The 461,373-nt window shown below is 58.4% G+C and carries 390 protein-coding genes, 5 tRNA genes and 1 riboswitch (2 of these 396 cut by a window edge); of the genes, 193 read left to right on the top strand and 202 right to left on the bottom strand.

The window, feature by feature from the left end:
• Together H4317_RS12335 and H4317_RS12340 are read right to left on the bottom strand one after the other, a co-directional pair.
• Positions 1–1,790 carry the 5' portion of a PAS domain-containing sensor histidine kinase gene (locus H4317_RS12335; RefSeq protein WP_185886900.1) on the bottom strand. It extends 61 nt beyond the left edge of the window, so the window shows 1,790 of its 1,851 coding nt (coding positions 1–1,790); it begins with the start codon at positions 1,788–1,790; its stop codon lies off the left edge, out of view.
• 159 nt (positions 1,791–1,949) lie between these two features.
• Positions 1,950–2,366 carry a type I restriction enzyme HsdR N-terminal domain-containing protein gene (locus H4317_RS12340; RefSeq protein ID WP_349772176.1) on the bottom strand — a complete coding sequence of 139 codons (417 nt, stop codon included), beginning with the start codon at positions 2,364–2,366 and terminating at the stop codon, positions 1,950–1,952.
• Between the two features lie 252 nt (positions 2,367–2,618).
• On the opposite strand from H4317_RS12340, the gene H4317_RS12345 reads away from it, so the two are divergent.
• The 3 genes from H4317_RS12345 to H4317_RS12355 all read left to right on the top strand — a co-directional run bounded on the left by H4317_RS12345 (position 2,619) and on the right by H4317_RS12355 (position 5,691).
• Positions 2,619–3,392, top strand: coding sequence for an AMP nucleosidase (locus H4317_RS12345; protein WP_185886902.1), 774 nt, complete (start codon positions 2,619–2,621; stop codon positions 3,390–3,392).
• A gap of 158 nt (positions 3,393–3,550) precedes the next feature.
• Entirely contained in the window at positions 3,551–3,985 is a 435-nt protein-coding gene (locus H4317_RS12350) for a hypothetical protein (protein ID WP_185886903.1), read from the top strand.
• 50 nt (positions 3,986–4,035) lie between these two features.
• The gene (locus H4317_RS12355) at positions 4,036–5,691 is read left to right on the top strand and encodes an amidohydrolase (protein WP_185886904.1); all 1,656 of its coding nucleotides are present in this window, start codon (positions 4,036–4,038) and stop codon (positions 5,689–5,691) included.
• 86 nt (positions 5,692–5,777) lie between these two features.
• Here the strand turns inward: H4317_RS12355 and H4317_RS12360 are convergent, their stop codons facing one another.
• From H4317_RS12360 to H4317_RS12395, 8 genes are all read right to left on the bottom strand, one after another.
• A complete protein-coding gene (locus tag H4317_RS12360; protein ID WP_185886905.1) occupies positions 5,778–6,287 on the bottom strand; it encodes a DinB family protein in 510 nt (169 codons plus the stop codon).
• A gap of 96 nt (positions 6,288–6,383) precedes the next feature.
• Positions 6,384–7,829, bottom strand: coding sequence for an MFS transporter (locus tag H4317_RS12365; protein WP_185886906.1), 1,446 nt, complete (start codon positions 7,827–7,829; stop codon positions 6,384–6,386).
• Between the two features lie 94 nt (positions 7,830–7,923).
• Positions 7,924–8,493 (bottom strand): nucleotidyltransferase family protein, encoded by a 570-nt coding sequence (locus H4317_RS12370; protein ID WP_221899156.1) that lies wholly within the window; start codon positions 8,491–8,493, stop codon positions 7,924–7,926.
• Positions 8,494–8,543: 50 nt separating this feature from the next.
• Positions 8,544–9,734, bottom strand: a complete 1,191-nt coding sequence (locus H4317_RS12375) for an XdhC family protein (RefSeq protein WP_185886907.1) — start codon at positions 9,732–9,734, stop codon at positions 8,544–8,546.
• Between the two features lie 131 nt (positions 9,735–9,865).
• Positions 9,866–12,205: a xanthine dehydrogenase family protein molybdopterin-binding subunit gene (locus H4317_RS12380; RefSeq protein WP_185886908.1), complete on the bottom strand. Its 2,340-nt coding sequence runs from the start codon at positions 12,203–12,205 to the stop codon at positions 9,866–9,868.
• A 76-nt stretch (positions 12,206–12,281) separates the two neighbouring features.
• A complete protein-coding gene (locus H4317_RS12385) occupies positions 12,282–13,265 on the bottom strand; it encodes an FAD binding domain-containing protein (RefSeq protein WP_185886909.1) in 984 nt (327 codons plus the stop codon).
• Positions 13,266–13,269: 4 nt separating this feature from the next.
• The gene (locus H4317_RS12390) at positions 13,270–13,911 is read right to left on the bottom strand and encodes a (2Fe-2S)-binding protein (protein WP_185886910.1); all 642 of its coding nucleotides are present in this window, start codon (positions 13,909–13,911) and stop codon (positions 13,270–13,272) included.
• A 273-nt stretch (positions 13,912–14,184) separates the two neighbouring features.
• Positions 14,185–14,421: a hypothetical protein gene (locus H4317_RS12395; RefSeq protein ID WP_185886911.1), complete on the bottom strand. Its 237-nt coding sequence runs from the start codon at positions 14,419–14,421 to the stop codon at positions 14,185–14,187.
• 280 nt (positions 14,422–14,701) lie between these two features.
• Between H4317_RS12395 and H4317_RS12400 the strand changes: the two genes are divergently transcribed.
• On the top strand, positions 14,702–15,253 hold the full coding sequence (locus H4317_RS12400; protein ID WP_185886912.1) for a TetR/AcrR family transcriptional regulator: 552 nt from the start codon (positions 14,702–14,704) through the stop codon (positions 15,251–15,253).
• A 125-nt stretch (positions 15,254–15,378) separates the two neighbouring features.
• Here H4317_RS12400 and H4317_RS12405 read toward each other — a convergent pair whose 3' ends face one another.
• From H4317_RS12405 to H4317_RS12420, 4 genes are all read right to left on the bottom strand, one after another.
• Positions 15,379–16,686, bottom strand: a complete 1,308-nt coding sequence (locus H4317_RS12405) for a DUF4270 family protein (RefSeq protein ID WP_185886913.1) — start codon at positions 16,684–16,686, stop codon at positions 15,379–15,381.
• Complete coding sequence (locus H4317_RS12410) at positions 16,679–17,683, bottom strand: Kelch repeat-containing protein (RefSeq protein ID WP_185886914.1); 1,005 nt, start codon at positions 17,681–17,683, stop codon at positions 16,679–16,681. The genes H4317_RS12405 and H4317_RS12410 overlap by 8 nt, the downstream gene beginning before the upstream one ends.
• Positions 17,684–17,942: 259 nt before the next feature.
• Positions 17,943–18,692, bottom strand: coding sequence for a LytR/AlgR family response regulator transcription factor (locus H4317_RS12415; RefSeq protein WP_185886915.1), 750 nt, complete (start codon positions 18,690–18,692; stop codon positions 17,943–17,945).
• Complete coding sequence (locus tag H4317_RS12420; protein ID WP_185886916.1) at positions 18,689–19,807, bottom strand: sensor histidine kinase; 1,119 nt, start codon at positions 19,805–19,807, stop codon at positions 18,689–18,691. The genes H4317_RS12415 and H4317_RS12420 overlap by 4 nt, the downstream gene beginning before the upstream one ends.
• Before the next feature lie 322 nt (positions 19,808–20,129).
• Between H4317_RS12420 and H4317_RS12425 the strand changes: the two genes are divergently transcribed.
• Positions 20,130–20,573, top strand: coding sequence for a hypothetical protein (locus H4317_RS12425; RefSeq protein WP_185886917.1), 444 nt, complete (start codon positions 20,130–20,132; stop codon positions 20,571–20,573).
• A 103-nt stretch (positions 20,574–20,676) separates the two neighbouring features.
• On the opposite strand, the gene H4317_RS12430 is transcribed toward H4317_RS12425, so the two are convergent.
• Entirely contained in the window at positions 20,677–21,351 is a 675-nt protein-coding gene (locus H4317_RS12430; protein WP_185886918.1) for a MarR family winged helix-turn-helix transcriptional regulator, read from the bottom strand.
• Positions 21,352–21,463: 112 nt separating this feature from the next.
• Here H4317_RS12430 and H4317_RS12435 point away from each other — a divergent pair, with 112 nt between their 5' ends.
• The 4 genes from H4317_RS12435 (at position 21,464) to nhaA (ending at position 27,072) form a co-directional block, all read left to right on the top strand.
• Positions 21,464–23,920: a TonB-dependent receptor gene (locus H4317_RS12435; protein ID WP_185886919.1), complete on the top strand. Its 2,457-nt coding sequence runs from the start codon at positions 21,464–21,466 to the stop codon at positions 23,918–23,920.
• Between the two features lie 77 nt (positions 23,921–23,997).
• Positions 23,998–24,372, top strand: coding sequence for a spore germination protein GerW family protein (locus tag H4317_RS12440; protein ID WP_185886920.1), 375 nt, complete (start codon positions 23,998–24,000; stop codon positions 24,370–24,372).
• A gap of 84 nt (positions 24,373–24,456) precedes the next feature.
• A complete protein-coding gene (locus H4317_RS12445; RefSeq protein ID WP_185886921.1) occupies positions 24,457–25,644 on the top strand; it encodes a PAS domain-containing sensor histidine kinase in 1,188 nt (395 codons plus the stop codon).
• A 93-nt stretch (positions 25,645–25,737) separates the two neighbouring features.
• Positions 25,738–27,072 (top strand): Na+/H+ antiporter NhaA, encoded by a 1,335-nt coding sequence (gene nhaA, locus H4317_RS12450; protein ID WP_185886922.1) that lies wholly within the window; start codon positions 25,738–25,740, stop codon positions 27,070–27,072.
• Between the two features lie 33 nt (positions 27,073–27,105).
• Here nhaA and H4317_RS12455 read toward each other — a convergent pair whose 3' ends face one another.
• A complete protein-coding gene (locus tag H4317_RS12455) occupies positions 27,106–27,807 on the bottom strand; it encodes a RibD family protein (protein WP_185886923.1) in 702 nt (233 codons plus the stop codon).
• Positions 27,808–27,872: 65 nt separating this feature from the next.
• Between H4317_RS12455 and H4317_RS12460 the strand changes: the two genes are divergently transcribed.
• The 12 genes from H4317_RS12460 to H4317_RS12510 all read left to right on the top strand — a co-directional run bounded on the left by H4317_RS12460 (position 27,873) and on the right by H4317_RS12510 (position 44,025).
• The gene (locus H4317_RS12460; RefSeq protein ID WP_185886924.1) at positions 27,873–29,279 is read left to right on the top strand and encodes a hypothetical protein; all 1,407 of its coding nucleotides are present in this window, start codon (positions 27,873–27,875) and stop codon (positions 29,277–29,279) included.
• A gap of 842 nt (positions 29,280–30,121) precedes the next feature.
• Positions 30,122–32,281: a glycoside hydrolase family 2 TIM barrel-domain containing protein gene (locus H4317_RS12465; protein WP_490707431.1), complete on the top strand. Its 2,160-nt coding sequence runs from the start codon at positions 30,122–30,124 to the stop codon at positions 32,279–32,281.
• Positions 32,282–32,561: 280 nt separating this feature from the next.
• The gene (locus H4317_RS12470; protein ID WP_185886925.1) at positions 32,562–33,812 is read left to right on the top strand and encodes a site-specific integrase; all 1,251 of its coding nucleotides are present in this window, start codon (positions 32,562–32,564) and stop codon (positions 33,810–33,812) included.
• Positions 33,813–33,829: 17 nt separating this feature from the next.
• On the top strand, positions 33,830–34,789 hold the full coding sequence (locus H4317_RS12475) for a hypothetical protein (protein ID WP_185886926.1): 960 nt from the start codon (positions 33,830–33,832) through the stop codon (positions 34,787–34,789).
• A 112-nt stretch (positions 34,790–34,901) separates the two neighbouring features.
• On the top strand, positions 34,902–35,225 hold the full coding sequence (locus tag H4317_RS12480) for a helix-turn-helix domain-containing protein (RefSeq protein ID WP_185886927.1): 324 nt from the start codon (positions 34,902–34,904) through the stop codon (positions 35,223–35,225).
• 1 nt (position 35,226) lies between these two features.
• Positions 35,227–35,586: a hypothetical protein gene (locus tag H4317_RS12485; RefSeq protein ID WP_185886928.1), complete on the top strand. Its 360-nt coding sequence runs from the start codon at positions 35,227–35,229 to the stop codon at positions 35,584–35,586.
• Between the two features lie 19 nt (positions 35,587–35,605).
• Entirely contained in the window at positions 35,606–36,589 is a 984-nt protein-coding gene (locus tag H4317_RS12490; protein ID WP_185886929.1) for a BT4734/BF3469 family protein, read from the top strand.
• Between the two features lie 206 nt (positions 36,590–36,795).
• Complete coding sequence (locus H4317_RS12495; RefSeq protein ID WP_185886930.1) at positions 36,796–38,685, top strand: DUF3987 domain-containing protein; 1,890 nt, start codon at positions 36,796–36,798, stop codon at positions 38,683–38,685.
• 226 nt (positions 38,686–38,911) lie between these two features.
• Positions 38,912–39,796, top strand: coding sequence for a hypothetical protein (locus H4317_RS12500; RefSeq protein ID WP_185886931.1), 885 nt, complete (start codon positions 38,912–38,914; stop codon positions 39,794–39,796).
• 284 nt (positions 39,797–40,080) lie between these two features.
• Complete coding sequence (locus H4317_RS19395) at positions 40,081–40,221, top strand: hypothetical protein (protein WP_260625651.1); 141 nt, start codon at positions 40,081–40,083, stop codon at positions 40,219–40,221.
• A 96-nt stretch (positions 40,222–40,317) separates the two neighbouring features.
• Positions 40,318–43,548, top strand: coding sequence for a class I SAM-dependent DNA methyltransferase (locus tag H4317_RS12505; RefSeq protein ID WP_260625652.1), 3,231 nt, complete (start codon positions 40,318–40,320; stop codon positions 43,546–43,548).
• A gap of 36 nt (positions 43,549–43,584) precedes the next feature.
• Complete coding sequence (locus H4317_RS12510; RefSeq protein ID WP_185886932.1) at positions 43,585–44,025, top strand: hypothetical protein; 441 nt, start codon at positions 43,585–43,587, stop codon at positions 44,023–44,025.
• Positions 44,026–44,859: 834 nt separating this feature from the next.
• Here H4317_RS12510 and H4317_RS12515 read toward each other — a convergent pair.
• The 8 genes from H4317_RS12515 to H4317_RS12550 all read right to left on the bottom strand — a co-directional run bounded on the left by H4317_RS12515 (position 44,860) and on the right by H4317_RS12550 (position 52,255).
• The gene (locus H4317_RS12515; RefSeq protein ID WP_185886933.1) at positions 44,860–45,264 is read right to left on the bottom strand and encodes a hypothetical protein; all 405 of its coding nucleotides are present in this window, start codon (positions 45,262–45,264) and stop codon (positions 44,860–44,862) included.
• Between the two features lie 223 nt (positions 45,265–45,487).
• Positions 45,488–45,575, bottom strand: a tRNA-Ser gene (locus H4317_RS12520).
• Between the two features lie 69 nt (positions 45,576–45,644).
• Positions 45,645–46,697 (bottom strand): asparaginase, encoded by a 1,053-nt coding sequence (locus tag H4317_RS12525; RefSeq protein ID WP_260625653.1) that lies wholly within the window; start codon positions 46,695–46,697, stop codon positions 45,645–45,647.
• Positions 46,698–46,889: 192 nt separating this feature from the next.
• Complete coding sequence (locus H4317_RS12530) at positions 46,890–47,657, bottom strand: TatD family hydrolase (protein WP_185886934.1); 768 nt, start codon at positions 47,655–47,657, stop codon at positions 46,890–46,892.
• 20 nt (positions 47,658–47,677) lie between these two features.
• Positions 47,678–48,778, bottom strand: coding sequence for a glycosyltransferase (locus H4317_RS12535; RefSeq protein ID WP_185886935.1), 1,101 nt, complete (start codon positions 48,776–48,778; stop codon positions 47,678–47,680).
• A 156-nt stretch (positions 48,779–48,934) separates the two neighbouring features.
• Positions 48,935–49,573 carry a polysaccharide deacetylase family protein gene (locus tag H4317_RS12540; RefSeq protein ID WP_185886936.1) on the bottom strand — a complete coding sequence of 213 codons (639 nt, stop codon included), beginning with the start codon at positions 49,571–49,573 and terminating at the stop codon, positions 48,935–48,937.
• Between the two features lie 93 nt (positions 49,574–49,666).
• Entirely contained in the window at positions 49,667–50,797 is a 1,131-nt protein-coding gene (locus tag H4317_RS12545) for a glycosyltransferase family 4 protein (RefSeq protein ID WP_185886937.1), read from the bottom strand.
• Between the two features lie 45 nt (positions 50,798–50,842).
• Positions 50,843–52,255 (bottom strand): oligosaccharide flippase family protein, encoded by a 1,413-nt coding sequence (locus H4317_RS12550; protein WP_185886938.1) that lies wholly within the window; start codon positions 52,253–52,255, stop codon positions 50,843–50,845.
• Between the two features lie 251 nt (positions 52,256–52,506).
• Here H4317_RS12550 and H4317_RS12555 point away from each other — a divergent pair, with 251 nt between their 5' ends.
• Together H4317_RS12555 and H4317_RS12560 are read left to right on the top strand one after the other, a co-directional pair.
• Positions 52,507–53,586, top strand: coding sequence for a GumC domain-containing protein (locus H4317_RS12555; protein ID WP_185886939.1), 1,080 nt, complete (start codon positions 52,507–52,509; stop codon positions 53,584–53,586).
• 24 nt (positions 53,587–53,610) lie between these two features.
• Positions 53,611–55,092 (top strand): O-antigen ligase family protein, encoded by a 1,482-nt coding sequence (locus H4317_RS12560; protein WP_185886940.1) that lies wholly within the window; start codon positions 53,611–53,613, stop codon positions 55,090–55,092.
• A 65-nt stretch (positions 55,093–55,157) separates the two neighbouring features.
• Here the strand turns inward: H4317_RS12560 and H4317_RS12565 are convergent, their stop codons facing one another.
• From H4317_RS12565 to H4317_RS12590, 6 genes are all read right to left on the bottom strand, one after another.
• Positions 55,158–56,393, bottom strand: coding sequence for a PP2C family protein-serine/threonine phosphatase (locus H4317_RS12565; protein WP_185886941.1), 1,236 nt, complete (start codon positions 56,391–56,393; stop codon positions 55,158–55,160).
• 78 nt (positions 56,394–56,471) lie between these two features.
• Positions 56,472–57,662, bottom strand: a complete 1,191-nt coding sequence (locus tag H4317_RS19400) for an ABC transporter permease (RefSeq protein ID WP_185886942.1) — start codon at positions 57,660–57,662, stop codon at positions 56,472–56,474.
• Positions 57,663–57,664: 2 nt separating this feature from the next.
• Positions 57,665–57,922, bottom strand: coding sequence for a helix-turn-helix domain-containing protein (locus tag H4317_RS12575; RefSeq protein ID WP_185886943.1), 258 nt, complete (start codon positions 57,920–57,922; stop codon positions 57,665–57,667).
• A gap of 248 nt (positions 57,923–58,170) precedes the next feature.
• Positions 58,171–60,165 (bottom strand): pectate lyase family protein, encoded by a 1,995-nt coding sequence (locus tag H4317_RS12580; RefSeq protein ID WP_185886944.1) that lies wholly within the window; start codon positions 60,163–60,165, stop codon positions 58,171–58,173.
• A gap of 420 nt (positions 60,166–60,585) precedes the next feature.
• Positions 60,586–61,749: a glycosyltransferase gene (locus H4317_RS12585; protein WP_185886945.1), complete on the bottom strand. Its 1,164-nt coding sequence runs from the start codon at positions 61,747–61,749 to the stop codon at positions 60,586–60,588.
• On the bottom strand, positions 61,746–62,816 hold the full coding sequence (locus H4317_RS12590) for a lysylphosphatidylglycerol synthase transmembrane domain-containing protein (RefSeq protein ID WP_185886946.1): 1,071 nt from the start codon (positions 62,814–62,816) through the stop codon (positions 61,746–61,748). Before H4317_RS12590 ends, H4317_RS12585 begins: the two co-directional genes overlap by 4 nt.
• A 92-nt stretch (positions 62,817–62,908) precedes the next feature.
• Here H4317_RS12590 and ruvC point away from each other — a divergent pair, with 92 nt between their 5' ends.
• The 4 genes from ruvC (at position 62,909) to H4317_RS12610 (ending at position 65,929) form a co-directional block, all read left to right on the top strand.
• Complete coding sequence (ruvC, locus tag H4317_RS12595) at positions 62,909–63,541, top strand: crossover junction endodeoxyribonuclease RuvC (protein ID WP_185886947.1); 633 nt, start codon at positions 62,909–62,911, stop codon at positions 63,539–63,541.
• Positions 63,542–63,614: 73 nt separating this feature from the next.
• Positions 63,615–63,830, top strand: a complete 216-nt coding sequence (locus tag H4317_RS12600; protein WP_185886948.1) for a KTSC domain-containing protein — start codon at positions 63,615–63,617, stop codon at positions 63,828–63,830.
• A 141-nt stretch (positions 63,831–63,971) separates the two neighbouring features.
• Positions 63,972–65,243, top strand: coding sequence for an LVIVD repeat-containing protein (locus tag H4317_RS12605; protein WP_185886949.1), 1,272 nt, complete (start codon positions 63,972–63,974; stop codon positions 65,241–65,243).
• Positions 65,243–65,929: a hypothetical protein gene (locus H4317_RS12610; RefSeq protein ID WP_185886950.1), complete on the top strand. Its 687-nt coding sequence runs from the start codon at positions 65,243–65,245 to the stop codon at positions 65,927–65,929. The genes H4317_RS12605 and H4317_RS12610 overlap by 1 nt, the downstream gene beginning before the upstream one ends.
• Before the next feature lie 125 nt (positions 65,930–66,054).
• Here the strand turns inward: H4317_RS12610 and H4317_RS12615 are convergent, their stop codons facing one another.
• Positions 66,055–66,849: a PhzF family phenazine biosynthesis protein gene (locus tag H4317_RS12615; RefSeq protein ID WP_185886951.1), complete on the bottom strand. Its 795-nt coding sequence runs from the start codon at positions 66,847–66,849 to the stop codon at positions 66,055–66,057.
• Positions 66,850–66,963: 114 nt separating this feature from the next.
• Positions 66,964–68,226 (bottom strand): imidazolonepropionase, encoded by a 1,263-nt coding sequence (gene hutI, locus H4317_RS12620; RefSeq protein ID WP_185886952.1) that lies wholly within the window; start codon positions 68,224–68,226, stop codon positions 66,964–66,966.
• 291 nt (positions 68,227–68,517) lie between these two features.
• Between hutI and H4317_RS12625 the strand changes: the two genes are divergently transcribed.
• Positions 68,518–70,104: a T9SS type A sorting domain-containing protein gene (locus tag H4317_RS12625; protein ID WP_185886953.1), complete on the top strand. Its 1,587-nt coding sequence runs from the start codon at positions 68,518–68,520 to the stop codon at positions 70,102–70,104.
• 101 nt (positions 70,105–70,205) lie between these two features.
• Positions 70,206–70,721 (top strand): 2'-5' RNA ligase family protein, encoded by a 516-nt coding sequence (locus tag H4317_RS12630; RefSeq protein WP_185886954.1) that lies wholly within the window; start codon positions 70,206–70,208, stop codon positions 70,719–70,721.
• Between the two features lie 94 nt (positions 70,722–70,815).
• Here the strand turns inward: H4317_RS12630 and H4317_RS12635 are convergent, their stop codons facing one another.
• The 16 genes from H4317_RS12635 to kduD all read right to left on the bottom strand — a co-directional run bounded on the left by H4317_RS12635 (position 70,816) and on the right by kduD (position 92,976).
• Positions 70,816–72,354, bottom strand: coding sequence for an aldehyde dehydrogenase family protein (locus tag H4317_RS12635; protein WP_185886955.1), 1,539 nt, complete (start codon positions 72,352–72,354; stop codon positions 70,816–70,818).
• Positions 72,355–72,437: 83 nt separating this feature from the next.
• Positions 72,438–73,793: a Gfo/Idh/MocA family protein gene (locus H4317_RS12640; protein ID WP_185886956.1), complete on the bottom strand. Its 1,356-nt coding sequence runs from the start codon at positions 73,791–73,793 to the stop codon at positions 72,438–72,440.
• Positions 73,794–73,845: 52 nt separating this feature from the next.
• The gene (gene fbp, locus H4317_RS12645) at positions 73,846–74,865 is read right to left on the bottom strand and encodes a class 1 fructose-bisphosphatase (RefSeq protein ID WP_185890029.1); all 1,020 of its coding nucleotides are present in this window, start codon (positions 74,863–74,865) and stop codon (positions 73,846–73,848) included.
• Between the two features lie 156 nt (positions 74,866–75,021).
• Entirely contained in the window at positions 75,022–75,486 is a 465-nt protein-coding gene (locus H4317_RS12650) for a nuclear transport factor 2 family protein (RefSeq protein WP_185886957.1), read from the bottom strand.
• 18 nt (positions 75,487–75,504) lie between these two features.
• A complete protein-coding gene (locus H4317_RS12655) occupies positions 75,505–76,860 on the bottom strand; it encodes an MFS transporter (RefSeq protein ID WP_185886958.1) in 1,356 nt (451 codons plus the stop codon).
• An 81-nt stretch (positions 76,861–76,941) separates the two neighbouring features.
• A complete protein-coding gene (locus H4317_RS12660; protein WP_185886959.1) occupies positions 76,942–77,595 on the bottom strand; it encodes a beta/alpha barrel domain-containing protein in 654 nt (217 codons plus the stop codon).
• A gap of 54 nt (positions 77,596–77,649) precedes the next feature.
• Complete coding sequence (locus H4317_RS12665) at positions 77,650–78,660, bottom strand: sugar kinase (RefSeq protein ID WP_260625654.1); 1,011 nt, start codon at positions 78,658–78,660, stop codon at positions 77,650–77,652.
• Between the two features lie 36 nt (positions 78,661–78,696).
• Positions 78,697–80,133, bottom strand: a complete 1,437-nt coding sequence (uxaC, locus tag H4317_RS12670) for a glucuronate isomerase (RefSeq protein ID WP_185886960.1) — start codon at positions 80,131–80,133, stop codon at positions 78,697–78,699.
• Between the two features lie 185 nt (positions 80,134–80,318).
• Complete coding sequence (locus tag H4317_RS12675) at positions 80,319–81,971, bottom strand: UxaA family hydrolase (RefSeq protein ID WP_185886961.1); 1,653 nt, start codon at positions 81,969–81,971, stop codon at positions 80,319–80,321.
• Between the two features lie 106 nt (positions 81,972–82,077).
• Positions 82,078–83,601, bottom strand: coding sequence for a tagaturonate reductase (locus tag H4317_RS12680; protein WP_185886962.1), 1,524 nt, complete (start codon positions 83,599–83,601; stop codon positions 82,078–82,080).
• An 8-nt stretch (positions 83,602–83,609) separates the two neighbouring features.
• Entirely contained in the window at positions 83,610–85,721 is a 2,112-nt protein-coding gene (gene pelA, locus H4317_RS19325) for a pectate lyase (RefSeq protein WP_221899158.1), read from the bottom strand.
• 71 nt (positions 85,722–85,792) lie between these two features.
• On the bottom strand, positions 85,793–86,134 hold the full coding sequence (locus tag H4317_RS12695) for a cupin domain-containing protein (protein ID WP_185886963.1): 342 nt from the start codon (positions 86,132–86,134) through the stop codon (positions 85,793–85,795).
• Positions 86,135–86,152: 18 nt separating this feature from the next.
• Positions 86,153–88,021, bottom strand: coding sequence for a RagB/SusD family nutrient uptake outer membrane protein (locus tag H4317_RS12700; RefSeq protein ID WP_185886964.1), 1,869 nt, complete (start codon positions 88,019–88,021; stop codon positions 86,153–86,155).
• Between the two features lie 19 nt (positions 88,022–88,040).
• Positions 88,041–91,295, bottom strand: a complete 3,255-nt coding sequence (locus H4317_RS12705; protein ID WP_185886965.1) for a SusC/RagA family TonB-linked outer membrane protein — start codon at positions 91,293–91,295, stop codon at positions 88,041–88,043.
• Positions 91,296–91,338: 43 nt separating this feature from the next.
• Complete coding sequence (gene kduI, locus H4317_RS12710; RefSeq protein WP_185886966.1) at positions 91,339–92,169, bottom strand: 5-dehydro-4-deoxy-D-glucuronate isomerase; 831 nt, start codon at positions 92,167–92,169, stop codon at positions 91,339–91,341.
• A 36-nt stretch (positions 92,170–92,205) separates the two neighbouring features.
• Complete coding sequence (gene kduD, locus H4317_RS12715; RefSeq protein WP_185886967.1) at positions 92,206–92,976, bottom strand: 2-dehydro-3-deoxy-D-gluconate 5-dehydrogenase KduD; 771 nt, start codon at positions 92,974–92,976, stop codon at positions 92,206–92,208.
• Between the two features lie 303 nt (positions 92,977–93,279).
• Between kduD and H4317_RS12720 the strand changes: the two genes are divergently transcribed.
• Entirely contained in the window at positions 93,280–94,329 is a 1,050-nt protein-coding gene (locus tag H4317_RS12720) for a LacI family DNA-binding transcriptional regulator (protein WP_185886968.1), read from the top strand.
• Positions 94,330–94,422: 93 nt separating this feature from the next.
• Here the strand turns inward: H4317_RS12720 and H4317_RS12725 are convergent, their stop codons facing one another.
• Entirely contained in the window at positions 94,423–96,354 is a 1,932-nt protein-coding gene (locus tag H4317_RS12725) for a DUF4350 domain-containing protein (RefSeq protein ID WP_185886969.1), read from the bottom strand.
• Between the two features lie 119 nt (positions 96,355–96,473).
• Positions 96,474–98,813: a glycosyl hydrolase family 28 protein gene (locus H4317_RS12730; protein ID WP_185886970.1), complete on the bottom strand. Its 2,340-nt coding sequence runs from the start codon at positions 98,811–98,813 to the stop codon at positions 96,474–96,476.
• A 375-nt stretch (positions 98,814–99,188) separates the two neighbouring features.
• On the opposite strand from H4317_RS12730, the gene pncA reads away from it, so the two are divergent.
• Positions 99,189–99,800 (top strand): bifunctional nicotinamidase/pyrazinamidase, encoded by a 612-nt coding sequence (gene pncA / locus H4317_RS12735; protein ID WP_185886971.1) that lies wholly within the window; start codon positions 99,189–99,191, stop codon positions 99,798–99,800.
• Between the two features lie 2 nt (positions 99,801–99,802).
• On the opposite strand, the gene H4317_RS12740 is transcribed toward pncA, so the two are convergent.
• The gene (locus tag H4317_RS12740; protein ID WP_185886972.1) at positions 99,803–100,585 is read right to left on the bottom strand and encodes a class I SAM-dependent methyltransferase; all 783 of its coding nucleotides are present in this window, start codon (positions 100,583–100,585) and stop codon (positions 99,803–99,805) included.
• 10 nt (positions 100,586–100,595) lie between these two features.
• A complete protein-coding gene (locus tag H4317_RS12745) occupies positions 100,596–101,024 on the bottom strand; it encodes a BLUF domain-containing protein (protein WP_185886973.1) in 429 nt (142 codons plus the stop codon).
• Between the two features lie 217 nt (positions 101,025–101,241).
• Here H4317_RS12745 and H4317_RS12750 point away from each other — a divergent pair, with 217 nt between their 5' ends.
• Positions 101,242–102,345 (top strand): mechanosensitive ion channel family protein, encoded by a 1,104-nt coding sequence (locus H4317_RS12750; protein ID WP_260625655.1) that lies wholly within the window; start codon positions 101,242–101,244, stop codon positions 102,343–102,345.
• 28 nt (positions 102,346–102,373) lie between these two features.
• On the opposite strand, the gene H4317_RS12755 is transcribed toward H4317_RS12750, so the two are convergent.
• Complete coding sequence (locus H4317_RS12755) at positions 102,374–103,084, bottom strand: hypothetical protein (RefSeq protein WP_185886974.1); 711 nt, start codon at positions 103,082–103,084, stop codon at positions 102,374–102,376.
• A gap of 227 nt (positions 103,085–103,311) precedes the next feature.
• On the opposite strand from H4317_RS12755, the gene H4317_RS12760 reads away from it, so the two are divergent.
• Positions 103,312–103,851, top strand: a complete 540-nt coding sequence (locus H4317_RS12760; protein ID WP_185886975.1) for a GNAT family N-acetyltransferase — start codon at positions 103,312–103,314, stop codon at positions 103,849–103,851.
• An 87-nt stretch (positions 103,852–103,938) separates the two neighbouring features.
• Here the strand turns inward: H4317_RS12760 and H4317_RS12765 are convergent, their stop codons facing one another.
• A complete protein-coding gene (locus tag H4317_RS12765) occupies positions 103,939–104,682 on the bottom strand; it encodes an SDR family oxidoreductase (protein ID WP_260625656.1) in 744 nt (247 codons plus the stop codon).
• Positions 104,683–105,005: 323 nt separating this feature from the next.
• On the opposite strand from H4317_RS12765, the gene H4317_RS12770 reads away from it, so the two are divergent.
• Positions 105,006–106,517, top strand: coding sequence for a malate:quinone oxidoreductase (locus tag H4317_RS12770; protein ID WP_185886976.1), 1,512 nt, complete (start codon positions 105,006–105,008; stop codon positions 106,515–106,517).
• 89 nt (positions 106,518–106,606) lie between these two features.
• On the opposite strand, the gene ctlX is transcribed toward H4317_RS12770, so the two are convergent.
• Positions 106,607–107,536 carry a citrulline utilization hydrolase CtlX gene (gene ctlX / locus H4317_RS12775; protein ID WP_260625657.1) on the bottom strand — a complete coding sequence of 310 codons (930 nt, stop codon included), beginning with the start codon at positions 107,534–107,536 and terminating at the stop codon, positions 106,607–106,609.
• Positions 107,537–107,673: 137 nt separating this feature from the next.
• Between ctlX and H4317_RS12780 the strand changes: the two genes are divergently transcribed.
• Complete coding sequence (locus tag H4317_RS12780; protein WP_185886978.1) at positions 107,674–108,075, top strand: hypothetical protein; 402 nt, start codon at positions 107,674–107,676, stop codon at positions 108,073–108,075.
• 54 nt (positions 108,076–108,129) lie between these two features.
• Complete coding sequence (locus H4317_RS12785) at positions 108,130–108,963, top strand: ion transporter (protein ID WP_185886979.1); 834 nt, start codon at positions 108,130–108,132, stop codon at positions 108,961–108,963.
• A gap of 64 nt (positions 108,964–109,027) precedes the next feature.
• Here the strand turns inward: H4317_RS12785 and H4317_RS12790 are convergent, their stop codons facing one another.
• The 3 genes from H4317_RS12790 to H4317_RS12800 form a co-directional block, all read right to left on the bottom strand.
• Entirely contained in the window at positions 109,028–109,462 is a 435-nt protein-coding gene (locus H4317_RS12790) for a hypothetical protein (RefSeq protein WP_185886980.1), read from the bottom strand.
• 55 nt (positions 109,463–109,517) lie between these two features.
• Positions 109,518–109,946, bottom strand: coding sequence for a BLUF domain-containing protein (locus H4317_RS12795; RefSeq protein ID WP_185886981.1), 429 nt, complete (start codon positions 109,944–109,946; stop codon positions 109,518–109,520).
• 231 nt (positions 109,947–110,177) lie between these two features.
• The gene (locus H4317_RS12800) at positions 110,178–110,369 is read right to left on the bottom strand and encodes a cold-shock protein (protein WP_073287653.1); all 192 of its coding nucleotides are present in this window, start codon (positions 110,367–110,369) and stop codon (positions 110,178–110,180) included.
• A 519-nt stretch (positions 110,370–110,888) separates the two neighbouring features.
• On the opposite strand from H4317_RS12800, the gene H4317_RS12805 reads away from it, so the two are divergent.
• Entirely contained in the window at positions 110,889–111,473 is a 585-nt protein-coding gene (locus H4317_RS12805) for a hypothetical protein (protein WP_185886982.1), read from the top strand.
• A gap of 83 nt (positions 111,474–111,556) precedes the next feature.
• Positions 111,557–112,504, top strand: a complete 948-nt coding sequence (locus tag H4317_RS12810; protein ID WP_185886983.1) for an NmrA family NAD(P)-binding protein — start codon at positions 111,557–111,559, stop codon at positions 112,502–112,504.
• 33 nt (positions 112,505–112,537) lie between these two features.
• On the opposite strand, the gene H4317_RS12815 is transcribed toward H4317_RS12810, so the two are convergent.
• The 5 genes from H4317_RS12815 to hutU form a co-directional block, all read right to left on the bottom strand.
• Complete coding sequence (locus H4317_RS12815) at positions 112,538–113,731, bottom strand: acetyltransferase domain-containing protein (RefSeq protein ID WP_185886984.1); 1,194 nt, start codon at positions 113,729–113,731, stop codon at positions 112,538–112,540.
• Between the two features lie 699 nt (positions 113,732–114,430).
• Positions 114,431–115,159, bottom strand: coding sequence for an NADPH-dependent F420 reductase (locus H4317_RS12820; RefSeq protein ID WP_185886985.1), 729 nt, complete (start codon positions 115,157–115,159; stop codon positions 114,431–114,433).
• A gap of 584 nt (positions 115,160–115,743) precedes the next feature.
• Complete coding sequence (locus tag H4317_RS12825; protein WP_221899159.1) at positions 115,744–115,851, bottom strand: hypothetical protein; 108 nt, start codon at positions 115,849–115,851, stop codon at positions 115,744–115,746.
• 17 nt (positions 115,852–115,868) lie between these two features.
• Complete coding sequence (locus H4317_RS12830; protein WP_185886986.1) at positions 115,869–116,849, bottom strand: carboxypeptidase-like regulatory domain-containing protein; 981 nt, start codon at positions 116,847–116,849, stop codon at positions 115,869–115,871.
• A 56-nt stretch (positions 116,850–116,905) separates the two neighbouring features.
• Positions 116,906–118,681 (bottom strand): urocanate hydratase, encoded by a 1,776-nt coding sequence (hutU, locus tag H4317_RS12835; protein WP_260625658.1) that lies wholly within the window; start codon positions 118,679–118,681, stop codon positions 116,906–116,908.
• Between the two features lie 281 nt (positions 118,682–118,962).
• Between hutU and H4317_RS12840 the strand changes: the two genes are divergently transcribed.
• Positions 118,963–120,330: a vanadium-dependent haloperoxidase gene (locus H4317_RS12840; protein ID WP_185886987.1), complete on the top strand. Its 1,368-nt coding sequence runs from the start codon at positions 118,963–118,965 to the stop codon at positions 120,328–120,330.
• A 93-nt stretch (positions 120,331–120,423) separates the two neighbouring features.
• Complete coding sequence (locus H4317_RS12845; protein ID WP_185886988.1) at positions 120,424–121,413, top strand: MBL fold metallo-hydrolase; 990 nt, start codon at positions 120,424–120,426, stop codon at positions 121,411–121,413.
• Between the two features lie 65 nt (positions 121,414–121,478).
• Here H4317_RS12845 and H4317_RS12850 read toward each other — a convergent pair whose 3' ends face one another.
• Positions 121,479–122,324, bottom strand: a complete 846-nt coding sequence (locus H4317_RS12850) for a DUF4097 family beta strand repeat-containing protein (protein ID WP_185886989.1) — start codon at positions 122,322–122,324, stop codon at positions 121,479–121,481.
• Positions 122,325–122,377: 53 nt separating this feature from the next.
• Entirely contained in the window at positions 122,378–123,286 is a 909-nt protein-coding gene (locus H4317_RS12855; RefSeq protein ID WP_185886990.1) for an arginase family protein, read from the bottom strand.
• A 161-nt stretch (positions 123,287–123,447) separates the two neighbouring features.
• Between H4317_RS12855 and H4317_RS12860 the strand changes: the two genes are divergently transcribed.
• The 22 genes from H4317_RS12860 (at position 123,448) to H4317_RS12965 (ending at position 146,350) form a co-directional block, all read left to right on the top strand.
• On the top strand, positions 123,448–123,867 hold the full coding sequence (locus tag H4317_RS12860; protein ID WP_185886991.1) for a SpoIIAA family protein: 420 nt from the start codon (positions 123,448–123,450) through the stop codon (positions 123,865–123,867).
• Between the two features lie 41 nt (positions 123,868–123,908).
• On the top strand, positions 123,909–124,352 hold the full coding sequence (locus H4317_RS12865) for a hypothetical protein (RefSeq protein ID WP_185886992.1): 444 nt from the start codon (positions 123,909–123,911) through the stop codon (positions 124,350–124,352).
• Between the two features lie 105 nt (positions 124,353–124,457).
• The gene (locus tag H4317_RS12870; protein WP_185886993.1) at positions 124,458–125,192 is read left to right on the top strand and encodes a YebC/PmpR family DNA-binding transcriptional regulator; all 735 of its coding nucleotides are present in this window, start codon (positions 124,458–124,460) and stop codon (positions 125,190–125,192) included.
• Positions 125,193–125,296: 104 nt separating this feature from the next.
• A complete protein-coding gene (locus tag H4317_RS12875; RefSeq protein ID WP_185886994.1) occupies positions 125,297–126,358 on the top strand; it encodes a proline iminopeptidase-family hydrolase in 1,062 nt (353 codons plus the stop codon).
• Positions 126,359–126,401: 43 nt separating this feature from the next.
• Complete coding sequence (locus H4317_RS12880) at positions 126,402–126,752, top strand: hypothetical protein (protein ID WP_185886995.1); 351 nt, start codon at positions 126,402–126,404, stop codon at positions 126,750–126,752.
• 116 nt (positions 126,753–126,868) lie between these two features.
• Positions 126,869–128,005 carry a 23S rRNA pseudouridine(2604) synthase RluF gene (rluF, locus tag H4317_RS12885; protein ID WP_185886996.1) on the top strand — a complete coding sequence of 379 codons (1,137 nt, stop codon included), beginning with the start codon at positions 126,869–126,871 and terminating at the stop codon, positions 128,003–128,005.
• Between the two features lie 326 nt (positions 128,006–128,331).
• Positions 128,332–128,748, top strand: a complete 417-nt coding sequence (gene yiaA, locus H4317_RS12890) for an inner membrane protein YiaA (protein ID WP_185886997.1) — start codon at positions 128,332–128,334, stop codon at positions 128,746–128,748.
• Positions 128,749–128,786: 38 nt separating this feature from the next.
• Entirely contained in the window at positions 128,787–129,332 is a 546-nt protein-coding gene (locus tag H4317_RS12895) for a sugar O-acetyltransferase (protein ID WP_185886998.1), read from the top strand.
• A 157-nt stretch (positions 129,333–129,489) separates the two neighbouring features.
• A complete protein-coding gene (bioB, locus tag H4317_RS12900; RefSeq protein ID WP_185886999.1) occupies positions 129,490–130,497 on the top strand; it encodes a biotin synthase BioB in 1,008 nt (335 codons plus the stop codon).
• 15 nt (positions 130,498–130,512) lie between these two features.
• A complete protein-coding gene (locus H4317_RS12905) occupies positions 130,513–131,187 on the top strand; it encodes a hypothetical protein (protein ID WP_185887000.1) in 675 nt (224 codons plus the stop codon).
• Positions 131,187–132,335, top strand: a complete 1,149-nt coding sequence (locus H4317_RS12910) for an aminotransferase class I/II-fold pyridoxal phosphate-dependent enzyme (protein ID WP_185887001.1) — start codon at positions 131,187–131,189, stop codon at positions 132,333–132,335. The genes H4317_RS12905 and H4317_RS12910 overlap by 1 nt, the downstream gene beginning before the upstream one ends.
• A gap of 77 nt (positions 132,336–132,412) precedes the next feature.
• Positions 132,413–132,985 carry a Crp/Fnr family transcriptional regulator gene (locus tag H4317_RS12915; protein WP_185887002.1) on the top strand — a complete coding sequence of 191 codons (573 nt, stop codon included), beginning with the start codon at positions 132,413–132,415 and terminating at the stop codon, positions 132,983–132,985.
• A 74-nt stretch (positions 132,986–133,059) separates the two neighbouring features.
• Positions 133,060–133,911, top strand: a complete 852-nt coding sequence (locus H4317_RS12920; RefSeq protein ID WP_185887003.1) for an acyl-CoA thioester hydrolase/BAAT C-terminal domain-containing protein — start codon at positions 133,060–133,062, stop codon at positions 133,909–133,911.
• A 40-nt stretch (positions 133,912–133,951) separates the two neighbouring features.
• On the top strand, positions 133,952–134,572 hold the full coding sequence (bioD, locus tag H4317_RS12925; RefSeq protein ID WP_185887004.1) for a dethiobiotin synthase: 621 nt from the start codon (positions 133,952–133,954) through the stop codon (positions 134,570–134,572).
• A 105-nt stretch (positions 134,573–134,677) separates the two neighbouring features.
• Entirely contained in the window at positions 134,678–136,009 is a 1,332-nt protein-coding gene (bioA, locus tag H4317_RS12930; protein ID WP_185887005.1) for an adenosylmethionine--8-amino-7-oxononanoate transaminase, read from the top strand.
• Positions 136,002–137,204, top strand: a complete 1,203-nt coding sequence (locus H4317_RS12935) for a beta-ketoacyl synthase N-terminal-like domain-containing protein (RefSeq protein WP_185887006.1) — start codon at positions 136,002–136,004, stop codon at positions 137,202–137,204. Before bioA ends, H4317_RS12935 begins: the two co-directional genes overlap by 8 nt.
• Positions 137,205–137,353: 149 nt before the next feature.
• Positions 137,354–138,712, top strand: coding sequence for a M28 family metallopeptidase (locus H4317_RS12940; RefSeq protein WP_185887007.1), 1,359 nt, complete (start codon positions 137,354–137,356; stop codon positions 138,710–138,712).
• A gap of 128 nt (positions 138,713–138,840) precedes the next feature.
• Positions 138,841–139,572 carry a hypothetical protein gene (locus H4317_RS12945; RefSeq protein WP_185887008.1) on the top strand — a complete coding sequence of 244 codons (732 nt, stop codon included), beginning with the start codon at positions 138,841–138,843 and terminating at the stop codon, positions 139,570–139,572.
• 454 nt (positions 139,573–140,026) lie between these two features.
• On the top strand, positions 140,027–141,361 hold the full coding sequence (locus tag H4317_RS12950; protein ID WP_185887009.1) for an aspartate kinase: 1,335 nt from the start codon (positions 140,027–140,029) through the stop codon (positions 141,359–141,361).
• A gap of 97 nt (positions 141,362–141,458) precedes the next feature.
• Complete coding sequence (gene lysA / locus H4317_RS12955; protein ID WP_185887010.1) at positions 141,459–142,607, top strand: diaminopimelate decarboxylase; 1,149 nt, start codon at positions 141,459–141,461, stop codon at positions 142,605–142,607.
• 80 nt (positions 142,608–142,687) lie between these two features.
• Positions 142,688–144,160 (top strand): SDR family oxidoreductase, encoded by a 1,473-nt coding sequence (locus tag H4317_RS12960; RefSeq protein ID WP_185887011.1) that lies wholly within the window; start codon positions 142,688–142,690, stop codon positions 144,158–144,160.
• Positions 144,161–144,484: 324 nt separating this feature from the next.
• On the top strand, positions 144,485–146,350 hold the full coding sequence (locus tag H4317_RS12965) for a prolipoprotein diacylglyceryl transferase family protein (protein WP_185887012.1): 1,866 nt from the start codon (positions 144,485–144,487) through the stop codon (positions 146,348–146,350).
• 8 nt (positions 146,351–146,358) lie between these two features.
• Here H4317_RS12965 and H4317_RS12970 read toward each other — a convergent pair whose 3' ends face one another.
• The 4 genes from H4317_RS12970 to H4317_RS12985 all read right to left on the bottom strand — a co-directional run bounded on the left by H4317_RS12970 (position 146,359) and on the right by H4317_RS12985 (position 151,260).
• A complete protein-coding gene (locus tag H4317_RS12970) occupies positions 146,359–146,568 on the bottom strand; it encodes a DUF2905 domain-containing protein (protein ID WP_260625660.1) in 210 nt (69 codons plus the stop codon).
• 111 nt (positions 146,569–146,679) lie between these two features.
• Positions 146,680–149,289 carry a type IA DNA topoisomerase gene (locus H4317_RS12975; RefSeq protein WP_260625661.1) on the bottom strand — a complete coding sequence of 870 codons (2,610 nt, stop codon included), beginning with the start codon at positions 149,287–149,289 and terminating at the stop codon, positions 146,680–146,682.
• Positions 149,290–149,322: 33 nt separating this feature from the next.
• Positions 149,323–150,309: a DUF6438 domain-containing protein gene (locus tag H4317_RS12980; RefSeq protein ID WP_185887014.1), complete on the bottom strand. Its 987-nt coding sequence runs from the start codon at positions 150,307–150,309 to the stop codon at positions 149,323–149,325.
• A gap of 12 nt (positions 150,310–150,321) precedes the next feature.
• Positions 150,322–151,260 carry a formylglycine-generating enzyme family protein gene (locus H4317_RS12985; protein WP_185887015.1) on the bottom strand — a complete coding sequence of 313 codons (939 nt, stop codon included), beginning with the start codon at positions 151,258–151,260 and terminating at the stop codon, positions 150,322–150,324.
• A gap of 199 nt (positions 151,261–151,459) precedes the next feature.
• Here H4317_RS12985 and H4317_RS12990 point away from each other — a divergent pair, with 199 nt between their 5' ends.
• Positions 151,460–151,888 (top strand): EamA family transporter, encoded by a 429-nt coding sequence (locus H4317_RS12990; protein WP_185887016.1) that lies wholly within the window; start codon positions 151,460–151,462, stop codon positions 151,886–151,888.
• A 30-nt stretch (positions 151,889–151,918) separates the two neighbouring features.
• Here H4317_RS12990 and H4317_RS12995 read toward each other — a convergent pair whose 3' ends face one another.
• The 4 genes from H4317_RS12995 to H4317_RS13010 form a co-directional block, all read right to left on the bottom strand.
• The gene (locus tag H4317_RS12995) at positions 151,919–152,866 is read right to left on the bottom strand and encodes an NAD(P)-dependent alcohol dehydrogenase (protein WP_185887017.1); all 948 of its coding nucleotides are present in this window, start codon (positions 152,864–152,866) and stop codon (positions 151,919–151,921) included.
• A gap of 186 nt (positions 152,867–153,052) precedes the next feature.
• Complete coding sequence (locus H4317_RS13000; RefSeq protein ID WP_349772177.1) at positions 153,053–153,814, bottom strand: carbonic anhydrase; 762 nt, start codon at positions 153,812–153,814, stop codon at positions 153,053–153,055.
• Positions 153,815–153,933: 119 nt separating this feature from the next.
• Positions 153,934–155,427, bottom strand: coding sequence for a SulP family inorganic anion transporter (locus H4317_RS13005; RefSeq protein WP_349772178.1), 1,494 nt, complete (start codon positions 155,425–155,427; stop codon positions 153,934–153,936).
• Between the two features lie 299 nt (positions 155,428–155,726).
• Positions 155,727–157,124: a sensor histidine kinase gene (locus H4317_RS13010; protein WP_185887019.1), complete on the bottom strand. Its 1,398-nt coding sequence runs from the start codon at positions 157,122–157,124 to the stop codon at positions 155,727–155,729.
• A gap of 229 nt (positions 157,125–157,353) precedes the next feature.
• Here H4317_RS13010 and H4317_RS13015 point away from each other — a divergent pair, with 229 nt between their 5' ends.
• A complete protein-coding gene (locus tag H4317_RS13015; RefSeq protein WP_185887020.1) occupies positions 157,354–158,694 on the top strand; it encodes an ATP-binding protein in 1,341 nt (446 codons plus the stop codon).
• An 8-nt stretch (positions 158,695–158,702) separates the two neighbouring features.
• Here the strand turns inward: H4317_RS13015 and preA are convergent, their stop codons facing one another.
• The 11 genes from preA to H4317_RS13070 form a co-directional block, all read right to left on the bottom strand.
• Complete coding sequence (preA, locus tag H4317_RS13020) at positions 158,703–160,097, bottom strand: NAD-dependent dihydropyrimidine dehydrogenase subunit PreA (protein ID WP_185887021.1); 1,395 nt, start codon at positions 160,095–160,097, stop codon at positions 158,703–158,705.
• Between the two features lie 158 nt (positions 160,098–160,255).
• Positions 160,256–161,587 (bottom strand): FAD-dependent oxidoreductase, encoded by a 1,332-nt coding sequence (locus H4317_RS13025; protein WP_185887022.1) that lies wholly within the window; start codon positions 161,585–161,587, stop codon positions 160,256–160,258.
• Between the two features lie 136 nt (positions 161,588–161,723).
• Positions 161,724–162,590, bottom strand: coding sequence for a nitrilase-related carbon-nitrogen hydrolase (locus tag H4317_RS13030; RefSeq protein WP_185887023.1), 867 nt, complete (start codon positions 162,588–162,590; stop codon positions 161,724–161,726).
• A gap of 61 nt (positions 162,591–162,651) precedes the next feature.
• Positions 162,652–164,028: a dihydropyrimidinase gene (gene hydA / locus H4317_RS13035; RefSeq protein WP_185887024.1), complete on the bottom strand. Its 1,377-nt coding sequence runs from the start codon at positions 164,026–164,028 to the stop codon at positions 162,652–162,654.
• Positions 164,029–164,175: 147 nt separating this feature from the next.
• Positions 164,176–165,528: an aminotransferase class III-fold pyridoxal phosphate-dependent enzyme gene (locus H4317_RS13040; RefSeq protein WP_260625662.1), complete on the bottom strand. Its 1,353-nt coding sequence runs from the start codon at positions 165,526–165,528 to the stop codon at positions 164,176–164,178.
• Positions 165,529–165,639: 111 nt separating this feature from the next.
• Positions 165,640–167,112 carry a CoA-acylating methylmalonate-semialdehyde dehydrogenase gene (locus tag H4317_RS13045; RefSeq protein ID WP_260625663.1) on the bottom strand — a complete coding sequence of 491 codons (1,473 nt, stop codon included), beginning with the start codon at positions 167,110–167,112 and terminating at the stop codon, positions 165,640–165,642.
• A 221-nt stretch (positions 167,113–167,333) separates the two neighbouring features.
• Positions 167,334–168,497, bottom strand: coding sequence for a serine hydrolase domain-containing protein (locus H4317_RS13050; protein WP_185887026.1), 1,164 nt, complete (start codon positions 168,495–168,497; stop codon positions 167,334–167,336).
• A 50-nt stretch (positions 168,498–168,547) separates the two neighbouring features.
• Positions 168,548–169,363, bottom strand: coding sequence for a DUF6252 domain-containing protein (locus tag H4317_RS13055; RefSeq protein WP_185887027.1), 816 nt, complete (start codon positions 169,361–169,363; stop codon positions 168,548–168,550).
• Between the two features lie 135 nt (positions 169,364–169,498).
• Positions 169,499–170,239, bottom strand: coding sequence for a LytR/AlgR family response regulator transcription factor (locus H4317_RS13060; RefSeq protein ID WP_185887028.1), 741 nt, complete (start codon positions 170,237–170,239; stop codon positions 169,499–169,501).
• A complete protein-coding gene (locus H4317_RS13065) occupies positions 170,239–170,865 on the bottom strand; it encodes a sensor histidine kinase (RefSeq protein WP_185887029.1) in 627 nt (208 codons plus the stop codon). The genes H4317_RS13060 and H4317_RS13065 overlap by 1 nt, the downstream gene beginning before the upstream one ends.
• Before the next feature lie 503 nt (positions 170,866–171,368).
• Positions 171,369–172,034, bottom strand: coding sequence for a hypothetical protein (locus H4317_RS13070; protein WP_185887030.1), 666 nt, complete (start codon positions 172,032–172,034; stop codon positions 171,369–171,371).
• 443 nt (positions 172,035–172,477) lie between these two features.
• Between H4317_RS13070 and H4317_RS13075 the strand changes: the two genes are divergently transcribed.
• Both H4317_RS13075 and H4317_RS13080 read left to right on the top strand, forming a co-directional pair.
• A complete protein-coding gene (locus H4317_RS13075) occupies positions 172,478–172,996 on the top strand; it encodes a hypothetical protein (RefSeq protein ID WP_185887031.1) in 519 nt (172 codons plus the stop codon).
• A complete protein-coding gene (locus H4317_RS13080; protein ID WP_185887032.1) occupies positions 172,993–174,396 on the top strand; it encodes a M64 family metallopeptidase in 1,404 nt (467 codons plus the stop codon). Before H4317_RS13075 ends, H4317_RS13080 begins: the two co-directional genes overlap by 4 nt.
• 88 nt (positions 174,397–174,484) lie before the next feature.
• On the opposite strand, the gene H4317_RS13085 is transcribed toward H4317_RS13080, so the two are convergent.
• Positions 174,485–175,162, bottom strand: coding sequence for a response regulator transcription factor (locus H4317_RS13085; RefSeq protein ID WP_185887033.1), 678 nt, complete (start codon positions 175,160–175,162; stop codon positions 174,485–174,487).
• 289 nt (positions 175,163–175,451) lie between these two features.
• On the opposite strand from H4317_RS13085, the gene H4317_RS13090 reads away from it, so the two are divergent.
• The 10 genes from H4317_RS13090 to H4317_RS13135 all read left to right on the top strand — a co-directional run bounded on the left by H4317_RS13090 (position 175,452) and on the right by H4317_RS13135 (position 190,137).
• A complete protein-coding gene (locus H4317_RS13090) occupies positions 175,452–176,243 on the top strand; it encodes a polysaccharide biosynthesis/export family protein (protein ID WP_185887034.1) in 792 nt (263 codons plus the stop codon).
• A 163-nt stretch (positions 176,244–176,406) separates the two neighbouring features.
• A complete protein-coding gene (locus H4317_RS13095) occupies positions 176,407–178,815 on the top strand; it encodes a GumC family protein (RefSeq protein WP_185887035.1) in 2,409 nt (802 codons plus the stop codon).
• A 112-nt stretch (positions 178,816–178,927) separates the two neighbouring features.
• Positions 178,928–180,010 carry a hypothetical protein gene (locus H4317_RS13100; RefSeq protein WP_185887036.1) on the top strand — a complete coding sequence of 361 codons (1,083 nt, stop codon included), beginning with the start codon at positions 178,928–178,930 and terminating at the stop codon, positions 180,008–180,010.
• A gap of 87 nt (positions 180,011–180,097) precedes the next feature.
• Positions 180,098–181,630: a lipopolysaccharide biosynthesis protein gene (locus H4317_RS13105; RefSeq protein WP_185887037.1), complete on the top strand. Its 1,533-nt coding sequence runs from the start codon at positions 180,098–180,100 to the stop codon at positions 181,628–181,630.
• Positions 181,631–181,694: 64 nt separating this feature from the next.
• On the top strand, positions 181,695–182,948 hold the full coding sequence (locus tag H4317_RS13110) for a glycosyltransferase family 4 protein (protein ID WP_185887038.1): 1,254 nt from the start codon (positions 181,695–181,697) through the stop codon (positions 182,946–182,948).
• Positions 182,945–184,273, top strand: a complete 1,329-nt coding sequence (locus H4317_RS13115; protein ID WP_185887039.1) for an O-antigen ligase family protein — start codon at positions 182,945–182,947, stop codon at positions 184,271–184,273. The genes H4317_RS13110 and H4317_RS13115 overlap by 4 nt, the downstream gene beginning before the upstream one ends.
• A 3-nt stretch (positions 184,274–184,276) precedes the next feature.
• On the top strand, positions 184,277–185,242 hold the full coding sequence (locus tag H4317_RS13120; RefSeq protein ID WP_260625664.1) for a nucleotide-diphospho-sugar transferase: 966 nt from the start codon (positions 184,277–184,279) through the stop codon (positions 185,240–185,242).
• A gap of 52 nt (positions 185,243–185,294) precedes the next feature.
• Positions 185,295–186,293: a glycosyltransferase family 2 protein gene (locus H4317_RS13125; RefSeq protein WP_185887040.1), complete on the top strand. Its 999-nt coding sequence runs from the start codon at positions 185,295–185,297 to the stop codon at positions 186,291–186,293.
• Between the two features lie 114 nt (positions 186,294–186,407).
• Positions 186,408–187,247 carry a glycosyltransferase family 2 protein gene (locus tag H4317_RS13130; RefSeq protein WP_185887041.1) on the top strand — a complete coding sequence of 280 codons (840 nt, stop codon included), beginning with the start codon at positions 186,408–186,410 and terminating at the stop codon, positions 187,245–187,247.
• Positions 187,248–187,845: 598 nt separating this feature from the next.
• Positions 187,846–190,137: an Ig-like domain-containing protein gene (locus H4317_RS13135; protein ID WP_185887042.1), complete on the top strand. Its 2,292-nt coding sequence runs from the start codon at positions 187,846–187,848 to the stop codon at positions 190,135–190,137.
• A 97-nt stretch (positions 190,138–190,234) separates the two neighbouring features.
• Here the strand turns inward: H4317_RS13135 and H4317_RS13140 are convergent, their stop codons facing one another.
• From H4317_RS13140 to H4317_RS13200, 13 genes are all read right to left on the bottom strand, one after another.
• Positions 190,235–191,437, bottom strand: a complete 1,203-nt coding sequence (locus tag H4317_RS13140; RefSeq protein ID WP_185887043.1) for a glycosyltransferase family 4 protein — start codon at positions 191,435–191,437, stop codon at positions 190,235–190,237.
• A 280-nt stretch (positions 191,438–191,717) separates the two neighbouring features.
• Complete coding sequence (locus tag H4317_RS13145; protein ID WP_185887044.1) at positions 191,718–192,977, bottom strand: glycosyltransferase family 4 protein; 1,260 nt, start codon at positions 192,975–192,977, stop codon at positions 191,718–191,720.
• A 64-nt stretch (positions 192,978–193,041) separates the two neighbouring features.
• Positions 193,042–194,409: a glutamate-1-semialdehyde 2,1-aminomutase gene (locus H4317_RS13150; protein WP_185887045.1), complete on the bottom strand. Its 1,368-nt coding sequence runs from the start codon at positions 194,407–194,409 to the stop codon at positions 193,042–193,044.
• Positions 194,410–194,439: 30 nt separating this feature from the next.
• Positions 194,440–195,720: a DUF4910 domain-containing protein gene (locus H4317_RS13155; RefSeq protein WP_260625665.1), complete on the bottom strand. Its 1,281-nt coding sequence runs from the start codon at positions 195,718–195,720 to the stop codon at positions 194,440–194,442.
• 62 nt (positions 195,721–195,782) lie between these two features.
• Entirely contained in the window at positions 195,783–196,979 is a 1,197-nt protein-coding gene (locus H4317_RS13160; RefSeq protein WP_221899160.1) for a class I SAM-dependent methyltransferase, read from the bottom strand.
• A 189-nt stretch (positions 196,980–197,168) separates the two neighbouring features.
• Positions 197,169–198,521, bottom strand: a complete 1,353-nt coding sequence (locus H4317_RS13165; protein WP_185887048.1) for an NAD(P)H-dependent oxidoreductase — start codon at positions 198,519–198,521, stop codon at positions 197,169–197,171.
• An 89-nt stretch (positions 198,522–198,610) separates the two neighbouring features.
• Complete coding sequence (gene rfbC / locus H4317_RS13170; protein ID WP_185887049.1) at positions 198,611–199,165, bottom strand: dTDP-4-dehydrorhamnose 3,5-epimerase; 555 nt, start codon at positions 199,163–199,165, stop codon at positions 198,611–198,613.
• Between the two features lie 57 nt (positions 199,166–199,222).
• Positions 199,223–200,302, bottom strand: coding sequence for an NAD-dependent epimerase/dehydratase family protein (locus H4317_RS13175; RefSeq protein WP_185887050.1), 1,080 nt, complete (start codon positions 200,300–200,302; stop codon positions 199,223–199,225).
• A gap of 118 nt (positions 200,303–200,420) precedes the next feature.
• The gene (rfbF, locus tag H4317_RS13180) at positions 200,421–201,311 is read right to left on the bottom strand and encodes a glucose-1-phosphate cytidylyltransferase (RefSeq protein ID WP_185887051.1); all 891 of its coding nucleotides are present in this window, start codon (positions 201,309–201,311) and stop codon (positions 200,421–200,423) included.
• 172 nt (positions 201,312–201,483) lie between these two features.
• Positions 201,484–202,269, bottom strand: coding sequence for a WecB/TagA/CpsF family glycosyltransferase (locus tag H4317_RS13185; protein ID WP_185887052.1), 786 nt, complete (start codon positions 202,267–202,269; stop codon positions 201,484–201,486).
• 70 nt (positions 202,270–202,339) lie between these two features.
• Positions 202,340–203,737 (bottom strand): undecaprenyl-phosphate glucose phosphotransferase, encoded by a 1,398-nt coding sequence (locus H4317_RS13190; RefSeq protein ID WP_185887053.1) that lies wholly within the window; start codon positions 203,735–203,737, stop codon positions 202,340–202,342.
• 387 nt (positions 203,738–204,124) lie between these two features.
• Positions 204,125–204,967, bottom strand: coding sequence for an AraC family transcriptional regulator (locus H4317_RS13195; RefSeq protein ID WP_185887054.1), 843 nt, complete (start codon positions 204,965–204,967; stop codon positions 204,125–204,127).
• A 194-nt stretch (positions 204,968–205,161) separates the two neighbouring features.
• Positions 205,162–205,485 carry a DUF983 domain-containing protein gene (locus H4317_RS13200; RefSeq protein WP_185887055.1) on the bottom strand — a complete coding sequence of 108 codons (324 nt, stop codon included), beginning with the start codon at positions 205,483–205,485 and terminating at the stop codon, positions 205,162–205,164.
• A gap of 464 nt (positions 205,486–205,949) precedes the next feature.
• Between H4317_RS13200 and H4317_RS13205 the strand changes: the two genes are divergently transcribed.
• The 4 genes from H4317_RS13205 (at position 205,950) to H4317_RS13220 (ending at position 212,337) form a co-directional block, all read left to right on the top strand.
• Entirely contained in the window at positions 205,950–207,629 is a 1,680-nt protein-coding gene (locus H4317_RS13205) for a glycoside hydrolase family 43 protein (protein WP_432805903.1), read from the top strand.
• Positions 207,630–207,677: 48 nt separating this feature from the next.
• Positions 207,678–209,201 (top strand): xylulokinase, encoded by a 1,524-nt coding sequence (locus H4317_RS13210; protein ID WP_185887056.1) that lies wholly within the window; start codon positions 207,678–207,680, stop codon positions 209,199–209,201.
• A 47-nt stretch (positions 209,202–209,248) separates the two neighbouring features.
• Positions 209,249–210,577, top strand: a complete 1,329-nt coding sequence (gene xylA / locus H4317_RS13215; protein ID WP_185887057.1) for a xylose isomerase — start codon at positions 209,249–209,251, stop codon at positions 210,575–210,577.
• Between the two features lie 71 nt (positions 210,578–210,648).
• Positions 210,649–212,337, top strand: a complete 1,689-nt coding sequence (locus H4317_RS13220; RefSeq protein WP_185887058.1) for a sodium/sugar symporter — start codon at positions 210,649–210,651, stop codon at positions 212,335–212,337.
• 83 nt (positions 212,338–212,420) lie between these two features.
• Here the strand turns inward: H4317_RS13220 and H4317_RS13225 are convergent, their stop codons facing one another.
• From H4317_RS13225 to H4317_RS13235, 3 genes are all read right to left on the bottom strand, one after another.
• On the bottom strand, positions 212,421–213,470 hold the full coding sequence (locus tag H4317_RS13225) for a LacI family DNA-binding transcriptional regulator (RefSeq protein ID WP_185887059.1): 1,050 nt from the start codon (positions 213,468–213,470) through the stop codon (positions 212,421–212,423).
• Between the two features lie 167 nt (positions 213,471–213,637).
• Positions 213,638–214,930: a voltage-gated chloride channel family protein gene (locus H4317_RS13230; protein WP_185887060.1), complete on the bottom strand. Its 1,293-nt coding sequence runs from the start codon at positions 214,928–214,930 to the stop codon at positions 213,638–213,640.
• A gap of 45 nt (positions 214,931–214,975) precedes the next feature.
• Positions 214,976–215,049: riboswitch (Fluoride riboswitch) on the bottom strand.
• 128 nt (positions 215,050–215,177) lie between these two features.
• Positions 215,178–215,251 (bottom strand) — tRNA-Ile (locus H4317_RS13235).
• Between the two features lie 162 nt (positions 215,252–215,413).
• Here H4317_RS13235 and H4317_RS13240 point away from each other — a divergent pair.
• Genes H4317_RS13240 through H4317_RS13250 form a run of 3 tightly spaced genes read left to right on the top strand, consistent with a single transcriptional unit; the run spans position 215,414 to position 217,944 of the window.
• Positions 215,414–216,091 (top strand): HAD family hydrolase, encoded by a 678-nt coding sequence (locus tag H4317_RS13240; RefSeq protein WP_185887061.1) that lies wholly within the window; start codon positions 215,414–215,416, stop codon positions 216,089–216,091.
• Positions 216,045–217,271 (top strand): site-2 protease family protein, encoded by a 1,227-nt coding sequence (locus H4317_RS13245; protein ID WP_260625666.1) that lies wholly within the window; start codon positions 216,045–216,047, stop codon positions 217,269–217,271. The genes H4317_RS13240 and H4317_RS13245 overlap by 47 nt, the downstream gene beginning before the upstream one ends.
• A gap of 31 nt (positions 217,272–217,302) precedes the next feature.
• Positions 217,303–217,944, top strand: coding sequence for a hypothetical protein (locus H4317_RS13250; protein ID WP_185887062.1), 642 nt, complete (start codon positions 217,303–217,305; stop codon positions 217,942–217,944).
• A 98-nt stretch (positions 217,945–218,042) separates the two neighbouring features.
• On the opposite strand, the gene H4317_RS13255 is transcribed toward H4317_RS13250, so the two are convergent.
• On the bottom strand, positions 218,043–219,233 hold the full coding sequence (locus tag H4317_RS13255) for a phosphoglycerate kinase (protein WP_185887063.1): 1,191 nt from the start codon (positions 219,231–219,233) through the stop codon (positions 218,043–218,045).
• 195 nt (positions 219,234–219,428) lie between these two features.
• Here H4317_RS13255 and H4317_RS13260 point away from each other — a divergent pair, with 195 nt between their 5' ends.
• The 8 genes from H4317_RS13260 to H4317_RS13295 all read left to right on the top strand — a co-directional run bounded on the left by H4317_RS13260 (position 219,429) and on the right by H4317_RS13295 (position 228,362).
• Complete coding sequence (locus H4317_RS13260; protein WP_185887064.1) at positions 219,429–222,128, top strand: D-alanine--D-alanine ligase family protein; 2,700 nt, start codon at positions 219,429–219,431, stop codon at positions 222,126–222,128.
• Positions 222,129–222,167: 39 nt separating this feature from the next.
• Positions 222,168–222,974, top strand: a complete 807-nt coding sequence (locus H4317_RS13265) for a PASTA domain-containing protein (protein WP_260625667.1) — start codon at positions 222,168–222,170, stop codon at positions 222,972–222,974.
• Positions 222,975–223,143: 169 nt separating this feature from the next.
• Positions 223,144–225,042, top strand: a complete 1,899-nt coding sequence (locus H4317_RS13270) for a T9SS type A sorting domain-containing protein (RefSeq protein WP_185887065.1) — start codon at positions 223,144–223,146, stop codon at positions 225,040–225,042.
• A gap of 95 nt (positions 225,043–225,137) precedes the next feature.
• Positions 225,138–225,437, top strand: coding sequence for a rhodanese-like domain-containing protein (locus tag H4317_RS13275; protein WP_185887066.1), 300 nt, complete (start codon positions 225,138–225,140; stop codon positions 225,435–225,437).
• A gap of 150 nt (positions 225,438–225,587) precedes the next feature.
• A complete protein-coding gene (locus H4317_RS13280) occupies positions 225,588–226,040 on the top strand; it encodes a MarR family winged helix-turn-helix transcriptional regulator (RefSeq protein WP_185887067.1) in 453 nt (150 codons plus the stop codon).
• Between the two features lie 30 nt (positions 226,041–226,070).
• Positions 226,071–226,508: an organic hydroperoxide resistance protein gene (locus tag H4317_RS13285; protein ID WP_185887068.1), complete on the top strand. Its 438-nt coding sequence runs from the start codon at positions 226,071–226,073 to the stop codon at positions 226,506–226,508.
• 141 nt (positions 226,509–226,649) lie between these two features.
• The gene (locus tag H4317_RS13290; RefSeq protein ID WP_185887069.1) at positions 226,650–227,645 is read left to right on the top strand and encodes an NADP-dependent oxidoreductase; all 996 of its coding nucleotides are present in this window, start codon (positions 226,650–226,652) and stop codon (positions 227,643–227,645) included.
• A 36-nt stretch (positions 227,646–227,681) separates the two neighbouring features.
• Positions 227,682–228,362, top strand: coding sequence for a type 1 glutamine amidotransferase domain-containing protein (locus H4317_RS13295; protein WP_185887070.1), 681 nt, complete (start codon positions 227,682–227,684; stop codon positions 228,360–228,362).
• A gap of 78 nt (positions 228,363–228,440) precedes the next feature.
• Here the strand turns inward: H4317_RS13295 and H4317_RS13300 are convergent, their stop codons facing one another.
• The 4 genes from H4317_RS13300 to H4317_RS13315 form a co-directional block, all read right to left on the bottom strand.
• A complete protein-coding gene (locus H4317_RS13300) occupies positions 228,441–229,055 on the bottom strand; it encodes a DUF4304 domain-containing protein (protein ID WP_185887071.1) in 615 nt (204 codons plus the stop codon).
• 28 nt (positions 229,056–229,083) lie between these two features.
• A complete protein-coding gene (locus H4317_RS13305) occupies positions 229,084–231,003 on the bottom strand; it encodes a RecQ family ATP-dependent DNA helicase (RefSeq protein ID WP_185887072.1) in 1,920 nt (639 codons plus the stop codon).
• 234 nt (positions 231,004–231,237) lie between these two features.
• A complete protein-coding gene (locus H4317_RS13310) occupies positions 231,238–232,041 on the bottom strand; it encodes a hypothetical protein (RefSeq protein ID WP_185887073.1) in 804 nt (267 codons plus the stop codon).
• A 505-nt stretch (positions 232,042–232,546) separates the two neighbouring features.
• On the bottom strand, positions 232,547–233,203 hold the full coding sequence (locus H4317_RS13315; RefSeq protein WP_185887074.1) for an ABC transporter ATP-binding protein: 657 nt from the start codon (positions 233,201–233,203) through the stop codon (positions 232,547–232,549).
• Positions 233,204–233,389: 186 nt separating this feature from the next.
• Here H4317_RS13315 and H4317_RS13320 point away from each other — a divergent pair, with 186 nt between their 5' ends.
• The gene (locus H4317_RS13320; RefSeq protein WP_185887075.1) at positions 233,390–234,511 is read left to right on the top strand and encodes a glycoside hydrolase family 113; all 1,122 of its coding nucleotides are present in this window, start codon (positions 233,390–233,392) and stop codon (positions 234,509–234,511) included.
• A 230-nt stretch (positions 234,512–234,741) separates the two neighbouring features.
• Positions 234,742–235,944 carry an ADP-forming succinate--CoA ligase subunit beta gene (gene sucC, locus H4317_RS13325; RefSeq protein ID WP_185887076.1) on the top strand — a complete coding sequence of 401 codons (1,203 nt, stop codon included), beginning with the start codon at positions 234,742–234,744 and terminating at the stop codon, positions 235,942–235,944.
• An 86-nt stretch (positions 235,945–236,030) separates the two neighbouring features.
• Here sucC and H4317_RS13330 read toward each other — a convergent pair whose 3' ends face one another.
• Complete coding sequence (locus tag H4317_RS13330) at positions 236,031–236,513, bottom strand: Ohr family peroxiredoxin (RefSeq protein WP_185887077.1); 483 nt, start codon at positions 236,511–236,513, stop codon at positions 236,031–236,033.
• Between the two features lie 145 nt (positions 236,514–236,658).
• On the opposite strand from H4317_RS13330, the gene H4317_RS13335 reads away from it, so the two are divergent.
• The 5 genes from H4317_RS13335 (at position 236,659) to H4317_RS13355 (ending at position 244,467) form a co-directional block, all read left to right on the top strand.
• A tRNA-Arg gene (locus H4317_RS13335) sits at positions 236,659–236,730 on the top strand.
• Positions 236,731–237,407: 677 nt separating this feature from the next.
• On the top strand, positions 237,408–238,952 hold the full coding sequence (locus H4317_RS13340) for a SulP family inorganic anion transporter (RefSeq protein WP_185887078.1): 1,545 nt from the start codon (positions 237,408–237,410) through the stop codon (positions 238,950–238,952).
• A gap of 138 nt (positions 238,953–239,090) precedes the next feature.
• Positions 239,091–240,974, top strand: a complete 1,884-nt coding sequence (locus H4317_RS13345) for a glycoside hydrolase family 13 protein (RefSeq protein WP_185887079.1) — start codon at positions 239,091–239,093, stop codon at positions 240,972–240,974.
• Positions 240,975–241,422: 448 nt separating this feature from the next.
• Positions 241,423–241,929 (top strand): fasciclin domain-containing protein, encoded by a 507-nt coding sequence (locus H4317_RS13350; RefSeq protein WP_260625891.1) that lies wholly within the window; start codon positions 241,423–241,425, stop codon positions 241,927–241,929.
• A 210-nt stretch (positions 241,930–242,139) separates the two neighbouring features.
• Positions 242,140–244,467 carry an endonuclease gene (locus H4317_RS13355; RefSeq protein WP_185887081.1) on the top strand — a complete coding sequence of 776 codons (2,328 nt, stop codon included), beginning with the start codon at positions 242,140–242,142 and terminating at the stop codon, positions 244,465–244,467.
• An 89-nt stretch (positions 244,468–244,556) separates the two neighbouring features.
• Here H4317_RS13355 and H4317_RS13360 read toward each other — a convergent pair whose 3' ends face one another.
• Together H4317_RS13360 and H4317_RS13365 are read right to left on the bottom strand one after the other, a co-directional pair.
• Positions 244,557–245,435 carry a universal stress protein gene (locus tag H4317_RS13360; RefSeq protein ID WP_185887082.1) on the bottom strand — a complete coding sequence of 293 codons (879 nt, stop codon included), beginning with the start codon at positions 245,433–245,435 and terminating at the stop codon, positions 244,557–244,559.
• A 161-nt stretch (positions 245,436–245,596) separates the two neighbouring features.
• Positions 245,597–245,884 (bottom strand): GNAT family N-acetyltransferase, encoded by a 288-nt coding sequence (locus H4317_RS13365; RefSeq protein ID WP_185887083.1) that lies wholly within the window; start codon positions 245,882–245,884, stop codon positions 245,597–245,599.
• 182 nt (positions 245,885–246,066) lie between these two features.
• Here H4317_RS13365 and H4317_RS13370 point away from each other — a divergent pair, with 182 nt between their 5' ends.
• The 3 genes from H4317_RS13370 to H4317_RS13380 all read left to right on the top strand — a co-directional run bounded on the left by H4317_RS13370 (position 246,067) and on the right by H4317_RS13380 (position 247,968).
• Positions 246,067–246,606, top strand: a complete 540-nt coding sequence (locus H4317_RS13370) for a hypothetical protein (RefSeq protein ID WP_185887084.1) — start codon at positions 246,067–246,069, stop codon at positions 246,604–246,606.
• Between the two features lie 35 nt (positions 246,607–246,641).
• On the top strand, positions 246,642–246,926 hold the full coding sequence (locus H4317_RS13375) for a hypothetical protein (RefSeq protein WP_185887085.1): 285 nt from the start codon (positions 246,642–246,644) through the stop codon (positions 246,924–246,926).
• Between the two features lie 220 nt (positions 246,927–247,146).
• Entirely contained in the window at positions 247,147–247,968 is an 822-nt protein-coding gene (locus H4317_RS13380) for a universal stress protein (RefSeq protein WP_185887086.1), read from the top strand.
• A gap of 9 nt (positions 247,969–247,977) precedes the next feature.
• On the opposite strand, the gene H4317_RS13385 is transcribed toward H4317_RS13380, so the two are convergent.
• Both H4317_RS13385 and H4317_RS13390 read right to left on the bottom strand, forming a co-directional pair.
• On the bottom strand, positions 247,978–248,502 hold the full coding sequence (locus tag H4317_RS13385) for a GNAT family N-acetyltransferase (RefSeq protein WP_260625669.1): 525 nt from the start codon (positions 248,500–248,502) through the stop codon (positions 247,978–247,980).
• A 112-nt stretch (positions 248,503–248,614) separates the two neighbouring features.
• Positions 248,615–250,750, bottom strand: a complete 2,136-nt coding sequence (locus H4317_RS13390; protein WP_185887087.1) for a TonB-dependent receptor family protein — start codon at positions 250,748–250,750, stop codon at positions 248,615–248,617.
• A 395-nt stretch (positions 250,751–251,145) separates the two neighbouring features.
• On the opposite strand from H4317_RS13390, the gene H4317_RS13395 reads away from it, so the two are divergent.
• The 3 genes from H4317_RS13395 to dctA all read left to right on the top strand — a co-directional run bounded on the left by H4317_RS13395 (position 251,146) and on the right by dctA (position 254,613).
• On the top strand, positions 251,146–251,847 hold the full coding sequence (locus tag H4317_RS13395; protein WP_185887088.1) for a hypothetical protein: 702 nt from the start codon (positions 251,146–251,148) through the stop codon (positions 251,845–251,847).
• A 65-nt stretch (positions 251,848–251,912) separates the two neighbouring features.
• A complete protein-coding gene (locus tag H4317_RS13400; protein WP_185887089.1) occupies positions 251,913–253,139 on the top strand; it encodes a PQQ-dependent sugar dehydrogenase in 1,227 nt (408 codons plus the stop codon).
• Positions 253,140–253,332: 193 nt separating this feature from the next.
• Positions 253,333–254,613, top strand: coding sequence for a C4-dicarboxylate transporter DctA (gene dctA / locus H4317_RS13405; RefSeq protein ID WP_185887090.1), 1,281 nt, complete (start codon positions 253,333–253,335; stop codon positions 254,611–254,613).
• 15 nt (positions 254,614–254,628) lie between these two features.
• Here dctA and H4317_RS13410 read toward each other — a convergent pair whose 3' ends face one another.
• A complete protein-coding gene (locus H4317_RS13410; RefSeq protein WP_185887091.1) occupies positions 254,629–255,210 on the bottom strand; it encodes an NUDIX hydrolase in 582 nt (193 codons plus the stop codon).
• A 96-nt stretch (positions 255,211–255,306) separates the two neighbouring features.
• Between H4317_RS13410 and H4317_RS13415 the strand changes: the two genes are divergently transcribed.
• A complete protein-coding gene (locus tag H4317_RS13415) occupies positions 255,307–255,861 on the top strand; it encodes a hypothetical protein (protein WP_185887092.1) in 555 nt (184 codons plus the stop codon).
• 57 nt (positions 255,862–255,918) lie between these two features.
• Here the strand turns inward: H4317_RS13415 and H4317_RS13420 are convergent, their stop codons facing one another.
• The gene (locus H4317_RS13420; protein WP_185887093.1) at positions 255,919–256,362 is read right to left on the bottom strand and encodes an energy transducer TonB; all 444 of its coding nucleotides are present in this window, start codon (positions 256,360–256,362) and stop codon (positions 255,919–255,921) included.
• A gap of 172 nt (positions 256,363–256,534) precedes the next feature.
• Between H4317_RS13420 and H4317_RS13425 the strand changes: the two genes are divergently transcribed.
• The 5 genes from H4317_RS13425 (at position 256,535) to H4317_RS13445 (ending at position 260,366) form a co-directional block, all read left to right on the top strand.
• On the top strand, positions 256,535–256,855 hold the full coding sequence (locus H4317_RS13425) for a sll1863 family stress response protein (protein WP_185887094.1): 321 nt from the start codon (positions 256,535–256,537) through the stop codon (positions 256,853–256,855).
• A gap of 233 nt (positions 256,856–257,088) precedes the next feature.
• Positions 257,089–258,039 carry an alpha/beta fold hydrolase gene (locus H4317_RS13430; protein WP_185887095.1) on the top strand — a complete coding sequence of 317 codons (951 nt, stop codon included), beginning with the start codon at positions 257,089–257,091 and terminating at the stop codon, positions 258,037–258,039.
• Positions 258,040–258,060: 21 nt separating this feature from the next.
• Positions 258,061–259,236 carry a sensor histidine kinase gene (locus H4317_RS13435; RefSeq protein WP_185887096.1) on the top strand — a complete coding sequence of 392 codons (1,176 nt, stop codon included), beginning with the start codon at positions 258,061–258,063 and terminating at the stop codon, positions 259,234–259,236.
• A 32-nt stretch (positions 259,237–259,268) separates the two neighbouring features.
• Positions 259,269–260,024 (top strand): LytR/AlgR family response regulator transcription factor, encoded by a 756-nt coding sequence (locus H4317_RS13440; protein WP_185887097.1) that lies wholly within the window; start codon positions 259,269–259,271, stop codon positions 260,022–260,024.
• Positions 260,025–260,102: 78 nt separating this feature from the next.
• A complete protein-coding gene (locus H4317_RS13445) occupies positions 260,103–260,366 on the top strand; it encodes a hypothetical protein (protein WP_185887098.1) in 264 nt (87 codons plus the stop codon).
• 65 nt (positions 260,367–260,431) lie between these two features.
• Here H4317_RS13445 and paaN read toward each other — a convergent pair whose 3' ends face one another.
• On the bottom strand, positions 260,432–262,099 hold the full coding sequence (gene paaN, locus H4317_RS13450) for a phenylacetic acid degradation protein PaaN (RefSeq protein WP_185887099.1): 1,668 nt from the start codon (positions 262,097–262,099) through the stop codon (positions 260,432–260,434).
• Between the two features lie 199 nt (positions 262,100–262,298).
• On the opposite strand from paaN, the gene H4317_RS13455 reads away from it, so the two are divergent.
• Positions 262,299–265,160 (top strand): S8 family peptidase, encoded by a 2,862-nt coding sequence (locus H4317_RS13455; protein ID WP_185887100.1) that lies wholly within the window; start codon positions 262,299–262,301, stop codon positions 265,158–265,160.
• A 69-nt stretch (positions 265,161–265,229) separates the two neighbouring features.
• On the opposite strand, the gene H4317_RS13460 is transcribed toward H4317_RS13455, so the two are convergent.
• Together H4317_RS13460 and H4317_RS13465 are read right to left on the bottom strand one after the other, a co-directional pair.
• Positions 265,230–266,543 (bottom strand): Y-family DNA polymerase, encoded by a 1,314-nt coding sequence (locus tag H4317_RS13460; RefSeq protein ID WP_185887101.1) that lies wholly within the window; start codon positions 266,541–266,543, stop codon positions 265,230–265,232.
• An 8-nt stretch (positions 266,544–266,551) separates the two neighbouring features.
• A complete protein-coding gene (locus H4317_RS13465) occupies positions 266,552–267,034 on the bottom strand; it encodes a LexA family protein (RefSeq protein WP_185887102.1) in 483 nt (160 codons plus the stop codon).
• 217 nt (positions 267,035–267,251) lie between these two features.
• Here H4317_RS13465 and H4317_RS13470 point away from each other — a divergent pair, with 217 nt between their 5' ends.
• A complete protein-coding gene (locus tag H4317_RS13470; RefSeq protein ID WP_185887103.1) occupies positions 267,252–267,500 on the top strand; it encodes a hypothetical protein in 249 nt (82 codons plus the stop codon).
• A gap of 115 nt (positions 267,501–267,615) precedes the next feature.
• On the opposite strand, the gene H4317_RS13475 is transcribed toward H4317_RS13470, so the two are convergent.
• Complete coding sequence (locus H4317_RS13475; RefSeq protein WP_185887104.1) at positions 267,616–268,326, bottom strand: carbonic anhydrase; 711 nt, start codon at positions 268,324–268,326, stop codon at positions 267,616–267,618.
• 63 nt (positions 268,327–268,389) lie between these two features.
• Complete coding sequence (locus H4317_RS13480; RefSeq protein ID WP_185887105.1) at positions 268,390–269,088, bottom strand: TIGR02117 family protein; 699 nt, start codon at positions 269,086–269,088, stop codon at positions 268,390–268,392.
• 93 nt (positions 269,089–269,181) lie between these two features.
• On the opposite strand from H4317_RS13480, the gene H4317_RS13485 reads away from it, so the two are divergent.
• Entirely contained in the window at positions 269,182–269,592 is a 411-nt protein-coding gene (locus H4317_RS13485) for a hypothetical protein (RefSeq protein WP_221899161.1), read from the top strand.
• Between the two features lie 20 nt (positions 269,593–269,612).
• Positions 269,613–269,885, top strand: coding sequence for a hypothetical protein (locus tag H4317_RS13490; protein ID WP_185887106.1), 273 nt, complete (start codon positions 269,613–269,615; stop codon positions 269,883–269,885).
• Between the two features lie 136 nt (positions 269,886–270,021).
• On the opposite strand, the gene H4317_RS13495 is transcribed toward H4317_RS13490, so the two are convergent.
• Positions 270,022–272,316 (bottom strand): aconitate hydratase, encoded by a 2,295-nt coding sequence (locus tag H4317_RS13495; RefSeq protein WP_185887107.1) that lies wholly within the window; start codon positions 272,314–272,316, stop codon positions 270,022–270,024.
• A 232-nt stretch (positions 272,317–272,548) separates the two neighbouring features.
• On the opposite strand from H4317_RS13495, the gene H4317_RS13500 reads away from it, so the two are divergent.
• Complete coding sequence (locus H4317_RS13500) at positions 272,549–273,892, top strand: peroxiredoxin family protein (protein ID WP_185887108.1); 1,344 nt, start codon at positions 272,549–272,551, stop codon at positions 273,890–273,892.
• 141 nt (positions 273,893–274,033) lie between these two features.
• On the opposite strand, the gene H4317_RS13505 is transcribed toward H4317_RS13500, so the two are convergent.
• Entirely contained in the window at positions 274,034–274,591 is a 558-nt protein-coding gene (locus tag H4317_RS13505) for a GNAT family N-acetyltransferase (protein WP_185887109.1), read from the bottom strand.
• A 61-nt stretch (positions 274,592–274,652) separates the two neighbouring features.
• Entirely contained in the window at positions 274,653–276,074 is a 1,422-nt protein-coding gene (locus tag H4317_RS13510; RefSeq protein ID WP_185887110.1) for a cytochrome P450, read from the bottom strand.
• Between the two features lie 238 nt (positions 276,075–276,312).
• On the opposite strand from H4317_RS13510, the gene H4317_RS13515 reads away from it, so the two are divergent.
• Positions 276,313–276,615, top strand: a complete 303-nt coding sequence (locus tag H4317_RS13515; protein ID WP_185887111.1) for a hypothetical protein — start codon at positions 276,313–276,315, stop codon at positions 276,613–276,615.
• A gap of 143 nt (positions 276,616–276,758) precedes the next feature.
• On the opposite strand, the gene H4317_RS13520 is transcribed toward H4317_RS13515, so the two are convergent.
• Positions 276,759–277,739, bottom strand: coding sequence for a polyprenyl synthetase family protein (locus H4317_RS13520; protein ID WP_185887112.1), 981 nt, complete (start codon positions 277,737–277,739; stop codon positions 276,759–276,761).
• Between the two features lie 369 nt (positions 277,740–278,108).
• On the opposite strand from H4317_RS13520, the gene H4317_RS13525 reads away from it, so the two are divergent.
• The 4 genes from H4317_RS13525 to H4317_RS13540 all read left to right on the top strand — a co-directional run bounded on the left by H4317_RS13525 (position 278,109) and on the right by H4317_RS13540 (position 281,116).
• On the top strand, positions 278,109–278,975 hold the full coding sequence (locus tag H4317_RS13525; RefSeq protein WP_185887113.1) for an alpha/beta hydrolase family protein: 867 nt from the start codon (positions 278,109–278,111) through the stop codon (positions 278,973–278,975).
• A 12-nt stretch (positions 278,976–278,987) separates the two neighbouring features.
• Positions 278,988–279,593 (top strand): hypothetical protein, encoded by a 606-nt coding sequence (locus H4317_RS13530; RefSeq protein ID WP_185887114.1) that lies wholly within the window; start codon positions 278,988–278,990, stop codon positions 279,591–279,593.
• A gap of 3 nt (positions 279,594–279,596) precedes the next feature.
• A complete protein-coding gene (folK, locus tag H4317_RS13535) occupies positions 279,597–280,079 on the top strand; it encodes a 2-amino-4-hydroxy-6-hydroxymethyldihydropteridine diphosphokinase (RefSeq protein WP_185887115.1) in 483 nt (160 codons plus the stop codon).
• Positions 280,080–280,270: 191 nt separating this feature from the next.
• Complete coding sequence (locus tag H4317_RS13540; RefSeq protein WP_185887116.1) at positions 280,271–281,116, top strand: class I SAM-dependent methyltransferase; 846 nt, start codon at positions 280,271–280,273, stop codon at positions 281,114–281,116.
• 80 nt (positions 281,117–281,196) lie between these two features.
• Here H4317_RS13540 and fabD read toward each other — a convergent pair whose 3' ends face one another.
• Positions 281,197–282,084 carry an ACP S-malonyltransferase gene (gene fabD, locus H4317_RS13545; RefSeq protein WP_185887117.1) on the bottom strand — a complete coding sequence of 296 codons (888 nt, stop codon included), beginning with the start codon at positions 282,082–282,084 and terminating at the stop codon, positions 281,197–281,199.
• A 116-nt stretch (positions 282,085–282,200) separates the two neighbouring features.
• Complete coding sequence (locus tag H4317_RS13550; protein ID WP_185887118.1) at positions 282,201–285,119, bottom strand: T9SS type B sorting domain-containing protein; 2,919 nt, start codon at positions 285,117–285,119, stop codon at positions 282,201–282,203.
• Positions 285,120–285,372: 253 nt separating this feature from the next.
• Here H4317_RS13550 and H4317_RS13555 point away from each other — a divergent pair, with 253 nt between their 5' ends.
• From H4317_RS13555 to H4317_RS13595, 9 genes are all read left to right on the top strand, one after another.
• Positions 285,373–286,044 carry a succinate dehydrogenase cytochrome b subunit gene (locus H4317_RS13555; RefSeq protein WP_185887119.1) on the top strand — a complete coding sequence of 224 codons (672 nt, stop codon included), beginning with the start codon at positions 285,373–285,375 and terminating at the stop codon, positions 286,042–286,044.
• Between the two features lie 19 nt (positions 286,045–286,063).
• On the top strand, positions 286,064–287,998 hold the full coding sequence (locus H4317_RS13560) for a fumarate reductase/succinate dehydrogenase flavoprotein subunit (protein WP_185887120.1): 1,935 nt from the start codon (positions 286,064–286,066) through the stop codon (positions 287,996–287,998).
• Positions 287,999–288,129: 131 nt separating this feature from the next.
• Positions 288,130–288,885 (top strand): succinate dehydrogenase/fumarate reductase iron-sulfur subunit, encoded by a 756-nt coding sequence (locus H4317_RS13565; protein ID WP_185890044.1) that lies wholly within the window; start codon positions 288,130–288,132, stop codon positions 288,883–288,885.
• A 162-nt stretch (positions 288,886–289,047) separates the two neighbouring features.
• Complete coding sequence (locus H4317_RS13570) at positions 289,048–289,575, top strand: NADPH-dependent FMN reductase (protein ID WP_185887121.1); 528 nt, start codon at positions 289,048–289,050, stop codon at positions 289,573–289,575.
• Positions 289,576–289,653: 78 nt separating this feature from the next.
• Positions 289,654–290,034 carry a hypothetical protein gene (locus H4317_RS13575; RefSeq protein ID WP_185887122.1) on the top strand — a complete coding sequence of 127 codons (381 nt, stop codon included), beginning with the start codon at positions 289,654–289,656 and terminating at the stop codon, positions 290,032–290,034.
• A gap of 116 nt (positions 290,035–290,150) precedes the next feature.
• A complete protein-coding gene (locus tag H4317_RS13580; protein ID WP_185887123.1) occupies positions 290,151–290,909 on the top strand; it encodes an MbnP family protein in 759 nt (252 codons plus the stop codon).
• Positions 290,910–290,930: 21 nt separating this feature from the next.
• Entirely contained in the window at positions 290,931–291,989 is a 1,059-nt protein-coding gene (locus H4317_RS13585; protein ID WP_185887124.1) for a cytochrome-c peroxidase, read from the top strand.
• A gap of 61 nt (positions 291,990–292,050) precedes the next feature.
• Complete coding sequence (locus H4317_RS13590) at positions 292,051–293,049, top strand: hypothetical protein (protein ID WP_185887125.1); 999 nt, start codon at positions 292,051–292,053, stop codon at positions 293,047–293,049.
• Between the two features lie 173 nt (positions 293,050–293,222).
• Positions 293,223–294,332, top strand: coding sequence for a cytochrome-c peroxidase (locus H4317_RS13595; RefSeq protein WP_221899162.1), 1,110 nt, complete (start codon positions 293,223–293,225; stop codon positions 294,330–294,332).
• Between the two features lie 278 nt (positions 294,333–294,610).
• Here the strand turns inward: H4317_RS13595 and ftsZ are convergent, their stop codons facing one another.
• From ftsZ to mraZ, 13 genes are all read right to left on the bottom strand, one after another.
• The gene (gene ftsZ / locus H4317_RS13600) at positions 294,611–296,107 is read right to left on the bottom strand and encodes a cell division protein FtsZ (protein WP_185887127.1); all 1,497 of its coding nucleotides are present in this window, start codon (positions 296,105–296,107) and stop codon (positions 294,611–294,613) included.
• Positions 296,108–296,231: 124 nt separating this feature from the next.
• Positions 296,232–297,623, bottom strand: coding sequence for a cell division protein FtsA (gene ftsA / locus H4317_RS13605; protein ID WP_185887128.1), 1,392 nt, complete (start codon positions 297,621–297,623; stop codon positions 296,232–296,234).
• Between the two features lie 96 nt (positions 297,624–297,719).
• Positions 297,720–298,484, bottom strand: a complete 765-nt coding sequence (locus H4317_RS13610; protein WP_185887129.1) for a cell division protein FtsQ/DivIB — start codon at positions 298,482–298,484, stop codon at positions 297,720–297,722.
• Positions 298,468–299,847 (bottom strand): UDP-N-acetylmuramate--L-alanine ligase, encoded by a 1,380-nt coding sequence (gene murC / locus H4317_RS13615; protein WP_185890045.1) that lies wholly within the window; start codon positions 299,845–299,847, stop codon positions 298,468–298,470. The genes H4317_RS13610 and murC overlap by 17 nt, the downstream gene beginning before the upstream one ends.
• Before the next feature lie 142 nt (positions 299,848–299,989).
• Entirely contained in the window at positions 299,990–301,084 is a 1,095-nt protein-coding gene (gene murG / locus H4317_RS13620; RefSeq protein WP_185887130.1) for an undecaprenyldiphospho-muramoylpentapeptide beta-N-acetylglucosaminyltransferase, read from the bottom strand.
• Between the two features lie 78 nt (positions 301,085–301,162).
• Entirely contained in the window at positions 301,163–302,356 is a 1,194-nt protein-coding gene (locus H4317_RS13625) for an FtsW/RodA/SpoVE family cell cycle protein (protein WP_185887131.1), read from the bottom strand.
• A 48-nt stretch (positions 302,357–302,404) separates the two neighbouring features.
• Complete coding sequence (gene murD, locus H4317_RS13630; protein WP_185887132.1) at positions 302,405–303,790, bottom strand: UDP-N-acetylmuramoyl-L-alanine--D-glutamate ligase; 1,386 nt, start codon at positions 303,788–303,790, stop codon at positions 302,405–302,407.
• Positions 303,791–303,801: 11 nt separating this feature from the next.
• On the bottom strand, positions 303,802–305,022 hold the full coding sequence (gene mraY / locus H4317_RS13635) for a phospho-N-acetylmuramoyl-pentapeptide-transferase (RefSeq protein WP_185887133.1): 1,221 nt from the start codon (positions 305,020–305,022) through the stop codon (positions 303,802–303,804).
• Between the two features lie 129 nt (positions 305,023–305,151).
• On the bottom strand, positions 305,152–306,639 hold the full coding sequence (locus tag H4317_RS13640; protein ID WP_432805904.1) for a UDP-N-acetylmuramoyl-L-alanyl-D-glutamate--2,6-diaminopimelate ligase: 1,488 nt from the start codon (positions 306,637–306,639) through the stop codon (positions 305,152–305,154).
• Between the two features lie 63 nt (positions 306,640–306,702).
• Positions 306,703–309,102 (bottom strand): penicillin-binding protein, encoded by a 2,400-nt coding sequence (locus H4317_RS13645; RefSeq protein ID WP_185887134.1) that lies wholly within the window; start codon positions 309,100–309,102, stop codon positions 306,703–306,705.
• Between the two features lie 6 nt (positions 309,103–309,108).
• A complete protein-coding gene (locus H4317_RS13650) occupies positions 309,109–309,825 on the bottom strand; it encodes an FtsL-like putative cell division protein (protein WP_185887135.1) in 717 nt (238 codons plus the stop codon).
• A 42-nt stretch (positions 309,826–309,867) separates the two neighbouring features.
• Positions 309,868–310,815 (bottom strand): 16S rRNA (cytosine(1402)-N(4))-methyltransferase RsmH, encoded by a 948-nt coding sequence (gene rsmH / locus H4317_RS13655; RefSeq protein ID WP_185887136.1) that lies wholly within the window; start codon positions 310,813–310,815, stop codon positions 309,868–309,870.
• Positions 310,812–311,285 (bottom strand): division/cell wall cluster transcriptional repressor MraZ, encoded by a 474-nt coding sequence (mraZ, locus tag H4317_RS13660; RefSeq protein ID WP_185887137.1) that lies wholly within the window; start codon positions 311,283–311,285, stop codon positions 310,812–310,814. The genes rsmH and mraZ overlap by 4 nt, the downstream gene beginning before the upstream one ends.
• Positions 311,286–311,619: 334 nt before the next feature.
• Between mraZ and H4317_RS13665 the strand changes: the two genes are divergently transcribed.
• From H4317_RS13665 to H4317_RS13680, 4 genes are all read left to right on the top strand, one after another.
• The gene (locus H4317_RS13665; RefSeq protein WP_185887138.1) at positions 311,620–316,644 is read left to right on the top strand and encodes an FG-GAP-like repeat-containing protein; all 5,025 of its coding nucleotides are present in this window, start codon (positions 311,620–311,622) and stop codon (positions 316,642–316,644) included.
• Between the two features lie 86 nt (positions 316,645–316,730).
• Complete coding sequence (locus H4317_RS13670) at positions 316,731–317,180, top strand: HYC_CC_PP family protein (protein ID WP_185887139.1); 450 nt, start codon at positions 316,731–316,733, stop codon at positions 317,178–317,180.
• Positions 317,181–317,273: 93 nt separating this feature from the next.
• The gene (locus tag H4317_RS13675) at positions 317,274–319,619 is read left to right on the top strand and encodes a TonB-dependent receptor plug domain-containing protein (RefSeq protein ID WP_185887140.1); all 2,346 of its coding nucleotides are present in this window, start codon (positions 317,274–317,276) and stop codon (positions 319,617–319,619) included.
• A gap of 87 nt (positions 319,620–319,706) precedes the next feature.
• Positions 319,707–320,072 (top strand): heavy-metal-associated domain-containing protein, encoded by a 366-nt coding sequence (locus H4317_RS13680; RefSeq protein WP_185887141.1) that lies wholly within the window; start codon positions 319,707–319,709, stop codon positions 320,070–320,072.
• Positions 320,073–320,142: 70 nt separating this feature from the next.
• Here H4317_RS13680 and H4317_RS13685 read toward each other — a convergent pair whose 3' ends face one another.
• Positions 320,143–320,712 carry a hypothetical protein gene (locus H4317_RS13685; RefSeq protein ID WP_185887142.1) on the bottom strand — a complete coding sequence of 190 codons (570 nt, stop codon included), beginning with the start codon at positions 320,710–320,712 and terminating at the stop codon, positions 320,143–320,145.
• Between the two features lie 310 nt (positions 320,713–321,022).
• Here H4317_RS13685 and H4317_RS13690 point away from each other — a divergent pair, with 310 nt between their 5' ends.
• The gene (locus H4317_RS13690; RefSeq protein ID WP_185887143.1) at positions 321,023–321,763 is read left to right on the top strand and encodes a LytR/AlgR family response regulator transcription factor; all 741 of its coding nucleotides are present in this window, start codon (positions 321,023–321,025) and stop codon (positions 321,761–321,763) included.
• Here H4317_RS13690 and H4317_RS13695 read toward each other — a convergent pair.
• The 7 genes from H4317_RS13695 to H4317_RS13725 form a co-directional block, all read right to left on the bottom strand.
• Positions 321,741–323,780 carry a tetratricopeptide repeat-containing sensor histidine kinase gene (locus H4317_RS13695; RefSeq protein WP_185887144.1) on the bottom strand — a complete coding sequence of 680 codons (2,040 nt, stop codon included), beginning with the start codon at positions 323,778–323,780 and terminating at the stop codon, positions 321,741–321,743. The genes H4317_RS13690 and H4317_RS13695 overlap by 23 nt on opposite strands.
• 339 nt (positions 323,781–324,119) lie before the next feature.
• On the bottom strand, positions 324,120–324,875 hold the full coding sequence (locus H4317_RS13700) for a fatty acid desaturase (RefSeq protein WP_185887145.1): 756 nt from the start codon (positions 324,873–324,875) through the stop codon (positions 324,120–324,122).
• Between the two features lie 63 nt (positions 324,876–324,938).
• On the bottom strand, positions 324,939–325,787 hold the full coding sequence (locus H4317_RS13705) for a 4-hydroxy-3-methylbut-2-enyl diphosphate reductase (protein ID WP_185887146.1): 849 nt from the start codon (positions 325,785–325,787) through the stop codon (positions 324,939–324,941).
• Between the two features lie 115 nt (positions 325,788–325,902).
• Positions 325,903–327,072, bottom strand: a complete 1,170-nt coding sequence (locus tag H4317_RS13710; protein WP_185887147.1) for a carboxypeptidase-like regulatory domain-containing protein — start codon at positions 327,070–327,072, stop codon at positions 325,903–325,905.
• Positions 327,073–327,216: 144 nt separating this feature from the next.
• Positions 327,217–327,693, bottom strand: a complete 477-nt coding sequence (locus H4317_RS13715) for a hypothetical protein (protein ID WP_185887148.1) — start codon at positions 327,691–327,693, stop codon at positions 327,217–327,219.
• Positions 327,694–327,765: 72 nt separating this feature from the next.
• Positions 327,766–328,608, bottom strand: a complete 843-nt coding sequence (locus tag H4317_RS13720) for a phytoene/squalene synthase family protein (RefSeq protein ID WP_185887149.1) — start codon at positions 328,606–328,608, stop codon at positions 327,766–327,768.
• 10 nt (positions 328,609–328,618) lie between these two features.
• Positions 328,619–330,106, bottom strand: a complete 1,488-nt coding sequence (locus tag H4317_RS13725) for a phytoene desaturase family protein (protein ID WP_185887150.1) — start codon at positions 330,104–330,106, stop codon at positions 328,619–328,621.
• A 196-nt stretch (positions 330,107–330,302) separates the two neighbouring features.
• On the opposite strand from H4317_RS13725, the gene H4317_RS13730 reads away from it, so the two are divergent.
• Positions 330,303–330,698 (top strand): hypothetical protein, encoded by a 396-nt coding sequence (locus H4317_RS13730; protein ID WP_185887151.1) that lies wholly within the window; start codon positions 330,303–330,305, stop codon positions 330,696–330,698.
• Positions 330,699–330,819: 121 nt separating this feature from the next.
• Here the strand turns inward: H4317_RS13730 and H4317_RS13735 are convergent, their stop codons facing one another.
• From H4317_RS13735 to H4317_RS13765, 7 genes are all read right to left on the bottom strand, one after another.
• Positions 330,820–331,335 carry a sigma-70 family RNA polymerase sigma factor gene (locus H4317_RS13735; RefSeq protein WP_185887152.1) on the bottom strand — a complete coding sequence of 172 codons (516 nt, stop codon included), beginning with the start codon at positions 331,333–331,335 and terminating at the stop codon, positions 330,820–330,822.
• A 302-nt stretch (positions 331,336–331,637) separates the two neighbouring features.
• Complete coding sequence (locus H4317_RS13740; RefSeq protein ID WP_185887153.1) at positions 331,638–332,543, bottom strand: MerR family transcriptional regulator; 906 nt, start codon at positions 332,541–332,543, stop codon at positions 331,638–331,640.
• A gap of 2 nt (positions 332,544–332,545) precedes the next feature.
• Positions 332,546–333,064 (bottom strand): sterol desaturase family protein, encoded by a 519-nt coding sequence (locus H4317_RS13745; RefSeq protein ID WP_185887154.1) that lies wholly within the window; start codon positions 333,062–333,064, stop codon positions 332,546–332,548.
• Positions 333,065–333,207: 143 nt separating this feature from the next.
• Entirely contained in the window at positions 333,208–334,020 is an 813-nt protein-coding gene (locus H4317_RS13750) for an enoyl-CoA hydratase/isomerase family protein (RefSeq protein WP_185887155.1), read from the bottom strand.
• 177 nt (positions 334,021–334,197) lie between these two features.
• Complete coding sequence (locus H4317_RS13755; protein ID WP_185887156.1) at positions 334,198–336,447, bottom strand: ComEC/Rec2 family competence protein; 2,250 nt, start codon at positions 336,445–336,447, stop codon at positions 334,198–334,200.
• Between the two features lie 115 nt (positions 336,448–336,562).
• Positions 336,563–336,997: a GNAT family N-acetyltransferase gene (locus tag H4317_RS13760; protein WP_185887157.1), complete on the bottom strand. Its 435-nt coding sequence runs from the start codon at positions 336,995–336,997 to the stop codon at positions 336,563–336,565.
• Between the two features lie 163 nt (positions 336,998–337,160).
• Entirely contained in the window at positions 337,161–338,279 is a 1,119-nt protein-coding gene (locus tag H4317_RS13765; RefSeq protein WP_185887158.1) for a PhoH family protein, read from the bottom strand.
• Positions 338,280–338,412: 133 nt separating this feature from the next.
• Between H4317_RS13765 and H4317_RS13770 the strand changes: the two genes are divergently transcribed.
• The 4 genes from H4317_RS13770 (at position 338,413) to H4317_RS13785 (ending at position 340,314) form a co-directional block, all read left to right on the top strand.
• Positions 338,413–339,183, top strand: a complete 771-nt coding sequence (locus tag H4317_RS13770; protein WP_185887159.1) for an SAM hydrolase/SAM-dependent halogenase family protein — start codon at positions 338,413–338,415, stop codon at positions 339,181–339,183.
• Between the two features lie 118 nt (positions 339,184–339,301).
• A complete protein-coding gene (locus H4317_RS13775; RefSeq protein ID WP_185887160.1) occupies positions 339,302–339,622 on the top strand; it encodes a putative quinol monooxygenase in 321 nt (106 codons plus the stop codon).
• Positions 339,623–339,670: 48 nt separating this feature from the next.
• The gene (hscB, locus tag H4317_RS13780; RefSeq protein WP_260625672.1) at positions 339,671–340,207 is read left to right on the top strand and encodes a Fe-S protein assembly co-chaperone HscB; all 537 of its coding nucleotides are present in this window, start codon (positions 339,671–339,673) and stop codon (positions 340,205–340,207) included.
• 25 nt (positions 340,208–340,232) lie between these two features.
• Positions 340,233–340,314: transfer RNA gene (locus tag H4317_RS13785), tRNA-Leu, on the top strand.
• A gap of 53 nt (positions 340,315–340,367) precedes the next feature.
• Here H4317_RS13785 and aspA read toward each other — a convergent pair.
• The 7 genes from aspA to H4317_RS13815 all read right to left on the bottom strand — a co-directional run bounded on the left by aspA (position 340,368) and on the right by H4317_RS13815 (position 347,769).
• Positions 340,368–341,774: an aspartate ammonia-lyase gene (aspA, locus tag H4317_RS13790; RefSeq protein ID WP_185887161.1), complete on the bottom strand. Its 1,407-nt coding sequence runs from the start codon at positions 341,772–341,774 to the stop codon at positions 340,368–340,370.
• A gap of 295 nt (positions 341,775–342,069) precedes the next feature.
• A complete protein-coding gene (locus tag H4317_RS13795; RefSeq protein WP_185887162.1) occupies positions 342,070–342,348 on the bottom strand; it encodes a hypothetical protein in 279 nt (92 codons plus the stop codon).
• Between the two features lie 121 nt (positions 342,349–342,469).
• Positions 342,470–343,381 carry a DUF6929 family protein gene (locus H4317_RS13800; protein ID WP_185887163.1) on the bottom strand — a complete coding sequence of 304 codons (912 nt, stop codon included), beginning with the start codon at positions 343,379–343,381 and terminating at the stop codon, positions 342,470–342,472.
• Between the two features lie 12 nt (positions 343,382–343,393).
• Complete coding sequence (locus H4317_RS13805) at positions 343,394–345,445, bottom strand: RICIN domain-containing protein (RefSeq protein ID WP_185887164.1); 2,052 nt, start codon at positions 345,443–345,445, stop codon at positions 343,394–343,396.
• 123 nt (positions 345,446–345,568) lie between these two features.
• Entirely contained in the window at positions 345,569–345,691 is a 123-nt protein-coding gene (locus tag H4317_RS19405) for a hypothetical protein (RefSeq protein WP_260625673.1), read from the bottom strand.
• A 478-nt stretch (positions 345,692–346,169) separates the two neighbouring features.
• Positions 346,170–346,850: a response regulator transcription factor gene (locus tag H4317_RS13810; protein ID WP_185887165.1), complete on the bottom strand. Its 681-nt coding sequence runs from the start codon at positions 346,848–346,850 to the stop codon at positions 346,170–346,172.
• A 145-nt stretch (positions 346,851–346,995) separates the two neighbouring features.
• Positions 346,996–347,769 (bottom strand): sensor histidine kinase, encoded by a 774-nt coding sequence (locus tag H4317_RS13815; protein WP_185887166.1) that lies wholly within the window; start codon positions 347,767–347,769, stop codon positions 346,996–346,998.
• A gap of 186 nt (positions 347,770–347,955) precedes the next feature.
• On the opposite strand from H4317_RS13815, the gene H4317_RS13820 reads away from it, so the two are divergent.
• Entirely contained in the window at positions 347,956–348,180 is a 225-nt protein-coding gene (locus tag H4317_RS13820; RefSeq protein ID WP_185887167.1) for a hypervirulence associated TUDOR domain-containing protein, read from the top strand.
• Positions 348,181–348,259: 79 nt separating this feature from the next.
• Here H4317_RS13820 and H4317_RS13825 read toward each other — a convergent pair whose 3' ends face one another.
• Positions 348,260–349,846 (bottom strand): amino acid permease, encoded by a 1,587-nt coding sequence (locus H4317_RS13825; RefSeq protein WP_185887168.1) that lies wholly within the window; start codon positions 349,844–349,846, stop codon positions 348,260–348,262.
• A 210-nt stretch (positions 349,847–350,056) separates the two neighbouring features.
• Between H4317_RS13825 and H4317_RS13830 the strand changes: the two genes are divergently transcribed.
• The 5 genes from H4317_RS13830 to H4317_RS13850 all read left to right on the top strand — a co-directional run bounded on the left by H4317_RS13830 (position 350,057) and on the right by H4317_RS13850 (position 357,284).
• Positions 350,057–350,494, top strand: a complete 438-nt coding sequence (locus H4317_RS13830; protein WP_185887169.1) for a DUF4890 domain-containing protein — start codon at positions 350,057–350,059, stop codon at positions 350,492–350,494.
• A 227-nt stretch (positions 350,495–350,721) separates the two neighbouring features.
• The gene (locus tag H4317_RS13835) at positions 350,722–352,098 is read left to right on the top strand and encodes an MBL fold metallo-hydrolase (protein ID WP_185887170.1); all 1,377 of its coding nucleotides are present in this window, start codon (positions 350,722–350,724) and stop codon (positions 352,096–352,098) included.
• 130 nt (positions 352,099–352,228) lie between these two features.
• Entirely contained in the window at positions 352,229–353,461 is a 1,233-nt protein-coding gene (gene sbcD, locus H4317_RS13840) for an exonuclease subunit SbcD (RefSeq protein ID WP_185887171.1), read from the top strand.
• Between the two features lie 72 nt (positions 353,462–353,533).
• Complete coding sequence (locus H4317_RS13845; protein WP_185887172.1) at positions 353,534–356,932, top strand: DEAD/DEAH box helicase; 3,399 nt, start codon at positions 353,534–353,536, stop codon at positions 356,930–356,932.
• Between the two features lie 118 nt (positions 356,933–357,050).
• On the top strand, positions 357,051–357,284 hold the full coding sequence (locus H4317_RS13850) for a hypothetical protein (protein ID WP_185887173.1): 234 nt from the start codon (positions 357,051–357,053) through the stop codon (positions 357,282–357,284).
• A 96-nt stretch (positions 357,285–357,380) separates the two neighbouring features.
• On the opposite strand, the gene H4317_RS13855 is transcribed toward H4317_RS13850, so the two are convergent.
• From H4317_RS13855 to H4317_RS13880, 6 genes are all read right to left on the bottom strand, one after another.
• On the bottom strand, positions 357,381–357,800 hold the full coding sequence (locus H4317_RS13855) for a VOC family protein (RefSeq protein ID WP_185887174.1): 420 nt from the start codon (positions 357,798–357,800) through the stop codon (positions 357,381–357,383).
• 61 nt (positions 357,801–357,861) lie between these two features.
• Positions 357,862–358,344 carry a hypothetical protein gene (locus tag H4317_RS13860; RefSeq protein WP_185887175.1) on the bottom strand — a complete coding sequence of 161 codons (483 nt, stop codon included), beginning with the start codon at positions 358,342–358,344 and terminating at the stop codon, positions 357,862–357,864.
• Positions 358,345–358,358: 14 nt separating this feature from the next.
• Positions 358,359–360,656 carry a GH92 family glycosyl hydrolase gene (locus H4317_RS13865; protein ID WP_185887176.1) on the bottom strand — a complete coding sequence of 766 codons (2,298 nt, stop codon included), beginning with the start codon at positions 360,654–360,656 and terminating at the stop codon, positions 358,359–358,361.
• 46 nt (positions 360,657–360,702) lie between these two features.
• Positions 360,703–361,086, bottom strand: coding sequence for a hypothetical protein (locus H4317_RS13870; protein WP_185887177.1), 384 nt, complete (start codon positions 361,084–361,086; stop codon positions 360,703–360,705).
• Positions 361,087–361,185: 99 nt separating this feature from the next.
• Positions 361,186–361,677: a nuclear transport factor 2 family protein gene (locus H4317_RS13875; protein ID WP_185887178.1), complete on the bottom strand. Its 492-nt coding sequence runs from the start codon at positions 361,675–361,677 to the stop codon at positions 361,186–361,188.
• Positions 361,678–361,799: 122 nt separating this feature from the next.
• A complete protein-coding gene (locus H4317_RS13880) occupies positions 361,800–364,073 on the bottom strand; it encodes a GH92 family glycosyl hydrolase (RefSeq protein ID WP_185887179.1) in 2,274 nt (757 codons plus the stop codon).
• A 233-nt stretch (positions 364,074–364,306) separates the two neighbouring features.
• On the opposite strand from H4317_RS13880, the gene H4317_RS13885 reads away from it, so the two are divergent.
• Positions 364,307–367,738 carry an AAA family ATPase gene (locus H4317_RS13885; RefSeq protein ID WP_185887180.1) on the top strand — a complete coding sequence of 1,144 codons (3,432 nt, stop codon included), beginning with the start codon at positions 364,307–364,309 and terminating at the stop codon, positions 367,736–367,738.
• Between the two features lie 107 nt (positions 367,739–367,845).
• Here the strand turns inward: H4317_RS13885 and H4317_RS13890 are convergent, their stop codons facing one another.
• Complete coding sequence (locus H4317_RS13890; protein ID WP_185887181.1) at positions 367,846–368,904, bottom strand: DUF6687 family protein; 1,059 nt, start codon at positions 368,902–368,904, stop codon at positions 367,846–367,848.
• Positions 368,905–369,015: 111 nt separating this feature from the next.
• Positions 369,016–369,255, bottom strand: a complete 240-nt coding sequence (locus tag H4317_RS13895; RefSeq protein ID WP_260625674.1) for a helix-hairpin-helix domain-containing protein — start codon at positions 369,253–369,255, stop codon at positions 369,016–369,018.
• A 298-nt stretch (positions 369,256–369,553) separates the two neighbouring features.
• Between H4317_RS13895 and H4317_RS13900 the strand changes: the two genes are divergently transcribed.
• From H4317_RS13900 to H4317_RS13920, 5 genes are all read left to right on the top strand, one after another.
• Positions 369,554–370,012 (top strand): hypothetical protein, encoded by a 459-nt coding sequence (locus H4317_RS13900; RefSeq protein ID WP_185887182.1) that lies wholly within the window; start codon positions 369,554–369,556, stop codon positions 370,010–370,012.
• A 145-nt stretch (positions 370,013–370,157) separates the two neighbouring features.
• Positions 370,158–370,466, top strand: coding sequence for a thioredoxin (trxA, locus tag H4317_RS13905; RefSeq protein WP_185887183.1), 309 nt, complete (start codon positions 370,158–370,160; stop codon positions 370,464–370,466).
• Between the two features lie 94 nt (positions 370,467–370,560).
• Positions 370,561–372,924: a TonB-dependent receptor gene (locus tag H4317_RS13910; protein WP_260625675.1), complete on the top strand. Its 2,364-nt coding sequence runs from the start codon at positions 370,561–370,563 to the stop codon at positions 372,922–372,924.
• Complete coding sequence (locus H4317_RS13915; protein WP_185887184.1) at positions 372,924–373,835, top strand: DUF4249 domain-containing protein; 912 nt, start codon at positions 372,924–372,926, stop codon at positions 373,833–373,835. The genes H4317_RS13910 and H4317_RS13915 overlap by 1 nt, the downstream gene beginning before the upstream one ends.
• A gap of 93 nt (positions 373,836–373,928) precedes the next feature.
• The gene (locus H4317_RS13920; protein WP_185887185.1) at positions 373,929–374,354 is read left to right on the top strand and encodes a lipocalin-like domain-containing protein; all 426 of its coding nucleotides are present in this window, start codon (positions 373,929–373,931) and stop codon (positions 374,352–374,354) included.
• Between the two features lie 71 nt (positions 374,355–374,425).
• Here the strand turns inward: H4317_RS13920 and H4317_RS13925 are convergent, their stop codons facing one another.
• Positions 374,426–375,244: a purine-nucleoside phosphorylase gene (locus H4317_RS13925; RefSeq protein WP_185887186.1), complete on the bottom strand. Its 819-nt coding sequence runs from the start codon at positions 375,242–375,244 to the stop codon at positions 374,426–374,428.
• Positions 375,245–375,365: 121 nt separating this feature from the next.
• Between H4317_RS13925 and H4317_RS13930 the strand changes: the two genes are divergently transcribed.
• Positions 375,366–376,040 (top strand): PKD domain-containing protein, encoded by a 675-nt coding sequence (locus tag H4317_RS13930; RefSeq protein ID WP_185887187.1) that lies wholly within the window; start codon positions 375,366–375,368, stop codon positions 376,038–376,040.
• A 73-nt stretch (positions 376,041–376,113) separates the two neighbouring features.
• On the opposite strand, the gene sppA is transcribed toward H4317_RS13930, so the two are convergent.
• A complete protein-coding gene (gene sppA, locus H4317_RS13935) occupies positions 376,114–377,868 on the bottom strand; it encodes a signal peptide peptidase SppA (RefSeq protein WP_185887188.1) in 1,755 nt (584 codons plus the stop codon).
• A 249-nt stretch (positions 377,869–378,117) separates the two neighbouring features.
• On the opposite strand from sppA, the gene H4317_RS13940 reads away from it, so the two are divergent.
• A complete protein-coding gene (locus H4317_RS13940) occupies positions 378,118–379,905 on the top strand; it encodes an RICIN domain-containing protein (protein ID WP_185887189.1) in 1,788 nt (595 codons plus the stop codon).
• Positions 379,906–380,123: 218 nt separating this feature from the next.
• Here H4317_RS13940 and H4317_RS13945 read toward each other — a convergent pair whose 3' ends face one another.
• Positions 380,124–381,371 (bottom strand): replication-associated recombination protein A, encoded by a 1,248-nt coding sequence (locus H4317_RS13945; RefSeq protein ID WP_260625892.1) that lies wholly within the window; start codon positions 381,369–381,371, stop codon positions 380,124–380,126.
• A 243-nt stretch (positions 381,372–381,614) separates the two neighbouring features.
• Between H4317_RS13945 and H4317_RS13950 the strand changes: the two genes are divergently transcribed.
• The 3 genes from H4317_RS13950 to dinB are packed head-to-tail and all read left to right on the top strand — an operon-like array spanning position 381,615 to position 384,605.
• Positions 381,615–382,547: a DMT family transporter gene (locus H4317_RS13950; RefSeq protein WP_185887191.1), complete on the top strand. Its 933-nt coding sequence runs from the start codon at positions 381,615–381,617 to the stop codon at positions 382,545–382,547.
• 18 nt (positions 382,548–382,565) lie between these two features.
• A complete protein-coding gene (locus H4317_RS13955; RefSeq protein ID WP_185887192.1) occupies positions 382,566–383,507 on the top strand; it encodes an energy transducer TonB in 942 nt (313 codons plus the stop codon).
• 18 nt (positions 383,508–383,525) lie between these two features.
• Positions 383,526–384,605 carry a DNA polymerase IV gene (gene dinB / locus H4317_RS13960; RefSeq protein ID WP_221899163.1) on the top strand — a complete coding sequence of 360 codons (1,080 nt, stop codon included), beginning with the start codon at positions 383,526–383,528 and terminating at the stop codon, positions 384,603–384,605.
• On the opposite strand, the gene H4317_RS13965 is transcribed toward dinB, so the two are convergent.
• A complete protein-coding gene (locus tag H4317_RS13965) occupies positions 384,602–385,291 on the bottom strand; it encodes a sce7726 family protein (protein ID WP_185887193.1) in 690 nt (229 codons plus the stop codon). The genes dinB and H4317_RS13965 overlap by 4 nt on opposite strands.
• Positions 385,292–385,452: 161 nt before the next feature.
• Positions 385,453–385,746 (bottom strand): hypothetical protein, encoded by a 294-nt coding sequence (locus H4317_RS13970; RefSeq protein WP_185887194.1) that lies wholly within the window; start codon positions 385,744–385,746, stop codon positions 385,453–385,455.
• A gap of 463 nt (positions 385,747–386,209) precedes the next feature.
• Between H4317_RS13970 and H4317_RS13975 the strand changes: the two genes are divergently transcribed.
• Positions 386,210–387,007 carry an oxygenase MpaB family protein gene (locus tag H4317_RS13975; protein WP_185887195.1) on the top strand — a complete coding sequence of 266 codons (798 nt, stop codon included), beginning with the start codon at positions 386,210–386,212 and terminating at the stop codon, positions 387,005–387,007.
• A 57-nt stretch (positions 387,008–387,064) separates the two neighbouring features.
• Here H4317_RS13975 and H4317_RS13980 read toward each other — a convergent pair whose 3' ends face one another.
• The 9 genes from H4317_RS13980 to H4317_RS14020 form a co-directional block, all read right to left on the bottom strand.
• Positions 387,065–388,009, bottom strand: coding sequence for a Rossmann-fold NAD(P)-binding domain-containing protein (locus H4317_RS13980; RefSeq protein ID WP_185887196.1), 945 nt, complete (start codon positions 388,007–388,009; stop codon positions 387,065–387,067).
• 97 nt (positions 388,010–388,106) lie between these two features.
• Complete coding sequence (gene carB / locus H4317_RS13985; protein ID WP_185887197.1) at positions 388,107–391,337, bottom strand: carbamoyl-phosphate synthase (glutamine-hydrolyzing) large subunit; 3,231 nt, start codon at positions 391,335–391,337, stop codon at positions 388,107–388,109.
• 95 nt (positions 391,338–391,432) lie between these two features.
• Positions 391,433–391,801, bottom strand: coding sequence for a hypothetical protein (locus H4317_RS13990; RefSeq protein WP_185887198.1), 369 nt, complete (start codon positions 391,799–391,801; stop codon positions 391,433–391,435).
• Positions 391,802–391,929: 128 nt separating this feature from the next.
• Positions 391,930–392,256: a hypothetical protein gene (locus tag H4317_RS13995; RefSeq protein ID WP_185887199.1), complete on the bottom strand. Its 327-nt coding sequence runs from the start codon at positions 392,254–392,256 to the stop codon at positions 391,930–391,932.
• A 104-nt stretch (positions 392,257–392,360) separates the two neighbouring features.
• Positions 392,361–393,446, bottom strand: coding sequence for a glutamine-hydrolyzing carbamoyl-phosphate synthase small subunit (carA, locus tag H4317_RS14000; RefSeq protein WP_185887200.1), 1,086 nt, complete (start codon positions 393,444–393,446; stop codon positions 392,361–392,363).
• A 513-nt stretch (positions 393,447–393,959) separates the two neighbouring features.
• Positions 393,960–395,099, bottom strand: a complete 1,140-nt coding sequence (locus H4317_RS14005; protein ID WP_185887201.1) for an aspartate aminotransferase family protein — start codon at positions 395,097–395,099, stop codon at positions 393,960–393,962.
• A 134-nt stretch (positions 395,100–395,233) separates the two neighbouring features.
• Positions 395,234–396,217 (bottom strand): N-acetyl-gamma-glutamyl-phosphate reductase, encoded by a 984-nt coding sequence (argC, locus tag H4317_RS14010; protein ID WP_185887202.1) that lies wholly within the window; start codon positions 396,215–396,217, stop codon positions 395,234–395,236.
• The gene (gene argG, locus H4317_RS14015; RefSeq protein ID WP_185887203.1) at positions 396,207–397,394 is read right to left on the bottom strand and encodes an argininosuccinate synthase; all 1,188 of its coding nucleotides are present in this window, start codon (positions 397,392–397,394) and stop codon (positions 396,207–396,209) included. Before argG ends, argC begins: the two co-directional genes overlap by 11 nt.
• A 122-nt stretch (positions 397,395–397,516) precedes the next feature.
• Positions 397,517–398,149, bottom strand: a complete 633-nt coding sequence (locus H4317_RS14020) for a GNAT family N-acetyltransferase (protein ID WP_432805905.1) — start codon at positions 398,147–398,149, stop codon at positions 397,517–397,519.
• Between the two features lie 546 nt (positions 398,150–398,695).
• Here H4317_RS14020 and argB point away from each other — a divergent pair.
• The 3 genes from argB to argH all read left to right on the top strand — a co-directional run bounded on the left by argB (position 398,696) and on the right by argH (position 402,045).
• Positions 398,696–399,478, top strand: coding sequence for an acetylglutamate kinase (argB, locus tag H4317_RS14025; protein ID WP_185887204.1), 783 nt, complete (start codon positions 398,696–398,698; stop codon positions 399,476–399,478).
• Complete coding sequence (locus tag H4317_RS14030; protein WP_185887205.1) at positions 399,466–400,533, top strand: M20 family metallo-hydrolase; 1,068 nt, start codon at positions 399,466–399,468, stop codon at positions 400,531–400,533. The genes argB and H4317_RS14030 overlap by 13 nt, the downstream gene beginning before the upstream one ends.
• 213 nt (positions 400,534–400,746) lie before the next feature.
• Positions 400,747–402,045 (top strand): argininosuccinate lyase, encoded by a 1,299-nt coding sequence (gene argH, locus H4317_RS14035; protein WP_185887206.1) that lies wholly within the window; start codon positions 400,747–400,749, stop codon positions 402,043–402,045.
• A 35-nt stretch (positions 402,046–402,080) separates the two neighbouring features.
• Here the strand turns inward: argH and H4317_RS14040 are convergent, their stop codons facing one another.
• From H4317_RS14040 to lpdA, 3 genes are all read right to left on the bottom strand, one after another.
• Positions 402,081–402,272, bottom strand: a complete 192-nt coding sequence (locus H4317_RS14040; RefSeq protein ID WP_185887207.1) for a hypothetical protein — start codon at positions 402,270–402,272, stop codon at positions 402,081–402,083.
• 156 nt (positions 402,273–402,428) lie between these two features.
• Positions 402,429–402,896: a hypothetical protein gene (locus H4317_RS14045; RefSeq protein WP_185887208.1), complete on the bottom strand. Its 468-nt coding sequence runs from the start codon at positions 402,894–402,896 to the stop codon at positions 402,429–402,431.
• A gap of 189 nt (positions 402,897–403,085) precedes the next feature.
• Positions 403,086–404,480, bottom strand: a complete 1,395-nt coding sequence (gene lpdA, locus H4317_RS14050) for a dihydrolipoyl dehydrogenase (RefSeq protein WP_185890052.1) — start codon at positions 404,478–404,480, stop codon at positions 403,086–403,088.
• 231 nt (positions 404,481–404,711) lie between these two features.
• Between lpdA and H4317_RS14055 the strand changes: the two genes are divergently transcribed.
• Positions 404,712–405,443, top strand: coding sequence for a tetratricopeptide repeat protein (locus tag H4317_RS14055; RefSeq protein ID WP_185887209.1), 732 nt, complete (start codon positions 404,712–404,714; stop codon positions 405,441–405,443).
• 162 nt (positions 405,444–405,605) lie between these two features.
• Here H4317_RS14055 and H4317_RS14060 read toward each other — a convergent pair whose 3' ends face one another.
• Positions 405,606–406,850 carry a geranylgeranyl reductase family protein gene (locus H4317_RS14060; protein ID WP_185887210.1) on the bottom strand — a complete coding sequence of 415 codons (1,245 nt, stop codon included), beginning with the start codon at positions 406,848–406,850 and terminating at the stop codon, positions 405,606–405,608.
• Positions 406,851–407,002: 152 nt separating this feature from the next.
• Here H4317_RS14060 and fabG point away from each other — a divergent pair, with 152 nt between their 5' ends.
• On the top strand, positions 407,003–407,752 hold the full coding sequence (gene fabG / locus H4317_RS14065) for a 3-oxoacyl-[acyl-carrier-protein] reductase (RefSeq protein ID WP_185887211.1): 750 nt from the start codon (positions 407,003–407,005) through the stop codon (positions 407,750–407,752).
• 135 nt (positions 407,753–407,887) lie between these two features.
• The gene (locus H4317_RS14070) at positions 407,888–408,562 is read left to right on the top strand and encodes a YiiX family permuted papain-like enzyme (RefSeq protein ID WP_260625677.1); all 675 of its coding nucleotides are present in this window, start codon (positions 407,888–407,890) and stop codon (positions 408,560–408,562) included.
• Between the two features lie 8 nt (positions 408,563–408,570).
• Here the strand turns inward: H4317_RS14070 and H4317_RS14075 are convergent, their stop codons facing one another.
• Positions 408,571–409,053 carry a hypothetical protein gene (locus tag H4317_RS14075; RefSeq protein WP_185887212.1) on the bottom strand — a complete coding sequence of 161 codons (483 nt, stop codon included), beginning with the start codon at positions 409,051–409,053 and terminating at the stop codon, positions 408,571–408,573.
• A 226-nt stretch (positions 409,054–409,279) separates the two neighbouring features.
• Between H4317_RS14075 and H4317_RS14080 the strand changes: the two genes are divergently transcribed.
• The 4 genes from H4317_RS14080 to dnaK all read left to right on the top strand — a co-directional run bounded on the left by H4317_RS14080 (position 409,280) and on the right by dnaK (position 415,441).
• Positions 409,280–411,352, top strand: a complete 2,073-nt coding sequence (locus H4317_RS14080) for a VWA domain-containing protein (protein ID WP_260625678.1) — start codon at positions 409,280–409,282, stop codon at positions 411,350–411,352.
• 71 nt (positions 411,353–411,423) lie between these two features.
• On the top strand, positions 411,424–412,335 hold the full coding sequence (locus H4317_RS14085; protein ID WP_185887213.1) for a pseudouridine synthase: 912 nt from the start codon (positions 411,424–411,426) through the stop codon (positions 412,333–412,335).
• Positions 412,336–412,385: 50 nt separating this feature from the next.
• Positions 412,386–413,282 carry an alpha/beta hydrolase gene (locus H4317_RS14090; RefSeq protein WP_185887214.1) on the top strand — a complete coding sequence of 299 codons (897 nt, stop codon included), beginning with the start codon at positions 412,386–412,388 and terminating at the stop codon, positions 413,280–413,282.
• Between the two features lie 203 nt (positions 413,283–413,485).
• Positions 413,486–415,441 carry a molecular chaperone DnaK gene (gene dnaK, locus H4317_RS14095; protein ID WP_185887215.1) on the top strand — a complete coding sequence of 652 codons (1,956 nt, stop codon included), beginning with the start codon at positions 413,486–413,488 and terminating at the stop codon, positions 415,439–415,441.
• Positions 415,442–415,559: 118 nt separating this feature from the next.
• On the opposite strand, the gene H4317_RS14100 is transcribed toward dnaK, so the two are convergent.
• Entirely contained in the window at positions 415,560–415,988 is a 429-nt protein-coding gene (locus tag H4317_RS14100; protein WP_185887216.1) for a hypothetical protein, read from the bottom strand.
• A gap of 203 nt (positions 415,989–416,191) precedes the next feature.
• Between H4317_RS14100 and H4317_RS14105 the strand changes: the two genes are divergently transcribed.
• Entirely contained in the window at positions 416,192–417,340 is a 1,149-nt protein-coding gene (locus H4317_RS14105) for an FAD-dependent monooxygenase (protein ID WP_185887217.1), read from the top strand.
• 105 nt (positions 417,341–417,445) lie between these two features.
• Here H4317_RS14105 and H4317_RS14110 read toward each other — a convergent pair whose 3' ends face one another.
• The gene (locus H4317_RS14110) at positions 417,446–418,618 is read right to left on the bottom strand and encodes an endonuclease/exonuclease/phosphatase family protein (protein ID WP_221899164.1); all 1,173 of its coding nucleotides are present in this window, start codon (positions 418,616–418,618) and stop codon (positions 417,446–417,448) included.
• Positions 418,619–418,677: 59 nt separating this feature from the next.
• The gene (gene purE / locus H4317_RS14115) at positions 418,678–419,160 is read right to left on the bottom strand and encodes a 5-(carboxyamino)imidazole ribonucleotide mutase (protein WP_260625893.1); all 483 of its coding nucleotides are present in this window, start codon (positions 419,158–419,160) and stop codon (positions 418,678–418,680) included.
• Between the two features lie 222 nt (positions 419,161–419,382).
• On the opposite strand from purE, the gene H4317_RS14120 reads away from it, so the two are divergent.
• The 3 genes from H4317_RS14120 to H4317_RS14130 all read left to right on the top strand — a co-directional run bounded on the left by H4317_RS14120 (position 419,383) and on the right by H4317_RS14130 (position 422,635).
• The gene (locus H4317_RS14120; RefSeq protein WP_185887219.1) at positions 419,383–420,009 is read left to right on the top strand and encodes a MarC family protein; all 627 of its coding nucleotides are present in this window, start codon (positions 419,383–419,385) and stop codon (positions 420,007–420,009) included.
• 127 nt (positions 420,010–420,136) lie between these two features.
• Positions 420,137–421,171, top strand: a complete 1,035-nt coding sequence (gene hemE, locus H4317_RS14125; protein WP_185887220.1) for a uroporphyrinogen decarboxylase — start codon at positions 420,137–420,139, stop codon at positions 421,169–421,171.
• Between the two features lie 33 nt (positions 421,172–421,204).
• Positions 421,205–422,635, top strand: coding sequence for a hypothetical protein (locus H4317_RS14130; protein WP_185887221.1), 1,431 nt, complete (start codon positions 421,205–421,207; stop codon positions 422,633–422,635).
• A gap of 13 nt (positions 422,636–422,648) precedes the next feature.
• Here H4317_RS14130 and H4317_RS14135 read toward each other — a convergent pair whose 3' ends face one another.
• The 3 genes from H4317_RS14135 to H4317_RS14145 form a co-directional block, all read right to left on the bottom strand.
• Positions 422,649–423,665: a bifunctional heptose 7-phosphate kinase/heptose 1-phosphate adenyltransferase gene (locus tag H4317_RS14135; RefSeq protein WP_185887222.1), complete on the bottom strand. Its 1,017-nt coding sequence runs from the start codon at positions 423,663–423,665 to the stop codon at positions 422,649–422,651.
• A 146-nt stretch (positions 423,666–423,811) separates the two neighbouring features.
• Positions 423,812–425,032, bottom strand: coding sequence for a pyridoxal phosphate-dependent aminotransferase (locus H4317_RS14140; RefSeq protein WP_185887223.1), 1,221 nt, complete (start codon positions 425,030–425,032; stop codon positions 423,812–423,814).
• Positions 425,033–425,097: 65 nt separating this feature from the next.
• Positions 425,098–427,164: a glycosyltransferase family 2 protein gene (locus H4317_RS14145; protein WP_185887224.1), complete on the bottom strand. Its 2,067-nt coding sequence runs from the start codon at positions 427,162–427,164 to the stop codon at positions 425,098–425,100.
• Between the two features lie 186 nt (positions 427,165–427,350).
• Between H4317_RS14145 and H4317_RS14150 the strand changes: the two genes are divergently transcribed.
• The 3 genes from H4317_RS14150 to H4317_RS14160 all read left to right on the top strand — a co-directional run bounded on the left by H4317_RS14150 (position 427,351) and on the right by H4317_RS14160 (position 433,264).
• A complete protein-coding gene (locus tag H4317_RS14150) occupies positions 427,351–428,439 on the top strand; it encodes an efflux RND transporter periplasmic adaptor subunit (RefSeq protein WP_185887225.1) in 1,089 nt (362 codons plus the stop codon).
• A 195-nt stretch (positions 428,440–428,634) separates the two neighbouring features.
• A complete protein-coding gene (locus tag H4317_RS14155; protein WP_185887226.1) occupies positions 428,635–431,835 on the top strand; it encodes an efflux RND transporter permease subunit in 3,201 nt (1,066 codons plus the stop codon).
• Positions 431,828–433,264 carry a TolC family protein gene (locus H4317_RS14160; RefSeq protein WP_185887227.1) on the top strand — a complete coding sequence of 479 codons (1,437 nt, stop codon included), beginning with the start codon at positions 431,828–431,830 and terminating at the stop codon, positions 433,262–433,264. The genes H4317_RS14155 and H4317_RS14160 overlap by 8 nt, the downstream gene beginning before the upstream one ends.
• Before the next feature lie 95 nt (positions 433,265–433,359).
• Here the strand turns inward: H4317_RS14160 and recR are convergent, their stop codons facing one another.
• The gene (recR, locus tag H4317_RS14165) at positions 433,360–433,974 is read right to left on the bottom strand and encodes a recombination mediator RecR (protein ID WP_185887228.1); all 615 of its coding nucleotides are present in this window, start codon (positions 433,972–433,974) and stop codon (positions 433,360–433,362) included.
• Between the two features lie 78 nt (positions 433,975–434,052).
• Positions 434,053–434,334, bottom strand: a complete 282-nt coding sequence (locus H4317_RS14170) for an ATP-dependent Clp protease adaptor ClpS (protein ID WP_185887229.1) — start codon at positions 434,332–434,334, stop codon at positions 434,053–434,055.
• Positions 434,335–434,553: 219 nt separating this feature from the next.
• On the opposite strand from H4317_RS14170, the gene H4317_RS14175 reads away from it, so the two are divergent.
• The 3 genes from H4317_RS14175 to H4317_RS14185 all read left to right on the top strand — a co-directional run bounded on the left by H4317_RS14175 (position 434,554) and on the right by H4317_RS14185 (position 438,276).
• The gene (locus H4317_RS14175) at positions 434,554–436,731 is read left to right on the top strand and encodes a S9 family peptidase (RefSeq protein WP_185887230.1); all 2,178 of its coding nucleotides are present in this window, start codon (positions 434,554–434,556) and stop codon (positions 436,729–436,731) included.
• A 192-nt stretch (positions 436,732–436,923) separates the two neighbouring features.
• Positions 436,924–437,481: a hypothetical protein gene (locus H4317_RS14180; RefSeq protein WP_185887231.1), complete on the top strand. Its 558-nt coding sequence runs from the start codon at positions 436,924–436,926 to the stop codon at positions 437,479–437,481.
• A 27-nt stretch (positions 437,482–437,508) separates the two neighbouring features.
• Entirely contained in the window at positions 437,509–438,276 is a 768-nt protein-coding gene (locus tag H4317_RS14185) for a hypothetical protein (protein ID WP_185887232.1), read from the top strand.
• A 93-nt stretch (positions 438,277–438,369) separates the two neighbouring features.
• Here the strand turns inward: H4317_RS14185 and H4317_RS14190 are convergent, their stop codons facing one another.
• Together H4317_RS14190 and H4317_RS14195 are read right to left on the bottom strand one after the other, a co-directional pair.
• Complete coding sequence (locus tag H4317_RS14190) at positions 438,370–439,017, bottom strand: YceI family protein (RefSeq protein WP_185887233.1); 648 nt, start codon at positions 439,015–439,017, stop codon at positions 438,370–438,372.
• 48 nt (positions 439,018–439,065) lie between these two features.
• Positions 439,066–439,515 carry a MarR family winged helix-turn-helix transcriptional regulator gene (locus H4317_RS14195; RefSeq protein ID WP_185887234.1) on the bottom strand — a complete coding sequence of 150 codons (450 nt, stop codon included), beginning with the start codon at positions 439,513–439,515 and terminating at the stop codon, positions 439,066–439,068.
• Between the two features lie 167 nt (positions 439,516–439,682).
• Here H4317_RS14195 and H4317_RS14200 point away from each other — a divergent pair, with 167 nt between their 5' ends.
• Positions 439,683–440,267 (top strand): DUF6799 domain-containing protein, encoded by a 585-nt coding sequence (locus tag H4317_RS14200; RefSeq protein ID WP_185887235.1) that lies wholly within the window; start codon positions 439,683–439,685, stop codon positions 440,265–440,267.
• Here the strand turns inward: H4317_RS14200 and H4317_RS14205 are convergent.
• Positions 440,264–441,301 carry a dipeptide epimerase gene (locus H4317_RS14205; RefSeq protein WP_185887236.1) on the bottom strand — a complete coding sequence of 346 codons (1,038 nt, stop codon included), beginning with the start codon at positions 441,299–441,301 and terminating at the stop codon, positions 440,264–440,266. The two genes, H4317_RS14200 and H4317_RS14205, sit on opposite strands and share 4 nt — an antisense overlap.
• 102 nt (positions 441,302–441,403) lie before the next feature.
• Here H4317_RS14205 and H4317_RS14210 point away from each other — a divergent pair, with 102 nt between their 5' ends.
• From H4317_RS14210 to H4317_RS14250, 9 genes are all read left to right on the top strand, one after another.
• Positions 441,404–442,825 (top strand): dicarboxylate/amino acid:cation symporter, encoded by a 1,422-nt coding sequence (locus tag H4317_RS14210; protein ID WP_185887237.1) that lies wholly within the window; start codon positions 441,404–441,406, stop codon positions 442,823–442,825.
• Between the two features lie 275 nt (positions 442,826–443,100).
• Positions 443,101–443,664: a hypothetical protein gene (locus H4317_RS14215; protein ID WP_185887238.1), complete on the top strand. Its 564-nt coding sequence runs from the start codon at positions 443,101–443,103 to the stop codon at positions 443,662–443,664.
• Positions 443,665–443,808: 144 nt separating this feature from the next.
• A complete protein-coding gene (locus H4317_RS14220) occupies positions 443,809–445,209 on the top strand; it encodes a M16 family metallopeptidase (RefSeq protein WP_185887239.1) in 1,401 nt (466 codons plus the stop codon).
• A gap of 25 nt (positions 445,210–445,234) precedes the next feature.
• Positions 445,235–446,794: a M16 family metallopeptidase gene (locus H4317_RS14225; protein WP_185887240.1), complete on the top strand. Its 1,560-nt coding sequence runs from the start codon at positions 445,235–445,237 to the stop codon at positions 446,792–446,794.
• Positions 446,795–446,929: 135 nt separating this feature from the next.
• Positions 446,930–447,814 (top strand): T9SS type A sorting domain-containing protein, encoded by an 885-nt coding sequence (locus H4317_RS14230; RefSeq protein WP_185887241.1) that lies wholly within the window; start codon positions 446,930–446,932, stop codon positions 447,812–447,814.
• A gap of 113 nt (positions 447,815–447,927) precedes the next feature.
• A complete protein-coding gene (locus tag H4317_RS14235; RefSeq protein ID WP_185887242.1) occupies positions 447,928–448,482 on the top strand; it encodes a hypothetical protein in 555 nt (184 codons plus the stop codon).
• Between the two features lie 122 nt (positions 448,483–448,604).
• Positions 448,605–450,935, top strand: coding sequence for a GAF domain-containing protein (locus H4317_RS14240; protein ID WP_185887243.1), 2,331 nt, complete (start codon positions 448,605–448,607; stop codon positions 450,933–450,935).
• Positions 450,936–451,052: 117 nt separating this feature from the next.
• Positions 451,053–451,541: a hypothetical protein gene (locus H4317_RS14245; RefSeq protein WP_185887244.1), complete on the top strand. Its 489-nt coding sequence runs from the start codon at positions 451,053–451,055 to the stop codon at positions 451,539–451,541.
• Positions 451,513–452,397 carry a tetratricopeptide repeat protein gene (locus tag H4317_RS14250; protein WP_185887245.1) on the top strand — a complete coding sequence of 295 codons (885 nt, stop codon included), beginning with the start codon at positions 451,513–451,515 and terminating at the stop codon, positions 452,395–452,397. Before H4317_RS14245 ends, H4317_RS14250 begins: the two co-directional genes overlap by 29 nt.
• A 6-nt stretch (positions 452,398–452,403) precedes the next feature.
• On the opposite strand, the gene H4317_RS14255 is transcribed toward H4317_RS14250, so the two are convergent.
• The 3 genes from H4317_RS14255 to H4317_RS14265 all read right to left on the bottom strand — a co-directional run bounded on the left by H4317_RS14255 (position 452,404) and on the right by H4317_RS14265 (position 454,233).
• A complete protein-coding gene (locus H4317_RS14255) occupies positions 452,404–453,072 on the bottom strand; it encodes a phosphatase PAP2 family protein (protein WP_185887246.1) in 669 nt (222 codons plus the stop codon).
• 232 nt (positions 453,073–453,304) lie between these two features.
• Positions 453,305–453,386, bottom strand: a tRNA-Leu gene (locus H4317_RS14260).
• 133 nt (positions 453,387–453,519) lie between these two features.
• Positions 453,520–454,233, bottom strand: coding sequence for a phosphatase PAP2 family protein (locus H4317_RS14265; RefSeq protein ID WP_185887247.1), 714 nt, complete (start codon positions 454,231–454,233; stop codon positions 453,520–453,522).
• 138 nt (positions 454,234–454,371) lie between these two features.
• Between H4317_RS14265 and H4317_RS14270 the strand changes: the two genes are divergently transcribed.
• On the top strand, positions 454,372–455,046 hold the full coding sequence (locus tag H4317_RS14270; RefSeq protein ID WP_185887248.1) for a class I SAM-dependent methyltransferase: 675 nt from the start codon (positions 454,372–454,374) through the stop codon (positions 455,044–455,046).
• Between the two features lie 82 nt (positions 455,047–455,128).
• Positions 455,129–456,958 carry a M61 family metallopeptidase gene (locus tag H4317_RS14275; protein ID WP_185887249.1) on the top strand — a complete coding sequence of 610 codons (1,830 nt, stop codon included), beginning with the start codon at positions 455,129–455,131 and terminating at the stop codon, positions 456,956–456,958.
• 77 nt (positions 456,959–457,035) lie between these two features.
• Here the strand turns inward: H4317_RS14275 and H4317_RS14280 are convergent, their stop codons facing one another.
• A complete protein-coding gene (locus tag H4317_RS14280) occupies positions 457,036–457,767 on the bottom strand; it encodes a Bax inhibitor-1/YccA family protein (protein ID WP_349772179.1) in 732 nt (243 codons plus the stop codon).
• 102 nt (positions 457,768–457,869) lie between these two features.
• Between H4317_RS14280 and H4317_RS14285 the strand changes: the two genes are divergently transcribed.
• The 4 genes from H4317_RS14285 to H4317_RS14300 all read left to right on the top strand — a co-directional run.
• Positions 457,870–459,099: an MFS transporter gene (locus H4317_RS14285; protein WP_185887250.1), complete on the top strand. Its 1,230-nt coding sequence runs from the start codon at positions 457,870–457,872 to the stop codon at positions 459,097–459,099.
• A gap of 145 nt (positions 459,100–459,244) precedes the next feature.
• A complete protein-coding gene (locus H4317_RS14290; RefSeq protein ID WP_185887251.1) occupies positions 459,245–459,835 on the top strand; it encodes a hypothetical protein in 591 nt (196 codons plus the stop codon).
• Between the two features lie 90 nt (positions 459,836–459,925).
• Complete coding sequence (locus tag H4317_RS14295) at positions 459,926–460,942, top strand: MBL fold metallo-hydrolase (protein WP_185887252.1); 1,017 nt, start codon at positions 459,926–459,928, stop codon at positions 460,940–460,942.
• Positions 460,943–461,084: 142 nt separating this feature from the next.
• On the top strand, positions 461,085–461,373 hold the beginning of the coding sequence (locus H4317_RS14300) for a sodium:solute symporter (RefSeq protein ID WP_185887253.1). Its footprint extends 1,199 nt past the window's final position; only the first 289 of its 1,488 coding nucleotides appear in the window; it begins with the start codon at positions 461,085–461,087; its stop codon lies beyond the right edge, outside the window.

Below are 461,373 nucleotides of genomic sequence, written 5' to 3' on the forward strand. Positions count from 1 at the left end.
TTCATGGATTCTACATGGGATTTCACTAAAAATAATCCGATACCCCGGCCCGGCTTGTCGGGATGGAAGCGGCGGTAGAGCTGGAAGACGTCTTCCCCTTCCTTCTCCTGGTCGAATCCGGAGCCGTTATCCCATACATCTATCGTCACACGCTCATCGGCAGTTGCAGAAGCCTCGATGGTAATCTGCAGCGGACGCGCATCAGACCGGTATTTGATGGCATTGGAAATCAGGTTGTGGAAAATACTGTGGAAATACGCCCGGCTTCCCTGCACATGCAGTTGCTCGGCAATGCTGCAGTGCAACTGGCCGCCGCACTGACGGAGCTGCTTCTCTAGGCCAGTCAAGGCCTGCTGGCATACGGCCGCTATTGCCACTGGCTCTGGCCGGTAGCTGCCCTGCTGGTCGCGAATAGCCAGAATTCCGTTGACATCGGCCAGCACCCCATCCAACAGTTGGATGCTGGTGCGCAGGTGGTTCAGTGACTCGTCGAATACCGGCGACGCTTTATCAACTCGCAGAAGCAGGTTGCTGTAGCCAAGCGCATTCGCCAGTGGTGCCCGCAGGTTATGCGACACGATGTAGGCAAACTGTTGCAGGTCGGCATTTTGCTTGCCCAGCCTGTCGGCCAGCAGCTGTTGTTTCTCCTCCGCTTCCTTGCGAGCCGTGATATCCTGCATTGCGCCAATCATCCGGACCGGATAGCCATGCTCGTCGCGTAGGATATAGCCCCGGTCGAATACGACTGCCCAGGAGCCGTCAGCACGGAGAAACTTGTACTCCTGTTGCCAGAATGTATTAGCGGTATTGAAGGCCGTTTGCACCAGACCCGCCACTACCCGCTGGTGTTCCGCTTCTTCTACGGCATCAGCCCACGTGCTGAATGGGGTCGGATTTTGCTTTAGCTCATAGCCAAACAACGTATTAAAGCCCTCCCCCCAAAACAGCGTGTTGGCGGCCACGTTCCAATCATAAAGAGCATCAGTGGTAGCCCTGAGAGCATACTGAAACCGTTCGTTACTGGTCTGCAGGTCTGCTTCTACTTCCTTCTGCGCAGTCAGGTCGTGCACAATTCCTACCAGTTGGCAGCAGGTGCCATCCGATTCCAGCACGGGCGTTATGCTTACTTCGGCCGTTTTGCGTCCGTTCGGGTAATCTGATACCTCCTGCCAAACCACGCTTTTCATGGTGCGCAGCGCCGTATTATAGTGCTCTAGCACCATGCTAAGCGAAGGCTCAGGAATAATTTCCGAGACCAAGCTCCCCACTACCCGAGCCGCCGGAACACCCGTCGTTTGCTCGAATGCCTTGTTCACAAACATAAACCGAAACTGCCCGTCTTCTTCCCGCCGCAGCACAAACGTCACGTCAGCAATGTTATCGAAGATGACTGACAGATGCTTTTCGCGCTCCAGCAACAAGGAATTTGTGGACGATGCCAGTTCCTTCCTGACCAACCCATAGACTCCTGCAGCTTGCCCTTCAGCGGCAGGCAAAGGCAGCAGCGTCAGCGTAACCGGGAATGGCTGGCCCTGCACTAGCAGTTGCGCTTCATGTGCCACTACTTCGCCGGCCGCCGCGCGGCGCAGGTGTTGGCGCATGGCGTCAGCTTCCGATGAAACCATGAACTCCATGAGCAATTGTCCGGCTAGGTGCGCAGCGGGCTGCTGGAGCAAGCTGGCGAACCCGGCTGTCAGTTGAAGCAACCGGCCATTTACATCTAACCTGAATGCGGCTTCCGCACTGTGCTCAAATGCTGTACTATCCAGCGGCGTGCCTGCATCTATCATAGTCGGTCGGAAGCAAAACAATTCGTCTCACGCTGGCAGCTTCCCGTCTATTGGTCTTTTGCTCATGCAGCAGAAGCGGCAGCAACTGTAATAAAGCAGAAGTATACTCGAGAGGTTATAAAGAAAGTAAATTACCGCAACTCATTCAGTATAAGCCTCTCAATTTGATAGCAGGTTATTTCCGGCCGACCCGACATAGTGCGGCACTTCGGGCAGCCGCTCGTTGGTACGCTGCTCGAAATTCACGCGCCAGCAGAAATGATGCAGGCCATTGGTCAGCAGTAGCAGCGGAGCACCAATGGTCTGGTTGTAGGTGGCAGCCTGCATAGCCACTGCGGCCGTGATGGGCACTGTGGGGCGCTTGCATTCCACTAGCAGCAGCGGGAGGCCACTAGCATCCAGCGCAACCAAATCGGTGCGCTTCTGGCGCTGGTTGTAGCGGTGCCCCTGCTCCAGACTCAGCAGGCCTTTGGGGTAGCCGCGGTGGTTGATGAGGTAATGCACCACGTGCTGGCGTACCCATTCTTCGGGTGTCAGTACCACATGCTTGCGGCGCAGTACATCCCATATCAGCAAATTTTCGCTGGATTGTGTAACTTTGTATTCGAAAGGCGGCAGGTTCAACTCTTGCATCACCTCCAAAGGTACGGTCCCCGAACTTCGGTTCCCGCTTTTCCCCTCCGTACCGTCACATCCTCTTTCCAAGGATCTGACGGTTTTTTTGTACCCGCTTGGGTGCCCGGCCAGGGCAGCAGATATTGAGTTTCTTCTGCCCAAAGCCCTACTTTTCTCATTCATTCACTCGTTTAGTCATTTCCCGAATTGCCTATGAAATCCAAATCTGACATTGTAGAAAACTGGTTGCCCCGCTACACTGGTGTACCGCTGAAAGAGTTCGGACAGTATATTCTGCTGACCAACTTTATCAACTATGTACACATGTTCGCCGAGCAGTTTGGCGTAGAGGTGCGCGGCCTCGACAAACCGATGCAGACGGCTACCGCCAACGGCATTACCATCATCAACTTTGGCATGGGCTCGCCTATGGCCGCTACCGTCATGGACCTGCTATCGGCTGTGAAGCCTAAGGCGGCGCTGTTTCTGGGTAAGTGCGGCGGCCTGAAGAACAAAACCAAGCTCGGTGACCTGATTCTGCCCATCGCCGCTATTCGGGGCGAGGGTACGTCGGATGACTATCTGCCAGCCGAAATTCCTGCGCTGCCCTCGTTCCGCCTGCAGCGTGCGGTAAGCAGTATGATCAAGAAGCACGAGAAAGACTACTGGACCGGCACGGTGTATACCACCAACCGCCGCGTGTGGGAGCACGACGAAAATTTCAAAGAGTATCTGCGCCAGATCCGGGCCATGGCCGTGGACATGGAGACGGCCACTATTTTCACAGTCGGCTTCGTGAATGAGATTCCGCATGGCGCGTTGCTGCTCGTCAGTGACAACCCCATGACGCCTGAAGGGGTGAAAACCGCCGAAAGCGACAAAAAGGTGACGGCCGATTACGTAACGGCACACCTACAGATTGGTATTGACTCGCTGCTGGAACTGAAAAACTCCGGCGAATCGGTGAAGCACATGCGCTTCGAGTAGCAAAACTGCCGGCCGAAAGCTAGCTTGCACGGTATGCAGGCACCCTCTGTCCCCAGTGCCTCACCCGATGGCGCTGGGGATTTTTTGGCAGAAACGGCCCGCAGCCGTGCGGTTCGGGCTCTTGCCAATCTGTGTATCAGACCTTAACTGCAACTTCTATGACTTCATTTTCTACTCCCTATCTGGATATTACTTACCGGCCTGAACAGCACGTGCTGCTGGGGCGTTGGCTGCGCGCAGTAATGCCTTTTGAGCTGCAACAGGGGTACGCCGCACTCCTGGAAGCAGCTGCCGAGCATAACTGCCGCTTCTGGCTGCTCGATATCAGGCGGCGCGTTGGGGTTGATTCGTCGGATGTATTCTGGATTATGGAAGAGTTTTTTCCGAAGCTGCAGCCCCGCTTGGGCCGCACCACGTACCTGGCCTTCCTGATGTCGCCACACCATTTGGCCGGCGTACTCGCCAACGCCACTATCCCCTCGCTCACCTACTTCGATACCCTGCCCTATCAGCTGCAACGCTTCACGGACGAGTCTACTGCGCTGGAATGGCTGCAGCATTGCTACCAGCAGGATACGGTAGCTACCCAATAACCCCGGAATAGTAGAGGTAGGATGCGGAATGCCGTGTGTACTTTCGCCCCATGATTCTGTTCCGTCTCCGTCTGCTGGCTCTGCTGCTGCTGCCAGTTCTGCTCAACAGCTGCCAGTCCCGCTCCGCAGCTGACCTGATTGTGTACAACGCCACCGTCTACACCGTCGATTCGACTTTCAGTAAGGCGCAGGCCTTTGCTGTGCAGAATGGCAGGTTTGTGGCGGTAGGAACCGCCGAGGAAATTCGGGGCCGGTACCAGGCCAAGCAGGAAGTGGACGCGCAGGGCCAGTTCATCTATCCTGGTTTCTACGATGCGCACTGCCACTTCTACCGCTATGCCCTGGGCCTGCGCGACGCCAACCTAGTAGGTACCGGCTCGTGGCAGGAAGTGGTGCGGAAGCTGCAGGAACAGCGCCGGCAGTATCCGCAGGCCGCTTGGCTTACGGGCCGTGGCTGGGACCAGAATGACTGGCCTGGCAAGCAGTTTCCTACGAAAGACACACTGGACGCACTGTTCCCGAACATACCCGTTTTCATTATCCGGGTAGATGGCCATGCCGCTCTTGTCAACCAGAAGGCGCTGGATTTGGCTGGTGTTACGGCCCGCACACCTATTAGCGGGGGCACCATCACCGTAGGTGCGGGCGGAAGACTCACCGGCCTGCTCGTAGACAATGCCGTGAAGCTAGTATCAAGCAAGATTCCGGCTGCCACGCCGGCAGAGGCGGAAGCCGCATTGCTCGAAGCTCAGCAAAACTGCCTGGCCGTGGGCCTCACCAGCCTTGCCGATGCAGGCTTGGACAAGTCTGACATCGACCAGATGCAGGCGCTGCAGAAGACCGGCAAGCTCAAGCTGCGTCTGTATGCCATGCTCAACCCAACCAAGGCCAACCGGGACTTTTACCTTAAAAACGGGCCGGTCTTTACGGATCAACTCACTGTCAACTCGTTCAAAGTATACGCCGATGGGGCTCTTGGTTCTCGCGGAGCCTGTCTGGTGCATCCGTATTCCGACCGGCCTAAAGAAACCGGGTTCCTGCTTTCTACTGAGAAGGAGTTTCGGGCCCTCGCGCAGGAAATTGCGGCCAGCAAGTTCCAGATGAACACCCACGCCATCGGCGACTCAGCGAACCGCATCATTCTGAACATCTACGGCGAGGCGCTGCAGGGCCAGCAGGACCGGCGCTGGCGCATCGAGCATGCCCAAGTTGTGACGCCGGCCGACATGCCGAAGTTCGGGCAATTCGGCATAGTGCCTTCGGTGCAGCCCACGCACGCTACGTCGGATATGTACTGGGCCGGCGAGCGGCTAGGCGCGGACCGCCTGAAAACGGCGTATGCCTACGAAGCACTGCGCAAGCAGTATGGCCAAGTGGCTATCGGCAGCGACTTTCCGGTGGAAGATATTAATCCGTTGTTCGGCTATCATTCGGCTGTAGCGCGGCAGGATGCCAAGAACTACCCCAGCGGCGGATTTCAGATGGAAAATGCCCTGAGCCGCCCCAATGCCCTCCGCGGCATGACCACCTGGGCGGCTCACGCAGCCTTCGAAGACAAGCAGAAAGGCAGCATCCGTCCCGGTATGGCCGCCGACTTCGTTGTACTCAACACTGACCTACTAGAGGCCCCCAAGGAAGAGCTGCGCACTGCAAAAGTGCAACAGACATGGATTGCCGGGGAGCGGGTATTTTCAGCCAAACCGTAGCACAGACTATTTGTAGAAGCAAAAGAGCCAGCCGTTGTGTAACGGCTGGCTCTTTTGCTTTTTCCTAAGACCTTCTCACCTACCTTCTATTTCTCGTCGGCGGAGGGGCCGTAGAGGCCGGGCACGGGAATGTCGAGCAGGCGTAAATAGACGGTAAGCTGGCCGCGGTGATGAATGCTGTGGTTGAGGCCCATGAGACGGATGGCGGTGCCTTTTGGACGGTCAAAAATCACCTGTTCGCCCCGGTGCAGCTTAAAATTGTGGGTCAGCGTCTCGTCGTCGGTGGCTTGCAGTTCCTTCTGTAGCGTAGCGCTGTAGTCGTCGAAGCGCGCCAGCAGTTCTTCTTTGCTCGTGGGCGTGGGGCCGGGTTTAGGCGCATTGGGGTCGAGGAAGTCGCGCGAGTCGTGGGTGACGAACAGCGTCTTGAAAGCAAGCAGATTAACAACGTGCGTTGCCAGCTGCCACAGCGTCATGCTCTTGGGGTGCGGGCGGTACTCGGCCTGCTCGAAGGGTACTCGCTCAAGCACTTTGCGGGTGCCAGCCAGCTCAACATGGAGCTCCGCCAAGATATTTTGCTGCAGGGAAGAGGTGTGCATTTGGGTGAGTGTAAGCGGGAATAAACCGGAGGAAAAACAAACGAGCATCGGGGCTTTCCCGATGCTCGTGCAATAAGCAAAAACTGTTCGTATTGTTCAGGAAGCCGGCATTCCTACGTTAGGCGTGGCAGGTGGCGGCGCCATTATCTCAGCGTCGTCGGTTTGCACCTCGCGCAGTTTCTTGCCGCGCAATTGGAGCAGAAAAATCAGCCCCAGGATGAAGAACACAATCAGGGCGAGGATGCTGTAGCGCATGTTGCCGCCCATCAGCTGCGAAATACCGCCAAATACCACCAGCCCTACCACGATGCCTACTTTCTCTGTGACGTCGAAGAAGCTGAAGTATGCGGCCGAGTTGTGTGTGTTCTCGGGAATAATCTTGGAGTACGTGGAGCGCGACAGGCTTTGTACCGCCCCCATTGTGAGGCCAATAACAGCAGCCAACGCGTAGAAACTCCACCCGGCCTGCACAAAATAGCCGGCCACGCAGATCAGCATCCAGATGAACACGGCCCAACTCAGCGCCCGGGTGTTGCCGATACGCTCCGACAGTTTGGCAAACAGATAAGCGCCCAAAATCCCGACAATCTGAAGCAGTAAAATGGTGATAATGAGCGAGGTACTATCCAGCTTGAGTTCTTCGGAGCCGAACAGTGTGGCCACATACATCACTGTCTGCACCCCCATATTGTAGGTGAAATACGCCAGTAGAAACCGTTTGAGGTTGGGCTGCTTTTTGGTTTCTTCCCATACTTTGGCCAGCTCACGGAAGCCGTTGAGCAGCCAGCCCGATTCGGAAGCAGCGCCGGCTGGCCGGCCGGGGTCGGCGGGCAGCGTGAAGAAGGGAATCTGGGCAAAGCCGGCCCACCAGATACCCGTGAGCAGGAAGCTGTACCGAGTGGCTTCGCCGGTACTCAGCCCAAACATGGGCGTGCCCGACAGCGTGGGGCCCTGTATCAGGATCAGGCATAGCACCAGCAGCACCACCGAACCGATATAGCCCATGGAAAAGCCCCGCGCCGACAAAGAATCGAACTTCTCCTCCGAGGAAATATCCGGCAGGTAGGAGTTGTAGAAAACGATGGAGCCGGAAAAGCCGATGGTCGCCATGATAAACACAAATACGCTCAGCGTAAACGTGCTCGGCTCAAAGAAATACAGCCCGGCACAAGAAGCGGCTCCGAGGTAGCAGAACACCTGCAGAAACAGCTTTTTCCGGCCCGAGAAGTCGGCCAATGAGGTGAGGAGCGGGCTGATGAGGGCAATAATCAGGAAAGCAGCCGAAACGGAGTAGTTCTGCAACGACGTGCCCGGCACGTGCATTCCCAGAAACTCAACCGGGGTTTTGCCACTGTCCGTGTTGGTGACTTCCTTCACCATCGAACTCCAGTAGATGGGAAAAATACTGGATGTAATAACCAGCGGATACACCGAATTCGCCCAGTCGTAGAACGTCCAGCCGGTCGTGATGCGCTTGTTATCCTTGGGAATATGGTAAAGGTCGGCTGCGGGAGCAGCCGGGGCGGCGGAAACGTCGCTCATAAGGACAAGGGTTGAAGAAGGGTGCGAGCAAGATAACGGGAATTCCCCGCCGCAGTTGTCGGGTGGTATACGCTAACCCGTTGCTTTCTGACGGCTACTTCGGCCACCTGCTTCTCTCCGCCAGCAACGCAGCATACTGCGCTTCTGTGTCTACATCCATTTCCCCACCCGGGAAGGGCACGGTAGTTACCAGTTCCGGGTGCTGCTTCAGGAGTTGGCCAGCTCCTGCGGCGTCTGGCAAGTGGCGGAGCAGCGGCAATACTTCAGCCCCAAACAATACAGGCACGCCCCGCACGCCACCATACTCGCTGGCCACAATGGGCTGGCCGGTGGTAGCATGTGCTTCGGCTAGGTGCTGAAGCAGCGCAGGCGTCACGAGAGGCTGGTCACAGAGCATCACCGTAACGGAGCTGAGAGCTGAAGATTGCGCCTCCAGTGCCTTCAAACCAGTTTTCAATGACGCGCCCATACCCCGCTCCCACTCTGGGCACCACGCCACACGTACGGGCAGACCAGCCAACTCCAGTAGCAACTCTGTATGCAGCGCCCCCGTCACCACTACTACCGGCAGGCTGCCCGCAGCCGCCACAGCAGTTTCAGCCGCCCGGCGCAACAAAGTTTGTCCCTGGTAGACCAGTAGTTGCTTAGGCCGACCAAGGCGCATAGATGCCCCCGCAGCGAGAAGTACAATAGCCCTGGGCATCAGTTGCGTTGTCACAAGTCGCACACGGCATCTACACGGCCTTCTGCTACCAGTGGCGCATCGGCGCGCAACGGCGGATGAATGGGTAGCGGCGAGTCGCGGAGGAAGCCAGCGGGCCGGCCAGTCAGCACGGCCTGTATTTCAGCTACGATGGACAGCGCAATTTCCTCGGGTGTTTCAGCTCCCAAATTTAGGCCGATGGGGCTGTGGATACGACCCTGCAGCTGCTCAGCAGCATCTGGAAAGGTTTTGCGTAGGTCGTCCAGGAGCCGTTCGTATTTCTTGCGCGGGCCCAGCAGGCCAATATATCGAGCCGAGGCAGCAGGCAGCAAGTGCTGCAACACGGCTAAATCGTAGTAATAGTTATGCGTCATCAGCAGGGCAAAGCTGCCATCATACGGTTCCTGCGGTATTTGGGCCAGTGGCAGCACTCGCACCGCGTCGGCATCGGGAAAGCGGGTAGGCTGCGCCTGAGCCGGGCGGCCATCTACGACCTGCACCCGCCAACCAAGGCCCGCAGCCAGGCGCACCAGAGGCTGCACATCGTTGCCGGCCCCGTATACTGTAAGGCGCACGGGAGGCCGCAGAATTTCCAGGCTCACACGCACGGCACCAGCACCAGCGGCATAGTGCCGGGTAGCCGGCTGGCCGGCTGCCAGCGCCGCGTGAGCATCGGCCAGAATGGAGGCGTACAAGTCGGCGGCCTCGGGCAGCGTACCCTGCGTGTTGCTGTCACTAGTGAGCAAGAGCCTCTGCCCTACCTCCACCTTGCCTTCTGAGCCGGCAGCACTGAATACAGTAGCTACCACGGCCGGGGCCTCTACCCCATTGGCCCAGCGGCGCAACAGCTCTACCGGGTTATTATAATCCTGAAAATCTAGCGGCTCCAGCAAAATCTGGACGATACCCTGGCAGCCCAGCGCGGCCCCAAACTGCAAGTCATCATCGGGGTCAGTAGAGTCGTAGGTGACGACTGTGGGACGGCCCTGCCGGATGGTTCGGCGGGCGCGCTGGCGGGCATCCCCTTCGAGGCAGCCGCCACTGATGGCGCCGGTCAACTGGCCTTCGTCGGTTACGAGCATACGGGCTCCGGGGCGGCGGTAGGCGGAGCCCGCCACATCCACCACCGACGCTAGAGCGCAGGCGCGTCCGGCAGCCCGGTGTTCATCATAAGCCTGTAGCAGGCGCTGTAGTTCGGTCATTGTAAAGTAAAATACGGGGCAGTGAATCGCAGAGTTAAGCAAGGCCGGCCCTTGTAGACAAAACGCAGAATACTAGCCATCCACCAACGAACAGCCTTTTTCCTCTGCCCTGCCCGAAATAGCAGCTATGGTTATGCTTGCACTGCTTTCGTCGCCAGTATCTTATCCGGCGTGATGGGCAAACTGCGCACCCGCTTGCCGGTTGCATGGAACACGGCATTAGCCACGGCCGCCGCTACACCTACCATCGAAATTTCGCCGATGCCTTTCACCCCCATGGCATTGATATACGGGTCTTTCTCGTCGATAAATTCCACTGTCATGTCCGGAATATCCGCGTTGACGGGAATGTGGTAGTCGGCCAGGGAGGCATTGGTGTAGCGGGAGAAGTTCTGGTCGCGGTGAGTGGCTTCCATCAGAGCGCTGCCAATACCAAAGATGCTCCCCCCGATAATCTGGGAGCGGGCGGTTTTGGCGTTGAGGATGCGGCCCGCGCCGTGCACACTTACCCAACGCGTAACGCGCACGGTACCCAACTCAGGGTCAACTTTCACCTCGCAGAAATGTGCTCCAAACGAATGCATAGAATGGTCGCCGGCCTCGTCCTTTTTGCTGGGGTCGGCGTTGGCGGCAGCCTGGGCATCTTCGTAGCCGCTGCCGTATAGGCCCTGCCCATTTCCTTCGATGTCACTTATTTCGGCGCGCTTCATGATGGCCGCAAAATCTTCTCCCTTCTGCGGATTGGCTTTCAGTTGCAGCCGTCCTTTTTCCACTGCTACTTCGGTCGGCTTGGCCTTGTAGAGAGGCGACTTTTTGTCCAGCACCGCCAGCTTAATCAGCTTTTGCCACACGTCCTGCGCAGCCATGTACACCGACGATGATACCGTGCCGGCCGCCACCGAGCCCCCCGAGTTGGGAGCCGTAGGCAGCTTGGTGTCGCCCAGCTCGAAGCGTACTTTCTCCACGGGCAGAAATAGCGCATCGGCCGCTACTTGCGTCATGACGGTGTAGGTGCCGGTACCTAAGTCTGTAGCACCCGACTGCACCACAGCGTGGCCGTCGGCGTAGAGGCGGGCGCGGGCCGTACCCTGCGAGTTATGGACGGGGTAGCTAGCCGTTGCCATGCCCCAGCCCACCAGCAAACGACCGTCGCGGGTGGCACCGGCTTTGAGGTTGCGCTTGCTCCAGCCAAACAGCTCAGCCCCACGGGCGTAGCACTGTTTCAGGCTCTTGCTGCTCCAGGCCTGGCCGGTGCTAGGGTCTTTTTCGGCGTAGTTCCGCAGCCGAATTTCCAGCGGATCAATGCCCAATTGGTAGGCCAGATCGTCCATCGAGCACTCCAGCGCAAACGAGCCAGGAGCCTCGCCGGGGGCCCGCGTGAAAGTAGAGGTCATTACGTTGGCGCGGGCCAGCTGGTAGCTCGCCTCGAAATTCTCACACGCGTACAGCAGATTGATAATCTTGCTATTGGGCTCGGCATAATTGTCCCAGGGCGACGTGGTAGAGGTCTTTTCGTGGATTAGGGCCGTCAGTTTACCGTCTTTGGTAGCGCCAACTTTCAGGGTTTGGGTCTGGTCTTCGCGGTGGCCCATACTAGTGAACATCTGGGGCCGCGTGAGAGCCAGTTTCACCGGCCGGCCTACCGCTTTGGCGGCCTGCACCGTCAGAATAGTATGCGGCCAGGTAGAACCCTTGCAGCCAAAACCGCCCCCCAAATACTTGGTCACCACACGCACCTGCTCCGCCGAGAGGCCCAGCATGGCACTCAGCGCCTTCTGCGTCCGCGACACCCCCTGCGTAGATTCGTACACCGTCAGGCGGTCGGCCGCCTCCCAATGCGCCGTGGTAGAGCCGGGCTCCATCGGGCTGTGGTGATTAATAGCGTGGTCGTATTTGTGAGTGAGCTGGATAGCAGCAGACGCAAAGGCCGCCTGCGGATTGCCGCGTACCGTGTGGCCCTTGGTTTTACCGTCTTGTATCTTTTCGGGGTCGAACAGCTGCGCTTTGGGGTCCTCGTAAGAGGCAATAGGCGTTTCAGCCGCTATCTGCACCTTCAGCAAGGAAGCAGCATACTGAGCCCGCTCCAACGTATCGGCCACTACCACTGCCACTGGCTGTCCGGCATAATGAACCTGGTCGGAGGTGAGTGGCAGGAAGCCCATGGGTGCACCAATAGCCTTTTTTCCCTCGGGGTCGTTGGGCGTTTTAGCCAGTTTGGGCAGATTCTGGTGGGTGAGGATGGCCACCACGCCGGGCTGTTTCATTGCGGCGCTGGTATCGAAGCCGGTAATGCGCCCCTTGGCCACGTCGCTGGTTTTGAGCACAGCATGCACCAAACCCGGCAATTGGTTGAATTCCGCGGAGTATTTTGCCTGGCCCGTGACTTTCGCCCGGCCGTCGACACGGTCTAGCGGCTGGCCTACGATGCCAGCTTTAGGGTTAGTTTCAAAGAAATTCGGTTCGATATCCATCTGGGAGGGTATGTCTTGATACGGATAGAAGGCCTATTGCTCTTTATCGAAGTGCACAAGGGCCCGGAACTACTGGCTAGCCAGCGAGCTGCTGCAGAGCACGCACGAGTGTGTTCTGGGCCAGCTCGACCTTGAAGCGGTTCTGCTCCCGGGGCCGTGCCCCCTGCAGCGCCGCCGCCGCCGCCGCCCGGAACGTAGCCTCCGTGGCCGGCGCCCCGGTCAATACCGTTTCGGCTTCGCGGCTGCGCCAGGGCTGCGCGCCCACGCCGCCCAGCGCCACGCGGGCCGAGCGGATGGTGCCCGACTGCACATCCAGACCCACCGCGGCCGAGGCCAAAGCGTAGGCGTAGCTGCTGCGCTCACGCACTTTCAGGTAGGTGGAGCGCTGCGCATGCGCGGCCGTCGGAATCGTGACGGCCACAATCAGTTCCCCGGGCTCGAGCACCGTTTCCTTGTGCGGCGTCGTGCCCGGCAACAGATAAAACGCCGTGACGGGCACGCGGCGCTGCTTGCCTTTCTGGTTTTCCAGCGTCAGCACGGCATCCAACGCGGCCAGCGCCACCGACAGGTCGCCGGGGTAGGCGGTGGCAATGCACGAGTCACTTACGCCCAGGATAGCTAGGTTGTGGTTATCCCCCGTCAGGGCCGGGCAGCCGGAGCCGGCCACACGCTTGTTGCAGGGAAAGGCCGCGTCGCGGAAGTAGCCGCAGCGGGTGCGCTGCAGGATGTTGCCCCCGATACTGGCCATGTTGCGCAGCTGCGGGGAGGCCGCCAGCAACAGGGACTGCGACACGGCCGGAAACTGCTGCACGACCAGCGGGTGCTCGCCCACCGTGCTCATGCGTTCCAGGGCCCCGATGCGCAGGCCGTCTGTGGTTAGCTCAATGCCCGTGAACGGGAGGCGGGTGATGTCGATCAGCTGCGGGGGTTCCTGCAGGTGGGCCTTCATCAAATCCAGCAGCGTGGTGCCGCCGGCAATGTAGGCCGCCGTGGGCGTGTCCTTGCGCAGGGCCGTGGCTTCTTTGGCCGTGGCCGGCTGGGTATAGCTGAAATCGTTCATGGCGTTAGCCTTGGGCAGAGTGAGCGGCCACGTCGCGCACGGCGGCCAGAATGTTGGGGTAGGCGCCGCAGCGGCACAGGTTGCCGCTCATCCACTCGCGGGCCTGGTCGTCGGTGGTGGCGTGGCCTTCGCTCACGCAGGCCACGGCGGACAGAATCTGGCCCGGCGTGCAGTAGCCGCACTGAAAGCCGTCGTGCTTGATAAAGGCCGCCTGCATGGGGTGCAGCTCGTCGCCCGTGGCCAGGCCCTCAATGGTGGTGATTTCTTTGCCTTGCTGCATCACGGCCAGCGCCAGGCAGGAATTGATGCGCTGGCCCTCTACCAGCACGGTGCAGGCCCCGCACTGGCCCTGGTCGCAGCCCTTTTTGGTACCCGTCAGGTCCAGCCGCTCCCGCAGCGCATCCAGCAGCGTCACCCGGGGCTCCACCCGTAGCAGGCGGGCCTGGCCGTTGACGCGCAGGGTGATGTCGGTGGCGCCCTGAATATTGTTGGAGAAAGCCGTCAGCCGCTCGGCCTGCGCTACCAGCGGCGGGGCCAGGGCCAGGCCCAGCAGCCCGCCGGCCTGTTTCATAAACGAGCGGCGCGTACCGTCCTCAGGATGCGGCGGCATGCCCTCCGGAGTACCGGGAGAAGAAACTGTTGACATATAGAAAACCAGATAGATGAAAATCCCACACCACGCACCGACTCCTGTTTCCAATAACCATTCGCAGCCGGCCAGGTTGCCCTAGGCGGAGCATAAAATATTGGCATAGCGGCAGGCGGCAGCACCCGTGCCGCTTGTACGGCCCGTACCCGGCATAGTTGAAGCAGGACACACCTAATTCTACGGCAGAGCGAGCAAGCACAGTAAGTCCCGCACTACCTAGCTCCTGCCGGCGCAGGTGGCCGCTTTGCTGGCCTACTCCCCCGAATCCAACTAGTGGTGATGCGCCGCTTCCGACTCTTCCATAGAAGAGCCTTCGGCCTGCGTGGCAAACCAGCGCAGAATATCTTCGGCGTCGTAGGGGTTTCCCTGCACTAGGTAGTGAACGGCGGCCTGCTTCCAGTTGGCCAGGCTTTCGGGCTGGTAGCGGCGGTTTTGTACCCGGTCGGGGTGGTTGGCAAGCCACTGCTCTACCAGAGCCTGGGCTTCTCTTTCGGTATACGGTTCCATAGCAGACCTAACTAAGTGAACATGGGCCGGCCTGACAGCCAGCTAACCTTCCGTACTGTAGGTTAATATACGTTTTTCGCTACTTATTCCCGAGGCCATATCGGAAGCCCAACAGCAATTCCGGATTATGAATACAGCAAATTTGTAGTAGGCATGCCGTGTATTGAACTTGGCTGCCTATTTTTGAGGTACAGGGATATAGCCACGCTGCTACCTTAGGAGCTGCTTTCAGCTACGTTCGCCTTTCGCGGGGCGTCTGCCTACTTCACCTACCTGCACCATGAAAAGCTTCCAGCGAATCGAGCAAACCGCCTTGCAGCTGTTTGCAGAACGGGGCTACGACCATACATCTACGGCGCTGATTGCCAAAGAGGCCGGTGTTTCTGAGCCCCTGATTTTTAAATATTTCCAGAGTAAAGACAAGCTTTTCGAATCCATCATCAAGGATGGCTACAAACGCATTGTGGAAGCGAATCGGGGCATGCTGACCGAAGCCGACGCCAGCGCGCTGGTCCTGAAAGTCATCGACCTGCCCTACAAGCTGGTTCGGGAAGAACGCGCCTTCTGGACGCTGCAGGATAAAGCCTTCGACAAAGAGGTGGTGCAGAAACACTTCCAGAAGTTCATGCTGCCGGTATACTCGCTGCTCAACAAGGCGTTTGTGGATATGGGCTATGCGCAGCCCGACCTAGCCACCTACCACCTCACGCTGCTGGTACAAGCACTGTGGCGCCAGCTGCTGCACGAGCAGGACGACGAGATGCTGAACCGGCTGAATGCCTACCTCAAGCGCATATATACCAACCCAGCCATGACCGAGCTGCATCAGTAATTCGGCGCCGCCGTTCAGTAATCAGTTCCAACAACAAGGCCGCTCCCAAGTATGGGAGCGGCCTTGTTGTTGAATCGTAAGACTTCGGCAGCTTGTTGAGAAGCTGCCGAAGTCTTACGGCAGGCTTACGGCGCAATACGGGAGTAGTAGACTTTTAGCTGGAGCGGATGCGCTGTATTTGCCGTTGAGCCCAGTATCACACGCTCTACGGTACTGGCTTCGGCGCTGAGCAGGATGCCGTTGTTTTCCAGCGTCCCGCGCAGCACACTCTCCATGTATGCCGTCAGGTTCAGGGCATAGAATCCCTGCTGCAACCCGGTACGGGCCGATATATCTTGTTGGTAGGCCACGGTGAGCGTGCTGCCATCGGCGTTCAGAAACAGGGCCCCGCTTTGGTTGGCCCGGCTGGTCAGGCGCGGAACCAGAGTGGCCGGTGGCGGCAAAAAGCGGCTTTCGGTACTGGTAACAACCTCCAGCCGCAGTTGCGCGCTATTGACGATGATGGTGCCGCCCAAATCCTTCAACTGCTGTAGGTACGGAAACTCCAGCTTGGTTCGCAGGCCCAATCCGGCCTGGATATATGTTTCCTCGGCGGTAGCAGCACTGGCCAGTGCCTGCCGTGTACCCGTAAGTGAGGCCAGCGCCGTGCTGCTCCGGTCGGCTTGCAGCTGAAAGAAGTAGGCATTAGAACCAGCGGCCGAAAAATCCTCCGTAATGGCCACAGTAGGGTCGGTGGGGTCGTGGTAGTAGAGGTGTAGTGTAGCGGCAGCAGCCCAACGCAGCGAGGCATTGTCGGCGCCTCCTGGGGCCAGCGCCAGGCCAGGCAGGCGGGCCCGCAGCTCGTCGGTGGTCATCAGCTGGCCGCTTTGGCCAGCCTGTAGCAGCTCCCGCCCCAGCCCATCGGCCAGCCGCATCCGAAAGCTCCCCAGCCCTGCCCGGGCCCGGAAAGTGCGGCTGCCCAGGGCCGTAGCCTCATAGCCCAGCGCATCACGCGTGTAGTAGGTTTTGCCGGTCCGGAAAGGCTCCTGCAGGCGGTGCACGGCCAGCTGCTGCGTGCGGGTAGTGTCGCCGTAGCGGTATGAGTCGGCGGTGAGTTCCAGCACCAGCGAGTCATACACCATAGTCTGAGTCGGTTGGAAGGCTGAACTCAGCCCCGGTTGCAGAAAGCCGCGGGCCACAATGGTACCCAGGCGCGCATCCACGTAGCGCCCGGTCAGTAGGTAGCCAGTACCTGAGGACACAACTGAGTCGGTGAGGACCGTGCTGGTGCGCACCGTGAGGGTATCAGTATAAAAGGTGCCCGTGGCAATATTGGGCGAAGGAAGATCGTCGCCGATGCCCGTGGCTTCGGTGCAGGCCGCTAGGCACAGCAGTAGCAGCGCCAGCCCACTATTCCAGACACGAGTACCGGCGTAACGGAGGCGCTTAGTCATTTTCCTCCTCTGGCGACAGTTCCCACAAATCGTCGAGGCGCGTGGTACCGGAGAGGCCCAGCGCAATGTAGCCGCGGTTGTTCAGCGAGAAGCCGCAGGCATACGTGCGGCTGGCACCGCTGAAAGCTGTTTTCACGGTCCAGGTATCGGCCGTGGGGTCGTATTCCCAGCAGTCAGTCAAGCTACCGTTATGGTTACCCAGTGCTACATAGCCTTTGTCATTCACCACGAAGCCGACGGCATTTTGCCGCACCAGGGCGCTGTAGTCATAATCGTAGTCGTCGTTGTCATCATCGTAATAGACCAAGTCGCGGCGCTGTGTCCATTGCTCGGCAGCGGGGTCGTAGGCCCACACGTCGGTCTGGTAGGTGCCGTTGTCGGAGCCCAGCAGCAGAAAGCCTGTGCCTCCGATGCTGAAGGCCGACGCCCCCAGGCGCTTATTGCCCCCGAAGCTGGGCTTTTGCGTCCAGATATCGGCAGCCGGGTCATACTGCCAGAAATCCTTCTTGCTGTTGCCATCAAATCCGGTGCCTACATACCCTTTGTCGGCAATGGTCATGGCGACGGCGCCATAGCGGGCCGAGCCACCAAAATCAGCTTTCTGCGTCCACTGGTTGGTGCCGGGATTATACTCCCAGAAGTCCCGGAGCTTGTTTACCCCATCGTAGCCGGTACCTACATAGCCTTTGCCATTCGCCGCGAAGGCCACGGCCATATACCGCCCCACTCCCGGAAAATTGGCTAGCTGCCGCCAGGTGTTGGTGGTGGGGTTGTACTCCCAGAAGTCGTTCAACTTATCAACGCCGTCCGTACCCAAGCCTACGTAGGCTTTGTCGCCGATGGTAAAGCTGACGGCTGCGTTGCGGGCAAGGCCCTCGAACTGCGAGCGGCCGGTCCAGACGCCCAGCACAGCCACTTCGGGGTCATCATCGGTGGAGCAGGAAGTGAAGCTGAGTGCAGCCAGCAGCAGCAGTACTGCAGAAAACAGGTTTTTCATAGATGGTTAGGTTGGATACTGAGTTGGGGAGCTGAAAGCAGGGCCAAAGCGTTGCAGCGCTCCAGCCTTGCCTGGCTCTCAACTCTCACGATTCAAACCTACCCTCCCCTTTCGGCGGCTACCAGCACAGTCGGCCATTGCCCGCATTCCCTAGACAGTCGGCCTGATTTAGCCGGTCGGTCTAAGCGTTTCGATAGGGCCAGAAACACAGCAAGCGGCCCATTTTGGGCCGCTTGCTATGCAAATTCATCCTTTACAGTCAGGTCCAGCGGCTCAGAAACTGCAGGAAAGCTTCTTTGTACTGGTCACTCACGGCAATGGTGGCCGGGCCAATCTGCACCGTCAGGCGTCGCACCGATTCTATCTTGTCGAGGGCCACAATGAACGAGCGGTGAATGCGCATGAAGCGCCGGGCGGGCAGCTTCTCTTCGATGGACTTCAGACTCATCAGCGACAAGAGCGGCCGTGGGGCGCTGTGCAGATGCACTTTCACATAGTCCTTCAGGCCCTCTACATACAGAATGTCGCTCAGGGCCACTTTCACCAACTGGTACTCTACTTTCAGGAACAGAAACTCCTCTTCTGCGGCGGCAGGAGCCGGCACGGGTGCCGCTACGCTTTGGCCCCGCTCGGCGTAGGCACGGGCCTTGGTGGCAGCCCGCAAAAACTCTTCGTAGTTGAACGGCTTTACCAGATAATCCAGCGCATCTACGCGGTAGCCATCCAGCGCATATTGGTTGAAAGCTGTGGTGAAGATGATGCGAGGTCCGGTGCCAGGCTGCCCTCGGTCCAGCGTGCGCGCCAGTTCCATGCCATTGAGGTCGGGCATCTGGATATCCAGGAAAATCAGGTCTACCCCGCCCGGGTGTTCGTGGAGGCCTTGCAGAGCCTCTACGCCACTGCTGTAGCGCCCTACCAGGTTGAGGAAAGGAGTTTTTTCGATAAACGAGCAGGCCAGGCCCAGCGCCAGCGGCTCATCATCAACGGCTATACAGTTCAGAACGGTCATGCGAAGGGGGCTACGGACAGCGTAAGATGCACCCGGAATTCTGGGTCGGGAGCAGAAGGGTCGGTGACAAGCAGCGTGTAGCGGCCGGCATACAGCAAATCGAGACGGCGGCGCGTGTTTACCAACCCAATGCCGTTGCTTTCTTCGAGGCTGGCCACAGGCGTAGCAAAGCGCGAGTTGCGGACCTCCAGTTCCAGCACTTCGCTGGTTGGCTGCCGCACGGCTATACGGATGTGGCTCGCCTCTGTAGCGCTAACGCCGTGCTTAAAGGCATTTTCCACGAAAGGCAGCAGTACCATAGGCGCTACCGGCACTTCCTGTACGGGCTCCGGCAGCTCCAGCGTCACTTCCACCTTGTCGGTGAGGCGCAGGCGCATAAGCGTCACGTAGTCCTGCAAAAACGCAATTTCCTTGCTCAGCGGCGTGGTGCCGGCCGTGGTATCATAGAGTACGTAGCGCATCATGCGCGAGAGGGTGTGCAACGCCACGCGGGCAGCATCACCATCCAGTAAAGTCAGCGCGTAGATGTTGTTGAGGGTGTTGAAGAAGAAGTGCGGATTGATCTGAGCTTTCAGAAACGACAGTTCGGAGCTTACCTTCTGCTGCTCCAGCTCCTGCCGCTGCCTGGCATCGTGCTGCCACTTCTGCACTGCCGTAATGCTGGTGCTGATGCCCAGCACCAGCAATGTCATCAGCATACTCATGGCATCGAAACGCCGGCGCGGTCCGCCCCCGGGTCCACCAGGACCACCGAAGCCGCCGGGACGCCGCGGCCCCTGCCCCTGATGCAGGGCCTGATCCATCAGGGCCTGCAGATTCAGCCACGACTCAAGGGCCTGAGTAAGCAGCGTAACCGCTACGGCCGTTCCGAGCACCACCACCACAAACCACCCGGCGTGCCCCCGAAATAGTAGCCGCGGGACGCTCACGCGAGCCGTGAAGTAGAACGCGGCTACCCACATAGCAAACACCAGCGCCTGCTTCACCCAGAACTGGGGCGGCAGCACCACGCGTCCGGCAAACGGCTGAAACAGTAGCAGCGTCAGGCCGAATACGCCCCACAACAGCACGTGAATCAGAGGAGTGAGAATACGCCGAAACGAAAATGAAACCATCAGGCAAGTGGTAAAAGAGGAAGTACAAACCTAACCTATGCCGCCGCCCCAAACCAGCCCGCCCGACTGCCCGCCAGAATCTATCGACCGGCCCGGAGCTTTCATCGGCCAACTGGTGTGCGCCCTCCCAAAGCCGGAAAACAGAGTTGGTCGGGGTTTCCGGTGGGTTGGTCGGCGTGTTGCGGTAAGGCGGTCTAGCACATTTCGATACCGGCCGTTTCGGCTGCAGGTTTGCACTACCGCTGGCAGCTACCGGACGCCGCATTTCTTGGGCGAAACCCGGCGCTACAACTCATTTTTTTCTCCTGTAATCTCATTTATCATGAAAAACGCACTCCTTTCCCTCGCCACTGCTTTGCTGCTGACTACCGCTGCAACTGCCGCTCCGCACCAAGCCAGCCCCGGCCAGGACATTGCCCGCCGCGACGACCGCAAAGACAAAGATTTCAACTACGGCTACGACAAGAAGCACAAAGTAACGGCCGAGGAAAAAGCCCGCTGGGAAGCAGCGCACAAGACCGGCCAGCAACCTGCCAACCGTCCGGCCGCCGACAAAAACCGCCAACTAACGGCCGAAGAAAAGGCCCGCTGGGAAGCCCGTAAAAATGCGTCGAAGGCTGATAAGAAGGGTGACCGAAAAGACGGCAAAGACTTCAACTACGGCTACGAAAAGAACCACAAAGTGACTGCCGAAGAGAAGGCCCGCTGGGATGAAGCGCATAAGAATGAGCGCCGCGACGGAAACCGCAACGACGACCGTCGCTAACCATTACGCTAAGAACAGAAACCCCCGCTTTCCTTATGGAAAGCGGGGGTTTCTGTTCTATAGCCAGCTACCCTGCTTTCTAGGAGCCGCAAAGCGGGGCGCGCTATGCAGCTGGAGTATCATCCGGCAGATGCTGCAGCAGGTCGGAGAAACTGCCGGCGCGGCCCCCCTGGAAAATGGGCAGATGGAAGGCATCGAGCTTTTGCAGCAGGTACAGTAGCTGAATTCGCTCAGCGCGGGTCAGGTCGCCGGCAATCAGCTGGGAGGCTTGGCCCATTGGCCCGAAAACCTGCCCAAGTACCGCGCCACCCGCCTCCGTAATGGTGAGAAGTTTACTGCGCCGGTCGGTGGCATGGGGCTGTTCGGCTACCAGCCCGCGGGCTAGCAACCGCTTAATGACTTCCGTGCCAGTGGCCTTTTCGTGGATATTGCGCGCAATCAGCTCGGTTTTCGAAATTGGCTGGTGCCCCATTACGGTGGCCAGATAGGCGAAATCGTCGGGGGTGAGCAGTGGCGTGCCCGCCAGCCCCAGCCGGATATAAGAGCGGGCGTAGCGAGTAAGAAAGATGAGCAGCTTACCGATTTCCGCTTCCGGCGGCATAGACGGCACAGTAGCTGGTGCAGATGGCCCGCGCGGCTCCGGCGGCGCCGCAGTTCGGCCGTAGAGCCAAGCAGCAAAGCCAGCCAAATTAGGGGCAGAACTGCCTGTCCCTCCCCGGCCCAGCTCCTCGAACTGTTCTAACTGCTCCAGAAGCTGCTTTAATAAGGTATAAGCCATGAAAAGCAAAGTAAAACAAGATACCTGAATGAAGTATGAAAAAATACTTTTTACTTTTTAAAACATACTAATACGGTCTATGTTCGTACGATACCCAACTAAATTCGCGGTTATGCTGCTTCGCTACCTCCTTGCGTTTCTTCTTCTAATTGTGGCTTCCGGGCCGGTGCAAGCACAAAGCACCGGTGTACTCAGCGGTACCGTGCGCGACCGGAACACGCAGCAACAGCTGCCCGGCGTGACGGTGGCGCTGGAAGGCACTAGCCTAGGCACCGCCACTGACGAGCAGGGCCGCTTCCGCCTCACTGGTATCCCCACGGGTAGCTACAACGTGCGCGTGTCTTTCATTGGGTATGAGCCGCTGTTGCGGGCCAACGTGAGCATCACTTCCGGCAACTCCAACATCGTGAGCCTGGAGTTGGTACCGTCGGCGCAGGCGCTGGGTGAGGTACAGGTAACGGCCAACCGCGCCATTCGGGTGGCTACGCCCGAAACTCCGCTGAGTGTGCAGCGCCTGAACGTGGAGGAAATCAAGAGCAACCCCGGCGGCAACTTCGATATTTCTCGGGTGGTGCAAGTGCTGCCCGGCGTGGGTGGCGGCGGCACCAGCGGCACGGCTGGCTTCCGCAACGACATCATTATCCGGGGCGGCGCCCCCAACGAAAACGTGTATTACCTCGACGGCATTGAAGTGCCAGTCATCAACCACTTCCAGACCCAGGGCAGCGCCGGCGGGCCTACGGGCATGCTGAACGTGAGCTTTATTGAGGATGTAACGCTGAGCTCCTCGGCCTTTGAAGCGCGCTACGACAACACCCTGAGCAGCGTGCTGCAGTTCCGGCAACGCGACGGCAACCCCGACCGGGTGCAGGGCAATGTGCGGTTGAGTGGTACCGAGGTGGCGGGCACGCTGGAAGGTCCGCTGGCCAAAAACACCACGTTTCTGGCTTCGGTCCGCCGCTCCTACCTGCAACTACTATTTCAGGCCATCGACCTACCCATTCGGCCCAACTATTGGGACGCGCAATTCAAAGTCACCACCAAACTCTCGCCCAAAACCACCATCACGGCCCTGGGCCTGGGGGCGCTGGACCACTTCGAGGTAGCCGTGCCCAAGAAGTCGTCGTTGGAGAAAGAGTACATTCTGCGCAACACGCCCTCCATCGACCAGTGGAACTACACGGTGGGCGTGTCGCTGCGGCAGCTGTTGGAACGCGGCTACCTGAACGTGGCGCTGAGCCGCACGCAGCTCGACAACCAGGTAAATCGGTTTGAAGGCGGCGCCGAGTTCAGCAACGACGAGAGCCGCCGCAACCTGCTCACCCGCTCGGGCGAGACAGAAAACAAGCTACGCGTGGATGTAAACCGGGCGGCGGGCAAGTGGCAGTATGCTTACGGGGCCGTGGGCCAGTGGATTACGTTCGACAGCCGCTACTTTAACCGTTTGCGCCGCGAAGTGCTCAACCCCGACGGCACGGTGCAGCAGCCGGCCGTGGATGTGCGCTTTCAGTCCGACCTAAGCTTTGCCCGCTTCGGGGCGTTTGCCCAGGTCACGCGCCCTTTCCTGCCCGACGACCGGCTCACGCTTTCGGCTGGTGTGCGCGCCGATGGCAACTCCTTCACCGAGGACGGCGCCAACCTGCTGCGCACCATCTCGCCCCGTGTGTCGGCTTCGTACGCGTTGGCCTCGCGCTGGAACCTGAACGCCAGCATTGGGCGCTACTACAAAATTCCGCCTTCCACCCTACTCGGCTTCCGCGACGCCAGCGGCCAGTTCGTCAACAAACGCAACCGCTACATCGGGAGCACGCACTACGTAGCAGGGCTAGAATTTCTGCCCGCGCCCAGCACGCGCTTTACCGTGGAAGGCTTCTGGAAGCAGTATAGCCACTACCCAGTGAGCGTGCGCGACGGTATTTCGCTGGCCAACCTGGGCGGCGACTTCGCGGCCCTGGGCAATGAGGCCGTGACGAGCACCGGCAAGGGCCGGACCTTCGGCGGCGAGTTTTTCTTTCAGCAGAAGCTCACCAACAACTGGTTTGCAGTAGCGTCCTACACCTTGTTCAGCAGCGAGTTTACGGGCACCGACGGCGTGTACAAGCCCTCGGCCTGGGACACGCGCCACCTGGCTTCGGCCCTGCTGGGCCGCAAGTTCAGCCGCGGCTGGGAAGCGGGCGTGAAATACCGCTTTGCGGGCGGCGCGCCTTACACGCCATTCGATCTGGCAACTTCGCAGCAGAACTACCTCACCATCGGGCAGGGTGTGCCCGACTATGCCCGCCTGAACACCGAGCGGCTGGGCAGCTACCAGCAGTTCGACTTCCGCGTTGATAAGAAGTACAACCTGCGCCGCGTCACCATCGACCTGTTCATTGACCTGCAGAACGCCTTCCTGATCAAGAATCCTGCGGTACCGAACTACACCTTTCAACGTACCCCCGACAACTCGGCCTTCATCACCACCGACGGCCAGCCCATCCTCGCCAACGGCTCCAACGCGGTACCCGTCCTTCTTGCCGACGACGACGCCACCGTGCTGCCTACCATTGGCTTCATTGTGGAGTTTTAGAGCAGAACGGCTCACCGCCTCGGGCTGCCGGCCGCTCCGTTTGTTTACCTTGCTGCCTACCATTCCTCGCTTCTGCTATGACACCTACTCTCGATTCTACCACAACTCCTTCCTCTTCGCTGGTTGAGCGCCTGGCCCAGCAACTAGGAGCTTCCGCCAGTGCCCAGACCATTTTTGGCACACCCGTAGAACGGAACGGCGTCACGGTGATTCCGGTGGCGCGGGCCATCTACGGTTTTGGGGGTGGAGGCGGCTCCAAAGTGTCCGAAGGAGAAGGTTCGGGCGGCGGCGCAGGCATGGCCCTCACTCCCATCGGCTACATCGAGCTGACCGAAGGCCGCTCCCGGTTCCGGCCCATCCGGGGCTCGGTGGTACCACTGGTGGCCGTAAGTGGGCTGGTGGCCCTGCTGCTGCTGCGCAGCGTGCCCAAACTGTTGCGCCGGAACCGATAGCAGACGCCAGCCGCTGGCTTTTGTGCAACTTGCGGCTGGGTAGTCCGGCTACACCCCAGTACGTCGGCGGCTACTCGTTCTGTTATGTCCTCATCCCGCACTCCTTCTTCGGCCGAATACAGCACTCTGGAAGCGGAAAACCGCGCACTACGGGAGGAAGTTGCCCAACTGAAGGAGCAACCTGCCGCTGAGCGGGCGCAAAAACAGGAACGTTTCCGGACTGTGTTTGAGAACTCGCCGCTAGGCCAGAAAATAATTACCCCCGATCTGGTTATCAGGCAAGCCAACCAGGCGCTGGCCACCATGTTGGGCTTTGAGAGCGGCAAGGACTTGGTAGGTCGTCGCATCCTGGAGTTTGCTCACCCCGACCACATTGCCGACTGGCAGAAGCTTCAGGAGCGTTTGTGGGCGCATAAAGAGCCCAGCTTCACACTAGAAACGTGCTTGGTGCATCAGAACGGTTCCTCGTTTTGGTGCCGCATCACATCGGTTCTATTCCCCGATGATGGCGCGGAGTTGGGCTATACGACCCTGGAAGACATTGCGGAGCGCAAGAGTCTGGAGATTTCACACAGGCGCCTCTACGATGCCCAGGAAACCATTCTGCATCTAGCGGCCCACGACCTGCAAAGCCCCATCAACAACCTGCAGATGCTGATTGAGTTGCTGCGGCTAGAGCCAGCGGTACAGGCCGCTGCCGGCAACGACCAGAAAACCATTCAGGAGTTACTCACCCTGATGGAGCGCTCCTGTGAGGCTGCTAATGTGCTGCTAAAAGACGTGCTCTACCTGGGCCAGATTGAGGCTGACAGGCTTGAAAAGCACCGCACGGACCTAGGAGCCTACTTGGATGAGCGCCTTACTCTCTTTCGGGTAGCAGCGCAGGAAAAAGGAATAGAGTTGGTTCTGGAATTGCCCGCCGAGTCCATTCATGCCAACATCCACGCCGATAAGTTTGGCCGTATCCTCGACAACCTGCTGACCAACGCCTTCAAGTTTACGCCCACGGGCGGTAAGATTCAGGTGCGGCTGCAGCAGCATGATGGCCATGTGCGCCTGATAGTTCAGGATACGGGCCTGGGCATTCCGGAGGACCTGCAGCCTCATGTTTTCGACAAGTTCACGGCCGCTTCGCGCCCCGGCCTCTACGGCGACACCACAACCGGCCTGGGATTGTTCATCACCAAGCAAATTGTGGAACTGCACGAGGGCAAAATCTGGCTGGAAAGCCAGGAACACCAGGGCACCACGTTCTTTATCGACCTGAGCTAGCCCTGATTCCGGTCTGTGCACGCCGTGGCCCCTGTTTCGCACTGCCGAGTGCAGCCGGTCGGCTGAGGTAACGGCGCCTTCTGCTCTCATACTATGGCATTAACCCGACTTGTGCAGCCGCTGGTGCGGCCTTTTTCCGAGTTTTTCCGGCGCGAGGCGGCCAGTGGTATTGTGCTGCTGCTAAGCAGTGTGCTGGCACTGGTGCTTGCTAACGTAGACTGGGGGCCGGCTCGCTATTTTCCGGCTATCTGGGAAAGCCCGCTGCGCCTCGCCATCAACGGGTTTGTGCTGGAAAAGAGCCTCCTGCACTGGATAAATGATGGCCTGATGACGGTGTTTTTCCTCATTGTAGGTCTTGAAATAAAGCGCGAAGTGCTGGAAGGCGAGCTGGCCTCGCTGCAGCAGGCGGCATTGCCCATTGCCGGCGCTCTGGGGGGCATGCTAGTGCCGGCGCTGCTGTTCACCGTTTTCAACCAAGGCACACCTACGGCAGGCGGCTGGGGGATTCCAATGGCCACCGATATTGCCTTCGCGCTGGCCGTGCTGCAATTGCTGGGGCCACGAGTGCCGCTGGCACTTAAGGTATTCCTCACGGCCCTGGCCATCGTCGATGATTTGGGGGCAGTGCTTGTTATTGCCCTTTTCTACACCCAGGACTTGCTGCTGAACTATCTGTTCATGGCCTTAGGTATCTGGGCAATGCTGGGCATGCTCAATATTATGGGGGCACGCAGTCTGCTTTTGTATCTGCCGCTGGGAGCAGTGCTGTGGTATTTCATGCTCAAATCGGGGGTGCACGCCACGCTGGCCGGCGTAATGCTGGCTGTGACCATTCCCTCGCGCATCGGGCATAGCCGGGCGGCACTGCTGCGCCTGCTGGAAGGCCGGCTCGCCTTCATACAAGAAGAGGCGCACGCCGGCACCACTGACCCGCGCACTATCAGCGAGGAGCTGGAGGCCCTGTCGGAAGCTGTCAGCTCGCCCGCCCAGCGGCTGGAACAGCGCCTGCACAGCGTGGTATCGTTTGGTATCATTCCGCTGTTTGCCTTCGCCAATACGAGCCTCGTTATTGAGCCGGCCGTGTTTCGGCAGCTGCTTTCGCCACTGGGGCTGGGCATTATAGTAGGGCTGCTGGTAGGCAAGCCACTAGGCATCTGCTTGCTGGCCTGGCTGGCCACTAAGCTGGGCTGGGCCACGCTGCCCGCAGGCATTACCTGGCGGCATCTGTGGAGCGTGGGCGTCGTGGCAGGTATTGGGTTCACCATGTCCATCTTCATCACGCTGCTGGCACTGGGCGAAAAATCGGAGGGCGAAGTGGTGGCTAAAACAGCCATTCTGGTGGCGTCGCTGCTGGCCGGCGGCATCGGCTATGTATTGCTGCGCACCGCACCAGCCGTGCCCTCCCCAGCCCTCCAGCAGCCGGAGTGAGCTACTCGCCCGGATGCAGCAAATCCGCTTTTATTAAGCTTTGAAACGGTACTTCAGCCACACCACGTCGTTGTCGAGTTGCTGCACCTCGCTTAAGTGCAGGCGCGTGGCCGGACCTTTGCGCAGGTAGTCGCTCACCTCAAATGTGGTCGGCGACTGGAGCGTGCCATCGGCAATGGGCAGTAGCAAGAGGCTCAACTCGTCGATCAGGCCGGCGTTGAGCAGGGAGCCATTGAGGTGGCCACCGCCTTCCAACATCAGCGTTTCAATGGGAAATAGCGCCGCCAGTTGCTCCAGGGCCGAGGCGAAATCTACTTCTGTACGGCCAGCAAACAGGTAGGAAATGCGTCGACGCTGCAGGTAATACAGATACTCGTCGCTGACCTGCTCCGTGAGCACCTCCACGATATGGTCGCCGCCGGTGGTGTTGCTGTCCCAGCCCAGCTTGCCGTGCGCATCTACGGCCACGGCAAAAGAAGTGGCGCCAGCATCTCCGATGAAGGGCTGCCTAGCAATGGGGTGCGGGGCAGGTTGCAGGTCGGGCTGCACGCCGCCAGAAAAGTCGCGCTCCATTGTTACGCGCCCACACATCCAGGCTTGGCTAGTGAAGGTGTCGTGGTATTTCTCGAAGTAGCCGGAGTAGGTGGTGGTCAGCTCTTTGTCTTTCCAATTCGCAGACAGAATCTTTCCGTCCACCGAGGACATCATGTGGCAGATTACGTGGGGTCGTTTCATAGTTGGCTTTAAACGGGCTTCCAGACGATAAGGTGGCTCGGCGACCGGCTCAGTAGGTAGGTTAAATGCCCATCCTACTTCCTGTCCTCATCTGCCCGCTGTTTGTGCTGGTGGCTGCTATAGACTTCCGCATCAATGCCTATAAGCAGATTAGCCAAGTGCCCTCGCTTTTGGCTTATACTTGTTTGATGAATAAGAAAGAGAAGCTGAATGCTATTGTCAACTCCTGCGAACGTCTTTTCGGACGTGGGGCAGCCAGTAGTTGGACGCACAGTGACTTTGTTGAGCTGAGCCAGGAAATTCTGCGTGATACCAAAGTCAACATCAGCCCGAGTACGCTCAAACGGATTTTCGGGAAGGTAGCGGTAGAGGATGATTACCTGCCCCAACAGGCCACTATTGAAGCTCTCGAAAAATTTGGGGGCTACTCTACGCCGGAAAGCAGTCAATCGTCTGCAATTCCGGAGGCTGTTCCGGCTGTCGAACCTGCACCGGTGGTAGCCGCGGAAACTGTACTTACCTCTACCTCCAAAAGCTCACAATATCCCAAGGTGGCGTTAGCCGTTGCGGCTACTCTCCTACTGCTACTGGGAATACTCACCCTGGCATATTTCTGGCCTAGAACCCAGCCCGCTGGCCGAATCACGCTGACCGATGTAGAAGGGGTGCTGCCTGCTACCGCTTTCTTTCGCCTGCAAGCACCTGCTGAGCGGGATAGTCTGTTCGTCGATTTCGGCGACAAATCCGCAATGGTTTACGTGGTTCCGGACCAGGAAAACATTGCGCATAACTACTTGTACCCCGGCGTATTTACGGTGAAGCTGCGGAATCGGCAAGACACCGTTTCCACGACCAAGGTCTTGGTGCGCTCCGACGGATGGCTTGGCTTAGGCTTCAATCGGCCACAGGATTTGCCCAATCATTACTACGCCTTTCCAGCGGGCCGAAGCGGGCCGGATAGCCTGTTCCATATTGCGAATCGTGAGCTGCACAACATTGGGCTGGACACCACCAGCCCCTTTTTTACCCGGCTCTGCAATTTCACGCCCGTTGCGAGTAGCCCGGACAACTTTGTATTCGAAGCAACCTTTAAAAATGAAGCGCAGGGAAAACGGATTTACTGCCGTAGCAGCCAGTTTCAGATAACCGGTCTGAAGAACATTCTCCGGTTTAAGTTGGCAAGCCCCGGCTGTAGCTACCGGATATTAAATGTTGTTAGCGAGCAGAATTTCCGGGGCAATAAAATAAACCTTTCGCAATTTGTGATTAATCCGGATCAGTGGAACACGGTGAAATTGGTTAATAAAAACAAGCACGTTTCGCTGCTAGTAAATGACAAACTACTATTTACCGGCCCCTACAAAAAATCATTGGGCGAAATAAAAGGCCTGTTCCTGGAATTTGAAGGCAATGGATTTATCAAGAATTGCCGCTTAACTGCCCTCGACGGGAAAGTACTATATCGTTTCTAGCGCATACCCCGGCTTCCCGTACCTGACGTTCTGTACCTGTTAGTCCTGGCGGGCGTGGTCTGGCCGGGCTACTCCGTGCGGCACCCTACTAGTCCAGGTCCTGGATTCATACCCTGTATTCAGACAATAGCTACAGGCCCCTGCTCAAACCAGGCGCTGGACTTCCTGCACGACCATACGAACCAAGTACAGGAGCTTAACGATGCTGTTCACAGCATTATACCCAGTACATTATTCATTGATTTACAGAATATTAACCTGTTCATTGTTTTGAACAAACTTTGCTCAGGGTGGCGTAGCTATTCCGGAAAAGCCAATGAATACTTTTGGCTTGTATCCCGGCTATGGCGCGGACCAGTGCTGACCATGGTGCAAAAGTCCCGGGCTTTCTTAGCTTCATCAAAGCCGGTAGAATGAGCCTGCACTACGGTCTACTGTACCTCTCAGCGGCCAGCATTTCCCGCTTCTGCAACCGGATTGCCCGCATGTAGTGCACCGGTTTTCAACTTCCACCTTCCAGCCCCATGCCCACCCTCATGTCCTTCGCACGCTTGCAGGTACTGCCTTATGTAGTAAAGATGCATAAGGCAACAACTGCTATTTTACTTTCTATTTTAATTTCTGCTTGCTGCGCAACATCACTTAGTGCACAAGGAAATAAAGAATCAATCAGAATAAACCAGCTTTTTAATTTTGGCTGGAAATTTAAAGCGGGTGATGTTTCGAATGCGCAACTACTGACATTTGATGATAAAGACTGGCGCAAGCTGGATTTACCGCACGATTTTCAGTTTGAGCAGCCCTGGGATAAAGCGGCCAGCCGCGGGCGTGGGTTCAAGACGATGGGCGTCGGGTGGTACCGCAAAACGTTCAAAGCGGATGCCCGCTGGAAAGGCAAGCGCATCCTGCTCGATTTCGAAGGCATCATGCTCAACGGGGAGGTCTGGCTGAACGGCAAAAAAATCGGCGGGACAGACTACGGCTATCTGGGCTTTGAAGCCGACATAGCCGACGTGCTCAGCTACGACACCGACAATGTGGTGGCCGTCCGGGCTTCGACGGGTGAAAACGGGGACTCCCGCTGGTACACGGGGGGCGGCCTGTTTCGGGATGTGCATTTGGTGGTAAAAGACAGCGTTTCAATTGCCCGGCACGGCATTTTCATAACCACGCCCCGCATTTCGGCGCAGGCGGCCGAAGTCAGAGTGCAGGTGGAAGTGGCAGGAATCAGAAACAAGCAGTACCCGCTGGAAATAACTACCCGCATATTCTCGCCTGATGGAAAGCAGGTAGCGGAAACCAAAACCTTGGCGCCCCAGAAATCGAAACTGGCTACCGTTGAAGTTTCGTTGCCAACGGCCACTATTGCTACTCCGAAGCTGTGGTCCTGCGAAACGCCCGCTCTCTACACGGCCGAAGTTTCCCTATTGCTAAACGGCAAGGTGGTAGATAAGCTCACCAAGCGGTTTGGCATCCGCACCGTGGAGTTTTCCAAGGAGTTCGGGCTACGGCTGAACGGCAAAAAGGTATTTCTGAAAGGCGTGGCCAATCATGATGACCTGGGTGCGGTCGGCGTGGCGGCGTATTCCACGTCAATTGCCCGCATGATGGACCGGCTCAAAGCCTTTGGCTTCAACCACATCCGCACCTCACATAACCCCTATTCCGAGTCGTTTTTCGATCTGGCCGACGAGAAAGGTATTCTGGTCGTGGACGAGCTATATGACAAATGGGGAAGCACCGTGGCCTGGTCCGGCAGTGCCCCCTGGACGGAGCTATGGTTCGACAGCATGAAGGAATGGATAAAACGTGACCGGAACCACCCGTCGGTTATCCTGTGGAGCTTCGGCAATGAGCTACAGTTTCAGGAGGAGCGCTGGGGATTTGCCACCGGAGATTGGGGCAAAACCACCTACCGGATAATGGACGTGGTAGCCAAACGCTACGACCCAACCCGCAAAACGACCGTGGCCATGTACCCAGCCCGGGCGGGCGGCATCATCAAAAGAGACCCGGATTTCAAGATTGAAAGCAACATAGTTCCCCCTGAACTCGCTACCATAACCGATGTAGCCAGTTTCAACTACGTCTGGGACGACTATCAGCGGTATTTGAAGCATGCACCCGACATGATTATCTACCAGAGCGAGGCGGTAACTAATGAGCTGGCTGCCCCTTTCTTCGGCATGGACCGGGACAAGATGGTTGGCCTAGCGTATTGGGGTGCCATTGAGTACTGGGGCGAATCTGACGGCTGGCCCAAGAAAGGCTGGAACTACTCCTTTTTCAACCATGCCCTGGAGCCTTTCCCCCAGGCGTGGCTAACCAAAAGCATTTTCCAGGACGAACCGGTGGTGCATATCGGGGTGGTCGACAACGAAGGCGAATCGAAGCTGTGGAACGATGTGGTGGTGGGCCAGAAGGTTATTTCGGACCACTGGAATCGGGAAGCCGGGAAAACGTACAACCTCTACACCTACACCAATGCCGAGGAGGTAGAGCTAGTGGTGAATGGCAAATCGGTCGGGGTGCAGCAAAACTCGGCCGACGTAAAAAAACGCAATACCATCTTTTGGAAAGACGTTCCCTTCACGCCCGGCAAGATTACGGCCATTGCCCGTACGGGCGGCAAGGTGGTAGCTCAGCATGAACTGGAAACCACCGGCAAAGCTGTTGGCTTGCAGCTTGAAACCGAAAACCCCACCTGGAAAGCCGACGGAATGGACCTTCAATATGTGCGAGTGTACGCCGTTGACAGCAAGGGCCGCAAAGTAATGACGACGCCCGGAGAGGTTACCTTTGAGGTGCAAGGAGCCGCCCGCTTACTGGCAGCAGACAACGGCAATCATGTCAGCGACGAGCTATTTGCCGGCCCCAAGAAAGTGCTGCACAACGGCTTCGCAATGGCTATTCTACGCGCGGAGCAAACGCCCGGAACCGTGAAATTGAAGGTTTCCGCCACAGGCTTGAAACCGGCACAGAAAACGTTGCAGGTCAAGTAAAGAACATCACTTACATATAGCACCTCCGAAAAACAAAAACCCCACCTGCAGCTTGCAGGCGGGGTTTTATGCAGAGAGGATGGAACTTACACCCCACATTCAGCACCGACAGCATACCACTAAAAAAAGGGCCTATTGCAGCGCATATGGGCATTTTATGTGTGTACCCCGAAAGCATTAGTCGGGATTAATCGGGTTAAAACGGCAGGTGTGTACCCCTGCGTGTACCCCGAGAATCATTTTTTTGGTAGCTTTGGAATGGCAACTATTTACCCTCACCATGGCAACCGTATCCTTCCATTTGAAGGAGCCGAAGGCGGAACGTCCTACGGCTATCTTCGCGCTACTCACTATTGACCGGCGCACCCGAATAAAAGTATACACCGGGCGTTCCATTCACCCCCGGCAATGGCTGGCAGGTGAGCAGAAGGCTCAGGAAAGAGGCTACCCCGATAACCCGTCTCTTAACACTGCTTTATCTACCCAAGGAAAGCAGATAGAAGAATGCTACGCGGCATACCTGGCCCAAGGACTGGTGCCAACTGCTGCACAGCTCAAAGAAGCCGCCGCGCCTAAGCTGCAGCCCGAAGCAGCGGCCCCGCCGGCGGCTGGCCTGCAGTTCTGGGATTACTTTGCCGAATGGGTAGAATTGGCGCGCCTACGTGGCAAAGCCAGAAGTGCCAGTGTGTACGATACTACCGGCCGGCACCTACGAGGCTTTGAGAAGAAGGCGAAGTATGCCGTAGGATTCGACACTATTACCCCTGCATTCAACGACCGTTTTACGGCCTACCTGCTTACTACGGCCGGCCTTACGGATAATACTGTAGCCAAGCAGGTAATGACGCTCAAACGCTTTATGAAGTGGGCCGCCGAACGGGGCTACCACAGCAGCATTGGGTACGAACGGCTCACCTGGAAGCGACAGGAACCGGATATTATTACCCTCACCGCCGAAGAAGTAGAGGCACTGGAAAACCTCGACTTACCCGAAGCCGGCTACCTCGACAATGCCCGCGGCCTATTTCTGCTGAGCTGCTACACTGGCCTCCGCTACTCCGATCTGGTGAGTATCCGGCCGGAGCATCTTCGCGGCCAGACGCTACGCCTTACCACGCAAAAGACCCGCGAAACAGTAACGATTCCGCTGCAGGCCCGCGCCCTCCCGATAGTGGGCCGGATGATTGCAGGCGAGATACGGGCGGTATCCAATCAGAAGCTGAACGACTACCTGAAAGAGCTGGGAGAGCGGGCGGGTATAACCGATCCGGTAGAGGTTATTCGCTACCGGGGCGGCAACCGTGAAAGCACTACCCTCCCGAAGTGGCAGAAGCTAGGATGCCACACCGGCCGCCGCACCTTTGTAACGCTAAGCTTGGAAAGGGGGCTTCGGCCGGAACTGGTAATGAAGATTACCGGGCACCGTGATTGGAAGTCATTTAAACGATACGTGAATATTACTGAGCAAACAGTAGAAAGGGAGTTTGCCCGCGTGTATGAAATGCCAACCAATTTGAAGTTAGCAGTATAAATTAATTCGATTTCGTCATGTCAAAGCAATTTGAAGCAATTCCTAAAAACAATCCTTGCTCTACTAGTATTAGACAAATAGCGCCTGTAAAAAAGGCGTGCATAGTAGACACCTATTCCCCTATTCCCCCTCACTCCTCTATTTTAAGCAAAGACCCTGTACAAGAAATAGAGCGTTGCTTAACAAATTTCAAAGGCTTCGACTTTAACCAAGTAGCTAGTATACTCGGCACTTATGTTTACAACCATATTCAACAGAGGCCGGGCAAAAGCTTTATAGATGAATTTCAGTACAATTCATTCGTTGAGCTGTCTAGAAGCAACATTAAAAAGTCAGATAGCATAGTTTCACCTGCTGTTAATGCTATGCTTCTAACAATAGGGGTAAAGGCCCTTAGAGGAATTCGCTTAACGCAACTGATTGGTATAGCATTTTTCTCGGCATACGAAAATTCAAAAAGTTATGGAGAAATGTTTCTAAATGAAACACTTAATAATGTAAAATCTTATAGACTCGAAAAAAGCTTAACTGATCATGTGATCAATATTTGCAAAGCTTATAGAGATAAATATATATTGTCTATTGCCGATGAAACATATGATATAATTGAAATAGACAAACTTTTAATAGGCGTATTTAAAAAGTCAGATCTGGATAGCTTACTGATACATCTCGAAGTAATTGACAGTGTAAATAAGACAGCCATTAGGTATGCAGGAAAAGCTAGAGGAAAAGTGAGTGGATTCACAGCAGCATATAGAGTATTAGAAGATTTTGGTTTTGCGGAAAGAACTCTGTATCCTGACAAATGGGCAAGTGTATTTAGGGAGTGCTATCAAACCACACTTGTTGCCAAGACTGCCAGATATACAATGAAAGGGCATCACACCCAACGTAGTAAAGCCTTTGAAAAGCAGTTTACCAAGGCTTACGATTGGGTTATTGCATGGAAGGCGAAACAGGCCGGTTTACTGTAGTCTATTGGCACTTATAGTTCTTTGTTTTGAGTGCCCTATAAGGTACCGTTAGGTGGCGTCCCTTTGCATCGATCATCCCAGCCGGATAACACCCCGGCGGGCATGATGTACCATGCAAACCATCCTAACCACTGGAGTATCTTACTCCCAGCTCTTAGATGACCTGAGAGCAATTATCAGACATGAGGTAAGTGCCCACGGGCCGGCCCCAGCGGAAACGTCAGAGGCTGCAGGCCCGGAGCTGCTGACCGTGCGGGACGCGGCTACATTACTCGATGTGTGCCCGGCCACCATTCATGACTGGAAGCGGCGCGGAATGCTCCCGTATCACAAAATCGGTGGCCGCTCTTACCTAAAACGCGCCGACGTGCTGAACGCGCTGCAGGCGCACCAGCGCACTGCCAAGCCAGCCAAGAAAGGGGGGCACCGTGAATAACGTGCTGCTACTTGATGCCCCGCCGGTCCTGCTGCTGGCCGGCGGGCTCCCGTGCCTGGCTTACCCCGTGCGCCGCCGGGATTGGCCCGCCTTACCAGCCGGGGCTGCCGTGGCCCTGCTCACCACTGGGGAGGGGCTGGACTACGGCCCGCGTATTCTGTGGGTAGGTCGGGCCGTAACCAACCTGCTTACCTCCTATCGGGGCGGCGCGCTTGCCTTCGTACCCGCAAACCCCAGTCCTGGCGACGACCCGGTATTTCGGTTTGAGGCAGACGAAATAAAGCGGCTCTATCTGCTGAACCCGGCCACCGATACATTGCCCACCACCGCAACGGGGCCGGCCCGCCGCCGCCGTGGCTAATGGCACCCCTCCGGTGGCCATGGATGCCGCCGCCGTGTGGGCTCTGTTCTCTGACTACTCCCCTACTCTCACGCGCACCGCCGCCGAACTGGAAGCCGCTTTGCACCGCCGCGGCTACGCTGGCCTGCTGGCTGATTGGTTGCCCACCCTCCGGGCCAGTGGCCTCCGGGAACCCCGCCGGGGGGTGTTCGGAGCCCCTGTAAGCATTGATAATAGCAGGGAAATAGCAGGCAATTTTTCCGAAGTATCGGACAATAGCAGGAACAAAGCAGGAACAGCGGCCAATGCTCCGGGGGAAGCTGGAAGCGACGTTGAATCTGCAACTAACCAGCAGCCAGAGCAGCCACATAGCAGGCATGAAGCAGGCACGCTAGCCACACCGGCCATGGTGTCGATTCTGTCGGGCTTGACGGCGGATAACAGTAACAAAGCAGTAATGACTGGCCCGCCGGAGCCGCCTCGATTCAGCTACTTCCGGGGCGGTATCCGCACGGCGGCCCCTTACACAACCATCACCCCGCACCAACTGTGGGAAATGGTACACGGGCCTCAGTTTGCAACGGCTACGAACTGGCTACGAGAAGCCCCGGCCGGTAGTGAGCAGCGGGCCGAACGGAAAAGAGCCCTCGACTATGTGACGCCCGCAGGCACCTTCGCTCCCACCCGTGCCAACGGCAACCTGCAGACCCCTTCCGGCCTGCTGGTGCTGGACTTCGACCACTTGCCCGACGTGGCCGCCGCCCGCGCCGCCCTGTTGTCGGATGCGCTGCTGCAGCCGGGGCTGGTGCTACTGTTTACTAGTCCCGGCGGCGAAGGGCTAAAGGCACTACTGGAAGCCGACCCCGCCGCTTCGCACCTCGACAACTTCCGGGCCCTATCGGGCTATTTGGCGGGATGCTACGGCCCGGAGCTGCAGCCCGACCCCAGCGGTAAAGACGTGGCCCGCGCCTGCTTTGTCTGCCATGATGCCGCTGCCTGGCTAAGCCCACGCTTTGGCGGGTAGGCCGCCGGGCCTTTTGCGCAAAAATGAGCAGAAGTCCCGGCCGGCATTTTACCGATTTCTCGGCACAAATACCCCTAAAAAGGGAGGTTTGAAAACTGGTAGTGTACCGCTATACCAGTTGGCCGGAGGGGGTTTTCATCCAACCGGATAACAACCTCACAAAACCTCACAGAACTATACAAAACTTCACACTTAACGAGCTGGCAATGCCCCTTACCCTAGCCGACCTCCGGGCCGCAACCCCACCGCCCGACCCTACAAAACACGACATTTCTACGCGCGCGGAACCGCCCGCCGACGGGGCCGCCGGGAGTTTTGAGAGCAATACGCGCGGGCACGCGCCCGCGCGCGAGGGCGGCCACCCCACCCCGCCGATGTTGACAAATGTTGACACTTCCGCGCGCGCGTGTACTGGGCACGAAACTCTCGACAGGACACAACCGGACACTCCCTCGCGCGCGGGCGCACCCGCGCGTAATGGTCCGACAATGCCGGGGCCGGCGCTGGATTGGTGCCTGCTGCAGTATGAGCAGCGGCACGGCGGCTTTCCGGCGCGGGGCGGGCGCAATGCTTGGCTTACGGCTCTAGCGTTCTTCTGCAATGAGAAAGGCGTGCCCCAGACCGATCTGGAAGGCCACGCCGCCGGGTACGCCGGCCCCGACTTTACCGCCGACGAAATTGCCCGCACCGTCCGGGGTATTTACCAGCGCGAAGCCGCTCACCACAACAGCAAGCCTTGGGAGCCACCGACGTTTCACCCAGCAATCGGGGCGGAGCAACCCGCCGCCGGCGCGGCCCCGGTTGCCAAGGCCGTACCCCTCAACACGCCCACCATTCCGCCGGAGGTGTACCAACTGCTCCCGGAGTTTCTGCAGCAGTGCTGCCAGCCCTTGCCCACTGCCCGGGAACGGGACGTACTGCTAACCGGCGCACTGGCCGTGCTGTCGGGTTGTTTTCCTACGCTGGAAGGGCAGTACCGGGGGCCGGTTATCGGAGCCAACGTGTATGCCTTCATTGTAGCGCCGGCGGCTTCGGGTAAGGGTGCGCTGAATTGGGCGCGCAAACTAGCCTGGCCGCATCATCTGGCCGTTCGAGAAGCCAGCCAGCGCGAACGGGACGCCTACGAAATGCAGCTGCAGGAGTACGAGCAACAGAAGCGCACCACCAAAACCGGCGCACCCTTGCCACCGAAGCCCGTAGAACCCGCTCGCCGCCGCCTCTTTATTGCAGCCGACAACGGCGCGGCCAACGTGGTAAAGACGCTGGCCGAAAACGAGGAACGCGGGATTATCTGCGAAACGGAAGCCGACGCCCTAACCGGGGCGCTAAAACAGGATTTCGGGGACTATTCCGCCCTATTGCGGAAATGCTCCGAACACGAACCCCACCAATACGACCGTAAAACCGCCGGGACGTACGAGTTGAGCCGGCCGGCGCTGTCGGTAGCAATCGGAGGCACCCCAGAGCAAGTGAACCGGCTAATTCCCAGCGCCGAAGATGGGCTGTTTTCCCGCTTCTGGTTTTATGCCTTCGAAGCTCCCCACGAATGGGACAACCCGTTTGCAGTTGGTGGGCCGAACCTCGACACTTGGTTTGAACGGCTTTCTGTTCGGGTATCGGAAATGATAGCCGCCGCCGCCGCCGGCCGGATACTGGTTGAACTAACCGAAGCCCAGCAAGCGCGCTTCAATGCCGCCTGGCAGCAATGGTTAAGCGAAGGGGTAGCCGACTTTGGGGAGGGTTCTGGAAGTGCCGTAAAACGCCACGCCCGCGCCTGTTTCCGGTTGTGTATGCTGCTGACGCTGCTACGCTGTTTCGACAACGGGGAGGCCCCGGCCGGCCGTACGCTCACCTGCGAAGATGACGACCTAACCGCCGCCCTGCTGATTGCTGATGTGTACCGGTGCCACGCGCTGGCCTTATACGAGCGGCTGCCCCGGCCCGTCGGCTCCGGGTTCCGCCAACCTACCAAGTATGCCGGCAAGGCAGTCAAGGAAGCCCAGGTACTTGCCCTACACACACAAGGGCTAAGCCTGCGAGAGATAGAGGCCCAAACTGGAATTCCGTTTAGCACCGTGCGCCGGTGGGTGGGTTAGTGGTGTGCCAAAAACGGCACACCAGAGTAAGCCCCCTCTGGCCGGTGGGCCTACTGTTTCAACGTGTGCCACGTGCCAAAAATGAAACGGCACACTTCGGCACACCCCGGCACCGCTTTACGTTGCGCCTACCCGAAAATACCTGCCGTTAACCGGACGACGGATAGAAAAGCAAATCTGCTTTCTGCTTAGATGACACGTACGACGCCTTTTAAACCCCAATCCTATGCGAGTAACCATCTTGGAAAAAATCAAAGCTGAAACTCCGTTGGCTCAGCTATTCAACGCCTATATGCGGGGCCTGTCTACACTGGAAATATTCAGCACGCCCCGCGAATCAATGCACGCTTGCCGGGTCGGCTTTGCGCGGGAAGCCAAAGCCCCCGCTAAGCTAAAAAGTACCAGCAAGTACAAATCAACTAGCTTGGCTTACGCCGCCCAACGCTACTACGAACTAACGGTGCTGAGCAATTCGCTGGGGCATCTGTATTGGTGCATTGAGGAAGCCGATAAGGTGCTGCAGGACTTCTTTACCACTCATAACGGCGACCTGTTGGCTTACGCGAAGGATAACCGCCGCCGGAGCTTGAGCGAGTACGGCGGGGGCGACGACGACGACTGGCAGCCCGACCCGGCCGCCCCCGATGGGTGGGCCGTAGCCGATACTAACGAGCCCGCTCGCCTGGCTGACTACACGCTGCATAGTGAGCTGGGGCGCTTCTTTGCTAACGAGGCCGAACACGGGGAATACATTGGTACCAGCGGCCCGATTGATTATGGCTACTTCACAACCCTAGTGGAGAACCAGACCGACTTCTGCGCCCGCAAGATGTTAGCCGCCGGGGGGCTGGGACAGTTGCCTATGTATGCTCCCAACGAGGCGGGCGAAATGGTAGAAATACCCGTTATCGATTTGATAGAGCGGGAAATAAATGAGGACATCAATAACGAGCGGCTAACGGCCTACTTCTGCGGCGTCCTAAATGCTGGCCAGCACCTAGCTACTTGTTACGCTACCATGCCCCGGCATGAGCTAACCGGGTACCGGCTGCTGCGGGAGGTATTGGGCAGTATGCTGGCCGTGAAAGTCGCGGCATATCCACCTTTCTAGTTGGTGTGGGCACCCGTGCAGCCTGTGCCGATCCAGCCGATAATTACGGCCAAATACGGGCCACTTCTGATGTACTGATGGGAGCCGACACCTCAATTAGGGGATGGGGGTTGAAGTCCTTAACAGTAGGCCACATACACCGCTAAACCCAGCCGCAAACACACGCGTGCATAATTCAACCCCAAAAGTCCCCGGCTGCTAAGGCCTGCTCTACGGTGTATTCTCTAAAGATTTCGGCTACCTTACGCCTATCTATCACTTGCTAGCGGCTGGGCTTTTTATCTGTGACTTACCCTGAATTTGAGAAACGCGGCTGGCATCTATCCGGCGGCGCGGAACACTCCAATTATGTCGGCTTCATTACCGACCTGTGCCAGCTGTTAGGCGTGGCCCCACCCGACCCCAAAACTGACGACCCTACTTAGGATGCCTATGTAATTGAGCGTGGGGTAACCTTTTACAACGGGGCCGGCAAAGACACCACTGGCCGAATAGACCTCTACAAGCGGGGCTGCTTTGTGATGGAAACCAAACAGGGCACCACCAAACGCACCACCGAAGTACAAGCCGAACGTGCCCGGCTAGGCCTAAGTAACCCGAAGCTACGAAAGGGCCACGCCGTGCGCGGTACTGCCGCTTGGTTGCAAGTGATGGAATCGGCACGCCAACAGGCCCTTGGTTACGTGCGGGCCCTGCCAGCCTCCGAGCCTCGCCCTCCTTTCGTGATTGTGTCGGATGTGGGTTACTGTTTCGATGTGTATAGCAACTTTGCCGGGGTAGGCGACAACTACGCGCCTTTCCCGGACTCGCAGCAGTTTCGGGTGATGCTGCCGGAGCTGGCCGATGAGAGAATACGCGAGCGGTTCCACCTGCTATTTACCGACCCGCAACAACTCGACCCCGCCCGCCTCGCGGCCAAAGTAACTCGCGAACTGGCCGGACAGCTGGCCAAACTATCGGCCCAGCTGGAGGAAGCCAACCACGGCACCGAAGTAGTGGCCACGTTTCTAATGCGGTGCCTGTTTACCATGTTCGCGGAAGATACCGGGCTGATTCCAAACGACTCGTTTAAGGGCGTGCTGGAGGACTACGACACCGACAAACGCCGGCCCGACCTGCCCCACGCCCTCGAAAGCCTGTGGCAGAGCATGGATAAAGGAGGATTTGCCCCTACGCTGCATACCTCTATCCGACAGTTTAACGGTAAGCTGTTCCACGACGCAACCGCCCTACCCCTGTCGGCCGCTCAGGTAGAACTATTGCGCAAGGCCGCCGCCGCCGATTGGACTACTGTAGAACCGGCCATTTTCGGTACCCTGTTGGAAAGAGCCCTAGACCCCCACGAACGCCACCGGCTAGGGGCCCACTATACCCCGCGCCGCTACGTGGAACGGTTGGTTGTGCCCGCCGTGCTGGAGCCCTTGCGCCGCGAGTGGGCTGCCGCCCAAGCCGCGAGTGCCCAGCTACACGACAACGACAAAGACACCGAGGCGCGGGGCGAGCTGGTGAAGTTCCTACGCCGCCTCACGTCGGTTAAAATCCTTGACCCCGCCTGTGGGTCGGGCAATTTCCTGTACGTGACGCTGGAGCATCTGAAACGGCTGGAGGGAGAGGTACTGGCCGCTATCAATGCCTACGGGCAAACGGGCCTACTCGACCTGGCCGGCGGTACCACCGTTAGCCCGCGCCAGCTGCTAGGACTGGAACTCAACCCACGCGCCGCTGCTATTGCTGACGTGGTGCTGCGAATCGGCTACCTACAATGGCATATCCGTACCCACGGCCTCACCCAGCTAGCCGAGCCGCTGCTCGATGACTACCAGAATATCCGGCATCAGGACGCGGTACTAGCCCATGGCCCAGCCCAACCCCGCCTTGATGCCCAAGGCCAACCTGTGACGAGGTGGGATGGGCGCACCACCCGCCCCAACCCAGCCACCGGCCAGGAGGTGCCCGATGAAAACGCCCGCGTAGCCGTGCTGGACTACCCGAACCCCCGGCCCACGTCGTGGCCCGATGCTGATTTCATTGTCGGCAACCCGCCGTTTATTGGGGCGTCCCGAATGCGCGACCTGTTAGGCGACGGGTACACCGAAGCCCTACGCAAAGCCTACGCGGGCCGGGGCGTGCCCGAATCGGCCGATTTTGTGATGTACTGGTGGCACAAGGCCGCGCTGGCCGTACGCGACGACCACGCCCTGCGGTTCGGCTTCATTACCACCAACAGCATTAAACAGACCTTCAACCGGCAAGTAATGCTCCCCTTCGTAGGTGGCGACAACGCCCCGCTACAGCTCAATTTTGCCATTCCCGACCACCCGTGGGTAACGAGTGAGGACGGGGCCGCCGTGCGGGTAGGTATGACGGTAGCCGACCGCACCCGCCCCGGCCGGGCGTGGGGTCAGCTACTCAAGTTGAAAACTGAAACCCGCCCCGAAGGTGACGACGCGGCCGATGTGACGTTTATTGAAAACCAAGGGCGAATTCTACCTGATTTGAGTATCGGGGCAAACTTAGATAACGCCCGTCCACTTAAAGCCAATGATAAGTTAGCCAACCGAGGCATGCAGCCTATGGGACTAGGATTCATTATTTCGGCCGCTCAAGCGGAGATATTTGGGTTAGGTAGTATAGAAGGAGCAGATAACTATATCCGTCCTTATATGAATGGCAAGGATATAACTGACACCCCGCGAGGAGTTTTTGCTTTAGATTTTTTCGGTTTGTCTGAAAGCCAGGTAAGAAGTGAGTTCCCAGCTGCTTTTCAACATTTACTAGAAAATGTAAAGCCAAGCCGTGAGCAAAACAACCGTGCTTCCTATAAGAAAAACTGGTGGGTGTTTGGAGAGGCCAGAGCTAGTTTTAGGCCTGCTTTACAAGGACTAGAAAGGTATATCATCACTCCGCGTGTAGCAAAGCATAGTTTTTTTCAATTTCTTGAAAAATCTACTCAAGCTGATGACAGACTTGTCATATTAGCTCTAGATGATGCTTACCATCTCGGGATATTGTCAAGTCGCATACATACTATTTGGTCATTAGCGGTTGGTGGAAGATTAGGCATTGGCAATGACCCATCATACGATAAATCCCGCTGTTTCGACCCTTTCCCCTTCCCTGATGCCACGCCCGACCAGCAGGCCCAAATCCGCGAGCTAGCAGAAACGCTAGACGCGCACCGCAAACGCCAGCAGGCAGCCTACCCCGGCCTCACCCTCACTAACCTCTACAACGTGGTCGAAAAGCTACGCGCCGGCCACGCCCTCACCCCCAAAGAGCAAACCACCAAACAGCAGGGCCTCGCCTCAATAGTGCTGGAGCTACACCGCGACCTAGACGCGGCCGTAGCTGCCGCCTACGGTTGGCCCACAGAATTACCCGACGCGGAGCTACTGGCCAACTTGGTAGCCCTCAACCGCGCCCGCGCTGCCGAAGAAAAAGCTGGCACCGTGCGCTACCTGCGCCCCGCCTACCAAGCCCCCGGCCAGCAGCAAACCGGCCTTAACCTTCCCACCCGCGTAGCCACCGAAACCGCCGCCGCCGTGGCCCTGCTACCATGGCCCGCCGAGCTGGCCAAACAGATACAAGCCGTGCGCGACGTGGTAACCCAGGCCCAAGCCCCCCTCACGCCCAAACAGGTAGCCGCCCGGTTCGCCGGGGCCGGCCCCGCCAAAGTGCAGCCGATACTCGATACCCTTGCTACCCTGTCGCTGCTGCGGTGGGTAGAAGCTGAAAACGCCTACGCAGCGTAGTAGTCACATTACAAAATAGATAACCAACCGAAACCGATGGCAATTTTTGGAGCAGGTTCTACCTGGTATGGATCAGATGAAAAGAAAGACTATTTCTTCGAAAAGGGCATTTATGAAATCGGCTGGGATTATCCCGACGCAAAGGATTTGTATGATGCCTTTTCGTTACTCAAAGCAGGTGATATTATCTACCTTAAGTCTAGTAGCCCCGGTTCGCGTGATATAAGAGTTAAAGGCGTTGGAATAGTAACCACTTCATTCCTACACTCGCTATTTTTAGGTTCAAATCCTTCAAAGTTGGATATTGAATCAGAAGAAATTACAGTTCGTATGCAAGTCAAATGGATTATTAAAAATGATTTCTACATTTCAATTCCCATGAGTGAGGGTAAAATGACAAACGTAAGAGCTGCAACATTCTATGAAGAATCGTTGCCGTACGTTCAGAAAGAGATTATAGACAAGCTTTTTCCGTAATACGAAACCGTGTATTTCGCTCTACACATTCGACCTCGTAAAGAGTGCCTCTAAAGCGCTTTTTACGGGGTTTTTCGTTCCCATAGCACCCGGCATATATCGTAACTTACCTAATGATTTCGGCTACCTATGCCGTGTTATACCTGCGATGCCTCGATACCCCAACTACCCCACCACCTGCGAAGGAACTCAACGCCTAGAATTGGCCTACCTGCGTCAGCAAGGATTACTATTGCCTGGCTTGCATAGTAGACGTTGCATTGGAGTAACCGCGGGGAGCGTACAGGTTCCATTGGCCTGGAAGCCTGTATTGAGCCGGACGGAAACAGCTACTTAAGGCTATACTACACGGTAAACAAGGAGCGCCAATACGATTACCGGGTGCAGCTGGAGCAACAGCCCAGCAATCTTCGCGGCGTAATTGGCCACCGATGGTATATGGTATGCCCAACCACTGGCCGCCGTGCCACCGTCCTTTATATGCGGAGCGGCACCGGCGTATTTGCCCACCGTCAGGCATTTCCGCAAAAACGTCTGTACTATGATGCCCAGTTAGAGAACAAACGCTTTCGGGGCATCAGTGCCTACTTTGGTGTTGATAGAGAGTGGGAGGCGCAGTTGCGTAAGGGCCGTAAAACCCACTATAGGGGCCGCCCAACGCGCTGGTTCGCCCGTCTGCTCCGGTTGGATAAACGCGCCGAAACTTTGGGGCCTCAGTTGCTGCTTTTACTGCAGCGCTAACCTTCTTTATCTGTTCCGGCACATGCGCCCGAAACATAAAAAAGCCTCACGCCCCCTCAACCGAGGAACGTGGGGCTTTTCCTCAGGGTGCATTTATTGGCCTAGAATCACGTTCTGTTCTTCGAGTACAGATCGAATAATGTTTATGGTGTACTCACCAATACCCTCTAATTGTCCAAGCTTTTTTGCACCTAGTTTTCCTAGCTGCAGCCATGTGCTAATACTATTCCGCTCTAGATACTCTTTCATGGATTCAAGGGCAGCTTCACTTAACCCTCTTTCCAATAGCAGCATATCTATCCGTTCACTATCAACTACTAAAGCAGCCGAAATAGGCTTTAGAATTGTCCATTTTGCATTGTAAGCCTGGCTAACTAATATTTCTACTAGCGCCGATTTTGACACTTTGTTTTGCTCAGATAACGTGTTCAATAATTCTTCCGTGGCCTGAGGAATCTGAAAACCATTCTCGTTAACCATAAGATGCGGATTTTTCACAATGATACAGTAAAAAGCCCCGCACCTCAGATGAGTATGCGGGGCTTTTACCGTGGCTAGGAGCTGGCAACTACTTATCCAACAGGCAAAGCAAATATAAGTCACTGCCGCAAAAATGCGTTGGCCGCCGGCACTACACGTACCCCAGCAATGTGGCGTGTACCCCTACGCGTACCCCGGGAAAACAAAAACCCCGTTTCTAGTTCAGAAACGGGGTTTTATGCAGAGAGGATGGGATTCGAACCCACGATGAGCTTTAGACCCATACACACTTTCCAGGCGTGCTCCTTCAACCACTCGGACACCTCTCTGGGTGCTGGGAAGTGGCGCAAAATAACACCCGATTTTCGGGATACGCAAGCTCCGGCCCCAACATCGGCTCAGACGATGGTGATTTCGCCGCGTAAGTCGTGGGTGAGCAGGCGGCGGGTTTCGGCAGCAGAGCGCTCCAGCCCCAGCACAAACATGAGCTTGGTGATGGCCGCTTCGCGGGTGATGTCGTCGCCGCCGAGCACGCCCAGGTCGGTGAGGTAGGCGCTGGTTTCGTAGCGGCCCTGCATCACGCGGCCTTCTTCGCACTGGCTGACATTCAGGAGCTGCACGCCCCGGTCGGTAGCTTCGCGCAGGCACTGCAGAAACCATGGCGCCGTGGGCGCATTGCCTGAGCCGTAGGTTTCGATGATGGCACCGCGCAGGTCAGCAGCTTCCAGTTGGGCGCGCACCATCCGCTCCGTGATGCCAGGAAAGAGCGGCAGGATCGTCACCCGGTCGTCGAGGCGCTGGTGGGCGTGCAGGTGAGCGGCGGGCAGCAGCCGAATCTGCTTGTCGTCGAAATCCAGCTCGATACCGGCACGGGCCAGCGGCGGGTAGTTTTCGGAGCGGAAGGCATTATACTGCTGGCTTTCCACCTTCTTGGCCCGGTTGCCCCGGATCAGCACGTCGTTGAAGAAGATGCACACCTCCGGCACGCGCACGGTACGGGCCATCGGATGGCGGGCAGCCGCTATTTCGAGAGCCGTAATGAGGTTGCGGCGGGCATCGGTGCGGATGCGGCCCACGGGCACCTGCGCGCCGGTAAACACCACCGCCTTGCCCAGGTTTTCCAGCAGAAAGCTCAGCGCCGCCGCCGAATAGGCCATGGTATCGGTGCCATGCAGCACCACGAAACCGTCATAGCGGGCGTAGTTTCCCTGGATGAGGGCCGCGATGCGCAGCCAGTCCGCAATGGTGACGTTGCTGGAGTCAATAGGCTGACTGAGGCTCTGCACTTCCACCTGCATGTTCAGCTGACGCAGCTCTGGCATCTTCTTGCGGATCTGCTCGAAGTTCATCGGGACCAGCTCGCCGCGCTTGTTGTAGGCCATACCGACGGTACCGCCGGTATAGATGACGAGGACGGTGGCTTCGGGGAGGTTGTCGGGGTCGGTAGGCAAGGGCGGCAAGGATTGGATGGGGGCGGCAAGTTAGCAAGGCTGAGCGAGGCCAGTACGCAAACCCGTCATCCTGAGCTTGCGAAGGACCTTATCACGACTGAACGGCCACAGTTGCTATATCTCGCTCTATGGTCCTAAGGTCCTTCGCTCTGCTCAAGATGACAGGTTCGTCAGGATGACGGGCTGGGCAGCCTACAGGCTGAATAGCTTTTGTGCGTTTTGGGTGGTGGCTTCCACAACTTCTTCCACGTCTTTACCCAGCAATTCGGCCACGCGGCGAGCAATGAGCGGCAGGTAGGCGGGCTCGTTGCGTTTGCCACGGTACGGCACGGGAGCCAGATACGGGCAGTCCGTTTCGAGCAGCAGATGCTCAAGCGCGAGGCCGGGCAGTACCTTATCGAGGCCACCGTTTTTGAAGGTTGCCACGCCCCCGATGCCGAGCATAAACCCAAGCCGAATGGCCTCTTCGGCTTCGGCGCGGGTACCGGAAAAGCAGTGGTACACGCCGCGCAGCGTGCCGTCTTGGCCGGCTTCTACCAGCTCGGTGGTTTCGCGAAAGGCGTCGCGGGTGTGCAGCACGAGGGGCAGCTGGTGCTTTTTGGCGAGACCAATCTGGACGTGCAACGCCTCCTGCTGCCAGCCCAAAGTGGTTTTGTCCCAGTACAGATCAATGCCGCACTCTCCTACCGCCGCGAAGGGCCGCTTGCTGAGCCAGTCTTCCACCTCGTACAACTCCTTTTCAAAGTTTTTGGTGACGTGGCACGGGTGCAGGCCCATCATGGCGTGGCACTGCTGCGGGAAGCGGGCCTCCGTTTCGAGCATCACATCGATGCTTTCGTGGTCGATGTTGGGCATGACAATGGTGCGCACACCGGCCTCGTAAGCGCGGTTGAGCATGTCGTCGCGGTCCGTCTTAAACTGCTCGGAATAGACGTGGGCGTGGGAGTCGGTGAGGTGCATAGCTAGTTGTCGGTTATGAGTCACTTATATCGTCTCCCCTTCCAGTCGAAGGAAAGCGGCAGCAGGCGAAAAATGGCAAGAGCAGCGGTGAGGGCAGGCGTGTACAGCTCGAACAAAGGCAGCAGCCCCAAAGGCGCGCGGCGGCCGGCGCGGCGGAAGCAAAGGGCTGCCAGCACACCCTGCAACAGCATTTTGGCCAACAACACGGCAGCAGCCGATAGTGGGCCAGCTAACCACCACAGTGCCAGCAGCGCCGGGTAGAAACCGGCATAGTAGAGCAACCCGCCCTGCAGCCACCACGGCAGCGCCTCTACACCACGGGTCCAGCGGCGGCGCTGATGGAGTAAGGCACCCACCGTAGGCATCGGCAACGACTCAGCCAGCACTTCGGGCCGAAACAGGATGCGGTAGCCGAAGCCATGGCGCAGCGTGGCCCGGAACAGCTCAAAATCTTCGGTGACGGAGAATGGCAGCGCCTCGTAGCCGCCAGTGGCCTGGTAGGCGGCGCGGGCCACGAGCATGTTGTTGCCCATGGCCGTAACGGGCCGGCCCAGATCAGAAACTACCTGCACAAGCCCGAGCGAAATCAGCCAGTCGAGCCCCTGGAGCCGGTCGAAGAGGCGCGGGCCCTGCACCAGCGTGAGTCCCGTGACGGTTCCGATGCCGGGCTGGGCGTGCGCCAGCAGCGCCTGGACCCAGGTGCGAGGCACGGCAATATCGGCGTCGGTGATGAGGAAATAGTCAGTAGTAGCGGCGCGGGTAAGGTGGGCCAGCACGTTGGCTTTGCCGCGGGCAGTACCGAGGTTTTCCCGAATGGCCAGGATATGGAAAGCACCTTCAAAACCATGCATAGCCTGGGTAGCAACAGCAGCGGTAGCATCGGTGGAAGCGTCGTCGCCGAGCAGCACTTCGAGCAAATGCGCCGGGTACTCCAGCTGCCGGATGGCGTGCAGGCAGCGGGCAATGGCCGTTTCTTCGTTGCGGGCAGCAATGAGGATACTCACGCGAGGCAGCGGCTGGGGCAACGGGCCGGGCTGACTGCCCCGCCGCAAAGCAAATAGCAGCGTAGAAACGGCCAGAATCAGAAACCAGCCGGCAAGAAAGAGCGTGAGGAACAGCAAGCTGAGGTGGTGAGGTGATAAGGTGGCAAAGTTACTGTCATCCTGAGCTTGCGCAGAACCTTGTCAGGCCAGAACAAGTCATTCGGCAGTAGCTCAAACGTGGCAAGGTCCTTCGCGCTGCTCAGGATGACAGATAGTGTATCTGCCGGTTTCACTTCATAGCACCTCAAACGAGTATCCTTGTTCAGCGCAGGCTTCGAGGTAGCGGGGCAGCACAGCACGCAGATTCTGGCGGGCCTTTTGGCTATCGTGGAACACGACTATGGAGCCGGGGCGGGTGTGCGCCAGAGCAGCGCGCAGGCAGGTCTGGGGCGGATAGGTGGCGTCGTAGTCGTAGGTCAGCACGTCCCACATGATGATGCGGTGGCAGGGATGCAGCGCAGCGGCCTGGGCGCGGGTGAGACGGCCGTAGGGCGGACGCAGCAGCGGGCGGGCCTCGGGCTGCGTCAGCAGCGCATCAAGGGCCTGCTGGCAGCGTTGCACGTCGGCCAGATACTGCGGTAGCGGGGTGCGCCACCCACTTACGTGGTGGAAGGTATGGTTAGCGAGGCGGTGGCCGCCAGCGAGTACCTGCCGGGCAATATCCGGGTGTTTTTCCAGGTTGTCGCCAACGCAAAAGAAGGTAGCGTGTGCACCATATCGAGCCAGCTGCTCCAGCACGAAGGGCGTTTCTTCGGGAATGGGGCCGTCGTCGAAGGTGAGGTAGAGCGGCTTCTGCCCTGCCCGCACCGGCCCGCGCCACTCGGTGTGCGGCAGCCAGCGCTGCATGATTTCGGGGAGGCGGTGAAGACGCATAAGACGGAGCAGAATGGAGCGCTAAAGTACGGCAGGCGGCGCGGAAGGGCTACGACAGGCAGTGGAAACAGCGTCAGCGCATTATGCCGGATGCTATTTTCTGGCTACACTTTCGATGGACTCCCACAACACCTCGGCGCTTTGCTGCCACGAAAAGCGCCGAACATTCAGCAGGCCTCTTTCGATGAGCTGCTGCCGCAGCTCTGGCTCCTGATGCAGCCGGACCAGCGCGTCGGCAATAGCGGCGGGACTGTGCGGATCGGCGAGCAGGGCCGCGCCGCCGGCTACTTCGGGCATGGAGCTGCAGTTGGAGGTGAGCACCGGCGAGGCACAGGCCTGGGCCTCAATAATGGGAATGCCGAAGCCTTCGAAAAACGGCACGTAGGCCGTGGCTAAGGCGGCGGCATACAGCTGCACTAGCTCATCGTCCGTAACGCGGCCGGTCAGATGCACGTCCTGGCGGAACTGCATCTGCTGGTACACGTCGAACATCGGGCCGGCCTGCCAGGCGGTACGCCCCACAATAAGCAGCTTGGTGGGCGCTCCGGTGCGCTGCTTGAACTCGTCGAAGGCGCGGAGCAGGTTGGGCAGGTTCTTACGCGGCTGCAGCGCCCCCACGAATAGGAAGTACGGCTTACCGGCGGCGTACCGCTCACGCGTAGCCTGTTGCTGAGCGTCCGGCAGCGGCCGAAAATGCTCGTCGGCAGCGTTATAAGCAATGCTGATGCGGGCGGCAGGAATACCATAGGTCTGCACCAGATCCTGCCGCGTAGCCTCCGACACCGCCACCAGCCGCTGAGTGGCGCGGGCAAAGCGCGGTGTAAAAAACCGGTAGTAGCGCTGCACCAGCCCGCCGGTATGCTCCCGGAAGTGCTCGAAGGCAAGGTCGTGGAAAACCGTGACGCGCGGTACACTGGTAGCCAGCGTGGTGTAGCCATCGGGGCTGAGGAACACGGCCGGTTTGTGCTGGCGCAACCATAGCGCAACGGCGCCTTCAAACCAAGCCAGCCATAGCAGCGGATGCCGGGCCGGTGGGGCCAGCACATGCGGCACTACATTCGGGCCAAACAGGTAGCGGGCATCGTAGGCGCGGTCGAAGAGAAAATGGAACGTGTGCTCCGGATGGGCCGCCACAAGGCACTTCAGCGTTTCGTAGGTGAAGCGCCCGATGCCTTCGAGCTGGTCGCCGGGAAGCAGGAAGCGGACGTTGACGGCTATGTGCAAAGAGTCAGGAGTGAGAGGTGAAGGCGGAGCAAAGGTACTGGCCACTCATTTCTGTTCTTCTCTACCTCTCTTTTCCAGTAGCAGGCGCAGCTCGGACAGGCGCAGGATGCCGGTAAGAAACAGGATGACGACGAAAGCCAGACCCGCCAGAACCGACTCGGGCAGCCAGTGCAGCCGCAAGCCGGTTTGCAGCCCGAACCACACGGCGCAAAGCAGCCCGAAGGCCAAGCCCAGCCGCGCCAGCCAGTTCCAGGGCACCGCAATGCCGGTACGGCGCTGCACCAGCCACAAGTACCCCACCGACACAAATACGGCGCACACCAGCGTGTTGATGGCCCCGGCCACAGCCCCCAGTTTCGGGAGCAGCACTAGGTTTAGGCCCACGTTCAGAGCAATACTGGCCGCCACCAGCCAGCTGACGGGCCGCTCGTGGTTGGTGCTGGTGAGCAGGGTGCTGTAGATGGCAAAGAAGGCATGCACCAGCACGCTGACAAACAGAATCTTGAGGCAAAGCGCCATACGGCTCACTTCCAGTGGGGTGCTGTGCCCAAACTGCCAGAACAGAATTTCGCCCCGGAACAGCACAAACGCGCAGATCAGCAGCATGGGCACCGTCACGACGCGCTGCCCAAACCAGAGTAGGTCGCGCTGCTCGGCGGGGCGGGCAGTGGCATGGGCAAACTTGGCAAAAAACAGCGGCAGCACCGTCCAGAGGTACATCATCATGGTGTCGCACCAGCGGTAGGCGGCGGCGTAGTAGCTGGCTTCCTGCGCCGATACCAGCCGCTCCAGCATGAGCATATCAATCCGCTCATTCAGGCCATACACCAGCGTAATGAAAGCCAGTGGCAAGCTGGCTTTGAGCACCGTGCGGGCATGGTCCCAGCGCAGCCGAAACTTCACCCGGCCATACAGGCGCGTCACGAGGCCGTAGAGCACGATAAAGGTGAAGCCAATGGCCACCGACCGGGCACCTACATAATTGTTGAGCGTGATGCCAATGGGGACCAGGGCCAGCACCAGCCCCAGCAGCAGAAACTTCTCCAGAACCGACAGCAGCGCATCGGTATTGAAGCGCTGGTGGGCCTGCAGCACGCCCCGCAGAAACAGCGTGTACTGGGCCAGCAGCAGCCCGCCGCCTGTGAGGGCAAGCAGCGTGAGCGTATGCCCGCGGTAGCCCAGCAACCACCCAATGCTCACCGTAGCCACCAGAAACAGCGCCGAAAGCCCGCCCTTCAGCGGCAGCAGCGTGGGGAAATACTCGGTCAGAAACTCTGGAGTGGCGGCCACGCGCTTGGTGGTGAGCTGCGTGGTGCCCAGATCCGACACTGATGCCACGATGGTGGCCAGCGTGAAGAGGGCTGTGAACGTGCCAAACGCTTCGTGCCCCAGCCGGTCTTGCACCAGATTCTCGACCACCACCCAGCCTGGCTTTACCAGCAGGTTGAGCAGCACCACGAAGCTAATATTTCCGAAAAAGCGTTTGATACGGTTGTCAGCTAAAGGATTGGGCGGGCCAAATTACACGGATAGAATGAGGAATGAAGCATAAGCAGGCCGGAAGACCCGCCAGACAAATGCCTGGCCTGGCCCAATTGCGCATTCTTTGTTCTGCATTCCCTAATCTTGCCCGATTGCAGTAGCTTTGCTCCACTGCGCTGCATCCGGTAGGCCGGCTGCAACACGTTTGGTAGTCTTTTCTGTCCCGTATGTCATCCCGCTCCTATTCGCTGCTGGGCCTGTGGCCTGTTATCAATCGTTGGAAATATCTGGTAATAGGGGCCTTGGCGCTGGCGCTGGTCGTAAGCGCAGTAGTAGCGCTGCTGATGCCCAATATCTATAAGTCGACCACGGTTTTCTACCCCACCGACCCCCAGACCACGGACCCTGACCGGATTGTGACTGAGGGCGGCAAGCTGGAACTGGGCGGCCGCACCGAAGACCTGGACCGGGTTATTACCATTGGTCAGTCGCAGCCGGTAGCCGAGGGCATTATCCGGCGGTTTCGCCTGCATGAGCACTACAAAGTGGGCAAGGCCGGCGATGATGCAGCCGATAACGCGGCACTCAACGAGTTTTCCAGCAACCTCGACATCGTGCACAACGACCGGGACGCCATCGAGCTGACTTTCCGGGACAAGGACAAAGTGCTGGCCGCGCGCATTGCCAATGCCATGGTGCAAAGCATCGACTCCGTGAACCAGCAGCTTACGTTTGCCAACCGAGGCAAGGTACTGGAGCTGTATGCGCAGCGCCGCAACTTCCTCCAGCGTGAATACCAGAGCACTTCCGACAGCCTGCTGGCAGGCCGCCGCCGCTACGGCATCTACGGGCTGGCCCTGGAATCCCGGTATCTGGCCAAGGAAATCATTGAAACGGAAAGCGCCCTGCGCCGCGCCGAGGGCGAAGGCAACAGCAGCAAGGCCGCCGGGCTGCGCCGCGCCCTGCGCGCCCTCACCAAAACGGAAGGCGGCAACATCTTCAACCTGGAAAGCTACACCACCGGCATCGACCGGATGAATACACTCTACGCCCGCTTCGCCGACCTGCAGAACCGTCTCATCAAGGCCCGCAGCGACTATGAAACGGCCCGCTTGGGTATCAGCGGCAAGATTTCCAACATTTATGTAGTGCAGGAAGCTTACCCCGCTACCCGCAAGGCGGCACCGGTGCGCTGGTTCATCGTCATGTCGTCGGTGCTGATTACGTTCGCGCTGTCGGTCATCTTCATCACGCTGCTGGAGCTATACCGGGGCAACCTGAGCATGGGTAAGCCTGCGGCTCGCTAACCTCTGGTTCTTCTGCGTTCTGCCATGAGCTTTCTTGCCCGCCTGCGCCCCCAGAACCCCGACCAGCGCTTGTTTGTGGCGTTTGTGGGCCTGCTGCTGGTAAGCGGCACGGCGGCCCTCCTACTGCGGACGCAGCTGTGGTTGGCGCTACCGGTGGCCGTGCTAGGCGCGGTGGTGCTACTGGTAGACTGGCGCTGGGTGTACTATCTGCTGCTGGGCATGCTGGCCTTTTCAATTGAGATGCCGCTGCCCGGCGGGCTGAGCATGGACGTGCCCTCGGAACCACTGATGCTGGTGCTGCTGGGGTGCTTTGGAGTGAGTGTGCTGCTGGGCAACAGCGGCGTTTCGGCGCGCGTCTGGCGCCATCCGCTGGTGATATTTATTGGTCTGGCGCTACTGTGGTCAGTAGTATCGACGGCGTTTTCGGTGAGTACGCTCAAATCGGTGAAGTATCTGCTGGCCAAAACCTGGTACATCGTGCCCTTTGTGTTCGTGACGCTGGCCGTAGTGCGCAAGCCCTCCGATGTGTGGCGAATGATGGCCTTTTTCGCGGTCGGAGTCAGTGTTACGGTGCTGTACACCATGGCACGGCATGGCGGTAAAGGCTTCGGCTTCAACTCTATTAACTGGGCTATTCAGCCGTTCTATCACAACCACGTGCTGTACGCCGCTACAGCTGCGCTGCTCGTGCCTTTTGCCTTGTATGCAGCCCGCGACGCCTCCTCAAAAGCAGCCCGGTGGCTGTGGTATCTGGTGCTGTTTATTGCCGTGAGCGGCGTAATGCTTTCCTACACCCGCGCCTCGGTACTTTCCCTGGTGGTGGCGGCGCTCTACTACGGTATTGTGCGGCTGCGGCTCACGCGCCTCACGCTGATGGCCGCCAGCCTCGCCGCTCTGGTTACAACAGCCTATTTCGTGCGCGAAAACACCTACATGCTCTACGCGCCGGAGTTTGAGAAAACAGTATTCAACAAAGGAAACTTCGAGAAGCACCTGGAAGCTACCTACAAGCTGCAGGATGTGTCGGGTATGGAGCGGGTGTACCGTTGGGTAGCCGCCGCCCACATGATAGCCGACAAGCCGCTGGTTGGCAGCGGCCCCGCGACATTCTACCCGGAGTACAAGCGCTACACGGTAAGGAGTTTCCGCACCTACGTGAGCGACAACGTAGAGAAATCCACGACCCACAACTACTTCCTGCTGCAGTTGGCCGAGCAAGGTGTGCCGGGCTTTTTGCTGTTCGTGGCACTGATTTTTACGGCGCTGCTGCTCGTGGAGCGGCTTTACCACAATGCCCGCACCGCCAGCCACCGGCGCATTGCCATTGCGGCCGGCCTCTCGCTGGTCATTACCATCTTCCACCTGCTGCTCAACGAGTTGGTTGAGGTAGATAAGATTGGCTCCATCTACTACGTTTCGCTGGCCCTGCTCATTCGAGTGCAGCTCTGGCAGCAGGATGCGGCTAATACGGAACAGGAGGCCGCGGCACCCCCGCTTCTACCCTAATAACTCTGCTGCAACACCGGCCGAAAACCGGCGTGCGGTCTGTTCTTCATCAATCAGCGGATGCCTTACTTGAAGCGGCAGCTGAGGATAGTCACGTCGTCAGCAAACTGGTTGTCGTTGATATTGAAGCTGCGGATGGCAGTCAGCAGTTCTTCGTGCAGGCGCTTGAGGGGCAGGTAACGGTTTTGGTCCAGAATGCGCAGGATGCCTTCCTCGCCAAATTCTTCCTGCTCCGAATCGAATACTTCCGTTAGGCCATCAGTGTAGTTGAGCAGCAGCGCGCGGCCTTCAATGTGCACTTCCCCTACTTTCAGTAGCGGTAGCTCATCCATGACGCCCAGCATGATGCTGCCTTCTTTGAGGCGCCTCACCTCGCCCGAATCGAACACGAGCAGCGGGTCGTTGTGGCCGGCATTCACGTATTGCAGGCGTCGTGTGGCCTTGTCGTAGATGCCAAAAAACACGGTAATGAACTTGTCGCCACCGGAGTTGCGGAAAATCAGGTTGTTGAGCTCCTGCGCAATAGTGGCCAGGTCTACCTGCTGGCGTAGCAGCGTGCGCAAGCCGGCCTGGAAGTTCGACATCAGCAGCGAGGCCGCCACGCCTTTACCCGATACGTCGGCCACGCAAAACAGGAAGCGGTTGGTATCAATATCTACCACATCGTAGTAGTCGCCGCCCACGGCGGTGTGAGGTACGTAGGACGCGGCCACAGCCACGTGCGCATCATTGGGCAGCTTGCGCGGAAACAGCATGGCCTGCACCTCCTGCGCAATTTCGATTTCCTTGCGCATGGCCGCAGCGGCGATACGCTGGCGGCCTAGGCGCCGGTTTTCGATAGCGCCAAGCAGAATATTACTCAGGGTTTCTAGAAACTTAGCCGCTTCGCCGCTGGCGTAGTCATCGTGCATATTGCCGATGAACACGTAGGCCATTACCTCGTCGTTGCGGACCACCGGAATCACCGTTTCAAGCAGTTCCCACTCGGGCCCCAGCGGCAGTTCCGCCACGGCGCACGCCGGGCCCATGCAGGTCCGCACTACGGCTTCTGGCAGGTCGATTCGGCGGAAATCAGGCAGGTTGGCCCCGAAGGAAACCACACATTGCCACTCCCCTTCCTCTTTCACATATAGCACCAGCCGCCGGATATTGAGCTGGCCGAGCAACGTGAAGTGAAAGATTTTGTACAGCGCCCCTTCGCCGTGGTCTTGGTTGATGGCCTGCGTAATTTCCAGCAGTGCCCCTAGCTCCCGGTCCTTGAGGAAGAGTCGTTTTTCAGGAGTGAGTGCGGAATGGGGCATAATCGAGTTGGAAGAACGGTGTAAAAGTCGGGCTGAGCAATATGTGCTAATGAGTAGCTAATCTGGCGAATCAGGCACTCAGCTACCCAGTGGCGTTTTGGGGTCGTAGGCGTCGCGCAGGCCATTGCCAAGCAGGTTGAAGCTAAGCACCAGCAGGCTGATAGCCAAGCCTGGCAGCAGAGTCAGCCACAGGCCGGCTTCGGTACCCAGCAGCTGAAACCCTTCATTCACCATCAGGCCCCATGAAGGCGAGGGTGGCTGCACGCCCAGGCCCAAGAAGCTTAACCCGGCTTCGAGCAGAATAGCCGCCGCGAAGTTACTGGTTGCAATGACGATGAGCGGACCGGTCATGTTGGGCAGCAGATGCCGGATGATGAGGCGGCTTTGCGGCAAACCCAGCACGCGGCCGGCTTCCACAAAGGTTTTCTCGCGCAGACTCAGCATCTGGCCGCGCACCACGCGGGCTACATCTACCCACATGGTAAGGCCCACAGCCACAAACGACGTCCAGACGCCTTTGCTGTCGAGGACCAGGGAAATGGCAATGACCAGCATAATGCCCGGAATGCTCCACACCACGGTCATCAGGCCCAGCAACAGGCTATCAACCCAGCCGCCCACGTAGCCAGCCACGGCCCCAATGGCCATGCCCAGCACCACCGAAATCAACACGGCCACCAGTCCGATGCCCAGGCTCACGCGGGTGCCCAGCAGCAGCCGGCTCAGCTCGTCCCGCCCCGATTTGTCGGTACCCAGCCAGTAGGTGCGCTTCGTGATGCGCTCCTGCTCCACTATGCGGCGCAACTCGGCCGCCGGCCCGCTTCGGCCCGCTACCTGCGCCAGCGAATAGTGCCGGGGCGCATCGGCCAGGGCCGAATGGTTCTTATAGGGAGCTATGAAAACGGAGTCGCCCTGAATGCGGTAACCGCCAATGGGCACTTCCTGGTAGCGCGGCGCACGGCCGTAGAGCCAGGTGTGGAAGATGTTGTCGGAAGCGGCGCGGGCCGAGTCCGGCATGGGCATACGCAATACCGTGGCCTGAAAGCCGGGTGCTTCCTTCTGCAGCTGTACAAGGCTGTTGTTGGCGTTGGGCGAGTTGTCGGGCAGTACCCAATAGCCCAGCACCCCAATCAGAGCACACAGCACAATAAATCCCAGCCCGGCCATGGCAGGTCGGTTCTGGAGCAGGCGCTGGCGTACGTAGTAGCCCGGCGGCCGGGCGGCCGGCGCGCTGGCTACGGGAGCAGCAGAAACAACAGGCCCGGCCACGACTAGCGGGTATTGTGCTGAAGCAGGCCTTCCTTGGAAGCCAGGAAAAAGCAGTCCTGGCTCAGAGCACCGAAGGAGCTTTCCTCGTAGGCCAGCTCGGTATCGGGGTCGGGCCAGAAGCTGCGGATGAGCCCCTGCTCCAGCAGACCGCGCAGGTGCTGGGTCAGCTCAGCGGCCGGCAGCCGGGTTTTCTGGCTCAGGTCGCGGAAGGAAGTGACGAAGTACAGCTCGTCGAGAATATCGAATTGGGGGTCAGTCACGGGCAACGAAGCAAACGGCAGGAATAGTACCCAAAGGTAGCAGCCCGGCCGGTATCCGCCGATATGTGCCAGTACCCGTTTCGATTCATGGCCTCACTCAATTATAGTAGTGCCTTGTTTCTGGGGCGAATACAGCGCGTAACCTGATAAAGCAAAGCCGAAAAGCCCCTTTTCAACAGCTAGTAACGCATAAAAAAGAGGACGCCAATTTGTACAGCGCCCTCTTTTCTCATCTTGCTGCCCGAGGGCTATTCCACCAGCAGCTTGCCCGAACAGGTTTCGTAGCCGGTTTCCAGTATGTAGTAGTACACGCCAGCGGGCAGCGTCGTATTCTGGTAAAGCAGTTGATGCGTACCAGCGGGCAGCAGCTTGCCACCGGGCAGCAGGTCGGCTACTTTTGCGCCGGTAGCGGAGTAAAGCGCAGCCTGCACGTGGCCGGCGCGGCGCAGCGTCACATCGAACGTAAAGGCCGATTTGCCGGGATTTGGGTAGACCTGCACCACGGCCGGCGCGCCGCGCGGGGTCTTCACGGGCAGCACGCCGGTGATGGTACCCACCGCACTGGCACAGTTGGCAGCCACCAAGCGCGTACCTGAAACCTCCAGCCAGTCGATATCCGCGAAAGAAGCCGTCTGGGTGGTTTCCAGTCTGATTTCGTTGACGCCCGGTCCCAGTGTCACGTCCAGCGTGGTCAGCGCAAAAGTGGTGCTGTTAGAAGTGCGCGGGAACGGTACAGCTGGGTTTACTTCCGTGCCGTTAATGCTTAGCTTCGCCGTGAAAGCCGAAGAAGCACTGCTGTTCACGTAGCGCCATTTAAGCTGATAGAGTCCTGCCGGCGCCACTTCTACTTTCCAGGTGATACCCCGCCCGCTGGAATTGGTCAGGTTGATAACCGAGCCGTTGTCGGCGCCGCTGTTGGTGCTCACCACTCCATCGAAGCTGCACAGGCCCGTGGCCGGCAAAGCCGAGTCCTCGATGCGGACTAGACTACCCGGTGCGCCCGGCGTGGTGCTTTGCGTGAAAGTGGCGGTGAGGGCGCGGCTGCGGCGCACCGGAAACGTGAGCGGGTTGGTGGTAGCCGTAGTGTCGCCGGACCAGCCCGCGAACTGCCAGCCGGAAGCCGGCGTGGCGGTCAGCGTCAGCAGCTGACCTTGGTTGTAGACGCCGCTGGCCGGGCTTACACTCCCCTGCCCAACTACCGCCGTACTCACCTGAAACGTGCCCGGGGCCAGCGTAGGGCCTACTATCCCGATGCCGGCATTGGCTAGCACCAGCGCCGGCACATCGGCGGCCGGGTTCAGCACGCTGGCATACGCATAAGGGATGGTGGCAGTGCAGACGGGCAGCACGCGCACGTCGGAGGCATACACGAATGGGCTGTTCACCAGCACATTTCCCGACACGTCTCCGAATCCGTCCTGGGCGCTGTAAGCCGTCACGTAAGGGTTGCGGGCGTTGTCGAAGTAGTTGTTCTCGATTTTCACGCAGGCCCCCATGCGCGGATTGATACAGGTAGAGGCAATGTCTTTGTAGTAGTTGTTGAACACGTGGCCGCTGCCGAAGCGAAACAGGGGCAGCCGGGAGTTGATGTTCTCGAAGCGGTTGTGGTGGTAGGTGATTTTACGGTCGAAGTTGTCGGTATCCGTGAAGCCCATCAGGCTGGCTTTCCAGGCGTCGTGGAGGTAGTTCCAGGAAAAGGTCAGATACTCGCAGTCGGATTTGGCGTCCAGCAGGCCGTCGTAGTCGTCCACGCCGGTGCCCTGGTACACATTGTACAGCTCGCAGTGGTCCACCCACACGTGGCTGGCCGGCCCCTCGATGCTGATACAGTCGCCGTCGCCGAAAGAAGCCAGCACGTGGTGTACTTTCAGGTTCTGCAGAATGATATTGTTGGCCCGAAATACCTTAATGCCAATGCCATTGAACTCACCCAGTGTCGCGAAGCCGATGATGGAAATATCGTTTTTGTTCTTGACCTCAATCTTGTCGAGGCCCGGCGAATTGGCGGGCGTGATGGTGCCGTTGATGTAGATGGTAAGTGGCTGCGCGCCTTTGCTGTTGATGGCTGCCTGCAGGGCGGTACCGGTGTTCACGGTAACAGAAGTGCCGCCCGCGCCGCCAGTAGTGCCCGTAGTAGTACCTGCGTAGCCAAACAGGCCAAAAGTGGCGCCGGGCGTCTGGGCGCGGCTGCCCGGCCCGGCCAGCAGCAGAGCCAGCAGGAGGAAGAGTAGTAGTTTATTCATGGGAATTTATGGGTAGTGGAAAGATTGAGAGCGGCTATAGATGCTTGTTCGGCTGGATTCCAACAAGTTGCTCCCGGCCCCACTCCTGCTTTCTGTCTCCCTGCCTGGCAACTCCCTGCTTTCTGTTGCGCGCAAGCACCTATCTATCAATAGTATCTCATTCCGGAGCGGAAAACGCCGGTTCACACGCCTTTCTTTGCGCAATCGATGCCGGGAACGTTGCCAAGTGGCAGGTCAGGTTGAAAGCCGTGCGAGCTGCTCAGCCCGTTGCTGCTTTTCCGCCCGGTGCCACGCGCTGGGCGAGGATGGAGTTGAGCTCAATTTTCACGTAATCAGCAGCTGACAGCTACGGTAAAGCTGTAGCTTACTTCTCTCTTAAACCAGCCAAATTGGCGCATGTGGACTTGGCTGTTGCTGCTTCTACCGTACAGCGCGGCCTTTCCAGACGTAGCCGCCGCGCAGCCCGGCCAGGCCCACGGCCAGCGCATAGGGCGCATAGGCTAGCTGCAGCACCGGCACCCACCACAGCCAGCGCCGCCGCTCCAGAAAAGCCAGCACCGGACTCAGAAACCATACATCGGCGCCCAACTTGAGCAGCCAGGCTGTGGCCGCCCAGGGAGCCAGCGCCGGTAGCCACGGCAGGGCCAGCGCCCCGGCGGCTAGGGCTAAGTTGGCCAGCAGCACCAGTACCGCCAGCTGCTGCGAGGCTGAGTGCCGGTAGTGCCGCCACTTGCTGGCCCAGCGCACCCGCTGCCGCAACAGTGCCGCCAGCGTGGGCGGGCCGGCCGTGCGTACCAGCGCCGCCGGATGCTTCAAAAATCGGATGCTGCCCGGAAACGCCGCGTGCAGCTTGTGCATCAGAAACTCGTCGTCGCCGCTGGCCAGGTGCTCGTTGCCGGCGAAGCCTGCTACGGCCGCAAAAGCGTCGCGGCGGTAGGCTAGGTTGGCGCCGTTGCACATTGTGGGCAAGTCGGCGCCTATGCTGGCCGCGCCCGTACCCACCAGGCCGGCAAATTCCAGCCCGGAGAGGCTGTGCAGCAGTGTTTCGGGCCCCGTCAGCAGCACCGGGCCGCTCACGAAACGCACCTCCGGTCCGACTTCATCCTGCAGCGCGGCATAGCTAAGGAGCCAGTCGGGGTGCAGTCGGCAGTCGGCATCGGTGCAGACAATCCAGGGGGCGCGGGCCTGGGCCAGAGCGGCTTGCAGGGCAGCTTTCTTGCCGGTGTCGGCTCCCGGCACCTCGGCCAGTTGAATAACACGTAATGCAAACGGCACCTTGAATGCAGCGGCTACTGTGGCTGTGGCATCCGTGGAATGGTCATCGACAATCAGCACCTCAAACTGCTGCGCGGGTAAGGTTTGGCAGGCGAGGTCGGCCAGCAGCAGCGGCAGATTATCGGCTTCATTGCGGGCGGCTATAATTACCGAGAAGCGCAGCGGCTCACCCTGCGAGGCTGTACTACTTGCTGCAGTTGGTGGCAGCACAGGCACCGGCAGCCGGTCCCAGGCGCGGCGGAGCGCCAGCATCCGGGCCGCATACAGAGCCGGCGCGGCCAGCAGCAACATTCCCAGCCACGTGCTCATGCGGCCGGGTCCCGGGGGCTGGTTCCCGCCGACGTCGCGCTGGCAGAAGGATTATTGCGCTTGCGAAGCACTTTTAGCCGCAGCACAAATACCAGTCCGGCGGCGCTTGGCAGGGCAATGTTGAGAATCCAGAGGCTAAGGCTGGCACTGAGTACTGGCAGCGCCGGCTCGCCCAGCAGCCCAAACAGGTGCGTAGCCGACAGCTCGCGCACACCTACATCGGCCAAGGCATTGAGCGAGGGCACCAGTGACTTCAGCAGAAACGTGGCCGCCACGGCCGCCGCGCCTGGCAGCAGCTGCGCCTGCGTTCCGTAAGCTTTCAGCAGCAGCCCAAACTGCGCGCAAAACACCACGTACCGCAGCCCCGAAAGCGCCAATACCGCATGAATGGCGTGGGCCGGATACGTAGGCATTACGGCCAAGAAGCGGCGGAACCGGCGCAACGGCCTGATGGCCGACAGCACTGCCAGCAGCAGCCGTGAGCGGTACAGCGGCAGCAAAACCGCCGCGTTTATCAGCGCCACCGCTACTACCACGCCTAGCCTGGAGGCCGCGTAACCTTCCAGATAAAACGCCAGCAGAAAGTACAGCAGCCCGGCAGTGCCTGCCAGCACCGTCACGACGAGTTGGGCGTAGCGGCCCATAAACACCGCGCCCAGCGCATCGAGGCGGCGGCTTTTCAGCTCGATGATGCGGCCGGCGTAATCGCCGACGCGGTTGGGCGTCACGAAGCCCAGCGTGAGGCCCACCAGCACCGCCCGAAAGCTGCGGCGGAACGACACGGGCTCCAGATGCCGGGCCAGCCGCCACCATTTCCAGGCCTCCACCCCCCAGTTTACGGGCACCAGCGCCAGCGCCAGCAACACCGGCCCGCGCCCGGCCCCCGTGAAAGTGGCCGCCAGCAGGCCACGCCAGGCCGCCGCCGTGGCCACATCGGCAAACACCGAATGGTAGAGCAGCCCCAGCGTGAGGGCCGTGATGAGCAGCTTGCCAGCCACCACCCACCCGCGCCGCCGCGAGGCGGCAACTTCCGGCTTTTGGACGTAGTTTTGTAGATGAGTGGACAAGACGGCGGCAGGGTATTCGGTTGAATGCGGCAAGTTACCGACGAAAATCAACGACAGCTCTACCTCCTTCCCTTCTCCTCCCGCCACCGCGCATGATTCTTCCCCTCGCCCCCACCGATCTGCTGCCCAAAGTCATTATGGGTGTCGACCCCGGCACGCAGATAATGGGCTATGCCGTGATTGAGGTGCAAGGCCAGCGCGTGCGCATGCTCCAGTACGACGTTATTGATATGCGCAAGCTGGGCACCAATCATGCCCTCAAGCTCAAGAAGATATTTGAGCGAATGACCGAGCTGATTGACGAGTTTCTGCCCGATGAGCTGGCCATTGAAGCGCCGTTTTTTGGGGTGAACGTGCAGAGTATGCTCAAGCTAGGCCGGGCACAGGGCGTGGCTATTGCCGCTTGCCTCGCCCGCCAGATTCCGTACGTGGAATACGCGCCGACCAAGGTAAAACAGTCGGTAACGGGCTCCGGCAACGCCACCAAGGAACAGGTGGCCCACATGCTACGCCAGACCCTGAAACTGCCACCCCTGGAAGAAGCGCCCAAATTTCTGGATGCCACCGATGCGCTGGCCGTGGCCATGTGCCACCATTACCAGAAGGGCAACAACGTAAAAGCCGGCGGCAAAAGCTGGGGCAAGTTTCTGGCCGATAACCCCGGCAAGCTCGCCGCCACCACGACGGTCAAGAAGGCGCCGGCCCGCAAAAAACCCGCGGCCTGACTCTCCTTGTCGGCCTGCGCTGTAGTCTGTTTCCCAAGAGTATCTTGTTGAGCAACTTCAGCTAGTTACTTCTATGCAGCGCCGCCCTATCCGCTCTACCTCGCTCAAAGCCGTTGGCTACGACGAAGCCACCCAAACGCTGGAAATCGAATACCGCCACGGCGGGCTGGTGCGCTACACCGGCGTGCCCAACGCTATGTATCGGGCGCTGCTGGCAGTGCCGGGCAAGGCTATGTTTGTGGAGCAGGTAGTGGAGCGCGGCGGCTATGGGCGGGAGCAAGTGCGCTGAGTGTCTGGCACTATTATATCCGGTTGGTAAAATATTCTGATTGGATTGCAACTTCTACTCAGAATAGCGGCTCTGAGAGAAGGAGGCCAAACATTGTCTGGCTTCCCGACACTCATCTGCCACTTTTATCATCACCGGTGTATGCTCAAAATCTTTACTTATCTGTCTGGCCTGTTACTGCTGCTGGGCACGCAGTCCTGCTCCAACGACGAGCCCCAACCCACTACCGCCTACTACGACGGCTACTGCCCGCAACTCATGGACCGTGCGGTGCTGGAGCAGTCGGTGGCGTCCCTGGCGGCCCGGCCCATGCACAACACCGGCAAAATCTACCTATATGGCCGCTACCTGTTCATCAATGAGCGGTACGAAGGCGTGCATATCATTGACAACCAAAACCCGGCGCTGCCACGCATCATCGGCTTCATCCGGATTCCTGGCAACGTAGATATTGCGGTGAAAGGCAACCTGCTCTATGCCGACAACGGGCCCGACTTGGTCACGATTGACATATCGAATCCGGCGGCCGTGCAGGTGCAGAGCCGAGTACGAGACGCCTTCCGTGAACTGCCGATGTCCGAAATGGCCGGCATGCCTTCCGAATGCTTCCCCGAAAACCGTCCGGCTAACGCGGTGGTGGTAGGCTGGCAGAAAGTAAAGATTCCGTATACCATCAATCCGCGGCCAGGCACTTGGTGGGGAGGACCTGACGACCGGCTGACCTTCAATACCACGGCTACTGCGTCAGCGCCGGGAACCACCGGGAAAGGCGGCTCGCTGGCTCGCTTCGCCATTCTGGGCCAGACGCTCTACACAGTAGACGAGCAAAGCCTGCGGCCTTTCAGCCTGGGAAATCCGAACCAGCCGGCACCCGGCACAAAAATTCAGCTGCAGTTTGGCGTCGAAACTATCTTCCCAAAAGACCATTATCTGTTCCTGGGTACGCAGCGCGGCATGTACATCTTCGACGCGGCCACGCCCCAGTCGCCGCGGCAAGTGGCGTATTACCAGCACGTAGTAAGCTGCGACCCAGTGGTGGTAGACAACCGCTATGCTTATGTGACCCTGCGCAACGGCCGCAACTGTGGCGGCGGGTCCAATCAGCTCCAGGTGATAGATCTGAACAATATGAGCCAGCCGCGTCTGGCCCAGACGTACCCCATGAGCGGGCCACAGGGCTTGGGCGTAGATGGCAACCAGCTATTTGTCTGCGACAGTGACGGGCTGAGGGTGTTTGATACCAGCCAAGCCCCGGTGCTCACGCAGCAGCAATTCTTCCCGATACAGGTAGTAGATGTAATTCCGGATAGCGGCACGCTCATGGCCATTGGCGCTGCTGGCCTCTACCAGTATAACTACACCGGCACTACGCTGCAGCAACTGAGCCTGCTGCCCATTACGCCGCTGCCCTGATGCTGCTCTATCGTTGCCTTGTGCTTGGAGGCCTGCTGCTGCGGGTGGGTACAGCGGCGGCGCAGGAAAGCACTTTCCAGCTCAACCTGTTGCTGAAAGCAGCACCGCAACATGTGGTGGTAAGTGGCTACTGGCTGGAAGTGGAAAAGCGCTGGAATCAGCAGCCGCGCCATAGCTTCATCATCACGCCCCAGCTCTACACCGGCCCCACCGGGCAGCCCGATGTGGAGGCCGCCAGCCGCCGCATTGCCCGCAACGAATCGGTGCGGGGTGCCGGCCTGCAGGTGCAGCACCGCTGGTATATATGCGCAGCAGAAGCAGTCTACCCGGCCGGGTTGTACGTCAGCGCAGGGCCTGTTTTTCAGCACTTCGCCGTTTCGCGCGACGAGCAGGGCTGGACGGAGGTTGTAGACCCGACTGGCCTGCCGCGCTACGAATACCGCGACATCCGGCGTACCGAAACCATTAACCGTTACGGTGCATCGGCGCAGCTGGGCTATCAGGCACCGCTGCCGCCGGGCCGGGTGTTTCTGGATCTGTACGCGGGTGTGGGGTGGCGCATGAGTCAGAGCAGCCACAGCCCAGACTCCGAAAGCGGCAGCCGCTACCAGTCCGGCCCTTCCGACTACGGCCATGCGGGTTTCTACGTCCCGGCCGGCTTCAAAATAGGCGTCGCGTTACGGTAAACGTTGCCTTTGGCGTTTCCAAAGTAAAAGAGCCGTTCTAAAGACAGTAATCTGGTTTTAGTCAGATACTGTCTTCCGAACGGCTCTTTACATTTCGTCTTGATTGGGCTTTGCTTTCAGGTGTTTCACACCTCAATTTCTCCGCGCAGATACGTTACGGCGTAGCCGCTGATGTGCACCCGCTCTTCCAGCAGCTCACACCACAACTCCCCGCCTCGCGCCGATACCTGCCGGGCTTTGAGCGTGGTTTTGCCCAGCCGTGCGGCCCAATACGGGATGAGCGTGGTATGCGCTGAGCCGGTAACCGGGTCTTCGGGCACGCCCACCCGCGGACCGAAAAAGCGCGACACGAAGTCGGTTTCCGGATCGGCGGCGGGGGCCGTGGCAATGATGCCGCGGTATTCTATCTGAGCCAGCCGCGCTTGGTCGGGGCGCAAAGCACGCACTTCGGCTTCGGAGTTGAACACGGCTATCAGGTCGGGGCCAGCCAGCACGTGCAGCGGCGTGGCCCGCAGGCCGTCGGCGAGGCCATCGGGGTGGCCCGCGAGAGGCTGAGGCGGCCGGCTGGGGAAGTCCAGGGTGAGGCGGCCGTCAGTTTCGCGCAGCACCCGGAGCGGGCCGCTCTGCGAATGAAACACTATTTCCTCGCCCTGAAACCCCAGATGCTGGTGCAACACGTGCGCGGATGCCAGCGTGGCGTGTCCGCATAGCTCCACTTCCACTGCCGGCGTAAACCACCGGATTTCGTACTCGTGGCCCTGCCTGGGCACGAAGAAGGCAGTTTCGGCAAGGTTGTTTTCGGCGGCAATGGCCTGCATGGTTTCGGCGGGCAGCCATTCGCTTAAAGGACACACAGCGGCCGGGTTGCCGGCAAAAGGCCGGGCCGAAAAAGCATCGACCTGATAGATAGGAAGGGTCATGGCGTAGAGCAGGTGAGTGGAATAGTGGGCTGAATCTACAGATTGCCGGCCGGAGTGGCGAAGGGCGTGCTTTTCCGCCATCCTCTGGTCACTCGGGACAGTAGAGGAAGAACATTATTCTGAATCCTGCACTTCTCCCCCTATCACTACTTGCTGCACTGGGTTTTCGCCCAGCCAGTACGGAATTTCCTCGTAGTCCTGCACATCAAGGATGAGCAGGTCGGCGCGCTTGCCGGGCTCTAGGCTGCCGATTTCGGTTTGCAGGTTGAGAGCCCAAGCCGCATTAAGCGTGGCTGCCGCCAAGGCTTCTTTGGGAGTGAGGCCCATTTTGAGGCAGGCTACTGACAGGGCTAGCCACAGGTTTTTGCTGGGACAGGAACCGGGGTTGAAATCGGTGCTAATGGCAACGGGGACACCCGCCTTGATGAGGCGGCGTCCGGGCGCGTACACCTCCTGGCGCAGAAACAGCGGCACCAGCGGCAGCAGTACTACCACCGTCCGGCCGTTGGCTGCAATACGCGCCGCATCGGCCTCGCTGAGGTAGTCGCAATGATCCACGCTGATGGCGCCCAGCGTAGCGGCCATAGCCGCGCCGCCCAAGTCATGGAGTTGCTCGGCATGTATTTTCAGCTGGAACCCCTGCTCGCGAGCTTGCTCCAGAAACTGCCGCGACTCCTTCACACTGAATGCGCCTTCCTCACAGAAGATATCCACGAAGGGGACTTCCGCTGGGTCGAGTTGCGGCAGCACTTCATTGGCCAGCATTTGCAGATACTCGGCGGGGCGGCCTTTGTACTCGGGGCCAGGCACGTGCGCCCCCAGAAACGTGGGCACCACCCGCGCCGGCTGCTGCCGGCCGGCCTCCTGCGCCACCCGCACCAGCCGCAGCTCCGTCTCGGCATCCAAGCCGTAGCCGCTTTTGGCTTCCACTGTCGTGATGCCATAGCGCCGGAAGCCTGCCAGATGGTGCAGCGCGTTGGCGAGCAACTCCGCCTCAGAGGCGGCGCGCGTAGCACGTACGGTGCTCAAGATGCCGCCGCCACTGGCCAGAATATCCAGATACGACTCGCCCTGCAGCTTCCGCTGGAACTCATGGGCTCTGTTGCCGCCAAATACCAGATGCGTATGGCACTCTACCAGCCCCGGCATTACCACGCGCCCGCCCGCATCGAGCACGCGCGTGCCGGGCCCTATCTGGGCGGCGTCCAACTCCGCCATAGGCCCTAGCGCCACGATTCGGTCATGCGCGCAGGCCACATAGGCATCGGTCAGCACCTGCCAGTCGTGCAGAGCAGTGCCGGTAAGCGGCTGGCCGGTGGCAGCCCCGCTCAGCGTGAGTAACTGGCCACAATTGCGAATAAGAAGCGTGTAAGGCATAGAAGGCAGGAAAAAAAGAGAGCGGGAAGCTGATGCCGCAAAGATGCAGATAAGCTTGCCGTGAGGCTACTTCTGCCTTCAGATACGCGAACAATGGGAGGTCATATTTTTTTCTTTGTATATCTGCATTATCCAATGATACACAGCACTATATATACAAATTTATCCCGTATCTTTTATATACCCATTTTGAGAGAATACGAGTAAACGGCTTCACATTGAGGGCAGCACCGTGTGCTGCTCTTCTCAATCAACCAGTCACTTTTACCCCGTACTGTCATGCTTCCCGGAATGAGAAAAACTCTACTCGCGTTTCTTCTGCTTGCCTGTGGCCATGACCTGCTGGCCCAGCTCCCTACCAACAGTTTTGCCGTGACGTCGGCGTGCCCGGCCAGCGCGGGCAACCCGTCGGTGCTGCAACAGGTGAATACCGACGGCTCGCTCACGCCCATTGGTACCGTAACGGATGGGACTACCCCAATTATTCTAAACGCGCTAGGCTCCGACGATAACAACCTGAGCGTTGTGTATGGCCTGAATGTGCAGCAGCCGATTACGGTAAGCAACATCAATACGCCGCCCAACCTCTACCGCGTAGACCTGGCCACGGCGCAGGCTACCAACTTGGGCGCCGTGACGCCACCCGCTTCGCCCGGCGACGTGACGACCCCGACGCAGTCCGGCGAATCGGGCTTCTATGATGCCCGGCTCACGCTGAATTTCATTGGTGACGGCGACGCCAATTCGAACTATTATGTAGCTGGCGCTACGTTCCGGGTGTTCTACGTGTTCGATTTGTCCTTCCCGTTTCCGTTTTTGCGGCCGGTGCGCGTTTCTGATTTGCGCCTGTATGTAGGCGTAATTCCGCTGGCAACCTTCCCGGCCACGCCCCCCACCTGGAACCGGCTCGATACTTCCGATCCGGCTACGGCAGCTGTTATTGCTGGCTATCAGGCCGAGGTACAGGCTTTTCTGACCAGCAACGGTGCTCTGCCCGTACCAGAAGGCGGCATTCAGGATTGGGTGTTCGATGTCCGTTCAGGCAACCTGATCAGCTACCTCGGGAAGGACGATAAATTTATCACCATCAGCACACCGGCTACCAACCCAGTTGGGATTACTACCCAGCCGGCTTCTCCCATTCCAACGCAGCAGAATATTGGGTCGATGTTTACGGACCGCGACGGCAACATCTATGCTGTCGACGCGGACGGCGGCACCATCTATAAGATTGACCGGCTGACAGGCAATTATTCAGGCAGTTCCTATGGCGCGGCTTTCGGTTGCTCACGCGGCGATGCAGTGAGCCTGCCCGGCGCCCTGCCCCTACCGGTTAAGCTGAAAAGTTTCTCAGCCAAAGCCAGTAACGGGTCGGTCCGCATCAACTGGGCAACGGCTAGCGAGGAGCACGCCGAATCCTTTCTGATTCAGCGCAGCCGCACTGGCACCGACTGGCAGACAGTGCAGACCGTGAAGGCCGGCAACCGCCCGGCCGGCCAGAGCTACAGTGCACTGGATTCTGCCCCATTGGCCGGCCAGTCGTATTACCGGCTGGGCATGCGCGACACGGATGGTAGCACCGCCTACTCGCCCGCACAGGCCGTTTCTCTGACCGATAAGCTGGTGGTTCAGACCTTCCCGAACCCTGCCACCGGCCGCTTTACCGTACTCCTTTCCGCGGCCAGCGACGCGGGCACCAGTGTTGAACTACTTACCCCAACGGGCCAGTTGGTGCGGCGCTTTCAGCCGGAAGCCGGCACTACTTCCTTCCCGTTTGATGCCCTGGGACTTCCCGATGGCCTCTACTACCTGCGTGTAAAGCAGACCGGAAGCATGCAGACAGTTCCGATAGTGCTGGTGCCGGAGAGCAGCCGATAAGACAAGATTCGAGCTTTACGAACAATGCCTGTGGCGTTTGCTACAGGCATTTTCGTGTGTAGCGGCCAACCCTACTTGGCTGCCAGCAGTTAACTATACTGATGCTCCATTCTACCCCACTTATTCTTACGCTGGCCCTAGATGCCAGTTCCCAGCTTTTTTTCAACGAGTTGCGGCAGCGCCACTTTCCGCCGGAGCGCAATTTCTTACAGGCGCACCTCACGCTGTTTCATCACCTGCCCGGCTCCCAGCATGATACGCTCTGCACCCAAATAGAATCCCTGACCGCACGCACAGAGCCGCTGCCGCTGACTGTAACCGGGGTGCGGTTTCTGGGGCGCGGTGTGGCGTATACGCTCGAAAACCAGCAACTGCGCGCCTTGCACAAGGAACTGCAGGCTATCTGGCAACCCGACTTGACTCCCCAGGATCTGCAGAAGCTACAGCCACATGTTACGGTCCAGAACAAAGTAGAGCCAGTGGTAGCCCGCACGCTGCACCGGGAGCTTTCGGAAGACTTCCAGCCATTTGAGGCTACCGGAACGGGGCTGCAGCTGTGGGCCTACCGCGGCGGACCCTGGGAATCTTTGCAGACATTTCCTTTCCAAGGAGTGTAGCGCAGGCAGAAACATACAGCACACAACAGCGCCCCAATCGGACCGGAATTTTCGGCCAATTGGGGCGCTGCTGTGTAGTATCGACTGTTTCGGGCTAGATTTTCTCCGGCAGCAGAATAGCGTCTTCGTAGTTGCCCAGCACCGGCTTGTCGCCTTCCGTCACGGCTTCTACCAGCAGCGCACCACCCACGAAAGCGCCTTTCCACGACTCACCGAGGCCACCGAACACCTCTTCCCGGTCGCCGCGCGAACGGAGCTTGTTGATGCCCATCTTAAAGGCGCGGACTTCCTTGGCGGTGCGCTTGGCCCACTTCTCGTCGTCGGAGGCCAGGGCACCCACCAAGGCCCCGTTGCTGATATTCATTTCGCCCACCAATTCCTCTACCCTGTCTACCAGCACAATGCTGTCGATGGGGCCAAACGGCTCTTTGAAGTATAGCTCGCTCTGGCGGGGCAGATTTACAAGGGCACGGGGCGCGCGGTACGCCGAGCGGTCCTGACCGGGCAGAAACAGGCTGTCGTCGAGCTTGCCTTCGAAGATGGGCGTGGCGCCGGTTTTCAGCGCATCAGCATAGAGACGGTCCAGGTCCTCGGCCTGGGCTTTGTTGATGACCGGGCCAAACGCCAGGTCCGGTAGCTTGTCGTCGGCGCTGTCTACGAGCGTGGGGTTACCCACTTTCAGGCTTTTGATGGTGTTCCAGTAGGTTTCCACGAACTGCGGGAACAACCGGCGCTCCACCACGAAGCGCACGTAGGCCGTGCAGCGCTGCTTGCCGTAGTCGTAGCCCTTCTTGAGCTGGTCAGAAAGGCCATCCCAGTCACTGAAATTCCATACACCGTAGGTGTTCACGCCTTCCATTTCCAGCATGTAGCGCTTGTGCTCCGAACTAAGCGCGTCGGCAATGTTGCGGCCGTTGTAGCGTCCACCCACGAAGCTGAGGCAATCTACGGCGTCATTTTTCACCAGCACGTCGCTCAGCTCGCCGCCCGAGCCGCTCACGAGCGTCACGGGCAGGCCGCAGCGGCGCGCAATGGCAAACGTCAGGCTCAAAGAGATGAAGCCGCCATCAGTCGGCGTTTTGGCGATGACCGAGTTGCCGCACAGTGCCTGCACCAGCACCGCGTGCAGCAGCACCGACATGGGGTAGTTCCAGGAGGCAATGTTGCTCACTAGGCCCAGCGGCTTGCGGTTGCCCAGCATGCCTTCGATGTTATCGACGTACCACTGCACGCCTTCAATGGCGCGGTCAATGTCAGTAAAGCCCAGCTTATAGGTTTTGCCGATTTCCCACATGATAAGCTTGCCGGTCAGCTCTACCTGCTGGCGCAGCTGGTCGAGGCAGTCCTGCACCCGGCGCTTGCGCTCATCCAGGTCTACTTTGGCCCATTCGGCGGCTTCCTTCTTGGCGGCCTGCACGGCGCGCAGCGCGGTAGCATGGTCGAGCATGGGCAGACTGCCGAGTTCGGTGCCATCAATGGGCGACGTGAACGGGCGGGGCTTGCCAGGCTCCTGCCAGCGGCCTTCCAGCAGGTTCAGAAACTGACCATCTTGGCCGAAAACTTCCGGCGTTACGGCTTTCATCTGGCTCAGCAAGCTGCTGAACTCGACCTGGGGCGAAATGATTTTAGGCATAAGCGAAGAGAAGCCGTGTGGTGGTAGTGATGAAGGAGTACGAATGCTCCTAAAAGTAGGTGGTGAAGAAGTTGTTTCGGAGGTCAGGCTTTTACGGCCTGCGGGCGCAGAGAAGTCAGATCGGCAATGCGCACGGGCTGGCCGCTGGCAATGCTTTTGCGTGCCGCAATGCCCACCAGAATGGCCATGGCTCCGTCGCGGCTGCCAGCAGCCTGTCGCCACGTGTCGGGCGCGTCGGGGGTGCGGAAGATTCGCTCCCGCAGCAGCTTATCGCCGCCGCCGTGGCCTTCAGCCTGGGGCACCTGGATGTACTCGACCGGCCCAAAATTGCGTGCCAGCATTATCTCGTCGTACGGCTCCATTTTCATGGCTCCCGACTCTTTGATCCACGCGTCGATGCGGCCTTTGGTACCGTTGAAGGCAATGCGGTAGCCTTCGTAAGGTGAGTACGCCGTGAGGGAGTAGCTGACCTGCACGCCGTTGGCATAGCCGATGGTGGCCGCCATCTTGTCGTAAATATTCACGTCTTCCTTGTACACGCAGCCGTCACGCAGGTAGCCATCATGCTGCTCGTTGGCGGCGTAGAGTGCCATCAGGCGGGCATCTTTGGTCATGTCCCAGAAGTAGGGGCACTGAGCTTTATGCGGGCAGGGACGGCAGTTGCTGAAGCGGAACGGGCCGTTTTTGCCGTAGTTTTCCAGCGCGCCCTTCGCATACACCGTCTCGGGCTCCGACTCCAGCCACCAATTCAGCAAATCGAAGTGGTGGCTGGCTTTGTGCACCCACAACGAGCCGCTTTTCTCAGTGAGACGGTGCCAGCGGCGGAAATAGTCGGCACCGTGGCGGTTGTCGAGGTACCAGTGAAAATCGACGGACGTGACGGTACCGATGGCGCCTTGCCGGATCAGGTCGTAGATTTTCTGGCGGTGCGGCGAGTAGCGGTAGTTGAACGTGACGGTCACCTTTTTGCCAGTGCGTTTCTCGGCGTCCAGAATGGCCTGGCACTTGGTTTCGTCGGTGGTCATGGGCTTTTCCGACACGATGTCGGCGCCCATTTCCATGCCTTTGATGATGAACTCGTCGTGGGTGGCGTCCACGGTCGTCACTAGCAGAATATCGGGCTTCTGCTTGCGCATCATCAGCTCAAAATCGGTGAACGTAGGGCACGAAACGCCCATCATCTTCCGGGCCGTTTCGAGGCGCCCTTTGTTGCTGTCGCAGAGGCCCACAAACTCTATCACGTCGCCGTGCTCCTTGAGCAGCAGAGTGCCCCACATGCCGGTGCCCCGGTGGCCGGTGCCTACCATAGCTACACGCCGTTTTTTGGCGGCAGAGCCAGCCAGCACTGCCAGCGGCCCGGTAGTCAGCAGGCCAGCCGTAGCCAGCACCGACTTCTGCAGAAAATCCCGACGGGAAGAATCGTGTAGCGCTTGGTTCATGGTAAGGGAATGGCAAGAGCGAAAGGATGAACCCGGAAACCGTGTAAGGAAGCTACGCCGACATGGCCTCAACCGGAGCCAGTGCTACCAGGTCCTGTACCAGATTAGCCGAGCCCACATACAGCGGGGCACGTTGGTGAAATTCGGTCGGCTCGATATCCAGCACTGCCCCAGCGCCGGTTTCCGCGCGGCCACCGGCCTGCTCTATCACGAAAGCCAACGGATAACCTTCGTAAAGCAGGCGCAGCTTGCCCTGCGGATTTTTGGCCGTGGGCGGATACAGATAGATACCACCCGTGAACAGGTTGCGGTGATAGTCGGCGACCAGGGAGCCTACGTAGCGGCCGCTCATGCGCTGCTGCTTGCACTGCGTGAGAAAGTCGCGCACGTACTGGGCATAGTCGAACCAGTTGCCTTCGTTGCAGGAAAAGGTGTTGCCGCTGGCCGGAATCCGAATGCTGGGGTGCGAGAGAAAGAATTCGCCCAGCGAGTTTTCGTAGGTAAAACCTACTACGCCGTGGCCGGTGGTGTACACGAGCATGGTGCTAGAGCCGTACAGAATGTAGCCCGCCGCTACCTGCTTGCGCCCACCCTGCAAAAAATCTTCGCGAGTGGCTTCCTGCCCTACCGGGGTCACGCGCCGGTAGATGCTGAAGATGGTACCGATACTGATGTTGACGTCGATGTTGCTGGAGCCATCGAGCGGGTCGATGGCCACTACGTACTTGCCCTGGCAGTTGCCGGTGTGAATGATGTCGTCCTCTTCCTCACTCAGCACCGCGCAGGCCTCGCCACCGTTGGTGAGGGCACGAATGAAACGGATGTTGGCTTCCACGTCTAGCTTCTGCTGCGCTTCGCCCTGCACATTTTGCTGGCCCATGGCCCCAATGATGCTGGTCAGGCCCGCGCGGTTCACTTCGCGGTTCACGATTTTCCCGGCCAGCGCAATGTCACGCAGTAGCTGGCTCAACTCGCCGGTGGCAAAAGCAAATTCGGCCTGTTTGCGCATGATATAGCGCTCCAGGGTAGTACCAACTGGCTGGGCTATAGCGTTTTCATTCGTGATACTCATGGAGTGGGAAGGATAGCGGAGGGGCGTAGTAAGGGTGCGGCGGCCTTCCGGATGGTTCGTGGCCCCTAACCTCCACTCCCCTCTTTCAGCCGCCGCATTTTCTTGGCAGACCGGTGTCTGGCCGGCCTCATTGGAGCGCATGGCTCCGTCTGTTTTTTAGCTTTTCGCCTCCGGCTGCTTCTGGCTCTGCCACAGCACTACCTGCCAGCCTTTTTTAGCATCCTTCACCTGTACCACCACATATTTCAGGTGGGCCACGTTAGGCGTGCCGTCGGGCTTATTGGGCTGCGTGATGGTGATGGTGCCATTCACGACGGCCGTTTTGCCATCGTTGTAGGCCCGCACGTTCAGCGCTTCCACCTCAATTTTGTCGTACACGCTTTTGCCGTCGCGGATACTTTGCAGGTATTCGGTTTTGTTGTTCTGCTTGCCGTTGGAATGGGTGTAGACCAGGTCGTCGGCAAACAGCTTTTCCAGCAGTGCGTAGTCTTTTTTCACCTGTGCCTCAAAGCGCTGGCGCTCCAGCATTTCTACCTCCTTGGTAGCCGCCTGGTCTTTCTTGGATTGAGCGAAGGTGAGTACCGGCAGCAGAAATGCCAGTAGTAGCAAGATCTTTTTCATAGCAGACAGAAAGGAAAGTTAGCGAGCAGAAGGCACAGGATCAAGCTCAATTTGCTTCATGCGCGGAGCCAGGAAATGCATCAGCACCCAGGCCAGCAGATACGCACCACCACAAATCAGGAACATGATGAAATAGGCCGTTTCCTTCTGCCCGATGCTTTCGTAGTACACAAACATGCGCTTCTGCACCAACGCCGACAGCAGAATGCCGCCCAGCCCGCCGGCCATGCCGCCGATGCCCGTCACGGAAGCCACGGCGCGCTTCGGAAACATATCCGACACGGTGGTGAAGATGTTGGCGCTCCAGGCTTGGTGAGCCGCCGCTGCAATGCCAATCACCAGCACTGCCAGCCACATATTGATCTGGCCGAGGTATTGGGCAAACACAATCGGGAACACGCACAGCGCAATCAGCAGCATGCTGGTTTTGCGGGCCTTAAATGGCTCCCAGCCCTTCTTGATGAAGTTCAGCGGAATCCAGCCGCCGCCCACGCTACCCACACTCGATAGAATGTAGACCATGGCTACCGGGAAGGCAATATCAGTCCCCTTCAGGCCGTACTGTTTGTTGAGGAAGTCAGGCAACCAGAACAGGTAAAACCACCAGATAGGATCCGTCAGGAACTTGCCGAGCACGAAGGCCCAGGTCTGGCGGAAAGTGAGTAGCTTAAACCACGAAACCTTAGGCTCGGTGGTAATAGCAGCAGCCGCCATGTCGTCCACGTCACTGTGGATGTAGTCGAATTCGGCTTTGGTGAGACGGGCGTGGCGGGCCGGCACTTCGTAGTACACAAACCACAGAATCAGCCACACAAAACCGAGGGCACCGGTAATCACGAAGGCCCATTTCCAGCCAATGGTTTCGGCAATGAGCGGTACAGTAAGCGGCGCAATGATGGCCCCCACGTTGGAGCCCGAATTGAAGATGCCGGTAGCTAGGGCCCGCTCCTTCTGCGGAAACCACTCGGCGGTGGTTTTGATGGCCGCCGGGAAGTTGCCGGCCTCCGTCACGCCCAGGAACGCCCGCGCTACGCTGAAACCAAACGTGCTGCTCACAAAAGCATGCCCAATGGCCGCCAGACTCCACAAGAAAGTGGAAAGCGCATAGCCCATTTTGGTCCCGAGCTTGTCGATGACGCGCCCTACACCCAGCATGCCCAGCGAGTACGCCAGCTTGAAGGCTATTTCGATGTTGGCATAGTCGGCATCAGTCCACTTGAACTCAGTTTCCAGGTAGGGTTTGAGCAGGGAAATAACGGCCCGGTCCAGGTAATTGACGGTCGTGGCAAAGAATACCAGAGAACAGATAGTCCAGCGGTACCTGCCAATGGCGTCGGAAACGGGAGCCGAAGTAGCGGGGGGAGCTTGTATCATCGGGCGGGTGGAAAAACGGTGAGCGTATGGCCGCAGAAAGGTGCGGCTGAAGCCGCCGGGTGGCGGCTGGGAAGGCGAAGGTTATTTTCGAAGGGTCGGCAGGAAGGCCAGCAAATCGGTGAGCAACTGCTTCAGCGCAGCCGGGTCGTCGTTTTTGAACAGTTGGGAGCCCATGCCCACCACATTTACACCCGCGCCAAACCACTCGCGCAGGCTTTCTGTGGTCGGCTCCACGCCGCCCGTCACCATCAGTGGCACACTCGGCATTGGGCCGCGCAGGCTCTTGATGAAGCCGGGCCCAACCACGTTGCCCGGGAAAATCTTCACAAGCGCCGCGCCCAGCTGCGTGGCTTCGTACACTTCACGCACGGTCATGGTGCCCGGCATCCAGGGCGTCTGATGGCGGCGGCAGGCCTCAGCCACTTCTGCCGTAATGCAAGGCTGCACCACGAAATCGGCACCAGCCTCGATAAACCGCTCCGCATCAGCGGCCGTGTAGATGGTGCCAATGCCCAGCAGCAGCTCCGGGCAGTTTTCGCGCACGAATTTTACCAGCTCCCCGAATACATCAAAGGCCTGAGTGCCCCGGTTGGTGAACTCAAACACGCGCAGGCCCCCATCGTAGCAAGCCTGCACAATGCGCGTGGCATACGCCGCATCAGCGTGGAAGAACACCGGCACGATAGGCGTGCGCAGTACGGTTTCGAGAATATGGTCGGCGGAGAAACGCGGCATTGCAGAAGAATCATGTGCCCGAGGCATAAGCCCCGACACGGAGGGAAGGAGAAGCTAGCGGAGCAACCGGCCGGTGGTGTTGCCGGCCATGATATGCTCCACTTCGGCGGCCGTCACAAGGTTGACGTCGCCGTGGATGGTGTGCTTGAGCGCCGAAGCAGCCGTTGCGAAGGTCAGGGCCTCCTCTACCGTTGGGTAGTGCAGCTGCCCGTAGATATAGCCCGAAATAAATGAGTCGCCGCCGCCAATGCGGTCCACCACGGGGTTGATGTCGAAGTAATGGGTTTGGTGATACGCGCCCTCCACATAGGCCATTCCCTTGATGCGCTCATGAGAGGCACTCTGGGTTTTGCGCTTGGTGGCAATTACCTGCTTTATCTGCGGAAAACGCTCAATCAGCTTTTCGCTCATCGACACAAAGCTGTTGTCGGCCCCTTCGTCGGCTTTGATACCGAACAGGTCGTTGGCGTCGCCTTCGGTGCACACCACCATGTCGCAGCCGGCCACCAGCTCGGGCATTACGTCCTGCGCTTTCTGGCCATACTGCCACAGGTTGCGGCGGTAGTTCACATCAGCCGATACCATGATGCCCAGCCGGCGGGCGGCCTGAATGGCTTCGCGCGTGGCTTGAGCCGCTGAGACCGAAATAGCAGGCGTGATGCCCGTCCAGTGCAGCCATTGCGCATTTTTCAGGATTTCGTCCCAGTTGAACCACTCGGGCTGCAGGTTGGCAAAAGCCGAGTTGTACCGGTCATAGACAATGCGGCTGGCACGAAGCGAGGCACCCACTTCCAGGAAGTACAGTCCCAGCCGCTCGCCTTGGAACACACAGTGGCTCATATCCACGCCGTGAGACTGGAAAGCCTGTGCGGCCGCGTGGCCCACGGCGTTGTCCGGAAAGCAACCTACGTGTGCGGCGGGCATGCCCAGGTGCACCAGCGCGGCGCCCACATTGGCATCGCCGCCGCCGTAGGTGATTTCCAGCGAACTGGCCTGCGGAATGCGGTAGTTGAGCGGCGGCGAAAGCCGCATCATGATTTCACCAAAGGTGACAACTTGCTTCATCAGAGAGTGGTAACGTGAGCGTCGGGCGGGCGTGTGCTATACCGTGGCGGCTTCGGCGGGCTTTGCTACCGCCTCAAAACCGAAGTACTGTTTGGCGTTGCCGTGGCAGATGTTCTGAATGATGGTGCCCAGCCCTTCCATGTCGGCCGGCAGTTCGCCGTTCTCTACATCGTTGCCGAAGAGGTTGCAAAGCACGCGGCGGAAATACTCGTGGCGCGGATACGAGAGGAAGCTGCGCGAGTCAGTAAGCATGCCCACGAAGCGGCTCAATAGGCCCATGTTGCTCAGCGCGTTGATCTGCTTCTCCATGCCGTCCTTCTGATCCAGAAACCACCAGCCGGAGCCGAACTGCACCTTGCCGGCCACGGAGCCGTCGTTGAAGTTGCCAATCATAGTGGCAATCAGCTCGTTGTCAGCGGGGTTCAGGTTGTAGATGATGGTTTTGGCCAGCTTGTCCTGCTCGTCGAGGCGGTTGAGGAACTTGGACAGGGCGCGGCCCTGCGGGAAGTCACCGATGGAGTCCCAGCCAGTATCGGGGCCGAGCTGGTGCAGCATGCGGGCGTTGTTGTTGCGTAGCGCACCCAGGTGGAACTGCTGGGTCCAGCCTTTCTCCCAGTCCATTTCAGCCAGCAGCACCAGCATAGCCGATTTGAAGCGCAGCACCTCATCGGCAGTCAGTTCCTCACCACTCCGGATTTTAGCGAAAATGTCATTGCAATCCGACTCGGTGTAGTCAGCGGCATAAATCTGCTCTAGTCCGTGGTCAGAAAGGCGGCAGCCGAGAGCCGCGAAGTAGTCGTGGCGCAGGCGCAGGGCCGTTTGCAGGTCGTAGAACGTGCGGATTTCCACGGCGGCGGCTTCGCCGAGCTTATCGAGGTACTGATTGAAGCTAGTAGCGTCCTCTACGGCCATAGCCTTATCAGGACGGAACGTAGGCAGCACGCGCACCTCGAAGCCGCTGGCGGCCAGCGCGCGGTGATGTTCCAGCGAATCGGCCGGATCATCAGTCGTGCAGAGCGTCTCCACCTTCATGCGGCGCAGCAGGTTCTGCACTGAGTATTCCGGCGTGCGCAGCTTCTCGTTGCACTGGTCATAAATGCGGCGGGCACTACCGGCGTTCAGCAGCTCCGTGATACCGAAATAGCGCTGTAGTTCCAGGTGGGTCCAGTGGTAGAGCGGGTTGCGCACCGTCTGAGGCACGGTTTCGGCCCACTTCTCAAACTTCTCCCAGTCGGAGGCGTCGCCGGTAATATAGCGTTCCGGGATGCCGTTGGCCCGCATGGCGCGCCACTTGTAATGGTCGCCGTAGAGCCAGATCTGGGTGATATTGTCGAACTGCTTGTCGCCGGCAATTTGGTCGGGCAGCAGGTGGTTGTGGTAGTCGATGATGGGCATGGCCGCGGCATACTCGTGGTAGAGTTGCTGGGCCGTTGCGGTCTGCAGCAGAAAATCTTCGTTCAGGAAAGGCTTCATAATCAAAGGGAATTATGACGGGCGGTACCCTCAGAATCGGGTGGGTGGTGGGTGGCTAAAGGTATTCAGACAGGAGCAGCTTCCGGCCGTTTTTCGTTGCCAACAGGCGGATTTATTAACGGAAACGTTTACGGTAGGTGCGCCCTCACTAGCAAGCCCAAACAGGAAGCTTACCAGTTTTCAGGCTACAGACTCACGCCGCGCTTCCACGGAATAAAGTCTGTCTGGCCATGGCGTACGGCGGCTACTTCCTCACCGCTGGCGACTCGGATGACGTAGTCCAGAATCCGTTCCCCGGCCTGTTCAATGGTTTCTTCCCCGTCGATAACGGTGCCGGTGTTCACATCAATAATGTCGGGCATGCGCTTGGCCAGTGCCGTGTTAGTGGCAATTTTTACCACGGGCGCAATGGGGTTGCCGGTGGGCGTGCCGAGGCCGGTTGTGAAGAGCACTACGTTGGCACCCGACCCTACTTCGGCCGTAGTCGATTCCACGTCGTTGCCGGGTGTGCAAAGCAGGTTGAGGCCCGGCTTCGTAACAGGCTCCGGATAGTCGAGCACGGCTACTACGGGCGAGGAACCGCCTTTGCGCGCCGCCCCAGCCGATTTCATGGCGTCCGTAATCAGACCGTCGCGGATGTTGCCGGGTGAAGGGTTCATGTCGAAGCCGGAGCCGACAGCAATGGCACTGTCGCCATAGGCTTTCATTAGGGAGCTAAACCGCTCGGCCGTGGCAGTATCTACGCTACGATCTACCAGTTCCTGCTCAACGCCACACAACTCCGGAAACTCAGCCAAAATAACCGAACCGCCCAGTGCCACCAGCATATCCGAAACGTGACCCACGGCGGGGTTGGCGGAGATGCCGGAGAAGCCGTCGGAGCCGCCGCACTCCAGCCCGATGCACAGCTTGCTGAGCGGGGCCGGCTGGCGGGTTTGCTGGTTGGCTTGCATCAGGCCGGCAAAAGTCTGGCGCAACGCCATGCTGATGAGGGTTTCCTCAGTGCCTAGCTTCTGCTGCTCCAGCACAAACAGGGGCTTGCTGAAATTGGGGCTGCGCTTGTTGATTTCATCCTGCAGCATGCTCACCTGCGCGTTCTGGCACCCGAGGCTGAGCACGGTAGCACCAGCCACATTGGGGTGCGTGATGTAGCCAGCCAGCAGGCCGCAGAGCGTTTGGGCATCCTGCCGGATGCCGCCGCAGCCGCCTTCGTGCTGCAGGAACCGGATGCCATCCACGTTCGGAAACAGCTTGGGCTTCTGGTGGCCGTTTTCGGCAGAGTGCAGGTCGGTGGCCAGGATTTCCTCCACCGACTTGCCAGCCTGCATCAACGAAATCAGTTCCTGCGTCTGAGGCTGGTAGGATTTGCGGCGGGCGTAGCCAAGGTCATTCACGAGGGCTTCTTCCAGCACCTGAATGTTGCGGTTTTCGCAGAACACCAGCGGAATCACCAGCCAGTAGTTGGCCGTGCCTACGCTCCCGTCGGCACGATGAAAACCCATGAAAGTGCGGTCCTGCCACTTGTCCACGCTAGGGGCGGCCCAATCGGTGCGGTGCTGATGGTGCTCATCGTAGCTGTCGGTGGCGTGCTGGATGTTGCTGGTGGTCAGCAGTCCGCCTATTCCAATAGCGTCGTTGGCTTTGCCTACCAGCACGCCATACATGTGCACCGGGTCGCCGGGGGCCAGAAACTGCAACGCCAGCTTGTGCTTGGCCGGAATTTTCTCGGTGGTTGTTACGGTGGTGCCTTCCCACGTCACGGGGGTACCAGCAGGCAGGTCCGTAAGGGCTACCAGTACGTTGTCCTGCGGATGAATTTTGGCTACCAGATGTTTCATGGCTTGGGGTGTTGTCTACTTTCTTGGCCGGAAGCTAGGCTCCGAATACGGTTCGAGTGTCCTGCACTCTCTGGCACAACGCGGGTGTTTGCGCGACCCAGGCAGGCTACACGCTGACTGTTCTGTTCATGGCTCGTACCAGCGTGGCATGCACGCCGTGTTCCAGCATGTTTTCCAGGTAGCGGCTAACACTATCGGCGAAGCCCGGCAACGCCGACAAATCGTGGCCCCAGAGGTTTTGATTGTGCAGTACTGTCCGGACCAACACGGCTGGTTCCAGACGGTTCCACAGCTCAGCAAAGTACCCTGCCTTCTCATCCTGAATCGGGTATTCTCCTCCCAGAGCCTCCCCGTACCACACGTCGCCTTGCTGGTGCGCACCGCGCATAAACAGCAGGTAGGCGGCAAAGCCCAGCGCCATGTAGTGCGGTACTGCTTGCTGCTGCTTGTAGTAGTGCAGTAGTGTGGCCACGTTCCGCATCTGCATTTTCATGGTGTAGTTCATGCTGATGGACAGCCACCGATGCTCGATGGAGGGGTTGCGGAACCGGTCAAGCACCTGCATCCCAAAACGCTGCCCTACCGCTTCGTCTACAGCGTAGGGAATACCAGGGAGCAGGTCCGTCAGCATTAGGTGCTGAATGAAGCCGGCCATATTCTCATCCTCCATGGCCTCACGTACCGTCGGGAAGCCCGCCAGGAATGCCAGCGCGCAGCTTAGCGTATGCGTGCCGTTCAGCAGGCGCAGCTTTAGCTCGCGGAAGAGGTTGATGTCGGGCTGCACAATTACGCCGGCATCTACCTGCTCGAAGCTCAGAATCTGCTTTACTCGCTCGTCGCCTTCGATGGCCCAGAGGGTGTAGACCTCCGACATCGTCAGCAGATCATCCTGGTAGCCGAGCTGGCTGGCAAGCGCAGCCTGCGTTGCCGCGTCGGGGCGGCCGGGCACAATACGGTCCACGAGTGAGTTGCAGACTTGGTTGGCGCTTTCCAGCCAATCTATGAAGTCGGCATCCAGCGCGTTGCGGTGGGCCAGCTCCAGCAGAATGCCTTCCAGCTTGGTGCCGTTATCCGGAATCAGCTCGGTAGGCACTATCACTAGGCCCTTGTCTTTGGCGCCACCGAAGGCCTGGTAGCGGGCCAGCAGAAACGCCAGCAGTTTGCCCGGAAACGACTGGGGCGGGCTTTGCCGGACGTCATCGGATGTCAGTTGAATACCGACCTCGGTCGTATTGGAAATCACGACCTCCAACTCTGGGTTAGCTGCGCACGCCAGAATCTCGTTCCACTGGCTTTTGGCAGACAGCACCCGGCTAATGGCCGAGCACACTACGTTTTCTTCAACTTCACGGCCCTCTTCGATGCCGCGTATGCTGAGCGTGTAGAGGCCATCCTGGCGACGGAAAGCATCAATATCCCCGCCATCAGTAGATTTCACAACCACAATGCGGCCGTTGAAAATACCCTGGCGGTTAGCTTTGTCGATAAGGTAGTCGGGCAGGCCGCGCAGCAGTACGCCCGTGCCAAACTGAAGGACTTTTTCCGGCAACTGGAAATGCGCCATGCTGGGCATAGCTACCGAATCCGGGGCTACTGCCTGAGCTACCAGTTGTTTTGCTAGGTGCGACATAACTCGTCTTACTTTATGCTGCCCGGCGCGGGGCTGGCGTTAGTATTCCATTTCTGCTTCCAGCGCGCATAGTCGCGGCTCAGAAGCTTTTCGGGCCATACACCGGCGTAAGCATACCCCGTGCGGCGTTCATATTCAATATCAGCCAGTTGGGGCATTGGCTTTGATGTGCGGCCCACATAAATCGGCTGGTTCGTATTCAGGTCATAGAAACGGGCCCAGATGGTGGAACCAGCTTCCGGCACTATCACCCGGTCGAAACCCTTCGGCTGCTTGGGGTCGGGCTGGTCTTTCACGGTGTAGCCTGTCAGTTTCACGGCATCCAGCCAGGCCACGGCCGCATCCACCGATTGCCGGATGGCCGGTGAAGGATTGTCGGTGTCCATCAGGAACCGGACGATGCCGACAGTTTCCATGCCGCTGAGCGAAGCCAGCTCGAAGGCGCGGGCTTTGGCCGGAAGCAGCGTTTTCTCATCGTGCTGAGCACACCACGCTGTGAGTTTGCCGCGCTGCACATACTGCGTTTTCAGCATGCAGTCGATGCCCAGGTCCACGGCTTTGGCAGCAGGCTCCGTCAGGCTGGCGTCCAGCACGTCCAGGTCGTTGGTGCGGCGGCTAACGTCGCGCAGAACCTGCAGCGCCTTCACCATGGCGTTGTCGTTGTAGGTAATCTGGTGGCGGTAGCCGCTCTTGTCAGGATAATACTGCGGGAAGCCACCGTTGGGGTACTGCATCTGCAGCAGAAACCGGATGCCTTTTTCGGCCGCCGCTTTGTATTCTGCTTTGCCGGTAGCTTTGAAGGCTTTGGCCAGGTAGCGGATTTCGCGGGTAGTTGCGTCGTTGTCGATGGTCGCATCGTTGCGTCCGGCATCGGCCAGCGTACTGGCACGCAAGGCAGTTGAGAGGGGCTTGCTGTACTCTACCTTGGCATTACCAACGGCTTTGGGCCAGCCCCCTACACTGCGCTGATAGACCAGCATTTTTTCGGCTACGCTATCCACTGCCGGCACTGTCTGCAGAGCCGCCGCAGCTGGTGTTGCCGACGAAGTAGCCGTGGCCTGGGGCAGCGTGGAATACCGGTCTTTGGCGGTGGGGTCATACGCGGGCAGGGCCACCGTGGCAGACTTGCCCGATACCGGATACCAACGGCCGCCAAAGGTCCAGTCGGCTGTGATGTTCGAGGCTTTGAGGGCGCCGGTAGCCGTGCTTAGGTTGTCTTTGTGCCAGGCATAGTCGCCGCCTTCGCGGTGGCAGTTCTGGTAGTACACGCGGCGGCCCCATTGCTTCGCGCCAGCTCCTGAACTGGCCTGGTAGATGTCGGCGTCGGCCATGTCGCGCGAGAAGTTGCAGTTCACCAGATAGAACTGCGCTTCCCGGTGAAAGCGGCCCAGCTTGTAGCCGGCGTCGCCCTCGAACGAGCAGTTTTTGAGCACTGTTTTCGAGTCCTGATTGCCGGAGCCGTCGTGCCAGATAGCCGCCGAGGTGTTGTGGCAGATAAAGCGGCAATTTTCGGCGAAGGCCCAACCCCGGGGGCAGTAGAAATCTACGCCGCCTTCCATGGTGCAGTCCTTGAAGTAGTACAGGCCGGCATCCACATCCCAGGGACTTACGGTGTCGCCACCCAACGCCCGGAAAGTGCAGTGCTTTACTGTCAGGCGGGTAGTGCCCGGCATCGTGCGTAGCGCCATCTGGTGGCCGTTTTTGCCGATGGTGCGTTTGCCGTTTGTGGCGGTAGCGCAGGGTATCTCTACATCACCCTTGGCATCGAAGCCGTAGCTGTTGATGATGGTGAGGTTTTCGAGCGTGATATCCGGCGAGTTGCGCATGTTCAGCGTAGCCACGCCCCAGTCGTCCTGGCCGGCCACCGGGTTGCAGCGCCACTCGTCGCGGGCCTGGGCATAGGTTAGCACTACGCCCTTTTCGCTCTGGCCCTTGAGCGTGATTTTCTGCTTGCCATCGAGCAGCACCTTCTCGCGGTAGGTGCCATTCTTGATGTACACCGTGCGCGGCTTGGTGGCCTCATTGGGCAAGCTGTTGAGAGCAGCTTGGATGGTCCGGAACTGCCCCGAACCATCCGCTGCCACCGTTACCTGCTGGGCCCGGGCTGAAAAGATCCCCATCCCCCCTATTCCCGCCAGCAGGAGCAGTAGTTTCCTCAATGTTTTCATATGATTAGTAAACCCCACTACGCCTACACAAAATCTTCCCGCATGGGGCTGAAGGCGTCCAGCAGAACACCTTCTTCCACACATACTACCCCGTGCACCACGTTGGAGGGCGCATGAAAGGTGTCACCAGCCTGCAGTACCCGCATCACGCCGTCGATAGTGACATTGAATCTGCCGCTGACGATGTGCGTCATCTGGGTATGAACATGGTAATGCGGTGCCCCGATGCTCCCCGCCTCAAACTCTACCCGCACCAGCATCAGCTGGCTGTCATAGGTCAGCACCTTGCGGCGCACACCGTCCCCCACAGTTTCCCAGGGCTGGGCATCATCTTCCAAAAACAGGCGGTTTGAAGCGAGGAGCATGTGCAGAGCCGGAAAGGATTAGTAGCCGAAGTTCTGTACCAGCGCCGGGTCGGCGACCAGGGTGCTCTGCGGAATTGGCAGCAACTCTTTGCCTTGGCTAGGCACATACTCTGCGGCCAAGCCCGTAGCGGTGCTAGTGGCGCTGGTAGTGCCGAGCGTGTAGGTGGCACCGGCAGGCCGGGTATTCGCAACGTACGCGGCATCAATTGCCTGACGCCAGTTCACGCGTACTGTACCCGTAGGAGCCGTGTTGGGCGTGGGCGAAGGGCGGTAGAATGAACGGGTCCACTGCACGTTGCCGGCGGCCGGCGTGCGGTAGTACATATACAGCGGCACATTCTGGTAGGGCGCTTCGCCTTTGGCCAGCTTCTCGATGTTGGTTTTCACTTCGGCCAGCTTGGTGGCAAACAGGTTCCAGCGCAGCAAATCGTATTTGCGGATGGCTTCGCTGCCAAACTCCAGATACCGCTCGTTTACAAGGGCATCGAAGAAGCTAGCTTTGCTCGACAGGCTGAAGCCGGCCTGCGTCAGGGTAGCTTGGGCACGCGCCTGGTTGCCTGCGAAGGCACGGGCCCGGACCCGCATCAGGGCTTCTTGAGCGACAGCAGTAGGGCCGTTCAGCTCGTTCTCGGTTTCAGCAAACATGAGCAGTACGTCGGCGAAGCGGATGATAGGCCAGTTGTAGCCCAGGTAGTTGCTGCTACCCGTGAGCGGTGGGCTGTGCCAGTCGCGGCGGAACTTGCCATCGGTGATGGAGCTGAGCGCTACACCCGACTGGAAGTTGCTGGTGCTGGCAATACCGTAGGTCGTGATGGTCACATCCCGACGGGTATCGGTCGAGTCGAAGGCGTAGAAGTACGTAGGCACTACCGTTACTGCACCCTGCGTAGAGCCGTAGGTGCCGGAAGTATTCTGCAGGCGAGGGCCATTGTAATAGCCCAGCTTGCTGTCCGATACAGCCGTAGAACCGGTCATGCCAACCTGGAAGATGATTTCGTTGGCGCTTTCCGAGCGTTGCTCGTTGATGCTCTTGAACACCTCCAAAAAGCTTGGGTTCAGGCTATGCTCGCCGGGACGCGCCATCAGCTCCGTACACTCCTGGCGCGCAATGCGGTAGTAGTCGAGGTAGTCAGCAGGGCGAGTCATCTGGCTGCCTTTCAGCGAATATCCACCACGAAACAGTGCAATACGGGCACGCAGGGCTTTCACGGCACCTTTCGTGATTCGCTCACTGGCGGCACCAGCCCGACTGCGCCACGGCACCAGCTTCTGGGCCAGCGCTAAGTCATCAATCAGCCGGGCCAGCGTGGCATTGCGGTCTGCGTTGGGCAGGTTGAAGTCCTGGCCCGATACGGAAGGCGTAAACTGCGCCGGAACATCACCCCAGTTACGCACCAGCTCGAAGTAATACTGCGCGCGCAACGTCAGGGCTTCGCCGTGCAGGCGGTGCATGGCCGCCGTATCGGCAGCACTGCCGCCATCGTATACCGGTGAGAGCGGAATCTGCTGGATGCAGATGTTGCTGCGCTCCACACCCTGGTACAGGGTGTTCCAAGGGTTGGTGATTTCGCTGTTTGTCGAAAGAGCTTTGTAGCGCGCAATGCTGCGGCGGCCACCATCAGCGGCCCCAGCCGACCCAATCATTTCGTCGGAATCGTAGGGGAAATACATGCTGACGCGGGTACCATAGCTTTGGTCACCCGACAGCGGGTCGTAGGCACCAATAACGGCGGCGGTAGAGCCGGCAACGGTGCTGAAGGTATACTCGGTCGTGTTGAGCGCCAGTGGCTCCACGTCGAGGTAGTCTTTGCAGGAAGTGACCAGTCCGGCGGCACCCACCAGGGCGCCGGCTGCCAGCGCGGTCCGGAAAAAGAGGATAGGTTTCATGATACGGAGCGAGTGGGAATTAGAGAGAAAGGTTCACGCCAACCAGGAATGCGCGGCTACGTGGGTAGGCGGCATAGTCTACGCCTGGCGTCAGTGGCGTGGCACGGCGGGTGTTCACCTCCGGGTCGTAGCCGGTGTACTTCGTGAACGTGTACACGTTGTTGGCCGTCACGTAGAAGCGCAGGTTGTTGATTTTGGCGCGCGTCGTTAGGGTTTTAGGCACCGTGTAGCCCAGCGTCAGGTTGTTGATGCGCAGGAACGAGCCATCTTCAATAGCCCACGAATGCAGGAAGTAGTTGCTGGTCGGGCGCCAGATATTGGCACCCTGGTTCACTTCGCGCAGGCGGTCCAGCGTCGTGATAGGCGAACCGTCCGTTTCTAGAATGCGGTAGCGCGACGTCATGTCGTCCAGCACGTTGCTGAACACCGTGTTAGCGGTGTTGGTCGTGAATTCTACTTTGTTGGCGTTGTAGATGTCGTTGCCCAGCACGAAGTTCAGGAAGATGCTGGCATCAAATCCTTTGTAGGTAAACTGCTGGTTCAGGCCACCCACCACTTTCGGGTTAGCATCTCCGATAACCGTCTGGTCTTGGTCGTTAATCAGACCATCACCGTTCATGTCCTTCAGCTTGAGCAGACCCGGCTGAGCAGCCAGCCCGTCGGGGGTGCCGGCCAGCAGCCGTCCCGACTTCAGCACCCAGCGCTGCGAGGTAGCGTTGTAGCTTTCAAAGTCGTCAGCGGTGTAGTAGCCGTCGGTTACGTAGCCGTACATCTGGCCCACTGGCTGGCCTACCCGCGCCACATAGTCGCGGGTGAGGGCCGTGCCAGCCCAGCCCGACGACAAGCCGGGCAGTTCCTCCAGGTTTTCGCCTAGGCTCTCGATGCGGCCCCGGTTGAGGGAGGCGTTGGCCGTGGCAGTCCAGGTGAAAGCGGCGTTGTTTACGATGTTGCCCGTCAGCTGCAGTTCCAAACCTTTGTTCGACGTAGAGCCGATATTCTGCGTCTGGGTAGTGTAGCCCAGGAACGCCGGAATAGTCCGGTTGATGAGCAGGTCGCTGGTGGTGTTGTAGTAGGCGTCGGCCGTGAACTGTATCCGGTTTTCGAGCAGCGCCAGGTCAATACCGATGTTGCGGGACGTGGTGGTTTCCCACTTCAAGTCCTTGTTGGCCAAACGCGTAGCGGCCGAGCCCAGCACAATGGAGTGGTTGACCGAGTACGGGGCGCTACCGGCCGAATAAAGCTGTTTGCCCAGGAAGTCACCGATGCGGTTGTTGCCCGCCTGGCCCAGGCTCAGACGCAGCTTCAGATCATTCACAACTGGAACAGACTTGAAAAAATTCTCACGCGAGATGCGCCACGCCACCGAGGCGCCGGGGAAATAGCCCCAGCGGTTGCCGGGCTCATACTTCGAGGAGCCGTCGGCCCGGAACGTACCCGTAAACAGATACCGGTCGTCGTAGGAGTAAGTAAGGCGGCCGAAGCCCGAGAGCAAGCGGTAGTCCTGCTCGATATCGGTCTGGGGCAATACCGGCTGGCTGGTCTGGCCGGCCGGCAGTACACCCTGGTTGATGTTGGCCAGCGCCCGCTCTGCAGTGATATCCAGCGGCAGGAAGTTGGTTTGGATGTACTGGATGTTGTTGGTCTGCTGGTATATCTCCTCCCCTACCAGCACGCCAATGGAGTGCAGGCCGGTTTTGAGATTATAGTCCAGCACATTGGAGTTGTTCAGCGTGTTCTGAGCACCCGTCCGGATAGAAGCAGTCGGCAGGTTCTGGTAGTTGCCGGCCGGCTGGCGCAGCAGCGGCGAGTAACGGCCATTGAACGTACCCAGGTTCTGGTTGGTAATGTCGAAGCCAGCAGTGGAGCGGAACGTCAGGTTCTTCAAAATGTCGAAGGCCACCGTGCCCCCGATGTTGAACGTCTGGCGCTTGTCGCGGCGGTACTCGCTGTCGATGGCCAGCACGGGGCTTACCAGCGTGGAGATGGTGAAAAACTCGTCGTCAAACGTGTTCGGGTCGAGCACGGCACCCGAGAGGCGCGGTACCTGCAGCGGCTGGTACTGCACCGAGTTGCGCAAGCGGGACGTCGTGTTTGAGCCGGTAGTGGAAGTGCCCGCGCCGTTGGTCGTCTGGTCGTTGAAGCGCAGGTTCAGACCCACCCGGAACCGCTCGGTAGCCTTCGTATCAAACCGGAAGTTTACCAGCTTCCGGTCGTAGTCGGAGCCGCGCTGGATACCATCTTCCTTGTTGCGCGTCAGGCTCAGCGAATAGGTAGTGCCTTTCACCCCGCCCGCAACCGACACGTTGTGCGTTTGCTGGAAAGCATCCCGGCCGAACACCTCATCCTGCCAGTCAATGAACGGCGCATTGCGCGCATTCACCAACGTGTCGCTGTTGTAGTTGCTGCTGCCAAACAGGCTCTTGAAGTTGTTCAGGCCGCCAGTGCCGGTAGCGCCCGCCACAAATGCCCGCTCATACTGCAGGTTGAGATAGTCCTCGGGCTTGAGTACGTTCAGCTTTTTGGCAATGCGGCGGAAACCAGCAAAGCCATTATAGCTCACGACCGTGCGGCCTTCGATGCCTTTTTTGGTGGTGATGATAACCACGCCGTTGGCACCGCGTGCACCGTAAATGGCCGTTGCCGACGCATCTTTCAGCACATCGACCGAGGCAATGTCCTGCGGGGCAATAACGCCCAGCGCGTTTTCAATCTGGATACCGTCCACTACGTACAGCGGCGAGTTGTCCTGGGTGATGGAGCCACCGCCCCGCACGCGCACCTGCACGTTCTGGTTGCCGGGCGTGCCTTCAGCCGAAGTCAACTGCACACCGGCCAAACGGCCGGTCAGAGCTTCTGCCGCCGAGTTAACCGGAATGTCTTTGATCTGCTGCGAATTCACCGACGACACGGAGCCCGTTACGTCGCGGCGCGGCACGGCCTGGTAGCCGATTACCACCACGTCGTCGAGAACTTTGCTGTCTTCGTTGAGGGTGATGTTGAGGTCCGTTTTGCTACCCACTGCCACATCCTGCGACACATAGCCGATGTAGCTCACGCTGAGCGTCGCGTTGCTGCCCTCGGGCAGGGACAGGCTGAAGCGGCCGTCGCCGTCGGTAGAAGCGCCATTGGTGGTGCCTTTTACTACCACCGTCACTCCGGGTAGTGCTTCGCCCTTGTCTGATTTCACGACACCCTGCACGCGGCGCTGTTGCGCCCAGGCGGGGGCAGCTGCACACACCATGAGCGGCGCGAGCAACAGTAGTTTTCTTTTCATGATGTGTGGGAATTTGTGTGTGAAGATTCAGGAAGATGCGGACCTAACGCAGCTGGTCAATCGGGGCCGGGTCCATGTCAGTGTACTCGCGGTTTTCGCCGCCCATACCCCAGATGAAGGTGTAGCCGGCCGTGCCACAGCCCGAGTGAATGGACCACGGCGGGGAGAGAATGGCCTGCCCCTCGCCCACCCACAGGTGGCGGGTTTCCTGGGGCTGGCCCATCAGGTGCAGCACGCGCTGGCCTTGAGGCATGTCGAAGTAGAGGTAGGCTTCCATGCGCCGGTCGTGGGTGTGCGCGGGCATGGTATTCCACACGCTGCCGGCATGCAGCTGCGTGAGGCCCATTACCAGCTGGCAGCTCTGGATGCCTTCGGCGTAGATGTACTTGTAGATCGTGCGCTGATTGGCGGTTTCCAGTTCGCCCAGCGTCACGGGCGTGGCCTCGGCCTGGCTCAGGCGGGTGGTAGGATGCGTAGCGTGAGCCGGCGTAGAAAGCAGGTAGAATTTAGCAGGCTGCGCAGCATCGGTACTGATGAAGCTGACCTCTTTCGCGCCTTTGCCCACGTACAGGCAGTCCTGGCGGCCTAGCTCATACGCCGTGCCATCCACCGTCACGATGCCGGCGCTGCCGATGTTGAGAATGCCCAGTTCCCGGCGCTCCAGAAAGAATTCTGCCTTCAGGTTTTCCGGATTCGGCAGCGCAATGGCGCCGGCGGTGGGCACCACACCACCCACCATCATCCGGTCGTAGTGCGTGTACACCAACTCGATTTCACCGGTCACAAACAGGTCTTCTATCAGGAAATTTTCCCGTAGCTGCTGCGTGTTCATTGCCGCTGTTTCGCGCGGCCCGATGGCATATCGTTGGTTCATCTGGAACAAGAAGGAGGAGAAGTAGAGGTGAAAAAGCTAGCGGCCCATCCAGCCGCCATCGACGGTGAGGATGGTGCCGTGCACGTAATCGGAGGCGGAAGAAGCCAGAAAAACCGTAGGTCCCTGGAAGTCTTCGGGCGTGCCCCAGCGGCCGGCCGGAATGCGGCCCAGAATGCTCTGGCTGCGCTCAGGGTCTTGGCGCAGCGCCTCCGTATTGTCGGTGGCGATATAGCCAGGCGCAATGGCGTTGACGTTGACGCCGCGGCCGGCCCATTCGTTGGCCAGCGCCTTCACCAGCGAACCGATGGCACCTTTACTGGCCGCGTAGCCCGGCACGTTGATACCGCCCTGGAATGTGAGCAGCGAAGCGGTGAAGATGATTTTGCCGCTGCCCTGCGCGAGCATACGCCCACCAATAGCACGGGCAATGCGGAAGGGCGCATCCAAGTTGATATGCAGCACCTCGTCCCAAAGTTCGTCGGAGTGCTCTGCGGCCGGAGCGCGCTTGATGGTGCCGGCGTTGTTGATCAGAATGTCGATGCGTGGAAAATCCTGCTGCACCTTTTCCAGGAAAGCATCAATGGCGCCGCGCTGGCTGAAGTCGGCCTGGTAGGCAGTGAACTGACGGCCCAGCGCCCGCACTTGCTGCTCAGTATCGGAACCGTGCAGGGCCAGCGAGGCCGATACGCCGATGATGTCGGCACCGGCCGCAGCCAGACCCAGGGCCATACCCTGACCGATTCCCCGGTTGCAGCCCGTTACCAAGGCAACTTTACCAGTCAGGTCAAAGGCGGAAGATATACTCATGCAGCGGGTGGGTTTATAAACTTTTCGGAGAATGCCAGTGTATCTTTCCTACACCGCAGCCATACTCCTCTCTTATAAGGTTATGCGTTACGGGGCCCAAATGGAAGAATAGCACAATGTTTATTCGTGCAAACGTTGTCGGGAACGTTGCCAACGCGCCGATTTGCGCACCCGAAAAGTTGGATTGAAGTGAAATCGGCCAGCTATTTCTATTTTCAGCCCCGGAACCCCGCCTGTCCCGCCGTTTGCGGTTCTTGCATTTTGGTAAGTCAGCCCTCACCCACCCGCTAAAGCACCCACCCGTTGGAAACTTTCACGATAAAAGACATTGCCCGCGAACTGAACATTTCTACCTCTACTGTATCGCGCGCACTTCGGGGTTCCTACGAAATAAACCCCGAAACCAAACGGCTGGTGATGGAGTGCGCTGAGCGCCTCAACTACCGCCCCAACCCCATTGCTCTCAGCCTGAAAGGCAGTGCCAGCCGTGCCATCGGCGTGATAGTGCCCCAGATTGCAAACTACTTCTTCTCGCAGGCCATCAACGGTATCGAGGCTATTGCCTACAACCGGGGCTATCATGTCATCATTTTCCAGAGCCAGGAATCGTATGAGCGGGAAGTAGCCAACGTGCAGCAAGCACTGTCGCGCAAGGTAGATGGCCTGCTGATTTCGCTTTCCAGTGAGACTTCCGACGTGACACACTTGCAGGAACTGCAGGATAAAAACGTACCGCTGGTGCTCTTCGACCGGGTTTCGCCGGAGCTAGAGGCCACACAGATAGTAGCCGATAACTTCGGTGGCGCCTTTTCGGCCACCGAGCACCTGATTCAGTCGGGCCGGCGGCGCATTGCGCACCTCACCATTCAGCCCTGGCTCAGCATCACGCGCGAACGGCTGGCCGGCTACCGTGCGGCGCTGGAGAAATACGGCCTGGAATTCGACGAAACGCTGGTGCGCTACGGCACGTTCGGGCCCGATGAAGTGGGGCCGATGGTGGACGAACTGATGCATCTGGAGTCGCCGCCGGACGCCTTCTTTACGGCTTCCGACCGGCTGGCTGTGGGTTGCCTGCAGGCCCTGCGCCAGCGCAAGCTGCAGATACCGGAAGATGTGTCGCTGATTGGTTTCACCAACCTCAACGTAGCCGATCTGCTGGACCCGTCGCTGAGTACGGTGGTGCAGCCAGCCACGGAAATCGGGCAGGTGGCGGCCGAGCGGCTCATCGACCTGATTGAGCGCAAACACCGGGCGCTGCCCATCGAAACGGTTAAGATTCCGACCGAACTGATTGTGCGTAGTTCCACGCGACTAGCCGGGCAAGAACAGCCCCTGAGCGTTGCGCACACCTAGCCTATCCGCGCTGACTATTCTTCACAAAAAAACGCGCTCCGCAGCCTAGCCCGTTCACTCTTTGGGCGTTATTGGCAGCGGAGCGCGCTTTAGTTAGCGGCCTGTCTGTTGCAGCAGCCAGGTCGCTATGTCTTTGGCGGCATTGAAGTTCTCGAACGAAGCCGGAATCTTGCGCCCATCCACATATTCGTTGTAGAGCCACGGGTCGCCCACGGCAAACACGGTGCCCTTGCCTACTTTGGCCGTCGCAATAACGGTGTGCTCTCCCATCTTCACGAGCGGCGTGGCCGGCGCTTTCAGGTCCAGCGGCGCCAGTTCCTTGATGTAGGCCGATTTCGAGGTTTTGAACACCGGCGTACCGGCCGGTATATTCACGCGGCCCTGCTCGAACTCACTGCCCTTTACCATATTCAGATTGAGTGGCTTGAACTGCATGCCGAAGGCAGCGGCCAGCGTGTTGAAGCGCGGAATTTCGCAGTTGCTCGTGTCGTTGGCCATCAGTACCAGCGTGCCGCCGTCTTTCACCCATTTCGTGAGGGCCTGCACGTCGGCGGGCTGTACGAAGTTGGGCTTTGCGGTTTCCTTTTTGGTGTCGGGGTCGACGATGATGTAGACGTCCACGCCTTTCAGCGAGGCAGCCGTGGGGGCCGTGCCAATGGTGGTGGTTTTAGCGCCCAGGTCGCGGAACTGCTGACCCCAGAAGTAGAAGCCGCCGTGCGTTCGGTCGTCCCAGGTGTAGTGCCAGGCTTCTTCCTTGCCACTGAGCTTATTTTGGCGCAGCTCGTGGTTGAAGTAATTATCGACAGCCACGGTTTTGCCGTTGCCCCGCGTGCTTTCGGCGGCTACTTCCATTTCGATGCTGGCCAGAATGAACGGCCCCACTCCTTTCAGGTCGTTTTTGCGCAGCGGTTCCGTCAGGTAATACTCGAAGCTGCCGTCACGGTAGGGCTTGCCGCCCAAGCCGCCCACGCTTACTGTACCGTTGAAGGCCAGCGCACCGCTTTCTTCGGCCACGAAGGTTTTCAGCAGACCGTCGTAGCCTTTGCGGGCCACATCAGCGTACTTTTTATCGAGGTAGCCCATGCGTACGCCCTTCTGCAGGAAATACACGAACATGCTGCTGCCCGAAGCCTCGGCATAGTTGCCTTTGCGCGAAGCCTGGTCCACGACCAACGACCAAGTTCCGGTTTTGGCATCCTGGTACTTGGCCAGCACTGGCGCTAGGCGTTGCACATCCTTGATGAGTTGCTGGCGTTGCGGATGGTTCTGCGGGAAATAGTCCAGCACATCTACCAGGGCCATAGCATACCAGCCCATGCCCCGGTCCCAGAAGTTGGGGCTCTGACCAGTGGTTTTATTGGCCCATTGCTGCTCCCTGCTCTCATCGTAGCCGTGGTACAGGAGGCCGGTTTTGGGGTCGACAAGGTTTTTCTCGATCAGCGCAAACTGCTTGGCGACGTCATCGAAACCAGCAGGCTGGTTGAAAACCTGGCTGTATTCGGCGTAGAACGGCTCGGCCATGTACAGCCCGTCGAGCCACATCTGGTTGGTATAGATTTTCTTATGCCAAAAGCCGCCCGCCTTGGTGCGCGGCTGTCCATCGAGTTGCTTGCGCAACAGCTGTGCGGCTTTCTGGTACTTCTCAGCCTGTGGCACCGACATCTGGCCCAGCGTGAGCAGCACGTGGCCGGTGGTCAGGTTGTCGAGGTTATAGTCTTCGAGCTTGTAGGTGCGGATGGTGCCGTCCTTCTGCACAAACTGGTCGAGGTCTTTCTGGATGTAGGTGAAGTAGCGGGCGTCGCCGGTGCGCTGCCACACCCGCTCCAGCGCCTTCAGCATCAGGCCCTGCTCATAGTCCCAGCGGGCCGTTTTGCGGTTGCCGATAAGGATAGAATCGGGGTGCCAGCTGATAAACGCATCGGTCATGCGCTGCGACATAGGCCGCGCCGGAACCGGCGCAGTTTGGGCCTGAGCGGCAGCAGAAGTCAGCAGAGCACTGGAAAGCAGAAAACGGCGGAAGGTCATGGGCGGAAATTTATACTCGCTTGAACGTGGTGCTTCGACAAGCTCAGCATCACGGGTAGTGTAGCAACGTCAGCACACGAAGTTCTTCACAAGGCTAGCCATGACGTTGCTTTTTATTCTTACAGCTTCGAAACCGTCACCGTTTTCTTGGCCACCTTCTCCCCCATTTCCACGCCTTTTTTAGCGGATTTGGTGTCGGTATTGCGCAGTACCACCGCTTTGCTGCGGGCGCCGGTTACGCGCAGCAGCAGCTCGGCGCCGGGTGTGTAGCGCAGGTTATCGAAGCTGATGTTGCGGCTGTTTTGCACTTCCAGCACGGGCTTGGTTTCGTTGGAGAGCAGGGTCACGTTTTTCAGGCGAATGCCGTCGGCTTCCTGGCACACCATCCCTTTGTTGCACTCCAGCACCGTATTCTCGATTTCTACATTCTGCACCGCCATTTCGGGCAGGCCGCGCACCAGAATGCCGGTGTTGGCGCCTTTGCACGTTACGTTGGTAATGCGGAAATTCTTGAACTGCGGGGTGCCTTCTCCCAGGGGTTCAGCCTTGATTTCGGGGATGCCATAGGCTTCGCCATTTACCTGCACAGGGTCTTTAGCGGCGTAATACATATCGAACAGGATGGCTTCACCGGCAATGTCGGTCATGTCCACGCCGTCCACGAAGATGTTTTCTACCACGCCACCGCGGCCCCGGGCCGTCTTGAAGCGCAGGCCCACATCGGTGCCCATAAAGGTGCAGTTGCTCACGTACAGGTTGCGGGCGCCGCCCGACATTTCCGAGCCAATCACGAAGCCGCCGTGGGCGTGGTACACTTTCGTGTCGCGGATGATGAAGTTTTCGGTGGGCACGCCGCGCTTGCGGCCTTCTGCGTCGCGGCCCGATTTAATGCAGATACCGTCGTCGCCGACGTCAAAGGTGCAGCCTTCTACTAGGCCGTTGCGGCACGATTCCAGGTCGAGAGCATCAGTATTTTGGCCGTACCACGGATTGCGGGCCGTCACGTTGCGCAGCGTGATATTGTCGCAGAGCAGTGGGTGAATCGTCCAGGCCGGGGAATTTTGGATGGTGAAGTCTTCGAGCAGAATCTGCTTGCAGCGCTGCAGACTCAGCATATTCGGCCGCAGGAAATCCTTAAACTCGGCAAACTTGTTGAAGTCCGGCTCCTGCCCGGCGGTCAGGGTCCAGGGCTTGTTGAGTGTAGAGCCTTTGAGTGAGCCAGCCGTGGGGTACCAGGTCGTGCCTTTCTCATCTACCACCCCGCCCGATTTTACCAGCTTCTGCCACTGACCTGAGTTCAGCTTCTCCTTCTTCACCATGCGCCATGCGTCGCCGGCCCCATCGAAGGTGCCTTCGCCAGTAATGGCAATGTTTTCGAGGTCGTAGCCATAAATCGGCGACTGATTGCGCACGGCGTCCTCCCCTTCCCAGTTGGTTTTGAGCAGCTGATAATCGGAGAGTTTGCTGCTAAATTGCACCAGGGCGCCGCGTTGCACGTGCAGGTTCACGTTGCTTTTTAGTTGAATGGGGCCCGTGAGCCACAGGCCGCGCGGCACCAGCACCACACCGCCTTTCTGGCTGCAGGCGTCAATGGCTTTGCGGAAGGCTTCGGTATTGAGCGTTTGTCCATCCGCTACCGCGCCATACTTCACGATGTTGAACGTGTCCTTGTTGAAGTAGGGCTGCAGCACCACCGGCAGGTCGAAGGCATACTTACCGGCGAAGGCCAGCGGCTTCAGGTTGCTGGCGAGGCCCAGGTTGAGCTTCTTGACATCCTGCGCTACCAGTTGCGCCACCCGCTCCGCACCATAGGCCGAGAAATGGGTGTTATCGAGCTTGGTGTTGTTGGCGCCGTTCTGGTAGCTCCAAAACAGCGGCTTGGTGCCTGCGTCGCCGAGCTGGCTGTACATGGCCCAGCTGGTTTCGTGCAGATCAATCAGGGGTACTTTCTGGGTTTTAGCTACCTCCTTCACCACTCCGGGATACTCGCCGTGGTCATCCTTGCGCTTGCCAGCCTCATCAAAGTAGCGGCGTCCAACAGGCGTCAGTAGTATCGGGTTGGCCCCCTTGGCACGAGCTTCCTGCACGTAGCGGGTCAGGTTCTGGCGGTAGGCGGTCTGAGGCGCAGCGTAGCGGGCCGTGTCTTCTTTCTTAGAATCGTTGTGACCGAACTGAATCAGCACCCAGTCGCCGGGCTTCAGCTGCTCCAGCACTTTGGCCCAGCGGCCTTCGTGGCGGAAGTTGCGGGTGCTGCGGCCGTTCATGGCGTGGTTTTGCACGGCCACGCCATCCTCAAAATACTGTTTGAAATACATGCCCCAGCCACGCTCGGCCTTGTCTAATGGCTTCTCCGACATGGTGGAGTCGCCAACGAGGAAGATGGTAGGCTTGCGGCTATCGGCAGCTGGGCGGAAGGCCAGCAGCAGCACGGCTAGAAATACAACACAGAGCTGTTTCATATGGGTGGGAATGGCAGGAGGCGGCACGATAAGTGGCTTCCAGAAAAGCAGTTTTCCGGGAAGCTGCTGCCACCAGGGGCAGTAGACTGGTTGTTAAGGTTAACCGAATAGTTGGCTGACGCTGCACTACCTAGCCGCATTTTTTGTGCAATCGTTATCGGGAACGTTGCCATGAAGCCATTGCCAGGGCTTGGATTGAGTTGGCAAATGCACTTTTTGCCAGCAAAAGGCTCTTTTTCAGTCGTGGGTTGAGGAGGCACTTACTCACCGAAATTGCACTCTACTCATCTGCTTCTGCGCCGCAACAGTATCTGCGCAAAGTGACTCATCTTTGCGGCCTGATGCTTTGTTTCACACGTTATCCGCTGCTAGCTGATGAAGGCGCTGCTTCTGATTGATATTCAAAACGATTTTGTGCCTGGTGGGGCACTGGCAGTGGCCGGTGGCGACGCCATTATTCCGTTGGTAAACCGGCTGCAGCCGCATTTCGGGCTGGTGGTAGCTACCCAAGACTGGCACCCGGCCGGCCACGGAAGCTTCGCCAGCAGCCACCCGGGCCGCCAGCCCTTCGAGCAGACCGAGCTGCACGGCCTGCCCCAAACCCTCTGGCCCGACCACTGCGTGCAGGGCACAGCCGGCGCCGACTTCCACCCCGCGTTGGACCAACACCGCATTGAGGCCATTTTCCGTAAAGGCACCAACCCCGAAATAGATTCCTACAGCGGTTTTTTCGACAACGGCCATCGCAAGAGCACTGGTCTGGCTGACTACCTGCGTGGGCGCGGCGTGACACAAGTGTATCTGGCTGGCCTTGCTGCCGACTACTGCGTCTATTTCTCTGCCAAAGACGCTTTACAGGAAGGTTTCGAGGTGTTCTTCGTTGAGGATGCTACCCGCGCCATCAGCGCCGACGGCTACCAGCAGGCCCGCACCGACCTGTTGCAGCGCGGTGCCCAATTCGTGACCGTCGCGGAAGTAGCCCAGTAGTATTAGGGCCACTTCTGAGCGACTACTGAGTACACCATCGGGAGCTTATTGGGCAGGTGCCGGAGCCGATACTGCCGTGCGCCTGTTTGTTCTAGCTCGGCAAAGCAATTGTAGGGCGAGTAATCATACTCCTCGAATTGCTCAATTTCCAATCCCTGTTTGAGCAAGGCACCCAGCACCTCGCCCAGGCTATGGTTCCAGGAAACGGAGGTGGTTTCTATGGGCGCGGTGCGGTCGGCGTAAGTTCCGGTTTCGGTTTCCGTAATGGTTTCGCGGGTGAACTTGGCATCGAATATCCAGACAACCGGATGAAACTCCACCAGCACCAGTCGGCCGCCGGGTTTCAAAAAATGTGCTACTACAGCTGCCCAGCGGTCCATATCGGGTAGCCAGCCCAGCACGCCATACGTCGTGAACACAACATCGAACTGCTGCTGCAAGTGTTCAGGCAAAGCATACACGTCGGAGCAGATAAACCGGGTGTCTAGGCCGAGCTGTGTTGCCAGCTGGCGGGCCGTATCTATAGCTTTATCCGATAGGTCTACGCCTGTTACATGCGCCCCCATCCGGCTCAACGACATAGAATCCTGCCCAAAATGACACTGCAGATGCAGGATGTGCAGCCCGCTGATGTTGCCTAACAACCCCAGTTCAATGTCGTTCAGCGAAGATTCACCCGCCAGAAAGCCAGGCACGTTATAGAATTCTGACTGCACATGATACTCGGTTTTGGCATTCCAGAGGCTACGGTTTAAGGCAGCGTAGTTGGCAGGATAGTCTGGCATAACAACAGTTTCAGACAGGCGTTTCGGGGGTCGTGGCAAATTCCTTCAGCAGTTCGAAGAAGGGTTGGTCCATGCGCTGCGGCCGGGCAGCCAGAAAATCGGGGCTGGCCGGGTCCTGATAGCCGGCCAGTTGTGCAAAATCGGCGGGAGACGCTGTGGCAAATCCCATGGACCATTCGGGAAACGCCCGGCGGGCAACCGGACCATCGGCGAGCTTGTAGAGATGGGTATGCCGGCAATCCTGGGCAATGGTGTCGAACAACGCCTGTACGGTTTCCTGTTTGCCCTCAAGTACCTGCAGAATATTGCCCGCGCTGAAAAGCAGCAGCCCCGTCACGTTTCGCTCTTCGTTTCGGCGGCGCGAATGCAGCAACAAGGATTTCAGGGCGGCATCGTCCATGTCTGCTAACGCCGAGCTGAGATACACAATATGATACATGGTCTGGAAATTCTGACGTCGAAATGGCGTAGCCCGGCTGTGATTCTGGACAGGCTGTTCGGGTTGGAGGATAAAAGTTATGAATAATAAGAAAGTCCATTGCAAAAAGCCTGCACCCGACCAGGATTTGCATACCGGCTACAACCTTTCCCCGGCACCCAGGGTACACCGCAGACCCGTTTTGTGAATCCGCGAGGCACTACTTCCCTCCCTGCTGATGCCTTTTCAACTGCCTACTCTGCTTCCCGAACAAATCGAAACCATTCTGCGGACTTCGGGAGTAGTGCTGGGGAGCCTGGTTGTTGGATGGCTGCTGAAAGTAGCGGTGTTCGGGCTGTTGGCGGCCTATGTGCGGCGCGAGCCGATGGTGCTGGCTAGTTCCGTGCTGCGCCACCTGCGTCAGCCCAGCGCCTGGTTTTTCCCGGTGCTGGTGCTCTCTTTCTTACTCCCACTCACGCAACTGGAAGACCGCGCCCTAGAAGTAGCCCGGCGACTGGTAGAAACCTTTCTGCTTACCACCTTCGCCTGGGGGCTGGTGAAAACCGTGGACGTAGTCCAGGATTTGGTGCAGCAGCATTACCGCCTCACCGACAGCGACAACCTACGGGTCCGGAAGCTTTTCACGCAGCTACAGTTCGTAAAAAAACTGGCTGTGTCGCTCATCATTTTTGTGGCCATTGCCCTGATTTTGATGAGTTTCGCTACGGTCCGCAAAATCGGGACCGGGCTACTGACATCGGCTGGCATTGCCAGTGTGATTGTGGGCTTTGCCGCGCAACGCTCCATCGGCAACCTGCTGGCGGGCTTCCAGATTGCCTTCACTCAGCCTATTCGCCTTGATGATGTGCTGGTGGTGGAAGGCGAGTGGGGCCGGGTAGAGGAAATTACGTTTACGTATGTGGTGCTGCGAATCTGGGACGAGCGGCGACTGGTGCTACCGCTCAACTACTTTATCGAGAAGCCTTTCCAGAACTGGACCCGCAGTTCCTCACAGCTATTGGGCACCGTATTTCTCTACACCGATTACACCATTCCGGTTGATGCGGTGCGTACCGAGTTGCAGCGAATTGTACAGCACAACCCACTCTGGGACCAGCGCGTGTGTGTGCTGCAGGTCACAGATTCTAAGGAACGGACACTCGAGTTGCGCTGCCTGGTAAGCGCCGTTAATTCCAGCCAGGCGTTTGACCTGCGCTGCGCAGTACGGGAGCAGCTGATAGCCTTTATTCAGCGCAACTACCCCAGTTGCCTTCCCAAAACCCGTACCCTCACCGAACCCACAGACCAGCCCTTTACGCCAGGGTTGGCCATGGAAGACTAAGCTTGAAATGCCCTGTTTGCGGCGCTGCTCAGCCGGCAAACGTAAAGCGGCGCTGCCGAAGCCAACTTTCCAGCAGCCGTGAGTCGGCGGAAATGCGGCCTACCACGCGGTAGCGCGAACGAAGTGCGGCGGAAGTAGCGGCTTCCTCGTTCACAACTTGGCCTTGCCCCAGATAGGTAGAGTGAATGAAGCGCACCTGCCCGCCTTTCACCAGCAGAAACCCTACGTGAAAGTCCAGCCCCACCAGATACAGGCCTTCACCGAGCTGCTGCACCTGCCGCACAAATTGGCCGAGCGGCACCATCCGGTAGCGGCGAATATGGGCTTCATCCGTCAGGTTCTGAATCAGTTTTTCGGAAGTGGTTTTGGCCAGTGCTACCCGGTCCAGGCGCAAGCCGGCGTCGCACAAGGTTGTCGTCACGAAGTAGCCGCAGGCAATGGAATCCTGCTGTGGAACCTGGGTGGTTCCGTAGAAGGCCCACGGTGTACCGTACCACGCAGGCCAGATGGCAGTATCGAGAGAGGCGACCAGCAACCGGCGGGCTTGCTGGAGTACAGCAGCTTTAGCAGCAGGAGTGCGCGCCTGCTGGTACTGCGCAGCCAGGGTTGCCCGCTGGGTTGCTAGCGTCTGTAATTGCTGCGGATACGGCACAGCTACGGCCTGCTCTGGCAGCAATGGAGCCGGGTACCAATAGCGGATAGCGCCGGCCAACAAAGCCAGAAACAACAGGAATTTCATAGAAGTAGCAGCCGAGAGTTTCATTGCAGCTAGACTAACGCACAGTTACTAGTTTATTGTACTATCAAATGAGGAGCTTACACTATTTCCTCCTTCTGAAAAAAACTATTCGCTTCTATCAGAGCACCGAACTATTCCCGTCCGGAAGGGTCTTATCTTAGCCAGCTTGCGCGCCTGCAGTGTGCGCATGGCTCATTCTATTGCCTTCTTTCTCTGCTGTCTGCTGCATGATCAAACTGGAATATTTTACGCCTGCCGATTTCCCACAACTCATTACTTGGATAACCGACCCCAAGCTACTCATGAACTGGTCAGGGTCCCTTTTCAGCTTTCCGCTCACCGAAGAAAAGTTGGCTTGGTATCTAGAAGACACCAATGTGCCGGCCACGTCCGATGCTCTTATCTATAAGGCTATCGAAACCAAGACCGGCGAAGTGGTAGGCCATATTTCGCTGGGCGGTATCAGCCGCAAGAACAGCGCTGCCCGCATCAGCCGGGTGCTGGTAGGCAACAGTACGGCGCGGCGCCGGGGCATTTGCCAGGGCATGATGAAAGCCGTGCTTCGCATTGGGTTCGAGGAGTTGGGCCTGCACCGCATCGATTTGGGCGTGTACGACTTCAACACAGCTGCCATCCGGTGCTACGAAAAGGCAGGAATGCAGCAGGAAGGCCTCTCGCGCGACATTCTCAAGTATGACAATGAATACTGGAGCCTGATTGAAATGAGCATGCTCGACCACGAGTGGCATGCCCTGCACGACAAATAGGCCTGCTCGCTCTTGCTAGTTCAGTAACGAAACCGCCCTGCCTGGGTTGAACCAGGCAGGGCGGTTTTCATTCTTCAGCGGCGGCTGTCAGCGGTTATTCATCTTGAAGTGGGCATCAAGCTGCTCACGGGAGGCGCGCCGGATTTCTTCGGAGGTTCCGTAGCCGACTTCCTCCTCCCCTGCCGCCAGCCGCTGCATCACCGAGTCGGCAAAGTCATCAACGGGTACGCCAAACGTGTGCAGGCCCGGCCCACCCAGGTCGGTATTAACCGCCGGGGGCACTATCTCCACTACCCGTACCGACGTGGCCGCCAGTTGCTGCCGCAACGACAACGTGAAGGAGTGCATAGCGGCTTTGGTGGCGCTATAAATCGGGACGGCCGCCATGGGCGCAAAGGCCAGCCCCGACGTAACGTTGATGATGCACGGGGTTTGCTGCTCGCGCAGGTGCGGCACAAACAGCGTGCTGAGGTGAACGGGCGCCTCCACATTAATAAGCAACTCCTGCCGCTGTGCTTCCCATTCTTCCGGCTCCGTAAGCTGCACGCGGCGCTGGATGCCGGCATTGTTTACCAGCATATTCAGGCGTGGAAACGCCTGCTGCACCCAGGCCAGCAGCGCCACCCGCTCGGCAGTATCCGCTACGTCACAGACTTTGATGTGCAGGCCGGGCAGCTGCGCCTGGGCCTCCCGAAGCTTGTCTTCGCGCCGGCCTACGGCAATTACTTCGCTGCCAGCCTGCCGGAACCGCTGGGCCAGGGCCAGCCCTATTCCCGACGCGCCACCGGTAATGAGCACTGTATTTCCTTTCAGATTCATGGAGTGTAGCATGAGAGTTGTGTTGTGCTGTACCCACTGAACAGGCATTTAGTTGAGGTACCAAGCAGAAGCCACCTGTTTTATGCTTCTGGCCTTTAGCTATGCATCGTTTTCCCACCTTTGCCTGCTCTTTGGCACTTGGCTTTGAGCACTGGCAATAGTACCGTGAGTACCAGCAAATTTCGTCTCGAAGCAGAGGCACCGCTACATTGCTGAAGCTGCGCTGTAACAAAGCGTTGCACCTGTCAGATGGCTATCAGTTGCCGAATTATTTCAAAGCAGCAGCGACTTTTTCAGCTTTTCAGCGTACTCCCAAAGTCTTTTCTGAACCATCCATGAGCACGACCGACAGCGCTGCTCCACTCACCACCGACGTGGTGCTGATAGGAGCCGGAATCATGAGTGCAACTCTGGGGCTGATGCTCAAAGAGTTGGACCCCACTCTCACCATCACCATTTTTGAGCGGCTGGATGTAGCCGCCGCCGAAAGCTCCGATGCCTGGAACAACGCGGGCACCGGCCATTCGGCATTCTGCGAGCTGAACTACACGCCCGAAAAGCCTGATGGCACTATCGACATAAGCAAGGCGCTCAAAATAGCCGAGCAGTTCGAGGAGAGTAAGCAGTTCTGGGCCTACCTCACCGAGCAGTACAACGTGAAGGAGATTCAGCGCTTCATCAACCACATTCCGCACATGAGCTTCGTGTGGGGCAATGACAATGTGGACTACCTGCGCAAGCGCCACGCTGCTCTTATCCAGTCGGCCTTGTTTGAGGGCATGGAATACACGGAAGACCGCGCCCGGCTGCACGACTGGATGCCGCTGGTAATGGACGGCCGCGACCCACAGCAGCCCGTGGCGGCCACTCGCATGGATTTGGGTACCGATGTGAATTTTGGCTCACTCACGCGCGGCATGTTCAACTTGCTGCAGGAGAAGCCCGGTGTCACATTCTATTTCAATCATGAGGTAGAAAAGCTGCGCCACAAATTCGATGGCACATGGGGTGTGAAGGCCCAAAACCGCAAAACCGGCGAGGAGTTGAAAGTACGCGCCCGGTTCGTGTTCATCGGGGCCGGAGGTGGCTCATTGCCGCTGCTGGAGAAATCCGGCATTCCGGAGGCCGATGGTTTCGGCGGGTTTCCGGTAAGCGGCCAGTGGCTGAAATGCACCAATCCGGACGTAATAGCACGCCACGAAGCTAAAGTGTACGGCAAAGCCGCCGTTGGCTCGCCCCCTATGTCGGTGCCGCACCTGGATACACGCATGATTGATGGCCGGAAGGAGTTGCTTTTCGGGCCGTACGCTGGCTTCAGCACCAAGTTTCTCAAGACCGGTTCCTACCTCGACTTGCCGGCTTCGATTCAGCTCAACAACCTGCGCCCGATGATTATGGCAGGCCTCAAGAACCTGCCCCTCACCAAATACCTCATCCAGCAAGTACGCCAGTCGCCGCAGGACCGGGTGGCAGCTCTGCGAGAGTATATGCCCGAGGCGCAACCCCAGGACTGGGAACTGGCCGTGGCCGGACAGCGCGTGCAGGTTATCAAGAAAGATGAAAAGCAGGGGGGCGTACTGGAGTTCGGGACAGAAATGGTAACGGCTTCCGATGGCTCTATTGCGGCCTTATTAGGCGCCTCGCCCGGCGCCTCCACGGCCGTGAGCATTATGCTGAGCCTTATCCAGAAATGCTTCCCCCAACAGTCGGCCTCACCAACGTGGCAGGCCAAGTTTCACGAGATGATTCCTTCCTTCGGCCAGTCCTTGGCAACCAAGCCCGAACTGGTAGCTGAAGTACGAGCCCGCACCAGCGCTATATTGGGCCTAGTGGAGGAAGTAAGATAAACCCACCTACCAGACGTTGTACACACTAAGGGCCAGCTTCCACAGATGGAGGCGGGCCCTTAGTGTGTATTGCCTAGCCCAATAGGTCATCAAGGATGCCGTGTCTTTTGGTCACTTACCTGTTTCTCCGGTAAGAACACCTCGGCCAGCATACACCGGGCGCTGCCACCCCCGATGGTTTCAATGGTAGGAATGGCCAGCGGCACCAGGTCGGCGTAGCGGCTCAGCGTCTGGCGTTGCGAAATAGTCAGGGCATCGTAGGCGCTCTGCGACATAGCCAGCAGCTCGGGCCCCGAGGCCGGTTGCAGCGTCAGCATATTGCCGGCAAACCGTGCTACCTGCGCCAGAGAAATATCCACTAGTTCGTGGCCGGTTTGCTCCAATGAATCCGTTACGGCAGCACGCTCCATCGGGTCGGTGATACTTTCTAGGCATATCACTGCAAAATGTGCCCCAACACACAGCATCACGTTGGTGTGGTAGATGGCATGGCCCTGCGCATCCTGCGCCCGAAATGCTACCGGTCGGTAGCCCAGTTGTGCGCACACACTCCCAAATAAGTCAGCGTCGGTGCGGGCAGAGAGGCAGGCGTAGGCAACGCGGTGCACATGGTCAAAAATGATACTGCCCGTGCCTTCCAGATACCGGCCCTGCTGCTCCGCGCCTGACAGGTCGTGCACCTGCGTAATGGTAAACGCACGGCCCAGCATTTCCAGAATATCTGGGCGGCGCTCTGGGCGGCGGTTTGGGGCACACATCGGATACAGCAGCACGCGCCCATCGGGGTGGAAAGTGCCCCAGTTGTTCGGGAATACAGCATCCGGTTTGGCAGGCTCCGGCGTATCGTCTACCACCAGCACGCGCATGCCTTTTCCGCGAAGGGTGCTTACCATGGCATCAAACTCGGCGAAAGCCTGGGCCTGGATGGCGCTTTCATCGAGGCCGGCTATGGCTTGCTGAAAGTGGTTGGACACGGCCGTTTCCGGGTTGAAGCAGAACCGAGCGGGACGGACAAGCATTACGGTGCGCGCAGATTGCATGGGCGGTAACTGGAGTATAGGCGCAAAGAAACTCGCTGTAGATCAATCTTAACGAAAAGCCATGCCAACCAAGCCCTAGCTCAAGCGTACAGCCTACTTCGCCTCTACTCCCTTGTATGTACCATGCTTTACCCGCCCGGGATTTCCTGGACCTGAGCTACCGTGATGATATGTGCTTCATCATCAACCGTATTCTGCGGCCGCTGGCTCCTACTGAAGCACAGGAAGCCTACGCCCTCATGCTGGACGCCGCCAACAGCCATGGTTGCCAGCATTGGCTGATTGACTTGCGCCGCGATACTACCTTCCAGCCGGAGCTACTCACTACCTTCTTCCCGCAGCCCGGCGACCAGCCTGGGAAAGTCACTTACCTGGCCTATCTGGTTTCGCCGATGCTGCTCACAGAGCTCGAAAACCAGGACCAAGTGCCGCTACCGGTACACTACGACGACCTACCCTTCCGAGTAAAGCTGTTTGTGGATGAACTGGCGGCGCAAGAGTGGCTATCGGCCAACTGATGTACTACCGGGCAGCGCAGTACCTTAGCAGACAGCAAGCCCCGCTTCTTTCCCATGGATATTCGCCCCCGCGACACAGACTCTACCTGGCGCCGCCGTGCGTACAGCGTCATTTTTGAGTCGGATACGCCAGCTGGCCGCGTCTTCGATATTGCGGTACTGGTAGCCATTGTGCTCAGTGTGGTGGCCGTAATGCTGGAAAGCGTGCAGCGCATCAACCAGCAATATGGGGCCTTGCTACGGGCCGTAGAGTGGTTTTTTACGGGCCTTTTCCTGCTCGAATACATTGCCCGCCTGGTCGTGGTGCGGCGGCCACTGACGTACGCCTTCAGCCTGCTGGGCATCATCGATTTCATGGCCATCGTGCCGACGCTGGCTACCTTAATGCTGGCGGGCAGCCGCTACCTGCTCGTTATTCGCACGCTGCGGTTGCTGCGGGTGTTCCGTATCTTCAAGCTGGGGCGGTTTGTAGGCGAAGGCGAGTTCATCGTAACAGCGCTGAAAGCCAGCCGCTTCAAAATTCTGGTTTTTCTCACAGCGGTCCTCACTCTCGTGACGGTGGTTGGCACACTGCTGTATGTGGTGGAAGGCGGCCGCAATGGCTTCACAAGTATTCCCAAGAGCATCTATTGGGCTGTGGTGACGGTCACGACCGTCGGGTACGGCGACATTTCGCCCGTCACGGTGCTGGGCCAGACGCTAGCCTCCATCCTCATGATTCTTGGCTACGCCATTATTGCGGTTCCTACCGGCATCGTTTCGGCTCAGATGGCTGGCCCGCGTGCTACAGCGGTACCCACCTATAAGCAGGTGATATGCCATGTATGCCAGGCTACTGACCACCGGCCCGAAGCGGAATTTTGCTGGCACTGCGGCGAGAAACTTTAGCTCAATGCGGCACTTTTAGCCCCAATTGGTATGCCCTGAGCTGTCCTGCGTCCTACGCAATAGGCTATGCCGCTTCTACTTCAACCCAACGACGAGCAGCTTCTATCAGGTACGGGCTGACAAAGCGTAGCTCCACACTGCCGGCAGGCGTTTGTACGGTGGTGCTATAAACCGTAGTCCAGAGAAAGGTTTTGGCTTTGAAAGGCCCAATTGCTGACCACGGAATCAGTAGCGGAGGGTGCCCTATTTTGAACAGGAACCCTGTCTGCAGTGCTAGCCCTTGCTCCATTACGGCCGCTTCCAGCGCGTTCCGGTAGCTCATGCCCCCAACACTAGCCTGCGCCAGCGTAAACATGCTGCCGGGCAGTGGTACAGCCGCCCGAAAGTAGTTGGCGAGCCGCTGCCAGCCCATGAGGGCTATCAGCTTCACAACCAGGCACCAGAAAAGCACAAAACCGCCCAAAGCCAGCGGCAAAATCCAGAGGAGGTTTAGGCCCATAGCCGCTGATACGGGCTACGCAGCAGAAAGTATGCCTCCTGTCAGTAGCAATACTTCACAGCCGGGCATCATCATTCACCACAAATGATTTGAGCAGCAGCAGCATGCTTTCCTCTATTTCCGGCAGGTGCGCATCCAGAAAGTTGGACCGGTACGGATCAATGTAGCCAGTCAGGCGCGCAAAATCGTCGCCGGAAAGCACCTGAAATCCCATGGACCAGTTGGAGAAAACCCGCGCTTCAATAGGTCCATCGGAGAGCTTCAGCACCCGCGTATGGCGCTGGTCTATCACTATTCTGCCGTAAATTTCCCGCACAGCATCTTCAGTTCCTTCCAGCACCTGCAGGAAGCTCCCGTTGCCATATAGTAGCAACCCCGTAATACTCAAGCGGCTATTATTGCTCCGCGACTGCTGTAGCAGATGCTTGAGTTCGGCATTGGTCGGGTGGCCTACTGCATAACTTTGATAGACGATATGGTGCATGTCCTGAGAGCTACGCCCAATGGTAAACGACTGTTTATACCCGGTTGACCGGCATAAACGAACCACGTTACTTTAAGGTAGCGCTTTGTTGGCAGCCGCACAAGCTTAACAATACTGGGCTTCCCACACCTACTTCGGGTTGATAAATCAGCGAACAAGCCTGCAACAGGCACAAAAAAAGAAGCATACCGGTTGGCATGCTTCTTAGATTCTTCCGAGTGGGAAGGAGAATTAAGCGCGACGTACTTTAACGGCGCTCAGGCCCTTACGGCCTTCTTCTACTTCGAACTCAACCTTGTCGTTGTCGCGGATTTCGTCGATGAGGCCCGTTACGTGAACGAAAACGTCCTGACCGGTAGCACTGTTGTTGATGAAACCAAAGCCTTTGGTCTCATTGAAGAATTTTACGGTTCCTGTCTGCATGATTGCTAGGAAAAAAGTGAAAACGAAGCAACTGGCAGCGAAACTCTACTATTATTCAAAATACGTGAATCAATGGTAGTGACACGAGGCAACTTGCCTTTAATGATGTAAACGTACGGCTTATTTTCCGTTTGCCGCACATATAGAGCAACTTTCGGATATAAGATGTGATTTACGTGGACCTAACGGACACGCTACCCATTAGGTTCAGTTTGTGTGCAAACATACCCTTAGTAGCTTTTATGCTCCTGCTCAGCGTCAGGCTGGCTGGGTCTAACTTATGTATAGGCAGTTCCTACTTAGCTTTTCTTCCACGCCTCAATACTGACGCAGACTCTACCTGCTAGCCTATTTCACGGCCACCAACTCCGGAATGCACAACGGCACAAACGACTATAGAGTAGAAAACAATCGATTAGACTTCAAAAGTGCTAGCAAACACCTTGGTCGGCCTTGTCTTGATTCGCTACGTATGCATCTACCGTTGTGAAGTTTTGGTGCCTGCAACAGACGTTTCCTATGAAAAAGCTCCTGCTATTTCTCCCGCCGCTACTGGCTGGCTGTGGCTCCTGCGAAGAGGTCTTGCTCACCCCGGATGAGCGGGCGTGGTTTACTGTTTATCAGAAAGCCAGTACGGTCACCTTCCGAAGCAACCGAGGCCACACCGTTACGGCGGGAGTGCAGCCGCTCAAGGAATGGCATCAGAATACGGACTGCAACCAACTGGAGTCAGGAAAATATCAGCCCATTTTCACGCAACTGGGCCTGACTCCATCCGAGAAATACAACGACTCAAATCCGTCTTTTACGGTAAATATCCGCAAGCACAATCCGGAAAAGCCTGGCTACATGACCTTTGACATGGCTGGGCTGCAATGCGGTACTGCCTCCCAGGCAGGCGTGCCTACTGCCAAATGGCAGCAGCAAGCCTGTACGCTGTCTACTACCGGCAAAACATATCCGGCGGCTTATGCTTTTCGCAGGGACCAGAACTGCACCAGCTACTCCAATGCGCGGCTACAGGCCTTCTATTGGGACAAGCAGGATGGCCTTATCCGGTACGAGCTGACCGATGGCGAGATTTTCGAGCTGGCGGCCAAGTAGTTTCTGAACCAAGCGGACATAGCAATCCGGCAATTCGACTCATCCAGCATCACTCCTACCCTTCTTAACTACACCACTCCCGAATGGCTTCACCCACCGCTGAACATAGCTCCGAAACACTCCCCAAGGGTTCTTCCATCCTCGCGCCAATTGTGCTGGCAGGCGCAACCGGGGCGCTGGGGCTGCTGATTGCTCATCATCTGCGCCGCCGCGGCGTATCAGTGCGGGCGCTGGTTAGGCCTGAATCCAGCCACAAAGCGGAGGCTGAATCGTTGCGGAAGCAGGGCGTGGAGGTGGTAGCCGTAGACTATAGCAGCGTTGCGGACCTTACGAAAGCCTGCCAGGGCGCTACCTGTATCATCTCAGCCTTATCGGGGCTGCGCGATATTATTGTGGATACGCAAACGCGGCTATTGGAAGCAGCGGTAGCAGCCGGAGTACCGCGCTTTATTCCGTCAGACTTCTCCGCCGATTTCACCACGCTGCCAGAAGGCTCCAACCGCAACTTCGACCTGCGCCGGGAGTTTCAGCGCCGGCTTGATACGGCACCAATCCGGGCCACGTCTATTCTCAACGGCATGTTCATGGACTTGCTGAAAGGCCAAGCGCCGCTGGTACAGCCAGGTATCGGCCGCATCGTATACTGGGGCGACGCCGACCAGCCCCTGGACTTCACCACGATGGTAGATACGGCCGATTTTACTGCCGCCGCTGCCCTTGATGATACCACGCCTCGTTACCTGCGTGTAGCTGGCCAAGTAGCCAGCATCCGGGGAGTGCAAGCGGCAGCCAGCCAGGCGCTGGGCCAACCCTTCAAGCTGTTGCGAGTGGGAAGTGTGGGCGTACTCGCCACCATGATTAAAGTAACCCGCACACTCATGCCCGCCCCGAACGACGTATTTCCGCCGTGGCAGGGTATGCAATACATGCACAACATGCTCAGCGGCCAGGCCAAGCTGCATCCGCTGGATACGGCTCGCTACCCCGATATCCGCTACACCCAGATACGGGAACTGCTGGCGGAGAAATAGTCGGGCTGGTGCTGATGGGTACTGGAGGGTGACTTATAGGTATGAGAGCCACCAGTAGTTGTGTTGCTGCCTATACTTCTGGTACCAGCGGCAGGGCCAGTACAGCACCAATACCAGCCCTACCCACACGGCATAGGTGCGCCACAGACTGGGGTGGTAGGCTAAGGGCCAGGTAGGCGGCGCACTAAAGCCCAGGTTGTGGGCCTGCCCGAAAGCCAGCCGGGTCCAGACCCAGGCTGATGTGCTGATAAGCAGCAGATGCAGTAGATAGTAGAAGAACGGCACCTGCCCGAACGTGCGCAGCCAGCGGCTCAGGCGGCTGGTGAGCTGCTCGGCGCTGCTCAATACCAGCAGCGCTACTCCCAAGGTGAGGCACACAAACAGCAAAGAAGGCGGGTATTTGCTCACGTTCAGAAACGACAACACCGTATACAGTTCCCCGCGGGGCTGTACGCTCCACGGGGCTAGGTCGCCGTACCAGTTGGTAGCTCGCAGTGCCCCAAATAGCACCAGCAGGCTCCCTCCTACCCGGCGCAGCAGCTGGGTCCGCTGGGGTAGCGGCAGCGCAAACCATGGCCCAACCACATAGCCGGCCAGCATCACTCCCAGCCACGGGCCCAGCGAATAGGCCACCAGAAACGGTGGTAGCGGTGGCAGCGGCAGCAAAAACGGATTGTTGTGCAGCAGAGCCCAGCCGACGTTTTCGGGCGTAACGGGCTGAATGAACGGCAGCGCATCGTGGCCGGCTATGATGAGGAGTGCCAGGACCGCCAGCACCGTGCGAGGCAGCCACAGCAGTCCGGCCAGCAGCACCATGCTCCAGCCAATCACCCAGATTACCTGAATCAGCAGCATGTTGTAGTTCCACTGCAGAAGGTAACTGATAACCAGCACCTCCAGCACTACCAGCCACAGGCCTCGCGTAAGCAGAAAGCGGCTGGTACGGCGCCGGCTGCCCTGTTTCTGCTGATAGAGCCAAATGCTGACGCCTGAGAGAAACACGAAAGTAGGCGCGCAGAAATGCGTAATCCAGCGAGTGAAGAATAAGAGCCCGGTCGTGTGGGCCATGTCCTCGGGGCGGATGGATGTGGGGCTCCACAGCTCGCGCACGTGGTCGAGGGCCATAATGACCATCACCAGGCCGCGCACTACATCAACGGCCTGAACGCGGGCAATAGAAGCCCTGCCCGGCGCGGGCACGGCGGCTGAAGCTAAGGCAGACTGCATAGCACAAGCAGATTGAGTGGAAGAAGCAACCCAAAGTAGCGTATTCGCCGCGTAAGATTGCGCTGCCACTCTGCACGACATTGCCCCAGAAAACGTGCGGATTCAGCGCGTTTGCGCCGAGCTGCAGCCCGAGCTTGAGTATTCCGCAGCGGCCGCCCTAAGCTGATACCTTTAGAATCGCCGGTTTGCAGGTCAAGTTGACCTGGGTTGAGCTTAGGATATGGCAGAAATAAGCCGTAGAAGCCATTACGTTTGAGCAATGTCACCCACGGAACAGGCAATGTCAAGTGCGCAACGGCTTCTGTCCGGCGCGCAATGGCCTCTGCCAGATACACAATCGGTAATATCACTCGCGCAATGAGCAGTGTCAGGTACACAATAGGCGCTGACACCCGCGCAACAGGGTTGGACGCCCGCGTTATGGCGTTAGATAGTCTCGTAACAGGCCGTGACTGGTGCGCTACGGTTTCTGCCGAGGCTGTGCGAGGCTGACGCTTTGGAGCAGCCGACTAAAACGAAAGTGCCGCCCCAGTTTCCCAGGGCGGCGCAGTATCGGTTTGCCGCTGGCGCGGTAGTAATGGGCTAACAAGAGCCCGTCATGCTGAGCCTGCCGAAGCATCTCTACAGCTTCGTTGAGTCGTTTGGTAGAGATACTTCGGTAAGCTCAGCATGACAGGCTTAGTTATTTCCGCCAGGCGGTTACTTCAGCTTGATGCCTTGGTCGGCCATGGCCTGCTCGGTTTTGGCGTGGTTGGCCAAAAACTCCTTATGCTGCTCTTCGGTGCGCTCGGTGCCGAGGCTGGCTAGGTTCTCGCGCAGCTTATCGGCCGGCATATCGGCGCCGTAGGATGGCGTGCCAGGCTGCTGCCGCCACGACTGATGCAGGGTGCCGGCGTCTACGGCGTCGAAGCCCAGCTCATCCACCATCTGCATTACTTTCTGCTTGGCGGCGGCATCGTCGGAGGCTACGGGCAGGCTGATGCGGCCGGGCGTGCCGGCGGGCTGGCCCTTCTCCACGATGTGGTGGGCGTAGATGTTGTTGAACACCTTCACCACCGGGCGGCCCAGGTGCTGCTGCACCCACTCACTCTCGGTGAGGCTGCCGGTTTCCAGCTCCTCAATCCGGCCGTCGCGCAACATGGGGTAGTAGTTACTGGTGTCGATGATGGGCGTTTCGCGGGGCACGCTGGCCAGCAGATCCTTGGGCAGGTCGGGAATGTTCTTGAGCGGGATGGTCACCACCACGAGGTCGGTGCCGTGCTGGGCGGCTTCCTCGGCCGTCACGGCCTGGGCGCCCGTTTTCTGCTCCACGTATTTGAGGGTTTCCGGCCCGCGGGAGTTTGCAATGTATACCGAGTGGCCGAGGTCCGTAAGCCGCACGGCGAGGGCGCTGCCGATGTGGCCGGCGCCGATGATTCCGATGTTCATAGGTTGTGTAGTTATGGTTCGTGCGCCGGTGATGTGCCGGTGCAGGGAGGTAAACAGCGGAGGCGGGCATTTTGCTTTTTCTGGAGGCGTCAGAACGAGCAACGCCGCCGGAGCTTCCTCGGGCGGCGTTGTCATTAAGTTGCCATCAGCTAAATCACGGAGCCGTTAGTAATACAATCATCAGATATATCTACGGCTAGCGTCTGTAATGTCGAATTCGTATGGGTTTTCTTGATTGTATATCACCGTTACAGTAGCTTCTTTTGGGTAGGTATAGCAAATTCTACCCCATGCACAGATTCGGCTTCAATTGTCTTTCCGTCCTGAGTTATAAATCGGATAATAGGGCGCACAGTCGTTACCCACCTCCATTTTATCTTATTGCGCACCACCACACCTTGCACACACACACCAAGTTTCTGCATCCTGTCACAGTGGCGCTTAGCACTTATGTAGGCGGAGACTAGAATTTCGGCCATTACGCCGAAAGTAAAAACTGAGAAGGCATTAAACACAAAGCCCATACGTCCAAACTTATTACACTGATTGTTTAGTGCCCGGAATCTTCACGCCGAGCTTCTCGGCTACCTGCTGGCCAGCTCATAGCCGGCGTCGGCGTGGCGGAAGACGCCCATACCGGAGTCGGTGGTGAGCACGCGGCGCAGGCGCTCGACTTTTTCGGGGATTAGCAACCCTTCAAAGATGGCCGTTAAGGAATATCCTTCCGCAAGAAGTAGAGCAGATTAACTCTCATGGGCTCAACCCTCAGATTCCGGCTGCCATCCGATTGAAACAGACAGCTTCCTTGCCACCGGTATACATTGTATGGTTCATCTTTTTCGTAGGCTCCTGCTTGAAAATTGCTCCAAGTGCCACTTAGAAAAAACTTACCGTAATGGTTCCCATCCCGGGTTTTGATAAAAAAGCCGTTTTCCTTACCCGTTAATACATACCGCTTTTGGTAGCCGGTGGCGGGAGCCTCATCGAAATCGAATACTACTGAGGGAGAGTAGTGCAGATTGATGATAGGAATTATTCCTCCTTTTCCACCCGCAATGAATACGGTGGGCTGCGAGTTGTTCGGGCCCGGCTCCAGCCATACGTCGCATACCGTGGTGTCCCGGCTAGTACGCGCAGTGGATAGGTTTATTCCGTAGCTGTCGGGAATCTTAACGTCTCTTTCCTGGTAGCGGTAATCCATTACTATTTCCACAGGACTGCCAATATCCGCCCGTAAGGAATCATCTACATAAATGTGACCTAGCTCTTCGTCATTGATTAGACCCAGATGGTAATACAAATGCTTACTGAGCGTGGTATTCGGCTTTGCTCGGCGGAGCGGAATGGTAACTGCCAGAACCGGCTGGTTAACTTCAACCTTCTGTCGCGCCGGCAGATAGCCGGGGGCCTGCGCTGCTACTCCCACAACACGGGCTTGTAGCAGGGAAGCCTTTACCAGCCCGGTAGCCGGCGTCACGGCCTGAATCAGGGAGTCACCATCGGCGGTGCCCCTGTGCGGTCCATCGTAAATGCCCACAATCAGTACTTCGGCACCCTGAATTGGCTTGCCGGTAGCAGCATCTACCACCCGAATTTCTACTGCTACATCCCGGATACTTTCCCGGCGGAACTCGCACCCAGATAGAAGGCCGATGAAGAAAATAAGCAGAGCTGTTTGTAATAACCGCATAGAAAAAGCGCATTGAGATATACCTCAATGCGCTTTTAGTCGATGAAGTAACCCTTCTACTCCCGTCCCGGAATCTTCACGCCGCGCTCCTCAGCAACTTGCTGGGCCAGCTCGTAGCCCGCATCAGCGTGGCGGAAGACGCCCATGCCGGGGTCGGTGGTGAGCACGCGGCGCAGGCGCTCGGCTTTTTCGGGGGTTCCTGTCGCTACGATGACCATGCCGGAGTGCGTGCTGTTGCCGATGCCCACGCCGCCGCCGTTGTGCAGGCTCACCCAGTCGGCACCGGAGGCGGTGTTGGCCAGGGCGTTGAGCAGGGGCCAATCGGCTACGGCGTCGGAGCCGTCCTTCATGCCCTCGGTTTCGCGGTTGGGCGAGGCCACAGAGCCGCAGTCGAGGTGGTCCCGGCCGATGACGATGGGGGCCGATACTTCGCCGCGGGCCACTAGGTCATTGATGACCAGGCCGAACTTTTCCCGCTCGCCGTAGCCCAGCCAGCACACGCGGGCGGGCAGGCCGATGAAGGGCACCTTGGCCTGGGCCTTCTCGATCCAGCGGGCCAGCATCTTGTTGTCAGGGAAGGTTTCGAGCAGGGCGCGGTCGATGCGCAGGATGTCCTGCGGGTCGCCGCTGAGGGCCGCCCAGCGGAAGGGGCCTTTGCCCTCGCAGAACAGCGGGCGGATGTAGCCGGGCACGAAGCCGGGGTACAGGAATTGCCCGTTTTCGTCGCGCACCTGCAGGCCGCCTTTTTCGGCCTGCCCGCGCAGGTTGTTGCCGTAGTCGAGGGCCACGGAGCCGGCGGCCTGCATGTCGATGATGGCCTGGCAGTGCTTCATGATGGAAGCCAGGGCCTGGCGCTTGAACTCCTCGGGGTTGTCCTTGCGCAGCTGCAATACGGCATCAATGTCGCCCTCTGGAATGTAGTCCATCAGGTCGTGGGCGGAGGTCTGGTCCGTCACGATGTCTACTTTGTAACCCTGCTCCAATAGCTGGGGCAGTACGGTGGCGGCGTTGCCGGTGAGGCCGATGGACCAGCCCTTGCGGGCGGCTTTGTACTGCTCGCACAGTTCCAGAGCGTGGCTTAGGTCGCGGGCCTGCTCGTCGAGGTAGCCTTCGCGCACTTTCTGTTTCACCCGCTCATCAATGGGCTCAATCACTAGGCACACGCCGTCGTTCATGGTCACGGCCAGCGGCTGCGCGCCCGACATACCGCCGAGGCCGGCCGTCACAGTGACGGTGCCAGCCAACGTACCGTTGAAATGCTTGTCTCCTACCGCCGCGAAGGTTTCGTAGGTGCCCTGCAGGATGCCCTGGGTGGCAATGTAAATCCAGGAGCCGGCCGTCATTTGCCCGTACATCATCAGGCCCAGCTTATCCAGCTCATCAAAATACTCTTGGGTGCTCCAGGCCGGCACAATGTTGGAGTTGGCAATGAGCACGCGCGGGGCGTGGGCCCAGGTGCGCAGCACGCCCACCGCCTTACCCGACTGCACCAGCATGGTTTCGTCGGCTTCCAGGTTTTTGAGGGTTTTGACGATGGTCTGGTACTCTTTCCAGTTGCGTGCGGCGCGGCCGGCGCCCCCATACACAATCAGCTCGTCGTACACGAGGCTCACCGCGGGGTCGAGGTTATTTTCCAGCATGCGCAGGGCCGCCTCGGCTTCCCAGGTTTTGCAGCGCAGCGTGGTGCCGTGCTGGGCACGTACCGTTTCCTCCGGCTTGTACTCATAGTACATGGGCCGCGTGGTGGGCTTGTCGGCGGCAGATGACTGGCTGGTAGCTTCGAGGTTGAGTTCGGGCGTGTCGAGGGCGGAGGGCGGCATGAGGAAGGCCATTTGGATGATAGGTGGAACGGCGAATATAGCGTTTTCGCCGCTTGACGGCACACAGTTTGGTGGAGCGACAATGGAAAAGGAGGCGCTTAAGAACCGACAATTCCTGCCTAGATAAACGTTGAGCTTAGGTACTAGTCATCGAACAACTTCGCTCTGCTTTGCTAAATAGCAACAAGCCAATTCAATATTTTTTTACTATTTTTTATTATATAGTTTATATTTTTGCCGATATATGCTCCGTCTTCTTCAGGCATCTACCCCTTAGCTACTACTCCTTTCTTATGGACAAACTTCTACTTCTTTCGACGGCACGGCGCCTGGCGTGGTCGGGCTTGGTAGTGCTTGCGCTGCTGCTACAGAACTGCCAATCAGACAAGGAAACGGCAGCGCCCGAATCGGTGCCGGCAACTAGCTACACTGCCGAAGTGGCGGACAAATGGGCCAAGCTCACGCTACAATTGGTGCGCACCAGCCCCGGTTTCACACCACCGGTAACGGCGCGGGCGCTGGGCTACGCTGGCCTCACCATGTACGAGTCGGTGGTAGCGGGCATACCGGGGCGGCGCTCTATGGCTGGCCAGCTGCAGGACCTGAGCAGCTTGCCCCAGCCGGAGGCAGGGCAGGTTTATAACTGGCAACTAAGCGCCAATGCCGCGCAGGCCAGCATCCTGAAAGCGCTGTTTGCTAATACTACTGCCGCCAGCATGGCCCGTATCGATTCGCTGGAAACGGCGCTGGCCCGCCAGCACGCCGGCTCCGATGAGGCGGTAGCCGACCGGTCGAGTCAATACGGACGCAGTGTGGCGCAGGCTATTTTCACGTGGTCGAGAACAGACGGCGGGCACGAGGGCTACAACCGCAACTTCCCCGCTAGCTTCATTCCTGCCAGCGCACTAGGTGACTGGCAGCCTACTGAAAATGGCCGGACCATCCCGATGCAGCCGTACTGGGGCTCGAACCGCACGTTCCTAGCCACAGACCGGAACATGCCCATGCCCGTGCCTATTTCCTATTCCAGTGCCCCTACTTCGCAGTACTACGCCCAGTATCTGGAGGTGTATGCCAAAAACCGCAGCCTGACGCAGGAAGAGAAGGAAATTGCCGTCTGGTGGGCCGATGACCCCAGCGAGACCTTCACGCCTCCCGGCCACTCCTACAACCTAGCCCGTATCCTGGTCAACACCACCCACGCCGACCTGGGCAAAGCCACCGAAACGTTTGCCCGCACCGGTATTGCCGTGGCCGACGCCTTCATTCTGTGCTGGAAGTGTAAGTACATCTACAACAACGAACGGCCCTACACCTTCGTCCGCCGCTTTATCGATCCTACCTGGGTGCCGTTCTGGCCAGCGCCACCGTTTCCGGGTTTTCCATCGGGCCACGCCACGCAGTCGGCCGCTACAGCTATTGTGCTGGAGCAGCTGTATGGCAACATTACCTTCACCGACGACTCCCATGTGGGCCGGGGGCGCGACATACCCCGCGCCACCGATTTCCGGGCCCGCACCTATCATTCGTTTTGGGAAACGGCGGAAGAATCGGCCCTCTCCCGCTTCCTAGGCGGCATTCACTCCCGCCAGGATAACGAAATCGGGCTGCGTGAAGGCCGCAAAATAGGGCAGAACGTGAATGCCCTGAACTGGCGCTAAGCTGGACGGCGAAGAATGCTGGTATTTACCGAACCAGTGCAGCCCTGAAGGGTGATTCTGCGTATGCAACGCCCAAACCTACTGTCCTCCGTTATGAAAAAAGTAGCTGCTGGCGTGACCCAGCTTCAGATTCAGCGTTTCGTTAACCTGTATTTTGTGGAAACCGGCACGCCCGGCGAGTGGGTACTGGTGGATACTGGCTTGCCCGGTTCTGAAAAAGACATTATTGCAGCGGCTGATAAGTTGTTTTATCCCGGCACCCACCCTGAGGCTATTATCCTGACCCATGGCCACATGGACCATTCCGGCTCGGTGCAGGCGCTGGCGGAGCACTGGAAGGTACCGGTATTAGCCCACCCGCTGGAAATGCCTTTCCTAACGGCCCGCGCCGTGTATCCGGCCGCCGACCCTACCGTGGAAGACGGTGGTACACTGGCTTTCGTGGCCCGGTTCTTCCCGCCGCAGTCGTTCCAGCTCAGCGACTATGTGCAGGCTTTCCCCACCGAGTCGGAGGAAGTTCCGTTTCTGCCTGGCTGGCGCTGGCTGCACGTGCCAGGTCACGCGCCAGGCCAACTAGCACTATTCCGCGAGTCAGACCGCACGCTGTTGGGCGCTGATGCGTTTGCCACGGCCAACCACGAGTCGGTGCCGGCACTGCTACTGCAACTCCCGAAAATCAGTGTGGCCGGCGCGCCTTTCAACTACGACTGGCAGCAGGTGCGCGAGTCGGTGCAGAAGCTGGCGGCACTTCGGCCCGAGGCTATTGGCTGCGGCCATGGCCCCGTCATTACGGGCCTGGATGCTACTGCCGGGCTGCAGGAGCTAGCCGACCATTTCCCGATGCCAACTAAAGGCCGCTACGTGCAGGAGCCTGCTCGTCTTGATGCCAACGGCGTTGTGTCGGTTCCGCCTGCTCCTGCCGACCCACTCCGCACCAAACTCGCTATTACTGGCGTGGCGCTGGCGGCCATTGCTGCCGCGGCATTCTTTGTAAAGAAGCAGAAAACGCATCAGCAGAATGACTACCCTAAAAAGCAGGCGGACGGGCCTCGTGTGCCCCGGACCGGTAAGGCTCCGGAGTAGAAACTGCGTTGTTGCAACTGTATACTGCCGCGCTCCGCTGAATCACTTCAGTGGAGCGCGGTTTTTTATTCTTCCTGTTTCGGCTCTGGTTCCGGCGCGTTCTTCTGCCCCGCTCCCTCCTGCTTTACCGCAATGCTGCCGTTCACGGTAGATACGCGCAGCTGCGGGCCGCCCTTCCCAAACGTAGCCGTGAGGCTATGCGCCTGCAGCAGCTTGCGCACCACAGGCACCAAGCTAGCCGTGACGCGGCCGTGACTGGTACGGGCCACCAGTATCCCGGTATAGGAAGCAGGCAGCTGGCACGTTACACCACCGTTAGTGGTTTTTACATCGAGTCCGGGACCAGCCCAGGCAGCTCCGGTGAAGGCAATGTTCAGGCTGCCGTTGGTCGTTTTGCCGCGCACGTCGCCCCCCACACCCACCAAGTCTACACTGCCGTTGGTGGTTTCAAAATTGATGGTACCCTGCACATTTTCGAGCCGGATGCTGCCATTGGTAGCCGTCAGCACCAAGCTGGTTTGCGTGGGCACAAACACCTCGTAGCTCACGCCCCAATCTTCCAACGAGCCATTGGCGCGGGACGCACGCAGCGTGTTGCCAGTGCCGCTGATTTGCACAGATGCAGCCAGCGCCCGGGCTGCTTCCAGCGTGCCAGACTCCCCCTGCACGCGGGCTCGCACCCGCACCGTGGTGCCACTCCAGCCCCGCACCACAATACCGCCATTCAAGCGCGCATCAACGGTCAGCGGGGTGCCGGCCGCCGGGACAGGCAGGGTCAGGTCGCGCGTTTCGCAGTAGGTTTTCTGCAGCTGATTACCCGTACTGGTTTCACACCGAATCTGAAAAACGGGTGCCTGGGCGGCGCAGGTGGCAGCGCCCCCCATGAACAGCAGTAGAAACAAGTATTTCATTACAAGGAAGCGGCAAAGGATACTAGTGAATGAAAACCGCAACGTAGCAGGTACTACTGCAAGCTGGCAGCCACGCCCGTGAGGTAGGCAGCAAGGATGGTAGCTGCCAGCCGCGCCGTCTGGTTATCCCGGTCGAATACAGGATTGAACTCAACTACCTCAAACAGCCGTACTTCCGACTTCTGCCCGGCCAGGAAAGCGGCTTCGGTGGCCTGGCGCGGCGTGAAACCGTCGGCGCTGGGGGCCGACACAGCGGGTGCAAACGCCTCGGCGCAGCCATCCACATCGAAGCTCACAAAGGTCTGGCTAGTAGCGGCCCGTGAAAGAGCCCGGCTCATATAGAGGGGCATGCCTTCGGCCTGCACATGGGCCAGCGGCACAATGTGGGCCTGCTGCTGGTGCAGGAACTCGATATCCTCGAACGTGTTCAGATTGGAATGCAGCCCTATTTCGGTGAAGCGTGAACCGTCCAGAAACCCCTCGCGTAGCAGCTTGCCGAATGGGGTACCGCTACTGATCAGGCCCGGCTTATCCTTCACATCAGCGTGAGCATCCAGGTTGACACCGCCCACCGGCTGGCTCCCGGCCGCATCGAACAGCCCCCGTACGGTGCTGTAGCTGCCATCATGGGAGCCGCCCAGCACCACCACGCGCGGATAGCGGCGCAGCAGTTCGGCCAGCCGCTCCCGGATATGCGCATGGTTGGTAGCGTGGTCGGGGTGGCTTAGATCCAAGTCGCCGGCATCGGCAATCCGGAGACCGTCAAGGCGGACATTGTGCTCCAGATTGTAGGTTTTGTGGTAGCGGCGTAGCTCCCGCCGCATGGCGGCCGGGGCACCGGCAGCGCCGGGTCGCCCGCCTTCCAGCACCGTCCCGAAATCCAGGGGCAGGCCCACAAGACAGACGTCGGCGTCGGGCAACTCGGCAGCAGGCCGAATAAGTTCACGCAGAAATGTTGGCATGGGCCAAATGTAGCACACAACCGCACAGGACGCATACAGCCAAGCAGATCAGCAGCAGGATAGTAGATAACGCCTTTTGCACAATCCAACTTCGCTTCCGGCTGAAACGTACTGTAGAAAACATTGTCGGTTTGGCTTGATGTGCGCCTTCCCCCTCGCTCATGGCACCTTCCCTACACAGCCCACGGATTCTGTTCGACACGGTTTCGCTCACTATCCGCTACGACTACCGGAACGATTGGCTGCACGCTCAGTGGCATGGCCACCAGGACGACGCATCGGTACGCAGTGGCTGCGCACAGCTCTTGGCACTAGTACGGCAGACTGGTAGCACACGTATCTTCAACGACAGTAGCGAAGCCTTCGGCGAGTGGTACCAAGCGGCCGAATGGATAGGCCAGGAATTTATGGTGCAACTGCACGAGGCGGGTGTGCGGGCAATAGCCTGGGTGAATGCCATGGATTGGCCTACGCGCAGCTGCGTAGCCTCTACTCTCCAGCATATGCACCATCCACTGGCTACCACGTTCGAGTTCGATAAGAAAGAGGCTGCAAAAGCCTGGCTAGCCACTATCCAGTAAGCACTACCCTGATCTAAGCAGGCAGTGCGCTATCTTCCGGCATGATTCATCGTTTTCTACTGCTGCTGCTGGCTGGCCTGTTGTGTAGCACCCCGGCCGCCCTGGCCCAACGCAAAACTGCCCCGGTGCCCAAGCTGGCACCCTCCTTCTTCAGCACCTATACCTACCTCACGTATTCCATCCTGGATAAGGCCACCAGCCCGACACCGATGGCAGCCAAGGGAGTGGGCGGCACCCTCACACTGCGCCCCGATGGCACCTTCCAGAAAGCCCTGACGCTGGCTGGCAATGGCGGCACCATGCACTTCGACCAGAGCGGCCGCTTTGCTTTCACCGCCGACCGGATTACGCTCAGCTACACCGACAAAAAAGGCCAGCCCCGCACCGATGAGGGCACGTTTAGGCTGGCCAATGGTCTGCTCACGCTTACCATGCAGGGCTTCCCCGCCGGCAACCTGAGCATCTACACGCTGCGGGCAGAATAGCGGACCAGCGTTGCGCCCGGCCGGGCTTTCTGCTAACTTGCAGCCCATTCCGGGCGCAGGCCCGCTTTTCCTCTTTACCAACTCACCTACTTACCTACTTTATAGATGGGACGCGCGTTTGAATTCCGCAAAGGCCGCAAAATGAAGCGCTGGGACCGGATGTCCAAGGACTTTACCCGTATCGGCCGGGAGATTGTAATGGCGGTGAAAGAATCGGGTCCCAATCCTGATACCAACTCCCGCCTGCGCACCGCCATGCAGAACGCCAAGGGCGTAAACATGCCCAAAGACCGGGTGGAAGCCGCCATCAAGCGCGCCAGCAGCAAGGAGGAAAAAGACTACGCCGAAGTAGTGTATGAAGGCTACGCGCCCCACGGCGTGGCCGTCGTGATTGAAACTGCCACCGACAACCCGACCCGCACCGTAGCCAACGTGCGCATGTATTTCAACCGGGGCAACGGCGCCCTGGGTACCGCCGGCTCCAGTGACTACACGTTCACCCGCAAAGGTGTGTTCAAGCTGGCAGCCGAAGGCCTCGACCTCGACGAACTGGAGCTGGAGTTGATTGATGCCGGTGCCGAGGATGTGTACGCCGACCAGGAGGAAGACGAGCACGGCGCTGTGAAAGACTACATCGTGGTAGAAACTGCCTTCACCGACTTCGGCCAGATGCAGAAGGCACTGGAAGAAAAACACCTCAACGTCGTTTCGGCACAGTTGCAGCGCGTGCCTAACACCACCGTGCACCTCGAAGGCGAGCAGCTGGAAGAGGTGATGAACCTCATCGAGAAATTCGAGGACGACGACGACGTACAGGCCGTGTACCACACGCTGGGGTAAAGCTCTCTAGCGTAGGTTTTGTAACGCTTTCCTGTAAGTTGCGGGCCACTCCGGTTGGGGTGGCCCGTTTTGCTTGTCTACCAACTCGTTGCAGTCTTCACCCTATGCCCTACACCCGTATTTTATCGGCAGGCGGCCTGCTACTCATTAGCTTCCTGATTGCCGCCTGCTCCTCTCCTGCCTCAGAAAAGCCGGCAACGCCAAGCCTCACCAGTTACTTCCCGGCCCCCGACACCACGCAGCCACAGACAGGCGGTGTGCAGGTAATTTCTATTACCACACCCAAGGGCAAGTTCAACGTCTGGACCAAGCGGTTCGGCAACAACCCGCGCATCAAGATTTTGCTGCTCAATGGCGGCCCCGGCGCTACGCACGAGTATTTTGAGTGCATGGAAAGCTTCCTGCCGCAGGAAGGCATCGAGTTTATTTACTACGACCAGCTCGGCTGCGGCAACTCCGACAACCCCAAAGACACGGCCATGTGGAGCCTGCCGCGCTACGTGGAGGAAGTAGAGCAGGTGCGCCAGGCCCTACACCTCGACAGCAGCAACTTCTACCTGTTGGGCCATAGCTGGGGCGGCATTCTGGCGGCTGAGTACGCCCTCAAATACCAGCAGCACCTGAAGGGTCTCGTTATTTCGAATATGATGATGAGCATTCCGGCCTACAACAAATACGCCGACGAGGTGCTGGCTCCGCAATTGAAGCCCGAAGTGCTGGCTGAAATCCGCCAGATTGAAGCGCGCAAGGACTTTGCCAACCCGCGCTATATGCAGTTGCTCGAACCGAATTTCTATGCGGAGCACCTCTGCCGCTTGCCCCAGCCTCCTGAGCCAATGACCCGGTCCCTGGGCAAAACCAACCAGTCACTCTACGTGACCATGCAGGGGCCGAGCGAATTTGGAGCGTCCGGCAAGCTGCTGAACTGGAACCGTGTGCCCGATCTGCCGAAACTCGCGGTGCCAGTGCTCAGCATTGGCGGCAAGCACGATACCATGGACCCCGAACACATGCGCATGGTAGCTGCCAACGTGCAACACGGCACCGCCCTCATTTGCCCCCAAGGCAGCCACATGAGCATGTATGACGACCAACCTACCTACATGCGCGGCCTGATCAGCTGGCTCAACAGCGTAGACAAGGGCGAGAAAAAGGCTGCGCTATAGCGCAGCTACCCCGGCAACACTTCCAAACACGCTCTTAAACCCGATGACCTACCGTCTTCTTTTTCTGCTTGACGCCGACACGGCCAGCATCTTTGAAATCAAGCGGCTCGATGTGCAGAGCAACAACCCCGGCGACGTGTATTTCTGGCTGTATTTCGACCGCGCCAGCCAGCAGCTCAGCCACCTCACCTTCGTATCGATGAAAGCGGACGGCGACGAGCAGCAGCGCGAATTTGTGCAGGGCCGGCTGCAGTTCAACGCTACCACGGGCACTTACCAGCCGGCTGCCGGTGGGCCGATGCTTGCCTTGCGCACCATGGTGCCAACAGTACTGCCCACCGAGTTGGAATCTGCCTTACAGGCGCTTTTCGGCGAAACCCAGCTGCCTGCGTAAGGCTGCCGCCGCGCTATACCGTATCTTTGTGGGCTGCCGCCCCTGCAAAGGGTCGGCAGCCCGTTTTTTTACCCGCTTGCCTGAGCTCCAGGCTCCAAGCCCCAAGCACTACCTTCATGGCTACCCGTCTCAATAAATACATTAGTGAAAGCGGCGTGTGCTCCCGGCGCGAAGCCGACCGCCACATCGAGCAGGGCAACGTGCTGGTCAATGGCAAGCGCGCCAGCATCGGCGACCAGGTAACCATCAAAGACCGAGTAGTGGTAAACGGTATCGTTATTGAGCCGCGGGCCGAGGAAGATGCCGTGTATATTGCTTACAACAAGCCGCCGGGCGTCGTCACAACTACTGATACCAGCGTCAAGGACAACATTATCCGGTCCATCAAGCACTCGGTGCGCATCTTCCCGATTGGCCGCCTCGATAAGGAGTCGCAGGGCCTGATTCTGCTGACTAGCAACGGAGACATCGTCAACAAGATTCTGCGCGCTGGCAATCAGCACGAGAAGGAATATGTCGTGATGGTCGATAAGCCCATCAACGACCAGTTCATCGAAGCCATGTCGGGCGGCGTGCCCATTCTGGGCGTGATGACCCAGCGTTGCAAAGTCACGAAGGAAACTCCCTACATCTTCCGTATCACGCTCATTCAGGGCATGAACCGCCAGATTCGGCGCATGTGCGAGCATTTCGGCTACGAAGTGGTGCAGTTGGAGCGCATCCGTGTGATGAACATCAACGTGAAGGGTCTTGGCCCCGGCGAGTGGCGCGAGCTGACAGAGAAGGAGCTGAAGGTGCTGTTTGAGATGATAGAGCACTCCAGCGGTACCGACGACGGCTCCGTGCCCCGTCGCCGCAAAACCGTTTCTACTGCCACGCAGTGGGCCGACCGTCCTTCGCACAAAACGGCCCGCCCCGCCACCAGCCGCCCCGACATTGTGCGCCCAGCTTCTGGCGAAACGGCCGGCGACGGGCCGCGCAAAGCCAAAGCCAAACCCACTGGCGCCTGGGTCGACAAGCCCAGCGCCAGCGGCCGCAAGCCGGCTACACCCAAGGGCTTGGCAACGGCCGGCCGCACGGCTGGCTCTGGCCGCCCAACAGGCATAGCGGGTACCCGCCCCGGCAAATCGGCTGGCAAACCCGGACCAGGAAAGCCCGTCCGCTCCGGCACTCGCGGCGCCAGTGCCTCCCCAAAAGGCAAAACCAGCACCCGCGGCACCCGTGGCAGTGCCCGGCCTGGCAAACGCTCCTAACCACCACGAGCCGCTTCACATGAAGCGGCTCGTTTCGTTTTGCACTCTGTATAGCCGTAAAATCACCCGGATTAAAAGTCAGATTACTCTGATTCTATGAAGCCTAGTTTTAATGACACATACACTGCGAAAAGCGCTTATACTATCTCATATACCACATTCCACTTTTACATTAACAAGTAAAAACGGAGGCTTTTAACCCAGTATCAAAAGTCTGATTGTCGCAGAAGTTTGCGTACGATTTATCCTTCATTGCCTGCTATGTTTGGCCTGTCGACCGGGGAAGTCCCGGCGTTTTTCTCTCACCCCAAACTACCTGTTGCTGTATGAACTCCAAGCCCTCTAACGCCTTCGTTGCGGCCTCGTGGCTGGCGCTGCTGGCCGGTATGTCTGCCTTTATCATTGGCCTGTGGAATGCCCAGATGTTGCTCAATGAGAAAGGCTACTACTTTACGGTGCTCATGTACGGACTTTTTTCGGCCATTTCGCTCCAGAAATCAGTCCGCGACCAGCTGGAAGGCATTCCCGTCACGAGCATCTATTATGGCCTCAGTTGGTTTTCTACCATCCTCGCAATAGGGTTGCTGACCGTTGGCTTGTGGAACGCGACGCTCCTGCTGAGCGAAAAAGGCTTCTATGCCATGTCGTTTATGCTGGCCCTGTTCGGGGCTATTGCGGTGCAGAAAAACACCCGTGATACACGCGGCGTAGCCAACAACACACCGGAAGTACCCATTTCATAGCCTGCTGGCTCCCATCAAGCCGGTGCTTTCTGCTATCTATGCCCATCACACCAAAACAACAGATGCTAGCCGGCGAGTTGTACCTCGCCAACGACCCGGAACTGGTAGCCGAACGGCTGCGCGCCAAGGAACTCTGCCACCGCTACAATCAGCAGCCCGTGCACCTGAACCGGCAGGTACTAGCCGAGTTGCTGGGCTACGAAACCGACGCCCACCTGGAAGCCCCACTGCGCTGCGACTATGGTTACAACATCCGGCTGGGCCGTAATGTGTACGCCAACTACAACCTCACCATTCTAGACTGCGCCATTGTCACCATCGGCGACAACGTGTTTATGGCGCCGAATGTGGTGCTGAGCACGGCCGGGCACCCGGTGGAAGTAGAACCGCGCATTGCGTGCTGGGAGTTTGCACGGCCCATCACCATCGGGGATAATGTGTGGCTGGGCGCGGGCGTGCTGGTAATGCCGGGCGTGACCATTGGCGCGGGCACTACCATTGGGGCGGGCAGCGTCGTCACGCGCGACATTCCGGCGGGTGTGGTGGCCGTGGGCAATCCGTGCCGGGTGCTGCGGCCGGTATAAAGTGGCAAACAAGACCGGCCAAGCCCGGTTCTTCATCCGTGCAAATCAGCTTCTCCTGTATCTTGCGGCCCGCTGTGGAGCTTCGGCACCAGTGGGCCGCGCTGTTTTGCGCAGACACCAGCTTCCATTCCTCTACCAACCAGACACTTCCCACTCCATGACCATTCGTACCGACTGGACGCTCGACGAAGTACACGCTATTTACAACCAGCCCGTGCTGGAACTGGTCACGCAGGCCGCGGCCATTCACGCCGAAACCCAGGCCACCGGCGAAGTGCAGGTGTGCACTTTGCTGAGCGTAAAAACCGGCGGCTGCCCCGAAGACTGCGCCTATTGCCCCCAAGCTGCCCGCTACCACACCGGCGTGCAGGCTCACAAGCTCCTGCCCGACGCCGAAGTGCTGGCCTCGGCCCAGCGCGCCAAAGACTCGGGCTCTACCCGCTTCTGCATGGGTGCCGCCTGGCGCGAAATCCGTGACAACCGGGACTTTGACCGGGTGCTAGGCATGGTGGAGCAAGTGAACGGCCTGGGCCTGGAAGTGTGCTGCACGCTGGGCATGCTAAACGAGTACCAGGCTGAACGCCTCAAGCAGGCCGGCCTCTACGCCTACAACCACAACCTCGACACCAGCCGCGAGAAGTACGACGACATCATCACGACCCGCACCTATGATGACCGGCTGAATACGCTGGAGCACGTGCGCAAAGCCGGTATTTCGGTGTGCTCGGGCGGTATCATCGGCCTCGGCGAAACCGACGAGGACCGGATTGCTATGCTGCACACGCTGGCCACTCTGCCCGCCCACCCCGAGAGCGTGCCGGTAAACGCGCTGGTACCCGTAGCTGGCACGCCCCTCGCCGACCAGCCCCGCGTGAGCGTGTGGGAAATGCTGCGCATGATTGCCACGGCCCGTATCCTGATGCCGCACACTATGGTGCGCCTCTCGGCCGGCCGCCAGGAAATGCCCGTAACGGAGCAGGCCCTGTGTTTCCTGGCCGGTGCCAACTCCATCTTCTCCGGGGAGAAGCTGCTGACCACGCCCAACCCTGATTTCGACGCCGATAAGCAGATGTTTGCTCTACTCGGCCTCAAGCCCCGCAAGTCGTTCAAGGATGTGCCCGAGGGTGCCACGGTGCTCGGCCGCGGCGCGGCGGTGGAGGCGTAGATTAGCTATAGTTTCATGGAAACGCTCCTTTGGTTACGCTTTGCGCACCGAAGGAGCGTTTCTTTTATACACCAATCACTCTTTTTTTCGGTGAGCAAATCTGTTGTTTGGTGGCTAGTTGCGCTTCCGTTTTTCAGCTACGCCCAAAATACTGCGGCTGTGAAAACGCCCCTGCAGGTACTTGACTCCACGTATGCCGTGCACAGGGTACTGTTTGGCGTGGCGGAGGGAACAGTGGCGAATCTGCGGCCGCAGTTTTCCGGAACTGGAAAACGCTGGAAAACCAGCCGGGTATATAGCTTGCTTCCCGAAGCCGATACCATGACCCTTGCCAGCCAGCCAGTGCATCCGGCATTCTGGTTTCGGGCTGGAAAATTTATCGGCGTCACCTACCAGCTCAAAAAGGAGCAGAAAACTCGCCTTGTTCTGCAGAATCTGACTCGCCAGTATGGGCCACCCAAACCCGGCAACGTGGCCGGCATGTGGTATTGGCTGGGGCAGCGCACCTATATTCTGTATGAAGATGCATTGCCCGATGTTGCGTTGCACATAGCCAGCCTGGGCATGCTCAATGAGCAGGTGATAGAAACGGCTGTCCGGCAGGAAGCCCGGCAGCGGCTGGGTTGGCAGCCCGATTCCCTAGGTTTACCGCGCCAGTTCCTTCTACCCGGCGAGAAAACAAAGAAGTAATGCCCTCCTCTCTCCACAAACGACTTGCCGCTGAGTTGGCCAAGCGCGAAGCAGCTGGCACCCGCCGCCGCCTGCCCGCCCCGCCCACGCCCGGCCTCGTCGATTTCAGCTCCAACGACTACCTGGGGTTGAGCCGGCACCCACAGGTACGGGCGGCAGTGCAGCAGGCCGTCCAATTGCCCGCCGGCAGCACCGGCTCACGCCTGCTCACCGGCAACTCGGCCGCCGCCGAAGCTTTGGAAACCCACTTGGCCCGTTTCCACCGCGCCGAAGCGGCACTGCTGTTCAACTCCGGCTACGCGGCCAACCTGGGCTTCTTCGCCGCCGTGCCCAAGCGCGGCGACACGATTCTCTACGACGAGGCCTCCCACGCCTCCGTCAAGGACGGTATCCGGGGCTCCTTTGCTACCGCCTGGAGCTTCCGCCACAACGACGTCGCCGACCTGCGCTGCAAATTGGCCCGCGCCACCGGCAGCATATTCGTGGCCGTGGAAGCGTTGTATTCCATGGATGGCGACGTGGCCCCGCTAGCCGAGTTGGCCGCAGTATGCCAGGCCGAAGGGTTGTATCTGGTGGTGGATGAGGCCCACACCAACGGCCTCTATGGACCTCAGGGCGAAGGTTTGGTGGTGGAGCTGGGGCTAAAAGACGCGGTATTCGCCCGCATCCTCACCTTCGGCAAGGCCCTGGGCAGCCAGGGCGCCGCCGTGGCCGGCCCCGCCGTGCTGCGCGACTACCTGCTGAGCTTCAGCCGGCCCTTCATCTACACCACGGCCCTACCCCCGCTCACGGTGGCCGCCCTCACGGCCTCCTACGAGCTACTGCCCCACCTAGGCCCTGAGCGCGCACGGCTGTTTGCGCTTTCCGACTACCTGAAAGCCCGCCTGAACACCGTACCCGGCCTGCATGTGCCTCCCGAAAGCCACGTGATTCACCCAGTGTTCTTCACCACCAACCCCGGCCCGGCCCACGTGCGCGCCATAGCCGCCGCCGCCCAAGCCGCCGGCTTTGACGTGCGCGCCATCGTTTCGCCAACTGTGCCCATAGGTACCGAGCGGCTGCGGCTCATCATCCATTCGTATACTACCGAGGCTGAAATTGACGCACTGGCAGCCGTACTGGAACACGTGGTAGCTCCCGAACGATAAGCCCAACTTCGCATGGCAGCTGTAGGGCCTGGGAAGCTTTTGTGACCCTAAACCGCTGCCACATTATTCATCTTCCTATGCTACCAGCCGACGCCTTACTCCTGCACATCGGGCAATACATCCGGGTTTCGGAGCCGTTGCGGACGGCCTTGCTGGAACGGGTGCAGGCGGCCAGCTACAATAAGGGCGAGCTACTGCACGATGCCCGGCGCGTATGTATCCGCAGCGACTTTATTCAGCGAGGACTCGTGCGCTTATATTACCAGCACGACGGTGAGAAGATAACCGAGTATTTCAGCGCCGAGGGTGAATGGGTAAACTCGCCGAACAGCCTGGTTAAGCAAACCCCGGACATCTATTACCTTGAGGCACTGGAGCCCACACAGACTCTGAGTCTGCACATGCGGGACTTGGGCTACCTGTTCGACAACTTTCCGGAAATGGAACGCTACGCCAGGCTGTCCATGGGGTCGGTATTCGGGCATCTGATGGACCGCATTACCTCGTTGCGCTTCACCTCCGCCCGGGAAAAATACGACCATTTCTGCCGCACTCACCACGATATTCTACATCGGTTGCCGCTGGGCATGGTGGCTTCCTACCTGGGCATTACGCAGGAAACGCTGAGCCGCATTCGGGCCGCGCGGTGATTATTTGATCTATGTCAAAGAGTAGGGAGGATGGTTCGGACCACCTTTGCAGAAACCCGTAACCAACTCCTGCCATGCGCCAGCTTCTGCTTCCAGTCACGTTTTTTCTATTCCTGCTGCTCACAGCTGCTTCCGTTCTTTCAGCTCCCATTGACCTGAAAACACCCGGCGTGCAGAGCCTGCTATACGTGGGCGCCGGTCGGCAGCAGCCGCTGCTGGTAGGCTTGGGCGGCTCAGAAGGCGGTAATGCCTGGGCCAGCTCCCGTTGGCAGTCCACCCGTGAGCAACTGGTGGCCGATGGCTACGCTTTTTTGGCCCTGGGGTATTTCAAAGCCGACGGTACCCCGCCCCTGCTCGACCGTATTTCGCTCGACACGGTGTACGCGGCTATTAAGGCGGCCACCCGGCACCCACAAGTCAACGGCCGCAAAATCGCGCTGATTGGTGGTTCGCGCGGCGCCGACTTGGCGTTGCTGCTGGCCAGTCGCTACCCCGATATCCGCTGCGTGGTGAGCATTGTGGGCAGCCATGTTGCATTTCCGGGCCACACCAGCCACTTCACCACTTCGGCTTGGTCGTATAAGGGCCTGCAGCTGCCATTTGTGCCCGTGAATGAAGCCGCCGTGCCCTTTCTGTTGCAGGGTAATCTGCGGGCTGCGTTTGCGGCCATGCTCACCGACACAGCCGCGGTGCGACAGGCGCTGATTCCCGTGGAAAAAATTCGGGGCGCGGTGCTGCTGGTATCGGCTACTCAGGATGAGGTATGCCCTTCCACGCTCATGGCGGAGCACATGCTGGACCAACTGCAGCGCCGCACCTCTCGCTACCCGCAGCAGCACCTAGCCATTGAAGGCGGGCACGCCGCGCCGCTACAGCACTTTCCTGACATCATTCGCTTTCTGCACACGAACTTTCCGGCTCGATAGGCGCCTAAGTCTTCGTTCGTTGTTAAACATCTTCCCCCTTTTGGAACGACTCTTCATCACCGGCATTGGCACCGACGTCGGCAAAACCTTCGTCTCGGCCATTCTCACCGAAGCCCTGCAGGCCGACTACTGGAAGCCCGTGCAGGCCGGCCTTACCCCCACCACCGACGCGGCCACCGTGCGCGAACTGGTGCAGAACCCCGTCAGCTGCTTCTGGCCCGAGCGGCACCGTCTGCAGCTGCCCGCCTCGCCCCACGCCGCCGCCGCCGCCGAGGGCCTCACCCTGCGCCCTGAGGATTTCCAGCTCCCCCACACCGACAACCACCTGCTGGTAGAAGGCGCGGGCGGCCTGCTGGTGCCCCTGGCCCCCGGCTTCCTCATTGCCGACCTGGCCCAACAATTCGCCCTTGATGTGGTGGTGGTGTCGCGCAACTACCTGGGCAGCATCAACCATACGCTGCTCACGATGGAAGCCCTGCAGGCCCGCGGCCTGCGCGTGCGGGGCCTCGTGTTCAACGGGGAGCCCACGCCTGCTACCGAGGACTTCATTCAGCAGCACACCGGCGTCCCCCTCATGCCCCGCATACTCCCCGAGTCCGAGGTGACGCCTGCCGTGGTCAGCCGCTACGCCGCCGAGTTCCGCACGTGGTTCGGGCTGTAGAATTTGGCATTTGCTTTTCACATGTCATCCTGAGCATGTCGCGAAACCGCCGCCCGCGTGCCCGGTTGTAGCTTTGCCCCTGCCGATAACTCCGGCCATTTTACAATGCTCCAATCTACCTCCCTTGCCCAGCGCGACCATGCCGTTTTGTGGCACCCCTATACCCAAATGCAAACCGCCCCGCTGCCCATCCCCATTGTGCGGGGCGAAGGCAGCTGGCTGATAGCCGAAGACGGCACCCGCTACCTCGACGCCATTTCCTCGTGGTGGGTGAACCTGCACGGCCATAGCCACCCCGCTATTGCCGCCCGCGTAAGCGAGCAGCTGCGCACCCTGGAGCACGTGCTGTTTGCCGGCTTCACCCACCCCGCCGCCGTGGAGTTGGCCGAGCAGCTGCTGGCGCTGCTGCCCACCAACCAGGCCCGCGTGTTCTATTCCGACAACGGCTCGACGGCCGTGGAAGTGGCCCTGAAAATGGTGCTGCAGTATTTCCACAACCAGGGCCAGCCCGCGCGTCGCACCTTCCTCTGCTTCCAGAACTCCTACCACGGCGACACCTTCGGGGCCATGGCCGTAAGTGCCCGCGGGGCCTTCACCGAGCCGTTCTGGCCCCTGCTGTTCGACGTAGAATTCCTCGATGTGCCGGTGCCGGGCCGCGAGGCCGAGACGCTAACCCAGCTCGACGCCCTGTTGCTCCGCCCCGACGTGGCCGGCTTCATCTTCGAGCCGCTGGTGCTGGGCACGGCCGGCATGGTGATGTACGAGCCCGAGGTGCTGAGTGAGATGCTGCGCCGCTGCCACCAGGCCGGCGTGCTCTGCATCTCGGATGAGGTGATGACCGGTTTCGGCCGCACCGGGCCGCTGTTTGCCTCCGAGCTGCTCACGGAGCAGCCCGACATCATGTGCTTCTCCAAGGGCCTCACCGGCGGCACCCTGGCCATGGGCCTCACCACCTGCGCCGCGCCCATCTACGAGGCCTTTCTCAGCCACGACAAGATGCGGGCCCTCTTCCACGGCCACTCCTACACGGCCAACCCGGTAGCCTGCGCCGCCGCCCTGGCCAGTCTGGAACTCACCCGGGCCGAGGAATGCACCCGGCAGCGCCAGCGTATCGAGGCCACTCACGCCGCCTTCCGGCAGGAAATCGAAGGTCAGCCGGGCGTGCGGGCCGTGCGACACCGAGGCACCATTTTGGCCGTGGAGTACGACCCTGGCGAGGGCACCAGCTACTTCAGCCGCCTCCGCGACGCCTTCTACCAGCTCGCCCTCGACCACCACGTGGTTCTGCGCCCCCTTGGTAACGTGGTGTATCTGCTGCCGCCCTACTGCACCACCAACGAGGAGTTGGCCCTGCTCTACACCGTGCTGCGCCGCATGCGCGAACTTGTGCTCGACTTCATTCCCGCTCCCAACCTGCCCGAAATACTGCATGACTAACCTCGTTAACGCCACCGGTCCGGTGGTGGTCATCCGGGGCCGAGGCCGGGTATCGGCCTTGGGCTTGGCCGCGGGGCCAGCTATTGTAGAAGCGTCGTCATTCACTACCCACGCCACCGGCGTACCTGTAGCTGCCTTGCCAGCCGTGGCGGAAGCCACCGTAGCTGCCCTGCGCCATAGCCAGCCAGCCTTCCGCCAGCTTGACCGCACCGTGCTGCTGGCACTATTGGCCGCTCGCCAGGCAACCACCGCCGCTGGCTGGCTCTCGGAGGCTAACAGCCAGCAACCAACCCTCGCCGTAAGCATCGGGAGCAGCCGGGGGGCCACAGGACGACTAGAGGAATTTCATGTCGGGTTTCTGGCCGACGGCAGCGTACCCACCGCTGCCTCGCCGCTCACCACGCTGGGCAATGTGGCCAGTTGGGTAGCTTTTGATGCGGGTAGCCCGGGCGGCGCGGCGCTGAGCCACTCCAGCACCTGCAGCAGCGCGTTTCAGGCCCTAGGCAATGCTTTGGCGTGGCTGAAAGCGGGCATGGCCGACCGGTTTCTGGCCGGTGGCACCGAGGCACCGCTCACCAACTTCACCCTGGCCCAGATGCGCGCCATCGGCATTTACTCGCCCTTAGCCGCCGCCGAATGGCCCTGCCGGCCCGGCGCGGGCCGGCCTTCCACGTTTGTGCTGGGCGAAGGCGCGGCCGTGTTTGCCCTGGAGCAGCTTTCCGCCGCCCAGGCTGCCGCCGAAACCAACCCGTTGCTGGTGCTGGCTGGCGTGGGGTTTGGCTTCGAGGCCATCGGCAGCAAAACCGGTCTTTCTGCCGATGGCCGGCATTTTCAGCAGGCCATGCGCCTGGCTCTTACCCAAGCTGCCCTCACTCCTGCTGATATCGACGCCGTGGTGCTGCATAGCCCCGGCACACCCGCCGGCGACGCGGCCGAACGAGCAGCACTGCAGGCAATTTTCGGGGAGGAGCTGCCACTGCTGCTATCCAATAAGTGGCTGCTTGGCCACACGCTGGGCGCATCGGCCGCGCTGAGTCTGGATTTCGCCTGCCACGTCATCGAAACCCAGCAGTGGCCAAGCGCGCCGTTTCCCACTGATTTAGCTACCACTGCCACCAAACCTATTCGGCGGATTCTGGTGAATGCTGCGGGCTTTGGGGGGAATGCAGCCAGTGTTTTATTGGCGCGTCTGTAGCGCGACGTTTCCGCTTCGCGTATCGTTGCAGTATGCCTCCTGAAAATCAGACACGGTGCGTGAAGCCGAAGTGTCTCGTCACACCCTGTTCGCGAATCCGGATCCGCTGCACTTTTTCCGTTCATTCCTTTCCCAACCACAACCTGCTCATGCGTCGTTTTTCCCCTTTGCTGCTGGCTTTTGGCCTTACTGCCCCGGCGCTGGCTCAAACCAAGCCCACTACCACGCCCAATCCGCTCATCACCCGCATGGTAGTGGAAGTGTCCGAAAAAAATCTACGTGACGACATTGACAAGCTCGTAAGCTTCGGCACACGGCACACATTGAGCGATACTAAAAGCAAAAAGCGCGGCATTGGGGCGGCCCGCAACTGGGTGGAAAGTGAGTTCCGTAAGTACAGTAAGGCCAGCGGCGGCCGGCTCAAAGTCGAGCAAGACACGTTCACCATCAAGCCCGACGGCCGCCGCATCAACCGGCCGGTACTCATGGCAAACGTCATGGCTACGCTGCCCGGCACCGACCCCACCGACAAGCGTGTGTTCATCGTAAGCGGCCACATCGACTCGCGGGTGACGGATGTGATGAACGCCACCGCCGACGCACCCGGCGCCAACGACGACGGCTCGGGCACAGTGGCCGTGATGGAGCTGGCCCGCGTGATGAGTAAGCAGCAATTTCCAGCAACCATCATTTTCGTGGCGGTACAGGGCGAAGAACAGGGGCTGTATGGCTCCACGCACTTGGCCAGGCGCGCCAAAGCCGAGGGCTGGAACTTGGTGGCCATGCTCAACAACGACATCATGGGCAACTCCTCGGGCCACGACCCTGCAATAAAGGACGATAAGCGCCTGCGCGTGTTCAGTGAAGGCGTGCCCGCCACCGAAACCGCCGACGAAGCCAAAGTACGCCGCACATTGAGCAGTGAAAACGACTCGCCGAGCCGCAACCTGGCCCGCTATACACGCACAGCCTGCCAGCAGTATGTGTCCGGCCACGAGGTAGTGCTGGAGTATCGTCCCGACCGGTTCCTGCGCGGCGGCGACCATACGCCCTTCAACCAGCAGGGCTTTACGGCGGTCCGCTTCTCAGAGATGAACGAGGACTTCCGCCACCAGCACCAAGACCTGCGCACCGAGAATGGCGAAGAATATGGTGACCACGCCAAGTTCATGGACTTCGCTTACCTGCGCAAGAACACCGGCGTCAATCTGGCTACTCTGGCTTCGCTGGCCTTGGCTCCCGCTGCCCCCGAAAACGTGGGCGTACTCACGGCTAAGCTGACCAACCGCACCGAACTGCAATGGCAGGCGCCCAAAACCGGCGAAAAGCCAGCCGGCTACTACGTGCTGATGCGCGAAACCAGTGCCCCCGAGTGGCAGCAGAAGTTCTTCGTAACGGACACCAAAGCCGACCTCCCTCACAGCAAGGACAACTACATTTTCGGGGTAGTATCTGTCGATGCTGAAGGGCACGAAAGCCTGCCTGTGCTGCCGAAACCGGTGCGGTAACTGCTGGTCAGATAACTTCTTCAAACGTTACCCGCCAGCTAGTAATGACTATGCTTATACGTCGTGGTTTCTGGCTTATTTCGCTACTTCTGCTGAGCACTGTGCCTCGGCTAGGATATGCGGAGTGCGTGGAACAACCAGATATTGCGGTGTGGCCGGACGAGCATTCCATAACTTCCATCCAGCCACGCCAGTTGTTCCTGTTTTCTGCTGGCAGCCGCACCAATGGCCGCCGCGACCTTCCGGATTTTGGGCGCCGAATTCAGGTGTATCTGTGGTCGAAGCACGACTCGGTGCCATTGCTGCTGCTAGACCAGCCGGCTAACCCACTCAGCAGCGACCTGCAAGTACTAATGCAGCCAGCTCGGCCATTGCTGCCCGATACGGTGTACCACTTGCGCACCAGCCTGCCGTACGTAGGCTATTGGCTGTTTCGGATGCAGCGCGCCCGGGCCGGCAGCAACCAACTCGTTATTGCACACCGCTGGCGCGTCAGTAGCGCACCGCCCGATACGCAGGCCCCCCGCTGGACGGCTACGCCCAGCGTGATGCATAAGGAATATTCCAGCAACAGCGAGGGAATCAACAATTTCGTGCAGTTCTCTAATTCGGTGCTGGACGCCTCGCCGGTGCTGGTGCGGGCCACCATCCGAAGCGCGCGGCATGCAAAACCGGTGGTCAGCTACCTCACTCCCTGGGATAATCTGCTAGGAATCGGCTGGTTTTCGTGCAGCGGCAACTTCACTTTTGGGCCAAGTGAAGACTGTACCGTAACGTTTGAGGCGCTTGATGCCGCCGGCAACCGCAGCCTCGCTACCAGCCACCCTCTGCCCTTCCAAGCCCCTATACGGCCAGGGTAGCCACCTACCGGCACCAGCCAGCAGCAGGCCAGACCGGTTGCGCCGAAATAGCAGCTGCACGCAATTACCACTACTTGTCTCTTTTATCTGATGCATGTCTGTCAAGTAGACTACCGTTCTATTTACCCGACTGGTAGCCGGCTTTTTTTGCACCAAGGCTGGCCAAATGCTATTTGTGTACTTTCTTTGCGGCACCAGACGCCTCTTTGGCCCTGGTCCGATACTGCGCTTTTCGCCATGTACCCTACCAACTCCCATGTCGTTCTGATGCCGCTGGCCACCGCCGGAGCGAAGTGCGCGTGCGTGTTGGTCAAGAAATGCAAGAAACGGATTCCGGCCTGACCGTCGCACCCGTTCATTGCGCTTCGTTGCTTCTCTGAACTCTCCGCGCCGGTCCTCTTGGGCCGGCGCTTTTTGTTTGTCCTTTTCTGCTGATTTCCCGTTTATCCATTTCATGAAAGTTCTCAAGTTTGGCGGCACGTCCGTCGGGTCGGCGCAACGGATGCGCGAGGTAGCAGAGCTGATTCAGGCGCCCCAGGAGCGGCGCATTGTGGTGCTATCGGCCATGAGTGGCACCACGAATACATTGGTAGAAATTGGGCGCCTGCTCTATGCCAACGACGTGGTAGCTGCCACGGCCCGTATCGAAATTATGCGCCAGGGCTACCACATGATAGCGCATGAGCTGCTGCCCGAAGCCACCGTAGCCGCGGCAGCCATCAAAGACCTCGACGGCGTATTCCGCACCCTGTTCGACCTAACGCGGCAGCCGCTTTCAGCCTCTGGCGAGCGGGTAATTCTGGCCCAAGGGGAGCTGCTGAGCACCTGTTTGTTCCACCACTACCTGACCGGCGTGCTGCACCGCGACGCCGTGCTGCTACCGGCCCTAGAATTCATGCGTCTCGACCAGAATGAGGAGCCAGATGCGGCCTATATTCGGGAGCATCTGGCGGCACAGCTGACCCGGCATCCGGAGCAGCAGTTGTTCATTACGCAGGGCTATATCTGCCGCAACGCGCACGGCAAAACTGACAACCTCAAGCGCGGCGGCTCCGACTACTCGGCCTCGCTGATTGGGGCCGCGGCCGACGCTGAGGAAATCCAGATCTGGACCGACATCGACGGGCTGCACAACAACGACCCGCGGGTGGTGGAAGGCACGTATCCTATCCGGGAACTGTCGTTTGATGAGGCCGCCGAGCTGGCGTATTTCGGAGCCAAGATTCTGCACCCCAGCTCTATTCTGCCCGCCGCCAAGCACGGTATTCCGGTACGGCTACTGAACACCATGCAGCCCGAAGCGCCCGGCACGCTTATCTCAACCCGGACCGGCAACGAAGCCATCAAAGCGGTGGCGGCGAAAGACGGGCTGGTAGCCATCAAAATCAAGTCGAGCCGGATGCTGCTGGCGCATGGCTTCCTGCGCAGCGTGTTTGAGGTGTTTGAGCGACACCGCACGTCCATCGACATGATTACGACCTCAGAAGTGGCCGTGTCGCTCACCATCGACGACGCCACCCACCTGCCCCGGATTCTGGAGGAGTTACGGAGTTTTGGCACAGTGGAAGTCGATGAAAACCAGACCATCATCTGTCTCGTCGGCAACCTGATTCAGGAAACCAACGGCGCCGCCCGTCTCGTGTTCAATGCCTTAGTCGATGTGCCGCTGCGCATGATTTCCTACGGCGGCTCGCCCAACAACATCAGCCTGCTGGTGCATACTTCCGACAAAACCCGCGCCTTGAAAGCGCTGAATGCCGGACTGTTTCAGCGGCCGGTAACAGCCTGAACAGTATTGCGCGACCTAACTTCCTGATTTTTTGACCTGATATTCTCTCAGCTCCGTGCCGGCTTTCCTGGCCAGCACGGACCGCAGCCTACGCTACATGTCCTTTTCCATTTCGCCGGAGCTTCTGGCTCAGTCCACTCCCTTTTACCACTACGATCTGGCCCTGCTGGACCGCACTTTGGCGGCGCTGCAACAGGCTGCAAAACCGCGCGGTTTCCAGGCTCATTACGCCCTGAAAGCCAACGTCAATCTGCCGGTGCTGGCGCGCATCAAAGCGGCTGGCCTGGGGGCCGACTGCGTAAGTGGCGGCGAAGTGCAGCGCGCCCTTGACGCGGGTTTCGCGCCGGACCACATTGTATTTGCCGGCGTGGGTAAGTCCGATGCGGAAATCAATCGGGCGCTTGCTGCCGACATCTGGTGCTTCAATGCCGAATCGGGGGAAGAGTTGCAGGTACTCAATGCGCTGGCCGGCGCGCAGGGCCGCACGGCGCGGGTAGCGTTGCGCGTCAACCCAAACGTAGATGCCCATACGCACCCACACATCACGACGGGTCTGGAAGCCAACAAGTTTGGCATTAGTCTGGCTGATTTGCCGGCAGTAGTAGCGCAACTATCCTCGCTGCCGAGTGTGGAGCTGGTGGGCCTGCACGCGCACATCGGTTCCCAGATTACGGACCTGACCGTTTTTGCTGATCTGAGCCACAAGCTAAATGAGCTGCAAACCTGGCTGGCTGACCAGGGCTACACGTTGCCGCACCTCAACGTAGGCGGCGGCCTCGGCATCGACTACCATCATCCTGATGAGAACCTAATTCCGGACTTCGAAGGCTACTTCTCAATGTTTGAGAAGCATTTGGTGCGCCGCCCGGGCCAGCAGGTGCATGTGGAGCTGGGCCGGGCTGTGGTAGCGCAATGCGGCACGCTTCTGAGCCGGGTGCTCTACATGAAGCAAAGCCAGCAGACCCAGTTTGCTATTCTTGATGCGGGCATGACCGAGCTAATGCGCCCGGCCCTCTACGGCAGCTACCATCACATCCAGAACCTCTCAAATCCTGACGGCGACCGGTACATCTACGACGTAGTAGGCCCCATCTGCGAGTCGTCGGATAGCTTCGGGAAGGAACTGGCATTGCCAAGGACTCAGCGTGGCGACTTGGTGGCAATTCGCTCGGCTGGAGCGTACGGCGAGGTAATGTCATCGGGCTACAACCTGCGCGAGAAGGCCGCCGCCGTCTATGTAGGCTAAGTAGCCGGCAGGCAATACGCAATACGTACAACTCTATTGCGGTCCGGTAGTTAGCACTATACCACCTACCCTGCCTACTCATGAAAATCCTGCTTACTGGTGCCAACGGCTACATCGGCCAACGTTTGCTGCCGCTTTTAATCGAAGCCGGCCACGAAGTAGTATGCCTCGTGCGCGACCCGCGCCGCTTTGAGCTGCCGGAGAGCCAGCGCCCGCACGTGACGGTGGCACAAGGCGACCTGCTCAAGCCGGAGTCACTACAGGAATTGCCCACCGACATTGAGGCGGCGTACTACCTGGTGCATTCCATGAGCGGCGACGGCAAGGATTTTTTCCAGCTGGAGCAGGAGTCGGCGCGCCACTTTACTGCCTACCTGAACCGCACCACGGCCCGGCAGGTGATTTATCTTTCCGGCATCGCCAACGACCAGGCCCTGAGCGTACACCTTCGTTCCCGCAAAGGCGTGGAAGAGGTGCTGGGCAAGGCACAGGCGTCCCTTACGGTATTGCGGGCCAGCATCATTATCGGCTCGGGGTCGGCGTCGTTTGAGATTATCCGGGACTTGGTGGAGAAGCTTCCCGTGATGATTACGCCACGCTGGCTGAACTCGCGCTGCCAGCCTATCGGTATCCGCGACGTTATGTTTTACCTGACCAGCGTGCTCGGCAACGAAGCCTGCTACGGGCACTCCTTCGATATTGGCGGCCCCGATGTGCTGACGTACCGCGACATGCTGCTGCAGCTGGCACAGGTCCGCGGCTACCGGCGCTACATCATCACGGTGCCCGTACTCACCCCGCGGCTGTCGTCGTGGTGGCTGTTTCTGGTAACAAGCACCTCGTTTTCGCTGGCGCAAAGTCTTGTGGAAAGCCTACGCAATGATACCGTAGCCGACCCGCAGCGCAGCATTGCGGCCGTGCTGCCGCACGAGTGCATGGGCTACACGGAAGCGGTACAACTGGCTTTTCAGCGCATTGATCAGAATGAAGTAGTAAGTAGCTGGAGCGATGCACTGAGCAGCGGCAAGATGCCCCGCAACTACATGGACCACATTCAGATACCACAGCACGGCCTGCTCACCGACCGCCAAACCCTGCGTTTCCGCCGCGACCCGCAACAGGTGCTGCAGAATGTCTGGAGCATCGGCGGCGACCGGGGTTGGTACAAAGTGGAATGGCTCTGGCGTATCCGCGGCATTATGGACAAAATGGTAGGCGGCCCGGGCCTGCGGCGTGGCCGCCGCTCCCCTACCAAGCTCCGTGCCGGCGACCCACTCGACTTCTGGCGCGTACTTGTGGCCGACAAAACTGCCCGCCGCCTGCTGCTGTATGCCGAAATGAAGCTCCCTGGCGAAGCGTGGCTGCAGTTCCGCATCCTCGACAACGAAGATGGCTCCCATACGCTAGAACAGCTGGCGGCTTTCCGCCCAAAGGGCCTGGCCGGCCGGCTCTACTGGTACTCGTTGGTACCGTTTCATTTCATCATTTTCAAGGGCATGATTGAGAATATCGTGCAGTATGAGGCACCAGAGCAAGTGCCAGTCGTAGCGTAGCCTGCTGGCCGGGTAGTCAGATTTGCTCCGGTTCTGCGGCCAGCAACCACTTGGGAAGTTCGTTACTACCCCCGAAATCAGCTATTTATATCATTGACTGATGATATCCTCTAATCAGGTATTCAACTTATTGACATTCAATCTTATAATAACAAAAATTTTCATTCTATAAAGTCTGATTACTGTAATAATTGGAAAGGAAGTCGAGTAATGGAAAAGTAGTTTAGCTTCCGTTGCCTCTGTTGGGGCCGCTTTACCATAAGCCGTTCTTCACGCTGCCAGTTGTGCTGCATTTTCGTACCGAAGCCAAGGATTTCTTGGTCCATGAAAATGCTGATACCGCTGAGTCAGCAGCAGTTTTTCGGCAGCTTTATCCATTGGTCTATGCTCTGTTCGACTACTCTGCTGCTGCCCTCGCCCCTGGGCCACCACTACTATTCCGGTTGCTACCTGCTGGCCTTTGGGCTGATGCTGCTATTGCTGCTACATGCGGGCTATCGGCGCGGCTACCCGTTGCAGACGTGGCTGGTGTTGCTGGCAGCCAGCACGCTGGCCTTTATTGTGGGTACCAAGCTGATTACACTGCCCACCGAAGCATGGCCGGCACTGCTGCACGGTATCTGGCCCGATTCTACAGCCCGCTCCGTGCTGGGGGGCGGACTGGGTTTCGTTGGGGCGCTGCTGGTGTTGCGGCGGTGGCTGGGCTTCAGGTGGCACGTCGTGGATGCATTTGCGGGGCCGCTCTGCGCGGGGCTGGTGGTGCAGTGCATCGGGTGCCTGCTCACGGGCTGCTGCTTCGGGGCTCCTACAGATGGCAGCTGGGGCCTGACATATGCGGCGGGCACGCTGCCGTACCAATTGCAGCTCCAGCAGGGCCTGCTGGACACCCATGCCGCGCATTCGCTGGCGGTGCACCCAACTCAGCTCTACACGCTACTACTATGCGCCGGTGTGTGGCTTGTGCTGCATCTGACGCGCCACCGCCAGTGGCCGGCGGGCAGCCGGGCGTTGTTGCAGGCCGGGTTGTTAGTGGCGGGTCGGCTGCTCATCGAGTTCTGGCGCGACCCGGCCGGCGAACCGGTAGGCTCATCTGTAGTAGCCCTTGGCCGCTTGCAGATGCTCCAATTGCAATGGCTGCTTTTGCCCTGTGCTGTGCTTCTGCTGGGTAGCTGGCTCTGGCTGATCCGATATGCGACACCCACACCTGACGAAGCACCCGAAAACCGGCCGGTACGGAACCTGCTTGGCGCTCTTGGGCTATTGGCATTTGCCGCGCTGCTCCCAGCCGGAGCCCTCACACTGCCCGAATTGCTGGTAGTAAAAGCTGTATTGCTGGCAGTTGTTGTATTAGCCACGGCCACCATTCTACGGGGCGCACTAGCGGCACGCCGGGCTGGGTTGCCGCTGGCCGCATTGGCTGTGGTCCTGCTTTTCTCCAACCAGATTCCGGCCGATACTACCAGCAATGAGCAGCATTGGTCGTTTACGGTTGGCGCCGGAAACGGTGAATTTGCGCGTGAGCAGCAGCCCTATGATAATGAAGGCTGTGGCAGTCCACCTCCCACCCAACCTTTCCGGCATAGCTACCGGTCTGTAAGTGTAGATGCCACCAGCAGCTGGAAACCAGATCCAACTGACCGCCCGGAGGCTGAGAACGAGGCTGGGCTACGGCTCATGGTCGGCCGCGACCAGCAACACACCATTGGCCGGCCTGACACCGTAAAATCGACCTTTCTGTTCGCCATCAACCCGCACTACATGCTGAATCGGCGCTGGTTTGGAATCGGGGGCGGACTCCTGCTGGGTACTCTTGGATACAGCAAAACAGCCGGCGACACGTACCAGCCACTCGTGGCCGCACCTCATTTCACCACCTGGATAGGGCGGCGCGAGTACCTATATGTGCAAGGCGACGTGAACACGCCCACCCAGGGTCTCGGCAATCCGGCACTACGCGTAGGGGTGGGTTCCCGGTTCCGTTCGAGCGGACGCTATAGCGTGCTGCTGGGTATGTCCACTGGCAGTGGCTACCCCACGCCTCCCGGTGTAAATGATAAAGCATTTTTCGTTGAATCAAGCCTGCAAATCAGCCCGCGCTGGCAGGTGCAACCCTACCTCACGTTGGGTGGCCGCGAGTTCCGGCAAGCACACGTGCAGCTGCGCTACGCGCTACCGCCCCGCAATCGGTAGTCTTGGCTTCAGCCACCGAAGCGCCGCACCAGCCACAGGAGCAGGCTCAGCACCACACTTACCAGCAGCATCGACACGATGGGTGCGTAGAACCGAAACCCCGGCCGCTCGATGCGGATGTCGCCGGGCAGCCGGCCGAACCAACCCAGTAGGCTGCCGCCCCCTAACCACAGAAAAGCGCCAAAGGCTACGACAATGAGGCCTAGAATGACAAGCATTTTACCAGGTTGAGGCTGCATAGAAAGCGGCGTAGCAGGGCTTCGTGTATCGTTAAGACAAATAGCTGATGCGGCACATATGGTGCGCAAAGCGAAGGATTCGCATTACACTTACCCTTGTCCAAACACTGGCTCTATCCGGCCTTCCTGATTAATCTGCAGCACGGCTTCGTAGTTTTTGCCGGTTTTGGCGGATACAAACCCGCGGATGACGCTGGTTTTGCCTTTGCGCAGCAACTGGTTCATCTGGGTGTCGGTGAGGGTTTTGCCGCCCCACTCGAAGGGCACGCGGAACTGGCAGTCCTCGCGGAAGCGGGAGCAGCCCCAGGCGCTTTTGCCGCGCAGCATCTGGCCCAGCCGGCACACCGGGCACGGAATCTGGCCAGGGTCCTGGGGCGTGGTGGGCTTGCTTTCGGCGGCGCGCACCAGCTCCAGCGTGCGGGCCGGCGTGAGGCGAATGGCGGCATCGAACTTCTGACCCATATCGTCCACGAAGCCTTTCATGACCGGCGTACGGCCCTTTTTCAGCAGCTCGCTTACTTGCTTATCGGTGAGCTTCTTGCCCTCAAAATCGGTGGGCAGCCGGAACTGGCAGCCTTCCTTCCAGCGCGAGCAGCCCAGCGCCGACTTGCCGCGCAGCACATGGCCGCTGCCACAGGCCGGGCACGGTCCAAGCGCCCCCGGCACGGCCGGCGTGGCGGCAGCTTTCGGCGGACTGGCCTTGGCGGTGGCGCCAGCTTTCTGGCCAGTGAGGTCAGCCATTTCGGGCTTGAAGATGCTAATGCCGCGGCCCGAGCCATCCTGCTTCACTTCCTGCACCATCTCGCGCACCAGCTGCTGCAGCTCGCCCAGAAACTGGCCCGAGTCCAGTTGGCCGCTTTCAATCTGGCGCAGCTTCCGCTCCCACTGCCCGGTCAGCTCCGCCGACTTCAGCGTGGGGTTGCGAATCAAGCCAATCAGCTCGACACCGGTGGGCGTGGGCACGATTTTCTTTTTGTCGCGCCGGATGTAGCCGCGCTTGAACAGCGTTTCGATGATGGCGGCGCGGGTAGAGGGGCGGCCGATGCCGTTTTCCTTCATGGCCTGGCGCAGCTCGTCGTCGTCCACGTTGCGGCCCGCGGTTTCCATGCCGCGCAGCAGCATGGCCTCGGTGTAGTCGCGCGGCGGCTGGGTCATTTTGGCGTCGAGGCGAGGCTTATGCGGGCCGGTTTCGTCTTTCACGAAGCTGGGCAGCACGGTATTCACCACGTCGTCGTCGCCTTCGCCAGCTGCTTTCGGGGCCGAGGGCGCCTGCTGCTTTTCTGGGTCGCCGTACACCTCGCGCCAGCCGGGGCTGAGGATCTGGCGGCCCCGGACGCGGAACGTGCGCCCGGCCACGTCGGCCGTCACGGTGGTGTTTGATACTTCGCAGTCGGGGTAAAACGCGGCTAGAAAGCGGCGCACGATGATGTCGTAGACGCTGCTTTCGGTGCCGTGCAGGCTGTTCGCGCTGGCCCCGGTCGGGATGATGGCGTGGTGGTCGGTTACTTTGTTGTTGTTGAAGACCTTGGTGCTTTTGCGGATTTTGCCGGCCGCCAGCAGCGGCGCCGCCAGCGCGCCGTGCGCCCCGCCCAGCCCGCGCATAATGCCCGCAATTTTGGGGTACTGGTCGTCGGGCAGAAAGGTGGTGTCGACGCGCGGGTAGCTCACCACTTTCTTCTCGTATAGGCCCTGCACGGTTTTGAGCGTGTCTTCGGCCGAGAGGCCCAACTGGTTGTTGCACTGCACCTGCAACGAAGTCAGGTCGAACAGCGCGGGCGGACTTTCCAGTGCCTTCTTGATTTCCACGTTGGTCACTGTCAGCGGCTGGCCGGTCACCTGGGCCATAGCAGCGTCTGCTTCTTCCTGCGTCACGAAGTAGCCGCGGGCTTTCAGGCGGGCTTTTTCGTCGGGCTCATCATCGTCCTTGCCCTTTTTCAGCACGGCCACGTGGCTGAACATGGTACCGCGGTACTCAGTTCGCAGCACCCAGTATGGCTCGGGCCGGAAGTTCTGGATTTCGTGGTAGCGGTCCACGAGCAACGCCAGCGTGGGCGTCTGCACGCGCCCGATGCTGAGCACCTGCCGCTGACCGGGCGCGTACTTTAGCGTGAACAATCGGGTGGCATTCAAACCTAGCAGCCAGTCGCCGGCGGCGCGGCTTTTGCCGGCCTGGTAGAGGTTGTCGAACTCCGAGCCTTCGCGCAAGTTTTGGAAGCCCTGGCGGATGGCTTCTTCGGTGAGCGAGGAAATCCAGAGGCGCTTGAAGGGCTTGCGGTACTTAGCTTCCATCAGCACCCAGCGCTGAATGACTTCGCCTTCCTGGCCGGCGTCACCGCAGTTTATCACCTCGTCGGCGTTGGCCAGCAGGTTTTTGATGACGTTGAACTGGCGTACTACGCCGTCGTCGCGGCGCATGAGCTTGATGCCGAACTGCTCGGGCACCATGGGCAGGTCGTGGATGCTCCAGCGTTTCCACTCGGGGCGGTAGTCCTCGGGCTCGCGCAGCTGGCAGAAGTGCCCAAACGTCCAGGTGACCTGGTAGCCGTTGCCCTCGTAGTAGCCGTCCATGCGCCGGTCGGCACCCAGCACACTGGCAATTTCGCGGGCCACGCTGGGCTTTTCGGCAATGCAAACTTTCAACTCGTTGATTCTCGTGGTAAGGGAATGGTGCCGGCTTTGCGCTGGCAAGGGAATCAACAAAGATACGCGCAGGAAAGGTCGGTTGTGGTGCAATTAGCGGGTAGCATACCACGCTTGCGTATTCCGCAGTTGAAACAGTAATTTATACAGTTGAATCAGCCCCAGGCTACCTTCTAACCCATAGTCCTCTATCTTTTTGATGGTGCCATCAGCGTAGGTTACGGTGAGCGTAGCCGTTTGTTGGTCAGTAGCTCTAACAGCGTATCTGTCCTTCATTTGCCTGAACTTCAAATAATTGATTAAAGACCACAGCTCCGGCAGGTGAGGCGCATCGATTACGCCAGTGAAGCGGCCACGTAGCTTATTATACTCTAATGCTTCGTATTTCGCATCTCCGGTACGGTCGATTTGCATCTTGAATACCGGGCAGCTACCATAGCATTCTGTTGTTTCAAGCTGAACCCTTGTAACGCTGTATCTTTCTGGGGCCGGGTTATATTCTATAAAGCGTCCCTTATCTAGAATCAACGTATCGACTACACAGCTGTAGGTTCCGGTGGCTGCTCCGCTGCCGTCCACGTTTCTGGCAAAGGCAATGAGGTCCTGCGGTTTCTGCTTTACTATCCAGGGCACCATGTGCTCGGTGAAGTCGTCAAAGCCAAGAAGCCATTCGCTATAGCCGCCGATGCGCGTAACGTGGGGCAATACATTGCCTGAGTCCAGCAAACATATCAGGGGGTTTTCAGGATCCAGGATGGATGAACTTTCCCCGAAAACCAGCAGGTCTGTGCGGCCGTTGCCGTCGAAATCAGCTTTCATCCAACTGCTCACTGTTTGGCAATCAACGCAGCTTTTCAAGCGTCGGCATAAAGTTGTATCCGGACGGTGCATCTTAACTGGTCGGTCCTGCTTTGCATATACTTCCACCAACCGTATCACCTGTGCATCGGTCTGCAGGCTATCAATGCGACTAAGCAGCTTTTGACTATGCGGCTCCTGGCTGGCAGAGTCGAGTATCTTCGGTTTGCATTGGCAGGCAAACAACATTATGCATACACAGCAAATAAGTATTTTCAGCATATGTCCTTCGGCTTACTGCCCTGCCTTCCGCACCATACGCACTGTAGCCATGCAGCGGAAGCCCAGCCAACTCTGCGGCCCCTTGTACAGTTGCCGTGACTCAGGCTTCAGCTCTGTGACGGACGTTTTATACGAGCCGCCTTTCGCTACGCCTTTTGCGGCAGTCATTTCGGCTACGTTGCCTATGATGTTATAGAGTCCCAGGTAGTTGGGCGGGTTCACATACACATATTCAAGTCCAAGCTGGCCAGGGCGGGTAGTACAGTCGAAGGCCTGGCCCGTTTGGGTGATGTAATAGTTCTCCCACAGATTATAGGGCAGTTTATAGACAGTAGCGGTGGCTGGCAAACGCAGTGCCGTAAGGCACGAATCGAGGCCCGATTCCTTGCGCACCGATACAGGCCGCAGCTTCGCGCCGGGTCGGCCGGGTACCAAGTTGGCCGGGCCAGAACTGCTGGGGCCGGAGCCAACAGCTGCCTGTTGCCACTCCGCCTCCGTTGGCAGGCGGTATTCCACTGTCAGCTCGTACCCACGCAGTTCAGGATGCTTCTTCTGGAACTCCGTGGACTGTAGAAAAGACTCGTTGACGACTGCGCTGCGCCATTTACAATACGCTACTGCCTGCTCGTAGCTGATGCCCACAACCGGGTAATAGCGGAAACCCGGATAGCGGAAATAGATAATGGCCGTCGGAATGCCAGCCGCGGCCGTTGGAGGCGCCGCGGCCATGGCCTTCCAGACCGTTGAGTCGGGCAGCTGGCTGCGGTAGTACGTTTCAGACGAATCGAGGAGGATATGCTGCAGATATTCCAGCCAGTGGATGTTGGCCACTTCCGACTCATCAATGAATAGGTTTTCGGCCAGCCGGATGGTGCCGGGTGGTTCGGGCGAAACCGGCACTTGGGGTTGCTTTTGCGCCATAGCCGGCCGCGCTGCCAGAACCAGCAACACCAGAGCCCGCAATAGCGCTTCCCATTTCGTTGCGGCTTTAATTGATTGGCCGCCACTCAGCAGGAAGTTCGGTTGTAAGAATACCCTGCACGCTTTATCTGCCACAGCCATATATACCTGAATTAGTGGAACCTACTTTTCGGCCAAGTGCAGCCCGGCTGCGTACTTCTACCCGAATATCACTTCTTTTTCATCGTATATGTGGATAGTCTTTTCGTTGCTGGCAGCTCTGTCGGCAGCTGTAGTAGTTACGCTTTCCAAAGTAGGCGTCAAGAATATAGAATCCAGTGTGGCCTTTGCCATACAATCGGTGCTGATTGTAGGGGTAGCATGGGGCGTAGTAGCATGGCAGGGCTACTTGCCGCAAGTAGCCCAGATTGACCGCCGCACGTGGCTGTTTCTTATTTCCGCGGGCATCATTACCTGCGCCTCGTCGCTGTCCTCGTTTCAGGCCCTGAAGATGGGGCAGGCCTCACGCACATCCTCTTTCGACAAAATCTCGCTGGTATTTTCCATTCTGCTGGCCGTCTTCTTTCTGAAAGAAAAAGTAACCTGGCAGGTACTGCTTGGTGCGGCTTTCATGGCAGGAGGCGCCATCTTAATAGCCTTCACTAAACCTGCCGACTGATAGGTGGCAACGTAAATACTCTGCCACTCGCTACTCTATCGTCAGCACGATTTTCCCGGGCGTTCCGCCTTTCTCGCTTAGCCGATGGGCTTCGGCAATGCTGTGGAGCGGCAGGTTTTTGGTGATGATAGGCTTGATAAGGCCTTGCTGCAACCAGGCTGAAATCAAGCTCAGATCGGGGCCACTTTCCTTGGCCATGAACATGTGCTGGCTTTTATCAGAAAAGGCGGTGGCAACAGCATTTACTACAAAACCCGCTGGGTCGGGCATAGTTGTAACGTAGCGGCCATTGCGGCGTAGCGCAGCGCGGCTAGCCATAAAACTGCTTTTGCCAGCCGCGTCAAATATCAGGTCGTAGCGGCTACGGTCCTGGGTAAAGTCGTATTCGTCGCGGTTGAGGACCCGGGTAGCTCCCAGCGTTTGCACCAGTTCCTTATGCGTGGTGCTGCATACACCCGTGACCTCGCCAGCACCCAGTGCCTTGGCTATCTGCACGGCAAATGAGCCAACACCACCCGAAGCCCCATTTATCAGCACCCGGTCGCCGGAAAGCAACCGCCCATGCGTGTAAAGGCCCTGCAACGCCGTAATGGCCGCCAGCGGTACTGCCCCAGCCTGCTCGAAACTCAACTGCTCCGGAATGAACGCAGCCCCCGTTTCGAAGAGTAGCGCGTACTCCGCATTGGCTCCTCCTACCCCATCGTTGGGCATACCATACACTCGGTCGCCAATCCGAAACCGCGTCACGTTGTCGCCTACGGCGGCGACTTCGCCGGCCACATCACGGCCCGGAATCTTGGGAAAACTGCGCCCAGTCAGTATTTTCAGTTCGCCGCTGCGAACTTTCCAGTCAATAGGGTTCACACTGCTGGCGCGTACGCGCACCAGTATCTGGTTGGCTTTTAGGATGGGCGTAGGCTGTTCTCCAAACTGAAGTACCTCGGCAGGACCATACTGTTCAAAATACGCAGCTTTCATAAGATGGGCGTGCTAGCATGTGTTTCGGAATGCTACGCAAAAGCCCTGTCCGTAGTCTGAAACCTGCTGGCTTTACATGTTTCTGAGCCAGAATACAGACAAAACAAAACCGCCGTAGCCAAAGGCTACGGCGGTTCCAACCACACTTAACTACGTAAACTTGCCCAAGGGCAAGGCGGGAAGCCGCTAACTGGTTTTCTGGAGGCTTGGCTTATGCTCCTTCTTGCCAGCGGCAATAATTTCCGATTCCGAAACACGCTTGCCTTTATCGGCCTGCGGATTGAAACCGGGTTGGTCTTCAAATACTTCTTCGGCGTGCTTCATGGCCTCAGTGCCATAAATATGGTCCAGGTCGCCTATTTCGTCGTTCACCTGCAGGTCTCGGAGTAGGCCCTCTTTGATGTCGTAGACGAGGCCGTGCAAGCGCGGCGGTTTGCTGGTTTTGCGGGCATTCTGGATGATATTGGTTTTGGCCAGGTTGCGGACCTGCTCAATCACATTGAGTTCTACCAAGCGGCGTAAACGCTCGTCCTCGTTCTTGATGCGCAGGAACTCTCTTTCATGCACCCGAATTACGTCGCGGATGTTGGTAAGCCAGTTGTCAATCAGGCCGTACTGCTTGTTGGCAGCCGCGGCAGCCACACCACCGCAGCCGTAGTGGCCTACCACCAGAATATCCTCTACCCCGAGCACCTCCACGGCGTATTGCAGCACCGACAGCATGTTGAAGTCGGTATGCACTACCATATTGGCAATGTTGCGATGCACGAACATTTCGCCGGGGCCAGTGCCGGTAATGGCCGAAGCCGGCACCCGCGAATCGGAGCAGCCGATGAACAGGTATTTGGGCTTCTGCCCATTGGCCAGACGGTTGAAGAAATCAGGATCTGCCGCCTTCCGGTCGGCAACCCATTTCTCGTTGTTATCTAAAATCTGCTTGATGCTCATGGACAGTGGGTGGGGTAGAATGAAAGGAAACCAGCAGGCGGAAGGCAAGGCGGCGCCGAGCTGCCCTGTGTGCACTCGAACAGTGGGTATCTGTCGATGCTTTGCCGGATTGGCCGGAGCTAGTGGCCCATTACCTCGACTTGCGGAATGCCCCGCAATTCCAGGTCAAGGCCTCGGTCGGCAGCCGACTGGCGGAAGTTCTCAATGGCTTCCAACACGTCGTAGTCTATCATCTCCGATTCTGTGCCATCGAGGATGACCCGGCTGCCGGGGCTGAACTGCTCCAGCATCCGGACGATGCTGGCTTTGTTCAGGAAGGAGACATGCTCACTCAGTTTCAGGTGGTAGACACCGGCCGCCTGCAGCTCCGGCGACTGGCGCAGGAAGTAGGCCGATTCGTAGTGCGTTTTCAGGATGTAGAAGATGCCTACAACCAGCCCGATGGTAACGCCTTTCAACAGGTCGGTGAGCAGCACAGCCACAATCGTAACGATGAAGGGCAGAAACTGCCGCCAGCCCAGTTTCCACTGCGTACGGTACAGGGCGGGTTTCGTCAGCTTGTAGCCGACTACCAGCAGCACAGCTGCCAGCGCCGACAGCGGAATCTTGTTCAGGATGGTATCTAGAAACAGCAAGCTGATCAGCAGCAACAGGCCATGGAGAAAGGCCGACATACGAGTCTGGCCGCCGGCATTGATGTTGGCAGAACTACGCACGATTACGGCCGTCATTGGCAGGCCGCCGAGCAGGCCGCTTACCATATTGCCGGCGCCTTGCGCCATCAGTTCCCGGTTGGTGGGAGTAGCGCGCTTCTGCGGGTCTAGTTTGTCTACGGCTTCTACGCTCAGCAGGCTTTCCAGCGACGCAACAATGGCAATTGTGAAAGCAACGGTGTAGGTAGCAGGCACCATGAATGCCGACCATCTGGGCTGCGTGAATACGTTCATAAAGTCGGACCACGAGGTGATGTTGGGCAGCTGCACCAAGTGCTCAGGCCGCACCCGTAGTACCGGCAGCGCCACATCCAGCAGCGAGCTGATGCCAATGGAGAGCAGTACTACCACCAATGCCCCCGGAATCATACGCAGTACAGCAACTCGCTTTGCCAGCACATTTTCCCAGAAGAGCAGCACACCCAACGACACCAGCCCGATGAGAGCTGAACCCCAGCCAAAGGAGCGCAACGCCCCACTCAGCGCGGTGAACGTGTTCTGCCCATCGAACTGCAGAAAGCTCATGTCCTCGAAGTAGTCGGTATCCACTCCGAGCAAATGCGGAATCTGCTTCAAAATCAGGATCAGACCAATGGCGGCCAGCATGCCCCGGATAACGGACGTGGGAAAGTACAGACCGATGATACCGGCCCGAACCAAGCCCATTACCACCTGCAGAGCACCGGCAATAACGGTAGCGGCCAGTACGGCCTCAAACGAACCCAGCGTCTGGAGGGCAGTAAGAATAATGGCCGTGAGGCCGGCAGCCGGGCCACTCACGCTGAGTTGTGAGCCGCTCAGCCACGATACCATCACTCCTCCTACTATGCCAGTAATGATACCGGCCAGGAGAGGCGCGCCAGAGGCCAGCGAAATACCTAGGCAAAGCGGCAAAGCCACTAGAAATACGACTAATCCTGCCGGAGCATCCTTGCCCAGTGAACTGAAAACCCCTTTGGGGGCTGGGGCGGATGGTGTAGTCGGAGTTGCCCTTTGCGAAGGAGCAGATACTATTTGAGGCATGGAGGTAGACTTGTCAAGTGTGGAACAGATACTGATCAGAAATCAGCACAGGTAGGAGGATCGGTCCACAAGTCTACAGGCAGGTAATTAAGACCCGGTTAAAAGAGCGTTAAAAGGAAGTTAAAACGGTCTGAAACATCAAAATAGCAGATTATGAGCCTCTTGTTGCACTGGCTTTAGCCAAGCGCGGGCCAATGCAGCCATACTTGGGTCCCTTGGCCCAACTCGCTTTCTACCCGCACGCTGCCCCCATGCAGGGCCATAATCTTGGAGGTGAGTGGCAGCCCGATACCGTGGCCCGGCACCATCCGGATAGCTTCGGCTCGGAAGAAAGGCACAAACACCTGCTGCCGGTCGGCTTCGGTCATGCCCACGCCATGGTCGCGCACTTCCAGAAACACGCGGGAAGCAGTAGTAGTCAGGCTGGCCACGATAGGCTCTTTAGAGTCTTTGGAAAATTTGCAAGCATTTTCTAGCACGTTCAGAAAGGCGGAGAGTAGCAGTGCCTCGTTGCCTTTCACCGCAAACGGCTGCCGTATCATGGCTGGCACGTCACCAAACTCCAGGTCAACGCGGCAGGTGGGGTTGCGGCGCTGTACTTCCTCGTGTGCCTGTAGCAGCAATTCGTCGAGACGCAGAGTGGTCAGGGGTACCTGGGAGGGGTCGTCGGAAGCTCGTGCAATCTGAAGCAGGCCGTTGGTCAGGTCTTTGAGCAGGCGGGATGCATCCAGGGTACTCTGCAACACCCGGCGGTACTCTTCCGGGTTGCGCTCCTGCAGCAGCGCTACTTCCAGCTCTCCAATGATAACGGTAAGCGGAGTGCGCAACTCGTGCGAAGCGTCGCGCACAAAGGTGCGCTGGCCGGCAAAGGCCGTTTCCAGCCGGTCGAGGAGTTGATTGAAGCGTTGGGCCAAGTGCGCAATTTCGTCGTAGCCGTCGGCCTGCGAAAGGCGGCGGTGCAGGTCCGTTACTGTAATGCTGTCTACTTCCCGCACCACTTTCTGTATGGGGCGCAGAGCCAGTCCGGCAAAAAACCAGCCGCCGATGCTCACAATTATAAAGGACGCAAGCAGGCCACTGGCCAGAATCCGGCGCAGACTGCCCAATTTGTCGCGGCTGTCTGTATCCACGGAGGAAGCCACTACCACGAAGTCGCCACGGTCTTTGTCGCGGTACAGCATTCCTACCGTCTGGCTATAGTTTTCGCGCAGCTGCACTTCCCGGCCTTCTTCCCGCACGGCCGCCAGCAAATCCAGAGGCAAAGGCACATCGGAAAGCTGGCCTTCCCGGAAAACCACTTGGTTTTTGGCGTTGTACACGCGTACTTCTTCTTCGGGCAGCGTACGGTAGAACTGCCGCAGGTAGCGCCGATATGAGGCACGGCTGCCTTCATCAGCCCGGCCGGTACCATCGAGGTACACGTGCGCCACAATGCGGGCCCGCGCAAACAGATTTTCGGTGAAGGATTCCTGCCGGGCGCGGAAAGTGGAGAAATAAATTACCAGCGAGAACAGCAGCAGGGTGAATGCCAGAATAGCCGCAAACTGGAGCGCCAACCGGAGCCGAATGGTCATTGGGAAGAGAAAATAATCGTGAGAATCTGCCGTAAGCTGGCACAAAAAAACCGCTTGTCCGGGGCAAAAGGTTTTGCTTACCAGCATTCAGACAAGTGGCGCCGCTACCGGTAGCCACATTCCGCTTTTATACATCTCACTTATCATATCTTCGAGCCGGTGCAGCCACGTCTTTCAGGGGAACTATGGTACACCGGATAGCGTGCCCGCCACCATCTTGCTCCTTGCCATGGAAACTCCGAATCCTGTTGCCCTTGCTGCTACCCTCGCCCGGGAGCTAGACTGGCTTTCCGCCGTGCTGAGCGCACGTGTGCAGCATTACTTCGGTTCGGAAAACGCAGTGGCGGCTATGGAAGACCTGCCCGCACCCAAGTTGCCCGCTGATGCCACCGATGCCTATAGCCAACTTGTGCAGCGCGAACAGTTGAACCGGGCCGAGCGGCTGGTGCTGATCTTGGCGCTGGCTCCACATTTTCGGCCGCAGGCGCTGGATGCTTTTTTTCTCCGCAATAGCCAACACGACCGTCGTTTTTCTGAGGTTGGTGGGCTACAGGCCGAGAACCATGCGGGCTTTTTACCCACCGGCGAGACGGCGCTATTTCTGCTGGCCGGCAACGACTTGGCGTGCCGCCTGCCCTTTCAGTTTCACCTATTCACCGACTCCGTGCTAGCTACCGCCGGGCTCATAGAGCTCGAGCCTACCAACGCCGCGGAACCAGCCCTGAGCGGCGCACTGACTATTACGCCTGAGGCGCTGGCTCTGCTTACGGCCGGCTACGGCGTGCGCCAGCCGGCTAGTGGCGCTGTCCTGGCTCAGCCTGTCACAACTCCTCTTTCCTGGGATGACCTGGTACTGGAGCCAACCACTCTAGAGCAACTGCACAACCTACAAGCCTGGCTGACTCAGCAGAGTAGCTTGGGGCAGGATGCGCACCTGACCCGGCAGCTTAAGCCTGGCTACCGAGTCCTGTTCTATGGCCCAACCGGCACCGGCAAAACCCTGGCCACCAGCTTGCTGGGGGAAACTACTGGCACATCAGTGTACCGAGTGGATTTGTCGGCAATAGTGTCGAAATACATCGGCGAAACGGAAAAGAACCTGGGCCGCATCTTCGATAGAGCCGAGCGGCAGCGCTGGATTCTGCTTTTTGACGAAGCGGAAGCATTATTCGGCAAGCGCACTGCCATAGGCTCCGCCCACGACCGATATGCCAATCAGGAAATCGGCTATCTGCTCCAGCGCATGGAGCAGTTTCCGGGGCTTATTGTGGTGGCGGCCACTGCTAAAGGCAATCTGGACGAAGGATTCATCCGCCGCTTCCACGCGGTGCTACCATTTCCGCTGCCCGGCCCAGTTGAACGGGAAAAGCTGTGGCGGCAGGCATTTGCAGGTATACCGGTAGCACCCGACGTAGATTTTTCAGTTCTGGCTCAGCAGCACCAATTGACGGGTGGCGCCATCAGCAACGTACTGCGCCAGTGCGCGGTGGCGGTCCGGCAGCACGACCAGCCCATTTCCACTGCTGCTATTACCCAAGCACTGCAACGACAAAGAGAAGCCTTCAACTGAGCAGGCGGCTACTCACTCACAATTTGCGGACTCGCGGGCACCGTCTCAAATTGTCGCGCTTTGCCGGGTAGCGTTTTATGCTTTTCCTTGCCCAGTGCTGCCGCCGGCTCCGGTACCCAGTGGTGGCGGCCGCCGGCCCGCTCGTCCTCAAACTCACTCGGAATGTTGCCGGCCAATGTGCGCTGCTGCCAGGTTTCGTGGCGGGTGCCGTCGTCGCGGCGTTCCATCGTGATGCACTCTTCCACGGGGCACACCAGAGAGCAGAGGTTGCAGCCCACACAGTTTTCGTCTATGATTTCCGGTACGCGGGTGCCTTCGTTGAGGCGGATGGCTTGGTGGGCACCATCTTCGCAGGCTGTGTAGCACAGCTGGCACCCGATGCACTTCTGCTCGTTGATGCTGGCCGTGACCTTGTAGTGCAGGTTCAACTCTTCCCAATGCTTTACGTTGGGCAGCGCCCGGCCCACCATATCATTGATGGTCTGGAAGCCTTTTTCGCGCATGTATTGCTCCAGCCCGCTGGTCATTTCCCGGATGATGCCGAAGCCGAAGTGCATGGCCGCCGTGCACACCTGCACACTGCTTGCGCCCAGCAAAATGTGCTCCACCGCGTCGCGCCAGTTCTCGATGCCTCCGATACCGGAAATGGGGAGCTGCACGCCCGGGTGCTGGGCGCAGTTTTTCACCATATTCAGGGCAATGGGCTTCACGGCCGGACCGCAGTAGCCGCCGTTGGTGCCTTGCCCGTCCACTATCGGGTAAGGCGAAAACTGGTCGAGGTCGACGCCCACAATGCTCTGAATGGTATTGATGAGCGAAATGGCATTGGCCCCACCCTGCCGCGCCGCCAGCGCCGGTTCGGTTATGTCGGAGATATTAGGGGTCAGCTTCACGATAACCGGCACCGTGGCTACTTCCATCACCCACTCTACTATGGTGCGCAGCACATTGGGCTCCTGCCCCACCGCCGAGCCCATGCCCCGCTCGCACATACCATGCGGGCAGCCGAAGTTCAGTTCCAGCCCATCGGCGCCGGCATCCTGCGAGGCCCGCACGATGTCGTGCCACTCCTGCCGGCTCTGCACCATCAGCGAGGCAATAACGGCGTGGTGCGGAAACCGTTTTTTCACTTCCTCAATCTCGCGCAGGTTGTCCGAAAGCGGCCTATCCGAAATCAGCTCAATGTTGTTGAAGCCAATCAGGCGTTTGTCGCGGTAGTTGACGCCACCGTAGCGGCTCGATACGTTCACGACGGGTACGCCCAGCGTCTTCCACACGGCCCCGCCCCAGCCCGCATCAAAGGCTTTCATCACCTGATAGCCGGAGTTGGTAGGCGGCGCCGAAGCCAGCCAGAACGGGTTGGGCGACTTGATACCGGCAAAGTTGATGGAGAGGTCAGGCATGGAGAACAGAATTTATAGTGACAGTCATTCCGAGCGCAGCCGAGGAATCTCGCTAGTGTGGTAATTACCATGCGGAAGTCAGCACGCGAGATTCTGCGGCTGCGCCTTTGCTCGGAACGACAAGCTAATTGGAATGGCGAGCTACTTGGTAGAAAGCTCTATTTCAAACTCATCAAATACTCGTGGATGCCGCGCGCTGTCACTTTGGCTTCGGTGGCGGCATTCACTACTTCGGCCCCGCCGTTGCCTGCGTCGCCGGCGGCGAAATAGCGCGGGTTAGTAGTCTGGCCGGTGCGGCTGTCGAGGATGATGCGGCCTTTGGCGTCGAGCTGCAGGCCCTCAATCAGGCCCAGAAAGACGGTTTGCTTGCTCTGGCCGGTGGCTTTTATCACCATGTCGCAGGGCACGACGAACTCGCTGCCGGGCACGGGCTGCACCTGGCCGCCCGTGGTGGCCGTGCGTACAAACCGCACGCCTTCTACTTTGCCGTTGCCGGTGATTTCGACGGGGGCCACGTTGAACAACCCCTCTACACCCACACCTTTGGCCAAGTCGTACTCGAAGTCGTACGCGCCCATGTCGGACTTGCTGCGGCGGTAGGCCAGCGTCACGTGCTCGGCCCCCATCCGCGCCGATTCGGAAGCGGCATCCATAGCGGTGTTGCCGCCGCCCAGCACTACCACCCGGCGGCCAACGGCTACGGCGTGGTGCTGCTGGCGCAGTTGTTCGATGAATTCCACCGCGCCCACGCAGCCGACCCGGTCTTCGCCGGGCAGGCCCAGCGTGCTGGTACTTCCCAACCCAATGCCCAAGAAAACGGCATCGTAGTCGGCTTCCAGCTTCTGCACATCGGCGCGGCTGGCAATGGGCGCATTGTAGTGCACCGTGTAGCCAAACTGACCCTGCAGATACGCCATTTCGGCCAGCGTTTCCTCATTCGTGATTTTGTAAGGAGCCACGCCGTACACGGTCAGGCCCGAAGGCTGCGCCTTGGCCTCGAAAACGTCCACTTCATGCCCCAACGCCCGCAACTCGCAGGCACAGCTGATGCCGGCCGGACCGGCCCCAATCACCGCTACGCGCCGCCCGGTGGGGGTGCCCGGACCGAACAGGGCCTCGCCGCTGTCCATCTGGGCGCGCGTGGCGAAGCTCTGCAGCCGCCCAATTTCAATGGGTTTTACGTCCTGCAGATTGTACACGCAGGCGCCTTCGCAGAGCACTTCCGTGGGGCACACTTTACCGCAGGCATTCCCGAAATAGTTGGCCTCGTAGATGGTGCGCGCCGCGCCCGTTACGTTGCCGGTGTTTATCTGGCGGATAAACTGCGGAATGTCGATGCCCGACGGGCAGGCCTGAATGCAGGGCGCATCGAAGCAGAACAAGCAACGGGAGCTTTCCAGCATAGCCTCAGTGCGGTTCATGCGCGGCTTGAGCTGTGCGAAATTCACCTGAAATTCCTGCTCGGTGGTGGGAGGAGAGTATTCGGCCATGAGGGTATGGCGTTGGTTAAGAAAGGGATAAAACCGCCTGTCATCCTGAGCCTGCGAAGGACCTTCTCACACCAGAGCAAGTCGTTTTTCTGGTGTGAGAAGGTCCTTCGCAGGCTCAGGATGACCGTACGGAAGGCTACAGCTCCACCAGCTTCTCGTAGGTTTCGGGGCGCCGGTCGCGGAAGAACTGCCAAGTAGAGCGCACTTCCTCTATCATGTCAAGGTCGAATTCGGCTACTAGCAGCTCGTCTTTTTCCTCGGAAGCCTGAGCGAAAATCTGGCCGCGCGGGTCCACGAAGTAGCTGCTACCATAGAACTTGCCCAGGTTCCAGGGTTTCTCCTCTCCCACCCGGTTGATGCAGCCCATAAAGTAGCCGTTGGCGGCGGCGTGGGCCGGCTGCTCCAGCTTCCAGAGGTACTGCGAGAGGCCCGCCACCGTCGCCGAGGGGTTGTACACGATTTCCGCGCCGTTCAGGCCCAGCACCCGCGCGCCATCAGGGAAGTGCCGGTCGTAGCAGATGTACACGCCTACTTTGGCGTATTTGGTTTGGAACACCGGGTAACCCAGGTTGCCAGGCTTGAAAAAGAACTTCTCCCAGAAGCCGGAGGTGTGCGGAATGTGGTTTTTGCGGTACTTGCCCAAGTAGGTGCCATCAGCATCAATCACGGCGGCCGTGTTGTAGAGGAAGCCCGCCGCCTCCCGCTCATAGACCGGCACGATGATAACCATGCTGTACTTTTTGGCATACTCGGCCATGCGCTCCGTTGTGGGGCCCGGCACGGCTTCGGCCGAGGCATACCAGGCTTTGTCCTGGCCGGGGCAGAAGTAGGGTGTGTTGAAGATTTCCTGCAGGCACAGAATCTGCACGCCCTGGCGGCCGGCTTCCTCAATCAGCGGAATGTGCTTCTGCACCATGGCCTCTTTTATTTCCTCAATGCTGCCCTGCCCTTCGGTCATAGGCAGGCTCATCTGGATAAGGCCGGATTTGATAATTCTGGGCATGGAAGTGAGAGAAGTATGAGAGTGAGAGAAGTAGATACTTAAACTGACATTATGAGCAACCCTAAAATGCCGTTTTGCCACGCCTGATGAACTGCCCGTAGCCTTTCGGCACCTTGGTTTCGCCGGCATCCACGGCCACCTGGCCGCGCAGCAATACGGTGTCAATTTTGCCAGTCAGCTCCCAGCCCTCATAGGCCGAGTAGTCGACGTTCATGTGGTGCGTAGCGGCCGAAATAGTGTGCTTGGCAGCAGGATCAATAATGACCAAGTCCGCGTCGGCGCCGATACTGATGGTGCCTTTGCGCGGAAACATGCCGAAGATTTTGGCCGCATTTGTGCTGGTCACTTCCACGAATTTCTGCAGGCTGATACGCCCCTTCTGCACGCCTTCCGAAAACAGCAGCTCCATGCGGTGCTCGATGGCCGGGTGCCCGTTCGGAATCTTCGAGAAGTCGTCTTTACCCATCAGTTTCTGCTCCCAGCGGAACGGGCAATGGTCGGTACCCACCACCTGCACAAGCCCTTGGTTGATGCCGGCCCACAGCGTTTCCTGGTCCTTCTTCTCGCGTAGCGGCGGCGACATCACCCACTTCGCGCCCTCAAACTCTTCGCCGTACAAATCCGCATCAAGCAGCAGGTACTGAATGCAGGTTTCCACGAACACGCGCTGGTTGCGGCGGGTGGCGTCGCGCACCTGGTTCAAGGCGCCCTCGCAGGTCAGGTGCACGATGTAGGCGTTGACGCCGGTGTAGTCGGCAATGTCGGTGAAGCGGCCGGAGGCTTCGGCTTCCGTTACTTCGGGCTGCGAGAGGTAGTGGTAGCGCGGCGTGAGTTTGCCCTGGGCCCGGTGCTGCGCGATGAGCGTATCAATCATGTCGCCGTTGGTGGCGTGGGCCGTCACGAGGCCACCATGCTTGCGCACTTCCTGCATCAACCCCACCATCTGCGCATCGTCAATCATGAGCGCGCCTTTGTAGGCCATGAACGTTTTGAAGGACGTAATGCCCTCCGCCACCATGTCCTTGATTTCCTCCCTAGTGTCGGGGTTGAAATCCGTCACGGCCATGTGAAACGAGTAGTCACCGACGGCCGTGCCGGTGGCGCGGCCCTGCCACTCCGTAAGGGCTTCCCGCAGCGAGTGACCCTGCTTTTGCAACACAAAATCAATAACTGTAGTGGTGCCACCGTGCAGGGCGGCGCGGGTGCCGGTTTCGTGCGTATCAGAGCTGAACGTACCCATGAACGGCATGTCCAGATGCACGTGCGGGTCGATGCCGCCGGGCACCACGATTTTGCCGGTGGCATCAATGACTTCTGCCCCGTTGGCCGGCAGGTTGCGGCCGATGGCGGCAATGGTTTCGCCCTCAATCAGCACGTCGCACACCGCATCAAAATCGGCCGTCACGACGCGGCCATTTTTCACCAGTAAAGTCGCCATCAAACCTACAAACTGTGAGAGAGTTGCAATTGAGAAAAGTAGCGTTTTGCCCCACCAAAAACAAGCATTTCCGCCTGACTTAGAAGCAAAAGCAATAGCGGCACCCGCAAGAATGCGGGCCGGGCAAAAGGCAGGAAAGGAACGAGTTTAGTGTACGTGCGCGTCGGCGATGCGCAGGGCTTCGGAAATGATGGCGAGGCCTTCGTCCAGCTCTTCTTTCGTGATGCAGAGCGGCGGACAGATGAAGATATAGTTCCAGCGCACGAAGGTGTACATGCCCAGCTCCCGGATTTTGGCCATCACCTGGTTCATCACCTCCATCTGGCTAGGCGCGGCGTTCCAAGGGGCCATCGGCTCTTTGGTCTGGCGGTTTTTCACCAGCTCCAGGCAGCCGAACAGTCCCGTGTTGCGCCAGTCGCCGATGCTGGGATGCTGGCCCATCAGGTCGCAGATACGCTCGTCGAGGTAACGGCCCATCTGCACGGTATTTTCGAGCAGGTTTTCCTCTTCGTACACATCCAGCACAGCCACGGCGGCGGCACAGGAAACCGGGTGCGCCGAATACGTGAGGCCGAGCGGCAGCGGCTTATCATCGAAATGATGCGCAATCTTTTCGTCCACCATCACGGCGCCCAGCGGCAGGTAACCGGCCGTAATGCCTTTGGCCATGCACATCAGGTCTACTTTCACGCCGTGGTGGTCGGAGCCGAACCACTTGCCGGTGCGCCCGAAGCCGCTCATCACCTCATCGGCCACCAGCAGAATACCGTGCTGGTCGCAGATTTCGCGGATGCGCTGCCAGTAGCCGGGCGGGTACTTGATGCAGCCCGACGTACCCGACTCACCTTCCAGAATGATGGCCGCCACGCTGCCGGGGTTCTCGTAGCCGATGATGCGCTCCATGGCAGCAGCGGCCCGCTCGGCGCACTCTTCGGGCGTGGCGCTGTACCACGGGCAGCGGTAGAAATACGGATTCTCGACGTGCACCACGTTGGGCATGGCCTGGCTATCGACGGCAAATTTGCGCGGGTCGCCGCCAGCACTCATCGCCCCGTAGCTGGCCCCGTGAAACGACTGGTACAGCGTCACGATTTTGTGGCGGCCGGTGTACACGCGGGCCAGCTTGATGGCGTTTTCGATGGCTTCGGCCCCGCCCAGCGTGAAAAAGGCTTTGGTGAGGTTGGCCGGCGTGATTTCCGCCAGCTTGCGGCCCAGGTCGCCGCGGGCCTTCGTAATCATGCCCGGATACACGTAGCTCAGCTCCCGCATCTGGGCGGCCACCGCCTCCGTCACGCGCTGGTTGCCGTGCCCGATGTTCACGTTCATCAGTTGCGACGAGAAGTCGATGTAGCGTTTGCCGTCCCGGTCCCAGAGGTACACGCCCTCGGCCCGCTCGGCGCTAATCGGGTTCAGTCCCGCCTGCTTCGACCACGAAAACAGCGTGTGGTCGAGGTTGTCGTGCAGGATTTGTTCTTTGTCGGTGTCGAAGGCGGTTTCCATAAGTAGCTGTTTGGCAATAAAGCCGTCTGTCATCCTGAGCATGTGGCGCATCAAGCCAGTGTAGGAGGAACTTGTCACGTCCGCGCCTCGTCCCTTACTTATTGATGGGTCCTAGCTCATCCAGTTCACTCTGGACTCTGGGTTCCACTTAGTGGTGGTTTTCTTGAGTTGGGTCCAGAACTCGATGGAGCTTTTGCCGGTGATGTCGCAGGCCCCGAACTTCGACTCGTTCCAGCCGCCGAAGGAGAACGGCTCCCGTGGCACCGGCACCCCAATGTTGACGCCAATCATGCCGGCGGAGGCGTGGTCCATGACGTAGCGGGCATTGCTGCCGCTTTGCGTGAAGACGGCTGCCGCGTTGCCGTAGTTGCTGGCGTTTTCGATGGCCAGCGCTTCATCCAGCGTATTGGTGCGCAGAATAGCCAGTACTGGCCCAAACACTTCCTCCTGCGCAATCCGCATATTGGGCGTCACGTAGTCAATCACCGTCGGGCCCACATAGTAGCCGTCTTCGTGGCCGGGCACCACGGCGTTGCGGCCATCGAGCAGGACTTTCGCACCGGCGGCTTCGGCCTCCGTAATGTGCTGCTCAATCCGCTCCTTGGCTTCTTTGCTGATGACCGAGCCCAGATTCTGACCGGGTACAATCTTGCGGGCCTCCTCCACAATTTTGGCGACGATGCTGTCAACCGGGCCCACGCCGACCATGGTGGAGCCGGCCATGCAGCGCTGCCCCGCGCACCCCGACATACTTGCCGCCACGTTGGAGGCCGTCATGTCAGGGTGGGCGTCGGGCAGCACCATCAGGTGGTTTTTGGCCCCGCCCAGCGCCACGCAGCGTTTTAGGTTGCTGGTGGCCCGGATGTACACGACTTTGGCAATCTTGGTGGAGCCGACGAAAGACACCGCCTGGATGTCCGGATGGTCGCAAATAGCTTCCACGATTTGCTTATCGCCATTCACAACGTTGAGCACGCCGTCGGGCAGGCCAGCTTCCTTCAATAGCTCAGCTATTTTCACGGCGCTCAGCGGTACCTGCTCCGAGGGCTTCAGAATCATGGTATTGCCGAGTACCAGCGCGTTCGGGATGGTCCAGTGCGGCACCATATTAGGGAAGTTGAACGGCGCAATGCTGGCTACCACACCCAGCGGTTTCCGCTCGGCGCGGGCTTCCACGCCCTTGCTGACTTCCAGAAACTCGCCCTGAATCAGCTGGGGCATGGAGCAGGCAAACTCGGTTAGCTCGATGGCTTTTTCCACCTCCGCGCGGGCCTCGTCCAGCGTCTTGCCGTTTTCCTCGCGCACCAGGTCGGCCAGGGTTTTCATGTCGCGCTCCAGCAGCGTTTTGTAGCGGTAAAAGACCTGCACCCGCTCCTTGATGGGAGTACCTGACCACGCCGGAAAGGCGGCCTTAGCAGCGGCTACAGCCTGGTTGAGAGAAGCCGCGCCGCTTAGTGGAACTGCGGAAATGACCTCGCCATTCAGTGGGCTGAATACTTCCAACGTGGAAGCTGGTACCTCGTCCACAAACTGGCCGGCGACATAGTTACGAAGAGCTGGGTACTTCAGAGCCTGGACTTCCATAGTTTACTGGCATTAAGTCCGGGCAAGCTATAATTTTTACATCAAAAAGCTAATAACGCCCACCTTATCCGCAATATTTTCTGCAATAGCCTATAGTAATTGCTAATTTCTCGTCAGCCACGACATTCCGGCCGCCACAAGCTGGGGGCGCGTGTACTCTATCTAGCATGTGGGGAGTAGTGCAAACCAGCCAAAGGACCAGGTTTGCTCTTCTACACAAGCTAAGGCCGGGGCAATAGCCGTTTCAGGCTTTCCTCCAGCGCAGTCAGCCGGTCTTGGCTGCTGTTCTCGTTTACCAGCAGCACCATGGCTACCTGCGTATCCGGGTAAAGCACCAGCCGGGTGTTGTAGCCAGTGGATTTGCCATTGTGGTAGACTCGTTTGTTTCCCTGTGCATCGGTATCCAGCATCCAGCACAGCCCCATACCAGACTCCGGCGTGGACCCCCAGGTGCGCTGGTGGGCTAGGCGCACAGCCGGCAGGCGTTCCTGCAGATTGGCCTGGGCATAGCGTAGCAGGTCAGCGGCGGTGGAGCTCAGGTTCGGGCCACCCCAATAACCGGTGTAGTTTAGGTGCGCTTGCGGCAGGTAGGGCCGGGTATAGCCTATAGCGTAGCGCGTCTGCTCTTTAGTCGAAAGCACACGTTTGGTATCATGCAGGCCGAACTGCTTGCGCACATAACCGGTCACCAGCTGTTCGTAGGGTTGCTGATATATGCGCTCCAGTAGCAGCTGCAGCACCAGCGTGGCTACGCCGTTGTAGCGGTAGGTAGTGCCCGGCTCAGTGACCAGCTGAAAGCGGTGCATGTCGGCCAGCAGGCTGTCGGCTGAGTAGCGGTTGTAGTGGGCAGTTTTCTCTGCCAGATTCAGTTGATCGAGGCGCTGCTTGGTGGCGGCCGTGTACACGTGGGCCGTGCCGGGCAGACCGGAGGTGTGGTTGGACAGATCCACCAGCCGCACGGGGCGCCCCTGATACTCCAGATTGGGATACTGGCCCGGCAGATACTGGCGAATATCATCCGTGAGCTGCACCTTTTTGTCGATTACGGCCTGGGCCAGCAGCGTGCCAACGAAGGTTTTCGACACCGAGCCCATGTCGTAGTAAGTAGTGGCAGTAGGCCGGCGACCCGTGCCCTTTTCTACCTCTCCATAATTGTAGAAGCGCTGCCGCCCCTGCTGATATACTCCAATAGATAAGCCTGCTGCTTCAGGCTGCTGCATGTAGGGCAGCACCACGCGGTGTACCGCCGAATCGAGGGCCGTTCGGAGCGGGTTGTCGGTCAGTACGGGCTGGGAGCTGGCTGGCACTTGGGCATGGCTGGTTGTGCAGCCATCAATCAGCAACATGCCGGCGGCAGAGGCGAGTAAGAAAAGAGCGTAGCGCATCGGGAAAGAGGAAATAGAGCGGAATAATACTGTAGATGATTCGTATTCCCTTAAAAAGTAATATCGAACCGACCGTTGGTAATCGTTTGGCTCATGACCGTAGTGCCTGTGCCATTAAGTGAACGGGCGGCAACGAATTCGAAACGACCGGCAGCAGTACGGGCAGCCATATCAAACTGGCTAACCGTTATGGTGCCTACTGGCTGGAATGTATACATGGTGGTGTACTCATCGAAGGCGACCCCGCGGGTAAAGTTGTAGCGGGCATAGGGATACACGCTTTGCCCTAGCCCATAGGTACCGGCTCCGGTGAAAGGCTGTGCATTTGCCGGTCCCCCCTCAGAAATAACCAGCGCCACGGAGTGGCTCTCGTGGTTAGCGTTGGGGAGGGTGTGGCCTTCCAGTATAAATTTATCGGGAGTAATTTCCGCGTAAGTAGCCGGCACACTGTAGGACACCCCATTCAAATCCCAGCTGATAGTGCCCCGTATGCGCACCGCCAGGGGCAGCGTGAGGGTGGTGCGCGTAGTATCGTCAATTTTCACCCGCAGTGTCTGAACTTGGGCTGATGTCACTTCATAGTCTGCTCTGGCAATGGCGCTGAGCGTGTACTCTCCCGGTAGCAGCTGCGAAAACCGGAATAAGCCGGTGCGTTCATCTGGGGCCACGGACCAGTGCCGCCCTCCAGAAGCATAGAGCAGGATACTGTCGGCAGTGCCCAGGGGCTGCAGCCGCCCCTCCAGAGTGCCGGTGTTGGCACGTAGCGGCCGGGGCGCAACCAGCTCTTTTTCCTGGCAGCCAGTCAGCGACAATGCTACCAGCCCGGCAGCGGCAACAGCGGCACGCAACGCATTAAGAGAAAACATGGCGGAGAACATAGTAAGCTTTTGACAAAGAGACATATTACGCTTTATACATTTACTATTGCAGGTACATAGCCTGCCTGCAACAATGCCAGCAGCACTGTGGAAAAGTCGAAATCAGGTTGCCGCTTTCAGCCGCTAGCTCGGGTCGCCACTGGCTTTTCCCCCGACCACATAGCGCTGCAGGGCCTCGAAGAAGCCGCGGCGGTACGTGTCGCCGAGTGGCGCGCTGGCTTTGCCATCCTGAAACAGGATCTGGTTGCCATCCAGTGCCTTTATTTTGGGCAGCGACACGATGTAGGACTTGTGCACCCGCATGAACTGCGCCGGCGGCAGCCGCTCCTGCAGGTCCTTGATGTTGAGCAGCGTGATGATGCGCTCCTGCTCGGTGTAGATGGAAACGTAGTTCTTGAGCCCTTCCACATACACGATTTCCTCGAAACTCACCTTGCGCATCCGGCCTTTGCTTTCGGTCTTGACGAAAATGTAGGTGTCGGGCGGCAGCGTGCTGGGTTGTACGGGCGGGGCCTGCGCTTTGAGTGCTTTTTGAGCGGCCTTCAGGAACCGCTCGAACGCAATGGGCTTGAGTAGGTAATCCAGGGCTTCCAGCTCGAAGCCTTTGAGGGCAAACTCGCTGTAGGCGGTGGTCAGAATCACCTGGCACTTGCCCGTGAGCAGCGGCATAGCATCGAGGCCGGAAAGCTGGGGCATGTGAATGTCCAGGAACACCAGATCAACTGGCTGGGTGGCCACGAGGCGCAGCGCCTCCACGGGGTTGGTGGTGCTGGCCACCAGTTCCAGAAAGGGCGTTTTCTCCACGAATTGCCGCAGAATATCGATGGCGCCCTGCTCATCGTCCACTATCAGGCAGCGTATCACTATAGGGTCAAGGTCAGGTGGGTAGCGTAGGAATCGGGCGTGTCGTGAATGGTGAGCTGGTGGCGGCCGGGGTAGATGGCGGCCAGCCGACGGCGAGTGTTTTCGAGCCCAATGCCAGTGGAGTGCTCGATGGGTCCGCCGTGCTTGCGGTTGCTGGTGAAGAAGGTGAGCTGGTTTTCCTGCACCCGCACCTGCACCACCACCGGGTGGGCGGCATCAAACAGCTCCCCGTGCTTGAAGCAGTTCTCGACGAAGGTGATGAGCACCAGCGGCAAAATCAGCAGAAACTGGGTGCTGCCCTGCACCTCGAATTTCACTTGCAGGGTGTTGCCGAAGCGCAGCTGATTCAGGCCCACATAATTGCGCAAGTGCTGAATTTCTTTGTCCAGCATCACCTTGCCCTGCTCGCCGCCCTCATTCAGGGCGTAACGCATGATGTCGGAGAGTAGCAGTACGCTCTTGGCGGTGGACTCGGAAAGTGGGTATACCTGGGCGTACAGGAAATTGAGGGAGTTGAAGAGAAAGTGCGGGTTGATCTGGCTTTTCAGGAAAGCAATGTCAGCTTCCAGCAGGCCCCGCTCCTGCTGGTGAAGCTGCTGCTGCTGTTCACGCAATTGTTGTTGCATATGCAACACATATTTGACGTAGCAATAGGTAAGACCATAACTAAAAAAAATCACTCCTCGGTAGAAGCTGTAGACCATCAGTTGAGTGAAATTGCCATAAGGATAGGTAACATGAATGCCTAAATGAGGGACGATGATGGCAGAAACCAAGTACCGCAGCGCGAAATAGAGAAGGATAATGAACGATAGACCAATGGCATACTCCCGGTATCGTTTGGCAATAAAATAACGCGGAAAAAGCCATTCTGAATTTCCATATACCAGTAGCGCGTAACAGCTGAATACCAGAATGGATTCGATGGGATGGGGAAATGGCACCCCCGGAATGGCTAGGATATAAAGTACCTCGTACAGATAGTATGCCACCCAAATAGCCAGATGAATGAGAATAGTCTTAAAGCGCGTCACGTTAATTGCTGGCAGGAATGGCGAAGAGAAAGAGGGCGCAAAGGTGTTCATAAAACTTGCCTTCAGAAAGCTGATGACGCGGTGGCAGCTGACGGCTAGCGCACCAGACTCAGCTTAATGCCCACCTGCAGATGCGGGCGAACCGATAAGCCGTCGTGGCGGCGCATGCCTAGCCGGCGCGTTTCTATGCCGGGCCCCACGTAGGCATCCAGCAGGCCGTGGCCGCCCAGCCGATGCTGCGTGCCCCATAGCACCGACAGGGCCGATACTTCGTGGTATAGCTTGGGTGCATAGTAGGGAGTGAAGCTGGTAGTAGCCTGCAGGGCCACGTAATTTCCCACCATCGGCCCGCTAGCTCGTCCGGCTGCCTGCCGCTTTTCCTTGTTGTAGTAGTGCCGCACGCCCAGGTCCAGTCCCAACTCGGTGATATAGGCGGCCCGGGTACCACGCTCCGGTGCCGCCGTGCGGGCCCCTATCCGCCAGCCGCTGGACACGTTGCCATACGCCGACCAAGCCGGCGCGACTTGCCGCTCCACTCCGGCAACTATTGGTATCGCCGTGCCCATAAATCCGCCGATGGTCAGACCGCGTGTGAAGCCAGTACCAAGTTTGAAAAGGGTAGCCGGACGGAAATCGGGGGCCGGAGCTGCCTCCGCTACACTGGGAGCTGCGGGCTCTGCCGTAGCCTGCCCCAGTGAAGCAAGCGGGCTGCTCAGGCTAGCTGCCAAAAGAAAAACGCTGAGGTAAAATTGACGACGCATAAAATGAAGGAATAGATGTGAAAAACCGCAGTATGGGAGGTCAGCAGTTGCAGCTGCTTGTTCCTTCCTGCTTGATGATTCAAACCTACCTCGCTGATCTTGGGCCGTAAATATTATTACACCAACGGCCCGTTTCTCCATATCAACACTGCTCGGTTTGCCCGCAAGCTGGGAGAAACCTGCGCACAGCCGGCACCGGCCCAACAGCAGGCGGGCATCAACTCCCTTACAGCACTATTCCTCATTCCTCTGATACGGCTCCACCACGGCGCAACGCAGCGGCACAAGCGCCTCATATCAACCCTCCGACTGACTTCTGCCCCAAATTATCCTGTCGGTTTGCTCACAGGGCCTTATATTGTCTTGGGGATTGGCAGCGCGCATTTGGCGGTTACAAACGTCGCTCGTCCCGCGGCCCCACCCACCTTGCTATTTCAGGCTGTATGCGCTGTCTGCACTTCCTCTCTCACGTGCTGCTTTTCTTGGCCTTAGCAGGTTGCCAACGGCCTGTGTCGTCGGCAACCGCGGCATTGGGGCCTGCTGCTACCACAGAAACCACGGCCGAAAAGCCAGCGGTTGTATTCCTGACGTTTCGGGTAGTAGCTGCTGGCGCCGGGCAGCCTGCCCGTATCACGCTCCTCCGCAGCCAGGCTGCGCCGGGCCGCTTGAAGGCGACGACTGCTCCTACCCCATCCACTGATGCAGACCATCTGGCGGTGCGGCTGCTTGATGCAGCAGGCCAGCCACTGGGTACCGCCACGGTAGTAGAGCATCCGCTGCGCAAATCGGTGGAGTACACGGATGAAAAGCAGCAGTTAGGCCGCCGGGTAGTCAGCCTGCCCGAAGCGGAGTTTTTTGTGCGGCTTTCGCTGCCGGCGCAGGCCACGCAGGTACGTGTCGAAGAAGTTGCAGCGGCTACGGCCACGGTTATTGCGTCCACCTCCTTTCCCCTACTGCCTTGAAAACACGCCACGCCTTTCTGCTTCTACTGCTGCTATTGGCCGCAGGCGCAAACGCTCAGAGCTTTCCCGTCGATACGCTGGTGAAAACCGGTCCGCTTGACCGGCGCATCAACTTGGTGTTTCTGAGTGACGGCTATCAGGCCAGCGAGTTGGCCCGCTTCCGCACCGATGTCGACCGGATTGTGGCGACTATGTTCACTCAGACGCCTTTCCGCGAGTATCAAGCCTATTTCAACGTGTTTGCCGTGCGCGTGCCTTCCGCCCAGTCGGGTGCTTCGCACCCGCGCACCGCCCCCGACTGCACTTCGTCTACTCTTCCGGTGGCAGTAGTCAACAACTACTTCGGTAGCTCCTTCGACCAGGGGGGTATTCACCGGCTACTGGTGCCGCGCAACCAAAGTGCCGTAGCCAGCGTGCTGGCGGCCTCTTTCCCGCTCTACGATCAGGCTTTTATAGTCGTCAATTCCACCGAGTACGGCGGTTCGGGTGGAGCGCTGGCTACATCGTCGGTACATCCGAGCGCCAATGAAATCAGCATCCATGAAATCGGGCATTCTTTCTCCGGCCTGTCAGATGAGTATTGGGCAGGCCAGCAGTACGCCCGCGAAACCCAAAACATGACCCAGCAAGCCGACCCAACACTGGTGAAATGGGCGGCTTGGATGGGCACCAATGGCATCGGCATCTATCCGCATACCGGCAATGCTACTTGGTACAAGCCGCATCAGAACTGTAAGATGCAGGTGCTGGGCGTACCCTTCTGCAGCGTTTGCCGACAAGCCTTCACCGAAACCATCCATACGCTGGCCGGGCCACTACAGAGCTATAGCCCCGCTGCCACGACTATTACCAATCCGAGCCAAGACCCAACGTTTGCCCTGACGCTACTGCCCCCAAACCCCAATACGTTGCGTATTACCTGGCGGCGTGACAATACCATTGTCCGCCGCAACCAGCCGCAACTCACGGTTCCGCTCAGCAGCCTGAATACTGGTACGCACCGGGTCGTGGCGGAAGTAACGGATACCACGGCTCTCACCCGCGCAACCAATCACCTTACCCAGCATACCTACACGGTGGTCTGGACGGTAGAGCGCACCGTAGCGGGCATTCGTACTAGCGCCGCTGCCCACGACTATGAGGTGCAAGTTTTTCCGAATCCGGTGGCAGATGCGCTGCAGATTTCCTGCACTCTCAGCCGGCCGCTGCCCGTTGATATTATCGTGTACGACGCTACCGGACGGCGGCTGGCCACTGCCCTGCGCCGCACGAAGCTGGCGGCCGGCACGCACACCTATCAGTTTAAGGCCGCAGAGCTTGGACTGAAGCAATCCGGGCAGTACACCCTCGTGCTGACCGTAGATGGCACTCCCATCAGCCGGCAGCTCATCAAGGAATAGCCAAGGGCCCTGGTTAGTATGCAGCACGCCTGCATTCCCGGCATCAACTAGCCGGGAATGCAGGCGTGCTGCATTTGGGGGGTACTGATTATTCTTCCTTCATCACATAGCCCATCCCTACCAGGGTATGAATGAGCTTGGGGGTGAAATCCTTGTCAATTTTTTTGCGCAGAAAATTTATGTAAACATCAATGACATTGGAGCCTGTATCGAAGCTGGTTTCCCAGACGTGCTCCAGAATATCGACGCGCGAAATAACACGGCCTTTGTAGCGCAGCAGGTACTCAAGCAGAGAGAATTCGCGAGCGGTGAGCTGAATGGGCTGGCCGGCGCGCTGCACCAGTTTGCTGGCGGGGTCGAGGGTGAGGTCGGCGAGTTGCAGAATAGGCACAGAAGCGGCCGTTTCGGGGCGGCGGCGCACCAGCGCCCGGAGCCGGGCCAGCAGTTCCTGAAACGCGAAGGGCTTCACGAGGTAGTCATCGGCACCGGCATCCAGCCCCCGGATTTTGTCGTCGGTTTCGCCTAGTGCCGTGAGCATCAGAATAGGTACCGCCGGATTATGCGCCCGCACCTGCCGGCACACTTCCAACCCGCTTAACCCGGGCAAAAGGTTATCCAGAATAATGAGGTCGTGCTGCCCGGCCAGCGCCAGCCGCAGGCCGGTGGGGCCATCGGTAGCTACTTCCACAGTGTGTTGTTGCTCGGTAAGCCCTTTATGCAGAAAAGCAGCCACTTTGGGCTCATCTTCCACCAGCAGAATTTTCATGCGGTAAGGTACAGGGTATAGACTGGTTCAACAGGGCCGAAGGTAAAGGGTTTGCTACTACTTGCCTGCGGAGACAATCAGAAAACAGGGAAAGCCACCCTACCTGTGAGCCAGCAGGGCCACTGGCCCAAGTAAATGCAATTAAATATTGAAAATATTGAATAATTATTTTGTTTTTACAGAATCATACAATATTTTTATCAAAAAGTACCAGTAAGTGAAATTGCGCTTGTTTTGAAGAGCTACTGTCTTTTATCTCCTCTCATTTCTTGCACTACACGCTCTACTCATGTTCTCTCACGCTGTGTCGTCTGCCTTCCGCCTTCCAGTTTTGGCTCTGCTGCTGCTGGCGCTTACGTTTAGCTCCTGCGTTCCAACCCGCGACATCAGCTACCTGCAGGGGCAGTACTCGCCCACGCAGCCGACGGCCGTATCCAATCCGCCCACGGAGTACCGGATTCTTCCCAACGACGTGCTCTACATTCGGGTGCAGAGCCCGCAGCCGGAGCTCACCAAAGTGTTCAGTCTGCATGAGTCTGAGCTGGTGATGAACCAATCGGACCCCGGCTCACTCTACATCAATGGCTATGTAGTGGACGAGAAAGGCCAGATCATGGTCCCGACAGTAGGCAAGATTATGGTGCAAGGCCTGTCCCTGAGCGCGGCTCAGGAGAAGGTGCAGCAGTCAATTGCCGGTTACGTGCGCAATGCCACCGTGGTCCTGCGGCTGGTAAGTTTCCGGGTTACGGTGCTGGGGGAAGTGAAAAACCCAGGACGCTACACCGTTTTCAACGACCGAGCAACGGTGTTGGAAGCGCTGGGCCTAGCCGGCGACCTGAGCCCTCTTGGCAACCGCCGCAACGTAAAACTGATCCGGCAGACTCCCTCCGGTTCAGAGGTGGTACTACTCGATTTGACTCGGCCCGAATTGCTTAAGTCGCCTTACTACTATCTGCTCCCGAATGATGCCTTGTATGTAGAGCCGTCCAAAGCCCTGACGCAGCGTGGAAACTCAGTGAATCTGGGCCTGCTGTTTTCCGGACTAGGCACTGCAGCACTGTTGTACGGCCTGTTCCGGTAGCATCCGCAAAAGGGCAAGAATCTACACACATATTGATGTGATTAAATCAATTTTTTTTATAACAATATAGTAACTTAGTTATCCGTCCCGGCTTCTGCCTCTCCCACTACAGAAAGCCCTGAATGCTGCCAGTCGTTTTACAACTCAGTTTCAGTTCGCCACTATGTCTACTAACAACACTCCCACTACCGCCGATGAGCTCAATCTGAGCAACATGCTTTTCAAGCTTCGTACGCGCTGGTACTACTTCGCGGCGTCATTGGTGCTGTTTCTGGCCATTGCGTTTTTTGTGGCACAGCTACTGCCGGTGCGCTATGGCTTCAAGGCTACCATGATGCTGGCAGACCGGACCACTGGCTCGCGCCATGCGCAGGAAATGCTGACCATGGAGGCCGCCAAAGAGCGTGAAACCAAAGTAGAAGACGAAGTAGGTATCCTGACATCGGCGGGCGTGATAAGCCAGACGCTGCGGGACTTGGATTTCAGTGTGAGCTATCATGTAGTGCCGGATATATGGGTGAATGCGCTCCGGCCACTGAAAACACAGGAAGTATACGGTGCCGAGTCGCCGGTCAGGGTGGTGGTGGATACTACGGCACCCCAGGTAGCAGGCGTGCGTTTTTTTCTGGAAGCCCGGCCCGACGGCACCATTCAGGTGAAGGCCGAAGGAAAACAGGTGCCCGTGGTGCAATTCATGACGGGCAACATGCTGAACACCGTACCGGAGTTTCAGTTTGAGCGCACCGTCACGTTGGGCCAGCCTATCCAGAGCCCCTACTGCAATTTCACGGTGGAAAGCACCACTCCAGGCATGACGCCTCAGCTTCCGGGCAAGGCTTTTTACTTCGTGCTGCACGATATTCAGGGCCTCACGAGCGAATACCAGAGTAAACTCACCATCAAGCCGATTGAGCGGATGTCGCGCGTGCTCAGCATTACAACGCAGGGCGCCATACCGGCCAAGGAAATCCGGTTTCTGAACGCGCTGATGAACACGTATATCGTGAACGACCTTACCGATAAGAACCGGGACGGCCACAAGGCAGTAGCATTCATCGATTCGCAACTGGGCAAAGTAGGCGACTCCCTACGCCGCTCACAAGCGGCAGTAGCTACGTTCCGGGGCCAGCGCGGCCTAGTGGATGCTGGCCAGCAAACCAACGCTGATCTGCAGATGCGCGGCCAGCTCGAAAACGACCGAGCCCGCACGCAGAATGCGCGCATGGCGTACCAGAACGTGCTGAACCTGCTGCGCTCCTCGCCAGACGGGGATGCCGTCAGCTCGGCTACCGGCCTGGGCGTGGAAGACCCGGTACTCAACAGTCAGATCATCGAGCTGGCCCAACTCAATAGCCAGAAAGCCGGCCTGGCAGTGGGCGCCTCGGAAAACAACCCGGTGCTGCAAGTGCTGGACAATAAAATAAAGGGCCGGCGCGCGGCCCTGCTGCGCAACCTCACCAACCTTATCGTCTCGGCCGATGCGACCCTGCGTAGCTACGACCAACGCTTGGGTGCCGTGCGCAGCAGCATCAGCCAGCTTCCTGAGAATGAGCGGCAACTGGCCCTGTTGCGCAACCAGGCCGATGTGAATGACAAAAACTACACGTTTCTGCTGCAGAAGAAGACGGAAGCGGCCGTGACCCTGGCCACCAACTCCAGCGACAAAAAGGTAGTGGACCAAGCCGCCATGCAAAGCGCTGACCCGCTCCCGCCTCATCCGCAGCAGCTCTACCTCGTTAGCCTGATACTGGCGCTGGTGCTGCCAGCGGGCCTAATTATGCTGCTGGAGCGCACCAACCAGACAGTGCAGACCGTCGACCAGATTAAGAGCGTGACTACCGTACCGTTTCTGGGACTGATTGCCGACGCAGGCAAATCCATTAAGCTGGTGCGCCACGAGTTGCCCAAGTCCGCCGTAACAGAATCGTTCCGCACGGTGCGCATCAACCTGCAGTATGTGAGCGGCGGTGCCCGGCAGAAAGTCATCGGGTTTACCTCTTCGATATCGGGCGAGGGCAAAACCTTCTGCTGCGCCAACCTGACGGCGGAACTGGCCATTTCGGGCAAGCGTACGGTGCTGATTGAAACCGACCTACGCAAACCTACTATGAGCAGCTACTTCGGCTTTCCGCCCCGGCGGCCCGGGCTGTCCTCGTACCTGAAAGGCGACATCAGCCTGAAAGAAGCCATGCAGCAGTCGGAGCACATTCCCAACCTTGATGTGCTGACGGCCGGCCTTATTCCGGAAGATGCGGTGGCATTACTCGAAAGCCCCCGCTTCAGGGAAATGATTGAGCAGCTGAAGGCTGAGTACGACTATGTGGTGCTGGACGCGCCACCAGTGGGGCTGGTATCGGAATACCACATCCTGCGCCAATACATTGATGTGTCGGTGTTCGTGGTGCGGCACCGCTACACGCAGCGTACTAGCCTGCAGCACCTGCAGGAACTCGTTGACACGTCGCACCCCACGGCTCCGGCAGGCCAGGTGTATGTGCTGCTCAACAACGTCAACTTCAACGAGACCTACGAATACCATTACAAGAGTCAGGCAGCCTACTACTCCGTGTAGAGCGGCTGCTCGGCACCAGCCTTCCGCTACCTGAGCCGGAACAGAACCGCTGCCGGGCGGTAGCTTTTCGGGCGGCCCATCCTTTCGTTTTCTACTTTCTAATTACCCCATCATGGCCATTGTGACGAGCCTTTGCGTGGATACGGCCGGGGCGCCGGCTTCCGTGTATCCGCAGCTGCTCGATGTGGGTGCGGAGCAGCGCCGACGGCTATACTGGCAGTGTACGGTCGTGTTCTTTGCAACATCGGTACGCTGCAATCCGGGCGTAACTCATTTGTTCTACACGAATGATGAAGCTCCGGCCAAGTGGGGCGGCATTGATTACCGGTCGTTCCTGGATGAGCTGGGGGTGCAGAAGCAGTACCTGCCGTTTGTGGAATTCTGCCCTCCGCCGCAATTCGGCACGGAGTTTCGGAATGCTTTCTATAAGCTGGAAGTATTGCGAGAACTGGCTCGGCCCGAAGCAGAGGAAGGCAGTCTGCTTCTGGATTCGGATTGCGTCTGGACGCGGCCGGCACCAGCGCTGCTGCAGCTATTGCGCCAGCCCGAAACGCTGCTGCTGCTGGACGCGGAGCCCGAAGCCGGCCCCGATACGAAGGTGCACGGCCTGAGCCGCCGTGGTATCGGGAACCTGTACCAGCAGCTCGACCCGACATATCCGGTGGCAATACCTCATCATTATGGCGGTGAGATACTGGGTGGCAGCCGGGAACGGCTGGCGGAGGTAGACCAGGAGCTACGTACACTCTGGCATACGGTGCTGCAGAACTACCCCAGCGCTCCGCCCCGCTTTGAGAATGGCCGCAGCCTTTTCGATGGCGACGAGTACCTGACCAGCTTCGTGTACAACCGGCTAACCAAGCCAGGGGCTGATGCCAGCCCGTTTATCCGCCGCATCTGGACCTCTTACCAAAATACCAATGTGCGCCCTACGGATCTGGAGTTGCCCATCTGGCATCTGCCCAACGAAAAGAACCAAGGCCTGCCGCTGCTGTGCCGGCGCGTGCTGACTCCTGACAGCACCTTCTGGCGCACTCCACCGTCCGAACTAGCCCACTATTTGGGTCGGTTCCTGGGTGTTCCGCGCCCCCTGTGGCAGCCACAGCGGCTCTTGGTGCTAGCCACCAAGCTGCCTCGGTTGCTAGTGCTGGCTCGCCGGCTCTTGGCGCGGCCTGTTGCTCTCACTCCAGGCTAAGCTTGCTTCTGTTTCTCGCTCTATACTGCCCTGCCGTCCGCCGCCTCCCACCTTCCTGATCTGTAGCTCGTTGCCTCAGCTTCTGCTATGTCTGCATCTTCCTCTTCCATCCCGGCTAGTACCATTCGTGGGCTTCGTTGGAGCATGATTACTACCGTGGCCATTGCCGGGCTGCAATTCGTGTATTCCGGCATTATGTCGCGCCTGCTCACTCCCGCCGATTTTGGGCTGATGGGTATGGCCATGGTCGTCATCAGTTTCGGGAGCTATTTTGCCCACATGGGGCTGGAGCAGGCACTCATTCAGCGCTCCGACCTGCAACCCGTACACATCCGGGCCACCTCTACCGTAGCCATTGGGCTCGGCATTGTCGTGACGGGCCTGATGTGGGCGCTGGCGCCTCTGGCAACGCTGCTTTTCAAAGAGCCGGGCGTGGTGAATGTGCTGCGCGGCATGTCGCTCACTTTTTTGCTCAATAGCCTGGGCGCTACCTCGCAGAGCCTGCTGCGCCGCCGTATGGCGTTTGATTTGCTGGCCCGTATTGAGTTCGCGGCCTTTTTGGCGGGCTATGGCGTCATTGGGCTGGGAATGGCCTGGGCTGGCTGGGGCATCTGGAGCTTGGTAGGCGCTACACTGGCCAACCTGCTGGTGAAAGCCGTTGCGGCCTGGCTTTGTGTCCGGCACAGCCTGCGTCCGCCGCTGCGCTGGGCGCATTATCAGCCACTGGTCAATTTTGGCGGAGCAGTATCGGTGGTAAGTCTGCTGGAATATTTTGGGTCGAACCTTGACCGGCTGAGCATCGGCAGGCTGCTGGGCACCTTCACGTTGGGCCTCTACAACCGTACGTTTTTCCTGGTACAGTTGCCCCTCTACCATTTCACCGACAGCATTTCGCGGGTGATGCTGCCCTCCTACAGCAGTTTGCAGCACGACATTCCGCGCCTCCGCCCGCTCTACCTGACCACGCTCAGCCTATCGGCGTGGGTGATGCTGCCCATGGCCGCCGGCATGGCGGTGGCCGCCGAGCCGCTGGTGCGCGTGGTGCTGGGGCCACAATGGGGCGCGGCGGTGCCACTGCTGGGGCCGTTGGCCCTGATGGTTGGGGCGCACCTGCTCACCATCTACAGCGGGTCATTGTGCGAATCGTTGGGCCGGCTGCGGTTTAAGGTGTGGCTGCAGGTGGGCTTTATTGCGGGCCTGAGTGCGGGCCTGTGGCTGGCGGCCCCGTATGGGCTCCGCGCCATGGTGTTCACGGTGCTGCTGGCCGAAGTGCTTCGCCATCTTACGTATCAAGTGGCTATTCACCGCTACCTCCAGATTCCGGCGGCGGGCCTTTGGGGCGCCTATTGGCCCGCGCTATGCACAGCACTGGTGCTGGCGCTGGTGCTGGGCACCGCGCAGAATGGCCTGGCCCGCTTGGAAGCAGGTGCGCTGCTGCAACTGCTGGTACTGATGGTGCTGGGAGCCGTGGCGCTATTGGGCCAACTGGCAATGCCTTGGAACCGCACGGTACGCATTTCCCTCTACAACGAACTGGAAGGTCACCTCAAGCCCGGCACGATGCGCAACCGCCTGCTTGCACTGCTGGGCCCGGCGCCTGCAGTGCTGCAACCCTCCTGATTCTTCTCTTGGCTGGTAGTACTCTGCTTCCCTCCGCTTTTCACGCTCTGCTCTTTTCCTTCTCATGAAAGTAGGCCTGGCAACCCCCATCGACATTGAAGTGCTGTGCCCCCACCTGGATTTGCCGGCTGGCACTGTGCCGCCGCAAGGGTTAGGTGGCAGCGCCACTACGCCGCTGGTGCAGGGGTTGCTGGCAGCCGGGCATACTGTATCTGTCTACACGTTGGGCCGCAACATACCGGAACCTGTTGTGCTGCGTGGCCCACGCCTCACGGTGTATGTGGGAAATTTCCGGGCCCGGGCCCGGCAGTACTGCCCCGATATGTTTGAAGCCGAAGCGACTATTATCCGGCAGTTCATCGACCTGGACCAGCCTGATATCGTGCATGCGCACTGGGGCTACGAGTTTGCGCGTGGCGCATTGGCCAGCGGCTTTCCGCACCTCATTACCCTGCACGACAACCCCTGGAACGTGCTGCGCTACCAACCCGACCTCTACCGGGTGGTGCGGCTGCTGCTTAAGCTCTGGGTGTTGCGGCGCGGCCAGCATTTCACGGCTGTATCGCCGTACCTGGCGCAGGCGCTGGAAAGTGCTTCCCGCAAGCTGACGGTAGTACCGAATGCCGTGCTGCCGGCTCCTGGTGGCGTCAAGGCTTTCCCCGACAAGAAGGTTCGGCGCATTGTGTCTATCCTCACGGGCTGGTCAGAGCTGAAAAACGCCGCCACCGCGCTGCAGGCCTTCCGGCAGGTACGCGAGCAGCTAGGCCCCGACCTGGAGTACTGGCTCTACGGCCCCGACTATGGTCCGGGTGAAGCAGCCCAGCAGTGGGCCGAAGCGCAGGGCCTCGCGGCAGGCGTGCAGTTTGGTGGGCTGCTGCCGCACGAGGAACTGCTGCATTGCCTGCCCACTTTCGATGTGCTGCTGCATCCCTCGCGCGAAGAGTCGTTTGGGCTGACGCTGGTGGAAGCCATGCAGGCCGGCCTGCCAGTAGTGGGCGGCAGCCACTCCGGCGCCGTGCCCTGGGTGCTGGAAGGTGGCCGCTGCGGCCTGCTCGCCGACATCAACTCGCCCACGGCCATTGCCGCTGCTCTGCTCACGCTCTTTACGCAGCCCGCCCGCTACGAAGAGCTGAGTGCGCGGGGAGTAGACCGAGTAGCCAACCACTTCTCCCAGTCTGCCGTGACGGCGGCCTACGAGCGACTCTACCAGCAGGTATTGGGCTGGAACCAGACAGCCGCCCGGCCACTGAAAACGCAGGCTATAGACTGGCAGCACATTGCCGAACCCCGTTCCGTTGCCCTTTCCCCGTTGTCATGAAAATCAATATTCGCTACTGCTATATCGGGGCCCTGCTGGTGCTGTTGCTATCCGACCCGCTGTTTTCGGAAATATTTACCGGCAAAGCGCCCGAAGGTGACCTGAGCCCACATCCGTCGCACGAATTCAACCTTCTGTACGCCAGGTTTTTTGCCATCATGTGCGTGGCACTCAGCGTGCTCTACTACCGTTATCTGCGTGGCATGGCACTCGGGGTGTTCTGGGCATCGGTGGCCGCTACGGGGTTGCTGGCCGCCGAGTCGTACTGGTTTTATGATACACCGATGGTGTATCCGCATGTGTTTCAGAAGCTGCTGGTGTTGTTTGCCATCCCGGCTTTCTATGGCCTGTATGCACGCGTAGGCCGCATCACCCTCGCCGACATCATTCCGATGATATGGGTGGTACTAGCCCTGAATCTGGCGCTGGTGAACCTTGAGTCATTGAGTGTGGGGGCCTTCCTGGCGCACAACCGGGGGCTGTATGCCTCATCGGTGTATCTGCTGATGCTGCCCTTGCTTTACCATTTCAATGTTTATCTGGAGCAGCGGCAAACCCGGCAGCTGTTGCTGTTTTTTCTGGCTGCATTCGCCATCTTTTTCTTTCAGCACCGCACGGTGTGGGTGACATCGGCAGTAGCGCTGGCGCTGAATGCGCTGCTGATAGCCCGCGCCGCACCAAAACGCCTGGGCGGCGCGGCGGTGCCCATGCTGATAGGTATTCCGCTGCTGGTGGTGTCCCTGGCCGCGTCCTTCATTCTGGTGTCGTACCCGGAAGTGACGGAGAAGCTGGCAGCCAACTTCTCTGACATCGAGAACCACAGCACCCAGGGCACCGGCGAGTGGCGGGCCATACAATTCGATTCCTACTGGCCTTTCGTGGAGGATCATCCGGTGCTGGGCATGCGTCTGGCCGGCTTCGAGTTGCCGGTGCAGTTCTACAACCCTGAAAGCAATACGCCCTTCTTCGAGGACGGACACGGCCACAACCTGCACAGCTTCTACCTCGAAACCCTTTTCTACTTTGGGGCAGTGGGCCTGCTGCTGTTTGTGCTGCCTCACCTCTACGTAGCGCGCCACCTGCTGCGCCGCGTCCCGGCTTCTCCCGAAGCCCTGACCTGGGCGATTCTCATCGTCACGAATCTGGTGTACGCCTACTCCTACTGCCTGCCGCCCTTTTTCTACGGCTTCATCGGGTTTGGCCTGTTGCGCATCACGCAGCTAACTGCTACGCCCCAGACGGCCAAAGCACCCTTGCCACCGCCTGCCCGGCCACAGCCGGCACCATTTCCTGCAGAAAGCAATTCGTTGCCTTTTCCTGTCTGAGCTATGCAGTCCTCTCCATTTGCTTCTACCAACCCAAGTCCTGCTGCGGCGCCTCCACGGGCGGCGGTGTTGTTTATCGTCTTCAACCGAGCCGATGTAACGATGCAGGTGCTGGCCGCCATCCGGGCAGCCCGCCCGCCGCGGCTCTATGTTGCGGCCGACGGCCCACGGGCCCAGCGGCCCACCGAGGCCGAAGCCTGCACGGCGGTTCGGGCGCAGGTGCTGGCCGCCATTGACTGGCCCTGTACGGTTGAGACGCTGTTTCGGGAGCAAAACCTGGGCTGCCGCCGGGCGGTGAGTGAGGCCATCAGCTGGTTTTTTGAGCACGAAGAAAGTGGCATTATCCTCGAAGATGATTGCCTGCCGCACCCCAGCTTCTTCCCGTATTGCGAGCAGCTGCTGGAGCAGTATGCCCACGATACCCGCGTGCTGCATATCAGCGGCAGCAACCTACTGCGTGGCTGGCACCGCGACCCGGACTACTCTTACTTTTTCTCGCAATACGTGGGTATTTGGGGCTGGGCCACCTGGCGCCGGGCTTGGCAATTCTACGATGCGGCCACGCCGCTGCTGCCCGAGCTGGCCCGCAAAAACTACTTCTGGAACCGCTTTTTCCACCGGCTGGAGCAGCGCTTTGCTCTGCAGCCTCTATGGGCCACCCACACGGGCCAGCTGGACACCTGGGACTACCAGTGGGCTTTCACGCTGCTGAGCCAGTCGGGGCTGAGTATCACGCCGGGCGTAAACCTGATCAGCAACATTGGCTTCGGCGGCCAGGCTACCCACACGCACAACACCGACCACCCGTGGGCCAATCTGCCGACCCGGCCAATCCAGATGCCACTGCGCCATCCGCCTTTCATGATGCGCGATACGCTGTCGGACTACCGGCAATGGCGCTCCACGCTCCGCGACAAGGCGGTGGCGCGGGTACGGCAGCTGGCAGCGGTATTTTCCATCACGCTGTAGCCACAAGACTCCTGATTTCTACTTCATACTCACACACTTAAAAGCCACTCGCATGTCGGCAGTACAGCTCTCCATCATCGTTCCTACCTACAACCGCCTGCATGATCTGCAGCGCGTGCTGGGCCAGTTGCAGCGGATGCTACGGCCGCCAGGGCTTAGCCTGGAAATTCTTATCAGCGACAACTCTACTGAGGACGACACACAGCAGTGGGTAGAGCGCGAGCAGCCGGCTGGCATGCTCTACCACCGCAACGCCCATAATCTGGGCCAATACAACAACTGCAACCTGGCGCTGCGGCGTGCACGCGGCGAGTGGGTGCAGATTCTGCACGACGACGACGAAATAACGCCCGACTACCTGCAGGCTCTCGTTCCATACCTCTCCGATCCTGACCTCGTGCTGGTGACCGGCCGGAGCATTTTTGTGGGCACGAATGCCGCCGACGTGCAACAGCAGCACGATTTGCGGCTGCAGCGGCTACATTTCACGTACCCGGCCCGGCTCAATGGCCGGCAGCTGTTCACCCAAACCCTGCAGCTGGGCTGCCCTTTCATTATTTCGCATTCGCTCATGCGCCGCAAAGCCGTGTTGGCGGCGGGCAGCTTCAAGGAGCAGCTTCGCTACACCGGCGACTTCGACCTGTGGCTCCGCATGATGATGCGCGGCGACTTCCAACTCGTGGACGCCGTGATGGGCAACTATCATCTGCATCCCGGCAACCAGATTTCGACTCGCAAAACGCGCTGGGCCATGTATATGGAAAGCTACTGCCACGCCCTGTACTATCTGGCCCCCCTGCACCACTACGACCCAGCCGGGGCCGCGACGTTTCGCCAGGCACTTTCGAAGGAAGTACCCAAGCTGCAGTTCATATCCGGACAGCTGCTGCACAACCCCAGCCTGAGCCGGCGCCTCAACACGTTGCTGCAGCGGCATCAGCTACAGCCCCGCACTACCCCGGCCTCGCTGCCTTATATGCTGCTCAATGCGCTGCCTGCCAACCTGGGCGGACAGCTCTACCGCGGGCTGGTAAGCACCATACCGGCCTGAAAACCGGGCAGACACATAGCAAAGCGTCAGGCGCTGTAGCAGAGCAGCAGGCTTCGCGGGCGCCATTCCTTCATCGGTAGATAGTTGCTTTTCACATCTCACTCTTTTGCGGCCATGCTGTATATCGTCATCCCGGTTTTCAACCGTCTCTCCTATACACGCGCTTGTCTGGATGCGCTGCGGGCCCAGACGGAGCAGGGGTTTCAGACAATTGTGGTGGATGATGGCTCGACGGATGGCACGGCCGAGGCCCTGGCCGCCGACTATCCGGAAGTCATTGTTCTGCCCGGCACGGGCTCGTTGTTCTGGACGGCCGGTGTGAACCTAGGCCTGCGCTATGCGCTGGACCAGGGTGCTAGCTGGCTGATGACCATGAACAACGACGTAGTCGCCTATCCTGATTTCGTGGAGAAAATGATGCAGGCCGCCCACAGCCGTCCCCCGGCGCTGTATGGAGCTTTTGAGCTGGACGCACGCACGCAGGAGCCGGTATATGCCGGCGGCTGGCTCAACTGGCGCACCGGCAGCTTCCGGCGGCTGCTCGACGACGTGCCACTTGAGCAACGCCACGGCCAATACTCCACTGAATGCCTGCCAGGCCGCGGATTACTCATTCCGCGCGTCGTGTTTGAGCGTATCGGCTTGTTTGCGGCTGAGTTGCTCCCTCACTACTACGCCGATTACGACTTTACCCATCAGGCGCGGTTGGCAGGGTTTGAAGTGTATCTGAATTTTGATGCCTGCCTCGGCACCTACCCCGACGAAAGCGGCGACCAGCACAACCGGCAGCAGCGCACCCTACGCAATTACTACCAGCACCTGTTCAGCATCCGAGGCGGTGCCAACCTGCGGGACTTCACTTGGTTTGCACGGCGCAATTGCCCGCCCCGCGACTTACCTCTGTGCCTGCTCACAGGCTATTCGCGCCGGTTAGTAGGTTACTTCCTGAAGTAAGCTGGCTTCATTGCGCCTCTGCCACAGTGGCCCTGCTCTATTCCACACAGATAGTATCAGGGCTGCTGTGGCATTTTTGGCTGTTCACCTAGGCCATTCATACTATTCGCGCTCATATACAAGATAGACCAGTGGTCGAATTCCTATATCCAGTTGAACAATATGCCTGTTTTGCCACTGGCCCGCACTTTACCCGGTACAAAATTCGGGTCTTTACCAGCATCACCTTTCTGCATCAGTCAAAATTGAACGCAAGGCCGTCTGATTCAAATCCTTACCCGCAATAATTCAACCTCAGCCAGGCCACTACTCTAAACTCCTATTTCGACAAAAAATATTTCTACTATTCACAAGCTATAGTTCAATTTCTTAAAATGCACTGACACACATTATACAGGGGTTATTACATGATTTTTCCAATACATGAACCTTTATATACATTTCATATGTATGGCTCTATTACATAGTTACGCCTCTTTACTGATTCGCTTACAGAAGATGAATTAAGTTTTTCTGCGTAACTTTGCCTTACTCAAAACAACCTTTACGCTCTTTCACCTCTTAAAAAGTGCAAATGCTGAAGAAAAAGAAAATTGGAATGTCTGCTTCTTTGCAGACGTATGTGTCGTTGGCTGTGTTGCTCTTTTTCACCACGTTTTGCGCCAATGCTCAGTCGGATGGTGGATTGACCGGCCTGACGGCTAGTGCCCCGGTTCGCCTGGATGGCCAGAGTAATCGTGTGATTGAAAATCTGGTGATTACCAATTTCGCATCGGAGCCTGCCATCAAGCTCACAAACTGCTCCAACATGACTATCCGTCGTGTTTCGATGCGTAATGGTCAGAAACTGGGCGTTGATCTGTACAACTGCTCGAACATTAAAATCGAGGATTGCTACTTCGAAAACCTGATTGGCGGTGTCTACGCCCAGAACGGTACGGGTGGCCTAGTGGTTAGCCACAACTCCTTCAAGAACATGAACATGGCGGATGCCCGTGGGCAATTCATTCAGTTCAACAACTGCACCGGCGCCGGCAACATCATCGAGTACAACTACGGTTTGAACGTAGCTGGCCAGAGCAACCCGGAGGATGGCATCAATATGTTCATGACCAGCGGTACGCCTAGCAGCCCCCTGCTCATCCGTAACAACTACATCAATGGTGGTGGCCCCAGCGCTTCGGGTGGCGGCATCTTGGTAGGTGACACGGGTGGCTCGTACTGCACGATTGAAAACAACGTGGTTATCAATCCGGGTCAGTATGGCATTGCCAACACCGGCGGCACAAACAACAAGATCATCAACAACGTGGTATTTGCTCGTCAGCAGAGCTTCACCAACGTGGGCATCTACCTGTGGGGCGGTCCGCGCATCGTAGAAAACCCAACGGTAACCGGTAACAAGGTAAACTGGGTAAACAGCGCTGGCCAGCAGAACCCCTTCTGGACGATGAACACCACCAACATGGTGGAGAACAACAACAGCTGGGGCGACCAGTCGATTACGGCTAACTATCCGGCTCCGGCTGGCGCTGGTATCCGGGTAAGCGGTGGCGGCACTACTACGCCTACCACGCCTACTACCCCCACCACTCCTACTACGCCTACGACCCCAACGGTAACGCCGCCGCTAGCCAGCGGTGCTCTGTACCGCGCCATCAACTTCAACGGCAGCGCCGCTACGATTGACGGCAACAGCTGGGAAGGCGACAATGCTCCGAACATCACGCACAATGCGCAGCGTTTCGCTGACCAGAACGCGACGCTTACTCCTGCAACGGATGCTGCCCGGGCAAACATGATTCGCTCTTCGATCTACAGCAACAACCTGCAGCTGACCGTGAGCAGCGTGCCAGCCGGCCAGTACAATGTGTATGCTTATGTGTGGGAAGATAACTATGCCGGCACCATCAACCTGAACGTTCAGGGCCAGCGCGTCTCTACCTTCAACACCGGCGCCGCCGGCAGCTGGCAGCGTATCGGTCCGTTCGCAGCTACGGTAGCTTCCAACGGCCAGCTCCAGATTACGTCTTCGGGCGGCGACCTGAACCTCTCCGGCCTGGAAATCCGGGCAACCGGCACGGCTCCAGTAGCTAACGTAGCCCCGCGCATTCAGCTAGCCACTTCTGCCGCAACCCTGACTGCTGGCGGTAGCGTAACCCTGACGGCAACTGCTTCGGATGCTGACGGCACTGTAAGCAAAGTAGAGTTCTACCAAGGCTCAACCAAACTGGGCGAAGACACCAGCGCGCCCTACACCTTCACGTGGAGCAACGTAGCCGCCGGCTCGTATTCCCTGACGGCTAAGGCTACTGACAACGCTACTGCCAGCACTACTTCTGCAGCTGTAAGCCTGTCGGTAACGGCTCCGGTGCCTACTACGCCTGTTACGGCTTTCTACCGCGCTATCAACCTGGGTGGCGGCAGCACAACGCTCGACGGTAAGACCTGGGAAGCTGGTACTGGCGCCTCCAACTTCACGGTGGTAAACGGCAACGTGTTTTCGAACAACAATGTGGCCCTGACGCCTGCTACCGATGCTACCCGTGCCAACATGATTCGCTCGTCGGTGTGGAGCAACAGCCTGAACGTTCGGATGTCGGCAGTACCAAACGGTACGTACGAGGTCTACATGTATGTGTGGGAGGACAACTACCCAGCTACGTTCAGCCTGTCGCTGAATGGCCAGCGGGTAGTTACGAACCGCAACAGCGGCTCGGCTGGCAGCTGGGCTAAAGTAGGCCCCTTCACTACCAGCGTAGTGAACGGTACTATCACCGTTACGTCGACCGGTGGCGACGCCAACCTCTCGGGTCTGGAAATCTACTCGAAGACGACGACTAACTCGGCCGCTTCTACTACTTCGCCCGCAACTGGTGCAGGCCAATAGTCTCTGACGGATTCATTCTAAAAAAGCCCGGCCGCTTGGCCGGGCTTTTTTTGTGTAGGTACTACTTCCCGGTATCTGCTGGCACGTCCGGCCTCCGCTAGCCCAGGTACTGCTGCACCATATTGGCCAGCGACTTTTTGGCGGAGAATTTTTTGCGGTAGAAAGCATAGGCTTTGTCTTTCCAGCCAGCAATGCGGCCATCCGCTTTCATAGCGTGCATTTCTATCAGAGCTTCATCAAAGCGCTCCGTCTCCGGATTTATCCAGAAGCCGTAGTTCTCAGCCGGATTGTCAGGCCGAAAATCGTTCATGCCCCAGCCCTGATAGAGTATAACAGGCACCTTACAGGCAATGGCCTGCAGAATCACATTGCCCAGCCCCTCCCAATGCGAGGAAAAAATGAAGGCATCGGACGCCCAGAATACTTTGGGCAGGTAGTCGATGTAGTCGAGGAAAATGACGTGCTGCTCTATGCCCAGCCGCTTCACGTATTCGCGCTCCTGCGGCAGGTTTTCGCCAGTGCCCCGGTGCAGAAAAACCAGGTTAGGCAGCCGGTCTTTCACTCTCGCTACCGCCTCAAATATTTCGTTGTGGCACTTCTTGTCGTTGCAGGTGCCCACGGTCAGCACAACAAAGGCATCGGGTGCAATACCGATTTCCTGCCGGGCAGCTGCCATCTGCTCGGGCGTGGGCGGCCGGAACTCGTTTTCGTCAATCCAGTTGTATACAATCGTAGTGCTGTTGTGGAAATGCTCCCGTTCCACCGTCTGCACCGACTCGCCGATGCTGACGTGGCGCACCCCCAGCTGCGTGGCCAGCCAGCGGTGAAACGTGCGCTTCATCCGCAGATACGGCGGATACTGAAAGTAAACATCGTGGTGGGTATGCACAATGCGGGCCTTAGGAAAGGCCAGCCGGATAGCGAGACAATGCCAAATAAACAACCCTTCTAGGTGCAGATGCACCACATCGGCGGGGTGCTTACGCAGGTACCGATATAGCTCGATGAACGAGCCCAGATTTCGGCGAGCCGGAAGATGCTCTACCGGGTAGCCAGCCTTGGCTAAGGTCGGGGCGTAAGGACCAAATTCGGGCCCTCGGGCTACAATAGAGCCATACAGCCCCTGCGATTCGAAGTACTCTTTGGCATCATATACCATCACTTCAGCACCTGAATAGCGTAGTTCCCACAACAGATGCAGCAGGCGCCGACGAGTTGGCTGGAGCTGCGTGGTAGCGGGTGGTACCAGCATTTCGGGTCTGGCTACTAGTTGGTCCGAAGGATAGATTAAGGTTTCCATAGGGCAATGCCTTGAAGAAAAATGTGAGTCTGAGAGGTGATGATATCAGCTACAAGCTGAAGATCTAACAGGAGCAGCTTTGAATTAAACTTACGAATTTCACGGTATATATTAAAAGATTAATCATATTTTTTCTTATTTAATTTTAATAATATCAACCATATATCAAAGCCTTATGGCCTTTTCATAACAAGGATTACCTAATGCTTCTCAACCTAGCACTCAGCTGCTATCGGCTTTAGCTGAAAGCAGATAGTAATTGAGTGGGGCCAGTGGAACATCAGCGTAGTAGTGGCATTTCTACAGACGCATTGTAATGCGGCTCCGGACTGGGTGTTGTGTCTTGCACTGGTTTACCACTAGCTTCTGCTACTGCCTCCTGGTAGATGCTCAACAGACGGCTGTAGTTGCTGGCCGGAGTATACAACGCCTCATAGCTGGCCCGGCCACCTTCACCAAGTCGGCCAGCTAATTCTTCATCTGCAAGAAGATAGTGGGCGGCTTGGGCAAGACCCTCGGCATCTCCGGGCTCAAACAGCAGACCATTGGTACCCGGCCTGACCATTTCGCCGGGTCCGCCCCGACGGGCCGCCAGTACCGGCGTACCCGTGGCAAATGCTTCCAGCACTACCATTGGCATGCCCTCTACGCACTCCGATGGCATCACCAAAGCCCGGCAGTTGCGCATAGCCTTCGCCACTCCGGCCGCATCGACAGGGCCAACGTAGCGGACCGAGGGAGTAGCCGCTGCACAGGCCTCTACTTCGGTACGCAATGGCCCATCACCGACTATTACCAGCGGCAGCGCATGCGTGGCAGCGGCAGCCAGCAAGGTGTGCAGCCCCTTTTCAGGAGAAAGCCGCCCCACAAACAGCAAGTGGTTCGCCCGCTCAGTATCAGGAACAGGTGGCCCCGGATCAGCCAAGAAGTTGGGTTTATAGACCAGTTGCTCGGGCCGTAGCTGTAGAGACGAATCGAGGTAACGCTGCCGGGCAAAGTGAGTGAGCGTAATGTAGCGGCTCACGCCCCAGCGCCAGGTGCCTAGTAGCTTGTGCAGGCCCGTAATAGCGGCCACAGTGGCTGTTTGTAGCGCTGAGTTGCGGTAAAGGCGGCGGCGGACTGCATCCCAGGGAAACAGCCTGTGTACACTGGCCTCATACAGTTTGCCATCGGTGTAGAGCAGTGCTCCGGGGCAGATGAGCCGGTAGTTGTGCAGGGTTATCACGACGGGCACTCCGGCAGCGTGGGCCACCCAAAGCAACGCCGGCGAGCCAACCGGAAACAGGTTATGAATATGAATCACATCGGGCCGAAAACTGGCAATAGCCTTGCGGAGGCGCTGAGCGCTACCGGGGTTGTAGAAGCCTTGCAAGCCAGCCCGCAGCTTGCCCAATGCCCCGGCTTCTATTTCAGCGTTGTGAAATTCCAGTGTCTCGACAGCATGGCCGTAGGCTCGCAGCAAATCACGCTCTGCCCGAAACACGGCATCCTCGCCACCGGGCTGCTGGTAGAAGTTGTGGATGAACAGGATGCGTAACATAGTAGCCAGGTTTTCAGAACAGGATGTGGCGCTTCACTTCTTCGCCGTTGCCGGGCCAGCCGGGCTAGTTCCGGGGTCGATACACCGACTTTACCGGCTCCCCGACGAGGTAGTGCTCCACACCGTCTTCGAGGGCCCGGCGATACACACCTAGCACCTCGTATAGACGCTCTAGCACACTGCTGATAATAGCCGGCGTGTGCGAGTAATTGACGATAAGCGAAGGCATAAACAAGCCGCGCCGCAGGGTTTCCTGCAGGAAAAGCGTGCGGAGCGCCGCAGAGTGTTGCCCCTGAGTGTCGCGGGTGGTGTAGGTGAGGCAGCAGGGCTGGCCGAGTGCCTGGATTTGTTCGGCTACACCTTGCTCCTGCGCCGCCTGCCGAAGGCCATCTGCCAACTGCCGGCCTGCTTTCCAGAGCTGTTCGACAACGGGTTGCGTGTGGTATTCGCGCATCACGGCACGGGCAGCAGCCAGTGCGTGCGTTTCGGCCCCATACGTAGTTGAAAGCAGAAAAACCCGGTCATGCGAATGGTGCAGCCCACCCCGTTCCATCAGCTCCCGACGACCAGAGAGAGCCGCCAGGCTGAATCCGTTGGCGAGGGCCTTCCCCCAGGTGCTCAGGTCAGGGCGCACGCCATAGCGGGCCTGGGCGCCCTGGTTGTGCCAGCGAAACCCGGTGATGATTTCATCGAAGATCAGGACGGCTCCTTCCTGGTCGCAGAGGCGGCGCAGCCCGGCCAGGAAACCGGGTGCTGGGGCTACTTCTTTCTCTACTTCCAGCAACAGGCAAGCTACTTGGCCAGGGTAGGCCGAAAACAGCGCCTCCGCACTAGCCAGGTCATTGTAGCGGAAGCTGACGGTAAGAGAGCTGATGGCGGGCGGAATGCCAGCTGCTAGTGGCGTGGTCCCAATAAACCAGTCGTCGACGGAGAAAAACGGGTGGTCTTGGCAAATGCCCACCAGATTGCGGCCCGTGTAGGCGCGGGCCAGCTTCACGGCAGCGCTGGTCGCATCGGAGCCATTTTTGGCAAACTTCACCATCTCCCCGGCCTGCACAAAGTCCAGAAACTCCTCGGCCGTCTCTAATTCCAGCACGGCCGGCCGGCCAAAATTAACGCCCAGGTCCAACTGCTGCCGGGCAGCCGCTACCACGGGGCCGTAGGCGTGCCCCAGCGTCACGGAGCGCAGCCCAGCCCCAAATTCGATGAACTCATTGCCATCTACATCCCAGACCCGGCAGCCCTCGCCCCGCACAATGTATGGTGCCATGTGCTCCGGAAACTGGTCGTCGCCTTTGGCATAGGTATGGGCGCCCCCCGGAATGGCCGCGTGAAACCGGGCACTTAGTGCATTCGAGCCCGCGAAAACAGGTTCAGAGACTGGTTTCTTAGCCAGAGAAGGAAGTGAAGCCGGAAGCGTGGCAGTTTCCATGATACGGAGCGCAATAGTGTTGAGAAAGGCCTAAACAGGGGCCAGTAAATCGGTAGCGGCCAGGGCCTCGGCGGCCCGATGCAGCAGCTCAAACGGCAGGTTGGCCTGCTCAGCCACCGCTACCAGGCTATGGTCGCCGTCGGACAGGCTCAGCACCCAGAGCAAAGCCATCTGCCACTCCTGTCCTTCCAGGCCTCCACCGATACCTTTGTACAGGCCGCGCCGGCCCAGCTGCGGCTCGCCATACGGCCGCAGGTTGCGGTACACTTGGTCGTGTTCGAAAATACCGCATATGCGCAGCAACAGCGCCCGCGCTTCGCTAAGCTGCTTGGGCTGGACAAAGTGCAGGTTGTCGGCAGAGGTATGATACTCCGGAAACTCGCCAAATGGCGTGCGCGACAAACATCCTACTGGCAGATTGAACCCGGGCGAGCAGTATTGGCGCTCATCGTAGCCATAGGGCAGCCAGGGCCTTGTATTGTGCGCCACGGCAGTATCGCGCAAGGCCAGGGCTACGACCCGGTCTACGGCGGCACCACCGCGGCGGCTTTGTTTATAGGTAAACGGCCCTGGGCCACCTAGCAGGGTAAGCACCAAGCCGTGCCGGATACGGGCTGTGGCCTCCGGATTGCGGGAAAGCCAGACAATGCTTCCGATAGTGCCGGGGCCAAACACGAAGCGGTACGTGTAGCGGCGCACAGGCTGGGCGGCCAGGGCCTGGGCCAGCGCCACGGCCACTACCAGCCCCGAAAGGTTGTCGTTGGCTAGTGAAGGGTGGCAGCAATGGCAGGAAAATAGCACCTCGTCCGCAGGGTTTTCGCCTGCTTCAGTAGCTGGCAACTCCAGTTCGCCGTAGGTCAGGAAGCCCTGCTCATCGATGGTGCTATCGATACAGACCTCGTAATATGCATCCTGCAGTGCCAGCCGGTGCTGGTGGCTGAGGCAAAAACCCCAGGTGGGCTGATAGTAGCTGGTGCGGTAGGGAAGCAGATCTGGCTGCTCGGGCAATGAAAACAGGTGCTCATCCAGTTCCTGCCGCGAAAACCACCCCCGCACGGGTGTGCTGTACCCTACCACGTGCAGATTGTGCTGCCGGAAGTCGATGACCCGTTCTCCGGCCGCATTTTTCACCCAGGCATCCCGAATGTTCCACTCCGCAGGCACCTGCCAGTCGAGGGCTGGTGTGCCACTGGGCACCTCGTGTAGCTGCAGAGCGGGCAGATATTCCTGCACGATGGCCAACGTCTGGCGGACTCCGTTGCCGGTGATGCTCCGGCAGATAGGAAACAGCCGGGCCAACAGGGCATGCATATCTGTTCCTGCCTCAAGGATAGCCGGCGGTAGTACTGGGCTGGTCGTTTCCATCAAGAAGGCTACTCAAACACCTGTACCTCCGGAATGGGCACCACAAACCGGCCGCCCCACTCTCGGATACCGGCCATCTGGTCCATTATTTCCTCACGCAGGTTCCAGGGCAGAATCAGTACATAATCGGGCTGGGTATCCCAAATCCGGTCTGGATGGCAGATAGGAATACGGGTACCGGGCAGAAAATTGCCTTGCTTGTGCGGGCTCACATCCACTGTGTAATCCAGAAAGTCGGTGCGGATGCCGCAGTAATTAAGCAGGGTGTTTCCCTTACCGGGAGCACCATAGCCTACTACCGTTTTGCCGGCCCGTTTTGCCTCAATCAGAAACTCCAGCAGCTTCCGCTTCGTCTCTTTGGCTTTTTCCTCGAAGTCGGCGTAATACGTCAGGTCGGTGACGCCGGCAGCCAGTTCCCGGTTCCGGAGCTCCGCTACCCGCTCACTCAGGGGCCATTCTGTGCAGCCGGTGTGCCGGGCGTAGATGCGTAGCGAACCACCATGCGTAGGTAGCTCCTCTACATCAAACAGCGTAAGGCCATGATGCGCGAAGATGCGCTCTACCGTGTAAAACGACAGGTAGCTGAAGTGCTCATGGTAGACAGTATCGAACTGGTTGCCCTCCATGAGCCGCAGCAGATGCGGAAACTCCATGGTGATAACGCCGTTGGGCTTGAGCAGCAGTTGCATACCAGCCACAAAATCATTGATATCGGGAACGTGGGCCAGCACATTGTTGCCGAGAAGCAGGTCGGCCTGGCCACTGGTGGCAGCTATATACTGCGCTGTTTCACGCCCGAAGAAGCGTCCCAGCGTATTGATGCCTTTGCTGCGGGCTACTTCGGCTACATTCAGTGCCGGCTCCACTCCCAGCACCGGAATATCCTTGGCCACGAAATATTGCAGTAGGTAGCCGTCGTTAGAAGCCACTTCTACCACCAGGCTTTGGGCGTTCAGGCCGAAACGCGTGGCAGCCATATCGGTGTAGCGGCTGGCGTGCCGGAGCCAGGAGGCCGAATACGAGGAGAAGTAGGCGTAATCGTTCTGGAATATCTCCTCGGATGTTACAAACTCATCAAGCTGCACCAAAAAGCACTCCCGGCATACCCGTGCATGCAGTGGATAAAACGGCTCGGCGCAGTTGAACTCGTGCGGCCGCACATGGTTTTGGCATAGCGGCGACGTTCCCAGATCAACGAACGTCACATCAAGAGGAGCGCCGCAGAACCGGCAGGGACTAGCCGGAGGTTCAATTGGCTTGGACCGTAGTGCAGGTTGCTTTGTAGTAAGCTCTGCTGGTGCTACAACAGGCAATGCCACGGCAGAGTAGGTGGGCAGAGAAGACATAAGCTTGTCCATTGGGGAAGGTAGATCAGTAGTGGCAAGAACGGCGGCTCACCGAAGCATCGATGGAGGATCGGCAAGCGTTGGGGAATTCAGGAAGGGCTGGCTATTTTGAAAATACGCGGTCTGCTCAGCCCGCAATTGGTCTATGAGGCGACCCTCCGGCAGTATTACATCGTTGTAAGTCAGCACTTGGTCACGCTCGACATCGTGGCGAAGCGTGCAGCCCTCGGCCACACCAATAGGCAGCAGGTTTTCGCGCTGGGTGATGTCGGCGTTTTCGGCCAGCCCGTAGGTATGGTAGTGGCCGATGCCATCGAGCACTTGGCCGGCAAACAGCGGCACTTTGGCGGCCGTCACGACTTCCACGCGCATGGGGCCCGCCGGGGCCAGGGCGGCATCCTGGAACAGCACGGCGCGGGCCACCGTAGTCGGCGTCTCGAAGTGGCAGAGATGGTAGGGCGTGTAGAAGCAGTAGAGCGGGCCGGGACCCAGTTTGTAAAGCTTCAGGTAATGCTGTTGCACCGGGTCGTCGATGGTGCCCAGCACGAATACACCGGGACTCGGCTCCGCTCCCACCACATAATCGACGAGGCCGGGGCCACCGCCAAGCAGCAACTCGTGCGGGTACCATTCGGCGGCTTTGCTGATGGGTGTGCCAGGCTCCACCGTAGGCCCCAGCATTCCCCGCCGCGCCACGCGCATGTTCAGCGCATTAGCAATAACAGCCTGCTCGAAGCTGATTTTGCTGCCGTCGGCGAAGCTAGTTACCATACTCGGGTTTTGGCCCCACTGTCGCGCAAAGCCTTCCTGGGTAGTAGGGTTGCGGTACGGGTCGTGGAGGCCTTTGATGTTGCCGCACAAGACCGGCGTCACTCCCAGTCCTTTCACGAAGCGCGCCAAATTGAGTGTTACGCCCGGCTGGTCGCCATCCGCCACGGAGTAGATTACTCCGGCCTGGTCGGCATATACCTTGAGAATAGGCCCCACGGTACCGTCCAGTTCGGCATTCAGCAGGATGATGTGCTTGTTGTGCCGAATAGCTTCCAGCACCACATGGGCTCCATGCTCCACGGCGCCAGTCACTTCGATAATGGCATCTATTCCGGCGGCGCGACTCAGCAGCAACGCGTCGTCGGTAATGGCGGGCTGCCCCAATGCTATGCAGGTCTCCAGCTGCGCCACCGATGCTACTTCGCGCACGTCGGCTACGCCCGCCTCAGCATAGATGCTACGCGCCCGTTCCGGGTTCCGATTGGCAATGGCCACCAGCTTCATGCCGGGCACATAACGGCAAATCTGCCGGGCTACACCGCGCGCCATAAAGCCGGCCCCAATCATGCCCACCCGAATCGGGTTTCCGTCGCGCTGCCGTTTTTCCAGAGCTTTGTCAATGATGATCATGCGCTGATTCAATGAAAAATGGGGAGTACAATGGGGAAACTGACACTTCTGATGGCACTGCCACAGAAAACACCGTTTCTTCCCCTTGCTTAGTTACTTACCTCTTCGGGCACGCGTAGCTCAAAACCCGGATGGCTGCGGTCCTTCTCCGATACCAGCACCGGCTTGAGGGGCCACTCGATACCGATGGCCGGGTCGTCCCAGCGCAGGCCGCGCTCAGAGCCGGGAGCATATTTCGCCGATACTTGGTAGCACACGTCGGTATTGTCGGTGAGGGTGATGAAGCCGTGCGCGAAACGGGCCGGCACGAACAGCATCCGGAACGAGTCCGCCGTCAGCTCCACTCCCAGCCACTGCCCATAGGTCGGCGACTCTTCCCTCAGGTCCACGATGACATCGTAGATGGCCCCGCGTGTGCAGCGTACCAGCTTGGTTTCTTCGTGCGGCGCCAGCTGGAAGTGCATACCGCGTAGCGTACCCTTTGTCGGGTTTGAGGAGACGTTGGCCTGGAGCGGCGGCATCAGAATGCCATGAGCAGCAAACTCATCTTCGCACCAGGAACGAGCGAAGAAGCCCCGCTCATCGGACATGCGTTCTACATCAATGATAAACGCGCCAGCCAACTCGGTTTCGGTGAAAATCATACGGGAAGTCATTAATCAGGTGTGAGTACGGTGGGGGTATCGGTTGCAGGAAATCGGCTACGCAAGCACGGCAGCTGGCGCGGCGGCCACTTGCGCCCAGGTCAGCTCATCGGTCAGCTCGCCGGACTCGCGCAGGCTGGTAAGCACCCGCAGGCGCATGAGCTGCGAAGAGCGGAACGAAGCGTCCCGGAAGTTCATAGCCAGCAATCCGTCGCGCAGTTCGGCAATGGTATCGTGCAGGGTGCGTAGCGGCTGGTATTCGGGAGCCATGTCGCGGTACAGGCTGAAATCGACGCGGTACGAGCGTTTGTCGGGCGGAGCGGCGGCGTTCAGACTCACCTTCGTACCCGGAATGATTTCGGCAATGGCATGTGCCAAGTCGCGCACTTGGTAGTTCCAGGCGTCGCAGCCGGTATTGATGGCTAGGAAAGCCCCTCCGTAGCTGGCGTCGCGGCGCAATGCCCACTCGATGCCGCGGGCCATATCCTGCACATGAATCAGGGGCCGCCACGGCGTCCCGTCGCTCAAGATATTGATGTCGCCGGAAGCCACTGCACCCGCCACAAAGTCGTTTACTACCAGATCCAGGCGTAGCCGGTCGCTCCAGCCGCAAGCCGTGGCAAACCGCAGGCAGGTCACGCAAAAGTCGTCGTCGGCCAGCGGGCGCAGGTCCTGCTCGCTCATCACTTTGGAGCGGGCATAGGCTGTCAGCGGGTTCACTTCTGAGTCTTCGGTTTTGGCGCCTTCGCCGCCGGCCCCATAAATACTGCAGGAACTGGCAAACACAAACGTGCGCACCCCGGCTGCCTTCGCCCGCCGCGCCAGCCAGATACCAGCCCGGTGGTTTACTTCCATGGTCACATCCTCATACGTCTGGCCCATGGGGTCATTGCTGATAGCCGATAGATGTACAATGGCATCTACTCCCTGCAGCAGGTCAGTGGGCAAGTGGCGCACGTCGCCGAAAATCTGGCGGTCCAGCCTCGATTCCGGCAGACGCGTGGCGCCGGTCAGGCAGTGAGCAAAGAAACCCATGTCGTAGCCAATCAGCTCGGCTTGGGGAAACTGACGGCGAAGGTGCCGCACAACGCCGGGCCCTACATAGCCCATGTTGCCAGTGATAAGGATGCGGTTCATCTCGAAGAATTACAGGTTGAAAGGCAGGTATGAATGGCAGCGAACAGGCTAGGCGCCGCCCATGCGGCCAGCAGCACGGAGCTGGCTCGAATATTTTTGCTCGTAAGTTGGGGGGGCGTTAGCTGGCCGGCATAATGGTAGGTGCCGCTACGCGCTGGCCTTCGGGAGCTAGCACCGGGGCAGCCATAATTTCGGCCAGTACGGGGTCGGGAGCTTCGGCTGCAGGAGCATTATCCCAGACCTTCCACTTGGCTTGGCCTTTCTGCCAAAGTTCCTCCAGCATGTTCCGGTCGCGCAGCGTGTCCATGGGCTGCCAGAAACCGGTGTGGCGGAATGCGGCCAGTTGTCCTTCGTTTGCCAGCCGTTCCATGGGGGCTTTTTCCCACATGGTGTCGTCACTGTCTATGTAGTTCAGCACGCGGGGCTCCAGCACAAAGAAGCCGCCATTTATCCAGGGCGTTTCAGCCCCTTCAGGCTTTTCCGTGAAGCTTTCAACCTGCTCGGAATTGTCATGCAGGTTGAAAACCCCAAAACGGCCGGGCTGCCGCACCGCCGTGAGGGTGGCCAAGGTCCCCTGTTCCTTATGGAAACGAATAGCGGAACGAATATCTACGTTGCCCACTCCGTCGCCGTATGTCAGGCAGAAGGTGCTGTCATCCAGATATTCACGTACGCGGCGCAAGCGGCCACCCGTCATAGTTTCCTGGCCGGTGTCTACCAGCGTCACATTCCACGGCTCGGTATTATTACGGTGTACCTGCATTTCATTGCGGTCCATCCGGAACGTTACATCGGCGTTGTGCAGGAAATAGTCGGAGAAATACTGCTTAATCATGTGGCCTTTGTAGCCGCAGCAAATCACGAAGTCGTGGATGCCATGGTGGGCATAAATTTTCATGATGTGCCAGAGGATGGGCTTGCCGCCTATTTCCACCATAGGCTTCGGTCTTACCCCGCTTTCTTCGCTGATGCGGGTACCATAGCCCCCCGCTAAAATGACTGCTTTCATGATTAGTACTGCTTGAGGAGAAAACGGGACTAGACCACTCAACTTCCAGCTCAGGCGGTATTTATCATACCAAGCACGTATCCTGGGCTAGTGAAAGATATATATAATTATAATATTGTCAATATTAATTATTAATTATTTTTATATAAGTCAAAATATAAATTGATATAGTTCATTCATATCGAACTGCTGAATGGGCTGGACGACCCACATACTGCGCTACCGTTCGCCGGAGCACGATGTACACAAAGCGGCTGTTGGTAACGAGGTAGCGTCGCCAAAGCCGACGGGGCTCCAGCCAGAGCCGGTACGCCCATTCCAGCCAGAGCCGCCGCGCCCACACTGGTAGGCGGCGCTCCAAGCCGGCGTAGACGTGGAAAGCCTGCCCGACACCCAGCATGCAAGCTCGCACGCGTCCATGGTGGCTGGCCATCCAGTTTTCTTGGCGAGGACAGCCCAGTGCCACGAACAGCAGGTCCGGATCGGCTTGGTTGATGGCCGCCACCTCAGCCTCATCCTCTTCAGGCGTGAGCGGACGAAACGGAGGCGCATGCGTACCAGCAATGCGTAGCGTGGGCAGCTCTCGTTTTGCCCGTGCCACTATAGCTTCCAATACATTTCCAGTAGTGCCATAGAAATACACCGACTGCCCACGCTGCGCAGCTTCGACGAGTAGCGCCGGCAGCAAATCCATACCGGCTACCCGCTCCTGCTGCTGGCCTTGGTTGAACCAGCCCACAGCAGCTGCAATTGGGCTGCCATCGGGTGCCGCAATTGCGGCCTGATTCAAAACTTCCTGAAAGCCAGGATTGGTGTGCGCTTCAACCAGCATATGCACGTTGGTGAAGCAGACATAGGCAGAACAGCGGGCCTCGCCCAACTGCAGAATGGCGTCTATAAACTCCGGCGCCGTTCCGGTTGAGATGCGCGAGTCCAGTACATAGCGTTTGAGAAGCATGCCCTAACTGGTTGGGTTGTCGATTGAGTTACTGGGCAGGTATGGGCAGGTATGGGCACCTAAGCACCACTTAGTAGGCGTTTTTCTCGCCACGCACCATGTTCCAGACCGTCTGGCCTATAATCTTGAGGTCCAGCCCGAACGTCCAATTCTCGACATACTTCAGGTCGTATTCTACCCGCTTTTCCATGGTGCCTGCCTCGCGGGTTTCGCCGCGGTAGCCATTCACCTGTGCGTAGCCCGTAATGCCAGGCGTTACGGCGTGCCGCAACTGATAGGTGCGGATATGCTTGCTGTACTCTTCCAGCTGCGACACCATATTGGGGCGCGGCCCTACCACCGACATGTGCCCCAGCAGCACATTGAAGAACTGTGGCAGCTCGTCTAAGTTGTACTTGCGCAGATACTGCCCAACGCGGGTTACACGCACATCATTCTTGGTGGCCTGAAGCTCGGTGCGGCCGTGGTCGGAGCGCATGGTGCGCAGCTTGTAGCACGGAAACAACTGGTTGTGCTTGCCGGGCCGCAGTTGCTTGAAGAAGACCGGTCCTGGCGAGTCAAGCTTAATAAGCAGAGCCAGCACCGGCATGATTATAGGAAATATGGTGCAGATAACCAAGCCGGAAAACGCAATATCGAAGATGCGCTTCAGCACCTGATTGGTACGCATACCAAGCGGCTCATTCCGGATAGTAAGGATGGGCAGATGGTCGTAGAAATACACGTTTACATCCTTACGCATCGTTCCCCGGAAGTCGGGCACGATACGGAACGACAGGAAATGCTCGTCAGCAAACTGCGACAGTTCTTCGATGAGATGATGCCGGTCGAGGGGAAGCGCGAAGTAGATATCATTCACTTGCTCGTTCAGGCAGAACTCCTTCAGATCGGCAAGCCGGCCGCGTAATAGCGGCTTCACGGATGCGGGAGCGGCTTCATCCGAGAAGAAGCCCATAAACTTGTTGCTGATAGGATCGTGGGAAGCCAGAAAGCGGTACAGCTCCTGCCCACTGTCGCTGGTACCCACTATCACGAAGCGGCTACTCGCCATGGCCACGTGCTGGTGATACGAGCGGTTGAGAAACGTTATCAGAAACCTCCCCGACACCACTCCAACCATCGAGAGGCTATACACCGAAAACAGGTACTGCACAGGCGGCCATTTCATTTGGCCTGCGACTACAGCCAGCAGTACAATGGTGGCGTGCAGCAGGAATGTCCGCATCAGGTACAGCAGCTTCTCCGGGTAGGTAATAAGCCGGTCGACGCGGTAGATGTTAGCATACTGGCTGGATAGTATCCACCAGAGCAACACAAAGATGACGAAGAAATAGGGGTAGTAGCCAGCAAAAGCCCAGCTATCCAACTGGATACGGCCAGCGACTCGGAAAGCTCCGTAAATAAGGAGCACATCGACTAGCAACAAAACGAAGCGCGAGGCATCCGTGTAGTGTCTGTAGCGTTCCATGGTTAAGCAACATGAGCAAAGGTTAATACCAAGCGGGAAGCGGGAACGGTAGGTTGGAATTCGGAGCGGCTATATGACAAAGAAACAATTTTTTATTCTTTAATCAATATTTTATATGACTTTTTTTCTCAATAGGATAAGACAATCTGCAAATGATTCTGTATTAGCGAAATGCGTTTATCATTCCACTAGTTTATAAGACCCTGCTTATCTGCGTGTTGGTACATACATCATGTAGAAAGCGGCTCTTTTGATACCCTTACTTGGCCAATGACCCCATGTTCCCTCAAGTCTGGGTGGCTACATGCTGCCCTGGCTCGGCCAAAACCATTGCTATCAAGCCTTAGCTGCTCATTATAAACTGGGTAACCACAAGCCCTGCTTACTTCAACGGGTGCTGTTGTGTCGGAAAGAATCAGGAGCCTGGCCAGTATGCCTTTTGAAATAGCGAGCGAAGTAGGAAGCGTCATCAAACCCTACCGCGTAAGCTATTTGGGCCACTGGTTGCGCAGAATGAATAAGCAAGCGGGTGGCCTCCGCAATTACCCGTTCCTGAATCAGACGGCTGGCTGTTTTGTTCAGCATGCGTCGACAAATGGCATTCAGATGATTGGCCGTCAGATGCAGCTTTTCGGCATAATAGCGCACTGTTTTTTCGGTTCGGAAGTGCTGGTTGAGCAGTAGTCCAAACTCCCTGATTTGCAGCAGCGCATAAGAAGCCTGCTCCTGTGGCACATACGCATAATGCCGGGTAGCCAGCTCTAGGCACAAGAATAAGTAGGCCCCTACGACAAGGGAATGGTTAGGAGCGGATGCTCCGTTTTCACGTTCCAGATAAACTCGCCGGAACAGCGGTAGTAATATTTCCTCGTTGGGGGGCAGGTACAACACTGGCTGATGGCCCGGATTGAAAAAGGGATATTCAGCCAGACGAGCAGCAGGGTATTGCTGCAGATAAAAATCAGCCGTGAAAAACAGAATGTATCCTTCGATATCGGCAGGTAGCACCCAGGAATGCGCTTGCCCTGGCACCAGAAAAAAAAGGCTTCCGGCCCGCAAGTCATACGTTATCAGGTCTATCGTATGGCTGCCCTGGCCTTGCGTAATATAGAGTAACAGGTAAAAATCGTGTGCGTGCGGCTCACTCACCATCGGAAACTGGGCCACATGCAACTCCAGCCGTTCTATATAATACTGCCGGGCATTGTGTTGTCCGGGAAATGCACCCAAATCAAGAACAGGAAGGCTATGGGATTTCATGCGGTAGCAGCCCCGTCCTGAGACTGGTTAGTGGCCGGATTTAGTTTGCCCGCAAACTACACAAAGCTTGAGATGCACTTTCTCTCACACCGGCCACTTCCGCTGAATTCTATAAGCTGATAGCAGTACGCTTGCTATCGATATTCCTGAGCAGCAAGCGACTCTCAGTTGAAATCTGAATGGTTTACGACGGAATCGAGCTGTTGATTGGTAGGCTCATTCAAACGCGGGTTATAGGAAATACCGCCAAACAGATACAGCATCAAAGCCCGCGAATAACGCAATACGAGGGGGGTGGTGGCCAGTACAATAACAGCTACTGTCAGCACATATACCCATACGGCGGGGTCGTTCAGCAGGTAATAGCACAGCACTCCACTAAGCGCAAAAATGGCTACCGAAAAGCCATAGCTCACAAACATAGCTCCCCAGTAGAAGCCCGGTTCAGGCTCATACGCCACGTTGCAGACGGGGCAGTGCGCAGGCATTTCAGCGAACTTGGTGGAATAAGCAGGATGCGAGAACAACTTCCCTTGATGACACCGTGGGCAGCGTAGATCCAGAAGAGCCAGAGTAGAAGATTCAATCGGCTTCATAACTGTAGAAACTTAGGTTGATACAAAGCTACGTACGCTTTCAAAGCAGAATAAGGCACAGAGGCGGGTACCTACCGCACAAATCAACGATTTGTAATCTACTTACCGCCACTAGGAGCATACGTTGTTCTTGGAATCATACCCTTCCTTTACTACGACTCAGTAATGTTAGCTCAGTATTAATCAGAGCAATCTTTATTTTACGGAAACGTTTCCGAAGTCAGTTTAAAGCACGCTACTCAATAAAACATTTATTATGATCTTATATTCGGAAACGTTTCCGAAAACTTTATATTTGTCATAAGTCACTATTGTTGCCCCTGTTCTACTCCTTGTTGGCTCCTCCCATTTCATCTATGCTGCTGCTACCTCGCCCCTTGCTTTTCATTCAGTCTGTGCAAGGTATTGGGAGGCTGTTCATGGGCATAGCACTAGTCATGTTGCTGCTGCCCATATCAGTTCAGGCACAGTCGGCAGCTAGCCTTTCGAAAGTGTGGGTGCCCGACTTGGGCAATGGCATCTATAAAAATCCGGTGCTGTACGCCGACTACTCTGACCCTGATGCCATTCGGGTGGGCAGTGACTTTTACCTAACTTCCTCCAGTTTCAACTCGGCGCCAGGCCTGCAAATTCTGCACTCCAAAGATTTGATTAACTGGACATTGATTGGAGCGGCTTTTCAGGAGCAATTGCCTAAAACCCGTTACATCGAGCCACAACATGGCAACGGAGTGTGGGCCCCGGCCCTGCGCTACCATAACAAGGAGTTCTACATCTATTACCCTGACCCGGACCTAGGCATCTTTGTGACCAAGGCAAAAAATCCGGCTGGCCCATGGTCAACACCGGTCTGCATTAAAGAAGCCAAAGGCTGGATTGACCCCTGCCCTCTCTGGGATGAAGACGGTAACGCCTACTTAGTGCACGGTTTCGCGGGTTCCAGGGCCGGTATTAAGACCATCTTAGCCGTTTCGCCTATGGCGGCCGACGGCTTGAGTTTGACTGGGGCCGATGCGCTGGTATTCGATGGCCACGCCGCGCATCCGACGCTGGAAGGGCCCAAATTTTATAAGCGCAATAGCTACTACTATATTTTTGCGCCGGCCGGCGGCGTACCTACCGGCTGGCAGCTAGTGCTGCGCTCCAAAAATGTATATGGCCCCTACGAAGAGCGGATTGTTATGGACCAGGGCAAAACGCCCATCAACGGCCCGCACCAAGGTGCCTGGGTAGACACGGATATGGGTGAGGATTGGTTTCTGCACTTCCAGGACCAAGGCCCGTATGGCCGCGTCGTGCATTTGCAGCCCATGGTTTGGAAAAACGACTGGCCAGTGATTGGCGAGGATGCAGATGGCGACGGCAAAGGCCAACCGGTACTAATCCACCGCAAGCCGCGCATCAAAGGCAAACCCCAACCGCTAGCCACGCCCGCCACTTCTGATGAGTTCAGTAGCAACCAACTGGGCCTGCAATGGCAGTGGCACGCCAATCCGCAGGACTATTGGGCCTTTTTGAACGGGCCGCAGGGCTATCTGCGCCTCTATGCTATGCCTTTGCCCGAGGACTACAAGAACTTGTGGCAACTGCCAAACCTGCTGCTGCAAAAGCTTCCCGCCGAAACCTTCACCGCTACCACCAAGCTCTCGTATCAGTCGCGGGCCGAGGGTGAGAAGCTGGGGCTGGTGATGATGGGCCTCGACTACGCTTACATCTCGCTTACCAACCAAGGCGGCAAGCTACAGCTCAGCCAGAGCGTGTGCCGCAAAGCCGACAAAGGCAGCCCGGAAACCACCACGGCGCCGGTAGCAGTGCCGCAGCCCAACCAGCCGATATATCTGCGCGTGGCCGTGAAGCCGGGCGCCAAATGCCAGTTTAGCTACAGCTTCGATGGGCAGCAGTTCCAGCCACTGGGAACCGAGTTTCAGGCAGTGGAGGGCAAATGGATTGGAGCCAAAGTAGGTCTGTTTTGCACCCGCGCCGCCAAGTTCAACGACTCCGGCAACGCCGACATTGACTGGTTCCGCATCGAGTAAGAGCACTCGGCGCAACATCAGATACCGACAACTACCACAGTCCTTACCATGCTTCTTCTCGGAATAGACCTCGGCACTTCATCCATCAAAGTATCGGTGGTAGATGCACAGACCCAGCAGTGCTTGGCCTCGGTGAGCTACCCCGAGACGGAGCGCGAAATTCTGACGCGGCAGCCGGGCTGGGCTGAACAGGACCCGCGCCAGTGGTGGCTCGATGCCCGCCAAGCCATTCTCAAAGCCCATGCCACGCAGCGCTACAATCCGCAGGACATCGGTGCCATCGGCATTGCCTACCAGATGCATGGCCTAGTGGTAGTCGACAAGGACCATCAGCCGTTGCGCGACGCTATTATCTGGTGCGACAGCCGGGCGGTGCCCTACGGCGAGGCGGCCTTGCACACTATTGGAGCCGAGTATTGCCAGAGCCACCTGCTGAATTCACTTGGCAACTTCACAGCGGCTAAGCTGGCCTGGGTGAAAGAACACGAGCCAGAAACCTACGCCCGCATCGACAAAATCATGCTGCCCGGCGACTTTCTGGCGCTGCAACTCACGGGCGAGACTACCACCAGTATTTCGGCGTTGTCTGAAGGTATCTTCTGGGACTTCGAGCGTCACGCCCTGTCCGAAGAAGTATTTGACTTCTTTGGGTTCGACAAGAGCCTGATTCCGCCGGTGCACGACGTGTTTGCGCCGCACGGCTACGTGCGCGAAATGGTAGCCGAGGAACTAGGTCTGCGGGCAGGTATTCCGGTTACCTACAAAGCCGGCGACCAACCCAATAACGCCCTGTCGCTGAATGTGCTGCGGCCGGGTGAAGTAGCTGCCACAGCCGGCACGTCGGGCGTAATTTATGCCGTCACGGACCAGCTGTTTGTCGATGCGCAGTCACGTGTCAATCCGTTTGCCCACGTTAACCATACGCGGGAGCAGCAGCGGCTGGGCGTATTGCTTTGCATCAACGGCACCGGCAGCATGAACCGTTGGGCCAAGCAAACAGTGGCCCACGAGCTAACGTACCCGGAAGCCAACGAGCGGGCTGCTGCCATAGCGCCCGGCGCCGCGGGCTTGCTGTGCCTGCCCTTCGGCAATGGCGTGGAGCGGATGCTGGCCAATCAGCCTGTAGGAGCACATTTCCAGGGGCTCGACCTGAACCTACACGGGGCAGCGCACATGCTACGAGCGGCGCAGGAAGGGGTGGCGTTTGCGTTTCGCTATGGCCTGGACCTGATGCGCGAAGGAGGTTTGCACCCTACCGTCGTGAAAGCCGGCCACACCAATATGTTCTTGAGCGAAGTCTTCACGCAGGCATTCGTGAACAGCACCGGGCTGGCCGTGGAGCTTTACCAGACTGATGGCAGCATGGGCGCCGCGCTGGGTGCGGGCATTGGAGCGGGCGTGTACACTACTCCCGACGAGGCATTCCGCCACATGCAGCCCTTGCGCACCGTCCGGCCAGACGTGAATTCGGCCGTGTACGAAGGCGTGTATCAGCAATGGAAAGCGCAACTGTTGCTGCACCTCGACCAGGCGACTGTTCCCTCCCTCCTTCTCGACTCAGCGGCGCGCTAATCAGCGGCACGGTATTTCTTTTTGCTTTCACTCAACCCCTTGTTATCATGAGTCTGGTCCTCGAAAAGAACAGTCTGTTTTCTACCATCCCGCAAATTCAGTTTGAAGGGCTGGAATCCGACAATCCGCTGGCCTTCCGCTGGTACGACGAAAAGCGCGTAGTGGCGGGCAAGCCCATGAAAGAGTGGCTGCGCTTCGCCGGAGCCTACTGGCACTCGTTCAACGGCTCCGGTGCCGACCCCTTCGGCGAAGCCACTCACCTCTTTCCCTGGGACACGAACTCCGACCCGATTGCCCGCGCCAAAGCCAAAATGGATGCGGCCTTCGAGTTCCTGACCAAGCTGAACCTGCCCTACTACTGCTTCCACGACGTGGATGTGGTGGACTACGGCAACGACATTGCCGAAAATGAGCGGCGGCTGCAGACTATGGTGCAGTATGCCAAGCAGAAACAGCAAGAAACCGGCCTCAAACTGCTGTGGGGCACGGCCAATCTGTTTTCGCACCGCCGCTACATGAACGGCGCCAGCACCAACCCCGATTTCCATGTGCTGGCCCACGGCGCGGCGCAGGTGAAGGCCGCTATTGATGCTACCATTGAGCTGGGCGGCGAAAACTACGTGTTTTGGGGTGGCCGCGAAGGCTACATGACCCTGCTTAACACCAACATGCAGCGCGAGCAAGAGCACTTTGCCAAATTCCTGCACACGGCCAAGGACTATGCCCGCCGCAACGGGTTCAAGGGCACATTTTTCATCGAGCCCAAGCCAATGGAGCCTACCAAGCACCAGTACGACTACGATGCGGCCACCGTCATCGGGTTCCTGCGCCAGTACGATTTGCTCGACGATTTCAAGCTGAATCTGGAGGTAAACCACGCCACGCTGGCGGGCCACACGTTTCAGCACGAACTGCAGGTAGCGGCCGACGCCGGCCTGCTGGGCAGCATTGATGCCAACCGCGGCGACTACCAGAACGGCTGGGACACCGACCAGTTCCCGAACGACATCTACGAGCTAACCGAGTCCATGCTCGTGATTCTGGAAGCCGGCGGGCTACAGGGTGGCGGCATCAACTTCGACGCCAAAATTCGCCGCAACTCCACCGACCCGGTAGATCTGTTCCACGCACACGTGGGCGGCATGGACATCTTCGCCCGCGCCCTCATCACTGCCGACAACATTCTGCAGAAGTCCGACTACCGCAAAATCCGGCAGGAGCGCTACGCCTCCTTCGACTCGGGTGAAGGCAAAGCCTTCGAGCAGGGCCAGCTGACGCTGGAGCAACTCCGCGACTATGCCGCCCAAAACGGTGAGCCGGAAGTACGCAGCGGCAAGCAGGAGTATTTGGAGAACCTGATTAACCGCTATATTTAGGCGCTTTCCACGGAACAAGGCGAGGCTGCGGCCTCGCCTTGTTTGTGTCTATTCACTCCTGTCTGTCCGCTATGCAGCACCAGCTCTCCTCCCTCGACTACATCGTTTTCTTTGTCTACTTTCTGATTGTTGCCGGTTACGGCATCTGGATCTACCGCCGCAAAACTGGCCACGATGGCACCGCCGAGGGTGACTCGAAAGACTACTTCCTGGCCGAAGGCTCCCTTACCTGGTGGGCCATCGGTTCTTCGCTCATAGCCTCCAACATTTCCGCCGAGCAGTTTGTGGGCATGTCGGGCTCGGGCTTCAAGATGGGCCTAGCCATAGCCACCTACGAATGGATGGCAGCTCTCACGCTCATCATTGTGGCCGTGTTTTTCATCCCGGTATACCTGAAGAATAAAATCTTCACGATGCCGCAGTTTTTGCATCAGCGCTACAACGGCACCGTGGCCATGATTATGGCCATTTTCTGGCTGATGCTGTACGTGGTAGTCAACTTGACTTCCATCCTGTATCTCGGCGCTATTGCCGTGAGCAGCATTTCGGGCCTGAACCTGGAGTTCTGCATGTACGCCCTGGCGGCCTTCGCCATTATCATCACGCTGGGCGGCATGAAGGTTATCGGCTTCACCGACGTAATTCAAGTGTTCTTTTTGATTCTGGGCGGCTTGGCTACTACGTATTTGGCCCTCAACATGGTAGCGGAGCACTACGGCCAGACCGGCGTACTCAACGGCTTCAACCTGATGACTGAGCAGGCCGGCGACCATTTCCAGATGATTTTCAAGCGCGACAACCCCAACTACATCGACCTGCCGGGCCTCACGGTGCTGCTGGGCGGCATGTGGATTGTGAACCTCAACTACTGGGGCTGCAACCAGTACATCACGCAGCGTGCCCTCGGCGCCGACCTGCCCACAGCCCGTGCCGGCATTCTGTTCGCGGCTTTCCTGAAGCTGCTGATGCCGGTGATTGTGGTATTGCCCGGCATTGCGGCCTATGTGCTCTACAAGCAAGATGTGTTTGGGGCGGCTGAGTTTATGCAGGGCGGCGAAGTCAACCCTGACCGGGCCTATCCGGTGCTGCTCAATATTCTGCCTACGGGTCTGAAAGGCCTTTCCTTCGCTGCACTTACGGCGGCCGTAGTGGCCTCACTGGCCGGCAAAGCCAACTCCATTGCCACCATCTTCACCCTCGATATCTACAAGAAGGTACTCAACGTGGATGCTTCCGAGAAGAAAATGGTAGCTGTGGGCAAGATTGCCGTGGTAGTGGCCATGATTCTGGGCGTCCTGATTGCGCCTCACCTTGGCATCGATAAGAAAGGCGGCTTCCAGTACATTCAGGAGTATACCGGGTTTGTGTCGCCGGGCATTTTTGCCATGTTTATTCTGGGCTTCTTCTGGAAGCGCACCACGTCCACGGCGGCCCTGTTTGCCACCATTGGCGGCTTCCTGATGTCGGTGCTGTTCAAGTTCCTGCCCAACATGACGGACCTGTCGTGGCTGGCTCCAATGGGCTTCGCGGTACCGAATGCAGCGGACGTCTACGAAATTCCCTTCCTCGACCGGATGGGTTTCGTCTTCATTATCTGCGTTGTTGCCATGGTGATTATTAGCGTAATCGAGACCAACCGAGGGGTAAAAACTAACGGTCTGGAAGTGGACAGCAGCATGTTTCGGCCCCAGCGCAGCTTTACCATCGGAGCAATGGTCATTGTTACCATCCTCACGGCGCTCTACACTATCTACTGGTAAGCGGTCCGATAACGTTCGTACAGCGGCGGCCCGGTCTGTGCTCTTTCCAGAGCCGACCGGGCCGCCGTTTTGTTTTTTACTCATTACACAAGACTAGCTCCAATCTGCTCCCGCAATGAAGAGTTGCGGATAATGAGCGTGGGCTTAAGTACGATACGCTGACCGGTGAAATACTCTGTCCGCTTCAGAATCTGAAGGAACAGCTGTACTGCTACCTCGCCCATCAATTGTCCTCGCTGATCCACGGAGGTCAGTTGCGGCTTGATCATGGTGGTAAAGGGCTCGTTGCTGAAGCCAACCAGCGCCATATCCTGCGGCACACGCAAGCCGTGCTCTTCTATGGCCTGCAGCGCTCCGGCGGCCGCAAAATCATAGGCTGAAAACACGGCGTCTGGGCGTGGCGTGCGGGCCAGCAGTTGCTGCATGGCTGCGGCGCCTGCGGCCGTGCCGGAGCCCGCCAGCGGAATTACCAGCTGCGCATTATAGGGCAGGTTGTGGGCCAGTAGCGCATCGTGGTAGGCACGGTGCCGGTCGAAGGTGGTGTTGATGGTTTGCGGACCGGCCAGATGCGCAATGCGCCGGCAGCCCTGCTTAATTAGATGCTCCATCACCTGGTAGGCACCCCGATAATCGTCTACTACCACACCGCAGGCATTCTGCAGGGCGGGCATTCTGTCGAAAAACACGAGCGGAGTAGCTTGGTGCCGCACCTTCTCGAAATGGCTCAGGTCACGCGTAGTGTTCGACATGGAGACCAGCACGCCGTCGACCTGCGCATTGAGCAAGGCCTCGATGTGCTTTTTTTCCTGGGCCTCGTCTTCATTTGACTGGCAGATCATGACGCTGAAGCCTGCTTTGCTGGCTACTTCCTCGATGCCGTGCACCACCGCCGGGAAAAACGCCCCGTTGATGTGCGGTACAATCACGCCCAGCATGTTGCTGCGGCCTTTGCGCAACGCAGCAGCCAGTGTGTTGGGGCGGTAGTTGAGCTTTTCGGCCAGAGCCCACACCTGCTGCCGGGTTGCTTCACTCACATCAGAAGCATTGTTGAGCGCCCGCGAAATAGTGGAGATGGACAGGCCCAGTTGCTCCGCTAAATCAGAAATGGAGATGCGCTTATTTCCCTTGGCCATGCCACGTGGTAGAATGAATAACCTGCCGCCGGGCGGGTAGTTTTCGGCTTGTTTTTGAGGCCCAGCAGGTTCTGGCGAGGAAATGCATTCCTGTGTTGCCTTACTCCCACTAAGCTACGCGTTGGCGGTCAGATGACCGCGCCTGTGGTACACTAGCTCCGCAGAATCTACAGTTCATTCAGCCGTTTGCCCTGATGCCGGCCGTAGCGCGGGTGTTTGGCCTGCCCAATGACCTGCGCACCATAGATACCCCGATGGCCGGAAAACAGGTAGGCCACCACGCATGCCAACGCCAGATACACCGCGCCCTGCACCCCGAACAACTCCAGCCCCATCAGCAGGCAGGCCAGCGGCGTGTTGGCGGCGCCCGCAAATACGCCCACAAACCCCATGGCCGCCAGCAGCGCCACCGGCAGCGGCAGCACCACCGCCAACGCCGACCCAAGGGCCGCACCAATAAAAAAGAGCGGTGTTACTTCTCCTCCCTTAAACCCGCAACCCAGCGTGAGGGCCGTCAGGAGCAGCTTCCAGACAAAATCTGCCGGGGGCAACGGTAACTGAAACGCCTCCACAATGACAGGTATGCCCAAGCCTACATAGCGCGTGGTGCCCGACGCCCAAATGATGCTCACCAGTAACGCTCCACCTAACACCGGCCGCAGCGGCGCATACGCAATGCGCCCAAATTGCCGGCTGAGCCAGTGCGTAAGTACAGCAAAGCTGCGCGCTACCAGCCCAAATAATGCGCCGGCCAGCAATGTGCTGCCCAGCCCCAGCGGCGTAATTGGGAAAGCGGCCAGCTGCGGATACTGCGTGTGCCCTACACCCCAGGCCCGCGTCACGAAGTCGGCGCTGATGGCAGCCAGGAAGGCGGGCAGCACCGCATCGTAGCGGATGGAACCCAGCAGAAACACTTCCAGCCCGAATACAGCTCCGGCCAGCGGCGTTCCAAATACCGAAGCAAACCCTGCACTCATGCCCGCAATCAGCAACAGCCGCCGGTCGCGGGGGCGCAGCCGCAGCAAGCGGGTAAGCTGGTCGGCCAGGGCACCTCCCATTTGCACGGCCGTACCCTCACGGCCAGCAGAGCCGCCGAACAGGTGCGTAGCCAGCGTGCCGCCCAGCACCAACGGCACCAGCCGCAACGGAATCGGGGCACGGGGTGTATCTATTTCCTCCAGAATCAGGTTGTTACCACGTACTGCTTGCTTGCCGAAATACTGATAGGCCAGCCCAATTCCCATACCGGCCACGGGCAGTAGCGCCAACACCCACGGTTGCTGTTCGCGCCAGTTCGTCGCCCAGTCGAGTGCGACCAGAAAAAAGGCTGAAGCCGAACCAGCCAGCACGCCAACCAGTACGCTGAATAGCAGCCAACGCCCCAGAAACACCGCAGTAGCAGTTGATTCCAGGCCACGCAGGCGAGCAGGCAAGTGACGAAAGAAAGTAGAGAGCAACATATACGAACCACATGAAAAGCTACCTGGCCAGCCTTCGGGGCCAGCTGTTCAGTAGGAATCATCAGCGCAAAGTAGAGCACTTTGGCGGTTCGCGGTGGAAATCCATCACCGTATGCAAAGCACAAATATAGTGTTGCTAGAAATAACTTGATTCGGATTCCCTGCGCACCAACTCAACGCTGTACCGCTCCCCCGCTGGCTGAAACAAAAAACCCGCTCTACACAGGTGTAAAGCGGGTTTCAAGCGTGGGCCCAACTGGAATCGAACCAGTGACCTGCTGATTATGAGTCAGCTGCTCTAACCGATTGAGCTATAGGCCCGGTGCCAAACCAAGTGCCGCAGCCATTGATTTCGACGCTGCAAACTTCGAAGTTTGTGGCCGTATTTGCAATCGGTCAGGAGCTAAATAGTGAAATGAGGTGCTGGTTGCTTACTTACCTTGCTTGTGCGGCCACTCCGCCACGGCGCTATTCTCTTCTCTTATGTCCCGGAAACTTCCCAATCTGCTGTTCGACTTTGGCGGTGTAATCATCAATATCGATTACCAGCACACGCTGGAAGCCATGCGCCGCCTGCACCGGCATGGCAGCACTATAGAATTTACTCAAGCAGCCCAATCCGAGCTGTTTGACCTGATGGAAACCGGCCGCCTGACGCCACAGGAGTTTCGGGAGGGCCTGCGGACCACATATGAGCTAGATGCTACCGACGAGCAATTGGATGCGGCCTGGAACGCGCTACTGCTGGACGTACCCGCTGAGCGGCTGGTACTTATTGCTGAGTTGCGCGCCCAGGGCCACGAAACAGCGCTGCTTTCTAACACCAACCAGATTCACATCGAGGAAATAAACCGTGTACTTCGTCGGCAGTACGGATTCGAGCAGGGCATTGCCGACTGCCTGGACCGAGTCTTCTACTCGCAGCAAGTGGGGCTGCGCAAGCCCGGCGAGGAGATTTTCCAGCATGCATTACGCGAGATGAACTGGAAAGCCGAAGAAACTCTTTTCATCGAGGACAGTTTTCAACATATAGAAACTGCCCGCCGGCTGGGCCTACACACCCTTTTTCTGGCCCCGCCGCTTACCCTCACCGACGCTCTGCCCGCTGCCCTCCGTGCCTTTCCCGACCGAGAATACTCCGCCGCTCCTCCCCTTTCCTGACGCAGCGGCTCCGCCTCTCTCACCTGCCGAAGACCTGGAGGCATCCTTCACCCGCTACGAGAAACCGGAGCCGCCGCGCTGGCGCCGCTACGTATTGCACCTAAGCCTATTTCTCATCACGCTGGCCACTACCACGCTGGCAGGCGCCGAGTGGGTGACCGGCAAAGTCACGTTCGGTGCGCCGGGGCTTACGGCCGCTGAAGTGCAGCAGGGGCTATGGTTTTCGCTGCCGTTTCTGGCAGTGCTGGCTGTGCACGAGTTCGGGCATTATTTCACAGCCCGTCGTAATGGCGTACGGGCTACGCTGCCCTTCTTCATTCCGTTTTTCACAGGCTATTTCAATACCATCGGCACATTTGGGGCCATCATCCGCATCAAGGACCGCATATTCTCGCGGCGGGAGTTCTTTGATATTGGGCTGGCGGGCCCGCTAGCCGGGTTTCTGGTTGCAGTACCCGTGCTGATTTACGGCTTCACTCACCTGCCGCCGCTCGACTACCTTTTTCAGATTCATCCTGATTACCGCCAGTACGGAGCCGAGTATGCTCAGTATGTATACCGAGGTGGCCAAGGGATGGCGCTGGCTCAGCCCCTGCTTTACCAAGGGCTTGAATATTTGTTTGCCGATCCTACCCGCCTGCCTCACCCCAACGAGCTCATGCACTATCCGGTGCTGATGGCCGGGGCACTGGCGTTGTTCTTCACGGCCCTCAACCTGCTGCCCATCGGCCAGCTGGATGGTGGCCATATCTTGTACGGGCTGCTTGGTGCCCGGCGCTTCAATCGGCTGTCGGCGGGGTTGTTTGTGGCCTTTATTTTTTATGCAGGCTTGGGGCTGTTTTCATTGCAGAGCGACAGGCAGCAGTGGCTGTATTGGGGCCTTCCGTACTTCGCTTACCTATTTCTGGTACTCCGGCGAGTAGTGCCCACGCCACGTCGGGCGCTATTTCTTAGCCTAGGAATATGGGCCGCCCAGCTGGCCTGCACGGTGGCTTGGCCGGGAATACTCGGCAACCCGGGCTGGCTGGTATTTGGGCTGCTGCTGAGTCGCGTAATGGGCATCTTTCACCCCGCTGCTCCCGACGAAACGCCACTTTCACCCGGCCGCAAGGTGCTGGGCTGGCTAATGTTGGCTATTTTTGCACTGTGCTTTACGCCCAGTCCTTTCAAATTTATGTAGTGGCGTGAGCCGAAGCCCCTTTGTCTAATTGATGCAACTTGAACAACGCCGGCTGTGGGCCGGCAGTACCCAGCTGGCTCTGCGCCAGCATGGGCTATATATCTGCCAGCGCCAAGCCACGGGGCGGGCTATACTGGAAGTAGAACTCCCTTACGAAGAAATCTTGCCGGTGCGGGTAGAGCGCCGCAATACGGTGCCGCATAAAAAGCTGTTGAGCCTGCTGGCCATCGTGTGCTGGTGCCTGTTTACGTTCACTCTCGACCACCACGAGGACGCCACCTTTGTCGTGGACTTCTGGCTGTGGTTTCTGGGCCTGGGCGGTAGCCTGGGAGCCTATATCTGGTATGGCTGGCAGTACCAGTGGCGCGAGTTTGCGCTATTGACGGCACGTTCCAGCGTTATTCTGGCCGACCGCACAGATGAACAGGATGCCTTGCATGGTTTTGCCCAGAGTCTAGAGCGCCGCACCAAAGGCTACCTCCGCCACGAGTACGGCCAGATTAATCCGCTGGGGCCCATTGAAATACAGCTGAGCCGCCTGAACTGGCTGCACACGCTGGACGTGCTGACCGAAGCCGAAACCCGCGCCAGCACCACCCGCCTCACCGGGCGCCTCTCCACCGAAAACCTGCGCAGCATGGGTCAGGACCTGGAAATGCCTTACGTGAATTAACCTGTAGCCTCATCAGGAAATCAACAGTACCCCGCAACCACAGAAAAGCCCGGCAGACGCTGCATCTGCCGGGCTTTTCTGTGGTTGCGGGGTACTGTTTAGCGGCCTTCCAATGCGGCTACGCCGGGCAATTCTTTGCCCTCCATATACTCCAGCAGCGCGCCGCCACCGGTGCTGATGTAGCTCACTTTATCAGTGAAGCCCATCTGGTTGACTGCCGCAGCCGAGTCGCCGCCGCCGATGAGGCTGAACGCGCCGGCTTCGGTAGCATCGGCAATGGCTTGGGCTACGGCCTCCGTACCCTTAGCGAAGCTGCTCATCTCAAACACGCCCATTGGGCCGTTCCAGAGGATGGTTTTCGACTGGCGCACCACTTCGGCAAACGCTTTGCTTGACTCAGGACCCAGGTCGAGGCCCATCCAGCCGTCAGGAATTTCGCTGTTCGAGGCCACTTTCGTCTGGGCATCATTGGCAAATTTGTCGGCAATGAGGCTGTCGGTGGGAAGCACCAGATTCACACCCTTGGCTTTGGCCTTCTCAATCAGGCTCAGGGCCAAGTCCATTTTGTCGGCTTCCAGCAGCGAGCTGCCGATGTGGCCGCCTTGCGCTTTGGCAAACGTGTAGGCCATGCCGCCGCCGATCAGCAGGTTGTCCACCTTATCGAGCAGCTTTTCAATCAGCATGATTTTGTCGGATATTTTGGCGCCGCCCATGATAGCCGTGAAGGGCCGCTCGGCGTGTTCCAGCACCTTTTTGGCGTTGTCCAGTTCACTCTGCAGCAGGTAGCCGGCCACCCGGTCCTTGGGCGCGAAGTGGCTGGCCATTACGGCCGTAGAGGCGTGCTTGCGGTGCGCGGCCCCGAAGGCGTCGTTCACATATACGTCGCCGAGCGGAGCCAGCTTTTCGGCAAATGCGGCGTCGCCTTTCTCTTCCTCGCCATAGAAGCGCACGTTTTCTACCAGCAGAATCTGGCCGGGCTGCAGCGCCTTGGCTTGCTCCTGTGCCTTCAGCACGTCATCGGCAAACTGTACTTCCTGACCATACTCTTGGCCAAGACGGGCCACAATGTGCCGGAGCGAATACTTATCCTCGGGGCCGCCTTTGGGCCGGCCCAGGTGCGAGAGCAGCACTACCGAGCCGCCATCGGCCAGAATCTTCTTGATGGTAGGAGTAGCCGAGCGGATGCGGGTATCGTCGGTGATGGCGAAGCTTTTGTCGAGCGGCACGTTGAAGTCAACACGCACCACGGCGCGCTTACCGGCGAAGTTGTACTGATCGAGGGTTTGCATGGAATAAGGATTGGGTTGAGGATGGGCGAAGGTAAGATTTCAAGCTGTGAAGTGCTGCCTAGCCTCCAAGCTCAAGCTGCAGCCCTATCCTGAGCCATAGGCGCTGGCGGGGCCGAAAGCTCGTTCCCGAACCTTCTTTTCGTTTCGTTTGTAGCGTGTCACCTCTTCCCCCGAAACACTACCTTTGCGCTACCTATGAAAATTGGCATCTTCTTCGGCGGCCCGTCGCGTGAGCGGGAAATCAGCTTCGCGGGCGGCCGCACCGTATACGACAACCTCGACAAGGCGCTGTTTGAGGCCGTGCCTGTGTTCGTGGACAGCCGCGGCAACTTCATCTTGCTCGACTGGCACTACATCTATAAAGGCACCATCCGGGACTTTTACCCGCCGGTTTCGGCCCTGCCCGTTTCCGAGCACAAGCTTCAGGTGTATTTGGAAAGCCTGGGCGAGCTGACGCAGACCGAGCAGGACCGCATTATTGCAGAAGTAGGCCGCCGCGTGCAGCCCCACGAGCTGCGTGACTTGATGGATTTCGCCTTCCTGGCTCTGCACGGGCCGGCCGGCGAAGATGGCGCCATTCAGGGGCTGCTGGAATGGTACGGTATTCCGTATTCGGGTTCCGGCATCCTGCCCTCGGCTTTCGGTATTGATAAGATTGCGCAGAAAAAGCTGCTGCACGCGCTGGGCCGCCCCACGCCGGCTTTCCGCGTCGTGACGGCCGAAGAGTGGGACGCTGCTGACCCGCAGGCCACCCTCGACTACCTCGTGCGGGAACTAGGTTTGCCGCTGGTGTTCAAGGCACCACGCCAGGGCAGCAGCATTGGCATCAGCATCCTGCGCGAAGTAGATGTAGCCAAGTTCCAGGCCGCTATGGACCGCAGCCTGTTCCGCAAAACCGTGACTCGCGACGACTGGCAGCGCCTTTCGGAGCGCGACAAGCTGGCCTGGGTGCAGCACCTCACCGATATCCGCGACGGCATCGGGCTGCCAGTCGTGCTCGACGACGAGCCGACGGTGATTTACCATCCTGAAATACTGCTCAACACGCTCAGCGAGCGGCTGGAAACTGCTGACGCGGTACGCCTGACCAACGTGGATGGCGAGTCGCAGGTGTTGGTGGAAAGCTTCGTGCACGGCCGCGAGTTTTCGTGCATCGTGGTAGAAGACCCGAGCGGCAAGCCGCTGGCGCTGCCGCCCACGGAGATTGTGAAGGGCGAGGAAATGTTCGACTACCGCTCGAAATACCTTCCCGGTCTGTCGCGCAAAATCACCCCCATCGACCTGCCCGAAACCGAAATCCAGCGCATCCGGGAGGCCTGCGAGGAAATGTTCACCACGTTTGGCTTCCAGGTATACGCCCGCCTCGACGGCTTTCTGGCCCAGGACGGACAGCTGTTCCTCAACGACCCGAACACCACGTCGGGCATGCTGCCGGCTTCGTTCTTCTTCCATCAGGCCGCCGAAATCGGGCTCAATCCGTCGCAGTTCCTCACCTTCCTGATTCGCACGTCGGTGGCGGCGCGGCGGCGCGGCGGCATGCAGCCGGTGCGTCTGGCCGGCCTGCTCGCCCGCCTCGACACGGCTGTGGCTTCGCGGGCCCATGAGGAGCGCACCCGCACCAAAGTAGCCGTGATTATGGGTGGTTACTCGTCGGAGCGGCACATTTCGGTGGAAAGCGGCCGAAACATCTACGAGAAGCTCAGCTCCAGCGTGAAGTACGAGCCGGTGCCGGTGTTTCTGGCCGGCAACAGCCAAGAGTTCAGGCTGTATGTGCTGCCCATCAACGTGATGCTGAAGGACAACGCCGACGACATCCGGGAGAAAATAGAATACGCCGAGGCCGGCCACGACCTGCATCCGGTGCTGGCCCGCATCCGCCGCGAGGCTGAAGCAATTACTAGCACCTACGCCGGCCAAGCCACGGCGCAGCCGCGCCGCGTTTCGTTCGAGGAACTGGCCGACATGGTAGACGAGGTGTTTATTGCTTTGCACGGCCGCCCCGGCGAGGATGGTGCCCTACAGCGTGAGTTGGAAAAGTTCGGGCTACCCTACAACGGCTCGGGTGCCGATTCCAGCTCCGTTACCATCAACAAGTTCGAAACGAACCGCCGCCTCCGCGAAGCCGGGCTGCGCGTGGCCGAGCACCGCATGGCCAGCCGTCTGGAGTGGCAGGCCGATGCCGAAGGCTTCTACCGCAGCCTCGAAACGCAGTTCCCTTACCCCTTCATTGCCAAGCCCGCCGACGACGGCTGCTCCTCGGCCGTGAAGAAAATCAAGACCCGCGCCGAGCTGGAGGCTTTCACGCGCCTCATCTTCCGTGACCAGGAAGACCTGATGCCCGAGGATGCCGCCACACTCCACCTAGGCTTCAAGGAGGAGTTTCCGCAGAAGGATGCCTTCCTGGTGGAAACCTTGATTTCGCGCGATGGGGCAGCTCATTTCCTGGAAGTAACGGGCGGCCTACTCACGCACTTCGGACCCAATGGCGAGCTGCAGATTGAGGTGTTTGAGGCCTCGGAAGCCTTGGCGACAGGTGAGGTATTGAGCCTGGAGGAGAAGTTTCTGGCCGGCGAAGGCCAGAACATTACGCCAGCCCGCTACGCTCCGGAGCCGCAGGAGCGCCAGCGTATTTCGGAGGAAGTGAAAGCTGAACTGCGCCGCGTGGCCGAGGTGCTCGACATTCAGGGCTATGCCCGCATCGACGCGTTTGTGCGGGTGCGCGACAATGGCGCCGTGGAGGTACTTATTATTGAGGTGAACTCCCTGCCTGGCATGACGCCCGCCACCTGCATATTCCACCAGACTGCCTTGGCCGGCTATACGCCCTATCAGTTCATCGACCAGATTCTGGATTTTGGGAAGAAGAGAAGCGAAAAGCTGGCGCTGAAAAGCTAAACTGCTGGTTTTAGCGTTACTTCCTCCTTCTTCTTCCGCTTGCTCACTCCTATTGATAAGATGTCCTTTCTAAAATCTGATACGCCGCTTGACCTTGTAAAACACTTGCTGGTGATTGGCGTGGCCACAGCGGTACTGGTGTTTGGGTTCTTTTTCGTGTATCTGCCCCTCACCACCAACCACGGCGAAACCATAGTGGTGCCCAAAATCACGGGCATGAACCAAGCCGACCTGGAAGACTACCTCGACGAGCGGAACCTGCGGTTCTACGTCGATGACAGCTCCTACAACCCTGGTACCCGGCCGTTCACGGTGCTCAACCAAGACCCCGCGCCCGGCGAGAAGGTGAAGGAGGACCGGAAAATCTACATTACGGTGGCCATGAAAAACCCACCCGTCATCAAGATGCCCAAGCTGACCGATGGCTCAGTGAAAAATGCGCAGATGATTCTGAGCAGCTACGACTTGGTGGTGGGCCAGATCAAGCTGGTGCCCAACATTCAGCAGAATGCCGTGCTACGGCAGCTGGTAGGGGGCAAAGACATTGCGCCCGGCGCGGCCATTGCCAAAGGCACCAAAGTAGACTTGGAAGTAGGTGATGGCCTCGGCAACCAGGAATTCCCGGTGCCTAACCTCATCAACATGCCCGCCGACGAAGCCACCACACTGCTGGTAGGCCAGGGCCTGCAGCTGGGCGAAGTATTTTACCAGCCTGCCCAGGACGGCGAAACCGATGGCACGGTGGTGAAGCAGCGCCCCGTGGCTACTCCCGGCGCCACTATCCGCATGGGCCAGTTGGTTGATATCTGGGTGGCGGGCGACGAGCCGGTGAAGAGCGTTAACTAAGCACACATTTCACCCTTACCAGAAGCCCTTATCGGGACAGTTGCTCTGCAGCTGTTTTGGTAAGGGCTTCTGGCTGAAAGGCAGTTTACTGGATGGAGCTTTTTCCTGCAACGCCTGAAATTTTCTCTGTTGCAGGCACGTTTGATGCAGGTATCCTAACTTAGTCCCGATGATGTGTCCGAAACCTTTACGCCTCTCTGTTTTATCGTTTCTGAGTCTGTTGCCGTTGGCTGGCCTGGCGCAGCTGGGGCCTCTTACCTCCGACCCCGGCCGCACTTCGCCGGGCACATTCCGCCCGCAGGCCACGGCCCAGCGCGGCCAGGCGCTGGCCTTGCCCTTTTTTGATGACTTCACGACACCCCTGGACGGGCGGCCCAATGCCCAATTGTGGCAGGACAGGGGCGGCGTACTGGTCAGCAACCGGTTTGCGGTAGCACCGCCCACCCGCGGCACGGCCACCTTCGATGGGCTGAAGGAAGATGGCCGCCCGTATGGCAGCGGCTACAGCGACATTGATACGCTCACCTCGCAGCCCATCGACCTGAGCGCCAGCACGGTCGCCAGCAAGCTGTACCTCGGATTTTACTGGCAGGCCGGCAACGTGTTGCGGGCCCCGGAGCAGAGCAGCAGTTCCCGCACCCGGTCGTTACAGTTGGAATTCCGAGATGCCACCGGCAACTGGGTGCCCGTCTGGACCCGGCTCAGCAACGGCACCCGCGAAGCATTCCGGCGCAAGTTTGTGGCCATTGACCAGACACGCTTTCTGCACGCCAATTTTCAGTTTCGGTTTCGCACCAAAGGTAGTCTGGCCAGCAACGATGACTCCTGGAGCGTCGACTATGTGAAGCTGGCTCCGGTGCAGACCACGGCCGATTCGGTATATCAGGATGTGGCGACCAGCAAGCCGCTGAGCAGCCTGCTGGCCCGGGGCTCGGCCATGCCGGTGTGGCAGTACAACGCGGCAGCCAATCCGGCCAGCATGCTCAATCCAGCCACGTACACCACCATCAACAACCTCTCGACCACCAATATTCCGGTTCCCGGCCAGTGGATAGGCACATTGGAAGTGCTGCCAAGTGGGCCGGCGGCGGCATTCACCACCACCCCGCCTTTCACGCTGAGCAGCCCGCAATACCAGGCGCGCATAGAAGGCGACGTGCGCACCAGCCCTATCCCGGTTACGGCCGACCCCAAAACGATTCGGCACCGCATCCAGCTAAACACCGGTGAAGGCGGTGTCAACCCGCTTACGCTGCCCAACGACAATATTATTCGGCTGACGGAGCTAAGTGACTATTATGCTTTCGACGATGGCACGGCCGAAGCTACTGTGAGTGTGCCGCAGCCGGGCTCGGCCACCAACTACTACGCCTTGCGCTTCGAGTTGAACAAGCCCGACCAGGTACGCAGCATCCGTATTTCGCCCTCGTTCCCGAGTGCGGCCAACCGCACGATAACCGTGAATGTCTGGGACGCGGATCCGGCGAATAGTAATGCGCCGACCCGCTTACCCAAGTCCACGCAGAGCATTCAGTTGCCTGACTCTTTGCCGGCCGGGCAGACTTTTCTGGAAGTGGCTCTCCCTAGTCCGGTGGCGGTGAGTGGCGTGTTTTATGCCGGGTATGGCCATGGGGTTATCAGTACGGCGCTCAATATCAATGTTGACATGAATACTGTGCCACCGGCCGATGCCATGTGGCAGTTTACCCGGGGTTTCTGGGAGCCTAAATCGACTGTTTCGCCCGCCACTCCGCCTCTTTATGACGGCTATGCCCTCATGTTGCGGCCCGTGATGACCAACAACGTGCTGGCCGTAGCCCCGGCGGCCGTAGCGGCAGGGTATACTCTCTATCCAAACCCCAGTTCGGATGGACAAGTACAGGTGCAGGGTCGCTATAGCCGGGCGCTGGTGCTGGATGCGCTGGGTAGGGTAGCTTGGCAGCAGCCGGCCGCACAGCAGGGCCAGCCCGCGCTGGATCTGCGGGAGCTACCAGCCGGGCTGTATATGGTTCAGCTTACTTTGCCAGATGGGTTGACGGTTACGAAGCGCCTGATACTGACCAAATAACGACCTAGAACCACGCAGATCAGCGGCACATCTGCGCAGTTTTTCTCACCTTTGCCATTCCTTCCACATCTTTTCACCACCCTTTTTCTCATTTTATGCCCGACATCACCCCTGCCGAGCTAAAGCAACGCCAGGCCGCTGGCCAGACACCAACCATCATCGATGTGCGCGAACCTTGGGAAAATGAGGAAGGCCGCATTGAGGGTAGCCAGAACATCCCACTCGGCACGCTTCCCCAGAAGCTCGAAGAGTTGGAGGACTTAAAAGACCAGGAGATAATCGTGCATTGCAAAGGCGGAGGGCGCTCTGCCACCGCGAAGGCATTCCTGAGCCAGCAAGGCTTTACGCACGTACGCAATTTGGTGGGTGGCTTTCAGGCTTATCAGCAGAGCTAGCCAGCTATTTTTGCCTCCCGAAAGGCTGCCTTCTATCCGGAAGGCAGCCTTTTTTATGCCTTGTGCACAGGCCGATATGCAAACATCAGTGAAAATTAGTTGCACACAATTAAACATTACACAACCATATCCGTTTATATCCCGAACAACATGAGCAATACTACGCCCCATACCGACCCCAATCCCCTGCAACAGCTGGATAACCAACTGTGCTTCCCACTGTATGCCCTTTCCCGCATGGTCACAAAGGCCTATCAGCCGCTTTTGCAGGAGTTGGACCTGACTTACCCGCAATACCTCGTGTTCTTACTGCTGTGGGAGCATCAGGAATTGACAGTAAAGGAGTTGGGCGACAAGCTGCTGCTGGATTCCGGCACGCTTACGCCGTTGCTCAAGCGCCTGGAACAGAAGCACTGGATCAGTCGGCGGCGCGACCCGCGCGACGAGCGGTCCGTCATTATTGGGCTATTGCCAGCCGGCCGGGCATTGCAGGAAAAGGCCTGCAAGGTGCCGGAGCAGGTTTTTGCTCAGCTCAATATGTCACCGACGGAGTTTGAGGCATTGCGCCAACAACTGCGTCATCTATTAACTCACTTGGCTTAGGCCTTTTTACTTTTTCTTTTCCTACTTCCGATGAAAATCGAAAAAATCTTCACTGCACAGGCGAAAGCCAAAGGTGGCCGCGACGGCCAGATTACGTCCAAAGACGAAGTGCTCAACCTCCCCTTGAGCACGCCGCGCGAAATGGGCGGCCCTGGCAAACCGAACTCCACTAACCCCGAACAGTTGTTTGCGGCCGCCTACGCCTCCTGCTTTGAAGGCGCGCTAGGCGTAGCAGCCCGCCAGGCTCAGGTGAAGCTGAATGGTGTGACAGTGGAAGCCCTGATTGGTTTCGGGCAGGCCGAAGACGGTGGCTACGGCATTTCGGCCGACCTGCACATCAACATCCCTGGTTTCGAGCAGCAGAAGGCCGAAGAACTGGTGCAGGCAGCTCACGGCATCTGCCCCTACTCGCGTGCTACCCGTGGCAACATCGAAGTAAACCTCACGACGACTACGGAAGCCGCTTAGGCTACTAGTAGCTTTTTAAAGGCTGCCATCCTGAGCCGCACGTTAGCTATTCTCCGCTTGGCTGGTACTTCTACCCGCCGGACGCGCTGAACTGTTTGGCGGCTTAGGATGGCAGTTTTCTTTTTTCAGTTCTTCCCCATTATGCAAAACCAAACTATTCTGCTCGCCAGCCGCCCAAGCGGCACTCCTACTGCCGACAACTTCCGCTTCGAGACCAGCGCGGTGCCAGCTGCGGCAGCGGGCCAAGTGCTATTGAAGACTCTTTACGTCTCTGTGGACCCCTACATGCGGGGCCGCATGAACGCTGGCAAGTCGTATGTGGCGCCCTTCGAGGTAGACCAGCCCATTGTGGGTGGGGTGGTGGCAGAGGTAGTGGAAAGTCATCTGGAGCAGTTCCCGGTAGGTAGCGTGGTAGTTGGTAACCTGCCCTGGCAGCGGTACAGCCTATCCGATGGCAAAGGCCTGCAGCGCATCCCGACAGGGCCAGCGCCGGTGAGCTATTTTCTGGGGCTGCTGGGAATGCCGGGTCTCACGGCCTATTTCGGGCTTTTGGATATCTGCCAGCCGAAGCCCGGCGAAACCGTAGTGGTGTCTGGCGCGGCCGGGGCCGTGGGCATGATTGTGGGTCAGCTAGCCAAAATAAAAGGAGCCCGCGTGATTGGTACGGCTGGTTCCGATGAGAAAGTAGCCTACCTCAAAGAAGTAGGCTTCGATGAGGCCATCAACTACAAAACCGCCAACATTCCGGCTGCTCTGGCCGCTGCCGCCCCAAACGGCGTAGACTGCTACTTCGACAATGTGGGCGGCGCCATCACGGATGCCGTGTACGACCTGCTCAACAAGCACGCCCGTATTGCGCTTTGCGGCCAGATTTCCAGCTACAACGACGCTGAAGCACCTGTTGGCCCGCGTCCGGAGGGCAAGCTGCTCAAGACCAGTGCCAAGCTGCAGGGCTTCATTGTGAGCGACTACCTACCGCAGTGGCCCGAAGGCGTGAAACAGCTGACTCAGTGGTACCAGGAAGGCAAGCTACAGACCGAAGAAACCGTGACGGAAGGATTTGACCAGATTCCGGCCGCTTTTTTGGGCCTATTTAAAGGCGAGAATACCGGTAAGGCCCTTGTAAAAGTGGCCTAGCGCCTTGGTTCTAATTTCACCATTTCCCCTACTCCCATGAATATATTGATGGTTCTGACCTCGCACGACCAGCTCGGCGACACAGGCAAGAAAACTGGTTTCTGGCTCGAAGAATTTGCCGCGCCTTACTACGTGTTCAAAGATGCTGGCGCTACGCTCACACTAGCTTCCCCAGCCGGTGGCCAGCCGCCCCTCGACCCCAAAAGCGACGACCCAGACGCTCAGACGGATGCAACCAAGCGGTTCAAGCAGGACACCGATGCGCAGCAAGCCCTGGCCAGCACCGTAAAGCTCGGCTCGGTTTCGGCGGCTGAATACGACGCCGTATTCTACCCCGGCGGCCACGGCCCGCTCTGGGATTTGGCCGAAGACAAGAAGTCCATCGAGCTAATTGAGAACTTCTATGCCGCCGGCAAACCGGTAGCGGCCGTGTGCCACGCGCCCGGCGTGCTACGCCACGTGAAAGCTGCCAATGGCGAGCCGCTGGTAAAAGGCAAACAAGTAGCGGGCTTCACCAACACCGAGGAAGAAGCTGTACAGCTAACCAACGTGGTGCCGTTTCTAGTGGAAGACATGCTGAAGCAAAACGGCGGCGACTACTCTAAAGGAGCCGACTGGGCCTCGTACGTCGTGAAAGCCGGCAACCTCATTACCGGCCAGAACCCCGCCTCCTCGGAGCCCGCCGCTGAGGAATTACTGAAACTGCTGAAGAAGTAGTTTCGAGCAGATTCCAATCTAAGCCGCCCTGGTTGCACCTGTTTCAGGCGCCGCCGGGGCGGCTTTTTTTGATGGAGCTTATTCCATTGCATTCAGCTCTCTGCTTAGTTCTTGAAGCTGTTTCTTGCGGTAGGTGTACACTGTGCTATTCCGCTCGTCCGCCAACCATTGCCGTGCTTCGGCTTTTCGGCCATATATGAATAGCGCCCTGATACCGGCGAATACATCAGGGCCTCGCTCTTGAACCAGCTGATGCAGAATATCTTCTACTGACCTAATACCGTCTAGGTACGGAAGCACAACCCGATAGACATCCTGAGTAACTACTGCGTCGACGTCAGACCAGACTGTCTGGCCATCTAGGTTGTACCACAGATCTAAGTCGTTGCCAGCTAGGCTGTCTATTCGTTTTCGTACCAAGCAGTCCGGCTCCAGAAACTTGTCTTCGCTGGCCCGGCCCATTAGGTATCTTTCGGCTTCTCGCAGATACAAACCCATGTTTATCGTGAAGCTGATATTGTCCTTGGTAGAAAACGCGCTTTTCTGCACGTTTACGATCTTTCCCCAGCCAGCAGCATCGTAGTACCGGAAGTTGCCGCGGTATCTCTTGTAGCCGCGCTTCTTGAATTCCGGCCATAGTTTACCGGACAGCAACCGGGTGAATTGAGCTTGGACATCGAATTCATCTATCATAACTCTTTCTGGCTAAGGATCTAAATTCCTACCCCAGCCGCCCATCCGGCGCGTAGCGCAGTTCCCCAAGCTCCACCAGCTCCCGTAGCAGCTGCGTGACGGCAGTAGCCTGGCCGGGCGCAAACTGGGTCAGAATTTCGCGTGGCGTCTGCGGGCTGGCTTTCACCAAAGCCACCAGTTGCTCCCGCAACTCAGGAGCCGGCGCTGTTTCCTGGCGTGCTTTCTTCCGGGCCAGGCAAAAGTCGCAGACCTGGCAGGCGGACGCGTCCAACTCGCTGAAGTACTCCAGCAACAGCTGCTGGCGGCAGCGTCCACCGCCGGCGTAGCGAATCACAGATTCGGTTTTGTGGCGGGCCAGTTCGCGGGCTTGGTTCAGGCGTTTCTGGTCCAGCGGCAGCTTGTCGGCATCGAAGCGCGGGGTAGTAAACAGGGCCTGCGGCGACTCGTGCTTGGGCTGGTACTGAATGATGCCGGAGCGGTGCAGAAACACGAGCATCTTACGCACATCCACCACGCTCAGGCGCAAATGCTGGGCTAAACTATTCTCCGAAATCCGCTGGAAGCCTGCGAACAGCTCTCCTCCATTAAAGCGCAGCAGACTCTTAATCAACTGGTCGTGCTGCTGGTTGGCCACCTGAAACCGGTACAGGTCGGTGTGGTCGATGGGAATGTGGACGCGGGCCGGGTTGTTGACGGCTTCATTCAGTTGCACAAATCCCTCGCGCTCCAGCGTGCGCAGGCTATTGTGCGCATCCAGAGCCTTGATGCGGTAGGTTTCCGCAAACTGCTGAATGTCGAAGTCGAAGGCCACTAACTCGCCGCCACCCACGGCCGTGCGCGAGAAATTGGCCAACGCCTGATACACGCGGCGCACCGTATCCAGCGGCGGGTAGGCCTGCTGAGTGCGGCGGCGCAGCTCGTCGGCATCGTTGGGGCCCTGCAGCAGCACGGCAAAGGCGTATTTCTCGTCGCGGCCGGCGCGGCCCGCTTCCTGGTAGTAGGCCTCCAGATTGTCGGGCGCGTCGAGGTGCACTACCAGTCGCACATCGGGCTTATCGATACCCATGCCGAAAGCATTGGTAGCCACGATGCAACGAGTTTTGTTCTGCATCCAGTCCTGCTGAGTGCGGGTACGCTGCTCGCTGGGCAGGCCGGCGTGGTAAGGCGCCGCGGCCACGTTCTGCTGGTGCAGGTAGTTGGCCGCCTCCTCGGTTTGGCGGCGCGTGCGGGCATACACGATGCTGGTTTTGTCGGTTCCTACCCCGCGCACCACTTCCAGCATGCGCTTGAGCTTGTCCTCCGTGCTCAGCACCGAATACGACAGATTGGGCCGGGCAAAGCTCTGCTGAAATACCCGGTGCGAGGCCCCAAACCGCAGATTATCTATGATATCCTGCCGCACTTTCTCGGTGGCAGTAGCCGTGAGAGCAATGCACGGCACGCCCGGCAGCAACTCGCGCAGCTCCTGAATCCGTAGGTAGGGCGGCCGGAAGTCGTAGCCCCATTGTGAAAGACAATGCGCCTCATCAATGGCCAGCAGGCTCACCTTCATCTTGCCCACCCGCGCCCGAAACATGTCCGTCAGCAGCCGCTCGGGGCTCACATACAGGAATTTCATCGGCCCATACACGCAGTTGTCGAGGGTCTGGTCAATTTCCTGGTGGCTCATGCCCGCATACACAGCTTCGGCTTTGATGCCACGCTTACGCAGGTTTTCCACCTGGTCCTTCATCAGCGCAATCAGCGGCGACACCACCAGACACAGCCCCGGCCGGGCCAGGGCAGGCACCTGAAAGCAAATGCTTTTACCGCCACCCGTCGGCAGCAGCGCCAGCGTATCCTGCCCTGCCAGCACCGCCCGGATAATATCTTCCTGCAGCGGCCGAAACCGGGTGTGCCCCCAAGTCTGGCGCAGCACGTGTAGAATATCGTCGGTTTCGGGCAGCAACTGATTTGAGGAATATGGCGGACTACGAAGGTAGCGCCACTCGGCTGGAATCGAAAGCGCAGAGCATTTCGCGTAGGGGGCGGCGCTTGCTCTCCGCCGTCGTTGGACTACGGACGCTCGAGCCGTGCAAAGACGGGCGGGACAAGCCCCGCGCCTACCGGTGCCGATTGTCACCCCACAAACAAAAAGCCCGGCTCCATTCGGGGCCGGGCTTTCAATAACTCTGGTGGCAGCTTAGGCAGCAACGGCTTGACCATTTTCACGATCTTCAATTGCCTTCTTCAGTTTGGCAATAGCCTGAGTAGCCCGCTCATCATCCAGACGATTGATGTTGAGCAACATCTTCGTCTTTTCCGGACGAGTAATAACCGGATGGTTCAGCAGGCGAATGATTTCTTCCTTCTGCGCAGCCGATGCATAGGCTACGGCCGGCGCAGCTGGCTCAGCAGCTACTGCCTTCATAGCGGCTGGGGCCTCAACTGCGGCAGCAACCTCAGCAACCGGTGCAGCAGGCACAACCGCCATAGCAGGCTGGCTGGTTACAGCGGGCGTATTGCCGCCGTACTCCATTTCCTCAGCTGGCGTCGGCTCGTAACCCGCCGCCCGAATAATCCAAGCCAAGATATTACGGTACGCTTTGCCAATGGCCCGAGTCTGGGCCATGCTCATGATGGCAAACTCCTGGTAGAACTTCTTGCCCTGCTCTTTGCTCGAGCAGATTGCAAAGCCAGCCCCTACCGTATGGCCACTGCGCATGTCAAACAGCGTGACCTTGGCCTGGTACTTAATTTCCTGGTCGTTCGAGACGTTGATGACGTGGTCGACGATAGGCACAATGCCTAGGCGCGAACCGGCATACTGCCAGCCTTCCACGTTCACAAACTCCTTACCTTGCACCGTAGTGGTAAGCTTGTTTTCCTTGATAAACTTAGCAAGGTCCGTCGCCAGATGCAGCGTCTCGTCGGAGCGCGAGATGTCGTAGCTCTCGATTTTGGTCTTGCGAACCGGCTCTTTGATGTTCTTAGTTGCTTCGCTCATGGCGTCTTTCCTTTTATGTCCTGTAATACCGTTGTGTGTTCTGAGTATGTAACGCCTCAGCCCCTACAAAGGTGCAAAAAACAGACTATTTTTTATCAATTTTTATCACTGAATAACAGACACTTACAAACATTATTTCCAAAACAGTTAGTCAACTAACCTTTTTGGCTTTCATCAGCGCCATTTCATCAAAAACCGACCAGATACTCGGCACAGATTCTACCCAGTTTTACACAAAAAATAACCCCTTGCTCCGTTCCGGTAACGGAGCAAGGGGTTTCTACAGAACGGTCCGGGGCAATAACGGACGCGTTACCTAATCGACTGTAATACACTCTCGGAGAGAGTGGGAATGTTGGGTTCTAAACGCCTAGCAACGCGCCCGGGTTCCTCGCTGCTAATTGGATCCATTTTCCGGCATAGCGTAGCGGGTTGCTACTAGGCACAAAAAATACCGCTGACTTGCGCCAGCGGTATACTTTTGAGTTGTGCTGCCGGAATGGATTTAGCCTTCCCAGATGTAGCCATCCTTCATCGTAATCTTGCGGTCGGCCATTTCAGCCAACTGGTCGTTGTGCGTTACGATGACAAAAGTCTGGCCCAGCTCTTTGCGCAGCAGAAAGAATATCTGGTGCAATTCCTGGGCGTTCTGCGAGTCGAGGTTGCCACTGGGCTCGTCAGCAAAGATGATTTCAGGAGAGTTGATAAGGGCACGGGCCACGGCCGTACGCTGCTGCTCGCCGCCACTCATTTCGGAAGGCTTGTGGTCGGCGCGGCGCTCCAGGTTCAGCATCCCAAGCAATTCGCGAGCCCGCACGCGGGTTTCTTTTTCTGAGCGGCCTGCTAGATAGGCTGGCAGACACACGTTTTCCAGTGCCGTGAATTCGGGCAGCAGGTTATGAAACTGGAAGATGAACCCAATATGCCGGTTGCGGAAGCGCGCCAGCTCTGACCGTTTCAGTGAGCTGACCGATTCTCCATCGAACAGGATTTCGCCGGAATCCGGATTGTCGAGCGTACCCAGAATGTGCAGCAGCGTGCTCTTGCCTGCTCCTGAGGAACCTACGATAGACACGATTTCCGCCTTTTCAATGGTCAGATCGATGCCCTTTAGGACTTCCAGCGTGTTGTAGCTTTTACGAACGTTTATGGCTTGCAGCAAAACGGAACCAGGTGAAGTGAGCCGGAATACGGGAAACAAATCTACAGCTTGCCGCGCAGATTACGCAGCCCAGCCCTATTTCATCCGCCTTACGGCAGCTAAGCAGTGCGGTGCCGATGCTAACGCAGTGGAGATACGGGCGGTTTTGCACAATTTGGGTCTTGTCTTTTATGCTACACCGATTTTATGATGGCTACTCCGTTTCCTGTCGCCCACCGTGTTGCTTGGTTGCTGGCTGGAGTACTGGTATTAGCCATGGTAGCGGTTGCTGCCCTGCAGCAGCATACTGCTCCACGCGTATCAGTGCCGGCTGATGCTGGTGAAACTTCTGCGGCTACCCGCCGCGTAGCGGGTCGTTTGCTGGGCGTGAATTGGGTGGCGGCCGACTCTGCGTCGAGCCAGGATATGGAGCCGCTGGTGCGCGCCCACGTGACCTGGATTGCCCAAACACCTTTTGGCTGGCAGCCCGACGCGGCTCAACCGCAAGTGCGCCTGCATACCGGTGCGGGCAGCCGCAACTACTGGGGCGAAAGTGACCGGGGCCTCATCCGCACGGCATTGTTGGCGCGGCAGCGTGGCATCCGGACAATGCTCAAGCCGCATCTGTGGCTGCGCAGCGGCGGCACCTGGCCCGGCGACGTGAGTATGCGTTCCGAAGCCGACTGGCAGCAGTGGTTTGCGGCGTACACCACCTTCATTGTGCACTATGCTGCGCTGGCCGAGACCAACGGTATGGAGGCGCTGTGCATCGGGACGGAGCTGGAGAAAACAGTAAGCCACGAGGCGGAGTGGCGCGCCCTCATCGAGCGGGTGCGCCAAGTGTATCACGGCCCGCTCACGTACGCCGCCAACTGGAGCGGGGAGTTCGAGCAGGTGAAGTTCTGGGACGCGCTGGACTACATTGGGGTGCAAGCCTACTTCCCGCTCAGCACCACCGAGCGGCCCACCAAAGCGGCACTGCTGAAAGCCTGGCGCACGCCGCTGGCCCGCATGGCCGCCGTGCAGAAACGCTATGGCAAGCCTGTGCTGTTCACAGAAGCCGGCTACAAAACCACGCCCGATGCCGCCATTCAGCCCTGGGTATGGCCCGACCGCAACGCCCTGCCCACCACCCCCGACGAAACCACACAACGCGTCTGCTACGAGGCGATGTTCGAGACGTTCTGGCCGCAGCCGTGGTTTCAGGGCATCTTCATCTGGAAATGGTACCCCGGCCTGCAACCCAGTGGCTCTGCCCGACGCCACCTCGACTTCACGCCCCAGCACAAACCCGCCGAGCAGGTGATGGCGCAGTGGTATGGAAAGTGATGAGGTGATGGAGTAGATAGGTGAATGTGTCATCCTGAGCTTGCGCAGGGCCTTATCAATATAGAACAGCTGGCATATCAACATCTCGTTCTGCTGTGATGAAGTTCTTCGCAGGCTCAGGATGACAGACCCTTTTCACCTCATCCCTGCATCATCTCTTCACTTACTCCCCCCTTTTGCCTACTTTCGCGCTTAGTAACCCACCCCGAACATCTCTTTAACCGACCTTTATGAACATTCACGAGTATCAGGGCAAAGAAATCTTGAAACGCTACGGCGTGCGCGTGCAGGAAGGCATCACGGCCGACACTGCCGAGCAGGCGGTGGAAGCGGCCAAGAAGCTGACTGAAGAAACCGGCACGAGCTGGTACGTTATCAAAGCCCAGATTCATGCGGGCGGCCGGGGCAAAGGCGGTGGAGTGAAACTCGCCAAAAACCTGGAGCAGGTGAAAGAAATTGCCGGCCAGATCATCGGCATGCAGCTCGTAACTAAGCAAACCGGCGCCGAAGGCCGCAAGGTGCACAAGGTGCTGATTGCGCAGGACGTATACTACCCCGGCGCTTCGGAAACCAAGGAATACTACATGAGCGTGCTGCTGGACCGTGCGACCGGCAAAAACGTCATCATCTACACCACTGAGGGTGGCATGGACATCGAGGAAGTTGCCGAGGCACACCCCGAGAAAATCCACCGCGAACATGTAGACCCCCGCGTAGGTCTGCGTCCGTTCCAGGCTGCTAAAATTGCCTTCAACCTGGGCCTGACTGGCCCAGCCCAGAAGGAAATGGTAAAGTTCGTACAGGCCCTGTACAAGGCCTACGACGAGACGGACTCGGCTATGTTCGAAATCAACCCCGTTCTGAAGACGTCGGACGACAAGATTCTGGCCGTTGACGCCAAAGTAACTCTCGACGAAAACGCCCTGTACCGCCACAAGGACTTCGTGGAGCTGCGCGACACCAACGAGGAAGACCCGTTGGAAGTGGAAGCTTCGCTTTCCAACCTGAACTATGTGAAGCTCGACGGCAACGTGGGCTGCATGGTGAACGGCGCTGGCCTGGCCATGGCCACCATGGACATCATCAAGCTGAGCGGCGGCGAGCCGGCCAACTTCCTCGACGTAGGGGGTGGAGCCAACGCCCAGACGGTGGAAGCGGGTTTCCGCATCATCCTGAAGGATCCGAACGTGAAAGCCATCCTCATCAACATCTTCGGCGGCATCGTGCGCTGCGACCGGGTGGCGAATGGCGTGGTAGAAGCCTACAAGAACATCGGCGACATCAAAGTGCCCATCATCGTGCGTCTGCAGGGCACCAACGCCGAAGAAGGCGCCCGCATCATCGACGAAAGCGGCCTGAAAGTGTACTCGGCTGTATTGCTGAAAGATGCTGCTGAGCGTGTGAAAGAAGTACTGGCTGCCCAAGGCATCTAGGTTCGTCTGACACACTCATTTGCACAGAAAAAGCCCGTCCGGATATCTGGACGGGCCTTTTCTTGTTGGGCTGATGGAATCTACGGTTAGCCTTTGGCAGCTACACCGGCGTTTTCATCGGCTTCTACGGGCAGGGCCTCGCCTTTCACGCGCAGTTCCACTTCCATGTTGCCGCGGGTGCCTACCGAGTACGGGCAGATTTTGTGGGCCTGGCGCACCATTTCCACGGTTTTCTGCTGATCGAACGATTTCAGGTCGACGTCGAGCACAGCCGACAGGCCGTAGCCCTCGCCTTCCTGAAACAGTGTTACCGAGCATTTCACCTCGGTTTGTGGGTCGAGCTTGTCGCCGGCGCGCTGGGCAATAACGAGCAGAGCCTGTTGAAAGCACGACGAGTAGCCGGCAGCAAACAGTTCTTCGGGGTTGGTGGCGTTCTTCTTGCCGCCAAGTCCTTCCGGCACCGACATATCCATATCAATGATGCCGGTGGCGGAGCGGACGTGGCCGCTACGGCCGCCTACAGCCGTAGCGTCGGCGGTATACAGGTTCTTTTTTTCAGTGGAAGCCATAAGTAGAAAATGTTCGGGTTGTGTGCTAAGGCTAACTGCTTTACCGGCCGGAAGGTTGTAGCCAGCCCGAACATGATTTTGCATAAAATGGCCTACGTTGTTTTGTGCGGCGGCATTTTCTCTCTAGTTTTGCGCCTCCTTACCGGGTTGCGTAGTACAACGGATAGTATGGGAGCCTCCGAAGCTCTAGATCTAGGTTCGATTCCTAGCGCGACCACAAAAAAGCCCTTCAGATATTTCTGAGGGGCTTTTTATCTTATCAGGAGTCAGATTAGATGAAATAGGGCTTCTTTATTCCCCTACCACAGAGCCTGAGGTTATGGTGCTAATGCGTCCGTAATATATAGGTGGTACTTGCCACGGTAGAAAGCTCATACACGAACGATGGCGCTACCTGTGGCTTGTCAGGCGTGGCTTTGACTGCTACTATTGGAGCCTTTACCGGCAGGATCTGGAAAAACGGATTGGGATTCTCGCCTTGCGCGACTGTAAGCTTCGTACTGCTAGTCGCTTTCAGGCCATTATGCGCCCGGCAGGTGCCACGCAAAAGCCTCACCTGGCAAGTCCAAAATAACAGGTGTTGTATCCTGCGCCGTCCTGTGCTGTCCGGTTCTCAGTGTTGGTCCATGACACGGTTCGTAGCTTTCTGTATTCCCCTGCCCCACGTCCCTGAGAGTATAGCGCGTAGGCAACTGCAGCCCCCTTTCATCATAGCGGGCTTTAGATACGGTGCTTGGCAACCGTGGCCAGGAAACGTACTTTTGCCAACGCAAATGCACGACGTCACTTCGCCCATATTCAAGCTTACTCCGCTCTGAAGACTGGTTTGCCTGCTTTGTGCCGCCGCTTTCCACTGAAAGCGTGCGGCTTTTCTTTTGCCTTGTTCCAGCTCGCATGCCTCAGCTTCTGCCCTACCTCGCGCAGTATAAACTCAACGTTAAAAACGAAATTCTAGCGGGCCTAACGACGGCGCTGGCGCTGGTGCCGGAAGTAGTCGCGTTTGCCCTACTCGCCCACATCAGTCCGCTGGTGGGTATCGGCTCGGCATTTATTATTTGTCTTATCACCAGCGTTTTCGGGGGCCGACCCGGCATGATTTCCGGGGCGGCCGGCTCGGTGGCGGTGGTGATTGTGAGTCTGGTGGTGCAGCACGGCCCCGACTATCTATTCGCTGCCGTGGTGCTGATGGGCTTGCTGCAAGTGGCTATTGGGCTGCTGCGGCTGGGCAAATTTATCCGGCTGGTGCCGCAGCCGGTGGTCTATGGCTTCGTCAATGGATTGGCAGTCATCATCTTTATGGCGCAGCTGGAGCAGTTTAAGGTGCGCGATGCTGCTGGCACAGAGCAGTGGCTTACGGGCGAGCCTCTGCTGCTGATGCTGGGACTGGTGGCCCTCACCATGGCCATTGTGTACTTTCTGCCCAAGCTCACGAAGGCTGTTCCGGCCTCGCTGGTGGCCATTATAGTGGTGTCGGCGCTGGTGATTTTGGGCGGGCTCGATACCAAATCAGTGGGCGACATTGCTTCTATTGCGGGCGGGCTGCCTACGTTTCATGTGCCACAGGTACCGCTGGCCTGGCACACATTGGTTATCGTGTTTCCCTACGCCCTCATCATGGCGCTGGTGGGCCTCACCGAAAGCCTGCTGACACTGACCGTAGTGGATGAAATGACCGATACCCGCGGCCGGGGCAACCAAGACTGTGTAGCGCAAGGCCTTGCCAACATCACCTCGGGTTTTTTCGGCGGTATGGGCGGTTGTGCCATGATCGGGCAAACCATGGTCAATCTGGAATCGAGGGGGCGTGGGCGGCTGTCTGGATTGGTAGCGGCGGTGGCGCTGGCATTGTTCGTAGTGGTGGGCTCATCCCTGATTGAGCGGCTGCCGCTGGCCGCGCTGGTGGGTGTGATGTTTATGGTGGTAATTGGCACGTTTGAATGGGCCAGCCTACGCATTTTGCGCCGGATGCCCCGGGCCGATGTGCTGGTGATGCTTGTGGTGACGCTCGTGACGGCCATTTCGCAGAATCTGGCGCTGGCGGTGCTGCTGGGCGTCGTTATTTCTGCCCTGGTATTTGCCTGGGAAAACGCCAAGCGCATTCGGGCACGTAAGTATCTGGATGAAGCCGGCGTGCGCCACTATGAAATCTACGGCCCGTTGTTTTTCGGCTCGGTGCAGGCGTTCAGCGAGAAGTTCGACACGGCCGGTGACCCGCAGCAGATTGTTATTGATTTTCAGGAAAGCCGCGTGGCCGATATGTCGGCCATTGAGGCCCTGCACAAACTCACGGAACGCTACCACCGCCTGGGCAAAACGGTGCACTTGCGCCACCTCAGCCCCGACTGCCGCCGTCTATTGGCCAACGCCGATTCCATTATCGAAGTTAACGTTCTGGAAGACCCACTGTACACCGTAGCCGGCGCCAACCAAATGTACTAGCGTTGGGCCCAGCCCCTGATAAAGGCACTCTCAATCGAGTGTGGGACCATTGCGGACAAAGTATATCTTCCTACAACGACTGGCTTCCGCAGCCGTTCCTATGGCTGTACTACTCTATTCCGTTCCCCGTTCTGCCCCATGAAAAAGCCCTACCTGCTCCTGCTTGCGCTCCTGCTGCCACTGCTGGCTGTGTCTCAGACGCCGGCCATTACCCGCCTCAACCCAACCAACTGGTGGGTAGGCATGAAGTACGCCAACGTGCAGCTGCTTGTGTATGGCCCACAGGCCGGCACTCTCACCTACTCTATCACCTACCCCGGCGTCAAGCTCACGAAAACCAACACCGTTGAGAATCCGAACTACGCCTTTCTCGACCTGAGCATTGCGCCTACAGCCAAGCCCGGCATTGTGCGGCTGGTAGGCAAAAAAGGGACCCAGACTGTAACTCAGAACTGGGAATTGAAGGCGCGCGACAACAGCCCAAAGGCCCAGGGCGTTACGCAGGCCGATTTCATCTATCTGGCTATGCCCGACCGGTTTGCCAATGGCGACCCAACCAACGACAAGTTTGCCGACATGGCTGACCCCAGTTCTGACCGCGCCAACCCGTTCCTGCGCCACGGCGGCGACCTGCAGGGCGCGGCGCAGCACATCGGCTACCTCAAAGACCTGGGCGTAACAGCCGTGTGGTTTACGCCAGTTATCGAAAACGACCAGAGCCTAACGGATGAAGGCGGCGCCAAACGCTCGGCGTACCACGGCTACGGCTTCACCGACCACTACAACGTGGACCGCCGCCTGGGAGGCAACGCTGCCTACAAGACGTATGTGCAGCAGGCCCATGCCGCCGGCCTGAAAGTAGTGCAAGATGCTGTGTACAACCATGTCGGCAACAACCATTGGTTTATCAAGGATCTGCCGATGAAGACTTGGCTCCATCAATGGCCCACGTACACCAACACCTCTTACCGTCAGCAGCCCATTACGGACCCGCACGCAGCCCAGATTGACCGCCGCGTAACGCTCGACGGCTGGTTTGTGCCCTTCCTACCCGACCTGAACCAGCAGAACCCCTACGTTGCCAATTTCCTGATTCAGCATGCCCTGTGGTCGGTGGAGATGTTTGGGGTAGACGCGTGGCGCATTGATACCTACATGTACAACGACCAGCCGTTCATGAACCGTTGCAATGCGGCACTGCTGGCCGAATATCCGCGCATCCACATCTTCGGCGAGTCGTCGGTGAGCAATGTGGTAGACCAAGCGTATTACGTGCGCAACAAGATTGACTTTCCGTTTAAGTCGAATCAGCCCGGTGGGCTCGATTTCGTGCTGGAAAATGCTATGCTGGCCGGCCTGAAAGAAGTAGGTGGCACCTCCGCTACCGGCTGGGACAACGGCGTGCAGCGCGTTTACCAGGCGCTGGCGCAGGATGCTGTGTATCAAGACCCCGGCAAACTCGTGACCTTTATTGATAACCACGACCACAACCGCTACTTATCGGAAGTAGGGGAAGATATCAGCAAGTACAAGATGGGCCTGACTTGGCTGCTGACCACCCGCGGGATTCCCAGCATGTATTATGGCACCGAAATTCTGATGAAGAATTTCAAAGACCCTTCCGATGCCGAAGTACGCCGCGACTTTCCTGGCGGTTGGCCCGGCGACGCGCAGAACAAGTTTACGGCGGCCGGCCGCACCGCACCCGAAAACGATGCCTTCAGCTTTGTGCGCACCCTGGCCACCTACCGCCGTACGCACCCGGCGCTGCACTCCGGCAAGCTGATGCAGTATCTGCCGCAGGACGGCCTCTACGTATATTTCCGCTACGATGCCAGCGGCACCGTCATGGTGGCCACCAACTCTACCGACAAAGCCGCCGCGCTGCCTACCGCCCGTTTTTCAGAGCGGATGAGTGGCTTCTCGAAAGCCCGCAACGTGCTGAGCAATGAAGCGCTAAGCAGCCTCAGCACTATTCAACTTCCTGCCAAAACTGCTGTGGTGCTGGAGTTGCAGCGGTAAAAAGCGGGTTGCTTTCTGCGCAGAAATACTCTGCCTCAGAGCCGCCACCAAGAATGATTTATACTATTGACAAAAAAGCTTCTACCTCGCATACAAAGAGTATATATATAATTTTATTATTATTTAAGAAACTATCCATCATTGTCGAGGTATCCATTGCGGGCAAAGCTTCGTATAGCGGCCCATTACTACATCCACTCAACTCCTCTTTCACATGTTGAAGCAACTTTTTTCCCTGACGGCACTGGCTTTGGTACTTAGCGTCGGCACCGCTACTACCACGCAGGCCCAAACCAAAACCAAGTCGGACGACGAGAAAACCAAAACCAAGGATGCCGAGATGACCACCAAGACCAAGGTGGCCGACGATGGCAAAATGAAGGTGAAGGGCGAAGCCGCCGACGGCTCGAAGATGAAAGCCACCACCAAGCCCCGCAAAGGCGCTGACATGAAAAACATGCAGATGAGCGAGGCGGCCCCGGCTGCTGGTGCAGGCGTGATGGTGGGCGGCGCCATGATGACGCCGGACAAAGACATTGTGGACAATGCCGTAGGCTCCTCGGAGCACACAACGCTGGTAGCCGCCGTGAAGGCGGGTGGCCTGGTGGAAACGCTTAAAGGCGCTGGTCCCTTCACTGTGTTTGCGCCTACTAACGCGGCATTTGAAAAGCTGCCGGCCGGCACGGTCAACACGCTGGTAATGCCCGAAAACAAGCAGAAGCTGACCACTATCCTGACCTACCACGTAGTGCCCGGCCGCCTGATGGCTGCTGACCTGAAGGATGGCCAGACGCTGACCACCGTGGAAGGCGAAATGCTGACCGTACACCGCAAAGGCGACATGGTGATGCTGCATGACGCAAAAGGCGGCATGGCCAACGTCACGATTCCCAATGTAGTTTCGAGCAATGGCGTAACGCACGTAATCGATACGGTTCTGATGCCGACCAAGTAATTTCCCTTACTGCTATAGCTGGCATACAGCTGTGGTCAGGCAAGTAGCAGACAGCCGCCTTCGCAAGAGGGTGGCTGTTTTTGTGTAAATTATAAGGGCGCCACGGCAATTTCTGGCCTTTGCCACAATTTAACTATTTGGCAACTCGCTGATTCTGGCCAAAATCCCGACCTTTGCGGGCGTTTTCCCCTCAATCTTCTTTTTTCCAGAATGAAACACTTTTTCGCTCGGGTACTGGCAGCGGCGCTGTCGTTGGGCAGCCTGGCTGCTTCAGCGCAGATCATGCCGGCGGCTCCACCTACCAGCCTGCAGGGCCAGGCTCTGAAAGACTGGCTGCGCCAGAATTGGTACGATGGCAAGCGCGTGGAGCTGAGCTACAACACGGCCCGGGGCAAGATGTACAACTACGTCGACAACTTCCAGGGCCGCGTGACGTGCGTGTACTCCGGCTACCAGGAAACCGTGCGCCTCGACTCGTCGGCAACCGGCACGGGTGTAGTGAACCGCATCAACTGCGAGCATAGTATTCCGCAGTCGTGGTTTAACGAGGTAGTGCGGATGCGCTCCGATATCCACCACCTGTACCCGACCTACGACACCTGGAACTCCAACCGCGGTTCTGACCCGTTTGCCGAAATTCCGGACGCCCAGACCAACCTCTGGATGCGTGGCACGGTGGGCCAGAGCACTATCCCGACGTCTAACATCGAGGAATACAGCGAAGACAACAGCGCCTTCTTTGAGCCTCGCGAAGACCACAAGGGCAACTTGGCCCGGGCGGCGTTCTATTTCTACACCATGCACCAGAATCAGACGTTTGATCCGGGCAAAGGCACCATTGCTGCCTTGGCCGATATCAACACGCTGTATCAGTGGCACCTTGCTGACCCGGTAGATGCCCGGGAACGGGAGCGGAACCGCCGCGCCGCCAAAAGCCAAGGCAACTTCAACCCCTTTATTGCCTATCCCGACCTCGTAGCCCGCGCCTGGGGCTTCCAGGTGGTGCCTACTTTCTCGTTTGCTACCGCTACTGCCACCATTGCGGAAGGCAACAGCGGAACTGCTACTTACACTGCCACGGTAAACGTAACTCCTGCTCCTACCACCGCCCTGACGGTACAGGTGGTGCTGGATGCAGCTAACTCAACGGCTACCAGCGGCACCGACTTCACCTTTACTTCGCCCCAGACGCTGACGTTTGCGGCCGGCCAGACCTCACGGACGGTAACCGTAACGGTAAACGGTGACACCACTCCCGAAGCCGACGAAACGGTTGTGCTGAGCCTGCAGAACGTAGGCCCTACCAGCAACGATGGCGCAATTGGTGGCCCCTCTTCGCAGGAGCTGACCATCACCAACGATGATGGCACGCCTCCTTCGGTCCGTTTTGCGGCGGCAACCGGCTCCATCACCGAAGGCAACAGCGGTACGGTAACGTATACCCTGAACGTAACGGCCGCCAGCGTGCCGACCGGTGGCTTCACGGTGCCGGTTACGGTGGATGCCGCCGGCACTACCGCCGACGCTACCGACTACCTGCTCAATATCAGCACCCTGACGTTCGCCGCTGGCCAGACTTCGCAGGCCGTTACCATCACCGTAACCGGCGACGTGACGCCCGAGCCGAACGAAACAGTACGCCTGCGCCTGGGCACTCCGTCCAACGCGGCCGTACTGGTTATTGCGCCTACTACGCACACGCTCACCATCCTCAACGATGACCAAGCGCCGGCTGGCTCGCCCTGCACCGACCTATACTTCTCAGAGTATGTGGAAGGCGCTTCTAGCAACACCAAAGTGCTGGAGATTTTCAACCCGACTTCCGCGCCGGTAAACCTGGCTGGCATCCGGATTGAGTTGTTCGCCAACGGTGCTACAACCCCTACTTCTACTCAGGCTCTGACCGGCACCATTGCTCCCGGCGACGTGTATGTGGTGGCTAACACCGGCGTGGTATCTCCGGTAGTAGTAGCTCAAACCGACCTGCAGTCTGCCGTGGGCTTCTTCAACGGCGACGACGCCATTGCCCTGATTGACGGCACGGATACACTCGATATTATCGGCGTGATTGGCGTAGACCCCGGCACTACCTGGACCATTCCGGGCGGCGGCTCTACCACCGACAACACCCTGATCCGCAAGCCCACCGTGGCCCGCGGCGAAACCGACTGGAGCGTAGGTGCTTCTACCTGGCTGGCGTTGGGCACCGATGTATACACCAACGTAGGCAGCCATACCAGCAGTGCCTGCATCGTGAATTCGACGGTGAAAAATGCTCCCTTGAATACTGGACTGGCAGTGTATCCCAACCCGGCCGCAACGGCTGTTCGGGTGCAAGTACCCGGTTTGCAGGGCCGCCACGGTGCCGATATTCAATTGTATAATGCGTTGGGCCAGCAGGTGCTGCGCCAGGAGCACCTGCTCACGGGCGCCGATGCTGCTACGCTTGATGTACACGCATTGCCCGCCGGCCTCTACTCCGTGCGAGTAGTTGTGGATGGCGTGCGGTATACCAGCCGCGTGGCCGTGAAGCTGTAACCCCCTGTACTGCTGACTCAGGTCAGACTTCACAGCGAAAAAGCCGTGGTTCCCAATCGGGAATCACGGCTTTTTCGGTAGTAGGGCAGTTACTTTTCCGGAATAGCCAGCACCGGAATCCGACTGTGCGCAATCAGGCCGGCCGTGACGCTTTGCAAAAACTCCGGGCCTGGGTACATATGCTGCCGAACCACAAACCCAAGCAGGTCGGCGCGGTGGCGGGCAGCAGTATGCCGGATTCCTTCTTCTATGGCCGGATAGCGGGAAGTAGCAATTGTGTGCGCTATTCCTGCCAGTAGCCCGGTTTGATGAATACGATTGGCAATGTCGCTGACTTCCGGACCCGACTCGGATGCATACACATGGATTCCCACTACCCTCGGAATGATATGGCTTAACAACTCGTCCACGGCACCCGCGCCACCGGAGAGCTGCAGCGGAATGCTTGACGCAGTGAGGTAGGAGAACAACTCGGATACCACGTCTGCCGCTCGGGGTAGCCGCAGTGGCTTACGGTCCATGTCGAATACGATACGATGCGGAGGCTGCCCCGCCCGATAGGTAGCAGGCACTACAAGTAAGGGCAGCGGCAGGTTCTGAACCAAGTACAGAGCGGTACTACATTGTGCGCTGTGCATTGCTTTGGCTGGGTTGCTGTTGCCTACCACAATCACGCCTTTGGCTGTCATTTCCTTGGCTAATTCCTGCCTTGGCTCACCGGTAAGCACCTTACCGGAAGTAGGCACGTAGTGATTCGCCCACTCCACTTGCTCCTGAAGCTGACGCTGGCTATTGCTGTCTTCGCTGGGTTTGGCGCAGTCGAAACACGCTGCAACTGCTGAAAGGGCAGCGGGCACCACGTGGAGCAGCCGGATATGCGCCTCTGCCTGCTGCGCTAGCACCAATGCATGGTGCAGGGCATTAGTAGCCGCTATGGAGAAGTCAGTAAGGACGTAGAAAGTCAGCATAAGAAACCAAACCTGCGCTTTATACGGGCAAGGTTATCGAGTAGATAATATACATGCTTCCCAGGCTTTCTGAATTAAGCTAACATTAAATATCCTATTAATGCAATAAGCAATTCATCCTGTCAGCTACCGGTACAGGCTACACTGTGCCGGGTGGCTCACTACTGCTGCTTGTCCAGCAAGGGCTGATATTCCGGATGCTGTGCCACGTAGCTCTTCATAAACTCACAGCTGGTCCTGATCCTCAGGTGTTGCTGCTGCGCATAGGCTAATGCTTCTTTCGCCAGTGCTTCTCCCACCCCTTTGCCGCGCAAGGCTTTGTCAACGAAAGTATGGGTGAAGTCTATAACACCTTCGGTGGGAAGACTGTACGCCAACTCTCCGGAATGCCCATCTAGGGCAGCGGTAAACTCTTGGTCCTGGGGCTGATGCTGAATAGTGACTGGCATGTTGAAAGGAACGTTTGAAAAAAATCAAGAGGGTGCAAACCTGAAATCAGGCGCGGTATCTGATACGAGCCGGGGATTTTTTTGGTGCGCTGTTGTCCATGCAAGGGGTTGTCTGCGTATGAAACCCAACGAACTCTAGGGCCTCTCCTCATTCGTTTCACTTCCCACCTACATTCGTACTTATGCAGACTACCCCTCCCAACGGCGGCACCGACGAGAGCCGCGCTGACAACGAGTTTGAACAGGGCAACACCCCCGAAAATATCCAACAAGGCACGCAGCGCGCCAATTCTGCGCCGGCCGCATCTGGCGTGGCCGGTGCCAGCAGCACCCCACAGTACGGCGAATTTGGCCACGCCGAGACGCCAGTTGCCGCATCCGACAAAATTGAGTCACGGCCTGCCGGCACCAATCCCGGTGGTGTGGCGGCTCCTTCCTACACCGAGCCCGACCAGCGTGGTAGCGTACCGCAAAATCTTGCCCCGGACACAGTGCGGAAAGTAGAGGATGCCGAATACGACGAACAGCGGGCAGGCTGGGCCAAGGATGATCCGCGCTACGGTAGCGGCACCCGCAACTGGGAAACCGAGGAACCAGCCAACCCCACCACCGCGCCGGCCGACGACAGCGGACGAAAAGCCAGCAACGACGGCAGCAACGACAACCCGGACGAGTTCAGCTCCCTGCGCCCCGACAACGGCCGTGGCATTCCCGGCAAGTAATCTTCCGGCATCCCTTCACAGATTTCATAGCTCCCATGGCTTCTAAAAATCAAGATTCTGCCAACCAAAATCCTGCCGATGCCCTCAACCCCGGCGCGGGCGCAAACCTGACCGACGAGCAGCGGAAGCACCGCGAGGAGGTATATGGCTACAAGCGCGACGAAGAAGGCACCTTGGATACCTCAGCCCGGCTCGAAGACGAGACGGTAGGTATTCCTTCCGGAAGCTCTACTACCGGCCCTGACCCGGACACGGGTAGCCAGGTAGATGAGTTGAACAATCCGGATTTCAACAATCCCATCGACGATAATAACCGCTAGGCCTCCGTCGGTCTGCGGCCCAAAAAGCCCTCTGCATTTTGTGGGGGGCTTTTTTTCATGCCTCCCGTGCCCTGTACTGAACACCCAGATACATGCCAAGTCAGGTGCACAGCAGCCCGGAAGCCTTCTGCACCCTCTCCACCAGGGCACACGCAACCTTTTGCGCATTAGTGGCGCATAGGAATAATCCTTATACTTCTCCTCCTAAACCCACCTCGCTATGCCTGCTCACTTCCTCGTCCTGACTGACTTCACGCCTGATGCTGACCGGGCGCTGGAATATGCCGATGCGTTGGCCGCACCTATGGGCGCTTCGCTTGTGTTGCTGCATATCCGCCGCGAGTCTTTACTGGACCCCGATGCCTTCACGGGCAAAATCCAGCACATGAGCGAAGGCGAAGTAGCCGCGGCGCTGGCGCAGCGGGCAGCTACCGTGCAGGTGCCCATCGTGGTGGAAAGTACAGTGGAGGGCATATCGGTAGGAGTAAAAGAGGCCGTAGCCCGGCACCACTCAGCACTGGTAATCCTGGGCAAGCCCGACACCGAAGACACGCCCGATGAGTTAGTGGCCAGTACGTCGCTTAAACTGCTGCGAGCCACGCAGGTGCCGCTGCTGGTAGTACCGGTTGGTACAACCGCAGCAATGCCTCCGATGTGCATCACCCTGGCTGCCGACGGGCAGGCATTCCGGTTAGCCGAACCGGTCATCGTATCGGTTCAGAAGCTGCTGCAGCGCCTGCGGCCCGAACTGACCGTAACTCACGTAGCAGAGCCCGAAGACAACGACGATTCCAGTGTGGCCCTGGCCACTGTGCTGCACAGCGGCCTTGGCACCGATTTGCCCACCATCAAAACATACGGTGTACGCCACCGCACTCCGTCGCGGGGGATTCTGCAGGCCGGCCATGAAACCCGCGCTGACCTGTTGGTGCTAGTAGCAAGACGGCGCAGCTTCCTAGGGCAGCTGTTCAACCGCAGCGTATCGGCGCAGGTGATTCTGCACAGTGAGCTGCCGGTGCTGCTGCTGCCAGCCAGCGAATAGCTTTGGGCTCTAGAGGCCTACCAGCGTGCTACGGCGCTCCAGCAGGCACACGTCGCGCCACTGGCCGTGCAGTTGGCCCAGCTTTTCGCGGATTCCGACCGTGCGGAAGCCAGCCCGATGATGCAGCGCTAGGCTGCCCACGTTTTCCCGGATGATACCTGCCTGCAGCGTCCAGATGCCGTGCTGCTCTGACTCCTGCACCAGTTCCTGCAGCAGCCGCAACCCCACGCCCTGGCCCCGGGCAGCCGCTGCTATGTACACGCTTACTTCGGCCACGCCACTGTACACACACCGTCCCGAAACCGGCGTCAGGGCGGCCCAGCCCAGCACGGTACCGGCAGCGTCCAGCGCTACTAGGCGGCTGTGCGCCAGGTGCGCCGTATCCCAGGCCTCCCAGGCTGGCACTTCGGTAGCCAAAGTGGCATGGCCGGTGGCAATACCTTCGACGTAGATAGCGGCTACGGCCGGATAGTGGGCCGCCTGCAACGGCGCAAGCATACTGAAAACGGACGTCTGGATACTGGAAGCGGGCATTAGAAAGGCAGTTAGAAGACCGAGAAAGCAGCAGCGGCGAAGATAAAAAGGAAATCCTGAGCCGCGGATATTCAGATACCATCCTGCTTGTAGCCCGCCGTGCCGACAGTTTTTACCAGAGCCACCCGGCCTGCACGCCGCCATAATGGTTGCGGCCGGGAGCGGGCTGGAAGTAGCGGTTGCCAAAGGCATTTAGGTCGTTGCCGAGGCTGTAGCGACGGTCGGTGGCATTTTCGAGGCCGGCATAGAGGTCGAGTTGCAGCTTGCGGAAGGTGCGCCGCCAGCCGCCGCGCGCCCCGAAGGTCCAGTAGCCGGGCGCGGCTTCGGTGTTGGCATCGTTCACGAAGATGCGGGCTTGGTGATTGACAGTGGGGCTAAGGTAGAAGCCGTGCGATTCGCTGAAATCGAGGCCGGCTGTAAGGGTGTGAGGGGCGGTACCGGTGAGGCGGTTGCCGCTGTAGTCGTTGCCGTTGCTTTCGTAGCGGCCGAAACGGTAGTGGTTGTAGGTGTAGCTGGCGAAGGCCCGCAGGCCTACGTTGCCGGGTACTTTCCGCATCTCATACGCGGGACCGGCCGGGGTCGGGACTTCCACGTTTTCAACGCTGGCCATGCGCCACAGCCAGCCGCTGAAGGCCGCTTCCAGGCCGCGCTGGCGGGTGTTGCCGGAGTTGGCGAACAGCTGCGTGCCCTGGTCGTCGGTGCGCGTGACGATGGTTTGGCGCAGGCGGAAATCGTAGGCCGCTATATCGAACGTGATTCGCTCGTTCAGGAGCGTGCCGCGGGTACCTAGTTCGTAGCTGGTGCCTCGCTCGGCCTGTAGGGCGGTATTCAGGGAGCCATCCGAAGGCCGGATTTCCTCTTCGGTGGGTGGCGAAAAGCCGCTGCTCGCGCTGGCGTAGACAGAAATCCGAGGAGTTACTTCTTTCAGCAGCGCCACCCGCGGCGACACCTGGGGGCGGAAATCACGCGTGACCTGGTAGGCGGCAAAGGGGGGCGTTACGGCTTCGGTGAGGCGGTGGATGTGGTAGCGCAGGCGGTTGTAGCTGGCGCCGGCTGTGAGCAGCAGCCCGGCGGGTAGCTCGTAGTCGGCCTGGGCGAAGGCGAAGCCGGTAAGGGTGCGAATTTCGTCGTCGTAGCGTAGGGGGCCGGGGGTGCCGGCGCGGTTCTGGTAGTTGCGGGAGTTTTCGAAGCTGGTTTGCAGCTCCCCCCCACCCTGCAGGCGTAGCGTGCGGCCGGCTAGTGCGGTGCGGTAGTTGAGCGTGGTGCGCCCGCCGGTGCCGAGTTGGGTGTTGCGCTCAAAATCAATCAGAAAAGGAGTTTTGATGGCGCTGGTGGTGCCGTAGAGGGTGGTGCGGCTGCTGAAACGCTCGGAGAAGCGGTGCTCGTAGGTGCCGCCCAGCAGCACGGTGCGCGAGGCGTAGGCGGCGCGCTGGGCCACGGTGCCGGCGGCGGTGGGGGTGCTGGGGCGGGCCTGGCGCGCGTCCTGCTCGAACTGGGCACGGGTGAGGCTGCCGGGCAGTTGGTAGTCGAGGTCGGAATAGAGGGCGTGGAGGCTGAGGGTACCTTTTTCGGAAGCCTGCAGCTCACCGTCGAGAGCCAGCACGTCGCGGCGGAGGGCGCTGTTCTGGCGGTAGCCGTCGAGGGTCTGGCGGGCGTACTGGGCGCGGAAGTAGCCGGTGGCGCTGCCGGTTTCGGCGGCTACGGTATAGCGGCGCAAACCGAAGCTGCCGGCCGAAAAGCCGACCTGCGCCCGCGCCTGGCCGACTACGGGGCGGCGGTTGCGGAGCAGTACCGCACCGCCCGTGCCGGCCCCGTAGACGCTGGCGGCGGGACCTTTCACGACTTCGAGGGCGCCAAGCTGGGCGGGGTCGAGGAGGTTGAGGGGGGTGCTGCCGCTGGCTTCTGTGAACGGAATGCCTTCGTAGTAGACTTTGACGTTGCGCACGCCGAAGGGCGAGCGGAGCGTGCTGCCACGCACGCTGAGGCGGTAGCTGGCGGTGGCACGCTCTTCGAGGCGCACGCCGGGCAGGGTGTTGACGGCCTGGGTGAGGGCATTTTGGGGAAACCGCTCGAAGGTAGCGGCGTCTACCACGCCCACGGCGGCGGCGGTGCGGCGCAACGGCAGCTGCTGCCCGTAGCCGGTGACGGTGGCTTCGGGCAGGGCCACGGTGCGGGTGGTATCGGGGGAGGTTTGGGCAAAGAGGGAAGCGGGCAGCAGCAGGAGCGGCGCGGCGTAGCGGAGGGGCATTGGGGAATGATAAGTGTCAATGTGGCTAACCTGAAAACCGGCATCAGGGTTGGGGTGATGAGGTAACAGGTGTCAGGCTGCGGGGGATGACTGTCAGCTTGCGGGAGATAAGTGGCAGGTTGCGGGGAATGACTGTCAGGCTGCGGGGGGATGTCTGGCAAGGTGCGGGGGATGAGTGGCGGGTTGCGGGAGACAGGTGGCAAGGTGCGGGAGAACCTGAGAAGCTTCCGGATGCAGCGCTGGAGTTTCCTGGAGTTCTTTGGGGGCGGTTTGTGGGGTGTGCAGGTAGTAATAAGGTCCTTCGCAAGCTCAGGATGACAGGCGACAAACAGCAGGCGACCAACAGCAGGGCTTGCGGCTTCTTTGCTATCTTTCAACGCTATACTTCCTGCCCTATGCTGCTACCGCTGCACCTACCCCGCCGCCACCGCCGGCCACTACTGTTCCCGCCGGGTTTGCTGGCGCTGGCGTGGCTGCTGTGGCTGGGCTGCGTGGCGCTGCCGCAGATGCGGGGCATGGGGCGAGAAAGAGTTATGCAACTGACCTTGGCTCCCCTTCAAATACCCTATTATGGTGTGTTAGGGACCAACCTCATTGGGAAAGAGCCTTACTTTTCGTCGCTCGAATTGGCGGCTTTTCGCCCCTGGCAAGAGGTACGCTTCACAGGTAATCTGTGGAACGACTATTTCAGCTTTCAACAAGCTCAGACGACTGTTCAACAATTGCGGGCCAACCCGGACCATGACCGGGGTTTACGCATACAGTTTGAGCCACAGGCAACCTACAGTTCCTTGGTGAAGCTGTTTGATCTGTTTGAGGTGGAAAATGTCAAACGGTATTGGCTGGATATCCGGCATTCGCCAACCACGCTATATACTTTTACCACCAAGCCTTCGGGAGTTAGCTATGAGGATGTTCCGGCTTTTACTTGTGGTGTATCAGCTGAGCAAAGTCATTCTGTTCCTACCCCAACTGTCTGGGAGCGACTGGCTAAGTCTTTGGCTCTCTTACATGAGCCCGACTGGCGCAACTCCACGCTGCTGTTGCTGCTCATGGCGCTGCTGTCCGTAGTGCGGCTGCGGTGGCGGGCGGGATGAACGCCGGGACGCAACCCCAGCCCGTGAATGGGAGTTGAACGGAACCGATACTTCGTTCGACTTCTATGACCAAAGCCCCACTCCTGCTTGCTACGGCCCTGTTTGCTGGCCTCAATACCGTTACTGCACAGAACGTACCGCCTGAGGCAACGCCGTTTCAGATGCAGGGCAACATCTATCTACCCAGGAAGCTACCGGCCACGCCCGAGCGGGTGGCCAGCCTGAAAGCGCCGGCCGGCTTCACGGTGAGTGCCTACGCCGAGGGGCTGGACATGCCGCGCATGCTGGCGCTGGCACCCAACGGCGACCTGTACGTATCGAACCGCGTGAAAGGCACCGTGACCTTGCTGCGCGACGCCAACAAGGACGGCAAGGTGGAGCTGACGAAGCAGGTGGCGCAGAAGCCGCATCTGCACGGCCTGGCGCTGAAGGATGGTAAGCTGTATATGGCGGCGGTGCGGGAGCTGTACGTGGCCGACGTGAAAGCCGATGGTACGCTGGGCGAGCTGAAAACGCTGTACAAGGACCTGCCCGACGCGGGCCAGCACGCCAACCGCACGCTGCAGTTCGGGCCCGATGGCAAGCTCTACCTCTCAGTGGGCAGTACCTGCAATGCCTGCGACGAGGACAACCCCGAAAACGCCACGCTGCTCCAGGTAAACACCGACGGCTCGGGCCGCACGGTGTATGCCACGGGCCTGCGCAACACCATCGGCTTCGACTGGCACCCCACCACCAAGGCGCTGTTTGGCATGGACCACGGCATCGACTGGCTCGGGGATGAGGACCAGCAGGAAGAGCTGAACCAGCTGAAACCGGGCGGCAACTACGGCTGGCCGTCCATCATTGCCAACGGCAAGCCTTACCCGGCCAACAAGCCCAAAAGCGGCGAAACCTACGCCCAGTTTGATGCCAAAGCCGTGCGGCCGTTGCTGCTGTACAAGGCGCATTCGGCGCCGCTGGGGCTGGTGTTCAACCGCAGCCAGCAACTGCCGGCCGAGTACCAGAACACGGCCTTCGTGACGATGCACGGCTCCTGGAACCGGGCGCAGCCGTCGGGCTACAAGATTGTGCGGGTGCGCTTCAACGAGCAGGGCCAGCCCCAGCAGTTCGAGGATTTCGTGACGGGCTGGCTGGTGGAGAACGACAAGTCGGAGTTTGGGCGGCCGTGCGCCATTGTGCAGGCCGCTGATGGGTCGCTGCTGGTGTCGGATGATGACAATGGTGTGATTTACCGCGTGGCGTATACGGGTGGCGGGAAGGCCGTGAAGAAGGAGAAGAAACGGGGCTGATTCACCGGCTTGCTTGGTGTATGTTTCATCTGATGTAGCTGTCATCCTGAGCAGCGCGAAGGACCTTATCCCGTTGAACGTAATGTTCCGGCAGGATAAGGTCCTTCGCACTGCTCAGGATGACAGCCTATTTTATGTACAGTGGCCACCTGCCTGTGGGCTCTCCTTCCCTTCTCCCGTATCTTGCCGCGGCATGAAGAAACTTTCGCGTAATCTGACCTTCCAGGTGCTCACAGCTATTGCGCTGGGGGTGCTGGTGGGCACGTTCTTTCCCGGGGTAGGCACGGCACTTGAGCCGCTAGGCAAGGTATTTATCAACCTGATTAAGATGCTCATCGGGCCCGTCATTTTCCTGACGGTAGTGCTGGGCATCGGTAGTATCGGCGACCTGAAGAAGGTGGGGCGCGTGGGCGGTAAGGCGCTGCTATACTTCGAAATCGTGACGTCGCTGGCGCTGCTGATTGGGGTGGCGGCAGCCAACCTGGCCAAGCCCGGCGCGGGCATCGACACAAGCGGCGTGGCCGCCAAAGCCGCCGAAACCCAGAAATATGCCGACCAGGCCGCCCACATGGACTGGGTGAGTTTCTTCACGCATATCGTGCCGGAGAGCTTCGTGGGGGCGTTTGCCAACGGCGACGTGCTACAGGTGCTGCTGGTGGCGGTGCTATTCGGGCTGGCTCTCACGAAGGTGGGCCCGGCGGTGAGTGCGCCGCTGATTGCTACGTTTGAGCGACTGAGCCACGTATTTTTCGGGGTGCTGGGCATGGTGATGAAGCTGGCGCCCATCGGGGCGTTTGGCGGCATGGCCTACACCATCGGCACCTATGGCCTCGATACGCTGCTGCCGCTGGCCAAGCTGATGGGCACAGTGTACCTGACCATGGCCCTGTTCATTTTCGGGGTGTTGGGCGGCATTGCGCGCTACTACAAGTTCAGTTTGTGGCGGCTGCTGGGTTTCATCAAGGAAGAGTTGCTGATTGTGCTGGGCACGTCGTCGTCGGAATCGGCACTGCCGCGGCTGATGGACAAGCTGGAAGCCTACGGCTGCGCGCGGCCGGTGGTGGGGCTGGTAGTGCCCACCGGCTACTCCTTCAACCTCGATGGCACGACGATATACCTCTCGATGGCCAGTATTTTCCTGGCGCAGGCCTTCAACGTGCCGCTCACGCTGGCGCAGCAGCTCACCATCATCGGAATTCTGATGCTCACCAGCAAGGGAGCGGCCGGTGTTACGGGTTCGGGGTTTGTGGTGCTGGCCTCCACGCTGGCCGCTACCAAAGTCATTCCCGTTGAGGGCATGGCCCTGCTGCTGGGCGTCGACCGGTTTATGTCGGAGGCCCGTGCCATCACCAACATCATCGGCAACGCGGTGGCCACGGTGGTCATTGCCAAGAGCGAAAACGCGTTTGACGAGGAGAAAAACCGCGCCGCACTGGCCGGGCTGATACTACCCGAGTCGGATACGGTGGGGTAGTACTCCACCACTCCGCTACAACCCCAGCCTCCGCAGAGCCAGCAGGCACAGCGCGACAGAGCCGGAAACCCGGATTTCGCCGCGCAGCACCAGGCCTTCTACCTCGTGCAGGGGCACCTGCACTACTTCGATGTTTTCGGTTTCGTCTAGGTGCTGCTCGGCTATCTGGCGCACGTCGCGGGCCAGGAAAAACGAGAGGGAGTTGGTGTCTTTGGTGGGGTTGTCGAACACTTCCAGCAGCGGCTCCACGGTGTCGGAGGCGTAGCCGGTTTCTTCCAGCAGCTCACGCCGGGCGGCTTCCAGCACGCAGGTTTCGCCTTCGTCTACCACGCCGCCGGGCAGCTCCAACAGAATCTGACCGGCGGCGTGCTTGTACTGCCGCACGAAAATCACCTGCCGGTCGGGGGTGAGCGGAAACACCAGCACCACGTGGGGCCGTACGCTCACGAAATAGTCATCGAGCTGCTGGCCGCTGGGCAACTGCACATGGTCGCGGCGCAGCGTATACCACGGATGCTCAAACACCAGCTCCGATTTCAGCGTTTTCCAGGGCTCGATTTTCTTTTCTTTGTCATGATGGTAGGCAGAAAGGCGCAATGTATACGGCCGTAGCCATTGCTGCGTAGTTTCGGCGGGCCGAAGCCCTGCTGACTTGCCTATCCGTTGCCTTTCCGTTTTGCCCTGCTCTATTCTATGCCTGCCCTTTCCCCCGACCTGCGCAAAGCCCTGCTCGCCCTACCCGAGAAAGAAAAAGACCAGCTGCTGGCGCGCCTGGTGGCGCAGGATGCCGTGCTGACAGAGCAACTGGCCTACCGGCTGCTTGAAGGCGACGACGCGCTGGAAAACCGGCGCCAACGCCTGCAAACGCAGGTAGACGACCCCGTACGCGGCTACCACCAGACGCCCAACGACCTGCTCCATATTGTGCGGCAGCTGCAGGCGCGGCTTGCGTACCACGCCAAAATCACGGGCGACACGCAGGGTGAAATCGAGCTGACGCTGCGCCTGCTTACCAATATTTTCCGGCACCAACCTGAGGCCGTGGCGCGCCTGCACGGCCCCACCCAGCCGCTGCTGCAGCACATGGCCCGCCGCACTGCCGATGTGCTCAAGCAGGTTGCCAAGCTTCATCCCGACTATTTAGTAGAGCTGGAGCCTGCCCTCAATGAGCTGCTGACGCTGCTATATGCGTCGGCGGCCGCGCCGCTGGCCCGGGAATTGGGCGTGCCCGTGAGAATTGAGAATTGAGAATTGAGAATTAGAAACGCACCTTATGTCAGGCCAGATTACACTGCTTTTTACCTCTTATTTTAGAGCCCGAAACTGGATAGGCAGCGTGTAGGCGACGCGCACAGGCTGGCCCTGCACGCGGCCGGGCATCCACCAGGGCATGATGCGGACAAGGCGTAGCGCTTCTTCGTCGAGGCCGGCGCCGAGGCCTTTTACCACCTTCGCATCCTGGATCCGGCCTTCTTCATCGATGATGAAACTGATGTGGACTTTGCCTTCCAGGCCTTTGCGCAGCGCCTCTTCGGGGTAGCGGATTTTGTCGCGCAGAAACCTCTGAAACGCCGGAGCGCCGCCGGGGAAGGCGGGCATTTGTTCGGCAATGTTGTACACCATCGGTACTGCTGCGGCTCCGGCTGCGCCAGCTTCGGGTTGCGTAAGGGCAGTAGTGCTGGCGGTTTGGGCTAGTAGCGGGCCAGCAAGCAGCACACACCAAGGCAGCAGAACAAGAATACGGAACATAGGAACGGGGCGTAACAAGTTGGCCGACAAAGCTACTTCCACCGCTAAGCGCGACTGTAACGCCAGCGTTATGCTTGCGTTGTGCTTCTGTTGGGTGCAGAAACCGTATCCTTTGGCAGCCAAAAGCTGTATCTTAACTACAGACCACTTCGCTCACTCTACTCTTACTGCTATGTCAACCCTGCCGTCTCCTGATAACGTGCGCCCACCCCAAAACCTGTCCGATGCCTCCCTGCGCCAAGCGCTGGACGAGTTGGACAGCAAAATCCGGACGTTACAAAACCGTGCGCATGCCACCACGGCAGGCGCCACGCACACCTACCACGAGCACATTGCCAGCTTGGAAGCCAAGCGCCACAAGCTGCAGGAGCGCCTGGGCCCCGCTTCCGAGCAAAACGCGGCCTCACCTGCCAACGACTCGGAGCGCAATACCTGGGACGAAATCTGGCGCGGCATCGAAAACCTGCGCGAAGATCTGCGTAACATCATTTAGGGCAGTTCCTGCTTTTACGCTGCTCTGCGTATCATAGCGGCACCTCGTGGGAGGTGCCGTTTTTTGTTGTGTAGGAATATCATTCGGCTGGGTGCCGGGCAGAAGGCCCAACGGGTCAGAAGGGATTTTGTGCCGTTCGGCCGCCGGATTTACCGTTCGCTCAAAAGCAGTTTCGGTTGGGCTGAGGACCGGCTAGGTTTACATCATCAATCAACCTTTCTCCTTCTTCCGCCATGAACCTGACCGCTACCCTCCGCCCGATTTTTGCCGCCCTGCTTTTCTCCGTTGCCTCCGTTGCCGCCTCTTCGCCAGCCCTGGCCGCGGCCCCAACCACCACTGCCAGCACCGCCGCCGACACTCCGGCCGCGCACCCCAACTTCACGGTGCGGGTAGTGGGCAAGGGCAAGCCCATGCTGCTGATTCCGGGCCTGACCTGCCCCGGCGCGGTGTGGGACGAAACGGTGGCCCGCTACCAGAGTCAGTATCAGTGCCACATCATCAGCCTGGCTGGTTTCGGGGGCAATGCCGCCCCGGCTTCCACGGACCAGTTGCTGCAAAACGTGCGCGACCAGCTACTGACCTATATCAAAGCGCAGAAATTGAATAAGCCGGTGGTGGTGGGCCATAGCTTGGGCGGGTTCATGGGCCTGTGGTTGAGCACCACGCAGCCCGATGCCATTGGCCAGCTGGTTATCGTCGATTCGCTGCCGTTCCTGGCGGCCGTTCAGAATCCGGCCCAGACGGTGGAAGGTGCCAAGCCCATGGCCGAAGGCATGCGCCAGCAGATGGCCGCCGGCAAGATGACCATGCCCCAGGCCCGCCAGATGAGCGCCGGCATGGTAACGGACACGGCCCGCATGACGCAACTGGCCCGCTGGAGCGTGGCCTCCAGCCCCGCCGCCGTAGCCCAGGCTATGTACGACCTGTTCACAACTGATTTGCGCCAGGATATTGCCCGCGTGCAGCAGCCGGTGCTGGTGCTAGGCGCCTGGGCAGCCTACAAGCAGTATGGTTCAACCAAGGAAAGCACCCGTGCCATTTTCGAGCAGCAGTACGCCAAACTGCCCCAGCACCGCATCGAAATGTCGGAGGCAGGCCGCCACTTTCTGATGTATGACGATACAGCCTGGTTTTTCCAGCAGACAGATGGTTTTCTGAAGCAGCATTACGTGACGAAGAAGTAAATCGGTAACTGCCCACTTATCTTGCTCCCGCTGTTATTCGGGCTCGGCCGGCACTATCGGGGCCGGGCCCGAATGCAGCGTTTTATTCCTGCCGCAACTGGCCTGCTTATGTTCTTCTACGCCTCAGTGCCCGCCCCCAGCCGCCTCTACTGGCGCGCGCAGCTCAGTGGCTGGACGCTATATTTCTGCTTCAACCTAGCCATTTTTTCTGCTTTCGGGCGCTTTACGACGGAGCTGCTGCTGAATGTAACGGCCATTGTGCTGCCGATGATAGGCCTCTCGCACTGGTTGCGCTACCACATCCTGGCCAATGGCTGGGAGCGGCTGGCACCAGTACCGCTGGTGGGGCGCCTGCTGGTCACGAATGCGTTGCTGTCGGTGCTGAGCCAAGTCATTATCTGGGCGCTGCTGATTTGGGTAGTGCGCCCTAGTCCGGATGGCAAGCCGCACGGATGGGCGCAGTTCATTGGCTATTCGCTCAACGTCAATTTTGTACTCTGGCTGTGGTCCGGCTTCTATTTCGGCTGGCACTTCTTCCACCGCTACAAGCAGGCCGAAGTGGACAAGTGGAAGCTGGCCGCTGCCGTACGCGAAGCCGAAATGCGCACCCTTAAAGCCCAGATCAATCCGCATTTCCTCTTCAACGGCCTCAATAACATCCGGGCTTTGGTGACGGAAAACCCGGCCCGTGCCCGCGACATGATGACGCACCTCTCGGATTTGCTGCGCTATTCTATTCAACTGAACTCAGCCGAGCAGGTGCCGCTGGGCCGCGAGCTGGAAATAGTAGAGCACTATCTGCAGTTAGAAGCCCTGCAGCTGGAAGAACGGCTGGATTACTCCATCGACGTGGACCAGGCCGCGCTGCCCGTGCTCATTCCGCCCATGACGCTGCAGCTGCTCGTGGAAAACGCCATCAAACACGGCCTCGCACCCCGGCCCGAAGGCGGCTTTATCCGGCTCACGGCTCAATTGGATGGGGCCGGCCAGCTGCATATAGCTGTGCGCAACACTGGGCGCTATCAGCCGCAGCCAGAGCACGACGGCGTGGGCGTGCGCAACGCCCGCGAGCGGCTGGCGCTACTGTTCGGGACCGAAGCGCATCTGCACATCGGTAACGACCCCACCGAATCTGACACGGTAGTAGCCCAGCTGCGCCTGCCCGTACGTGCCGCTACCGCCACAGTCGCTGCTTAGCCGTATTTTCTGTTACTCTATCCCATTTTCCCGTGAACGTTCTGCTCGTTGATGACTCCCGCCTGGCCCGAACCGAGCTGCGCCACCTGCTGCAAGCTTTTCCCGATGTAACGGTGGTGGGCGAAGCCCGGCACGCTGCCGAAGCTCGCGCCCGCCTGCAGGACCTGCGCCCCGACCTGCTGCTGCTCGATATTCATATGCCCGGCGAAACGGGATTTGAGCTGCTGGCGTCGCTGGAAGCTGCCCCACACGTCATCTTCACCACTGCCTACGACGAGTACGCCCTGCGCGCTTTTGAGGTGAATGCGCTGGACTACCTGCTCAAGCCAGTGCAAGAAAACCGGCTGGCAGCCGCTCTGGAAAAAGCCCGCGCCAAGCTGCTGGCTCCGGCTGTGGTTGAAGCTGTAGCCGCACCCGCGCAGTCCGTTCCCGACGAGCCCCCTCCTACTCTGCTCACCGAGCACGACCAGGTGTTTGTGAAGGATGGTGAACGGTGCTGGTTTGTGCGGCTTTCCGACATCCGGCTCTTTGAAATCAACGGTAGCTACACCCAGATTTACTTCGAGCAGCACCGCCCGCTTATTCCGCGCACCCTGCAGCACCTAGAGCAACGCCTCGACCATAAGGTGTTTTTCCGGGCCAACCGCCAGCAGATTATCAACCTGAAATGGATTGAGAGCATTGAGCCCTGGTTCAGCAACACGCTCAAAATCCGGCTGCGCGGTGGGCCGGAAGTGGAAGTTTCGCGCCAGCAGTCGGTACGGTTTCGGGAGCTTATGAGCCTGTAGGATAATGTTGGGATAGTGTATCTTTTTTCATGCAACCGTAGTACACAGGGCATTACCTCACCTTTACCACGCGCAGCCATGAAAAATCTGCTATCCATACTTTCCCTCGCCGCCCTCGTTAGCCTCGGTTCCTGCGCCCAGGACCGGGTGACACAAAGCGCCAACCCTCGCGGCTACGGCACCGTGAAAGTCAAGCCGGAAAAACGCAAGAACAACAAGGCCCGCTTCTACAAGGAGCGCAACCCCATCGACCTAGGAATTGACCTGTCGCCGCGCAAGCCCACCCAGTACGAAACCGTGAAAGCGCCCAAGAAATACAAGTACAGCAAAGTCGGCTGGTAGTATTCTACCCATAAAAAAGGGCTGCCGGATGTACTCCGGCAGCCCTTTTTGTATGCTGTCATTTGCTATTCTGCCGGCTCCCGGAAGCCAACCCAGGTGAAACGCTTAATCACGAATTCAGGGTTGGTGAACGAGGCGTTGCCGGCCGGATTACCACCTGTCACGTGAAAGTCAGAGAAGCCGGCGGCCTGGTTCACGTAAATGTTGCCGGTCAGGTTGAAGCTGACGGGCGTGCCGGCTAAACTCATTTCATCCATAATCTGCTCTTTCACGGCGCTGTTGGTGGTGTAGGCGCCGCACGAAATAGCGCCGTATTCGCGCGCCAGCTGCGCCGCCAGCCGAATGCTTTCCTGCGTGTCTCGGGTCCTGATGACCAACATAATAGGCCCAAATAACTCCTGGCTGTACTGCTCTATCCGGTCGGCGCTGATTTCGTGGATGCAGGGCGAGCAGGTGCGCGCATTCTTGAATGTGGGGTGCTCCACGGAGCCGTGGGCCAGCACGCTACGGCCACCATCGAGGGCCAGCTTCTGCACCCGCTCGTGGGTATCCCGGTTCTGAATAGCGCCCAGCACGTGCGGCCCGGCCTTGGGGTTTTGGGCCAGCCCCGTAACGGCGGCGGCCAGCTTCTGCACCACTTCCTCGTAGGGCACCTGCTGCTCCCCAACCCGCATGCCGCCGGCCGGAATGAAGAAGTTCTGCGGCGCCGTGCACATCTGCCCCGAGTATAGGCTCACGGAGAAAGCCAGGTTCTGCGCCACCTTATCCAGGTCGTCGCAGGAGTCGAGGATGACGCTGTTGACGCCGGTTTTTTCGGTGAAGACCGTTTTGCCCTTCAGTCCTTCAAGGTACTCGCCAAACTGCGCGCCTCCCGTGTAGTCGATGAGCTTCACGGCCGGATTTTCGGCCAAGTCCTTCCCAATGAGGTGGTCGGCGGCATCCACGGCCAGCTGGCAAATGCGCGGGTCCAGGCCGTAGTCGGCCAGCACCTTCTGCACTTCGGCTACCACAATGGCAATGGGCAGCACGGCTTTCGGGTGCGGCTTGATAAGCACCGGATTGCCAGTGACGAGCGAGGCGTACATGCCCGGCACCGAGTTCCACGTCGGGAACGTGGAGCAGCCAATGACCAGCCCCACGCCTTTGGGCACGGCGCGCCAAGTTTTGTGCAGCGTGAGGTTGTATTTGCCCATAGGCTTTTCCCAGCGCGTTTCTTCCGGGAAGCGGGTCTGCTCCTCGTAGCCGGCCGCAATGGCCTCCAGTGCCCGGTCGGCGGCGTGCGGCCCACTGGCCTGAAACGACATCATGAACGACTGCCCGGTGGTGTGCATGGTGGCATAGGCAATTTCAAAAAACCGCTGCCGGATGCCTTCCAGGCTTTCTGCAAGCAGCGCGGCCCGCTGGGCCGGCTTCAGCTTGCGCCACGGCCCAAAGGCGGCTTCGGCGTTACGAACCAGCGTGGCCGGCTCATAATACGGGTACTCGATGCCCAGCGCCTCCTGCTCATACGGCGACTCTTCCTGCCCTACCCAGCCGGCCGGCTCGCCCTGCCGCAGCTCGGTGTAGCGCTGGTGGCGACGGGCCTCGAAAGCGGCGCGGCCGTTGGCATCGGCATCAGCGCCATAAATTTCGGGGGAAGGATTTTCGGGAAAAGCAGCGAAAAACGTGCGGCCGTGCAGGGCCTGGATGGCGGCGTCGAGGGCGGGCTGGTGCTTACGGGTAGCTTCGGTCATTGGGGGGTGAAGTAGCGGCGGGAAATTGAAGGCGGATTTCGCGGAGTTGATCGAAAACCGGAAACGTGCTTAGCGGGAACGGCTGGCGAAGTGGTTAAATTTACGGAATCAGCCCCGCTACGTTTGCCCTGATTTTGCGGCATCCATCGGCTGCAGCAATTCGTTTATCCTGAATCGGATCCGCTTTTTCCCTATCGATATGTTTCCACGGCTACGCGCACTGTCAATTACTGTTTTGCTAGGCTGTTTGCTGGCCCTGGGCTCGACTTCAAGCCACGCGCAGGCTACCTATGGCCCGCTCACCGCGGAAAACGCCGCGCCCACTACCCAGCCCGGCACGCTGGTATTTAAACTGCGGCCCGAATACCTGGCCCAGGCCAGCCTCACGCAGATTGCGCTGCCCCGGCTGGAAGCTACCCTGCGCCGCTTGGGGGCCACACGCCTGCGCCAGAAGTTTCCGAAAGCTCTGCCGCCTGACCCCAAGAGCCCCGAGGCCGTGGACCTGCGCCTAATCTATCAGGTGTGGTTCGGCTCAGAAACTGTGCTGCCGAAAGCCCGCTTGGCTCTGCAGCAAACCGGGGTGCTGGCCTACGTGGAGCCACTCTACAACCGCGCGCCGCTGTACATGCCCAACGACCCGCTGGCCGACTCCACCAACGTCAACGGCCAGCTCCACCTGAAAAACATCCGGGCTTACCAGGCCTGGGACGTAGCCAAAGGCGACACAACGGTGGTTATTGGCATTACGGATACCGGCTTTCGGCTTTCACACGAGGACCTTGACGGACAGTGGCAGCGCAACCGCCAGGATCCACCCGATGGCATCGACAACGACAATGACGGATTCGTGGACAACTTCCGCGGCTGGGACTTCGCCGACGACGACAACAACCCGTCCTCCGATTCCTATCAGCAGCCCCGGCACGGTGTGCACACCAGCGGCTGCTCCTCGGCCCGCCCCGACAACGCGCGGGGCCTGGCGGGCGTGGGCTTCAACTGCCGCTTTCTGCCCCTGAAAATATACCCCAGCACACCCGGCGGCAGCTTTTCCGGCTTTGAAGCCATTGTGTACGCCGCCGACCACGGCTGCAAAATCATCAATCTAAGCTGGGGAGCGGCGGGTGGCCGCTCGCAGTTCGAGCAGGATGCCATTACCTACGCCGCCGTAAACCGCGACGCCGTAGTGGTGGCCTCGGCCGGCAACACCAACGCCGAATTGGACTTCTACCCTGCCTCCTACGACCATGTGCTGTCGGTGGGCTCCAGCAGCGCTACCGACGTCAAATCCGGCTTTGCCACCTTCAGCCGGCGCCTTGATTTGGTAGCGCCCGGCGACGGAGTGCTGACCACGTGGGGCGACAACGACTCGGACTATATCCGGGCTACGGGTTCGTCGTTTTCGGCACCACTGGTGGCGGGAGCGGCTGGACTAGTACGGGCGCGCTTTCCGCAGTTGAATGCCGCACAGGTACGCGCCCAATTGCGCCGCACCACCGATAATATTGACCTACTGCCCGGAAATGCGGCCTATCAGGGCAAGCTCGGAACGGGCCGCCTGAACGCATACCGCGCCGTGCAAGCCAACGACCAGCGGGCCGCCCGCATCACGCAGCGCATCTTTGCGCCCGCCAAAGGCGCCTACCAGCCCGCCGACACCATCCGGCTGACGGTGGAAGTAGAAAACCTGTTGCTGCCAGTGCAGAACCTGACGCTCACCGTCACGTCGCTGACGCCGTACCTCACGGTGCGGCAGGGCTCGTTTGCGGCAGGCGCGCTGGCTACGCTGGCGCGGGCTTCCAACTCGGCGGCTCCGTTTCGGCTGGCGGTAGCGAGCATCGTGCCGCTGAACACGCGGGCCGTGCTGCGCTATCATTTCGCGGATGCGGCCACCGGCTATGAGGAAGACCAGTACGCCACCATCCTGCTCAACCCCGATTATGTGGTGCTGAATGCCGGCGACCTGGCCCTTACGCTCACCAGCCGCGGCAATATTGGCTACGACGGGCTGGGCTCCGACCTGGGCGAAAGTGTCAGCTACCGGGGCGGCGCACCGCTGCTGTATGAAGGCGGCTTGCTGCTGGTCACTGGCGCTACCCGCGTATCCAGCCGCCTGCGCAACGACCGAAACACCGCCGATACTGATTTCTTCAGCCTGACCCAAACTGCCCTGCGCCGCCAGCCGCTGCGCGCCGACCAAGAAGCCAGCGGCCTACTACAGGACTCGTTGCCGAGTGCTACACGCAACCGTACGGTGGGCGTGCAGGTGCGGCAGCGCGGCTTTGCTTGGGCGCAAGCCCCACACCGCGACTACGTGATTCTGGAATATCAACTAAAAAACGTCACGCCCGACACGCTGAAACCGCTGTATGCAGGTCTGTTCATGGACTGGGACGTGGTGCCCGAATACGGCCGCAATGTGGTGGCCTGGGACTCGGTGCGCCGTCTGAGCTATGCTTACGATGCCGGTAGCCCTACTACCTATGTGGGCCTGAAGTGGCTGAACGGTGGCACTGCTACTTGCTATGCCATCAATGTAAATGCGCCAGCCGGCAGCCCCGTGCAGCTTTCCAACGGCTTCAGCCGTAGCGAAAAGTACCTGACCCTCAGCAACGGTACCCGCCAGAGCACCACCGGCCTGCCCAACGGCACCGATATTGCGCATGTGCTTGGCGCCGCGCTGCCCCGCCTCGCCCCCACCGACTCAGCCGTGGTAGCGTTTGCCGTGCTGGCCGCTCCCAGTCTGGCCCAGTTGCAAGCCGCCGCCGATGCTGCTCAGACACGCTACAATCAGGTACTGCCTACCCGCCCGGCCCTAACGGCTGGTGAGTGGCAGCTATATCCAAATCCCGCTTCCGGACATGTGCGCCTTGAAATACCGGCCCGATTCGGAGCCCAGGAAATGCAGTTGCTGAATCCGCTGGGACAAGTGGTTCGGCGGGTTGCTATTGCTGGCGCTGGTGCTTCGCTGAATGTGAGTGGGCTGCCGGCTGGGCTGTATATGGTGCGAGTGCAAGGCGCAGCCGGGACACTGGTTCGGCGTCTGCTGGTACAGCCGCAGTAGTAACAACTATTGCACAGACTGTTGCTGTAGGCGAATGCACTTCGCCGGAAACGATAGACGCTACACTTATTATATCTGCCAAAGCTCTTCCCAGCTTGTTGTGTACAAGCTGGACCGCATGGCGCTGCGCCCTTTCCAGACAGCGCTTCGTGAGGCGACGCCGGCTGCCGCATAGCTCACCCGCCCTCGTCCGAACCGCTGGTTGAGAGTATCTACTGCTGCCATGAGTTGGGGCCGGTTCCGCTGGTCAGATGCAGTAACAAATAGATTCGTTTGTACCTGACCGGCTGCTTCCAAGCCACAGAACATTACGCCAGCACGGGTGTAGACAGTTCCGGGCCGCCAAAGCCGCAGAAGCGCACTATGTGCAGCCTTCAGCAGCTCTCCGGTATCGTTGGTTGCTATGGGCAATGTGAGTGTGGTGCTGACCGTGGCTGGGCCAGACCGGGCTTTGTACCGGTCAGTACCAAGCAGCACCGTGACAAGATGGGCGGCCAAATGCTGCTGGCGTAGCTTTTCGGCGGCACGGCAGGCAAATGTGGCTACGGCCTCTTGCAGCACTTCAGCGGCGTGCTGGGGCCGCCCAAACGAACGGGTGCATACGACGCTCCGGCGCTGGCGGCCACCAGCAGGCAACAGGCAGCCATCTTCGTCCAGCGCATGCGGATCAAAATCCAGGCAGGGATGCCCGTGCAATTCGTGCCACAGCCGCACTCCAGTAATTCCTCCTAATTGCCGGCGGACCCAGCTTTCGGGTTGCGCAGCCAGATCAGCAGCCGTTTCGATACCATACTCCCGCAGTTTGGCCGCGTAGCGCCGTCCAATGCCCCACACGTCCTGTATAGGTGTCTGGGAGAGTGCTGCAGCGCATTCAGACGCGGTTGTCAGCACTACAGCCCGCTCCGTGAGCGGCTGCTTACGGGCCAGACGGTTAGCGAGTTTAGCCAACGTTTTGGTAGGGGCCACACCCACGCAAGTCGGGATACCTACGTGGCGCTGTACAGTATCCCGAATCAGCAGCGCATAGGCCCGCACATCGGGTGCGGTGTAGCGCAGACCTGCCAGATTCAGAAAGGCCTCATCGATGGAGTATACTTCTACCTGTGCCGAAAAACCCGTGAGCACCTGCATTACACGCCGGCTCATGTCGCCGTAGAGGCCGTAGTTAGAAGAAAATACCGCTACTCCATGCTGCTCCAGCGTAGGGCGCACCAAATGGTACGGCTCACCCATCTTCAACCCCAGCGCCTTCGCCTCATCGGACCGCGAAATAAGGCAGCCATCGTTGTTGCTGAGCACCACCACAGGCTGGTCTGCCAGCGCCGGCCGGAATACACGCTCGCACGAAACATAAAAGTTGTTGCAATCTATCAGGGCATACATAGGGCGGGCTAGGCTTGCTTGCGGTGCCACTGCCGCAGTGGTGTAGCAGCCGGGCGGCCTTCCAGCGCATGTATTACGTGTGTCACAACGCCCCAAACTTCCAGACGGGCATCAGCCAGGAGCTCCAGAGAATCATACCGGTCGTTTTCGGCTTCCAGCCAAGCGCGGCCGTTTCGTAGTCGTAGCCGCTTTACAGTATGTTCACCCTCTACTACTGCCACCACGATACTACCGTCGCAGGCAGTTAGGGCACGGTCTACGGCTATCAGGTCGCCGGGGTGGATGCCAGCCCCGGTCATGGAGTCACCAACGATACGAGCCAGGAAGGTAGAGGCCGGATTGCGGAACAGATGCTGGGTCAGGTCTAAAGGTGCATCTAGCTGGTCATCGGCGGGCGACGGAAAGCCGGCGGGTATGGGGCAGGCGTACAGTGGCAGCTCGGCGGGCAGCAGCTGATGCGCAGGAATGCAATACAGGATGGCGTTGCTCATAGCGGTAAGCACCGGGGAAAGAAAACCCGGCACCGCTATTTACTAATAATTTTAGCAAATACAGTCATCTACCCATCTTCGCTCAGTAAATCCGGCAAGCAACTGAACATCGTATATAGGTATTAAAATTCTATTAAAACCCATTTCATGGCACTATTTGTCCAAAAATTGCACAACTAATTTTTTTGGAAAAGAGGAAATATGTTTATCTTTGGATATGTCGAAAGTAAAGCTTCCCGTTCCGCCTCCCATGCAGCAATACGCCCGCTGCATAGACGCCTCGCGCCGCCCCGCCGACCATGTAGGTGACTGGCCGGAAGCCGGCCGCGTGTATCCTATTCAGTTGCGTCGCAACGCCCGTACCGGTCTGCCGCAGGTACACGTGCTTGGCTTCTATGCCGAGCGCCCGTACGGTGCCTTTGCTCAGCACCGGTTTGAAACTGTGGTGCAGCTCTGGCTCAATTAGTCTATCTGCTTTTTCAACGCAAAGCCCGACCTCCCTGCTACACGTAGCTGGGAAGCCGGGCTTCTTTTTGGTAAGTGGCTATGAGCCACAGATGGTATTAGAACAGCCTAGACAACTACCGCTGTGCTTCGGTTTTAGCTTCTTTCCCTATTTCGATAGCCGGCGTGTCCTTCGCTTCTCCAAACAGCACTTGGTCGCCGAGATTATAGATTTCCTGAATATCGTGCAGGATATGCTCGAAGTCTAGATTCAGATCTTTGAGCAGACCGGTTTTCAGGTCGAATACCCAGCCGTGCACTGTAGGATAGCCGTTTTTTAGGTACGCCTGCTGCACCACCGCCATCTTAATAACGTTGACGCACTGCTCCTGCACATTCAGTTCAACAAGTCGGTCGTAGCGCTCCGTGGTGTCCTCAATGGCGTCCAGCGTCGTGTGGTGTAGCCGGTACACGTCGCGGATGTTACGCAGCCAGGGATTCATAATTCCCAGATCCTTGGGCTGCATAGCTGCCTTTACGCCCCCGCAGCCGTAGTGCCCACACACCACAATGTGTTTCACGCCCAAATGAGCCACGGCATATTCAATGACCGATGTGGCGTTCAGGTCGATGTTGATGACCAGGTTGGCCACGTTACGGTGCACAAATACCTCACCTGGCGCCACACCCATCAACTCCTCTGCTGTCACGCGCGAATCGGAGCAGCCGATATACAGATAGTCCGGCTTCTGGTCGGCAGCGAGGTGTTGGAGGAAATCGGCGTTGGTAGCTGTGTTTGAAGCTACCCACTGGCGGTTGTTCTCGAAGATTTCGTCGTACGTTATCATAGAAGTAACATACGATTTTTGCTATCAGACGATGCGCTGCTCACCAAATTTCTATCCAGCCTGCTACTTTCCACCGTCACGATAGTGCCAGAAGATGCCCGCGTCGAAAGGAGTCCAGAAGGCAGCCCGCTGGCCGGCCGCCTTTAGCGCCTCATTGGCCCAGCTGTTGCAGGTATAAAACAAGTTGTAGGTGCGCTTGGCCTCATAAAATGCATCGTGCTGGCCGTAGCTATGGCCCTGTATGTGCTCTACACGGCCCTGCACATCATAATCGAAGCTGTTGCGGATAAACTCAATCAACTGGCTGTACTGGGCCGGCGACAAATAAATTTTCACGCAGTCGGACCCTTCGACAGGCTGATTGTGGAACGTGGTATGCATGGCCGACTCGCCCAGCCAGAACATAGCTTTAAAGGCCGTACTGGGCTTTAGCTCGGCCCAGGTCGGCGTGTCGAGATAAAACCCCTTGTCGCCCCAGCCAAAGCCGACGTAGCGCATGCTGGAATCGGCGGCGGGCGTATCGGTGTAGCGCACTAGCTGTGTCCAGTCCATTTGCGCGTTCCGGACGGGCACCACAATATCGGTATGCACGCCATTAGACAGCACATACGCCTCAATAGCATCGGGGGCAGAATGGCCACGCTTGCCTACCGGCACGGCCGAAAGCCCCACGGCAGCTACCCCATACAGCACCAGCGCCCCCACAATACTCCCCCCCGCGTAAGCGGCTCCTTTGGCTATTTTTCTGAGTGTACTGGGCATGAATGAGCGTAGCTACGGTTGGGGTCAAGCTCTCATACGCAAGCTCACGAAAAAAGCCGCCTGCGTTCTATATTTGAGGAATTCACTTTTGCCATGCCCCAATCCGAAGACCAGATTTACAGCATTCCGGCCCCATACCGCCGCATGGAAAACATGCACATTGTGTTCTGGCTACTCAAGGACATCGGGTGGTGCATGCTATGGAAGCCACTGGGCCTGAGCATGATTGTGCCCACCCTGACAATTGCGCTTATTATCACGTGGCGCACCCGCAGCATGAAGGCCGAGTTGGCGCATAATTTGGCCATCGTATTCTGGATTTCGGCCAACTCCTACTGGATGATCAGCGAATTCATTGGTTTTGATACGGCGCGAGTGTGGGGCGAAATTACCGGCAAGCATCTGGCGCTCATTCCCTTTTTCACGGGGCTCGTCATTCTGCTCTACTACTACCTCGTGCAGAAGCCGCGGGAGCACCGGGCGGAGCAAGTAGCTACGTTGTAGAACCCGGCAGCCTTCTCACTATGTACATCCTGTATCTGCTGCCGGCCAGCATTTCATTCCTGTTGGTTTTCCTGCAGGCGCGCACGCAGGCCAAACGGAATATGCCGCTTATGCTCCATTTCAGGTGCCATATTCTGGCTGTAGGCGGCCTTAGCAGTCTGTTGGTATACTCGCTTCTATTCAGCTCCCGGTATTCAGCTGTACCATCCGGTGCAGTGTATGTGGTGCTTCCTGCCGTGGTGATTCTTCTGCCACTCACCCTCAACTACCTAGCTATTCGCCTGTTTTACTAAATCCACACTGCTGGCAGTGAAACAGTGTAGCTTGAGAGTCACTGCCTACTACATACTCAGCTCTGAACTGTTGCCACAAAAAAGGCCGCCTCCCAAGCAGGAAAGCGGCCTTTTTTATAAAAAGCTAGATTCAGAATTACTTCTGCGACAGTTGTGCTTCGCCCGACTCTTTCAGACGAATCAGGTTCAGGGCCGAGCCAGCTTTGAACCACTCAATCTGGCCTTCATTGTAGGTGTGGTTCACCGTGATGAGGTCGGTGTCACCGTCGGCGTGGTGCAGACGGATCTGCAGGGGCTTGCCGGGGGCAAACTCCGTCAGGCCAATGATGTCGAACGTGTCGTCCTCCTCAATCAGGTCGTAATCGGCCTTGTTGGCGAAGGTGAGGCCCAGCATGCCCTGCTTCTTGAGGTTGGTTTCGTGAATCCGGGCGAAGCTCTTCACCAGGATAGCACGCACGCCCAAGTGGCGGGGCTCCATGGCAGCGTGCTCGCGCGAGCTACCTTCACCGTAGTTCTCGTCGCCTACTACAATTGACCCGATGCCTTGAGCTTTGTAGTTACGCGCCACCGCCGGTACTGGTGAGTATGGCGTGCCTTGGGTCAGGCCATCTTTCACCGAGTTGGCTTCGCCGTTGAAGGCGTTGATGGCCCCGATGAGCATGTTATTGGAGATATTGTCCAAGTGGCCGCGGTATTTCAGCCACGGGCCGGCCATCGAAATGTGGTCGGTGGTGCACTTGCCCTGGGCCTTGATGAGCAGGCGCAACCCTTTCAGGTCGGTGCCTTCCCACGGCTTGAACGGGTCGAGCAGTTGCAGACGGTCGGAAGTAGGCGCTACTAGTACCTGCACGCCCGAGCCATCGGCAGCGGGGGCCTGGAAACCGGCATCTTCTACGGCAAAACCAGCGGGTGGCAGCTCAATGCCCTGCGGCTCGTCGAACTTCACCTGCTGGCCGTCTTTGGTCGTCAGCGTGTCGGTGAGAGGGTTGAAAGTCAGGTCGCCGGCAATGGCGAAGGCCGTCACGATTTCGGGCGAAGCCACGAAGGCGTGGGTGTTCGGGTTGCCGTCGTTGCGCTTGGCAAAGTTGCGGTTGAAGCTCGTGATGATGGAGTTACGGCGCTTCGGGTCGTCGGTGTGGCGGGCCCACTGACCGATGCACGGACCGCAGGCGTTGGCCAGCACCACGCCGCCCATCTGGGCGAAGGTGTCCAGCAAACCGTCACGCTCCACGGTGTAGCGCACCAGCTCCGAGCCAGGCGTCACGGTAAATTCAGCGTTGACCGTGAGGCCTTTGCTTACAGCCTGGCCGGCAATGCTGGCGGCGCGCGTGATGTCCTCGTAGCTGGAGTTGGTGCACGAGCCAATCAGGCCAACTTCCAGCTTCTCGGGCCAGCCGTGCTCTTTTACGGCTGCCGCGAATTGCGAAATTGGCCAAGCAGCGTCCGGCGTGAACGGGCCGTTCACGTAGGGCTCCAACTCGTCGAGGTTAATTTCGATAAGACGGTCGTAGAAAGCTTCGGGGTTGGCGTACACCTCGTCGTCGGCGCGCAGGTGCTGGGCCACGCCGGCGGCGAGGTCAGCAATGTCGGCCCGCTCGGTGGAGCGCAGGTAGTCGCCCATCTTCTCGTCGTAGCTGAACACCGAAGTGGTGGCTCCGATTTCCGCGCCCATGTTGCAGATGGTGCCTTTGCCGGTGGCGGAGAGGCTGTTAGCGCCTTCGCCGAAGTACTCCACAATAGCGCCGGTACCACCTTTTACGGTCAGGATGCCGGCTACTTTCAGGATAACGTCTTTGGCCGAAGTCCAGCCGTTCATTTTGCCGGTCAGCTTCACGCCGATTACTTTCGGGAACTTCAGCTCCCAGGCCATACCGGCCATTACGTCCACGGCGTCGGCGCCGCCTACGCCAATGGCAATCATGCCGAGGCCACCCGCGTTGGGCGTATGTGAGTCGGTGCCGATCATCATGCCGCCGGGGAAGGCATAGTTTTCGAGCACCACTTGGTGAATAATACCAGCGCCGGGCTTCCAGAAGCCGATGCCGTATTTATTGGAAACCGAAGCCAGGAAGTCGTACACCTCTTTGTTTTCGGAGTTGGCAATGGCCAAATCTTCGGTAGCGCCTTCTTTAGCCTGAATCAGGTGGTCGCAGTGCACGGTGCTGGGCACGGCGGCCTGAGGCTTGCCGGCCTGCATGAACTGGAGCAGCGCCATCTGGGCGGTAGCATCCTGCATAGCTACCCGGTCGGGGGCGAAATCGACGTAGGAAACGCCCCGCTCAAACGCCTGCGAAACAGTGCCGCCGTACAGGTGAGCGTACAGGATTTTTTCGGTCAGGGTAAGCGGGCGGCCAACGGCGGTACGGGCGGCCTCAATGCGGGAGCCCATGCCAGCGTACACAGCCTTGATCATCTCTAAGTCAAACGCCATAATTCAAAAGGGAAAAAGTGGAGAGAACGTGCCTATTAAAGACAAGTACGCAAATATAGGTACCGGTCGTTGTGCAGCCCAACTTTTCGGTGGCTGGAAACCAGCATCCACCCGCATTTAGAATGATTCCAACTGGGGTGTACCAGAAGTTGCGCTACATTCACGGCCCTTGAGTACTAAACTAATCCGGGGGTACCGTAGTTTAGCCCCGAATCAACTTAACCTTCTTTGTATGCCCGTTGCCATTGACATTCGCAAGGCAGTACTCGGGGCCGGACTCGCGCTGGCCGCCGTGGCCTGCCAGCCCAATTCCTCTACTTCTGAAAACCAGGCCGCTACCGAAGCTGCCGGCACCGCCGCCGCTACAGCGCTTTCGGCTGGCACCTGGCGCGGCGTGCTTTCGGCCCAGGGCCAGGAAATACCGTTTCTATTTGACGTAGCCACCGACGGCGGCAAGCCCACCGTGACGCTCCGCAACGGTGAGGAACGCCTCAAGCTCGACGAAATCAGTTCAGCTGGCGACTCTACTACCATACGGCTGGGCGTATTCGATGCCGCGCTGGTCGTGCGCGCTGATGGTGCTGATAAGCTCAAGGGAACTTGGGTAAAATACGACGGCAAGGAGCCGTATCGGGTGGCGTTTGCTGCTCAGAAAGCTAGTGCTGATGCAGCCTTATTTACGGGCACGGCCAAAAACACGTCAGTTTTCGGTGACCTGAAGAAAGGCGGAACGTTCCGCACAACGTTCAAGGGCAGCGACGGCGAAACCACGCCGGCCGTGGGCATTATCACCCAGGATTCCCTAAATCCCACCCAGCTCACCGGCACGTTCCTGACTACCACCGGCGACTACCGCTACCTGGCCGGCAACCTAGTGACGAAGGCCGACGGCGAGCATATCCTGCTATCTACTTTCGACGGCAGCCACGGCTTTCTATTTGATGGCAAGTTGGACAAGCCTGGCAACATCAACAGCATCAGCGGCGACTTCTACAGCGGCAAATCGGGCCACGAAACCTGGACTGCCACGCTCGACCCCAATGCAAAGCTGCCCGATGCTAATGCACTCACTGGCATGAAGCCCGGCCAAAAAAAGCTGGATTTCAAGTTTCCGAGTATCTACGAAGGCGGCAGCATCTCCCCTTCCGACCCCAAGTACAAGGGCAAAGTGGTGGTGCTCCAGATCCTCGGCTCGTGGTGCCCCAACTGCATGGACGAAACTAACTTCCTGGCGCCCTGGTACGAGAAGAACAAGCAGCGCGGCGTCGAAATCATCGGGCTGGGCTACGAGCGCACCACCGACCAGAAGGTGGCCTCGCAGAAGCTGCTGAAGATGAAGGAGCGCATGAACATCGGCTACGACCTGGCCGTGGCTGGGCAGGCCTCGTCGGCGGAGGCCAGCAAGTCGCTGCCGCAGCTGCAAAAGGTCATTGCCTTCCCCACCACCATTTTCCTGGATAAGAAAGGCGAGGTGCGCAAGATTCACACCGGCTACTCAGGCCCCGGTACCGGCAAATATTACGAGCAGGAAGTAGCTGAATTCAACAAAACGATTGACCAGCTGCTAGCGGAATAAATCCAACCGCATAAGTCTAAAAAGGCCCGTTTTCACGATGAAAACGGGCCTTTTCAATTAAAAAACAATGTCCTACTGAGCTTGCCGAATTATCTCTACCACGGCACTAGCCCAAGGGACGTAACGAAGCAGGTGAGCCGGCTAACGGGTGCGTTCTAGAAGCACAATAGGTTCGTTGTGATAGGAGGATCGGGCGAATTCCCGGAACCCGAATTTGCGCGCCACAGCCAGCGAAGGCACGTTTTCGGGGTCGATGATGCAGGTGAGGCGCGCCGAGGGGAAACGGGGTTCTATCCAGGCAAGGGCCACCTGCAGAGCCTGTGTGGCAAAACCACGGCCGTGCACCCGCGGGGCTATCGTCCAGCCCGCTTCCAGCGTTCCTTTGAGGGAAGGCGTCAGGTCACGTTGGTAGTCGAAGAAGCCTACGGTGCCGATATATTTACCGGTTGCTTTTTCTTCTATTGACCATGCCCCATAGCCGAGCAGTGCCCAATGGCCTAGCTGCCCCAGCATCCGGCGCCATATTTCTTCTTCCGTCATGGGCTTATTGCCCAGGTAGCGGTAAAAAGCAGGGTCGTTGGCCAGGACATTGAACTCCGGCAGGTCGGATACCTGTGGAGCACGCAGCAGCAAATCGGGAGTTTCGAGCTGAGGAACCAGCGCATGTGGAGTCGTCAGCAGGCTCAGAGGAGTTGTCATGCGGGCAAGTATAACGAAATGATGTAGTCCAGCAGCAGCGACTAGCAGTAGCCGCTTCTCCCTAAGCTACTCGTGTGGCTGAGGCGTTGGTTACCCGCAGCCACAGTGGGCCTTTCGGGCGTAGTGTCACCAGCGGGTCGGTGCCAGGAGCATCGGGGGCAGTAGGCTGAAAATCGAAGTGGTGTAGCGCCTCCAGCAATACCAGCTGAATTTCGGTAAGAGCAAAGTGGTTGCCGACGCACAGGCGTGGCCCACCCCCAAAAGGCAGATAAGCATAGGCTGGAATTGGTGGTTCCTGGCCGGACGCAAACCGCTCAGGTCGGAATGCATCAGGGTCCGGCCACAGGCCAGGGTGGCGGTGAATGCCGTAGATGTAGATGGAAAACAGCGTGCCTTTCGGAATAGGCAGCCCCCGAAACTCGTCGTCTTCCAGCGCCACCCGGTCCAGAATCCAGGCCGGCGGGTAGAGGCGCATAGTTTCCTGCACCACCTGCTGGGCATAGGTTAGCTGCGGGAGTTCGGCAAATTCCGGCGGACGCTGGGCCAGCCCTGCCGCGACCCGCTCCTGCCGCACCCGTTGGGCCGCCTGTGGATGCTGGGCCAGCAGATAGAATAGCCAACTCAAAGCGTTGGCGCTGGTTTCGTGGCCGGCCAGCAGCAGAATATTGGCCTCATCCAGCAACTGTGCCTCACTCATGCCTTCGCCAGTGTCTTCATAGCGCGCATCCAGCAGCATCTGCAGCAGGTCGTCGGGCGCAGGACTTTCTGAAACGGTGCTCTGGCGCCGCCGAATGTATCCCCGCACTAACTCGCGCAACTCTTGGCTGAGCGCCTCGTGCTTTTTGTACGCGCCCCGCGCCATAAACCACGGCCGTAGATAGGGTTGCCGGATGGTGCGCACATAAAAGGCCTGAATGCGCGTGAGAATGTCCGACAGCCGGTTACGCTCCGCATCGGCCATACTGGTACCAAAGGTGGCTTGCGCAATAATGTGGAAGGCTACCCGGGTCATTTCAGCATGAATATCTACCGTGAGCGTGCTCTGGGGCGCGGCCTGCAGGCGGGCGCGCAGGTCGGCGCTCCACTCCTCGGCAGCGGCCTGCATCAGGCGGGTCAGGGCCGTGAGACGCTGCTTATGAAAGCCCGGCTGGATCAGGCGGCGCTGCCGGAGCCAGTCGGCGCCTTCGTTGGTGAGCAACCCGCGCCCTAGGTACCGAATGAGGCCATGCGTCAGGTCGGATTTGAGGTAACGGCGGTGGTTTTTCTGCAGAATATGCTGAGCCAGCGCCGGGTCACGCGTTACAATACAAGGCCGCACGCCGCCCAGGTGCAAACCCACCGTGTCGCCGTGGTGCGAAAGGGCTCGGTCGAGGTTGCGGATAGGCTCGCGGGCCATAGCCAGGGAACCAAGCAAGGTGCGCCACCGTGGCACCTTGGGCAACGTAGTTAGTTCAGGGGCGCTGGGCAAAGTGGAAATAGACATCGTAGCAGGATAGCAAGTAGAGCTGGGAAGATACGGATGCTGGTTCGTTAGGCGAGTGAAGCGGGCTTGTACACTTTCTATTCCTTGCCTGCTATTACCCCACCAGCATGATCTGCTGCAAGCCATCCACCTGCATGGCTCTGTAGCCCGGCACAACCTAGGCCCTACTTCTGCGCGTAGAGGGTTTAATGGCCGCGTGCGGCCCGCCATCCTTTCTCCAAACCCAACCCTCCTTCCTATGTGGATTCAGCAAAAACCCAATGCGCTTGCCCCCGTCGATGAGTTGCAAGGCCATACTGTGGGCTTAAAATTCGAATGCAACAAGTGCCACACCGAAGTATTCACCGACTCTATCGGCGTGCCTGCCCCCGACCATCTGGCCAACTCCATGGAGGATGACGGCCAGTTTGAAAAGGAGGAAATCAAGTGCCCAGGTTGCAACATGACCCACGAAATAACCGTGAAGAGCACCTTCGATGGCGTAAAATTCGACGTTTCGGAAGTGGCACCCGGTAGCGTAAGCTACCAGGTGAACCATTAAGCTACAGTTTCAGAAGATTTCACCGACGCGTATCACTCTATTGAACCGGTGTCAAACTAAGAGGAGGCTGGCCGAATGGCCAGCCTCCTCTTAGTTTGACACCGGTTCACACAACACCTCAGAGGAGGTTAAAGCCAGTGCTATTAGTGGTTCCGCTCGATGGTATAGTTAATGAGCTGCTCCAGTGAAGTGCGCGACGCCGACTCGGGAAAGGTGCGCAGTATGTTCAGTGCCTCGTCGCGGTAGCGCTCCATGATCCGGATAGCGTAATCTAGCCCTCCGGACTGCTTCACAAACTCGATGACAGCCTGTACCCGGTCTTTGCGGCCGTCGTTGTTTTTCACGTTGTAGATGATGCGGCGCTTCGTGAGCCAGTCGGCTTGCTGCAGCGCATAAATGAGCGGCAGCGTCATCTTTTTTTCCTTGATGTCGATGCCCACCGGCTTGCCGATTTCGGTGGTGCCAAAATCAAACAGGTCGTCTTTGATCTGGAAAGCCATGCCTACTTTTTCGCCGAAAAGACGGGCCCGCTCAATAGTGTCCTTGTCGGCGCCAGCCGAAGCAGCACCCACAGCGCAGCAGGAAGCAATAAGCGAGGCTGTTTTCTGGCGAATAATATCGAAGTACACGTCCTCGGTGATATCGAGGCGGCGGGCTTTTTCAATTTGCAGCAGTTCGCCCTCGCTCAGTTCCTTCACCGCATTGCTCACAATTTTGAGCAGATCGTAATCGTCGTTTTCGAGGCTCAGCAGCAGGCCTTTGCTGAGCAGGTAGTCGCCGACGAGCACGGCAATCTTGTTTTTCCAGAGGGCATTGATGCTGAAAAAGCCGCGCCGGTAGTTGCTTTCGTCCACCACATCGTCGTGGACGAGAGTGGCCGTATGCAGCAGTTCAATAAGGGCCGCGCCGCGGAACGTGGCTTCGGGCAGCGGGTCGCCACCGCTGATTTTGGCCGTGAAAAACACAAACATGGGCCGGATCTGCTTGCCCTTGCGCTTCACGATATAGCCCATAATCTTATCCAGCAGTAACTGCCGCGTTTGCATGGACGCCCGGAATTTCTTCTCGAACTCCTCCATTTCGGCGGCAATAGGCGCCTGTATCTGGTCCAGCGTAACGGTCATGCAGGTATTTTGGGCGGTGCAATGATACGGGGCCGCGCGGGGGTTTCCTAACGGGCAGGCCTGAGCCAGCACAAGCAGCGTGGCCCGCGGGCTTTGCCTACAGTCACCTGCCGCTGTTACCAAGCCGGGCCATCTGGTATAGCTACTGGCTGCCAGTAGATACTTGCTGGCAATCTGAAGTGGCCTCTGGTATTTTTAACACGCCTACGTGGCAGCGGCTCTACTTTGTCGCTACCTTGCTTCTCATGCAGCTTATGGTAGTGCGGCTGGCACTGCTGCCCGGCCGCAGCTACAGCAGCAGTTTTTCAGCTGCCATTGTTTCAGATTATTTACTGGCAGCTACAGGGTTCCTGCGGTTGCCGTTCCATCATGTCTGCGTCTCCTGTTCGTCTCGATTTCCAACTCACTAGCGCCCGGCACACCCGGCCGTTCACGGCCGATGCCCGCTACCTGCCCGATGGCCGGCCCAAACCAGTGGTGGTGTTTGTGCATGGGTTTAAGGGTTTCAAGGACTGGGGGCATTTTAATGTGCTGGCAGACTGGTTTGCGCAGCAGGGATTTGTGTTCGTGAAACTCAACCTTTCGCACAATGGTCTCGTGGTGGGCGGCACCGGCGACCTGGAGGACCTGGAAGCTTTCGGCCGCAACAATTTCAGCCTGGAACTAGACGATATTGGTACGCTGCTAGACCATCTGGAGCAACATACTGCCGTGTTACCGGCCACTGAAGCCGACTTTTCACGGTTGGCACTCATTGGGCATAGCCGCGGTGGCGGGCTGGTGCTGCTGAAAGCAGCCGAAGATGCGCGCGTGAAAGCCGTTGTAACCTGGGCTGCCATCAGCAATGTAAACCCCGGCTGGACCGACGAGTTGATGCAGCATTGGCAGCAGCAGGGCGTGTATCACGTAGAGAATACCCGCACCAAACAGCAGTTGCCGCTCTACTACCAGATTGTGGAAGACTACCACCAAAACCGGCTGCGCCTCGATATTGCGCACAACCTGCGCCGCAAGCTTCGCCAGCCACTGCTCATCGTGCACGGCGACCAAGACGAAACTGTGCCGGTGGAGCGTGCCCACGAGTTGAAAGGGTGGAAACCGGAAGCAGAGCTGGTTCTTCTGCCCGCTGTCACCCATAATTTCGGCGGCGGACACCCGTGGCAGCAGGCAGAGCTGCCAAACGAAGCGCAGCAAGCTGCTGAGGCAACGGTGGAGTTTTTGCGGCGGGTAGTATAAGCTGATATTCTGGTGAAAAAGCTGTTTACACACCTTTTCGCATTCAGCGTTAATTTTTACTTTCTCTCCGCTTGTCTTGGCTTGGCCGCCGCAGTATACACTATAGATCAGGGCTCACTACATCCGATTGTTGCATTCTGCATTCCAATAGCTTCTTTTCTCCTTTGTACTGGCTATCAGCTACGACGACGGTCCTTCTCTTTTCTCAGTCCTGGGGAAATAGCTCTCAGTAATCACGACAAGTCAAACCTATTGCTGCAACAGTCCGGTTTCGCACTGACGCGCATTCCACTGTTCATTTTGTTACTCCTGACTCTCGCTTTACCCAGTAATTTCTTGGATGGCTTGAGTGAAGAACAGACCTACCGTCTTCCGCAGGTAGCCACGCTAGCTCTACTGTATTTCTGCTTCTATCGTGGCCTCGGTTTTTTCTCGCAGCCTAAGTTTTCGACTACTGCCATGTTTGTCGGCGGATTAATGTTGTCGGCAGTAATGTCGTACACGCCCGGCACCGCTGGCGCGGCTGTTTCCGCCCTGTTTCTGGTGCTGGCAGGGCTCTGGATAGTGACATGGCTACTGTACCAACGCTTTCATACTCCCTTGCCTGACACCCCTTAAACCATGCCTGTTGCCTACCTCCTGCTTGGCTCTAACCTCGGCGACCGGGCTACTATTCTGCGCGAAGCCCTACAGCACCTGCAGGAAGTAGCCGGCACAGTGGAGGCAGTTTCCGGGTTGTATGAAACCGCCGCCTGGGGCCTCGAAGACCAGCCACCTTTTCTCAACCAAGCTGTGCAGTTGCGCACGTCTCTGTTGCCGGAGAAGCTACTCGATGCCTGCTTAGCCACGGAGCAGCAAGCGGGTCGGCAACGTCTGGTGCGCTGGGGCGCCCGCACCTTGGATGTGGATATCCTGCTCTATGAGGATAAGGTGCTGCATACGCCACGCCTGACGGTGCCGCATCCGCGGCTGCCGGAACGCCGCTTTGCGCTGGTACCGCTGGCCGATATTGCCGCCGCCGTTACGCACCCAGTTCTAAAGCGAACAGTGACGGAGTTGCTGGCTTCGTGTCAGGATGAGCTTGCAGTTACCCGCTTAAAATAGGTATATTAGAATATTCAGAATACGTATTCTGCTTGGCCAAATTTGGCCCTCCCAGACGTGTGTTGGTTGGCCGTATCCTGAGAGAATGCACAATGGTATCTGCCAGGTGCGCCGCTAAAGCAAGGCCGGAAAACGAGCTTCTGCGCCTTGCTTCTGTATTCATCGAACTTTGTCACCTACAGGCTACAACTATGGAAGCACAACTGGAGCAGATTCGGGAGCAGCAAAAAGAAACCTGGAACAGGTTTTCGGCCGGGTGGCGAAAGTGGGATGAGTTCACAATGGACTGGCTGCGGCCGATGGGAGAAGAAATAATCAACTCTTTGGATCTGCAGGCCACCGATATAGTACTGGATGTGGCAGCCGGCACCGGCGAGCCGGGCCTTACCATCGCCACCATTGTGCAGGATGGAAAGGTGGTAATTACGGACCTCGCGGAAAAGATGCTTGCCGTAGCCCGCGACAACGCCGCTAAAAAAGGCATTACCAATTACGAAACCGTAGCCTGCGACGTGTCGGAATTGCCGTTCGAGGACGCCACGTTTGATGCCGTGAGCTGCCGTTTCGGCTTCATGTTTTTTCCCGATATGCTGATGGCAGCCCGGGAAATGGTCCGTGTACTGAAGCCCGGCGGGAAATTGGCGGCAGCGGTGTGGGGTATGCCCGAAAAGAACTTCTGGATTACGGCCATCATGAGTACCATCAACCGGAATATGCAGCTACCGGCCCCGCCACCCGGTGCGCCCGGCATGTTTCGCTGTGGCAGCCCCGGCTTTCTGGCCGATTTGTTCCGAAAGGCCGGGCTGAAAAACGTGACCGAAAAGGAAGTAACTGGCACGCTCAATTGCGGCACGAATGACAACTATTGGAACTTCATGAATGAAGTAGCTGCCCCGGTAGTTTTTGCGCTGAGCAAAGCCGATGAAGCCACCAGAGACAAGATTAAGCAGGAGGTTTTTGCCTTAGTAGACCAAAAGCTACCTGGCAAAAATACAGCTCTGGACTACGGAACTGTGGTGGTGAGTGGCGAGAAATAGCCTGCACCTGCTCAGGATGAAAGGAGAAGCGCCCTGCCGGAATTCCGGCAGGGCGCTTCTCGTTTCAGGTAGCTTGCCTGTTATACAGCTGCTGAGCTTACTGCCACTTCCGGCGCAATCTTCTTCACGAGGCCCTGCAGCACCTTGCCCGGTCCGCACTCCACAAACTCCGTAGCACCGTCCTGCACCATGCGCTGCACGCTTTGGGTCCAGCGGACAGGAGCCGTGAGCTGGCGCACCAAGTTTTCCCGGATTTCGTCGGGGTCGGTGTGTGGGGCGGCGTCTACGTTCTGGTACACAGGGCAGATACCAGCTGAGAAAGTCGTGCGCGCAATGGCTTCGGCCAGCGCCGCCTCTGCCGACTGCATCAGGGGCGAGTGGAAAGCGCCACCTACGGGCAGCGGCAGAGCCCGCTTGGCGCCGGCTGCTTTCAGCTGCTCGCAGGCCAGCTCAATGCCGCGCTGGGAGCCAGACACCACCAGTTGGCCAGGGCAGTTATAATTGGCCGCTACCACCACATTGCCGGCTTCACTGATTTCCTGGCAAATACGGGCCGTAGTATCGTCGTCGAGGCCGAGAATGGCGGCCATGGTACCAGGCTGCTCCTGGCAGGCGGCCTGCATGGCCTGGGCGCGTTTGGCTACCAGCAGCAGCGCATCTTCAAAGCGCAGCACTTTGGCCGCCACCAGCGCCGAAAACTCGCCTAGCGAGTGGCCTGCCACCATAGCCGGCTGCAGCTCGGGCAGCACAGCAGCCAGCGCTACTGAGTGCAAGAAAATTGCCGGCTGCGTCACGTCGGTGCGGCGCAAGTCTTCCTCAGAGCCGGAAAACATGATATCAGTGAGCGAGAAGCCCAGCAACTCATTGGCCTGGTCCATCAGGTGCTTGGCAGCCGGATGCTGCTCGTACAGGTCGCGGCCCATGCCGCTAAACTGGCTGCCCTGGCCAGGAAAAACAACTGCTTTCATGAGAGAATAATTGAGAGTGGCGAAGGATGGGGCGGCAAGATAGCCGAAATAAAAAAGCCCGCTACCGAAGGGCAGCGGGCTTTTTCGTGACAGCCAGGCAAGGAAAGCGTGACCGGCTAGCGGGTTATTTGCACCCATCCTTTGTAGGTACGCTTGGTGCGGTCTAGATTACCGAATTCCACCTCAGCCTGGTAGAAGTACATTCCTTCCACCACCGATGGCGCAGCTCCACCTTCTGCACGACTACCGCCGCCGCTCCAGTTGATGAGCGGGTCGGCGCTGCTCTCGTAGATTTTCACGCCCCAGCGGTTGAATACTGTGAACTTGGTGCTACGAATCGGGGTGAAGACCTTGGGCCGGAACGTGTCGTTCTTACCGTCGCCGTTGGGAGTGAAGATGTTAGGCAGCAGGAACAGCTGGCAATCATCCTTGCACGCTATGTTGCTGCGCACACTCCGGGTTCCGCTGGAATCGACAGACTGCACCGCATAGCAACCAGCTTCAGAAGTGAGGTTCAGGTGCTGATACGTGGTTTGCGTGGCCGGCACCGAGGTCAGGAAGCGCAATGAATCCTGGCTGTTGGGCGCATAGTAGATGTTGTACGAAGCAATGGCGCGGCTGCAGTCAGGCGGCGTATTGCCCAGCGTCCAACTCAGATTGTTCGTGTACACCGCTCCGCTTATAGGCGTGGCAGGCAAATCGAACAGGCGGCTGGCCAGACTGTCGCAGTTGGTGCGCTTGAGAGAAAGCACCGGCGCGCAAGGCACGTTACGCAACGCAATGCACTGCTGCTGGCTTAGATTAATCAGGTCACTGGGCAGTCGATTGCCATCGTATGCTCCATTCGTCGAGACGTAGTAGCAATATGTCTGGCCTTTCACGAGCCGCTGTGCGGCCGTGCCTTCATCCAGATAAGAGCCTCCGGTAGCGGTGCCGGTTACGGTAGCAATAGCCACGAAGGGGTCGTTGGCAGCGGGTCCTTTGCGGTACACAGTGGTAGGGCGCAGGGCATTGTTCCACGGCACATTGTAAGTCCAGCGGAGCGAAATGCCGTTTAGAGCAGTGGCACTGACGGCCGGCACGGCTGTGCCGTCTATCCGTACACTAGAAGCTGCCGTAGCCGTTTCGGCCACCAGATTCTGGCTGAGCAACTCTACCCGGTAGCTGTACGAGCGGTTTTGTGTGTCCAGCGAAGGGTCAGCATCCACGTAAGTGGTGTCGCTGACGTTGCTGATGGTGGCAATGGTCGTGAACGGGCCGGTTGTGGTCTGCCCTACTGCCCGGGACACCCGGTATTGCTGCGGATCAGCAAAAGGCGGCGTGCTGACCGGCTTGGTCCAGCGCACCGTAATCTGGCCATTGGTAGGAGCCGTCCGGTCTACCGTGACGTTGCGCATCAACAGGGGGCGGCCAGCAAAGTCGATGCAGGCTTCCTGCGACACTTGGCTTTTGCCACCGGCGGGCAGCGGAAACTCCACATATATCCGATAGCAATAAGTCTTACCCCGCTCTAGCCCGGTTCCGCCGCCGTTATCGACGAACGATAACAGGTCTGTAGTACCCAAAGGCGAAGGATAGGTTAAAGTGCCGATTTGAGTGAAGCCCGACCCAGCCGGGATACCCGTATCGCAAGGACCTGGATTCAACGTGGATGCCCCTTCCTTGCGGAAAATCAGGATGCGGGCCCCGGGCTTGCGGCACAGGTAGCTGTTCCAAGTGAGTACCGCGCTTCGGACGCCTGTGTTGCCGGGCGCTACCCGCAGGTTCTGCGGAGCCGGCCCAATAACGGTGATGTTCCACACGCGCTGGTCAATCAGGGGCGTGGGGTTGGTCCCACCAGGCTGGTCTTCAGCTGTAAAGCTGACCCGAACAGGCTGGTTGGCAATATTGGAGCAGTCAGGCGTCCAGCGGAAGGTACCGGTAGCCGTGGGCGGGCCGGAGGCGTTCTGCACGAAAGTGGCCGGAGGCAGAATACCGCTGTTCGCCGTCAGCCGGATAGGGTTGCCATCAGCATCTGTGGCCGTTACGGTGCCCGTGATGAGCGTACCGGCTACCACGCAGATATCAGGCGGAATGGTCAGGATGGGGCGCTGGTTATTGGTCGGCTTCACGTTGATCTGCATGTCGCGAATCACTTCCCCAATCAGACGGCGTCCAAAGGATGTACGCCGCCATTCCTGCACCACAAATGCCACGTTGTATTCGCCCACCGTACCCGGTGAGTTCCAGATAATAGTACCCGTACGCCGGTTCTGCTGGAAGATAGAGGCATTGCCCGGAATGCCATTCGGACTGTCGCCGGAAGGGTCGGTATAGGCAACCTGCACGCCATTGTTGGATCCCCCCCCCAGTCGGTTGGGCAGTACATAGCCCGTAACGCGGGTCGAGTCAACAACGAAGCACGGCGGCTGAGGGCCGGTGATGCCGCCTACTACCTGCATGCTGGGCCGCAGTTTAAACACCAGCGAGTCACCGTCCGGGTCGTACGCCGATGGGTTGTGCAGAAACACCTGGCCCACAGCCGCATTATCGATAGAGGGCTTGGTCAGAATGGGTGAGCGGTTCTGCCCCAGCCCTGGGTCAATGGTGAAGGTGGTGGAAATGTAGAACGACTGCGCGCTGGAGGCACTCATATTCAGAACGCCGCCATTGCGGTTTTCCCCTATATAATGTACTGTGTAAGTGCTAGGCGCACTATATGTATGCTCGAAAAAGTAGACGTTGCGCTGCGTCTCACTATTTACGGCCACCGCAGAGGCCCGCGGAATAATCTGCGGCGGACCACAGTCGCCGAAAAAGATGGTCACGCTGGACTCATCCGGAATACCCCCAGTGGGCGTTTTCTGGTAGAGCACCATCTTGAAAAATACCCGTCGCGGGTTGTTGCCGGGCCCTACAGTAGTATCAATTTTGGCCTGTATGTCGCCGGCGCGCAGGTGGGTTGCCTGCACCTGGGTAGCCCAGCTCAGCAATAGGGCAAGGAGTAGCAGCAACGGGCCACGCCGTGCCAACCGGGATAGTAAGGAAAGAACCATAGAGAAACGTACGTAAAGGGACAACAACAACTCCGGCCCAGCAGCCAAAAGAACCATAAAGCAACCTAACAAAAATTATACCTGAGAGGTTACTAAGGAGGTTCAGCCTATAGGGGTTGTAACGGGATTGACTGCGGATTGATTCACGGATGACAACGCTCAACTCCTATAGTTTATTTGGATTGTTTCCTAGTAGGTCCGCCCTTACCTTTGGCTGATTCACCGAACCCACCAAAACCTTTCATTCGCTCCTATGAGTTGGATTAGCAACACGTTTTCCAGCAGCATTGGCCGCAAAATCGTTATGGCCGCCACCGGCCTCTTTTTGTGTTCTTTTCTGGTAGTCCACTTAGTTGGCAACCTCCAATTATTTAAGAACGACGGCGGCCTGGCGTTTAACGCCTACTCCGAGTTCATGAGCCACAACACCATTGTCCGGATTCTGGAAATCGGGCTGGTTGCCGGCTTCGGGCTTCACATTTTCGAAGGGTTGCTGCTGGCATCCAAAAACAAAGCCGCTCGCGGCAGCAGCTACGTTTCCAACCACATTGAGCAGAATAGCCCCTGGCACTCGCGCAATATGGCAGTACTGGGAAGCTTAGTGCTGTTTTTCCTGATTGTGCATCTCTACAATTTCTTCGGCACGCTGCGTTTTGGGGAGCCGCTGAAGGACGCGCAAGGCAATGAAAACGCGTATGCACTGGTTGTTGATGCTTTCCACAACATTTTCTACGTGGCGCTCTACGTGCTGGCGCAGTTTGCCCTGCTCTACCACTTGTTGCATGGTTTCCAGAGTGCCTTCCAGACGCTGGGCCTCAACCACCGCAAATACACTCCCCTCATCAAACTGGTGGGTGTAGTCTTCTCCGTTGTAGTCTGCGCCGGCTTTGCGGCCATGCCCATCTACTTCTACTTCTTTAAATAGATATTAAGCTCTACTGCCAATGTTTCCGGAGTCTAAAATTCCCGAAGGCCCACTGGCCGAGAAGTGGGACAAGCACAAGTTCAATGTCAAGCTCGTAAACCCCGCCAACAAGCGGAAGTACGATGTCATTGTAGTCGGCACCGGCCTGGCCGGTGGCGCAGCGGCCGCCTCACTGGCCGAACTGGGCTACAACGTAAAGGCTTTTACCTTCCACGACTCACCACGCCGCGCCCACTCCATTGCGGCGCAGGGCGGCATCAACGCAGCCAAAAACTACCAGAACGACGGCGACTCCGTGTTCCGGCTGTTTTATGACACCATCAAAGGTGGTGACTACCGGGCCCGCGAAGCCAACGTGTACCGCCTCGCGCAGGTATCGGTCAACATCATCGACCAATGCGTAGCGCAGGGCGTTCCTTTCGCCCGCGAGTACGGCGGCTTGCTGGCTAACCGCTCTTTCGGCGGTGCGCAGGTGAGCCGGACGTTCTACGCCCGCGGCCAGACCGGACAGCAGCTGCTGCTGGGTGCCTATTCGGCCCTCTCGCGCCAGATTGCCTATGGCAAAGTGAAGATGTACACACGGTCCGAAATGCTGGATGTGGTAGTCGTTGACGGGCAGGCCCGCGGCATTATCACCCGCAACCTCATTACGGGCGAGATTGAGCAGCACGCGGCCCACGCCGTGGTATTGGCTACCGGCGGTTACGGCAACGTATTCTACCTGAGCACTAATGCTATGTACTGCAACGCCACTGCTGCGTGGCGGGCCCACAAGCGAGGCGCTTACTTCGCCAACCCTTGCTTCACCCAGATTCACCCCACTTGTATTCCCGTATCCGGCGACTACCAGTCGAAGCTGACACTGATGTCGGAGTCGCTGCGGAACGACGGCCGCGTGTGGGTACCCAAGACGGTGGAAATGGCAGAGCGGGTACGCAAAGGCGAAATCAAGCCTCAAGACATTGCCGAGGATGACCGTGACTATTTCCTGGAGCGCAAATACCCTGCATTCGGCAACCTAGTACCACGCGACGTAGCCTCGCGCAACGCCAAGCAGATGTGCGACGAGGGTCGTGGCGTCGGGTCAACTGGCCTGGCTGTCTACCTCGATTTCGCCGATATCATCAAGCGGACGGGTGCCGAAGCAGTGAGCCAGAAGTACGGCAACCTGTTTGCCATGTACGAGAAAATCACCGACGAGGACCCCTACAAACAGCCGATGCGCATCTATCCGGCGGTACACTACACCATGGGGGGCCTGTGGGTTGACTATAACCTGCAAACCACCGTTCCTGGTCTGTACGCTACCGGCGAGTGCAATTTCTCAGACCACGGCGCTAACCGCCTCGGGGCTTCGGCTCTGATGCAGGGCCTGGCTGACGGCTACTTCGTGATTCCCTACACCATTGGGGACTACCTGGCCTCTACGCCGCCCAAACCCGTTACGACCGAACACCCAGCCTTCAAACAGGCCGAGGCCGATGTGCGGGGCCGCATCAGCAAGCTGATGAGCATCAACGGAACCCGCACGCCCGACGACTTCCACAAACATCTGGGCCACCTGATGTGGGAATACTGCGGCATGGCGCGTAACGCCGAAGGGCTCAAGCACGCCAAAGCAGAGATTCAGAAGTTGCGCCAGGAGTTCTGGAGCGACCTAAAGCTGTCCGGCACAGAAGGAGAATTGAACCAAGCCCTAGAAAAAGCCGGCCGTGTTGCCGACTTCCTGGAACTGGGTGAATTGATGGTGGACGATGCTCTGGACCGCAACGAAAGCTGCGGTGGCCACTTCCGTGAGGAATATGCTACGGAGGACGGCGAAGCCAAGCGTAACGACGATGACTATGCCTACGTGGCTGCCTGGCAGTATGTGGCCGACAATCAGCCCGAAATCCTGAACAAGGAGCAGCTGACATTCGAAAACGTGAAGCTCACGCAGCGAAGCTATAAGTAAGCTGACTGCAACCAGCTGCCGCACTTCGCGGTGGCTGGCTTTCACCTCATTTAAAACGAAAGCTTACCGCCTGCGGCGAAGAGCTTGAATCTTATAAAAACATGGCCGGAAGTAACCCCAACGCCAAACCAATGAATCTTACGCTGAAAGTGTGGCGGCAGAAAAACCGCAACACGGAAGGCAAGATCGTAGACTACCAGGTAAAGGATATTTCGCCCGAAATGTCTTTCCTGGAAATGCTGGACGTGCTCAATGAGAATCTGTTGCGCCAAGGCGACGAGCCGGTAGCTTTTGACCACGACTGCCGCGAAGGCATCTGTGGCTCGTGCAACCTGTTCATCAACGGCCGTGCCCACGGCCCGGAGTCCGGCACAACTACCTGCCAGCTGCACATGCGCAAGTTCTCCGACGGCGATACTATTGTCATCGAGCCCTGGCGTGCAAATGCCTTCCCCGTGAATAAGGATCTGAGCGTGGACCGCTCAGCCTTCGACCGGATTATTCAGGCGGGCGGCTACGTAAGCGTAAACACAGGCGGCACTCCTGATGGCAACGAAATTCCAATTCCGAAAGAAATTGCGGACCGTGCCTTCGAAGCGGCTACCTGCATTGGGTGCGGCGCCTGCGTGGCATCCTGCAAAAATGCCTCCGCTATGCTTTTCGTTTCGGCGAAGGTTAGCCAGCTGGCGCTGTTGCCACAGGGCCACGTAGAGCGCAAAACTCGTGTCGAGAACATGGTGGCTCAGATGGACAAGGAAGGATTTGGTGCCTGCACCAACATCGGCTCTTGCGCGGCAGAATGCCCGGTTGGCATCTCGCTCGAAAATATTGCCATCCTGAACCGTGAATTCCTGGCGGCCAAAGCTACTTCGAATAACCTCGTGTAGGTAACACGGTTATACTAATAAGGTACAAAAAGCGAAGCGGCCTGCCGTTTCGCTTTTTTTGTTGACACATGGCGGAACAGGTCGTAAGCAGAACCAACACCCTCTTTCTTGTTGCCGAACAGGTTCAGCAGCCTCACGTTCTTAATTTCCTATCTATCATAGATGATAACCATCATTGCAGGCACTAATCGTCCTGATTCCCGAGCTCGGCGCATTGCTGACATCTACGCAACGCTTCTGCGTGAGCAGCAGGTGACGTACCAACTGCTGGACCTGGTAGAGCTGCCAGCCGATGTGAGCGTTTCGGCGCTGTACGACAATACCGGCCGCCACGACGACTTCAACCGATTGGCGGATATGGCTGCCGCTGCCGATAAGCTGGTGCTGGTAGTGCCGGAGTACAATTGCTCCTATCCCGGAGTGCTCAAAACTTTCATCGATGGGCTACCCTACCCTGGCGGCATCCGAGGCAAAAAGGCCGCATTGATCGGACTAGGAACCGGTGCGCAAGGCGGTTTGCTGGCGCTGAGCCATCTGACCGATGTGCTGATGTACCTGGGCACTGCCGTGCTGCCTACCCGTGTCCGCTTACCGTTCATCGACCAGCACCTGACGAAAGACGGGAAGCTGACCAACCCGTTTTATCAGCAACTACTGGAGGAGCAGGCAGCACAACTGCTTGCATTTTAAGAAAGAAACGCCCGCTGCGACAGTATTGCTGAGCTAGCAGCCTATATTTGCCCTGCTTCCTTCGTCTTTTTCACTACCATGGCACGCGTGCTAGCTCTTTTTTTGGCTGCTCTGATGCTACTCCAGACATTCAGTCGGGAGCTGTTGGTGGTGGATTACCAAATGCACAAAGAGCGTATTACACAGCTCTTCTGCGTGAACAAAGACAAGCCGCAACTGCGCTGCAATGGCAAGTGCCATTTGGCCAAGCAACTGCGCAAAGCCTCCGACTCAGAGAGCAAAACACCCGCTTCCGGCTTCGCCAAAGTAAAGTATGATGTGGTGTTGCCCTTTGTTTTCTGGGTAGTGGCGCCCACATACGCCTACCCGTTGCCGCTGCGCTTTGCGCCAGCGGCCTCGGTACACTACGCTTTTGCGCCAGCACAAAGCGTGTTTCATCCGCCAGCCCTGAAGGCCTGATGTCCGACTTCCCACGCCTATTCAGGGCGTGGTATTTGCTGCTGTGCTCACCTGTTGGCCTTTTGCCTCTGCACACAGCACCATTGTCTGCATTTCCTTCATACGCCTTCCGAAAGATGAAAATATTGAAATACGCGGCCCTGTTTCTGGCTTTATCTGCCCCTTTCTCCCTCACCTCCTGCGACGAAGACAAGGATGTGCAGCAGGGCAACGTCAGCATAGAATTTGAGAATGTGGCCGGTTCTGTGCCGGTGCAGTTGGGCAGTACCACGTACAAAACGGCTGCCGGCGACACCTTTTCGGTTTCTACGCTACGCTACTACATTTCCAACATCAAGCTGAAGAAAGCCGACGGCACTGAGTTTGTGCAGCCGGAAAGCTACTATCTACTTGATGAGGCACTGCCCGCGACCAAAACGTTTACTATTCCCAACGCCCCGGCCGGCGACTACACTGGCCTGACGTTTACGATTGGGGTAGACAGCGCCCGCAACGTAGCTGGGGCCCAGACTGGCGCGCTGGCCCCTTCCGACATGTTCTGGAACTGGAACACCGGCTACATCTACACAAAGCTGGAAGGCCGCTACAGTCCTTCTAAAACGAATGGGCCGCTTGTATTGCATATTGGAGGCTTCAAGTCACCGAACAACACCATCCAGACCGTGTCGCCGGCAATGACTAACAAAGTCATCCAGATTCGGGAAGGCCGGACGCCACAAGTGCATCTGAAGGCCGATATACTGAAGATGTTTACCGGTGTCAGCACCATTCGCCTCGCCACCGTCAACAATGTAATGGGCGGTCCGAATGCCGTGTTGGTCGCCAAAAATCAGGCCGCCGGCATGTTTACCGTCGACCATATCCACGGCAACTAGCGGTAACTGCCCTTGGCCCGCATGAGAGGCATATGCACTTTCGCCCGCAGCTGGCTGCTAGTGGCGCTACTCGTGGCTGGCAGTTGCCGGCCTGATGCGGACGTACGCCCGAATGAGGAAGTGCCCGGCACCGCTGTGCCGGGCAACTTCCCAGTGCCAGTATATGGGACCGACAAAAACCCACCTACTCGCGCCGCCTTTGAGCTAGGGCGCACGCTCTTCTATGACCCACGTCTGTCACGAACCGGTGATATATCGTGTGGCAGCTGCCATCAGCAATTCGTAGCGTTTGCGCATGCCGGCCACCAACTCAGCCACGGCGTGGATAATCGGCTGGGTACGCGTAACGCTCCCGCACTACAGAACCTGCGCTGGAAGCCCAATTTCTTCTGGGATGGTGGGCCGAGCAACATCGAAACGATGCCTCTCGCACCCATCACCAACCCAGTAGAAATGGACGAAACGCTCGACAATCTGGTGCGCAAGCTCAATGCCGACGCCGAATATAAGCGGCGTTTTGCGGCAGTATTCGGCGGCTCAGGTCCCATTGATTCCTACCAGTTTCTTCGGGCGCTGGCGCAGTTTACGGCCGCACTGACTTCTGCCAACTCGCGCTACGACCACTACGCCCGCCACGAAGCCGGTGGCACGCTGAGTGATGCCGAGTTGCGGGGCCTGAGCGTGCTGCGTCAGAAATGTGGCTCTTGCCATACCGGAGAGCTGTTCACGGACGAGTCGTTCCGCAACAATGGGCTGGACCGCAGTTTCCCACTGGACTCAGGCCGGGCACATATTACGCAGCGCAGCATTGATGTAGGCCGTTTCAAGGTGCCTAGCCTGCGCAACGTGGCGCTGACGGGGCCTTACATGCACGATGGCCGCTTTCAGACCCTGACCGAAGTGCTGGACCACTACGACCACGGCATGGTGGACTCCAAGACGCTGGACCCACAATTTCGGCAGCAGGGAGCCAGACTTGGTATTCCTCTCTCGGCCCAGGACCGCCAAGATCTGCTGGCGTTCCTGTCGACGCTTACGGATGAAGAGTTTCTGCGTGATCCGCAGCTGTCTGAGCAATAGCTGTCCTGTTGCGTCGCTCAGACCGAACCCTTAAAACCAGCGCTGTACTGCGCTGTTGCTTATGTTTTCTAAAAAAATATTACTCCTGCTGCTGGCACTGCTGCCAGTGCAGGCCGGTTTGGCCTGCGACATTTGCGGCTGCTTTATGGGCATCACGCCCTATGATAATCAGAGCAGTTTTTCACTGATGCACCGCTACCGGATTTTCAACGGCTATCAACATCTTGGCCAGAACCCGCAGTTCTTTCCGACCGGTGCTCACCCTGTGGTGCCGCAGCCGCTGAATGGCACAGATGCCGGCTATACCCATTCCCACAAGGGCGACCCTACCGATTTCGAGGCATTCCGGGTGATAGAACTACGGGGCAAATATTTTCTGGCCCAGCGTCTGGAGCTAAATGCCTTTGTGCCGGTTGCCATGAACACGTCACAGATCAATGGCCGGCAGATTAATCTTAGCGGGCTGGGCGACGTGACCATGTTTGCCGGTTACCACCTCATCCGCAACATCGAAACGGCCGGCGTGCAGAACCGCGTGATTGTAGGAGGTGGCGTCAAATTGCCGACGGGCAGCTTCACACGCCAAAAAGCCGACGGCAGCCGCTACCCTACCCTCACCCAGCCGGGCACCGGCACCACCGACGGCTTTTTGTACGCTAACTACATCGGCAGCTACCGCAACGTGGGACTTAGCCTAAACACAAGCTACCGCCGAGGCGCAGCTAACCGTTTCGAGGAAGGGTTGGCACCCGGTGTAACGGCATTTGCGAATCTGTTTTACCGGGTGGCGTTAGGCCAGGACTGGCAAGTTTATCCGTCGGCGCAACTGTTCTATGAAAAGACCAAAGGCGAGTTTTTTGAGGGCCGGCTTACGGGGGAGCACGCCATGAACAATGCCTTGTTAGGACCAGGCCTGGATGTGTACTACAAAAATTTGTCGCTGAACACTAGTGTGCAACTTCCGGTATACACCGCTGCTACCGACCACCCCGCGAGTGCCGGCCGGATAGTAGTAGCAGTAGGCTATAGCTTCAACCAAACTAAGTACTTGTTTAAGTAGCCCAGAAGCAACCAGACAGCGGGTAGCTCATTGGCTGTCAGTAAGTGAAACTGAACTTGCTGTGTTCTGTGTTGCCACAGGAAATAGTATCTTGAGCTTTCTTCACTTTAATCCAGCGTATGCCGTTAAGTAGTACCCGTTTGCGTTCCTGCCTGCTACTTTCAGCAGCTGTATTGCTTTCTGCGGCAGCATGCCATAGAGAAGAACCGCAGCCTGCCGACCCGAAACCAGATGCGCCTACGCCCTACACGCTGGTACTGCCTACGCAACTGCCTCAAAACGTACTCATTCCTGCTGACAATCCACTGACCGTGGAAGGCATAGACCTGGGGCGCAAGCTGTTCTACGAAACCCGCCTTTCCAGCAACAACACCATGTCGTGTGGGAGTTGTCACCAGCAAAGCAAAGCCTTCACGGATGGCCGCCGGCTGGCCGTTGGTGTTGACGGCATTGCGCACCAGCGTAACTCGATGTCGCTGGTGAATTTGCTATGGGAGCCCACTCTGAACTGGGACGGGGCAGCTACTACTCTGGAAACGCAGGCCCGCAAGCCCATCGAAAACCCAGTTGAGTTGCACCAGTCGCTGGCCACAGGCGTAAGCAAGCTGCAGCAAACTCCGCTCTATCCGCCGCTGTTTGCCAAGGCCTTCGGTTCGAGCACCATCACGGAGGCCAACGTGCTCAAAGCATTAGCCCAATTCGAACGAACCCTTATTTCGGGAAATTCACGCTACGAAAAGTCACTTTTGGGGCAAACCCGCCTGAATGATGATGAGCGTGCTGGCAAGCTACTCTACTTCAACCATCCTGGTGAGGGTGGTAATTCCAGCGCCCGGGGTGGCTCCTGCGACCATTGCCATAACGGCAACAACTTCACTTTCACGAATGCCACCTTCGCTACGGCTGGTGGCACAGCCGAATTCGTCAACAACGGGCTGGACATGACATTCGCGGATCCTGGGCGCTTCAATGTGACGGGCCGCAACGGCGACAAAGGCTTGTTCCGGGTACCTACACTGCGCAATATTGCTCTGACTGCCCCCTACATGCACGATGGCCGCTTTCAGACCCTGGAAGAAGTAGTGGACCACTACAACGAGCACATCGAGCGGAACAGTCCCAACGTCAATCCTATTCTGCTTTTGTCTAATCCAGCTCCGGCCGGTAGTAACAGCACCACCCTGAACCTAACGGCCAACGAAAAGCGGCAGCTTGTGGCTTTCCTGAAAACGCTGACTGACTCCACATTCATCCAGGACCCGCGTTTTTCCAACCCTTTCTAACCGAAGGCAGTCTTTCCACCTGCTTCTCTCATCCTCATGCAGCAGGCAGTTTCTCGGCTGATTTTAGTGCTGGTTGGCTTGCTCTCAGCAGCTTGCTCCTCTTTCTCCTCTACTCGTCAGCTTAGTCCTGACCGCGAAACAGGTTCTCCGCGCTATATTTTGCCGGCGGATACTGCGGCAAAGCCAATGCCAGTGCAAGAGCCGCATCGGTAGACTTATACTAAAAAGGCCGCCGCAGATTCTGCGGCGGCCTTTTTAGTATAAGTCTACCGTGGATTTTAGTCCACGTTATCGTGCAAGAACCGGTTGTCGCCCAGCAGCTCATTGTCATCAGAGAGATTGAAGCGGCTGATGTTACGCTCTGAGGAAGGCGTCACGTTTTCCAGCTTCACCTGCCGACGTAGATAGGCTGGTGTTTCCAATTGGTCCTTAATGGCATCGTTGGTGAGGCCGTTGCTCAACTCCTGCAGGCGGCGGCGGCGCTCCTCCGCACGGGCATCAAGCGCCGGACGGCCGGGTAGTGGGGCGGCCGGCTGCGTTGCATGGTATACCACTGGCTCGGGGGCTGGCGCAGACGGAGCCGCTACAGGCGGTACCTGTCCTGTGTAAGGCGACGTCTCCAGATCGAACTTTACCGGCTGCGGCTCGGGCATGGCAGCCGGCTGCGAAACAGGTGCACTCGTGAAGGACGGTACCACCGGAGCAGTAGTTACGTCCAGAGGCTCTTTGTTAAAAACGTTGAGCTGTGCTTCCGGCTGGGCAACTGGCGCTTCTTCTTCACGAGGGGGAACAGCCGTGATAGTGTGTGCTTCACGCGCAAAGCCGGTTGCAATGACCGTCACGCGGATGCTCTGGCCCAGCGTAGCGTCGATGCCATGGCCGAAAATAACCTCAGCATTCTGGCCTGCTTTATCCTGAATGCACTCGGTAATTTCCGTCAGTTCGTCCATCTCCAGTTCGGCTTGGTCGCCGGACATGATGCTAAGCAGGATGCGCTGGGCACCGTGAATGTCGGTGTTGTTGAGCAACGGCGAAGCCAGGGCCTCTTCCGCAGCACGACGGGCGCGGTTTTCGCCCTCCGTGATGCTGGAGCCCATTACGGCCGCGCCACTGTCCTTCATCACCGTTTTCACGTCTTCAAAGTCCACGTTCACATCGGCTGTCACCGTAATGATTTCAGCAATGGACTTGGCAGCGGTGCTGAGCACATTATCGGCTTTGGCGAAAGCGGAGCGGATAGGCAGGTTACCGTAAATCTCGCGCAGCTTATCGTTAAGAATCACGAGTACGGTGTCGCAGTTTTCGCTCAACTCTTTGATGCCGTGCTCTGCCTGCTGACGCTTCTTCTTGCCCTCGAACATGAACGGCGCCGTCACTATTCCCACCGTGAGGATGCCTAGTTCCTTGGCAACCTTGGCAATGACTGGCGCTGCCCCGGTACCGGTGCCACCGCCCATACCGGCCGTGATAAACACCATTTTGGTACCATTGCTCAGCAACTCCCGAATCTGCTCGCGGCTTTCAATAGCTGCTTGCTTGCCCCGTTCTGGATTAGCTCCGGCGCCAAGTCCTTCGGTCAGGTCGAGTCCGATCTGCAGGCGGTTAGGCACCGTGGAAGAAGCCAGCGCCTGCTTATCGGTGTTGCAAATGACGAATTCCACGTCCTTAATGCCCTGGCTAAACATGTGGTTTACGGCATTAGAGCCGCCCCCACCCACGCCAATCACCTTGATGATGGACTTGGACTGCGCCGGGATGTCGAATTTATAATTCATTGGTTGGGGTCTTGGGACTTGGGGACTGTGGGTCTTGGTTTCTGCTACAGGAGTTTCCAGTCAATAAAGTTCCGCCATGCAGAACTGTTAGACCAAGCTCCTGAGTCCCCAAGACTCCAATCAACTAGTACTGCTTATCATCAAAATCGTCGATCAGCAACCCTTTGGTACGGCTGATGATGTCGCTCAGGAATTTGCTGGCACCGGAAGGCTTTTTGGGTTCAGCCGGCTTCTGCGCTTCTGGTTTTGGAGCGGAGGCAGGTATGTGCAATGGAGCGGGTGCAGCAACCTGTTGCTGGTAGGCAACGGCAGGCTTCTGCTGCTGCTCCTCCTGCTCGTAGTTATTGCGGTTCAGGCGCTCATCCAATGAGCGGTAACCGGCCAGAACGAGACCCACCGTGGTAGCATACATCGGCGACTTCACCGCTTCGATTTTGCTTTTGCCCAAGTGCTCATTCGGATAACCGATCCGGGTGTCGAGGCCTGTAACGTACTCTGTGAGTTGCACCAGATTCTGCAGCTGTGCGCCGCCGCCCGTCAGCACGATACCGGCTGCCAGCTTATCGGCGTGGCCCGTCCGCTGAATTTCGGCGTACACCAACTCAATTATTTCCTCCATGCGGGCCTCAATGATATAGGCCAGATTCTTGAGAGAAATTTCTTTAGGAGCACGGTCGCGCAGGCCGGGAATGCTTACGATTTCGTAATCGGAAGCTTCTTCCGCAATGGCTTTGCCGAATTTCACCTTTAGCTGCTCCGCCTGGTTTTGCATTACCTGGCAGCCCTGCTTGATGTCGGAGGTGACGATGTTGCCACCAAACGGCAGTACTGCCGCGTGGCGGATAATGCCATCCTTGAAAATAGCCAAGTCGGTAGTGCCGCCGCCAATATCAATCAGCGCAACGCCCGCCTCTTTCTCTTCATCCGACAGCACCGACATGCTGGAAGCCAGCGGCTCCAGAATCAGGTTATCAATTTCAAGACCAGCTTTGTTGACGCACTTGTTGATGTTGTTGATGGCTGTGCTCTGAGCCGTGATGATGTGGAAGTTGCCTTCCAGACGCACGCCCGACATGCCTACTGGGTCCATGATACCCTCCTCGTAATCCACCTTGTAGTCTTGGGGCATTACGTGAATGATCTGGGAGCCGGGAGGCGTCACGAGACGGTACATATCACCGGTGAGGCGCTCCACATCTTCCTGCGTGATTTCGCTATCCGCAGAAGCCCGCGTGATGCTGCCGTTGTGTTGCAGGCTCTTGATGTGCTGGCCAGCAATACCCACGTTCACCACGCCGATATTGATGCCCGATTGCTCTTCTGCCTGCCGAATAGCCCGCTTAATGGCGTCAACGGTTTTATCGATATTCGATACAATGCCTCGCACCACACCTTCGGACACGGCTTTGCCCATGCCCAGAATTTCTAGCTTACCAAATTCGTTTTTGCGGCCCACAAGGGCGCAGATTTTGGTGGTTCCAATGTCGAGGCCGACTACAATCTTATCGTGTTGCATGGGGAGGTTGTCGGGTTAAGCTGGCGGGCAAGGGCAGTGTGAGGCGGTGTGTTAGGGGCAAAAATAGGCTTTTCAAGCCAATAGAGCGAGAAAATCTCACTCACAAATTATCTGGTCTTTAAACTCAACGTTGACGCGGTGGTACGTATCCCAGCCCAAGGCCGGAGGTATTTGACGGTAAAATACCATCAGTTTCGCAAATTTCTCCGAAATATTCTCAGGAAAGCCAAATTCTACCTGCTGATCTCCTATTTGCTGCGTGAACGAAACCTTGCCGTTGGCTCCTATAAAGACCTCCGCTACCTGAGCACGCCAAAAGGAATGCTCGTCGATGTAGCGCAGTAGTTCCAGATACCGCAGACCGGTGGAATCCTGAAAAAAAGCAGCGGCTAGTGGTTGCCCACCGGGCCGCGACACCGGCACAACCCGCGCCGTGAACAGGGAAGACAGCGGCAGTTTGTGTCCATCCGCATCAAGGTAGAAGTCCTGGCGGGTGTCGGCGTGCACGAGGCGTGCGATGGGGCGATTCTGGCGCACGTCGGCATGCAGATTGCCGGCCAGGTCGCGGTAGATCTGTGCGTCCTTTACAAAGCTGTGCGCTTTCAGGCGGGCTTCCAGAGCTGGCAGGTTGAGTTCTTGGGGTGTGGTACCTTCCAGGCGTTGCTCGCCGTTGCGGGTGAGCAGGTTCGTTACCTCTCGCTCGCTGATGAAGTAGTTGTTGAACTCATTGCCGATGGTGACAATAACCTGCCCAACGGGCCGATTAGCCTGTTTCACGCCGGCAAACACGGCCAGCCCGCCCAGCAGCACGAGGCAGCCGGTGGCAAACAGCACATTATTTACCTTACGCTTGAGTTCCATTCCACCGAAGATGTAAAATATTCTTTAAACGCGGAACCAACTGGTCAATATCGCCGGCGCCGACAGTGGCTAATACGTCGAAATCCGATTGGGTTTCGGCATTAGCGAGAATTTCCTCCCGGCTTTGCACTGATTTACGGGGAGCAGTTATTTGGGACAAAATCAATTCGGACGTCACACCGGGTAGTGGCAGTTCGCGTGCTGGATAGATGTCCATTAGCACCACTTCATCGGCAAGGCTCAGACTCTCAGCAAATCCGGGTGCAAAGTCGCGGGTGCGGGTGAACAGATGCGGCTGGAAAACCACCCGCAGCCTGCGGCCCGGATACAGGGCTCGCAGGGAACGAAGAAAGGCCTCGATTTCGCGTGGATGATGGGCATAATCATCTACATAAACTTTCTGCCCGTCCTCTGCTTCGGCAGTCAGAATGAATTCAAAGCGGCGCTTTACGCCTCGGTAAGCAGCTACAGCTGTTTGTAACTTTTCCGCGCTGACTCCCTCCAACTGAGCCACACAGGCGGCGGCCAGCATGTTTTCCACGTTGTGGTAGCCGGGAACTGCCAGCGTGAGTGCTGCTACCGTTCCCTGTGGCCCGTGCAGGTCGAACCGGAATTCGTGGCCCTGGGCGGTGATGTTGTCGGCGTACAACTCAGGCCCTTGTTCGGGCGAAAGACCGTAACGGATAACCCGTACGCCGGCCGGTACCGCCGTTGCCACGCTGTCATCAGCGGTGTGGTTGAGGATGAGCGTACCGCCAGGCTGAATCTGGCCTACAAACTGCCGGAACGACTCTACCAGCGCGTCTTTGTCGCCGTAGATGTCGAGGTGGTCAGCGTCGGTGCTCGTGACGATGGCAATTTCGGGGTGCAGGGTCAGAAAGCTCCGGTCGTACTCATCGGCCTCCACCACAATGGGCACGTTGGCTTCGCCGGCCGGTGGCAAAAGCAGGTTGGAGCCCAGATTTACGGAGAGGCCGCCCAGGAAAGCCGCGCAGGGCACGCCGGCATAGTGCAGCAGGTGCGCTACCATGCTGCTGGTAGTGGTTTTGCCGTGCGTGCCGGCCACGGCAATAGTGCGGTGCCCGGCCGTGAGTACACCCAGCACCTGGCTGCGCTTGCGGATATCGTAGTCGTTTTCGCGCAGCCAGGCCCACTCCAGATGGTTTTTGGGAATGGCGGGCGTCAGGACTACCAGCGTCTGGGCGCGGTTGTGGCGCACTGCGGCCGGAATGCTTTCTACGGCATCGTCAAAATGCACCACAATACCTTCCGCAACCAGCGCGTCGGTTAGGGGCGTGCGGGTTTTGTCGTAGCCCGAAACCTGGTGGCCATTGGCTTGAAACCAGCGCGCCAGCGCCGACATACCGATGCCTCCAATACCGAGGAAGTAGACGTAAGGAAAGGCGGCGACTGGGTTCAAAGGAAGGAGGAATTACAGAGTAAAAAGGAGAAAGTGGCAGGCCGGAGGCATATCAATTTCTGTAGACGTGGCGCAAGCGGTGTTTTCAAGGAGCTTTTCCGATGAGAGTCAGCAGCTCATTTACGATGGTGGCCGTGGCCTCCGGATGAGCTAGCTTGCGCACATTGGCGCTGAGCTGCTGCTGCCGGGCCGGGTTCTGGAGCAGCGCCAACGCCTCATCGTAGAGGCGCGTGGCGGCCTCTGTGTCCTTCACCAGCAGCGCGGCATCGTGTTTCACCAAGGCCATGGCGTTTTTGGTTTGGTGGTCTTCGGCCACGTTGGGCGAGGGCACCAGAATGCTGGGCTTGCCCGTGAGGCACAGCTCCGACACCGACAAAGCTCCGGCGCGGCTAATCACCACATCGGCGGCGGCGTAGGCTAGGTCCATGCGCTGCACAAATTCCAGCGCGTGCAGGTTAGCGGCCGCGAAAGGAGCGGCTTGCTCCTGCGCCGTGGGGTAGTAGAGTTTGCCGGTTTGCCAGAGTAGCTGCACTCCGGCTGCCTGCAGGCGCGGCAGCGCGGCGGCCGTGGCTTGGTTGAGTGTGCGGGCGCCCAAGCTACCGCCAATAACGAGTAGCACCGGCCGCGTGGCATCAAGGCCGAAAAAGGCCAGTGCCGCGGCCCGGTCGCCGGTTGCTATTTCAGTGCGCACGGGGTTGCCGGTCAGCACCAGCTTTTCCGTCGGGAAAAACTTGCCCATGCCTTCGTAGGCCACGCAGATTTTATCTACGCGGCGAGCTAGTAGCTTATTTACAAGGCCTGCATAGGAATTCTGCTCCTGAATGAGTGACGGAATACCCCGCGACGTGGCAGCCAGCAGCACCGGCGCCGAGGCATAGCCGCCCACACCCACCACCGCATCGGGCCGGAAGCCCTCAATGAGCTTGCCGGCTTTGCGCACCGCCCGCATCACCCGAATCGGAAATAACAGATTCTGTGGGGTAAGGCGGCGTTGCAGCCCGCTGATGTCGAGGCCCACGATTTGATAGCCGGCTTCGGGCACGCGTGTCATCTCCATGCGGCCGTTGGCGCCCACAAACAGGATTTCGGCATCGGGCAGGCGGCGGCGCAGTTCGTTGGCAATTGCCACCGCCGGGAAGATGTGCCCGCCCGTACCGCCTCCGCTGATGATTACACGCATTATGATTGGTTGATTGTCAGGTACTGATTGGGGACTGCAGGGATTCGGTTTCTAGTAGGCGCCGAAACAGCCATTGGGTTACGCGTAGGCCGTTTTCTTGGGAATCCGGGCGGTATCAGCCGGTTCGCCCACCATGGGTCTTATTTCCCGCTCACCCCGACTCACCGCCAGAATAATGCCCACACTGATACCGGTGAAGATGAGCGAGGTACCACCCATACTCAGCAGCGGCAGCGGCAGACCCGTAATTGGGCCTAGCCCTACGGCCACACCCATATTCACCATGGCCTGCAGTACCAGACTGAAGGTAAGGCCGGCCGCCAGCAGCCCCCCGAAGGCTCCGTGGCTGTTTACTACCGTTAGCAGTCCTCGATACAGGAAAGCCAGATAGAGGAACAGCACCGTCACGCCGCCCACCATACCGTATTCTTCGATAATGACGGCGTAGATGAAGTCGGAGTATGGGTGCGGCAGAATATTACGCTCGGTGCTGTTGCCGGGTCCTTTACCCGTGATACCGCCCGTGGCAATTGCTATATAGGAGTGTTCCAGCTGGAACGGCACCGGTTTGCTTTTATCAGTGAAGCTTTCGATGCGCGAAAGCACCGTTTTGTAGCGCTGACCGGAGGCCAGACCCACGCCCCCAACTACTATCCCAATAGCAACCATCACGGCCATCTGCTTGAGCGGCACGCGCCCGATGAACATGAGTAGCAAGCAGGTAGCAAACAGCAGTAGCGCCGTGGAGGCATTACTCATGATGATGATACCACAAATCAACCCTACCCACAGCATCACTGGCAACAGCGTGGCTTTGAAGTCATTGACGTGCTGCTGGCGGCGACTGAGCATGGAAGCCAGATGCGAAATCAGGGCCAGCTTGGCTAAGTCGGAGGGCTGAAAGGTTTGGTTGATGACCGGAATGGTGAGCCAGCGCGAAGCATCGTTGAGGGTAGTTCCGCCCATGAAAAACGTGAACAGCAGCAGCGGCACTGACAGCAGCAGCGCGTACAGCGAGAGGCGCGAGTAGTAGCGGTAGTCGATGCGGTGGGCCAGCCACATCAGCGCCAGCCCCACAAAAATGAGGCTGGTGTGCTTGAACAGAATCATTTCGGTGGTGCCGGACCGGCCGCGCAGCTCGTTTTTGTAGGCGAGTGTGCCCGTAGCCGAGTACACCACGGCCATGCTGATGAGCGAAAACAGAATCACGATGCCCCAGAGTACCGGGTCACCCTTCAGGTTCTGCCGTAGCCAGTTTTTAATGATGTCCATAAGGCACGTATTTTCGCTTATTGGGCTGTTTTTTGTCGCTCTGCTACCTTATTCGCCGGATTTCTCGTTGGTTTCGTCGTCGGCAAATCGGGCCACCGCCTGGGCAAACTGCCGGCCGCGGTCTTCATAGTTCCTGAACAGGTCGAAGCTGGCGCAGGCGGGCGAGAGCAACACCACGTCACCGTTTTCGGCCAGTTCGGCGGCGCGCCGAACGGCGGTTTCCACGCTTTGCGTTTCCTCCAACAACGGTACTACGCCGCCAAAACTGGCTTTCAGCTTTTCATTGTCCACTCCTAGGCAGATAAGCGCCTTCACGCGGGATTTGGCCAGTGGCACCAGCGTGGAGTAGTCATTGCCTTTGTCGGTGCCGCCCGCAATCCATATGATGGGCTGCCGGATGCCATCCAACGCGTACCACGCGGCCTCCACGTTAGTCGCCTTAGAGTCGTTGATGAAACGCGCGCCGTTGATGCTCCCCACCGGTTGCAGGCGGTGGTCGGCGTTGCGGAAGGTGCCCAGCGAGGCTTCAATCTGCTCGGTACTCAGGCCAGCTACCCGCGCGCAGAGTACGGCGGCTAGCATGTTCTGGCGGTTGTGCTGCCCAATAAGTGGCGAGGCGCTGATGCTTATTTCTTCTCCGTCCAGGCTTAACCCCGGATTCAGATTAGAACACAAATGGTCTTCCTGCGTGTAGTAAGCCGCTAAGTGGTAGTCGGGGCGGTGGTGCAGGCTGAAAGGCAGCTGATTGACGGGCCGCAGTGCCGCCTGAAAGTAGCGCTGAATATTCTCGTCGTCGGCGTTGTAGATGAACCAGCCGGAACTGTCCTGATTGCGCATGATACGCAGCTTGGCCAAGGCATAGAGTTGCAGCGAATAGCCATAGCGGTCCAGGTGGTCGGGCGTGATATTGAGCAGCACCGAAATCCAGGGCTGAAACTCGTAAGTGTCATCCAGCTGAAAGCTGCTCAGCTCCACCACGTAGTACTCAAATTTGTCCTCAATCACCTGCTCGGCCAGCGAGTACCCCACGTTGCCAGCAAGGCCTACGCTATAGCCTGCTTCTTTCAGCAGGTGGTAGGTAAGCAGCGTGGCGGTTGTTTTGCCGTTAGTGCCCGTGATGCAGATGCACTTGGCTTTGGTGTAGCGGCCCGCCAGCTCAATTTCCGAAATGATGGGAATGTCCTGTTCGCGCAGTGCCTGGATTATGGGCGCTTTTTCCGGAATACCGGGACTTTTCACTACTTCGTCGGCGCGCAGCACTTCGGCTACGGTATGCGTGCCTTCCTCAAACCGAATACCCGCCTGCGTCAGCTTTTCCTTGTAAACAGGCTGAATGGGGCTTTGGTCCGATACGAACACCGTATGGCCTTTAGCCTGCGCCAGTAGCGCGGCCCCTACCCCACTTTCTGCGGCTCCGAGGATGACGTAGTGCATAGTTTGAGTTATTAGCGAAGTTTCAGAGTAACCAAGGTCAGGACGGCCAGCATAATGCCCACAATCCAGAAGCGCGACACGATTTTGGACTCGTGATAGCCGAGCTTCTGGTAGTGGTGGTGGAGCGGCGACATGCGCAGCAGGCGGCGGCCTTCGCCGTATTTGCGACGGGTGTATTTGAAGTAGCTCACCTGCACCATCACCGACAGGTTTTCGATCAGGAAAATCCCGCAGAGCACCGGAATCAACAGCTCTTTGCGCACGATGATGGCCAGCACCGCAATAATGCCACCGATGGCCAACGAGCCAGTGTCGCCCATGAACACCTGCGCCGGGTAGCTATTGTACCACAGAAAGCCCACGCACGCCCCCACGAAGGCAGCACAGAAAATGACCAGTTCCCCGGAGTTCGGAATGAACATAATATCCAGGTAGTCAGCCAGCAAGGCATTGCCGCTCACGAAAGCAAAAATGGCCAGCGTGGTACCGATGATGGCCGAAGTGCCCGCTGCCAAGCCGTCGAGGCCGTCGGTAATGTTGGCACCGTTGCTCACCGCCGTGATGATAAGAATCACGATGGGAATGTAGAAGAAGGCGTAGTACTCGTTGAAAAAGTCGCCGGCCGTGGCAAACAGGTCGCCGTAGTTCAGCTCGTTGTTTTTGGCGAAGGGAATGGTCGTAATCATCAGCTTCACATCTTGGTAGATGGTGCTGGCATCCACCGCCGACGACTGCCCATTAGCCAGCAGATACTGGCGCACGGTCACGTCGTTGGAGAAGAACAGCACCCAACCCACCGTGAGGCCCAGGCCCACCTGGCCCATAATCTTGAAGCGGCCGGCCAAGCCTTCCTTGTCCTTCTTTACTACCTTGATATAGTCGTCGACGAAGCCAATCAGGCCCAGCCACACGGTGCTCAGAATCATGAGTACTATGTAGATATTGTCGAGCTTGGCAAAGAGTAGTACCGGCACCAGAATGGCCAGCAGGATAATGAGGCCACCCATAGTAGGTGTTCCTTTCTTCTCCATCTGGCCCTGCAAACCCAGGTCCCGGATGGTTTCGCCGATTTGCTGGCGCTGCAGAATCCGGATCAGGGGTGCGCCAAAAAACTGCGCGATAATAAGCGAGGTGACAATGGCCAGGGCCGCACGGAACGAGCTGTACTGCATCACGCCCGTGCCGGGCACGTGGTGCACTTTATACAAGTAATTGAAGAGATAGTACAGCATGGGCGCGGGTTCAGCAGATTGCGGTCAGAATTTCGGCAAGCTGCAAAGGTTCGGGTTTTTCAGGGTTCGGCAAGCGTTGCGTTTGTGCAGATTTTGGTGTAGAACGGAGCCGCACAATGCGCTACAGACCTACTTACCCAGCAGATCAAACATGTCGGTCAGCACTTTCTTATCGTCAAAGTCGGTTTTCACGCCTTTTATTTCTTGGTAGGTTTCATGGCCTTTGCCCGCCACCAGCACAATGTCGCCGGGGCCGGCTAGGGCCACGGCGGTTTTGATGGCTTCGCGCCGGTCCGGAATGGTCAGGACTTTGGCCAAGTCCTGCACCTTCACGCCGGCCTGCATCTGCTGCAGAATATCGTTGGGGTCTTCGAAGCGCGGATTGTCAGAAGTCAGCACGACCCGATCGGAGCCTTGGCAGGCGAGGCCGGCCATAATGGGGCGTTTGGCCCCGTCGCGGTTGCCGCCACAGCCCACCACCGTAATTACCTGCTGGCTGGGCTGGCGGATATCAGCAATGGTTTGCAGCACGTTTTCCAGCGCGTCGGGGGTGTGTGCGTAGTCCACGATGCCCGTCACGCGGGTTTTCTCCGATACCACCGGCTCAAACCGCCCCGGCGCCGACAGCAGCCCCGACAGCACCGTTAGCACTTCCAGCGGCTCCTCGCCCAGTAATACCGCCGCGCCATACACAGCCAGCAGATTGTAGGCATTGAACACCCCGATGAGTCGGAACTGGGTGTCGTGGCCGTCTACTTCCAGGTGCAGGCCATGCACGGCATTTTCAATCAACTTGGCCCGGAATGTGGCAGCACTGCGGAGCGAGTACGTTTCGCGGCGGGCGGCCGTATTCTGCAGCATCACCATGCCGCGCTTGTCATCAGCGTTGGAGAGGGCAAAAGCCGTTTTCGGTAGCTGGTCGAAGAAGCCTTTCTTGGCTTTCAGGTAGTTATCGAACGTGCCGTGGTAGTCGAGGTGGTCGTGGGTGAGATTGGTGAAGATGCCACCCGCGAACCGCAGCGCGGTGGTGCGGTGCTGCACGACGGCGTGGCTGCTCACCTCCATGCAGGCATGTGTGCAGCCGGCTTCCACCATGCGGGCCAGCAACTCGTTCAGCCGGATGGAGTCGGGCGTGGTATGCGTGGCCGGAATTACCTGCTCGTCAATCTGGTTTTGCACCGTGCTGAGCAGGCCGGTATGGTAGCCCAGCTCGCGCAGCAGCTTGTGCAGCAGCGTAGCGCAGGTGGTTTTGCCGTTGGTGCCCGTCACGCCAATCAGCTGCAGACTCCGCGACGGATGCCCGTAGAACGCCGCTGCCATATGGGCCATAGCCTCCGCCGAATCGGGTACCTGCACGTAGGCCGTGGCCGGATTGAGGGCGGCGGGCAGGTCTTCACACACAATAACGGCGGCACCCTGCTCCACGGCTTTTGCAATGAACTGGTGGCCGTCGGTGGCGGCGCCGCGTAGCGCGAAGAACACGAAGCCAAGCGCGGCCTGCCGCGAGTCGAGGGTGAGGGCATGTACGGGCACATCGGCGGGGCCATGCTGCGCCGTTACGCTCACATCGGCAAGCAGAGAAAAAAGCGGAGGCGTTATTTCAGTGGAATCAGGCAATGTGTTGGGTTCGTTTTCTCGCAGAATCCTTTGGTAAGTTGCGCGGAGGTGAACGGAATACTATCAGGCCTTTTTGGGCTTGGCAGCAGTGGCTTGCTGGGTCACCTGTTTGGCAGGTTTCGCCGGTTTGGCGCTGGGTTTGGGTTCAGGCTTCTTTTTCGGCTGGCTCGTAGCAGGTGTAGTATTGGCAGCAGCCAGGCGGGCCTTGGCTTTGGCGGCCAGCGCCCGGGCTTTGGCATCCAGGTCGGTATCAACGGGCGTCAGTAGCTTGTTTTCTTCCAACTGGCTGGATGCTGGTGCAACCACCGGCGCTGCCGGGCCGCCGGAGCGTTGCCCGATAGGCGCCAGCGCCAGCGTCACCACGGTACCGCGCCGCACGGCTGCTCCCGCCGCCAACGACTGCGCTTTTACGCGGCCGGTGCCTTGGGTGCGTACGCGCAGGCCCCGGTTTTCAAGTAGAAACAGTGCGTCGCGGAGCGTGAGGCCCGTGACGTTGGGCACGCGGCCGGGCCGCACGGGCAGCGGCTGCAGCGTCAGGGCTTCGGCCCCGCTATCCTTTCTGGTTGCAATGCGGACCCAGTCCTCGTCAGGCGTAGCAGCTTCGTTTTTCACCCCGATCTGCTCGCATACCAGCCGTAGCTCATCCTGCATGCCTGCTTCCACAAACGGCACTTTGGCTTTCTGCAATGAGGCGGCGCGCGCCAGCAGCGGGCGTTGGCTGGCCGCGTCGCGAGCCATAGCCTTGTCGGCTACCTCCCGGAACACCGGAGCCGCCACATCGGCGCCGTAGATACGGCCTTTCTTGGGCGAATCAACCACGACAATGCAGCTGTACTTGGGCTTATCAGCGGGGAAATAGCCGCAGAAGCTGGTAGAATACACTTTGGTATACGCCCCGTTCTTGAATTTCCAGGCAGTACCCGTTTTGCCGGCAATGCTGAAATCCTCGGACCGAATGCTGCGGGCCGTGCCTTGGGTGACGACGCCTTCCATCATAGCCTTCACCTTCTCCAGCGTTTCGTCGGAGCAGATTTTGGGGTTGAGCACCACCGGCTCGAACCGCTCCAGCACTTTGTCGGCCTGCTTGATTTCGCGTACAATCATGGGTTGCACCTGCACCCCACCATTGGCCACAGCGTTGTAGAAGGCCAGCGTCTGCAGCGGAGCCAGCTTCAGCTCATACCCGATACTCATGGTAGTAAGCGAAGTGCGGCTCCAAGACCGATCCTGCGGATCTTTCACATAAGGGCGCGCCTCGCCGGCCATCTGAAAGCCCAGCGGCTTATGTAGCCCAAACCGCTTCAGGTGGTCGGTGTAGCGCGTCGGGTTCTTGCTGAACTGCCGGTCGACCAGTACGGCCACGCCAATGTTCGACGACTTCTCAAATACCTGCTTCACTGTGATTTTACCGTAGCCATGTGAGTCCGTTTTCACGGCTCCCCCGATGTACATGCGGCCGTTACCGGTGTCCACCATATCATCGAGCGTGATTTCCGGGTTTTCCTCGAACAAGGCCATCATCGAGGCCAGCTTGAACGTGGAACCCGGCTCGGTACGGCCCTGGTCGGCAATGGCGTAGTTGTAGTCTTCGCGGTATACGCCGTCGGCCACCTTGCCCAGGTTTGCCACGGCCTTGATGGCGCCAGTCTGCACTTCCATTAGAATCACGCAGCCGTATTGAGCATTATTATCTACCAATGACTTGTACAGCGCATTTTCGGCCACATCCTGCAGGTTGATGTCAAGCGTGGTCTGCACGTCGTAGCCGGGAATCGGCTTCACTTCAGTGCCGTCGTAGATGGGCTTGTTGCCGCCAGGCAGCCGTTCAAACAGCGCCTCGCCGTCTTTGCCGGCTAGGTGGCGGTTGAAGGTGAATTCCAGACCCGCGCCGTTTTTGTCCTCGTTTACGAAGCCAATAGTGCGCTGCGCCAGCCCGCCAAATGGCCGGAAGCGTTTATCCACTTTCTCGAAGATTACACCGCCCTTGTTTTTGCCTTCCCGGAAAATGGGCCATTGTGCCAGTTCCTTTTTTTCCTGGTAGTTGATCTGCCGGGAATTCAGGCGGATATAGCGCACGGAAGGCTTGGCCAGTTTGGCATTCTTCAGCTTGCGCTTGTACTCCGATACGCTTCGGTCGCCGAAGAAATGGGCCAGTTGAATAGCCAGCGAATCGACGTCTTTGTGGAAGGTTTCCGAATCCACTACGCTGGGGTCCCAGGCCACCCGGAAGAAGGGCAACGACGTAGCCATAATGCTTTTGCCGTCGTCGGCGAGAATAGTGCCGCGCGTGGCAAACACCGGCTGGTATACTACCCGCCGTTCTTGCTCCAGGGCGCGCCACCGCTCCCCTTCCTTGAACTGGATGTTGGAAATCTTCCAGACCACGGCGCACGAAAATAGGCAGACGCCCAAAAACGCCAGCCGTACGCGGGTAACGATGGATTTTTTTACGCTTCCTTTCATCTTCACTTAACGACGGCGACGGGTGGCAGCGGGCTGAGGCGCCGGTTCGGCCGGAGCGCCGGTAGCGTCCGTCCCGATGGGTACAGGCGGAGCGCCTACCTCAATAGTAGTAGAGTCGAGCGGCCCGACAGGACCGGCGCGGCGCAGGGAGTCGCGCAGGGCGCGGGCCGCCAGCGAGTCGGCGGTCAGCACGGGCACCAGATCCAGAGCCGCCTCATCAATACGGCCAGCTGGCACCTCAATCCGGAAGGGCGGCGAGGAGCTTTCTACGAGGCCATAGGCCGCCACTTTACGGGCTACTTCGCTTTGCTTGCTGGCTTCCATATAGTCCGACTTCAGTGTAGTATAGTCGGCGCGCAGGTCTTCGGTTTCCAGCTTCAGCTTCTGGATGCCGCGGTTCATGCGGGTGGCATAGTGCGTGTTGCCGATGTAAACCAGAATCAGGAACATCACAAACAGCACGTGCGGCAGGTAGCGCACGGGCAGCCCTTCCCGAAACAGGCCATCCATGCGCGTAAGGCGCTCCAGCAGCGAAAACACGCTCCAGGAGTTGCGTGGCGCGGCGAGGCGTTCCGGGCGCGCTGCTTTCGGAGGCTTAGGTGGCCGGGGCGCAGGCTCTGGGGCCACTTCGGGTTCCGGCAACACCATAGGCTCCGGCTCCACGGCGCGGGGCACGTTGGAGCGAGGCTGGCTGGCGACGGGTTTTATTGTATTGATAGCCACAGGCGTGGAGTTCTTCGGGAGTTTTCAGGAGACAAACGCGGATTACTCCGGCCGTCTTATGGCAATGCGCAGCTTTGCACTTCGGGCGCGGCTGTTCAGGGCTATTTCGTCGGCGGAGGCTTCCACCGGCTTGCGGGTCAACACCTCGAAAGGTGTGTTGGTGTGGCCGAACAGGTCTTTTTCAGCTTCGCCAAAGAATTTGCCTTTCGCCATGAAGTTCTTCACCAGCCGGTCTTCCAGCGAGTGGTAGCTCATCACTACCAGCCGGCCACCGGGGCGCAGCACCTGTGCCGTTTGCTCCAGCATTTCCTGCAGCGCCTTCATTTCGTCGTTGGCCTCGATGCGCAGGGCCTGAAACACTTGGGCTAGGTACTTATTTTCTTTGCCGCGCGGCGTGCAGCTGGCAATAGCTTTTTTCAGGCCGGCAATGGTGCTGATGGTTTGCCCGCGCCGGGCAGCAGCCACCGTCTGGGCCAGCGTGCGGGCATTGGTTACCTCGCCATACATGCCGAAGATGCGGTGCAGGTCGGCTTCCGGATACTCGTTGATAATATCAGCAGCGGTGGGCCCGTCCTCGGCGTTCATGCGCATGTCCAGCGGTCCATCGAAACGGGTACTGAAGCCACGCTCCGGCGTATCAAACTGATGCGAAGATACGCCCAGGTCAGCCAGCAGGCTATCTACGGGCAGCGCGCCATACTGCTGCAATTCGGTGTATAAGTCGCGGAAGTTGGCGCGGATGAAGGTAAACTGGGGCCGGGCAAGCTTTTCGGCCTCGCGCTCGGCATCAGCATCCTGGTCGAAGCTATAGAGGTGGCCTTCGCCGCTCAGATGCTCCAGAATACGAGCCGAGTGGCCACCGCCGCCAAACGTCACATCCACGTAGCGGCCGCCGGCCTGTAAGTCCAGGGCCTCCAGGCACTCGCGCAGCATCACGGGCCGGTGGTAGGCCGTGTCGTTCTGGTACTCGTTATTTGGGGTCGTGCTCATGCGGCAAGAGAGCCGCCAGGCCCGGTTTCGTTAGTCAGGAATTTCTGGGCCAGCTTTGAGAAGCTCTGCTGGTCTTTGATGAGGTATTCATCGTAGCGGGCGGTATCCCAGATTTCGCAGCGGTTACCAAGTCCCACAATAATGGCCTCCTTCTCCAGGCCGGCGTAGCGCCGCATGGAGCCGGGCAGCATAAACCGCCCAATGCTGTCCAGTTCCACCTCCGTCATACCCCGGAAGAAATTGCGCTGAAACTGGCGGTATTCCTCGTTGAACTCATCCAGCGCCATCACCTTGTCATGAATTACGCGCCATGCCTCCAGCGGATACAGCACCAGGCAAGGCTCGAACCCACGCACCAGCACGAGCTGCCCGGCCGAGGCTTGTGGCAGACTGCCCTTGACCTTGGCCGGCAGCACCAGCCGCCCTTTCGGGTCCAGCTTGCAGTCGTATTCGCCGGAGAGCAGGTTCATGGATGTGGAGAGGGCACGGGAGAGGGATGATAGCAAAAGTACGGAATGCCTCAGAAAAGGCAACCACTATTTACCATTTTCTACCACTTCCTGAATACTGCGTTTTTAAGCTACAAACCCAGTTTTTCATCTCAACACCCTGAATTTTGCCGGCTATAAATCTGAATCCGGAGCGACTTTGCCAAAATGACAGCCCCAACAATCATCTTACCACGCACGGGATTCCATGCCACTGTAATTCACCAATTTGTTCGGTAATTTGCCTGCTGTAGTAATTGCAAAGTTCAGTTATTACTGCATAAGTCCTATTACATGGTTTCCTTATTCCGTCTGCTTGATTATAGCCTCTACTTTCGTCTTTGCCCGTCGAATTTCCAACCCAGTTTCCCGCGTTGTTCGCAGTGCTAGATGGGGCGGCCTGACGGCTTTTTTATTACTTGGGCAGGCAGGTCATGGGCAGAACACGGTTGTTAGCCGTGCTCCGGCGCGCAACGCCACAGCCGCCGTCCGGACGGCGCCGGTCAGTGCTACTTTTTCCCAGGCTATTGCCTCGGCTTCGGCCGGCAACCCACGCGTGTTTAGCAGCCAGCGCCAGGGACGCCGGACTGGTTCGGTAAGCGGCGGCGGCAGCCGTACCCTTTCCTTTAGCCCGAGCTACACGCTGCTGCCGGGCGAGTTACTGAGCGTTAGTGTGCCTCCTACCCTGCTGACTGCCAGCGGTGGCACGCCCGTAACACGGCAGGTGTACCAGTTTCGGGCTGCTACCGGAGGCACTGGCCGCGGCTACTTCACCGACTCAACCACCATCGGCCAGGCGGGCACCCGCAACGTGCTACTAGGCGACGTAGATGGCGACGGTGACCTGGATATGGTCAGCAATGCGGGCTTGTTTTCCGCCCGCATCCGCCTCAACAACGGCACTGGGCAGTTCGGAGCTGGTTCTAGCGTGGTAGTAGCCGGCGACCCGGCAGGCTTGGCGCTAGCTGATGTAGACAACGATGGTGACCTGGACCTGTTGGCCACAGATGCCCAGAATGCCACCACCGCTATCTGCCTGAATAATGGCAGCGGAGAGTTCATTGGGTCGGTTTTCGGGGCGCAAAACGTGCCCGTAGGGCAACGGCCAGTTAGCGTGGCAACCGGTGATATTGATGCCGATGGCGACCTTGATTTTGTAACGGCCAATGAGTCCGGCAACTCGGCCAGCATCAGTTTCAACAACGGCAGCGGCGTTTTTAGCGCCGTTACCACAGTAGCTGTCGGCCAAAACCCCAACACCGTGACGCTGGCCGACGTGGACGATGACGGAGACCTGGACCTATTAACCACCAACGGCACCAGCAACACGGTAAGCCTCCGGCTCAACAACGGCCTGGGCGTATTCAGCGGCTCCGGCAGTGTGGCGGTTGGCACCGCTCCCAGCGACCTAGCCCTAGCGGACCTCGATGCCGACGGCGACCTAGATCTGCTGGTGACCAATGCCAGCAGCGGCACTGTGAGTTTGCGGCTCAACAGCGGAGGCGGCATATTTGGAGGTACTACCGAGTTGGCCCTGAGCGCAGGTAGCACGCCCTCGGCGCTGTCTATCGGGGATGTGGACGCCGACAGCGACCTGGACTTTGTGGTAGCACAGGGCACAGGCGGCGCGGTTTCAACCTTCAAAAACAACGGCACAGCCACTTTTACGGTGCAGAACACACCCTTGGTGGTAGCCGGCCTGCAATCCTCTGGCGTAACGCTCGGCGACGTAGACGGCGACTTGGATCTGGATGTGGTGACCGTAGATGGTGGTACCTCCACGGTAGTACTGGGCCGCAACGGGCAAGCACCTGCGCCCCCGCGCATTCTGTCTTTTGCGCCCGGAAGCGCCCCGATGGGCAGCCTTGTTACGCTTACCGGCACGGATTTTACTAGCGCCAGCGCCGTGACGTTTAATGGGGTTCCGGCTACATCGTTCACCGTACTATCGGCCAGCAAGCTCACGGTAACGGTTCCAGCCGGAGCTACCAGCGGCCTGCTGACGGTTACGACACCGCTGGGTGTGGCAACTTCTACTACGCCCTTCCAGCTTACACTAGGCATTATCAGCGCCCTGCCCGCGCGCAATGCCTTGAATGTAAGCCGCGACGCTAACCCAACCCTCACCTTTGGACAGTCCCTGGCCCCCGCCACGAGTACGGGCGTGCGGGTGTTTGGCTCGCGGCTGGGCGGGCGCAAGGCAGGCACAGCCACAACGAGCGGCGCCACCTTCACCTTCGATCCGACGCAGGACTTTGCGCCGGGCGAGGTAGTGAGCGTAACGGTGCCCGGCACCGTGCAAAGTATCGGTGGTCTGCAGGCGCAGAAACAGGTACTGCAATTTACGGCCGCGGCGGGCGGAACCGGGCAGGCCAATTTTACGGCCCTGCCTAGTGCTCCTGTCGGCTACAACCCTATTCAGGTGGTTTTGGCGGATGTGACCGGCGACGGCACCCTGGACCTGCTCACAATGCTGGCGTATGAAATGACGGTGCAAGTGGGATTGGGCAATGGCCGCTTTGGCGCCGCTGACACCCTGGTGCAGTTCTCAAACTTTCTAGACCCCAATGGCATCAGTCCCGTTGACTTCGACGCCGACGGCGACCTAGACCTGCTTGCAACGTTTCAAACACCCTCGCAAGGCAAGGTAACAACCACTTGGGTTAACAATGGCAGCGGCACCTTCACCCGGCGCCAGACACTGACTACGGGCAGCTCGGAGGGGCCGGCCGTGGGCGACGTAGATGGCGACGGCGACCTGGACTTCGTGGTGTCAGCGAGTGTGGGAAGCACCACGGAGATTTTTACGGGCATCAATGATGGCAACGGCAACTTTACGTTGCGGGCACTAGCCACCGGCTATGCATCGAGCGAAGCCAGCTACCTGGCCCTGGGCGACCTGGACAACGACGGCGACTTGGACCTTGTAGCAGGCCAGAACGCCATATCGTCCCTGCGTATTCGCCTGAACGATGGGCTAGGCAATTTTGGTAGCCCCACTGAAATCATGACGGGTGCCTATACTGAGGCGCTGCAGATAGCCGACATCGACGGCGACCAGGACCTGGATATTATTGTAAGCCTGTTTAACTCGTACTCGGGGAATTCCAATGCTGTACGAATCTACCTGAACAATGGGCAGGCGGTATTCAGTGCCGGGCAGGTGATACCCATGGGCAACAATTACTCGCCCAGCTTGGTCACTGGTGACGTGGACGCGGATGGCGACCTTGACCTGGCAATATGCGGCGTCGGATCTAATTCCTTGGGCATTTACCGCAACGATGGGGCCGGAACCTTTGCCTCCTTGTCTACACTGCAAGGTGGCTGGGTTGCCTACGGGCTTACGCTGGGTGATGTAGATGGGGATTCTGACTTGGACTTGGTCAACGTTACGGCCAATGGCCAGACGCTCGACGTTTTCCTGAACCAGGCCCCGGCTCCTACCACCCTGAGCTTTACGCCCAGCACCGGCCCAGTAGGCACAAGCGTAATCGTGACCGGCACTAATTTTATCAATGTCTCACAGGTGGAATTCAATGGGTTGCGCGCCACATATGTTGTCGATTCGCCAACGCAGCTAACGGCGGTAGTCCCCACGGGCGCCCGCACCGGTCCTATCCGAGTAGTAACTGGGGGCGGCTCCATTACCAGCACGGCCGTTTTCACGGTGCTGGTGCCCACACCACCAGTGGTAACGAGCTACAGCCCGACACGCAACGCCCCAGGCATTCCGCGCACGGCACCTGTGGTGGTGAGTTTCTCGCAGAACATTACCGCAGCCACGGCAACTAACCTGCGGGTATTTGGCTCGCAGCTGCGCGGGCAACGCCCCGGCACGCTCACAGGTGCCGGCACTTCCACCCTCACTTTCCGTCCTACTCAAAATTTTGCCGCTGGCGAACAGGTGAGCGTCAGCATTCCCAGCAGCCTGCTGGGGCCGCTGGGCGGCAGCACGGTACCGCAAGTGCTGCAGTTTACCATAGCAGCCAGTGGCACCGGGCGTGGCCAGTTTGTAAGCCGCCCCGTGGTAGCCACCGGTGCTGCCCCACTGGAAGTAGCTGTGGCTGATTTCAACAACGACGACCACCTGGATTTGCTTACCGTCAATACCAACAGCTCCACGCTGAGCCTGCGCTTCGGCTGGGGTGGCGGTAACTTCAGTGGCACAACCGAAGTGGCGGCCACGGGCGTAATTCGGTCGGTAGCCGTAGGCGACGTAGATGGCGACGGTGACCTGGACTTTGCCGTGGGCAGCTTCAACACCGCCAATACAGTAGCCATGTACATTAATAACGGCAGCGGGCAGTTTGCGCAGACCTACGCCGTGCCCGTGGCCGGCAGTGTATACAGCCTGGTGCTGGCCGACATCAACAGTGACGGCAGCCTAGACTTAGTAGCCAGCAGTGCCATGGGCTGGCTAAGTCTGCGCTTCAACGACGGGCAAGGCCGCTTCAGCGGCACGACCGACCTGCCGGCAACTGTAGAATGCTACGGCGTAAATGCTGGCGACTTGGATAATGATGGTGACCTGGATTTGGTAGCCATCATAGGCTCTACGCCCACAGCCGTCACCTATTTCAACGATGGCGAAGGCAACTTTACGCGGTCTGGCTTTTATGCCCTGGGCAACAACAATACTTTGTGGCAAGGCAAAGTGCGCATGGGCGACCTGGACCGCGACGGTGACCTAGACTTTATCGTTTCAACGGGTCCGGGGTCAATTTCTCAGGTTGTTCAGTTGCTCAATAACGGCAACGGCACTTTTGCGCCAGCCCAGCAACTCACCCTGAACTACTCAAGCCACGATGCCGCGCTGGCCGATGTGGATGCTGACGGCGACCTGGATTTGCTCAGCATCAATTCTTCCACCTACAAGATTGATGTTTCGCTGAACAATGGCTCCGCTACTTTCACTCGGGGCAGCACCATAACGTTAAGCGGCGACGCCCGCGCCCTAGCAATTGGCGACCTGGACCGGGACGGCGACTTGGATCTGGTGACGGCTGTAACGGGTAACAACAGCGCCGGCATCTACCTGAACGGTGGCACTGTGCTGAAGGCCACTGCTGCTTCCGCACCCTCAGCCGAGCTAGAGGGCTACCCCAACCCTGCGCATGGTTTCTTCACGCTACGCCTAGCCCCGGAACTGGCTCGAAACGCCGTCCAGCTGGTATTGCTCGACGCGTTGGGTCGGCAGGTGCAGGCGCATCCCCTAAGCCGGTTGCCGGCCCATGGCGAAACTGAAGTTGATGTGCACAGCCTTAGCCCTGGCCTCTACCTGCTCCGGGTGCAACTCCGTGACGGACGCCAGCTTACTCAAAACATGATGCTGGAGTAAACAAACCGGCCCGGCAGGAATCTTGTACCTGCTGGGCCGGTTAGCTGTACAGCTACCTTTGCTAAGGATGTGCTACTTTTGTGCTTATGGCATCCCCGCGTCCTGTCTCTCACCGGCTATTCAGCTTGCTACTGGCCCTGCTCGTCCTCGCCTCCTCGGTGGGCCTGACGGTGCTGCGCCATACGTGCCGGGAAAGCGGGCATACATCGGCGGATGTTATTTTCAGTACTCCCAAACACGGATGCCCCGCGTCTAAGCCGGTAGCAGAGCATGCCCACAGCAGCCAGATTAAAGGGGCCTGCTGCGACTTTAGTGCCCACCTGCACAAGCTGGAGGTACCTTCACCGGAACTGACCTGGGCCAAGCTGCTGCCCTCGCCGTTGCTGGCGCCCGCTTGGCTTCCGGCCACTAGCTGGCCTACTCTAGCTTCGGCTCCGTTGGTAGCACAGGCAGCCGCATGGCATGCGGCCGATAGTTCACCGCCGCCCCGGGCTGGCCGCGTGCTTCTCACCTTTATCAGTGTGCTAGTAGTCTAGCCTTCATCTGGCGTGCCTCTTTGGGCCGCTATGGAATACAGCGCGCTTCAGCGCTGGCATTTTCTCCAGAATGAATGCTAACTCACTACTGACATGGATTTTTTCTCCGGAAACCGGTTGCCGTTTGCGCTTGGCCTCCTGCTGAGCAGCACCGCCACCGCTACCGCCCAATCGGCAGCTGATGTACTGGCCCCAGTCCGGGGGCAGGTAACTGACGCCGCTGCCGCTCCCGTACCGGGTGCTGTGGTCCGCTGGCTAGGCAGCACTACCACCACCACTACCACCAACAATGCGGGCCAGTTCGCCTTACCTCGCCCGGCCCGTGCTGAAGCCAGCAAACTGGTTATCAATGCCCTTGGCTACCGTGCCGATACGGTAGCTGTGGCTACTTCCGGCTCGCCCTATGTGCGTGTATCCCTGAAGCCGGGCACTGAGCTAGGCGAAGTGAAAGTGGAAGCCCGCGCCCCCTCCTACTCCTCGCTGACGCCGACCAACACACAGGTTATTACGGCCCGCGACCTGACAAAATCGGCGTGCTGCAACTTGGCGGAAAGCTTCGAGACGAATGCTGCCGTTGAGGTTTCCACAACGGATGCTGTGTCGGGGGCCAAACAGATTCAGCTGCTTGGCCTTGATGGGGCCTACTCGCTGCTGACCGTGGACAACCTGCCTGCTTTGCGCGGGCTGGCCACCCCCTACCGCTTGGGCTACCTTTCCGGAACCTGGATTGAGAGCATCGATATTATCAAGGGCATGGGCTCCGTAGTGAATGGCTACGAAAGCATGTCGGGGCAGGTGAACGTGCGCCTGAAGGAGCCCGATAAGTCGGAACGTCTGCTGTTCAATGCGTACGGCAATGACTTAGGCAAATTTGACCTCAACCTGAATCTGGCAGCGCCGGTCAGCAAGAAGGTCAGTACCGTTTTCCTACTCCACTCCGACCACCTGGGCCGCCGCGTCGACCGGAACAAGGATGGATTTATGGATCTGCCGCTGGCTACGCAATACAACGTATTCAACAAGTGGAAATACAAGTCTGACAAAGGCCTCATCAGCGAAATTGGGGTGGGTGCACTGCGCGAAACCCGGGAAGGTGGCCAGGTAGATTTTCGGGCAGACGAGGCTAACGCGTTTGAGCGCAACTACGGCTTCACGGGCCGTACCAACCGCTATACTGGCTTTGCCAAAACATCCTACACTTGGCCCGGCCGGCCGTACCAGAGCCTGGGGCTGCTGCTCAGCGGCACACACCACAGCTTCAACTCTACCTATTCCTACGGGCAGTTTCTGAGCGGCAGCACCTTGCGCACCACCCGCGCCTACGATGGCACCCAGCAGACGGGATTGGCCACGCTGCTCTTCCAGAGCGTATTGGGCACTACAGCGCATACCTACCGCCTGGGCCTAAGCTACCTGCACGATGACTACCGGGAGTTTTTCGGTTCCGGCATCATCTACCCCACAGAAACTGCGGAGCAACGCTATGCCCGTCAGCACCGCAACCGCCTCGAAAACGTGCCGGGTGCCTTCGCAGAATACACCTATCAGAACTCCCGCAACCTGACGCTGGTAGGCGGCCTGCGCCTCGACCGCCACAACTTATACGGCTGGCAGTTTACCCCCCGGCTTAATGTGAAGTACGACGCGGCCAAAAACACCGTGCTCCGGCTGGCAGCCGGTACGGGCTTCCGGGTAGCCAACCCTATTGCCGACAACAGCGGCGTGCTGCTTAGCTCCCGTGAGTTTGTTATTGCGCCTGATCTGCGGCCTGAAAAAGCTTGGAACGTGGGCGGCAGCGTCACGCAGTATTTCACGCTTGCCGGCCGGCCGGCCACGCTCATCGCCGACTATTACCATACTGCGTTCCAGAATCAGGTGGTGGCCGACATGTATACGTCGCCAACCGTTCTGGAAATCAGCAATCTGTCAGCTGATGGCCGTTCCTTCTCGCGGAGCTTTCAGACCGAGTTGCAGGTAGAACCCGTGAAGGGGCTCACGGCCAAAGCCGCCTACAAGTACCTCGACGTGCGGACTACCTACGACGGGCAGCTGTTGCCGAAACCCCTGACGGCCCCGCACCGGCTATTTTTTAACGTGGGCTACGCCACAGCATTTGATAAATGGCGCGCCGACTTCACGGTGCAGGGTTTCGGGCAGCGGCCGCTGGCGCACAATCCGGCTTCCATGGGCCACCAACATGGTTCCGGCGAAATGGAACTCCCTTATGCGCCGCGCTTCGCGCTACTCAACACCCAGGTGACTCGCGCCTTCAAACGCTTCGAAGTATATGCCGGGGTTGAGAACCTGACCAACTACCGCCAGCCCAATCCCATCCAGAGCGCCGCCGCCCCGTTTGAGCAGGCTTTTGATGCGGCTATGGTGTGGGGGCCTACGTACGGTCGTCTCACGTATGCCGGCCTGCGCTTCCGGCTGGAATAGCTGCGTCAGCTAACCAGCATTTTTTGGCCGCTTTTTTGTATTCACTGTATCCGCTTTCCAGCGGGCTCACTCCACTTACCTTCTCTTATGAAATCGTTCAAGCTTCTTTTCCTCGCCGTATTCGCTCTGCTTGCGCATACCACCACTGCCCAGACTACTGCGAAGGCCAAAGGCCCGGCCACCGAACAGGTGCAACTCAAGACCTCGGCCGTCTGCGACATGTGCAAAACCCGCCTCGAGAAGGCCATGGCCTACGAAAAAGGCGTGCAGGCCGCTGTGCTTGATGTGCCTACTCAGGTACTCACTGTGACGTACCGCTCCGATAAAACTACGCCGGCAGCCCTGCGCACCGCCGTACAGAAAACCGGCTACGATGCCGACTCCGAGCCTGCTGAGGCCCGCGCCTACGACCGTCTTCCTGACTGCTGCAAGAAGACCAACGCGGTTCACTAAGGCAGATGATAGTATCGCAAAACGCCCTTTCACATGTACGGAAGGGCGTTTTAGCGGATTGCAATTCAAGTCAGGCCTCGGCAGCTTCCGGATTCAACTGTAGGTCGAATTCCAGAACGGCACTGAACGCCAGAGGCCGAGTGAGGCGCCGCCGATTGGTACCAGATATTTCCAGCGTAAACCAGTCGGAGCGCAGGTATTCCAATAAGTTGGGCCGGCCCAGCATTTCCATGGTTACATGCGTGGGATGTATGTTGCGCTCCGAGAAAGAGGCAATGGCAATTTTGCGGCTATTCGCCGTCAGGAAGCAACTGCCACTTTCCAGCGCGGCCAAGGTGGAAGTTCCTCGCCCAATAGGATGCTCTGGGTCGGGCTGCCATGCTAAATGTGCCTCGCGTAGCGTTACGGCTATCACCCCCGGCCTGGTGAGGGCAGCCAAGCAGGGCAATGTGCCGGGCAATGTTTTTTCGCAGAGAAAGATAAGGTCCATACTAGGGTCAATCCGCAGATTGATAGCCCTGGTTTTCATGCCGAAAGCCGTGCGCAATGACCTGCGCAGGCCTTCATTCAGGTCGATGGTGAGCTCTACGCCCAGCACAACGGGGGGCAGTGCAGCAACTGGAACTGGAAGTAAGTTCATAGCCAAAAGGAGGTGTGCGAGCGGGGGCAGTCATGTCGGGAACATGCGAAAAGCAGCAGGAAAAGTCAACGGTGGAGAAGCGACAGAAAGAAAAATACCTGACCAACAACGCCATATTGCGCAGGGCAGATATAGCTATAAGCTATTGAAAGTCAGTCATGGTTCTCGCTTAAAGTATAGCAAAGCTCGATAAAAGTATACGTAGATGGTAATATTTGCCGTTAAGATTGATTTCTTCCGATAAAAAAATGATATATAATTTCCAATTCTATTTATATTCACCCGAACGCCTGCCATTCTTGTCTCTTCTATGAAGATTACCTGCCTGCTACTCGATGATGATCCGCTGGTGCTGGACCTGCTGCAGGCGTATGTGGCCATGACTGATGTACTGGATATAAAAGCCACGTTCACAGACCCTTTAGAGGCGCACCGCTACCTGTTGCACAACGACGTACAAGTGCTGTTCTCAGATGTTACCATGCCTCACCTCAGCGGCTTAGATCTGGTACGCTCGCTGCACCAGCCACCGCTGGTTGTCCTGATGACAGCTCATCCGCAGTACGCCATGGAGGGCTTCAACTTGGATGTTATCGACTTTCTGTTGAAGCCTATTTCGCTGGACCGATTTCTGAAAGCCGTAAACAAAGTAGCGGGTATTTTGCGCGCTAATTCTGCTGAAACTGACCCCAAGCAGGATCTGCTTTCGGGCTGGGGGTCGTTTTTTATCCGCACCGATGCGCAGTTTGTGCGCCTTCACTACCGCGACGTACTATATATCGAGGCGCTGAAAGATTTCACCAAAATCAATACCGCCGACGGACGCACTCACTTGACGCTGGTGAATCTTAAAAACCTGGAGGAGCAGCTACCACCTGGCTTATTCGTGCGCACGCACCGCTCCTACCTCGTCAATGCTTCCCGAATTGAGTCTATCAGTAACCTTGAAGTACGGGTTGGAGGGCATGCTCTGCCCTTAGGCCAGACCTATCGGGAGCGGGTTACGGAACGAATTGTCAACCGCACCCTTATCCGACGGCAGCAACCGTAGCCGAATGGCTGGGCGGTAACAGAGGCAGCATTTCGGGAGCCGCCGCAGGCAGCGAAAAGCGGAAAGTAGAGCCTTTGCCCGGGGTGCTTTCGAAGGAAATATGACCACCATTGCGTTCCACAAACTCCTTGCAGAGGCGCAGACCCAGTCCGGTGCCTTTTTCGTGTGCCGTACCCAGCGTAGTATGGTGCCCCTGAGCTCCAAATATTTTCGCAGCATCCTGGGGGCTAATTCCAACACCAGTATCCGCTACGGAAATTTCCCATTGCGCATTCTGAAGCTGCCGGGCTGATATAGTGATGCTGCCATTCTGCGGCGTGAACTTAATAGCGTTGCCAATCAGGTTGCGCAGCACTAGGCGCACCATGTTCAGGTCGGCCCGCACAACGCAGGAGTCGGGCAGGTCCGTGAGAAACAGAATGCTTTTGCGCTCTGCATCGCTGAGCAGCAATGCCAGCGCCTCTTCGGTCACACCTTGCAGATAAATCTTCTCCGGCTGAATCTTGTCGTTCTGCATCTGTGATGCCGACCAGTTGAGCAGGTTATCCAGCAGGCGCAGCGTTACATCGAGGGTGCGGCCAAGACGTTCCGTGTGCATTGCCATGCGCTCCGGCGACAAGGTGCCCATCGTCATAAGCGAAAACATAGAGTACAGCGAGCTGAGCGGGCTGCGTAGATCGTGAGAAATGATGGAGAAGAGGGTGTCTTTGGTGCGGTTGAGCCGCCCGAGTTCTTCCTTCTGCCGGCTGATAGCCCGGTTCTTTCGCTGCAGCAACCGGTTGATACGCGCCTGCTCCTGCCGGCCTCGGTACAGCGCCGCTACCGCCAGCAGCAGCAGCAACGCCCCAATGGCCAGCCCATTGCGCAGCAGCATCTGGCGGCGCAGGTTAGCCGTCTGAATCTGCCGGTCTTTGGTTAGCAGCTGAATTTCACGCTCCTTTTTTTCGGTTTCGTAGCGGGTTTGCAGTTCGGCAATCTGTGCAGAGCGACGTTCGGCAAACACGCTGTCCTGCAGGGCGGCATACCGGGTCTGAGTTCGTAGAGCCTGCTCAAAATTTTCCTCGCGCCGATAGAGGCTGGTGAGCGTCTGATAAATATTGCTGGTTTGCACAACCGAGCCACCGCGCCGGGCTAGAGGCAGCGCCTGCCGCAGCGCCCGGATTGCGGCTGGACGATTCGTCAACGAGTCCTGCACTACGGCCAATGCCTGGAATCCGGCAGCGCGGCGTGCCGGTGGTGTGGTGTGTGGCAATTGGCTCAGGGCTTGGGTATAAAACCCCATAGCTACTTCGTAGTTGCCGACATCCTCGTAGACACGGCCCGTACTGGCTAGTGCTTCACCGGTGCGGGCACTGTCGCCGAGTTGGCGGGCATCGTTCAGGGAGCGCCGCAGATAGTAGAGCGCGCGGCTGTAGTTGCGAAGCTGGTGGTGAGCCAGCCCAATGGCATTCAGGGCAGCCGTCTGGCCCGTGCGACTATCGGCTTGTTGCCACTCATAATACGCACGCTCATAATTACTTAGCGCCCGCAACCACTGTCCCTGCGTACCATACAGGTCGCCGAGTTGGGTGTATATCTGCGCTAGTCCGGCCGGGTCACGCAGGCTTTCGGTCAGGCGAAGTGCCTGCAAATACGTATCGTGTGCCTGGCCGGTGTCGCCTTGCAAATACTGGGCTTTGGCCAGCAGCCGCATCGACTGGGCCCGGCCTGGAGCGCTATGCAGTTGCTGATATAGGCGCAGGGCCCGCCGAAAGTAGCGCAGAGCCTGTTCGTACTGCTGCTGCTCCTGTTGCGCTTCGCCAATAGCCAGGTAAGCGGCAGCAACCTCGCTGGTTGGGCCACTCACGGCCGCCAGATGTAACGCCTGTTCCGCCTGTAGCTGCGCTGCCGCCGGATTGAGCGGCAACAGCTGTTCGCTCCGTTGTAGATACCGAGACACCGAATTAGTGCCATCGGCGCGTTGGGCCGTGCTGCTATCCGGCAGCAGCCACAGTACTATCCCCAGCAGTAACTGCAAGAGCCGAACAGGTAGCGCACGTACGAACCAAGGCTGCATCGGGATAAAAAAATAGCAGAAGTACTCCGCGCACGAAATGAGCTCGGGCTGCAATTCCGAGGAAGATAAGTAACTATAGGCTAATTCACGTCGCATGTAGCAGGCAATTGCAGGCATAGCAGTCGGCACTGTAGCATGTGTACTTCTAGCTGGCTCTTGCTACCTGGCTGGTTAGCTGTTTACCCACGCGGCCTTGCCTAACCTCCTCATTACTGCACTGTTGCTCGCGCTTCTATTAAAACGCGCTTCTTTTCAGAACGTTGTAGTGCAGGCTATTTGTATACGAGGCATACTGGCACGTCAGGCCGTTTCCTTGGCACGCCATAGCCGCCACCAAGGCAAATACGGCTGGTCGTGGTGTTCGTAATGATACCCGAAAAAGTAGCAGCTCACAAAGGCCCAGGCGTGGTGCCGGAACTGGCTGCGGGACTTATGAGCGTTATCAGGCGCATGGCTACCCCGGTGTGGCAGGTAGGTTCCGAAAAAGAAGAGCTGCAACGTCGCCAGCACGGCCGGAATCATCCAGAAGGCAATAACATTGGCTTGCGGAAAATATAGCTTGAGCACGTTGTAGGTAGCTGCCATCAGCACTATCTGCCACCACGTTACATAGTTCCAGGCGAAGCGGGCAAACCACGGCAAGAACCCGGCGTGCTGCCCGTCATGAAAATCGGGGTCCTCCTCGGTGGCTACATGGCGGTGGTGGGCATGATGCTTGGGCAACATGCGCGGAAACCAGTTGTAGGCAAACAGGCCGGCCGCCAGTGTGCCTAGCGCGTTGTTCAGGCGCTGGTTGGAACTCACCACACCGTGCATGGCATCATGAGCGGTGATGAACAGGCCAGTATAGAGGTGAGTTTGGAGCAACACCAGCAGATAAGGCCACGGCGTGGTCCAGTCGGGTTGGTAGAACGCCAGCAGAAATGTGAGCAACGCCGCCCAAAGCCCTATTACTCCTAATGCCACAACTACGCCCTTGCGGCCCAACGGAGCAGGACGCACGCGCTTCGTGGCGCTGCCAGGCAGAGAAACGGATGAGGAAATGGCTTGGAGCATAACGAGGATGCAAAGGAACAAACGGCCGGCTGAATACGTGCCACTGCCCAGGATCTACATTCGCTACAGCATCAGCAATGCGTCCCGCACCTGCTCCATCAGCCACATGGGCGTGCTGGTGGCCCCACAGATTCCTACCGACTGACCGGGCTGAAACCACTCAGCGCGTAGCTCATCCGTGCTGGAAATAAAGTGGGTTTGCGGGTTTGTGTCTTTGCAGACCTGGTATAGCACCTTGCCATTAGAGCTTTTCGTGCCCGAAACGAACACAATCTGGTCGAACTGGGCCGCGAATTTGCGCAGGTCCTTGTCGCGGTTGCTTACTTGGCGACAAATGGTGTCGTTGGCATTCACCTGGTAGCCCCGGCCTTCCAGCTCAGCTTTGATGCGGTAGAAGGAATCGGTGCTTTTCGTGGTCTGGCTGTAGAGCGTGATGTTGTCGGGCAGTTCGTGGCGCAGCAGCTCATCGAGGCTTTCAAACACTACAGCATTGCCGCTGGTCTGGCCCAGCAACCCGCGCACCTCCGCATGGCCGTGCTTGCCATATATGAAGATGCGGTCCTGCTTATCGTAGGAAGTTTTGATGCGGTTTTGCAGCTTCAGCACCACCGGGCACGAGGCATCTACGAGCGTCAGATTGTTTTCGAGTGCAGTTTGGTAGGTACTGGGCGGCTCACCGTGGGCCCGGATCAGGACGGCTTCGCCGCGCAGCCGCGCAAACTGCTCATAGTCGATGATGCGCAGGCCGCGCTTCTCGAGCCGTTGGACTTCTTCGTCGTTGTGCACGATGTCGCCAAGGCAATAAAGATACCCCTGCTCTTCCAGCAGATCCTCGGCCATTTGAATGGCATAGATAACGCCAAAGCAGAAGCCGGAGTTGGGGTCGATTCGGACGCTCAGATGGTGCGGCATAGCTGATGAGGTAACCGCAGTGACAGGCGGAAAGTTATAAAGCCGCGGAATAGGCTGTAAAAGTTACGTAACTCAACGCTACAATAGATTACTGTTGCCCATCGAATTGTGCTTTTTAGTAGCGGCCAAACACTTTTCGGCCCTCGAAGCTCTTAATCACCTCCTGCTCCACGGGGCTGGCGCGCAATACTTCGTTTGTTTGCCAGAACTCGGGGTTGTAGGCCTTTTTCATTACCTGCTCCAAGTCGCGGGAGTGCCGCCCTACATCTTTATAGGCATGCCCTGGCAAGCGGCCGGTGTATTGGTAGAAGACCAATTGCGCTGCTACCTGCGTGCTATCGGGCCGGGCATTGGGGCGGCGCAGTACGATGGTCCCTTCGGCCCGCGTGGCGCTCAGACGCGTCAGGGAATCAGCGTAGGGAATGAAATCAGCAACCAGTTTAAAATCGTCGCCGGCACGCTCATACCCGGGCTCCATCTGAAAGCGAAGCATGCTGCTCAGGGGCAGCGACAGTTCCTGCCGGCGTAATGCGGCTGTTTCTACGTCAATGAAGAGTGTGCCTGTCGTAGCGGGCTTTTGCACCTCGGGCCGGGGCTCAAAATCAATAACTGCCGTTTCGCGGCCATTTTCGGTGAAGAAGCTGCGCAGCGTGAAGTAAAAATACTGGGTGGCCTGGGGCCCGAGCGGAACCAGTAGCTTTTCGCGCAGCGGGTGGCGGCTGAACACCGGCACCTGCCGGATAAGGGAGGAGAAATTGGTGAACGTGAAGCCACCCGGTGTGAAGGCATAGCGCGACTCACCCAAGTCCCACCCCTCAATCACGCGGTTAGAGAACTTCACATCATAAAATGCATCGAAAAACTCGCGGTATTCGCCGTTGTGCCGGGTTTTCTGGCGGTAAAAGGCCTTGCCGTACTGCAGGTCGCGGGCATGGCGCCACAGCTTTGCGCTGGCCCGCTGCACCAGTTCTTCGGCTATTTTCTCTGGGCTGCGGACCGTCACGCCGGGCAAACCTACGGCGCTGGCCTGCAGCACTATCTGTAGCGCTGTACCAGCCTTCTGCACTTCCGTTTCAGAGCGGCTATAGCCCATGCTGAGCACCACCAGCCGCTGGGGAAGCACCGACACTCGTAGGCTGAACTCGCCTACTTCGTTGGTAGCCGTGCCGTTTGAGCCATCTGCTAGTCCTACAGTGGCGTAGGGCACTGGGCGCTGCTGCTCATCCACTACCTGGCCCAGCAGTACTATTCGCTGGGCCGATGCTGTGCTGGATAGCAGTAACAATGCGAGCAACACAGTGAACCGGACAGGCAGTAGCATTCAATGTTGTTTACAGAATCAGTATTACACAGACACAAAAAAGCGAAGCAGAGTTGGCCCTGCTTCGCTTTTTAGAGCGGGACTGAAATATTAGTGGTTGTTTCCGTGCTACCCTTCAATGCGGCCCAGCTTCTCAGCTTCGGGGCCGGAAACGTGGCCGCGCTCCACCAAAAAGTCGCGCACCAACCCGAACGACTCGGCATCGAGGCCGGATTTGGGATGCTGCAGCAAGGTTTCAACCAGAAACTGCCGGTCTTCATCGACGTGGCCGCTCAGGCCTAGGAACGAGGGCAGGTTGCTTTCCACGCTCAGGCGCAGAAACCGGATTTCGGCATTGTCGCCGTCCAGTTTCACAGCTTCCTCAAACTGCTTGTTGGCGTTTTGCACGTAGGTCAGCTTGTTGAACATAGACGCGTCGCGGGCCCGGATGGCTTCGGCGGCGGCTTTGTAGGCCAGTACCACGGCATTGCGCTGGTCGTAGGCGGCCATCAGCTTATGAAATTTTTCACCGGCTTCTTTGCTGGAAGCGGCCTGCTGGTATTGGCGGCGCAGATTGGGCAGGGAGTACGGGGTGGCGTCGGACACGAACGGAGACAGAATCAGAAGGAGAGAAAAAAGAACAGACAAAAACAGCTTCACGCGGTAGCAGATTCGTGACTAGATAGCTCGAAGGCGGTAGCGAAAGTACGACCCCATCAGCAAAAGCAGCTTGGTATTGTCTGGTACGCGCACCCGCTCGCCAAGGATGCGGGCCGCTGGTAGCTGCCGGATTTTGTGGAACAGCTTGAGATAGTACACATAGGCCAGGTACACCCCCAGGCGCGCCGCCCGCGGCAGCTGCACGATACCGGCGTATGCCGCATCAAAGTCGGCCCGGATGTCCGCTTCGATTTCCTGCTTTACGTGGTCAGAAAACCGTTCGTACTGCACCCCGGGGAAGTACACGCGGCCCCGCTCCTCGTAATCTGACCGAATGTCGCGCAGGAAATTAACTTTCTGAAAGGCCGAGCCCAGCCGGCGGGCGGGCTCCCGTAGCCTGTCAAACATAGCCGTGTCGCCTTCGCAGAAGATACGCAGGCACATCAGGCCCACCACTTCCGCCGAGCCGTAGATGTACTTCTCGTAGAGCGACTGGTTGTAGGCATGGTCATCAAGGTCCATTTCCATGCTATACAGGAAGGCATCGATAAATTCCCGGTCGATGCCGTACTGGTGCACCACATCCTGAAAAGCATGCAGCACCGGATTCAAACTCAGCCGGATTTCCAGAGCCTCGTAGGTCTGGCGCTTGAAGTCCTGAAACAACGCAGCCTTGTTGTGGCCGTGAAACGTGTCCACAATTTCATCGGCCCAGCGCACGAAGCCATACACGGCATACACCGGCAGGTGAAAACGCGTGTCGAGCGTGCGGATGCCGAGCGTGAATGACGTGCTGTAGCGCTGCGTAATCAGCTTGCTGCACGCCCGGCTGGTTTCGGTGAAAAGGGCAATATGATCCATCTTCTTCGACTTAAGAATTCTCCTTTTCTACCTCCTGCGCCACCACCTGCCCCGAAATAAGCGAAGGCGGCACGCCGGGCCCTGGCACGGTAAGCTGCCCCGTAAAATACAGATTACTGACCTTTTTGCTTTTGAGCGAGGGTTTCAGAATAGCTGTCTGGCGGAGCGTATTGGCCAGGCCGTACGCGTTGCCTTTATAGCTATGGTAGTCCTGCTGAAAATCCTGGTGGGCGTAGCTGCGCTTGTACACCACCGCGTCGCGGATGCTGTGGCCGCAATGGCGCTCCAGCCGCTCCATAATCAGGTGGTAGTAATGCTCGCGCGTTTCTTCCGGGTCAGGCAGGTCAGGCGCTACTGGAATCAGCAGAAACAGATTTTCGCAGCCTTCAGGCGCTACACTGGGGTCGGTTGTGCTGGGAGCCGATACGTAAAACAGCGGCCGGCTGGGCCACTTGGGCTGCTCGTAGATTTCTTCGGCGTGGAGTGCAAAATCCTCATCGAAGAACAGATTATGGTGCCGCAGCTTATCCACGCGCCGGTTTACGCCGACATAAAACAGCAACGACGACGGGGCCATCGTACGGGAGTTCCAGTAGGCTTCGTCGTAGTGCCGCCACTCGGGGGCCAGCAGGTGCTGCTCGGCGTGGTGGTAGTCGGCGCCGGCCACTACCACATCGGCAGGCCGAAAGCCGGTAGCAGTTTGTACGCCTGTAGCGCGGCCCTTTTCTACTACTATCTGTTGCACTTCCTGGTTGTATTCCAGCGTTACACCTCGTTCCTGCGCCAGTGCCACCATGCCTTCCACAATCTTGTGCATGCCACCCATCGGGTACCAGGTGCCCAGGGCTAGGTCAGCATAGTTCATGAGGGAGTATAGGGCCGGTGTGTTCTGCGACGTAGCACCCAGAAAAAGAATCGGGAATTCTACCAGCTCCAGCAGGCGCGAGTCTGTGAAGAACTTGCGCACGTGCTTGTGCATACTCTGGAGCAAATCCAGCCGGACGGCATCCACGAGTAGGCGCGGATCGGCAAACTCCAGTAAGGAGCGGCCGGGCATGTGCACAAACTTCCCGATGCCGACCTCATACTTATAGGCCGCCTGCCGCAGAAACTCATCGAGGCGGGCGGCGCTACCAGGCTCGTACCGCTCAAACAGCTCCCGCAGCTCACTCATGGCTGCCGGGATATCTACGGCCTCCGGCCCCTTAAAAATCACCTGATACGAGGGGTCGAGCCGTACTAAATCGTAGTAGTCGCTTACCTTTTTGCCGAAGCGGGCGAAATATTGCTCAAAAATATCGGGCATCCAGTACCAGCTTGGCCCCATATCAAAGGTGTAGCCTTCGGCCCTGAATACGCGCGCCCGGCCGCCCGGCCCTTCGTTCTTCTCCAGAATCGTGACGCGGTAGCCACGCTGGGCCAGCGACGTAGCGGCTGAGAGGCCTGCAAAGCCGGAGCCGATTACAAGGACGTGTTTGGAAGATGCAGTAGAAGCCAAATTGGGTAGGAATTCAAGGTTGGGTGCAAGCTACAATCCGACAGGCAGATGGTTTTGTTTGCGCAGGTGTGTGTTTGCGCACTCCGGCTATGCTGGCTCGCTAGCCGGTGAGGCGTTGCAGGAAGCTTCAGAGGCTGCCAACGCAGACAAGCTTGTGCCGTATAAAAGCCGCCTTCTTTTCTCTAATCCAGCTCATATGCGGCACCGCGTCCTGTTTCAGTCCCCAGAGCTCCTGCTGGAATATGATATGGTAGATGACTACGTTCATGCCCAATGGACAGCGCAGCAGTCAGAGGATTCGATGCGTGTAGGCTATGAGCAGATTTTGGAGGCGCTGCAGCAGAATTTCTGCCACCGCCTGCTCGACAACCATCTGCTGATCCAGGAGAATTGGGCAGGGCTCGTAAGCTGGTTTGCAACTGACTGGTATCCTCGTGCCCAACAGGCGGGCCTTCACGCTCATACAGTCGTGTTTTCGTTGGACTTCTTTGGCCGGCGCTCTACCGAGCTAGCCCTAGAAATGGTGCCCGGTGGCCTTATTGCCGGCTTCGACTCCCAAGAAGCAGCCCGTAATGCGCTACTGCATCTGTAGAAAAGTATCCCAACGTTCAACCAAGGTTTTATTAACACAAACGGGCCGCGAGCTACGCCGAAAATGGCACTGCTCGCGGCCCGTGATACGCCCGGGGCGGGGTATACTCTCTCCCTATTCCCTACACGCCGGGGGCGTATACCTTAAGCGCATCCTTCAGCTCCTTGCGGGCAATATGAATGCGGTTCTTAACGGTTCCAATCGGGATTTGCAGCTTCTCCGCAATTTCCAGGTACTTGTAGCCGATATAGTACATCATGAACGGCGTCCGGTAGTCGGCCGACAGGCTGGCAATAGCCTGGTTGATGTCCGTTACTACGAAGTCGGAGGTTGCACCGTTGTGCGTAATGTAGTTTTCGTCGGTATTGAAGTACTGGAAGTACTCGGTACTATCAATGTTACTGTTGCGCTTCGTTATCTTATTGTAGTTGTTGATAAACGTGTTGCGCATGATGGTGTACAACCATGCCTTCAGGTTGGTACCGGCTTTGAACTTGTCCTTATTGAGTAGTGCCTTGAGCAGGGTTTCCTGTACCAGATCCTTAGCATCGTCGGCGTCGCGGGTCAGGTTCATCGCCACTGGCTTCAGCGAGTAGGAAATCTTCTGTACTTGATTTGTGAATTCCAAAGAGGTCATGCTGTTTAGCTTTTCGTGGCAAAAAGTTAAACAAATATACGAGGGAATCTGAAAGTCGTCTACCTGCGCTACAACTATTTTTTCTTGCTAGGCTAAATAGAGCACCAGCACTAGAAACAAGATACGAACCGCCTGATAATCAGGATTTATTAATTCGTACAAGATTCGGCACACCCCCTCTTTACACTGAATATTCTTCCCCTTTTCGGAGGCAAAAAACAGGGTATACGCCCGTTAAACAGGCACTTGTATGTATAGACACACTTTTTCAGAAATAGTGGCACCGCTGGGTTATTTTTTCTTTACGCGGGCTCTGCCACCTGCACGTTCATCTCGTCGGCCAAGGCCAAGAATTCGGTAATCAGACGCAGCCGTACCGTATGAGGCGGTAGTTGCAAGGCTTCGCTTTGGACCAGCGGGCCTGATAAGACGACTAGTGCATCGGGGCACAGCGTCCGCAGCTCCTCCACGAAGCCCTGAAGCCGTTCCCGTTCCGGCACGGCTGTCAGTACCGTACACACTGCATACGGCTGGTAGCTCTTGCACACACTATAGAGGCCCGCAATTGGCAGATTTTGCCCTAGATACAGTACATGGTGCCCCCGGGCCCGCAAGGCGTAGTTCATGAACAGCAATGCTAGCTCATGCATCTCGCCTTCGGGCAGAAACAGCACCCACCGCTTGGCCGAAGCAGGTGGCACCGGCGACAGAGCATCGGTGGCGGCCATCATCTTCTGGCGCAGCAGGTGCGTCACGAGATGCTCATGCGCCGGATTAACGCTGCCCGCCTGCCACATCACACCTATCCGCTGCAGAAAGGGGTACACCACGTGAATGATGGCGGCCTCAAACCCCAGCCGACGAATTGCGCGGTTCAGGAGGCAGTTGAGCTGCACTTCATCCATGGCCAGCATGGCTGCCAGCAGCGAATGGACCTGCTGGCAATAGTCATTTACATCATCGTTGCAGGAAATAACGGCTTGAGCTATTTCCTTCTCGCTAAGCTGTGCGATTTTGGAAATCCGGTAGCCACGCCCGCACAGGGTGGCCACATTCAGCAGGCGGCGCAGGTCATCGTCGCAATAGGTGCGGATGTTGGTGGCAGTGCGCACCGGCCGCAACAGGCCATAGCGCTGTTCCCATATCCGGATGGTATGTGCCTTGATACCTGAGAGCTTTTCCAGGTCGCTGATTGCGTAATGTCCCACGATTATTGGCCTCCCTCCTTTTCTTGCGATGATACCGTCCGGGGCCGCAGAGTCCGGGTCGGGGCAGGCTGCCGTAGCGCCAGTGTAAAGTATTTCGGCGATACCCACAGCAGCCCGAATTCTTCGGAGCCGTGGCGGGTAGTGGCTTTGTGATGCATCTTATGCGCCATGTTCAGGGCCCGCAAATAGGGGTTGCGCGACTTACGCCAGAACCGCAACCGACCATGAATCAAGACATCGTGTACAAAAAAATACAGCGTGCCGTAAACCGCAATGCCAACGCCTACCCAGAAGCGCCAGTCCTTGGTCGGCGAGCCATACACAATAAGGAGCGCCGACAGGGAGCCGTAGAACAGAAAAAAGAAGTCGTTGCGCTCGAAGCGGTGCGGGTGCCGCACATGGTGCGACCGGTGCAGAAACCACAGCGGCCCGTGCAGCACAAAGCGGTGCATGAACCATGCAACAAACTCCATTCCCAGAAATGTAGCCGCCGTGGTGGCAATGGCTGCAGGCGTTGTCATGCGGAGCTAACCACGAAAGAAGCGTAGAAGTTTGGAAGTACAGGCGTTGAAAGGTACAAATTCCACTTGGCCAAACTCAACAGCGCGCCACCACACAGTATCGGATTGTATGATGGCGCGCTGCCTTGCTGTGAGAAGGCTAGTCAGTTTTCCCAGGTAATTTTCTCTTTCGCCAGAAAAGCGGCAATACCGCGGCGGCAGTCGAGAGAGCCGCGGGCTTCGGCGTTGATGTGGGCGGCATAGCGCAGGCTGTCCTCCAGAGGCATTTCTGGGATGCGGGCCAGCATTTCTTTGGTAGCCTCCATGCTTTGAGCCGAATTTTCGATGCAGAGGCGACGGGCAAAACCGTGCACGTGTCTCACCAGTTCTGCAGCAGCTACGACCCCGTTTACAAGACCCAGTTCTAAGGCCCGCTGCGCGGTAAGCACATCGCCGGTAAGCAGTAATTCTTTGGTGCGGGCCTCTCCTACTTTGCGCAGCAAAAACACACTGACGATGGCCGGCAGGAAACCAATCTTCACCTCGGTGTAGCCGAATCTGGCTTCGGGCACCGTGAAGGCAAAGTCGCAAACAGTGGCCAGCCCACAGCCGCCCGCCAGCGCATGGCCCTGCACCTGTGCAATAACCACTTTTTTGAGCGTGTATATCTGGTGAAACAACTGCATCAGGTGCGTAGAATCGGCCAGATTATCGGTGTAGCCAAAGCTTTGCAGCTCCTGAATGTAGGCCAAGTCGGCACCGGCGCAGAAGGCGGTTCCTTCGGCGCGCAGCACAATGACCTTGCAGGCGGTATCCTCCTCAGCAAACTCAAATGCCATTTTCAGCTCCGACACCATGTCGGCACTGAGGGCATTGCGTTTTTCAGGACGATTGAGGGTGATATAGCCAATGGCATCGGCAGCCTCATAGCGGATGAAGCGCAGGGCTTCCAACTCTTGCGTGGGCATGTTGTCCATAGAATACAGAATTGCAACGGTGAGCAGCAACGCGGGACTGGTTCTGCGCAGCAGAACGGCCGGGCGGCACTAAATCAGCAGAATCAGGTCGGCACTATCCAAACCTAACAAAAATGCAGTGCTAAGTAAACTATATAGCGCGGCAAGCCTGCCTGGAGTTTCGGCTAGGCCCGAGTTTTACTTCCCCAGTGGTTGTATTGGCCGCACAAAAGCGCCTTGCAACGTTACATCATGCGTCTGCCAGCCTGCCTGCTGTAGCTTTTCCTGCATGGAGGCCACGTACCAGGATTTGCACGAAGAATCGAAAACGATGGCCGGGGCTTTACCGAATGTAGCATCCAGATCTTCGGGCCATACGCGGGCATTGCGGCGCAGCACCACCACATCCACCGGCACTGCCTTCCGCGCTCCGGTCAGCCGGCCGGCTACAAAAGCCACTCGCACGCCCCGCCACACGGCCAGTACCAAGTTGGTGCGGGCAGCCGTATCGGCCGTAGCCGGCACCGGCCCACCGCGCCAGCCCGCATAATAAGCTACCCGGCGGGCATCCCGCTGAATGATGCCGGGCACGATGCGGTAGGTACGCTCCGTTTCGTTGAGTGGCAGCGAGTCGGCGCTGACAATGTGGGCGGCCGCCCCCTGCCAGAACCCTACCACTGAACGGCGCGGGATGCTGTAAATCACAAGCCGCTCATCGGGGGCCAGCTTGTGTGCGGCCCACACGCGGCTGCCGGCAAACACACCCAGCAGCGCACACGCCAGCCCCAGCCACGCCAGATTCTTGAGCCGGAAAAACGTCAGCAGCGCCAGAATGACGCCACATATCAGCCAGGCTTGTGGCGCCGTAACGTGAATGCCCGAAATTAGAGCACCGGGCATGGCACGGCCAATCCAGAAAATGTATTCGTTAAACAGCCAAATCATCCATTCAAATACCCTAGCAACAAGCTGGGGCAGAATGTCCAGCACTTGAGCGACACTCGCCGAAGCCAGCCCTACAAGTGCAACAAATCCTTTCAATACCAGCAGGCCCAGCCCCACGTACACGGCTCCGCTGGAAATCGGTACTGCCACCAGGTTCGAGAAAAGGAAGCTAAGCGGAAACTGGTGGAAATAGAACAAGCCCAGCGGAAACGTGGCAACTTGCGCCGCCAACGACAGCGCCGTGGCCTGCCAGACGCCGTCAAGAAACTTGCCACTCCATTTCCAGAATTTCTGCACCGCTTTGGTTTGCCACGGCCGCTGCTTTTGCAGAAAATAGTCCTTCACATCGAACCATGCCACAATGCGCGGCTGCAGGTACACGATGCTGATAACGGCCAGGAAAGACAATTGAAACCCAACGTCGCAGAGCAGATACGGGTCGTAGCAGAGCAGGCAGAAAGCCGCCACGGCCAGCGTATTGAACATGTTGGTTTGCCGTTGCGTGGCTCGCGCCACAATGATGAACGTGAACATCACGGCCGCCCGTAGCACCGAAGCCGACAGGCCTGTCAGGAAGGCGTAGCTCCAGATAACGGCCAGCCCTAGTGCGGCCGTCACGAACCGAAACAGTGGCCCGCGCCGCCCTGGCAGCAGCCCCAGCAGCCACGTCACGGCCCCGAACAACAGCCCCACCTGCAACCCTGACACGGCCATAATGTGCGTGGTACCCGTGTTGGCGTAGGCCTGCTTGGTCTGCTGGTCGATGTCGTCTTTGATGCCCAGCACCAGCGCCGAGGCCAACGCATACTCCCGTTTGGCCTGCACATACTGCCGGAATACGCCATCCAGCACGCGGGCCGCGCGCATGGCGGCCGCCTTCAGGTAGCTGGGCGGCTCAGTAGCAACGGTTTGGTACTGGTCGGGGTGAATAAACTGCTGGTGATACACCTGATGGTATTCCAGGTAGCGGCGGTAGTCAAACTCCCCAGGGTTGAGCGGTGCTTTGCTGGGTGCCGGCGTGCCCCGCACCAGCCACACGTCGCCGTATTGTGGAGCTACCACGCCGGAGTCGCGCGGGATGGATATCCGGATGCCGCCCACGGCCGGGCGCCACTCCCCGCCCACCCGCACCGCCGAAACGCGCACGGTGGTAGCATAGGTAGCAGGCCGAACCACTGTATAGTCGTCCACCACGGCTCGGTAGTACTCGATGCGGCTGCCAAACCGGTAGAGGTGCGCCGCGTCCCGCGACTCAGTGGCCTGCTGCGTAAGGGCCGCGCCTGTCATGTACACGGCCAGCACTGCTATTAGGCCGGCGTCATCGGCCGAAGCTGGGTTGGGGCTGCGCCGCACGGCTGCCTGAACGGCAAAAAAAAGAATGACAAGTCCGGCCAGCGGCCACCGCAAATCCGGCAGCACTTCGCCGAAATAGAGAAAGGTCAAGATGCCGGCAACCAGCGCCAGCGTAAGGCGCACAAAGGCGTAGGAAGCCCAGTGAATCATAAGTACACGAGTGATATAGTATTGCTTCTCAATATATACACTGGCACGCAAGACCCACGAAAAAGCCCCTTCGATTTCTCCATCGAAAGGGCTTTTCTGCGCTTCAAACATTGTATCAGGAGGGCTGCCACACCATTTTGTAGTGCTGCAGGCCGCCTTCCTCAAACATCTGCCCTACTTTCTCAAATCCGTGTCGTTCGTAGAAGCGTACGGCCGGTAGCTGGGCATTTAGGTATACGGTAGCGTGCGGGTGTGCTGCCGCTACGTCCTGCAGCACCTGACGGAGCAGCGCGGCGCCGGTTTGCTGGTTGCGGTAGTCGGCCAGCACGGCAAAGCGTTCCAGCTTCACGCCGCTTTCCGTGACGCGCCAGCGCGCCGCGCCGCAAGGCGTATCGTCATCGGCCAGGGCCAGATAATGTGTGGCATCGGTGTGGTCGTGGGCGTCCTGCTCCAGCTCGGCGGGCACGCTCTGGCCCAGCACAAACACTGTGCGCCTGATAGCAAGTGCTGCTTTCAGGTCAGATTCGCTGGTTATTCGATGGACTTTCATAGCGTGTAGTGTTTTCTGATCAGTTTAAAGCGGCCTCTATGGAATAGCCCTGTGCGGTAGCAAAAGGCTCTAAAAACACCAGAGCCGCCACCCGACGGGCAACGGCTCTGGTGTTTCGGCAGCAGCTTCTGTAAGGCCTGAAGGCAGCCGCTTAAGCAATAGGCTAGATTTGCTCGTGGTTGACGGGCAGTTCTCTAGTACCGTCGTCTTCGCGGCGGGCATCGGGGTGCTTGCCGGGGTCGGAGCCTGCATTGCCGGGATTGTTAGGCCGGCGGTAGGGCTGGTACTCGCGGATAGGGCGGTTAGCTTGGTTGGCCTGCTCATGCTGCATTTCCACGTCAAACTTGTCGTAGGCCTGCACAATCTGCTTCACCAGACGGTGACGCACCACGTCTTCAGCCGTCATTTCCACGAACCCGATGCCCGGCACGTCGCGCAGAATATCCAGCGCCTGAATCAGGCCGGACTTCTGCTTGGTGGGCAGGTCAATCTGGCTCCGGTCACCGTTCACCATCACCTTCGCCGAAGGGCCCATCCGGGTCAGAAACATCTTCAGCTGCGAAGGAGTAGTGTTCTGGGCTTCATCCAGAAGTACAAACGCATTGTTGAGCGTGCGGCCGCGCATGTAGGCCAGCGGTGCTATTTCGATGGTTTTGTTTTCGAGATAGAACTTGAACTTCTCAGGTGGGAGCATGTCTTCCAGCGCGTCATAAATCGGGCGCAAGTAGGGGTCTACCTTCTCTTTCATGTCGCCGGGCAGAAAGCCGAGGCTTTCACCAGCTTCTACCACGGGGCGCGAAATGATGATTTTCTTGACTTCCTTGTTTTTCAGCGCCCGTACCGCCAGCGCCACCGAAATGTAGGTTTTGCCGGTACCGGCCGGCCCTAGTGCAAACACAAGGTCATTTTTCAGTACCGTGTCCACCAGACGCTGCTGGTTGGCCGTTTTGGCCTTAATAACGCCGCCTTTGGACCCAAACAGAATCACGTCGGGCGAGGCCGCCAACATGCGGTCCTGCTGGTCCTCATCGGCTGAGGATAAGTACTGAGCAACAGTTTTGTCGGTAATCTGCCCGTACTGGTGGTAGTGCTCCAGCAGCGCCGACAGGATATCGTTGATGCGGCTGATAACAGGCGTCTGGCCCTGAATTTTAATCTCGTTGCCGCGTGAAATAATTTTACTACCCGGAAAAGCCGCCGCCAGTTGGCGGATATTCTGGTTGTCGGGCCCCAGGAAATCTATCAGGGACACGTTTTCGAGCGTGATGACTTTCTCGACCAAATCGTGGGGGTTTTGTAGCTAGGGAGTTAGGAAAAAGGCACCTCATTTACAGGCAGTGGTTCGGCTAAATAGCCTACTTTTGCCGCCCTTGGGGCACCCAAACAATAGTACGAAGAACTCAGGATTTCCGGCAATGGGGTTGATTACGTTTCTGTCAGACTTCGGCTACCGCGACCATTATGTGGCAGCGGTGAAGGCGCGGATTCTACAGCTGGCACCTACCGTGCCGGTTATAGATATCACCCATGCCGTCGAACCCTTTAACATCGCCCACGCCCTACACGTTCTCCAAGCCGTATTTCGCGACTTCCCGGAAGGCACAGTGCACCTGATTGGTGTAAACGATTTGGGCGGTCCGCGCGCGGCCTGGCATGCAGCCAGCTTTCAGGGGCACTACTTTGTGGCGGCCGACAATGGCCTCCTGGCTCTACTCTGCGATGGGCAGCCGGAAGAGTTGGTAGCCCTCGGCACGGCCACCCCTGCTACATCCTCTCCTACTCGTGACCTGCTGGCCCCGGCGGCCGTGCACTTGGCCCAGGGCGGCCTGCTTCCAGACCTTGGGCCCACTACTACGGAGCTATACTCGTTGCTCAACCGCCAGGTGCGCTTACAGGACAACCGTATCACTGGCCATATCATTCACGTCGACCACTACGGCAACCTCATCACCAACATCACCCGCCCGGCGCTGGAGGTTATCGGGCGCAACAGGCCTTACACTATCCATTTTGCCCGCGAAACAGTGCGCAGCGTTATGGCCCATTTTCAGGCTGCTGATCCGGGTGAAATAGTGTGCATATTCAATAGTCAGGACCAGTTGTGCATCGGTATCAACCAAGGTAATGCGGCAGAACTGCTCGGTCTACACTTCGATTCTCAGGTCGATATCCGATTCCCTGCATAGCTACAAACCCACTTACACTGCCCTGAATGAGGCTTTTTATATTCTGTTTATTTATTATGTTAAGTAATTTATTCTGTATTGATAGATCCATTTACTACCTCTTCTCTTCTTCGCTGACATGTTGATTCGAATTGTGCGCATGACGTTTGCGCCGGAAAATGTTGGCGCTTTTCTCCAGCTGTTTCACGACTCGGAGGACCAGATCCGGAAGATGCCGGGCTGCCGCTTTCTGGAACTGTGGCAGGATGCAGACCAGCCTCACATCTACTGTACCCACAGTCACTGGGAATCGGTGGAGGCGCTAAATACATACCGCCGTTCAGCTCTGTTTGGGCAGGTATGGCCCGCTACCAAGCGCCTGTTTGCGGCCCCTCCACTGGCTTTCTCCGTACACCCCGCTACCAGCGCCGAAATCAGCAGCGCTACAACTATTCACTGAGCGGGTCGGTTGTACCTTCTTTCTTCAGCCTCGTTTTCACTTCTGCTTATGGTGCCCGATTATTTCGCGTTTTATCAACTGCCGGAAACCTTCCGCCCCGAAGAAGCAGCTCTGAAACGCGCTTATTACGCTCTAAGCCGCCAACACCATCCTGATTTTCACGCTACCGCTTCCGCCGAGCAACAGCAGGAAACCCTGCATCTGGCCACACTAAACACTAACGCCTACCGCACTCTCTCCGACCCTGACTTACGCATGGCCTATATTCTCAGCCGTCATGGCTTGCTGGAAGAAGGCAAACAGGAAATACCCGCTGATTTCCTCATGGAAGTCATGGAATTGAACGAGCAACTAATGGAACTGGAGTTTGATCCTGACCCGGCTGTTGCCGCGCGTGTAGAAAACGAAGTGAATATTCTCACAGCAGAGCTGGAAAAGGGTATCGAGCCAGTACTATCTGGCTATGAATATCTTGAAGAAGATGCACGCACGCCAGCATTGCAGCAGATACGTACCTATTATCTCAAAAAACGGTATTTGTTGCGCATTCGAGAAAGTCTAGCTAAGTTTGCAGCCCGTTCCTGATACCGACAGGCCCGGTTGTTAATATGCCCAGATGGCGGAATCGGTAGACGCGTCGGTCTCAAACACCGATATCGAAAGATGTGCCGGTTCGACCCCGGCTCTGGGTACAAAAAGGCCCCTGCTTCACTAAGCAGGGGCCTTTTTTTTGTTGTAATGGTGTTTACTGAATAAAGCCTGGCCGTATTAGGTTTTCAAACGTGAAAATCTCATCCCATTTGGCTTGTGTCAGCAGTTGGCGCTCCGTTACGGCAATATCGTGCACCGACTTACCGGTTTTCAATGCCTCTTTCGCAATTTCGGCGGATGCTTCGTAGCCCAGCACCGGATTTAGTTGGGTCACGATGCCGATGCTATTGCGCACCATATTCTCGGTGTGCTGAGCATTGGCGGTAATACCCAGCACGCATTTCTCCCGCAAAGTGTGGCAGGCATTTGTCATATAGCTGATGCTGGTGAACAGCGCGAAGCTGATAACCGGCTCCATCACGTTCAGTTGAAGCTGCCCGCCTTCGGCGGCCATTGTCACCGTCAGGTCGGCACCGATGACGTAGAAAGCTGTTTGGTTGACCACTTCCGGCACCACCGGATTTACTTTACCGGGCATAATACTAGAACCAGGCTGCAGTGGCGGCAGGTTGATTTCGAACAGGCCGGTGCGCGGCCCCGAGGACAGCAGGCGCAGGTCGTTGCAGATTTTGGACAGCTTCACAGCCGTCCGTTTTAGCACCCCAGAAAGCTGCACGTAGGCGCCAGTGTCGTAGGTGGCTTCTATCAGGTCGCCAGCCAGACTCAGGTCGAGGCCAGTAATGGCCCGCAGATGCTGTGTTACCAACTCAGCGTACCCATCAGGGGCATTCACGCGGGTACCAATGGCCGTGGCTCCCATGTTGATTTCGCTGATCAAGCGGCGGCTGTCTTCTATGCGCAACAGTTCTTCCCGCAGGTTGGTGGCAAACGCCTTAAACTCGTCGCCCATACTCATGGGCACAGCATCCTGCAGCTGCGTACGGCCCATTTTCAGCACATTGCGGAACTCCTCGCCTTTGGTCGCAAAGGCATCGGCCAGTTGTCCTAAAGTGGCACTATAGCCGACCAGCTTATTGCTAAGAGCAATGCGGAAAGCAGTAGGATACGCATCATTGGTGGACTGAGAACAGTTGACATGGTTGTTGGGATGGCAAAATTCATATTGCCCTTTGGGTTTCCCCATCAACTCCAGGGCCACATTGGCAATGACTTCGTTGGCATTCATATTCACTGACGTGCCCGCACCACCTTGGATCATATCGGTCAGAAAATGATCATTCAGCTCGCCTGAAGCCACTTTGTCGCAAGCCCGCACGATGTAGTCGGCAATAGTAGGATCCAGCACACCAAGCTCCCGATTCGTGAGAGCGGCAGCCTTTTTCACGTAAGCCAGCGCCTGTACAAACAGCGGCTCCGACTTTAATGGAATGCCCGTGATATTGAAGTTTTCCATCGCCCGCAGCGTCTGGATACCATAATACGCTTCTTCAGGAATAGCTCGTTCGCCGAGAAAATCGTGTTCAAGTCGGGTAGTTTGCATCGGAAACAGGTCAGGAAAATGGGTTGGGAGCCGAAAGGTAGCGGCTCAGGTCGAAACCTGCCCGCCCATCCGTACCACTGGGAGTTCGGCTGCCAGCAGTTTCGGAATAAACCGAGCAGTGCTACAGATACTGCCGCCGTATACTATGTATTGGATGGCTGCATCTGGTAGCACGTACCGAATCCCATAATCTTACACCCTGATAAAACCACAACGCCCTTGACCTGGAGCAGTGCCAGGACAACTGGTACACTACCGCAAGCCAAGGGCATTACTTAGTCTGAAGAACCTGGCTCTACGCCGCGTTAGCGAGCGGACGCACTACTTCAGCATCTAGAATTTCTACCACGAACCCATCCTGGGGAGAGTATGTTTTGCGATACTGCACTACCAACTGGCGGCCACGAGGAGATGTAACATGCGTAGAGCATACTTCACCGTACGCTTTTTCCTTTTCCAAAAAAGGCTGCAGCAATTGGACTGACTGCAGAAACTCGGCCGGTAACAACCCCTGCTGCTCCTGCATCTTTACAGCACTAACCGGATACAAAAAACGAGTGTTGAAGAGAATCATACAAAGGCTAAAAAGCGGTAAGACACGTACCTTTCAACGCTTTTCTGCAGCAGTTAATTCCCTAGCAACTCACTATTCCTGCTGCTCTTCAAGAATCCGACGCCTTGGATTTGCTTCCCGGCTACAGTTGCACTTCTACCAGCACGGCAGTTGATCCACCCTGGTCGTCGTCTGTTACCAGGAGCAGTTCGTAATGGCCGGTCCCAAGGGTTCGGCGCACAGCCACACTTTCCACTTTGCCCCGGTAGGGCTTGCCATCGGGCAACTGTAGCAGCGCAAACGACGCCAATGACGCAGCCGGATTCTGCGGATTCAGCACCCCTACGAAGCTGCCCAGTACAGCACCATCAAGCACGGCATCAATGGTATCTTCCACAGAGGCTGTCACGAACAATTTTCCTTCGTAGAAGGACGCGCCCGAGAAACCAGCGGGTTTGCCCTCAATCTGAGGCAGGCTGAAGTGCTGTGCCTGTACCGGCGGCAGCTGTGGCACTCGGTGATGCAGATGGTCCAGCGTGGCAGGCAGCGGTAGACGGAAAATAAAGTTGCCCGCCGCTGCGCCCACTGTCCGCTGAAACAGTAGTAGCTCCGTAGGGCTGGCTGCAATAGCCTCCAGATTTAGTGTGATACCAGCCGGAAGTAACTCGCGCAGCCGCGTATATAGTGGCCCCAGCGCCACCGGGTATACCGTAGCGCCAGCTGGCTTCCCTCCTACTGGCACCCAAAAGCCGCCTTCCCGCGCCGCAGTAGCTCCCGAGCCAAATACCAGCAGCCCCGTTTCGCCGGTGCGGGCATCTGTGAGGGCCGTCAGGCATTCTAGGTCGGGTTTGAGGGTCTTGGGAATACGGCCGGCGCTAAAGTGGGCCGTATCAAACAGCGTGATTGTCTGGCCTGGCTGGAGTTCTGCCGCCCCGAAACGGTACAGATACGGCGAGTCGTCGCCGATGATGTATACCGTTTCGCCCAGAATTTCTACCCCCGAAGCCGACGGCAGATTCGGCAGTTCAAGCTGCCGGATGATAGTGGCGCGCATTTCTACTGGCTCTTATTTCACAATCGTAAACTCGACGCGGCGGTTGAGCCGGCGCGTTTCTTCTTTGTCGTTGCTGGCCCGTGGACGTGTGCCGCCGTAGCCAATCACGGTAATACGTTGCTCCGGTACACCCCGTGTAATAAGGTAGCGCCGCACTTCCGCCACCCGGTCTTCCGAAAGTTTCTGATTGAGGTCTGCCTTGCCTTGGTTATCTGTGTGGCCTTCGAGGCGAATGTTCACGGTCGGATTGTCGGACAGAGTACGGGCCAGGCGGTTCAGTTCGGCGTAGGAAGCGGGCAGCAACGTGTACTTACCCTGCGCGAAAATCAACGTGGGCAATTCCAGGCTCGACCCCACGGCGGCAGGCACAAGCAGCAACTCCACAGTTCGGGAACCCGTCATACTGACGGTGTCGGAAGCGGTGAGAAAGCCGGGGCTGGTAGCCGCCAGACGGTAGCGGCCAGCTGGCAACGTGGCCTGAAAGGCACCACTACCCGCCACACTCCGTGCAGTAGCATTAAACGCTATATCATTACCGAGCCGGATGATGCGGATTTCTGCCGCCAGCAATTCCCGGGTTTTGGCGTTCCGTACGAGGCCGGTGAGTAGCGTGCGGGCAGCTACAGACGGTTCTGCAGCCGCTACTACTGGTGCTACAGAATCGGCCGGCACAGTGGCTGGCGGTACGCCGGCAGCCGTGCGGTACAGGTCGGCAGGACTGTTGGCGGTACGTGCCGCAGCATAGTACGCCTGTTTACCATCCGGCGACAGAGTAAAATAGGCCTCAAACCCGGCGCTGTTGATGGGTGCTCCCAGATTGCGCGGCGTACTCCACCGGGCCCAGGAATCGTCAAGACGGGTGCTGACAAAAATATCGGAGCTGCCGTACCCCGCGTGCCCATAAGAGCTGAAGTAGAGTGTTTTGCCATCGGGAGCCAGCCAGGGCGCAAACTCAAATCCCGGCGAATTGATGTTGTTGCCGAGGCTTCGTGGCTCGCTCCAAATACCATCAGAGGCTTTTTGACTGATATACAAATCGTTGCCGCCTTGTGTGTCGCTACGTTCTAATGACAGGAGCAGCACCTTCTCATCGGTGGTCATGAAGAAGGTGGTGGCGGGGCCAGATGAGTAATAATTCTCTATTTCCAGGGGCGCAGGCCGTACTCCTTTCGCTACAGAACGCGCCACTAGTGATACACCTTCGTCCCGAAAGCTGCCGTCCCGCTCGTAGGTGCCACGCACCAGTAGCTGGCTGCCTTGTGGTCCTACCACGGTCATCACCCCGTTGTGCTGCGGCGTATTCAGGGCATCAAGGCGCGTGGGTGGTCCCCAGGTGCGGCCCTGGTCGGCAGAGTTGCTAACCCACACGTCGCCAGATTCTGTATTGCCTTCGGTGTTGCCGGCGAAACGCGTGCGCGACAGATAGAGTGTGTTGCCATCGGGAGCCAGCACAGGGTGTAGCTCATTGCCGTTTGTGTTGACGGCAGTCAGGGGTTCCGGCGTACCAAACCCTGGCTGGGCAGGGTCTACGTTCAGGCGCAGCTGGAACAGACGCCATTGTTGTGTGGCCCGGTTCTGAGGCCGCTGCATCACAATGGCTGTCCCGTTGAACTTGTCAGAATTGGCAATAGCGGCGCATTTCTCATTGCCACGCACTACCAACTGCACGCTGCCAGCAGGCCCACCAGGCACCAGCTTCCACTGCTGATAAAAACTCCCTGACCAAGGTCGTTGCACTACAGGCGCGTTTTCATCGGGTTTGTCCACAGTCAGGCATTTGCCACTGTGGCGGGCTTCGATGCGGTAGTACTCGCCACCGGGGGTGATGCGCACAAAGCGCCACTGCTGGCTATTCGGATGGTGAAACTCCCACTGCACGGCAGCGGCTCCAGCCTCCTGCGAACCTTTACTTACGTCGAGTGAGCGGCCACTACTACGGGCTACAATGCCATACCACGCGTTTTCTTCGGGGGCAGCAAGGGTAAATTGGGCCCGCAGTGGCCCTGCTATCAGACAGGTAAGAAGAAAGGCAAACAGCAGAGAACGGAACGGGGATTGAATCATGGGCAGCTAAACGGTGGATACGGGCTGCAAGTTAGCCCAAACCCGGCGGCCGTAGAATGCCAAGCGCCACGCCCCAGCAAAGGAACGTGGCGCCTGCATAACACAGCCAAAGCGTAGGTGCTGCTACAGTCCGTTGCTGATATACTTAAAGCGGACAAATCGGTCGTTTTCGTAGATGGCGGTGAAATGACCACCATTCTGAGCTTTCTGCTCGGGTTTACGGTCTGGTTTAGTGGTAGCTGCCATAGGAACGGAAGGGTATGAACCGGGCATCATGCCGGGAACGTGGCAAATGAAGGAGAGGATTTTTGAAGCCATGATGTATTTCGTTGCAAGTGTTGGAGTGTGAGGCAGAGGTGCAGCAGAGCGAAGACAAAAAGCAGTTGATAGTTAAAATGTGCGCTGGTCAACTACATCAAATGTAAACATATTATCATTTGATTGAACGATGCTAAGGTATATTTTTTCTTTAATAAATGTAAATACGTGCTACCGCGGAATTATTTATCCGTGCCAGTACGGAATATCTGCTCCGTACTGGCACGGATGGCCATACAATTATCAGCCTCAGGGCGCCATGGACAACCATTCTTGTATCAGCAACACTAGCAGGCGGGTAGTAACAGGGGCGCTGATATTCTGCCTGAAACACAGACGGGCCGGCTCCCATCCTGACGAATGGAGGAGCCGGCCCGCTTGATGCTGGTACTTCTGAACTGCTGAATCAGGTGATGAGTTTGTGGCGCAAGGCGTACTGAATCAGCCCAATTACCGACTTGGAATTTGTCTTGGCGAGAATATTTTTCCGGTGTGTTTCTACGGTACGTTCACTGATAAACAGCTGCTCCGCAATATGATAGTTGGAATACTCGCGGGCTATGAGTTGCAGCACCTGCTTCTCGCGGGCTGTTAGCTCAATGAGGTGTCCATCGGAAGATTTGCGGCGGCCATTGGCCGGTATCTGCATGTTCTGGAGCAGCATGGCACCTACTTCCCGGCTAAAAAAGGTCCGACCGGCCGCTACAGCGCGTATTGCCTCACTCAGTTCATCTTTATTGGTGTTCTTCAGCAGATACCCGGCCCCTCCTGCTTCCAGTACTTCCGTTACAGAAGTGTGGTCGTGGAACATGCTTAAAGCCAACACGCGCACATCTGGGCGGATGGTTTGGATGGTACGCGTCAACTCCACGCCGGTCATCTGCGGCATATTCAGGTCCACAATGGCTACGTTCACCTCTGGGTGGTCTTGCAGGCAGTGTAATGCTTCCTGCCCCGAGTAGGCTTGCGCTACCACCCGGATATCGGCTTCCTGCTGCAGCAGCGTTTTGATGCCCTCAATCACCATCTGATGATCATCGGCCAGCAGCACATGGATATGGCGGGGACTCGCTATTGGTTCATTCATGGTAAGGCGGTGGACTCAGGTCAGCACAGTGCGCAAGACGGGCTACTGAGTAGCAGCATCTTACTTCTTCAACAACTAGACAAGGAAGTTACGAGAATTGCGACTATGCTTCACAATATAGCGTTATTTGCATTTTACAAAGCGCCTAGTAATCCTCGTCCGTGTGATGCAAAGGCATTTCTAGTGTTACCGTAGTTCCTCGCCCCGGTGCCGCATCGAAATCGGCACGGCCGCCTAAGTATGCCATGCGCGTCTCAATGGTCCGCATTCCACTGCCAGTGCTTTGCGTAGCTGGATCGAAACCGACGCCGTTGTCTTCGGCCACCACAACTAACTCGTCCTCATGGCGGATAATCTGGAGTGTCATTTCGGTGGCTTGAGCATGCTTCGCGACATTCTGGACCAGTTCCTGAATCATGCGGAAGAGCAGGATTTCAGTTGGCATAGCTAGCCGCTCATGGTCGAGGCCCACTACCTCTACCTGTAGTTCCAGCGAGTGTCCAGCCGCCCTCATTCGGCTGGCCAGATCACGCACGCCACCTACCAGACCGTGCCTGACGAAGGCATTGGGCAGCAGATCCTGCGACAGGCGGCGTACCTCCCGCACCGAGTCATCTACCACGCTTATGGTACTGGTCAGCAACTCCTGCTGGCCTCCTGCGGGTAGCAGGAGTTGCCGCTGCTCCAGCACCGACAGGTTCATCTTGACTGCAGAAAGCAGCTGGCCCAGTCCGTTGTGCAAAGCGGTTCCTAACTGGCGGCGCTCCATCTCATCTACCACTAGTACCTCTTCTGCCCGCAACTGCCTCAGTTGCTGCTGCTGTTGCAGTAGTTTAAGCTGCTGTAGAAGCTGGTGCCGCACCCAAAGCAGGTAGCCCAACCCGGAGAGCAAGCCAAGTACGAGGAAATAGTAGACCATAAGCAATAGTACGCAGGCCGAACAGGAAATAGCAGCACTGGTTTCGGCAGCCAGATGGCAGCTATATTCCCTAGAAAGCACCACTGCACTTTGGCAACGTATTTCGAGAAGCTACAGTAAACAGGAAACAGAAAAAGCATCGGGCCACTTTGCGGTGGCTCATCATCCCTTTTACTCCTCTATTCTATGCGCAAAGGCACGACTGTCACCTGGAAATACGGCACCGGCACAGCTACCGGCAAAATCGAGGAAACCCACAAGGAGTCCGTTACTCGCAAACTGCAGGGCGCCGAAATAACCCGCCATGGCACTCCCGAAAATCCGGCCTATCTGATTGTGCAGGAAAACGGTGACCGGGTACTTAAGCTACAAAGCGAGGTGAAAGCAGCTGCCGCCAAAGCCCGAAAATAGCATTTCAACCACTCCGAATAGATAGAGAAAGCCCCGCCGGATGCATCCGGCGGGGCTTTCTGTTACTGGCACAACTGGCTTAGCGGTTGTGCTGGTCGGGCTCGATAAAGGCTTGCTCTTCCATTTCGGTGGGCACTACCACAATGCCGCGCTGCAGCATGGAGTTGCGCTTGCCGTAGAGGAAATACACGATGAAACCCAGAATCATCCAGCCCATGGCGACTTTCAGCGTGAAGCCATCCAGGGCCAGAATCATGCTCGTGCACACCAGAATGCCCATGACGGGTACAAACGGGAATGATGGCGAGGAAAGCGGCGCGCGGAACGGCCGGGGCTGCGCGGGGTCGGAGCGGCGCATGATCCAGACGCCAGCCGACACCAGCACGAAAGCCAGCAGCGTACCAAACGAGGTTAGGTCGCCGGCCAGGGAGCCGGGCACGAAAGCTGCAAAACCACCCACAAATACGAGCAGCGCCAAGTTGGATTTGTAAGGCGTGTTGAATTTGGGGTGCAGCTCCGAGAAAGCCTTGGGCATGAGCCCATCTTTGGCCATGGAGAAGAATACGCGGCTTTGGCCCATGAGCATCACCAGAATTACCGAGGAGAAGCCCAGCAGAATGGCCATGGTAACGGCCGTACCCAGCCACTCGAAGCCAGGCATGTGCGCCTTAATGGCATACGTCACGGAAGCTTCGCCGCCCAGCGCCGGGTCAGCGAATTCGCGCCAGTTGGCTACACCCGTCAGCACGTGGCCAAACAGGATATACAGCACGGTGCACACAGCCAGCGAGCCGAGAATACCGATGGGCATGTCGCGCTTGGGGTTCTTGGCTTCCTGTGCGGCGGTGCTCACGGCATCAAACCCAATGAAGGCGAAGAATACTATGGCCGCACCGCCCAGCACACCACCCCAGCCATGCTTGTTCCACTCCGTGTACTCGCGCACCACGGTACCGGCCGCATTTTTCACGGGCTCAGCATTTTCCGGAATCAGGTAGGGCGTATGGTTGGCTGGGTTGATAAACTGCCAGCCTACGGCAATGAAAACCAGCACAATGGCTACTTTCAGGAACACTACTATGGCGTTAAACATGGCCGATTCCTGCGTGCCTTTGATAAGCAACAGCGACAGTGCCACAATCACCAGCAGGGCTGGCAGGTTGATGAGGCCGCTGTGCATCACGCCATCAATGGCCGCGCTTTCGAAGGGCGAGTGGCTGAGCTCATACGATATGGGCGGCATATGGAATGCCTCTAAGAGTTTGTTCAGGTATTCGCTCCAGGCAATACTCACAGTGGCCGCGCCCAGCGCGTATTCCATAATCAGGGCCCAGCCGATAATCCAGGCCACAAACTCGCCCATGGTGGTGTAGGCGTAGGTGTAGGCCGAGCCGGCAATCGGAATCATGGCGGCAAACTCGGCGTAGCAGAGGCCCGCAAATACGCAGCCAATGGCGGCCACAATGAAAGCCAGCGTAACGCCCGGTCCGGAGGCCTGCGCGGCGGCAGCGGCCGTCCGCACAAACAGACCAGCCCCGATAATAGCGCCCACGCCCAGCGCAACGAGGTTGCCAGCGCCCAGCGTCCGCTTCAGCGTACCGTGCCCGGTGGAATTAGCCTCGCCCAGCAACTGGGCCAGTGGTTTTTTGGCGAAAATATTTGCCATACAGGTTTGGTGAGAGAAAAAAAGAGAAGTAAGTGGTAGAAACAAAAAAGGTGCAACGGCCTGCAAGCCGTTGCGAGGCCCCGAATATAGGCGTTTCTGTGCTTCGGGAACTGCAAATATGATGGCAGGGCAAATTGGAGCGCGCAGATTAAACTCCGGCTTCTGCCAGCGTTCTAATCTGCCGTAACCACTCACATAGACTTTCCCGATATGAAAAAGATGCTTGTAGTACTCGCTGCTTTTGCCCTCACAGTGATGAGTGCAGCCTCTGCCCAAACCACCACGCAGCCTGGCCGCATGGGCCAGGGCCGCACCCAGGACGCAGCCCGCACCCCAGAGCAGCGCGCTGATATGCAAACCAAGCGCCTCACCCAGCAACTGAGCCTCAGCGCCGACCAGAGCGCCAAGGTCCGGGAACTGGCGCTGGCTGAAAACCAGGAGCTACAAGCCCTGCGCGGAAAATTCGCTTCTGCTGACAGCCGCAAAGGCGCGGGTCAGGAGATGAAAGCCATTCAGGAGAAATACGATGCCCAGCTCAAGAGCGTCTTTTCGGCCGAGCAGTACACCAAATACCTGCAAATGCGCGAAGAGCGGATGGACAAGCGTAAAGAGAAGATGAAAGAAGGCAAGATGAAGCAGAAGAGCTAAGCCTTGCTGCACATCTTCACAAAAAAGCCCCGGCCGTGCTTGGCTGGGGCTTTTTTGTGACTACTGTCGTCCGCTTTATCAAATGAGACGCCGCTGTCCTGAAACCTTTGGCAGCGGCAGCTGCTTTTTGCACAACCAGTAGTGTTTAGCTTGCTACAGTTATCTTCAGGCAATACATTTGAAGAAGTCCACCCTTTGTGGTGGCACTCCACCACATCCACCACCCCATGAGTCCTCTGCCCAGTAGTACCGCGTCGGTACAGATCCAGCAGTTTTACGACAAAGGCCTAGCCCACGCGAGCTACGCCATCCGCAGCGGCCGCCAGGTAGCCATCATCGACCCGGCCCGCGACCCCCAACCCTACTACGATTTCGCCGACGAGCACGACGCCAAGATTGTCGCCGTCATTGAAACCCATCCTCACGCCGACTTCGTGAGCAGCCACCTGGAAATTGCTCAGGAAACCGGCGCCACCATTTATGTCAGCAAGCTGGTGCGTGCCAGCTATCCGCATCAGCCCTTCGATGATGGCCAGCGGATCAGCCTGGGTACCATCGAGCTGCACGCCATCAACACTCCCGGCCACTCCCCCGACTCCATTAGTGTACTGCTAATGGACGAAATGGCTCAGACCCGCGCCGTATTCACCGGCGACACGCTGTTTGTGGGCGACGTAGGCCGCCCTGACCTGCGCGAAGACGACAACGTGGGCGGCCACAGCCGCGAAGACCTGGCGGCCCAGCTCTACCAGAGCACCCGCCAGAAGCTCATGACACTGCCCGCCACCACCAAAGTATATCCGGCGCACGGCCCCGGCTCGCTCTGCGGCAAAACCACCAGCACCGACCTCGACAGCACCATAGGCAAAGAGGTAAAAACCAATTACGCCCTGCAGCCTATGTCGCAGGAGGAGTTTATTAAAGTGCTGCTGGAAGACCAGCCCTTCATGCCCAAGTATTTCGGGCACGACGTGGTGATGAACAAGCTGGGAGCCTTGCCTTTCGAAGACAGCATCCGGGCGGTACCACGCCTGATGCCTGACGCCGAACTGGAAGCTGGCAACATCATCATTGACACGCGCCCGGCGGCGCAGTTCCGGGAAGGCCACCTGCCCGGCGCCATCAACCTGATGGACGGTGGCAAGTTCGAAACCTGGTTGGGCTCGGTAGTAGGCCCTCAGGAACCGTTCTACCTCGTCGCCGATTCGCAGATTGCGCTGGACACGGTCATCCGCAAAACCGCTAAAATAGGGTATGAGGGCAACATCAAAGGCGCGCTGCTTACTCCTCGCGAATTACCTGTCACCAGCCCGGCGGTAGATGTGGAGCATGTGCGGCAGCAGCCCCACGACTTTACTATTGTGGACATCCGCAACCGCACAGAAGCTCAGCAGCCCGTGTTCGACAATGCGTTGTTGATTCCGCTGCCCGAGTTGCGTGAGCGGGCCCACGAAGTGCCCACCGGCAAACCCGTGCTTATTCACTGCGCCGGCGGCTACCGCTCTGCGGCCGGAGCCAGCATTGTGCAGGCCGCGCTGCCCGGTACTACCGTCTATGATTTGGGCGAAGCCATTTCCACCTTTCAGACCCAGGCAGTTCACTAACCGGCACGGGCCAGGCCCTACTTAGGACTTAACCACAATGGTTCGCGGAGGCTTTCTTCGCGGACCATTGTGCTTTTGATGGAATTGGAAGCTACGCTTAGCCGTTACCTTTGCAGTTCATTTACTTGTAATGCGCGTACTACACACCGCCGACTGGCATTTGGGCCAGCGCTTCATCAGTGGCCACGAACGAACCGACGAGCACCGTCATTTTCTGGAGTGGCTGGTGCAGACGGTGCGCGAGCAGTACGTGGAAGTGCTGGTAGTAGCCGGCGACATTTTCGATACCGGCTCGCCCTCCAATCAGGCACTGGAGCTGTATTACAGCTTTCTGCTGAGCATGCAGAACACCGGCTGCCGCGACATAGTCGTGGTAGGCGGCAACCACGACTCGCCGGCCACGCTCAACGCCCCAGCCCGGCTGCTGCGCCATCTGCGCGTGCATGTGGTAGGTTGTGTGCCCGAGTGCTTTGAGGAACAGGTGCTGGTGCTGGACGATGCCGCCGGCAAACCCGGTCTGGTAGTATGCGCGGTGCCTTTCCTGCGCGACCGGGACGTACGCCTTTCCGTGCCCGGCGAAACAGCCGAGGAGCGCGAAGCCCGTATCAAGCAAGGTATTGCCGACCACTACCTGCGCCTTTCGGAAATAGAGCAGGTGTGGCAGCTGAAAGATTTGGGCCTGTCCGTATTGGCTACTGGCCACCTCTATGCTGCCGGCGCCGCTCCATCGGACTCCGAGCGCACGATTCATGTCGGCAATCTGGGCCAGGTTACGGCCGACCATTTCCCGGTGGTGTTCGACTACGTGGCACTGGGCCACCTGCACCGCCCGCAGCGGGTAGACGGCCGGGAGCATATCCGCTACTCCGGCTCTCCCATCCCGCTTTCCTTCTCCGAAATAGACCACCCCAAGGAAGTGCTGCTACTCGACTTCGAGAGCGGCAAACTGGCGGCGCTGCAGAGCCTGCCGGTGCCAGGGGCGCGGCGGCTGCTGCGCTTCCACGGCACGCTTGATGAGGTAACGACAGGCCTGACCACCTACGACAACACCGGCTATCTGCTGCCCGCCTGGGCCGATGTGCAGATTCATTCGGAGCTGACGCAGCTGGAAGTCGCCGACGCGTTGCTTGCCGTCATTCAGGCCCTGGACCGCCAGCAGCTTGAAGTGCTAGCGCGCCGCCACTTCCGCCTCGTGAAGCTCCGGGCCCTCGGGCAGGGGGAGGAAGAAGCCGACGCCCCACTCACGCGCAGCCTCCACGATTTCACGGAGCGCGAAGTATTTGAGCAGCGCCTCGAAGCCGAACCCGAAGCCAGCCGCGCCGAACTGCTGCGCACCTTCGACGAGCTGCTGGAGCGAATGTAGATGCGCAACAGGCTGTAACAACTACCGCTACGCGGGAGCCAGACGGCCGGGCGGCGCGTATCTTTACCTGACGTGCGGAAGCTTGCCGCCGCCTTCTGCATGCCGATTTCCTCGTCGCCTCATCCGCACCAGTATCTTCTGCCCAACCTGACTGTGGCGGAGCTGACCAGCGCCGTTGTCTGGCTGCATTGCGCTTCGCTGCCCGAGGCTGATTCCCGCACGCTGGCTGCCATTCAGCCCGAAACGCTGGAGCTGAACCACGGTATCTTTAGCAGCACCAGCCAAGCAGCCGGCACTCTACATTTTCCTACTGTGGAAGTGCAGCAGCTGGATGGAAATCTGCTGGTTTCCTGCGCCTGTACTACGCCCAAAACTACCCTGTGCGAGCATCAGGCAGCGGTGCTGCTGAGCATTCTGCACCGCAAAGAGCTGCGGCTGTTCTTCGATCAGCAGGCCCGTTACCAGCACTTGCGCGCCGCCGCCCGCGACTATGGCCTAGAGCAGGCCGCTGATCTGGATGCGCATTTCGAGCTGACATATGTCCGCCCGGCGTCCGTGACGGTAGCGCCCCGGCAGGCAGCGTTGTATCCCGTCACGGCGGTGGCAAATCAAGAGTTGATAGCTCAGTTGCTACCGCCGAAGTCTGCGCCGCTTATTGCACCGGCGGGTAGCCGGCAACTGCTGGTACTAGGCCGCCATAAGTACTACGGGCACCTGACGCTACAACTGGCCGAGGCGGCGCTTACGGCTACAGGCAAGGTCAAAAACCCCATCAGCTCCCTTCATCCGCTGGAAGGCATCTGGCAGCTGCAGAGCGCCGAGGAAATCAAGTTTTACACGGCCGTAGCGCATTTCCAGCGCAACTTCGAGGACACCCGCTCGGTGGCAACTCTCAACGCATTGCGGGTCGTGGTGCAGAATCCGGCCGGGGTAGCTTTCTACACACACAACGCTACTATTTCTGACAATATCACGGCCCAGTCTATCAGTCCCGTGCAGCTCCGAACCGCCCGCACCGAGCTGCGGCTGACCGTGACCCAGCAAGGCGACTATTACGACGTGAGTGGCAAACTGCTGCTCCACGACCAGCCCTACGACCTTCAGGCCCTTACCATCCGCTACGAGTATTTTGTGGCGACACCGGAAGCGCTGTACTTGCTCGAGGATGTGGCGGTGTGGCGGGTGGTGGAGTTTTTTCAGAAGCGCAACAACACCCTCCTGATTCACCGGAGCAAGTTCCCGGAGTTTCAGCGGGACGTGCTGGCCAATCTGGAGGACCGCCTGCACATTAGCTACGGCCATCTGCGTCCGGCCACGCCCGAGCAACGGGCAGCCAGCGGCTTTGATACGCCTCCGGAACTGCTGCTTTACCTTTCCGACGCCGGCCCGAGCGTGGAGCTGCTGCCAGTGATGCGCTACGGCCCGAAGGAAGTATCCATACTCTCGCGGCGGCAGCTGCATGCAGTGGATGAGTTGGGCCGGCCGTTTGTATTAGCGCGGGATGCCGCCGCCGAAGACCGGTTTGTGGCGGCCTTACTAAAGCATTACCCCGAGTTTCGGGAGCAGCTGCAGCAGGAGGCATTGCACGTGCCCAAAACGCAGTTCTTGCGGGAAGAATGGTTTCTGGAAGCTTTTGAGGACTGGCGCCGGGCGGGCATTACCATCCTGGGGTTCAATCAGCTGAAAAAGAACATCCTCAACCCGCATAAAGCCCGCATTACGGTACGCGTAACTGGCGAGACCAACTGGTTTGATACGGCCGTGGGCGTGCGGTTTGGCCGGCAGCAGGTGACGCTGCAGCACCTGCAGCAAGCCGTACGTAACAAGCGCCGCTACGTACAGCTCGACGATGGTACGCGCGGCATTCTGCCCCAGGAGTGGATGGAGAAATTTGCGGCCTGGTTTGCCGCTGGCCACATCGAGAATGACCGGATTCGCACGCCCAGCATCAGCTTCGCCACTCTTGCCGAGCTATACGACCCGGAAACCCTGGCACCCTCTGCTACAACTCAGCTGGCCCGCTACCACGCCGCGGCGGCCGATTTCACCGGCATTGCGCCGGTAATGGTGCCAGCTGGGCTGCAGGCCACGTTGCGCGAATATCAGCGGCAGGGCCTCAACTGGCTCAACTTCCTCGACACCTTCAATTTCGGGGGCTGCTTGGCCGATGACATGGGCCTGGGCAAAACAGTGCAGGTGCTGGCCTTCCTGCTGCATCTGCGTGAAAAGGGACACACGGCGGCCAATTTGGTGGTGGTGCCGGCGTCGCTGATATTCAACTGGCAGGCGGAGGCAGAGAAATTTGCGCCTTCGTTGCGGATACATGCGCTGCAGGGTGCGGGGCGCGGCCAGAAGGCGCCGGATTTCGACACTTATGACATCGTCCTGATTACCTATAACACCATGGTATCAGACATCCGGTGGCTGCGCGAGTACCGCTTCAACTACGTAGTGCTGGACGAGGCGCAGGCCATCAAAAACCCCGATTCGCAGCGCTACCGCGCCGCCTGCCTGCTGCAGGCCCGCAACCGCCTGGTGCTGACGGGCACACCGGTCGAAAACAGCACTTATGACCTATACGGGCAGCTTTCGTTTGCCTGCCCCGGTTTGCTGGGCAGCCGCCAGCACTTCCAGGACCAATTTGCGGCTCCCATCGACAAGTTTAAGGATGGCCGACATGCGCGGGCGCTACAGCGCAAAATCAGTCCGTTTGTGTTGCGCCGCACCAAGGCCCAGGTAGCGTCCGAACTACCTGCCAAAACCGAAATGGTGCTGTACTGCGAGATGGGCGCCGCCCAGCGCCGCATCTACGAGGCCTGCCGCCAGGAATTTCGGGCCAAACTGCTGGGCCAGCATCCCGACTCGCCCCGCAAAAACAGCGCGCATATTCTGCAGGGCCTCACCCGCCTGCGCCAGATCTGCAATGCTCCCGCCCTACTTGCCGATGCCGAATCGTACGGGTCAGAATCGGCCAAGCTGGAGGTGCTGCTGGAGGAAATCGAGAGCAAAGCGCCGCAGCACAAGCTCCTGGTTTTCTCGCAATTCGTCGGGATGCTCGATTTGATTCGGCCGGAGCTGGAACGGCGCGGCATCGGCTACCAGCAGCTCACGGGCCAGACGCGCAACCGGGCCGCTGCCGTGCGGGCGTTTCAGGAAGACGATTCGGTGCGCGTGTTCCTGATTTCGCTGAAAGCAGGCGGCGTGGGCCTCAACCTCACCGCCGCCGACTACGTGTACCTCGTGGACCCGTGGTGGAATCCGGCCGTTGAAAACCAGGCCATTGACCGCGCCCACCGTCTCGGCCAGACCCGCAAGGTGGTAGCCGTGCGCCTCATCTGCCCCGATACGATTGAGGACAAAATCAGAAAGCTGCAGGAAACCAAGCAGGAACTGGCCCACGACCTTATCAAAACCGACGCGTCGTTACTAAAGTCGCTCACGCCGCAGGAATTGCTGGAGTTGCTGGCCTGACACTGCAGGAAGCGGGACTTGTCCCCGCCCCTACACTAATGTGGGAGGCCGCAATTTTCCTCAACCCCTCACGCCTGAGTTGCGTTAGAGCCTTTACACCATTTTTCCCTTGTCAATCATGAGCATATTTGGTTCTGACCGCCCGAGCGGTACACTTGGTGGCCTGATTTCGGGCCTGTTTGGGGGACGCACTGCCGTTAACCCTACTACCGGAACGTATGACACGCCTGCTCGCTCCGGCGGAAGCCGTAAGCTGCTAGGCGGTGCGCTGCTAGCGGCGGGTGCTGCTTACCTCTACAGCCGCAACAAGAACAGAAACGCCAGCACGCCCAGCTTCACCGGCAACAAATAGAGTAGCTACCGAAGCAACTCAAAACGCCCCGCTCCACGCCAGTTAAGACGTGAAGCGGGGCGTTTTGCTATCTGGCTGCCGGGCTGGATGCTACTGCTAAACAGGCTCCCATAGTTCCAGTTTGTTGCCGTCCGCGTCCATGATGTGCACGAACTTGCCGTAGTCGTAGCTCGCTATTTTGTCCAGAACCATGACGCCGTTGGCTTTGAGCTGTTCCACTAACCTCTCTATGTTCTGCACCCGATAGTTAATCATAAAGCCTTTTGTGGAAGGCGCGAAATAGTCGCTGCCCGTTTTGAAAGGGCTCCATTGCAGGGAGTTCACCTCATCCGGCCGCTCCACGTTCCTGGATTCAAACGTCGAGCCCCAGTCGTTGACTTCCAACCCCAAGTTTTTGGCGTACCACTCTCTCGTTTCCTGCGGATTGTCGGAGAAAAAGAAAATCCCGCCGATGCCAGTCACCTTGGGTGTGGTAGTGGATGGTTGATTCGGGGTTTCGTTTTGCGGCTCGTTCATTTCCTAACTTTTGATTTTGCTCTATATTACAAGATTACGCTAGTCAGAGGCAAAGGAGAAATTAAGTTTCATGCTCATATACCCGCACGGCCTTCCCGTTTTTGAAATACACATCTATGGCATCAGGGTCTAAATCCATACCAAACGTCGGTTTATCGCCAATATAGTATTGCCAACAATCTAAACCGTCTTTAGTCCATTCAAGTCTTCGTTCATTGCCCAATAACCTACTAACTTCTTCCTTCGACTTTCCTATTAATACTTTACTCTCTATCATATTCGTCGTCATCTCATATCTTTTTTCTGGATTTTTTAACCATTCATTACTATCGAAATCATATTTACCATAAAAAACAGAAGAAAGAAGGTATAAATACATAACAAAGAAAAAGGTTACAGGAGCAGTACAGATGACCATAAAAACGGAAAATGCATTTTTGTGGACACCCTTACTAGCTATCTTACTTATTAACCAGCGCCAAGCGAAAAATGAAAACACACTTAGTACCAGCGTTGCGAATACAAGAAATACAATAATATCCATCTGCTTTTAAATTTTTAGGGCTTTCCTGCCATCGTAAAAACCAACTCCCCTCCTTTCACCACATCGGCATACTGTAAAAACGGCCGCGTGAGTTTCTGGCCGTTGAGGCGTGCTTCCTTCACGTAGATGTTTTTGTCGCTCTGATTTTTGACGGTGATGCGGAAGGTATTGCCGTTCTCTAGGTTGATGGTGGCACCGTGCACGGCAGGGCTGCCCAGGGCGTACTCCGGCGAGCCGGGGGCCACGGGGTAGAAGCCCAACGACGAGAAGATATACCAAGCCGACATCTGCCCGCAGTCGTCGTTGCCGCCGAGGCCGTCGGGGGTGGGGCGGTACATTTTGGGCAGAATCATGCGGACGCGGGCCTGGGTTTTGTAGGGCTGGCTGGTCCAGTTGTAGAGGTAGGCCACGTGGTGGGCGGGCTCGTTGCCGTGCACGTAGTTGCCGATGATACCGTCGCGGGTGATGTCCTCGGTTTCGGCGAAGAACTTATCCGGCAGGTGCATGGTGAACAACGAATCGAGGTGGGGCAGAAACTTCTTTTCGCCGCCCATTTTGGCGATGAGCGCCGCCGGGTCCTGGGGCACGTAGAGGCTGTAGTTCCAGGCGTTGCCCTCAATGAAGCCCTGGTCGTTGGTGCTCAGCACGTCGAAGCGCGGGCGGAAGCTGCCGTCGGCGAGGCGGGGGCGCATGAAGTTGATGCGCTGGTCGTACACGTTCTGCCAGTTTTGGGCGCGCTTGCTGAACTCCGCTTCGATGTCCGCCTTGCCCAGCTTCTTGGCCAGTTGCGCAATGCACCAGTCGTCATAGGCGTATTCCAGCGTTTTGGAAACCGATGAGCCGCTTTTGTCTTCGGGCACGTAGCCGAGCTGCTCGTAAAGGCCGATACCGTCGTAGCGCTGCTGGTGGGCGGTGGTTACGCAGGCGTCGAGGGCGCGCTGGGCCTGGTCGGCGGGCACTACGCCTTTCAGCACGGCATCCACTATCACGGGCACCGAGTGGTAGCCAATCATGCACCAGTTTTCGTTGGCGTAGTGGCTCCAGATGGGCAGCATATGCATCGTGCTCTGGTCGAAGTGGGCCAGCATGGATTGCACCATGTCGGCGTTGCGCTTGGGTTGCAGCAGGTTATAGAGCGGGTGCAGGGCGCGGTACGTGTCCCAGAGCGAAAACGACGTGTAGTTGGTGAAGCCTTCGGCCTTATGAATGTTCTGGTCGAGGCCGCGGTACTGCCCGTCCACGTCCATGTAGGTGGTGGGGCTGAGGGCGGCGTGGTACATAGCCGTGTAGAAGTTCTCCTTGTCCGTTCGCTTCGGCGACTCAACAACCACTTTGCCCAGCTCCTGCTGCCACAGTGCCTGCCCGGCCCGCTTCACCGCCTCGAAGTCCCAGCCCGGTACCTCGGCGCGCATGTTGCGCAGCGCCCCCTCGGTGCTCACGCCCGACAAGGCCATTTTCACCTTCACCTTCTCCCCGGCCGTGGTCTTGAAATCGAAGAACAATCGTAGCTGCTCGCCGGCCAGCTCGGGGAAGTTCTTGGTTTGGTCGAAACGGCCCCAGAAGCCGCGGTACACTTGCTTTTTGGACAGGTTGCGGCTGCCGTAGCTCACGAACGGCTTCGAGAAGCTCATGGCGAAGTACTCGGTGCGGGTGCGCGCCCAGCCGTGGGTTTGGCGGTAGCCGGTCACGAGCGAGTCGTTTTCCACCCGCACAAAGGTCCAGACGTTCTTATCGGGGTAGTTGTAGATGCCAGCCGTGAGGTCGAGAATAATGTGCGCCTGCTCCGTCTGCGGGAAGGTGTACTGGTGCATCCCCACCCGGTTGGAGGCGGTCAGCTCGGCCACAATGTTGTGGTCGTCGAGCCGGACGCGGTAGTAGGCGGGTTCGGCTACCTCGTTCTGGTGCGAAAACCGGGAGCGGAAGCCACGCTCCGGCTGGTCGGCGGTGCCGGGGTTGAGTTGGAGCGGGCCGGTGGTAGGCATCACCAGAAAGTCGCCCAAGTCGGAGTGGCCAGTGCCGCTGAAGTGGGTGTGCGAGAAACCGACGATGGTTTTATCGGCGTACTGGTAGCCGGCGCAGTACTCGTACACGCGTGGGTTGTACTTGCCGTTCAGCTCGTAGCCGATGGTATCGGTATCGGGTGAGAGCTGCACCATGCCAAACGGCACCGTGGCCCCTGGATACATGTGCCCCATCCGGGCCGTGCCCACCAGCGGCTTGGCGTACTGCACCAGGTTTTCGGTGGGCTTGGCTTTCTGGGCGAGGGTTGGTACGGTAGCGAAAAGCAGCGCGGCAAGCGGCAGTAGTTTCATCAGCTTCAATCTGGGTGGCGTGGAAGCTGGCAAGGTAGGAATAACTCTAGCTGGTTGCAGACGCAGATATATAAGCGTACAGACGCAATCTGTCATCAGATAACTCCAACCGAAATTGACCTATTTCCTCTATTTTCTGCTGGATGTAGGTGATACCCTGTTTTTCAGATTCGATATTCCCAATAAACCGAGGGAAATCCAGCCATTCGATTTCCTTGTATGCACACCAGCCATTAAGCACAGGACTGCCGGAAATCATAGCCTCCATAGCTGTGTCGTAGTAGTCAAAATTATAGCTGGTATGCTCGTCAATAACCAGTTGACGCTTAACTCCTTCATCTTCCCAAATTAGTTTTACTCCACATTCAGGCACCATTCTATGATTTTCAACAAGAACAGTTAGGAGCTTCACCCATTTGGAATTGCTCATTGTTGGAATCAAGTGTCTACTTGTAATCAACTTGTCGAGTGAATTATCATCTCGTTTCGGTATGTAACTCCTCATAGTATCAGCAGTAAAGCTAATATATCAGTGCCCGTAACTCACCACCCGCGTCACCTGCCACCGCCCGTCGCGTAGGCGCCACACCATCATGTTCTTGAAGGTGCCGCAGTCGTCGCGGCCATTTTCCACGTGGCAGAAGCGGTGCTGGTAGGTTTCTACGGCGCCGTAGTTGTTGATGGGGTACACTTCCAGGGTGCCGGGCACGAGTTGGCGGTGGAGGCCAGTGGTTTTGTTCTGGTCGAACAGACTCCGGAAGCCCTGCATGGTTTGCTGGAAGTTGGCCAAACCGCCTTTGTCGTGGTAGAACTCCAGGTCTTCGGCGAAGAAGCTTTGGAGCTTGGCTACATCGTGCTGATTGAAGGCCACGAACATCAGGCTGTCCTGTTGGGCTATAGTGCGGTACAACTGCGTATCGACGGGCTTGTATTCCCCTGCTGCAGCCGGCATGGTGGTTTTCACTGTGGCGCAGGCTCCCAGCATGGCCACACCACTCAAAAGCACATACCAATTTTTCATACCTCAGTTCTTTTTGCGTCATGCTGAGCTTGTCGAAGCATCTCTACCGCTTTGGGTTACCATACTACCAAGATGCTTCGGCTCCGCTCAGCATGACGTTCAAGTAAGTTGAACAAGATGTCCTACTTCCCCCGCGAAAACGAATACGGCGCATCGTCAGCGCCAATACCACGGCTTGTGTTCGGCTTGTCGGCCATTTCAAAATCTACGGTAGCGCCTTGCTGCAGGGCGGCGTGGCTGAGGTAGTTGCGGGTGTAGGGCTGGCCGTTGAGGCGTACGGTTTGCACGTAGCGGTTGGCGGCGCTGTTGGCGGGGGCGTTGAGGATGATGGTTTTGCCGTTGGGCAGGCGCAGCGTGGTTTTGGGGAAGAGCGGCGCGCCTAGCACGTACTGGTCGGTGGCGGGACAGACGGGGTAGAAACCCAGGGCCGAGAAGACGTACCAGGCCGAGGTTTGGCCGTTGTCTTCGTCGCCGCAGTAGCCGTCGGGGGTGGGCAGATAGAGGCGGTTGAGCACTTCGCGCACCCAATATTGCGTTTTCCAGGGCTGCCCGGCATAGGCGTAAAGGTACACCATGTGCTGAATGGGCTGGTTGCCGTGAGCGTAGTTGCCCATGTCGGCAATTTGCATCTCCCGGATTTCGTGAATCACCGAGCCGTAGTACGACGCATCAAATACCGGAGCCAAGGTAAACACCGTATCCAGGGCCGCCACGAAGGGTTTGGGGCCGCCCATAAGCGTCATCAGCCCGTGCACATCATGAAACACCGACCAAGTGTAGTGCCAGCTGTTGCCTTCGGTGAAGGCGTCGCCCCACTTGAAGGGATTGAAAGGCGACTGGAAGGTGCCGTTTTGGTTGCGGCCGCGCATCAGGTTGGTTTGCTTGTCGAAGAGGTTGCGGTAGTTCTGGCTGCGCTTGTAGTAGAGCGCCACTTCCTTTTTGGGCCGGCCCAGCGCCTGTCCGAGTTGGGCAATGGCGAAGTCGTCGTAGGCGTATTCAAGGGTGCGGGCGGCATTTTCGTTGAGCTTCACGTCGTAGGGCACGTAGCCGAGCTTGTTGTAGTAGCTGGCGCCGGCCCGGCCCACGGCCTCCAGAGGGCCCTGCGCGTTGGCGCCTTTTAGCATGGCCTCATATAGCAGGTTGATGTCGTAGCCGCGCACCCCCTTCAAGTAGGCATCGGCCACCACCGAGGCCGAGTTGTTGCCCACCATCACGTCGCGGTAGCCGGGGCTGGCCCATTCCGGCAGCCAGCCGCCTTCCTTGTAGGTGTTCACGAGGCCCGCCTGCATCTGGCTGTTCACATCGGGGTAGAGCAGATTCAGGAAGGGAAACAAGCAGCGGAACGTGTCCCAGAAGCCGGTATCGGTGTACATGAAGCCTGGCAGCACCTGCCCGTTGTAAGGCGAGTAGTGCACCGGCTGGCCCTGCGCATCCAGCTCGTAAAACTTGCGCGGAAACAGCAACGAGCGGTACAGGCAGGAGTAAAACGTGCGCTGCTGGGCGTCGGTGCCGCCCTCCACCTGTACCCGGCCCAGCTGCTCGTTCCAGGCAGCGCGGCCCTTCTCTTTCACCGTATTGAAATTGTCCTGCCCAATTTCACCCAGGTTCCGCTCGGCCTGCTCGGCACTGATGAATGACGAGGCCACCCGCACCTGCACCTGCTCGCCCTTACGGGTTTTAAAGCCTACCACAGCGCCCGTATGGTTGGCAGTGGCTTCGAGCAGCTTGCTGTCCAGCACCTTATCCTGGTAGATGGTGGTACTCAGAAAATCATGGTCGAATTCTAGGACGAAGTAGTTCTTGAAGTTCTGCGGCACGCCACCGCTGTTGCGGGTGGTATACCCGATGATGCGCCGCTGCTTCGGCAGCACCTGCACATGAGAGCCTTTGTCGAGGGCATCGAGGACCACATAGGCGCTATCGGTTTGCGGGAACGTGAAGCGGAAACGGGCGGCGCGCTCGGTGGGCGTTAGCTCGGTGGTGATGTTATGGTCGGCGAGGTAAACGCGGTAGTAATAGGGCGTGGCTTCCTCAGCCTTGTGCGAAAACCAGCTGGCCCGCTCCTCTTCCTCGAAGCGCAACTTTCCGGTGATGGGCATGATGCTGAACTGCCCGTAGTCGTTCATCCACGGCGAAGGCTGGTGGGTTTGCTTGAAGCCCTTGAGCTTGTCGGCCGAATACTGGTAGGCCCAGCCGCTGCCCATTTTGCCGGTCTGTGGCAGCCAGAAGTTCATGCCCCAAGGCCGCGCAATGGCCGGGTACGTGTTGCCATTGGAAAGGCTGGGCTTGGAATCGGTGCCCATCAGCGGGTTTACCAGCGCCGCCAGGTTGCGCGGAGCCTGGGCAGAGGCGGTGAAGGACAGCAACGTCAGGAGGGCGAAAAGCAGTTTGGGCATACGGTGGCTGGGTGCGGGTGTAGCTGCAAGTAAAGCGAAAATTCAGCTGCTCATTAGGGTTAGTGCAGCACTCAGAGACGTGGAAGTTTTCTGGAGCTGACTTCGTTATGGCAAAGGCCCTTGTCTCCGTCTCCAAGTGCACGGATTTAAACGAAAGGCGAGCAAACTTCTGGTAGCAGCTCGCGCTAGGCGTTCTACCTTTGTTGTCCCGTTTCTTCCGCCGACCTGCCCACATGAAAATTCTCCGCGTCCGATTCTTCAACCTCAACTCCCTGCGCGGGGAGCACACCGTGGATTTCAGTTTGAGCCCTTTGGCCGATTCGGGGCTGTTTGCCATAACGGGTGCCACGGGAGCGGGTAAAACCACCATCCTCGACGCCATTACGCTGGCCCTTTACGGCCAAGTACCACGCCACGAAACCACGGGCCCTGAGCAGGTAATGAGCCACGGCACCGGCGAGAGCTGGTCCGAAGTGGAGTTTGAAGTCAACGGCCAGCACTACCGCTCCAAGTGGGGCCAATACCGTGCCCGCAAGCGCCCCGAGGGCAACTTGCAGCCGCCTAGCATGGAACTGAGCGAGCGGAAAGTGGCAGCCGACGGCGACGAAACCTGGCCGTTTCTGGAAACCTACAAGTCGAAGGTGCCGCTGCGGGTGGCCGAATTGAGCGGGCTGGAATACAAGCAGTTCCTGCGCTCGGTGCTACTGGCCCAGGGCGACTTCACGCGCTTCCTGAAAGCGCCGGCCGGCGAGCGGGCCCAGCTGCTGGAAAAAATTACCGACACCCGCAAATACTCCGACATCTCGCGGGCGGCCTTTGAGCGAGCCAAGCACGAAACCCAACAGACCGAACAGCTACGGGCCGGGCTGGCGGGTGTTACGCTGCTTTCCAGTGAGGAAGTGACGTTTCTGGAAGGTGAAGCGCAGGACCTGACCCGGCAGCTCACGGCCGCCACCGCCGCTCAGGAGCAGCTGCGCGAGGCGCGGCAGTGGCACCTACGGCTGCAGGAGCTACGCCAGAAGCTGACCGCCACCCAGCAGCGTCAGCAGCATCTCACCATCCAGACTGAAACCCTGGCTCCGCACCGCCAACGGCTGGCGCTGCATCAGCAGGCTGCTCCTTTTGCTACCGACTACGCCCTGCTGCGCCAGACCGAGCAGCAGCTGGCGCGGGTGCAGCAGGAAGTGGAGCAGCTCCGCACCCAGCTACCGCAGCTACAGGAACGCCGCGCCGCCGCTGAAACCGCCCGCAACACCGCCCAGCAAGCCCACGAAGCCGCCACCATCACCCTCAAAGCCCAGGAACCGAAACTGCGCGAGGCTGAGCAGCTGGACTTGCTGATGGCCGAAGCCCGCCAGCGGCTCGACAAAGGCAAGCACGAATACCAGGAGCGCAACACGCTGTGGAAAGAGCAAAACCGCGAAGCCGCGCAGGCCGCCGAGCAAACCAAGCTACAGCAGCAACAGGCGCACGATTTGCGCGATTGGCTGACGCGCCGGGCTGTGCTGAGCGGGGCTGCCGATGCCCTGGCTCCGCTCAGCGGCTACCTGCAGGACTGGCAGCACATTCAGGCCGAAATAGCCGAGCTGGAGCAAATCAGCAAAGTGCGGCAGCAGCAGCTCATGGCAGCCACCGCCACCGAAACCAGTAGCACCCAACTGCTGCAGGAAGCCCGCGCCCAGCTGGCCGCCACCGCCACGCACTACACTACCGCGGCTACGGCCCGCCACGACTGGCATCACCAGCTTACGCACCATATAGCCCGCCTGCACCGCGAGGAAGCCACACTGGAAGCAGGTTTGCAGGATTTGCGCCGCCTTACCCAGGCCCACCAGCTGATTCTGACCCATGAGGATGCCCGCCGACACCTAGTGGCCGGGGAGCCCTGCCCGCTATGTGGCGCGCTGGAGCATCCGTATGCCGCCGGTGTGCTGGGCGTGAGTGAAGACTCCGTACAGCGTGACCGGGAACGGGAGCAGGAACTTACGCAGCAGGTGGTAGCCCTGAAAGGCCGCATCAACCGGCTGGCTAGCATCAGCGGGCTGCTGGAAACCGACTCTCAGCTATCCACCCCTGAAACGCCGGTACTCCGCTGGCTTTCCGAAGCTGAAGAAGCCACCGTGCCTGCCACCGTACGGGCTCTGGTGCAGGAGCTGCGTACCCTCGACCAGCAGCAGCAACAGGCCCAACTTACGCAAGCCAAAGCCGAGGCTGACCTCGGCAACGCCCAAACTCAGCAGCAGCAGCTGCGCCGGGAGCTGGACCAGTTGACAAGGCGGCTAGAGGATTCGCGGGAGCAGGCTCCGAAAATCAAGGAAATCATTACCAGCCTGCTGAAGTCATTTGGGCTGGAGTTTTCGGGGGAGAATGGTCCGGCTCTGGTACGCAGCCTGGAAAACGCGGGCACCGAGTTCCGGCAGAAACAGCAGGAAGCCGAAAAGCTGGAACGTTTGCTTGAAGTAACACAGGAGCGCGCCGCAGCGGCCGAAACGCGCCGCGCCGAACTGCAGCAGTGGCTTACACAGCGTTTCGACGAGCTAAAGAAGGAAAATGAAGCCATCCAGCTTCAGCAGCAGCAGCGCCACGAGTTGCTTCCTGAACCCAATATTGCCCAGGTTCGGCAGCAACTAGAAGAAGCCGTGCGCACTGCCGAGCAGCAGCGCCAGCGCACCGAGCAGCAGCTTTTGCAGCACGAAACCGCCCATACGGTAGCAGCCAACACATTGCGCCAGCGCGAGCAGGATGCCCAGCAGCAGCAACTGGCCCAGCACCAGCAGCACACGGCCTTGGTAGCCGGTCTCACCGCCGCCGGCCTCGCCCCTAACCCCGCTGCCTTGCCCGCCCTGCTCCTCCCCGACCCGGAACTCAACACCCTGCAGAGCCAGTTGCGCCGCCACGAGCAGGAAGTAGCCTTGGCCGCCGAAACCCTGCAGGAAACCACCGAGCTGCTGCAAACCGAAGAAACCCGCGCCCTCACCCCAGAGCCGCCGGAAGCCATTGATCAGCAGCTGAACGCCTATAGCCAGCAGTTGGCCTCACTCAACCAGCAACTGGGGCAGCGGCAGGAGCGGCTGGGCAGCCACCGGGCCGGGCAGGAACGCCACGCAACACTGGCTGCTGAGCTAGACAAGCAGCAGCAGGAAGCGCGCCGCTGGCGCGAACTGGCCGAGCTCATCGGCTCTGCTGATGGCAAAAAGTTTAGCGAATTTGCCCAAGGCCTTACCCTAGCGCGCCTCGTGGATCTGGCCAACCGCCACCTGCACCGATTCACCGACAGGTACCGTATCCTGCGCAACCCCGAGCAGCACCTCGACCTGCTCATTCAGGACGAGTATCAAGCAGCGGCGGTGCGCTCCATGAACTCACTGTCGGGTGGCGAGAGTTTTCTGGTGAGTCTGGCGCTGGCGCTGGGCCTCTCGGAGCTGGCTGGCCGCAAAACTCAAATCGACACACTCTTCATTGATGAGGGTTTCGGCACCCTCGACCCCGACACGCTGGACGTGGCCCTTTCGGCGCTGGAAATGCTGCAGGGAACGGGCAAAACCATTGGCATCATTTCGCACGTGGAGGCGCTGAAAGAGCGGGTGCATACCCAGATCAACGTGCGCAAAGGCGCCGGTGGCGTCAGCTCGCTGCAGGTGCTAGGCTTCGGCGAGGAGCTATAGCGTCTGCGCCACATCGTGCAGAAGCCTTCAATATCTTGCGTCTCGCCTGCTGAGTGCCTTGCGAGCATAAAGACTCACACTGTAAGTATCTACGGCGTCATTACGTTCTACTGACCGGTGGCACGGATTTCAGCCCAGGTCCAGTAGCGTTTCGGCGCAATGCCTGCGTAACCGGTCTGGAAGAAGGCCATTATTTCCGCCTCCAATTGCTTCGGCACAATAGAGGACGAATACAGCGGGCGTTGGTCGGGGTCGTCGTAGCGCTGGGGCTTCGTGAGGCTTTTGCCGCTTAGGCGCAGCAACGGGCCGGTGTCGGTAATGCCGTCGAAAGTCCAGCGGTGCGGCGTCTGCTCCAGCTCGTTGAGGCGGATGGCCAGCGCATCGAGCGGCAGCCGCGGTAATGTGGGGCGGCTTTCGAGGTCTATCCAAGTCGTGTATTTGTACTCGAATTCGTAGCGCTGGTCATCATAAAGGCTCAGAACCATATCGGTGCCGATGCTTGGGCTGAACAGCGCGTAGTACGGCAACGTCTCCGGCGTACGCACCACCGTCAGCCCAATTTCGGGGTAGCGGCGCACAGTCGTTACGGCGCTCTGTAGTATTGCCACGGCCTGTTTCACCCGCTTGTATTCCGGCTCCCAGGTGGCACGGCTGGCTTCCGGATTTGCCAGTATCTCCGCGAAACGCGGCAGAAACCAGTTAAACTTCTCCGCCGAGGCTTCATCCTCGCGCCTGCGGCGAGCCGGAGCCCCGAACGGCTCATAGAACCGAGCTTTTTCCTCCGCATTCAGCCAGCACACCAACTGCAACGCATGGTCGGCCGACGGGTCATGCCAATCAATTTCGCGAAAGTCGCCGAGCGTCGCCACCAGCCGCAGCAGGGACTCATGATGCAGCGCCAATTCGGGATTCAGCAGTGCCCATACGCCCACAAACCCATCGATATCGAAGTGGTTGGCCGTAACGGCGGCGGCTTCCAGTCCGGGGGTTTCGGGCTGGTGTAGCGCCCGGAGTACGGAGCCGGCGCTGGTGTCGTCGCGCAGGGCCGCGGGCGTGGAGGCTCCACGCCAGTGCGCCAGCGTCAGGGCCGCCCCCAGCCCAGTACTGTCAACTACAATAGTGGGCTGCTGGCGGAGCTGCTGAAACGGAACGAAGTGCTTTTTCAAGGAAGTGGCAGGCAGTTTTACGGTACGATGACTGCCTCAATAACAGCCGGTGTGCGTGCTGGGGCACGCGGCAAAAGTCGGGAGCCGGCGTGGCATTCCGGTAGCAGCATCCTACCTTTTTCCACGCCGGTTGGAAATCCGCTCAACCCGGCTGCGACGCACCCAATGCAGATATTTCTGCAGCTCCTCGGCCGTTTGCAGTGCTTCAATGGTGTGGTAGCGGCGGGCCAGTTCTTTGTTGTCCAGTAGCACATGAATGGTGCTGTGGCAGGGCTGGCATAGGTCGGCGGTGGGGCCGTGGCGGCCACCCTCTTCGCGGGGCACCAGATGGTGGCGCGAGGTATGCTGCACTTGCCGCTCGCACAAAGCACATCGATTCTCAGCCGGCGCACCAGCCGAAACTGAGGGTAGAGCTATGTTTTGTTTAGCACTGCGGCGCCGCATGAGTTGCTGAGAATGGTAAGATATGTAAAACGAGTTCGGGACGACACGAGGAAGCAGCAGAGTAAAAAAATAAAATCCTGCTATACAGGCCAAGTAGAAATACTTCTATATTTGGTTGGGCCCACGCTGTACAACACCCTAGGATCTGGTTTTTTTACACTTTTCGGTTCTTTTTTTGACTTCGACACTCTTAACTTCTTTGCCCATGCGCGTTTCTACTCCTTCTACGTTCCACCGCCTTACTTCTACTCTGCGGGCCGCAGGGCTGGCATTGGCTCTGCTGCTGCTGGCGCCGCTGTGTGCGCAGGCACAAACATGGATGGTTTCGACTGATGCCTACATAAAAATGGGGGTGATGGATAAGTTCGGGCAGCTTGGCACGTACTCAGCCAAGTTTGTGGTAACAGACCAAACCAGCGGCAAAGCCTACATTCTGGTGAAGGAAGTAGGCGCGGGCCAGAACGGCGTTGATGTGATTTTCCCGTCGGAACCATCGGAGCCGGACTATTTCAAAACCGAAACGGGTGAGGCCGCCAAGTCGCAGCCCGGCCGCTACACCTGGGAGTGCCAGGTAAGCGGCAAAAAGGTAGTAGGTGGCCGCTTCACGCTGCCGGAAACTGCCAACGATATTACCGTTCTGGAAAAGCAAGAGAAGAAAAAATAGCTTCTCTCACCTATTGGTTCCCGAAGGCCCAATGCGTTGCATTGGGCCTTTTTTGTACTCATTGCTTCTCTACACACCGGCAAATTGCGTATCAAGCGGAAAGGCCCGTGGCGGGTCTGATTTGGTTGAACTACAGCTGACTATTATGGCTAAGAAGTCGTTTGCAGAACTCATAAACAGCCCAGGCATGCCCGTGCTGGTCGATTTTTTTGCCGACTGGTGCGGCCCCTGCAAAACCATGGCTCCGATTCTGGAACAGGTAGCGGCGCAGCACCAGGGAAAGCTCAAAATCATCAAGGTAGACGTAGACCGTAACCCGGCGGCAGCTCAGCAGTTTCGGGTGCAGAGCATTCCTACGCTCATTCTGTTTCATAAGGGCCAGCCAGTATGGCGACAGGCCGGGGCAGTGCCCGCCGCCCAGCTGACACAGGCCGTGCAACCCTTTCTAAGCTAAGCGCATCCCCGTAAGCACTGGCCTGCTTCGCCTAGACAAACTATCCGGTGCAGGCCAGCGTTGGGCAACACACAGGGGCGTACCTTTGTCGTGCTTGTCCTTATCTGTGCTGATGCGTTTTTCGACTCTTCTATTTGCTTTTGTCTCAGTATGGAGCATAGCCGGCGTAGCTGTGGCCCAGGCGCAGGAGCGCTACACGTTGAGTGGCTACGTACGCGGCGGCGCCAGCCGTGAGCGGCTGCCCGGCGCCTCGGTGGCCGTGCCCAGCCTGGTAGCTGGTGCCACCGCCGACTCTACCGGTTTTTACTCGCTCAGGCTGCCAGCCGGCCGGCACCAGGTGGTTATTTCCTTTATCGGCTACGAAACCCAGACCCGAGACCTGACCCTGACGCACAATCAGCGGCTGTCGTTTACGCTACCAGAGTCCAGCAACACGCTGGGCGAAGTGGTGGTAGAGGCCTCGGGCACGCTGGAGCAGAAGCTGCAGACCACCCAGATGAGTGTGGAGCGCCTGACTTCCAAAGAGGCAAAACTGCTGCCGGCCCTGTTTGGCGAAGTGGACTTGCTCAAGACCCTACAGCTGAAACCCGGCGTGCAGAATGGCGGCGAAGGCACCTCCGGCCTATTTGTGCGCGGTGGCTCCTCCGACCAGAATCTGGTGCTCGTGGACGATGCAGTGGTCTATAACCCCAACCACTTGTTCGGGCTGTTTTCGGTGTTCAACCCCGATGCAGTGCAAAGCGTGGACCTCTACAAAGGCGGATTTCCGGCGCAATACGGGGGCCGGCTTTCGTCGGTGATAGATGTGAAGCTGCGCGAAGGCAACAACCAGAAATTCGTGACCAGCGGCGGCATCGGCCTGATTTCGTCGCGCCTGACGGTGGAAGGCCCGATTGTGAAGGATAAAGGCTCGTTCATTCTGTCGGGGCGGCGCACGTATTTCGATGTATTCACGCGCCAGATCAACAAGCTAAACGAAGGCAACGTCGACTACAACCCCATTCCCGACTATTATTTCTACGACTTCAACGCGAAGGGCAATTACAAGCTCGGAGAGAAGGACCAAGTGTTTCTGAGCGGCTACTATGGGCGCGACATTTTCGGGTTCAACTCGCAGGGCGGTTTCAATTTCAACTTCAGCTGGGGCAATACGGTGGGCGCGGCCCGCTGGAACCACGTGTTCAACAAGCGCCTCTACCTGAATACTACCGCCTCGTACACGCGCTACCAGTACGGCATCACCAACGCGCTGGACCAGTTCAGCTTCAATCTGTCGTCGGATATTCAGGATCTGGCGCTGCGCACCGACCTCGACTATACGCCCAACGACCGGCACGCCTTCAAATTCGGAGCGCAGCTCATCAGCCACGATTTTGGGGTCGGGCGCCTACAGGCTGGCTCCGGCGACGGCAGCCTCAACCTGGGCTCCGATGTTGGCTATACCGGCCAGGAAGGTGGCCTCTACGCCTCCGACAACTTCAAGGCAACCGACAAGCTGCAGCTCGACTACGGCCTGCGCCTGACGGGTTTCCGCAGTGGCTCCGACGCGTATGGCGGCATTGAGCCCCGCGCTTCGGCCCGCTATTCTCTCACGCCCAAAACGTCCATCAAAGGCAGCTATGCGCTGATGTACCAGTACGTGCACCTTGTCACGAACTCCGGCGCCACGCTCCCTACCGATATTTGGTACCCCTCCCGGCTGTCGGTGAAGCCGCAACGCTCCCAGCAGGCCGCGGCCGGTGTGAGCTTTCTGCTGGGCGACGGCAAATACCTGCTCACCAACGAGGTGTACTACAAATGGAGCCAGAATCAGGTTGATTTCAAGGATGGCGCCCAGCTATTTGTGAATCCGGACCTAGACCAGGAATTCTTGTTTGGCAAGGGCTGGGCCTACGGCAACGAACTGTATCTGGAGAAAAAATCGGGCCGGACGACGGGCTGGGTAGGCTACACGCTCAGCTGGAGCAAGCGGCAGTTCTTGCCGCAACGTGGCACCACCGGCATCAACGAGGGCCGCGTGTTTTACCCCAACTACGACCGGCGCCACAATATTACAGTAGTGCTGCTGCACCAGCTGACGGAGCGCCTCAACCTGACTGGTTCGTTTGTGTACACCACCGGCAATGCTACCACGCTCCCATCCGGCCGCTTCAATGTGCAGGACGTGTTTGGCGGTGACCTATCGGTGGCTCCCATCTACCCCGACCGGAACTCCTTCCGGTTGGCGCCCTACAACCGCCTCGACCTGGGCCTGGTGTGGAAGCTGAAGCCCAATCGCTGGTTTCCGGAGTCAGACCTGACATTCAGCGTGTACAATGCCTACAACCGCCGCAACCCCTACTTCGTGTATTTCGACCAAGTGAAAAACGAAGCCACCGGCCAGGTGCTCAACTACCGCGCCCGCCAGGTTTCGCTGTTTCCTACCATTCCGGCCGTTACCTACAATTTCAAGTTTTGATGCCGAAGCGCCGTGCTTTCCTCAAGCCCGCCCGCTGCCTGCACCTGTTTTCAGTATCTGACGTTTCTACTTCCGTGAACTACTTTTCGCCTGCCATACGCTCCCTGCTGCTATTGCTACCGGTTGCCATGCTTCTGTCTGGCTGCGACCTGCAGAAGGACATTGATGTGGAGCTACCGGCCCTGCCCGCCCAGCTCGTGACGGAATGCTACCTCGAAGACGGCCAGATTCCGCGACTCACCGTTACTGAAACCACCCCGTATCTGGCCAGCCCGGTGCCGGTGCTCCCGACCGATGTAACCGTGGTACTGACGTTGCCTTCCGGCCGCCACGACACGCTCCGCTTCCGGCCGGGCATCGACTCCACTATTCTGAAAGGGTACACCCACATCGGCAGCCGCCCATTGGTAGCCCGTCCCGGCGACACATTTAGCCTGGAGGTGTATGATACCAAAGGCCGCCGCGTGACGGGCACGGCCACCATGCCGGACCGTATCCCGATTGATTCGCTCCGATACAAATTCAACGATAAGCCGACAGAAGAGCGAAAAGCCTACCTGCTGACTTCGTTCACGGACCCCGCCGCCACCGCTGACTTCTACCGGCTGCAAATCCACAAGGACAGTATTTCTACCGACCGGGAGCGGGACTTTGAACTGGACGACCGACTCAACAACGGCAAGTCCTTCACGGTGGGTACCAGCTACCAGTTCCGGGCCGGCGATACGCTGCTTGTGACGCTCTACCACATCGACCAGCCTTATTACCTGTTCCGACAGTCGGTGCGCGATGCGCGCGACGCCAACGGCAACCCGTTTGCGCAGCCTTCCGCCATCAGGAGCACGGTGCAGGGCGGTGTTGGGGTGTTCACGGTGCTGAGCTACGACCGGAAGCAAATTATTCTGCGCTAATCACCGATTTTCTCAACTAAACCAAGCAGCTTGCAACGCTTTGCGGCGTGGGCTGCTCTGCTAGTTATTCATTCACTTTCATTCCTTTTTAGTATGCGTTTATTGCGTTTCTCCATGTTGATATGGCTGGTTGCCTTGATGGGCCTTACCCTCAGCAGCTGCAAAAAAGATGACCCAAAGCCGGAAACCACCCCAGCCCAGTTGCTAGCCACCGGCACCTGGCGCCTCGATGCTATTCAGGACAACGGCCAGACGACCAGCAGCGGCACTGCAATTAAAGACCGGTTTACCCTCACGTTCCGCGCCGACGGCACCTATACCGAAGACCAGTTCGTGAATGGCGACACCTACGACGGCACCTGGATGCTGATGAACAACAATACTGTTCTGCACTTCACCGACCACAAAGGCGACGACCATCAATATGCGCTCCGCAGCCTCACCGCTACTGAGCTGCGCTACAACTACACCAACAAGGACAACATCCTGGAAGAATTCGTCTTCTCGGCGCAGCCGTAACTGCCCTAACGCTGCCAACAAAAAAGCCCGCTGCGTAATGCAACGGGCTTTTTTGTTGGAAATCAGCAGGACTACTGCTGCTCAATAACTGCCCGCAGCAGCGCTGTCAGGCGGGGCTCAGCGGCGGCAGCGGTGCGCAGGATATCGGCTATGGCTACACGTTTCAGCTTATCGGGGGCGCACAGGTCGGTGATGACGCTGATGGCCAGCACTGGCAAGCCCATATGCACGGCGGCAATAACCTCCGGAACGGTGCTCATGCCCACTGCATCGGCCCCAATGGTGCGCAGGTAGCGGTATTCGGCTGGCGTTTCGAGCATAGGGCCAGGCACGCTCACGTACACGCCGCGCCGCACCTTATCGGCGAAGCCGAGGCTGCGGGCGGCTTCCTGCGCCTGGCGCAGCAGCGTGGCATCGTAGGGTTCCAGCATATCGGGAAAGCGCGGCCCCAGCTCATCCAGGTTGCGGCCAATGAGCGGATTGGTGGGCTGCAGATTAATATGGTCCTCAATGAGCATCAGGTCGGAATATTCCATATCGGGGTGAAGGCCACCGGCGGCGTTGCTCACGAACAGTTTGCGGATGCCCAGCAGCTTCATCACACGCACGGGCAGCACCACCTGCTCCATAGTGTAGCCCTCGTAGTAATGAAACCGGCCCTGCATTACCAGCACTTTCCGGCCACCTAGTTCGGCAGCCAGCAGGTTGCCGGAGTGGCTTTCCACCGTCGAAACCGGGAAATTGGGGATGCTAGCGTACGGAATGGTGTGGTGAATGGTCAGGTCCTTCACCAACGCCCCCAAGCCGGTACCGAGGATGATACCAAATTCAGGCTCGAAACCCTGTAGCAGCGGGCGAATGTAGGTGGTGGCTTCGTGGAGATGTTGCATTGGATTAATTAAACTGTTAGAAACGCTCAGACGATTGAGGGACAAGTCTGGGGTCTGAAAATTATTCATAAATTCCCATCATTAATACTGTCTATCTTCTCGCTGTTAACTCTATGCCTTCATGAGAAACCTATACCAAATACTGATTTTCAGTGTCAGCCTTTTGTTGGCAAGCGCTTGCCAAAAATCAGAACCCGAGTCAGACCCCGACTCACAACCAGAAATAACAGCTCCTGTTGCAGCATTCACTTGTGCGGGTCCTTTTACCACCGGTGACTCCACCCGGTTCGTCAACACCTCGTTGTATGCGGATACTTATTTCTGGGAGTTCGGTGATGGCAGTACTTCAACTGCAAAATCGCCGGCACATAAATATCAGCAAGCAGGAGCGTTCAGAGTCACGTTGCGCGCCAGCAGTACGAGCAGTAGCGTTATTTCGGTTGCTGACCTGAATATTAATATCACTGCAGTTCCACCAGCAGGCTACTCCTGTAACTGCAAGGTGACTTCGCAGGACTGGAATGGAGGCTATGTTGCCCCACGGGTCCGTCTGCCGGACGAGAATATAGTTCTTGGAGTTTATGGCTCTAATGGATTCGAGTTCAAGAGCGTCCGGTATATTCCAGAACCCGTTAGCAATACACCGGACTATCTGTATTATCGTTCCTCTGGTTGCGCTGGCTCAACTTGTGGTATTGCTCGTTTCTACTCCGCCACCGATAGTATTATCGTGAATTACCATAGTGGTGGTATAGGTGGTGGCACCAATGTAGCATATAGGTGCAAGAAGTTATAGCAATGAAACAGGCCACAACACAACGCGCCGACTGTCAGCAGCCGGCTCGTTGTGTTGTGGCCTGTTATACTATTTACTGAATGTTCAGCTCGAATGGCATGCGGGCCTGAGCACCTTTCATCTCCGAGAGCTTCTTGTACTGCTCATACACCGGGAACAGCGGGCCCATTTCTTCGCGTACCATGCGCAGCCGCACTTCCTCGCTAATGCCGCTGAAGATGTTTTCCATGAACGTCCGCTGGCGTGGCAGCGCCTGCAGCTTGTAGTCGCCTTCCTTGAGGTTGGCGCGGCGGGCCGCAATACGCAGGGCATCGTCAAACGAGCCCAGCACGTCTACCAGGCCGCGGGCTTTGGCTTCGGAGCCCGACCACACACGGCCTGAGGCAAACCCGCGCAGCCGCTCTACGGGCATATGGCGACCAGCGGCAGCTTTGGTAGTGAAGTCAGCGTAAATACGGTTGATTTCCTGCTGAAACTGCGCCTGCTCGAACTGACTCAGAGGACGGGTGATGGTTGGGAAGTCCGAGAACTTACCCGTCGTGACACGGTCCGTGGTAATACCCAGCTTGTCGCGGAGCAGCGGCTGAATGTTGGGCAGCACGCCAAATACCCCAATGCTGCCCGTAATGGTGTTCGGATGGGCAACAATAGTGTCGCAGCCCATGGCAATGAAGTAGCCGCCCGAAGCCGCCACGTCGGACATGGAGCACACGATAGGTTTCACCTTCTTCGTCAACATCACCTCACGGTAGATGATATCGGAGGCCAGCGACGAGCCACCGGGCGAATTCACGCGTAGCACCACTGCTTTTACTTTGTCGTCGAGGCGGGCTTTGCGAATGGCCTCGGCAAAGCGGGTGCTGCCGATGCTGTTGCTACCACCTTTGCCCGTCACGATGTCGCCTTCGGCGTAGATGACGGCAATTCGGCTGCTGCCGCTTCCCTCCTCTTCGTCGGCCTTGCCGTAGTCGTTCAGGTCCACCAAGCTCAGCTTTTCGTCTTTCTCCACACCCAGCTTGCCTTTCATGTAGTCGAGGGCTTGGTCGTAGTAGCCGAGGTTGGTGACGAGGCCGAGACGCTTAGCGTCGTCGGCGTTGTGCACCAGCATCGAGTCGCTGATAGTTTTGATGCGCTCCGGGGTGATTTTGCGGGCCGTGGCAATGTGGCCCAGCATAAAGTCGTTGAGCGAGTTCAGGAAGGACGACGTCTGCAGACGAGCTGAATCCGACATGTTTTCCCGGAAAAACGGCTCTACGGCGCTCTTGAACGAGCCTACTCGGAAGATCTGGGGCTGAATCCCGACCTTCTCGAACAGGTTTTTGTAGTACATCGTCTCGGAGCTGAGGCCGTTGAACTCCAGTGTGCCCTGCGGATTGAGGTAGATGCGGTCGGCAATGGAGGTGAGGTAGTAGCTCTTTTCCGACTGCGCATCGGCGTAGGCCACCACAAACTTGCCCGACTTCTTGAAGTCCAGCAGCGCGTCGCGGATTTCTTCCAGCGAGGCCATGCCGGCCTGCACCAGCTCCACGTTCAGGAAAATTCCCTTGATGTCGGAGTCGGTTTTGGCGCGGCGGATGGTGGCTTTCAGGTTGTCGAGACCAATGTTGTCGGCTTGGGAGCTAACAATGGAGCCGAATGAGGTGCGGCTTTCCCGTTCCCCAATAGGCTTGTCGAGCTTTAGCTCCAGTACTGAGTCGTTGGCGACGGTTACTTCCTTGTCGGAAGAGGCCAGCGCGGCTATGAAGCCTACCACCAGCAGCAGGCCCACCAAACCGAACACAAACAGGCCGGTGAGCGTGGCTAGCACATATTTAAAAAATTGTCTCATGAGTCACTGATTTACGCTGATTTGGTGCGGATACGGCTGAGTAGAACAGAGGCTGGGCCAACGGTTGCCCCACCAGCAAAGGTAGAGGGGTTTCGGCATCTTAAAGAAGCAAAAAACCTGGCCGGAGTTGCCTCATTTTTAAGGAAGAATATGCTTGAGCTTGTGTCTGTACCAGCCTGTTTCTTTTGTGTTTCTCCGTTCCTATATTATTAGCTAACATGCGGCACTTTTCACTTACCCCATATCCGCATGACTCTTATCGTTCCTAATGACCGTCCATTCGTCATTATCCCCAAGCACAGCAACTTGCCGCTTGCGCCCACGCACCACCGGAAGGAGCAGGGCACCGCTATTCAGCAGCAGGAAGCCTATAAAAACAATCCGGCCCAGCAGTTTCAGCTGAGAAAAAACGGCTCCGGTGAACACCTCGTGTATCTGCCCTACAGTAATCTATTCTGGGCCACGGCCGGCGGTCCGTCGAGTGGCGAAGGCGCGGCCCTGATTCAGTGGCTGGATCAGAATACCACCAACCAGCGTTTCCGCTTCCTGTACGCCGGCAACGGCTATTATTATCTGCGGCCGGTGCACGCCGGGGGCCTCGTGCTGGAAGTGCCCGGCGGCGGCCGCGGGCAGGATACCCTGAAACTGGGCAAGCTGGCCGCTGCCACCAGCCGCGACCATCAGCTCTTCCGCGTAGTGCCCGCTTCGCCGTTTTACGTCGCCAACGAAGCGCACACCTTCCGGCAGTACAGCGACTTGGTGCGCGAGGCTATTCTGGGTGTGATAGGCGCCATTCCGAAGGTGGGCGGGGCTGTTAAGGGCGTGCTGGGTGTGCTCTGGCCCGATGGGCACGACAAAGATTTCTGGAACCAAACAACGCTGTATGTAGAGCAGCGCGTGCGGGAGTTGCTCCGGGCTGAGCACCTTGCGAACCTGGCCAGCGACTTGCAGGGCGCCCGCCAGAATGCCGACGAATACGGCAAAACATCCAGCCTGACCAATAAGCTGGGCAAGCTCATCAGTGCTATTTCGTCGGCTACTCAGCGCGAAGACACCTTCCTGCGCGACCAGGAGGGAGTTGGGGTATTGCCTATGCTGGCGGCCTGGGGCACGTTGGTACTCACGCTACGCGCCGAAATGGTGAAGGAATACGACACGCTGCACCCAAATGAAACGGCAGATGAGAAACGGGCCGGGAAGGCGGATGAGCTGACGTTTCTGCAATCGGCCATTACCCGCTATAGTGACGCCGTGCAGCGCAGCCGTGAGGCCGCTATGGCGTGGCGGCTCGGCAAAATCAAGCAGAAGCATATTGAAGATTGGGAAATCATTGACATTAGCCCCAAGCAGTTTATCAAGACCGCATGGAATAAGGATTCCGTTACCGATGAGTACGACGGCTGGCAGATGTACCGCGAATACCGCCAGCACAACTCCAACCCCGGCGACCCGGCCAGCCACGCCAACATTTCCTACGCCAAGCAAGTCCGCGAGGCCCAGGTGCGGGCTAAGTTTGGGGCCGAATTGGACGCCATTCTGGCCCAGGCCTACCTCTGGCCGTATCTGGACCCTACCAAAACCGCACAGCCCACCAACCAACGGGTTCAGGTAGCAGTGGGCACCTTCGGAGGCCGGCCTAACGGCACGCCGTTCAATGTGCCCGTAGACAGCCTGATGAAAATCAGCATCTGCTCGGATGCCAGCCACCGCAATATGTGCGGCCTGAACCTGACGTTTGCCGGCAGTGGTACCACTGCCCTGTACGGTGTCATGGGCGGGCGGCAGAACAGCATCAACCTGCAGGCAGGCGAGTATATCACCAACGTACGCGGCTACGAATGGGACCAGCTGGAAGGACTGGTTCTGGAAACCAACCACGGCCAGCTGGTTGAAGGCGGGCAGCTCGGCAGCCATTCTTACTTCGAGGCCGGTATTGATGATGCGCTGAATGCCAAACTAGTAAGCATTTCGGGCACGTATAAGGGAGACGTCATCAACACGCTAACCTTTCACTGGGAGTACGTACTTAGCAAGTAACCGTACTGCTCATTCGTCATACAGCGGCCCCGCCTGGATATCCAGGCGGGGCCGCTGGTTTTGCATTTTGCCCAACGCTAGTCCCGGCCCAAAGTCGCATCAATATCAGCACTGCTGTCAACATCGGGGATTTGGCTCCATACAACCGCCAGCAACGCTAACAGGAGCAAAAACACGGTCAGCCCAATGCGTAGTCCTCTTCCCATGCAACTCCTTATTTAATAGCCATACTTCTCGCCCCAGAGTTGGCGCAGGCGCTCCTGCACTTTGGCTTCGGCCGGGTTCTGGCCGGGGTGGTAGAACACGGTGCCGCTGAGCGCCTCGGGCATGAACTCCTGGTAAGCAAAGCTGCCAGGGTAGTCGTGCGAGTATTGGTACTGGCCGCCGTAGCCGAGGTCTTTCATGAGCTTGGTGGGCGCATTGCGCAGCGGAATGGGTACCGACTGCACGCCCTGCTGCCGCACCAGTGCCCGCGCCTCCCGGATGGCCTTGTAGCTGGCATTGCTCTTGGGCGACGTAGCCAAGTACACTACCGTCTGGCCCAGAATAATGTCGCCTTCGGGCATGCCAATTACCGTGACGGCCTGGAAGCAGCTCTGGGCCAGCATCAGAGCATTGGGGTTGGCCATGCCCACGTCTTCAGAAGCCAAGATGAGCAGACGGCGCGCAATAAACTTGGGGTCCTCGCCGCCTTCCAGCATCACGGCCAGGTAGTAGAGCGCGGCGTTGGGGTCGGAGCCGCGGATGCTTTTGATGAAGGCCGAAATGACGTCGTAGTGCATCTCGCCGCCTTTGTCGTAGCGGGCGAGGTGCTGCTGGGCCAGCTGCTGCACGCCCTCATCGGTGATGATGACTTCGCCGGTTTTCGGGTCGGGGCGGCTTGCTTCCACTACTATTTCCAGCAGGTTCAGGAGTTTGCGCGCGTCGCCGCCCGAAATGGTGAGCAGCGCGCCGTAATCCTGCACCCGTACTTTGTACTGCTTCAGCACCTCATCTTGGGCCAGGGCATTGTCTACGAGGCCGGTCAGCACTTCCTTGTCCAGCGGCTCCAGCACGTACACCTGCGCCCGGCTCAGCACGGCCGGAATCACCTCAAACGACGGATTTTCGGTAGTGGCGCCAATCAGCGTCACGATGCCCTGCTCCACGGCCCCCAGCAGCGCGTCCTGCTGGCTTTTGCTGAAGCGGTGAATTTCATCAATAAACAGCACGGTACCGCGTTGCTTTTTGGCCCGCTCAATGACTTCGCGCACGTCTTTCACGCCGGCATTCACGGCGCTGAGCGAGGCAAAAGGCTTGCCCAGTTCGGCAGCCAGCAAATTGGCCAGCGTGGTTTTGCCCACGCCGGGCGGGCCCCACAGAATGAGCGAGGGCAGCCGGCCGGCATTCAGGTAGCGGCGCAGCACGCCTTCGGGCCCGATGAGGTGGCGCTGCCCGGCGTATTCGTCGAGGGTGCGAGGGCGCATCCGCTCGGCCAGGGGGGCGCCGGGACGCGGGGCATTGGACTGGGGCTGGGGGTCAGTATCGAAGAGAGAGCCGGTAGACATAGGTGGGGAAGCGCGAACCTTACGGGAGCGGGCTGGTTCGGGTAGGGCCGCGGGGTTGCGGCAGCGTGTTTAACGTTCGAAGCGAAGCGCGAGCTACAAAGGTAGTGTGCCGCCCCGCCGGGTTATGCGTTATCCGCACATTCGCCTCTACCTTCGTTCTTAATGAAAAATGCAGCCCGGGTCCACGCGGCCTTATTCGTGGTAGCCCTTATCTACGCCGCCAACTACAGTATTTCCAAAGACGTGATGCCGCGCTACATGGGTCCGTTTGGGCTGGTGCTGCTGCGGATTGTGGGTGCGGCGCTGTTTTTCGGGGTGCTGAGCCGGCTGGTGGCCCCGCAGGACCGTATCGTAGGCCGTGCCGACCAGTGGCGGGCCGTGGCGTGCGGAGTGCTGGGCATCGGGCTGAATCAGCTGCTGTTTTTCTCGGGGCTCAACCTCACCTCCCCCATCAATGCCTCGCTCATCCAGACTATTGCGCCCGTCGTGACCGTGCTGGCCTCGGTGGTGCTGCTAGGCGAGCGGCTGACGGTGCCGCGCCTGCTGGGTATTGCGCTGGCGGGCGTGGGCGCGGCCAGTATCATTCTGAGCCGGGGGCCGGTGGCGGCCGGCGGGCAGGATGGTCTGCTGGGTAATCTGCTGATTCTGCTCAACGCCACGGCTTTCGGCATCTACCTCGTGCTGGTGATGCCGCTGATGCGCAAGTATCATCCGTTTACGGTGCTGGCACGCATCTTTCTGGTGGGTGCGGTACTGGCGGTGCCCGCCGGCTGGCAACAGGTGCAGCAGCCCGACTACGCCAGCTTTCCGCCCAGCATCTGGGCCGCCATTGCCTACATGGTCATCTGCCTCACTATCATGGCCTATCTGCTCAACAACTGGGCTCTGAAATACGCCTCCCCTTCCCTACTTGGCGCTTATATCTACCTGCAGCCGGCGCTGGCCGTGGGTATTGCCGTGGCAGTAGGCAAAGACACCCTCACGCTCACCAAGGGCTTGCAGGCGCTGCTGATTTTCGGGGGTGTGTTTCTGGTGAGCCGCAAGCCCCGGCAGCCCGCGCCAGCTGTAGTGCCCTTGGAACCGGTGCAGGACTGAGGTAACTTGCGGGTTGATATGCGCAATTTTCTCTTCTATTCCGGCCTGCTTGGCCTGCTTATCCCCTGCACCAGCCTGGCCCAGAACCAGCCAGCGCCGGCAGATACTACCCGCCAGCACTACACGTACCAGGAAACCATGCCCGTATTTCCGGGCGGCCAGGAGGCGCTTTTCAAGCTGTTGGCAGAGGGCCTGCAGTACCCGCCCAAGGCGCTGCGCGACGGAGTGCAGGGCAAGGTGTACCTCTCGTTTGTAGTGGAACCTACCGGCGACGTGGCCGATATCAAGGTGAAGCAGGGCGTGCGGGCCGACCTGGACGAGGAAGCCCTGCGGATGGCGCAGCGGCTGAAAACCGTGCGCTGGCAGCCCGGCACCCAGAACCAGCGGCCGGTTTCGGTGGTCTACACCGTGCCGCTCACCTTCAGCCTCACGAAAGGCCCGTTAACGCTGGCGGCTGATTCGCTGGATGCCAACCCCGGCCCGGCCATCGTACTACCGTCGCGGCTATGGACGGCCGCCGAGAAAACCATACCCGCCGACAAAGGCGTGCTGTACGGCAACTGCATTCAGCGCCTGGGGTTCAGCAGCGGCGGGCTGCCCCAGTACGTGCGCGTGCTCAACCTGACGACGGGCAAGTTTTATCGGATTCTGGTGAAGCCCGCCATGCGCAGCCGCAGCGAAAACGGCTTTTGCGTGGCGCTGCCGCCCGGCCGCTATGCCCTGCAGTGGTATGAGTACTCGTATGGCCTTGATGCGCTGCGCAAAGCGGGCCAGGGCCGCCTCACGGATACTCGCTACTGCTTCACGCTGCAGCCCGGGCAGATGCATTATGCGGGAAAGTGGGACTTCTCGCAGCCTGATGCGCCGCGCTTCCTCAACGAGAAAGCGCAACTGGACGCCCATTTTTCCGCTGAAACCAAAGCCCTGTATGAAGGGGCCGTTGTCAGTCTGCCCCAGTAGCCGCCCTGCTTTTCCGCCGTGGACACGCCGCACACCCGCAAAATCATTCACCTCGACATGGATGCTTTCTATGCCTCGGTGGAGCAGCGCGACAACCCGGCGCTGCGCGGGCGGCCCGTAGCGGTTGGTGGCTCGCGGCAGCGGGGCGTGGTGGCGGCGGCTTCCTACGAGGCACGAGCCTTCGGGGTACGCTCGGCTATGCCCTCCGTCACGGCGCTGCGCAAGTGCCCGGAGCTGGTGTTCGTGAAGCCGCGGTTTGAAGTGTACAAGGAAGTGTCGCGGCAGATTCGGGCTATTTTCGCCGAGTACACGCCCCTCATCGAGCCACTTTCTCTGGATGAAGCCTACCTCGACGTGACGGAGAACCTGAAGGGCCTACCGCTGGCCACGCAGGTAGCGCGCGAAATCAGGGCTGAAATTCTGGAGAAAACCCAGCTCACGGCCTCGGCGGGCATCAGCTACAACAAGTTTCTGGCGAAGCTGGCCTCCGACTACCGCAAGCCCAACGGGCAGTTCGTCATCAGGCCCGAACAGGGCCTGGCCTTCGTGGAGCAGCTGCGCATGGGCGAGTTTCACGGCATCGGGCCGGCCACGGCGGCGCGCCTGAACCAGCTGGGCATATTCACGGGGCTGGAGCTGCGGCAGCAAACCGAAACGTTTCTGCGCCAGCATTTCGGCAAGGCCGGCTCCTACTACTACCACATTGCCCGCGCCATCGACGACCGGCCCGTGGTGCCGGACCGGGTGCGCAAATCGGTAGGCTCAGAAACCACCTTTGCGGAAGACCTGACGGAAGAAGCGCAACTGCTGGCCGGTCTGCAGCCCTGCCTAGACTCGGTGTGGGCGTATTGCGGGCGGGCGGGGCTGCTGGGGCGCACGCTCACGCTCAAAATCAAGTACGCCGACTTCCAGCAGATTACCCGCAGCCGCACCATGTTGGCACCGCTGGCTAGCCTGGCCGCTTTGGAGCAACTCAGCCGGGAACTGGTGGCTGGCTGCCTACCCTTACCCAAGGGCGTGCGGCTGGTAGGCGCCTCACTCTCCAACCTCGAAACCACAGAGGATTCGGTGGGCAAGCAGCTGACACTAGGCTTCTAGCCGGCCGGCGGTGGAGTAGGTGTCTTTCTGACTTTGGCCTTTGTTTTGGCCTTGGTGGCTGGCTTTTGGGGTTTCTTGCGGGCCGTACGCCGGGCTTTGCGACGCTGCCGGAGGCCGGATAGCCGCTGGCGCTCTAACTTACGCTCTGCCCGGGCTTGCAGCCGCTCCGGGAGGCGGGCCATCAGCCGCTCGCGCACGTACTGGGCCAGGCTGGAAAGTGGCACCAGATTCGTGGTACGCAGAAAATGCAGCACCTCAGCACGTCGCAACTCACTCACGCCACGCAGGCCGCGGGCCATCAGAAACTGCTTCACTTCTTCCAGCAGTAGCAGGCTAGCCAGTGGCGCAGGCTCCACGGTAGCATTGTAGGCCGCAGCCCGGTGCGGGCGCAGCTCCCCTTCCACTACGGTCAGCACGCCTACCCACTCGGGCAGCAGCGGCAGCAGCTTGGGCAGGTGCTTTTCCGTCACCACAAACGTCACGAAGTCATATACCTCGCCGTAGCAGCGTAGCTGGTTGGGCACCCGCTGCAGCGTATCGGAGTCGCCTTTTACCTCATAGCCGTGCAGAAAGTGCTCTGTGATGTGCACCACATCGGCACGGGTAGTACCGGTGGGTAGCTCATCTATATACACGCCGCCTGGCAGCAGCGGGTAGAGCAGGGCACGAATTTCCGGGTCGTTCATATAATGATATTCGGCCGTACTGCCGGCATCGGCACTACTCTCAGTGCCACTACAGCCTGTTCAGACGAAGTTGCACCGCGCATTCTGATTCGCCAAGAAAAAATAAAAGCCTGGCCGCAACTTGTGCGGCCAGGCTTTCAGCATAAGGCAAAACGCCGCTACTAGTCAGCGTCAGTCTTGATTTTACGCTTCTTCTTTTTGTCTTTGATTTTACCATCGGCCGGCAGCGTGGTAGCCGGAGCCACGCTGGTGCTTGACTGAGTTTCTACCGTGGTGGTGGTAGAAGCCGGCTGCGTGGTAGTGGTAGAGTTGATTACACCAGGCGCAGGCTGCGTCTGGATGGTGGTGCTCTGTTCGGGCTGCGTGGTAGTCGTGGTCGTGGTGTTGGTGGTCTGTGCGTTAGCAGCCGACACACCTGTCACGAGCACAGCGGCGAGGACAAGTAGCTTTTTCATGAGCATGGGGTTAGGTGAACTAATCCGAAAGAGCAGGGAGAGTGTCTTTCAGTCAGCCTTCAACGGGACTTTGCGCTTTCAGGTTCGATTTGCCCGAATTTTTCACCTTGCTTCAATAGTGTCTACTGAGCCGCTACAGCCAAAACCAGTAGTTCTTTGCTTCCTGAATAGATAGCAAATCAGCGCTTATAGACGATGTGGACGCCTCTTTTCGCGTGGCCAAGCGACAAGTAGGCGTATGCCGTACCGCCAGTAGTTACTCTACGCTAGCTAGCCTACTGTCCACATTGCTTTCTGACCGTCTACTGAGCTACTGCTCCCACTTCAATGTTTAATAAATGAAGAATTCCTAATACTTTGAATCACAAAGTTCTTTGGTATATTTGCATTAATAGTCTCTATTTCACCAGAACTCCCTTCGCTGGTTCTTAGGCTAAACAGTCTGTTTCTTTAAGCCTCTACCATGTCACAATACTCGCAGTTTTTTGTGGCACCTGATTCTGTGGTGCGCACCATTTGGGGCAAAGCCGATACGGTCTTGTTCATTTTTGCGGGTGCCGCCGCCGAGTTTGCGCTGAACAAGGCCGTTGACTGGCTCTACTTCACGGGCCGCCTACCCGCCGATCCGCTGGCCCGCCTGTTCTCCACCGTGGAATACGCCCGCCAGATTGTATTTGCCGAACGGGCCGATGCGGAGCGAGCCATTGACACTATCACGGCTATTCATGCGGCCGTGGAAGCCAAACGCGGCATGGTCATTCCGGCCTGGGCCTACCGCGACGTGCTATTCATGCTCATCGACTACTCAATCCGTGCCTTCGAAGCGCTGGAGAGGCCATTGAACCCAGCAGAAAAACAGGAAGTTTTTGAGGTCTTTACCCGTGTAGGCCAACGCATGGGTATTCCTGAATTACCGGCTTCCCACGCGGCGTGGCTTCAGGCGCGGCGGCACCACTTGGCAGAACACCTGGAGCACAGCGCTTTCACCGCTGACCTGTACCAGCAATACGCACGGCACCTGGGTCCGGTACGCTACCGCCTCCTGTTGCAGGCCCAACGAGTTGTAGCGCCGACACAGGTGAGCCAGCTGTTGCGCCTTGGCCGCATTCCCTGGCTGCTACCTGTTCTGAGCGTGTACCGCTACGCGCAGCACTTGTCCTTGAGCCAGTGGGCACGAGCCAGCCTACTCCCCAACGAGTACCGAGAGAAGATCCTGCGGCTGGATATTGCCCCCTCCACCCTGCTTTCCGCTGCCACATGAACACACAAACGGCCACTCTCCGGGAGTGGCCGTTTGTTTACCGTATCATTTTTCTGACTATTTCAGCATTTCATGCAGCACGGTTTGCATAGAAATAGTGCGGTTGCCGGCTTCCTGGATGATGAGCGAGCCGGGCGCGTCGAGCACAGCGTCGGATACTTCCACGTTGCGGCGCACGGGCAAGCAGTGCAGGAACTTAGCACCGTCGGTCAGGGCCATGTGTTCGGGGGTGAGCATCCAGGCGGGGTCGTTGCCCAGCACTTGGCCGTAGTCGAGGTAGCTGCTCCAGTTTTTAGCTTGCACGTAGTCGGCTCCTTCCAGCGCCTTTTTCTGGTCGTATTCGATGCGGGCACCTTTGGTGAACTTCGGGTCCAGCTCGTAGCCTTCGGGGTGGGTGATGACGAAATCCACCCAGTCGATTTCCGAGAACCAGTCGCAGAAGGAATTGGGCACGCACTGGGGCAGGGCGCGCACGTGCGGGGCCCAAGTGAGCACCACTTTCACGCGCTCCTTCTGCTTGGTTTCAGCTACCGTAATCAGGTCGGCGAAGCTTTGCAGCGGGTGCAACGTGGCGCTTTCCAGGCTGATGACGGGCACAGTAGCATATTGCCGAATCTTGTTGAATACGACTTCGCTGTAGTCCTCGGCTTTGTCCTTGAGCGTGGGGAAGGTGCGCACGCCCAGCACGTCGCAGTACTGGCTCATCACCGCAATGGCGTCCTTGATGTGCTCTTGCGTACCGCCGTTCATCACCGCGCCATCAGCCATTTCTAGCGTCCAGGAGTCAGCGCCAGCGTTGAGCACCCAGGCTTGCGCGCCCAAGTTGTAGGCCGCCTTCACCGAGCTCAGCCGAGTGCGTAGGCTGGGATTGAAGAAAATCAGCCCAACGGTTTTGTTGCGCCCGATGTGCTGGTAGCCAAACGGATTCGCCTTGATTTCCAGCGCTTGTTGCAACAGCGCTTTATAGTCGCCCGCGTCGGCGAAAGAGGTGAAGTTTTTCATGTGGGGTAGTGAGTAGGCTAGACATAAAAGAAAATGAGAACGTCATGCTCCGGCAAGCCCAGCATGACGTTCTCATTTTCTTTTTGACCGTCGCTGATTACATGGCCTTATACTCGTTCCAACTCTTGATTTTCAGATCCTTCATCTCCAGCGTGCAGAAGGCTTGGATGAATGCTTTGGCCAAGCGGGCATTGGTCAGCAAGCCAACTCCGAAGTCCACGGCAGTACGGCGGATCTTGTAGTCGTTGTCCAGCTCGCCCTTCGAGAGGTTCTTGGGGATGTTGATTACCAGGTCGATTTTCTTCTCCTTGAGGTAGGTCAGCACGTTGGGCTCCTGGTGGTCGTCGGGCCAGAAGACGAGGGAGCTGGGCACGTTGTGTTCGGCAAAGAAGCGGTGCGTACCCTGCGTGGCGTAGATGCTGTAGCCACTTTGCACCAGCAGCCGCGCTGATTCCAGCAGCGCAATCTTGGAGATGATGGGACCGCTGGAAATCAGCACCGATTTCTGCGGAATTTTATAGCCCACGCTCAGCATCGATTTCAGCAGGGCTTCCTCGGCCGTGTCGCCCAGGCAGCCTACCTCGCCGGTGCTCACCATGTCCACACGCAGTACGGGGTCGGCGCCGGGCAGACGGGTAAACGAGAACTGGGGTGCCTTCACGCCCACGAAGGGCAGGTCGTAGACCAGCTCGCTCGCGTCACGCTCCACTTTCTTGCCCAGCAGCACCTGGGTGGCTTTCTTGATTAGGTTGTTGCCCGATACTTTCGACACGAACGGGAAGGAGCGTGAGGCGCGGATGTTGCACTCAATCACCCGGATTTCGCGGTTTTTCTCCAGGAACTGGATGTTGAACGGCCCGCTGATTTCGTAGCGCTTGGCAATCTTCTCGGCAATGATTTTGAGTTTGCGCACGGTGCCCACGTACACGCGCTGGGGCGGGTAGTACATGGTGGCGTCGCCGGAATGCACGCCGGCAAACTCCACGTGCTCGGAAATGGCGTAGCTCACGATTTCGCCCTTGTCGGCCACCGCGTCCAGCTCAATTTCCTTGGCTTCCTGGATAAACTCCGACACCACCACCGGGTACTCGGCGCTTACTTCGGTAGCCGCTTTCAAGAACGACTCCATCTCAAACGCGTTGGAAACCACGTTCATCGCCGCTCCCGACAGCACGTAGCTCGGACGAATCAGCACGGGGTAGCCGACCTCGCCCACAAACTCGAACATTGCCTCCAGGGAAGTCAGCTCCTTCCACCGGGGCTGCCCAATGCCCAGTTCATCCATGATGCTGCTGAACTTGTGGCGGTTCTCGGCTTCATCAATGCGGGCTGGGGCAGTACCCAAAATAGGCGCATTGGCATCGGCCAAACGAGTAGCCAAGTTGTTCGGAATCTGGCCGCCGGTGCTCAGAATGACGCCGTTGGGCTGCTCGAACTCCAGAATATCCATCACCCGCTCGAAGCTCAGCTCCTCGAAGTACAACCGGTCCGAAACGTCGTAGTCAGTGCTTACGGTTTCAGGGTTGTAGTTGATGATGATGGTTTTGTAGCCCTCTTCGGCGGCCGTTTGCACGGCATTTACGCCGCACCAGTCGAACTCCACGGAGCTGCCGATGCGGTACACGCCCGAGCCCAGCACCACGATGGACTTGTCGGTTTCCGGCGCGAGGTCGTTTTCGGTGCCGTGATAGGTGCTGTAGAGGTAGTTGGTTTTGGCCGGAAATTCAGCGGCCAGCGTGTCAATCTGCTTGATGACCGGCAGCACACCCAGGGCCTTGCGTCGGGCCCGTACCAACAGCTCGTCGGCTTTCACGTCGCCTTCGCCCAGCACCTTCACCGCAATCTGCTGGTCCGAGAAACCGGCTTTTTTCACGTCGCGCAGCAGCTTGGTTTCCAGTGCATCCAAGCCGTTGCCCCGCTTGGCGGCGAGTTGGTTGCCCAGCTCAAAAATGGTAAGCAGGCGCTGCAAAAACCACAGGTCAATCTTGGTCAGGTCATGCACCTGCTTGATGGTATAGCCCGCCTCGAAGGCCAGATTGATGGCAAAGATGCGCTCCTCGTTCGGCTCGCTCAGTAGCTTGTCAATCGTGGCATTATCCACCTGCTCGGGCTTGTTGGCCACGAAGCCGCGCTTGCCAGTATCCAGCATGCGCAGGCCCTTCTGAATGGCTTCCTCGAAGGATTTGCCGATGGCCATTACTTCGCCCACGCTCTTCATGGCCGAGCCAATCTGCCGGTTCACGCCCTCAAACTTGCCCAAATCCCAGCGGGGCAGCTTCACCACGACGTAGTCCAGGGCCGGCTCGAAGAAGGCCGAAGTCGTCTGCGTCACACTATTCTTCAGCTCCGACAAAGAGTAGCCCAAGCTCAGCTTAGCCGCCACAAACGCCAGCGGGTAGCCCGTAGCCTTGGAAGCCAGCGCCGAGGAGCGCGACAACCGGGCATTCACCTCAATCACGCGGTAATCTTCCGAAACGGGGTCGAGAGCGTACTGAATGTTGCACTCGCCCACAATGCCGAGGTGGCGGATGGTTTTGATGCCGATGCTGCGCAGCTTGTGGTACTCCCGGTTGCTCAAGGTCTGCGACGGGGCCACCACGATGCTCTCCCCGGTGTGAATCCCGATGGGGTCGAAGTTCTCCATGTTGCAGACGGTGATGCAGTTGTCGTAGGCATCCCGCACCACTTCGTACTCCACTTCCTTCCAACCTTTCAACGACTCTTCCACCAGAATTTGGTCGGAGGTGGTGAAGGATTTTTGGGCCAGGGTGCGTAGCTCGTCCATGTTGTTGGCGAAACCGCTACCGAGGCCACCCAGCGCAAACGCCGCCCGCACGATGATGGGGAAGCCGATTTTCTCGGCCGCGGCCAGCGCGTCGTCCATGTTGGTCACGGCCACGCTGCGGGCCGAGAGTACGCCAATCTGGTCGAGCTTCTCCTTGAAAATATCCCGGTCCTCGGTGTCGATGATGGCTTGCACGGGCGTACCCAGCACCTGCACGTTGTACTTCTCAAACACTCCGGCGCGGTACAGCGCCACGGCGCAGTTCAGGGCCGTTTGGCCCCCAAACGCCACCAAAATGCCATCGGGCTGCTCCTTCTTGATGACTTCCTCCACAAAGTAGGGCGTCACGGGCAGGAAGTACACGTCGTCGGCAATGTCGTCCGACGTCTGCACGGTGGCAATGTTGGGGTTGATGAGGATGGTGCGGATGCCTTCCTCTTTCAGGGCCTTGAGAGCCTGGGAGCCGGAGTAATCGAACTCACCGGCCTCGCCAATTTTTAGCGCGCCGGAACCGAGGATGAGAACTTTCTGTGGTTTTTTCATTCTAAGGGTTGAGGTAACAGGCCGCTGGTGCGGTCATGTTAAAAGGCAGTCGTGCTAAGTCGGCCACAGCCGGTTGTTGTAGGTGAGAGAAGTTTTTATTCGGTAAAGACAGTGTCACTTTTCACTATTTGCCACTCACCCGACGGGCGCCTGGCCATCCAAAGCCTGACGGTGGCATCGGCCCGCTCACCATCCAAGAAAAATCGGAAGGAGAGCGAATCTTTTGTGGCGCCGAGCTTCTCCACCTTAAAGTTTTTGGAGGTTATGTGTCCTGTCCTACCTATAATCCGAGGTGAAACCCGAGCCGAACTCATGGCCTTGTTAATCAAATTGGCTGGCTCACCCAGTACGGCTTTCAAAATCGTCTTCTGGCCCATGTTCCTGACGAAGTAGAACCCCGCGAAAGCCAAAGCACCCAACAGCACATATCCCCAGTTCGGAAAGCCTCTACGTTTTTCTTGCATAAGAGCAGTGCGTTGGGAAGTGATGAATAACTGAACGTTATGCTGAGTGGAGCCGAAGTATCTCTACCGATTCGTTGAGCTAGTAGATTTTAGCAACTAAATCAAGCTTACAGATTGATATCAGGTATCTAGCTCGAAAATATTTTCACGGCACTCATTATCAGAAAAGCAGACTGGATGAGCACAGCCATACTTAAAGAAATATTAAGCCACTTCTCCTTGAAACCTATGCCCTTGTATGGAACCAAGGCTATGATAGCCCCGATAGTAAAGCTTATAAATTGAATGCCAAAAAGCAGTGCTCTAATGGTGGCACCCTGCATTTCAGTGCTGTTACCTGCAACTACTCTACCTTCCAACGTACGGCCGTCACCAACTGCAAAATTGCTCATCAACAGATTTAGTACGGCTAGAATAGCTAATGCAATAAGTTGTTTTTTATTCGTACTACTCATGTTTACAAACCAATAGATTCTGTGCTAAGACAACCCAACAAAGCGGTAGAGATGCTTCGGCAAGCTCAGCATGACGGGCGGAAGCTGAGGCGTGCTAAGCCAGCCTACTTCGCTGCTTTGTGCTCGGCCACGGCTTTCAGGAAGTCGTCGAACAGATACTCCGTATCCTGGGGGCCGCCGGCGGCTTCGGGGTGGAACTGGGTGGAGAAGAACGGCTTGGTTTTGTGCTTGATGCCTTCGCAGGTGCCGTCGTTGAGGTTTTCGAATAGCATGGTCCACTCGGCGGGCAGGGTATCGGTATCAACTGCGAAGCCGTGGTTTTGGCTGGTGATATAGCATTGCTGGGTGCCGGTGAGTTTCACGGGCTGGTTATGGCTGCGGTGGCCGTATTTCAGCTTGAAGGTGTCGCCGCCCGCGGCCAGGCCCATGAGCTGGGAGCCCAAGCAGATGCCGAAGATGGGTTTGTCCTGGCTTAGCGCGGTTTGCAGGTGGCCGATGGTGGCGGTGCACATTTTCGGGTCGCCGGGGCCGTTGCTCAGGAACAGGCCGTCGTAATCGAGAGTCGTGAAGTCGTAGTCCCAGGGCACCCGGATCAGCTCCACGTCGCGCTCCAGGAAGCAGCGGATGATGTTGGTTTTGGTGCCGCAGTCTACCAGCACGATTTTGTGCTGGCCCGTGCCGTAGTGCTGCACGCCCTGGGGGCTCACCTGGGCCACCAGGTTTTCCAGGTTGGGGTCGTGCAGCGGTACGTCCTGCTCAGCCACAATCTTGCCGAGCATAGCGCCCTTCTCGCGCAGCTTCTTGGTGAGCATGCGGGTATCTACCCCGAAGATGCCGGGGATGTTGTACTCCGCCAGCCAGTCGCCCAGGCTCTTGGCAGCGTTCCAGTGGCTGTGCTCCTCGGAGTAGTAGTTCACCACCAAACCGGCAATGTGAATCTTGTCCGACTCGAAGATCTTCGAAATCGACTCGTACAGCTCCTCGCCCGGCACTCCGTAGTTACCCACCATGGGGTAGGTCAGCACCAGAATCTGCCCGGCGAAGGACGGGTCGGTGAGGTTTTCGGGGTAGCCGGTCATGGCCGTGCTGAATACCACCTCGCCCGCGGCGGAGGTGAAGGCGCCGAACGACTGGCCCTGGATTTCAGTACCGTCTTCGAGGATGAGTTTTACCGATTTAGCGTTTTCCACTCTGTTATGCGAAAAAGGGTTTACTCTGATGATTGATTTTCTGCGGTAAGCCGAGCATGCAGCTGCCAGGCCCGTTTCCGGAGGCGGCAGCTGCGCCTGGTCGCCCGCGCAACGCGGGTCGGAAACGGATTATCGGCGAGACATGGGGCCGGGCGTGTAGCGGGGCGCAACAGAGCTGCGGGCAGGATTTGCAACCGTCCGGATACAATTTCGGCTGGAACAGAACCGAATACCGGGGGTCTATTCCAGCCGAACAATGACTTAAGCCAAACGGGAGAGAAAGAAACTAGATCAATCGGTCCCGCACCCTGCCACTTCCAAATGTCAGGCATCGGAAAGTCGGGCGGGCACAACTGCTGGAAGGAAAAGGGGGAGGCTGTTCTTTCAGGGAAAGAACCGGCCGGTTGCTGCGCAGGAGTCACCAATGGCAGCGGGCAGCTTGTCAGAAGGGGAGCGTGGCTCGGTAACTTCAGGGTGCTACTCATTGGGGCTGCAAGTTAGGCCACAGGTCGTTTACTTTTTCACTTCGACCGGAATTAATGCGTATAGCGCCTGTAAAAACCGGTCTACCTCGGCCTTGGTGATATTCAGCGGGGGCAGCAGGCGCAGCACCGTGGGGTCGGAGGCGTTGCCCACGAAAATGTGGTGCTCCGCCAGCAGCTGGTCGCGCAGGTCCTTGATGGGGAAGTCGTACTTGATGCCTACCATCAGGCCCCGGCCCCGGATTTCCTCGGCCCCGGCGTGGGCTTCCAGTTCCGTGCGCAGGTAGTCGCCCAGCTCGGCAGCGTGCTGCACCAGGTTTTCCTGCTCAATGACTTCCAGCACGGCCAGCGCGGCGGCGCAGGCCAGGTGGTTGCCGCCGAACGTGGTGCCCAGCAAGCCATAGGAGGCCTTCAGCTCGGGGGCAATCAGGATGCCGCCGATGGGGAAGCCGTTGCCCATGCCTTTCGCTACAGAAATAACATCGGGCCGGATGCCGGCGTGCTGGTGGGCGAAGAACTTGCCGCTGCGGCCGTAACCGCTCTGCACCTCATCAGCTAGCAGCAGCGCGCCGTATTGTTTGGTCAGCGCGGCCAGCCCCTGCAGGAACTCGTCGGACGGCATTATGATGCCGCCCACGCCCTGAATCGGCTCGATGATAACGGCGCAGACGTCGCCCGCCTTTAGGGCCGTTTCTACCGCCGCCAAATCGTATTCGAGAAAACTGATATGGTGCCCGGCGTTGAAAGGCGCCACGATTTTGGCGTTATCGGTGGCGGCTACTGCGCCCGAGGTGCGGCCGTGAAACGCGCCCCGGAATGCTATGACACGCTTTTTGCCGGTGTGGAAGGAAGCCAGCTTCAGTGCATTCTCGTTGGCCTCGGCCCCGGAGTTGCACAGAAACAGCGTGTAGTACTCGTAGCCCGACACCCGGCCCAGCTTCTCGGCCAGTTCCCGCTGAATCGGAATCTGCACCGAGTTGGAGTAGAAGCCGATGTTGCCGAGTTGCTCGGTCAGGCGCTGCACGTAGTGCGGGTGGCTGTGGCCGATGCTGATAACAGCGTGCCCGCCGTAAAAATCCAGGTACTCCTGGCCTTTGTCGTCCCAGAGTTTCGCCCCCAGCGCCTTCACGGGCGTGATGTTGACGAGCGGATACACGTTGAAAAGCTCCATGGTTGTTGCGGTAATTCCAGTGTTCCCAGGGTTGAAACCCTGGGCTAGTCAGCGAAAAAACGAAATAGAAGAAGCAGCCGGACGCTACGTAGCCCAGGGCTTCAGCCCTGGGACATCCGCGCCACTAGCATCAGTTAAAACAGCCCGGCCTTCAGCCCCAAGCCCGTCGTTTCGGGCAGGCCGAAGATGAGGTTCATGTTCTGCACGGCCTGGCCGGAAGCGCCTTTTACCAGGTTGTCGATTACCGAGGTGATGAGCAGCTGCTTGCCGAGTTTCTGCACGTGCAGCAGGCACTTATTGGTGTTGACTACCTGCTTGAGGTGCACTTCCTTGTCCGACACCGTGGTGAACGGGGCGTCCTGGTAGAACTGATGGTACAGCGCGCGGGCCTCGTCCTGAGTCAAATCCGACGGCGTGTAGACGCTGGCGAAGATGCCCCGGGTGAAGTTGCCGCGGTACGGGATGAAGTGGATGTCCACGTCCAGCTCGTGCTGCAGCAGCCGCGCCAGGCTCTCCCCTATCTCGCTCAAATGCTGGTGCGTGAAAGGCTTGTAGATGGACACGTTGTTGGTGCGCCACGAGAAATGCACCGTCTCCGAGAGGCTCTGCCCCGCGCCCGTGCTGCCCGTAATGGCCGAAACGTGCACGTCGTCCTGGAGCTTGCCGGCCTGGGCCAGCGGCAGCAGCGCCAGCTGAATGGCCGTGGCGAAGCAGCCGGGGTTGGCAATGTTCTGGGCCTGCTGGATGCGGCTCTTGTTCAACTCCGGCAGTCCGTACACAAACTCCCGACCTTCAAACTCGGCGTCGGCTTCCAGGCGGAAGTCGTTGCTCAGGTCGATGACGTGGGTGGTTTCGGGTAGCGGGTTCTGGGTCAGCCAGGCCTTGGAATTGCCGTGGCCCAGGCACAGGAACACCACGTCCTCGTCGCCCTGCAGCGCGGCCGCGAAGCGCAGCTCCGTGTCGCCCACCAGGTCGTCGTGCACTTGGTAGATGGGGTTGTCGGCGTTGGAAGAGCTTACGATGCCGCCCAGCTCCACAAACTCGTGGTGCAGCAGAATCCGCAACAGCTCCCCCGCCGTGTAGCCGGCCCCGCCGACGATACCAGCCTTAATTTTCATCGTTAAAAGAACCGTGAATCCGCAACTGGTTGCTGAAAATTTTGATGAAGCCTTTCGCGTCGCGCGAGTCCCAGGCGTTGTTCTCCTCGCCGTAGGTAGCCACCTTCGACTGCATCATATCAAACGGCGACTCCACGCCCAGCAGCTCAAACTGGTAGGGCTTTAGCGTCACGTATACCGTGCCCGACACCCGCTCCTGCGACGACTCCAGAAATGCCTCCATGTCGCGCATCACCGGGTCGAGGTACTGGGCCTCGTGCAGCAGCGTGCCGTACCAGTTGGCGATATAGTCTTTGTGCAGCAGCTGCCAGCGGCTGGACGTGTGCTTTTCCAGCAAATGGTGGCCCTTGATGAGAATCAGCGGCGCGGGCGCCTCAAAGCCTACGCGGCCCTTGATGCCCAGAATCGTGTCGCCCACGTGGGTGTCGCGGCCAATGGCGTACTGGCCGGCCAGCTCGTTGAGGGCCACAATCAGGTCTACCGGCTTCATGGTTTCGCCATTCAGGGCCACCGGCTCACCTTTCTCGAAGGTGATGCTGATTTCCTGCGGCTCGTGCTTGCTCAGCTGCGTCGGCCAGGCCGACTCGGGCAGGCCCTGGCGCGAGGTCAGGGTTTCCACACCACCCACGCTGGTGCCCCAGATACCTTTGTTGATGGAGTATTTGGCTTTTTCCCAGCTCATCTCCACCCCATTCTGCTGCAGATATTCGATTTCCTGCTGGCGCGAAAGGCCCAGGTCGCGGATGGGCGTGATGATTTCGGTGTCGGGGGAAATCACCGAGAAGGCCACGTCGAAGCGCACTTGGTCGTTGCCGGCGCCGGTGCTGCCGTGGGCAATGTAGTCGGCCTTGTTTTCGCGGGCGTACTCGGCCAGTGCCAGGCTCTGGAACATACGCTCGGCACTCACGCTCAGCGGGTACGTGTCGTTTTTGAGCACGTTGCCGGCCAGCAGGTAGCGCAGGCACTGCTGGTAGAACCGGTCCGTTACGTCAATCACCTCGTGGCGCGTGGAGCCCATTTCGTAGGCGCGCTGCTCGATGCCGGCCAGTTCCTCCTGCGAGAATCCGCCCGAGTTGACAATCACCGTGTGGACTTCTAAACCCAGCTCCCGGGTCAGGTGAACCACGCAATAAGACGTATCCAAGCCGCCGCTGTAGGCGAGAACTACTTTTTTCATGGAGTGCTGAAAATTATGAGAACGTCATGCTGAGCGAAACCGAAGCATCTCTACCTCTGGCTAACTCAGTTGTGATAACGAAACGGTAGCGATGCTTCGGCTTCGCTCAGCATGACTGTCAGTTATGCTTTTTGGCCTTCTTGGCTCAGAATTTCAATGGATTGCTGCGTGAAACTATCGTCCAGATTATCGTACACCATGCCGGTGCAGAGGCACATTTTGCGCTGGTTTTCCATCAGGATGCCGTAGTTTTTGCAGCTGGAGCAGCCCTTCCAGAAGTCGTCTGACTGCGTGAGCTCGGGGAAGGTCACGGGGCGGTAGCCCAGCTCGTTGTTGATCTTCATCACGGCCGCGGAGGTGGTGATACCGAAGATCTTAGCCGCCGGGTACTTGGTGCGCGACAGCTCAAACACGCGGTGCTTGATGGCGCGGCCCAGGCCTTCCTTGCGCAGCTCGGTGTTCACAATCAGCCCCGAGTTCACCACGAATTTCGCGTCCTCGAAAGTTTCGATGTAGCAGAAACCCGCCAGCTGGTCATCGATGAAGGCAATGATGGCATCACCCTTTTCCATCTTCTTAATCAGATAGTTAGGATCACGCTTGGCAATGCCGACGCCGCGGGTTTTGGCGGATTCGGCATACCACTGGCAAAGGGTTTCCACATACTGCGCATCGGCAGCATTGGCGACTCGTAGAATCATGATCAGGACTCGGTTAGCGGCCGGGTTCAGGCGGCCGCACACTCGGAAAGACAAAAAAAGGGAGGGAGCAGGCGAGGCTGCGCGGGCTCCAGCGGCGAGGGACGGAAGCGTCAAAAACCCGAAGGTGAAGTGGGCCGATCTGGCCGGGGAGCGGGGCGTTCCGGCGGGGGGCCGGAATAAGTCACACTGGAAGTTACACTCGGACTAAGGTCGGTTGATTCGTGAAGCGTCTCTTGGGGTGGGCTCCGGAGGGAGGACCCGGCGTCGGTTCGCGGTAGAGGCGGAACCCGGACGTACTATTGCAGCCAGCGGTTAAGCTGGCATGATTCGCACGACCAGTCTAGGTCGTCGCAGAAGCGCAATAGAAGAGAGTTGAATCATGACGGGTGCCGCGGGGCGGCGAGGGAGTGTTTTCACGGTTTAAATCGTTTAAACCGCTAAATCGTTGCAAAACTAGAGGATTTTTTTCGGAAACTTTGCCGCTCCGGGAGCAAAATAAATTTCTTAACAGTGCGGCCGCTCGGTTGCGGCCGGGGCCCGATGAGCCTCATTTTGGCAGCGTACGGCGCGCAATGCCGCATTTCTCCCTACTTGCATCCTATGAGCGAAGGCCTGAAAATTTTTAAAATCGGGGGCGGTATTATTGATGATGACGCCCAGCTGCAGCGGTTTCTGCGGGAGCTGGCGCAAGTGCCGGGCCGCAAAATACTGGTGCACGGCGGCGGCAAAGGCGCCAGCCAGATGCTGCGCGACCTGGGCCAGGAACCCCAGATGGTGCAGGGCCGCCGCATCACCGACGCGGCCACCCTCGACATCGTGACCATGTTCTACGCCGGCAAAACCAACAAGCAGGTGGTGGCCAGCCTGCAGGCCGCGGGCGTGAATGCGCTGGGTTTGTCGGGAGCCGACGGCAACGCCATCCGGGCCGTGCGGCGGCCGGTGAAGGACATCGACTACGGCTTTGTGGGCGACCTGCCGGCCGATGCCGTGAACGTGCCCCTACTGCGCCAGTTGCTGGAAACCGGCCTGCTGCCCGTATTCTGCGCCATCACCCACGACGGCGCAGGCCAACTGCTCAACACCAACGCCGACACCATTGCCAGCGTGCTGGCCTGCGCCCTGGCTCCGCACTACGCCGTGGAACTGCACTACTGTTTCGAGAAGGACGGCGTGCTACGCGACGTGGATGATGACGCCTCTGTGATTCCGCAGATTACCGCCGCCGAGTATCAGCAGCTGAAGGCCGCGGGCGTCATTGCGGCCGGCATGGTGCCCAAGCTGGATAACGCCTTTGCCGCCCTGGAAGCCGGCGTGGAGCGGGTGGTTATCGAGCACGCCCTGCGCATCAACGAGCCCGTAAAAACCGTGCTATGCCGGAGCTAACCGCCCTCACCAACGACGCCATTGAGCTGCTGACCCAGCTGGTGCAGACGCCCTCCTTCTCGCGGGAAGAAGACCAGACGGCCGAGCTGATTTTTCGGTTTCTGGCGTTCCGGGGGGCCCGCCCCCAGCGCGATGCCAACAACGTATGGGCCGTTTCAAAACACTTCGACCCGGCCCGGCCCACCATCCTGCTCAACTCCCACCACGATACGGTGAAGCCCGGCGCATCCTGGACCGCCGACCCGTTCGGGGCCACGGTGGCAGGCGACCGGCTGACCGGCCTGGGCAGCAACGACGCGGGGGCTTCGGCGGTGAGTCTGCTGGCCACGTTCCTCTACTTCCACGAGCAGGAGAATCTGCCCTACAACCTCATCTGTGCCATTACGGCCGAGGAGGAAGTATCGGGCGCGAACGGAATTCGGCGGCTGCTGCCGCTGCTGCCCAAGATTGACCTGGGCATCGTGGGCGAACCGACGCAGATGGACCTGGCTGTGGCCGAGAAGGGCCTCGTGGTGCTCGACTGCGTGGCCCACGGCCGCACCGGACACGCCGCCCGTGAGGAAGGCGAAAACGCCCTCTACAAAGCCCTCGACGACGTGCAGCGCCTGCGCGACTACCGGTTCGAGCGGGTTTCGGAGCTGCTGGGCCCGGTGAAGCTGACGGTAACGCAGCTGCAGGCCGGCACCCAGCACAACGTGGTGCCTGACCGCTGCACCTTCGTGGCCGACGTGCGTACCAACGAGCTGTACACCAACCAGGAAGTGGTGGAACTCGTGCGCGGCCTCATCGGGGCCGAGGTGACGCCGCGCTCCACCCACCTCAACTCCTCGCGCATCCCGCTCACGCACCCGCTGGTGCAGCACGGCGTGGCGCTGGGCCGCCGTACCTTCGGCTCCGTCACCCTCTCTGACCAGTCGATGATGCCCTTCACCACCGTCAAAATCGGCCCCGGCGACTCCGCCCGCTCCCATACGCCCGACGAGTACATCCTGCTCAGCGAAATCCGCGCCGGCGTGCAGGGGTACGTGGAGCTGCTGGACGGGCTGGAGCTGTGAGAATATTGTAGATAAAAGACCGTCATGCTGAGCGCAGCGGAGCGGAGTCGAAGCATCTCTACCGCTTTGTTGAGTTAGCATTGCAACGAAGCGGTAGAGATGCTTCGACAAGTTCAGCATGACGTTCCAACGTTCATCAACCACCCCTAGCCCTCTCCGCTTGATGCGCGGAATTTTCCAAGGAGGGGAACTAGCTTTTAGCAGCAACTGAACATGAAAATCTGGGATAAAGGCATTGCCGTTGACAAGAAAATCGAACAGTTCACTGTCGGGCGCGACCGGGAGCTGGATATGTACTTGGCGCAGTTTGACGTGCAGGCGTCGCGGGCCCAGACCAACATGCTGGCCGCCGCGGGCCTGATTTCTGCCGCGGAAAACCAGCAACTGCAGCAGGGCTTGCAGGAACTGGCCGCCCAACTGGAAGCCGGCACGTTCACCATCGGCGAGGACTTCGAGGACGTGCACTCCAAAATCGAGTCCTACCTGACCGAGCACTACGGCGACGCGGGCAAGAAAATTCACACCGCCCGCTCCCGCAACGACCAGGTGCTGACCGCCATTCAGCTGTTCCTGAAAGACTACACCCAGCGCGCGGCGGCCAAAACGCTGGAACTGGTGGAGGTGCTGCTGCAGAAAGCAGAGGCCCACAAAACCGACCTGATGCCGGGCTACACGCACTTCCAGGCGGCCATGCCCAGCTCGTTCGGGCTGTGGTTTTCGGCCTACGCCGAGCACCTGCTGCTGGACCTAGCTCTGTTCGAGGCGGCCCACACCGTGGCCGACCAGAATCCCCTGGGCTCGGGCGCAGGTTTCGGCTCCTCCTTCCCTATCGACCGGTTGCAGACGACGCAGGAAATGGGCTTTGGCAACTTAGCCGTGAGCAGCGTGGGAGCCCAGATGCTGCGCGGCAAAACCGAGAAAACCGTGGCATTTGCGCTGGCCGGCATGGCCGCTACCCTGGCCAAAATGAGCTACGACCTAGTGCTCTACAACGGGCAGGACATGGCCTTCGTGGAGCTGCCCAAGGAGTTTACCACCGGCAGCAGTATCATGCCCCACAAGAAAAACCCCGACGTGTTCGAGCTAATCCGGGCCCGCTGCAACGCCCTGCAAGCCTTGCCCAACACGCTCATACTAGCCACCAGCAACCTGCCCAGCGGCTACCACCGGGACTTCCAGATTCTCAAGGAAATCCTTTTCGAGCCAATGACGCAGTTTCTGGACATCCTCGACATCGTGCTGTTCGCGCTGCCCCAGCTGCGCATCAAGCCTGATTTGCTTAACCAGCCCAAGTATGACGCGGTGTTTACCGTCGAAAACATCAACCAGCTTATCCAGACCGGTACGCCCTTCCGCACGGCCTACAAGCAGGTGGGCCTGGCCGTGGAGGACGGCTCCTACGTGCCCCACAAGGAATTCCAGACTACCCACTTGGGCAGCGTGCATAACCTAGGCCTAGAAGAAATCCGGTCGAAGGTGGCGCGGTTCCGGGTGGGAAGTCGATTGATGTAGCATCAGACTGGCATATGATCGGCCCTGACCTGCCGCTATTGCCGCTTGCGCAGCCGACCTGCAAATTTCCAGAATACTAAGACAGCAGCCAGCAATTGTAGCGCTAGGCCCGTTAACAGCAAACCGTCGCCGCCGGGGTAGCGCTGACTGCGGAAGAAGGCGGCCAGCAGCACGAGAACCATACCGAGCAGCAGCAGCATAATCAGCAGACGATACGTAAGTTTCATAGAGAAGCAAGGTAAGCGGGCCGGGAGCGGGTACTGGCAAGTCGGCCCAAGGTATAGCCTGCCCGTCAAACCGCATAATAGCGGCCTCTGGCCTCACAAAAAGTCCCGCTCCTTACCGGAGCGGGACTTTTTGTGAGGCCGAATCGACATGACAGGCTAAGGCTTAGGTATCACCTGCAGCGAGTTCAAGATAAGATGGGCATTGGCTTTCCAGGCTTCCATATCCTTTTTTACGCAGTTGAATGTCACCAGCAAAAGTCGACCTTCCAGATCCGTAAAAAACAGCAAGTTATATACTTCAGTATCTGGGGCGGGAGTCAGCATTTCCAGGTAGCCCACTTGGCGGCCGTTGATGGTTTTGACCCCATGGCTATACCACACGATGTCGTCCTGCCGCAGCCTTGAGGCATAAAAAGCTCCTTCAATAGCGGACAAATCAGTCTGCGTAGCTTGCACCGGCGTCCAGTTAAAAGCCACGTTGGTAGCGCCCCGCTCATCGGTCAGCACTTCCTGCGGGGGCTTGTTGCCGGGGTATTTCAGAGCCAGCATGTCCTTGTTCATCGGCTTGAAGCCCGCGGGCACCAGCAGCGTTATGCGGCCATCTAGGAGCTCCCGTTTTTCCAAGACTGGAATTTGGGCCGCCGCTGTGCCCAAGCCAAGCAGTGTGAGCAGCAACAGTAGGAGGCAGTGACGTAGTAGGTGACAGTAAGGCATTAAGGTTGTATGACATAAAATCAGCCAGATACATCACACAAAGCCCCGACCAGTTTAGGAGTCAGGGCTCTGTGTATTTCCACTAGAGGGGAAGCTCTACTACAGGTGAATCACCTCGCCGTAAGCGGCGGCGGCGGCTTCCATAATGGCTTCGCTCATAGTGGGGTGCGGGTGCACCGCCTTGATGATTTCGTGGCCGGTGGTTTCCAGCTTACGGGCAACTACCACTTCGGCAATCATTTCGGTTACGTTGGCGCCAATCATGTGGGCGCCCAGCCACTCGCCGTACTTCTTGTCGAAGATGACTTTCACGAAGCCGTCTTTCACGCCGGCGGCCGAGGCTTTGCCGGAAGCCGAGAACGGAAATTTGCCCACCAGAATGTCATAGCCCTGCTTTTTGGCTTCGGCTTCGGTGAGGCCTACTGAGGCAATTTCTGGCGAGGCGTAGGTGCAGCCGGGAATGTTCTGGTAGTTGAGCGGCTCAGGATGGTGGCCGGCAATTTTCTCGACGCAGATGATGCCTTCGGCTGAGGCAACGTGGGCCAGCGCGGGGCCAGGCACGATGTCGCCGATGGCGTAGATGCCGGGCACGTTGGTCTGGTAGAAGTCGTCGACGATAACACGGCCTTTCTCCACCTTGATGCCCAGCTCTTCGATACCGATGTTTTCGAGGTTGGTTTGCACGCCCACGGCGCTCAGCACCACGTCGCACTCAATCTGCTGGTCGCCTTTGGCCGTTTTCACGGTCACGGTGCAGCCGGCACCGCTGGTGTCCACCTTGGTCACTTCGGCCGAGGTCAGCACGTTCACGCCGATTTTCTTGAACGACTTTTCCATCTGCCGGCTCACTTCCTCGTCTTCCACGGGCACGATGCGGGGCAGGTATTCCACCACCGTCACCTCCGAACCCATGGTGCGGTAGAAGTAGGCAAACTCCACGCCGATGGCGCCGGAACCCACTACCACGAGGCGCTTGGGCAGCTCGGGCATCACCATGGCTTGGCGGTAGCCGATGATTTTCTTGTTGTCGACGGGCATGGTGGGCAACTCGCGCGAGCGGGCGCCGGTGGCCAGAATGATGCTCTTGGCCTCCACGGTTTCCTTGGTGCCGTCGGCTTTGGTGAGTTCCACTTTGCCGGGGGCCAGCAGCTTGCCGGTGCCCATCAGGGCGTCGATTTTATTCTTTTTGAACAGGAAGTTGATACCCTTGCTCATGCCATCAGCCACACCGCGGCTGCGCTTGATAACAGCGTCAAAATCGTAGCCCACGCCTTCGGCTTTGAGGCCATAATCGGCGGCGTGGTTGAGGTATTCAAACACCTGGGCGCTTTTGAGCAGAGCTTTGGTAGGAATGCAGCCCCAGTTGAGGCAGATGCCGCCGAGCGACTCCCGCTCGATAACGCCGACTTTCAGACCAAGCTGCGAAGCCCGGATAGCAGCCACGTAGCCACCGGGGCCGCTGCCGACAACGACCAGGTCGTATTGCAATGCCATGTTGTTGTACTTGAGGGTGAGATAGGGAAACCCGCGCCGGGCACGGACCCCATTGGTGGGGCTCGGCAAAGATAGGCAGGCGGCGCAACTCGCCAACCTGCCTGCTTTTGTGTGCGCCGCCGGGTGCAACAGGCATAAATTCTTGCCACCGTATATCCGTTCTGGTAGCGCTGCCGTAGAAGGCCCGACTGGCTTTTTACGGCCTATTGCATTCTTTTTCGCTCTCTTGCCATGACTCACCGTTACGCATCTCTCCTCTCCATTGCCGGCAGCCTGCTTTTCTTTTCGCAGTGTGCTACCACCGTCGAAACCGATAAGCCTACTGCTACTGCCCAGCGTGCCATGCGCCAAGAAGTAGCTACCCCACGCGCCGCCGACAGCACCGGCACTGCTCTTTCGGCTTCTACCGTAACGCTACCCGAAGCACCTTCTTCGGTGGAAGCGGCTGCTCCCAAAACCAGCGCCGACTACCGCAAGGCTATTAAGGTAGCCGATGCCACGCTGGCCAGCAAACCCCGCGACTTTGATGCTGTGCTGACTCGCGCCAAGGCCAAAAGCCACCTCAAGGACTACAACGACGCCATTGCCGACTACAACTTTGCCGCTCGCCTGCAGCCCAAGAACGCCGAAGTGTACTACAACCGAGGCCTGAACCGCCTCAAGCTGAAGCAATACACGGCGGCCATTTCCGACTTCAGCAAAGCCACCCGCTACAACCCTGCTGACAAGGAAGCCTTCTTTGGCCGGGGCGCGGCGCGCATGCAGATGTTCCAATTCAAAACCGCCATTCCGGACTTCACCAAGGCTATTGAGCTGGACCCCACCTACGCCGACGCCTACGAGTACCGCGGCATCAGCTTCTCGTCTATTAACAAGCCTAACGAGGCCAAAGCTGACCTCGAAAAAGCGACTCAACTCAACCCTGCCGCTGTGAAAAGTCTGCGCCGCTACGCCGGGAAATAGTGATGGGGTAAAAAAACGTCATTCCGAGCTTGTCGAGGAATCTCGCTAGTGTGGTAAACCTAATGATTACTACGCTAGCGAGATTCCTCGGCAAGCTCGGAATGACGTTCTGCTTTCATCCTTCCGCCCCATCAACCTTTCACTATTCACTCCATCACCTCATCACTTTCCCCCAAACAGCAGCTTCAGGTAGAAACTTGGCTGACGCACCCGGGCGCGCATATCCAGGTCCAGGAACATCATGGAGAGGGTTTCAGCCAGCGTGGGGTTGCGGGCGGCGCGGTTGGCCACAAAGTTGAACAGCCACGGATAGTCGAGCAGCTTCTGCATGGCGCGGCTCAAGCGTAGCTCCTGCCCCAGGCGGTTATACACGGCAGTATCATAGCCGCGCAGGAAAGCCGGCGCGAAATTCTGGGCTGCTAGTGCCCGCCCGGCCCAGTCGGCGGCGTGCCTTCCCGACACCATGGCGTGGCTGATACCTTCGCCGGTAAACGGGTCGATGAGCGACGCAGCATCGCCGAGCAGCAGGTAGCTTGGGCCCGACAGGACGCGTCGTTTGGAGCCCAGCGGCAGCCCAAAGCCGCGCACTGGTCCCAGCCGCTCAGCCTCAGCAAATCGGTCTTTCAAGGCCGGGTGCGTGGCCAGGATTTCCGAGAGCCGCTCCCGCAGATTCACTTTTTTCTTTGATACGGCTTCCGTAAGCATACCCACACCCACGTTAGCCTCGCCGTTGGGCAGCGGAAACACCCACAGATAACCGGGGAGGAAGTCTTTGATGAAGTGCAGCTCAATGAAGTTGTCGGGGTGCAGGCCGCGCACGCCACGGTAGTAAGCGCGCAGCCCAGCGCAATGGTGGGCCGGTTCCAGCGCGTGTCCGGCAATCTGGCGCGCAAACCCCGACTGTGCCCCGTTGGCCACGAGCAGCAGACGCGCCAGGGCTACAGGAGTGCCATCGGCGGCTTTTAGAAGCCAACGGCCATCAGGTTGCTGCTCGGGCTGCACTACCTCCACCCCTTCCCGAAAGTCAATTTCCGGACGCTGGCGTACTTCTTCAATCAGGAAATTATCGAAGTCAATCCGCTTGCTGATGTGGCCGGCGGCCGGGTCGGTGGCCGGATTGTAGTTGTACTTGAATGGCACCGTGAGCTTGCGGCCGTTGGGCGCGTAGAAGTCGATGCCCCAGCTGGGTATTTGCGTGGCCAGCGTTTCCAGGCGGGCGGGCAGCGTGGCATCAATCCGTTTTAGCTCGACCAGCACCTTACCGCTGAGGGCGTCGCCGCACACTTTGTCGCGCGGAAAAGTGGCGCGGTCCAGAAGCAGGCAGGGCTGGCCGGCGTTGGCGAGGTGCAGCGCGGCAGTGGCGCCACCAGGGCCGGCCCCCAGAATGCAGATGTCGGTTTCGAGCACGAGTTGATTTTTAAGAGCTGATTCTCGGCTTTTTGTCTGCAAAAACCGGAATTCAGCCACGAAGATGGCAACTTGCCTGCACTCCTGCGTGTTCAGCTCGTCTATTCATCCCGAATACTACCAACCCAAATCCAAAAACCTATCTTCGCCGCATGACTAAACTGCTCGACGGAAAAGTGGCCCTCATTACGGGCGCTTCCAAAGGAATCGGCCGCGCAATAGCGGTATATTTTGCCCAACAGGGCGCTCAGGTAGCTTTCACGTATCTCTCAAGCGTAGAGAAAGGCCAGCAGCTCGAAGAAGAACTCGCCGCGCACGGCTCCAAGGTAAAGGGCTTCCGCTCCGACGCTTCGGTGTATGCCGAAGCTGAGAAGCTGGTAGAAGATGTGGTGGCGGAGTTTGGCAAGCTGGATATTCTGGTGAATAACGCCGGTATCACGCAGGATGGCCTGCTGATGCGCATGAGCGAGCAGCAGTGGGACCAAGTGCTGGCCGTGAACCTGAAATCGGTGTTCAACCTGACCAAAGCCGCCACCAAGCCCATGATGCGCGCCAAAGCTGGCAGCATCATCAACATGAGCTCGGTCGTAGGTATCAAAGGCAACGCGGGCCAGAGCAATTATGCGGCGTCCAAATCGGGCATAATCGGCTTCACGAAGTCGGTGGCGCTGGAGTTGGGTTCGCGCAATATCCGCTGCAATGCGGTGGCGCCCGGCTTCATCGAAACTGAAATGACCGATGCCCTCGACCCCAAGCAGGTGGACGAGTGGCGCAAGGCCATTCCGCTGAAGCGCGGCGGCACGCCCGAAGACGTGGCCAAAGCCACCGCCTTCCTCGCCTCCGACGACAGCAGCTACATCACCGGGCAAGTACTGCAGGTGGATGGCGGCATGCTGACGTAAATCAGTCGCTTTTATTGACGACAGCACTTCATGCTGCGCTTATCGAAATACACACTGTGAGCTACTCAATCAGCTCACTGAAGCGGTGGAGCCATTTCGATAAACGCAGCATGAAGTGCTTTTTTCTGTTCTGCCATGAATCGTAAGCGTAGCCTGTTGGTTGTGGTCCTGCTACTGGTAGTGGCGTATGGAATGTACCCGCACATAAAGCGCCTAATACAGCGCCCCGCCGGACGAATGCAGGCGGAGCTTACTACGCTGAGACTGTCGTTGAAGCTGCACGAAGGCGACCTGATTTTTCAGACCTCGCAGTCGGCGCAGAGCCAGGCCATCCAGCTGGCCACTCACTCCCCTTACAGCCACTGCGGCATGCTGTTGCGGCAGGGCGGCGAGTGGCAGGTGCTGGAAGCCGTGCAACCGGTGAGCATCACGCCCATGGAGCAGTGGATTGCGCGCGGCAAAAATCAACACTTTGTGGTGAAGCGCCTGCGCGACGCCGACCAGGTGCTCACGCCTACCGTCGTGCGCCGCCTCCGAGATGCCGGCCGGCGCTACTGGGGCAAGCCCTATGACCTGTATTTCGGGTGGTCCGACGAGCGGCTATACTGCTCCGAGTTGGTGTGGAAAGTCTACCAGGAGGTGACCGGCCGACAGATTGGCCAGCTGCAACGGCTACGTGAGTTTGACCTCTCCCACCCTGCTGTGCAGGCCAAACTGCGCGAGCGGTACGGCCGCCAGCTTCCACTTGATGAACTGGTGATTTCGCCGGTGCGGATGTTTGAAAGTCCGGAGTTGGTAGAGATACGGTAGACTAACAACTACTTCTCCGTCACCCGAATGGGGGTAGTAGGCAAGCCATACGCCTGCATCACCTGCTTTGCCTGCTCTGGGGTCAGATGCTTTAGAGGCAGTTGCTGCAGTACTACGTCCTCGGGTGCGGAGGAACGCATGATGAGCACACCAAATACTTCCTTCTTGGTTTCTAGGTCCAGGTTTTTGCCGGTGCAGTACGCATTGTAGGCATTCGCAACGGTGGTCAGAATGTCGATTTCCTTGTCCGGGTTCTGGTCCTTCTGAAAATCTGCTATCCACTGTTCCCGGCTACTGGGGTCCACCTCCCGAAAGGAAGTAACCAGATAATCTATCTTTTCTAACTGCTGGCGGGTGAGGGAGTCGCTCACTACCGGGCCGGGCTGCACTTCCTGCGGGCTGGCTTCTACCACTGTTTCCTTAGGTGCTTCGCTCTGGCAGGCCTGAAGCAAAACAAAACCCACTGACAGCAAGAAATATATCTTTTTCATTCGAGAAGCATTGAAGCATAGAGCAAGCAAGACGGGGCTCAACCAGTGCCCAAGATATCCGGAATGCAGCAGAACCTATCGGTCTGCTGATGTCGGGAGCTTCCGGCCCCGGCCATAAGTCCCTAACTTCGCCGCATAACCCGTTATTCGGGATGCATGGCCCAAAGCAAGCAACTTCCCACCTTGGTTAGGAGTTCTTGGGTTCCCACTGATACTATTCTCGTCTTTGATTTCTGTCGCTGCTTCTCCCTGGTTGATTCTGCTGTGCCTGCTGGTGGGTGCAGGCTATGCGGCCCTGCTGTACTCGGCGAAGGCGCCTTGGAGCCGGGGCCTGAACTACGGATTGGCCGCGTTGCGTTTTGTGGTCGTGAGCTTGCTCTGCTTCCTGCTCCTCTCCCCGTTCATCAAAACCACCAGCAATACCACCGAAAAGCCCACCATCGTGCTGGCCGTCGACAACTCGCAGTCGGTGGGGCTGTTTACGCCGGCGTCGGTGCTGCAGCAAGCTACCACTGGGCTGCAACAGCTAGAAACCGCGCTGCGGGCCAAAGGCTTCGAGGTGGAGACTCGCCCGCTGGGCGGCCCTGTTGCCCGCCCCGACTCGCTGCGCTTCACGGCTCCGGCCACTGACCTCAACGGCCTGCTCAACAGCGTGCGCGAAACCTACGACGGGCGCAATCTAGCCGGCGTGGTACTGCTCTCCGACGGCATCGTGAACCAGGGCCAGTCGCCGACTTACTCCGAGTTCAGCTTCCCGATTTACAGCGTAGCCGTCGGCGACACGATACCAAAGAAGGATCTGAGCCTGCCTGCTCTAAACTATAACCGTGTCGCGTTTAGCGGCAACCGGTTCCCTATCGAAGCCGATATCAGCTACGACGGTTTTGCGGGCGGCACGGCTGTGGTGCAGCTGCGCGAAAACGGCCGCGTGCTCCAGACGCAGCGAGTAGCGTTGCCGGCAGGCCGGCGGCGCACCAAAGCCACGTTCACGGTAGTCGCGCCAGCGCCCGGCAAGCGCCGCTACGAAGTGGTAATTGAGCAGCAGGCTGGCGAATTCACGGCACTCAATAACAGCAAGTTTGCCTACATCGAAATAGTGAAAGGCAAGCTGCGCGTGCTGCTGGCCGGCGCCGCCCCACACCCCGACCTGAAAGCCCTGCGCGCGGCCATCCAGCAAAACGACAATTTCGACCTGATTACGTATCTGCCCGGCATCAGCCCACTGAAAGCCGGCCAGGACTACGATGTGGCCATTTTGCACCAGCTACCGGCCCGCACCGGCGAAGGCGCTGAAGTGCTGGCTCAGGTGCGCAGCCGCCGAATTCCGGCGCTTTACGTGCTGGGCGCACAGTCTGATTTCAACGCCTACAATGCCCTTGGAACCGGCCTTACGGTGCAGCCGCGCGGTAGCCAGACCGACGACGTGACGCCTGTACTTAACCCGAGTTTTTCGCGGTTTTCGTTTGAAGAAGACGCGCAACGGCGCTTTGCATCCTATCCGCCCGCGCCAGTGCCATTTGGCGACTACCGGCTGGGTGGCGGGGCCGAGGCGGCGCTGTTTCAGCAGGTAGGCCGCCTCAAAACCCAGAAGCCGCTGCTGATATTTGGCGGCTCGCCGCAGCAGCGCCAGGCTACGCTGCTCACGGATGGCAGCTGGCAGTGGCGCCTGCAGGAAGCCGTGGAGCACAACGACCAGCCCCAGGCCTACGACCGGATGGTGAACCGCACCCTGCAGCTTCTGACGCAGAATGCCAACAAGAAGCGCCTCGACGTGTACCCTACGCAGGATGCCTTCAGCAGCCAGGACGACGTGACCTTCGCGGCCGAAACCTACAACGCCATTTTCGAGCGGATCTACGGCCAGCAAATCACACTTACGCTCACCGACGAGCAGCAGAAGACCCGCACCTTCACTTACACCAATGCTGAGGATGGCGCGCCGCTGCACCTGGGCTCGTTGCCGGGCGGACTCTACCGCTACGCGGCCCGCGCCACGCTTTCGGGGCAGGCACAGCAGGACCGCGGCGAAGTGCTGGTGCAGGAGCAGCAGCTAGAAGCCCTGCAAAGCCGCGCCGACCACAACCTGCTCTACCAGCTGGCTCGGCGCAGCGGCTCACGGCTCTACTATCCGCAGCAGTTTCAGCAGCTGACCGACGACATCCTGAAGGCCGACTACAAGCCAATAATCTACGCGCAGGAAGACCTGAAAGACCTCATCAATCTGAAGTGGCTGTTCTTCCTGATTCTGACCCTGGTTACGGGCGAATGGGCGACGCGTAAGTATTCGGGCAGCGTGTAGCCTAGATGCGGCTTTCCGCGCCGGCTAAAAGTTGATGCTACATCGGGCCGGCTTCTTGGTACCTTTGCGCCATGCGCTACATTCTGCTCAACAAGCCCTACGAAGTTCTCACCCAGTTTACCGACGAAGCCGGCCGGCAAACGCTCAAGGATTTCGTGGCCGTACCCAACATCTACCCGGTTGGCCGCCTCGACTATGACTCCGAAGGCCTCGTGCTGCTCACTGACGACAAGCAGCTGCAGCACCGCCTCTCGGAGCCACGCTTTAAGGTGCCGAAAACGTATTGGGTGCAGGTAGAAGGCATTCCGACTGAAGAAGCGCTGGAGAACCTGCGCCGCGGCGTAGACCTGAAAACCGGCTACACCACGCCTGCAGAGGTGGCGCTGCTCTCCGATGCCCCTCAGCTCTGGGAACGAAGCAAACCAGTCCGGTTCCGGGCCAACATTCCTACCAGCTGGGTCCAGATTCGCATTTCGCAGGGCATGAACCGGCAGGTGCGCAAGATGACGGCCGCCGTGGGCTACCCTACCTTGCGCCTCGTGCGTGCTAGCATTGCCGACATGGAAGTAGGGGCGCTGCAACCCGGCAAATGGCGCGAGCTGACCACCGACGAAGTGCAGGCCCTGCGCGAAGACATGGCCGCCCAGACGGCCGCGGCCGGCACCTTCAAAACGCCCAACAAAGGCACCGAATACTGGCCCGGAGGCGTCCGGCCAGCATCCGCCAAAAGCGGCCAGAATAGCGCTGGCGGCTACAACCGGGGCGGCTTTGGCGGCCAGGGCAGCGCCAAAAACGCGGGCAGTACCGGCGGCCGCGACGCGGGCCGCAGCGGCACGTTTAACGCAAAACCCGCAGGCGGCAAGTCATCTGGCAACTCCATTCCGGGCAAAACCGGCAGCAAGCCTGGCCCTAAGTCGGCGGGGCGTGGCGCGGGCCGCAAGCCGGGCCCGGCAGGCGGCGGACGTTCCGGCGGGCGCGGCTAGTGGCAGGCCGGATGCCGCGCTGGCGGCAGGCAATACTGCTCCTGGGCATAGTGTTTCTGGCAATGAACGTAGTGGCGGCTTTCCACGCGTGGCGCTTTACGCACTTCGTGGTGGAAGCCGGCCCCCACACCGACAACCCCGAGCAGCTGACGGCACCGCAGAAACTGTGGGTGCTGCTGACCGGCATCAAAAACCCTAAGCCTGCCAATCAGGCCCGCCCCGACTTTCCGTACGTTACGTTGTACCTGTCCAGTCCCAACGGACGGCTGGAATCGTGGTATAGCGCCGTGCCGGAGCCGCGGGGCACCGTGGCGCTGTTTCATGGCTACATCAGCTCCAAAAGCAAGCTTCTGACCGAAGCCGCCACCTTTCGCCGCCTCGGCTACAACGTACTACTCACCGATTTTGCCGGTAATGGCGGCTCGGCGGGCAACATCTGCACCGTGGGCTACCATGAGGCGGAAGACGTAGCCGCCGTTATGCGTTGGCTGCAGCGGCGACCCGGCGCGGTATATATCTATGCCAATTCTATGGGCGCCGTGGCCACGTTGCGAGCAGAAGCGGAGCTGGGCGTGCGGCCCACTGCCAACGTGCTAGAATGCCCCTATGGCTCCATGCTGCAGACTGCCCAGAGCCGCTTCCGCTCCATGCACGTCCCGTCCTTCCCGATGGCCAACCTGCTGGTGTTCTGGGGCGGCCTGGAAAACAACTTCTGGGCCTTCGACCTCGACGCCACTGCCTACTCTGCGCGCACCTCTACTCCCACCCTGCTCCTGTGGGGCAAAGCCGACCCGCGTGTAACCCGCTCCGAAACCGATGCCATTTATGCTGCCCTGCGCGGCCCTAAGCAGCGGCAGGACTTCCCGCGCTCCGGCCACGAGCCATACTGGTGGAAGCATAAGGCGCTGTGGGAACAAACGATTCAGGATTACCTAGGCCAGCAGTAGCCTGCCCTGCTGTCAGCATATCCCGCTTGCCGAATTTCCGTAAAAGCCAGTCCGTCGCAGATTTTTCCCTGGCATTCTCGCAAAGTGACAATCTGTCACGAAAAAAGGCTTTTTCAGGGGCTGGTACGCGTCTTGTAATTCCCCCGATGCGAGTCATTCGCACCTAGTATCTGACACTCCAACTCCTAACAATAACCAGTCAAATGGGCAAAATAATCGGTATTGACCTCGGCACCACCAACTCGTGCGTGGCCGTAATGGAAGGCAACGAGCCGGTGGTAATTCCGAACAGCGAAGGCCGCCGCACGACTCCCTCAATCGTGGCGTTCCTCGATAACGGTAAAGGCGAACGTAAAGTAGGTGACCCCGCTAAGCGTCAAGCCATTACCAACCCCACCAACACGCTCCAGTCGATTAAGCGCTTCATGGGCCGCGGCTTCGGTGAAGTGACCGAAGAAGCGAAAAACGTGTCCTACCAATTGGTAAGAGGCGCCAACAACACGGTGGCCGTGCAAATCGGCGACCGGCAGTACACGCCGCAGGAAATTTCGGCCATGGTACTGCAGAAAATGAAGCAGACCGCCGAAGATTACCTGGGCCAGCCTGTAACGGAAGCTGTTATTACGGTGCCTGCTTACTTCAACGACGCCCAGCGTCAGGCTACCAAAGAAGCTGGCGCCATTGCCGGCCTCGATGTGAAGCGCATCATCAACGAGCCGACTGCCGCCGCCCTGGCTTACGGCCTCGATAAGAAGCACAAAGACCAGAAGATTGCCGTGTATGACCTTGGTGGTGGTACGTTCGACATCTCCATCCTCGAACTGGGTGATGGCGTATTCGAAGTACTGAGCACCAACGGTGACACCCACCTCGGCGGCGACGACTTCGACCAAGTTATCATCAACTTCCTGGCCGAGACTTTCGCCAGTGAAAATGAAGGCCTCGACCTGCGCAAAGACGCTATGGCCCTCCAGCGCCTGAAAGAAGCTGCTGAGAAAGCCAAAGTAGAGCTGTCGTCGTCGACGGAAACTGAAATCAACCTGCCCTATGTAACGGCTACCGCTTCGGGCCCGAAACACTTGGTAGTGAAGCTGAGCCGCGCCAAGTTCGAGCAGCTTGCCGATAACCTCGTGCGTCGCTCGATGGAGCCTTGCAAGAAGGCGCTGCAAGACGCCGGCCTGAGCACTTCCGATATCGACGAAGTAATCTTGGTAGGTGGCTCGACCCGCATTCCGCGCATTCAGGAGGAGGTAGAGAAGTTCTTCGGCAAGAAGCCTTCCAAGGGTGTTAACCCCGACGAAGTAGTGGCCGTGGGCGCTGCCATCCAGGGTGGTGTATTGACTGGCGAGGTGAAAGACGTGCTTCTGCTCGACGTAACCCCTCTGTCGCTCGGTATCGAGACAATGGGCGGCGTGATGACCAAGCTCATCGAGTCGAACACCACGATTCCTACCAAGAAGTCGGAGACGTTCTCCACGGCTTCCGACAACCAGCCTTCGGTTGAGATTCACGTGCTGCAGGGCGAGCGTCCGTTGGCTTCGCAGAATCGCACCATCGGCCGCTTCCACCTCGATTCGATTCCGCCAGCACCCCGCGGTGTTCCGCAAATCGAAGTAACCTTCGACATTGATGCCAACGGAATTCTGCACGTATCGGCCAAGGACAAAGGCACAGGCAAAGAGCAGAAGATCCGCATCGAAGCCTCGTCGGGCCTCACCGATGCTGACATCGAGCGGATGCGCAACGAGGCGGCGGCCAATGCTGACGCTGACAAAGCCGAAACCGAGCGTATCGGCAAGATCAACGCTGCTGACTCGATGATTTTCCAGACGGAAAAGCAACTGAAAGAGTATGGCGACAAGCTGAGCGCCGGCAACAAGACGGCCGTTGATAATGCCCTTGCTGACCTGAAAAAGGCCCACGAGAGCAAAGACATCAGCCAGATTGATACGGCCATGGAAGCCATCAACACGGCTTGGCAGGCGGCTTCGCAGGAAATGTATGCCGCTACCCAGGGCGGTGCCGAAGGCGGCCAGCCTGGTGCTGACGGTGGCAACCCCTTCGGTGGTGCCGGCCAGCCCGGTGGCAACGGCCAGCAAGGCCAGCCGCACGACAACGTGACGGACGTCGACTACGAAGAAGTAGACGGCCAGAAGTAGGCCTGATCTATCCCTGAGTTACAATCAGGTTGATCAAGCGACATAAAAAGAGGCCCGAGGCAATGCGCTTCGGGCCTCTTTTTGTTCGGGCTCTTTCAGGTTAGTTTCCGGCCGCGTGCTACTTCAGCTGCCGCAGCCAGGCGTGGGCTTCGGTTTCACTCTCAAACAGCCGATAGGTAAGCGCCGATTCGCGGGCCTCGGTCATGACCAGATTCATCGAGAGCCGGGCAAAGACATCGTGCGCAATAAGCACCGCGCCGTAAAACGACTTGCCTTCGGAAGCAGCGGTATTGAGCCAATTGTCCGTAATCCAGACCCGCTCCTCCTCTGTAAAAGCCGACATGACGCGCTGGTCGCCGAGTAGCTTATGCCAGCCTCTGCTGTGCAGCAGCCGGGCCGCATGATTCAGAAATGCCTGCAGCTCCTCCAACTTGCGCTTGCCGGCATGGTACTGCACAATTGCATAGCCATTAGAGTCCTCCCAAAGCTGTCCGACAGGGTTTTCGAAATACAAACGCAACGATTTCTGAGTAGACGGTAGGGACATAGAAGGAACAAACCTGCCGCTATTCTAAGCGGCTGCACAAGGAGGAAGAAGGCAAATATACCAGGCGGCGCGAAGTAACAACGCGCTGTATTCAGCGAATTTCAACCCAACTTGCTGTACTGTTGTGCTTTCCCAGACCTCAGCCGGGCTGCCTCTCCATACAGGCCGCTGTATTTCCTGGGTTGGTGTTTTATAAGTATCAGATGGCGCATTTTCTCATTATTGGCGGAGGCATTGGTGGCTTGAGTGCCGCGCATGCATTACTCGCCCACGGACACACGGTGCGGGTGTATGAGGCTGCGCCGGAGTTGCGGGAAGTGGGCGCGGGAGTAGTGCTCGGTGCTAATGCTATGCGCGCCCTGCACCAGCTAGGTCTTCACGAACTGGTGCGTCCGCAGGGCACGGCCGTTACACACCTCCATTTGCTTGACCAAAACGGCCGACTGCTCCAGGCGGCGGATACCGCGGCCTTCACGCGCAAGCTGAGGTTTGATAATGTGGGCATCCATCGGGCAGTATTGCAGCAGGAATTGCTGCGTGGATTGCCTACCGATACGGTAGTTCTGGGTAAGCTGTTTGAGCGTTTTGAGGAAACGGCAACAGGCATTGAGGCTCATTTTGCTGATGGCACTTCTACCTCCGCCGATTTCCTGATTGGGGCAGATGGTCTCCGCTCACGTGTGCGGCACCAGCTACTACCTAAAGCGACTCTTCGCTACGCCGGCTACACCTGCTGGCGGGCCGTTGTGGACGGCTCACAGCTAGCACTGCCGGAAGGCCAATCGGGCGAAACGTGGGGTGCGCAGGGCCGGCGGTTTGGGTATGTTCCGGTGGGCGGCGGCCGTGTATACTGGTTTGCCTGCCTGAACAGCCCTGCGCCGCAGAACCCGGTGTTTCGGTCGTATCGAGTCGCCGATTTGCAGCGGGAGTTTGCCGGCTTTCATGCTCCCATCCCGGCCCTTCTGACCCTCACCCGCGACGAACAACTCCTCTGGAATGACATTCAGGACCTGAAGCCTCTCTCCCACTTGGCATATGGCCGGGTACTCCTTCTCGGCGACGCCGGCCATGCCACTACGCCCAACCTGGGCCAGGGCGCTGGCATGGCCATTGAGGATGCGGCCGTACTCAGCCAGTGCCTTGCCCAAACAACTGATATTGAAGCCGCCTTTCGCCGCTTTGAGCAACGTCGGTTGCCCCGTACTACTCGCATCGTGCGCACTTCCTGGCAGCTGGGCCGAGTGGGGCAGCTCGAAGGCCGGCTGCTTACCACACTGCGCAACACCGCTATGCGGCTTTTGCCTGCGGCCATAAGCCGCAGCCAGATGGCGTGGCTGTACGAAGAGGTGTAGCACATAATCAGGCCATGCGGGTAGTACTATAGCTATAAGCGCGGAGGCCCAGCCGCATAGTGCGGCCGGGCCCCTGTGGCACAGCATGCTACAAGAAAAGCAGCACTATGTCGTCAGTTCCTTTTTGGGCTGATCCGGATTAGCGGCTTCATGAGCCTCTTCTTCGTCTTCTTCCTCAAAACCCTCTTTAATTTTCTCTACTGCTTCGGCATGGTCGTCGGCATCGGCTTCTTCGCAGTTTTCCTCCTGCTCAGCCTTATCATGTGGCTCGTAGCTGAGTTTGATGAAGATGGGGAAGTGGTCGGAGCCGACGTAGGGCAGGCGCTCCATGTCGTCTACCTTGAAATCAGCCGACACAAAAACGTGGTCTAGAGGCCAGCGCAACAGCGAGTAATCGGCGTGAAATGTGGGTAGCAGGCCGCGCCCCACACGTGGGTCCAGCAGCCCGCTGATCCGGCGAAAGAGTTCGGAAGTGTGGGACCAAGCCACATCGTTCATGTCGCCGAACACGATGGTAGGCTCTTCTTTGTTATCTATGGCTTTGCCGACCAGCAGCAATTCGGCGTCGCGCTTGGTACTGGTTTTTGATTCGGCTGGTGCTGGCGGCTTCGGGTGCAAACCATAAAGCCGTACCCAGGTGCGGCCATCAGGCAGCTGAACCCGAGTGTGCAAGGAGGGCACATCGTCGTCGAGCAGGTATTTTATCTCGCAGTTTTCCAGCGGCAACCGGGAGAAAAACAACAGCCCGTACGTGTTGTCGAGTGGCTCGTGACAGGTGTAGGGGTGAGTCTGCTCCAGTGGCTTCAGCTGCTCATACCACCATTGGTCCGTCTCCACCGTCATGATAATATCGGGGTCGATGTCCTGCAACACGGCTAGGGCTTTGTCGCTCTGCTTATTGAACTGCAGCACGTTCATCATGGCCAGACTCAGGTGCCGCTTGCCGTCTTTCAGCGTACTATCGCCGACTTGCTTGCCAACCAGCCGCGTGTAGGGCATAATTCGAAACCACTGATAGAGCACCGCCGCTACCAACGAGCCCAAAGCGGCCCAGCCCCAATAGCCAGGCAACTGGTGCCAGCCCAGCATCAGCGCGGCCCCAATGGTGACCAGCGCTATGGCCACAATCTGCAGACGCGGAAAGTCAAAAATCCGAATCCACCAGGCAGTTTCTCGCAGTAGTGGCAGCAGGGTGGCTACCAGCGTACTCACCGTGAGCAGTAGCACTAACCCGTGCAGTATAGTAAGCCAAAGCGGAAGAGTGTCGAAGTCGGGCACGAGTGGTGTGGCAGAGAGGTAGGTAGTGGATGCGGGTCGGGCGTGGGGCTCAGGCGTGTTTAGTCGTCGCTGAAACCGCCTTTGCGCAGCTCTTCAATAGTACGCATTACTTTATCCTTGAGGGAAGTGCGGTATTTCTCCAACACATCGGCGAGGCGCGCATTGTTCAGAGCCAGCATCTGGGTGGCCAGTACGGCTGCATTAGTGGCTCCGTCCAGGGCCACCGTGGCCACAGGCACGCCGGCTGGCATCTGTAGCATCGACAGAATGGAATCCAGCCCGTGAATGGAAGTGGCCGAATTGATGGGCACTCCGATTACAGGCAGCGTGGTGAAGGAAGCTACCATGCCGGGCAAGTGAGCAGCCCCGCCTCCACCGGCAATAATCACGCGCAACCCCCGCTTACGGGCCGTTTCGGCGTATTCTACCAGGCGGTGGGGCGTACGATGGGCCGAAACCAGCGTAATTTCATACGTCACGCCGAACTGCCGGAGCAATTCGGCGGCCGCCGCCATGATCTTCAGGTCTGATTGGGAACCCATGATAATGCCTACCAAAGGCGTATCAGAGGGAGCAGGCGTTTCGGCCGCTGAGGGTGCAGGAAGGATCGTACTACTCATGTCGGAGAAAGAAAACAGGACGCACCTGTCGGGAAATGGCTTCTACGGGCCGTTGCCACGGCGGTTGAGCCATAAACATAGCATTTTCCGTGCTTGCTGATTTTCAAAGGCTCGTACCTTTACTCACTCCCTCTGCGCGCCCCTATGGAAATTCTGCTCGCCACTTTCACCACCTTGTTTTCGGTCGTAAACCCTTTTGGGGCCATGCCGGTGTTTCTCACTCTCACTGAAGATGATACGCCCACGCACCGGGCGGGTGTGGCACTGCGGGCGTGCTTCTATATGGTGGGCGTGCTGACGGTTTCGTTTTTCGCGGGCCAGTATGTGCTCAACTTTTTCGGTATCAACATTCATCACCTGCGCATTGCGGGCGGCATCCTCCTCATGCGCTCTGCCTTCGATTTGCTGACCCCCGGCGGCAACCGCGCCAAAGTATCGGATGCCACGCTGGAGGAAAGTATGCACAAGGATGATATCAGCTTCACGCCGCTAGCCATGCCCATGCTTTCCGGCCCCGGCTCCATGGCCGTTTGTATTGGCCTGTTCACCGGCAAGCTGAGCGTGCCTGATATGGGCCTGATTGTGGTTGGTTTTTGCCTGGTGGCGTTGGCGGCTTATATAATCCTCATGTCGTCCCTTAGACTTACCCGGTTTCTGGGCCGCCCCGGCATGGCTGCCCTGGCCCGCATCATGGGCTTCCTGACGCTGGCCATCGGGGTGAATTTTCTGGCCACGGCCATCGTGGCGCTGTTTCCGGGGCTGAGCAAGTAGACTCTCCCCCAGCAGGGGCACTCATCGGTTTGGTGAATGGCGAAAAGTCACTTGTTATGTACCAATTCAGTATTTGAGTAGCGTGGCGGCGTACAACACACGAGGTAGGCGTATCTTTGCCGCTCCTATGCTGAAGAACGACCTCCTCCTCCGTGCCGCCTGTGGCGAAGAAACTGAGCGCACTCCTGTATGGCTGATGCGCCAGGCCGGCCGCATTCTGCCCGAATACCGTGCACTGCGCGCCCGCCTCAGCGGTTTCAAAGAATTGGTAGAAACTCCTGAACTGGCCGCTGAAGTAACCATTCAGCCCGTGGACGCGCTGGATGTGGATGCTGCTATCATCTTCTCCGACATTCTGGTGGTGCCCGAAGCCATGGGCCTGACCTACGAAATGGTAGAAGCCCGCGGGCCGCTGTTTCCGGAAACCATCAAAAACGCGCATGACGTGGAACGCATGCGCATCGCCGACCCCGAGGAGCACCTTGGCTACGTGCTGGAAGCCATCCGGGTCACGAAGCGCGCCTTGAATGGCCGGGTTCCGCTTATCGGTTTCGCAGGTGCGCCCTGGACCATTCTGGCGTACATGGTGGAGGGCCACGGCTCCAAAACCTTCAGCAAAGCCCGCCGCATGCTCTACCAGGAGCCGGAACTGGCGCACGCGCTGCTGCGCAAAATCACGGCTACGACCATTGCGTATCTGAAAGCTCAGGTAGAGGCCGGAGCCAATATTGTGCAGGTATTCGACTCGTGGGCCGGCATTCTGCCGCCTGCTCATTACCAGGAGTTCAGCAGCCGCTACATTGCTGAAATCTGCGCGGCTATTCCCTCGGTGCCCGTTACGGTGTTTGCTAAAGGTGCTTTCTGGGCCGTGGAAGAATTTGCACAGTTCCCCTGCCGCACCATCGGCCTCGACTGGAATCAGGACCCGCGGGCCGTCCGTCCGCTCGTGGGCGACAAAACGCTGCAGGGCAACCTCGACCCCTGTGCCCTCTATGGTACGCCTGCGCAGGTGCGCGCCGCCACCACGGCTATGCTCGACCAGTTTGGCCCGCACCGCCACATTGCCAACCTGGGCCACGGCGTATACCCCGACACCAATCCCGATAACGTGAAGGTGTTTATTGAGACGGTGAAGGAGTACAGCCCGAAGCTGCGCGGCTAATAGGAAACCGGCAACGCAGCCGTACAGATACTCATGCCACTCAAGCGCCTTTTCCTCTGGGCCAAAACGCACCGCCTAGCGCTGCTGGCGGCCGGAGTAGCGCTGGCGTGGCTACCGCTGCTGGCGCTGTGCTTCTACAACCAGCCGTTTCTGTGCGACTTCTCAGTTTCAACGGATGTAGCCAACCACGGCCTGTGGGGTGCGCAGCCGTATTTGTTTCTGAACTGGTCGGGGCGCTACTTCACCAATTTGCTGCTATTCGTGGCCAACCCGCTGAGCTATGGCTGGCTGGAAGGCGTACAGCTGACGGCCTTGCTGAGCCAGCTGCTGCGGATAGCGGTGCTGTATGTGGCCGTTCGTGTACTGGCCCGGCAACAACTGCGCCGCAGAGAAGCGGCGTTGCTGGCGGCAGGCTTAGCGCTGCTTTACGTGGCACTGGCGCCGTACAAGTTCTCGGCGCTGTATTACTTCACCGAAATAGTGGTGTACCATGTGGCTGCGTGGCTGCTGGTACTAGTGCCGCTGGCAGTTGAGCGGCTGCACCGGGCGCAGAGCCCCTTTTCCCGCAAAGCCTGGGGGCTGGCGGCCGTGCTTGGCACTGTAGCAGCGGCCGGTGCCAATGAGCTGACAATTGTGTTGCTAGGGTTGGTACTGCTGGTAGGCACAGGCCTTAGCCTGCAACGGCGGCAATGGTTTAGCCTGCGTGTTTGGGTGGGCTTGGGTCTTCTGCTTCTGTTTTTTGGAACCCTGTCGGTGCTGGCTCCCGGCAACTCGGCCCGGCAGGAACTGGATGGTGCGTTGGTGCCGGCTGCTTCTTTTGGGGAGGCAGCCTCACGACTGGCTGTGCTGCTGCGCTATCTGTTCGTGGAGCCCGCCATGCTGGTACTTCCCGTGCTAGTGCTGGTTTTAGGGCCGCTGGCCGTGCGAGTTTTGCCGGCCCGGCCGCCAGGCCTGCGCTTGCCGTTGCTGCTAAGTGCGGCCGTTTTGGTAGGCGGCGTGGTGCTGGGCACGGTGCCCTATGCACTGATGTGGGCGCGGGTGCCGCTCATTCCGCGGGCCACAAATATTATGGTTTGGTGGTGGCTACTGGGCTGGATAGTAGCGGCGTGGGCCAGCTTACCAGCCGACCCGCAGCAGGTGCGCGTAGCTTCGCCGGCTGTCCGGATTCTGCTGAGTATGGTACTGGGCCTCATCATGTTGCAACCCGCTGCTCGCGCTGCCCTCGACTTGCGGCATGAGGCGCCCGAGTTTGCCCGACAGTGGCAATATCGGTTCGAGAAGCTCCGCCAAGCCGGCAGCCACACACCGCACAGCACACTTCAGCTTCCGCCGCTTCCGCCGCTCACGAACCGCATGCTATTTATTCCCCCCGACGACCTCTCTCCGATGTGCGGTTTTGGCGTGAATACGCGGCTGGCTACCTGGTTCGGCGTCGATTCGGTGCGGCTGGCGGTGCCACGCTAAGCACCATGCCGGCCTAGAGCACCCGCTTCTCCTGTGCTTCGGCCAGCAGCAGGCTTTTTTCAATCGGGACTACGCCTACCTGCTCACACACCAGGCCGCCGCCCAGATTGGCCAGCGCCGCCGTAACGGGAGCTGGCAAACCCAGCGCTACACACAGAGCCGCAATGCTGATAACTGTGTCGCCGGCACCGGATACGTCGGAGATGCTACGCAGGTGCGCCGGAATGTAGGTGCGCGTCAGTTCGCCGTTTTCCACAAATACCCCGCGCTCCGAGAGGGTCACCAGCACAATTTCGGGTGTAAGTACCTCGCGCAACCGCGCTACAGCGGCTTCAAAGTGCGGCCGGTCGGCATCCGTATCCCCAAATTCCAGCTTCAGTCCTTCGCGCAGCTCTTTCAGGTTGGGCTTGAACAGCGTGCAGTTGCGGTAAGCCAGGAAGTTCTTCTTTTTGGGGTCGACGACGGTAGGAATACCGCGCTGCCGTGCCAGCTGAATGAAATGCCGAATGCTAGCTTCATGCAGGACACCCTTATCGTAGTCCTCAAAAATCACGACATCAGCACGGCTCAGCAGCTGCTCGAAACGTGCCGTCAGATCAGTATTCTCCGCTGCGTTCAGGTCGGTTTCTACTTCCGAATCAATCCGCAGCAACTGTTGGCCGTGCGCCAGAATGCGCTGCTTGACGGTGGTGGGACGATGCCCGGAACGCACGATGCCTTCAGCGGAGAGCTGGTTACTTTGTAGTAGTTCCAGCAACTGGTCACCGCCCTGGTCCTCTCCTATCACGGCGCACAGCAACGGCGTGGCACCTAGCGCCTGCACGTTTAGAGCCACGTTGGCCGCTCCGCCAAGTCGCTGCTCCGTGCGGCTCACGTTTACTACTGGCACCGGCGCTTCCGGAGAAAGACGCGCGGCCTTACCCCACACGTACGCGTCCATCATCACGTCGCCCACAATCAGCACGGTCAGATGGTTGAAAGCGGCAAACAGTTCGGGAAGTGAAGTGGGCGGTATAGCAGCAGCGGGCATTACGGCGGGGTCAGAGGGAGAAGCTGCAAAGGTAAACCGCAGACCGCAATGATGCCGGTTGCCGCTGCTACCCGGAACTAGCCAGCAAAAAAGAAGCGCCAGCCGGACACATTCTCCGACTGGCGCTTCTTGCTGGTTCGCTGGCCTTACTGCAGCTTCGCCAGACTGTTTTTGATGCGAATGAAGGCTTCACGCAGTTTTTCATCGGCGGCGGCGGTGCTGAACCGGATGCAGTTCGGCGCCCCGAAGGCGCCGCCATCCACGGCAGCCACGTGGCCATCGTTGAGCATGAACAGAGCAAGGTCCGACGCATTGTGGATGACATCACCGCTGGGCGTGGTTTTGCCGAAATAGCCCGTCACGTCCGGAAAAACGTAAAACGCCCCGCTGGGCGTAGGCGTCCGGAAGCCTGGAATATCCTGGCACAGCGTCAGCACCAGGTCGCGGCGGCGGCGGTAAGCTGCCACCATTTCATCGGCGGAGCTGCGGCCGCCCTGCAGCGCCGCCAGCGCCGCTCGCTGCGTGATGGAGCAGGTACCAGATGTAATCTGGCTCTGCATTTTCTCGCAGGCGCTAGCTATTTCCTTTCGGGCCGCCAGGTAGCCAATCCGCCAGCCCGTCATGGCATAGCCTTTCGAGAAGCCGTTCACGGTGATGACCCGGTCTTTGATATCGGCGAACTGTGCCATGCTCACATGCTCGCCCACAAAATTGATGTACTCGTAAATCTCATCGGCCAGCACGTGCACCTGCGGATGGCGGGCTACCACTTCAGCAATGGCCGCCAGCTCTTCCCGCGAGAATACCGAGCCGGTGGGGTTGCAGGGCGAGGAGTACATAATCAGCTTGGTGCGGGGCGTAATGGCCGCTTCCAGCTCTTGTGCCGTCACTTTGAAGTCGTTTTCCAGCGCGCCCATCAGCGTGATGGTGGTGCCCTCGGCTAGCTTTACCATCTCCTCGTAGCTTACCCAATAGGGCGCAAACACAATCACCTCGTCGCCGGGATTTACCAGGCTGAGCACGGCGTTGGCCAGCGCCTGCTTGGCACCGGTACTCACCACAATATTTTCGGGCTTGTAGTCGAGCTGATTGTCGCGCTGCAGCTTGTCGCAGATGGCCTGCCGCAGGTCGGGATAGCCGGGCACAGGCGTGTAGAACGTGTAACCGTCGTCGAGGGCTTTTTTGGCGGCGTCTTTGATGTATTGCGGCGTCTGAAAATCAGGTTCGCCAAAGCTCAGACTAATCACATCCACGCCCTGCGCGGCCAGTTCGCGGGCTTTTTTAGCCATGGCAATAGTCTGCGACTCCTGCATGGCATTGATTCGGTCGGACAGGATAGAAGGCGTGAGCGTGGTAGCGTCGGACATGGAAATTTGGGAGGTAGAGGGGACGAAAGTAAAAGTACGGGAGTAGCCGCAGAATCGAGTCCGGGCTATTTGTCCTCGGTACCCAGCCACCGAAAACGGCGCAGCAGAATCTGCAGGTCGGTGCTGGGCTCGTAGTCTTTGGCGTACAGCAGTTCTAGGCGGCGGCGCGTGGCCTCGGTGAGGGGCGCAGCGGCCTGGGCCACATCGGCCGGCGATAGGATAGCACGAGCCAGACGCTGTGGCGCGGCGGCGTAGCGCAGGCCCACCCAGGTTCGGGAGCCACCTAGCACACGCAGGCAATTGCGCAGAAATCCACCTTTTTGCTGCTGCAGCCAGATCAGCAGCGGCGAGCCCAGCAGCAGCGCGAGGCTGGTCAGAATATCAAGCAGCCGCTTGTTGCGCACCTGCTCCGGCCGGAACAGGTTCAGGGTAATATCGAGCGTGTAGTAGTCGCCGGGAGCATCTTTGCTGGAGCTCCCGATGATGTATTCACTGTCTTGGGGAAGAATTTTGAAAGCAATAGGCGGCTGCTGTGGCAGGCTCACCATAAGGCTGATGATCTGGCTGGCCGACAAGTCCCGGCCGCAGAAAATCAACTCGTCTAAGGCATAGATGCGGATTATCTCATCGAGCTGACGTACCTCGCCCAGCAAATCATCGGGGGGGGCTATGGCCAGTGGCTCCGGCTCGGCTAGCACAGCAGCAGCCGTGCCATTGCCAGCTACCCTTCTGGTAGCAGTTGCGCTGGCTCTGGCAGGTGCTGCAACTTCCTGTTCCTGCGGTGTGATATAGCCGATAATGCGGGCCTGCACGGCGGCTTGTTCCAGCAGATGGCGTACTCGTAGACTTTCGGTGGCAGAACCGACAATAGCCACGCTTTTCTGCCGGCGCTCCGAGAAGCGCAGGTCGTGGTAGCGCAGGAAATGCCCGGCAAGCCGCCGCCCTACCAGCGCCATTACGGCCCACACGCCGCCTAGAATAATAAGGGCCTTGGAAAAGCGGTAAGCATCAAAAAAGTTGCTGATAGCCGAAATCAGGACTGTACCCAGGAAGATGCCCCGGGCAATGCGGGCCGTTTTGGTGGGCTTGTCGTAGGCGCCGCTGAGGTAGGCGGTAGCTAGCCACACCAGTATATACGCCGGCACCGCTACCAGCATAAACTGCGGCGGATAGGCCGTGGGCACATATTTGTGGTTCTGCTCCCAATATGTTTTTAGGAAGTACATGCCGCCGTAGATCAGGGCGGCATCGAGCAGCACGGGGGCAGCTTGCGTGAGCAGCCGCTCGGCCACGGCCGCGCCGGCCCGCAGCCAGATGGCCGCATTTATCAGCAACGAAAAAGTACCGGCCCGGCCTGGCGCAAAGTGCTTCTGCGCAAAAATCACCATGGCCCGGTAAAACACGAACACATAGTTCACGCTCGTGCGCTTGGTGCTTTCGCCCTTGTAGTGAATGATGCGGGTGGCAGGCAGGTAGTGGTTTTTCCAGCCGCCCTGCGTGATGCGGTACGAGAGGTCAATGTCCTCGCCGTACATGAAGTAGTCCTCATCAAGCAAACCCACTTGGTCGAGGGTCGCCTTGCGCATGAGCATGAACGCGCCGCTGAGCACCTCTATTTCGTGGGGCTGGTCTTTGTCGAGAAAGCCAAGGTGGTAGCGCCCGAATTTGCGCGACTTCGGAAACACCTTCGCCAGCCCAAAAATCTTGTAGAACGCCACCCAAGGTGTGGGCAGGCCGCGCTTGCTCTCCGGCAAAAACTTGCCCTGCCCGTCCAGCATCTTCACACCCAGACCGCCAGCGTTGGGATGTTCGTCCATGAACTCGCAGCAGATGCGGAAGGTATCTTCTTCTACTACCGTGTCGGGGTTGAGCAGCAGTTGGTATTCTCCTTTAGCAATGCGTAGGGCTTGGTTATTGGCCTTCGAGAAGCCGGGGTTGTCCTTGTTTTCGATAAGAATAACCTCCGGAAACCGGGCCTTCACCATGGCCACGGAGCCATCCACGGAGTTGTTATCGACCACAAACACCTCAACCGGCTGGGCCAGCTTCTCCACCGCCCGCCGCACCGACAGTAGCGCCTGCTCCAGAAAGTAGCAGACGTTGTAGTTGACGATAACGACGGAAAGCTTCACAGGGAGCAATAGCGGAGCGGGCGGATAGAACGGCGAAAGTTACGGAGTGTGACCGGCATTGTAGAACGGGCGGCTCCGGCTTCGCCCTCGCCGAGCGAGTTAGCAGATTTTGTAGCGCTTCATACCGGCTTCATGAAGGCGGCGGTTGCTTTGTGCTATTCAATCAGGATGGCACGCAATACGCATATGAAAAGAGGGTTCCTGCTCACGCTACTAGGCATGAGTGCATTGTACGGCAGCACTAGCTGCTCTGAGAAACACCACGAAAAAGAGGAGAAAATCAAGTTTCTCGTCACCAGCCCGCTCCAGAAAGACACGACTATTACCAAGGAGTACGTGTCGCAGATTCATGCCTACCAGCACATTGAGGTGCGGGCGCTGGAAAAGGGCTACCTCCAGAAGATTTATGTGGATGAGGGCCAGTCGGTGCGTGAAGGGCAGCTGATGTTCCAGATCATGCCGATGGTGTACAAGGCCGAGCTGCAGAAGTCGAAGGCCGAGGCCAGCTACGTGGGCATCGAGTACCAGAACACCAAGCTGCTGGCCGACAAGAACGTGGTATCAAAAAACGAACTGGCGCTGGCCCAGGCCAAGCTGGACAAGGCCAACGCCGAAGTGGGGCTGGCCAAAACCCACCTTGATTTCACCACTATCCGGGCCCCGTTCAGCGGCATGATGGACCATTTCCAGGCCCGGCTGGGCAGCCTGGTGGACGAAGGCGACCTGCTGACTACGCTTTCTGACAACAGCAAAATGTGGGTGTACTTCAACGTGCCCGAGGCCGAGTATCTGGCCTACAAGGCCCACGCCCGCACCGAAGCCGAAACCAAGGTGAAGCTGCGCATGGCCGACAACGAGGAGTTCAAGCACCCCGGCGTGGTGCAGACCATCGAGGCCGACTTCAACAACGAAACCGGCAACATCGCCTTCCGGGCCACCTTCCCCAACCCCGAGGGCCTGCTGCGCAACGGCGAAACCGGCTCGGTACTGATGACCGTGCCGCTGAAAAACGCCCTCATCATCCCGCAGAAAGCCACTTTCGAGGTGCTCGAAAAGAAGTTCGTGTACGTGGTGGATGCCAAGCACAAGGTCCACCAGACCGAGGTAACCGTGGCCTCCGAAATGCCCGACCTCTACATCATCTCGGCCGGCCTGAAAGCCACCGACAAAATCATGCTCGAAGGCATCCGCAAAGTGAAGGAAGGCGACAAAATCCGCTTCACCTACGCGGAGCCGAAGTCGGTGATTTCGCATTTGAAAGTGTACAGCGAGTAGGATTCTGCCGCACAAGCAGACCGTCATGCTGAGCTTGTCGAAGCATCTCTACCGCCAAACTAACTCCTTCTTATCGTACGATTTCCGCTCCATAGCCCAGGGTTTAAACCCTGGGCTGGTGAACCGTGCAACGAAGCGGTAGAGATGCTTCGACAAGCTCAGCATGACGGCCTTTTGGCCCATTAAGCACAACCCATGTTCAGTAAATTCATCCGCCGACCCGTGTTTGCCATCGTCATATCGGTGGTCATCATGTTCCTGGGCATTCTGGCTATCAAGACGCTGCCCACGTCGCAGTTCCCCGAGATTTCGCCGCCGATGGTGATGGTGAGCACGGCGTATCCGGGCGCCAGCGCCAAGGTGCTCACCGAATCGGTGCTCATTCCGCTGGAGCAGGCCATTAATGGCGTGCCGGGCATGAAGTACATGACCTCCGACGCCGTATCGGCCGGCGAGGCCAACATTCAGATTGTGTTCAACCTGGGCACCGACCCCGAGCAGGCCGTGGTGAACGTGAACACCCGCATTGCGCAGGTGCTCAACCGCCTGCCGGTGCTGGTGCAGCGCGAGGGCGTGGTGGTGAACCGCGTGGTGCCCAACATGCTCATGTATGTCAACCTCTACAGCAAAGACAAGAATACCGATATGCGGTATCTCTTCAACTTTGCCGGGGTGAACATGCTGCCCGAAATCCAGCGCATTGATGGCGTGGGCCGGGCCAGCATCTTGGGCAGCCGCCAATACGCCATGCGCGTGTGGCTGAAGCCGGACCGCATGCGGGCCTACAACCTGTCGGTGGACGACGTGATGGAAGCCCTCAACGACCAGAGCGTGATTGGCTCGCCGGGCCGCATCGGCCGCTCGGATGGCAAGGAGGCCTCGGCGCTGGAGTATGTGCTGACCTACAAGGGCCGCTTCAACGACGTGGAGGAGTACAAGAACGTCATCATCAAGGCCAACGCCAACGGCGAAACGCTGCGCCTCAAGGACGTGGCCAACGTGGAGCTGGGCTCGGAGTTCTACGACATCTACTCCAACCTCGACGGCTACCCTTCGGCGGCCATCATGCTCAAGCAGACCTACGGTTCCAACGCCCTCGACGTCATCAAGAGCGTAAAAACCAAGCTGGAGGAGTTGAAGAAAACCATGCCTCCCGGCATGGACTACAAGATCAGCTACGACGTGTCGAACTTCCTCGACGCCTCCACCGAAAACGTAATTCACACCCTGCGCGACGCCTTTATTCTGGTGGCCCTGGTGGTGTTCCTGTTCCTGGGCGACTGGCGCTCCACGCTGATTCCGATTATTGCCGTGCCGGTGTCGTTGGTGGGCGCGTTCATGGCCATGCAGGCGTTCGGGCTCACCATCAACATGATAACGCTGTTTGCGCTGGTGCTGGCCATCGGGATTGTGGTGGATGATGCCATTGTGGTGGTGGAAGCCGTGCACGCCAAGATGGAGGAAAAGCACCTCTCGCCCTACGGCGCGGTGCGCGAGGTAATCGGCGAAATCAGCGGGGCCATCATTGCCATTACCATCCTGATGACGGCCGTGTTTGTGCCGGTGGCGTTCATGAGCGGGCCGGTGGGCATTTTCTACCGCCAGTTCTCGATTACCATGGCCGCCAGCATCGTCATTTCCGGCATCGTGGCCCTGACGCTGACGCCGGTGCTGTGCGCCATGATTCTGAAGAAGCACGACCCCAGCCACCCGAAGAAGAAAACGCCCATCAATCGGTTTATCGACTGGTTTAACCGTGGCTTCGAGCGCCTGACCGGCCGCTACACCAACATCTTGGAAAAGGTGGTGGACCGCCGCGTGCTCACCTTCCTGGTACTGATTGCCTTCGGGCTGGGCATCTTCGGCATCTCCACTACCCTGCCCTCGGGCTTCATTCCGGCCGAAGACCAGGGCATGATTTACGCCGTGCTCCAGACGCCGCCCGGCTCCACCCTGGAACGCACCAACGACCTGTCGCAACGCCTCCAAAAGCTGGCCGAGAAAGTGCCCGGCATCGAAAGCATTTCCACGCTGGCCGGCTACGAGATTCTGACCGAAGGCCGCGGCTCCAACGCCGGTACCTGCATCATCAGCCTCAAGCCCTGGAACGAGCGCAAGGAATCGGTGCACGACGTTATCATGTCCTTAGAAGAAAAGGCCAAGGAAATTCCCGGCGCGACCATCGAGTTCTTCGAGCCGCCGGCAGTACCGGGCTATGGCGCGGCCGGCGGCTTCCAGCTGCAGCTGCTCGATAAAACCGCCACCGGCGACTACAAGGCCCTGGAAAAAGTGAACGAGGAGTTCATGGGCGAGCTGAAAAAGCGCAAGGAGCTGAGCGGCCTGTTTACCTTCTTCTCGGCCAACTATCCGCAGTACGAGCTGCAGATTGACAACCAGCTGGCCATGCAGAAAGGCGTGAGCATCGGCAACGCCATGAACACGCTGAGCATCATGGTGGGCTCGACCTACGAGCTGGGCTTCATCAAGTACCAGCGCTTCTTCAAGGTGTTTGTGCAGGCTTCGCCCGAGTACCGCCGCCTACCCAAAGACATTCTGGACATGTGGGTGAAGAACGACAAGGGCGAAATGGTGCCGATGTCGGCCTTCATGAAGATTGTGAAGGGCCAGGGCGCCAACGAAATCAACCGCTATAATATGTATCCCACGGCCTCCATCCGCGGCGACGCGGCCCAGGGTTACAGCTCCGGCGAGGCCATTAAGGCGGTGCAGGAAGTGGCCGCCAAAACCCTGCCCCGCGGCTACGACATCGACTGGGGCGGCCTCTCAAAAGACGAAGTGGGCCGCGGCAACGAGGCCATCTACATCTTCCTGGTCGTGATTGTGTTCGTGTACCTGGTGCTGGCCGCGCAGTATGAGAGCTTCCTGCTGCCGCTGTCGGTGATTCTGAGCTTGCCGGCCGGCATTTTCGGCTCCTTCCTGCTCATCAAAACCATGGGCCTGGCCAACAACATCTACGCCCAGGTGGGCCTCGTGATGCTGGTGGGCCTGTTGGGCAAAAACGCCGTGCTGATTGTGGAGTTTGCGGTGCAGAAGCACGAGGAAGGCATGACAGTGCGCGAGGCGGCCATTGAGGGCGCAAAAGTGCGTTTTCGGCCCATCCTGATGACGAGTTTCGCCTTCATTGCCGGCCTGATTCCGCTGGTACTAGCCCACGGCGCGGGCGCCATCGGCAACCGCACCATCGGCACGGCGGCGCTGGGCGGCATGCTGTTCGGCACCGTGTTCGGGGTGCTCATTGTGCCCGGCCTGTACTACATCTTCGGCACCCTGGCCGCTGGCCGCAAGCTGATTCAGGACGAGAATGAGAACCCACTGTCGGAGTTCGAGCCCCATGTTATTGTTGAAGAAGAAGTTCCAAGTCACGCTCATGCTTAAGAAACGCATCTATCAAGGCCTGAGCGCAGCCCTGCTGACGCTGGCGGTGGGCGCGTGCAAAACGCCCGAGCTGGCCACCAAGGCCGCCGGCCGGCCGGTGCCCATCAGTTACGCCACCAACACCACAGACAGCACGAACACCGCCCGCAACCAGTGGCGGCAGTTCTTCACCGACTCCAACCTCATCGGCCTCATCGATACGGCCCTGCAGCGCAACCAAGAGTTGAATATTTCGCTGCAGGAAATTCAGATTGCCCGCAACGAGGTCCAGATCCGCAAAGGTGAGTACCTGCCTTTTGTGGGCCTGGGCGTTAAGGCCGAAGCCGAGCGCCCCAGCCGCAACACCTTGCAGGGCGCCACCGAGGAAGCTATCCGCATCCAATCCGACCACCGCAACCCCGACCCACTGCAGAACTACCAGATTGGGGCGTTTGCCAGCTGGGAAGTGGACATCTGGCACAAGCTGCGCAACGCTCGCAAGTCGGCCGCGCTGCGCTACCTGGCCACGGTGGAAGGCCGCAACTTCACCGTCACGAACCTGATTGGCGAAATTGCCGCCTCCTACTACGAGCTGCTGGCCCTGGACAACCAACTGGCCATCGTGCGCCAGAACATCGAGCTGCAAACCAACGCCCTGGAGCTGGTGAAGCTGCAGAAGGAGTCGGCGCGCACCACCGAGCTGGCCGTACAGCGCTTCGAGGCCCAGCTGCACAACACGCGCAGCCTGCAGTACGGCATCCAGCAGCGCATCACCGAAACCGAGAACCGCCTCAACTTCCTGGCCGGCCGCTACCCTCAGCCCATTACGCGCAACGCCGCCGCCTTCAACGAGCTGCTGCCCGCCCCGGTGCAGGCCGGCGTGCCGGCCCAGCTGCTGCAAAACCGCCCCGATATCAGACAGGCCGAGCAGCAGCTAGCCGCCGCCAAGCTGGATATCCAGATTGCGCGGGCCAACTTCTACCCAGCGCTGCGCATCACGGGCGGGGCCGGTTTCGGGGCCTTCAAGCCCGGCCTGCTGTTCACCACGCCCGAGAGTATGCTGTACTCGTTGGCTGGTGATTTGGTGGCGCCGCTGGTGAACCGCAACGGCATCAAGGCCCTGTACGGCAACGCCAACGCCGTGCAGATTCAGGCCGCCTACAACTACGAGCGGACCATCCTGAACGCCTACGTGGAAGTAGCCAACCAGCTGGCCAGCATCAACAACCTGCAGCAGAGCTACAACGAAAAGGCGAAGGCCGTACTGGCCCTCAACCAGTCCACCAGCATTTCCAACAGCCTGTTCCGCTCCGCCCGCGCCGACTACACCGAAGTCCTCTTCACCCAGCGCGACGCCCTGGAATCCAAATTCGACCTCATCGAAACCCGGATGCAGCAGCTCAACGCCTCCGTAAACGTGTACCGCGCCCTCGGCGGCGGCTGGAGGTAGGTCGGGAGGAAAAACCCTTCGCATAGATGCAAAAAAAAGCCTCCCCGTCACGCAATTACGCGACGGGGAGGCTTTTTTTAGCTTTTCCAGAGTAGTTACCGCGCCTGGCGCTGGCGCTCTACAATGGAGCGGCCCAGCGTAATTTCGTCGGCGTATTCCAGCTCGCCGCCCATCGGTATGCCGCGGGCAATGGTGCTGATGTGCACGCCTTCGAAGTCGCGGAGCTTGCGCGAGAGAAAAAAGGCGGTGGTGTCGCCTTCCATCGTGGGGCTGATAGCCAGAATAACCTCTTTCACTTCCGACTCGGGCGCGCCCATGCGGGCTACCAGCGAATCGATTTGCAGGTCGCTGGGGCCCACGCCTTCAATGGGTGAAATGACGCCCCCTAGCACGTGGTACGTGCCTTTGTACTGGCCCGTATTTTCGATGGCAATGACGTCGCGGATGTCCGACACCACGCACACCGTACTATGGTCGCGGAGCTTGTTGGCGCAGATAGTACACTCCGGCGTATCGGAAATATTGTGGCAGGTATCGCAGTAGCGAATCTCGAAGCGCATCTTGGCCAAGGCCTCTGCCAGCGTAGCCGTCGTATCGGCTTCGGCCTTCAGCAGGTGCAGCGCCAGACGCAGGGCCGTTTTCTTGCCTACACCCGGCAGCTTTGACAGTTCGCCAACGGCATTTTCTATCAGTTTGGAGGGGAATTCCATCTAGTTGGTAGTGAGTAAGGATGGTTGCCTACTGGGTACGCTGACGCCTGAACGGCAACAATCAACCTGCAGCAACCATTAGAGTACGTCGGCCGAGATGCCTCGGTCGTGGATGGCGGTGCACATGCCGGCCAACTCATCGAACGTGCCATGCTTTACGGTGCACTGGCCTTTATAATGAATAAGCAGCGTACACTGTTCCGCCTGTTCCGGCTCGTGGCCGCACACATCAATCAGGGTTTTGATGACGTGGTCGAACGTATTGACGTCATCATTGTACACGATTAGGTCGCGCACGTCGGTGGTTTCTTCCAGGAGCAGAACGTCCTCGTCGTACTCGATTTGCGGTTTGCTGTTCATGGCACAAAAATACGGAAAAGCGAGCAGAAAGCCGGGTTTTCCTGGCCCGGCCGGCCTACTATAACCCCCTGAAAGGCTGAATCGTTTCGGGCAGTGCCAGGAAAAAACAGCGGGCTGCAACTGCGCGGCTGCTCGTCCGTCGTTGGCAGCAGAACCAGCCTCCTGCTCCCGAAATCTGCCGTAATTTCGGCATTCGTTTCCTCCACCTTTTTCCGTTTCATGCTTCACTCCTCTTCTCGCCGGCCGCTGCTTCCGCTGCTGGTGCTCCTTTTGGCGCAACTGCCGGCCCTGGCCCAGCAGAAACGCCTGACCATGGAAGATGCCTTCCTCAACCGCAGCCTGCAACCCGAAAATCTACGTCAGCTCACCTGGATTCCGGGTTCCAAAGACGAATACAGCTACCTGCGCACGGTGGGTGGCCAGGAAGAAGTGGTGCGCGGCACGGCGGGCGGCCAGGCTACGGCCGTCATTTCGTTGGGCGAGCTAGGCCAGGCGCTGCAGGCGGCTGGTGCCCCCGCCGTGAAGGCCTCGGCGTTTCCGGCTGTTACGTGGGTTAATCCGCAAAGCCTGCTTGTTACGCGCATCAACAAGGTGTACCGCATAGATGCAGTCACCAAGCAGGCCAGCGCAGTATTTGGTTATGATGCCGCCGCCGAAAACGTGGAAATGGACCCTACCAAAACGCGCGTGGCCTATACCAAAGACCAGAACCTGTACATCTCGGCGGCGGGCCGCGAAAACGAGGCCGTAACGCAGGAAACCAATCCGGCCATCGTGAACGGGCAGGCCGCGCACCGCTCGGAATTCGGCATCACGAAAGGCACGTTCTGGAGCCCCACCGGAAGCAAGCTGGCCTACTACCGCATGGACCAGACCATGGTGACGGACTATCCGCTGGTAGACGTGTCCTCGACACCGGCGCAGCAGAAAGCCATCAAATACCCCATGGCCGGCGACAAAAGCCACGAGGTGACGCTGGGCGTGTATGACCTTGTTTCGCGCAAAACCGTGTTTCTGCAGACTGGTGAGCCAAAGGAGCAGTACCTGACCAACATCAGCTGGAGCCCCGACGAGAAAAGCATTTATATAGCGGTGCTCAACCGGGGCCAGAGCCAGATGAAGCTGAACCAGTACGATGCGGGCAGCGGCGCCTTTGTGAAGACGCTGTTTGAGGAGAAATCCGACAAGGACTTTGTGGAGCCGCTGCACGAGCTGGAGTTTGTGTCCGGCCGCCCCGACCAGTTTCTGTGGCGCAGCCAGCGCGACGGCTACGAGCATATCTACCTCTACAGCACCAGCGGCAAGCTGCTGCGCCAGCTCACGAAAGGCAGCTGGCAGGTAACCGACGTGCTGGGCTTTGCCGATAACAACCGCGAAGTAGTGTTCCAGAGCACGGCCGCCAGCCCCATGCAGCGCCGCATCTACGCCGTGAAACTAAGCGGCGGCAAAGTGCGCGAAATCACGCGCGAAGCCGGCACGCACACCGCCACCCTCAGCCCCGGCGGCAAGCAGCTGCTCGACGTGTTCAGCAACACCACTACCCCGCGCATTGTCCGCACGGTGAACGTGGCCGATGGCAAAACCCAGCAGACGCTGCTTACGGCCCCCAATCCGCTGACGGAATATCAGCTCGGCGAAACTAAGCTCGTCACCATCAAGGCCGCCGATGGCACCACCGACCTCTACGGTCGCCTGACCACGCCGCCCAATTTCGACCCGGCCAAAAAGTACCCCACGGTGGTGTACCTCTACGGCGGCCCGCACGTGCAGCTCGTCACGGATTCGTGGCTGGGCGGCGGCAACCTTTGGATGCAGCTGATGGCGCAGAAAGGCTACGTAGTGTTTACTGTCGATTCGCGGGGCAGCGGCAACCGGGGCTCGGTGTTTGAGCGCGCCACGTTCCGCCAGCTTGGCACCGTAGAAATGGCCGACCAGCTTAAGGGCGTCGACTACCTCAAAACCCTGCCCTATGTAGACCAAGCCCGCATGGGCATCCACGGCTGGAGCTTCGGCGGCTTCATGACCACGACCATGATGACGCGCAGCCCCGGCACGTTCAAAGTAGGCGTGGGCGGCGGCCCGGTGATTGACTGGCGCATGTATGAAATCATGTATACGGAGCGCTACATGGACACGCCCCAGGAAAACCCCGAAGGCTACCAAAAGGCCAATCTGCTCAACTACGTGGATAAGCTGCAGGGCAAGCTCTTGCTCATTCACGGCACCGTCGACGATGTGGTGGTGTGGCAGCACAGCCTCGACTACCTCAAAACGGCTGTTGATAAGGGCGTGCAGCTCGACTACTTCGTGTATCCCGGCCACCCACACAACGTGAGCGGCAAAGACCGGGTGCACCTCTACAACAAAATCACGCAGTACTTCGACGAGAAGTTGTAGCGCTTGAATTTTACCAGAAAAAGCCGCTGACTTCCTCGTTAGCGGCTTTTTTCTTGCCCTGGGCCCCGACGCCACTTTGCCTTCACTCATAGTTTGCTGAACCAGAAAAACGGCCTGCGCTGCTCATCCAAATTCTGGGGGCTGCGTTTGTACCTCTACTTTTAGCTTCTCATCCGTAGCTCCGCGCTTCCCATGCCCGTTCCGTCCGCCGAATTCAAAAAAGCCCTCAAACGCCTGCCCGATGCCGAAAAGGAGAAACTGCTACTGCGGGCCGTACGTCGCGACGCGGAGCTGTACGAAACCTTCGTGTTTGAGCTGCTCCCGGATGTGACAACCGAGCAAGTGTATGAGCAGGCCGCCGACCGGATTCATGAGCTGTTCAATGTGGCCGTGACGGGGCGCCTGCTCAACCGCAGCCTCAACAAGGCGCTGGGCAAAGCGGTGAAGGAAACCGCCCGCGCCCGCCGCATCACCAAAGACAAGCGCCTGGAAATCGACCTGAACCTGTACGCGCTGCGCCTGATCTTCGATAACTACACCGGCCAGTTCGACTCGCCATACGCGGGCTTCTTTACTAGCACTGCTCGCCTTGCAGCGCGCACCACGCAGCTGGTGCTCACGTCCCTGCACGAAGACCTGTGGCTGGAGTACAAGCCGGAGCTCGACGACTTTCTAACGCAACTGCACGGCCGCAGCAAAAGTCGCAGCCTGAAATTTGAGCTACCCCGCGAGCTGGTGCTGCCAGATTAATAGTTTCTTGCGGGAAATATCTCCTCTATGTATTTACCGCGTTTAGCTACGGCGGCACTGGTGCTTTACGGCGCCGCAGCCTGCTCCGAAGGTCCGGCCCGTCGTCCGGCTTCTGCTTCCGAAACGGCTCAGCCCGATACCGCCGCCGTGCGCAAAGTAGCGCAGGAGTATCGGGTACACTACAATACGCCCGTTGCCCTAGACAGCACCGACTTCTACTATCAGCCGATTTCGGTAGTGACACAGGATGAATCCAGCCGCAGCCGAATTCTATCCAGCAGTTCTTATGGCAGCGACTACGAGGGCAACACAGGCATAGAAGGTACCTGCTACAACGTGTTATTCTTCCAGAAATCGACGCGCCAGGAGCAGGCGTTGTTACCGCACGGGCGCTTTGTCATCACGGAAGTTGATGCCGAGAAAAAGCCCGATGTCCGCTGGCCTTACCTGTTCTACACCATCGTCAAGGCTGATACCAACGCCGATGGCGACCAGGATGGGGAAGATGCCAGCGCCTTGTTCGTGTCTGAGCGCAGCGGCCGGCAGCTTCGGCAGCTCACCCCTGATGGCACGCGCCTGGAAAGTCGTTTGCTGCTACCCAAAACTAGCCTGCTGCTGGCCGAGGTACGCCCCGATGTCAATCGGGACGGCAAATTCACGCACGCCGATGGTACCTACTGGCTCCGCTTCGACTTGGCCAACCTTGCGGCGGCACCCGTGCGCCAGCCGGCTCCGGCACTGGCCAATGCGCTGCACCAGCAGATGCTGCTGCGCCAAAGCAAACGCCACAACTAACCTCAAACACACAAAAAAAGCCCCGCCGGAATGTTCCGGCGGGGCTTTTTGCTGAATGAGATTCATCCATTCACCATTCAGCGGCAGGCTGAATTACTGCTTGGCTACTACGTTGAAGCTCAGCGTGAATTCATCCATGATGGCTTTGTCGCCGATGCTTTCGAAGAACGACTTGGAGCCGTACTTGATGTCGAACTTGGTACGGTCGATGGTAGCAGTACCGCTGGCCGAGGCCAGACCGCCTTTCACACCCGTTTTGGCCGGGAACGTGATAGACTGCGTGATGCCTTTGATGGTCAGGTCGCCGGTGATGTTGGCGTTGTTGCCAGCAGCATCAGCCTTTTTCAGCGTGGCAACTTTCGTGATTTTGAAGGTTGCAGTCGGGTTTTTGTCGATGCTGAAGAAGTCTTCGGAACGCAGGTGGCCTACCAGTTTGCCGTTGGTGTCAGCATCCTTGATGTCGGTTACTTTCAGCGTGTTCATGTCTACCACGAACGTGCCGCCTACGATCTGATTGCCGCGCACCAATACGCTGCCGTCTTTGAACTGGACGTTGCCGTCGTGCTGGCCGGTTACTTTTTTCCCAACCCAGCCCAGGGTGCTCAGTTGCGGCTGCACCTTATAGGTTTTGTCGGCGGCTTTCAGCGAGCTGGCAGCTTTGGCAGCAGCAGGATTGCCGGCGTAAACAGGAGCAGCGAGCAGCGAAACAGCCAGCAGAGCGGGAACAAGGATCTTTTTCATGGGTATGTAAGAAGTGAAATGAGTGTGCAGGTGAAAAGCTGAAAACCGTCAGCCGCGGATTTTATCGAGCAGGACGCTGAGTTGCGCCGCTTCTTCTTCAGTCAGGTGTTGCAGGCCAGTCGGGTTCTGCTCCATGGCTATATCCATCTGGCTCAGCAGAGTTAGACCGGCCTCCGTAATGCGGATGTCCACGGCGCGGCGGTTGCTGGGGCACACTTTGCGCGTCACCAGTGCCTTGCTCTCCAGCTTATCCACGATGCGGGAAGCATTGCTGGTTTTGTCCAGCATCCGCTCAATAAGCAGGTTCACGGTAGCCGGCTTGGGGTGCTGGCCACGTAGAATGCGCAGGATGTTGAATTGCGGCAACGTAACACCAAAGGGTTTGAATGCCGCCGCCTGCCGCTGTTCCAGCCAGCCAGCCGTGTACAGCATATTGATGTAGGCTTTCTGGTAAACGTCGCGGAAAGTAGGCTGCTTGATTTCGTCCTCAATTTTCATAACCTGCATGAGCTACTGCGGTAATGTGCTGCAAATATATGTACATACATTTAATGTCGCAACACAGTTCCGCAAATTTATTTTTTCTCTTTTACCAAAAGCTGCGTGACAGCCATTTATCTCCGATGTCCGTAAGATGAGCCTCTCACTCTTTTCTGCTGTTTCCTATGAAAACCCTACCTATAGTACTGTTCCCTTTGCTGTTGGCTGCAGCAGCTCCACTCAGTGCATCTGCCCAGACCAAAACCGCGCCGAACCCTACCGGACGAGTAGCCGCCAATGCCACCGACCAGTATGTCATGCAAAAAGGCGAAGTGGTGTTGCGTCAGAACGGCCGTATGGTACCACTCTCCAAGAACGTGGTGCTTTCCAACGGGACAAAGGTTAACTATAAAAGCGGAATAGTTGAATTTCCGACTGGCAAGAAAACGACTCTGCGCGAAGGCGACTATGTAACTATTGGGGGCGACGTGGTGTTTGCCACGCCCGGCAGTGCCGCCGCCGCCCGCGGCGACAACTCTGTACCGGCCGATGCCAAGTTTGATCAGTATGTGGACCGGGGAACAACTCCTACTTCCACCACAACCACTGTCATCAGCTCGCAGCCCAATGACCTGACCACGCTGCTGAGCCGCAAGATTCAGCTCCTGAACGAAAAAATCAACCTGATGACGCCTAACCCCGCCAACCAAGCCGCCATCGACAACCTGAACCAGCAAATCCAGAGCCTGGATGCGCAGATAAACCGCTAGCCCAAGAGTTCTAGTACGGGAGCCGGCGCAGCATACAGCTCGCCGGCTTTTTCGTGCACCAGCCCAAACGGCTCGTCGCGCACAATCAGCAGCCCGTCCAAGTCGCAGATCTGGGCCAGCCCGCTCACCTGCAGCGCCGACCAGATGCCCAGTGACGTTTCGACCATGCAGCCTATCATGGTTTGCAGGCCATGGGCTTGGGTTTCGCGCAAAATGCGCAGACCGTTGCGGTAGCCGCCGGCTTTCATCAGTTTCATATTCACGCCGTGAAACTGCTGAGCAATGTCGCCGAAATCAGCCTGGTCCGTCACCGATTCATCGGCGAAAAGCAGCCATGGTGTGCGGGAGTGCAGGTAGCGGTAAGCTTCGGTGTGGGCGGCAGGCAGCGGCTGCTCCAGCAGGCGCACCTGCAGGCCGGGTAGTGCAACCGTGCGCTCCACAAACTGCAAGAGTTCATCCGGATCCTGCCACGCCTCGTTGCCGTCAATGATGAGTGGCCGGCCGGGCAACATTTTCGTGACTTCGCGCAGCAGGTCGTAGCCGGCTTCTTTGTTCACCTTTATTTTAAGCAGGGCGAAGCGCGCCATGTCCTGCTCGCGCAGAAACGCTGCTACCTCTCCGGGTGGCATAATGGGCAGCGTGAAGGCGGTGGGCACCTTAGTGGCCGGCTCCGGCGCGCCCAGCCATTGCCACACCGGCTGCCTGGCTTGCGCCGCCTCGTAATGCACCCACGCCGACTCCAGCGCAAACCGCAATGCATGGGCGGGCTGCTGGGCTTCCAGAAACTCCTGCAGTTCGGCTTCTGTCCGAATATAATTCAGTCCGGCCTGTTGCAACGTCTCAAACTCCGCCTGCAGGGCTTGTGGGCTTTCGCCGTAGCGGACGTTGGGTGCGGCCTCGCCAAAGCCTACCGCGCCGGCCTTGTCGCCGCGGACCTGCACTAGCAGGTTGGTTTTGGCAGTGGAGGCGTTGCGGGAGATTTTCCAGGTGAAGCGGAGCGGGAGTTCGAGCGTAGATAGGGTCCAGGTGGGCATGAGAGGCACAAAAACGGGTGGCAAGCCAAAAAACGGACAACGAAACCCAAAAACCTATCTTTGCTGGTATTCCCCCATTTCTTTTCCCCCTTGCTGCCGCGCATGAAGTTTTCGCGACTCGTTCCTGTTGTTTTGTTGCTGGCCGTAGTGGCTGTGCTGCTTACCGTTCTGGCTGCCTATGGTGTTGGCGGTATCAGCCCCGCTGTAGCGCAGGCTGCCCGCTGGGTTTTCCTGGCTGCTTTCGTGGCCTACGCCGTTCAGCGCCGCTCCCTTACCTTCTGGATTGTGGTGAGCATGTTCGTCGGAGCTGAAATCGGCAACGATTATCCAGCCTTTGCCATCAACCTCAAAGTTCTCAGCGACGCCTTCCTGCGCCTCGTGAAGACCATTATTGCGCCGCTCGTCTTCGGGACGCTGGTGGTGGGCATTGCCGGCCACGCCAACCTTAAGCAGGTCGGTAAGATGGGCCTGAAGGCCTTAGTCTACTTCGAAATTGTCACCACGTTTGCCCTGTTTATCGGGCTGGCGGCCATCAACCTGACTAAAGCCGGTGTGGGCATCAGCCAGAAAGGTGTGGATGCTAATGCCGAGAAGCTGCAGGCCGTGGAGCAAAGCACTTCCGACATCATCCTGCACATCTTCCCCGAAAACATTGCCAAATCCATTGCCGAAGGGCAAGTGCTGCAGGTAGTGGTATTTGCCATCATTTTCGCTATTGGTTTGGCCATGGTGCATCAGAAGCATCGCCGCCCGATGCTGGAGTGGGCCGAAAGTTTGTCGGAGGTGATGTTCAAGTTCACCAACGTGGTGATGTTCTTCGCGCCGCTGGGCGTGGGCGGCGCCTTGGCCTATACGGTCGGCAAAATGGGCTTTGCACCGCTCTTGAACGCATTCCAATTGCTGCTGACACTCTATGCAGCACTACTCGTGTTCCTGCTGGTAGTGCTGCTGCCTATTGCCTTTATTGCCCGCATTCCGGTTAAGCGCTTCATTCAGGCCATTGCGGAGCCGGTGAGCATTGCCTTCGCCACTACTTCTTCGGAAGCCGCGCTGCCCCGGGCCATGGAAGCTATGGAAAGCATTGGGGTGCCGCGCCGGGTGGTGGCCTTCGTGATGCCGACGGGCTACTCCTTCAACCTCGATGGCACCACGCTCTACCTGTCACTAGCCGCCGTATTTGTAGCGCAAGCCGCGGGCATCGACTTGTCATTGGGGCAGCAGCTGATTATGGTGTTTACCCTGATGCTGACGTCGAAAGGCGTGGCCGGCGTGCCGCGCGCTTCGCTCGTGATTCTGCTGGCTACGGTGGCTTCGTTCAATCTGCCGGCTTGGCCGGTATTCATCATCCTCGGCATTGATGCGCTGATGGACATGGCCCGTACCGCCGTCAACGTTATCGGCAACTGCCTGGCTACGGCGGTGGTGGCCCGTTGGGAAGGCGAGTTCATCGACAACTACGTGGCCCCCGACCCGGTGCAAGAACTGGCAGAAGCCGACAGTACGCTGGCACAGCACACGCACTAGTTCCTCAGCAGCAAAACAGTACATCTAGCAAGCCTCTCTCCCTCACCGGAGAGAGGCTTTTTGCTTCTGGCAATAAATACATTCATTATATCATATATTTTCAGATATTATTTATATTAGCAGTGCAATTTTCATTGAACTACATCCTCTACATTCGGGGTTCCTAGCACACAGTCCCGTAAGCAGCCAGCCTAATGCACAAGATGTTCCGCTTCTCAGTCCTGTTCTTGTTGTCCTTTGCTTTATTAGCAGGGTGCAAATCCGCTGACCGTATCATGTTCCAGACGCCCAGTCAGCGGTTGAGCAGCCAGTTGCCGCCCCTGGAAATCGAGGTAGACAATGGTGCGCTGGCACAGACGGAAGGTGCCTTACCGGAAGACCCGTTGCGCGTGTTTCGGCAGGAAGTGAGCCAGAACCTGATTGAGCCGACCGACAGTGCTCGTTTCGGCTATGCCAAACTGCTGGTGACGCAGGCCGAAGTGAAGCGCACTGGCAAGTTTTTCCAAGGCCTGCAGATGCTGACGATGATGGTGCCTAGCCTGCTGGGCCTCCCGGTTGAGTACTACCGCACCAATCTGAAAGCAGAAGTGCAGATTCTTAACGCCCGCAGCGAGGTAATTGGCAGCTATGTAGGCACCGGTAACTCCAAAGTGCGCGTGGCTATGTACCACGGCTATTCGCAGGCCAATGCGCCCCGCCTCGCCGACGTGCAGGCCCTGCGCCTAGCCCTCGACCAGATTCGGCCCCAGCTAGAAGCAAATGCAGACACACTGCGCCAGCAGCTACTGGCAGCTGGCCCCATGGAAGCCACTGCCGCCGGCACAGGCAGCGGGCAGTAGCGCCCTGCATCTATGTTCTCATACAAAGCTCCTTTCCAATGCACCGGAAAGGAGCTTTTTGTTTCAGTAGGTTTTCGGGTTGTGGGCTGCGCAACCTTTGCGGCAGTTGTTGCTACTTTGCCATGTCACTCATTTTGCTTTCCCATGAAACACTCCTTGCAGCGCCTGTTGCTGGCCACTTGCCTGCTGGCGCCTCCGCTGGCGCAGGCACAGAATCCCGCTGGCCCTTCTGCGCCGGAAGCTCCGGCGGCTCGGCCAGTGGCTCCGGCCCCAGCCTTCCCCTACCCCATTCAGCAAAAGCAGCTTGCCAACGGCCTGAACGTGGTGACCGTACCCTTCGACTCGCCGGGCTTGGCTTCGTTCTTTCTGGTAGTGCGCGCCGGCTCGCGCGACGAAGTGGAGCCCGGCCACACTGGTTTTGCTCACTTCTTTGAGCACGTGATGTTTCGGGGCACCGATAAGTACTCGAAAGAGAAGTACAACGACGTGCTCAAAAGCATCGGGGCCTCGGCCAACGCCAATACGTCCCTGGACCGCACCGTGTACCACATGACCGGCAACGCGACCATGCTGGAGAAAATGTTTGAGGTGGAAGCCGACCGATTTCAGTACCTGAAATATCCGGAGCACGAGTTTAAGGCCGAAGCAGGTGCCGTGAAGGGCGAATACACCAAAAACTCGGCCTCGCTCTACACCCAGCTCAACGAGAAAGTAGCCGACGCCGCCTTCGACAAGCATACCTACGAGCACACCACGATGGGCTTCTTCAAGGACGTCGTGGATATGCCTAACCAATACCAATACTCGCTCACGTTCTTCGACCGATTCTACCGCCCCGAGTACACCACGCTGTTGGTAGTAGGTGACGTGAAAGCGGAAGAAGTGAACAAGCTGGCCGACAAATACTTTGCTTCCTGGAAGCGTGGCAGCTACAAACCGGCCATTCAGCCGGAGCCCGCCCAGACGGCCCCGCGCTATGTGCACATTCAGAACGCCAACTTCCCGCCGATGGTGAGCCTGAGCTACAAGGGCCCGGCTTTCTCCGACCAGAGCAAAGACCTGCCTGCGCTGGACGTGCTGACAACCATGCTCTTTGCCGAAAACTCGCCGCTTTATCAGCAGCTGGTAGTGAAGGAGCAGAAAGTGCGCTTCGTGGGTGGCTCACCCAACATGACGCGTGACCCTTACCTGACCAGCATCCGGGCCTCAGTAGTGAAAGCCGAGGACATGCCCTACGTGAAGGAGCAGATTACGAAGGCGCTGGAAGACCTCAAATCCAAGCCGATTGACGCCAAGCGCCTCGCCGACACTAAATCGGCGCTGAAATACGGCTTCCTGATGAGCCTCGACGCTCCCGACCAGATTGCCAATTCGCTGGCGGAGTTTATCTGGCTGACCGGCAACCCGGAAAGCCTGAACCGCTACTACGCGCTGTATGACCAAGTGACGCCCGCCGACATCCAGGCTGTGGCCAAAAAGTATTTCGTGCCCGAAGGCCTCACGGTGGGCACCATCGGGCCGGGCGCTACGGGCGGCGTGCAGTAATCCCTCTCTTCTGATTTCTCTTCTAATGAAACATACATTTTCCCGCTTGCTGCTGGCGGCCGCCCTGTTCGGTCCGGCCGGAGCACATACTGCCCAAGCTGCCGAAATAGTGGAGTTGCGCCAGCCCAATGCCGCCAAGGTGGTCGTGAAGCTGCAGTTCCGCAACGGCTCGTCCGCCGACCCGGTCGGCAAAGAAGGCCTCACGTTCCTGACCTCTCAGCTTGTGACAGAAGGCGGGACCAAGGACATGACCTCGGCCCAACTGAAGGACTTTCTCTATCCGATGTCTACGCGCTACTATGCCGTCACGGACAAGGAAGTCACTACTTTCACTTTCGAGTTTCACAAGGACTTTATCGACAAGTTTTACCCGGTGCTGCGCGGGCTTATGCTCACGCCCAGCTTCACGCAGGAAGACTTCGACCGGCTCCAGTCCAACCTGCATAACTACGTGGAGCAAGTGATTCGGGCGTCTTCGGATGAGGATTACAGCAAGTTTGCGCTGGAAGACCAGCTGTTCCGGGGCACGCGGTTTCAGCACATGACGCGCGGCACCGCCGCCGGCGTGAAGAACCTGACGCTGGCCGACGTGAAAAAGCAATACGCCGCCGCTTTCGGGCAGGACAACCTGACCATCGGGCTGGCCGGCAACTATCCGGCTTCGTTTGCCAAGCAGTTGGAGGCCGACCTAAAAAAATTGCCCAAAAGCTCGGTGAAGCCTGCCGTGCCGACTGTAGCCATGCCCAAAGGCATTCGTGTCGAAATCATCAGCAAGCCTGATGCGCTGGGCTCGGCTATATATGCGGGCTTTCCTATCCAAACCACCCGTGCCAACGACGACTTCGCGGCCCTGATGGTGGCCAACTCCTGGCTGGGTGAGCACCGCAAAAGCTACGGCAAGCTCTACGACAAGATCCGGACGACCCGCTCCATGAACTACGGCGACTATAGCTACGTGGAGTGGTACGAGGGCGGCGGCCAGAACATGCTGCCGGTGCCCGGAGTGCCGCGCCACGCCAACTATGCCAGCTTGTGGCTGCGCCCGGTCCAGATTGCCGAAGGCCTGCGCAAGCAATACCCCGCGGAGCTGGGCGACCTGAAAGTTGGCCACGCACCGTTTGCACTGCGCCTGGCCGTGCGCGAAATGGACAACGTAGTAAAAAACGGCCTCAGCAAAGATGATTTTGAGCTGACCCGCACCTTCCTGCGCTCCTACGTGAAGCTCTACGGCACCACGCCCGCCAAGCAGCTCGGCTTCCTGCTCGACTCGAAATTCTACGGCCGCAAAGACTGGCTGAAGGAAGTAGATGGCCAACTGGCCAAGCTCACGGTAGACGATGTAAACCGTGCCATCCGCAAGCACTGGCAGGTGCAGAACATGTTCGTGACCATCGTGACGGACGACAGCGAAGCTCAGCCCCTGGCCGATGTACTCAAGAACAACACGCCTTCGCCAATGAGCTATGCCAACGTAGTGAAAGCCGGCCTGCCCGCCGATGTGGTAGCGGAGGACAAAGCCGTAGCCGACTACAAGCTGAACGTGACGGACGTAAAAATTGTGGATACGAAAGACACATTTAAGTAAGCTGGCTGCACGGCCTAATGAATTGTTAAAAACCGACCCGGAAATTTTCCGGGTCGGTTTTTTTTTCGGGTTAAACCTGTTGCCTGCTGGCCCATCTATGCAGTATATTTTGATAACTCATTTCTTCCCAGCCAGATGAAAGCAACTTCCTTCCCTCGCCTGCTGCTCCTGCTATTAGTGCTCTTCACCGCCGCCTCTGCCAGCGAAGCCAGGGACCATCGGCGCGGCCACGGTGGGCCGGCTAACCCCGAAATCAAAGCCTACATGGCGCAAAACGTGCTGCCCGCAGTGCGGCAGCAGCGCCAGAAACTAGAGCCTCAGCTCAGCACCTCCGACCGGGCACAATTGGCCATTTACCGCACCCAGCTACAGGAGCTACGCCAGCAGAGCCAGGCACTTCGCCAGAGCATCAAACCGGCCGGCACGCAGGCGCCCGGCACCCGCCCCGAAATGACAGAAGCCCAGAAGCAGCAGTTTCAGAAGTTACACTCCGACCACAAAGTCCTGATGCAGAGTGTCGGCCAGTTGGGCCAGAAATATGCTGGCGACATTGCCCGTCTTTCGCAGGAATTGCAGCCGCAAAAAGAAAAATGGGCGGCTGACCTGAAGGAGTTGGCAATAAAAAACATGACACCGGAGCAGCAGGAGAAACTGGGGCAGATGGCTAGCCGCATGCACCACCGCGGTGGTGCTAACCGATTCTTCAAGCCTGCTATGTTTCTGCTAATGGACCCCAGCGCACCAAGCAGCCCGGAGCGTGAGTTGGGCAATACGATGGTGTATCCTAACCCGGCCGTAGCGAGCAGCCAGCTGGAATACGAAGTAAAAAAGGCTGGTCCTGTTACAGTGGAGCTGCTCGATAGCCGTGGCAATGCGCTGCGTACGGTAGCGAATGAAACCAAGCAGGAAAAAGGCCAGCACACAGTGCAGGTAAATATTTCAGACCTGCCAGTTGGCACTTATTTCTACAAAATCACTACGAAGTCGGGCTCCGAAACCCGCCGCTTCGTGAAAGAATAACCTGCTTCCATTCTTCGTTGAAAGCCAGCCTGCTCCCAGGCTGGCTTTTTTCGTTGACAGAAACCAGAGGCTGGCTTCTCGCGCTCCGCCGTCCGCTAGTATCTTTACACCCTATGCTTCGCAATCCGCTTACTTGGCTCCTGTTCTTGATTGTTTCCACGGCGCTGGCTGCCTGTTGTGGCTCCGTGGCCTGCGACTGTCAAGACTCGCTCGACGATGCGGTGTATTTCAACTTCAACCTGAGCTCAACAGCCCCCAACCGCCTCGATTCGGCGGCAGTAGATACCGTTTTCTTCGTGCGGCAGCTGCTGCCCTACCGCGACACCGTTACCACGGGCCAGCCGGCCATTGACACCATTCAGCTGCTCCGGGTTGGGCGCGAGCGGGGCACTAGTGTGGTACTGAACAACGCCCAGCCGTTCGGGCAGCGCGGCACCCGCAAACTCAATCAGTATTCATACAAGCTGTATCTGGGCAAGCGCAGGGCTCCCACGGCAAGCTTTGTTATCGACAGTATTCAGCTCGAAGACCAACTGAAAGGCGACGGCTGCTGCACTTGCAACAGCAACGTAAAAAAACTGGTCTTCCTCCGAGGTACCCCCACCCCCATTGATGCCTCCGACCCCAGTGGCCAGGATCAGGCCGTACCAGTAACCCTCAACCGCTAGCAGCAAGAAAAGGCCACTCAAGCTCTTCTGGCACGACCAATGCCGGGGCACACACGTATAGTAGAGGCACACAGAAGCCCAGCCGCAATGATTTGGCTATCTTCGGTGTTGTTGCTGTACCTATGCTACCCGAAACTACCGTTGCCCGCCCGGCCCAGTCCGTTTTTCCGTTCAAATCCACGCTCAGCTTAGAGCCAATCATTGCGTATTGGAAGTCGCGTGAGGACGACCCGAACCCGGGTGTGTCGTTGCTGGCCCGCTCCATTGGGGAAAGGGTTGCCACGGAAACGTGGTGCCGTGGCCCCATCACCGACATGAGCGTGCTTGAATGCAACTGCGACCTGGTAGACACGCTGATGCTGGCCATGTTTCCGCCCGCCTCGTTCCGCTTCGATATCAGCGGGGCCATTGCGCCATTTCAGCGCTACAGCTTCTACCATACGCCGCGCTTCGCCGAGGTGCTTCTGAAGGCCGCCAAAAACATCAAGCAGCCGCTCAATATCGACGCGCGTACGCTGGATGTGCACACGGCGCGCATGGCCTACCAGCTCATTCTGGACAAGGTATATGGCGTACAGATGCCGCATCATGGGTCCATTATCTTCACCGTACCCGACTACAGTATCGGCCTTTATCGGCACTATGGCGTAGAGTTCGACTCTACGTTCCTGGATGTGCGCGTGGTAGGCACACGCCCCGAACTGACTTCGGAACAGATTGAGCTACTAACTCGAAACCCGCACCGGGTGGACTTGTGGCAGCAGCTGTTGCCGCCCGACTTGTTTGAGTTGGAAGGCTTCAATATCCTGCACCTAGTTGACGTAACAGACCAAGAAATTCTGTCGGAGCTGAAATACGACCTGCTGGAGCGCGACGTGCTGCAGGCCTCCGACCGGCTGGAGCAAATCCAGGAGAAGCTACGGGTACTGTTTAAGCGGCCGTTTCTGCAGCTTGGCATTGCGGCGTACGACGAGAAAAAGCGGGCTTTTGTGGATTTTGGCCGCAAAATCAACCACAGCTTCCTGACCAAGCAGCTGCACAGCCAGGATGCCGGCTCTGGCTTCCGCCAGATCTATTCGGAGCTGTGGCAGAACCGCCAGCCGCTGGTGCTGGAAGACGTAGAAACGGCCGCCATTCCCGAGGACCTGCGCCAGCAGATTCTCAGCATCGGCATCCGGTCGGCCATTCTGGCGCTGCTCCCCTACGGCGACGATACGGTGGGTCTGCTGGAGTTGGGCTCTCCGAATATCGGCGACCTAGACGAGTTCGATATTGAGACAGTAGCGCAATTTGTGCCGCTGTTTGCCGTCGCGGTGAAACGAAACGCCGAGGAAATCCAGACCCGCGTTCAGTCCATCATCAAGGAAAAGTTTACGGCCATTCATCCGAGCATGGAATGGCGCTTCACCAACGCAGCCGAAAACCTGCTGCAGAAGCAGGAAGATGGTAACCGCAACGCCGAAATGGAGGCCATCATTTTCCATGATGTATACCCGCTGCATGGTTCCTGCGACATTCGGGGCTCCAGTACGGCCCGCAACGAGGCCATCCAGGGTGACCTGATTGAGCATCTTACCCTGGCCAATAAAGTTCTCAAGAAGGCCTCCGAATTTCAGGCGCTGCCCATTCTGGATGAGCTGAAATTTTATGTCAATAAGAATCTGCGGCGGCTACGCCAGACCCTGATTTCCGGGGACGAAGTAAGCATCTTCGAGTCGCTGAAGACGGAAGTGGAGCCGCTGTTTGAATACCTGGGGCAGAATACGCCCGAACTGCAGCCGGTTATCACGCAATACTGGTCAAATATTGATGCGGAGTTGGGTATCCTCTATAAGCGCCGCAAAGCCTTCGAGGAAAGTACCACGCTGCTCAACGATACGGTGAGCGACTACCTGGACGAAGAGGAGGAAAAGGCGCAGCAGATGTTTCCGCATTACTTCCAGCGCTTCAAAACCGACGGCGTGGAGTATAACATCTACGTGGGAGCTTCGCTGGTAGAGCACAAGCCCTTCGACCTGGTTTTCCTGAAAAACCTGCGTTTGTGGCAGCTGCTGACCATGATTGAAATTACGCGCCGCACGGTGGCTCTCAAGCCGCAGCTGCCCGTACCGCTGGAAACCACCCAGTTGATTCTGATTCATAGCCAGCCGCTGGCCATCCGGTTCCGGCAGGATGAGCGCCAGTTTGACGTAGACGGGGCCTACAACATCCGCTACGAAATCATCAAAAAGCGCATCGACAAGGCGACGGTGCAAGGCACTGGCGAGCGGCTTACGCAGCCCGGCCACATTGCGCTGGTCTACTCGCAGCAGCGCGAAGCCGACGAGTACCTCGAATACCTCGACTATTTGCAGGACCGGGGCTTGTTGGAGCCCGAGATAGAAGAACTGGAGCTAGAAGAGCTGCAGGGCGTGAAAGGCCTGCTGGCCTTGCGGGTGAAGGTGAAAGTTTAGCATATACAACAGACCAGCCGCTCAATACTTCTCCTGGAGAAATATTGAGCGGCTTTTTTCTGCCCCCATACTACAGAAAGCGTTACAACTGCTTAGTATTGGGTTGAAGAATCTGCTATGCGCGTATTGCTTACGGCTTGTCTGCTGTTGTTTTGGTTGCCTGGCTGGAGCCAACGGTTCGTGCTTCCCGATGGCGAGTACATGGATACGACCGTCAGCCGACAGGCGGGATGCCAACTGAAGCCTACGGCCCGCTACTACAGCGTGAATGGCAAGTACCCGCGCAGCTCCGATACGCTGCGCGAGCAAGCACAGGCGTTTTTGCAGCGTGGCGGCCACACGTACACAGGGAGCGGCTACATCACGTTCCGGTTTGTAGTAGACTGCAGCGGTAAACGGCTGCCCCGCACTCAAGTGCTACAAACGGATGCCCGCTACCAGCAATACCGTTTTCAGCCGGAACTGGTGGAGAAATTATACGCCTACCTAAACACGCTCAACGACTGGCGCATAGCCCGCAGCCCCAACGGCCAGGAAACTGCGAATTACATTGCCTACATAGCCTTCAAAATCAATCATGGGAAAGTTGTGGCGGTGTGCCCCTAGTCTGTTGCTGGGGCTGCTGAGCGCCCATCTGAGTTCCTGCCAACCCACCACCTCTGGGCAGCCACCTGCCGCACAGGCGCTGCCCGACAAGTGCAGTAGCCGCCAGTACCAGGACAGCTTGGTTAGCAGGTACATTGAGCACGGAGCCCAACGGTTTAGCTACCTCGACCCACGCTGGACGCAATATTGCGACAGTCTGATTGCTGTCTGTCCCAACATTGCGGTAGCGTACCGGGAAAAGGCCATTCCGCTCATCAAAGACGGTAAGTTTGAGGAAGCCTTTGCGCTGGAAGACAAGGCGGTGGCACTGAATCCCAAACAGTGGCTGGCATATCGGGGCTTCCTGAAATGCATTTTTGCTAAGGACTACGAAGGTGCCATTCTCGATTTCCAGGCGGCCGCCCGGCTCACGCCCAACGGTCTGGAAATGGACCACACCTATCCCTTCTTTGAGGGCCTTTGCAACCTGGAGCTAGGTCGCTATGCCCAGGCCGAAGCCAGCTTCAAGCAGGATATGCAGCAGCAGCGTGGCCCCGACGGCCAGCGTGACATCCATTTCAACACGCTGTTCTATGTAGGCGTGCTCTACTATGAAATGAAACAGTACGAAGCTGCCGCTACCTATCTGGGCCGCTGTCTCAGCACTTACTCTCAGCATCCCGACGCTAACTACTACCTGGCTCTGGTGAGCCGCGCCCGCGGCAATGAGCCGCTGGCCAGGCTTCATCTGGAACTAGCCCAGCAGGTACTGCGCAAGGGCTACACCATGAATGAGGACAACCTGTACTACTCCAACTATCCCCACCAGATAACTGCCTACGAAGTAGCCACTGCACTGGCCCCGGCGCCCCGTTGATGCCCCTCAAACCTGCTGCTCTTCCCGCCAAAACAGCCGCAGTGCAGTGCGCAACAGAATCAGCCAGAGCAGACCAGCCGCAAAGCCTGCCAGCACATCGGTGGCGTAGTGTACTTGCAGATATACCCGCGTTAGGCCAATAAGCACTGCCCACAGTAACAGCAGAACAGCCCAGGCCGGGTGCCGGCCGTGCCGCCAGAGTAGCCAGGCCAGGCAACCATACAGCGCCATTCCAATCATGGCGTGGCCGCTGGGAAAGCTCAGCCCCAGTTGGGAAAGCAGCGCAGTAGCCGGGCGCGGCCGTTGGAAATGCGTTTTGAGCAACTGGTTGAAAAAAGTAGCTCCGGCAACGGCCAGAAACACTTCCAATGCTTCTCGCTTATGCCCCCACCAGCGCAGGCCGGCCGGAACAAGCACCCCGGCTCCCACCAGAAAAGGCAGCGAAGCAAAGAAGGTCACGACATGCACCCCACTAGTCAGGGCAGGCCAGGCGGCACGTAGCGCATTGGCGTGTCCGATAGCCCAGTTGTCGAAGGTGAGGGAATGAGCCACAAACACCACGCGCGTGAGGTAGAAAAACACCCCCAACGACGCCAGAAACACCCCTCCTACCAGCAGAATTTCCACGGTCAGGAAACTGAACAGAGTGAGCAGACGAGCGGTGAGCTTCTTCATGAACCACAGCGTTACACGGATATGTACGGATTTTGTAGTCGCTGCCGACAATACACCAGGGCCACTTTCCTCACCAAGTAAGCACAGCATTCTGATTAGTTGCCAATCAAAACAAGCTTACGTTGCGTCGGGCCATTCCTACGGCTGCCCCCCCCATACCATTCACCCGTTTCAGGTTCAGCCCCGATGCGGGGCAAATAAAAAAGCCGGCCCATTTCTGGACCGGCTTTTGTGCGCTCGGAGAGACTCGAACTCTCACACCTTTCGGAACTGCCGCCTGAAGACAGCGCGTCTACCAATTTCGCCACAAGCGCAGCACGTGTATCAAGCTCCATTTCCCTTGCGGGGTGTTGTTTGATGCTGCAAAGATAGAGACAAGTTGCGGCACCAGACAAGCTCCGCCGAAAAAAAGCCGATAATTTTCCTGCAATAAATTAGCTTTACGAGCTATTCAGGCTGTTTTTCAGCTAATTGCGGATTATTTTTGAATTGCATTTTCACGCGGGTTTCTATCCGTTTTAGTACCGGAATAGCCACTACCAGCCACACTAGCCCGGCCGTGAAGCCTGCCAGCACATCAGTAGCGTAGTGCACACGCAGGTAAACTCGGGTCAGGCCAATGAGCAGAATCAGCAGGACTAGGATGCTGGTCAGTAGCCACCGCAGCCACCGCTGCTCCACGTGGGTCTGCACCAAGTACACAAGCAAGCCATAGAAGGAGGCCGAAATCATAGCGTGCCCACTCGGAAAGCTCAGCCCCGAAGCAGATACCAGCGGCAGCAGGGGCCGGGGCCGGTTGTAGAAGTTTTTCAGCACCAGATTGAGCGTGATGCTGCCCAACGCCACTACCGGTATCAGCAGCGAATACCAACGGTGCCGCCGCAATACCAGAAACCAGCCGATGAGCAGGCAGCCGGCAACGGTAATGAAATTGCGGGAGGCGAAAAACGTAACAGCTTCCACCCATTGCTGCTTTGGACCCAGCAGCCGTCGGGCCCACTGAAATGCAGCAGCATCGAAGGTGGCCGCATCTTGGTCGAATACCTCCCGGCCCAGCGCCAGAAAACCCACCACGCCGATAATGCCGAGCAGCAGGGTGATGGTAAATTCGGTGAGGAACAGGGTGAGTCCGGCCAGTAAGCGGCGCAGGTGATTGGTCATAGAATGAAAAGTAGCGTAAGCGGTAGCTTGCGCCCGGCCAACGGCTTGCGGCAAGTGAGGAGCATCTTCACGTACGAACAAACCGGGTAAGAGGTCGGGCAGCCCTTCCGCCGCCCACAACGCACCTACCAACTTTGCATGCGTTTTTCCCTGCCTGATTCCGGCTTCGACCGGGTAGCGGCCTTCTACGACCCATTGGCGCGCCTGGTGTACGGGCGTAGTCTGCAGGTCGCACAGCAGGCGGCCTTGGACGCCGGGCTACCGGCCGGGGCGCCGCGTCTGCTCATTATCGGGGGTGGCACGGGCTGGATACTGCCGGAAGTACTATGCCGCCGTCCGCAGGCGCATGTGCTGTACCTGGAGGCGTCGCCACAGATGCTGGCTCGCTCACAGGCGCTGCTGGCGCGGGAGTTGCCGGGTGCCGCCGCGCAGGTGGAGTTCCGGCTCGGCACGGAAGCGGCTCTCACTCCTGCCGATGCGTTTGATGGCATCATCACCTTTTTCTTTCTAGACCTGTTCGAGCCGCAACGTCTGCGCCGCATTGTGGAGTGCCTGAGTGAAGTCCGGCAACCTCTGGCTCCGTGGCTGCTGGCCGATTTTGCGGCGCCGCAACGCTGGTGGCAACGCGGGCTGCTAACGGCTATGTACGGTTTTTTCCGGCTTACTACCGGCATCAGCGGGCATGCCCGCCCTCCTATTCAGGCGGAGCTGACGCGTGTGGGGCTGGCACTAGAGTACCGCGTGGTGTCCTTCGGCGGCATGGTGGAGGCAGAAGTATGGCAGCATAGTAGTGCAACCCTTGGCCCAGGATGAGCGCCACTCGGCTTGTGTGGTGAAGTGTGGCTTCATCTTACATTTACAGCCGTCCCTCATTCCTCCTTTTCTCTTTTGCACTATGCGGAAATCAGCCGCTTTGCTTTTCCTGGTACTGCCGTTGGCTTTCGGCCAGCCCGCAGCTGCCCAGGCCCCGGTTCAATACAATGTGGCTTTCCCAAACGCCGTACACCACGAGGCGCGCATCAGTGTGACGTTTGCAGGAGTACCGGCCGGACCGCTGCAGGTGCGGATGGCCCGCTCCTCGCCGGGCCGCTACGCGCTGCATGAATTCGCCAAAAACGTCTATGAGGTATCGGCCACGGATTCTAAAGGCAAAACCCTAGTTGTGCAGAAGCCTGACCCATACGGCTGGGACGTAAGCGGCCACGATGGCACGGTCGTCTTCACTTACACCCTGTTCGGTGACCGGACCGATGGTACCTATGCTGGCATTGACAGCTACCACGCGCACCTGAACATGCCCGCCACACTGGCTTTCGCGCGCGGGCTGGAGCAGCGCCCGGCGGAAGTGAAGTTCGACATGTCCCAGGGCTGGACTGCCGCTACGCAGCTACGGCCTGATGCGGCCAAAGGCACCTATTTCGCGCCCAACCTGCAGTATCTTATGGATTCGCCTACGTCGCTGGGTCCGCAGAAGGTGCGCAGCTGGCAGGAACGCGGCAAAACCATAGAGCTGCAGGTGCTGCACAAGGGCACTGATGCTGAGCTGGACGCCTATGCCGAACAAACCAAGAAGGTAGTACGCGAGGCCGCTGCCATTTTCGGCGGCCTGCCCGACTATGATTTCGGGCGCTACACCTTCATTGCCAACTACCTGCCCCAGACCAGCGGCGACGGTATGGAGCACCGAAACTCTACTTCGCTCACCAGCAACCGCCCCCTGAGCGGCCCCGGCGCCCTGGACAATCTAGGAACCGTGTCGCACGAGTTTTTCCATAGCTGGAACGTGGAGCGTATTCGGCCGCAGGACCTCGAACCGTTCAATTTTGAGCAAGCCAACATGAGCAGTGGGCTCTGGTTTGCGGAAGGCTTCACGCAGTATTATGGCGAACTGCTGCTGCGCCGCTCGGGGGCCTACACCGATGCCGAATACTTGCAGGAAGCCGTGGGGCCGCTGGTAAATGCCATGCTCAATTCGCCGGGGGCGGCCCGCTACTCGCCGGTGTACATGAGCCAGCAGGCCCCGTTTGTGGATGCCGCTGCCGCCATCGACCCGAACAACCGCGCAAATACGTACCTGAGCTACTACTACATTGGGGGAGCCAATGCGCTGGCCCTTGACCTGCTGCTGCGCCAGAACCACAAAACCGACCTGGACACCTACATGCGGGCCGTATGGGAGCAACACGGCAAAGCTCAGCGCGACTTCGCTCCGGCCCGGCCCTATACGCTGCTAGACCTACAGCGCATTCTGGGGGAAGTATCTAAGGACACGGCTTTTGCCGGCAATTTCTTCCGGCGCCACATCTACGGTCACGAGCTACCCAAATTTGATGAGTTGCTAGCTCCGGCGGGCTTGCAGGTGCGCCGCGCCCGCGCCGGCCTGGCCAGCCTGGGAGGCCGCACCACTTTCAACCCCGCCGACAGCTCGGCCACGCTCGGTACCACGCTCCTTGGCAGCGCCCTGTATCAAGCCGGCCTCGACCGGGAAGATGTGCTGCTGAAAGTAGATGGCCAGCGCCTGCCCACCAGCCAAGCACTCCAGAAACTACTGGCCGCGCACAAACCCGGCGACACGGTTCCGCTGGAAGTGCGCACCCGCACCGGAGTGCGCACTATGCCCGTCACGCTGCAGGAAGACCTGACGCTGGAAGTAGTACTGCTGCCCAACGCCACCCGCAAGCAATTGGCGTTTCGCAAGGCTTGGCTAGCTAGCAAGGTGAAATAGGCTGCGCAAGCTGCTTTTAACAAAAAGGCCCCTGTTCCGCGGAACAGGGGCCTTTTTGTTGGGCAGAAACTGGTCCATTACCGGCGACGCCCGAAGATGCGCAGCAGGAACAGGAACAGGTTTACGAAATCCAGATATAGCGTGAGGGCACCCAGCACAGCGGCTTTGCGGTCGGTAGCTTCGTCTTCATAGCCGAGGAAAGCCAGCATTTTCACTTTCTGGGTGTCGTAGGCGGTGAGGGCCGTGAAGAGCAGCACGCCTACAAAGCTGGAAATCCAGTACAGAGTCGAGCTATTGAGAAACAGGTTTACTACCGAGGCAATGATAAGGCCGATAAGCCCCATGAACAGCAAATTGCCCCAGCGTGACAGGTCGGTACGGGTGAAGTAGCCGTACAGGCTCATCACGCCAAAAGTGCCAGCGGTAATGAAGAAAGTCGAGGAAATCGACTCCATAGTATACACCATGAAGATGATGCCCATTGTAAGCCCATTGAGGACTGAATAGCCGATAAATGCCGCCGTAGTGGTACCCGCCGACCAGTCGAAAGCCTTGCGCGACAGGAAGCCTACTACCGCAATTTTGGCCAGCAACAAGCCCAGGAATACAAACCGGTTGCCGAACACCAGTTCCTGCAACACTGGCAGAGACGCCACCGCCATAGCCACGGCTCCGCTCACGGCCAGGGCCCCGGCCATCCAGCCGTATACCTGCGTCATGAAGCGCGACATCACCTGCGAGGCCTCTTCCGGCGAGAGAGTTAACTGGGGTTGCGGCTCCTGATAATCTTCAGAAGTAAAATCTTCCATGAAAAATAGAATTGGGAGTGAGAGATAAAGACGAGGCAAATTAAGCGTTTGCACCGCACGAAACTATACCGGCTACGGGGCCGGTTGCGCTACCTTTGCCGCATGCCCACTCCGGACCGCCGCCTGTCCCATATCTACCTTATCATCCTCATCGACGTGATTGTGGGGGCGGCTATCGGGCCAGTGATGCCGGAGTTTGTACGCGGGCTGCCGGAGCCACAACTGTGGCTTTCGGTCGGCACGGGGCTGTTTCTGGGAGTGCAGCTGTTTTCGGCGCCGGTGCTGGGGCGGCTTTCCGATGGATACGGGCGGCGGCCCATCTTCATTTTGTCGGCGGTGGGTACGCTGCTGGCGAATGCGCTGCTGCTGCCGGTGCGGGCAGGGTTGTTTTTCGTGAACCGGGCTTCCGATGGCCTCACCAACGGCATGTACGCCACCGTGCGCTCGGCCATCACCGACATTTCAGACCCGGACAAGTTGTTCAAAAACCTGGGGGTCGAGGGCGCCATCATCTCGCTGGGCTTTGTGCTGGGCCCCATGGTGTCGGGGGCGCTGCTGACGGTGTTGGAGGTGCCAACGGGCCAGGAGGCAACGTATGTGGTGCGGCTTGGACTGGTGCTGGCGGCCCTGAACGTGCTGCTGAGCTTATTTTTAGGCGAAACCCACACCCAGCGCAACGGCGTGCGGGGCGCGGAGTTGCGCAGTGAGTTGGCGCTAGCCCTCAATCCGCTCACGCTCTGGGCACGGCTGCGCGAAAAGGATGCTGCCACGCCCGGCGTGCGCCGCATTGTGCTGACGCAGGTGGCTCTTACGCTCAGTACGGGCTATTATTTCTACATGGTACCCTTCATGAGCATGGGCGAGCTGCAGATGGATGCCCGCTCTATCTCCTACTTCTTCATGTGCTTTGGGGCGCTCAGCATTGTGCTCAACTACGTGTTCTACACCTACTTCGCCGACCGGATCAACCAGCGCCGGGCCATTGTGTGGCTGGCGGCGCTGGGCGTGCCCGTGCTGGCAGCCTATGGGCTGGTAGGCACATCGGTGGTGGCGCTTTATGTGCTTGTCATCATCGACTGCCTGACGCTGTCCTTGATTCAGGGCCTGCTGGAAGGCCTGCTGGCCCAGCGCACCACCGATGCCGACCGGGGTGAGATATTCGGGCTGAACCAGGCATTTCAGGGGCTGGCCAGCTTCGTAACGACGCTGATATTCGGGGGACTTTCGGTGCTGGACCTGCGGCTGCCGTGGGCGTGGTTTGCGCTGTGTCTGGCTGCTGTGGCCGGTTTGGCCGCATGGCGAATGCCAGCCGTGCAAAAGCCCACAGCATAAAGCCAGCCGTGAGCAATGCGCCGACTACAACCGTGTGTCTTTTGCCTGGCAAGCCGTACCTTTTCAGGAGCAAACCTGCTTCGGTGCCACTTTTCCGGGCAGTTTTGCGTCTATTACGTATCTGCCGTTCTATTTTCGCCGCGCTATGCTTCGTCTTTCCACTCTCGCCGCCTTTCTGCTGCTTACCGGCAGCGCCTTCGCCCAAACCGACTTCACGCCGGCCGCTACGGCCGGGCTCGGGGCGCCACTGCTGCCGGGTTTGCGCGGGCCGCGCCAGAATATTCAGCTCAGCGCGGGCATGATGACGGCCGGCCGGCTGGGCACTGCGGCTTATCTGAGCCCGGTTGCCAGCTACCGCCTCGCGCAGCGCCTCACGGTATTCGGGGGCCTCACCTACCTACGCGTGACACCCGGCCCGGCTTATTATCCCAGCGCGTCCGCCGATAACCAGTTGCGCCCCTGGGCTGGCTATAACCAGTTTCTGCTGCAGGCTGGTGCGCAATATGCGGTGTCGCCACGGCTGGCGCTTACTGGCACGGCTTGGAAAGAAATTCCAAACGGTCAGCCCCGCATCAATCCGTACGCCGGCTTTGGCAGCATGGGCTCGGGCATGAGCCTGCGGGCCGACTATTTAATTACAGAGAACTTCTCGGTTTCGGGTGGGCTGCGCATGAGCAACGGCCAAGGCCCGGCATTTCCAGGGTATACGCCGGGCCTGTCGGGCGGCTTCTGGTAGGCCTTTTGCGCACTTCTGCTATCAGCAAAGCCCCGGAACCTTCCGGGGCTTTGCTGTTTCTTTGCTATTCCTACTGCTTCATTCCGCTTTATGGCCTCAGCCCCACGCTACGTCAGCAATCCGCAGCTGCGCATTATCAAACCCAACTATCCCGGCAACAAAATGATAGGCCGGGAATACTGCAATGCCGAGGAGCTGTATGAACCGACTTTCGGCAGGGTGCTGAAGTGGCAGCTGAGCGAGAACCCACAGAAGCAGGAGAAGAAAGCCGACACCTGGGTGCCGGACGTGGTGGACTGCACAGCGTTTCTGCAGGGCACCGAGGATGGATTGGTCTGGTTGGGGCACGCCTCCTTTCTGCTGCGCGTGGGCGGCAAGCTATTGGCTTTCGACCCACTGCTGTTTTCGTCCCTCGGTCTGCGACGCCGCCACGCGCTGCCCTGCCATCCCGAAGACCTGCTGGGCATCGACTACCTGCTGCTCAGCCACGGCCACCGCGACCATCTGGACGATAAATCTGTACGGCTGCTGGCCCGCCAGAACCCCGGCATGCAGATATTGACGTCGCTGAGCATGACGCCGCTTTTGCGCGGCATGGCACCCGGGTTGCAGGTGCAGGAAGCTGGCTGGTGGCAGCAGTACAACCTGGGCGAGCAGGCCCCTTTCGAGCTGTTCTACCTGCCCGCCTCGCACTGGCACCGCCGCGGCCTCACCGACCTGAACCAAGTGCTATGGGGCTCCTTCCTGCTGCGCCTGCCTGACGGCCGCACCGTCTATTTTGCTGGCGACACTTCTATGGCGGGCCATTTCGAGGAAATTGAGAAGCAGTTTGGCCCGCTGGATACCGTCATCATGCCGATTGGAGCCTACAAGCCCGCCTACATGATGCAGCTCAGCCACGTAAATCCGCACGAGGCCGCCAAAGCGGCCAACCTGCTGCGCGCCGGCCACGTGGTGCCCATGCACTACGGCACCTTCGACCTCAGCGACGAACCGGCCTCCGAGCCGCTGCACGAATTGCAGCAGGTAGCGCACGGTGGCATGCTGCGCGGCGAGTTGCATGCGCCAGCTGTGGGTGAAGTGCTGCGCTGGCAGGAGTGGGAATAGCGAAAGAGCCAGCCAATACACTTACCCTCCGAACGTAAGTACCGGCAGCTACCGGACCAGGCGATACTTCTACGGCTGCTTACTAGGGTCCGGATAGTTGTGGCAGGCACTGTATCTTTGCCCTCTATTTTCCCGGCCTTCTATGTCCCCCACCCTCATCCTGAGCCTGATTGCGGGCTACTTCGTTGTTCTCATCATCATTTCGATTCTCACTTCGCGCAAGGCGACCAGCGAATCGTTCTTTATAGCTAACCGCAACGCTCCGTGGTACATGGTGGCGTTTGCCATGATTGGCACCTCCCTTTCCGGGGTCACGTTCATCTCCATTCCGGGCATGGTAGCTACGCAAAGCTGGAGCTACATGGCCGTGGTGCTGGGCTACATTGTGGGCTATCTGGTTATTGGCACCGTGCTCATGCCGCTCTACTACC

The organism is Hymenobacter sediminicola (assembly GCF_014250515.1).
GTDB classification, from domain to species: Bacteria; Bacteroidota; Bacteroidia; order Cytophagales; family Hymenobacteraceae; genus Hymenobacter; species Hymenobacter sediminicola.

Excerpts from the sequence above, each read along its gene's own strand:
- recR (WP_185887228.1), bottom strand. The coding sequence starts at position 433,974 with ATGGAATTCCCCTCCAAACTGATAGAAAATGCCGTTGGCGAACTGTCA.
- H4317_RS12680 (WP_185886962.1), bottom strand. The coding sequence starts at position 83,601 with ATGTCGCACCTAGCAAAACAACTGGTAGCTCAGGCAGTAGCCCCGGAT.
- uxaC (WP_185886960.1), bottom strand. The coding sequence starts at position 80,133 with ATGAAGCCTTTCCTGAACGAAGATTTTCTGCTGCAGACCGCAACGGCC.
- H4317_RS13865 (WP_185887176.1), bottom strand. The coding sequence starts at position 360,656 with ATGAAACTACTGCCGCTTGCCGCGCTGCTTTTCGCTACCGTACCAACC.
- paaN (WP_185887099.1), bottom strand. The coding sequence starts at position 262,099 with ATGACCGAAGCTACCCGTAAGCACCAGCCCGCCCTCGACGCCGCCATC.
- H4317_RS12725 (WP_185886969.1), bottom strand. The coding sequence starts at position 96,354 with ATGACCTTCCGCCGTTTTCTGCTTTCCAGTGCTCTGCTGACTTCTGCT.
- H4317_RS13295 (WP_185887070.1), top strand. The coding sequence starts at position 227,682 with ATGAATATATTGATGGTTCTGACCTCGCACGACCAGCTCGGCGACACA.
- H4317_RS13575 (WP_185887122.1), top strand. The coding sequence starts at position 289,654 with ATGGCACGCGTGCTAGCTCTTTTTTTGGCTGCTCTGATGCTACTCCAG.
- H4317_RS14170 (WP_185887229.1), bottom strand. The coding sequence starts at position 434,334 with ATGAACAGCAAACCGCAAATCGAGTACGACGAGGACGTTCTGCTCCTG.
- H4317_RS12625 (WP_185886953.1), top strand. The coding sequence starts at position 68,518 with ATGAGAAAAACTCTACTCGCGTTTCTTCTGCTTGCCTGTGGCCATGAC.
- H4317_RS13570 (WP_185887121.1), top strand. The coding sequence starts at position 289,048 with ATGATAACCATCATTGCAGGCACTAATCGTCCTGATTCCCGAGCTCGG.
- H4317_RS14265 (WP_185887247.1), bottom strand. The coding sequence starts at position 454,233 with ATGACCAATCACCTGCGCCGCTTACTGGCCGGACTCACCCTGTTCCTC.
- H4317_RS13025 (WP_185887022.1), bottom strand. The coding sequence starts at position 161,587 with ATGGCCGAATACTCTCCTCCCACCACCGAGCAGGAATTTCAGGTGAAT.
- H4317_RS14190 (WP_185887233.1), bottom strand. The coding sequence starts at position 439,017 with ATGAAAAAGATCCTTGTTCCCGCTCTGCTGGCTGTTTCGCTGCTCGCT.
- H4317_RS14135 (WP_185887222.1), bottom strand. The coding sequence starts at position 423,665 with ATGCCCGCTGCTGCTATACCGCCCACTTCACTTCCCGAACTGTTTGCC.
- H4317_RS12380 (WP_185886908.1), bottom strand. The coding sequence starts at position 12,205 with ATGGATATCGAACCGAATTTCTTTGAAACTAACCCTAAAGCTGGCATC.
- mraY (WP_185887133.1), bottom strand. The coding sequence starts at position 305,022 with ATGCTGTACTATCTCTTCAATTACTTGTATAAAGTGCACCACGTGCCC.
- H4317_RS13585 (WP_185887124.1), top strand. The coding sequence starts at position 290,931 with ATGAGAGGCATATGCACTTTCGCCCGCAGCTGGCTGCTAGTGGCGCTA.
- H4317_RS14175 (WP_185887230.1), top strand. The coding sequence starts at position 434,554 with ATGCTTCACTCCTCTTCTCGCCGGCCGCTGCTTCCGCTGCTGGTGCTC.
- murG (WP_185887130.1), bottom strand. The coding sequence starts at position 301,084 with ATGCGTGTAATCATCAGCGGAGGCGGTACGGGCGGGCACATCTTCCCG.
- H4317_RS13140 (WP_185887043.1), bottom strand. The coding sequence starts at position 191,437 with ATGGAAACCTTAATCTATCCTTCGGACCAACTAGTAGCCAGACCCGAA.
- H4317_RS12805 (WP_185886982.1), top strand. The coding sequence starts at position 110,889 with ATGAAAAAGCTCCTGCTATTTCTCCCGCCGCTACTGGCTGGCTGTGGC.
- H4317_RS12395 (WP_185886911.1), bottom strand. The coding sequence starts at position 14,421 with ATGGAACCGTATACCGAAAGAGAAGCCCAGGCTCTGGTAGAGCAGTGG.
- murC (WP_185890045.1), bottom strand. The coding sequence starts at position 299,847 with ATGTCGGCGCTGGCGCGCTGGTTTCAAGCCAATGGCCACCAGGTTTCG.
- H4317_RS12410 (WP_185886914.1), bottom strand. The coding sequence starts at position 17,683 with ATGAAAAACCTGTTTTCTGCAGTACTGCTGCTGCTGGCTGCACTCAGC.
- H4317_RS13475 (WP_185887104.1), bottom strand. The coding sequence starts at position 268,326 with ATGATAACGTACGACGAAATCTTCGAGAACAACCGCCAGTGGGTAGCT.
- H4317_RS12875 (WP_185886994.1), top strand. The coding sequence starts at position 125,297 with ATGCCCTACACCCGTATTTTATCGGCAGGCGGCCTGCTACTCATTAGC.
- H4317_RS13995 (WP_185887199.1), bottom strand. The coding sequence starts at position 392,256 with ATGAGTAGTACGAATAAAAAACAACTTATTGCATTAGCTATTCTAGCC.
- preA (WP_185887021.1), bottom strand. The coding sequence starts at position 160,097 with ATGCCTGACCTCTCCATCAACTTTGCCGGTATCAAGTCGCCCAACCCG.
- H4317_RS13965 (WP_185887193.1), bottom strand. The coding sequence starts at position 385,291 with ATGAACGACCCGGAAATTCGTGCCCTGCTCTACCCGCTGCTGCCAGGC.
- H4317_RS13945 (WP_260625892.1), bottom strand. The coding sequence starts at position 381,371 with ATGCGCCCTCGCACCCTCGACGAATACGCCGGGCAGCGCCACCTCATC.
- hemE (WP_185887220.1), top strand. The coding sequence starts at position 420,137 with ATGCTGAAGAACGACCTCCTCCTCCGTGCCGCCTGTGGCGAAGAAACT.
- H4317_RS13190 (WP_185887053.1), bottom strand. The coding sequence starts at position 203,737 with ATGGAACGCTACAGACACTACACGGATGCCTCGCGCTTCGTTTTGTTG.
- H4317_RS13385 (WP_260625669.1), bottom strand. The coding sequence starts at position 248,502 with ATGCCCGCTTCCAGTATCCAGACGTCCGTTTTCAGTATGCTTGCGCCG.
- aspA (WP_185887161.1), bottom strand. The coding sequence starts at position 341,774 with ATGCAAACTACCCGACTTGAACACGATTTTCTCGGCGAACGAGCTATT.
- H4317_RS14255 (WP_185887246.1), bottom strand. The coding sequence starts at position 453,072 with ATGAAGAAGCTCACCGCTCGTCTGCTCACTCTGTTCAGTTTCCTGACC.
- argH (WP_185887206.1), top strand. The coding sequence starts at position 400,747 with ATGAAAATCTGGGATAAAGGCATTGCCGTTGACAAGAAAATCGAACAG.
- H4317_RS12355 (WP_185886904.1), top strand. The coding sequence starts at position 4,036 with ATGATTCTGTTCCGTCTCCGTCTGCTGGCTCTGCTGCTGCTGCCAGTT.
- H4317_RS12640 (WP_185886956.1), bottom strand. The coding sequence starts at position 73,793 with ATGAACCAAGCGCTACACGATTCTTCCCGTCGGGATTTTCTGCAGAAG.
- dnaK (WP_185887215.1), top strand. The coding sequence starts at position 413,486 with ATGGGCAAAATAATCGGTATTGACCTCGGCACCACCAACTCGTGCGTG.
- H4317_RS13700 (WP_185887145.1), bottom strand. The coding sequence starts at position 324,875 with ATGCTCCAAGCCATTTCCTCATCCGTTTCTCTGCCTGGCAGCGCCACG.
- H4317_RS12500 (WP_185886931.1), top strand. The coding sequence starts at position 38,912 with ATGCGAGTAACCATCTTGGAAAAAATCAAAGCTGAAACTCCGTTGGCT.
- H4317_RS14055 (WP_185887209.1), top strand. The coding sequence starts at position 404,712 with ATGACTCACCGTTACGCATCTCTCCTCTCCATTGCCGGCAGCCTGCTT.
- H4317_RS12555 (WP_185886939.1), top strand. The coding sequence starts at position 52,507 with ATGTCATCCCGCTCCTATTCGCTGCTGGGCCTGTGGCCTGTTATCAAT.
- H4317_RS12980 (WP_185887014.1), bottom strand. The coding sequence starts at position 150,309 with ATGCTGAAAATACTTATTTGCTGTGTATGCATAATGTTGTTTGCCTGC.
- H4317_RS13680 (WP_185887141.1), top strand. The coding sequence starts at position 319,707 with ATGAAATCGTTCAAGCTTCTTTTCCTCGCCGTATTCGCTCTGCTTGCG.
- H4317_RS12565 (WP_185886941.1), bottom strand. The coding sequence starts at position 56,393 with ATGCCCCATTCCGCACTCACTCCTGAAAAACGACTCTTCCTCAAGGAC.
- H4317_RS14250 (WP_185887245.1), top strand. The coding sequence starts at position 451,513 with ATGGGAAAGTTGTGGCGGTGTGCCCCTAGTCTGTTGCTGGGGCTGCTG.
- purE (WP_260625893.1), bottom strand. The coding sequence starts at position 419,160 with ATGGGTTCCCAATCAGACCTGAAGATCATGGCGGCGGCCGCCGAATTG.
- H4317_RS12460 (WP_185886924.1), top strand. The coding sequence starts at position 27,873 with ATGCCCATCCTACTTCCTGTCCTCATCTGCCCGCTGTTTGTGCTGGTG.
- H4317_RS14180 (WP_185887231.1), top strand. The coding sequence starts at position 436,924 with ATGCCCGTTCCGTCCGCCGAATTCAAAAAAGCCCTCAAACGCCTGCCC.
- H4317_RS14295 (WP_185887252.1), top strand. The coding sequence starts at position 459,926 with ATGGCCTCAGCCCCACGCTACGTCAGCAATCCGCAGCTGCGCATTATC.
- H4317_RS14140 (WP_185887223.1), bottom strand. The coding sequence starts at position 425,032 with ATGTCCGACGCTACCACGCTCACGCCTTCTATCCTGTCCGACCGAATC.
- H4317_RS13915 (WP_185887184.1), top strand. The coding sequence starts at position 372,924 with ATGCCGAAGCGCCGTGCTTTCCTCAAGCCCGCCCGCTGCCTGCACCTG.
- H4317_RS14225 (WP_185887240.1), top strand. The coding sequence starts at position 445,235 with ATGAAACATACATTTTCCCGCTTGCTGCTGGCGGCCGCCCTGTTCGGT.
- H4317_RS12770 (WP_185886976.1), top strand. The coding sequence starts at position 105,006 with ATGAGCACGACCGACAGCGCTGCTCCACTCACCACCGACGTGGTGCTG.
- H4317_RS12365 (WP_185886906.1), bottom strand. The coding sequence starts at position 7,829 with ATGAGCGACGTTTCCGCCGCCCCGGCTGCTCCCGCAGCCGACCTTTAC.
- H4317_RS13490 (WP_185887106.1), top strand. The coding sequence starts at position 269,613 with ATGTACATCCTGTATCTGCTGCCGGCCAGCATTTCATTCCTGTTGGTT.
- H4317_RS12405 (WP_185886913.1), bottom strand. The coding sequence starts at position 16,686 with ATGACTAAGCGCCTCCGTTACGCCGGTACTCGTGTCTGGAATAGTGGG.
- H4317_RS14275 (WP_185887249.1), top strand. The coding sequence starts at position 455,129 with ATGCGGAAATCAGCCGCTTTGCTTTTCCTGGTACTGCCGTTGGCTTTC.
- H4317_RS12910 (WP_185887001.1), top strand. The coding sequence starts at position 131,187 with ATGCCCTCCTCTCTCCACAAACGACTTGCCGCTGAGTTGGCCAAGCGC.
- H4317_RS13500 (WP_185887108.1), top strand. The coding sequence starts at position 272,549 with ATGCCCGTTGCCATTGACATTCGCAAGGCAGTACTCGGGGCCGGACTC.
- H4317_RS13675 (WP_185887140.1), top strand. The coding sequence starts at position 317,274 with ATGGATTTTTTCTCCGGAAACCGGTTGCCGTTTGCGCTTGGCCTCCTG.
- H4317_RS12705 (WP_185886965.1), bottom strand. The coding sequence starts at position 91,295 with ATGAAAAGAAAACTACTGTTGCTCGCGCCGCTCATGGTGTGTGCAGCT.
- H4317_RS12490 (WP_185886929.1), top strand. The coding sequence starts at position 35,606 with ATGGATGCCGCCGCCGTGTGGGCTCTGTTCTCTGACTACTCCCCTACT.
- H4317_RS13625 (WP_185887131.1), bottom strand. The coding sequence starts at position 302,356 with ATGGACATCATTAAAAACTGGCTACGGCAGAACCTGAAGGGTGACCCG.
- H4317_RS13290 (WP_185887069.1), top strand. The coding sequence starts at position 226,650 with ATGCAAAACCAAACTATTCTGCTCGCCAGCCGCCCAAGCGGCACTCCT.
- H4317_RS13880 (WP_185887179.1), bottom strand. The coding sequence starts at position 364,073 with ATGCCCAAACTGCTTTTCGCCCTCCTGACGTTGCTGTCCTTCACCGCC.
- H4317_RS14240 (WP_185887243.1), top strand. The coding sequence starts at position 448,605 with ATGCTACCCGAAACTACCGTTGCCCGCCCGGCCCAGTCCGTTTTTCCG.
- H4317_RS13030 (WP_185887023.1), bottom strand. The coding sequence starts at position 162,590 with ATGCCCAGAATTATCAAATCCGGCCTTATCCAGATGAGCCTGCCTATG.
- rfbC (WP_185887049.1), bottom strand. The coding sequence starts at position 199,165 with ATGATTTTCACCGAAACCGAGTTGGCTGGCGCGTTTATCATTGATGTA.
- H4317_RS13395 (WP_185887088.1), top strand. The coding sequence starts at position 251,146 with ATGCTGCTACCGCTGCACCTACCCCGCCGCCACCGCCGGCCACTACTG.
- H4317_RS13970 (WP_185887194.1), bottom strand. The coding sequence starts at position 385,746 with ATGAAAAAGCTACTTGTCCTCGCCGCTGTGCTCGTGACAGGTGTGTCG.
- H4317_RS12635 (WP_185886955.1), bottom strand. The coding sequence starts at position 72,354 with ATGCCTAAAATCATTTCGCCCCAGGTCGAGTTCAGCAGCTTGCTGAGC.
- hutU (WP_260625658.1), bottom strand. The coding sequence starts at position 118,681 with ATGGCCTTCCTCATGCCGCCCTCCGCCCTCGACACGCCCGAACTCAAC.
- H4317_RS13505 (WP_185887109.1), bottom strand. The coding sequence starts at position 274,591 with ATGACAACTCCTCTGAGCCTGCTGACGACTCCACATGCGCTGGTTCCT.
- H4317_RS13010 (WP_185887019.1), bottom strand. The coding sequence starts at position 157,124 with ATGACCATTCGGCTCCGGTTGGCGCTCCAGTTTGCGGCTATTCTGGCA.
- H4317_RS14235 (WP_185887242.1), top strand. The coding sequence starts at position 447,928 with ATGCTTCGCAATCCGCTTACTTGGCTCCTGTTCTTGATTGTTTCCACG.
- H4317_RS13940 (WP_185887189.1), top strand. The coding sequence starts at position 378,118 with ATGACTCTTATCGTTCCTAATGACCGTCCATTCGTCATTATCCCCAAG.
- H4317_RS12935 (WP_185887006.1), top strand. The coding sequence starts at position 136,002 with ATGACTAACCTCGTTAACGCCACCGGTCCGGTGGTGGTCATCCGGGGC.
- H4317_RS13735 (WP_185887152.1), bottom strand. The coding sequence starts at position 331,335 with ATGACCTCTTTGGAATTCACAAATCAAGTACAGAAGATTTCCTACTCG.
- H4317_RS14205 (WP_185887236.1), bottom strand. The coding sequence starts at position 441,301 with ATGCCCACCTGGACCCTATCTACGCTCGAACTCCCGCTCCGCTTCACC.
- H4317_RS13670 (WP_185887139.1), top strand. The coding sequence starts at position 316,731 with ATGGCATCCCCGCGTCCTGTCTCTCACCGGCTATTCAGCTTGCTACTG.
- H4317_RS13015 (WP_185887020.1), top strand. The coding sequence starts at position 157,354 with ATGGAAACTCCGAATCCTGTTGCCCTTGCTGCTACCCTCGCCCGGGAG.
- H4317_RS13120 (WP_260625664.1), top strand. The coding sequence starts at position 184,277 with ATGCAGTCCTCTCCATTTGCTTCTACCAACCCAAGTCCTGCTGCGGCG.
- H4317_RS12350 (WP_185886903.1), top strand. The coding sequence starts at position 3,551 with ATGACTTCATTTTCTACTCCCTATCTGGATATTACTTACCGGCCTGAA.
- H4317_RS13090 (WP_185887034.1), top strand. The coding sequence starts at position 175,452 with ATGTTCTCTCACGCTGTGTCGTCTGCCTTCCGCCTTCCAGTTTTGGCT.
- H4317_RS14005 (WP_185887201.1), bottom strand. The coding sequence starts at position 395,099 with ATGGAGCTTTTCAACGTGTATCCGCTCGTCAACATCACGCCCGTGAAG.
- H4317_RS12600 (WP_185886948.1), top strand. The coding sequence starts at position 63,615 with ATGCAGCGCCGCCCTATCCGCTCTACCTCGCTCAAAGCCGTTGGCTAC.
- H4317_RS13540 (WP_185887116.1), top strand. The coding sequence starts at position 280,271 with ATGGAAGCACAACTGGAGCAGATTCGGGAGCAGCAAAAAGAAACCTGG.
- H4317_RS13810 (WP_185887165.1), bottom strand. The coding sequence starts at position 346,850 with ATGAATGAACCAATAGCGAGTCCCCGCCATATCCATGTGCTGCTGGCC.
- H4317_RS12865 (WP_185886992.1), top strand. The coding sequence starts at position 123,909 with ATGATTCATCGTTTTCTACTGCTGCTGCTGGCTGGCCTGTTGTGTAGC.
- H4317_RS13095 (WP_185887035.1), top strand. The coding sequence starts at position 176,407 with ATGTCTACTAACAACACTCCCACTACCGCCGATGAGCTCAATCTGAGC.
- H4317_RS13990 (WP_185887198.1), bottom strand. The coding sequence starts at position 391,801 with ATGCAAGAAAAACGTAGAGGCTTTCCGAACTGGGGATATGTGCTGTTG.
- H4317_RS13285 (WP_185887068.1), top strand. The coding sequence starts at position 226,071 with ATGAAAATCGAAAAAATCTTCACTGCACAGGCGAAAGCCAAAGGTGGC.
- H4317_RS14075 (WP_185887212.1), bottom strand. The coding sequence starts at position 409,053 with ATGAAAAAGATATATTTCTTGCTGTCAGTGGGTTTTGTTTTGCTTCAG.
- H4317_RS13255 (WP_185887063.1), bottom strand. The coding sequence starts at position 219,233 with ATGCAAACCCTCGATCAGTACAACTTCGCCGGTAAGCGCGCCGTGGTG.
- H4317_RS13760 (WP_185887157.1), bottom strand. The coding sequence starts at position 336,997 with ATGAAAGTCCATCGAATAACCAGCGAATCTGACCTGAAAGCAGCACTT.
- bioB (WP_185886999.1), top strand. The coding sequence starts at position 129,490 with ATGACCATTCGTACCGACTGGACGCTCGACGAAGTACACGCTATTTAC.
- H4317_RS13125 (WP_185887040.1), top strand. The coding sequence starts at position 185,295 with ATGTCGGCAGTACAGCTCTCCATCATCGTTCCTACCTACAACCGCCTG.
- H4317_RS12850 (WP_185886989.1), bottom strand. The coding sequence starts at position 122,324 with ATGAAATACTTGTTTCTACTGCTGTTCATGGGGGGCGCTGCCACCTGC.
- H4317_RS14215 (WP_185887238.1), top strand. The coding sequence starts at position 443,101 with ATGTTCCAGACGCCCAGTCAGCGGTTGAGCAGCCAGTTGCCGCCCCTG.
- H4317_RS13930 (WP_185887187.1), top strand. The coding sequence starts at position 375,366 with ATGAGAAACCTATACCAAATACTGATTTTCAGTGTCAGCCTTTTGTTG.
- H4317_RS13165 (WP_185887048.1), bottom strand. The coding sequence starts at position 198,521 with ATGATCATCATTGACAAAGCTCTGGAAAAACGGCAGCGCGACGGAAAC.
- H4317_RS13850 (WP_185887173.1), top strand. The coding sequence starts at position 357,051 with ATGAGCATATTTGGTTCTGACCGCCCGAGCGGTACACTTGGTGGCCTG.
- argG (WP_185887203.1), bottom strand. The coding sequence starts at position 397,394 with ATGAAAAAAGTAGTTCTCGCCTACAGCGGCGGCTTGGATACGTCTTAT.
- H4317_RS14200 (WP_185887235.1), top strand. The coding sequence starts at position 439,683 with ATGAAAACCCTACCTATAGTACTGTTCCCTTTGCTGTTGGCTGCAGCA.
- H4317_RS12940 (WP_185887007.1), top strand. The coding sequence starts at position 137,354 with ATGCGTCGTTTTTCCCCTTTGCTGCTGGCTTTTGGCCTTACTGCCCCG.
- H4317_RS12665 (WP_260625654.1), bottom strand. The coding sequence starts at position 78,660 with ATGAAGCAAGTTGTCACCTTTGGTGAAATCATGATGCGGCTTTCGCCG.
- H4317_RS13855 (WP_185887174.1), bottom strand. The coding sequence starts at position 357,800 with ATGAACGAGCCGCAAAACGAAACCCCGAATCAACCATCCACTACCACA.
- H4317_RS13470 (WP_185887103.1), top strand. The coding sequence starts at position 267,252 with ATGTCGAAAGTAAAGCTTCCCGTTCCGCCTCCCATGCAGCAATACGCC.
- H4317_RS12615 (WP_185886951.1), bottom strand. The coding sequence starts at position 66,849 with ATGACCCTTCCTATCTATCAGGTCGATGCTTTTTCGGCCCGGCCTTTT.
- H4317_RS13645 (WP_185887134.1), bottom strand. The coding sequence starts at position 309,102 with ATGAAAGGAAGCGTAAAAAAATCCATCGTTACCCGCGTACGGCTGGCG.
- H4317_RS13345 (WP_185887079.1), top strand. The coding sequence starts at position 239,091 with ATGAAAAAGCCCTACCTGCTCCTGCTTGCGCTCCTGCTGCCACTGCTG.
- H4317_RS12580 (WP_185886944.1), bottom strand. The coding sequence starts at position 60,165 with ATGAATAAACTACTACTCTTCCTCCTGCTGGCTCTGCTGCTGGCCGGG.
- H4317_RS13225 (WP_185887059.1), bottom strand. The coding sequence starts at position 213,470 with ATGGCCAAGGGAAATAAGCGCATCTCCATTTCTGATTTAGCGGAGCAA.
- fabG (WP_185887211.1), top strand. The coding sequence starts at position 407,003 with ATGACTAAACTGCTCGACGGAAAAGTGGCCCTCATTACGGGCGCTTCC.
- pelA (WP_221899158.1), bottom strand. The coding sequence starts at position 85,721 with ATGGGGATCTTTTCAGCCCGGGCCCAGCAGGTAACGGTGGCAGCGGAT.
- H4317_RS13885 (WP_185887180.1), top strand. The coding sequence starts at position 364,307 with ATGAAAATTCTCCGCGTCCGATTCTTCAACCTCAACTCCCTGCGCGGG.
- H4317_RS13210 (WP_185887056.1), top strand. The coding sequence starts at position 207,678 with ATGCTTCTTCTCGGAATAGACCTCGGCACTTCATCCATCAAAGTATCG.
- H4317_RS13220 (WP_185887058.1), top strand. The coding sequence starts at position 210,649 with ATGCAGCACCAGCTCTCCTCCCTCGACTACATCGTTTTCTTTGTCTAC.
- ftsA (WP_185887128.1), bottom strand. The coding sequence starts at position 297,623 with ATGCAACACGATAAGATTGTAGTCGGCCTCGACATTGGAACCACCAAA.
- H4317_RS14210 (WP_185887237.1), top strand. The coding sequence starts at position 441,404 with ATGAAGTTTTCGCGACTCGTTCCTGTTGTTTTGTTGCTGGCCGTAGTG.
- H4317_RS12465 (WP_490707431.1), top strand. The coding sequence starts at position 30,122 with ATGGGCGTCGGGTGGTACCGCAAAACGTTCAAAGCGGATGCCCGCTGG.
- H4317_RS13775 (WP_185887160.1), top strand. The coding sequence starts at position 339,302 with ATGTTGATTCGAATTGTGCGCATGACGTTTGCGCCGGAAAATGTTGGC.
- H4317_RS13920 (WP_185887185.1), top strand. The coding sequence starts at position 373,929 with ATGCGTTTATTGCGTTTCTCCATGTTGATATGGCTGGTTGCCTTGATG.
- bioA (WP_185887005.1), top strand. The coding sequence starts at position 134,678 with ATGCTCCAATCTACCTCCCTTGCCCAGCGCGACCATGCCGTTTTGTGG.
- H4317_RS14290 (WP_185887251.1), top strand. The coding sequence starts at position 459,245 with ATGCTTCGTCTTTCCACTCTCGCCGCCTTTCTGCTGCTTACCGGCAGC.
- H4317_RS12920 (WP_185887003.1), top strand. The coding sequence starts at position 133,060 with ATGCGCCAGCTTCTGCTTCCAGTCACGTTTTTTCTATTCCTGCTGCTC.
- kduI (WP_185886966.1), bottom strand. The coding sequence starts at position 92,169 with ATGAACCAACGATATGCCATCGGGCCGCGCGAAACAGCGGCAATGAAC.
- H4317_RS13610 (WP_185887129.1), bottom strand. The coding sequence starts at position 298,484 with ATGGAACTCAAGCGTAAGGTAAATAATGTGCTGTTTGCCACCGGCTGC.
- yiaA (WP_185886997.1), top strand. The coding sequence starts at position 128,332 with ATGAACTCCAAGCCCTCTAACGCCTTCGTTGCGGCCTCGTGGCTGGCG.
- H4317_RS13420 (WP_185887093.1), bottom strand. The coding sequence starts at position 256,362 with ATGTTCCGTATTCTTGTTCTGCTGCCTTGGTGTGTGCTGCTTGCTGGC.
- H4317_RS12990 (WP_185887016.1), top strand. The coding sequence starts at position 151,460 with ATGTGGATAGTCTTTTCGTTGCTGGCAGCTCTGTCGGCAGCTGTAGTA.
- H4317_RS12415 (WP_185886915.1), bottom strand. The coding sequence starts at position 18,692 with ATGACCGTTCTGAACTGTATAGCCGTTGATGATGAGCCGCTGGCGCTG.
- H4317_RS12470 (WP_185886925.1), top strand. The coding sequence starts at position 32,562 with ATGGCAACCGTATCCTTCCATTTGAAGGAGCCGAAGGCGGAACGTCCT.
- H4317_RS12750 (WP_260625655.1), top strand. The coding sequence starts at position 101,242 with ATGCCTTTTCAACTGCCTACTCTGCTTCCCGAACAAATCGAAACCATT.
- H4317_RS12455 (WP_185886923.1), bottom strand. The coding sequence starts at position 27,807 with ATGAAACGACCCCACGTAATCTGCCACATGATGTCCTCGGTGGACGGA.
- H4317_RS13975 (WP_185887195.1), top strand. The coding sequence starts at position 386,210 with ATGTCACAATACTCGCAGTTTTTTGTGGCACCTGATTCTGTGGTGCGC.
- H4317_RS13875 (WP_185887178.1), bottom strand. The coding sequence starts at position 361,677 with ATGAAAAATTGGTATGTGCTTTTGAGTGGTGTGGCCATGCTGGGAGCC.
- H4317_RS13115 (WP_185887039.1), top strand. The coding sequence starts at position 182,945 with ATGAAAATCAATATTCGCTACTGCTATATCGGGGCCCTGCTGGTGCTG.
- lysA (WP_185887010.1), top strand. The coding sequence starts at position 141,459 with ATGTCCTTTTCCATTTCGCCGGAGCTTCTGGCTCAGTCCACTCCCTTT.
- H4317_RS13445 (WP_185887098.1), top strand. The coding sequence starts at position 260,103 with ATGAAAAATCTGCTATCCATACTTTCCCTCGCCGCCCTCGTTAGCCTC.
- H4317_RS12905 (WP_185887000.1), top strand. The coding sequence starts at position 130,513 with ATGGAAACGCTCCTTTGGTTACGCTTTGCGCACCGAAGGAGCGTTTCT.
- H4317_RS12745 (WP_185886973.1), bottom strand. The coding sequence starts at position 101,024 with ATGTATCATATTGTGTATCTCAGCTCGGCGTTAGCAGACATGGACGAT.
- H4317_RS13110 (WP_185887038.1), top strand. The coding sequence starts at position 181,695 with ATGAAAGTAGGCCTGGCAACCCCCATCGACATTGAAGTGCTGTGCCCC.
- H4317_RS13330 (WP_185887077.1), bottom strand. The coding sequence starts at position 236,513 with ATGGCTTCCACTGAAAAAAAGAACCTGTATACCGCCGACGCTACGGCT.
- H4317_RS12630 (WP_185886954.1), top strand. The coding sequence starts at position 70,206 with ATGCTCCATTCTACCCCACTTATTCTTACGCTGGCCCTAGATGCCAGT.
- H4317_RS13720 (WP_185887149.1), bottom strand. The coding sequence starts at position 328,608 with ATGGATCATATTGCCCTTTTCACCGAAACCAGCCGGGCGTGCAGCAAG.
- H4317_RS12970 (WP_260625660.1), bottom strand. The coding sequence starts at position 146,568 with ATGCTTGTCATTCTAGGCCTCATTGTCGTAGCCTTTGGCGCTTTTCTG.
- H4317_RS13240 (WP_185887061.1), top strand. The coding sequence starts at position 215,414 with ATGTCCCGGAAACTTCCCAATCTGCTGTTCGACTTTGGCGGTGTAATC.
- H4317_RS13495 (WP_185887107.1), bottom strand. The coding sequence starts at position 272,316 with ATGGCGTTTGACTTAGAGATGATCAAGGCTGTGTACGCTGGCATGGGC.
- H4317_RS13580 (WP_185887123.1), top strand. The coding sequence starts at position 290,151 with ATGAAAATATTGAAATACGCGGCCCTGTTTCTGGCTTTATCTGCCCCT.
- folK (WP_185887115.1), top strand. The coding sequence starts at position 279,597 with ATGCCTGTTGCCTACCTCCTGCTTGGCTCTAACCTCGGCGACCGGGCT.
- H4317_RS13950 (WP_185887191.1), top strand. The coding sequence starts at position 381,615 with ATGAAAAATGCAGCCCGGGTCCACGCGGCCTTATTCGTGGTAGCCCTT.
- H4317_RS12995 (WP_185887017.1), bottom strand. The coding sequence starts at position 152,866 with ATGAAAGCTGCGTATTTTGAACAGTATGGTCCTGCCGAGGTACTTCAG.
- H4317_RS13800 (WP_185887163.1), bottom strand. The coding sequence starts at position 343,381 with ATGCGCGCCACTATCATCCGGCAGCTTGAACTGCCGAATCTGCCGTCG.
- H4317_RS13390 (WP_185887087.1), bottom strand. The coding sequence starts at position 250,750 with ATGCCCCTCCGCTACGCCGCGCCGCTCCTGCTGCTGCCCGCTTCCCTC.
- H4317_RS12700 (WP_185886964.1), bottom strand. The coding sequence starts at position 88,021 with ATGAAACCTATCCTCTTTTTCCGGACCGCGCTGGCAGCCGGCGCCCTG.
- H4317_RS12860 (WP_185886991.1), top strand. The coding sequence starts at position 123,448 with ATGGCACCTTCCCTACACAGCCCACGGATTCTGTTCGACACGGTTTCG.
- H4317_RS13900 (WP_185887182.1), top strand. The coding sequence starts at position 369,554 with ATGCGCGTTTCTACTCCTTCTACGTTCCACCGCCTTACTTCTACTCTG.
- H4317_RS13280 (WP_185887067.1), top strand. The coding sequence starts at position 225,588 with ATGAGCAATACTACGCCCCATACCGACCCCAATCCCCTGCAACAGCTG.
- H4317_RS12370 (WP_221899156.1), bottom strand. The coding sequence starts at position 8,493 with ATGCGCCTTGGTCGGCCTAAGCAACTACTGGTCTACCAGGGACAAACT.
- H4317_RS13550 (WP_185887118.1), bottom strand. The coding sequence starts at position 285,119 with ATGGTTCTTTCCTTACTATCCCGGTTGGCACGGCGTGGCCCGTTGCTG.
- H4317_RS13350 (WP_260625891.1), top strand. The coding sequence starts at position 241,423 with ATGAAAAACATGCAGATGAGCGAGGCGGCCCCGGCTGCTGGTGCAGGC.
- ctlX (WP_260625657.1), bottom strand. The coding sequence starts at position 107,536 with ATGCTTGTCCGTCCCGCTCGGTTCTGCTTCAACCCGGAAACGGCCGTG.
- H4317_RS12760 (WP_185886975.1), top strand. The coding sequence starts at position 103,312 with ATGATCAAACTGGAATATTTTACGCCTGCCGATTTCCCACAACTCATT.
- H4317_RS19405 (WP_260625673.1), bottom strand. The coding sequence starts at position 345,691 with ATGGCAGCTACCACTAAACCAGACCGTAAACCCGAGCAGAAAGCTCAG.
- H4317_RS12530 (WP_185886934.1), bottom strand. The coding sequence starts at position 47,657 with ATGCACCTCACCGACTCCCACGCCCACGTCTATTCCGAGCAGTTTAAG.
- H4317_RS12870 (WP_185886993.1), top strand. The coding sequence starts at position 124,458 with ATGGGACGCGCGTTTGAATTCCGCAAAGGCCGCAAAATGAAGCGCTGG.
- H4317_RS13050 (WP_185887026.1), bottom strand. The coding sequence starts at position 168,497 with ATGCGCTACGCTCTTTTCTTACTCGCCTCTGCCGCCGGCATGTTGCTG.
- H4317_RS12765 (WP_260625656.1), bottom strand. The coding sequence starts at position 104,682 with ATGCTACACTCCATGAATCTGAAAGGAAATACAGTGCTCATTACCGGT.
- H4317_RS12655 (WP_185886958.1), bottom strand. The coding sequence starts at position 76,860 with ATGATACAAGCTCCCCCCGCTACTTCGGCTCCCGTTTCCGACGCCATT.
- H4317_RS12780 (WP_185886978.1), top strand. The coding sequence starts at position 107,674 with ATGTACCATGCTTTACCCGCCCGGGATTTCCTGGACCTGAGCTACCGT.
- H4317_RS13690 (WP_185887143.1), top strand. The coding sequence starts at position 321,023 with ATGAAGATTACCTGCCTGCTACTCGATGATGATCCGCTGGTGCTGGAC.
- H4317_RS14040 (WP_185887207.1), bottom strand. The coding sequence starts at position 402,272 with ATGAAACTTACGTATCGTCTGCTGATTATGCTGCTGCTGCTCGGTATG.
- H4317_RS13515 (WP_185887111.1), top strand. The coding sequence starts at position 276,313 with ATGTGGATTCAGCAAAAACCCAATGCGCTTGCCCCCGTCGATGAGTTG.
- H4317_RS12480 (WP_185886927.1), top strand. The coding sequence starts at position 34,902 with ATGCAAACCATCCTAACCACTGGAGTATCTTACTCCCAGCTCTTAGAT.
- fbp (WP_185890029.1), bottom strand. The coding sequence starts at position 74,865 with ATGAGTATCACGAATGAAAACGCTATAGCCCAGCCAGTTGGTACTACC.
- H4317_RS12605 (WP_185886949.1), top strand. The coding sequence starts at position 63,972 with ATGCTCAAAATCTTTACTTATCTGTCTGGCCTGTTACTGCTGCTGGGC.
- H4317_RS14195 (WP_185887234.1), bottom strand. The coding sequence starts at position 439,515 with ATGAAAATTGAGGACGAAATCAAGCAGCCTACTTTCCGCGACGTTTAC.
- H4317_RS13065 (WP_185887029.1), bottom strand. The coding sequence starts at position 170,865 with ATGCAACAACAATTGCGTGAACAGCAGCAGCAGCTTCACCAGCAGGAG.
- H4317_RS12730 (WP_185886970.1), bottom strand. The coding sequence starts at position 98,813 with ATGAAACAGCTCTGTGTTGTATTTCTAGCCGTGCTGCTGCTGGCCTTC.
- H4317_RS13270 (WP_185887065.1), top strand. The coding sequence starts at position 223,144 with ATGATGTGTCCGAAACCTTTACGCCTCTCTGTTTTATCGTTTCTGAGT.
- H4317_RS13750 (WP_185887155.1), bottom strand. The coding sequence starts at position 334,020 with ATGGACAACATGCCCACGCAAGAGTTGGAAGCCCTGCGCTTCATCCGC.
- H4317_RS13955 (WP_185887192.1), top strand. The coding sequence starts at position 382,566 with ATGCGCAATTTTCTCTTCTATTCCGGCCTGCTTGGCCTGCTTATCCCC.
- H4317_RS12400 (WP_185886912.1), top strand. The coding sequence starts at position 14,702 with ATGAAAAGCTTCCAGCGAATCGAGCAAACCGCCTTGCAGCTGTTTGCA.
- H4317_RS13980 (WP_185887196.1), bottom strand. The coding sequence starts at position 388,009 with ATGAAAAACTTCACCTCTTTCGCCGACGCGGGCGACTATAAAGCGCTG.
- H4317_RS14280 (WP_349772179.1), bottom strand. The coding sequence starts at position 457,767 with ATGGAAGATTTTACTTCTGAAGATTATCAGGAGCCGCAACCCCAGTTA.
- H4317_RS13310 (WP_185887073.1), bottom strand. The coding sequence starts at position 232,041 with ATGAGCGAAGCAACTAAGAACATCAAAGAGCCGGTTCGCAAGACCAAA.
- rsmH (WP_185887136.1), bottom strand. The coding sequence starts at position 310,815 with ATGAGCACGACCCCAAATAACGAGTACCAGAACGACACGGCCTACCAC.
- H4317_RS12425 (WP_185886917.1), top strand. The coding sequence starts at position 20,130 with ATGAAAAACGCACTCCTTTCCCTCGCCACTGCTTTGCTGCTGACTACC.
- H4317_RS12610 (WP_185886950.1), top strand. The coding sequence starts at position 65,243 with ATGCTGCTCTATCGTTGCCTTGTGCTTGGAGGCCTGCTGCTGCGGGTG.
- H4317_RS14270 (WP_185887248.1), top strand. The coding sequence starts at position 454,372 with ATGCGTTTTTCCCTGCCTGATTCCGGCTTCGACCGGGTAGCGGCCTTC.
- H4317_RS14030 (WP_185887205.1), top strand. The coding sequence starts at position 399,466 with ATGCCGGAGCTAACCGCCCTCACCAACGACGCCATTGAGCTGCTGACC.
- sucC (WP_185887076.1), top strand. The coding sequence starts at position 234,742 with ATGAACATTCACGAGTATCAGGGCAAAGAAATCTTGAAACGCTACGGC.
- H4317_RS14120 (WP_185887219.1), top strand. The coding sequence starts at position 419,383 with ATGGAAATTCTGCTCGCCACTTTCACCACCTTGTTTTCGGTCGTAAAC.
- H4317_RS12755 (WP_185886974.1), bottom strand. The coding sequence starts at position 103,084 with ATGAAATTCCTGTTGTTTCTGGCTTTGTTGGCCGGCGCTATCCGCTAT.
- H4317_RS13055 (WP_185887027.1), bottom strand. The coding sequence starts at position 169,363 with ATGTTTTCTCTTAATGCGTTGCGTGCCGCTGTTGCCGCTGCCGGGCTG.
- H4317_RS13045 (WP_260625663.1), bottom strand. The coding sequence starts at position 167,112 with ATGGAAGTCCAGGCTCTGAAGTACCCAGCTCTTCGTAACTATGTCGCC.
- murD (WP_185887132.1), bottom strand. The coding sequence starts at position 303,790 with ATGCACTACGTCATCCTCGGAGCCGCAGAAAGTGGGGTAGGGGCCGCG.
- H4317_RS13565 (WP_185890044.1), top strand. The coding sequence starts at position 288,130 with ATGAATCTTACGCTGAAAGTGTGGCGGCAGAAAAACCGCAACACGGAA.
- rfbF (WP_185887051.1), bottom strand. The coding sequence starts at position 201,311 with ATGAAAGCAGTCATTTTAGCGGGGGGCTATGGTACCCGCATCAGCGAA.
- H4317_RS12815 (WP_185886984.1), bottom strand. The coding sequence starts at position 113,731 with ATGCAGTCTGCCTTAGCTTCAGCCGCCGTGCCCGCGCCGGGCAGGGCT.
- pncA (WP_185886971.1), top strand. The coding sequence starts at position 99,189 with ATGAAGGCGCTGCTTCTGATTGATATTCAAAACGATTTTGTGCCTGGT.
- fabD (WP_185887117.1), bottom strand. The coding sequence starts at position 282,084 with ATGAAAGCAGTTGTTTTTCCTGGCCAGGGCAGCCAGTTTAGCGGCATG.
- H4317_RS14105 (WP_185887217.1), top strand. The coding sequence starts at position 416,192 with ATGGCGCATTTTCTCATTATTGGCGGAGGCATTGGTGGCTTGAGTGCC.
- H4317_RS12420 (WP_185886916.1), bottom strand. The coding sequence starts at position 19,807 with ATGGTTTCATTTTCGTTTCGGCGTATTCTCACTCCTCTGATTCACGTG.
- H4317_RS13200 (WP_185887055.1), bottom strand. The coding sequence starts at position 205,485 with ATGCCTGCGCACTGCCCCGTCTGCAACGTGGCGTATGAGCCTGAACCG.
- H4317_RS13685 (WP_185887142.1), bottom strand. The coding sequence starts at position 320,712 with ATGAACTTACTTCCAGTTCCAGTTGCTGCACTGCCCCCCGTTGTGCTG.
- lpdA (WP_185890052.1), bottom strand. The coding sequence starts at position 404,480 with ATGGCATTGCAATACGACCTGGTCGTTGTCGGCAGCGGCCCCGGTGGC.
- H4317_RS12345 (WP_185886902.1), top strand. The coding sequence starts at position 2,619 with ATGAAATCCAAATCTGACATTGTAGAAAACTGGTTGCCCCGCTACACT.
- H4317_RS12360 (WP_185886905.1), bottom strand. The coding sequence starts at position 6,287 with ATGCACACCTCTTCCCTGCAGCAAAATATCTTGGCGGAGCTCCATGTT.
- ruvC (WP_185886947.1), top strand. The coding sequence starts at position 62,909 with ATGATTCTTCCCCTCGCCCCCACCGATCTGCTGCCCAAAGTCATTATG.
- H4317_RS13795 (WP_185887162.1), bottom strand. The coding sequence starts at position 342,348 with ATGATTCTCTTCAACACTCGTTTTTTGTATCCGGTTAGTGCTGTAAAG.
- H4317_RS14155 (WP_185887226.1), top strand. The coding sequence starts at position 428,635 with ATGTTCAGTAAATTCATCCGCCGACCCGTGTTTGCCATCGTCATATCG.
- argB (WP_185887204.1), top strand. The coding sequence starts at position 398,696 with ATGAGCGAAGGCCTGAAAATTTTTAAAATCGGGGGCGGTATTATTGAT.
- H4317_RS13755 (WP_185887156.1), bottom strand. The coding sequence starts at position 336,447 with ATGATTCACTGGGCTTCCTACGCCTTTGTGCGCCTTACGCTGGCGCTG.
- H4317_RS13590 (WP_185887125.1), top strand. The coding sequence starts at position 292,051 with ATGTTTTCTAAAAAAATATTACTCCTGCTGCTGGCACTGCTGCCAGTG.
- H4317_RS12810 (WP_185886983.1), top strand. The coding sequence starts at position 111,557 with ATGGCTTCACCCACCGCTGAACATAGCTCCGAAACACTCCCCAAGGGT.
- H4317_RS13820 (WP_185887167.1), top strand. The coding sequence starts at position 347,956 with ATGCGCAAAGGCACGACTGTCACCTGGAAATACGGCACCGGCACAGCT.
- H4317_RS12675 (WP_185886961.1), bottom strand. The coding sequence starts at position 81,971 with ATGAAACATCTGGTAGCCAAAATTCATCCGCAGGACAACGTACTGGTA.
- H4317_RS13815 (WP_185887166.1), bottom strand. The coding sequence starts at position 347,769 with ATGGTCTACTATTTCCTCGTACTTGGCTTGCTCTCCGGGTTGGGCTAC.
- hutI (WP_185886952.1), bottom strand. The coding sequence starts at position 68,226 with ATGCCTTACACGCTTCTTATTCGCAATTGTGGCCAGTTACTCACGCTG.
- H4317_RS13370 (WP_185887084.1), top strand. The coding sequence starts at position 246,067 with ATGCAGACTACCCCTCCCAACGGCGGCACCGACGAGAGCCGCGCTGAC.
- H4317_RS12855 (WP_185886990.1), bottom strand. The coding sequence starts at position 123,286 with ATGCCAACATTTCTGCGTGAACTTATTCGGCCTGCTGCCGAGTTGCCC.
- H4317_RS12695 (WP_185886963.1), bottom strand. The coding sequence starts at position 86,134 with ATGCTCCTCGCTTCAAACCGCCTGTTTTTGGAAGATGATGCCCAGCCC.
- H4317_RS13745 (WP_185887154.1), bottom strand. The coding sequence starts at position 333,064 with ATGACAACGCCTGCAGCCATTGCCACCACGGCGGCTACATTTCTGGGA.
- H4317_RS13400 (WP_185887089.1), top strand. The coding sequence starts at position 251,913 with ATGACCAAAGCCCCACTCCTGCTTGCTACGGCCCTGTTTGCTGGCCTC.
- H4317_RS12960 (WP_185887011.1), top strand. The coding sequence starts at position 142,688 with ATGAAAATCCTGCTTACTGGTGCCAACGGCTACATCGGCCAACGTTTG.
- H4317_RS13870 (WP_185887177.1), bottom strand. The coding sequence starts at position 361,086 with ATGAGCAATTCCAAATGGGTGAAGCTCCTAACTGTTCTTGTTGAAAAT.
- H4317_RS13135 (WP_185887042.1), top strand. The coding sequence starts at position 187,846 with ATGTCTGCTTCTTTGCAGACGTATGTGTCGTTGGCTGTGTTGCTCTTT.
- H4317_RS12435 (WP_185886919.1), top strand. The coding sequence starts at position 21,464 with ATGCTGCTTCGCTACCTCCTTGCGTTTCTTCTTCTAATTGTGGCTTCC.
- H4317_RS13320 (WP_185887075.1), top strand. The coding sequence starts at position 233,390 with ATGATGGCTACTCCGTTTCCTGTCGCCCACCGTGTTGCTTGGTTGCTG.
- H4317_RS13105 (WP_185887037.1), top strand. The coding sequence starts at position 180,098 with ATGTCTGCATCTTCCTCTTCCATCCCGGCTAGTACCATTCGTGGGCTT.
- H4317_RS13510 (WP_185887110.1), bottom strand. The coding sequence starts at position 276,074 with ATGTCTATTTCCACTTTGCCCAGCGCCCCTGAACTAACTACGTTGCCC.
- trxA (WP_185887183.1), top strand. The coding sequence starts at position 370,158 with ATGGCTAAGAAGTCGTTTGCAGAACTCATAAACAGCCCAGGCATGCCC.
- H4317_RS13150 (WP_185887045.1), bottom strand. The coding sequence starts at position 194,409 with ATGGAAACTGCCACGCTTCCGGCTTCACTTCCTTCTCTGGCTAAGAAA.
- H4317_RS12785 (WP_185886979.1), top strand. The coding sequence starts at position 108,130 with ATGGATATTCGCCCCCGCGACACAGACTCTACCTGGCGCCGCCGTGCG.
- H4317_RS13835 (WP_185887170.1), top strand. The coding sequence starts at position 350,722 with ATGAGTCCTCTGCCCAGTAGTACCGCGTCGGTACAGATCCAGCAGTTT.
- H4317_RS12650 (WP_185886957.1), bottom strand. The coding sequence starts at position 75,486 with ATGAAAAAGATCTTGCTACTACTGGCATTTCTGCTGCCGGTACTCACC.
- H4317_RS13355 (WP_185887081.1), top strand. The coding sequence starts at position 242,140 with ATGAAACACTTTTTCGCTCGGGTACTGGCAGCGGCGCTGTCGTTGGGC.
- H4317_RS13100 (WP_185887036.1), top strand. The coding sequence starts at position 178,928 with ATGGCCATTGTGACGAGCCTTTGCGTGGATACGGCCGGGGCGCCGGCT.
- H4317_RS13825 (WP_185887168.1), bottom strand. The coding sequence starts at position 349,846 with ATGGCAAATATTTTCGCCAAAAAACCACTGGCCCAGTTGCTGGGCGAG.
- H4317_RS13040 (WP_260625662.1), bottom strand. The coding sequence starts at position 165,528 with ATGGAAACCGCCTTCGACACCGACAAAGAACAAATCCTGCACGACAAC.
- H4317_RS12880 (WP_185886995.1), top strand. The coding sequence starts at position 126,402 with ATGACCTACCGTCTTCTTTTTCTGCTTGACGCCGACACGGCCAGCATC.
- H4317_RS13430 (WP_185887095.1), top strand. The coding sequence starts at position 257,089 with ATGAACCTGACCGCTACCCTCCGCCCGATTTTTGCCGCCCTGCTTTTC.
- sppA (WP_185887188.1), bottom strand. The coding sequence starts at position 377,868 with ATGAGACAATTTTTTAAATATGTGCTAGCCACGCTCACCGGCCTGTTT.
- H4317_RS13155 (WP_260625665.1), bottom strand. The coding sequence starts at position 195,720 with ATGCATGCCCTGTTGGCCCGGCTGTTTCCTATCTGCCGGAGCATCACC.
- argC (WP_185887202.1), bottom strand. The coding sequence starts at position 396,217 with ATGAAAATTAAGGCTGGTATCGTCGGCGGGGCCGGCTACACGGCGGGG.
- H4317_RS13460 (WP_185887101.1), bottom strand. The coding sequence starts at position 266,543 with ATGTATGCCCTGATAGATTGCAACAACTTTTATGTTTCGTGCGAGCGT.
- H4317_RS12660 (WP_185886959.1), bottom strand. The coding sequence starts at position 77,595 with ATGCCGCGTTTCTCCGCCGACCATATTCTCGAAACCGTACTGCGCACG.
- H4317_RS13705 (WP_185887146.1), bottom strand. The coding sequence starts at position 325,787 with ATGCCGCACCATCTGAGCGTCCGAATCGACCCCAACTCCGGCTTCTGC.
- H4317_RS14070 (WP_260625677.1), top strand. The coding sequence starts at position 407,888 with ATGAATCGTAAGCGTAGCCTGTTGGTTGTGGTCCTGCTACTGGTAGTG.
- H4317_RS12375 (WP_185886907.1), bottom strand. The coding sequence starts at position 9,734 with ATGACCGAACTACAGCGCCTGCTACAGGCTTATGATGAACACCGGGCT.
- H4317_RS14130 (WP_185887221.1), top strand. The coding sequence starts at position 421,205 with ATGCCACTCAAGCGCCTTTTCCTCTGGGCCAAAACGCACCGCCTAGCG.
- H4317_RS13555 (WP_185887119.1), top strand. The coding sequence starts at position 285,373 with ATGAGTTGGATTAGCAACACGTTTTCCAGCAGCATTGGCCGCAAAATC.
- xylA (WP_185887057.1), top strand. The coding sequence starts at position 209,249 with ATGAGTCTGGTCCTCGAAAAGAACAGTCTGTTTTCTACCATCCCGCAA.
- H4317_RS12390 (WP_185886910.1), bottom strand. The coding sequence starts at position 13,911 with ATGTCAACAGTTTCTTCTCCCGGTACTCCGGAGGGCATGCCGCCGCAT.
- H4317_RS13375 (WP_185887085.1), top strand. The coding sequence starts at position 246,642 with ATGGCTTCTAAAAATCAAGATTCTGCCAACCAAAATCCTGCCGATGCC.
- H4317_RS13145 (WP_185887044.1), bottom strand. The coding sequence starts at position 192,977 with ATGTTACGCATCCTGTTCATCCACAACTTCTACCAGCAGCCCGGTGGC.
- H4317_RS13525 (WP_185887113.1), top strand. The coding sequence starts at position 278,109 with ATGTCTGCGTCTCCTGTTCGTCTCGATTTCCAACTCACTAGCGCCCGG.
- H4317_RS14230 (WP_185887241.1), top strand. The coding sequence starts at position 446,930 with ATGAAAGCAACTTCCTTCCCTCGCCTGCTGCTCCTGCTATTAGTGCTC.
- H4317_RS12740 (WP_185886972.1), bottom strand. The coding sequence starts at position 100,585 with ATGCCAGACTATCCTGCCAACTACGCTGCCTTAAACCGTAGCCTCTGG.
- H4317_RS12950 (WP_185887009.1), top strand. The coding sequence starts at position 140,027 with ATGAAAGTTCTCAAGTTTGGCGGCACGTCCGTCGGGTCGGCGCAACGG.
- H4317_RS13520 (WP_185887112.1), bottom strand. The coding sequence starts at position 277,739 with ATGACCGTTACGCTGGACCAGATACAGGCGCCTATTGCCGCCGAAATG.
- H4317_RS13260 (WP_185887064.1), top strand. The coding sequence starts at position 219,429 with ATGAAAATTGGCATCTTCTTCGGCGGCCCGTCGCGTGAGCGGGAAATC.
- H4317_RS14150 (WP_185887225.1), top strand. The coding sequence starts at position 427,351 with ATGAAAAGAGGGTTCCTGCTCACGCTACTAGGCATGAGTGCATTGTAC.
- H4317_RS13425 (WP_185887094.1), top strand. The coding sequence starts at position 256,535 with ATGTCAACCCTGCCGTCTCCTGATAACGTGCGCCCACCCCAAAACCTG.
- H4317_RS14085 (WP_185887213.1), top strand. The coding sequence starts at position 411,424 with ATGCGCTACATTCTGCTCAACAAGCCCTACGAAGTTCTCACCCAGTTT.
- H4317_RS13275 (WP_185887066.1), top strand. The coding sequence starts at position 225,138 with ATGCCCGACATCACCCCTGCCGAGCTAAAGCAACGCCAGGCCGCTGGC.
- H4317_RS14285 (WP_185887250.1), top strand. The coding sequence starts at position 457,870 with ATGCCCACTCCGGACCGCCGCCTGTCCCATATCTACCTTATCATCCTC.
- H4317_RS13070 (WP_185887030.1), bottom strand. The coding sequence starts at position 172,034 with ATGCGTCGTCAATTTTACCTCAGCGTTTTTCTTTTGGCAGCTAGCCTG.
- H4317_RS12385 (WP_185886909.1), bottom strand. The coding sequence starts at position 13,265 with ATGAACGATTTCAGCTATACCCAGCCGGCCACGGCCAAAGAAGCCACG.
- H4317_RS12495 (WP_185886930.1), top strand. The coding sequence starts at position 36,796 with ATGCCCCTTACCCTAGCCGACCTCCGGGCCGCAACCCCACCGCCCGAC.
- H4317_RS13805 (WP_185887164.1), bottom strand. The coding sequence starts at position 345,445 with ATGATTCAATCCCCGTTCCGTTCTCTGCTGTTTGCCTTTCTTCTTACC.
- mraZ (WP_185887137.1), bottom strand. The coding sequence starts at position 311,285 with ATGAACCTGCTCTCCGGCGAATACGACTGCAAGCTGGACCCGAAAGGG.
- hydA (WP_185887024.1), bottom strand. The coding sequence starts at position 164,028 with ATGGCGACTTTACTGGTGAAAAATGGCCGCGTCGTGACGGCCGATTTT.
- H4317_RS12790 (WP_185886980.1), bottom strand. The coding sequence starts at position 109,462 with ATGGGCCTAAACCTCCTCTGGATTTTGCCGCTGGCTTTGGGCGGTTTT.
- hscB (WP_260625672.1), top strand. The coding sequence starts at position 339,671 with ATGGTGCCCGATTATTTCGCGTTTTATCAACTGCCGGAAACCTTCCGC.
- H4317_RS12800 (WP_073287653.1), bottom strand. The coding sequence starts at position 110,369 with ATGCAGACAGGAACCGTAAAATTCTTCAATGAGACCAAAGGCTTTGGT.
- H4317_RS13465 (WP_185887102.1), bottom strand. The coding sequence starts at position 267,034 with ATGAGCAACGCCATCCTGTATTGCATTCCTGCGCATCAGCTGCTGCCC.
- H4317_RS13770 (WP_185887159.1), top strand. The coding sequence starts at position 338,413 with ATGGGGTTGATTACGTTTCTGTCAGACTTCGGCTACCGCGACCATTAT.
- H4317_RS13185 (WP_185887052.1), bottom strand. The coding sequence starts at position 202,269 with ATGCTTCTCAAACGCTATGTACTGGACTCGCGCATCTCAACCGGAACG.
- H4317_RS13000 (WP_349772177.1), bottom strand. The coding sequence starts at position 153,814 with ATGAGCATCAAGCAGATTTTAGATAACAACGAGAAATGGGTTGCCGAC.
- H4317_RS13380 (WP_185887086.1), top strand. The coding sequence starts at position 247,147 with ATGCCTGCTCACTTCCTCGTCCTGACTGACTTCACGCCTGATGCTGAC.
- H4317_RS12585 (WP_185886945.1), bottom strand. The coding sequence starts at position 61,749 with ATGAGCACGTGGCTGGGAATGTTGCTGCTGGCCGCGCCGGCTCTGTAT.
- H4317_RS14245 (WP_185887244.1), top strand. The coding sequence starts at position 451,053 with ATGCGCGTATTGCTTACGGCTTGTCTGCTGTTGTTTTGGTTGCCTGGC.
- ftsZ (WP_185887127.1), bottom strand. The coding sequence starts at position 296,107 with ATGAATTATAAATTCGACATCCCGGCGCAGTCCAAGTCCATCATCAAG.
- H4317_RS12505 (WP_260625652.1), top strand. The coding sequence starts at position 40,318 with ATGGAAACCAAACAGGGCACCACCAAACGCACCACCGAAGTACAAGCC.
- H4317_RS14160 (WP_185887227.1), top strand. The coding sequence starts at position 431,828 with ATGCTTAAGAAACGCATCTATCAAGGCCTGAGCGCAGCCCTGCTGACG.
- H4317_RS13455 (WP_185887100.1), top strand. The coding sequence starts at position 262,299 with ATGTTTCCACGGCTACGCGCACTGTCAATTACTGTTTTGCTAGGCTGT.
- H4317_RS13340 (WP_185887078.1), top strand. The coding sequence starts at position 237,408 with ATGCCTCAGCTTCTGCCCTACCTCGCGCAGTATAAACTCAACGTTAAA.
- H4317_RS13085 (WP_185887033.1), bottom strand. The coding sequence starts at position 175,162 with ATGAAAATTCTGCTGGTGGAAGATGAGCCCAAAGTGGCTGCTTTTCTG.
- H4317_RS13130 (WP_185887041.1), top strand. The coding sequence starts at position 186,408 with ATGCTGTATATCGTCATCCCGGTTTTCAACCGTCTCTCCTATACACGC.
- H4317_RS12440 (WP_185886920.1), top strand. The coding sequence starts at position 23,998 with ATGACACCTACTCTCGATTCTACCACAACTCCTTCCTCTTCGCTGGTT.
- H4317_RS12445 (WP_185886921.1), top strand. The coding sequence starts at position 24,457 with ATGTCCTCATCCCGCACTCCTTCTTCGGCCGAATACAGCACTCTGGAA.
- sbcD (WP_185887171.1), top strand. The coding sequence starts at position 352,229 with ATGCGCGTACTACACACCGCCGACTGGCATTTGGGCCAGCGCTTCATC.
- H4317_RS13175 (WP_185887050.1), bottom strand. The coding sequence starts at position 200,302 with ATGAACCGCATCCTTATCACTGGCAACATGGGCTATGTAGGGCCCGGC.
- H4317_RS13860 (WP_185887175.1), bottom strand. The coding sequence starts at position 358,344 with ATGGATATTATTGTATTTCTTGTATTCGCAACGCTGGTACTAAGTGTG.
- rluF (WP_185886996.1), top strand. The coding sequence starts at position 126,869 with ATGGCTACCCGTCTCAATAAATACATTAGTGAAAGCGGCGTGTGCTCC.
- H4317_RS14185 (WP_185887232.1), top strand. The coding sequence starts at position 437,509 with ATGTATTTACCGCGTTTAGCTACGGCGGCACTGGTGCTTTACGGCGCC.
- H4317_RS13205 (WP_432805903.1), top strand. The coding sequence starts at position 205,950 with ATGCTGCTGCTACCTCGCCCCTTGCTTTTCATTCAGTCTGTGCAAGGT.
- H4317_RS12510 (WP_185886932.1), top strand. The coding sequence starts at position 43,585 with ATGGCAATTTTTGGAGCAGGTTCTACCTGGTATGGATCAGATGAAAAG.
- H4317_RS13480 (WP_185887105.1), bottom strand. The coding sequence starts at position 269,088 with ATGCCCAGTACACTCAGAAAAATAGCCAAAGGAGCCGCTTACGCGGGG.
- H4317_RS13560 (WP_185887120.1), top strand. The coding sequence starts at position 286,064 with ATGTTTCCGGAGTCTAAAATTCCCGAAGGCCCACTGGCCGAGAAGTGG.
- H4317_RS12795 (WP_185886981.1), bottom strand. The coding sequence starts at position 109,946 with ATGCACCATATCGTCTATCAAAGTTATGCAGTAGGCCACCCGACCAAT.
- dctA (WP_185887090.1), top strand. The coding sequence starts at position 253,333 with ATGAAGAAACTTTCGCGTAATCTGACCTTCCAGGTGCTCACAGCTATT.
- H4317_RS13230 (WP_185887060.1), bottom strand. The coding sequence starts at position 214,930 with ATGTTGCTCTCTACTTTCTTTCGTCACTTGCCTGCTCGCCTGCGTGGC.
- H4317_RS13075 (WP_185887031.1), top strand. The coding sequence starts at position 172,478 with ATGCGCTGTCTGCACTTCCTCTCTCACGTGCTGCTTTTCTTGGCCTTA.
- nhaA (WP_185886922.1), top strand. The coding sequence starts at position 25,738 with ATGGCATTAACCCGACTTGTGCAGCCGCTGGTGCGGCCTTTTTCCGAG.
- H4317_RS12820 (WP_185886985.1), bottom strand. The coding sequence starts at position 115,159 with ATGAACATCGGAATCATCGGCGCCGGCCACATCGGCAGCGCCCTCGCC.
- H4317_RS13485 (WP_221899161.1), top strand. The coding sequence starts at position 269,182 with ATGCCCCAATCCGAAGACCAGATTTACAGCATTCCGGCCCCATACCGC.
- H4317_RS13250 (WP_185887062.1), top strand. The coding sequence starts at position 217,303 with ATGCAACTTGAACAACGCCGGCTGTGGGCCGGCAGTACCCAGCTGGCT.
- H4317_RS12475 (WP_185886926.1), top strand. The coding sequence starts at position 33,830 with ATGTCAAAGCAATTTGAAGCAATTCCTAAAAACAATCCTTGCTCTACT.
- H4317_RS13360 (WP_185887082.1), bottom strand. The coding sequence starts at position 245,435 with ATGCTGACTTTCTACGTCCTTACTGACTTCTCCATAGCGGCTACTAAT.
- H4317_RS13830 (WP_185887169.1), top strand. The coding sequence starts at position 350,057 with ATGAAAAAGATGCTTGTAGTACTCGCTGCTTTTGCCCTCACAGTGATG.
- H4317_RS12830 (WP_185886986.1), bottom strand. The coding sequence starts at position 116,849 with ATGCGGTTATTACAAACAGCTCTGCTTATTTTCTTCATCGGCCTTCTA.
- H4317_RS12560 (WP_185886940.1), top strand. The coding sequence starts at position 53,611 with ATGAGCTTTCTTGCCCGCCTGCGCCCCCAGAACCCCGACCAGCGCTTG.
- H4317_RS12845 (WP_185886988.1), top strand. The coding sequence starts at position 120,424 with ATGAAAAAAGTAGCTGCTGGCGTGACCCAGCTTCAGATTCAGCGTTTC.
- H4317_RS13365 (WP_185887083.1), bottom strand. The coding sequence starts at position 245,884 with ATGCCAGTCACTATTCAGCATCAGCCCCAGGACCAAGAGTTTACCGCT.
- kduD (WP_185886967.1), bottom strand. The coding sequence starts at position 92,976 with ATGAGTATATCTTCCGCCTTTGACCTGACTGGTAAAGTTGCCTTGGTA.
- H4317_RS12540 (WP_185886936.1), bottom strand. The coding sequence starts at position 49,573 with ATGCGTCTTCACCGCCTCCCCGAAATCATGCAGCGCTGGCTGCCGCAC.
- H4317_RS12895 (WP_185886998.1), top strand. The coding sequence starts at position 128,787 with ATGCCCATCACACCAAAACAACAGATGCTAGCCGGCGAGTTGTACCTC.
- H4317_RS12430 (WP_185886918.1), bottom strand. The coding sequence starts at position 21,351 with ATGGCTTATACCTTATTAAAGCAGCTTCTGGAGCAGTTAGAACAGTTC.
- H4317_RS12965 (WP_185887012.1), top strand. The coding sequence starts at position 144,485 with ATGAAAATGCTGATACCGCTGAGTCAGCAGCAGTTTTTCGGCAGCTTT.
- H4317_RS13300 (WP_185887071.1), bottom strand. The coding sequence starts at position 229,055 with ATGATAGATGAATTCGATGTCCAAGCTCAATTCACCCGGTTGCTGTCC.
- H4317_RS12840 (WP_185886987.1), top strand. The coding sequence starts at position 118,963 with ATGGACAAACTTCTACTTCTTTCGACGGCACGGCGCCTGGCGTGGTCG.
- H4317_RS14100 (WP_185887216.1), bottom strand. The coding sequence starts at position 415,988 with ATGTCCCTACCGTCTACTCAGAAATCGTTGCGTTTGTATTTCGAAAAC.
- H4317_RS14220 (WP_185887239.1), top strand. The coding sequence starts at position 443,809 with ATGAAACACTCCTTGCAGCGCCTGTTGCTGGCCACTTGCCTGCTGGCG.
- H4317_RS13415 (WP_185887092.1), top strand. The coding sequence starts at position 255,307 with ATGCCTGCCCTTTCCCCCGACCTGCGCAAAGCCCTGCTCGCCCTACCC.
- H4317_RS13730 (WP_185887151.1), top strand. The coding sequence starts at position 330,303 with ATGCGGCACCGCGTCCTGTTTCAGTCCCCAGAGCTCCTGCTGGAATAT.
- carB (WP_185887197.1), bottom strand. The coding sequence starts at position 391,337 with ATGAAAAAACCACAGAAAGTTCTCATCCTCGGTTCCGGCGCGCTAAAA.
- H4317_RS12915 (WP_185887002.1), top strand. The coding sequence starts at position 132,413 with ATGCTACCAGCCGACGCCTTACTCCTGCACATCGGGCAATACATCCGG.
- H4317_RS13925 (WP_185887186.1), bottom strand. The coding sequence starts at position 375,244 with ATGCAACATCTCCACGAAGCCACCACCTACATTCGCCCGCTGCTACAG.